This window comes from Halodesulfovibrio marinisediminis DSM 17456, assembly GCF_900129975.1.
Lineage (GTDB): Bacteria > Desulfobacterota > Desulfovibrionia > Desulfovibrionales > Desulfovibrionaceae > Halodesulfovibrio > Halodesulfovibrio marinisediminis.
Genome location: NZ_FSRG01000005.1, coordinates 1 through 461,373, shown reverse-complemented (window position 1 = coordinate 461,373; position 461,373 = coordinate 1). Strand labels below are relative to the sequence as shown.

The 461,373-nt window shown below is 45.5% G+C and carries 350 protein-coding genes, 15 tRNA genes, 1 rRNA gene, 5 pseudogenes and 4 riboswitches (1 of these 375 only partly in view); of the genes and pseudogenes, 221 read left to right on the top strand and 150 right to left on the bottom strand.

The window, feature by feature from the left end; all coding sequences use genetic code 11:
* Together BUR09_RS10010 and BUR09_RS10005 are read right to left on the bottom strand one after the other, a co-directional pair.
* Positions 1-1,230 carry the 5' portion of a sigma-54 dependent transcriptional regulator gene (locus BUR09_RS10010; protein WP_175566016.1) on the bottom strand. The gene continues 555 nt to the left of window position 1, outside the view, so only the first 1,230 of its 1,785 coding nucleotides appear in the window; it begins with the start codon at positions 1,228-1,230; the stop codon falls past the left edge of the window.
* An 18-nt stretch (positions 1,231-1,248) separates the two neighbouring features.
* Positions 1,249-4,938: an ATP-binding protein gene (locus BUR09_RS10005; protein WP_074216795.1), complete on the bottom strand. Its 3,690-nt coding sequence runs from the start codon at positions 4,936-4,938 to the stop codon at positions 1,249-1,251.
* Positions 4,939-5,987: 1,049 nt separating this feature from the next.
* Between BUR09_RS10005 and BUR09_RS09995 the strand changes: the two genes are divergently transcribed.
* From BUR09_RS09995 to BUR09_RS09980, 4 genes are all read left to right on the top strand, one after another.
* The gene (locus BUR09_RS09995; RefSeq protein ID WP_074216793.1) at positions 5,988-6,986 is read left to right on the top strand and encodes a TRAP transporter substrate-binding protein; all 999 of its coding nucleotides are present in this window, start codon (positions 5,988-5,990) and stop codon (positions 6,984-6,986) included.
* A gap of 65 nt (positions 6,987-7,051) precedes the next feature.
* Positions 7,052-7,594: a TRAP transporter small permease gene (locus BUR09_RS09990; RefSeq protein ID WP_074216792.1), complete on the top strand. Its 543-nt coding sequence runs from the start codon at positions 7,052-7,054 to the stop codon at positions 7,592-7,594.
* Between the two features lie 2 nt (positions 7,595-7,596).
* Entirely contained in the window at positions 7,597-8,877 is a 1,281-nt protein-coding gene (locus tag BUR09_RS09985; protein WP_074216791.1) for a TRAP transporter large permease, read from the top strand.
* Between the two features lie 244 nt (positions 8,878-9,121).
* On the top strand, positions 9,122-9,880 hold the full coding sequence (locus BUR09_RS09980; protein WP_074216790.1) for a carbon-nitrogen hydrolase family protein: 759 nt from the start codon (positions 9,122-9,124) through the stop codon (positions 9,878-9,880).
* 207 nt (positions 9,881-10,087) lie between these two features.
* On the opposite strand, the gene eutJ is transcribed toward BUR09_RS09980, so the two are convergent.
* The 10 genes from eutJ to BUR09_RS09930 are packed head-to-tail and all read right to left on the bottom strand — an operon-like array spanning position 10,088 to position 17,494.
* Positions 10,088-10,903, bottom strand: a complete 816-nt coding sequence (gene eutJ / locus BUR09_RS09975) for an ethanolamine utilization protein EutJ (protein WP_074216789.1) — start codon at positions 10,901-10,903, stop codon at positions 10,088-10,090.
* A gap of 2 nt (positions 10,904-10,905) precedes the next feature.
* Complete coding sequence (locus tag BUR09_RS09970) at positions 10,906-12,333, bottom strand: aldehyde dehydrogenase family protein (RefSeq protein ID WP_074216788.1); 1,428 nt, start codon at positions 12,331-12,333, stop codon at positions 10,906-10,908.
* 17 nt (positions 12,334-12,350) lie between these two features.
* The gene (locus tag BUR09_RS09965; RefSeq protein WP_074216787.1) at positions 12,351-12,635 is read right to left on the bottom strand and encodes a EutN/CcmL family microcompartment protein; all 285 of its coding nucleotides are present in this window, start codon (positions 12,633-12,635) and stop codon (positions 12,351-12,353) included.
* 48 nt (positions 12,636-12,683) lie between these two features.
* Positions 12,684-12,962 carry an ethanolamine utilization microcompartment protein EutM gene (gene eutM, locus BUR09_RS09960; RefSeq protein WP_074216786.1) on the bottom strand — a complete coding sequence of 93 codons (279 nt, stop codon included), beginning with the start codon at positions 12,960-12,962 and terminating at the stop codon, positions 12,684-12,686.
* Positions 12,963-13,000: 38 nt separating this feature from the next.
* Positions 13,001-13,351 carry a BMC domain-containing protein gene (locus BUR09_RS09955; protein WP_074216785.1) on the bottom strand — a complete coding sequence of 117 codons (351 nt, stop codon included), beginning with the start codon at positions 13,349-13,351 and terminating at the stop codon, positions 13,001-13,003.
* 51 nt (positions 13,352-13,402) lie between these two features.
* The gene (locus BUR09_RS09950) at positions 13,403-13,960 is read right to left on the bottom strand and encodes a BMC domain-containing protein (protein ID WP_175566015.1); all 558 of its coding nucleotides are present in this window, start codon (positions 13,958-13,960) and stop codon (positions 13,403-13,405) included.
* A gap of 2 nt (positions 13,961-13,962) precedes the next feature.
* On the bottom strand, positions 13,963-15,300 hold the full coding sequence (locus BUR09_RS09945; protein WP_074216784.1) for a 4Fe-4S dicluster domain-containing protein: 1,338 nt from the start codon (positions 15,298-15,300) through the stop codon (positions 13,963-13,965).
* 41 nt (positions 15,301-15,341) lie between these two features.
* Complete coding sequence (eutM, locus tag BUR09_RS09940) at positions 15,342-15,614, bottom strand: ethanolamine utilization microcompartment protein EutM (protein ID WP_020000567.1); 273 nt, start codon at positions 15,612-15,614, stop codon at positions 15,342-15,344.
* A gap of 54 nt (positions 15,615-15,668) precedes the next feature.
* Positions 15,669-16,649: a phosphate acetyltransferase gene (pta, locus tag BUR09_RS09935; protein WP_074216783.1), complete on the bottom strand. Its 981-nt coding sequence runs from the start codon at positions 16,647-16,649 to the stop codon at positions 15,669-15,671.
* Between the two features lie 14 nt (positions 16,650-16,663).
* On the bottom strand, positions 16,664-17,494 hold the full coding sequence (locus tag BUR09_RS09930; RefSeq protein WP_074216782.1) for a cupin domain-containing protein: 831 nt from the start codon (positions 17,492-17,494) through the stop codon (positions 16,664-16,666).
* Positions 17,495-18,358: 864 nt separating this feature from the next.
* On the opposite strand from BUR09_RS09930, the gene BUR09_RS09925 reads away from it, so the two are divergent.
* Positions 18,359-19,282, top strand: a complete 924-nt coding sequence (locus BUR09_RS09925) for an amidohydrolase family protein (RefSeq protein WP_074216781.1) — start codon at positions 18,359-18,361, stop codon at positions 19,280-19,282.
* Between the two features lie 491 nt (positions 19,283-19,773).
* Here BUR09_RS09925 and BUR09_RS09920 read toward each other — a convergent pair whose 3' ends face one another.
* Complete coding sequence (locus BUR09_RS09920; RefSeq protein ID WP_074216780.1) at positions 19,774-20,961, bottom strand: iron-containing alcohol dehydrogenase; 1,188 nt, start codon at positions 20,959-20,961, stop codon at positions 19,774-19,776.
* A gap of 861 nt (positions 20,962-21,822) precedes the next feature.
* Between BUR09_RS09920 and BUR09_RS09915 the strand changes: the two genes are divergently transcribed.
* The 4 genes from BUR09_RS09915 (at position 21,823) to BUR09_RS09900 (ending at position 26,539) form a co-directional block, all read left to right on the top strand.
* Positions 21,823-22,551, top strand: a complete 729-nt coding sequence (locus BUR09_RS09915; RefSeq protein WP_074216779.1) for a glycosyltransferase family 25 protein — start codon at positions 21,823-21,825, stop codon at positions 22,549-22,551.
* A 12-nt stretch (positions 22,552-22,563) separates the two neighbouring features.
* Positions 22,564-23,841 carry an O-antigen ligase family protein gene (locus BUR09_RS09910; protein ID WP_084539426.1) on the top strand — a complete coding sequence of 426 codons (1,278 nt, stop codon included), beginning with the start codon at positions 22,564-22,566 and terminating at the stop codon, positions 23,839-23,841.
* Between the two features lie 274 nt (positions 23,842-24,115).
* Positions 24,116-25,210 (top strand): glycerophosphodiester phosphodiesterase, encoded by a 1,095-nt coding sequence (gene glpQ / locus BUR09_RS09905; protein ID WP_074216777.1) that lies wholly within the window; start codon positions 24,116-24,118, stop codon positions 25,208-25,210.
* A gap of 372 nt (positions 25,211-25,582) precedes the next feature.
* The gene (locus BUR09_RS09900; RefSeq protein ID WP_074216776.1) at positions 25,583-26,539 is read left to right on the top strand and encodes an aldo/keto reductase; all 957 of its coding nucleotides are present in this window, start codon (positions 25,583-25,585) and stop codon (positions 26,537-26,539) included.
* A 1-nt stretch (position 26,540) separates the two neighbouring features.
* Here the strand turns inward: BUR09_RS09900 and BUR09_RS09895 are convergent, their stop codons facing one another.
* Both BUR09_RS09895 and BUR09_RS09890 read right to left on the bottom strand, forming a co-directional pair.
* Positions 26,541-27,695 carry a metallophosphoesterase gene (locus BUR09_RS09895; protein WP_074217046.1) on the bottom strand — a complete coding sequence of 385 codons (1,155 nt, stop codon included), beginning with the start codon at positions 27,693-27,695 and terminating at the stop codon, positions 26,541-26,543.
* A gap of 264 nt (positions 27,696-27,959) precedes the next feature.
* Positions 27,960-30,053, bottom strand: a complete 2,094-nt coding sequence (locus tag BUR09_RS09890; protein WP_074216775.1) for a methyl-accepting chemotaxis protein — start codon at positions 30,051-30,053, stop codon at positions 27,960-27,962.
* Positions 30,054-30,491: 438 nt separating this feature from the next.
* On the opposite strand from BUR09_RS09890, the gene BUR09_RS09885 reads away from it, so the two are divergent.
* The 3 genes from BUR09_RS09885 to BUR09_RS09875 are packed head-to-tail and all read left to right on the top strand — an operon-like array spanning position 30,492 to position 33,951.
* Positions 30,492-31,685, top strand: coding sequence for an amidohydrolase family protein (locus tag BUR09_RS09885; protein ID WP_074216774.1), 1,194 nt, complete (start codon positions 30,492-30,494; stop codon positions 31,683-31,685).
* A gap of 44 nt (positions 31,686-31,729) precedes the next feature.
* On the top strand, positions 31,730-32,683 hold the full coding sequence (locus BUR09_RS09880; RefSeq protein WP_074216773.1) for an aspartate carbamoyltransferase catalytic subunit: 954 nt from the start codon (positions 31,730-31,732) through the stop codon (positions 32,681-32,683).
* 2 nt (positions 32,684-32,685) lie between these two features.
* Complete coding sequence (locus BUR09_RS09875; RefSeq protein ID WP_074216772.1) at positions 32,686-33,951, top strand: dihydroorotase; 1,266 nt, start codon at positions 32,686-32,688, stop codon at positions 33,949-33,951.
* Between the two features lie 243 nt (positions 33,952-34,194).
* Here BUR09_RS09875 and BUR09_RS09870 read toward each other — a convergent pair whose 3' ends face one another.
* From BUR09_RS09870 to BUR09_RS09860, 3 genes are all read right to left on the bottom strand, one after another.
* A complete protein-coding gene (locus BUR09_RS09870; protein WP_074216771.1) occupies positions 34,195-34,593 on the bottom strand; it encodes a desulfoferrodoxin family protein in 399 nt (132 codons plus the stop codon).
* Positions 34,594-34,794: 201 nt separating this feature from the next.
* Entirely contained in the window at positions 34,795-36,111 is a 1,317-nt protein-coding gene (locus tag BUR09_RS09865; protein ID WP_074216770.1) for a tRNA nucleotidyltransferase/poly(A) polymerase family protein, read from the bottom strand.
* Between the two features lie 287 nt (positions 36,112-36,398).
* Positions 36,399-37,283 (bottom strand): LysR family transcriptional regulator ArgP, encoded by an 885-nt coding sequence (locus BUR09_RS09860; protein ID WP_074216769.1) that lies wholly within the window; start codon positions 37,281-37,283, stop codon positions 36,399-36,401.
* Between the two features lie 235 nt (positions 37,284-37,518).
* On the opposite strand from BUR09_RS09860, the gene BUR09_RS09850 reads away from it, so the two are divergent.
* From BUR09_RS09850 to BUR09_RS09830, 5 genes are all read left to right on the top strand, one after another.
* A complete protein-coding gene (locus BUR09_RS09850) occupies positions 37,519-38,136 on the top strand; it encodes a LysE/ArgO family amino acid transporter (protein WP_074216767.1) in 618 nt (205 codons plus the stop codon).
* 453 nt (positions 38,137-38,589) lie between these two features.
* Positions 38,590-39,828, top strand: a complete 1,239-nt coding sequence (locus tag BUR09_RS09845) for a molybdopterin molybdotransferase MoeA (RefSeq protein ID WP_074216766.1) — start codon at positions 38,590-38,592, stop codon at positions 39,826-39,828.
* 15 nt (positions 39,829-39,843) lie between these two features.
* Entirely contained in the window at positions 39,844-40,617 is a 774-nt protein-coding gene (locus BUR09_RS09840; protein WP_074216765.1) for a TIGR00282 family metallophosphoesterase, read from the top strand.
* A gap of 298 nt (positions 40,618-40,915) precedes the next feature.
* Entirely contained in the window at positions 40,916-42,109 is a 1,194-nt protein-coding gene (gene tyrS, locus BUR09_RS09835; RefSeq protein ID WP_074216764.1) for a tyrosine--tRNA ligase, read from the top strand.
* Positions 42,110-42,292: 183 nt separating this feature from the next.
* Positions 42,293-43,180 carry a DMT family transporter gene (locus BUR09_RS09830; RefSeq protein WP_074216763.1) on the top strand — a complete coding sequence of 296 codons (888 nt, stop codon included), beginning with the start codon at positions 42,293-42,295 and terminating at the stop codon, positions 43,178-43,180.
* Between the two features lie 63 nt (positions 43,181-43,243).
* On the opposite strand, the gene BUR09_RS09825 is transcribed toward BUR09_RS09830, so the two are convergent.
* Positions 43,244-45,739 (bottom strand): glycogen/starch/alpha-glucan phosphorylase, encoded by a 2,496-nt coding sequence (locus BUR09_RS09825; protein ID WP_074216762.1) that lies wholly within the window; start codon positions 45,737-45,739, stop codon positions 43,244-43,246.
* A 269-nt stretch (positions 45,740-46,008) separates the two neighbouring features.
* On the opposite strand from BUR09_RS09825, the gene BUR09_RS09820 reads away from it, so the two are divergent.
* Positions 46,009-47,406 (top strand): DEAD/DEAH box helicase, encoded by a 1,398-nt coding sequence (locus BUR09_RS09820; protein WP_084539424.1) that lies wholly within the window; start codon positions 46,009-46,011, stop codon positions 47,404-47,406.
* 373 nt (positions 47,407-47,779) lie between these two features.
* Here the strand turns inward: BUR09_RS09820 and BUR09_RS09815 are convergent, their stop codons facing one another.
* The 5 genes from BUR09_RS09815 to BUR09_RS09795 form a co-directional block, all read right to left on the bottom strand.
* Complete coding sequence (locus BUR09_RS09815; protein WP_074216761.1) at positions 47,780-48,802, bottom strand: tRNA dihydrouridine synthase; 1,023 nt, start codon at positions 48,800-48,802, stop codon at positions 47,780-47,782.
* A gap of 8 nt (positions 48,803-48,810) precedes the next feature.
* Positions 48,811-49,356 (bottom strand): phosphodiesterase, encoded by a 546-nt coding sequence (gene yfcE / locus BUR09_RS09810; RefSeq protein ID WP_074216760.1) that lies wholly within the window; start codon positions 49,354-49,356, stop codon positions 48,811-48,813.
* Positions 49,357-49,377: 21 nt separating this feature from the next.
* Entirely contained in the window at positions 49,378-49,740 is a 363-nt protein-coding gene (locus BUR09_RS09805) for an Hsp20/alpha crystallin family protein (protein ID WP_074216759.1), read from the bottom strand.
* A 5-nt stretch (positions 49,741-49,745) separates the two neighbouring features.
* A complete protein-coding gene (locus tag BUR09_RS09800; protein WP_074216758.1) occupies positions 49,746-50,159 on the bottom strand; it encodes an Hsp20/alpha crystallin family protein in 414 nt (137 codons plus the stop codon).
* A gap of 98 nt (positions 50,160-50,257) precedes the next feature.
* The gene (locus tag BUR09_RS09795) at positions 50,258-50,461 is read right to left on the bottom strand and encodes a Trm112 family protein (RefSeq protein WP_074216757.1); all 204 of its coding nucleotides are present in this window, start codon (positions 50,459-50,461) and stop codon (positions 50,258-50,260) included.
* Positions 50,462-50,711: 250 nt separating this feature from the next.
* Here BUR09_RS09795 and BUR09_RS09790 point away from each other — a divergent pair, with 250 nt between their 5' ends.
* Positions 50,712-51,578: a PHP domain-containing protein gene (locus BUR09_RS09790; RefSeq protein WP_074216756.1), complete on the top strand. Its 867-nt coding sequence runs from the start codon at positions 50,712-50,714 to the stop codon at positions 51,576-51,578.
* Between the two features lie 53 nt (positions 51,579-51,631).
* On the top strand, positions 51,632-52,828 hold the full coding sequence (locus BUR09_RS09785) for a peptidase U32 family protein (protein ID WP_245796724.1): 1,197 nt from the start codon (positions 51,632-51,634) through the stop codon (positions 52,826-52,828).
* A 221-nt stretch (positions 52,829-53,049) separates the two neighbouring features.
* Here the strand turns inward: BUR09_RS09785 and BUR09_RS09780 are convergent, their stop codons facing one another.
* Together BUR09_RS09780 and BUR09_RS09775 are read right to left on the bottom strand one after the other, a co-directional pair.
* Positions 53,050-55,485, bottom strand: a complete 2,436-nt coding sequence (locus BUR09_RS09780; RefSeq protein ID WP_074216754.1) for an acetate--CoA ligase family protein — start codon at positions 55,483-55,485, stop codon at positions 53,050-53,052.
* Entirely contained in the window at positions 55,485-56,264 is a 780-nt protein-coding gene (locus BUR09_RS09775; RefSeq protein ID WP_074216753.1) for an IclR family transcriptional regulator, read from the bottom strand. Before BUR09_RS09775 ends, BUR09_RS09780 begins: the two co-directional genes overlap by 1 nt.
* 708 nt (positions 56,265-56,972) lie before the next feature.
* Between BUR09_RS09775 and BUR09_RS09770 the strand changes: the two genes are divergently transcribed.
* The 11 genes from BUR09_RS09770 to cobI all read left to right on the top strand — a co-directional run bounded on the left by BUR09_RS09770 (position 56,973) and on the right by cobI (position 71,549).
* A complete protein-coding gene (locus BUR09_RS09770; protein WP_074216752.1) occupies positions 56,973-57,998 on the top strand; it encodes a sigma-54 interaction domain-containing protein in 1,026 nt (341 codons plus the stop codon).
* Between the two features lie 93 nt (positions 57,999-58,091).
* Positions 58,092-60,977: a tetratricopeptide repeat protein gene (locus BUR09_RS09765; RefSeq protein WP_074216751.1), complete on the top strand. Its 2,886-nt coding sequence runs from the start codon at positions 58,092-58,094 to the stop codon at positions 60,975-60,977.
* Between the two features lie 45 nt (positions 60,978-61,022).
* Positions 61,023-61,856 carry an AmmeMemoRadiSam system protein B gene (amrB, locus tag BUR09_RS09760; RefSeq protein WP_074216750.1) on the top strand — a complete coding sequence of 278 codons (834 nt, stop codon included), beginning with the start codon at positions 61,023-61,025 and terminating at the stop codon, positions 61,854-61,856.
* A 52-nt stretch (positions 61,857-61,908) separates the two neighbouring features.
* Positions 61,909-63,504, top strand: coding sequence for a hybrid sensor histidine kinase/response regulator (locus BUR09_RS09755; RefSeq protein WP_175566014.1), 1,596 nt, complete (start codon positions 61,909-61,911; stop codon positions 63,502-63,504).
* 3 nt (positions 63,505-63,507) lie between these two features.
* A complete protein-coding gene (locus BUR09_RS09750; protein ID WP_074216748.1) occupies positions 63,508-65,208 on the top strand; it encodes a sigma-54-dependent transcriptional regulator in 1,701 nt (566 codons plus the stop codon).
* 508 nt (positions 65,209-65,716) lie between these two features.
* Positions 65,717-66,799, top strand: coding sequence for a nucleoside recognition domain-containing protein (locus BUR09_RS09745; RefSeq protein WP_074216747.1), 1,083 nt, complete (start codon positions 65,717-65,719; stop codon positions 66,797-66,799).
* 35 nt (positions 66,800-66,834) lie between these two features.
* A riboswitch (cobalamin riboswitch) is annotated at positions 66,835-67,011 on the top strand.
* A gap of 172 nt (positions 67,012-67,183) precedes the next feature.
* Positions 67,184-68,077, top strand: coding sequence for a sirohydrochlorin cobaltochelatase (locus BUR09_RS09740; protein ID WP_074216746.1), 894 nt, complete (start codon positions 67,184-67,186; stop codon positions 68,075-68,077).
* A 2-nt stretch (positions 68,078-68,079) separates the two neighbouring features.
* Positions 68,080-69,147, top strand: a complete 1,068-nt coding sequence (locus tag BUR09_RS09735; RefSeq protein ID WP_139296804.1) for a FecCD family ABC transporter permease — start codon at positions 68,080-68,082, stop codon at positions 69,145-69,147.
* On the top strand, positions 69,147-69,944 hold the full coding sequence (locus BUR09_RS09730; RefSeq protein ID WP_074216745.1) for an ABC transporter ATP-binding protein: 798 nt from the start codon (positions 69,147-69,149) through the stop codon (positions 69,942-69,944). Before BUR09_RS09735 ends, BUR09_RS09730 begins: the two co-directional genes overlap by 1 nt.
* Complete coding sequence (locus tag BUR09_RS09725; protein ID WP_245796723.1) at positions 69,856-70,836, top strand: ABC transporter substrate-binding protein; 981 nt, start codon at positions 69,856-69,858, stop codon at positions 70,834-70,836. The genes BUR09_RS09730 and BUR09_RS09725 overlap by 89 nt, the downstream gene beginning before the upstream one ends.
* On the top strand, positions 70,836-71,549 hold the full coding sequence (gene cobI / locus BUR09_RS09720) for a precorrin-2 C(20)-methyltransferase (RefSeq protein WP_074216743.1): 714 nt from the start codon (positions 70,836-70,838) through the stop codon (positions 71,547-71,549). The genes BUR09_RS09725 and cobI overlap by 1 nt, the downstream gene beginning before the upstream one ends.
* Before the next feature lie 282 nt (positions 71,550-71,831).
* On the opposite strand, the gene BUR09_RS09715 is transcribed toward cobI, so the two are convergent.
* Both BUR09_RS09715 and BUR09_RS09710 read right to left on the bottom strand, forming a co-directional pair.
* Entirely contained in the window at positions 71,832-73,130 is a 1,299-nt protein-coding gene (locus BUR09_RS09715) for a Y-family DNA polymerase (protein WP_074216742.1), read from the bottom strand.
* Positions 73,127-73,567: a LexA family protein gene (locus BUR09_RS09710; RefSeq protein WP_084539423.1), complete on the bottom strand. Its 441-nt coding sequence runs from the start codon at positions 73,565-73,567 to the stop codon at positions 73,127-73,129. Before BUR09_RS09710 ends, BUR09_RS09715 begins: the two co-directional genes overlap by 4 nt.
* 127 nt (positions 73,568-73,694) lie before the next feature.
* Here BUR09_RS09710 and BUR09_RS09705 point away from each other — a divergent pair, with 127 nt between their 5' ends.
* The 3 genes from BUR09_RS09705 (at position 73,695) to BUR09_RS09695 (ending at position 75,977) form a co-directional block, all read left to right on the top strand.
* Entirely contained in the window at positions 73,695-74,420 is a 726-nt protein-coding gene (locus BUR09_RS09705) for an energy-coupling factor transporter transmembrane component T (RefSeq protein WP_074216740.1), read from the top strand.
* 156 nt (positions 74,421-74,576) lie between these two features.
* Positions 74,577-75,551 carry an urease accessory protein UreH domain-containing protein gene (locus BUR09_RS09700; protein WP_074216739.1) on the top strand — a complete coding sequence of 325 codons (975 nt, stop codon included), beginning with the start codon at positions 74,577-74,579 and terminating at the stop codon, positions 75,549-75,551.
* 12 nt (positions 75,552-75,563) lie between these two features.
* A complete protein-coding gene (locus tag BUR09_RS09695) occupies positions 75,564-75,977 on the top strand; it encodes a MarR family winged helix-turn-helix transcriptional regulator (RefSeq protein WP_139296803.1) in 414 nt (137 codons plus the stop codon).
* A gap of 278 nt (positions 75,978-76,255) precedes the next feature.
* On the opposite strand, the gene BUR09_RS09690 is transcribed toward BUR09_RS09695, so the two are convergent.
* Entirely contained in the window at positions 76,256-78,568 is a 2,313-nt protein-coding gene (locus tag BUR09_RS09690) for a methyl-accepting chemotaxis protein (RefSeq protein WP_074216737.1), read from the bottom strand.
* A gap of 236 nt (positions 78,569-78,804) precedes the next feature.
* The gene (locus BUR09_RS09685) at positions 78,805-79,548 is read right to left on the bottom strand and encodes a TlyA family RNA methyltransferase (RefSeq protein ID WP_074216736.1); all 744 of its coding nucleotides are present in this window, start codon (positions 79,546-79,548) and stop codon (positions 78,805-78,807) included.
* A gap of 341 nt (positions 79,549-79,889) precedes the next feature.
* Between BUR09_RS09685 and rpmE the strand changes: the two genes are divergently transcribed.
* The 23 genes from rpmE to BUR09_RS09570 all read left to right on the top strand — a co-directional run bounded on the left by rpmE (position 79,890) and on the right by BUR09_RS09570 (position 101,910).
* A complete protein-coding gene (rpmE, locus tag BUR09_RS09680; protein ID WP_074216735.1) occupies positions 79,890-80,099 on the top strand; it encodes a 50S ribosomal protein L31 in 210 nt (69 codons plus the stop codon).
* Between the two features lie 110 nt (positions 80,100-80,209).
* On the top strand, positions 80,210-81,220 hold the full coding sequence (locus tag BUR09_RS09675) for a DUF1385 domain-containing protein (RefSeq protein ID WP_074216734.1): 1,011 nt from the start codon (positions 80,210-80,212) through the stop codon (positions 81,218-81,220).
* Entirely contained in the window at positions 81,220-82,290 is a 1,071-nt protein-coding gene (prfA, locus tag BUR09_RS09670; protein ID WP_074216733.1) for a peptide chain release factor 1, read from the top strand. The genes BUR09_RS09675 and prfA overlap by 1 nt, the downstream gene beginning before the upstream one ends.
* Before the next feature lie 14 nt (positions 82,291-82,304).
* Positions 82,305-83,183 (top strand): peptide chain release factor N(5)-glutamine methyltransferase, encoded by an 879-nt coding sequence (gene prmC / locus BUR09_RS09665; protein ID WP_084539422.1) that lies wholly within the window; start codon positions 82,305-82,307, stop codon positions 83,181-83,183.
* 144 nt (positions 83,184-83,327) lie between these two features.
* A complete protein-coding gene (gene lpxC, locus BUR09_RS09660) occupies positions 83,328-84,242 on the top strand; it encodes a UDP-3-O-acyl-N-acetylglucosamine deacetylase (protein ID WP_074216732.1) in 915 nt (304 codons plus the stop codon).
* A 495-nt stretch (positions 84,243-84,737) separates the two neighbouring features.
* Positions 84,738-84,813, top strand: a tRNA-Thr gene (locus BUR09_RS09655).
* A 5-nt stretch (positions 84,814-84,818) separates the two neighbouring features.
* A tRNA-Tyr gene (locus tag BUR09_RS09650) sits at positions 84,819-84,904 on the top strand.
* A 55-nt stretch (positions 84,905-84,959) separates the two neighbouring features.
* Positions 84,960-85,035 (top strand) — tRNA-Gly (locus BUR09_RS09645).
* A gap of 40 nt (positions 85,036-85,075) precedes the next feature.
* Positions 85,076-85,151, top strand: a tRNA-Thr gene (locus BUR09_RS09640).
* 51 nt (positions 85,152-85,202) lie between these two features.
* The gene (gene tuf / locus BUR09_RS09635; protein WP_074216731.1) at positions 85,203-86,396 is read left to right on the top strand and encodes an elongation factor Tu; all 1,194 of its coding nucleotides are present in this window, start codon (positions 85,203-85,205) and stop codon (positions 86,394-86,396) included.
* Positions 86,397-86,399: 3 nt separating this feature from the next.
* Positions 86,400-86,549 carry a 50S ribosomal protein L33 gene (rpmG, locus tag BUR09_RS09630; RefSeq protein WP_074216730.1) on the top strand — a complete coding sequence of 50 codons (150 nt, stop codon included), beginning with the start codon at positions 86,400-86,402 and terminating at the stop codon, positions 86,547-86,549.
* Between the two features lie 19 nt (positions 86,550-86,568).
* A tRNA-Trp gene (locus tag BUR09_RS09625) sits at positions 86,569-86,645 on the top strand.
* A gap of 31 nt (positions 86,646-86,676) precedes the next feature.
* Positions 86,677-86,913 (top strand): preprotein translocase subunit SecE, encoded by a 237-nt coding sequence (secE, locus tag BUR09_RS09620; protein ID WP_074216729.1) that lies wholly within the window; start codon positions 86,677-86,679, stop codon positions 86,911-86,913.
* 12 nt (positions 86,914-86,925) lie between these two features.
* A complete protein-coding gene (nusG, locus tag BUR09_RS09615; RefSeq protein ID WP_074216728.1) occupies positions 86,926-87,480 on the top strand; it encodes a transcription termination/antitermination protein NusG in 555 nt (184 codons plus the stop codon).
* A gap of 60 nt (positions 87,481-87,540) precedes the next feature.
* A complete protein-coding gene (rplK, locus tag BUR09_RS09610) occupies positions 87,541-87,963 on the top strand; it encodes a 50S ribosomal protein L11 (protein WP_074216727.1) in 423 nt (140 codons plus the stop codon).
* 107 nt (positions 87,964-88,070) lie between these two features.
* Positions 88,071-88,778: a 50S ribosomal protein L1 gene (rplA, locus tag BUR09_RS09605; RefSeq protein ID WP_074216726.1), complete on the top strand. Its 708-nt coding sequence runs from the start codon at positions 88,071-88,073 to the stop codon at positions 88,776-88,778.
* A gap of 166 nt (positions 88,779-88,944) precedes the next feature.
* Positions 88,945-89,466: a 50S ribosomal protein L10 gene (rplJ, locus tag BUR09_RS09600; protein ID WP_074216725.1), complete on the top strand. Its 522-nt coding sequence runs from the start codon at positions 88,945-88,947 to the stop codon at positions 89,464-89,466.
* A 56-nt stretch (positions 89,467-89,522) separates the two neighbouring features.
* Complete coding sequence (gene rplL, locus BUR09_RS09595; protein ID WP_074216724.1) at positions 89,523-89,903, top strand: 50S ribosomal protein L7/L12; 381 nt, start codon at positions 89,523-89,525, stop codon at positions 89,901-89,903.
* Between the two features lie 475 nt (positions 89,904-90,378).
* Positions 90,379-94,482, top strand: a complete 4,104-nt coding sequence (rpoB, locus tag BUR09_RS09590) for a DNA-directed RNA polymerase subunit beta (protein WP_074216723.1) — start codon at positions 90,379-90,381, stop codon at positions 94,480-94,482.
* A 100-nt stretch (positions 94,483-94,582) separates the two neighbouring features.
* The gene (gene rpoC, locus BUR09_RS09585) at positions 94,583-98,740 is read left to right on the top strand and encodes a DNA-directed RNA polymerase subunit beta' (protein WP_074216722.1); all 4,158 of its coding nucleotides are present in this window, start codon (positions 94,583-94,585) and stop codon (positions 98,738-98,740) included.
* Between the two features lie 141 nt (positions 98,741-98,881).
* Entirely contained in the window at positions 98,882-99,412 is a 531-nt protein-coding gene (locus BUR09_RS09580; protein ID WP_074216721.1) for a GAK system XXXCH domain-containing protein, read from the top strand.
* Positions 99,413-99,627: 215 nt separating this feature from the next.
* Positions 99,628-100,821, top strand: a complete 1,194-nt coding sequence (locus BUR09_RS09575; protein WP_074216720.1) for a GAK system CofD-like protein — start codon at positions 99,628-99,630, stop codon at positions 100,819-100,821.
* A 24-nt stretch (positions 100,822-100,845) separates the two neighbouring features.
* Positions 100,846-101,910: an amphi-Trp domain-containing protein gene (locus BUR09_RS09570; protein WP_074216719.1), complete on the top strand. Its 1,065-nt coding sequence runs from the start codon at positions 100,846-100,848 to the stop codon at positions 101,908-101,910.
* Between the two features lie 110 nt (positions 101,911-102,020).
* Here the strand turns inward: BUR09_RS09570 and BUR09_RS09565 are convergent, their stop codons facing one another.
* Entirely contained in the window at positions 102,021-103,166 is a 1,146-nt protein-coding gene (locus BUR09_RS09565) for an amino acid permease (protein ID WP_074216718.1), read from the bottom strand.
* A gap of 1,088 nt (positions 103,167-104,254) precedes the next feature.
* Here BUR09_RS09565 and BUR09_RS09560 point away from each other — a divergent pair.
* The 7 genes from BUR09_RS09560 (at position 104,255) to BUR09_RS09530 (ending at position 112,196) form a co-directional block, all read left to right on the top strand.
* Entirely contained in the window at positions 104,255-105,826 is a 1,572-nt protein-coding gene (locus BUR09_RS09560) for a type IV pilus biogenesis protein PilM (protein ID WP_074216717.1), read from the top strand.
* Positions 105,816-106,319, top strand: a complete 504-nt coding sequence (locus BUR09_RS09555) for a type II secretion system protein M (RefSeq protein ID WP_074216716.1) — start codon at positions 105,816-105,818, stop codon at positions 106,317-106,319. The genes BUR09_RS09560 and BUR09_RS09555 overlap by 11 nt, the downstream gene beginning before the upstream one ends.
* 111 nt (positions 106,320-106,430) lie before the next feature.
* Positions 106,431-106,883, top strand: a complete 453-nt coding sequence (gene gspG, locus BUR09_RS09550; RefSeq protein ID WP_074216715.1) for a type II secretion system major pseudopilin GspG — start codon at positions 106,431-106,433, stop codon at positions 106,881-106,883.
* Positions 106,846-107,337, top strand: coding sequence for a pilus assembly FimT family protein (locus BUR09_RS09545; RefSeq protein WP_074216714.1), 492 nt, complete (start codon positions 106,846-106,848; stop codon positions 107,335-107,337). The genes gspG and BUR09_RS09545 overlap by 38 nt, the downstream gene beginning before the upstream one ends.
* Before the next feature lie 28 nt (positions 107,338-107,365).
* The gene (locus BUR09_RS09540) at positions 107,366-108,313 is read left to right on the top strand and encodes a tetratricopeptide repeat protein (RefSeq protein ID WP_074216713.1); all 948 of its coding nucleotides are present in this window, start codon (positions 107,366-107,368) and stop codon (positions 108,311-108,313) included.
* A gap of 325 nt (positions 108,314-108,638) precedes the next feature.
* Positions 108,639-110,828 (top strand): hypothetical protein, encoded by a 2,190-nt coding sequence (locus BUR09_RS09535; protein WP_074216712.1) that lies wholly within the window; start codon positions 108,639-108,641, stop codon positions 110,826-110,828.
* Positions 110,829-110,894: 66 nt separating this feature from the next.
* Positions 110,895-112,196, top strand: a complete 1,302-nt coding sequence (locus tag BUR09_RS09530; RefSeq protein WP_245796722.1) for a type II secretion system F family protein — start codon at positions 110,895-110,897, stop codon at positions 112,194-112,196.
* Between the two features lie 76 nt (positions 112,197-112,272).
* On the opposite strand, the gene gspE is transcribed toward BUR09_RS09530, so the two are convergent.
* Genes gspE through BUR09_RS09515 form a run of 3 tightly spaced genes read right to left on the bottom strand, consistent with a single transcriptional unit; the run spans position 112,273 to position 116,547 of the window.
* On the bottom strand, positions 112,273-113,919 hold the full coding sequence (gene gspE, locus BUR09_RS09525) for a type II secretion system ATPase GspE (protein WP_084539421.1): 1,647 nt from the start codon (positions 113,917-113,919) through the stop codon (positions 112,273-112,275).
* A 5-nt stretch (positions 113,920-113,924) separates the two neighbouring features.
* Positions 113,925-115,883 (bottom strand): type II secretion system secretin GspD, encoded by a 1,959-nt coding sequence (gene gspD / locus BUR09_RS09520; RefSeq protein ID WP_084539420.1) that lies wholly within the window; start codon positions 115,881-115,883, stop codon positions 113,925-113,927.
* A gap of 4 nt (positions 115,884-115,887) precedes the next feature.
* Entirely contained in the window at positions 115,888-116,547 is a 660-nt protein-coding gene (locus BUR09_RS09515; RefSeq protein ID WP_139296801.1) for a hypothetical protein, read from the bottom strand.
* Positions 116,548-117,207: 660 nt separating this feature from the next.
* Here BUR09_RS09515 and BUR09_RS09510 point away from each other — a divergent pair.
* The 12 genes from BUR09_RS09510 (at position 117,208) to BUR09_RS09455 (ending at position 130,796) form a co-directional block, all read left to right on the top strand.
* Positions 117,208-117,576 carry a prepilin-type N-terminal cleavage/methylation domain-containing protein gene (locus BUR09_RS09510; RefSeq protein WP_074216708.1) on the top strand — a complete coding sequence of 123 codons (369 nt, stop codon included), beginning with the start codon at positions 117,208-117,210 and terminating at the stop codon, positions 117,574-117,576.
* Between the two features lie 5 nt (positions 117,577-117,581).
* Positions 117,582-118,229 carry a PulJ/GspJ family protein gene (locus BUR09_RS09505; RefSeq protein WP_074216707.1) on the top strand — a complete coding sequence of 216 codons (648 nt, stop codon included), beginning with the start codon at positions 117,582-117,584 and terminating at the stop codon, positions 118,227-118,229.
* The gene (locus BUR09_RS09500; protein WP_074216706.1) at positions 118,229-119,257 is read left to right on the top strand and encodes a type II secretion system minor pseudopilin; all 1,029 of its coding nucleotides are present in this window, start codon (positions 118,229-118,231) and stop codon (positions 119,255-119,257) included. Before BUR09_RS09505 ends, BUR09_RS09500 begins: the two co-directional genes overlap by 1 nt.
* 170 nt (positions 119,258-119,427) lie before the next feature.
* Complete coding sequence (locus BUR09_RS09495; RefSeq protein WP_074216705.1) at positions 119,428-121,347, top strand: cache domain-containing protein; 1,920 nt, start codon at positions 119,428-119,430, stop codon at positions 121,345-121,347.
* Entirely contained in the window at positions 121,319-122,743 is a 1,425-nt protein-coding gene (locus BUR09_RS09490; protein WP_074216704.1) for a sigma-54-dependent transcriptional regulator, read from the top strand. The genes BUR09_RS09495 and BUR09_RS09490 overlap by 29 nt, the downstream gene beginning before the upstream one ends.
* Before the next feature lie 504 nt (positions 122,744-123,247).
* Positions 123,248-123,901, top strand: coding sequence for a succinate dehydrogenase/fumarate reductase cytochrome b subunit (locus BUR09_RS09485; protein WP_074216703.1), 654 nt, complete (start codon positions 123,248-123,250; stop codon positions 123,899-123,901).
* A gap of 28 nt (positions 123,902-123,929) precedes the next feature.
* A complete protein-coding gene (locus BUR09_RS09480; RefSeq protein ID WP_074216702.1) occupies positions 123,930-125,825 on the top strand; it encodes a fumarate reductase flavoprotein subunit in 1,896 nt (631 codons plus the stop codon).
* Positions 125,826-125,836: 11 nt separating this feature from the next.
* Positions 125,837-126,625, top strand: coding sequence for a fumarate reductase iron-sulfur subunit (locus tag BUR09_RS09475; RefSeq protein ID WP_074216701.1), 789 nt, complete (start codon positions 125,837-125,839; stop codon positions 126,623-126,625).
* Complete coding sequence (locus BUR09_RS09470) at positions 126,612-127,448, top strand: fumarate hydratase (protein ID WP_074216700.1); 837 nt, start codon at positions 126,612-126,614, stop codon at positions 127,446-127,448. Before BUR09_RS09475 ends, BUR09_RS09470 begins: the two co-directional genes overlap by 14 nt.
* Entirely contained in the window at positions 127,448-127,993 is a 546-nt protein-coding gene (locus BUR09_RS09465) for a Fe-S-containing hydro-lyase (protein WP_074216699.1), read from the top strand. The genes BUR09_RS09470 and BUR09_RS09465 overlap by 1 nt, the downstream gene beginning before the upstream one ends.
* A gap of 23 nt (positions 127,994-128,016) precedes the next feature.
* Positions 128,017-129,333 carry a malic enzyme-like NAD(P)-binding protein gene (locus tag BUR09_RS09460; RefSeq protein WP_074216698.1) on the top strand — a complete coding sequence of 439 codons (1,317 nt, stop codon included), beginning with the start codon at positions 128,017-128,019 and terminating at the stop codon, positions 129,331-129,333.
* 110 nt (positions 129,334-129,443) lie between these two features.
* Entirely contained in the window at positions 129,444-130,796 is a 1,353-nt protein-coding gene (locus BUR09_RS09455; RefSeq protein ID WP_074216697.1) for an SLC13 family permease, read from the top strand.
* A gap of 146 nt (positions 130,797-130,942) precedes the next feature.
* Here BUR09_RS09455 and BUR09_RS09450 read toward each other — a convergent pair whose 3' ends face one another.
* Together BUR09_RS09450 and BUR09_RS09445 are read right to left on the bottom strand one after the other, a co-directional pair.
* Positions 130,943-131,314, bottom strand: a complete 372-nt coding sequence (locus BUR09_RS09450) for a hypothetical protein (protein WP_074216696.1) — start codon at positions 131,312-131,314, stop codon at positions 130,943-130,945.
* 158 nt (positions 131,315-131,472) lie between these two features.
* Positions 131,473-132,105 (bottom strand): GntR family transcriptional regulator, encoded by a 633-nt coding sequence (locus BUR09_RS09445; protein ID WP_074216695.1) that lies wholly within the window; start codon positions 132,103-132,105, stop codon positions 131,473-131,475.
* A gap of 282 nt (positions 132,106-132,387) precedes the next feature.
* On the opposite strand from BUR09_RS09445, the gene BUR09_RS09440 reads away from it, so the two are divergent.
* From BUR09_RS09440 to BUR09_RS09430, 3 genes are all read left to right on the top strand, one after another.
* A complete protein-coding gene (locus BUR09_RS09440) occupies positions 132,388-133,269 on the top strand; it encodes a DMT family transporter (RefSeq protein WP_074216694.1) in 882 nt (293 codons plus the stop codon).
* Between the two features lie 165 nt (positions 133,270-133,434).
* Positions 133,435-135,489, top strand: a complete 2,055-nt coding sequence (locus tag BUR09_RS09435) for a sensor histidine kinase (protein WP_074216693.1) — start codon at positions 133,435-133,437, stop codon at positions 135,487-135,489.
* 11 nt (positions 135,490-135,500) lie between these two features.
* The gene (locus tag BUR09_RS09430) at positions 135,501-136,154 is read left to right on the top strand and encodes a response regulator (protein ID WP_074216692.1); all 654 of its coding nucleotides are present in this window, start codon (positions 135,501-135,503) and stop codon (positions 136,152-136,154) included.
* Here the strand turns inward: BUR09_RS09430 and BUR09_RS16855 are convergent.
* Entirely contained in the window at positions 136,151-136,306 is a 156-nt protein-coding gene (locus BUR09_RS16855) for a hypothetical protein (RefSeq protein WP_175566013.1), read from the bottom strand. The two genes, BUR09_RS09430 and BUR09_RS16855, sit on opposite strands and share 4 nt — an antisense overlap.
* 40 nt (positions 136,307-136,346) lie before the next feature.
* Between BUR09_RS16855 and BUR09_RS09425 the strand changes: the two genes are divergently transcribed.
* Positions 136,347-136,910 (top strand): flavin reductase family protein, encoded by a 564-nt coding sequence (locus BUR09_RS09425; protein WP_074216691.1) that lies wholly within the window; start codon positions 136,347-136,349, stop codon positions 136,908-136,910.
* Between the two features lie 96 nt (positions 136,911-137,006).
* On the opposite strand, the gene BUR09_RS09420 is transcribed toward BUR09_RS09425, so the two are convergent.
* From BUR09_RS09420 to BUR09_RS09335, 17 genes are all read right to left on the bottom strand, one after another.
* The gene (locus BUR09_RS09420; protein WP_074216690.1) at positions 137,007-137,330 is read right to left on the bottom strand and encodes a putative quinol monooxygenase; all 324 of its coding nucleotides are present in this window, start codon (positions 137,328-137,330) and stop codon (positions 137,007-137,009) included.
* Positions 137,331-137,693: 363 nt separating this feature from the next.
* A complete protein-coding gene (gene sstT, locus BUR09_RS09415; protein WP_074216689.1) occupies positions 137,694-138,932 on the bottom strand; it encodes a serine/threonine transporter SstT in 1,239 nt (412 codons plus the stop codon).
* 368 nt (positions 138,933-139,300) lie between these two features.
* The gene (locus tag BUR09_RS09410) at positions 139,301-140,131 is read right to left on the bottom strand and encodes a MerR family transcriptional regulator (RefSeq protein WP_074216688.1); all 831 of its coding nucleotides are present in this window, start codon (positions 140,129-140,131) and stop codon (positions 139,301-139,303) included.
* Between the two features lie 474 nt (positions 140,132-140,605).
* The gene (locus BUR09_RS09405) at positions 140,606-140,872 is read right to left on the bottom strand and encodes a hypothetical protein (RefSeq protein ID WP_074216687.1); all 267 of its coding nucleotides are present in this window, start codon (positions 140,870-140,872) and stop codon (positions 140,606-140,608) included.
* Between the two features lies 1 nt (position 140,873).
* Positions 140,874-141,962, bottom strand: a complete 1,089-nt coding sequence (locus tag BUR09_RS09400; protein ID WP_074216686.1) for a hypothetical protein — start codon at positions 141,960-141,962, stop codon at positions 140,874-140,876.
* 462 nt (positions 141,963-142,424) lie between these two features.
* Positions 142,425-143,432 (bottom strand): BMC domain-containing protein, encoded by a 1,008-nt coding sequence (locus BUR09_RS17155; protein WP_074216684.1) that lies wholly within the window; start codon positions 143,430-143,432, stop codon positions 142,425-142,427.
* A 3-nt stretch (positions 143,433-143,435) separates the two neighbouring features.
* The gene (locus tag BUR09_RS09385; RefSeq protein WP_074216683.1) at positions 143,436-144,080 is read right to left on the bottom strand and encodes a cupin domain-containing protein; all 645 of its coding nucleotides are present in this window, start codon (positions 144,078-144,080) and stop codon (positions 143,436-143,438) included.
* Positions 144,081-144,227: 147 nt separating this feature from the next.
* Positions 144,228-144,533 carry a BMC domain-containing protein gene (locus BUR09_RS09380; RefSeq protein WP_074216682.1) on the bottom strand — a complete coding sequence of 102 codons (306 nt, stop codon included), beginning with the start codon at positions 144,531-144,533 and terminating at the stop codon, positions 144,228-144,230.
* Between the two features lie 157 nt (positions 144,534-144,690).
* Positions 144,691-145,389 (bottom strand): hypothetical protein, encoded by a 699-nt coding sequence (locus tag BUR09_RS09375; protein WP_074216681.1) that lies wholly within the window; start codon positions 145,387-145,389, stop codon positions 144,691-144,693.
* A gap of 25 nt (positions 145,390-145,414) precedes the next feature.
* Positions 145,415-145,885 (bottom strand): EutP/PduV family microcompartment system protein, encoded by a 471-nt coding sequence (locus BUR09_RS09370; protein WP_074216680.1) that lies wholly within the window; start codon positions 145,883-145,885, stop codon positions 145,415-145,417.
* An 8-nt stretch (positions 145,886-145,893) separates the two neighbouring features.
* A complete protein-coding gene (gene eutS, locus BUR09_RS09365) occupies positions 145,894-146,247 on the bottom strand; it encodes an ethanolamine utilization microcompartment protein EutS (protein ID WP_074216679.1) in 354 nt (117 codons plus the stop codon).
* Between the two features lie 142 nt (positions 146,248-146,389).
* Positions 146,390-147,340: a choline TMA-lyase-activating enzyme gene (gene cutD / locus BUR09_RS09360; protein WP_074216678.1), complete on the bottom strand. Its 951-nt coding sequence runs from the start codon at positions 147,338-147,340 to the stop codon at positions 146,390-146,392.
* A 21-nt stretch (positions 147,341-147,361) separates the two neighbouring features.
* Positions 147,362-149,914: a choline trimethylamine-lyase gene (gene cutC, locus BUR09_RS09355; RefSeq protein WP_074216677.1), complete on the bottom strand. Its 2,553-nt coding sequence runs from the start codon at positions 149,912-149,914 to the stop codon at positions 147,362-147,364.
* Between the two features lie 46 nt (positions 149,915-149,960).
* Positions 149,961-151,454, bottom strand: coding sequence for an aldehyde dehydrogenase family protein (locus tag BUR09_RS09350; protein WP_074216676.1), 1,494 nt, complete (start codon positions 151,452-151,454; stop codon positions 149,961-149,963).
* Positions 151,455-151,501: 47 nt separating this feature from the next.
* Positions 151,502-151,810, bottom strand: a complete 309-nt coding sequence (locus BUR09_RS09345) for a BMC domain-containing protein (protein WP_074216675.1) — start codon at positions 151,808-151,810, stop codon at positions 151,502-151,504.
* 5 nt (positions 151,811-151,815) lie between these two features.
* The gene (locus BUR09_RS09340; protein WP_074216674.1) at positions 151,816-152,115 is read right to left on the bottom strand and encodes a BMC domain-containing protein; all 300 of its coding nucleotides are present in this window, start codon (positions 152,113-152,115) and stop codon (positions 151,816-151,818) included.
* A 192-nt stretch (positions 152,116-152,307) separates the two neighbouring features.
* Complete coding sequence (locus BUR09_RS09335) at positions 152,308-152,595, bottom strand: BMC domain-containing protein (protein ID WP_074216673.1); 288 nt, start codon at positions 152,593-152,595, stop codon at positions 152,308-152,310.
* A 1,002-nt stretch (positions 152,596-153,597) separates the two neighbouring features.
* Here BUR09_RS09335 and BUR09_RS09330 point away from each other — a divergent pair.
* Positions 153,598-154,776 carry an FkbM family methyltransferase gene (locus tag BUR09_RS09330; RefSeq protein WP_074216672.1) on the top strand — a complete coding sequence of 393 codons (1,179 nt, stop codon included), beginning with the start codon at positions 153,598-153,600 and terminating at the stop codon, positions 154,774-154,776.
* A 186-nt stretch (positions 154,777-154,962) separates the two neighbouring features.
* Here the strand turns inward: BUR09_RS09330 and BUR09_RS09325 are convergent.
* The 3 genes from BUR09_RS09325 to BUR09_RS09315 all read right to left on the bottom strand — a co-directional run bounded on the left by BUR09_RS09325 (position 154,963) and on the right by BUR09_RS09315 (position 157,053).
* Positions 154,963-155,040: transfer RNA gene (locus BUR09_RS09325), tRNA-Glu, on the bottom strand.
* Between the two features lie 54 nt (positions 155,041-155,094).
* A tRNA-Gln gene (locus BUR09_RS09320) sits at positions 155,095-155,169 on the bottom strand.
* A 177-nt stretch (positions 155,170-155,346) separates the two neighbouring features.
* Positions 155,347-157,053: a glutamine--tRNA ligase/YqeY domain fusion protein gene (locus tag BUR09_RS09315; RefSeq protein ID WP_074216671.1), complete on the bottom strand. Its 1,707-nt coding sequence runs from the start codon at positions 157,051-157,053 to the stop codon at positions 155,347-155,349.
* A 660-nt stretch (positions 157,054-157,713) separates the two neighbouring features.
* Here BUR09_RS09315 and BUR09_RS09310 point away from each other — a divergent pair.
* The 5 genes from BUR09_RS09310 to BUR09_RS09290 all read left to right on the top strand — a co-directional run bounded on the left by BUR09_RS09310 (position 157,714) and on the right by BUR09_RS09290 (position 162,642).
* Complete coding sequence (locus BUR09_RS09310; protein WP_074216670.1) at positions 157,714-158,835, top strand: branched-chain amino acid ABC transporter substrate-binding protein; 1,122 nt, start codon at positions 157,714-157,716, stop codon at positions 158,833-158,835.
* 129 nt (positions 158,836-158,964) lie between these two features.
* Positions 158,965-159,873, top strand: coding sequence for a branched-chain amino acid ABC transporter permease (locus tag BUR09_RS09305; RefSeq protein WP_074216669.1), 909 nt, complete (start codon positions 158,965-158,967; stop codon positions 159,871-159,873).
* A gap of 60 nt (positions 159,874-159,933) precedes the next feature.
* A complete protein-coding gene (locus tag BUR09_RS09300; protein ID WP_074216668.1) occupies positions 159,934-161,157 on the top strand; it encodes an ABC transporter permease subunit in 1,224 nt (407 codons plus the stop codon).
* Complete coding sequence (locus BUR09_RS09295) at positions 161,157-161,945, top strand: ABC transporter ATP-binding protein (protein ID WP_074216667.1); 789 nt, start codon at positions 161,157-161,159, stop codon at positions 161,943-161,945. Before BUR09_RS09300 ends, BUR09_RS09295 begins: the two co-directional genes overlap by 1 nt.
* Entirely contained in the window at positions 161,938-162,642 is a 705-nt protein-coding gene (locus BUR09_RS09290; protein ID WP_074216666.1) for an ABC transporter ATP-binding protein, read from the top strand. The genes BUR09_RS09295 and BUR09_RS09290 overlap by 8 nt, the downstream gene beginning before the upstream one ends.
* 355 nt (positions 162,643-162,997) lie before the next feature.
* Here the strand turns inward: BUR09_RS09290 and BUR09_RS09285 are convergent, their stop codons facing one another.
* From BUR09_RS09285 to BUR09_RS09260, 6 genes are all read right to left on the bottom strand, one after another.
* Entirely contained in the window at positions 162,998-163,702 is a 705-nt protein-coding gene (locus tag BUR09_RS09285) for an Mpv17/PMP22 family protein (protein WP_139296799.1), read from the bottom strand.
* 25 nt (positions 163,703-163,727) lie between these two features.
* Positions 163,728-164,741, bottom strand: coding sequence for a GGDEF domain-containing response regulator (locus tag BUR09_RS09280; protein ID WP_074216665.1), 1,014 nt, complete (start codon positions 164,739-164,741; stop codon positions 163,728-163,730).
* A 2-nt stretch (positions 164,742-164,743) separates the two neighbouring features.
* A complete protein-coding gene (locus BUR09_RS17220; RefSeq protein ID WP_139296797.1) occupies positions 164,744-164,917 on the bottom strand; it encodes a chemotaxis protein CheB in 174 nt (57 codons plus the stop codon).
* A 104-nt stretch (positions 164,918-165,021) separates the two neighbouring features.
* Positions 165,022-165,858 carry a CheR family methyltransferase gene (locus BUR09_RS09270; protein WP_074216664.1) on the bottom strand — a complete coding sequence of 279 codons (837 nt, stop codon included), beginning with the start codon at positions 165,856-165,858 and terminating at the stop codon, positions 165,022-165,024.
* 1 nt (position 165,859) lies between these two features.
* Positions 165,860-170,047, bottom strand: coding sequence for a response regulator (locus BUR09_RS09265; RefSeq protein WP_074216663.1), 4,188 nt, complete (start codon positions 170,045-170,047; stop codon positions 165,860-165,862).
* A 485-nt stretch (positions 170,048-170,532) separates the two neighbouring features.
* Positions 170,533-171,585, bottom strand: coding sequence for a TOBE domain-containing protein (locus tag BUR09_RS09260; RefSeq protein WP_074216662.1), 1,053 nt, complete (start codon positions 171,583-171,585; stop codon positions 170,533-170,535).
* A gap of 147 nt (positions 171,586-171,732) precedes the next feature.
* Here BUR09_RS09260 and modA point away from each other — a divergent pair, with 147 nt between their 5' ends.
* The 4 genes from modA to BUR09_RS09240 are packed head-to-tail and all read left to right on the top strand — an operon-like array spanning position 171,733 to position 174,597.
* Positions 171,733-172,467, top strand: coding sequence for a molybdate ABC transporter substrate-binding protein (gene modA / locus BUR09_RS09255; RefSeq protein WP_074216661.1), 735 nt, complete (start codon positions 171,733-171,735; stop codon positions 172,465-172,467).
* 3 nt (positions 172,468-172,470) lie between these two features.
* Complete coding sequence (gene modB / locus BUR09_RS09250; protein WP_074216660.1) at positions 172,471-173,130, top strand: molybdate ABC transporter permease subunit; 660 nt, start codon at positions 172,471-172,473, stop codon at positions 173,128-173,130.
* On the top strand, positions 173,127-173,891 hold the full coding sequence (locus BUR09_RS09245; RefSeq protein ID WP_074216659.1) for an ATP-binding cassette domain-containing protein: 765 nt from the start codon (positions 173,127-173,129) through the stop codon (positions 173,889-173,891). Before modB ends, BUR09_RS09245 begins: the two co-directional genes overlap by 4 nt.
* Positions 173,875-174,597, top strand: coding sequence for a Rossmann-like domain-containing protein (locus BUR09_RS09240; RefSeq protein WP_074216658.1), 723 nt, complete (start codon positions 173,875-173,877; stop codon positions 174,595-174,597). Before BUR09_RS09245 ends, BUR09_RS09240 begins: the two co-directional genes overlap by 17 nt.
* A gap of 3 nt (positions 174,598-174,600) precedes the next feature.
* Here BUR09_RS09240 and BUR09_RS09235 read toward each other — a convergent pair whose 3' ends face one another.
* Positions 174,601-174,927 (bottom strand): winged helix-turn-helix domain-containing protein, encoded by a 327-nt coding sequence (locus BUR09_RS09235; RefSeq protein ID WP_175566012.1) that lies wholly within the window; start codon positions 174,925-174,927, stop codon positions 174,601-174,603.
* Between the two features lie 201 nt (positions 174,928-175,128).
* Between BUR09_RS09235 and BUR09_RS09230 the strand changes: the two genes are divergently transcribed.
* The 11 genes from BUR09_RS09230 to BUR09_RS09180 all read left to right on the top strand — a co-directional run bounded on the left by BUR09_RS09230 (position 175,129) and on the right by BUR09_RS09180 (position 188,351).
* Positions 175,129-176,151 (top strand): molybdopterin-binding protein, encoded by a 1,023-nt coding sequence (locus BUR09_RS09230; protein ID WP_074216656.1) that lies wholly within the window; start codon positions 175,129-175,131, stop codon positions 176,149-176,151.
* 129 nt (positions 176,152-176,280) lie between these two features.
* Complete coding sequence (locus BUR09_RS09225) at positions 176,281-178,998, top strand: molybdopterin-dependent aldehyde oxidoreductase (RefSeq protein ID WP_074216655.1); 2,718 nt, start codon at positions 176,281-176,283, stop codon at positions 178,996-178,998.
* A 58-nt stretch (positions 178,999-179,056) separates the two neighbouring features.
* A complete protein-coding gene (locus BUR09_RS09220) occupies positions 179,057-181,339 on the top strand; it encodes a pyridine nucleotide-disulfide oxidoreductase/dicluster-binding protein (protein ID WP_074216654.1) in 2,283 nt (760 codons plus the stop codon).
* 9 nt (positions 181,340-181,348) lie between these two features.
* Entirely contained in the window at positions 181,349-181,564 is a 216-nt protein-coding gene (locus BUR09_RS09215; protein ID WP_074216653.1) for a DVU_1557 family redox protein, read from the top strand.
* On the top strand, positions 181,561-182,295 hold the full coding sequence (gene trsM / locus BUR09_RS09210) for a DVU_1556 family methyltransferase (protein ID WP_074216652.1): 735 nt from the start codon (positions 181,561-181,563) through the stop codon (positions 182,293-182,295). Before BUR09_RS09215 ends, trsM begins: the two co-directional genes overlap by 4 nt.
* Before the next feature lie 3 nt (positions 182,296-182,298).
* Entirely contained in the window at positions 182,299-182,757 is a 459-nt protein-coding gene (locus BUR09_RS09205; RefSeq protein WP_074216651.1) for a DVU_1555 family C-GCAxxG-C-C protein, read from the top strand.
* A 2-nt stretch (positions 182,758-182,759) separates the two neighbouring features.
* Positions 182,760-184,142 carry a radical SAM (seleno)protein TrsS gene (gene trsS, locus BUR09_RS09200; protein WP_074216650.1) on the top strand — a complete coding sequence of 461 codons (1,383 nt, stop codon included), beginning with the start codon at positions 182,760-182,762 and terminating at the stop codon, positions 184,140-184,142.
* A gap of 84 nt (positions 184,143-184,226) precedes the next feature.
* Positions 184,227-185,573 (top strand): DVU_1553 family AMP-dependent CoA ligase, encoded by a 1,347-nt coding sequence (locus BUR09_RS09195; protein ID WP_074216649.1) that lies wholly within the window; start codon positions 184,227-184,229, stop codon positions 185,571-185,573.
* Positions 185,574-185,583: 10 nt separating this feature from the next.
* Complete coding sequence (locus BUR09_RS09190) at positions 185,584-186,603, top strand: XdhC family aldehyde oxidoreductase maturation factor (protein ID WP_074216648.1); 1,020 nt, start codon at positions 185,584-185,586, stop codon at positions 186,601-186,603.
* Between the two features lie 4 nt (positions 186,604-186,607).
* Positions 186,608-187,768 carry a DVU_1551 family NTP transferase gene (locus tag BUR09_RS09185; RefSeq protein WP_074216647.1) on the top strand — a complete coding sequence of 387 codons (1,161 nt, stop codon included), beginning with the start codon at positions 186,608-186,610 and terminating at the stop codon, positions 187,766-187,768.
* Position 187,769: 1 nt separating this feature from the next.
* On the top strand, positions 187,770-188,351 hold the full coding sequence (locus tag BUR09_RS09180) for a histidine phosphatase family protein (RefSeq protein ID WP_074216646.1): 582 nt from the start codon (positions 187,770-187,772) through the stop codon (positions 188,349-188,351).
* 48 nt (positions 188,352-188,399) lie between these two features.
* On the opposite strand, the gene BUR09_RS09175 is transcribed toward BUR09_RS09180, so the two are convergent.
* From BUR09_RS09175 to gltS, 5 genes are all read right to left on the bottom strand, one after another.
* Positions 188,400-189,263 carry a patatin-like phospholipase family protein gene (locus BUR09_RS09175; protein ID WP_074216645.1) on the bottom strand — a complete coding sequence of 288 codons (864 nt, stop codon included), beginning with the start codon at positions 189,261-189,263 and terminating at the stop codon, positions 188,400-188,402.
* A 280-nt stretch (positions 189,264-189,543) separates the two neighbouring features.
* Positions 189,544-191,028, bottom strand: a complete 1,485-nt coding sequence (panF, locus tag BUR09_RS09170; protein WP_074216644.1) for a sodium/pantothenate symporter — start codon at positions 191,026-191,028, stop codon at positions 189,544-189,546.
* Positions 191,025-191,348: a YhdT family protein gene (locus tag BUR09_RS09165; protein WP_074216643.1), complete on the bottom strand. Its 324-nt coding sequence runs from the start codon at positions 191,346-191,348 to the stop codon at positions 191,025-191,027. Before BUR09_RS09165 ends, panF begins: the two co-directional genes overlap by 4 nt.
* A 300-nt stretch (positions 191,349-191,648) precedes the next feature.
* Positions 191,649-192,326, bottom strand: coding sequence for a DUF3313 domain-containing protein (locus BUR09_RS16975; RefSeq protein ID WP_074216642.1), 678 nt, complete (start codon positions 192,324-192,326; stop codon positions 191,649-191,651).
* A gap of 364 nt (positions 192,327-192,690) precedes the next feature.
* Positions 192,691-193,917, bottom strand: a complete 1,227-nt coding sequence (gltS, locus tag BUR09_RS09155) for a sodium/glutamate symporter (protein WP_074216641.1) — start codon at positions 193,915-193,917, stop codon at positions 192,691-192,693.
* Between the two features lie 335 nt (positions 193,918-194,252).
* Between gltS and BUR09_RS09150 the strand changes: the two genes are divergently transcribed.
* A complete protein-coding gene (locus BUR09_RS09150; RefSeq protein WP_074216640.1) occupies positions 194,253-196,757 on the top strand; it encodes a plasma-membrane proton-efflux P-type ATPase in 2,505 nt (834 codons plus the stop codon).
* A gap of 66 nt (positions 196,758-196,823) precedes the next feature.
* Here BUR09_RS09150 and BUR09_RS09145 read toward each other — a convergent pair whose 3' ends face one another.
* The 9 genes and pseudogenes from BUR09_RS09145 to BUR09_RS09100 form a co-directional block, all read right to left on the bottom strand.
* On the bottom strand, positions 196,824-197,666 hold the full coding sequence (locus BUR09_RS09145) for a F0F1 ATP synthase subunit gamma (protein WP_074216639.1): 843 nt from the start codon (positions 197,664-197,666) through the stop codon (positions 196,824-196,826).
* Complete coding sequence (locus BUR09_RS09140; protein WP_074216638.1) at positions 197,663-199,162, bottom strand: F0F1 ATP synthase subunit alpha; 1,500 nt, start codon at positions 199,160-199,162, stop codon at positions 197,663-197,665. Before BUR09_RS09140 ends, BUR09_RS09145 begins: the two co-directional genes overlap by 4 nt.
* Complete coding sequence (locus tag BUR09_RS09135) at positions 199,149-199,898, bottom strand: F0F1 ATP synthase subunit delta (protein ID WP_074216637.1); 750 nt, start codon at positions 199,896-199,898, stop codon at positions 199,149-199,151. Before BUR09_RS09135 ends, BUR09_RS09140 begins: the two co-directional genes overlap by 14 nt.
* A 50-nt stretch (positions 199,899-199,948) precedes the next feature.
* Positions 199,949-200,215, bottom strand: coding sequence for an ATP synthase subunit c family protein (locus BUR09_RS09130; protein ID WP_074216636.1), 267 nt, complete (start codon positions 200,213-200,215; stop codon positions 199,949-199,951).
* A pseudogene (locus BUR09_RS09125) lies at positions 200,208-200,864 on the bottom strand (F0F1 ATP synthase subunit A); the annotation flags it as partial. The gene BUR09_RS09130 and the pseudogene BUR09_RS09125, both read right to left, overlap by 8 nt.
* A 42-nt stretch (positions 200,865-200,906) precedes the next feature.
* Positions 200,907-201,176 carry an AtpZ/AtpI family protein gene (locus BUR09_RS09120; RefSeq protein ID WP_074216634.1) on the bottom strand — a complete coding sequence of 90 codons (270 nt, stop codon included), beginning with the start codon at positions 201,174-201,176 and terminating at the stop codon, positions 200,907-200,909.
* A gap of 4 nt (positions 201,177-201,180) precedes the next feature.
* Positions 201,181-201,585, bottom strand: coding sequence for a F0F1 ATP synthase subunit epsilon (locus BUR09_RS09115; RefSeq protein WP_074216633.1), 405 nt, complete (start codon positions 201,583-201,585; stop codon positions 201,181-201,183).
* The gene (gene atpD / locus BUR09_RS09110) at positions 201,585-202,970 is read right to left on the bottom strand and encodes a F0F1 ATP synthase subunit beta (RefSeq protein WP_074216632.1); all 1,386 of its coding nucleotides are present in this window, start codon (positions 202,968-202,970) and stop codon (positions 201,585-201,587) included. The genes BUR09_RS09115 and atpD overlap by 1 nt, the downstream gene beginning before the upstream one ends.
* A 768-nt stretch (positions 202,971-203,738) precedes the next feature.
* On the bottom strand, positions 203,739-206,660 hold the full coding sequence (locus BUR09_RS09100; protein WP_074216631.1) for an autotransporter domain-containing protein: 2,922 nt from the start codon (positions 206,658-206,660) through the stop codon (positions 203,739-203,741).
* 1,256 nt (positions 206,661-207,916) lie between these two features.
* Between BUR09_RS09100 and BUR09_RS09095 the strand changes: the two genes are divergently transcribed.
* The 3 genes from BUR09_RS09095 (at position 207,917) to BUR09_RS09085 (ending at position 210,689) form a co-directional block, all read left to right on the top strand.
* The gene (locus tag BUR09_RS09095) at positions 207,917-208,912 is read left to right on the top strand and encodes a phage integrase N-terminal domain-containing protein (RefSeq protein WP_322788054.1); all 996 of its coding nucleotides are present in this window, start codon (positions 207,917-207,919) and stop codon (positions 208,910-208,912) included.
* A 131-nt stretch (positions 208,913-209,043) separates the two neighbouring features.
* Positions 209,044-209,475, top strand: a complete 432-nt coding sequence (locus BUR09_RS09090) for a helix-turn-helix transcriptional regulator (protein ID WP_139296795.1) — start codon at positions 209,044-209,046, stop codon at positions 209,473-209,475.
* Positions 209,476-209,519: 44 nt separating this feature from the next.
* The gene (locus BUR09_RS09085) at positions 209,520-210,689 is read left to right on the top strand and encodes a tyrosine-type recombinase/integrase (protein ID WP_074216628.1); all 1,170 of its coding nucleotides are present in this window, start codon (positions 209,520-209,522) and stop codon (positions 210,687-210,689) included.
* 48 nt (positions 210,690-210,737) lie between these two features.
* Here the strand turns inward: BUR09_RS09085 and BUR09_RS09080 are convergent.
* Both BUR09_RS09080 and BUR09_RS09075 read right to left on the bottom strand, forming a co-directional pair.
* Positions 210,738-210,815 (bottom strand) — tRNA-Glu (locus BUR09_RS09080).
* Positions 210,816-211,329: 514 nt separating this feature from the next.
* Positions 211,330-212,721 (bottom strand): NAD(P)/FAD-dependent oxidoreductase, encoded by a 1,392-nt coding sequence (locus BUR09_RS09075; RefSeq protein WP_074216627.1) that lies wholly within the window; start codon positions 212,719-212,721, stop codon positions 211,330-211,332.
* Between the two features lie 292 nt (positions 212,722-213,013).
* Here BUR09_RS09075 and BUR09_RS09070 point away from each other — a divergent pair, with 292 nt between their 5' ends.
* A complete protein-coding gene (locus BUR09_RS09070) occupies positions 213,014-214,390 on the top strand; it encodes an ATP-grasp domain-containing protein (RefSeq protein ID WP_074216626.1) in 1,377 nt (458 codons plus the stop codon).
* A 248-nt stretch (positions 214,391-214,638) separates the two neighbouring features.
* Here BUR09_RS09070 and BUR09_RS09065 read toward each other — a convergent pair whose 3' ends face one another.
* Genes BUR09_RS09065 through BUR09_RS09055 form a run of 3 tightly spaced genes read right to left on the bottom strand, consistent with a single transcriptional unit; the run spans position 214,639 to position 219,223 of the window.
* Entirely contained in the window at positions 214,639-217,065 is a 2,427-nt protein-coding gene (locus BUR09_RS09065) for a penicillin-binding protein 1A (protein WP_074216625.1), read from the bottom strand.
* A 26-nt stretch (positions 217,066-217,091) separates the two neighbouring features.
* Positions 217,092-217,634 carry a hypothetical protein gene (locus BUR09_RS09060; RefSeq protein WP_074216624.1) on the bottom strand — a complete coding sequence of 181 codons (543 nt, stop codon included), beginning with the start codon at positions 217,632-217,634 and terminating at the stop codon, positions 217,092-217,094.
* Positions 217,634-219,223, bottom strand: coding sequence for an ArnT family glycosyltransferase (locus BUR09_RS09055; protein ID WP_074216623.1), 1,590 nt, complete (start codon positions 219,221-219,223; stop codon positions 217,634-217,636). Before BUR09_RS09055 ends, BUR09_RS09060 begins: the two co-directional genes overlap by 1 nt.
* 341 nt (positions 219,224-219,564) lie before the next feature.
* On the opposite strand from BUR09_RS09055, the gene BUR09_RS09050 reads away from it, so the two are divergent.
* The 3 genes from BUR09_RS09050 (at position 219,565) to BUR09_RS09040 (ending at position 224,337) form a co-directional block, all read left to right on the top strand.
* Positions 219,565-220,959: an efflux RND transporter periplasmic adaptor subunit gene (locus tag BUR09_RS09050; protein WP_074216622.1), complete on the top strand. Its 1,395-nt coding sequence runs from the start codon at positions 219,565-219,567 to the stop codon at positions 220,957-220,959.
* 2 nt (positions 220,960-220,961) lie between these two features.
* Positions 220,962-224,120: an efflux RND transporter permease subunit gene (locus tag BUR09_RS09045; protein ID WP_074216621.1), complete on the top strand. Its 3,159-nt coding sequence runs from the start codon at positions 220,962-220,964 to the stop codon at positions 224,118-224,120.
* 141 nt (positions 224,121-224,261) lie between these two features.
* A tRNA-Thr gene (locus tag BUR09_RS09040) sits at positions 224,262-224,337 on the top strand.
* Between the two features lie 58 nt (positions 224,338-224,395).
* Here the strand turns inward: BUR09_RS09040 and BUR09_RS09035 are convergent.
* Entirely contained in the window at positions 224,396-225,280 is an 885-nt protein-coding gene (locus BUR09_RS09035; protein ID WP_074216620.1) for a LysR family transcriptional regulator, read from the bottom strand.
* 170 nt (positions 225,281-225,450) lie between these two features.
* On the opposite strand from BUR09_RS09035, the gene BUR09_RS09030 reads away from it, so the two are divergent.
* Together BUR09_RS09030 and BUR09_RS16705 are read left to right on the top strand one after the other, a co-directional pair.
* The gene (locus tag BUR09_RS09030) at positions 225,451-225,879 is read left to right on the top strand and encodes a PACE efflux transporter (protein WP_074217041.1); all 429 of its coding nucleotides are present in this window, start codon (positions 225,451-225,453) and stop codon (positions 225,877-225,879) included.
* Between the two features lie 629 nt (positions 225,880-226,508).
* Complete coding sequence (locus BUR09_RS16705) at positions 226,509-227,234, top strand: helix-turn-helix transcriptional regulator (RefSeq protein ID WP_139296791.1); 726 nt, start codon at positions 226,509-226,511, stop codon at positions 227,232-227,234.
* 76 nt (positions 227,235-227,310) lie between these two features.
* Here BUR09_RS16705 and BUR09_RS09015 read toward each other — a convergent pair whose 3' ends face one another.
* Entirely contained in the window at positions 227,311-227,925 is a 615-nt protein-coding gene (locus BUR09_RS09015) for a LysE family translocator (RefSeq protein WP_074216619.1), read from the bottom strand.
* Between the two features lie 225 nt (positions 227,926-228,150).
* Here BUR09_RS09015 and BUR09_RS09010 point away from each other — a divergent pair, with 225 nt between their 5' ends.
* The gene (locus tag BUR09_RS09010; protein ID WP_074216618.1) at positions 228,151-228,717 is read left to right on the top strand and encodes a flavodoxin family protein; all 567 of its coding nucleotides are present in this window, start codon (positions 228,151-228,153) and stop codon (positions 228,715-228,717) included.
* A gap of 449 nt (positions 228,718-229,166) precedes the next feature.
* Positions 229,167-231,584, top strand: coding sequence for a methyl-accepting chemotaxis protein (locus BUR09_RS09005; RefSeq protein ID WP_074216617.1), 2,418 nt, complete (start codon positions 229,167-229,169; stop codon positions 231,582-231,584).
* Positions 231,585-232,737: 1,153 nt separating this feature from the next.
* Here the strand turns inward: BUR09_RS09005 and BUR09_RS08995 are convergent.
* Entirely contained in the window at positions 232,738-233,748 is a 1,011-nt protein-coding gene (locus BUR09_RS08995; protein ID WP_074216615.1) for a M23 family metallopeptidase, read from the bottom strand.
* 402 nt (positions 233,749-234,150) lie between these two features.
* Here BUR09_RS08995 and BUR09_RS08990 point away from each other — a divergent pair, with 402 nt between their 5' ends.
* Entirely contained in the window at positions 234,151-234,624 is a 474-nt protein-coding gene (locus BUR09_RS08990; RefSeq protein WP_074216614.1) for a hypothetical protein, read from the top strand.
* A gap of 84 nt (positions 234,625-234,708) precedes the next feature.
* Here the strand turns inward: BUR09_RS08990 and BUR09_RS08985 are convergent, their stop codons facing one another.
* The gene (locus tag BUR09_RS08985; RefSeq protein ID WP_074216613.1) at positions 234,709-236,052 is read right to left on the bottom strand and encodes a Na+/H+ antiporter NhaC family protein; all 1,344 of its coding nucleotides are present in this window, start codon (positions 236,050-236,052) and stop codon (positions 234,709-234,711) included.
* A 352-nt stretch (positions 236,053-236,404) separates the two neighbouring features.
* Positions 236,405-236,482: riboswitch (glycine riboswitch) on the top strand.
* Between the two features lie 3 nt (positions 236,483-236,485).
* Positions 236,486-236,570, top strand: a riboswitch (glycine riboswitch).
* 114 nt (positions 236,571-236,684) lie between these two features.
* On the opposite strand from BUR09_RS08985, the gene BUR09_RS08980 reads away from it, so the two are divergent.
* On the top strand, positions 236,685-238,076 hold the full coding sequence (locus tag BUR09_RS08980; RefSeq protein ID WP_074216612.1) for an alanine/glycine:cation symporter family protein: 1,392 nt from the start codon (positions 236,685-236,687) through the stop codon (positions 238,074-238,076).
* Between the two features lie 210 nt (positions 238,077-238,286).
* Here BUR09_RS08980 and BUR09_RS08975 read toward each other — a convergent pair whose 3' ends face one another.
* Positions 238,287-238,523 (bottom strand): hypothetical protein, encoded by a 237-nt coding sequence (locus BUR09_RS08975; protein ID WP_074216611.1) that lies wholly within the window; start codon positions 238,521-238,523, stop codon positions 238,287-238,289.
* Positions 238,524-238,551: 28 nt separating this feature from the next.
* Positions 238,552-239,145, bottom strand: a complete 594-nt coding sequence (locus BUR09_RS08970; protein ID WP_074216610.1) for a class I SAM-dependent methyltransferase — start codon at positions 239,143-239,145, stop codon at positions 238,552-238,554.
* A 760-nt stretch (positions 239,146-239,905) separates the two neighbouring features.
* Here BUR09_RS08970 and BUR09_RS08965 point away from each other — a divergent pair.
* Together BUR09_RS08965 and BUR09_RS08960 are read left to right on the top strand one after the other, a co-directional pair.
* Positions 239,906-240,817, top strand: coding sequence for an SAM-dependent methyltransferase (locus tag BUR09_RS08965; protein ID WP_074216609.1), 912 nt, complete (start codon positions 239,906-239,908; stop codon positions 240,815-240,817).
* Positions 240,818-241,107: 290 nt separating this feature from the next.
* Positions 241,108-241,551 carry a hypothetical protein gene (locus tag BUR09_RS08960; RefSeq protein WP_074216608.1) on the top strand — a complete coding sequence of 148 codons (444 nt, stop codon included), beginning with the start codon at positions 241,108-241,110 and terminating at the stop codon, positions 241,549-241,551.
* 318 nt (positions 241,552-241,869) lie between these two features.
* On the opposite strand, the gene BUR09_RS08955 is transcribed toward BUR09_RS08960, so the two are convergent.
* From BUR09_RS08955 to BUR09_RS17055, 13 genes and pseudogenes are all read right to left on the bottom strand, one after another.
* Complete coding sequence (locus tag BUR09_RS08955) at positions 241,870-242,313, bottom strand: cytochrome c3 family protein (RefSeq protein ID WP_074216607.1); 444 nt, start codon at positions 242,311-242,313, stop codon at positions 241,870-241,872.
* 15 nt (positions 242,314-242,328) lie between these two features.
* Positions 242,329-243,081, bottom strand: a complete 753-nt coding sequence (locus tag BUR09_RS08950) for a 4Fe-4S dicluster domain-containing protein (RefSeq protein ID WP_074216606.1) — start codon at positions 243,079-243,081, stop codon at positions 242,329-242,331.
* Positions 243,081-246,131: a formate dehydrogenase-N subunit alpha gene (gene fdnG, locus BUR09_RS08945; RefSeq protein WP_084539448.1), complete on the bottom strand. Its 3,051-nt coding sequence runs from the start codon at positions 246,129-246,131 to the stop codon at positions 243,081-243,083. The genes BUR09_RS08950 and fdnG overlap by 1 nt, the downstream gene beginning before the upstream one ends.
* A gap of 1,063 nt (positions 246,132-247,194) precedes the next feature.
* Positions 247,195-248,916 (bottom strand): flagellar filament capping protein FliD, encoded by a 1,722-nt coding sequence (gene fliD / locus BUR09_RS08935; RefSeq protein WP_074216604.1) that lies wholly within the window; start codon positions 248,914-248,916, stop codon positions 247,195-247,197.
* Positions 248,917-248,925: 9 nt separating this feature from the next.
* Positions 248,926-250,122 carry a flagellin N-terminal helical domain-containing protein gene (locus BUR09_RS08930; protein ID WP_074216603.1) on the bottom strand — a complete coding sequence of 399 codons (1,197 nt, stop codon included), beginning with the start codon at positions 250,120-250,122 and terminating at the stop codon, positions 248,926-248,928.
* Between the two features lie 9 nt (positions 250,123-250,131).
* On the bottom strand, positions 250,132-252,144 hold the full coding sequence (flgK, locus tag BUR09_RS08925; protein ID WP_074216602.1) for a flagellar hook-associated protein FlgK: 2,013 nt from the start codon (positions 252,142-252,144) through the stop codon (positions 250,132-250,134).
* Positions 252,145-252,166: 22 nt separating this feature from the next.
* Positions 252,167-253,768, bottom strand: a complete 1,602-nt coding sequence (locus BUR09_RS08920) for a flagellar hook protein FlgE (protein ID WP_074216601.1) — start codon at positions 253,766-253,768, stop codon at positions 252,167-252,169.
* Positions 253,768-254,442, bottom strand: a complete 675-nt coding sequence (locus tag BUR09_RS08915) for a flagellar hook assembly protein FlgD (protein ID WP_074216600.1) — start codon at positions 254,440-254,442, stop codon at positions 253,768-253,770. Before BUR09_RS08915 ends, BUR09_RS08920 begins: the two co-directional genes overlap by 1 nt.
* Entirely contained in the window at positions 254,432-254,980 is a 549-nt protein-coding gene (locus BUR09_RS08910; protein ID WP_074216599.1) for a sigma-70 family RNA polymerase sigma factor, read from the bottom strand. Before BUR09_RS08910 ends, BUR09_RS08915 begins: the two co-directional genes overlap by 11 nt.
* 719 nt (positions 254,981-255,699) lie before the next feature.
* Positions 255,700-256,005, bottom strand: a pseudogene (locus BUR09_RS17070) (flagellin); the annotation flags it as partial.
* An 834-nt stretch (positions 256,006-256,839) separates the two neighbouring features.
* Positions 256,840-257,418: pseudogene (locus tag BUR09_RS17065) on the bottom strand (flagellin N-terminal helical domain-containing protein); the annotation flags it as partial.
* Between the two features lie 335 nt (positions 257,419-257,753).
* A pseudogene (locus tag BUR09_RS17060) lies at positions 257,754-258,059 on the bottom strand (flagellin); the annotation flags it as partial.
* A 1,008-nt stretch (positions 258,060-259,067) separates the two neighbouring features.
* Positions 259,068-259,478 (bottom strand): annotated as a pseudogene (locus tag BUR09_RS17055) (flagellin N-terminal helical domain-containing protein); the annotation flags it as partial.
* Positions 259,479-259,715: 237 nt separating this feature from the next.
* Between BUR09_RS17055 and BUR09_RS08895 the strand changes: the two are divergent.
* Together BUR09_RS08895 and BUR09_RS08890 are read left to right on the top strand one after the other, a co-directional pair.
* Positions 259,716-260,447 carry a response regulator transcription factor gene (locus BUR09_RS08895; protein ID WP_074216596.1) on the top strand — a complete coding sequence of 244 codons (732 nt, stop codon included), beginning with the start codon at positions 259,716-259,718 and terminating at the stop codon, positions 260,445-260,447.
* A gap of 130 nt (positions 260,448-260,577) precedes the next feature.
* Positions 260,578-262,110, top strand: coding sequence for a sensor histidine kinase (locus BUR09_RS08890; protein WP_074216595.1), 1,533 nt, complete (start codon positions 260,578-260,580; stop codon positions 262,108-262,110).
* Between the two features lie 245 nt (positions 262,111-262,355).
* On the opposite strand, the gene BUR09_RS08885 is transcribed toward BUR09_RS08890, so the two are convergent.
* Positions 262,356-264,257: a sigma-54-dependent Fis family transcriptional regulator gene (locus BUR09_RS08885; RefSeq protein WP_245796721.1), complete on the bottom strand. Its 1,902-nt coding sequence runs from the start codon at positions 264,255-264,257 to the stop codon at positions 262,356-262,358.
* Between the two features lie 445 nt (positions 264,258-264,702).
* On the opposite strand from BUR09_RS08885, the gene BUR09_RS08880 reads away from it, so the two are divergent.
* The 15 genes from BUR09_RS08880 (at position 264,703) to BUR09_RS08810 (ending at position 284,027) form a co-directional block, all read left to right on the top strand.
* Positions 264,703-265,215: a TRAP transporter small permease gene (locus BUR09_RS08880; protein ID WP_074216594.1), complete on the top strand. Its 513-nt coding sequence runs from the start codon at positions 264,703-264,705 to the stop codon at positions 265,213-265,215.
* A gap of 2 nt (positions 265,216-265,217) precedes the next feature.
* Positions 265,218-266,516, top strand: coding sequence for a TRAP transporter large permease (locus tag BUR09_RS08875; RefSeq protein ID WP_074216593.1), 1,299 nt, complete (start codon positions 265,218-265,220; stop codon positions 266,514-266,516).
* Between the two features lie 22 nt (positions 266,517-266,538).
* Positions 266,539-267,534 (top strand): TRAP transporter substrate-binding protein DctP, encoded by a 996-nt coding sequence (dctP, locus tag BUR09_RS08870; protein ID WP_074216592.1) that lies wholly within the window; start codon positions 266,539-266,541, stop codon positions 267,532-267,534.
* Positions 267,535-267,709: 175 nt separating this feature from the next.
* Complete coding sequence (locus tag BUR09_RS08865) at positions 267,710-268,828, top strand: NAD(P)/FAD-dependent oxidoreductase (RefSeq protein WP_175566011.1); 1,119 nt, start codon at positions 267,710-267,712, stop codon at positions 268,826-268,828.
* Complete coding sequence (locus tag BUR09_RS08860) at positions 268,821-269,111, top strand: (2Fe-2S)-binding protein (RefSeq protein WP_084539405.1); 291 nt, start codon at positions 268,821-268,823, stop codon at positions 269,109-269,111. The genes BUR09_RS08865 and BUR09_RS08860 overlap by 8 nt, the downstream gene beginning before the upstream one ends.
* Positions 269,111-270,529: an NAD(P)/FAD-dependent oxidoreductase gene (locus BUR09_RS08855; RefSeq protein ID WP_074216590.1), complete on the top strand. Its 1,419-nt coding sequence runs from the start codon at positions 269,111-269,113 to the stop codon at positions 270,527-270,529. The genes BUR09_RS08860 and BUR09_RS08855 overlap by 1 nt, the downstream gene beginning before the upstream one ends.
* A 9-nt stretch (positions 270,530-270,538) precedes the next feature.
* Positions 270,539-270,898, top strand: coding sequence for a RidA family protein (locus BUR09_RS08850; protein ID WP_074216589.1), 360 nt, complete (start codon positions 270,539-270,541; stop codon positions 270,896-270,898).
* 305 nt (positions 270,899-271,203) lie between these two features.
* A complete protein-coding gene (locus BUR09_RS08845) occupies positions 271,204-272,760 on the top strand; it encodes an HD-GYP domain-containing protein (protein ID WP_074216588.1) in 1,557 nt (518 codons plus the stop codon).
* A 321-nt stretch (positions 272,761-273,081) separates the two neighbouring features.
* The gene (locus BUR09_RS08840; RefSeq protein ID WP_084539404.1) at positions 273,082-275,901 is read left to right on the top strand and encodes an ABC transporter substrate binding protein; all 2,820 of its coding nucleotides are present in this window, start codon (positions 273,082-273,084) and stop codon (positions 275,899-275,901) included.
* Entirely contained in the window at positions 275,892-277,313 is a 1,422-nt protein-coding gene (locus tag BUR09_RS08835; RefSeq protein WP_074216586.1) for a sigma-54-dependent transcriptional regulator, read from the top strand. The genes BUR09_RS08840 and BUR09_RS08835 overlap by 10 nt, the downstream gene beginning before the upstream one ends.
* A gap of 413 nt (positions 277,314-277,726) precedes the next feature.
* Positions 277,727-279,040 carry a 2-hydroxycarboxylate transporter family protein gene (locus tag BUR09_RS08830; RefSeq protein ID WP_074216585.1) on the top strand — a complete coding sequence of 438 codons (1,314 nt, stop codon included), beginning with the start codon at positions 277,727-277,729 and terminating at the stop codon, positions 279,038-279,040.
* Between the two features lie 82 nt (positions 279,041-279,122).
* Positions 279,123-280,454, top strand: coding sequence for a malic enzyme-like NAD(P)-binding protein (locus BUR09_RS08825; protein ID WP_074216584.1), 1,332 nt, complete (start codon positions 279,123-279,125; stop codon positions 280,452-280,454).
* Between the two features lie 704 nt (positions 280,455-281,158).
* Positions 281,159-282,160 carry an N-acetyltransferase DgcN gene (dgcN, locus tag BUR09_RS08820; protein WP_074216583.1) on the top strand — a complete coding sequence of 334 codons (1,002 nt, stop codon included), beginning with the start codon at positions 281,159-281,161 and terminating at the stop codon, positions 282,158-282,160.
* Positions 282,151-283,128, top strand: coding sequence for an N-acetyl-D-Glu racemase DgcA (dgcA, locus tag BUR09_RS08815; protein WP_074216582.1), 978 nt, complete (start codon positions 282,151-282,153; stop codon positions 283,126-283,128). The genes dgcN and dgcA overlap by 10 nt, the downstream gene beginning before the upstream one ends.
* Positions 283,129-283,181: 53 nt before the next feature.
* Entirely contained in the window at positions 283,182-284,027 is an 846-nt protein-coding gene (locus BUR09_RS08810) for a D-amino-acid transaminase (RefSeq protein WP_074216581.1), read from the top strand.
* A 621-nt stretch (positions 284,028-284,648) separates the two neighbouring features.
* On the opposite strand, the gene BUR09_RS08805 is transcribed toward BUR09_RS08810, so the two are convergent.
* The 3 genes from BUR09_RS08805 to BUR09_RS08800 form a co-directional block, all read right to left on the bottom strand.
* Positions 284,649-284,726 (bottom strand) — tRNA-Glu (locus tag BUR09_RS08805).
* 57 nt (positions 284,727-284,783) lie between these two features.
* Positions 284,784-284,844: transfer RNA gene (locus BUR09_RS16845), tRNA-Glu, on the bottom strand.
* A gap of 62 nt (positions 284,845-284,906) precedes the next feature.
* Positions 284,907-284,981 (bottom strand) — tRNA-Gln (locus tag BUR09_RS08800).
* Positions 284,982-285,135: 154 nt separating this feature from the next.
* Between BUR09_RS08800 and larB the strand changes: the two genes are divergently transcribed.
* The 3 genes from larB to BUR09_RS08785 all read left to right on the top strand — a co-directional run bounded on the left by larB (position 285,136) and on the right by BUR09_RS08785 (position 288,211).
* On the top strand, positions 285,136-285,876 hold the full coding sequence (gene larB / locus BUR09_RS08795) for a nickel pincer cofactor biosynthesis protein LarB (protein ID WP_084539403.1): 741 nt from the start codon (positions 285,136-285,138) through the stop codon (positions 285,874-285,876).
* Positions 285,877-286,280: 404 nt separating this feature from the next.
* Positions 286,281-287,261 (top strand): arginine N-succinyltransferase, encoded by a 981-nt coding sequence (locus BUR09_RS08790; RefSeq protein ID WP_074216580.1) that lies wholly within the window; start codon positions 286,281-286,283, stop codon positions 287,259-287,261.
* A 338-nt stretch (positions 287,262-287,599) separates the two neighbouring features.
* Positions 287,600-288,211, top strand: a complete 612-nt coding sequence (locus BUR09_RS08785) for a TetR/AcrR family transcriptional regulator (protein WP_074216579.1) — start codon at positions 287,600-287,602, stop codon at positions 288,209-288,211.
* Positions 288,212-288,294: 83 nt separating this feature from the next.
* Here BUR09_RS08785 and BUR09_RS08780 read toward each other — a convergent pair whose 3' ends face one another.
* From BUR09_RS08780 to hpsH, 5 genes are all read right to left on the bottom strand, one after another.
* Complete coding sequence (locus BUR09_RS08780; RefSeq protein ID WP_074216578.1) at positions 288,295-289,248, bottom strand: DUF4037 domain-containing protein; 954 nt, start codon at positions 289,246-289,248, stop codon at positions 288,295-288,297.
* Positions 289,249-289,273: 25 nt separating this feature from the next.
* The gene (locus tag BUR09_RS08775) at positions 289,274-289,843 is read right to left on the bottom strand and encodes a DUF4125 family protein (protein WP_074216577.1); all 570 of its coding nucleotides are present in this window, start codon (positions 289,841-289,843) and stop codon (positions 289,274-289,276) included.
* A gap of 370 nt (positions 289,844-290,213) precedes the next feature.
* A complete protein-coding gene (locus BUR09_RS08770; RefSeq protein WP_074216576.1) occupies positions 290,214-290,951 on the bottom strand; it encodes a sulfite exporter TauE/SafE family protein in 738 nt (245 codons plus the stop codon).
* A 26-nt stretch (positions 290,952-290,977) separates the two neighbouring features.
* The gene (locus BUR09_RS08765; protein ID WP_074216575.1) at positions 290,978-292,372 is read right to left on the bottom strand and encodes a sigma-54 interaction domain-containing protein; all 1,395 of its coding nucleotides are present in this window, start codon (positions 292,370-292,372) and stop codon (positions 290,978-290,980) included.
* Between the two features lie 101 nt (positions 292,373-292,473).
* Positions 292,474-293,400 carry a (2S)-3-sulfopropanediol dehydratase activating enzyme gene (gene hpsH, locus BUR09_RS08760; RefSeq protein ID WP_074216574.1) on the bottom strand — a complete coding sequence of 309 codons (927 nt, stop codon included), beginning with the start codon at positions 293,398-293,400 and terminating at the stop codon, positions 292,474-292,476.
* 1,886 nt (positions 293,401-295,286) lie between these two features.
* Here hpsH and hpsG point away from each other — a divergent pair.
* The 8 genes from hpsG to BUR09_RS08715 all read left to right on the top strand — a co-directional run bounded on the left by hpsG (position 295,287) and on the right by BUR09_RS08715 (position 306,800).
* A complete protein-coding gene (gene hpsG, locus BUR09_RS08755) occupies positions 295,287-297,767 on the top strand; it encodes a (2S)-3-sulfopropanediol dehydratase (protein WP_074216573.1) in 2,481 nt (826 codons plus the stop codon).
* A 175-nt stretch (positions 297,768-297,942) separates the two neighbouring features.
* Complete coding sequence (locus BUR09_RS08750; RefSeq protein WP_074216572.1) at positions 297,943-300,000, top strand: sigma-54-dependent Fis family transcriptional regulator; 2,058 nt, start codon at positions 297,943-297,945, stop codon at positions 299,998-300,000.
* Between the two features lie 325 nt (positions 300,001-300,325).
* On the top strand, positions 300,326-301,774 hold the full coding sequence (locus BUR09_RS08745) for a sodium:solute symporter family protein (protein WP_074216571.1): 1,449 nt from the start codon (positions 300,326-300,328) through the stop codon (positions 301,772-301,774).
* 422 nt (positions 301,775-302,196) lie between these two features.
* Complete coding sequence (locus tag BUR09_RS08735) at positions 302,197-302,571, top strand: RidA family protein (protein WP_074216569.1); 375 nt, start codon at positions 302,197-302,199, stop codon at positions 302,569-302,571.
* A 159-nt stretch (positions 302,572-302,730) separates the two neighbouring features.
* Positions 302,731-303,846 (top strand): NAD(P)/FAD-dependent oxidoreductase, encoded by a 1,116-nt coding sequence (locus BUR09_RS08730; protein ID WP_074216568.1) that lies wholly within the window; start codon positions 302,731-302,733, stop codon positions 303,844-303,846.
* 31 nt (positions 303,847-303,877) lie between these two features.
* Positions 303,878-304,171: a (2Fe-2S)-binding protein gene (locus BUR09_RS08725; RefSeq protein WP_074216567.1), complete on the top strand. Its 294-nt coding sequence runs from the start codon at positions 303,878-303,880 to the stop codon at positions 304,169-304,171.
* Positions 304,171-305,553, top strand: a complete 1,383-nt coding sequence (locus tag BUR09_RS08720) for an NAD(P)/FAD-dependent oxidoreductase (RefSeq protein ID WP_074216566.1) — start codon at positions 304,171-304,173, stop codon at positions 305,551-305,553. The genes BUR09_RS08725 and BUR09_RS08720 overlap by 1 nt, the downstream gene beginning before the upstream one ends.
* A gap of 869 nt (positions 305,554-306,422) precedes the next feature.
* Positions 306,423-306,800: a nuclear transport factor 2 family protein gene (locus tag BUR09_RS08715; protein ID WP_074216565.1), complete on the top strand. Its 378-nt coding sequence runs from the start codon at positions 306,423-306,425 to the stop codon at positions 306,798-306,800.
* A 147-nt stretch (positions 306,801-306,947) separates the two neighbouring features.
* On the opposite strand, the gene BUR09_RS08710 is transcribed toward BUR09_RS08715, so the two are convergent.
* On the bottom strand, positions 306,948-308,111 hold the full coding sequence (locus BUR09_RS08710; RefSeq protein WP_084539402.1) for a M20 family metallopeptidase: 1,164 nt from the start codon (positions 308,109-308,111) through the stop codon (positions 306,948-306,950).
* Positions 308,112-308,310: 199 nt separating this feature from the next.
* Between BUR09_RS08710 and BUR09_RS08705 the strand changes: the two genes are divergently transcribed.
* The 6 genes from BUR09_RS08705 (at position 308,311) to BUR09_RS08680 (ending at position 316,573) form a co-directional block, all read left to right on the top strand.
* Positions 308,311-309,882 carry an ABC transporter substrate-binding protein gene (locus BUR09_RS08705; protein ID WP_074216564.1) on the top strand — a complete coding sequence of 524 codons (1,572 nt, stop codon included), beginning with the start codon at positions 308,311-308,313 and terminating at the stop codon, positions 309,880-309,882.
* A 141-nt stretch (positions 309,883-310,023) separates the two neighbouring features.
* Positions 310,024-310,998, top strand: a complete 975-nt coding sequence (locus tag BUR09_RS08700) for an ABC transporter permease (RefSeq protein WP_074216563.1) — start codon at positions 310,024-310,026, stop codon at positions 310,996-310,998.
* A 16-nt stretch (positions 310,999-311,014) separates the two neighbouring features.
* The gene (locus BUR09_RS08695; RefSeq protein WP_084539401.1) at positions 311,015-311,938 is read left to right on the top strand and encodes an ABC transporter permease; all 924 of its coding nucleotides are present in this window, start codon (positions 311,015-311,017) and stop codon (positions 311,936-311,938) included.
* Positions 311,935-312,900 (top strand): ABC transporter ATP-binding protein, encoded by a 966-nt coding sequence (locus BUR09_RS08690; RefSeq protein ID WP_074216562.1) that lies wholly within the window; start codon positions 311,935-311,937, stop codon positions 312,898-312,900. Before BUR09_RS08695 ends, BUR09_RS08690 begins: the two co-directional genes overlap by 4 nt.
* Before the next feature lie 19 nt (positions 312,901-312,919).
* A complete protein-coding gene (locus BUR09_RS08685; RefSeq protein WP_074216561.1) occupies positions 312,920-313,927 on the top strand; it encodes an ABC transporter ATP-binding protein in 1,008 nt (335 codons plus the stop codon).
* A gap of 516 nt (positions 313,928-314,443) precedes the next feature.
* Positions 314,444-316,573, top strand: coding sequence for a methyl-accepting chemotaxis protein (locus BUR09_RS08680; protein WP_074216560.1), 2,130 nt, complete (start codon positions 314,444-314,446; stop codon positions 316,571-316,573).
* 80 nt (positions 316,574-316,653) lie between these two features.
* Here BUR09_RS08680 and BUR09_RS08675 read toward each other — a convergent pair whose 3' ends face one another.
* Positions 316,654-318,096, bottom strand: coding sequence for an aminotransferase-like domain-containing protein (locus BUR09_RS08675; protein ID WP_074216559.1), 1,443 nt, complete (start codon positions 318,094-318,096; stop codon positions 316,654-316,656).
* Between the two features lie 122 nt (positions 318,097-318,218).
* Here BUR09_RS08675 and BUR09_RS08670 point away from each other — a divergent pair, with 122 nt between their 5' ends.
* The 4 genes from BUR09_RS08670 (at position 318,219) to BUR09_RS08655 (ending at position 321,120) form a co-directional block, all read left to right on the top strand.
* Positions 318,219-318,956: an AzlC family ABC transporter permease gene (locus tag BUR09_RS08670; protein WP_074216558.1), complete on the top strand. Its 738-nt coding sequence runs from the start codon at positions 318,219-318,221 to the stop codon at positions 318,954-318,956.
* Entirely contained in the window at positions 318,935-319,270 is a 336-nt protein-coding gene (locus BUR09_RS08665) for an AzlD domain-containing protein (protein WP_074216557.1), read from the top strand. Before BUR09_RS08670 ends, BUR09_RS08665 begins: the two co-directional genes overlap by 22 nt.
* Positions 319,271-319,675: 405 nt before the next feature.
* Positions 319,676-320,278, top strand: a complete 603-nt coding sequence (locus BUR09_RS08660) for a TetR/AcrR family transcriptional regulator (protein ID WP_074216556.1) — start codon at positions 319,676-319,678, stop codon at positions 320,276-320,278.
* Positions 320,279-320,454: 176 nt separating this feature from the next.
* Positions 320,455-321,120 (top strand): response regulator, encoded by a 666-nt coding sequence (locus BUR09_RS08655; protein WP_074216555.1) that lies wholly within the window; start codon positions 320,455-320,457, stop codon positions 321,118-321,120.
* A 138-nt stretch (positions 321,121-321,258) separates the two neighbouring features.
* On the opposite strand, the gene BUR09_RS08650 is transcribed toward BUR09_RS08655, so the two are convergent.
* The gene (locus BUR09_RS08650; RefSeq protein WP_074216554.1) at positions 321,259-322,551 is read right to left on the bottom strand and encodes an outer membrane homotrimeric porin; all 1,293 of its coding nucleotides are present in this window, start codon (positions 322,549-322,551) and stop codon (positions 321,259-321,261) included.
* Positions 322,552-323,367: 816 nt separating this feature from the next.
* Here BUR09_RS08650 and BUR09_RS08645 point away from each other — a divergent pair.
* The gene (locus BUR09_RS08645; RefSeq protein ID WP_074216553.1) at positions 323,368-324,456 is read left to right on the top strand and encodes an SEL1-like repeat protein; all 1,089 of its coding nucleotides are present in this window, start codon (positions 323,368-323,370) and stop codon (positions 324,454-324,456) included.
* A gap of 86 nt (positions 324,457-324,542) precedes the next feature.
* Here the strand turns inward: BUR09_RS08645 and BUR09_RS08640 are convergent, their stop codons facing one another.
* Positions 324,543-324,998 carry a YhcH/YjgK/YiaL family protein gene (locus tag BUR09_RS08640; protein ID WP_074216552.1) on the bottom strand — a complete coding sequence of 152 codons (456 nt, stop codon included), beginning with the start codon at positions 324,996-324,998 and terminating at the stop codon, positions 324,543-324,545.
* A gap of 209 nt (positions 324,999-325,207) precedes the next feature.
* Positions 325,208-325,681: a pyridoxamine 5'-phosphate oxidase family protein gene (locus tag BUR09_RS08635; protein ID WP_074216551.1), complete on the bottom strand. Its 474-nt coding sequence runs from the start codon at positions 325,679-325,681 to the stop codon at positions 325,208-325,210.
* A gap of 504 nt (positions 325,682-326,185) precedes the next feature.
* Between BUR09_RS08635 and BUR09_RS08630 the strand changes: the two genes are divergently transcribed.
* From BUR09_RS08630 to BUR09_RS08605, 6 genes are all read left to right on the top strand, one after another.
* Positions 326,186-326,872 carry a response regulator transcription factor gene (locus tag BUR09_RS08630; RefSeq protein ID WP_217694179.1) on the top strand — a complete coding sequence of 229 codons (687 nt, stop codon included), beginning with the start codon at positions 326,186-326,188 and terminating at the stop codon, positions 326,870-326,872.
* Complete coding sequence (locus BUR09_RS08625) at positions 326,856-328,145, top strand: sensor histidine kinase (protein ID WP_074216549.1); 1,290 nt, start codon at positions 326,856-326,858, stop codon at positions 328,143-328,145. The genes BUR09_RS08630 and BUR09_RS08625 overlap by 17 nt, the downstream gene beginning before the upstream one ends.
* A gap of 1,037 nt (positions 328,146-329,182) precedes the next feature.
* Positions 329,183-330,328 (top strand): amino acid permease, encoded by a 1,146-nt coding sequence (locus BUR09_RS08620; protein ID WP_074216548.1) that lies wholly within the window; start codon positions 329,183-329,185, stop codon positions 330,326-330,328.
* Positions 330,329-330,697: 369 nt separating this feature from the next.
* On the top strand, positions 330,698-331,405 hold the full coding sequence (locus tag BUR09_RS17255; protein ID WP_245796720.1) for a DsrE family protein: 708 nt from the start codon (positions 330,698-330,700) through the stop codon (positions 331,403-331,405).
* 294 nt (positions 331,406-331,699) lie between these two features.
* Complete coding sequence (locus BUR09_RS08610; protein ID WP_175566010.1) at positions 331,700-333,040, top strand: GGDEF domain-containing protein; 1,341 nt, start codon at positions 331,700-331,702, stop codon at positions 333,038-333,040.
* Positions 333,041-333,366: 326 nt separating this feature from the next.
* Positions 333,367-334,752: an outer membrane homotrimeric porin gene (locus BUR09_RS08605; protein WP_074216546.1), complete on the top strand. Its 1,386-nt coding sequence runs from the start codon at positions 333,367-333,369 to the stop codon at positions 334,750-334,752.
* 128 nt (positions 334,753-334,880) lie between these two features.
* Here the strand turns inward: BUR09_RS08605 and proX are convergent, their stop codons facing one another.
* From proX to BUR09_RS08580, 5 genes are all read right to left on the bottom strand, one after another.
* Positions 334,881-335,906 carry a glycine betaine/L-proline ABC transporter substrate-binding protein ProX gene (gene proX / locus BUR09_RS08600; protein ID WP_074216545.1) on the bottom strand — a complete coding sequence of 342 codons (1,026 nt, stop codon included), beginning with the start codon at positions 335,904-335,906 and terminating at the stop codon, positions 334,881-334,883.
* 26 nt (positions 335,907-335,932) lie between these two features.
* Positions 335,933-336,778, bottom strand: coding sequence for an ABC transporter permease (locus BUR09_RS08595; protein WP_074216544.1), 846 nt, complete (start codon positions 336,776-336,778; stop codon positions 335,933-335,935).
* Positions 336,771-338,012 carry a glycine betaine/L-proline ABC transporter ATP-binding protein ProV gene (gene proV / locus BUR09_RS08590; RefSeq protein WP_074216543.1) on the bottom strand — a complete coding sequence of 414 codons (1,242 nt, stop codon included), beginning with the start codon at positions 338,010-338,012 and terminating at the stop codon, positions 336,771-336,773. The genes BUR09_RS08595 and proV overlap by 8 nt, the downstream gene beginning before the upstream one ends.
* Positions 338,013-338,123: 111 nt before the next feature.
* Positions 338,124-339,338 (bottom strand): PAS domain S-box protein, encoded by a 1,215-nt coding sequence (locus BUR09_RS08585; RefSeq protein ID WP_074216542.1) that lies wholly within the window; start codon positions 339,336-339,338, stop codon positions 338,124-338,126.
* Positions 339,339-339,678: 340 nt separating this feature from the next.
* On the bottom strand, positions 339,679-341,982 hold the full coding sequence (locus BUR09_RS08580; protein WP_074216541.1) for a mechanosensitive ion channel domain-containing protein: 2,304 nt from the start codon (positions 341,980-341,982) through the stop codon (positions 339,679-339,681).
* A gap of 1,092 nt (positions 341,983-343,074) precedes the next feature.
* Between BUR09_RS08580 and BUR09_RS08575 the strand changes: the two genes are divergently transcribed.
* From BUR09_RS08575 to BUR09_RS08555, 5 genes are all read left to right on the top strand, one after another.
* Positions 343,075-346,020: an EAL domain-containing protein gene (locus BUR09_RS08575; RefSeq protein WP_074216540.1), complete on the top strand. Its 2,946-nt coding sequence runs from the start codon at positions 343,075-343,077 to the stop codon at positions 346,018-346,020.
* 439 nt (positions 346,021-346,459) lie between these two features.
* The gene (locus BUR09_RS08570; protein WP_074216539.1) at positions 346,460-347,104 is read left to right on the top strand and encodes a trimeric intracellular cation channel family protein; all 645 of its coding nucleotides are present in this window, start codon (positions 346,460-346,462) and stop codon (positions 347,102-347,104) included.
* A gap of 273 nt (positions 347,105-347,377) precedes the next feature.
* Entirely contained in the window at positions 347,378-348,391 is a 1,014-nt protein-coding gene (locus BUR09_RS08565; protein WP_074216538.1) for an HAD family hydrolase, read from the top strand.
* A complete protein-coding gene (locus BUR09_RS08560; protein WP_074216537.1) occupies positions 348,363-348,614 on the top strand; it encodes a hypothetical protein in 252 nt (83 codons plus the stop codon). Before BUR09_RS08565 ends, BUR09_RS08560 begins: the two co-directional genes overlap by 29 nt.
* A 44-nt stretch (positions 348,615-348,658) precedes the next feature.
* Positions 348,659-349,960 (top strand): OmpP1/FadL family transporter, encoded by a 1,302-nt coding sequence (locus BUR09_RS08555; RefSeq protein ID WP_074216536.1) that lies wholly within the window; start codon positions 348,659-348,661, stop codon positions 349,958-349,960.
* A gap of 139 nt (positions 349,961-350,099) precedes the next feature.
* On the opposite strand, the gene BUR09_RS08550 is transcribed toward BUR09_RS08555, so the two are convergent.
* Positions 350,100-350,177 (bottom strand) — tRNA-Glu (locus BUR09_RS08550).
* 352 nt (positions 350,178-350,529) lie between these two features.
* On the opposite strand from BUR09_RS08550, the gene polA reads away from it, so the two are divergent.
* The 5 genes from polA (at position 350,530) to argC (ending at position 357,531) form a co-directional block, all read left to right on the top strand.
* Positions 350,530-353,169: a DNA polymerase I gene (gene polA / locus BUR09_RS08545; RefSeq protein ID WP_074216535.1), complete on the top strand. Its 2,640-nt coding sequence runs from the start codon at positions 350,530-350,532 to the stop codon at positions 353,167-353,169.
* A gap of 296 nt (positions 353,170-353,465) precedes the next feature.
* Complete coding sequence (locus BUR09_RS08540) at positions 353,466-354,653, top strand: class I SAM-dependent rRNA methyltransferase (protein WP_074217032.1); 1,188 nt, start codon at positions 353,466-353,468, stop codon at positions 354,651-354,653.
* 353 nt (positions 354,654-355,006) lie between these two features.
* A complete protein-coding gene (locus BUR09_RS08535) occupies positions 355,007-356,167 on the top strand; it encodes a pyridoxal-phosphate-dependent aminotransferase family protein (RefSeq protein WP_074216534.1) in 1,161 nt (386 codons plus the stop codon).
* Between the two features lie 11 nt (positions 356,168-356,178).
* Positions 356,179-356,454 (top strand): DUF1844 domain-containing protein, encoded by a 276-nt coding sequence (locus BUR09_RS08530; RefSeq protein ID WP_074216533.1) that lies wholly within the window; start codon positions 356,179-356,181, stop codon positions 356,452-356,454.
* 24 nt (positions 356,455-356,478) lie between these two features.
* On the top strand, positions 356,479-357,531 hold the full coding sequence (gene argC / locus BUR09_RS08525; protein WP_074216532.1) for an N-acetyl-gamma-glutamyl-phosphate reductase: 1,053 nt from the start codon (positions 356,479-356,481) through the stop codon (positions 357,529-357,531).
* Between the two features lie 74 nt (positions 357,532-357,605).
* On the opposite strand, the gene BUR09_RS08520 is transcribed toward argC, so the two are convergent.
* Positions 357,606-358,394, bottom strand: coding sequence for a DUF4344 domain-containing metallopeptidase (locus BUR09_RS08520; RefSeq protein ID WP_074216531.1), 789 nt, complete (start codon positions 358,392-358,394; stop codon positions 357,606-357,608).
* A 743-nt stretch (positions 358,395-359,137) separates the two neighbouring features.
* On the opposite strand from BUR09_RS08520, the gene BUR09_RS08515 reads away from it, so the two are divergent.
* The gene (locus BUR09_RS08515; protein ID WP_074216530.1) at positions 359,138-360,313 is read left to right on the top strand and encodes an amino acid permease; all 1,176 of its coding nucleotides are present in this window, start codon (positions 359,138-359,140) and stop codon (positions 360,311-360,313) included.
* A 79-nt stretch (positions 360,314-360,392) separates the two neighbouring features.
* Here BUR09_RS08515 and rdgB read toward each other — a convergent pair whose 3' ends face one another.
* Together rdgB and BUR09_RS08505 are read right to left on the bottom strand one after the other, a co-directional pair.
* Complete coding sequence (rdgB, locus tag BUR09_RS08510; protein ID WP_139296786.1) at positions 360,393-361,019, bottom strand: RdgB/HAM1 family non-canonical purine NTP pyrophosphatase; 627 nt, start codon at positions 361,017-361,019, stop codon at positions 360,393-360,395.
* A 214-nt stretch (positions 361,020-361,233) separates the two neighbouring features.
* Entirely contained in the window at positions 361,234-362,790 is a 1,557-nt protein-coding gene (locus BUR09_RS08505; protein ID WP_074216528.1) for a two-component system sensor histidine kinase NtrB, read from the bottom strand.
* 76 nt (positions 362,791-362,866) lie between these two features.
* Here BUR09_RS08505 and rimO point away from each other — a divergent pair, with 76 nt between their 5' ends.
* The 7 genes from rimO (at position 362,867) to BUR09_RS08470 (ending at position 373,079) form a co-directional block, all read left to right on the top strand.
* Positions 362,867-364,165 carry a 30S ribosomal protein S12 methylthiotransferase RimO gene (gene rimO / locus BUR09_RS08500; RefSeq protein ID WP_074216527.1) on the top strand — a complete coding sequence of 433 codons (1,299 nt, stop codon included), beginning with the start codon at positions 362,867-362,869 and terminating at the stop codon, positions 364,163-364,165.
* 212 nt (positions 364,166-364,377) lie between these two features.
* The gene (locus BUR09_RS08495; protein WP_074216526.1) at positions 364,378-366,090 is read left to right on the top strand and encodes a 30S ribosomal protein S1; all 1,713 of its coding nucleotides are present in this window, start codon (positions 364,378-364,380) and stop codon (positions 366,088-366,090) included.
* Positions 366,077-366,979 carry a signal peptide peptidase SppA gene (sppA, locus tag BUR09_RS08490; protein WP_074216525.1) on the top strand — a complete coding sequence of 301 codons (903 nt, stop codon included), beginning with the start codon at positions 366,077-366,079 and terminating at the stop codon, positions 366,977-366,979. The genes BUR09_RS08495 and sppA overlap by 14 nt, the downstream gene beginning before the upstream one ends.
* 71 nt (positions 366,980-367,050) lie before the next feature.
* On the top strand, positions 367,051-368,553 hold the full coding sequence (gene malQ, locus BUR09_RS08485) for a 4-alpha-glucanotransferase (RefSeq protein WP_074216524.1): 1,503 nt from the start codon (positions 367,051-367,053) through the stop codon (positions 368,551-368,553).
* Positions 368,554-368,748: 195 nt separating this feature from the next.
* Positions 368,749-369,972: a bifunctional nucleoside/nucleotide kinase/histidine phosphatase family protein gene (locus BUR09_RS08480; protein WP_074216523.1), complete on the top strand. Its 1,224-nt coding sequence runs from the start codon at positions 368,749-368,751 to the stop codon at positions 369,970-369,972.
* 348 nt (positions 369,973-370,320) lie between these two features.
* A complete protein-coding gene (gene mutL / locus BUR09_RS08475) occupies positions 370,321-372,381 on the top strand; it encodes a DNA mismatch repair endonuclease MutL (RefSeq protein ID WP_074216522.1) in 2,061 nt (686 codons plus the stop codon).
* Positions 372,382-372,734: 353 nt separating this feature from the next.
* Positions 372,735-373,079, top strand: coding sequence for a DUF190 domain-containing protein (locus BUR09_RS08470; RefSeq protein WP_074216521.1), 345 nt, complete (start codon positions 372,735-372,737; stop codon positions 373,077-373,079).
* 109 nt (positions 373,080-373,188) lie between these two features.
* Here the strand turns inward: BUR09_RS08470 and rfaD are convergent, their stop codons facing one another.
* Genes rfaD through BUR09_RS08450 form a run of 4 tightly spaced genes read right to left on the bottom strand, consistent with a single transcriptional unit; the run spans position 373,189 to position 377,015 of the window.
* Positions 373,189-374,160 carry an ADP-glyceromanno-heptose 6-epimerase gene (gene rfaD / locus BUR09_RS08465; RefSeq protein WP_074216520.1) on the bottom strand — a complete coding sequence of 324 codons (972 nt, stop codon included), beginning with the start codon at positions 374,158-374,160 and terminating at the stop codon, positions 373,189-373,191.
* Between the two features lie 19 nt (positions 374,161-374,179).
* Positions 374,180-374,857, bottom strand: coding sequence for a YkgJ family cysteine cluster protein (locus BUR09_RS08460; protein ID WP_074216519.1), 678 nt, complete (start codon positions 374,855-374,857; stop codon positions 374,180-374,182).
* 37 nt (positions 374,858-374,894) lie between these two features.
* Positions 374,895-376,262: a protein kinase domain-containing protein gene (locus tag BUR09_RS08455; RefSeq protein WP_074216518.1), complete on the bottom strand. Its 1,368-nt coding sequence runs from the start codon at positions 376,260-376,262 to the stop codon at positions 374,895-374,897.
* Positions 376,263-376,280: 18 nt separating this feature from the next.
* Positions 376,281-377,015 carry a metallophosphoesterase family protein gene (locus BUR09_RS08450; RefSeq protein ID WP_074216517.1) on the bottom strand — a complete coding sequence of 245 codons (735 nt, stop codon included), beginning with the start codon at positions 377,013-377,015 and terminating at the stop codon, positions 376,281-376,283.
* A gap of 396 nt (positions 377,016-377,411) precedes the next feature.
* On the opposite strand from BUR09_RS08450, the gene gnd reads away from it, so the two are divergent.
* The 3 genes from gnd to BUR09_RS08435 all read left to right on the top strand — a co-directional run bounded on the left by gnd (position 377,412) and on the right by BUR09_RS08435 (position 382,898).
* On the top strand, positions 377,412-378,311 hold the full coding sequence (gene gnd / locus BUR09_RS08445; protein WP_074216516.1) for a phosphogluconate dehydrogenase (NAD(+)-dependent, decarboxylating): 900 nt from the start codon (positions 377,412-377,414) through the stop codon (positions 378,309-378,311).
* A gap of 8 nt (positions 378,312-378,319) precedes the next feature.
* Positions 378,320-379,921: a glucose-6-phosphate dehydrogenase gene (gene zwf / locus BUR09_RS08440; protein WP_074217031.1), complete on the top strand. Its 1,602-nt coding sequence runs from the start codon at positions 378,320-378,322 to the stop codon at positions 379,919-379,921.
* A gap of 187 nt (positions 379,922-380,108) precedes the next feature.
* A complete protein-coding gene (locus BUR09_RS08435; protein WP_074216515.1) occupies positions 380,109-382,898 on the top strand; it encodes a helicase C-terminal domain-containing protein in 2,790 nt (929 codons plus the stop codon).
* 72 nt (positions 382,899-382,970) lie between these two features.
* Here BUR09_RS08435 and BUR09_RS08430 read toward each other — a convergent pair whose 3' ends face one another.
* Positions 382,971-383,357, bottom strand: coding sequence for a hypothetical protein (locus BUR09_RS08430; protein WP_074216514.1), 387 nt, complete (start codon positions 383,355-383,357; stop codon positions 382,971-382,973).
* 453 nt (positions 383,358-383,810) lie between these two features.
* Positions 383,811-383,967, top strand: a riboswitch (cobalamin riboswitch).
* 176 nt (positions 383,968-384,143) lie between these two features.
* On the opposite strand from BUR09_RS08430, the gene BUR09_RS08425 reads away from it, so the two are divergent.
* Positions 384,144-386,210: a ribonucleoside triphosphate reductase gene (locus BUR09_RS08425; protein WP_074216513.1), complete on the top strand. Its 2,067-nt coding sequence runs from the start codon at positions 384,144-384,146 to the stop codon at positions 386,208-386,210.
* Between the two features lie 78 nt (positions 386,211-386,288).
* Here the strand turns inward: BUR09_RS08425 and BUR09_RS08420 are convergent, their stop codons facing one another.
* On the bottom strand, positions 386,289-387,659 hold the full coding sequence (locus BUR09_RS08420; RefSeq protein WP_074216512.1) for a PFL family protein: 1,371 nt from the start codon (positions 387,657-387,659) through the stop codon (positions 386,289-386,291).
* An 83-nt stretch (positions 387,660-387,742) separates the two neighbouring features.
* Positions 387,743-388,306 carry a glycine cleavage system protein R gene (locus tag BUR09_RS08415; protein WP_074216511.1) on the bottom strand — a complete coding sequence of 188 codons (564 nt, stop codon included), beginning with the start codon at positions 388,304-388,306 and terminating at the stop codon, positions 387,743-387,745.
* 297 nt (positions 388,307-388,603) lie between these two features.
* Between BUR09_RS08415 and BUR09_RS08410 the strand changes: the two genes are divergently transcribed.
* On the top strand, positions 388,604-389,299 hold the full coding sequence (locus BUR09_RS08410; protein WP_074216510.1) for an aspartate/glutamate racemase family protein: 696 nt from the start codon (positions 388,604-388,606) through the stop codon (positions 389,297-389,299).
* 340 nt (positions 389,300-389,639) lie between these two features.
* On the opposite strand, the gene BUR09_RS08405 is transcribed toward BUR09_RS08410, so the two are convergent.
* The gene (locus BUR09_RS08405; RefSeq protein WP_074216509.1) at positions 389,640-390,737 is read right to left on the bottom strand and encodes an SO_0444 family Cu/Zn efflux transporter; all 1,098 of its coding nucleotides are present in this window, start codon (positions 390,735-390,737) and stop codon (positions 389,640-389,642) included.
* A 268-nt stretch (positions 390,738-391,005) separates the two neighbouring features.
* A complete protein-coding gene (locus BUR09_RS08400; protein ID WP_074216508.1) occupies positions 391,006-392,139 on the bottom strand; it encodes a VgrG-related protein in 1,134 nt (377 codons plus the stop codon).
* 447 nt (positions 392,140-392,586) lie between these two features.
* Here BUR09_RS08400 and topA point away from each other — a divergent pair, with 447 nt between their 5' ends.
* Positions 392,587-394,872 (top strand): type I DNA topoisomerase, encoded by a 2,286-nt coding sequence (gene topA, locus BUR09_RS08395; RefSeq protein ID WP_074216507.1) that lies wholly within the window; start codon positions 392,587-392,589, stop codon positions 394,870-394,872.
* A 219-nt stretch (positions 394,873-395,091) separates the two neighbouring features.
* On the opposite strand, the gene BUR09_RS08390 is transcribed toward topA, so the two are convergent.
* A complete protein-coding gene (locus BUR09_RS08390; protein ID WP_074216506.1) occupies positions 395,092-395,433 on the bottom strand; it encodes a hypothetical protein in 342 nt (113 codons plus the stop codon).
* Positions 395,434-395,717: 284 nt separating this feature from the next.
* Between BUR09_RS08390 and BUR09_RS08385 the strand changes: the two genes are divergently transcribed.
* From BUR09_RS08385 to BUR09_RS08330, 12 genes are all read left to right on the top strand, one after another.
* Entirely contained in the window at positions 395,718-399,116 is a 3,399-nt protein-coding gene (locus BUR09_RS08385; protein WP_074216505.1) for a hybrid sensor histidine kinase/response regulator, read from the top strand.
* Positions 399,117-399,179: 63 nt separating this feature from the next.
* Complete coding sequence (locus BUR09_RS08380) at positions 399,180-400,619, top strand: sigma-54-dependent transcriptional regulator (protein ID WP_139296784.1); 1,440 nt, start codon at positions 399,180-399,182, stop codon at positions 400,617-400,619.
* Between the two features lie 467 nt (positions 400,620-401,086).
* Positions 401,087-404,737 (top strand): pyruvate:ferredoxin (flavodoxin) oxidoreductase, encoded by a 3,651-nt coding sequence (gene nifJ, locus BUR09_RS08375; protein WP_074216503.1) that lies wholly within the window; start codon positions 401,087-401,089, stop codon positions 404,735-404,737.
* 141 nt (positions 404,738-404,878) lie between these two features.
* Positions 404,879-406,561, top strand: coding sequence for an L-lactate permease (locus BUR09_RS08370; RefSeq protein WP_074216502.1), 1,683 nt, complete (start codon positions 404,879-404,881; stop codon positions 406,559-406,561).
* Positions 406,562-406,744: 183 nt separating this feature from the next.
* Entirely contained in the window at positions 406,745-408,130 is a 1,386-nt protein-coding gene (locus BUR09_RS08365) for an FAD-binding oxidoreductase (RefSeq protein ID WP_074216501.1), read from the top strand.
* Positions 408,131-408,134: 4 nt separating this feature from the next.
* Positions 408,135-409,430: a (Fe-S)-binding protein gene (locus BUR09_RS08360; RefSeq protein ID WP_074216500.1), complete on the top strand. Its 1,296-nt coding sequence runs from the start codon at positions 408,135-408,137 to the stop codon at positions 409,428-409,430.
* Between the two features lie 251 nt (positions 409,431-409,681).
* On the top strand, positions 409,682-411,796 hold the full coding sequence (pta, locus tag BUR09_RS08355) for a phosphate acetyltransferase (RefSeq protein ID WP_074216499.1): 2,115 nt from the start codon (positions 409,682-409,684) through the stop codon (positions 411,794-411,796).
* A 27-nt stretch (positions 411,797-411,823) separates the two neighbouring features.
* Positions 411,824-413,026: an acetate kinase gene (locus BUR09_RS08350; protein ID WP_074216498.1), complete on the top strand. Its 1,203-nt coding sequence runs from the start codon at positions 411,824-411,826 to the stop codon at positions 413,024-413,026.
* Between the two features lie 116 nt (positions 413,027-413,142).
* Positions 413,143-414,216, top strand: coding sequence for a DRTGG domain-containing protein (locus BUR09_RS08345; RefSeq protein WP_074216497.1), 1,074 nt, complete (start codon positions 413,143-413,145; stop codon positions 414,214-414,216).
* Positions 414,217-414,537: 321 nt separating this feature from the next.
* Positions 414,538-415,134, top strand: a complete 597-nt coding sequence (locus BUR09_RS08340; RefSeq protein WP_074216496.1) for a lactate utilization protein — start codon at positions 414,538-414,540, stop codon at positions 415,132-415,134.
* A 2-nt stretch (positions 415,135-415,136) separates the two neighbouring features.
* Positions 415,137-417,281: an L-lactate dehydrogenase (quinone) large subunit LdhH gene (ldhH, locus tag BUR09_RS08335; protein ID WP_074216495.1), complete on the top strand. Its 2,145-nt coding sequence runs from the start codon at positions 415,137-415,139 to the stop codon at positions 417,279-417,281.
* 369 nt (positions 417,282-417,650) lie between these two features.
* Entirely contained in the window at positions 417,651-419,468 is a 1,818-nt protein-coding gene (locus tag BUR09_RS08330; protein ID WP_074216494.1) for a methyl-accepting chemotaxis protein, read from the top strand.
* 286 nt (positions 419,469-419,754) lie between these two features.
* Here BUR09_RS08330 and BUR09_RS08325 read toward each other — a convergent pair whose 3' ends face one another.
* A complete protein-coding gene (locus tag BUR09_RS08325) occupies positions 419,755-420,642 on the bottom strand; it encodes an NAD(P)-dependent oxidoreductase (protein WP_074216493.1) in 888 nt (295 codons plus the stop codon).
* A 468-nt stretch (positions 420,643-421,110) separates the two neighbouring features.
* Here BUR09_RS08325 and BUR09_RS08320 point away from each other — a divergent pair, with 468 nt between their 5' ends.
* Positions 421,111-421,800: a response regulator gene (locus tag BUR09_RS08320; protein ID WP_074216492.1), complete on the top strand. Its 690-nt coding sequence runs from the start codon at positions 421,111-421,113 to the stop codon at positions 421,798-421,800.
* On the top strand, positions 421,800-423,212 hold the full coding sequence (locus BUR09_RS08315; protein WP_074216491.1) for a sensor histidine kinase: 1,413 nt from the start codon (positions 421,800-421,802) through the stop codon (positions 423,210-423,212). Before BUR09_RS08320 ends, BUR09_RS08315 begins: the two co-directional genes overlap by 1 nt.
* Here the strand turns inward: BUR09_RS08315 and BUR09_RS08310 are convergent.
* The gene (locus BUR09_RS08310; RefSeq protein WP_074216490.1) at positions 423,202-423,852 is read right to left on the bottom strand and encodes a hypothetical protein; all 651 of its coding nucleotides are present in this window, start codon (positions 423,850-423,852) and stop codon (positions 423,202-423,204) included. The two genes, BUR09_RS08315 and BUR09_RS08310, sit on opposite strands and share 11 nt — an antisense overlap.
* An 82-nt stretch (positions 423,853-423,934) precedes the next feature.
* Positions 423,935-425,254, bottom strand: a complete 1,320-nt coding sequence (locus BUR09_RS08305) for a TolC family outer membrane protein (protein ID WP_074216489.1) — start codon at positions 425,252-425,254, stop codon at positions 423,935-423,937.
* 739 nt (positions 425,255-425,993) lie between these two features.
* On the opposite strand from BUR09_RS08305, the gene BUR09_RS08300 reads away from it, so the two are divergent.
* From BUR09_RS08300 to BUR09_RS08275, 6 genes are all read left to right on the top strand, one after another.
* Positions 425,994-428,186 carry a type I secretion system permease/ATPase gene (locus BUR09_RS08300; protein WP_084539447.1) on the top strand — a complete coding sequence of 731 codons (2,193 nt, stop codon included), beginning with the start codon at positions 425,994-425,996 and terminating at the stop codon, positions 428,184-428,186.
* A gap of 13 nt (positions 428,187-428,199) precedes the next feature.
* Complete coding sequence (locus BUR09_RS08295; protein ID WP_074216487.1) at positions 428,200-429,528, top strand: HlyD family type I secretion periplasmic adaptor subunit; 1,329 nt, start codon at positions 428,200-428,202, stop codon at positions 429,526-429,528.
* A gap of 180 nt (positions 429,529-429,708) precedes the next feature.
* Positions 429,709-430,395: a transglutaminase-like cysteine peptidase gene (locus BUR09_RS08290; protein WP_074216486.1), complete on the top strand. Its 687-nt coding sequence runs from the start codon at positions 429,709-429,711 to the stop codon at positions 430,393-430,395.
* Positions 430,396-430,409: 14 nt separating this feature from the next.
* Complete coding sequence (locus tag BUR09_RS08285; RefSeq protein ID WP_074216485.1) at positions 430,410-432,494, top strand: HD-GYP domain-containing protein; 2,085 nt, start codon at positions 430,410-430,412, stop codon at positions 432,492-432,494.
* 128 nt (positions 432,495-432,622) lie between these two features.
* Positions 432,623-432,698, top strand: a tRNA-Phe gene (locus BUR09_RS08280).
* 71 nt (positions 432,699-432,769) lie between these two features.
* A tRNA-Phe gene (locus tag BUR09_RS08275) sits at positions 432,770-432,845 on the top strand.
* 267 nt (positions 432,846-433,112) lie between these two features.
* On the opposite strand, the gene fumC is transcribed toward BUR09_RS08275, so the two are convergent.
* A complete protein-coding gene (fumC, locus tag BUR09_RS08270) occupies positions 433,113-434,513 on the bottom strand; it encodes a class II fumarate hydratase (RefSeq protein ID WP_074216484.1) in 1,401 nt (466 codons plus the stop codon).
* Positions 434,514-434,871: 358 nt separating this feature from the next.
* On the opposite strand from fumC, the gene BUR09_RS08265 reads away from it, so the two are divergent.
* From BUR09_RS08265 to trpA, 13 genes are all read left to right on the top strand, one after another.
* A complete protein-coding gene (locus tag BUR09_RS08265; RefSeq protein ID WP_074216483.1) occupies positions 434,872-435,381 on the top strand; it encodes a nitroreductase family protein in 510 nt (169 codons plus the stop codon).
* A gap of 625 nt (positions 435,382-436,006) precedes the next feature.
* Complete coding sequence (locus BUR09_RS08260) at positions 436,007-436,807, top strand: 2-amino-3,7-dideoxy-D-threo-hept-6-ulosonate synthase (protein ID WP_074216482.1); 801 nt, start codon at positions 436,007-436,009, stop codon at positions 436,805-436,807.
* Between the two features lie 24 nt (positions 436,808-436,831).
* Positions 436,832-437,803, top strand: a complete 972-nt coding sequence (locus BUR09_RS08255) for a 3-dehydroquinate synthase II family protein (RefSeq protein ID WP_074216481.1) — start codon at positions 436,832-436,834, stop codon at positions 437,801-437,803.
* Position 437,804: 1 nt separating this feature from the next.
* Positions 437,805-438,995 (top strand): prephenate dehydratase, encoded by a 1,191-nt coding sequence (pheA, locus tag BUR09_RS08250; RefSeq protein ID WP_139296783.1) that lies wholly within the window; start codon positions 437,805-437,807, stop codon positions 438,993-438,995.
* A 32-nt stretch (positions 438,996-439,027) separates the two neighbouring features.
* Positions 439,028-440,350, top strand: coding sequence for a 3-phosphoshikimate 1-carboxyvinyltransferase (aroA, locus tag BUR09_RS08245; RefSeq protein WP_074216480.1), 1,323 nt, complete (start codon positions 439,028-439,030; stop codon positions 440,348-440,350).
* Positions 440,338-441,129: a prephenate dehydrogenase gene (locus BUR09_RS08240; RefSeq protein WP_074216479.1), complete on the top strand. Its 792-nt coding sequence runs from the start codon at positions 440,338-440,340 to the stop codon at positions 441,127-441,129. The genes aroA and BUR09_RS08240 overlap by 13 nt, the downstream gene beginning before the upstream one ends.
* 107 nt (positions 441,130-441,236) lie before the next feature.
* Complete coding sequence (locus tag BUR09_RS08235) at positions 441,237-442,652, top strand: anthranilate synthase component I family protein (RefSeq protein ID WP_074216478.1); 1,416 nt, start codon at positions 441,237-441,239, stop codon at positions 442,650-442,652.
* 127 nt (positions 442,653-442,779) lie between these two features.
* A complete protein-coding gene (locus BUR09_RS08230) occupies positions 442,780-443,373 on the top strand; it encodes an anthranilate synthase component II (protein ID WP_074216477.1) in 594 nt (197 codons plus the stop codon).
* Positions 443,374-443,698: 325 nt separating this feature from the next.
* Positions 443,699-444,712, top strand: a complete 1,014-nt coding sequence (gene trpD / locus BUR09_RS08225; protein WP_245796719.1) for an anthranilate phosphoribosyltransferase — start codon at positions 443,699-443,701, stop codon at positions 444,710-444,712.
* Entirely contained in the window at positions 444,705-445,466 is a 762-nt protein-coding gene (locus BUR09_RS08220; RefSeq protein ID WP_074216475.1) for an indole-3-glycerol-phosphate synthase, read from the top strand. The genes trpD and BUR09_RS08220 overlap by 8 nt, the downstream gene beginning before the upstream one ends.
* Before the next feature lie 17 nt (positions 445,467-445,483).
* Positions 445,484-446,122, top strand: coding sequence for a phosphoribosylanthranilate isomerase (locus tag BUR09_RS08215; protein ID WP_074216474.1), 639 nt, complete (start codon positions 445,484-445,486; stop codon positions 446,120-446,122).
* 44 nt (positions 446,123-446,166) lie between these two features.
* On the top strand, positions 446,167-447,342 hold the full coding sequence (gene trpB / locus BUR09_RS08210; protein WP_074216473.1) for a tryptophan synthase subunit beta: 1,176 nt from the start codon (positions 446,167-446,169) through the stop codon (positions 447,340-447,342).
* 10 nt (positions 447,343-447,352) lie between these two features.
* Entirely contained in the window at positions 447,353-448,114 is a 762-nt protein-coding gene (gene trpA / locus BUR09_RS08205) for a tryptophan synthase subunit alpha (protein WP_074216472.1), read from the top strand.
* 241 nt (positions 448,115-448,355) lie between these two features.
* Here trpA and BUR09_RS08195 read toward each other — a convergent pair whose 3' ends face one another.
* From BUR09_RS08195 to BUR09_RS08170, 7 genes are all read right to left on the bottom strand, one after another.
* Positions 448,356-449,159, bottom strand: a complete 804-nt coding sequence (locus tag BUR09_RS08195) for an AraC family transcriptional regulator (RefSeq protein ID WP_074216470.1) — start codon at positions 449,157-449,159, stop codon at positions 448,356-448,358.
* A gap of 72 nt (positions 449,160-449,231) precedes the next feature.
* Positions 449,232-450,290, bottom strand: coding sequence for a threonine aldolase family protein (locus BUR09_RS08190; protein ID WP_074216469.1), 1,059 nt, complete (start codon positions 450,288-450,290; stop codon positions 449,232-449,234).
* A gap of 297 nt (positions 450,291-450,587) precedes the next feature.
* Positions 450,588-453,569 (bottom strand): AIR synthase-related protein, encoded by a 2,982-nt coding sequence (locus tag BUR09_RS08185; RefSeq protein ID WP_074216468.1) that lies wholly within the window; start codon positions 453,567-453,569, stop codon positions 450,588-450,590.
* A gap of 326 nt (positions 453,570-453,895) precedes the next feature.
* Positions 453,896-454,864: a polyprenyl synthetase family protein gene (locus tag BUR09_RS08180; protein ID WP_074216467.1), complete on the bottom strand. Its 969-nt coding sequence runs from the start codon at positions 454,862-454,864 to the stop codon at positions 453,896-453,898.
* Between the two features lie 95 nt (positions 454,865-454,959).
* Positions 454,960-455,685: a futalosine hydrolase gene (gene mqnB, locus BUR09_RS08175; RefSeq protein ID WP_074216466.1), complete on the bottom strand. Its 726-nt coding sequence runs from the start codon at positions 455,683-455,685 to the stop codon at positions 454,960-454,962.
* Positions 455,682-455,831 carry a hypothetical protein gene (locus tag BUR09_RS16840; protein WP_175566009.1) on the bottom strand — a complete coding sequence of 50 codons (150 nt, stop codon included), beginning with the start codon at positions 455,829-455,831 and terminating at the stop codon, positions 455,682-455,684. The genes mqnB and BUR09_RS16840 overlap by 4 nt, the downstream gene beginning before the upstream one ends.
* Before the next feature lie 80 nt (positions 455,832-455,911).
* The gene (locus BUR09_RS08170) at positions 455,912-457,225 is read right to left on the bottom strand and encodes a nucleotide sugar dehydrogenase (RefSeq protein ID WP_074216465.1); all 1,314 of its coding nucleotides are present in this window, start codon (positions 457,223-457,225) and stop codon (positions 455,912-455,914) included.
* A gap of 56 nt (positions 457,226-457,281) precedes the next feature.
* On the opposite strand from BUR09_RS08170, the gene BUR09_RS08165 reads away from it, so the two are divergent.
* A complete protein-coding gene (locus BUR09_RS08165) occupies positions 457,282-457,479 on the top strand; it encodes a DUF2065 domain-containing protein (protein ID WP_074217029.1) in 198 nt (65 codons plus the stop codon).
* A gap of 97 nt (positions 457,480-457,576) precedes the next feature.
* Here BUR09_RS08165 and BUR09_RS08160 read toward each other — a convergent pair whose 3' ends face one another.
* Positions 457,577-458,293, bottom strand: a complete 717-nt coding sequence (locus BUR09_RS08160; RefSeq protein ID WP_074216464.1) for a ubiquinone/menaquinone biosynthesis methyltransferase — start codon at positions 458,291-458,293, stop codon at positions 457,577-457,579.
* A 12-nt stretch (positions 458,294-458,305) separates the two neighbouring features.
* The gene (locus BUR09_RS16835) at positions 458,306-458,470 is read right to left on the bottom strand and encodes a hypothetical protein (protein WP_175566008.1); all 165 of its coding nucleotides are present in this window, start codon (positions 458,468-458,470) and stop codon (positions 458,306-458,308) included.
* A gap of 332 nt (positions 458,471-458,802) precedes the next feature.
* Here BUR09_RS16835 and BUR09_RS08155 point away from each other — a divergent pair, with 332 nt between their 5' ends.
* A complete protein-coding gene (locus BUR09_RS08155) occupies positions 458,803-459,504 on the top strand; it encodes a DVU0298 family protein (protein ID WP_074216463.1) in 702 nt (233 codons plus the stop codon).
* 48 nt (positions 459,505-459,552) lie between these two features.
* On the opposite strand, the gene BUR09_RS08150 is transcribed toward BUR09_RS08155, so the two are convergent.
* Together BUR09_RS08150 and rrf are read right to left on the bottom strand one after the other, a co-directional pair.
* Complete coding sequence (locus BUR09_RS08150) at positions 459,553-460,734, bottom strand: dicarboxylate/amino acid:cation symporter (protein WP_074216462.1); 1,182 nt, start codon at positions 460,732-460,734, stop codon at positions 459,553-459,555.
* Positions 460,735-461,146: 412 nt separating this feature from the next.
* A 5S ribosomal RNA gene (rrf, locus tag BUR09_RS08145) occupies positions 461,147-461,261 on the bottom strand.
* Between the last annotated feature and the right edge of the window lie 112 nt (positions 461,262-461,373).

Genomic DNA, 461,373 nt, shown 5'->3' with positions numbered 1-461,373 from the left:
ACCGCCTTCAATTGCACGGAGCAATTTTATCTGCCCGATAAGACTAATTTCGCCTAATTCATCAAGAAAAAGTGTGCCATCATCAGCCTGTTCAAGGTAGCCCTTACGGTTTGCAACCGCACCGGTAAATGCACCCTTTTTGTGTCCGAAAAACTCACTTTCAAAGAGCTGTTCTGGAATTGCACCGCAGTTAACTGGAACATAGTTACGGTTAAATCGCGAACTGTTGTCATGCACAGCACGGGAAACAAGTTCTTTACCAGTACCAGACTCACCGTACACGATCACGTTATCATCGGTTGCACCGGCCTTCAGAATCATTTCATAAATGTTCTGCATTGGGTCTGAATCGCCAACAATGTTACCGAAGTAGTGCGCCTTCATTTTACTTTTAAGAAGACGGTTCTCTTCACAAATGCCCAGTTCCTGCAATTTACTTTCGGTAACGTCAGAAATAAAACCTTCAATTGCAAATGGTACACCGTCATCATCATACAAACCTACAGCCTGCTCACGGACCCAGCGTGAATCACCTGCCTCAGTCTGAATACGGTAAACATGCTCAAAACGCAGCTGTGCCGCCAATGCAGCCTGCAACCGCTCGGTAAGCTCTGCCCTGTCTTCTTCAACAACAACAGAAATGAACGGTTCCATACCACCTTCAGTAAAGTGCGTATGAGGAAAGCCAGTGAGCTCGTAGGTGCCAACACTCATAAACTGCATAGTGCGTTGCGCATCAACTTCACTGCGGTAGGCAATACCCGGTAAGTTATCCATCAGTGTATTTAACTGACGTTTGTTTTCACTCAATTCCTGCTTTACAAGTACGTTTTTTTCCTCAAGCCGTTCACGCATACCTTTGAGAAGCAAATGGGTATGCACCCTTGCTACCACCTCTGCCTGATGAAACGGCTTGGTAACATAGTCAACGCCCCCGACACTAAAAGCACGAGTTTTGTATTCCGGATCTTGCATGCTGGAAATGAATATTACCGGAATACTGCAGGTCGCATCCTTTTGCTGTAGCTGTTCACAAACAGCAAAGCCATCCATATCCGGTAATACAATATCCAGCAGGATAAGGTCAGGACGTTGAACGATGGCATGCTCAAGCGCCTTTTCACCAGTTTTTGCAACAACCAGCGCATACTTTTCCTGAAGGTTATCTACAAGAATACGGAGGTTGACGGGGTTATCGTCAACCAAAAGAATCAAAGGTTTTTTTCTCACAGCGTCTCTCATCCTTGTCTATGCAGCACTAAACGCGGATACCTGCTCGCACCCAAGCAGATGTTCCCGTGCTTTTTCATAGTCATACTGGAATACCAGTGACTCAAGTGCCACCGAATCTGCCTGCGGCAAAAATGCGGCAGCCTGTGGCAATAATTCTTCAATTTTTACTGGATCGGCGGTCTCAAGAGCAACAGCCAGATCATTTGCTATGGCAAATTGTGATGCAGAAAGAGGCGTTCCTTCTGTCCCCACAACATCATTTGTCTCAGGCTCACTCTTCACAGCCACTTCTTCAAGCAGCGGAGTTAATTCGCGCTCCAAAGAAAGAATAAGATCATCAACACCAAGCGGAGTACTTTCCCCGTTCACAACTCGCTCTGCCCGCATTTCAATCTGCTTGGCTATAGCTCCGCTTTGTGCTGCACCGATATTGGAAGCAGCGCCGGATAGCGTATGAGCAACTTTCATCAATCGCTCATATTCATGATTCTCTCGTGCAGTACGCAACATTTCAACAGCATCTGCATGCTCCTGAGCAAACAGCTTCAACAGTCTGTTGAAAGATTCCTGCGTTACTCCAAGACGTTTTGCGACCTCGGTACAGATACCATACGGAACAGATAACGGCTTAGAATCTTCTGAGTAATCCCGCACTGTTGCTTCAACGTTTTCTTCAGCATTCAAAGCACTTGCAATGGTTGAATACAAGGACTCTTTGCCAAATGGTTTTGATAGATAATAGTTCATACCTGCACTCTTTGCCTGCTGTCTGCTGCCTTTGATGGCATGTGCCGTCAACGCAATCATTGGAGGAGCTGCGTCACCCTGTTCTTTGGTAATCAGAGTAGCAGCTTCATAGCCATCCATTTCCGGCATCTGTATATCCATAAGGATTACGTCGTAAGTAATTTTGCGGACTGCTTCCACAGCTTCTCGGCCATTGGTAACAAATGTCAGCAAACCACCTGTCGGTTCAAGCAACATAGTGACAATTTCACGGTTAGTCTGCGTATCTTCCGCTATGAGAATTCGCTTTCCTTTGAACCTGTCTTCGTCTGCTATGCCCATCATATTCATTTCTGCATCCGCAAGTACTGCCCCCTCTGCTCCAAGCATGGTGCAAAGCGAACTCAGCAGCATACGCATAGTCAAAATATCTGTAGCAAGATATACATGCTCTGGAAGCTTGGAACTTGAAAGCACCAGCTTTCCATGTTTTGCCGCCATCATCAGAACAGGAATAGGTTCACCATCGGATGTAAACTCAAAAAGACGTTCAGGGCGCTCAGCCAGTGGAATATTATGACCTATGCAGATAACATCCGGCTTCACCACACCTGATTCAAGCTTCAACACCGCATCATCAACACCGTATGCAATTGATGACGTCATATTGATTGCATTAAAATGAGAGCGGATAACACTACCGGACTGCTCCGACTTGGTAACAATCAACGCGGTGATATTAGAGAGTTCTTGAGGCAGTTCCCAAATATCACAGCCTGAATCCTCAAGTTCAAACGGCACGGAGAAAGCAAAAAGACTACCGACTCCCTGTTCGGATTCTGCCCATATTTCACCACCCATATGCTCCACAAGCTGTTTACAGATACTCAAACCGAGTCCGGTACCACCATAGCTTTGCAGCTCTGGAGCACTTAACTGCTGGAATGGAATAAATAGCTGCTCCATGGAGCTTGATGGAACACCAATACCGGAATCCTGAACATAACATTGCAATAGAATGTTCTTATCGCTGATCTGATGGTATCGGAACGACAACGAGATGGTACCGCCTGGAGGAGTAAATTTCAGAGCGTTACTGGTAAGATTCAACATAACCTGCTGCAATTTACCGGAATCACCACACAGTTTTGTTGGTACTGTGGAAGGAAGATCTACTATAAATTCTAGATCCTTAGCAGCTGCTCTACCCAAAACAAGATTACATACACGCTGAACTGTGCTGTCCAAATGGAACGGCATGTTTTCAACCGCAACGTGTCCAGCTTCAATTTTAGAAAAGTCCAGCAGCTCATTAATAATATCAAGCAAAGTAAATGAAGAATCCAAAATATTTCTCAGATACTTACGTACAGGAGGCGATGCTTCGAGCATGCGCACCTGTTCTGCAAATGAAATAATGCCATGCAACGGCGTTCTGATTTCGTGACTGATACTTGCAAGGAACTGGCTTTTCGCCTGAGTTGCAGCATCCGCAGCTTCTTTTGACCGCTGCAACTCTTTGTTCATTTCCTTTAAGTCACGGGTACGTTCTTCAACTCGGGACTCAAGCTCCAAGTTAGCTTTACTCAGCATTTTTTCATATTCGACACGAGTAGTTACGTTACGAACGGAGCCAACAAATTCTGCCGGTTTTCCTTCTGTATCGTACAGCATTTTACCCGTTACAGAACAATGCATTGCGCTTTCACCAGTACCGAATACAAATGCAAAGTCTTCCAGCTTGCCGCGCCTACGAAGTTCATTTTTAAGCGCCTCAATAACGTGCGGCTCCATGAAATCGTAGATAGACGCATTCAGGGCTTCTTCCTGCGTCCAACCAAAAACCTGTTGAATGGAAGGGCTTACCTCGCGAATACGACCATCCGGAAGTGCCTGAAAATACACGTCCTGAATGTTTTCAAAAATTCTTCGATAACGAACTTCACTGTTTCGTAACGCAGCCTCTACAGAATCACGTTTGATAAGCTCATCGTTCAGCTCGCTGGTCTTTTTATCCACAAGTTTTTTAAGGGAAAGGTTCCACAGAACAATGATGCATGTGGCACCAATAAGAAATGTAAAACACATTAAGATGAGAACAACTGCGCGTGTGGAAACAGGATCCATCTCTTCCATCCGAACCCATTTGCCCACAATGGCGCTATGTTCTTCTGAAGTGATGTTATGCAGTGCTTTGTTAAGAATACTCTGCAGCAGTGGTAAATCTTTGCTAATCCCGATGGATAAGCTTGCAGTCAAGCCCACAACGCCACCGACCTGCAAATCAAGAACACCACTCTTTTTAATCTGATGTGTAATACTGAATTGATAGTCTACAAGTGCATCCGACTGTCCGAACGCTACACGCTGTAGTCCTTCCTCACTATTCTCGACGACATCAATGATGATATCCTTATAATAGTCTTCCAGATAGTCATGCCATGCATATCTGCGAACAACGGCAACACGCTTGCCACTTAAGTCATCGAGGGTAAGGTCCTTCCAGTCCCCTTTGCGAACAACAATGATGCCGGGCATCTTAATGAACGGGGCACTGAAATTAAGAAAATCGTCACGGCTTGGAGTCCGCATTAACGCAGCGATCATGTCGAGCTCACCCTTGCGCATATTCTGCATTACTTGTGTCCACTCACCCACAGCTGAAATTTCAAACTTCAATCCTGTGAGTTTCTCCAGAATACGCAGGTAGTCGCTTGTCATACCGACATGCTGCCCGTCTTCTGTTCTGGCTTCAATTGGGAAAAAGTCATTATCGATTCCCACACGGACGGTGCCGTGTTTAGAAAGCCATTCTCGTTCTTCAGGTGAAAAATTCGCCCACACAAACTCTTTGTTTTCAATCAACCGCTCAACAGTATTATCACGAGAATCCAAAGAAGAGAGTACGGTTTTATATATTGCCCCCATTCCCAGAAGCAACATACCGCACACAAGAAGAGTTAACATTTTCAGGCGCATTCAACCTACTCCTGCAACCACCACGGAATCAATCCGCATAGTTTACCAAAAAATTACCAACCGCATGCTCTCTGCTGCCAACAAAGACCATACGCTTCCTAATACACCACCCTATCATTATATATAATAAGGCAGTCGATGCCTGACTGCTTTGCGCTACAGCGACATCCTTATCTATCCATCCACGCGAAAACTGAGCGTAATATGCACCAATATCCATGCAACAACTGTTCTCAAGGGATTGTTCTCGAAGGCACAAGCCACGCCTGACGTGCAGATTATAATGCCTCACCACATCCATCACACTAATATTGCGACATTTTTGTCACACTCTTCCCCAAAAACGAATTCAATTCAGGCATAATGTGATTACAGAGTGGGACATCATCGTCCGATTATTCTTTCAGAGTTGACCAATGAAAACTCATAAAAATCCAATTGGGTCACTCCTGTCTCAAACAAACGGGAAATCGACCATAACACAGACAATCCGTGAGTCAAAACCGGAAAATCATGTTGCACTTTTGCACTTTTTTCTTTCCCCTAATCCACCCCGTTGTTTTTTGGGACTTTTTTGTCACGCATATCCACCCTCATTTCGCACTTTTTTTCACAATCAACCCTAATGAGACATAGGTGTCCCACAAAATAATTCTTTATTTTTAAACAGTTAGTAAAAATAGCAAAAAAAAGGGACAACCGTGTCCCTTTTTTTTACCCCAAACTTGCCCCTTCAAAACAGTCAAAAACAGTATTTTGTTAACTATTACTGAACGATACTCACAAATATTCTTACAATTACAACTTTTGGTCCCTTCTTTGCTCTATACTCAGCATATGGTTTATGCCCTCGGGAAACGACATGACCTGTCCCACCAGTTAAAGACATGTCGTTTCCCTCCGGACAATAAATTTCTTCAGCATAAGAAATACTACCCCTAACAACTTTCGGCCAGTTGAAGGGGGGCGAATAACAACCTTATTCCATGACGGCAGTTACACGCTCTAACTAGAGGCGTATCTATTATGGAATACATTCAGGAGGAAGTATGTTTAGGAAAGCATTAGTGCTGGTTGCGCTGGTAGCTATGATGGCAGTTTCCACTGCTTCATTTGCTCAGGACCCAACTGTTCTCCGTATCGGTATGGGTGACCCTATTGATTCCGAAATGGGTGCTATCGCAACCCGCTTTAAGGAAATCGTAGAAGGTCGTACCGACGGTAAAGTAGAAGTACAGATTTTCCCAAGTGGTCAGCTCGGTGATGAAACCGAAATGATTCAGAACGTTCGTCGCGGTAACCTCGACATGGCAGTAGTAGGTATCGCGAACACCGTTCCTTTCGTTAAAAAGCTTGGTATTCTTACCCTGCCTTACCTCTTCGACAACATGTACGACGTAGTACGTGGTGCAACTGGCCCTGCTCACGAAATGCTTAACGAGTTTGCAGTAAAAGAAGGTGGCTTCCGTGTTCTTGGTTGGACCTACACTGACTACCGTTACCTTTCTAACTCCAAGCGCCCAATCAAGTCTCTTGCTGACGTTAAAGACATGAAATTCCGTGTTCCTCAGTCTGCAGTTATCCTTGAAACTTACCGTTCTTGGGGTGCAAACCCAGTGCCTATCTCTTGGGCAGAAACCTTCACCGCTCTCCAGCAGGGCGTAGTAGATGGTCAGTGCTACGGTTACATCACTTTCCAGGCTGCTAAATTCAACGAAGTACAGAAGTACATCACCGAAGTACACTACACTTACCAGCTCCAGCCTATGATGATTTCTGAGCGTCTTTACAAAAAGCTCTCTCCAGAAATGCAGCAGCTCGTAGTAGAAGCTGGTCGTGACGCACAGGAATACTGCCTCGCATTCCAGCTCGTAGACGCTGGCCGTGCTAAAGCGGAGCTCATCGCTTCCGGTATCCAGATCGATACCCTCGAAGACGAAGCTGAGTGGAAAAAACTTGCAGTAGAAAACGTATGGCCAAAAATGACCGACTTTGTTGGCGGCCAGGAAGTGCTTGATCGTTACCTCGGTTACATCGGCAAAAAATAATCTAGCAGATACTAGAGAGCCGGTGGTCTCCACCGGCTCATTCCATTTTAACTAGGGGAAACCTGATGTTCAAAAAAATCCTTTTTAATATTCTCGACCATGTTGAGAGTTACATCTGCCAAGCACTCCTTGCATTCTTTGTTGTTATCCTTTTCTTACAGATTATTCTGCGCGAACTGGGAACACCATTGTACTGGAGTGAGGAAGTCGCCCGCTTCTCATTTGTTTGGTTTGTATTTTTCGGCGCTTCCTACGCGGCACGACTCGCTGCTCACAACCGTGTAACGCTCCAGTTTAAGCTCTTTCCACCAATCGTAGCTGATATTTCCATGCTGCTCATGGATGGTGTCTGGATCGTATTTAACAGCGTGATGACTTGGAAAGGCATTCAGACCATTCAGGACCTGATCGAATTTCCGTACTCAACCCCTGCGCTCGACTGGCAGCTCAGCTGGGTGTACATGATCTTCCCACTTAGCTTCTCACTCATGACTCTGCGAATTCTGCAGGTCAACTACATCAAGTGGATTCTGAAGCAAGAAATTGAAGACCCTGACAAAGCTGATATTGAAAAGAGTAAAAATGCTCTGAAGGGTGAGGAGGACTAGTCATGGGTGTTGCAGAAGTTTTATTTCTAACATTTTTGGTGCTCATGCTCTTGGGAGCGCCAATTACAGTAGCACTTGGTGTGTCTGCCATGTTCTCATTCATGGTAGTAGGTCAGGATCTGAGTACGCTCATCCAGATCGCATTCACCTCTGTTAACAGCTTCCCAATCATGGCGCTTCCTGCGTTCGTACTTGCTGGTGCCTTGATGGAATGTGCTGGTGTATCAAAACGATTAGTTCTCATTGCTGAGAACCTCGTAGGACCTGTTCGTGGCGGTCTTGCAATCTCTACCGCACTTGCTTGTGTATTCTTCGGCGCTATTTCTGGCTCCGGCCCGGCTACTACTGCTGCGGTTGGTATGCTGATGATCCCTGCAATGATCAAACGTGACTACGAGCCTGGCTACGCTGCAGCAGCAACTGCTACTGCAGGTGGTGTAGGTATCATTATTCCACCTTCAATCCCTATGGTTATCTACGGCGTAGCAGCTCAGGAATCTATCACCAAAATGTTCCTCGGTGGTGTTATTCCAGGTCTCCTGATTGCTGTTGGCCTTATTGCGATGCACTTATTCAAGTGTCGTAAAATGGAAGTTTCACCGGATATGGCAGAATGGTCTGCATCCACTCTGTTGAAGTCCATGAAAGACGGCTTCTGGGCAATGATGGCACCTATCGTTATTCTGGGTGGTATCTACTCCGGCTTCTTTACACCAACTGAAGCAGCTATCGTAGCTATTTTCTACACATTATTTGTTGGCTTCTTCATCTATAAAGAACTTACAATCAAAGCACTGATGAAGTCTCTTGAGACTACTTCATGGCTTACTGGTCGCGTACTTATCATTATGTTTACTGCATACGCATTCGGTCGTCTGCTCGTGCAGTACCGTATCCCTGACCAGATCGTTGAAATGCTCCTCGCATTTACTTCCAACCCAATGGTTGTTTGGATCTTTGTAGTAGTTATCCTGTTGTTCCTTGGCATGTTCATGGAAACCCTGGCAATCATCCTTCTCGTTACCCCGGTACTGCTTCCAGTTATGAAAGCATTCGGCGTGGACCCAATCCACTTTGGTATCGTTCTCGTATGTTGCTGTGGCGTAGGCTTCTCTACTCCACCACTTGGGGAAAACATGTTTATCGCCTCGGGTATTGCAGACGTATCTCTTGAAGAAATCTCTGCGAAAGCAATTCCGTTCTGCTGCGTCACAGTCGGTGTTATCTTCCTTCTCGTGATGTTCCCGCAGCTCGTACTCTTCTTGCCACAAATGCTCATGTAATACTCTCAAGCACAAGCTTGTACCTTACTCGAAAAATTGCGGAGAGCCCGAAAGGGTTCTCCGCTTTTTTTATCTCCCTGTGAGTGATTGTTGTCTCCGACGTGCAGGAAGGGCGCTGCACGTCCTGGACCCCATTTAGAGTTTTTTATTCTAAATATTATTACAAGAAAAATACTGTGGCTCTTAGGAAGTAACCAATTAATTCAATCAACGATCAAGTTTGTATTTTTAAGACAACTCAAGTATCTGTACTACGCTCACAACCAACCATAAGGTAGCACAGACGACTTCGGCACTTACTGTAGGGCTTGCACAGCTTGCACCAATCAAATGCAACATTTCTGAAAATCTCACAAAGCACATTGAGCTTGTTAAGCAAGCCGCAAAAAAGCAAGTCGAATTGCTTATCTTTCCTGAACTATCATTAACTGGATATGAGCCTGAGATTTCAGCAGACTTTGCGATAACATATGGAAGCCACCCTATTCGCGTACTGCATAACCTCGCCAATAAGCACTCGATGACAATCCTTGTAGGTACACCACTACGAATAAAAAACACAGCGCCAGAACTTGGACTTGTTGTACTCTCTCCCGATGCGCCAATCCGCCACTACAGCAAAATCCACCTCCACGGAATCGAAAATGAATTCTTCTCCGCTGGTAAAGAGCAAATGCTTCTTTCAATGAAAGGCTTCTCCATTGGACTTGCCATCTGCGCTGACACTACGCATCCGGAACATATTCAACATGCAGTGAATGCCGGAGCTGATTGTTATCTTGCTTCACTATTAATATCTGAACAAGGGTACTCAGCAGATGCGACTATGTTTATGAAGTATGCTCAGCAACATAACATTGTGGTGGGGATATCAAATTTCGTTGGTCAATCTGGTCCATACACATGTGCCGGAAAGTCTACTTTTTGGAATACAAACGGCGAAGTAGTCGCTCAAGCCAATGATGTCCACGAAACTGTCATTACTACCACCCTCTCAAAATAGAATTTCCCTCCTCTCCTTCTTTACCATCGGTTACGGACAACACTTCCTCAGTACGTTGATCTGTCAAAGGAGAACTCATTATGGGAATGTTCCCCCTCGGAGAATCATCAAAACTCCGCTAGACGATACGAACTAACATAACTTTAGGCATAAAAAAAACCGGCTGTCCTTACGGACAGCCGGTTTATTATTTCGTATCGCTTCAGCCTAGCGCAGTGCTAACGACGCAATAGATAGCGGTGTTAACATAAGCGGCTGGCTTGGAAGATGTACAGGCAGCTTAAGCTCTTTTTCGAAGATAGTTTCAATTCCTGGCAGACAACATGTACCACCTGAAAGAAGAATTGAATCAACCTCATGCCCTTTCATGTGAGCTGCAACAATATCGCTTACACGCTCAAGAGTAGGTTTTGCGATAGGAAGGATTTTGTATTCCTCAGCCTTACGCTTGTACTCTTCAGCTTTTTCAAGATCGACATCATAATGACCAGCAATAGTAAGTGTAATATGCTTACCACCGGTCGGCTCATCATCACTGAAAACAATATCGCCGTCTTTAACGATTGCGGTACCAGTAGTACCACCACCAATATCAACAACTGCTGCTTTATCCAACTCAAGAAGAGAGGCTACACAGCTTGGCTCGTCTTCAACGTGGGTAACTTCCAGACCTGCGGTTTCCAAAATATTAGTGGAAAGACGCGCATCGGTACCTGGAGGGAACGAAGTGGAAGCTTCGGTGATTTCGATGCCAAGACGTTCTTCCGCCATGGCTACGAATTTACGAACAACGTCGCAAGCACCAACAAAGTCAACCACTACACCGTCACGTACAACTTCTGTCCATTCCAGGAAGACAGCAACCGGCTCGCCTTCGCCATCGACAGCCATAAGCACAACGTCTGCTGTACCTAAGTCAATGCCAATGTGAATTGGACCTTCAACCGAAACTGGTTCGGTATCATTGATCATGGCTGCGGCGCGATCAAGTCGCTCGCATGCTAACTCCCAAGAAATGGCCATAACTAAACGATCCTAAAGCAATCTACAAGGCAACAACGACGGATACGGGTAAATGTAGCCGCGTTGGTTACACCTTCACCGGTAGGGGTGGAGATGGTCATGGAAGTCCAACCTTCACCGCCAGCACCAAGACCAGCTACGTGAGGGCCGTTTTTAACAAAGAGGCTGGTGTTAGTAGCACGAGCCATTTTTTCCATGTTATTAACGTTGGTGGAGTGCAGACCAGCAGTATGGCTGAGACCACGCTCGAGTTTGAGAGCCCATTCGAGTGCTTCTTCGAAGTTATGTGCACGAAGAACTGGTACGAGAGGCATCATCTGCTCAACTTTAGCGAACACGTAATCAGAGTCACGGCCAGCATCTACGATGAGAAGCTTACAAGTATCTGGTACAGTTACGCCTGCAATTGCAGCGAGTTTTTTAGCGTCACGACCAACCCATTTTGGATTAGCACGAGCTTTGTCAGTACCGTAATCGAGGATAACAGTCTGAGCGATGGTGTTAGCCTGCTCGAGAGTCAGCTCGTAAGCACCAACTTTTTTCATCTCTGCTTTGAGTTCGTCAGCGATAGAATCAACAGCGATGATTTCTTTTTCGTCAGCGCAGATGAGGTTGTTATCGAAAGATGCGCCAATGTAGATGGACTCAGCTGCACGAGCAATGTCAGCAGTTTCATCAACAACTACAGGAGGGTTACCAGCACCAGCTGCCATGAGACGTTTGTTGGTGGTTTTACGTGCAGCTTCAACTACAGCTTCACCACCGGTTACTACGAGGAGGTTAATACCTTCGTAAGTAAAGAGACGTTTTGCAGCGTCAATGGAAGGCTCTTTAACAGCAACGAGGAGGTTCGCAATGCCGGTTTCAGCAACAACAGCCTTGTTGATGATTTTGATAGCTTCCTGAGTAATACGCTTAGCAGCTGGGTGCGGAGCGAATACAACAGAGTTACCAGCTGCGATCATGCTGATGCCGTTGTTGATAACAGTGGAGCCAGGGTTGGTGGAAGGAGTTACAGATGCGATAACGCCCCAAGGAGCTTTTTCGATCATGGTAAAACCATTATCACCAGTAATTGCTTCAGCAGATACTACTTCAGTACCTGGAGTGCGGTCTGCAACAAGAAGGGTTTTTGCGATCTTGTCTTCAACGTTACCCATGCCGGTTTCTTCAACAGCCATTTCAGAAAGACGACGAGCATTGTTACGTGCAGCGCGACGAATAATATCGATAATTTTGTTGCGGATCGCAATAGTACCGATTTTTGTCTGTGCTACTTTTGCTGCAGCTACAGCATCATCCAATTCGTCAAAAATACCCCAGTCGCCTGCGGTAGGTGCTGGTGCAGCAGCAGGAGCCTGAGCTGCGCCATTAAGCTGAGTAAGAACTTCAGAAACAATAGACTCTATCTGTTCACGTGCGATAGCCATGTTATCTCCAAACTATATTATTTATTGTAAACCGTTTCGCCCTGTGCAGAGATCTGATCAACGATCGCGATCACACTCAGGTCAAGCGGAGGTCTGTCGTTCATGGTAAAACGCGCGGAGCTACCACGGACTAAAAGAACCAATTCACCTTCACCGGCACCAAGGGTGTCAGCAGCAACCTGTCCAGAACGAACAACTTGACCGTCAGCGGTAACAAGATCTACCAGCAACAATGTTACGGGAGGCACGCCGGGATCACGAACAGTAGAAACTACCTGTCCTCGTACTCTTCCTAATTCCATGTTGTATCTCCTTATTCAAATGCCGTCTGGCAATCTTCCGTTGGCAGTTTACTTAGTTTTAATAGGGAAAACTTCCTCAAGATCAGCATGAGGACGTGGGATAACGTGAGTTGCTACAACTTCACCAACGCGCTGTGCTGCTGCAGCACCTGCATCAATAGCAGCTTTACAAGCAGCAACGTCGCCACGGATAAGAGCAACTACGAGAGCCGCACCGATGCGCTCGTAACCAACGAGTTCAACACGTGCAGACTTAGTCATGGCGTCAGACGCTTCAACGAGAGCAGTCATGCCTTTTACTTCAATAATACCAAGAGCATCGCCCATGTGTATCTCCTATTTATATAAAAGCGGAATATTCCGATTTATTTTTTCTTTGGAGCTGCTTTAGCTGGCTTTTCTTCAGCTTTTTCAGCTTTTTTTGGTTCATCAAAAATGGAACCAATTTTATTAGCAATCATGTCAGCAAGGCCATCGCCCGGACGAGCGATAACATTGGTGCCAACGCACTCGCCAAGGCGAGAAGCAGCAGCTTTACCAGCGTCAACAGCAGCGCCAACTGCAGCAAGGTCACCCTCACAGATAACAGTCAGCAGACCGGAGTCAGCGTTAGCAACACTGCGTACGTGCACGCGAGCAGCTTTGGACATAGCGTCTGCAGCTTCAACAGCAGCCACGAGACCTACAACTTCAACTAAACCTAAAGAGTCGTTCATAACGATACGTTCCTTTCGTTCTTCAAGCGACGCAACCTAAAAAAGGTGCATCTACAAAATATTACGCAAAACTTCCGGAGCTGCGCTAGGGATTACGACTTTGCGAACAAGCATAGCACTCTGAGAAACAACATTTGCTGCCGCTTCTACTGCCATGTTCACTGCAGCAACGTCGCCGGTAAGAAGACAGAACGCCTTACCACCGAGCCCCATTGCAATGCGCACTTCTGCAATATCAACATCAGCAGTTTTAGCTGCTGTGTCAGCTGCGAGAATAGCGGACGCTGCGGAGTAAGTTTCGATAACACCAAGTGCGGAGCCGGTAGGTTCCGGGGTAGCACAAGCCATTGCAGCAACAACAGCTTCATTGATGTTCGGGATTACAAAGTGATCAGCAACAGTACCGTCAGCGCTGCTCATGCCTGCGTCAACTGCAGACTGAACTGCTGCAACATCACCATGAACTGCAACGACAAATTTGCCAGGGCAGATGGTTTTAAGCATGAGAGGTTCTACAAGAGAAGCTTTCATCATGCGGTCTGCTGCTTCAATGCCTGCTGCGATAGAAGTAAATTCAATCATGCCAACAGACTGGAGTTGAGTTACCACAATTATGCTCCTTTAATGACGATATTGTTGCCAACTTCTACTACTGTACCTGCAATAGAAGCATGAACGGTTGCACCGAGAGCACCTTCTGGCACTGCACCGATAAGCTGACCAACCGTTACGGTATCCCCTACTTTCACCTGAGGAACACAAGGTGCTCCGATGTGCATGCGAAGCGGGAGGCTTACCTGAGCTGGTTTGTAATCGCCTTCAAATTCAGGATGAATATTCATGTAATCGGCAATACCGATTTTTGATGCAAGACGAGGTACCGGAATCTTACGGTACGGGCGCATTGCAGACTGCTCGGAACGAACTTCACGCGGGCCGGTGTACTGAACACCTTTTTCGCGGAACTGTCCTTTCAACGCGCTGTTGATACGGCGCGGGGAAAGTCCCATTGGACAGCTGAAGAGTTCACAAACACCACATTCACAGCACATAGCTGCCTGTGTGGCACCCATTGCTACATCCTGTCCTCCACCAAATGCGCGCATAACTTTGTGTGTCTCAAAGCTGTGACCGATGAGGTAACGAGGACACAGTTCTGTACACATGCGACACTGGATACAGGCAGTTGCAGCACGGCGCTGCATGGTGTGAAGATCAAGGGTTGCCTGCTTGTGCAGGTAATGTCCACGAGGGAGGACAATAAGACCACCGCTTGTCTTTGTGATTACTTCATTCTCAAAAGCAGCCTGTGAATCACACATACGTCCCATCATCGGGCCGCCAAGAATGTACACAGGATCTGAGTTGGTAGCACCACCACAGAACTCAAGACATTCTTTAAGGCTAGTACCAAGAGGTACTCGGATAACAGAAGGCTTAGCTACATCACCGGTAACGGTAAGCACCTTGTGAGTAAGCGGCTTGCCGTCCATAGCATCTGCAACAGTCTGCAGAGTACCAACGTTGGCAACAACAGCGCCTACATCTTTAGGCAATCCCAAAGGAGGAATTGATTTTCCAGTTACTTCATGAACCAGAATCTGCTCATCACCGGCAGGGTAGAAGTTATCGAGCTGTGCAAGCTCAAGGCCTGTACCTTCGATACCCTTAGCAAAAATTCCTGCAATTTCGGTGTATTTGCGTTTAATGCCAATAACACCACGTGTAGCCCCTGTCGCAGCGACAACAGCCTGCATAGCACGGATGATGTCAGAAGCATGGGACTTCATGATGTACTGATCAGTATGGAGCAATGGTTCGCATTCGCAACCATTGGCAATGACCGTATCTACCTGTGTGTCGTATTTGACGTGGGCCGGAAACCCGGCCCCGCCTTCTCCGACAACACCAGCATTCTGGATCGAACGGATAAGTGTTACTTTGTCCATGACATTCTTCTTTGTGCGTTAAGGGCTACAAAGAGCGCCAACTAGCGTTTAAAAGGAAAAACGTCTTCCAGGTCGCCGTGAGGACGAGGAATTACGTGTACTGCTACAACTTCACCGATACGCTGTGCAGCTGCTGCACCAGCATCGGTAGCAGCTTTACAAGCAGCTACGTCGCCACGAACGATAGCGGTAACAAGACCAGCACCAATCTGCTTGTAACCAACGAGCTGTACACGAGCAGCTTTTACCATTGCGTCAGAAGCTTCGATAAGAGCGGTAAGACCTTTAGTTTCGATCATTCCTAATGCGTCCATTGTATCCTCCAATTAATTAGTCAGTAACTGACATATGTTTTACTTTGATTGCCGTTACAGGCACTGACCCACTACGGCAACTTTATAAATATCATCTGCACTACAGCCACGGGAAAGGTCGTGCCAACCTGCAGCAAAGCCCTGCAAAAGCGGACCTAATGCGGTGTAACCGCCAAGGCGCTGTGCCAGCTTGTACGCAATGTTTCCTGCTTCAAGTGATGGGAATACCAAAACGTTTGCTTCACCTTTAATTGGGCTATCAGGAGCCTTAGAGGCAGCAACACTTGGTACAATCGCAGCATCAAGCTGCAATTCACCATCAATAAGAAGATCAGATTCACGTTCACGGACGTTTTCCAAAGCTTCCTGAACAAGAGTTACGCGGTCATGCTTTGCACTACCTTTGGTAGAGAAAGACAACAAAGCAACTCTAGGGTCTTCACCAAGGAGCTTTCGAGCTTTATCCGCAGATGCAATGGCAATATCAGCAAGTGTCTCTGCATTAGGTGCAGGAACAACGCCACAGTCTGCGAAAATGTAGTCCTTGCCGCCTTCAGGGGCGATCATGAAAAAGAAACTAGAAACGGTTTTAAGACCTTTCTGTTTAGGCAACATATGCAACCCGGCGCGGATAACATCACCTGTAGAGGAGAGGTTACCAGCAACGCCCAACTGTGCTTCATTACGGCGAACCATCATTGCAGCACCGGCAAGCGGACAACGCATGGCTTTTACAGCAGCATCCATTGTAATAGGCTTACCTTTCTTTTCGCGCATTGCGAAAAACTCAGTTGCATTTTTTTCAAGCAGTGTAGGACTGGTGTGGTCTACTACGGTAAAACCGGTAGTACGGATTTTTGCTTCACGCATTTTGCTGCGCACAGCAAAAGGAGACTGAACAAGTACTGGTTCGCAAAGTCCGTCAGCCTTCAGGCGGGTAACGGCCTCGAACACACGATCGTCCAGACAATCCGGAAACACAACAGTTTTTGGATTCTGTCTACATGCTTCTTTACAACGTTCCAGAATGCTCACATCAATCTCCGTGATTACTGGATGTTGTTTACGCAAGCGATGCGTACAGAAGTAGGAGTACTGTAAGTAACATCAACGCCTTCAGGGAAATACATCATATCGCCAGCTTTACCAATTTTGGTTTCGCCGCCGATGGTAAGATGTAATTCACCCTCAAGAACGATGCCGATCTCAGGAGATTCAACAGTACGAGTAAAGGAAGCGCGTTCCCATTCCATGTAGCCGCCAGCAAGTTTAGCGTTATCGCATGCGCCGATAGCGTCAGCGATGAAAACCTGCTCATCAACCGCTACAGGGCTGGAACCCTGTTTCTGCAAACGCTGTCCATCGATAAAGCAAATACCGTTGCCACCGGTTGCTTGTTCAGCAACTGGAGCAGCTGCAGGAGCAGTGGTCGCACATGCTGCATCGCCAAGCTTAGCGGTAACAACACGGCGAACAATAGCCTCAAGAACATCAAGGCTAGTTCCTGCCGGAAGCTTATCCTGGAGGAGCGCACATACCTGCAGAACAACAATATCAGCTTCAGAACATTCAGTTTCCGGTGCTGGAGCAGCTGGTGCTGCTGGAGCAACCGGTGCAGCCGGAGCGGCAACTGGTGCTGGAACTTCTACTGGTGCTGGAGCTGGCGCAGGAGCAACACATGCTTCAGAAGCAGGTGCACTGCATGCCTGTGCAGGTGCAGCTTCTTCAAGAGAAGAATCAATGAAAGTTACTCCAAGCAACTCAGCTTGATCCTGAGCCTGCGGAGTAATAATGCATTCACAAATATTAAGCCTAAGAGTCTTAGTACCGTTATCAACGGCTTTGTGAACGTCAGCCTCGGTGACTATCCGTTTTCCCATGCAGTACCTCCAGTGTTGGCTGTTCTAGTATGGGGCTTTCAGTCATTTGCTCAAGTTTTCCAGGCTAAGAAAACCTGTGCGTAACATTTATATAGACCTGCAAAGTAATAGCAGGCACTGCTCTTCTTGCAACAACCGTGCACAAAAAGCCGCGCTTCTATACATAATGTTAAAGACCTTGTCACTTACAAGACTGACTAAAAATAAAGCGTTGTTTTCTGCATGTTGAGGAAGAATCAGCAGAAAAAAAATAGTGGAAAAAGACTTTGTGATTTTCTACACAATTTAAGCATAAAACCGTCCAAGCCTGCACCGTCAAGAGGAGGATGCAAAAATGCACCATCGATATGCAATTAGTATTAGTTATTAACAATCTTCAATAATTATACTATTTCAACAAGTTATATTCTTCAGTTTTTCTAACAATAAGTAACAATTTTACTTAAGATGCCACACTGCAACATCACCCAGCTTCGCGCAAAGCATTGCATTCCGTGCAATTAGATGTTTTTTTGCAACAATGCTGCATCTACGCATCAAATATACTGCCCCAAAAAGCACATCTCCACATAGCTAGCTAGGTGTTTTTTCACGAAAAACTTTGATTAACTAATCAATCTTTTTTGGAACATTTTTATCGTTATCACAAAGATTCGCTTAGTTAACCCCTCGCATTCAAGCATTTTCATCCAGCAAACCTCTTCTAAGTACACTTTTCACAAGGACTTCAGTGTCCATTCTGGCACTCTACTTGCTTTTGCACTGGTGGCAGTATTTTATATTCTACCAAATGATTTTAATAACGCTGCGAAGCATACATTTTTATGTCTCCGGCGATAGATGAAAACCCATAGGGGATTTGCAATGAACGTGATTGACTTCCGTTTCCGTCCAAACACTGCGGAAACTCTGAGCGGAATCCAGAACAGTACTATGTTCAAAGGTCTCTGCCAGCACATCGATTTTTCTAAAATGAAAGCTCAGACCGTAGCTGAGTGTGTTCAGGACCTCACCGCTCACAACGTTGTACGCGCTGTTATCACCGGTCGTGACTGTGAAACCACCTACGGTTCCAAAGCCAACAACCAGAGCGTTATTGACTTTGTTCAGGCTCACCCAGAGAAGTTCATCGGCTTCTTCGGCATGGACCCACACAAAGGCATGCAGGGCATCCGCGATCTTAACAACGCTGTTGAGACTTACGGCCTCCGTGGTGCAGCTGTTGACCCATACCTCGCTCAGCTCTACCCTAACGACGCTAAGTACTACCCAATTTACGCAAAATGTTGTGAACTCAACATTCCTCTCGTATTCACAACCGGTCCTGCTACTCTCGTTCCTGCTGCAGTAGTTGACCACGTTGCACCTCGCTACATCGACTTTGTTGCTCGCGACTTCCCTGAGCTCAAAATCGTTATCAGCCACGGTGGTTACCCATGGGTTAACGAAGCTATCATCGTTGCTGAACGTAACAAAAACGTATTCATCGAAATTTCTGAATACGAACGTTCCCCAATGTCTGAAGCATACATTCAGGCTGCTAACACAATGATTTCTGACAAGCTGCTTTACGCATCTGCTCACCCATTCATTGATTTCCGTCAGGCACTTCAGACTTACGGTGAACTTCCATTCACTCCTGAAGTTCGTCAGAAAGTTATGCACGACAACGCTGCTAAACTCCTCGGCCTCGAAACTGCACCAGCTGGTTCCGTTGCTCCAGGCGCAGCATCTGCTGACCTCGTGAAAGACATCGTTACCGAAGTTCTCGCACGCCTCGGCAAATAGTCGCACAACATACTTTGTTTTTATATTTCCAGTCTGCGTGTACACAGTGCGCGCAGACTGGAAATTACAGCACACGCACAGCACAAATTTTTTTTAAACCGGAGGTTGTACAGCTCCTCCTTTGATCATGCCTCTAACGGCTGTTCATCTTCTCCGGTTACCCTAACGGAACACTCCATTCCGAACCCTGCTTGAGGTGACATGAGCGCAGGTACCACGCGCGGCTTAAAGATTCTCCCCGCTTCTTGAGCCAACATTGTCCCTCATCTTTCAAGCCTTGTCTGGGCACGGGAGCACACTCCCCACAAATGCCCTGATTTCTCTTGCCAAGAAATCAGGGCATTTTGTTTACCTTTAACACAAATTCCTATCCTTCATCTTCGCACCAGACATATTGCTGTTCACAATCTACCCCCAAACACTTCACACATAAAAAAAAGCGCCTGACAAAAACTGTCAGACGCTTTCTATTCAATCGATATCTGGTAAGACTATAAAATCTTACGGTAGATTGCGATGATGTCTTCTTTGCGCATACCACGTGGGTTTGTAGCCGCACATGCATCTTTCATCGCGCTTTCCGCCATCACTTCGAAATCTTCAGGATTAACGGTCTTGCCATATTTCTTAGCAAGAAGAGTAAGGCTGGAAGGAATTCCAACATCCTGCATAAGATCACGGATTGCCTGAATTACATTGCTAGCAGCTTCACGCTGTGTACGAGCTGTACCCTGTACACCGAAGAATTCTGCCATTTCTGCAAAACGATCCATTGAAGCAAGCATGTTGAATTCACATACATGCGGAAGCAAGATTGCGTTACACTCGCCATGAGGCAAGTTAAGAAAACCACCAAGCTGGTGTGCCATAGCATGAACGTAACCAAGGCCTGCGTTGTTGAACGCCATCCCTGCCTGGTACTGTGCGTAACACATTGCTTCACGAGCTTCGAGGTTACGGCCGTTACCTACTGCACGACGCAGGTATTTAGAAATAAGCTTAATAGCTTTTTCTGCGTTTGCATCAGTCATATGAGTAGCGCCAGTAGAAACGTATGCTTCAACAGCGTGAGTAAGCGCATCGAGACCAGTAGCAGCAGTAAGGCTAGGAGGCATACCAACCATCAACTCAGGGTCATCGAGAGCGATGCCAGGAGTTACACGCCAGTCTACAATCGCCATTTTTACTTTACGAGCAGTATCAGTGATAATGCAGAAGCGAGTCATTTCAGACGCGGTACCAGCAGTAGTGTTAACAGCAAGGAATGGAGGCATAGCCACGCGAGCCTTGTTTACACCTTCGTACTGATGGATAGCGCCACCGTTAGTTGCAACAATGCCCACACCCTTGCCGCAGTCATGTGCGCTACCGCCACCAAGTGTGATAATACAATCACAACCATTAGCAGTGTACTGAGCAAGGCCATCGCTAACGTTCTTATCGGTAGGGTTTGGTACAGTTTCGTCATACACAGCGCACTGCATACCTGCAGCCTGCAAAAGCTGTGTGATGGAAGCAGTAACCCCAAGCTGGGTCATACCTTTATCGGTTACGAGTAAAGGCTTGGTACCTCCCAGAGACTTAAGTCTTGCTGGAATCTCTTTAATTGCGCCAGCACCGATAACTGTAACTGGCGGCATGTAAAACTCGACAGGTGCTACTGTCTGCTGAAAGCTCATCTCAATTCCTTCCGGTGATGAAAGTTGCTGTTTGCACCAAATAAAATTCAGTAACCCAAAAAACCTTTTATTCTTTGCCAGAACGAGCCACTACCCCAGTGACCCAAACGCTCTTCATTTCGTTTATTCCAGCAAACGAAACACAGCATCATGCTGCATGCTGTAATTTTGCACCAAAGATACCTTGTACGAAAATTAACAAGCATTTCTCTTTAGCAATAAGTGTGCAAACAACCAAACATAAAAAAAAGAGAATAGAAACAATTACTGTTAAGTGATTTTTATTCAATATTTTTAATATATTAAATTTTTTTATAAAATTTCATTTTTTTTCTTCCTTTCATCTTAGCACTGTCTCTTCACACAATATTGTCATTTCCAAATATGGCATTCACCCCTTGAACGTAATGAAACCGGTACCCTTGAAGCGCTTATGCAACATTGCACCATATAGTTGCACTTTCGCATCACGACAAGCAGCAACCTCCATCAACAGCAGACTTTACGTTACATCCTCTATTTATTCTTTTTTTCACAAACACCTGTTCCTACACACAAAAAAAATCGCATAGAATGTAAAAAACAACCACCTATGATGCAGAAATGCACCACGTTTTTTTCTAGCACTATGGTTCAAAAACTCTAGTACAGAAAAATTTGGAGGTTCAACATACTAGAATTAAAAATTTTCTAAAAAATGAGCTACCCACTCATATAGCATTTAATATCAATTTATTATAAGGAAACTAATCTTGCCTAGCTCGTTAGCCAGCCTGCTCATTTTATATATTGCCGCAGCAAGGTTCATTTAATCCCCTAGGTATCAACTCTAACTTTCTCCTAGTCGCCTAATAAAATACTATGAAAATTTATGTAATCAACCTTGAACGCTCTCATGAAAGGCGTGAACGCATGATCAAAGCCCTCACTGACGCTGGGCTTGAATATGAAATTTTTCCTGCAGTCGATGGCTCAAAGAACTTTGAAGAACTTGAGCATTACAACGACAAAAAACGACGCTTTTTACGCAGCCGGCCACTGACTCGAGGAGAACTTGCAGCCTTCGCAAGCCATCATAGACTCTGGAAGAAATGCGTTGAATTAAATGAGCCAATCATTATTTTTGAAGATGATGCGGTCTTACTTCCTGAATTTCCAGAAGCCATTAAAATCGCAGAACAGCACATAGAAAAATATGGTTGCCTACGTTTCTATGGACATCGCGGCGGAGAGCATAAGACTCTTGAAATACTAGATGGTGGTTTTCGAATCGATTTTTCCCGCAAGGGAGTACTTGGCTCCGTAGCCTATATGCTCAGCCCTGATGCTGCATCTAAATTCCTTTCCCACAGCACCGAATGGATATTCGGACAAGATATTTATATGAATCTAAGCTACCTTCACAAAGTCGGTTGTTTCATGTTGAAACCTTATAGTATCGATCATAGCTGGGAAGACACCACAATTCATGGTAGAAGCGGTCATAAAAAGAAATTGGTCTCAAAGATAATAAAAGAGCTGCATGTAGCATCCATAAGAATTCGTTCCAGCATTTTTGAATACAAAATGCTTAAAAATTTTCGCTCTTGATCAGAGGTTATAATGCTGTACCGTTCTTTACAAAATCCCGCGACAAGGCTTTGTACATCTTTCCTATTTTTTTCAACAAGTGCCCTCATGCTAGCCCTTGGTCTTCATTTTGGAGTCAAACCTGCACTATATTCATCTGGGATAGCCTCTTTCCTTCTTACATGTCTTTTAATCTCGTCAGAGCCCAAAAAGGCTCTTTTATTGCTGACACCAATCCCTTTCATTCTTTTCGTGCTAATAACTCCCGGAGCGCCCTTTGCTGATGCGCGTATAGCAGGCAGATTGGCTTGCGCCTTATTTGCTGGGGTTGGTTTACAATTATTCCTTACAAGATATTCTCATAACACCCTATTCTTACTTGCAGCCGCCTTATCAATTTCAGTTATTACCGGATGTACATATAGCCTCATATCCCACCCTGAAATTTTTAACGACAGATTATCATTACACTTTAATAATCCGCAATACCTTGCATTTACTGCGGCAATTACAATTTTTATATGTATATGCTACGCTCAGACGCTACCAAAAATTCTTAAGCACATCAGCTACGTTATTGCACCCATTGCCGCATTCACCATCATGTTAACCGTCAGCAGATCAACATATGTCGGATTGCTTTTTTCCTGTGGAATCTACACCTTGATTTTCCATGCCAATAAAATCTGGAAATATGCACTAATTGCAATCTTACTATTGGCTATCGCTTTTCCACTGCTTCCAGCTCAACAGCAAAATCGCCTTACAAATACAATTTCGGCCCCACTTCAAGATCGGAACATCCGAACCAGATTGGGCATGTGGTATTCTGCTCTTCAAGGATTTTCTGAATCTCCGATACTTGGAAATGGACTCCGCAGCTTCACAGATTTTGACATACAATATAGAAGCTCTCACCTTCAAGAATTAAAGAAAGTGAGCTATCTAACAGTATCTGATGACCTAACACATAGATGGCCACACCCACACAGCCTCTACGTTTCATCACTCTTCGGATGGGGGATTTCTGGCAGCATGCTCCTGATACTCGCCTTTATACCTGCTATCCGCTTTTCAAAAGGCCGAACCAAGCATTTCTTAATTCTTGTAACACTGTTTAACCTTGGCTACGGCCTTACAGATGTTTACATAAAGAGCGATGAAGGTGCATTTTTCCTATTCTTCCCACTTGGGATGGCTTATGGATCTATACTTTACGAACGGTATTCTGACGCACTAAAAGATTCCCTTCCTGAACCTAAGCTACTGAATGCTTTTACTGATAAAACAGCTTGTTCAAATCTTAAATAATATACTTCCAGCGTCTTCTTTATGACCTGTCAAACTGCTGCACTTACCGTGCAGCAGTTTTTTTATATCTAAGCAAGCAAACAACACATTATTGTAACGCTACTTCAACATTTTTCTTCTACACAATATTTCAATGTACAAACCTAAATTGAGACTCGAAAAGAGTGTAATCACATCTGCAAAGAATTGATCACACCTTTGCTGTAACCGATATCATGCTTGCTTTTTCGTCCTACCATGATATGTAACATCATAATTTTATAAGGAGTTTATTATGAAAAAGTTGCTGTCACTTTCACTTCTTACACTAATGGTGTTAGGTGCAAGTGTTGCCATTGCAGGTGGGAATAAAATAGTTATCGCGCACCGTGGCGCATCCGGTTACTTACCGGAACACACTCTTGAAGCTAAAGCTGCTGCCTACTTCATGGGTGTAGACTACATTGAGCAAGATCTTGTTATGACCAAGGATGACCAGTTGGTAGTCCTTCACGATCATTACCTTGATCGCATTACTGATGTAATGGAAAAATTCCCGAAGCGCTTCCGTATGGTTGATGACGAAAAACGCTGGTTCGCTATCGACTTCACATTAGCCGAAATTAAATCCCTTAAAGTTACTGAAGGGTTTAATATTAAAGACGGAAAAAAAGTGCAGGGATTTGATACCCGATTCCCAATGTTCACCTCATCATTTGAAGTACCTACTTTCGAAGAAGAACTTCAACTCATTCAGGGGTTAAACAAATCTACCGGCAAAAACGTTGGTATCTACCCTGAAATCAAAGCCCCTTGGTTCCATCGTGCAGAAGGTAAGGATATCAGCATGGCTGCTTTGAACATGCTTAAAAAGTACGGATACACTACCAAGGAAGACAAAGTGTACGTTCAGTGCTTTGATCCAAATGAAACCCGCCGCATCAGCAAAGAACTACTTCCAAAACTTGGTATGGATCTTAAGATTGTCCAGCTCATAGCTGAAACAAGCTGGAACGAAACTATGGAAAAGAAAAACGACAAATTTATTCCATACAATTACGATTGGATGTTTGAAAAAGGTGGCATTGAGCGAATTGCTGAATATGCCGACGGCATTGGCCCTTGGAAACCAATGCTTGTGAAAAATGAATCTACCCGCAACAACCTTGTTATTACAGACATGGTAAAAGAAGCTCATGCAAACGGCATGGAAGTCCATCCTTACACCTTCCGTCTTGATAACGGTCGTATCCCTACATACGCAGCGAGCTTTGAAGATATGCTCGACATCTTCTACTACACAGTAGACGTTGATGGTGTATTCACCGACTTCCCGGATCGTGCGGTTAATTTCCTCCGCCGTGCTAAATATCAACGTCAGGGACTATAACAACCTTCGCTTATTGATCGCTTAAAACAAACAAAGCCCGCCTCAACTGAGGCGGGCTTTTCTATTCCTATCAAAAGAACTACTCCAACAAGAAACAGTCCCTGCATTATAAATGCGTCCCTGCGAAACCAAATGTGTGTTCACCATTTTACAATGTCAATTAAACAGGCAGGTAAAATTAATACAAACTTCCAACGCTTTCAGCACATTGAATAAAGACAACACTAAAGCGCCTCCCCTTCGCTAAAGACTGGCTATAGCTTTGATTTGATTGAACGCTCCCAAAACATCACATTTACATCCACCCCATCTCTGCTATTCTAGGAGGACTCTTTTTCTATTTGACCAACAGACACCGAGCGGAGACATTCCATGAGATACCTTCAATTACTCAATGGGGACAAAATTCCAGCATTAGGACTCGGAACATACCTAAGTCCTCCCGACCAAGTGGAGCGCGCGATACTGTCAGCTCTTGATGCTGGGTACAGACACATCGACTGTGCGTCTATTTACGGTAATGAAAGAGAGATTGGGGTAGCTCTGAGGAAAGCATTTAAACAATATCCCCGTGAAGAGTTGTGGATTACATCAAAGCTTTGGTGCGACGCCCATAAACCGGATGATGTCTTGCCTGCACTTACACGAACTCTCGAAAACCTTGGCCTCGACTATCTGGATTTATATCTCATACACTGGCCAGTAGCATTGAAATCTGGAGTAGATTTCCCACAAAAGCCTGATGACTACTTAACCTTAGAAGAGGTACCGTTACGTGATACATGGCGTGCAATGGAGCATTGTGCAGACAAAGAAATTGTTCGAAATATCGGCGTAAGCAACTTCAGCATAAAAAAACTTACCGCTCTATTACGCATTGCTGCAATTCCACCTGCAGTTAATCAAATTGAGATGCACCCATATCAGCAGCAACAGGCTCAAGTGGCTTTTGCCCGCAAGCATAACATTATCCTCACCGCCTATCGTCCGCTCGCCTCTATCGGCACTCCCATCAAAACAACTGATGGCTGCAATCCCCCTCCGCTCCTCAACCATCCCCTAATTATGACCATCGCAAGCAAACACAACTGTACAACAGCTCAAGTACTTCTCGCATGGCTTCTACAACAAGGGGTTGTTGCAATCCCTAAATCAGTACATCCAGAAAGAATTCAAGAAAACTTCAAAGCGTTAGATGTTTGTCTGGATCGTAATGATATGATCGCTATCAAAGAGCTAGACATAGGAGCACGTATCATCGACGGAACAACATTCACCGGCCACAACTCTCCATATACGCTAGAAAACATTTGGGACGGTGAATGCTAACTTATGCAGCCATAAGAGTATGCAATGTAATTTCAGGTGGAACAGTCAGGCGCATAGGAGGACCCCAAAAGCCAGTTCCTGTGCTCACATACAACGTTGTTCCATCAACCTGATGCACCCCTTTCACATATGGTTGGAACAAGTGAACTGCGTATGTCCAAGGGAAGTACTGCCCACCGTGGGTATGCCCCGATAGCTGTATATCAAACCCTGCCTTGCTTGCTTCAAAAATATTTTTAGGCTGGTGAGCCAGCAAAATAGATACATCATGCTCCGGAGCATCAGCTTTTGCTGCAAAAGGACTTGAGGCATACCGCTTCCCAAACCTCTCACCATGGTAATCCCACACGCCAGCGACTAATATTTTTCCAGAATCGTTTTGCACGAGAGCATGTTCATTATTCAGCACGGTAAAATTCATCGACCGCATCTGCTCAACCCAACCCTCTACACCGGAATAAAATTCATGGTTACCGGTGACAAAAAATTTTCCAAGCGGTGCTTCGAAACCCGACAAGGCATCAAGCTCTTTGCCTACACGAGAGACTCTGCCATCAATGGCATCCCCAGTCAGAACCAACATATCCGGCCGCAGATCTTCCACCTGCCTCATTAACTGGCTCAGCCATGTACCATCCAAAATTGAACCTACGTGCAAATCAGAAATCTGAGCAATGGTCACCCCTTCGAGATCTGAAGGGAGCCCTGCAACCTGCAGTGTATTTTTCTTAACAACAGGCTCTTGAAAAGCTTCCTGAACAGAAAACGCCATAGTGGGAAAAACGGCAGCCAAGACTGCAGCATTACCTGCATTATGCAAAAAAGTACGACGGGCACCATCAAAAGATTTTTTCTTAAACATCACTACCCGCCCACCAAGCTGCAACAGTTCTTTTGCAAAAAGGAATGGAATCGTAAGTGAAATCCCTCCTAAAGAAAGATACCCTATCCAACGCAGTGTGGCATGCAACTCCACCGGTAGCCCTTCGCGAACAAAGAGGCGCGTAACGTAATACAATGTCAGCGAGACAAGCCCCCCGACTACAAGCAGGAACTTTGTAAGGCGACTAACTCTCAGAGGAAGAATCATACGCCAACAAACAACGGCCCAAAGGACAAACAGCACGGACGTCATTACTATAGAAAAATAGGTCATCTGATCTCTCATCCTCACTCCAGCAAGAGTTACCCCCTTGCGCAAAAACATTCATAACAACTACGCTTACAACCTGTGCTATTGAGCAAAAAAACTTCTACAAAAGTGACTGATCCCCCTCACGTTACGATCTTTCCCTACAGCGTACTTTTCCTTTCAAAAGTACTATAGTCAAATATTTTCCTTTAACTCTTCATAACGCACCAATAAAAAAGGCTCCTTGCAATAAGAGGGAGCCTTTTTTACTAACTAATTTCTTTAAAGTTAATCCTGCTTCAATGTCTGAATAACTCCGTTAAGTTCATCAGACAGTGTTGCTAAAGTCACCATTGTTTTTGCCGCATCTCCGGCAGACAATGCCATATCATCCGCAAGACGAGTTACTTCCTCTACACTTGCGTTAATCTCTTCACTTGTAGCAGACTGTTCTTCAGATGCTGTTGCTATCACACGAACCATATCTGTCGACCCTTCAATCATCGTGGTCATATTTGACAAAGCATCACCCGCAGCCTTTGCAAGGCTAGTACAGTTAACAACCACGTCAGTCGTCTGCTTCATTGCATCAATATTCTGACTTGTTCCTTGCTGAATGGCAGAAACAGCCTTTTCGACTTCAGAAGTAGCCTGCATTGTTTTCTCTGCAAGTTTGCGCACTTCATCCGCAACCACTGCAAAGCCACGCCCTGCATCGCCTGCGCGTGCTGCTTCAATAGCTGCATTCAAGGCTAACAGGTTAGTTTGATCAGCAATATCCGAAATCACATCCATGATCTGCCCAATGCCCTGCGCCCTTTCTCCTAATTCACCAAGGCTCTCCATCATTTTTTCTGATCGAACTGCTATATCATCAATTGCAGACACAACTTCCGTTACAGCTTCCGCCTCATTCACAACATTTTCGTGCATGACTTCTGAATGCTGAGCAGCATCAGATGCGTTGCGGGCTACTTCCATCACGGCAGTATTCATTTGCTCCATAGCCGCTGCAGTTTCTCCACTGCGTGCAGCCTGACGTTCTGTGCCGCGTCGAGTTTGCTCAACCAGTAGTGAAAGCTCTTCAGAAACCGAACCAATATTTACAACTATAGATTCAAGCTGTCCTGCCGCCTGATTCAAGCCTTCTTTTCGAGCAACTTCCGCCTGAGCCTGAGCTTCAGCAGCAGCCTGCAATGCATCATTTGCCCGTGCAGTCTGAGCTTCGGCTTCTTCTGTCTTTTGATCTGCCATCTGAATAGAGCTTACAAGACTCCCAACCATTTCCTTCAATGCAAGATGCAAGTCCAATAATTCACCTGAAAATTCTGTATCTGGTGGGACGTTTGAATACTCACCCTGGCTTACCTCTTTTGCAGATTGAACAATCACATATAGAGGTTTCATAGTACGCAGCACAAAGAAATAAGCTAATAAGCCAATCAGCAATGCTACGCCTAAACCAACTACCACGGTTGCAATCAGGCTTTCATTCGCAGCATCAACGACTTCACTCTCATTTTTTATAACAAGTAGCTTATGGCCAGTTGAAGGCACAGTATGCATGCGCACAAACTGAAGACCGCTCTTTGCCTCAATTTCGTACATGCCGTCCTGTTTTTCTGAAAGTGAATCCAATGCATTATTACCTGTAGCGCCAATATGCTTCATAATAATATTTTCATACCCAGGGGCTGCGAGAACAGTTCCGTCATTTTCAAGCAACACTACATGGCCTGTTTCACCAATCTTAATATCCTGCATCATCGTGACAAGCATAGAAAGCTGAACATCAATAGCCACAACACCAAGCACATTGCCTTGCTGATCACGAACAGCAGTCATAGTACTAGCCACCGGCATGCCGGCAGTACTCTGGTAAGCCTTGGAGACAGCCGAGCCGGAAGAAGAGGCTACTGCAGTTTTGTACCAAGGGCGCAGACGAGGATCAAACCGCGGCGGTAATTCTGTTGGATCAGACATAATAAAGCCGCCAGTACTACTACCATAGTAAACTATCTCATAACTCTCATGTGAAGCTCGTGCATTGTGGAGAACGCCCGCAATACGTCGTTCCAGCTGTGGCAACCCCTTGGCAACAAAAGTAACTTCAGTCTGAATGCTACTGTTAAAAGTAAGTGCCCCAGTTGCCTCCTGCAACTCTTCAAGTAACGCCAATTCTTTTGTCGTATTGATAGCGTCAGTAAAAAAGTTTGTTACAATATGCTCAACAAGGATGGCATCTGTTTCTGACGACATCTCAAACGATTTAATTGCATCGTCACGCACAATAGCATTTGAAATAATAAGAACTAATAAAACAGATACTAACGACGCAGTCATTACCAAGGCTGTCACTTTCGCCTTAATACTTTTAAACATTACACCCCCAACACTTACAATATATTAATAAAAACAAAAGACCACCTATTTATCGCACCATAAAAAACATCATTCTTTTCACCTTATCGGGTTAAAGCGCTTTCACATCCTCCCAAGTCAAATATTCTATGTGTGTCTATCGTTATATTCTTTCGGCACTACAAGTTTATAACTTAATTTTTTTTAAAAAATGCAGTTAATACACGCTGAACAACAGTGTTCACACACCCAAAAAAGAAAAAATATTAGTCGGTCACGTCTAGCATTGCTAACGATGCATCTAAAAAAAAGCATTAAGCAACCACCTGTATCCAAAGTACAAAACATCTTTGATCACACTGGAGCCCATTCTTTTCTTTACAAGACCCCGAACATGTGTGATTTAAATGTGTGGCGGTACGCCAAAAACATAACCACATATAACCAAATTTTATCTTCATGCTCAATGCCATCCGCGCTCGTCGCATCCTTACTATGGAAGGCCATAACACTTCCCCCCGAACCGATTCGGGGTATTACTCTTTTCCAGATGTCATTGAAGACGGCGTTATCGTCCACAATAGTTCAACTATTGTGGACGTTCTTTCGTTCAGCGCCTTTTCCAAGAACTACAAAATTGAAGCAGAAGATTTAGGTGACGTTACCCTGGCGCCTGCTCTCATTAACTGCCACAACCATCTGGAGCTTTCCCACATGAAAGGTAAAGCTACTTTTGGTGAAGGATTTGAGACATGGATTGAATCCGCCCTGCCGTACATGGCAACACCGGTAGATGTTCAGAGTCTTGAATCAGCAGTTTCCGAAATGGCTCTAAACGGCACTGCACACATCGCAGATGTCAATGGGCGTGCTCCTGAGGCTGTGTATAGCGCAGTTACTGCACACAACCTCAGCTGCCATATTCAATTTGAAGTATTTGGATATAATTTTCCGAATCTCGCTACCGGCACGTTGGGCGCAGAAGACTTATTCCCTTCAACTGTTGACGCATTGCCTAACGAAGCTAAGAAGCGATGGATGACCCTTTCCGGTCACGCTCTTTATTCTACCAGCCCTGATGCGTTGGTTATTGCAAAACAATGGTGCCGCTCTAATGAGCGGTATTTTTCTGTCCATTTGGCAGAACACCCCGGCGAGGAAGAGTTGCTGACTAAAGGAACAGGCCGATTCAGGGAACAACTTTCTCGCAGGGTACTTCCTAAAGATTTTACTCCACCCAAAATGCGTGCAGTACCATATGCGATGCACCTCGGCTTGCTGGATGAGTCCACACTCGCAGTCCACTGTGTGCATTGTACGCCGGAAGACATCAACATTCTTCAGGAAAGTGGTACAACTGTATGCCTGTGCCCGCGCTCTAACGAACTCATCGGAGTAGGTACCGCCCCTGTACGAAATTTTCTTGAAGCTGGGCTGCAACTGACCATTGGTACAGACAGTCTTGCTTCAAACCATGACCTTAACCTTTGGAATGAAGCGCGCTACCTGCGCGATAATTTCGATATACCTACCGGTGCATTGCTACGCATGCTTACCATTGCTGGAGCAAAAGCACTGGGCATTACAAGTGAACTAGGAACGTTGTCGAAAGGCAAACGATTCCACTATGCTATTTTGCCGGAAGACTTTTAGTCTTCATTCATCATGGGCGTTGCCCGCAAACCAGAGAAAATGAAATGCCACAAGAAAAACACTTCATCTGGCCGCACAAAGACCTTTTGGACGTAAGTCAGCTGTCACTCGAAGAAGTTACTCATCTTCTCGATACAGCCGAGCAATTTCACGAAATCAACCAGCGCCCTGTTAAGAAGGTTCCAACCCTTAAAGGGAAAAGCGTGGTGCTCTTTTTTGCTGAGCCAAGCACGCGCACAAAGACCTCCTTTGACGTTGCAGGCAAGCGTTTGTCTGCCGATACTTTTTCACTGTCCAGCAGCAGCTCAAGCCTGACAAAAGGTGAGAGCCTGAAGGACACTGCCCTTACTCTGGAAGCAATGAACCCTGATGTTATCGTTCTACGCCACAAAGCAAACGGAGCATCACAGTTCATCGCTGAACGTCTGGACTGCGCAGTAGTCAACGCAGGTGACGGTTGTCACGCTCACCCAACTCAGGCACTTCTGGATAACTTTACCCTGCGTAGAGCATGGAATAACGAGTACAAAGGAAAAACCATCCTTATTCTCGGCGACGTCAAGCACAGCCGTGTTGCTCGTTCCAACATTAACCTGCTCACCCGTCAGGGCGTTAAAGTTAGACTGTGTGCACCACGCACGCTGCTGCCGCACACTGTGCATACATGGCCGGTTGAAGTATTCCATGACTTGAACAAAGCAGTTGAAGGTGTGGATGCTGTTATGTGTCTGCGTTTACAGCTTGAACGTCAGCAGGCCGGTTTGTTGCCTGACCTGAATGAATACGCACGCATGTACTGCCTTACTTCAAAACACATGGATATGGCAGTAGAGGGTGCTAAAATACTTCACCCGGGACCTATGAACCGAGGACTTGAGATTGCGTCTGATCTTGCTGACTGCAATGAAAGCCGAGTTCTTAATCAGGTTTCTGCAGGCGTAGCCACACGCATGGCGATCCTGTACCTCCACGCAACCCGTAAAGACAAAGGAGCATAGCCATGACTAATCTGTTTATCTCCAATGGCCTGCTTCGTGGAACCTCCGTAGATATTCTTGTTTCCGGCTCCACTATTGTATCAGTTACACCACATGGTGAAGTAACTGCACCAGAAGATGCAGAAGTTGTAGACGCTACAGGTCTCATCGTATTCCCAAGCTTCTACGATTGCCACGTACACCTGCGTGAACCGGGCTTTGAATATAAAGAAGATATTGAATCCGGCCTTTCAGCTGCAGCACACGGCGGTTTCGGCGGCGTTATGGCAATGGCTAACACAAACCCGACCAACGACTCCGCATCCGTTACAGAAGCAATGCTTCAGCGTGCGCAGCAGACTTGGCCAAATGGCCCGTACCTCTACCCTATCGGTGCAGCAACCATCGGCCTTAAAGGTAAAGAGCTTGCTCCTATGGGCGAACTTGCTGAAGCCGGTTGTGTGGCAATTTCCAACGACGGTGTGCCAGTAGGCGGTGCAGAAATGTTCCGTCACTGCATGGAATATGCAGCAAACTTCGGACTGACCATCATCGATCACTGCGAAGACCCTACTTTGGCAAAAGACTGCCATATGAACGAAGGTGTAGTAAGTGAAGCCATCGGTGTAAAAGGTCAGCCAGTAGTTGCTGAGTCCATGCAGGTTGCACGCGATATTCTGCTGGCAGAATTCCTGAACCTGCCTGTTCATCTTGCACATATCAGCTGTAAACAGTCTGTTGATCTCATCCGCTGGGCAAAGGCAAGAGGCGTAAAAGTAACAGCTGAAACCTGCCCGCACTACCTGATCCTCACCGATGAGATTCTCAGCAATTACTCTACCGCAGCAAAAGTTAATCCTCCATTGCGTAGCGAAGAAGATCGCCTTGCCATGAAGGAAGCTGTGAAAGACGGTACCATCGATATTTTTGTGACTGACCATGCACCGCATGCAGACCACGAAAAAGAGCATCCAATTGAAGGTGCACCTAACGGTATCTCCGGTCTGGACAGCGCGGTAGCACTCACATGGACTCAGGTAGAAGACGGCACCATCACAGAAGACGACTTCATCAAGCTGTGGGCTGAAAAGCCAGCTGAGCTCTTCAAGCTTCCACTTAACACCTTTGCAGAAGGCGACATTGCAGACTTCTTCCTCTTCGATCCTAACGAAAAATGGGAAATGACTGCTGACGCCATGCACTCAAAAGGCAAAAACACACCGTTCCTTAACAAGACCCTCAAGGGTCGCGTTAAAGCACACTGGCTTGGCGGAACACGTGTAGTTTAAATAAAAATCTTGCCTCCGGCGGGTCTCCGCGAGCAAAGCTCTGCCTCTTGCATCCACGCAAGGGAGCACCGGCCTCTTGACCCCCGCTTAAAAATATTGATGGGGAACGTAGCTCCTACCCCTTATGAAGAATAAAATGAGTTGAAAGACTTGGTAACCAAGACTTTCAACTCATTTTCTTTTTTAACCGTATGATAAGGCGAATGAATTGGAAAAACACCTGACCATTACAGGCAACAACGCTTACACCGTAAACTCTTTGACCCACATGTCGTGGAGATTGCAGAAGCTCGTAGCTACATACTTTCCTTTTTTCTTCAATGCTGCCTTAGATACTGGATCATCTTTCCATGAAAATGTCTTTGCATGCACCACTTCCCCGTCTTCAGAAACGATAGTGTGACGTACAATATAATGCTCTTGGCTCATTGGATGAGGTGTTGTCATCATAACAAGCAAATTTTTAGTATCTACAATCGGCACATGAGATTTCTCTTTTCCTTTCCACATGCCAGTCTGACTATTGGTATAGATGATTCCCTTTTCCATTGAAAACTGCCATGCAAATGCAGGAACAGCCTTAACTACAGAAACACCGGCAAGCATTGCTGTACCAGCGAGAAATTGTCTACGAGTACTCATTTTTATACCTTCCTGTCGTAAATTGCTGCCTATCTCAAAATGACAGCGAGTTAAAAAGTGGACAGTCCTGATATAAAATCTGATACACTGGCAGTAAGTTAAATGATATGTTGCGCACAAAAAAAGCCGGACAACATATGTTGCCCGGCCTGAATAACATTTGAGTAACTCAGCAGTGTGCTGGTTTATCTCAACATCAACTTACATTTTGTAATCACGAACAAAAGCAATAGCTTCTTCAACAGAATTAACTTTGCCTTCAATCTGTGCTTTCAGAAGCTCGTCACGCAGAATACCTACATGAGGACCAGGTTTGAGGCTGGTTGCTTCCATAATTTCGTTACCGTTCAGGAATGGTTCTACCATCTGTTCCGGAGTATCAGCACGCTCAAGCCACTTCATGTTATGGTTGAATGCGTTAAAGGCATTGTCACGGGCTTTAAGGTCCGCACGAGCCATCTCAATGAGACGTGGATATTCGTCAAGAGCACGGAAACGACGGATACCTTTATCAGTCAGCATGCTGTGGAAGAACTGATGATGCTTAACAAGGTGACACACAAGATCGATATCCTGCGGCAGGAATGACAGGCGTCCCATGATCTTTCTGGTTACTTTAGCACCAACACGACAGAACTGGTTAAAGGTCCATGTGTCATTACTAAATTCTGCAGTGTAAAGTTTACCTACATTGCTGCAAAGAACCGCAAAGGTACCGAACCAGTCGAACGGTAATTCTTCAGGGTAATGACGCATTGTTTCGATGGTGTGCTCGAATACAGTCTGCTCTTCGCCGGTTTCTTCATTTTTAATCTGAGTACAACGGGAAAGTGCTGCGATTTCCGGAATCAGACCATGCAGGATCATGGAATCAAACAGAAGTTCAACAAAACGCCACATGTTCTCAGCTTCAACCTTACGCCACTCTTCCATAATGCTATGGGAAGGCACGTAATCAAGAATACGGGAAGAGCCTTTTACGATGGCAATCCAAGTATTCTGCTCGATTGGCAGGTCGTAGTTAGCAGCAAAACGCAGAGCACGAATGCCGAGCAGGTAGTTACGGCGTAATGTTTCGTGCGCAATACCTGTAAACTTAACAACACCGGTAGCGATGTCTTCAAAGCCTTCGTACATTTCTGAACCAGGAACATACGGACATGCGTACTGGGCCGGAATGCTGCCATACTTCTCTTCCATGCGTTTCAACAAGTGAGGAGTAATACGTGCAATGCTTTCTTCTGGATGAGACGCATCTTCTACATCAGTAGGATAAAAACGGTAAGTGACATCTGCTTCTTTCAGCAGAGCAACTACTCCGCGTTCAGATCCTTCGATAACATTAGGGAACATACGCTGGATTTCATCGAACGGAGCTTCACATGCGATATCCAGTTCAGTTTCTTTTGCATCTTCAAGCAGTTCGCGCTGAAGCTGAGCGTTAACAACGTACGCATCAAATCCGTTACGCATAATAGTCTTACAAATGCCAACGGCATCTTTAAAAGGCTGAGTCATTCATCCTCCTATTGTAGAACCGATAAAAACCGGACCACATAGTCTCATATAGTATGCTATAGTAAGAACATAGCGTTTTTATAATCTAAATAAGTCACCTTGCATTGTGAAATATAACACATGCTCAATAGACACGCAAATAACCATTGGCACTCTTATGTGACAATGTGTATGCGATACTGGTAATTACGAATGCCCTATTTGTACAGTGAAGTATTACGACTTTTATTCTTTTTTCAGTCCAATACTAAATATGCAAACTGATCTGATTACATGTACTGTCAAAGTTAGCGGGAAAGATGCAGCTTAGCGACTTTTTCAAACGCATCCGTAAGCATCGTAATATGGCGTGTTTGTAAGTTCCAGCAATGCCAATACAGCTGTACGGTCACAGAATACTCTACTATCGGAATAAGCTGTTTTGTCTTTAGCTCTTCTTCAATCTGTAAGCTTGGAATCATCCCGTACCCAAGCCCTTTTTTACACATATCCACAAACATATGAGAATCCGGTACGTAGTGTGTCGGAAACTCACCGGCACGGATGGCATAACGTCCCAACATCTCGTTGTTCATTTCGTCAGTGCGATCATACGTAAGGATAGGCGCAGCACGCACTGCGTCAGGTGTAAACCCGTCAGGAAACCATTGAGCAGCAAAACTAGGTGTCGCACAGCATACATAGATCATCTTACCAAGATATACAGTCTTACATCCCTGCATAGGCCCCGGCTGAGAGCTGACACACCCTACCACTTCCCCGTTTTTAAGCATATCATGCGTTTTGTCCTGATCCCCCAACCGGATGTCTACAAGAATATTTGTAGTGGTCAGGAGTTCCTGCAATGTATCGGGAATCCATGTAGCAAGGCTGTCGGCGTTAATACCTACAGGTACTGTTATATAATCTTCAGCTGTTTTACCCAGAGTATCCTCAAACAGATCCTGTTCCATAAGGCTTACCTGTTTATAATGCCCGAGCAGTTTCTGCCCCATCGCTGTAGGCTGCACCGGAGTAGAGCGGACAATAAGCATAGCGCCGATCCTATCTTCAAGTAACCGGATACGCTGAGAAACCGCAGACTGCGTAATATGCAGCACGGTTGCCGCTTTTTCAAAACCGCCATTTTCTACAACGGCAGCAAAGGCTTCAAGCTGTTTGTAATCGATCATACGTCTACATTAGCAAAACTTATGCAACATCAAAACAATGAATTTCACTTCTAACAATTTTTCTTCTACATAAGTGTTCGCAAACAAGTTCCAGATGTGATGGCGGGGTGTTGAGCGTACCCCGCTGTTACAGCGCTCACTGAACTTCCCATGTGTCTGCTGAAGGGACGCCTTCTGCATTGACCTGAATAACAAGCAATTATTACTCACAATGCAGCCAAGGGTTGGGAAAAACATGCTCGCTCCATTCTTTCAAGGATTTGGTACTTGCGGTGGATTAATTATGGCGATCGGGGCACAGAATGCCTTTCTGCTCTCACAGAGTGTTCGCAAAAACCACCATCTTATTATCGCGCTCATGTGCATCATGTCCGACATGTTACTTATCGGACTCGGTGTTTTCAGTGTTGGGCGAATTGTCGCCTCCTCACCTGAAGTAAAAATATTTGCCACCTTTTTTGGTGCAGCGTTTCTACTCTGGTACGGATTCTGTGCTTTCAGATCTGCCTGCAAGCCGGGAGTGCTGACGACATCATCAGATGCAACACGTTCTTTACGAAGCGTTGTCTTAACAACGCTGGCTGTTACCTTCTTAAATCCGCACACCTATCTGGACACAGTTGTCCTTATGGGCTCACTGGGCGGGCAATTTATCGGTAACGGAAAGATTTACTTCTGGATCGGCGGAGTTTGCGCCTCCGCAATCTGGTTCGGCGCTCTCGCTTTTGGGGGACAGGCTCTTGCACCACTATTCCGCAAGCCTTCTTCATGGCGAATCCTTGATGGCACGGTGTGCGCAATCATGTGGCTTATCGCTGCAGGACTCATCAAACAAGGTATCGCGCTCTTATAATATGTACCCTATTGGACGCTGGTAGCTTCCCATACCGGTATTAAGCAATACACCGCGTATTCCCTGCGCTTCCAGAATAAGAATTTGTTTAATACACGTCCTATCCCATATTAAATGCCCCTTTTCCCGAAGGGGCATTTAGAAAGCACCGCACATCCGTTTGTACTCGGAGAAAAAGAACTTCGTACCTTCCTTTTTCTCCAGGTCCAGACGGATGTTTTTTTATGTCTGAAACACAGTATTTCTTCTGCTGCCACACCGGCATAACCTTGCACCACATACAGTAACAGGCTACTCTGCGTGGTCTAAACTGCTGACAACATCAACAACTCACAGTTAAAGCCCCACACTATCCATCTGTAACAATATACAAAAATTTTTATTCTACAGAGAGCAATGCGGTAGGGATATCATCAATCTGTTCGCCATATACTATTGATTCGAGGATCCAATATGAAAAAAGATTTCTTCAACGTACTCAGCGTGCAAGAATTTATTCAAAAACTTCACTCATTCACTCCGCTTCAAGCCAATACTGTTTCTATCGAAAAGGTAGACGGCTGCGTACTTGCCACCGACATTATTGCAGAGGAAGACCTGCCACTTGCCAGCCGCTCCTGTATGGACGGATACGCAATCAATGCTTCCAACATATTCGGTGCATCTGAAGCAAACCCTGCATATCTTGAATCAGTTGGTGACATCGACATTGAGAAGCCAGCATCTTTCACTCTACAAGACGGCGAATGCGCCGGAATCGTAACAGGCGGAATTTTGCCTGACGGTGCAGACGCAGTTGTTATGGTTGAACACACCGAATCACTCGGTGCCGGCACCATAGAGATCCGTAAGTCTCTCGCACCATACGAAAACGTCATGCTCAAAGGCGAAGACGCGACAACAGGTAAGCCTGCTCTCACTGCAGGAACCCGCATCCGCCCTCAGGAAGTAGGAATGTTGGCTGCACTCGGCATTCAGGAAATTCCTGTGTACAGCTCACCTCGTGTAGGCATTATCTCAACCGGTGATGAACTTATTCCTATTGATGAAAAGCCGGTTGTTGGACAAGTTCGCGATGTAAACAGCTACACTCTTGCAGCATGCGCACGACGCGCAGGTGCAACCGCAACCACGTATGGCCTTGTTGAAGACAAGCTTGATTCTCTGAAAGAAGCGCTTGAAAACGCCCTCGCGGAAAACGATGTTGTTTTCCTCTCCGGCGGAAGCTCAGTTGGAGTCCGCGACCTCACCGTTGGCGCCATTGAACAAATCGAAGGCGCAGAACTCATCAACCACGGTGTAGCTATCAGTCCGGGTAAGCCGCTTATTCTTGCTAAATGCGGCAACAAAGCTATTTGGGGACTCCCCGGCCAAATTGCCTCAGCACAGGTTGTCATGTTTGTTCTCGGCATGCCGTTTTTGCGATACCTTAGTGGGGACACCAACGCATTTGATCAATCCCGCTGGCCATCCAAGCAGGCAGAACTCAGCCGCAACGTGGCATCTAAACCGGGACGTGAGGACTATGTGCGGGTAACTGTCACAGAAAAAGATGGAAAAAACATCGCAATACCTGTGCTCGGTAAGTCCGGCTTGCTGAAAACCATGCTTCAAGCTGACGGTGTTGCGCGTATTAACGCAGACAGCGAAGGAATCTACGAAGGTACAGTTGTTGACGTACTGTTTTTTTAAATTATAGGAAGCGTCATGCGAATTTTATTCTTCGGTGACATTGTAGGCAAACCGGGCAGACTTATTCTGCGTAAGCGCCTTGCTTCTCTCAGAGAAGAAAAAGGGGCAGACCTTATTATTGCTAACGGTGAAAATGCCTCCGGCGGCATTGGTCTTTCAGGAGACACAATGCGCGAACTTTTTGGTGCAGGCATAGACATTCTTACTTCCGGTAACCACATCTGGAAGCATAAGGAAATGTACAACCTGCTTAATAACGAACCGCGGATTATCCGCCCTGCAAACTATCCACAGGGTGCACCTGGCTCCGGGCTTGTTATTCATAAACTTGCAGACGGTCGCAAGATTGCGATCATGAACCTGCTTGGACGCACGTTCATGGATGACATTGACTGCCCGTTTAAAAAAGTAGACGAACTGCTTGCGTCTATTCCGGAAGACGTTTGCGTCCGTATTATCGATTTCCATGCTGAAGCAACGAGCGAAAAAAAAGCACTCTCCTTCTATGTAGACGGCAAAGTTTCAGCTGTTATTGGTACGCACACACACGTGCAGACTGCAGACGCAATGATTCTGGAAAAAGGCACCGGCTATATTACTGATGCCGGCATGTGTGGTGTTGAAGAATCCTGTCTCGGCATGGATCCGAAAGTCATTATTGACCGGTTCATGACCGGACTTCCACAACGATTCAAAATTGCCAAAGGCTCCCCACACATCAACGGTCTGTTCTTGAATGTTGATGGTGAAACAGGATTGTGTACAAAAATTGAGCTTATTCGCGAATAGCTTTTTATCTGCCTCCGTAAATCGACTGCACGAACGTTCTCTTGACTACGTCAATGCGTTGCGTAACGGTGGGTAACAGCATTACGTTTTATTCTTTTTATATATTTTCTGGTCAACTCTTCCCCCTTTTTCCTAATAAAGGCTGAAGGGGATTCTTTTCGTAAAGAAAACAAAGAGGAAGCCACCTATCGGCATCTAACCAGAACCAATCAATATTGACATTTTTGTAAAGTTTGACAATTCGCTAATTCTTTGTAACAGACACCAAGCTACAACATATTTTTTTGTAAAAGAGAGAATTATGGATATTCAAAAACAGCTCGAAATCATTCAGCGTGGCTGTGCTGAGCTTATTGATGCTGAAGAGCTCAAGAAAAAGCTCGAAAAAGGCAAACCGCTGCGCATTAAAATGGGTTTTGACCCTACAGCTCCTGACTTACACCTTGGTCACAGTGTTGCAATCCACAAACTGCGTCATTTTCAGGAACTCGGTCACACCGTAATCTTCCTTATCGGTGATTTCACCGGTATGATCGGTGACCCTTCAGGTCGTTCTGACACACGTCCTCCACTCACCCGTGAAGAAGTTCTCGCTAACGCGGAAACATATAAAAAACAGGTTTTCAAGATCCTCGATCCTGAAAAAACCGAAGTTCGCTTCAACTCTGAGTGGTTCGACAAATTCGGCGCAGCCGACTTTATCCGTCTTGCTTCCCGCTATACTGTAGCACGTATGCTTGAACGTAACGATTTTGAGCAGCGTTATAAGAACAACACCCCTATTGCTATCCATGAATTCTTGTATCCGCTTGTTCAAGGCTATGACTCTGTAGCACTTGAAGCAGACCTTGAACTTGGCGGTACCGACCAGAAGTTCAACCTGCTTATGGGACGTACTCTTCAAGGACAGGAAGGTCAGGCCCCTCAGTGCGTTATGACCATGCCTATTCTTGAAGGCCTCGACGGTGTTCGTAAGATGTCTAAATCCTACGGCAACTACGTAGGCATCGATGAAGCACCTGCTGATATGTTCGGCAAACTCATGTCCATCTCTGACGAACTGATGTGGCGTTACTACGAACTTATTTCTCTCAAGTCTCTTGAAGAAATTGCAGAGCTCAAAGCAAAAGTCGAAGCCGGTGAACTCCATCCGAAGACTGTAAAAGAAGAACTCGCAGAAGACATCGTAACTCAGTACCACGGTGCTGAAGAAGCAGCCAAAGCACGTGAAGGATTTAACTCCGTATTCGCTAAAGGTCAGCTTCCAGACGATATGCCGGAACACACCTGCGAATCCGGTGACGCTTCCATGCCTCCTGTATTCCTTACAGATGCAAAGCTCACCAAATCACGTGGTGAAGCACGCCGCCTCATGAAACAGGGAGCACTCTCCATTGATGGAGAAAAGTGCAACTCTGAGGATGCTCTTCCAGCAGGTGAGTATGTCATCAAACTTGGTAAAAAGCGCTTCCTCAAATTAATTGTTAAGTAGCTTTTTTTTAGAAACCAAAAAAGAAAAAAGCCCTGTAGAAACTTCTACAGGGCTTTTTTTATTTCCAGCTATTTTCTTATTGTAAAAACCTGAAAATGAGCCTAGGGATGACGTGCATTTTTCTTATATTACAATATATTATGTTGCAAACTTTCAACACAGCATTCCAGTAAGGAGACACCAATGTTTGTAGGTGAAATCGCAGCACTCGGCACAGCCTGCCTATGGGGACTTTCTACTTACATGCATACAAATGCTGCAAAACTTATCGGAGCATGGCCACTCACGTTATGCCGCACTCCGCTTGTACTGTTCTACAACATTTGCATTGCGCTTGTAATAGGTGCGGAATGGGTATTCCCAAGCCAATCCATCGGTTGGATTTTGCTCTCCGGCGTTTTGGGATTAGGAATAGCAGACACTTTATTCTATGAAGGATGTACCCGTATCGGAGCCCGAACAGGCTCAATCTTGTGGCAAATGACACCATGCGTCACGGCAGTCATCGCATTTTTCACCCTGGGCGAATCACTAACGCTTCTGAATATTGCCGGCATGCTTATCATCATATTTTCAGTAATTTCAATCACTACCAAAAATGATGAACAAACAGACAGCCCCGTAGATCCCAAAGAGTGGCACTACGGCTTTAAACTCGTCCTGCTCTCTGTTCTGGCACTTGGCCTCTCTCATGTATGTATCCGTAAAGGACTTTCTTACGGACTTGACCCACTAATGGGCAGCATCCTCCGTATTGCCGCAGCAGCAAGCTGCGCATGGATCGCCGCAGCTGTTATGGGCTATCATCACAAAATTACTGAGCGTAAGGACAACATGGCTAAGGCCATGAAAATTATATTCGTTGCAAGCTTTGTTGGTACCACATTAGGAAACTGGGTTGCCTTGTTCTCAATGAAATACGCTAAAGCGGGAATCGCAGCCTCACTCATCAGCCTAACGCCGCTTGCGATTATTATGATTACCGCAGTCCACGAAAAGAAAACACCATCATCCCGAGTCGTACTGGGGATACTCACAGCTTGTGGCGGCTCTGCCCTGCTCTTCATGTAGTTCGATCTTACAATCATCGTACATAAAAAAAGGTACCCGCAATGCGGGTACCTTACATTTCATTTAGACGTCCGGTTCTAAACTCCAAATACCGTCAATATACTCTTTCACAGCTCGGTCGCTGGAGAAGTAGCCCATCCCCGCAGTATTCATGATGGACTTTTTTATCCATAAATCACGGTCTACATATTCATGAGAAATACGTTTGTGTGTTTCTACATAGGCACGATAATCCGCCAAAACCATGAAAGGATCACCACCAGTCAACAAGGAGTTAAAAATTGAACTAAAGGCCGTCGAATCACCCGGAGTAAACTGATCAGAATTGATCATATCCAAAACCTCGCGTAATTCACTGTCGTTCTTATAAAACTCCCAAGGGTCATACCCACGTCTTCGTAAAGCAAGCACTTCTTTTTCGCACAGACCGAAAAGATATATATTACCATCTCCAACACGCTCACCGATCTCAATATTCGCACCATCTCTGGTACCAATAGTCAACGCTCCATTAAGAGCAAACTTCATGTTACCAGTGCCGGATGCCTCATACCCTGCCGTCGAAATCTGCTCTGAGACATCCGTTGCTGGCACAAGAAGCTGCGCCAAAGAAACATTGTAGTTTGCCAGGAAGATAACTTTTAAGAAATTACGAGTGTGCGGGTCAGAATTCACTCGTCGCGCTACGCAGTTAATAAGATAGATAATATCTTTTGCCATCTGGTAACTTGGAGCCGCCTTGCCACCAAAGATAAACGTGCAAGGCTGCATCTTTACATCCGGATTCCTCCGAATATTGTTATAAAGCGAAATAATGTGCAGAATATTCAACAACTGGCGTTTGTACTCGTGGAAACGCTTCACTTGCACATCAAAGATACTATGCGGGTTAACCGTAATGCCGTTCACTTTTTCTATGTAATCTGCAAGACGCTTTTTATTGGTTAAACGACACTGTTCCCAGTCATGACGAAACTCTACATCATCCACCAGCTCGCGAAGCTTTTTCAACTGAGTAAGGTCAGTTATCCAGTTGCACCCTAAGTGTTCACTCAATAACCACGACAAGGGCACGTTACACTGGCGCAACCACCTGCGCGGAGTTATCCCGTTTGTTTTGTTGTTAAACCTGTCTGGAAAAATTCTGATAAAATCGTGGAATACACGATCCTTCAAGATTTGTGTATGCAACGAAGATACGCCGTTCACACTGAAGCTTCCCACAATCGCTAGATGACTCATCCGTACTCTTTGTTCAGGACCAGCTGAAATGAGAGAGACACGTGAAGGCAATTCCGGTTCGTCACGGAAATGCAATCGAACCTCTTCAAGGAAGCGTCGATTGATCTCATAGATAATCTGCATATGACGCGGAAGCAGCCGTTCAATCAACTTCACAGGCCAAGTTTCCAACGCTTCCGGCAGAATGGTATGGTTAGTATACGCAAAAAGTTTCTGGCAAATACACCAAGCTTCTTCCCAGCCTAAAAGCTCCTCATCCAGCAACATGCGCATCAATTCCGGAATGGCAATGGCTGGATGCGTTTCGTTAAGCTGCACAACGTTTTTTTCCGGTAACTGATCCCAAGGCTTATTCAGCTTTTTAAATCGACGCACCATATCACGCATCGTTGCAGCCACAAAAAAATACTGCTGCTTTAACCGCAGAGTTTTTCCCTCTGGAGCATCATCGCTGGGGTACAGCACCATTGAGATATTCTCATCCGATATTTTTTCCTGAACAGAGCCTATGTAATCGCCAGCATTAAACGAACTCAGCACGAACTCTTTATGAGGACGAGCTTCCCATAAACGGATGCTGTTCACATGCCCATTACGATAGCCCGGTACATACATATCGTTTGCCATAGCCATGACAAGGTCACCACCACGCCAATCGTGACGTAGCATACCATCATCATCCAGCCACTCATTCACCGTACCGTAAAAACGAATAGGAAAGAGATTATGCGGACGAGGGATCAACCAATGGCTGCCTTCATGCAACCAGTTATCCGGCTGTTCAACTTGATGACCATTTCTAATTTCTTGTCTGAACAAACCATATGAGTAGCGGATACCATACCCGTAAGCCGGTAGCCCCAATGTAGCCATAGAATCCATATAACACGAGGCAAGACGCCCTAAACCGCCGTTTCCCAACCCCGGCTCGCATTCTTCGTCAACAATTTCATCTAACGAAAGGTCATGTTCGTGTAAAAATTCATGAGCTTCATTTTCCAGCCCCAGTGCCAACAAGTTTCCACGTAAAAACTTACCGGGTAAAAACTCAAGCGAAAGATAGTACAACCGTTTATCATCGTTTGCGTAATATTTTCTCTGCACTGCCGTCCATTTTTCTAACATACGATCGCGTACAGCCAGCACAAGTCCCCAATAAGCTTTTCGCTTATTAAGATACGTATTATCCTGCCCTAATGAATACAGAACATGCCACAATGCATCTTCTCCAAGTGTAGAGTTGCGCGCTCCAGGCGCTTCAAACTCATCCAGTGGTTTATCCAGCAGGTGCAGATAATCTTTAACATCTTTCGACATGGATCCCCCGTCATTATCTATATGCAGACCATATAATTTCGATATGATGCAACACACTAGTATTAACGTACCATGATACGAGGATGCCCACAGCGCAGACATGATAAGTCACTAAACCTGAGCACTTTCTATTTTCAAAACTTTTCATTTGCAGCTGGCCTACCTTTCTTATACTACGATGACCATCACAGTAAGGAAACAAGGCTCGTACAAACTGAGCATGAAGTTCATTCCTGCCTGAATGTAATGTTGAACAACAAAGGATCCCCATGACTACGCCTGAAGCAAACGCCAACGAACAAAAAAAAGAACCTGAAACTACCTCTGAGGTAGAAAAGGTACCTTTTGATCAATTTTCTTTTGATCAGCGAATTCGTTCCGGTTTATCCGCCTGCAAGTTTACCGCCCCTACTCCGGTACAACAGGCTGTAATTCCTATTCTGCTTGAACGAAGAGACACCATTGCCCTTGCAAACACAGGCACTGGTAAGACTGCGGCATTCCTGCTTCCATTGCTTCAATACTTAGCAGATGAAGACGCTCTCAAGCGTGGTCCCGTTCGCGCGCTTATCCTTGCTCCAACCCGTGAACTTGTGCTCCAGATTCAAAAAACTTGCATCGCACTTGGACTACAGACTGGCTACCGATGCGGAGCTGTATATGGCGGTGCCGGCGCTGCACCACAAAAAAAAGCTGCCAAACAATCTACAATCATTGTGGCAACCCCCGGGCGTCTACTGGACTTCATGAATCAAAAAGAAATCCGTCTCGGCGGCATCGATACACTCATAATTGATGAAGCAGACCGTATGTTCGATCTCGGATTCCTACCGGATATCCAGAAAATTTTAGATCGTGTTCCGTCCAAGCGCACTACCGCATTCTTCTCTGCAACCATGCCAAAGCCTATTGAACAGCTTGCATGCACCTACACAAAAGACCCAAAAGTTATTGATGTACGCACAGAAGAAGCAAAGCCGGACATCACGCACGAACTTTTCACAGTTCCACCGCATCTCAAGAAAAAGCTACTGCTCACACTTATGCCGCTGCTGCTCAATGACTCTGACAATCTTGTCCACAAGCAAAAACGTGCTGAGCACAGTCCGCACTCCAAGGCTGACGGTGGCATCATTATCTTCACCAACACCAAAGAAACTTGTCGTGCCCTTGAACGTACACTTGCCAACAAGTTCGGTGAAGTAGCTGCGCTGCACAGTGACCTTTCGCAGTCAAAGCGCAACAAAATGCTTGAAAAAATGCAAACAGGTGAAGCACGAATCCTTGTTGCCACTGACCTTGTTGCACGCGGTATTGATCTCGATCACATCACACACATCATTCAGTTCGACACGCCTGATAGTGCAGACAAGTACATCCACCGTGTAGGACGCACAGCACGGGCATACCGCAAAGGAACGGCCATAACCCTTCTTGGTGAAAAAGAGCTCATGCGCATGCTCCAGATGGAGCAAGACATTGGTAAGTCTTTTGCGCTGCGCAAGCTCGCTAACTTCAACTACAACGAGCCGTCAGGTAACAACAAATCTGACACACACACAGACTCACACCGCAAGCCAAGCTTCAAACGCAAACCGCAAGGTAAGAAGCCTCAAGGTAAAAAGCCAAGTAGCTCACGTAGTGCTAAACCACGCCGCAAGCGGTAGGCTTAATTGCTAGCTGCGATTTGCCTCCGGCGGATCTACGACGTTTTTATTTTGTCTCCGACGGCTGGTTGAAACCTTGTTTCACTGTCCTTATCCGTACTCTCTCATTCTTCGAGAACGGCTAAGGCTCTGTAGAAAGGTTCTCCCCCAGCCCCCCTTCCAAAGACTTTTACTCCCGAGGTAAATCCGTTGACTATGCCTCCACACGACTTTACGCTACTGACTTAAATAAAAAGGGCTGACCTATGTAACTAGGACAGCCCTTTTCTTTTTACGAGAAGAGTAGTGTAGCATGAACCACAAGATATCGAAAAAACAGTCTACAGACTCTCAAGTCCCCGCTACAAGTACTAACGACAGAAAAGTCTCAATACTATCGGTTCATCATCAGGGCATTGAGGCTCTTAGAAATTTGCGGAATCCTATCGCCAAAACAACGCCCTGCGTTTTCACGCATAATCTCCATGGTATCACCAGCAATCAACTGCCCGAACAAGCGGTTACCATATAAAAAGTTTGCCGCAAAATACATGCAGTACTTTTTGTAAAGCTTAATCGCACGGGTCGGGTCGTACCATTTTTCAATTTGATCCAAAAACAAAAAGAGCGATTCTCTATACGTTTCCGGTGTCGCTTCGAAGCCTTCAGACAGTTCTGCAAACATCCACGGCTTGGAAATTGCCGCACGACCAATGGCGAGACCGTCACAACCTGTGCGCTCCACCATAGCTTTAGCAGATGCAACATCCCACACGTCACCGTTTCCAAAAACTGGGATTGATACAGCCTCTTTTACGAGCGTGATATCATCAAAGCGTGGGCGCTTTGTGCGTCTGTCTGGTGCAACACGCGGATGGAATGTCAATGCATCCGCACCAGCCTGTTCCAGCATTTTTGCAAAGGCTATTGCTGGTTCCGGCTCGTTCTGCCAGCCTGTTCTGAATTTAACAAACAACGGGATATCAACAGCTTTGCGAACCTTTTCAACCATCTCACAGGCACGATCAACATCACGCATGAGATCAGCACCACATTGCCTGTCTACAATGGGAGCAACTGAACATCCCATGTTGATATCAACACCAAAGAAGTTTTCTTGTTGAACACGTTCTGCGGCGAGTGCCATGTCATCCGGTGCAGCACCAAACAATTGGCATACCAGCTTGGGCAGTTCTTCATCTTGCCAGCTGAACACCGGAGACTTGTAACGATTTTCTGTTGGTACAGCGCGGGCGCTGCACATACCTGTAAACAGAAGACCGTAACCACCGTAATGTGCGGCAACAGAGCGGTATGCAATGTGTCCGAGTCCTGCCATAGGGGCAAGACACAGGCGATTCTGGATGGTTCTACCGCGCAATGTAATAGGCGCAGAGAAAGATTCAGCAGCTTGCATGGATACCCCTACAAAATTTGTTCAAGAATGCGTGTGTCGTCTAATTCAAAAACACAGAAGGTGTTATCTTCATACACCGCATACGTAGGGCGATCACTCTGTTTAGGAAGTGAACATGAACCCGGGTTCCAGATGATAATGCCATTTTCATCAGTATATGCTTTAGGACGATGAACATGTCCGTATACGAAGATATCTCCTGCACAAAGCGGAGGCATGTTTTCTGGATTCCACAGATGACCGTGGGTAAGGAAGATGCGGCGACCGTCCGCGAGCAACCAAGAGAAATCTGACATAATCGGGAACTCGAGTACCATCTGGTCTACTTCTGCATCGCAATTACCGCGCACCGCAATAATTTTGTCTTTGTAGCTGTTCAGAAGGCCGACAGTCGCTTTAGGATCGTGTCCCACTGGAAGCGGGTTACGAGGACCGTGGTACAGCAGGTCACCAAGCAGTACAATGCAGTCCGGATTAATTTTTTCAGCCTTGTCCAAAACAGTTTTTGCACGGTCATAAGAACCGTGCAAATCTGAGATAAATAAAATTTTCATTAAGTGTGTCTGTAAAAATAGTTAGAGGACGTCAATTTTAATGCGCTTAGGCGGTACTTCATTCCGTTTTGGAAGATATATTGTCAGTACGCCGTTTTCAAATTTGGCGCTTACCCTTTCTTTATCCACAAGCTCGCTTACTTCAAAACGCGCACAATACTCCACTTCCCCAAATTCCATAGAGTGTACACGTTCTCCAGAAACAAGTCCGAAGTTAGATTTTGCCTGAACCGAAAGCTTGTCGTTTTCAATGTCCAAAAGGAGTTTTTCTTTCTCTACTCCCGGCATATCAAGGTAGAGATAAAATCCGTCTTCCCGTTCAACAAAATCAGATGGGGGCTGTACCAGTGGACGCTTTCCTATTCTGTTAGCTATCTGGTGCATAGCTGCTACCTTGGTTGGATATGGATTGTGTGCGGCTGCATTGCCGTAGACTTAGGCAACTGAACAAACAGCATGCCGGACTTCATGGTTGCGGTAATACCGTCTTTATGGATCGGAACATTGACTTTTACCAGCCGTTGAAATGAGCCTGTCGGGCGTTCCTGTTGGTGATATTTTCCTTGAACAGGCTTGAGTTCCCCTCGAAGCACAAGGGTATTATCTTCAATAGCTAGCTCTACGTCTTCCATTGCAGCCCCCGGCAGCAGTGCCCTTACATAGACGTTTACATCATCCTCACTGATGTACAGCGGAGGAAATGTTGCGCCTCTCAAGGAAGTTGGCTGCGGGTCGTGCAGGTCATTCATCAGTTTATCAAACAGATGAGGGAAGTCGTAAAAGGATCCATAATTGATAACCATAATCCGGCTCTCCTTTCAGCAGATATCATAAGCAGAGACAACAATCCGTCAAGATAAGCAACTGCGTGCAAGACTACAACTGAGCGAGCGGGGAAAACTTACTTACGTGCTTCGCGCACTCCGTTGTCCCAGTCTTCCTGAGGGATGGATTCTTCTACCAACATTACAGGAATTTCTTCGCGAATAGGGTACACAACGTTGCATTTGGAGCAAGAAAGTCCGTCTTTATCTTCAGTAAGTTCAAGAGAGTTCTTACACTTCGGGCAGGCAAGAATCTTCAGTAAATCAGCTTGTACAGTCACAGTACGACTCCTTAAAAAATATATACACACGTTGTGTGCAGAAGGGGTAGTATACGCAGTTACTGTACGCACAGCAACAAGAAGCGGCGTAGTATAATTTTGAAAAAATTTAAAATAAGAGCTTATAAAATAAGTAAGATAGAGAACACCACAAATTCGCCATTTGACAAGGCGCAAACCGCAGGCGTAATTAAAATGGTGAAAGAACAACCAGAGACATTAGTAGATAGTCCTACAAACGGAAGGAAATATGACGCGGACATATATCGACTTGCACACGCATTCGACAGCTTCTGATGGAAGTGACTCTCCTGAAGAACTGATACAACTAGCTAAAAAAAACAACATTACAACACTTGCACTAACAGACCACGATACCGTTGCCGGTGTTGAAGAAGCTATGGATATAGGTAAGGAGCTCGGTGTTGACGTTATCCCGGGCTGCGAACTGGGAGTAAAAACCGACTTCGGTGAAATTCATCTTCTCGGCCTTTGGCTTGATCCAAAAGCTTCTAAGCTGCAAAACGTAATGGGTGAGTTGCGTAAATACCGCGCTGAACGCAACAAGATCATCGTTGAAAAACTGCAGGCACTTGGTATGGATATTACCTATGAAGAAGTGCTTGAAGCCGCTGGTGACGGTTCTGTTGGTCGCCCTCATATTGCGCAGGTTCTTGTTAATAAAAAATACTTTAAGACTGTAAAAAGCGTTTTTGACGAAATGCTGTGCGACGGTGGCAAGGCATACGCTCCCAAAAAAGTTCTTACACCAATTGAAGGTGTCAAGCTGCTGAAAGAGGAAGGAGCTACCGTATCATGGGCTCATATGTGTATTCATGGGCGCTCCACAGAGTATCTTAATGATATGATCGCGACGCTGAAACCTCACGGGCTGGATGCGTTGGAAGCCTACCACAGTGAACACGGTGATGCTTCAACACGACTTGTTGTCGAGCTTGCAGCCGTACATGGACTTGCACTCACTGGCGGATCGGACTATCACGGCGCGGTGAAGCCTAATATTGCGCTTGGCCGTGGTAAGGGTGGGTTGTTTGTACCGCACAATGTGCTTGATAACTTAAAAGAACTACGCTCTAAGCAGGGACTTCCTGTTTAGTTACAAATATTATGACAAAAAAATTGCCTGAACTGCTTTGTCCAGCAGGAGATATGGACAGACTTGATACTGCACTGCTTTACGGTGCAGATGCTTGTTATCTTGGTGGAAAAAAACACAGCCTTCGCGCAAGCTCCGGCGGTTTTGACTGGGAAGAACTTGAAGTAGCCTGCTCCAAAGCGCATGCGAAAAATGCTTCCATCTACTACACACTTAATATCCTGCCTCACGAAAAGCATCTTGCCGGTGTACAGGAATCCCTCGAGCATCTTGCTGAGTCCAGTGTAGATGGCATCATCATCGCTGATCCGGGTGTGCTTCGCATGGCACGCCGTATTGCACCGAACAAGTCTATCCATCTCAGTACGCAAGCAAACACATCAAACAGTGAAGCTGTAGGGTTCTGGCATGATCTCGGAATCGAACGTGTCAACCTTGCACGCGAGCTTGGCGCACATGCTATCAGTCAGCTCACTAAGGCATACCCGACCATGGAATTTGAAGTATTCGTGCAGGGCGCGATGTGTCTTGCCCTCTCCGGTCGTTGTCTTTTGTCATCATGGATGAGCCAGCGTCCTGCAAATCTTGGTGAATGCACTCATCCATGTCGGTTCGAATATAAAGGACTTACCGTTCAGGATATGCGTCTGACCGTAGAAGAAGGTATGCGCGAAGGTCCAACATGGGACGTTACCCATGAAGGTCCGCATAGTGCATTCTGGGCTCCGGAAGATCTTTGCCTTGTCAAATACATGCGATGGTTCTGTCAGAACAATGTTGCATCACTTAAGATCGAAGGACGTATGAAAACTCCAAGCTACGTGGCACACGTAGTGGATGTATACAGAACAGCCATCGACGACGTAGCAGCTAAGCAGTTCCGATATGATGAGTATATCCGTGAACTGCAAAATACTGCATCAAGGAATTTAAGCACAGGCTTCTTCCTGCCAAAAGGTCACAGAAAATCTGTGCCCCCACTACCAAAGAAAGACTGTACCCCAATTGTTGCCAAGCTCGTCCAAAAAGAAAGCGACAGCAAATGGCAAATCGCCGTGCGTTCTCCGTTCCGAGCAGACAAGCCAGTACAGATTATGGTTCCAGGCCTCAAACGTCCGGTACTTCCAGTAGGAAGCTTCCAGCTTGAAAACCATCGTGGTGAAGCTGTGGATACAGTACACCCGGGCATGTTTGGATTCATCCGTTGTGAAAGCGAGCACTTCGCTGAAGGTCTTTTCCTTCGCAGCTAGCGAATAGTTTCACAGCATACGCTTACTACATTTCACATAATAAAAAAGAGCTGCCCTATCTAAGTAGGGCAGCTCTTTTTTATTCAGAGTAAGGATAACATAAACGTCTCAGATAGCCATGCCTCCCCCAAATGGGTCCCCTAATCGGGGTCAAGGGGACGCGTTCCCTTGCGGGGGTGCAGGGGGCAACGCCCGCCTGCCCGCCGGAGGCAACAGCAAAACTATCGAATCCCGCAACCGCCACAACGAATAGACTTCGCATGCAGACGAGACTGAACATAGCGCGCCAACGCTGCTACTGCTCTATCTGCTGTCTGGAATACAGGCACCCCTGCTTCGTTCAATGCTTCACGCATTGGCTCAAACAGCACACCGCCATCAGACGCACACACAAGCGGTTTGTCTGACTGCTTTGCCAGTTCAAGCGCTCGGGAAAGGATACTCTTTTCATTATGCATACTAAAAGGATCACCTTTTTCAATATCCAAAGACTGCATCATCGGGCTAAGCGGAGTCAGAGCAAGCACAACCGCATCCACGGTCGGCTCATCCAACATAATCTTCGCAACTTCTACGTGAAGCTCATCATCACCTGCCGGAGTAACATCCATTGGATTTGAAATAGAAACAAGTGATTCAAGGCGCTTTTCTTTAAGTAGTGCACGGAACTTGTTCGCTGCCTTATCAGAAAACGGGGCGAGCTTCATGGTAAAGGTACCTACGTCGATGCTGTCCGCCATACTTACAGCTTCAAATCCAGCACCACTGATAGCACCAATACGATTGCCTTCAACTTTTTTCGAATGCAGTGTTTCAGCCAGCATGAAGAGGTCCTGAAACTGCTCTACAGTCTGTGCTACAACAGCACCAGCCTGACGCACACAGCTTTCGGCAACCATGTAGTCACCAGCAAGTGATGCGGTGTGACCACTGGTTGCTGATTTACCTTCCGGCGTACGTCCTGCTTTGTAGAACACAACCTCTTTGCCTGCCAGAACGGCTTCTCGAACAGAGCGGCAGAATGCCAGTCCGTCGAGGTCATTAAAGCCTTCTGCGTAGACAGCAATCACATCGACATTCTCATCATCTTTAAGATAGGTAACCATATCGCCCAAAGTAAGGTCGGTCTGATTGCCCATAGAGATCATATAGTTCGGTGAAAGGTGCGGATAACGGCTGAGTCCGAACAGCATGAACGCTCCACTCTGGCTAACGAGTGCAGCACGACGTGGAGTTCCAAGGCCGTTCCGTGGAAACTTGTTTTCCGGAATAAACCATGTATTGTAGCCACCGGGACGGGATACAATCCCCATACAGTTTGCACCAATAAATACGGGGCCGCCATCTTTGGACTCATGCGCTTTATTAATCTCAGCAATAACCTGCTTCGCACGTTCCTGACTGTCTTCAGTTTCACCAAGACCACCAGCAATCAGCATTACACTGTTTGCTGCGTCCTTCTGGATAACCTCATCTACAATAGCTGGAATATGCTGAGCAGGAACTGCCATAACAAGCATATCGAGCTTGCCGTCTGTATCTACTGAAGGAATACAGCGCACGCCTTCAATTTCATCACAACCTTCACGAATAATACGTACCTGTTCTTTCGGGAACCCTTCAGCAAGAACGTTGCGCAGGATGATACGACCAAAGTTTTCACGGGATGCAGACACACCGATGATACCAATAGTCTCAGGATGCAGCAGATTTTTTATCTTTGCTACAGGACGAGGCGTTACACCTTTCTCCGGCAAAGAGAAGCGGCACAACCCGTCCAAGGGAACCATAAGAAAATCTGTAAACGCAAAGGGGTTGATCTCAAACTCATCAATAATAAATGGAGCATCCGGGTTTATCGGAGAATAGTAGTTCGCCAGAAGAATACAGGCATCAAAACACTCTAACAACTGATCATCAGAAACGATTCGTTCCTGACCACGTGTCCGGCCTGCCAATTTCTCAAACGAAATTGTCTGCCTGAAATAGCTAAAAAAGGTTTCACCGTCTGTCAGCTTTGTAGATGCAGCAACAATAGCCTGATTCTTCTTAAATCGTTCAGCGTACAGTTCAGCATCAGTTCCGCCTAGACCAGCACTCAACACCATACCAAATTCACGGGTACGTCTGATGCCGACAATAAGTTCATTGCCGAATGCGTCAGAATCAGGCGGCATAAACTGCACAAGCAGCACGCCTTTCAAATCTAGAGAAATTGCTTCTTCCAGTGCGGTTCCGGACAGTCCGGCATACTCTTCGGGGGCAGCATCCGGATGCCGCTCTATCCAACGGGCATACTTTTCCGGAACTTCATACATCATACGACGCCATGCGGAACGAATTTTACTTGGCTCGCGTTCAACTATACGAACCCCGCCCACTTCTGTTTTATGGACAATAGTAGGCGAAACTATCTTAAGCACTACTTTTTTTCCAGGAATACTCATCAACTCGTCGTCTGAAGGACGAGTTCCCCGTGGAATCAATTTAACCTGCGGCGGTGTTTCGGAACCAATGCTCTCCATGACACGATATACTTCATGTTCATACAATGATGAGCGGCCCTCACTATGCGCCTGTGTGAAAATCTCGGTAATAGCGTCAAAATCAATATTAGCTGTAGTCTTCGCGTGCGAAAAGGCGTCGTAATTCTGCATTATGTTTCATCCACAAATTTTGGCTGCGCTCTATAGCCCATCTGCACAGAAATCTCTGATGCAACGTCCATGAGCCGGTTTGCAAAACCTACAATATCTGTTTCAGGGCCAATAACATCATTTGTGCCGCTTACGCTGATTGCACCAATGACCTTACCTTCTGCCCCCCAAACGGGTGCGCCGATTGTATTTAAATGAATAAGAGTTTCACCGAAAACCAATGAATAACCGCGCTCACGGGTTGCGCTGATTTCTTCATGCAACTCAACAGGGTCAGTCAACGTTTTCGGGGTGTATGGCAATAACTGAACGGTTGCCAGATGTTCCACAAGCTCCCGCATTGGCAGCTGTGACAAAATTGCCCTGCCCATGCCAGTACAATATGCAGGAACTGTAGGACCGATATATGATGAAGGATGCCATTCCTGATGATCAGTACTTAATGTTGTTAAAATTGCATTATGGTACAACACGCCAACCCTGCCAATCGTATCAGTATGTTGAGCAAGGTAGGTAATCGGAGTGGCAGATTTACGATTGAGCTCGTACGTGGCAGACTGCAACGAACCAAGCTCCATAAGTTTCAAACCTAATTTATATTCTTTAGTCGCAGGATCCTGCGCAAGATAATCACTGTTAGCCAAGGCTTTTACAATGCCGTGTGTGGTGCCGATTGCAAGATCAAGTGTCTTCGCAATGTCACTCACACGCCAGCTTGGCCGTTCAAATGTAAACAACCCAAGTACTCGGGTTGCACGTTCTATAGATTGTTGGGACATAACCTATTCCTCGACATTATCGAATTGTTTTCAGAAAAGTATACATTCCTTCGAACTGCTGTCAACGTAACCACAATACAACATACATATCCCAACCATGAAGACAAACAAACAACACACCAATATCATTTCACTTTATCCAACCACAACTCCATAAAACCATCATAAGTTAAATAGATAAATACAAGTAAGCAACAGACACATTGAAAAATGTTGTATTAAAAAAAATATATTTTTGTATAAATACAACTTTTCAATCAACAAAACTAAACGTTTTTTGTTCTATTTTAGAGTCCATCTAAAATACTACTAAAAAAATAAGTTATACAGCAAATTATACACATAAAACTCTTATACACTACAATTCAGTGAAAATATGTAGTTTAAATAAGCATTTCTTTTTGTTCTTCTATATTTCTTTTTCTTTTTTTCAGTTTTTCACATTGATAAAAAGCTCAAAAATAATTTTTTTTCATTCTCAATATATTCTTTTGTATACTTTCTTGTTTATGAAAACAAAATACAACACTAAACTTCAAATTAATTTACCGCTAGTACAACAAAAAACTTGCCTTAATGTCATTTTCAAATAAGGTAAGGCTCTATATACGTTAGGAAGTTTTCTATTGACTAAACGTCATAAACTTGACAGTCATTAGGCTTAAGGGGATGCGTTAGCAGGGGGGACGTAATCAATTCGGAGAGGAAATGAGCCTGAACAAACTTGGAACGATTGGACAATCATCTGTTATGCAGGATGTCTTCAGCGTTCTCGCCAAAGTTGCCCCAACGGATAGTACAGTACTTGTCACAGGTGAATCTGGCACTGGTAAAGAATTACTAGTACGTTCCCTACATGCAAACAGCACTCGAAAAGACGCACCATTTGTTCCCATCAACTGCGGTGCAATCCCACGTGACCTTCTTGAATCCGAACTCTTCGGCCATGAAAAAGGCGCGTTCACTCACGCTATACGTTCACGTCCCGGCCGTTTTGAACTAGCAGACGGCGGCACTATCTTTCTTGATGAAATAGGCGAAATGGACCTGACTCTTCAGGTTAAAATTTTGCGCGTTCTTCAGGAAAAAGAAATTGAACGTGTTGGCGGATCATCAATAAAAAATGTTGACGTACGCATTGTTGCAGCAACAAACCGCGATCTGGAAGCTGAGGTTGCAGCAGGACGGTTTAGAGAAGATCTTTACTACCGCCTGAACGTTATTCCTCTTCAGTTGCCTGCTCTTCGGGAGCGCGGTGGTGATATTCTGCTTCTGTGCGAGCATTTTTTACAAAAATTCAGCGAAAAACAGCAACGACCACGGCTTACGCTATCTCCTGACACTCGTAAAATTCTCGCTGCCTACAGCTGGCCTGGTAACGTCCGCGAACTGGAAAACTTTATGGAACGCATGACAATTCTTTGCGATTCCAATTGCATTTCTCCAGCTGATCTCCCTCGCAAAATTCTCGATCAGGTAGGGGTTATCGAAGAACTTCCAGAACCTGTTGCTCTGGAACCTATTCGATCACAACAGGAAGGATTCCGCTGGCCTTGTATTCAGGATCTAAACGAGCAAAAACTTCCACTTAAAGACTTTCTTGACACTGTCGAAGAAAAACTATTGTTGGAAGCCCTGCAGCAAGCAAACGGTGTTAAAAACCAGGCTGCCGAAATATTGGGTGTCAAACGCACCACGCTTATCGAAAAGCTCAAAAAGAAAAAAATTGACTAATTATCTTAGGCACTACAATACATTTTGTATTGCATTGGACTTTCAGGGGTGCATTGCGTCCGTTTCTTGCACATTAATTGCAATGAGATAGCTGTGATAAAACATATTAGTTCCAGACTTATCTGGCTCATAGTGGTGGTAGGATCTCTGTCGGTTGCATTACCCGCAGAAACACAGGCTGCATCTTGGTATTGGGGCAAACATCCAAAGTTTGAACGCCTTGTTATTGCGTTTGATTCCCCAGTCAAAAACTTTACGCTCACCCGTACAGGTAAAAATGAGCTTACCTTTGTCACGCCTCAAAAAAAGCAGGCTGTCAAATCGCTTAAGCCCATTAAAAACGGGCGACGTATCAACTCAGCCCAATTTCTAGCTGCTCCTAAAGATGCAGGTAAAACATTGCGCATCCGTACTAAGCTCAATGGATTCCGTGTCAAAACTTCTAGGGCCGATACCAACAAAATTGCGTTTGATATTTATCCGGATCGTAAGGGTACTTTTACTCCTGCTACATCCAAGAAAAAAGCATCAACGAAAAAGCAACCTGCTAAAAAAACTGTTGCCAAAAAACCGGCACCTGTCGTGCAGCCTGCGCAAGCAACATCTCCTGCTATCAATGAGCAGCCAACTCAATCCCGCATCAAGGCAGCACCTCACCGTAAAAATGGAAAACAACCATTTTTCACTGCTGATAATGCATTCAGAAGTCGCGTAAACAAAGGCGGGCCTGAATCATGGGTCACTCAGCCTACAGCGGCTTCACCAGCACAATCTGTTCCAGCAAACACACCTGTTGCAACACAGAAAAATTCTCCTCAGGCAAACATTGCACAGCCAAAACCTGTTCAAAAGAATAGTCAGGCTGCAATGAAAGAACCTATGCCACATGTTGGCAATGTTTCTGTCCCTGAGCAAAAGCTGGAAAAAATTGTCAGCTCTGATGAACAAACCAAAATTGTGTGGGTAGACAAAAACGGGAACGAAGTGGCACCGCCACCAAGTCCTGACCACCTTCTCAAATTAGCTAAAATGGCCCTGAATAACGGCGTGTACGATGAAGCTTTGGATTCTTACAAAGAACTCAAGCGTATTCCGACGTTGACTAAAAAGCAGCGTAACGAAGTGCTTAACGGCATTGCGGATACTCAGTATGCAATGGGCAAAAATAACCTTACAAACAACTACGAAAGTATTATTGCCGCAACAACAGAAGCAATGAACTTCGACCTCAAAAGTCCAAAAGTCCCGAGCCACCTGCTGCGACTCGGCTACACAAACTTAAAGATTGGTAACGTGCGTGAAGCAGGAGCATACTTCAATATTCTGCGCCGCAACCACCCTAAAGATGACCTCATTCCTGCAACGTACTACTACTGGGGTGAGCACTACTTTAAAGAAAAAGAATGGCAGAAAGCAGCGGATAACTTCCAGTACATCGTTCAGAAATATCCGGACACTAAGTTCGTACGCGAAGCCGGTGTCGGACTTGCAAGGTCCTTATACCAGCTTGCCTACTACGATCAGGCATACCAGATTGTTGACTATGTTGGAAAACGCTGGCCTCGCTTCTACCTCGACTACCCACCGTTCCTGAGCCAGATGGGTGACGTTGCGTATCGTCTTGGTAAATCAGACGAAGCCCGTATGCACTACTGGACATACTACAACATTGATCCTGATGGTGATGATGCTGACATGGTTCTTGCCCGTCTTGGTGACATCTACCTTGAAACAGAAGAGTTTGATGCTGCCCGTGAAATTTACGAAGAAGCAGTACGCAAATTCCCTAGCCGTGATGGCGGCCTGGTATCGCTCATGCGTCTTGCAGAAGAAGGCAAATACGATACTCCGACCATTTCAGACATGTTCTCAGTGTTCGACAAGCCGTACAGCTTAAAGCCACTTGAAATCTACTCCAAGATTATCGAGGAATACCCGCAAAGCCGTCTGGCTCCACTGGCACGATTGAAAAAAGCAATCTGGTACCTGTGGAACAACCAGCATCCGGAAGCTCTGGCCACGGCTTCTTCCTTCATGGAAAAACACCCGAACCACGAGCTTATTCCAAGAGTAAAAGAAGTGGCCATGCGCTCATTCAGCGTATTGACTGCCAACAATATTAAAGAAGAAAACTACGAGAAGATTCTCCAGATTTGGGACGACTTCCCGATCGTGCACAATCAGGAACCGAAACTTACTCCTGAAAGCCGCGTAGCGCTTGCCCTTTCCATGTGGAAAAAGAACAAGCCTTCCAATGCGTTGGAAGTTCTCGACCCATTCTTCCAGCAGCTCAAAATTCCTGAATATTCAGAGATGGGCTTAAGCCTTGCCCTCTCAGTATATGTGGACAACGAACGCTGGAACGATATTATCGAACTTGCACGCCGTGTAGAGCTGTGGGAGTTGAATGACGAAAGTAAAAACCAACTTGATTACGCAGTAGCTCTAGCGCACGAAAATCTCGATCAGTCAGATAAGGCTGTTGACTTATGGACACGATTGAAGAGCGTTGAAGATATGCCGCGCGCGAAGGAAGCCTATATCAACTACTTCCTTTCACGTGATGCTGAACGACGTGAAGAGTTTGAGCCAGCTTACAAGCTCGGCATTACTTCTCTCCGAACATTTAAAGAACTTGCTGCAAAAGATCCTGAAAAAGCGGATAATGAAAAAATAAGAGACCTGCTGAACTCACTAATGGATATTACAGAACGTACCGGTCGATCTGAAGAAGCTCTGGAATGGGCTCGAGAACTGGCACAGGCTGTACCGGAAAATGATCCGGGGTATCCTGCAATGCGTTACAGAATTGCTTCACTCTATAAGAAGACCGGTGATATCAAAAAATGGAAAGACATTCTCAGCCAGTTGGTAGCAGCCGATCCGAAATCGTTGTACGGAAGAATGGCAACATCTGACCTGACAACACAAAATCTGTCAAAAGATGCATCCTCATTCTCCCCAACAGGAAGCCTGTAAAAGCTAAAGTTAAAAAATAAAAACATGTTCTAAGGGGAAGCATCTATGAAGACTGCAGATACCACCGCTGAAAGACGGTTACCTGTTGTTGCAGGCCAATTCTATACTGCAAACCCGCAACAGCTAAGAGCAGAGGTAGAGGCATTACTTCAACGCGGAACTAAGCGGACTGCGCCAACTCTTCTCGCGATGTCACCCCACGCTGGATACATGTACTCCGGAAATACTGCCGGATACACTTTCGGCTCATGCAATCTTAGTAATACAATCTATCTCCTCGGCCCGAACCACACGGGCCGGGGAGCTCCTGTTTCAGTTTGGAGTGGCGGCGATTGGGAAACACCTCTTGGAGTTGTGCCTGTAAATATTGAAGCCAGAAACAAACTCCTCGCTGCCGGCTCGTTATTCGAGGCTGATACTCTCGCCCACGCCAACGAACATTCTCTGGAAGTACTTCTCCCCTTCATCCAAGTTGCCAACCCAGAAGCAACTATTGTTCCTATCTCCATTGCTACACACAACCAGGAAACACTTGCGCTTATAGGGGCCATTCTCGGCGGAGCATTAAAACACGATTCAGACAGCTCCATCGTAGTCAGCTCTGATATGAGTCACTATATTTCTGCTGAGGCTGCTAAAAAGCTGGATACACTTGCGCTATCGTATGTGCAGACAGTGGACCCTCAAGGACTACTCAATGCTGTTGCGCACAACAACATAAGCATGTGCGGCGTGCTCCCAATGACTGTAGGACTAATTGCCTGCGAAGCCGTTGGTGCCACACGCGCTGATATTCTTGAATATACTTCTTCCGGTGCTGTTACCGGAGATCTTTCACAAGTTGTAGGTTACGCAGGAGTGATCATAGACCGGCCATAAACCGCGCAAGAACGCCATTGCCATGTGCTTGCAGGGTGCGTATTGTGCGCCTATGTCTACATCTGCTTCCAACAAATCTCCCCGTCAAATCCACGTCCGTCCTTCCCAGAAGGACGAAATTGACGTGCGCAGTTTTTTTGATAATGCAGTCGAGGGAATGTTCCGCAAAGCGCGTAATGGTCGTTTTCTATTAGTCAATCCTGCATTAGCTAAGATTTTCGGCTACGCTTCTCCCGGAGAAATGCTCCGCAACTTCCCCCTTGATCAAGAGAAAGTCACCCTTGATGCAGGCAGATTTTTAGACCTGCTGACAGACCTGAAGACAAAGGGCGAAGTAAAAAATTTCGAAATGCAATTTCGCAGACGGGACGGCCTGCTCATGTGGGTACTCATCAACGCCCGCACTGTGTACACTGTCAAAGGGTCTATCAAATACTATGAAGGAACCCTTGTAGACATTACCGAACGTAAGGATGCTGAAACTGAACAAGCGATTATTGACGAACAGATTCGTCAATCCCAGCGCATGGAGGCTATTGGCATTCTAGCTGGCGGCATTGCGTCCGACTTCAGCACACTTATCCGGCCTATAGTCAGCAGTACTGAATCCGCGCTCAAAAAAAGTTCCGGTAATGATCAGGTTCAAAGTAACCTGAACACAATTCTTGGTGCTGCAAATAGCGCTATGGCACTCATCAAACAATTTCAAACTATCAGCAGACAAGGTCAGGGAGAAATGCGCCTGACCACCTTACAGCCAGTGCTGGATGAAGCTGTCAGCGATTTTCGCTCTACTCTGCCTGAACACGTTGAGCTCTTGGAAGAACTCAGCGCCAACAACCGTACAGTTTTGGCAGACGCTGGACAAATTCGACAGATTATCGACAATCTCCTTGAAAATGCGCTTCTCTCAATTAACGAGAACGGTAAAATTACCGTACGTATGGCAGAAGTTGAGTTTGATGAACGCACTGGCGCATTCCGTGCCGACCTTATTCCAGGCAAATACTTACGCATCACCGTACAAGACACTGGCGTAGGCATACCAGAGCAGTTACTCCCACGAATTTTTGATCCATTCTTCACTACCCGTAGTTGCGACGGGGCGCAGGGACTTGGCCTTGCTGTTGCCCATGGCATCGCACGAGCACACGACGGAGGTATTACTGTTTTATCTGAAGAAGGACTCGGCTCCACATTCTGCCTGTATATCCCATTCCATGATCAGGAAGTTGATCAGTCACGCCCTCTTGCACCATCACCAAGACTAGGAAGCGAACGCATCCTGCTTGTGTCACCGGAAGAACAGGAAATCCGAAAGTGGCGAAGCCTACTTGTTCCTCTGGGTTACCGTATTGAAGCTGTTTCCGGCAGTGTAGAAGCCCTGCGACTCTTCCTAGAATCACCGGATACGTTTGACCTGATTGTTTCAACGTTTGCCATGCCGCAAATGAACGGGCTGGAATTTGCCCGCATCTTACTCGGAGTGCATCCGGCAGCACGTCTTGTCTTATGTGCAGACCCGACAGACCCGATTACAAACGAACTAGCTCTCGGTGCTGGCGTGCTGACACTGACACATAAGCCACTCGACACGAATCATATTTTCCAGCTTGTGCAGTCCGCACTTGAAGACCATCAGGAGTAGGCAATGGCTCGCGTCCTCATCGTTGATAACGATCCAGTTTTTTCCGAAACACTATCATCTATTGTGACGGGCCTTGGTCATCGTAGCAAGCAAGTAAAATCCTTAAATGAAGCTTTTGCCTCCGGCCGCAAGCATGACACAGATATTGTGTATCTCAATACCCAGCTCCCAGATGGCAACGGTCTCCTTGCCATTGCACAATTCAACGCAATGCGTGGACACCCTGAGATTATCGTAATGACAGGAACCCCAACACCGGACGGAGCAGAAAAAGCTATCCGCAACGGTGCTTGGGATTATGTGGAAAAACAAAGCACTGTTGACCGCATGGTTCTTCCGCTCATCCGCGCCATTGATTACAGGGGAAAACGCCCAACGAAAAACGGTGCCGTAAAACTGAAGCGCGGTGGAATTATCGGTAATAGTGCGGGCATTAAAAAATGTCTGTCTCTCGTAGCTGAAGCAGCATCATCTGATGCGTCAGCCTTGCTGCTTGGAGAAACCGGCGTAGGCAAAGAAGTATTCGCACGCGCTATCCACGAAAACAGCCTGCGAGCTACAGGTCCGTTTGTGGCTGTGGACTGCGCGTCAATGTCTCGTACGCTTGCCAGTTCCATTCTTTTCGGTCATCGCAAAGGTGCATTCACCGGAGCTGATAAGGACAGGGAAGGTCTTGTCGCACAGGCAAACAACGGCACCCTATTTCTTGATGAAGTGGGTGAACTGCCGCTTGCCATGCAGAAAATTTTTCTTCGTGTTCTTCAGGAACACAGGTTCCGCCCTGTTGGCGCACGTACAGAAAAGACATCTGACTTCCGTCTTATCTGCGCCACCAATAGAGACCTTGATGAAATGGTTGCCCGCGGTACATTCCGAAGTGATTTGCTATTCCGAATCCGTACGGTTGTTATGGCACTCCCGCCGTTACGGGACAGAGCAGACGACTTACCCAAGCTCATAGAACACTATGTAAAGCAGCTCTGTGGTAAATACGGCATGCCGGCAAAAGGAATTTCTCCAGACCTCCTCGACATCGCCAAAAAATATCCATGGCCAGGTAACGTGCGTGAACTGATCCACACTCTTGAACGTGCTGTGTTGGCATCAAAAGACACACCTAAAATTTTCAGCCGTCACTTGCCGGATCACATTCGTATTAATATTGCCCGCGCTGCCGCTGATAGAACACAACGTGAAGAACCACCTATCCCACTGCACAAAGGAGCTTCCTGCGCTATCTCCGACGCTGAGCAGGGCTTGGACAACTACACAGTACGACTTGCTTCTTCTCCTAAGGAGCAAACACGTCCACGTCTTGTTCATCCGCAATCACCACCATCGTTACGCCCAAATGCAGAACCAAACTCCGTTGGAATATCTAACAACAAAGTTCACTCTTCAGAACTCCCTCGACAAGGGGAGCATTCTCTTGCTGCACCCATATCCTCACAGTCTGGCACTGAACACTACAGACAAGATTCCGCTTATCCGGACAAAAAAATAGGAAATTCCGCGATTGCGGACACTCTTTCTTCACCTGACTCCATCAAGCCTTTTTTCGAGTTCAGAGATGAGATCTTCACTCAATATCTTCAAAATCTCATGACGTTAGCTGATGGAAAGGTAGCAACGGCGTGTAAATTATCCGGCTTATCACGCTCATATTTATACGACCTACTAAAAAAATACACTGTCAAAAAATAAATTTTTATAGCCAAACTTGTCCGCAAATCTGCACAAAACCAAAAAACATGTCCGTAATCGCGGACGCCTTTGTCCGCAACCACGGACATTCAGCCAACTTTCTCTACATCTCGCATCGACAACCATTATCACTTACTATTAATTTATTTTTTTTTCTTGCGTATTAATAGGTTATGACAAATGGCACGCTTCTTGGTATAGAGAGGGGAGTGCAGGAGAAATGGTCTGCTCCTGAAAAGGAAACTTCCCCATGTGTTGGACAAAGTTAGGGGAAGCTACTTTTTTCGTACCGGCGAAAGCTATCCGGTTCCTTGATCGCTTTGTCGATTGAAAATACGCGCTACAGCTTGCTGTAGCGCGATTTTTTTTGTGACAAAAGCCACTTACTCTTTTTCTGTAACAACCTACTGTTTCATTATCTTTAACTAAGACGGTTCCTATTACACATAACAACTCACCTACTTGAAATTACTTTTGGTGTGGCGTACCACCACCCCAAGGAGATTTCATGTCACACGCATCCACCAGCACATCAACGTCCACGCCACGCAAACGCAAAGCTAAAAGCCCGGTTAAAGCGCTCATCATTGCAGCAATCTGCTGCCTAACGGCTTTAGCTGTCATTTTGACCAATGACCCAAGCCTGCTCTCATGGGGCAAAGCGTGGCCGGGGCTTGTACGTCCGCTATTGCGTATGCTTGGATTTCTGGGGATCGGCCTTATTGTCGGCATCGCTGTTGAAGGTATGGGCTGGGCGCCGCTTCTTGCCACTCTGGTGCGCCCTCTTATGCGGTTCGGCAACCTTAAAGATGAATCTGGTGCGGCATTCACTACGGCATTTTTCTCCGGAACCGCTGCCAACACGATGCTAATGACATTTTGGAAGGAAAAAAAAATCTCCCTGCAAGAAATGAAGCTGAGCTATCTAATTAACACAGGGCTGCCTGTTTTTCTCCTGCACCTTCCCACTACATTCTTTATTATTGTGCCGATGACTCGAACAGCTGGTATTATCTACCTTTCCTTAAATGGTATCGCCGCACTACTGCGTACTTTAGTTTTACTTATCTGGACCAGAATCAAACTGACACCTCATTCCACCGCACCTTCGCTAGAAAGGCAGCCTGAACTCCGGACTACTACCGCGGCAAAAGTATTAGGTGCATTTCGAAAGCGGTTCATTCGTATCTGTACCATTACAGCACCTGTTTATTTTCTTATCTATGCATTAAATCAGGCCGGAATGTTTGAATACATGCGTACAACTGCTGCCGGATGGGTTACATCTGCCTACCTTCCTGTTGAGGCCGTCAGTGTTGTTGTTTTTGCCGTTGCTGCTGAATTCACAACAGGTATTGCTGCAGCTGGCGCATTATTGGACGGCGGAGCGCTCACAACGTCACAACTTGTTCTTGCACTTGTGCTTGGAACAATTGTGGCCACACCAATCCGCGCATTACGTCATCAGCTTCCTTCGCAGACAGGTGTATTCTCCTTTAAGATTGGGTTTCCAATGCTGCTCATGAGCCAAGTATTGCGCATAAGCAGCCTTATATTTGTAACAGCCTTATATCTTTGGATAGTAGGATAATAATTTCAATTCTTGACCACTCAATTTTATTACGTATAAAGTACCTCACTTCAGGTGCTCATAGAGCCTAATAGGGAATCCCGTTAAAGTCGGGAGCGGACCCGCCGCCGTAAGTTCTGTTTAATCTTTCTCCACATTGTGCCACTGGTTTTTCTGGGAAGGTCGGAGAAAGAGGAACAAGCCGGAAGACCTGCCTGAGACTTTGTGGATATTCACACAGTTCTGTCTTCGGATTCCTAACCATCTTCTTTTCCGAAGCTGTGAATATCAGGCACAGTTTTGCAGACACGGGGCCTTGTCCAGCAAAACACACCTCGCTATCAGTGCGTACTTTCGCACTATCCATGCGTCATGTCCCCGCCCCAAACTTGGAGGCTTTTTGCCATGAACCGCAGTCGTTTTTTGCGACTCTTACTCGCTGTTACCCTTGTTCTCGTTTTGTCTTTCCCAGCTTTTGCAGGTCACGGACACGTTGAAACTCCTAAAAAGGGCATCCTGCTCGTAGCATTTGGTACATCCGTACCTGAAGCCCGTGTTGCTTTAGACAACATCGGTGAAGAAGTTGCCAAAGCATTTCCGAATACCGAAATCCGCTGGGCGTACTCTGCTGCGATGATCCGTAATAAGATTAAAAAGACAGAAAATATGATTGTACCTTCTCCTGCTACTGCCCTCGCGCAGATGGGTGATGAAGGCTTTACACATGTTGCTGTTCAGTCCCTGCATACAATTCCGGGACAGGAATTTTCTGACATCACAAAAACCGCTCTTGCATTCGACGGCATGCCTAAAAGCATCAGTCACGTTACTGTAGGCACACCGCTGTTAAACTCCCCTGCTGACGTAGAAGCAGTGGCTAAAGTATTGCCTACAACCATTCCTGCTGAACGTAAAAAAGACGAAGCAGTTATCTTTATGGGCCATGGCACCCACGATCCAGGCAACATCTACTACCCGGGTCTTGCTACCTACCTTCAGGAACAGGACTCCAACATCTTTGTTGGCACTGTTGAAGGCTACCCGACTCTCGACAACATCATTCCTAGCCTGAAAGCAAAAGGTATCAAAAAAGTATGGCTCATGCCGTTTATGTCTGTAGCAGGCGACCACGCACGCAACGATATGGCTGGCGACGAGGACGACAGCTGGAAATCCATTCTTAAAAAAGAAGGTTTCAAGGTACAGACTGTAATCAAAGGTACTGGCGAATTCGATGCTGTTGTTGCCCTGTGGGTGGCGCACTTGAAAGAAGCATTTACCGCTCTGGACTCTAAGTAATTATGACTGGAACAGTAGACATCGCACAGCGCCGCGCTCGCCGTTGCGCTCTTTTCGCCAGCTTCACAGCGTTAGCCTGTGCTGTGTCTGCTGTTCTGGCATCTGCGTACGGACCGCTTGATATCCCGCTCCAAAAAGCATTCAGCACTCTTGTACAACATATCTTCTCAGGCGCGCAGTCTGTTGAGACTACCAACTCAATTGTAGTGTGGGAAATCAGATTCAGCCGAATTATACTGTCGCTGCTCATTGGAAGCGGCCTTGCCATTTCCGGCACTGTATTTCAAGGAATTTTGCGCAACCCGCTTGCTGACCCGTTCACAATCGGTGTCTCTAGTGGTGCAGCCTTCGGCGCCTCTGTTGCCATTTTCTTTGGTCTTTCAGGTGCTATCCCGCACCTTGCCGGAGTTGGAGTTGTTCCTCTTGCCGCACTTATTGGTGCTCTTCTTGCCCTCGGGGCAGTTATCACTCTTGGCAGCATAGGCGGACAACTCAAACGCGATGCCCTTGTGCTTGCCGGTGTTGTAGTCGCTACATTTCTTGCCGCACTAATATCACTCATCAAGTCACTTGATGAAGATTCTGTGGCATCAATTGTGTTCTGGATTATGGGAAGCCTTCAAGGAAGAACATGGCAACACGTACAGCTCATTCTTCCTTGGTACGCCTTAGGCATTGCTATTATCTGGCGATTCTCCCGTGAGCTGGACATCCTCTCACTTGGAGAAACACAGGCACAGCAACTAGGAATGAACGCAAGCCGTGTTCGCCTATGGCTTCTGATTGGAGCCAGCATGATCACGGGCGCGTCCGTTGCTGTTTCCGGTGTTATCGGATTTGTCGGTCTTGTAGTGCCGCATCTGGTACGACTTATACAAGGTGGTGAGCACAGACCATTACTTGTAAGCTCTGCCTTTATCGGCGGATTGCTTCTTCTATGGTCAGATGTTTTAGCACGCACAATCCTGCCTGAAGGTGCTGAATTACCTGTAGGCGTTGTGACAGCACTTCTGGGTGGACCATTCTTCTGCCTGCTCCTGCATCGCACTATGAAACGGAGCAGCCAGTAATGTCAGGACATATTACCATTAACAATCTTTCTGCGGGATATGCCAACACACCAGTGCTGCATGATGTTTCTCTTTCTATTCAGCAAGGAGAAATGGTAGGGCTGCTAGGGCCAAACGGATGCGGCAAAACGACACTACTGCTGTCATTGTCCGGAGTCAAAAAACCGCTGAAAGGGGCTATTACTCTGAACGAAACGAGTCTATTACAGATTCCACCCAAACAGCGCGCCGCACAAATTGCATCCGTGCCGCAATACACTGGAGAAACCCCAGACATCGAAGCACTCTCCTTAGTGCTTATGGGGCGATACCCCTACATATCCGCCCTTGGTGGATATAGTGCTGAAGACAAAAAAATTGCTTTATCCTGCATGAAAGAGACTGCTACAAACGACTTTGCATACAGGTCAGCACGTGGTCTTTCCGGCGGTGAGTTTCAACGAGTGTTAATTGCGCGTGCTCTTGCTCAACAAGCAGACACCATGCTTTTAGACGAAGCGACTTCCGGTCTCGACATTGCCCGTACCATCGAAATATTTGACTTGCTGAAGCAACGACACAGCACTGGAACCACCGTTGTTGCTGCAATTCATGACATCAACCTTGCCGCCCTTTACTGTACGCGCCTTATCTTTTTGAAACACGGACGCGTTATTCTGGACGGCAGTGTTGAAGACGTTTTTACCGACGAAAACTTAACGACAATTTATGACACACCAATCCATACATTCAGGCATCCGGTTACCAATGCGCCTCAAGCATTTTTTACTCCCGGTTCTGCTGCTACTTTTCGCTAGCACAGCTCTCGCAAGTAATTCCACATCGGAAACTCTACCCACGCCTGTCAGCATCACAGATGATCTTGGCAGAACTATCGAGTTGCAACGCCCTGCAACTCGAATCATTGCGCTGTATGGAGCATTTAATGAAATGCTGGCAGAGCTTGGAAAAGAAGATACCATTATTGCCCGTACAAAGGCAGATGCGTTACCAGTTTCTATTCTTTCAAAGCCTTCTATTGGAACCCATATGCGCCCCAATCCAGAGCTTGTGGCTGGCCTGCGACCAGACATTGTGCTCCAGATGGGTGGACGGAAAAAAGCACTGGAGTCTGTCCGGATGCTCGAAGAGCTTGGCATCCCAGTTGCCTTTTTCTCTATAACCACATTTGACGAACTTTTTTCTGTCATAAAACGCCTCGGTACGCTGACTGGTGCCGAAGAGCAGGCAGAGCTTGTATGCAACAATCTGCAAGCACGGCTTGATCATGTTCAGCAACTACTCAAAAACACTGAACACAAGCCATCTGTTTTTTTTGAAGTACGCTATCCAAACCTTCTCGGTGCGGGAAATGCGTCCATTGTTAATGATATTATCAACCATGCAGGCGGCATCAACATTATGGATGCCGCTATAAAATTGGTTCGCATAAACGAAGAGGAAGTCATCAAGCGTGATCCGGAAGTATACCTTATTCAACAAGGTGCCATGAATCCGAATCCACAGCCAATACGAAAACGTGCTCATTTCCGCACAATCTCTGCTGTGAAAAACAACCGCGTCCATGTTATTGATGAATCCAGCTATTCACGTCCCGGCCCCCGTGCCGTATCCGCCGTAGAAGAGCTGGCAGCACTACTGCATCCGAACCGCATGCAACCGACTTCCCATATTTCAGGAGACATGTAATGCCCGCTTCCTTAGGCACACTTTACGGCATCGGCGTTGGCCCTGGTGATCCAGACTTACTTACAATCAAAGCTACCAAGGTATTAGCAGACGTCGATATCGTTCTTGCTGCTTCATCTACAAAAAACGACTACTCAACGGCACTCTCCATTGCACAGCCGCACATGAAAGGGAATGTTGAAGTTGTCCAGCTCGGGTTCCCGATGACCCGTGATGAAAAAGTCTTAATGGAAGCATGGAAACACAACGCAAAAATCGTTGCTGACCTGCTCAAGCAAGGTAAAAGCTGTGCGTTCCTGACCCTTGGCGATCCGCTCATCTACTCCACATTCGGTTACTTGAAGCGCACACTCGAAGCTCTTGATACAAACTTTGATATCTGCGTGGTACCGGGCATCACTTCCTATCAAGCTTCCGCAGCGCGCACCGGAACAATTCTCTGTGAATCCGGCGAAAACCTGCTACTTGCATCAGGCGTGCGCGCAACCGAAGACACAAAAAACCTCCTGAGTCACGTAGATAACGCCGTTATCCTCAAGACCTATAAGAACTTTGCAGAACTCAAAAATCTACTTCAAGAAACAGACAGAAAAGAGTCCGCAATCTTTATCTCTCGACTCGGAATGGATGGAGAAATCATCGCCCGCAATATTGATGATGCTCCAGAAAAGCCACACTACTTCTCTCACATGATTATTCCTGTGAAAAAGTAGATGTTTTCGTTGTCTCCGACGGCGCTTGCCAGCGGGGCTTTAAGAACCTTTCTACTAGAAAGGTTCTTAAAAATCTCCAACGACTTTTATCTGCGAGCCTAGCCCGTTGTTTATTCAACCTTGCGGCTTATGCTCCACGCCCTTTCATAGAATAAAAAAAGCTGTCCTCCGTGTTGATGGACGGCCTTTTCATTAGCAAGCCGCTAACCTATTAATCCACATGACCAATTCTGTAACCAATCTCCTTCACATATGAAGAGAATGTTATAGGATACAAAAAACCTAATAAATCTCCGGTAGCTTGCTCCAATCGGTTGTGTACTTAGGCGACAAGTTTTCTTGCTTCATTTTCCACGGCTGCCCTAGTCCTTCACCTGCATACTGGACAGTACCACGTCCGAACTTTTTATTAATGGCGTCTGTTACGTGCATAAGCCGTGCTTCACTTTCAGTCTGTCGTTGTGATTCTGTAGAAACAACTTCTAGCAATGATCCCTGCTGATTGCGCTTCAATTCCAAACCAGAAAGAAGCACACCTACTTTTTGGTACTGATGCCCAGCTCGGAAAATTTTTTGAAGCATTTCTGATGCATGATGCACAAATAACGGAGTAAAGTCTGTAGGCTTATCAAAAGTATGGGTGCAATACTCAGCGTGCTGATCTCCGGGCCGGTGGACACTTGTTTTAATAAAAACAGAAATTGTTGTGGCAAGCAGCCCTTCACGACGCAACTTTTCTGCGGCGCGAACCGTATAAGCAACAGCAGCTTCCTGAGCATGAGTCTTCTCTGTTACCGGTTTGCCAAAGGAACGGGAAGACCGAATACTTCTACGGGCTGCTGGTGCTTCATCAAGAGCAATTGAAGAAACCCCACGTAATTCTAAAGCAGTATACAACCCCGTAACTGTAAGCATTTTTTGCAACCACGCGTTATCTCTATCTCGTAACTGCCTTGCTGTCGTTACACCATATCGATAAAGCTTAGCCGCAGACTTGCGACCAATGCCCCAAATTTCGCTTACAGGAACATTTTCTAACAGAGCATCTATCTGTGCGGGCTGCGCCCATTTATCATTCATATTATAGACACCTGATGACTTGGGTGTTTTTTTGCAAATATGACTAGCGATCTTTGCAAGAGTTTTTGTTGGAGCAATGCCGATAGATACAGGGATACCGGTCCACTGATAGACTGTATTACGGATATGCTGTGCATACTCTGTGAGGTTGTAGGTAGAAAATCCATCAAGTCGCAGAAACGCTTCATCAATGGAGTACACTTCCATATCAGGACAAAACGTTCTAAGTATTTTCATAACCCGATCAGAAAGATCGCCATACAATGGATAGTTGGAGGAAAATACCGTTACGTTGTTGCGCTTGAGAAATGGCTTCTGCTTGAAATACGGCGCCCCCATTTGTACACCAAGCGCTTTTGCTTCATTGGAACGTGAAATGATACAACCATCGTTGTTCGAAAGAACCACAATAGGCTTATCGCGAAGGTCAGGTCGAAACACCCGTTCGCACGAGCAGTAGAAATTATTGCAATCTACCAATGCGTAGGCAGCTAGGCTCACTGTTTCTTCCTAAGTGAATGAATGACAGACGTGGCAACGCCCCACACTTCAAAACTTTCGTTGTGTGTTACCTCAATAGGTTTATAACGCGGGTTATCCGGCATAAGCGCAACACGCCCATTCTTCTGCCACAGACGTTTTACGGTGAGAGCACCATTCAGCACAGCAACAACAATTGAATTATGTGTCGGGGATACAGACCGATCCACCACAAGAATATCATCTGTATGAATTCCTGCACCAGTCATGGAGTCTCCTTTCACGCGCAGAAAAAATGTTGCTGGTGCGTTATGCACAAGCAACTTATTTAAATCGAGCGCCCCCTCCAGATAATCATCAGCCGGAGACGGAAAACCGGCATGGGCGCAAGACGTGTGCATTTGACCATATCCATCTGCTCTTGTGCTATTTTCTGGATAATCTGTCCTTCTTCTCATATAGGTACCTCACTTCGTACACTGCAATTGCAGCCTGACTCTATGTACAATAGAATACGTGAGAGATACCGGCCACGCGAGTGCAACGACGGCATATGTACACATTCAACTATACGCGACCGTAGTTATGAAAACTTTTTCTCTTTCTTCTTTTGATCCCCGTTTAAAGATCATCCTTGCTGCCACGATAGGTATTCTTACATGGCATGTTCCCGTGTATGCACTTTCTGCCTATGCAGGCTTCATCCTTATCCTCGGTATAACCAACCGTGTTCACATTGCTCTTGGTCGTCGAGCCATCGCAACATACATTTATTTTATTATCGTATGGGCAGGAATTAAATTTGCGCTGGACTGCACTTCACTCATCCAAGGTATTGCGCCAGATTACCAAGGAGCATTACAGGCAGCTGGTGTTCTGGCACTGCGGCTGACTATCCTTATTGGAATAGGCATACTGCTTGCCACAACAAGCTCTGCCAGACAGCTGGGGCTTGCACTTTCATGGTTTCTACGCCCGATACTTGGCAAACGAAGTTGGGAGCCTGCATTAAGTCTGGCGCTTATGATCCATTTTATCCCACTTATTCAACGTACATTCTCACAGGTCTTACAGGCCATAACACTTCGAAATCCTCCACGGTCAAAGTGGCAGCAATTCCTTCTTGTCCCGCAGGCAGTACTGCGTATCTGTGCACAAAAAACATGGACGCAAACCGTTGCAGTTGCAGCACGCAAACTGGATTCACCAGCGGCATGGAGTACATCACTTCCGTTTCGTTTCTCCGAAGTTATTATTTCCCTCTGCATTCTTCTGGCAGTATTTTCCCCAATTATTTTAAACCACATTTAATTCGATCTCTTCTTTATTCGTTAAGCATTTTATCTAGAATCTAATTTATTTGATACACACCTTGCTCACAATCGATTTTACTTGATCAGTATTTTATTTGACACTCAAGCTGTCAAAGCGTAGTTCTTTTGTTCATAAAAAATAAAAGGACTCCCTATGCTATTTGATTCTGTATTCATTATGGCACTGCAGAGTGCTCTCGTACTCGGTTTCATCCACGGGGTTAACCCATGCGGTCATTCGTGGCTGGTGCTGGCCCCATTTACTTACGGTGCCAAAAGTGGAAAACACGTATTCTCCCTTACTTCTGGCTTCATTCTAGGCACTACCATTGCCTGCATTACCATTGGCATTTCTCTAGGCTCTATTTCCTTAGCTATCCCTGCTTCATTTAAAACATTTGTCAACATCGGTACTGCTGGTATCCTAATCCTGCTGGGACTTATTCTTATCATTAAGCCCCACCTGCTTCACAGTCACGATCATGAGCATGAACACGGACACAGTCATAGCCATTCTCACGAACATCATGCACATAACCACCACGACCACCATCATCACCATGCGGAAAACTGCTGCGGTCATCACGCACCGGGAGACCCTGCGTGCTGCAACTCCCAACACGACACAAAACTCAAGCCACTAATTATCGGAAACACCGCTGTAGCTGAAGAACCTGCCTATACATTAGGTCAGCCTATCGGCGCGGTTTCAACAAACCAAAGTAACTTCACATTGGGACAAACGATTTCCCAGACAAAAAATGAGCACGGACACAGCCATCATCGTGGCTGCGGATGCTCAAGTAGTACTAAAATTACAAAAGTTACATTTTGGGGGCTGACAGTTTTTGGCTTCATCAATATGATCGTCCCCTGCCCAACCGTTGCGATTATGTATACATACGGTTTGGACTCAGGCAGCATCCTGAAAAGCACATTGGTATTCTTGAGTTATGCCATTGGCACAGGGCTAACACTTTCTGCTGTCATTTTCGCAATTTACAAGGCAACAAATGCATTGAATGCGCTTAACAAACCGTGGATTGAGCCACTCGTTATGCGAACCGCAGGAGTGCTGACAATCGTATTTGCTGTATACTCATATTTAGCTGACACGAATATGATCTAAAGGAGATCGGTGATGGAACTTGAAGAGTTAAACCACGCCATAGTTGAATTTTACGAAAAATTATCCTCTTGGGAGCATGACGTAGTTCGTGAAAAAGGGCTTACTCTGCCGCAAATTCATGCACTTGAAATTCTTGGCATACATGAGTCCATGCGAATGAAAGAGCTCGCAAGCTGGATGGGCACAACTACTGGCACCCTCACGGTGCTGATTGATCGACTGGAAAAGAAAGACTACGTACGCCGTTGTCCGCACAAAACTGACCGTCGTTCCATCATCATTGAACTCACAGATACAGGCAGACAAATGTTTCTTGAGCACGACAAACTGCATATGCAATTAACTGAAACAATGGTTTCTGACCTGTCTCAGGAAGAACGGGCCTGCCTCCAGCGTTGCCTCGAAAAAATGAACAAAGCGTTTTAACACGTTAGGCTGAGCTTCTTACAACTACTGTTGATGATTTAGCAGTAGGATTGTCACTGCCACCCTTAACTATGCAATATGATTTCTGGCAGTTGTACTCAGTAGAGTTGCTTGCTATTCACACCCGCAGGATTGCACATCAGAAAAATGATCGGCAGCGTATCATCACCAGGTACGTACGCTAAGGTCAATAGCGGAGTTGGTCTCATCATCTTGGACTCAACGTCATCATTTAAATAAAAAAAGGTGGAGCCTGTAAGCTCCACCTTTTTTTATTTCTATGCTTTCATTTCTTCAGTCAGTGCCCGCAATTCAAGCACCATTTCCTGCAAATCTTGTACAGCAATCGTGGCTGCCCCGAGCGTTTGAACGCCCTCATCAGTAATCGTACTGATCTCCGAAGACGCTTTGCTGATCTGCTCTGACGTTGCAGATTGTTCTTCTGTCGCAGTAGCAATGGCGGTTATCTCTCCAAGAGCTTCGTCCATCAAATCCTTGATAGCAACAAGCAGCTCTCCAGACGCTTCAGCCTTTGCAGTACCTTCGTTCACTGCTGCTGCAGCCTTCTCAACGCCTTCCGCCACACTAAAGGTAGAATTTTGGATACTGGCAACAGCTTCACTAACTTCACGCGTTGCCACGGTTGTCTTCTCTGCAAGTTTCCGAACTTCATCAGCAACAACAGCAAAGCCTCTACCAGCTTCACCGGCACGTGCCGCTTCAATCGCAGCATTAAGCGCCAGCAAGTTTGTCTGATCCGCAATATCAGAAATCACACTGATAACTTTACCAATATCTTCAGCATGTTTTCCAAGATCAGCCATCTGTTCATTCAGCACGTTGGCTTCATCATTAACCTTGCTAATCGCGTGAATAGTTTCGATTACAACCGCTGAACCTTCATCCACTCGTTCACTACAGACGCCTGTGCCTGAAGCTGCACTACTTGCATTTTTTGCAACTTCCAGAACAGTCGCATTCATTTCCTCAACCGCCACAGCGGTTTCAGACGCACGTTCCTGCTGAATATGTGCACCGCTGGTTGTCTCATTGATTTGAGAAAGCAAATTAGTTGAAGCAGTTTCTAATGAAGCAGCTACAGCATTGACTCTGTCAGCCACGGCAAGTGTCGCATTATGCTGCTCAGAAATACGGGCTTCCGTCGCTCTAATTTCTGTTAAATCATAATACAAGCCAAAGGCACCAAGAACATTTCCAGAAACATCATAAATAGGCGTCACTGTGTAATACAAAGTCAACTCAGTGCCGTCTAACCGATTCATCACGCCTTCTTCACGGATTTCCCTGGTGTCACGCACAGCCTGAAGCAATCTAGTTTCACGGCTGGCATCACCAAAGAACACTTCACCAGAAATTTTGCCAAGAAATTCATCCGGCACTCCAGGTCTCCCGAATAACTCCAGAACTTCCTTGTTCATGTAAGTCAGGCATCCGTCTGTATCCACAACACAGCACGGGAAGTTAATTCCCTTCAGCACACCCTGTGACATGCCAAGCTGCTCTTTTAACTCAACAGACATTTTCTGGAGATGTTCAGCTAACACATTTAGTTCATGACGGAAGTTACCATCAAGCTTCGCTTCAAAATCACCAGATGCAATTTTCTGAGAATATTCACCAAGAGCTGTCAGCGGGTTTGCGAACACTCTGCGAATGCCGAACAACAATATTATAGAAGCAGACAGTAATGTCACCACACCAATACATATAATGATAAGGCGCTGTTTATCTGCTGTGGCAACTAGTTCGGCACGAGGAACGGTTGTACTGATGTACCAACCGGTCTCACTGTTTTTAACAAAACGCTGAGACTTTTCGATTCCTTCATAAGTATAGTTGAAAATATTCTTCCCTGCGGCTTCTGCCTTCACAAGCATTTCATGTACGGAAGACCGTTTAAAAAGAATATCCTTATTAGGGTGCGCAACGATCGTACCCGAAGCATCCATTAAATAGGCGTAGCCAGACTCGCCAAACGCAACAGGATCAATATACCGTTTGCTAAATTTCCCCACGTTAGCAAACACAACAACCCCGCCAATAAGCGTGTTATCTACAAAATCATACAGTCGAGCACCCATGCCTAACAGACGATCTCCGATCACATCATCAGAAACAACATGCTGCGTTACGAATTGCTCATTGTTTGCATCAATAAGCTTTGATTTCCACAATACAGAACGCTCAGTATCGCCGTTCAACGAAGGACCGCTACGGGTAACGCCAGAGGTAATCTCCCCTTTGGCATTAAAAACAAAGACAGCCTCGACATCACTATTCAACTTGAGAATATTTTTCAGGAGCTTACGTCCATCTTCCCCTTCTACCCAAGCACTATTGATAACGTCTTCATGGCCGGCAAGATAGGCGACAAGCGAATGTATGTTAGCAGTAAACTGCTCCAAAGAAGTGTCTGCCAGCACCGTTTCCCTGCCCATTGCCTCCAGTTGAATGTCTTCAACAAGTTCACTTGTCGAAGATGAGACATACAGCACAATACACATCACCGAAACCGAAACGATGAGCAATACTGTTGCAACAAGCTCAGTAGCAATACTTTTTATGCGCACATTAAACCCCTGCTTTTCCCAATAAGACTTAAAACCCCAACATAGACGGACTCTATTTGATTAAACTGTCCCCTACAGAGTTTGGCAGCATATCAAATAGACATAAATCTCTTTTTTTCAATCAGCTACAAACATCGTTATCGTGCAGCTAGAGAACCGTATTGATTCTTATCGGTTAGTAGAAGTAAAACTTAACACAACAAAAGCAATAGGCTACGCAATAAAATTCACACAATCTATTTTTTAAAATACGCAATAAATTCCTGATTTCCCTTTGGCCCTTTAATACTGGAAGGCACAACTCCCACAAGCGTCAACTTCAGTTCATTTATAGCAAAGCCAGTCACATCATCTATTGCCTGCTTATGCAAAGCAGGATCGCGCACAACACCTTTTTCCGTCATTCCAGGCCCAAGCTCAAACTGCGGTTTAATCAACATCGCCAATTCGCCGCCATCACGGAGAAGTGCCACACACGGCGGAAGAATCAATTTTAATGAAATAAACGAAACATCGCCGACAATTAGATCGAGCGGTTCAGGAATGATAGTTTCATCAATGTTACGAAGGTTAGTACGCTCAAGATTGATAACACGGTCATCCTGGCGCAGTTTCTCATGCAGCTGTCCATATCCAACGTCTACGGCGTAAACTTTTTTTGCTCCGTGCTGGAGCAAGCAGTCAGAAAAACCACCGGTGGAAGCACCAGCATCAAGAGCAACTTTTCCAGATGGATCAATCCCAAAATGTTCAATAGCTGTAAGCAGCTTATACGCACCACGACTAACAAAACGCTCCACTCCCTTAACTTCAAAAAGAGAGTCTAAATCCATTTTCTGTCCCGGCTTTGCAACCGGCTCCGGATTTCCATTACGAATTACGTACACTTGACCCGCCATAATCAAGCGTTTTGCCTTCTCTCGACTATCTGCAAGACCCGCATCAAAAACAAGTTGATCGGCACGTTCTTTTTTTGCCATGTTATTTACCTTGACATTGGAGCAAGGGAAGCATACGCACTCCTTGCCGGTTATAATTACAAGATGGCGCAGGACATCTTAGACTGCGACGAGTCGACTATGTATTTAAACCATAGAGCACCGACTCGGTAAAAATTTCTTTGCACCTCGGCAAGGTTCGAAAACAATTCATTCCCCTGAGGTATGCAGACTAGTTAACTGCATTTTATGATGCCAGCGCTTATAAACCTAAGCGAACTGTCAACTACATCATCGTTTGTGGAGACTCAATAGATTTTTTCTTGCCTTCCAAACGCAACTGACGTAAGAAAATCCGTTCTGCATCTTCGTAGGAGTTAAATATGAAAAACGATATCCATCCTAAAGTGTTTAAGGCAAAAATTTCTTGTGCATGCGGTTACGAATCCGAAGCACTTTCTACCAAAGGTGAAGCAGTAGCAGTTGAGATTTGCTCTCAGTGCCACCCATTCTACACTGGTAAGCAGCGTTTCGTTGATACCGCTGGTCGTATCGATCGTTTCCGCAAGAAATACGCCAAATTCCAGAAATAGCACTTTTCTCGCATTTTTTGAGGCCGTCGCCAGACCGGCGGCGAATCTTCCTCCCCTTAAAGATTTTCTTTTTGGGGAGGAGTATTCTTTAGCTCTACTGCGAGGAAAAGATGACTACTCTCCGCAAAAATTTCCGCAAAATTTTATCAACCATACTTTCTGCAGCCCGATGCAATGTCGGTGGTCAGGCAGTTATGGAAGGCGTAATGATGCGCAATCAGGACCGACTTGCTATTGCAGTCCGCAAGGCAGATGGTTCAATTGTTGTGGATCAACGTCCATGGTTCACTTTTTCCAAAGCTGAATTCTTTAAGCGTCCTTTCGTACGCGGCTTTCCTATCCTTATTGAAACGCTAGTCAACGGCATTAAAGCTCTTAACTTTTCCGCAACACAGGCTGTGGACGCTGAAGAGGAAGAAGAACTTAAGCCTTGGCACCTTACCCTTACTCTCATCTGCTCCGTAGGCATTGCACTATTCCTTTTTGTTGTATTGCCTCACCTATTCTCTATCGGAATGAACTACATAGGGCTTGGTGGCGATGTAAACGGATTTTCGTTTCAGGTATGGGACGGCTTCTTTAAATTTGCTATATTCTTGGGATACATCATTAGTATCTCATTTATCCCTGATATTAAGCGTGTTTTCCAATATCATGGCGCTGAGCACAAGACCATCTGGGCATATGAAGACGGCAAAGCTGTAAGCCCTGGCTCTGCGGTTCTGCACAGCAGACTGCACCCACGTTGCGGTACCACTTTTATGCTCTTTGTTCTGTCTGTAGCGATCATTCTGCATACTATTTTAGTTCCAGCAATGCTTATGGCATGGACACCAGAATCGGCAGTAGTAAAACACGGTTTCATTATATTCTTTAAGCTGTTGCTTATGGCGCCAATCAGCGCATTTGCATATGAACTTATCAAATACAGCGCAAAGATTAATGACACATTTTTAGGCAAGATCCTCAGCGCACCAGGTATGATGCTGCAAATGCTCACTACCCATGAACCAGATTCACAGCAGCTTGAGGTTGCCATTGTTGCACTTAAGGAAGCCCTCGGTGACGAGGCTCCTGACGATATTTATACCCCTGAGTATACAGTAGCGGAGAAAGAATAATGTTAGCCAAGCTAGAACATCTTGAGCGCAAATTCGAAGACCTTGAACAACAGCTTAGCTCTCCTGAAGTATTTGGTGACCAGGAGCGTTACCGTAAGCTGACCAAGGCTCATTCTGATCTTAAAGAAGTTGTTGATGCATTCCGTAAATACCGCAGCATGCAGGAAGCTCTTGAAGAAAACAAAGAGCTTATGAATGATGGCGATCCGGAGCTTGCTGAAATGGCAAAAGAAGAAGTAAAAGAACTCGAGCGTCAACTTCCTGAAATGGAAGACCAGCTCACCATCCTTCTTCTTCCTAAAGATCCAATGGATGAAAAGAACACCATTCTGGAAATCCGTGCTGGTACAGGCGGTGACGAAGCAGCTCTCTTTGCTGGTGACCTCTTCCGCATGTACTCCCGCTACGCTGAACGTATCGGCTGGAAAATTGAACTGCTCAGCTCCAGTGAAACCGGAACTGGCGGTCTGAAAGAAGTTGTTGCACTCGTAAAGGGCGACAAAGTTTACAGCCGTCTCAAATTTGAATCCGGGATCCACCGTGTACAGCGTGTTCCTGCTACAGAAACTCAGGGCCGCGTTCACACCTCCGCTGCTACCGTCGCAATTATGCCTGAAGCAGAAGAAGTTGACGTTGATATCAAAAACGAAGAACTTCGCTTCGATGTTTTCCGTGCTTCAGGCCCTGGCGGTCAGTCTGTTAACACTACTGACTCCGCTATTCGTGTGACACACATCCCGACCGGCCTTGTTGTTTCCTGTCAGGACGAAAAGTCCCAGCACAAAAACAAAGCCAAAGCACTGAAGATCCTTTCTTCCCGCTTATTGCAGCAGGTACAGCAGCAACAGCATGACGAACTTGCTGAGCAGCGTAAATCTCTGGTTGGCTCCGGTGACCGTTCCGGCCGTATCCGTACTTACAACTTCGGACAGGGTCGTTGTACAGACCACCGCATCAACCTGACTTTATACAAACTTGACGCCATCATGGACGGCGACATCAACGAGCTGATCGACGCTCTTATCACTGCAGACCAGACTGAAAAGCTTAAAGCTCAGGCTGACGCATAAGACACGAGGGCATTATGGCGGTACAAAAACCCGCAAAGCTCACTATTCAAACGACACTCACAGCCTTCTCGGAATACCTTTCCGGGAAGGCTGTTGATTCTCCAAGACTCTCTGCTGAACTGGTATTACGCAAAGTTCTCGGAATCTCCCGTCTTGATATTCTTATCAACTCTGACCGTGAGGTATCCAATGAAGCCTACTATAAAATGGAGGCACTCATTCTCCGACGTGGCACTGGCGAACCAGCCGCATACATCATGGGGGAGCGAGAATTTTACGGGCGTCCATTCTATGTCAATTCGCACACGCTTATTCCGCGACCGGAAACTGAACATCTTATAGAAGCTGTTGTAGAACGTTTTGCTGATAAAGGTGAATTCCTGTTTGCAGATCTTGGCACAGGCAGCGGTTGTATTGCTACAACTATTGCTGCAGAACTTCCAAATGCATCCGGTGTAGCTGTTGACCTTTCAGAAGGGGCACTTAACACAGCGAAACGAAACCTTAAGGCACATAATGTAGGCAACCGTGTCACATGTATCCGTGCCGATTTCACCACACCGTTGTTCAAAAACAACACTTTTGACCTGATTGCCACAAATCCGCCATATGTCAGTCAATCAGAATATATAAAGCTAGACCCAGAAGTTCAGCAATTTGAACCCGCTTCCGCGCTAGTCCCTGGTACCAGCGGACTTGAACACGGGGTAAGACTTATAGAGCTTGCTTCAAATTGGCTTAAGCCATCAGGATTCTTCATCATGGAGATGGGATTCTGGCAAGGTGCTGATTTAATGAAAGAATTTCAAAAAAACGCTTCAGCATGGCGCGATTCAGCTATCATTAAAGATCTTTCAGGGCATGACCGATTTGTATGTGGTTATAAAGCATAAAACGGTGCTAAAAAGTCACATTGTGCTAAAAACACACAGTTAGCCCCTGTATTCTCTGTATAGAAAATTCATTAAATTCAATTTATTAAAACAAAGAAACCCTCTGGCACACTCTTTGCTTATGAGTGGCTGGAGGGATTATTTATGCTACAAAAGACAATTAACAAATCTATCGGATGCTCTGGTGTAGGCGTTCACAGTGGTAAAGTTGCAAAACTTACTCTTCACCCTGCAGCTGAAGACACAGGCATCATTTTTCATATACATGGCGAAGACGGTGTAAAAGTTGTTACACCTACTCCACAGATTGTAACTGCTACCCAGCTCGCAACTGTTCTTGGCGTTGGCAACACATCTGCCGCAACAGTAGAACATCTGCTTGCAGCTATTAATGGTATGCAGATTGATAACATCCGCATCGAAATTCAAGGCGGCGAAGTGCCAATCATGGACGGCTCCGCTGCATCTTTCATTTTCCTGCTTAAAGATGCCGGCCTGCGTGAACAGACTCGTCCACGCACTGTTAAGCGCATCAAAAAAGAAATTAATTTCGAACGCGATGGAAAACGCATCACCGCCAAGCCACATAAGGGTCTCTCCATCGACTACACCATTGACTTTGCACATCCACTCATCGGCGTGCAGACAATGTCCGTAGAAATTACCCCTGAAACATTCGCTACTGACATTGCAAAAGCCCGTACATTTGGTTTCTTCCGTGAAGTCGAATACCTTCGTTCTAAAAAGCTTGCCCTTGGCGGCTCCCTTGAGAATGCTATCGTTCTTGATGATTACGGCGTACTAAATGAAGACGGCTTACGCTTCCCTGATGAATTTGTTCGTCACAAAATCCTCGATTTCATCGGCGACATTTCCATGCTGGGCGCTCCTCTCGAAGGCCACTTTGAAGTATACTGCTCCGGTCACGCACTGAACAACCAGTTCCTGCGCACCATCGACGAGAATGCAGACATCTACCTTGAAAGTGTTACCGCTGAAACTCCAGCAGCAGTAGCCGCACCAGAAGTTGCTGCTTCCGCAGCTCCAGCTGTAGCATAACAAACCTCTACCCTCCGTTTTTAAACATTCGGCCGCCCTTTGGGCGGCCTTTTTTTACACCTCTATATAATGATGCACATAGCAAAACGGTCGCTACAACTTTAGGAACCGATCACGAAATAAAGTGAAAAACAGCATTACAATCGACTTATCTGTCCAATTATATTCAACCGTAAAAGCGGTAATATATAAAACACCAGCAGAAGATATTCTACTATAGTGTGACCGCACCCACATATGACGGTAAGCACCGCAGCATTCAGCAAGAGGTTTTCATTTTTTTAGTGGACAAATACCGTAAAATAAAAGAGTGTATACACTTGTTACATAGACATCCACTGTCTAACAGGCTGAAATCAAGAGATTATCCTCAGTCTATGCATATTTTCAACTGCTTGTTTTTTTTGACTTTTATAAAAAAGAACAAAAAAACATAAAAAAAAGTGTTTTTTTGCTTGCCAAAACTTTGGGCGGTATATAAACACTCTTCTCGTTGCTGGCGTAGCTCAATTGGTAGAGCAGCTGATTTGTAATCAGCAGGTTGCGGGTTCAAGTCCCATCGCCAGCTCCAGAACAGGTGGGGTTCCCGAGTGGCCAAAGGGAACAGACTGTAAATCTGTCGGCGTATGCCTTCGGAGGTTCAAATCCTCCCCCCACCACCAGTTGCTAAGTAGCAGGCTGTAGGAGACTCAAGTCGGAGAACTACGGCGCTTATAAGCGGGAATAGCTCAATTGGTAGAGCATCAGCCTTCCAAGCTGAGGGTTGCGAGTTCGAGTCTCGTTTCCCGCTCCAACTAGCCTGAGTTCTCCCTATAGCTTTTTGAATACGAGAAGCTCTCATAGCTCAGTAGGTAGAGCGCATCCTTGGTAAGGATGAGGTCAGCAGTTCAATTCTGCTTGAGAGCTCCATTAATTATTTTCGGATAACCGAGAAAAATTCATTGCCAGGGAGATTTACTCATGGGTAAAGAAAAATTTGAACGCAGTAAGCCGCATGTTAACATCGGCACCGTTGGTCACATTGACCACGGTAAAACCACTCTTACCGCAGCTATCACTAAAGTTGCAGCACTCAAAATGGGCGGTACCGCAGTAGCTTTCGACGAAATCGATAAAGCTCCTGAAGAAAAAGAACGCGGTATTACTATCGCAACTGCACACGTTGAGTACGAAACTGACGCACGTCACTACGCTCACGTTGACTGCCCAGGTCACGCAGACTACATTAAAAACATGATCACCGGTGCAGCTCAGATGGACGGTGGTATCCTCGTTGTTGCAGCGACTGACGGTCCTATGCCTCAGACTCGTGAGCACATCCTGCTCGCTCGTCAGGTTGGTGTACCAGCTCTCGTTGTATTCATGAACAAATGCGACATGGTAGACGACGAAGAACTCCTCGAGCTCGTAGAAATGGAAGTTCGTGAACTTCTTTCTTCTTACGATTTCCCAGGTGATGACATTCCTGTTATCCGTGGTTCTGCACTTAAAGCTCTCGAAGCTGATTCTGCTGACGATCCTGCTGCAGCTCCAATCCTCGAACTCCTCGACGCTTGTGACAACTACATTGCTGAGCCAGAGCGTGACATCGACAAACCTTTCCTTCTCCCAGTGGAAGACGTATTCTCCATCTCCGGTCGTGGTACAGTAGTAACTGGCCGTGTTGAGCGTGGTGTAATCACCGTTGGTGAAGAAGTAGAAATCGTTGGTATCAAAGAGACTCAGAAAACTACTTGTACCGGCGTTGAAATGTTCCGTAAACTTCTCGATCGCGGTGAAGCTGGCGATAACGTTGGTCTTCTCCTTCGCGGTGTTAAACGTGACGAAGTTGAACGTGGTCAGGTTCTTTGTAAGCCAGGCTCCATCACTCCTCACACCAAGTTTAAAGCAGAAGTATACGTTCTTTCTAAAGACGAAGGTGGACGTCACACTCCATTCTTCACCGGTTACCGTCCTCAGTTCTACTTCCGTACAACTGACATCACCGGTGTAATCGCTCTTGACGAAGGCGTTGAAATGGTAATGCCAGGCGATAACGCTGTATTCAACGTAGAACTGATCAACCCAATCGCTATGGAAAATGGTCTCCGCTTCGCTATTCGTGAAGGTGGCCGTACCGTAGGCGCAGGTGTTGTTTCTGAAATCGTGGAGTAATTCATGCGCGTTAATATCCAGCTCGCTTGCACTGAGTGCAAACGACGCAATTACGCGACCGTAAAGAACAAGAAAAACACTACTGCTCGCGTAGAGTTGAAGAAGTACTGTCCTTGGGACAAGAAACACACTCTGCATCGCGAAACTAAGTAAGTAGTTGTTATAAAAACGCAGGGGTGTAGCTCCAACGGCTAGAGCGCCGGTCTCCAAAACCGGATGTTGCGGGTTCGAATCCCTCCACCCCTGCCATTTTTCTTCCTTCTTACACGGCGAGGCGACAATGGCAAAAAAGCACTCAAAAAAAGCTGAAGTGAAAGCTGCTGAAGCTAACAAAGCAACTCAGCTTAAAGAGTTCTTCGAAGAGTCCCAGGTCGAAATTAAAAAAGTAGTCTGGCCCTCCCGAAAAGAGACAGTGACAACCAGCATTGCAGTGCTGGCTCTTGTTGTTGTTATGTCTCTATTTCTTGGCTTTGTAGACTTAGGTCTTACAAAGCTCGTAGAATACATTCTTTCCTAAACGGATATTCCTATGACCGAGGAACAAGCACCCGTAAGAAAAGCTCGTTGGTACATTATCCACACCTACTCTGGTTTCGAGCAGCGTGTTGAGCAGACCATCCAACAGATGATCCGCACTGGCGAAGCTCAAGGTGAAATTGAGGAAGTGGTTGTACCTACTGAGAAGGTGGTAGAACTAGTAAAAGGTGAAAAACGCACCTCTACTCGTAAGTTTTACCCTGGTTACGTTATGGTCAAAATGATCATGACTGACCTCTCTTGGCATCTTATTTCCAACATTCAGCGGGTAACTGGCTTTATTGGCGGCAAAAACCGCCCTACCCCGATGCGGGATTCAGAAGCAGCACGTATCCTCTCTATGATGGAAGCTCGTCAAGAACAGCCTCGTCCTAAGTTCAATTTTGAACGTGGTGATTCAGTACGCGTTATTGACGGACCGTTCGGCGGTTTCAACGGCGTCGTGGAAGATGTAAACTACGACAAGGGTAAGCTCAGAGTATCCGTATCTATCTTCGGCAGACAAACACCTGTCGAGTTGGACTTTGTTCAGGTAGATAAGGGATAAACAAGCACAATAAAGCACCTATCGCCACGTAAGTGGCGTTTGCTATAGAGGTATAGTGGTATGGCTAAAAAAGAAATTGCAAAAATTAAGCTTCAGATTCCTGCTGGTTCTGCGAACCCATCCCCACCAGTAGGTCCTGCACTTGGTCAGCACGGCTTGAACATTATGGAGTTCTGTAAGTCGTTCAACGCTAAGACCATGGATCAGAAAGGCATGATCATTCCTGTAATCATCACTGTTTACCAGGATCGTTCATTCACTTTCATCACTAAAACTCCACCTGCATCTGTGCTCCTCATCAAAGCTGCTAAAGTAGCTAAAGGTTCCGGCGAACCTAACCGTAACAAAGTTGGTTCCGTAACCGATGCACAGATCGAAGAAATTGCTACTCTCAAGATGCCTGACCTCAATGCTGCAGACATGGACGCAGCTAAGAAGATCATCGCAGGTACTGCTCGTTCCATGGGCATTGATGTTAAATAGCAATCTGTAAATCAGTTGGACTGCCGTTCGCCGTGTTTATAGTCACGGCTATTTTTATCTTAGATCGAACGGCAGGAGATTAACACAGAAGAAATAAGGATATTACTATGCCTAAGCATGGAAAAAAATACCGCAAGGCTGCAGAAGGTCTTGAGATCAACGCACGCTTTGCAGTTGAAGAAGCGATGGCTAAAGTAGTTGATTCTGCTTTTGCAAAATTTGATGAAACTGTTGACGTTGCTATCAACCTCGGCGTTGACCCAAAATACTCTGACCAGATGGTTCGTGGCGCTTGCTCCCTTCCACACGGTCTTGGTAAAGATGTGCGCGTAGCAGTATTCTGTAAAGGCGAAAAACAGGCTGAAGCTCGTGAAGCTGGTGCTGAAATCGTTGGTGCAGAAGATCTCGTAGCAGACGTTAAAGAAGGCAAGCTCGACTTTGACAAAGCTGTTGCAACTCCAGACGTTATGGCTCTCGTAGGTCAGATCGGTCGCGTACTCGGCCCTCGTGGTCTCATGCCTAACGCAAAAACTGGTACTGTTACTTTTGACGTAGCAAACGCAGTTAAAGAAATGAAAGCTGGCCGTGTTGAATTTAAAGTAGACAAAGCTGGTGTTCTTCACGCTCCAATCGGTAAGGTTTCCTTCGGCGCTGAAAAGCTCATGGACAACCTCAAAACCGTCCTTGAGAACGTGAACCGTCTTAAGCCATCATCCGCTAAAGGTACTTACATGAAGGCTATGTCCCTCTCCAGTACCATGGGTCCTGGCTACAAAGTAGACCCTACTCTCATTCGCAAGTTCATCGAAGGCTAGTTCTTCGGTAAATGATATTTAGTAGGAGCGAAGCTTCTCGTTTCGCTCCTGCTTTTTGGCAGAGGACTGGAATTCTGAGTCGAAGACAGTAGGCATTTAAGCCCTACCGAGACAATTTGGCTTAGTTTTCCATTGGCAAATCCCCCTTAGTCTAAGGAGACTGAACGTGAACAGGTCTGAAAAAGCCGTCATTATTGAACGCCTGAAAGAAAAAGCTGAAGGTGCATCTATTGCGGTTGTGACTGACTTCAAGGGCTTGCCGGTGGAAGAGATGACCGTGCTTAGAAATGATCTTCGCAACGCTTCTGGTGAATACCACGTTGTAAAGAACACTCTCGCACGCATCGCAGTCACCGGTGGCACTCATGAGGTTCTCGCTGATACTTTCAAAGAGAACACCGCGATTGCCCTTGGTTTCGAAGATCCCGTTGCAGTTGCTAAGGCTGTAGTTGAATTCGCTAAGAAGAGCAAAAACTTCGCTGTTAAGCATGCTTCTCTCGAAGGCAAGCTTCTCACCGAAGCTCAGCTTGGCGACCTTGCAAAGCTCCCTGGCAAGCAGCAGCTGCTTGGCATGGCACTTGGCACAATGAACGCCGTTCCAACAAACTTCGTTGGCCTTTTCGCCAACATCCTGCGCAACTTCCTCTACGCTTTGAACGCTATCAAAGATCAGAAAGAAGCTGCATAAGCAGAACGTGTATTAACTAAAAAACAATTAAGCCAATAATATTTAAGGAGACTACCATGTCCGTGACCAAAGAACAGGTTGTAGAATTTATCTCTAACATGACCGTACTCGAACTTTCTGAATTCATCAAAGAACTCGAAGAAACCTTCGGCGTTTCCGCAGCAGCTCCAGTAGCAGCAGTAGCAGCAGCTCCAGCAGCAGATGGTGGCGCAGCAGCTGAAGAAAAAACTGAGTTTGATGTTATCCTCAAAGCTGCTGGCGGCAACAAAATTGCTGTTATTAAAGCAGTTCGCGCTCTCACCGGTCTTGGCCTCAAAGAAGCTAAAGAAGCTGTAGACGGCGCTCCTAAAGCTCTCAAAGAAGCTGTATCTAAAGAAGATGCTGAAGCTGCTAAGAAAGCTCTCGAAGAAGCAGGCGCAGAAGTAGAAGTTAAGTAATTCTACTTTTACTGCTGAAGCGAATTCAGGCGCGGGCGAGGATTTTTTCTCGTCCGCGTTTTATTAGCTCTGATGTACAGGGGTAGATCAAAAAAAAGCTTGCATTAAATCTGGCAGTAGACTAGATTACGCATTTGGTCGACTTGTCTTTGTTACGTAACGCTAATTAACAATTGGGCGACACGTTGCTGACCATTTCCGAACGTTTACCATTCCGAATTTTTTCACTTAATACAGAGCATGACCGTGCGGACATGTTCTGCTTTCTGCTGCTGAATTTGCATGCTTCAAGCAGCACCTACCGTTTGCCCAATCTTTTCGGACACCTCAGTCCATCGGGCACCGTTTTTCGCATGCTTATGTATCCGTTTCGGAGATAATCCGCCGACTTAGGTTAAGCAAACGCGCCATTTTCCGATGCTTCTTAGCCGCAGTGGCATCATCTTTGGCAAACCGTCTCTTTTGAGGTGTAAATATGGGCCAACTTTATAAAAAATTTGGTAAAATCGAAGTAACGCTTCCTATCCCGCATCTTCTCAACTTGCAGGTTGATTCCTACAAGAAGTTTTTGCAGGAAGGACGTACTGACCGACTGCCTGACGAAGGTCTTGAAGGTGTATTCCGTTCTGTCTTCCCTATTGAAGATTTTAACCGCACTGCAAGCCTTGAGTACGTTCGCTACGACGTTAGCGAACCTAAATACGATCAGGCTGAATGCATTGCAAAAGGTCTTACCTACGAAGCACCAATTCGCATCACCGTGCGTCTTGTTGTGTATGATGTAGATGAAGAGACCGAAAACCGCACCATCCGCGACATTAAAGAGCAGGACATCTATTTTGGTACCCTGCCTTTGATGACCGAGAAAGGTACTTTTATTGTTAACGGTACAGAACGTGTAATCGTTAACCAGCTGCAACGTTCCCCTGGTATCATCTTTGAACATGATTCAGGTAAAACTCACTCCAGCCGCAAAGTACTTTACAGCTGCCGTATCATCCCGATGCGCGGCTCTTGGCTCGATTTCGACTTTGACCATAAAGATATTTTGTACGTGCGTATTGACCGTCGTCGCAAAATGCCTGCCACTATTCTCTTTAAAGCAATGGGCATGTCTCGTTCCGAGATCCTCGATTGCTTCTACGAGAAAGAGTACTTCCGTTTTGAAGATGGAAAAGTCATGTGGGAAGTGCAGAAGGACATGTACCGCAAAGAAGTTGCGTACGTGGATCTTGGCGATGGTGAAAAAGTATTCGCGAAGCAGGGCAAACCAATTACTAAACGTACTTGGCGTCAGCTTCTCGAAGCCGGTGTCGAAGCAATCGAAGTTGCTCCAGACACCCTTCACGGCCTGTTCCTTGCTGAAGACCTTGTTGATGAAAACACAGGTGAAGTTCTCGCTGATGCAGCAGACGAGCTTACTGAAGATCTCGTAGAACGCATTCGTGAAGCAGGTGTTAAACGTCTACCTGTGCTTCACACCCGTGGTTCTGATGTATCTTCTTCCATGCGCGATACCCTTCTGCTCGATAAAACAGAAGATTCCGAATCCGCACGTGTTGAGATCTACCGTCGTCTGCGTCCAAGTTCACCTCCTACTCCGGAAATTGCGAATACATTCTTCGAAAACCTTTTCCGCAGCGGAGACTACTACGACTTATCTCCAGTAGGTCGTTACAAAATGAACCAGCGCCTTGATCTCGATCGTACGAACGACATGCGCACGCTGTCAGACAACGATATTTTCACAGCAATCAAGATCCTGTGTAAACTGAAAGACTCTCACGGCCCAGCTGACGATATCGACCACCTCGGTAACCGTCGCGTACGTCCGGTAGGTGAACTGGTAGAAAACCAGTACCGCATCGGTCTTGTACGTATGGAACGTGCTATCAAAGAACGCATGAGCCTGCAGGAAGTGGCAACCCTTATGCCACACGACCTCATCAACCCTAAACCGGTTGCTGCAGTACTCAAAGAGTTCTTCGGTACTTCTCAGCTTTCCCAGTTCATGGACCAGACAAACGCTTTGTCTGAGGTAACTCACAAGCGTCGTCTGTCTGCTCTTGGTCCTGGTGGTCTTACCCGTGAACGCGCAGGCTTTGAAGTTCGAGACGTACACACTTCTCACTACGGCCGTATCTGCCCAATTGAGACTCCAGAGGGTCCAAACATTGGTCTGATTGTGTCCCTGACCACATACTCCAAAGTGAACGATTTCGGTTTCATTGAAACACCGTACCGCGTTGTTGAGAATAGCCGCGTTACTGATGAAGTCATCTACATGGATGCTACCACTGAACAGGGACAGGTTGTTGCACAGGCAAACGCAGAGCTCGATGCTGACGGTAACTTCGTAAGAGAATTTATTACTACCCGTTACCTCGGCGACGTTCTCATGTCTCCACGTGAAGATGTAACTCTTATGGACATCTCTCCAAGCCAGATGGTTTCCATCTCTGCTGCGCTGATTCCGTTCCTCGAGCACGATGACGCGAACCGCGCGCTTATGGGTTCCAACATGCAGCGTCAGGCAGTTCCACTGCTCCGCTGTAACAAACCAATCGTTGGTACCGGCATGGAAGGCCCTGTTGCACAGGACTCCGGAGCATGTATCATCGCTGAAGGCGAAGGTTTTGTTCGCTTTGCTGATGCTGACCGCATCGTTGTATCTTACACTAACGGTCTCTACCCAGAGTCCGGTGGCGTTCGCAGCTACGACTTGCAGAAGCACCACAAGTCCAACCAGAGCTCATGCTTTGGTCAGAAGCCTACTTGCTACCCTAACCAGCAGGTTGTTCGCGGTACTATTCTCGCTGACGGCCCTGGTATTGAAGACGGCGAACTTGCTCTGGGTAAAAACCTCGTTGTAGCGTTTATGCCTTGGTGTGGTTACAACTTCGAGGACTCCATCCTCATCTCCGAACGTACGGTAAAAGAAGACGTATTCACTTCTGTACACATTGAAGAGTTTGAAGTTGTTGCTCGTGACACCAAGCTTGGACCTGAAGAGATTACCCGCGATATTCCGAACGTAAGCGAAGAAATGCTCCGCAACCTTGACGGAAGCGGCATTATTCGCATCGGTGCAAACGTATCTCCTGACGACATCCTCGTAGGTAAAATTACTCCTAAGGGCGAAACACAGCTCTCCCCTGAAGAGAAACTCCTGCGTGCGATCTTCGGTGATAAAGCACGTGACGTTAAGAACACCTCCCTCAAAGTTCCTCCTGGAATCGAAGGCACTGTAATTGACGTTAAAGTGTTCAACCGTCGCTCCGGTGAGAAAGACGAACGCACTAAAAATATTGAAGATTACGAACTTGCTAAGCTTGATCGTAAAGAACAGAGCCACATTGCTGCACTCAACATGTCTACCATGGCAAAAGTTATGGAAGAAGCTGAAGGCAAGCAGCTTGCGTACAACATTCAGGGTAAACGCAAAGGCGAAGTTCTTGCTGAAGCAGGTCACGTAGCAACAGCTGAAGTTCTTAACGAAGTACCAGTTAAGAAGCTTTCCGGCCTGTTTAAGTCTAATGACGTGAACGATGCCATCGAGCATATCATTGAAGAATATGATAAGCAGGTAGCGTTCATTAAGGATATCTACGACACCAAGCGTGAAAAAGTGTCTGAAGGCGATGACTTGCCTCCAGGCGTGCTCAAGATGGTTAAATGCTACATCGCCGTTAAGCGTAAGCTCAGCGTAGGTGACAAAATGGCTGGCCGTCACGGTAACAAAGGTGTTGTTTCCCAGATTCTGCCAATCGAAGACATGCCGTTCTTCGCAGACGGTTCTACCGTAGACATCGTACTTAACCCATTGGGCGTACCGTCTCGTATGAACATCGGTCAGATCATGGAAACTCACTTAGGTTGGGGCGCACTCAAACTTGGTGAACAGCTTGCAGCACTTCTTGAAACCGGCGAACATCTTAAAGACGTTCGTACCCGCGTTAAGGAAGTATACAAGTGTGATACAATCAACCGCATGGTTGACGAAATGGATGATGAAGAATTCACCAAAGCCGTTCGTCGACTCAGCACCGGTATCGTAACTAAGACTCCGGTATTTGATGGTGCACGCGAAGAAGAAATCTGGTCATGGATCGCCGATGCCGGCATGCCTGATGACGGTAAGAACGTACTGTTCGACGGCCGTACCGGTGACCAGTTCCAGAACCGTGTAACTACAGGTGTTATGTACATCCTGAAACTGCACCACTTGGTTGATGAAAAAATCCACGCCCGTTCAACTGGTCCTTACTCACTCGTTACGCAGCAGCCACTGGGCGGTAAAGCTCAGTTCGGTGGTCAGCGTCTCGGTGAAATGGAAGTTTGGGCACTGGAAGCACATGGTGCAGCTTACATGTTGCAGGAATTCCTGACCGTTAAGTCTGACGACGTTACCGGTCGTGTAAAAATGTACGAGAAGATCGTAAAAGGCGACAACTTCCTTGAAGCGGGTATGCCTGAATCCTTCAACGTACTTATTAAGGAATTGATGTCCCTTGGTTTGGATGTCACCCTGCATCAGGAAGAGGAACAAAAAGGTCCACGCACCTTCCTGAATGATTAAATAGAACGGGTTTGTCTTGCAGACCAAGGCAAACCCGATTTTAGGATACTGTTACAGTTCCCAAAACCCGCATACAACCTTTATGGGTGGGGTAACAACTATGACTTTAGATGATCTTTTCTCTGCACGAAGCAATACAGCTCAGGCTGCAGATATTCACAACCTGAAGGCTATTCAGATCTCCATTGCAGCTCCGGAAGCAATTCGTGAGTGGTCTTTTGGTGAAGTTAAAAAGCCAGAAACAATCAACTACCGTACGTTCAAACCAGAACGCGACGGTCTTTTCTGTGCTAAAATCTTCGGCCCAGTAAAAGATTACGAGTGTAACTGCGGAAAATACAAGCGCATGAAACACCGCGGCATCGTCTGCGAAAAGTGTGGCGTTGAAGTTATTGCTTCCAAAGTTCGTCGTGAACGTATGGGTCACATTGAGCTTGCAGCACCAGTTGCACATATCTGGTTCCTGAAAACTCTGCCTTCCAAGATCGGTACACTGCTCGACATGACCATGTCTGATCTTGAGAAAGTATTGTACTTTGATTCTTTTGTTGTTCTTGATCCGGGTCAGACTTCCCTTGCCAAGAATCAGGTTATCTCCGAAGACCACTACTTCCAGGTAATCGACCACTACGGCGAAGATGCTATCGTAGTTGGCATGGGTGCAGAAGCTATTCGCGGTCTCATCGAAGAGCTCAATCTTGAGACTCTGCGTCATGAGTTACGTGAAGAGTCTCAGACTACCCGTTCTCAGACCAAAAAGAAAAAGCTTACAAAACGACTGAAGATTGTTGAGGCATTCCTTGAGTCTAATAACCGTCCAGAATGGATGATCATGGAAGTTGTTCCGGTAATTCCACCAGAACTTCGTCCTCTCGTTCCTCTGGATGGCGGACGTTTCGCTACTTCCGACCTCAACGACCTCTACCGTCGTGTTATTAACCGTAACAACCGCCTGAAGCGTTTGATGGAACTCGGTGCTCCTGAGATCATCATCCGTAACGAAAAACGTATGCTTCAGGAATCTGTTGACGCACTCTTCGACAACGGTCGTCGTGGTCGCGCAATTACCGGTACTAACGGTCGCCCTCTCAAATCCTTGTCCGACATGATTAAGGGTAAACAGGGTCGTTTCCGTCAGAACCTTCTCGGTAAGCGTGTTGACTACTCCGGTCGTTCCGTAATTGTTGTAGGTCCAAACCTTAAACTGCATCAGTGTGGTCTTCCTAAGAAGATGGCTCTTGAGCTCTTTAAGCCGTTCATCTACTCCAAGCTCGAAGAAAGAAACCTCGCCTCTACCATTAAGAGCGCGAAGAAGATGGTTGAACGTGAAGAACTGGTCGTTTGGGATATCCTCGAAGAGGTTGTTCGCGAATACCCAATTCTGCTTAACCGTGCGCCGACTCTTCACCGTCTCGGTATTCAGGCATTTGAGCCGACCCTCGTTGAAGGTAAAGCTATCCGCCTGCACCCTCTCGTATGTTCTGCGTACAACGCGGACTTTGACGGTGACCAGATGGCTGTACACGTACCTCTTTCTGTTGAAGCACAGATTGAAGCACGCGTACTCATGATGTCTACAAACAACATTCTTTCTCCGGCTAACGGTTCACCTGTTATCGTTCCTTCTCAGGATATCGTTCTTGGTCTTTACTACATGACCGTTGAACGTTCTTTCGAGAAAGGCGAAGGCATGGAATTCTGCGGCCGCTGGGAAGTTATTTCTGCATACGATCACGGTCAGGTATCCTTGCACGCACGCATCAAGGTTCGTCTTGATGACGGGCGCGTAGTTGATACAACCCCTGGTCGCGTAATCGTTTCTCAAATTCTGCCAGAAGGCATGAGCTTTGACCGTGCTAACGAAGTTATGACCAAGAAAAACATTGGTAAACTCGTAAGCTCCGCGTACCGCGAATGCGGCATTAAAGCTTCTGTACTTCTTTGTGACCGACTCAAAAACCTTGGTTACGAATTCGGTACCCGTGCTGGTGTTACCATTGCGGTTAAAGACCTTGAGATTCCAGACAGCAAAAAAGGCATTCTGGAAAACTCTCAGGCAGAAGTTGACGAAATTGAACGCCAGTACCGAGAAGGTATTATTACCCGCACCGAGAAATACAACAAAATCGTTGACGTTTGGACTAAGACCACTCAGGACGTGTCCAACGAAATGATGAAACACATCTCCCGTGATATCATCAAAGACGAGAAGACCGGTAAAGAAGAGGCTAACCTCTCCTTTAACTCCATCTTCATGATGTCTAACTCCGGTGCTCGAGGTAACCAGGACCAGATGCGTCAGCTCGCAGGTATGCGTGGTCTGATGGCGAAACCGTCCGGTGAAATTATTGAAACACCAATTACTTCATCTTTCCGTGAAGGTCTTTCCGTGCTTCAGTACTTCACCTCCACTCACGGTGCTCGTAAAGGTCTTGCGGATACCGCGCTTAAAACCGCGAACTCCGGTTACCTTACCCGTCGTCTTGTTGACGTTGTTCAGGACGTTATCATTGGCGAACACGATTGTGGCACTGTTGACGGTCTTGAACTTTCCCACCTCATCACCGGTGGTGAGATCAAAATGCGTCTCTCAGAACGTGCAATCGGCCGTGTGGTTCTTTACCCGGTACTTGATCCGGTTACTAAAGAAGAAATCATTCCGGCAAATGGCCTCATCGACGAAACACGCGCACAGCTTCTCGACGATCATGGCATTAACTCCATCACCATCCGCTCTGCACTGACCTGTTCTTCCGAACACGGTATCTGTGCACTGTGTTACGGTCGTGACCTTGCTCGCGGTCGTCTCGTAAACTGCGGTGAGACTGTTGGTATTATTGCTGCACAGTCCATTGGTGAGCCTGGTACTCAGCTTACAATGCGTACCTTCCACATCGGTGGTACAGCATCTACCCAGATTGAGAAATCCAGCATCGAAGCTCAGCACTCCGGTCGTGTTGTGACCTCCCGTGTTAAAGCTGTTACCAACAAAGAAGGTTACCACCTCGTTATTGGTAAATCCGGTCAGGTTTCCATCGTTGATGAACAGGGTCGTGAGCGCGAAAAATACATCCTGCCTAACGGTTCCCGTTTGAACGTTACCGATGGTCAGGAAGTAACTAAAGGTCAGGTAATCGCTGAATGGGATCCATTCAACGAACCATTCGTTTCCGAAGTTCCTGGTGCTGTTAAGTTCACCGATATTATCGATGGCAAAACCTTCCAGGAAACAACTGACCTTGCTACTCAAATGGCAACACGTACCATTATCGAGTACCGTACAACCAACTTGAAACCTTCCATCTCCATTTGTGACGAAGAAGGCGAGCCTAAGTTCCGCGGTGATTCTTCCATCCCTGCAGTATACCAGCTCCCTGTTGGCGCGATTATCATGGTTCAAGATGGTCAGCAGCTTGAAGCGGGTGATGTTATCGCTCGTAAGCCGCGTGAAACATCCAAAACCAAGGATATCGTAGGTGGTCTTCCACGAGTTGCGGAACTCTTCGAAGTACGTAAGCCTAAAGACCTTGCTGTTGTTACTGAAATCGACGGTATCGTATCCTACGCAGGTGAAACCAAAGGTAAGCGTAAGCTTATGGTTACTCCAGAGGTTGGCGAGCCTAAAGAATACCTCGTACCAAAAGGTAAGCACATCACCGTTACCGAAGGTGACTTCGTTGAAGCAGGTGAACAGCTTACTGAAGGTCAGCCAGAACTTCACGACATCCTTCGCATTAAAGGCGAGAAATTCCTCGCTAACTACTTGTGTGAAGAGATTCAGGAAGTTTACCGCTTCCAGGGCGTAGGTATTGACGATAAGCACATTGAGATTATCGTCCGCCAGATGCTTAAGAAGGTATCCGTGCTTGATCCGGGCGAAACCAGCTTCCTCGTTGGTGAACAGGTCGACAAGCAGGAATTCCGCGATGAAAACAGAAAAGCGGTTGCTGAAGGACGTAAACCTGCGAATGCTGAACCACTGGTTCTTGGTATTACTCAGGCTTCCCTCACAACCTCTTCCTTTATCTCTGCGGCGTCCTTCCAGGAAACCACTAAAGTTCTTACCGAAGCTTCCCTGCGCGGCAAACGCGACAGACTGCGTGGTCTCAAGGAGAACGTTATTGTGGGTCGCCTCATTCCGGCTGGTTCCGGTTACCGCGACTTCGTTTCCGCAAACATCGAAGTACCAGAACAAGAAGAACGCGCCGACAAGTTCCTCGACGAACTCGACGAGCCTGTATACCCAGCAAGCATGTAATTTGCTTATCCGCATTCAAAGCCCCCGCATCTTCCGATACGGGGGCTTTTTTCACTTATAATTTCTTTTGTAATTTGACTCTAACCACAGGTCATGGTTTTCTATAAATAACCACGTGTACTTCAATCTAGAGGAAAACTCATGGCAAAAAAATATACACAAACTCTCTCTCGTGACGACTTACCTACTTTTTTACGTAAGCTTGCAGATGCATGTGAATCTGCACCTGTAGAAGGCATTCCTGACTGTACAAAAGCAAAAAAAATCCGCCTTTCAATAAAAGATGAGTATGGCCAGCTGGCAGTAAAACTTAAGGTAAGTACCATTATTGACGAATGTGAATTGTGCGAAGAGTGTGATTGTGTAGAGAAAAGACCGGAGGGACTGCCGCCATTCAAACGTTTAAAAAAACGTATGGCAACCAGCTTTAAAGTTATCTTTAAGGCCCTGCATCAAAACACAGCCCCGCCTGAAGAGGCTGTGAAAGATTTTATTGCAGACTCACGTTTGATGATCCAATACCCTGACAAAGGGGAGTTGCTCTATACCGACTATGCTGCCCTCACTGACAAACTTGAAGAGGCATGGCTCAATAATGACCTACAAAAGTTTCATGAAACAGTTGATGCTTTGAACCATATGAAAACAGAATGCCATCATAACTATAAATAATACCAAGAAGTAAGCTCACTCTTCAGTCTTCACGCGCATACATAAAAATAAGCAACTATATCTCAGTAACAACAAAAGCTATACAGATGCAGTTGTTCAAACTATAAACGTCACTCAGCAAGACTAACAATACGTCTGTCGGACAATAACGTCTTTGCACACCTCAAGAACCTTTAACCACACTGCGTACAGAACCAGCGTCCGTATAACCAGTAATGCAATATATTGAACTTTCCCGTACAGTATCTATCCCAGACTATCTTAAACTCGAGCGCTACCGCACTGCACCGCATAGTGGGCCGCGTATTCTTTTTTTTAGTGGCGGAACAGCATTACAGGGAGTAGCACGTGACATTATCAAATATACGCACAACTCTGTACACCTGATCACCCCGTTTGATTCCGGAGGCAGCTCTGCAACCTTACGCGATGAATTCTCTATGCCTGCTGTGGGAGATATCCGTAATCGACTTATGTCTCTTACAGACGACTCTATCCACGGTAACCCTGAAATTTTTGCATTTTTTGCCTATAGGTTAAACAGGGACGCTTCGCAAAAAGAACTCCGCGAAGAACTTTCCCATATCTGCGAAGGAACTCATCCGCTGATTAAAGCCATCCCTCAACCAATGCGTACTTTCATTCAGGCAAGCATGCTTTCGATACAGGGGCATATTTCAGGCTCGTTCGACCTTCGTGGTGCAAGCCTTGGAAATCTAGTTCTTGCAGCAGAATACCTTAACCATGACAGACGTCTCTCCCCTGTTATTTACCTGTATTCAAAACTCGCAGAAGTGCGCGGGCTAGTCCGGCCTATTGCAAATGCGACGGCACAAATTGCGGTTTCGTTGATAGACGGCAGAACCATTGTTGGTCAGCATCGTATAACCGGAAAGGAATGTGAACCAGTTACAACCAAGATTGACCAAATCTGGCTTGCAAAATCACTGCACGACGCTTCTCCGGTTTCTATTTCTATTTCCAATCAGGCTCGTACACTTATTAATGAAGCTGAACTCATCTGCTACCCGATGGGGAGTTTCTACTCCAGCGTGATAGCCAATCTACTGCCGAAAGGCGTAGGGGCAACTATTGCCCAGACTAAATGCCCGAAAGTTTTTATCCCAAATACAGGAACAGATGCTGAACTTGTTGGGCATACCCTTTCCGAACAGGTCGATACCCTTCTTTTCCATTTAAAAAAAGACTCACCGAATACAATCACCACCAACGACGTCCTCAATTTGATAGTCGTTGATTCTGATTCAACACAGTATAATGGCTCGCTTAACAATGATATGCTGTCGCGCGAGGGCATTCGTGTGGTATCCTGCGATCTGATAACAAAACAAAGCTCACCATATATTGATGCCGCAGTGCTGAACCGGATTCTCTTATCTCTTTGCTAGCCCTGACGGCATGAGGAGAGACACATGGAAAAGAATAAGATCTACATCTCAGGGAAAATGCCCTGCCCTCTCGCTGTATCACATGTTGAATGCTTTTTAGACGGGCTTCGCAGCGGTACGGTGATTATTGAAGAAGGAAACAAAAAACTTCTCCTGCATCCGAATACCGAAATTGATATAAACATCGAAGCCCGAACAAAGCATGACAAACAACACCTAGTGATCTCACTAAGTTGGGATACTCCAGACGTAACCAAAGAGGAATTTCATCCCCATGCTGCTTACCATGCCCCCAGAGAGCGCAGAACAGGCCCTGTAGGCGACGTCATCAGGCATGCCCACATGCATGGTCCCGAGCACCATGATGATGACTTCTTCTGGCACGATGCTGACCCATACGCTGAACATCCCCACGAACATGACGAGCATGGATTCCATTCCCATTACCATTGCCATGGAAAAGACGAACATAAGCTCTGCCACACGCATGAACATGCCGAAGGACATCATGAATTACTGCAACCTCGCGGCTGCTGTGAAGACCGGGCACACGTGCCTCACAGAGGCTGCTGCGCCGAGCATAATTATGGAATAGATCTTCCTGAGCATCATTGGCATAAGCACGAAACTCATGGGCATCAATACGATACAGGTGAATACTACAGACAACCAACGCACACGCCTTTAGGCTATGGTCGCTACGTACATGGCTATAAGGGATGTTGCGAAGGAATAGAACATACCCCACATCCTGGATGCTGCGCTGAGCACAACTATGGAATGGAAATGAAGAAGCCTGAAGAGAAACGATACGAAGAAGCCGGACCGCCTGAAAGAGAAGAACCAGCGCCAACCGGAATGCCAGCAAGACGTTTTCCTAGTTCCATACAGGGTGCTGGTTACAAAATAAGACATGGCAGACGAAGCGCATTCTTTGATCACAAGCACCCACAGCACTTTGCATCACACAGGATGTTCCATGGAGTCCAGACACATCATAAACCTCATGGCAAAGGCGAAAACTATCACCGCAAAAGCCATTCAGCTTTCTTAAAAGAGCTGCAGCGTGAGGCAAGGAAAGAAAAATAAAAAAACTGCTTAGAGTAATAAGTAACATAAAAAAAGCTCCCTTTATATAATAAAGGGAGCTTTTCGATTACGTAACTATACCAGCATACCAGCCAACATCTAGCTGAATTCTAAAGGTAACTAGCAGTTACAATCACAATTCCGCAAAGGAAACTGAGCACAATCGCAGGCTTGCCACCAAATGCACGGAAAGCCAAATTCTGTCCTGCATCGCGCATTTTCCAAGCCATAACGCATGGAATAAAGATGGCGATAATCGTAAATGCTGCACCCGCGTGTGCAAGAGCTGCAATGAAGCCATTCGGTGCAAGCAATGAAGCAATAAGCGGGGGAAGGAATACCATTGCGGTTGTTCCAGCACGGCTTACTTTATCATCCTTACGACGGAATGTTTCTGCCACAAGGTCAAACAGGGCAAATGCTACGCCGATAAAAGAAGTCACAAGAGCAAGGGAAGCAAACAGGGACAGAATAGTGGAAACCCATGTGGAGCCGCCACTCATCTGATTAATCAAAACATCCACATTTGCCATGCTAGCAAGCTGATCTGGGGATGCGCTACCTAATGCAAGGGTCAACCACGCAAAGTAACAAATGAAAGGAATGGTACTACCTACGGTCAAAATACGGACAAGTGTCTTTTTATCATCACCAATGTAGTTCACAATACTTGGAATACATGGATGGTAACCGAAAGAAGTAAAGAGCACTGGCAAAGACATGATAAGCACTTTAGCCTTTGGCTGCCCCTGTACAAGGTTCTCAATATTCAGCTGACCGCCAAGGGTAGCAAAGCTGACAACCATTGCTACAAGCATTCCCATAAACAAATATTTGTTCGCAGTAACAACTGAATCCGTACCGGAAAAAAGCAATACTGCACTAATACCTGCAAAGATTAATGTCCCCATACGTGCATCTAAGCCACTGGCGTTAGCAATAATACCACCCATGCCAGTGAGGTAAGCTACAAGCAAGCAGTAGAACAAGAAGAACACACTGCCTGTCCCTAATACCTGACCTGGACGACCAAGAATTTTCTTGGTCATGTGGTTTAAGTTAACGCCCTTACCAAACTCAAGGTTTATTTCGAGCAAAAGCAGCGCAACATAAATCGCAATAAGCCACATGAACAGCAGAACCAACGTGCCTGTTACAAATCCCAGACTCCCGATTGCCATTGGAAGTCCGAGCATCCCCGCTCCGATAGATGTGCCGGCAACAATGCTGACGGCACCTAAATTCTTAGAACGCATACCTCTCCTTTTGCACAGTGCAACATCACACCCCAACCACCTATAAACAAAAGGCGATATACTTTAATTTTGCACTGTAGTTCTTTTACTTTATCACGTTACATACCCATTCCATATGCAACGTGCATTTTTTGACATTTTTGTACAAGAAAAAGCACTATTACAGCAGTACGTTTCCCTCACGAAGAAAACTCCTACACAGCCTAATTGTGTAAATCAAGTGCATTTCGCCATAATTGAAGTTGACATTATTGTCACAAAGCCTCATGTTATAGGAAGTATAACATCAATTTTAAATTAAAAAACAAATTGTTACAGTTTAAAGCCCATTTTTACAGTACATACAATAAAGAATGAGACCATTATTCAACATTTTGAATTTACATTTCTTTTTTTATTCATTTTTGGGCATGAAAAAATCTACTCATCAGCCAAGCTGAAAAGTAGATTCTGTCATACCCCCAATTAGCAACCATTCCCAACGGGCTATAAATACCAAAAGAAAGACCAGCAGCACCCACACTGTACTGCTGGCCTTTTTTACCTAATCAACTTTTGCTAGTTACATAACACTAGCCTTCTATTCACATATTTCTCTTTTACAAGCTCACAAACCTTGCCTACTCAAGACAATTCATCATTACGTAACAATACGAACCTGCTTTGCAAAAAATATAAGAAAGTCCTGTACGTCCAATGGAGCACCTAGTTACCAACCACTGCCTAACATCATAAACACGTTGAGGTGCATAGCTCCGGAGAATTATTGTTTTTTTAACAGTTCCACCTTAACGCATTACTAACATTCCTCTCGCCCTCAGATCACTCTTATACATTATTAGTCGTATGAATAAATTTTCATTGCAGTAGCGATTAGAAGAAACATTTTGGGACGCGGCATTACACCTAGATGATCCTCAAACAACCTATCTCCCTGTTGCACTCAGCACAACATCACTTTTTAAAAGCAGTGTTTGTAAAATTGTATTCTTGATTTTAAAATAATATATTTAATTTCTACCTATTGGCTTTCTTATATTTTTAACATAAGGTCACGATCTTTTACATACTCTTTATTAGAATACGACATGCGCAATAAATTTCTTTGTATCACCTGCTCAGAAAGCCAAGTAGGACTTTACCAATTCACCGTAAAGTTAAACACTGCCATTCTCTCCAACTACATCTTTTTCAAGCCAGCAGCACCTTTTTCTACACAATCGTTAGCGGCTGAGATTACAGATGCTGTTGAACATAACAATCTTTTCTCCCAAACATACTATGTTGCGCTCAACTCACGCTTCACCATGCTCCGTAACTGGAAATTCCCGTTTACTGCAAAATCTAAAATCAAACAGGCACTTACCTTCGAAATAGAACAGGAAATTCCACTTTCTCAAAAAGACATTATTACCGACATACATCTGGCACCCAAAACAGCCAACAGCCGTAACGTCGTTTCTGCAAGTGTCCCTAAGCAATTCTTGAATACATTTCTGACAGAACTTCAAGCCCGGGGGATTGATCCTGAACGCATTGACATTGATGCCTTTGCTCTAGTGAACGCCCTTTCTAATATAAACAACGCAACTCGCACCCTGCTACTCGACATCGATGCGACACGCTGCCTTTTTATCTTCATCCATGAAGGACAAGTTGTTACGCTCTCACAAACTCCGCACGAACTTCAAGATGTTAAGCGCCATGTTATGCAATCTATTTCCCTGACAAAAAATTATGTCACGCGACGAATACTCTTCAATAAAATAGTTTCCCATCCCGTTACATTTTCTAAAAAAAGTTTAAATAAAAACACATTATGCGAAAGCCTGAACCAACTTGCAAAGACTATCCTGCTAGGCATCAACAGCAGCAACACCTCCTGTGAAACGATCCTGTTGTCCGGTGAAACCACAGCAATTCCCGGCATTGATGAATTTTTATCCGACATACTACCATATCCTGTAACCTCCCTGCGCAAGAGCTGCATCAATCCGATCATGCAGCAATTTAATGATGCGACTGGCTGGGGCGATTGTTTGCAGGCGAGCGGACTCATGCAATCAGCAAAAAACACGCTGAGTCTGAAGAAGCAGGGCATGAACTTTCGCAAGGATGAATTCTCCTTCCGTCGACAGTCTGATCCTGTTCTTACCGTCGCGAAGTACGTCACCTCTATTGCTATCATCCTGCTTCTTACATGGTCATGCTCCCTTTGGGCTGAGGGATGGCAAAAAGAAAAAGAAGCAAAAGCAGTTACACGCAGCCTGGAAAAGACATTTCATTCCGCCCTTCCTAACGTGCATGGTAACTTCAGCACCATTCAGTACATAAGCATCCTGCAAGGTCGCTTACTACAACTAAAAGGTGAAACATCACTAAATAAGACAACGCAGGCTGACACAATCGATATCCTCAACGAGTTGCACAAGAACATCTCCAACCAATTTGATGTAACCCTTGATGCCATCGCCATTAACACCAAAGGAATCAACCTGCGTGGAACCACAGACAGCCTGAATACGCTGGAGCAAGTTCGTGCCGATCTTTCCCGCAGCCCTATGCTGAAAAATATCGAAATACGTGGTGCAACTCTCCAGAATAAAGAAAGGGTACGCTTTGCACTCAATACCATGAGGCAACAGCCACATGGGAAATAGACGAGCAATCACCCTTCTCATCTATGGCACAGTGCTTCTCAGCGTACTGAGATTTATTGCGCTACCAACACTTGATTACAGAGATGACATGCAAAAACGTACCACCCGCACATACAAGATGTTAGGAAAGGTTACGGAACTTGCTCAGGAATACACGCAACTTCAAACAAGCCGCAAAGCGCTTTCTTCAGGGGGAGCCGCTCATCAAGGCACCTTGTTTGCCATTGTTGAAGAAATTTCACGAAAACAAAAGATCAACAGTCTAATTGTGTCGGTGCGCCCACAACAGAAGAAGTTGGAAAACGAACTCGTCGAAGAAAAAATTCAGATTCGTTTTGAAAATCTGTACCAACTGGATCTTCTACATTTTCTGTATTCTGTAGAAAAAAAAATGCAAGGCATCACGGTTCTAAATCTTGAAATCCAACGAACTCAGGGTGCACTTCTCAATGTGGACGTTTCACTCTGCATGGCAACGCCAGACAGGTTGTAATGCATTCGACCGAAAAGGCTTCTATCTGCATTACCTCATCAAACTGCATTGGCGAGCTATTTTACTACTTCTACTTTTACCCTTCATCCTGCTGCCAATAAGGAGAAAAAGATGAATACGCATTGCGGCAAAAACAAACGATCTACAGAGTCCGGATTTACGTTGATGGAACTGATGGTGGTCATTGTAATATTGGGTATTTTGGCATCAATCGTAGTCCCACGCTTCCTTGATGAGCCACAAAAAGCACGAGTAATCAAAGTAAAAATGCAAATTCAGGGACTGTCTACAGCCGCAAAAAAATTCTATCTCGACAATGGATTTTACCCCAGCACAGAACAAGGCTTACAGGCTCTTGTTGAAAAACCTACAATTGGCAGAATTCCGAAGCACTACCCATCCAACGGTTATATTGCAAAGATCCCTTCTGACCCATGGGAAAACGAATACGTATACATTGCCCCAGGCGAACATGAAGCATTTGAAATAATCTCATTTGGAGCTGACGGCGAAGAGGGCGGGGAAAATGACGGCACCGACATCCAAAGTTGGAACATTGAATAGCAACTGCCACCGCATATCCGGATTCACGCTGTTTGAACTACTTATCGTCCTTGTCATTATCGGTACTATGACGAGCATGCTTGCGTTCAACATAGACTTCAGCTCTTCAAGCGACATGAACACAGCTGTACGCAGAATCTCAGGAGCAGTAGCTGAAGCACGCTCTCGAGCCTTATTAAAACGTGCTCAACTCGAACTAAGAGTTAGCAGGAATAAAATGGAACTGTATCAACGTACTAAAGATGGACGACATCGTCTCAACGTCACTCAATTACCCCAAAATGTATCCATAGAGGATGTAGAAATCGACGGAAAACACGGTAGGCATCTTCTATTATTTCAACTCAAAGGAATTACTCAACCTACAATTATCCGCCTTAAGACTAAGAACACGCAGCAAGACATCTTAATCCACCCGATCTTAGGCATTGAACTTGTCAATTCCCACTCATAGAAACAGATTGAACCGATCGAGATCACATATGAATCGCATTATTGTTTTCAGCTTACTGAGCACCTGCCTTCTGTTCAGCGGGTGTGCAGTAACAGCCATCAGAAATGATACCACCTGTGCATCAGAAAACAGCGCTCAACGAGCTGCCCAACTCCATAAGGAAGGGAATATTGCTGAAGCATTGAAGTACTATGCTAAAGCGATTGAAGAACATGAAACGCCACAATTGCATAATGAAGCAGGAGTTGCCTTACTGGATGGTGGAAATCCAAAGGAAGCACTTGCTGAGTTCAATCGTGCCCTAGCTTTTATGCCCTCATCTACCGAGTTATATATTAACAAAGGCACTGCTGAAATTCTCCTTGCAAACGATGACGCCGCCGAGGAGTCTTTTAATAAAGCCTTGAGCTATACTCCTGACAACCCAGCAGCGCTTAATGGCAAAGCACTCATCATGCTGCAACGGAAGGAGTATGAATCAGCACTTATTCTACTAGTAAAAGCTGAACGCTCTGCACCGCAAAATCAAAACATTATGTTTAACAAAGCCCTCTCGTTAGAAGGCACTGGCCTACTCGAAGATGCTGACAATACACTTACGTTACTTCTCAAAGAGAATCCAAATGATGCGGAAACACTTAACGCACGCGGTATTGTTCGTATGAAACGCAAACAATACGACCTCGCCCGTAAAGATTTTACAACAGCAATTTCTCAATCCCCTACCACGGGAGTTTTCTACTACAACAAAGCCATCCTGCAGCAAAACTTGATGAAGTACGAGAAGGCAGTGGCAAACTACACCCGTGCAGTTGCTTATGCCCCTACAAATCCTGAAACTTACATCAATCGAGGAGAAAGTTACTTTCTTCTCGGTCAAAAAATAAAAGGGTGTCATGACTTAAAAAAAGCTTGCGATATGGGACTATGCACAAAATTTGATGGCTACAAGCGAGCAGGACTGTGCAACGATTAGCAACTGTAAATATGACATTATAGAGACTTGAGAAACAATAAGCACACAATACTAAACTGATACATTTCCCTGAAAGATATTTAATATTTTAAAATAAACAGTTATATATTTTTGTTATGCAGTAGTGTAATTTTTTTTCTCTATCGCTTCTTTAGCAGATAAAATTATCTACAAAAAAGACTTTACTCTTACCCTTTCACACTACTTTTGAGCTATTTTTCTATATACAAATAGGAAAAACTATTTGCATAGCAATTGCAAAGTAAAAAAACATGTTAAAATAAATTTATTTGTGTATCTAATCCCCATAGAACATGGGGGTCTTATGAAAAATATAGCATGGAAAATATCACTTTTACTTATCACTTTGTTTCTGCTTATTGGTTGTAAGCCAAAAATTGAAGAAACAAAAAATAACACTGCCTCAGACAATCATGAAGTAACCGCTGGTGCTGTTGTCGCTGCCCCAATTGATGGGGCAGGCGTTGAAGCCTACATTAATAATACATGGGTTGCAGTAGGCCGTACAAAAAACGGCGACATCCATTTTTCCGATCTAGAAAAAATTACTACATACCCTGTTCAACTACGGGCAAACGCCCGAAGACAGGGAGCCATAGCTAAAGACACCTACCTTCAGGCAGAGTTACGCGGTATCATGATGTCTCGTGACGACTCGCCATACATCACTCCAGTCACAACACTTGCAGCTATATTGTTTCAACTGAACGGCAGCACCGCAACTGCAGCAAATCAGGCAAAAACAAGAGTCACAAAAATTGTGCACAACGTGCTCGGTTTCAATGGATTTAATCCATTTGCAAACCCGCTGGGAGATGCCTTGCCCAAACATGAAGTACTGCAACAGGCTTTTATGACAGTTCTCAACCTTGGTGAAGAAACTGACTACAATGCTATGCAAAGCTTCATCCCAACGCTGACTGCGATTGCTCAACAAATGCCAACAGACACCTTTTGTGGTGCAGCAAAAAAAGTAAATCCAAAACTCACTTCAAGCATCGCGGAATACCTGACAGCTCAGCAGGCAACAATTGTACATCGTGCTTCCCGATTACTGTATGACCAAAACAAGAGTCCTATTGAACAAGAAAAAAAACGGATTGAACTCACATCCCAAATGAACGAGATAATGAACTCAGACCGTGCTGTTGATGAACACGCTGAGTTTTTCGTGTTCACCAAAATCGAAGACGGTAGTGACGCCTTCGCGCCACTTCCTTCTCCAATTGCTACTCCGCAAAAAAACAATCCTATCCCACTTCACTTCCGGGTATCCCTACTGAGTAATACAAACTCCATTGTAGAACTCACGGAAAATAAGACGAAGCCCCCTACTCCAACTTATTCAGGGAAATTCAAAATTTCAGAAATTTCCTCAGCAGGTATCTTAAACGAAGACTTGTTGCTTTCCCCAAACGTTAGCCAAAAAATAACCGCTGGAAGCAAAACATATTCTAACGGAACGAAGTTCTCCTTTTTCTTCGATGCCAGTAACGCACTGGTCGGTTCAACACACCGAATAACCTTTACGGCTACTGAAGACTCAAGTGTAACGGGGACCATGACATTCATTGTGAAAGGACGTGATGAGATTATTATTGAATCTGTTGAAAGCAGAGGTTCATCAAAACTGTTTACATTTGATGAAGGAAATAACCATAAAATTACGGAAGGTTCTATTACTACACTATCTGAAGGTCAGCTTGCTGCAACGGTTAAAACTGCGTTCGACACAGCTACGTCAGAAGACGTGTTCAATGCCGTAATGATGCAATTTACCGCACCATCCGGTTTTGCATTTCGTAGTGATGGCCTTACTCGAACTTCTGTGATTGTTGCAGTCCTGCCAACGGCAGAAGATAAAGGCTTTACTTTTTCTCTACCAAGCACTCTTGATATTGTTGCCACTGCACCTTCTCCAGTTGGCAAAAAACAAATTCAAATTAAAGTGCTTGATCAAAAAACTAAAAAAATCGTCACGCAAACTCAAAGTGACGTATACTTTGTCCCACAAAGCTCTCTTGGAACAATTGCAGACGCAACAATGACCGCTGAACCAGCAGTAGATATTACATACTCTAAAGACAAAACAGGCACAGACATTCTTCTGGAATCATTTATTATCACTTGCGAATTGAAAACATGGTACGACTTAGCCGGAGTTCCAAAAGATCAACAGCCGGATTCTCCGATTAACCAGTACCCTGCAACATGGAAACTCCGCTTTAACCACGCCCCTACAGGAAGCAACGGATTCAAAAACTCCCACGGGTCTTACAGCACCGAACTTGACTTACAACCTTATGCGACCTCTCAGGCAACAACTCCAATGCAGTTCGAACTACGTGATTTCCGATCCCTAGGCGGCAGCGACTGCCGACAGACAATTAAACCATTCAGCCCGCTTGATACTCTTCACTTATATTTCAGCTATCGTGAAAGCCCAGACAATGAGTACATGGCCAAAGGAAGTATCAATATCAAAGAAGAGTAAGCGCCTTCTTCTCCAATAATTTACCTACTTTGATTTTTAGTTTCTAAAGGCCATGCATGAAATTTCATGCACGATCCCAACAACTGCCCAACAGACTTCTTTTCTATCCATGTTCCGGAAATTTTTATGCCTACCTATAAGTATAACGCTGCTGATTGCATCGGTAAAACCACAAAAGGAATTATTGATGCAAACACCCCCGCACATGCAGCAAAACAGCTGCGAGATTCCGGACTCTATCCGCTCAAGATAATATCGCTGAACTCCACTCCTGTTCCTAACCAGCACGCAGTACCCATCAAACGCCTTTTCACGCGTCCAGGCTGCTTCAACCGTATCCCCAAAAGCACTGTTGCCAGTATCCTTCGCCAACTTGCAACCCTACTCAACGCAGGATTGGAACTAGAAGAATCGTTGCAAACTATACTTGAGCAAGAGGGAAAAGCTCCTATGCGTACCATTATCTCTCAACTCCGTGACAGAATACGAGAAGGGGCAGACCTCGCAACAGCGCTAGTTGAACACCCTAAGGTCTTCGACTCCACCATCATTACCATGGTCAAAGCAGCAGAATCTTCCGGCACACTTGGTCTTGTTATGGAGCGGCTCGCAGAGCATACGGAACAACAGCTTACTCTCACACGTAAAATTCAAAGCACATTAGCATACCCAATTCTCATGCTTTTTGTAGGTATTGCTGTGGTTATCTTTTTACTTACTTTTGTGATTCCAAAAGTAACTCAAATCTTTATTGATCTTGACCACACTTTGCCTACACCGACACTCATTCTTCTGGCCACCAGCGCAGGCTTGCAACAATACTGGCTGTACATTCTCTGCGGGATTGCCGTTGTTTCTTTCGGGCTCAAGCGGTTTCTGACCACACATTATGGCAGAATGCTCCATCACACATACATCTTACGTGTTCCGATATTAGGTTCTTTACTCCGACAACTTGCTGTTGCCAAAGTCTGCCGCACTCTCGGTATGCTTGTAAAAAACGGAGTATCGCTTGTTACAGCTCTGAATATCGTACAAAATGTGACGGAAAACGTAGTGCTAGAACAATGTATTCGAGAAATGAATAAGGGAGTACAGGAAGGAAAAAACCTTGCGGATTTTATGCGCCACTCAATCTTCTTCCCGGCTTCAGCAACACAAATGGTCGCTGCAGGAGAGAAAAGCGGACAACTATCGCATATGCTGCTTGTTGTCGCGGATGACTGCGACAATCAAATCAAAGCCAAACTGCAACTTATCACATCTCTTATAGAGCCTATTATGATCCTGCTGCTTGGCGGCATAGTTGGCTTTGTGGTTATGGCAATCATTCTACCGATTTTCGAAATGAGCAGCCTCGTTGGGTAACGACAAACACCATACGTTACGTATCAACATCCTCCAACAATAGACAGCCTAACTCATTAAGAGAAAAAAGTTTTTGCTACAAATTAGATACACGCATAATTTCAGATATCGTAGTAATACCTTGCAGCACCTTGCAGCAACCATCAGATTTAAGTGTCCGCATTCCTTCGGATACAGCCAGCTTACGCAGTTCTCCGGAGTCAGAATTTGTCAGCATCTGACGCTTAATCACTTCTGAGACCTGCATTATCTCGTACACAGCTTGACGTCCCCTATATCCTGTCTCCATACATTCGGGACATCCTGCGGCATCATATATCTGATTACCAACTATTGCTTTGGCCATACTGTCGCACTCAATAGCCGACTCAGCAGTAGCAACCACCTCTCGTTTACAATGTGGACACAGAACACGTACCAGACGTTGTGCCACAACCACCCGCAGGACTGAAGAAAGCAAATAGGGCTCTACTCCCATATCTGTAAGCCGTGTGATTGCACTTGGTGCATCATTAGTATGCAATGTTGAAAATACTAAGTGACCGGTAAGCGCCGACTGAATAGCGATGTCTGCTGTTTCCTTATCACGAATTTCTCCAACAAGAATAATATCTGGATCCTGCCGGACAATAGAGCGTAAACCTTTTGCAAAGGTTAGCCCAGTTTTTGTGTTAACCTGAATCTGACCGATACCCTCCAGTTGATATTCAACCGGATCTTCAATGGTCATAATATTCTTATCAGAAGAGTTAATATCGCTAAGTGCAGCATAAAGAGACGTTGTTTTACCACTACCTGTAGGCCCTGTAACAAGAACAATACCGTGGGAAAGGCGGGTAATATTCCGAAAAAGCTCCCGATCATCATCCTGTAAGCCTAATTCGGATAAATCCAGAATGCGTGTACTTTTCTCAAGAAGACGCATCACAATGCGCTCTCCATGCGAAGTCGGTAGCGTAGAAACACGTAAATCGACCTGCCGTCCGCCAAGAGTCAAAGCAATTCGCCCATCCTGCGGCAAACGTTTCTCTGCTATATTCAGTTTCGCCATAACCTTGATACGAGAAACAATGGCAGCATGAAATTTTTTGATAAATGAATGTTTATCGTACAACACTCCATCAAGGCGAAAACGCACCCGCAGAATATCTTTAAACGGCTCAATATGAACATCACTTGCTCCAGCACGCACAGCCTGCGTCAGCACCATGTTCACCAGTTTAATAAACGGAGCGTCACTGGAATCATCAAGAAGATCGTTGATAGTTTCTTCATCTATGTATTCAATTGAAAAGCTTTCTGCCCCTTCAAGCACATCTGCCACATCCGCCTCTTCCTGGGAATCACCGAAGGCCCTATCGATAAGCGACATCACGGCCTGCTCTGTCAAAAGAACACCTTTCATTACAGGGGTGCCTAAAAACAACGTAAAATCATTCAAATACATTAGTGATGCTGATGACGCCATGCCAACCACAAGCGCACCATCATCATCTTTCAACGGAACCATCAGATGCTTTTTCAAATAGGAAATTGAAAAACGGCAAATTAACTCCACATCCACAAAACGATGAGGAACAGTTAGCAACAACTCTATACCATAAGCTTCTGCCTGCTCTCGAAGAGACATCTCTTCTGTCGAATATCTGACTGCCCCCAACTGTTCATTCTGCCCAGCAGAACCAACTTCACTACGTACAGATATCTTCTTGATAATTTCCATTATCCCTACCTAAGTATCATAGCAGGCCGCATCAAACGCGGCTGACTCATTATAGGAAGTCCCTCGCCATTTTCGCCAGTACGTTGTGAAAGAAATTTTCGTTTCTTTTCACTAGTCAGCCGATTGTTTTCCTCCACCGTATTAATGATACGTGCAGAAATAAAAATATACAGGTTGGTCTTAGCACTGGATTTTTTCTTCTGCTTAAAGAGCCAACCCAGTATAGGAACATCACCAAGCCACGGTGTTGATGAGTTGTTGCTTGAATCATCCCTACTCAACAAACCCGCGATAACGGCGGTCTCACCATCAACCATTCGAATAGTAGTTTCCACTTCACGCTTACGGGTTGTCGGTGCAACAAGTTGCTGCCCTTGTTCCAAAGTGATCAATGAATTCACGACACGGCTTACTTCCTGATTCACATCAAGCAACAGCGTTCGGTTAGGTCCAATCCTGGGTGTAATTTTCAACTTCACACCGACATCCTTGTAATCAACACTTTGCGTACTAATATCGTAATCATTAGTTACTACAGCCTGCTTTACAAACGGAATGTTATCTACAATATCAACTCGAGCTTCTTCATTATTCAAAGTAAGTAATTGTGGCGTAGAAAGGATTGTAAATTCATTGTTGCCCTTTACCGCACTCAAAATAGACTGGATGCTATAAGACGTTCCGCCAATACTAAAAGCGTCAGTCATTACAGCTCCGATGGATGAGCCAGATGGTAAGCCCACAAATCCGGAGGAACCATTATTCGGCAACGAAACTGCCCCACCGCCATGGTTGGTACCACCGATCATACGAGTGTCTCCACCACCGATAGCTCCCCCCCAGTTCACACCGAAATTGAAACTGGAATCACTGGAAGCTTCCATTATGGCAGCCTCGATGAACACCTGACTTCGGGGCATATCCAGCTTTTTAATAACACCTACGAGAGTATCAAAATCATCCGGTCTAGCTGTAATCACAAGACTATTTGTCGCTTTATCCGCAACAATCTTTACTTCACGAGAAAGCACCTTCTCTTCTTTGGTCTTCCCCTGACGTTCTATTAACGTATTTACAACGGTAGCAACGTCGTCTGCTTTTGCATTCTCTAACGTTAGCGTATGGATATCACCTTTACCTTTCGGTGTTTTTATATCCAAAGCTTGTATAAGCGCTTCAATTGTCAGCATTAAGTCAGAATCAGCGAGCGCAACAATTGCGTTGGTTCGTTCATCCGCCTGCACAATTGCTATAGATTTTTTGCCAATTTTAGCCTGCTCTTTCACCTGAACGGCAACTATTTTATTAAGGCTGGCAGCAACGCTTTTTGCGTCACCATATTGAAGGGAAAAATTCTTAGACTGCGGAGCAAACTGAGCCCTATCGACTGCCTTCACAAGCTTCAATGTTTGCTGGATAACGCGGTACGGAGCAGTAACAATTAATGAATTACTGGGGACATATACAAGAACAACCCCGTTAGCCCCCATCATTTTGGGCAAAACCTTAGATAGCTCAATCGCGCTTGAATGCTTCAACCGGATAATGCGGGTAACAAGCTCATCTCCTTCGGGGACATGATCATCAAAAGAACCATATGAAGTTAACGTAGGCAGCGCTTCTGTTTTACCAACAGCTAGAGGCAAAATTTTATATGCACTCCCGCTTGGAACGATTGTAAATTTATTAACCTTAAGAACCGACTCAAAAACTCGATATGCCTCATTCACACTTACTTTTGAAGGCGAATAAATTGTAACACTACCGCCAACACGATTATCTACAATAAAATTTTTGCCTGTAAGTTCGCTGATGAACTTGATGAGCACATGGATATCAACTTTTTTGAAATCCATGCTGATACAGCGCCCCTCGTCTGCGGCAGTTATCCCCACCTGAGCCAATACCAAGAAACAAACAAACAACACTGCCCGTAAGCAATGAACTCTTTTTTTAGCGATCATATCGTTACTTCACGAGCCTATACATCAAGGTCTCACGTTCTCCTTTGCGAACTATATCCAAGACAATCATATTCTCATCCAACATAGACATAAGCGTCATAGGATTACGAAGTGAAAACGTACTCTGCCCGTTCACTTCAACAAGCATGTCATTCTTACGTAACCCAATGGTATATAAAAAACTGTTCGGGCGTAGATAGTCCACATACAAACCACTGACCTCTCCCATACGGCGCGGTGCAAGTTGGATACTGGGGGTAATCTCACTCAGGTTACTAAATTTTTTTTTCAACATAATTCTAGAAAGAACATGCTCTACACTTCCTCCGCGTGTATTGGCACCAGCCATAGCATCTATCAGCAAGCGCTCTTTGACACCTTCCTGTTCCAGAAGCACTTCCCTGCGCTTGATTGCAAGAATCTTCCAGCCATCCACAGATTGACCTACTTTAAACAACAACTGCTTACTGTTTAATAAAACGATGGCGTAATGCTGCGCAGAACAATTTCCGAGAATTGTTCCAAGTAACGTAAAACCGCGTTGGCTGATGGCTGACGCGCCTGCGAACAACTCCTGTTCTGATGCAGCGGAGAATACAGCAGGCTGATTATGAACCTTCAACAAGTTACGTTTTCCTATGGCAGCATAAGAGGCAAACGACATAATGCACTGCGCAGAAGAAACACTTTTCGACGGTATGGAATAGTCAGGCGTTGCCATTTGCACTGTTTCAAACAAGGCAACATAGGCAATTGTAAAAAAATAGATAACAACAGCAAAAACGCTTACCACTATGAATAATTTTGTTTTTCGAAAGCTAACACCCATCATTGGCTTCTCGTTATCAATAAAAACTTACTACTTCAGAAAACAACTGTTCAAAATTAAATTTAACAGCATAAACACCCCAACAACAGGCTTCAAAAAACATATGAATTCACATAAGATACACAAAAAGCACTGCTACAGCCTTTTTTAACATAATTCAACAAAGTCATGCCGCTTTACAAAAAAAGCAATATACGAGTCTAAGCAAAAAATACGATATTTAAGCGTAATATTTAGCTTTTACCAAATCACACTGCAGAATAGAGACATCGTGCATCTTAATACCATACAAACAATTTACAATCATAGTTATCAGCAGTTCTACTTAACGATTTCAAACTATACAAAAACTCATCATTATATATAAAAACACATCCCCATTCTACAAAGAAAAATAAGTAATTACACAGAACAATCGACAATTGTATTTCAGTTTTTAAATACAGCATGCTCACTACAGAAACAAAGAGCATTTCTAATTATCCAGTAACTATAATGATGCATTCAACAACAAAAGAGAACGGCTTTACTATCGTAGAAGTTCTCGTTGCTCTGGTTCTACTGAGCATTTCGGTGCTTATGACGCTTATGCTTACCACGCAAAATCAAGACGCTCTTTCGAAAATATATTTTCAGGAAACTGCAACAATACTGGCGCAAAAAAAGCTCTTTGAGCTGGAACAGCAAGGAGTGACTGCCACAACAACAGCAGCTGGAGATTTTGGAGAGCACCACCCGGATTTTTCATGGAAGGCTAACGTCTACTCCACAGTAAGACCTTCAACCAATCGATTGCAGCTCAAGGTCATGTGGGGAGAAAAAAGGAATCACTCCGTCACAATTGAAAAAGTGTTCACTGAGTAACTCCTATGCAGCAGAAAAAGAATCATCCACAGGCTGGGTTCACACTGCTTGAAGTGCTCATAGCAATTATGCTCATGGCAACCATCATGACGACACTGTTCGGCGTCTTCACGCATGTTCTAAACGCAGCTCAACATGCAAGAAAGCACATGGAATCCGACAGAGTTGGACGAGCAATCCTCGGCATTATTGCTGAAGACATCCGGTACATGCATCCCGATACGACATCTGAGCACTTAAAGTTCAGCACAATGATTCCCCCTAACGATAACAGCCTGCCTGAAGAGAGAACGATTCTAGGTCTTGCAACCACTTCATCCCTTAAATTTTCGGAACATCCCACATCATATTCACTACAATATGTGACCTATTCGATCATAAAAAACGGCACTGGCGACTTCAGCCTCTTTCGTAATGAACAACCCTTTCCGACAATTGAGGGAAAACTTCCTTTACTACGATACAAACTGGTTAATTCCATGCGCTCCTGCACCTTTTCTTACTATGACAAAGCCCGTGATGAGTTCAGACAAGACTGGGACAACGATAGGATGGAGCTGCCCGAAGCTATCCGCATAGAGTTTTTCCTTGGTGAAGCTGAACCTCCCTATAAATATTCACTTGTAATTCCTTTGCCTAAGAGAACGTCATAATGCCTTCCTCCACACAACAAGAGAGTTACATAGCATCACCGGAACGAGGTTCAATAGTCGTAATTGTCCTGATTGTATTGAGCGCTCTAGCAGTACTCGCTGTAGAGCTTTCCAAAGAAATTCTCACAGACTACGCAAGCTCAACTTATCTTCAATCAACTGTAGCTGGGTACGCACTTTTTGACTCAGGAAAAGCCATTGCATGTGATGTTCTGAAGAAGGATTACAAGAACAGCAAAGCAGACCATCAATTTGAGGAATGGGGAAAAGTTAATGAAGTACTGGTTCGCATTTCTAATGAATTCGAAAGCGGGGATATTTCCGGTATAATACGAGATGAAAACAGCCTGTTCCCCATTAACAGAATCACATCGCCAGATACTACCGACGCGGTTGCCTACAGAGAAATTTTACTCAGACTACTAACACAACTGTGCCATGACCTCGACATACATCATGGCAAGCCACAAGATTTCCTTGATGCTATCCGCATCTGGCAGGGGGAAGAACTTCCTGACGCCATAAGTCATGACATCTGGTATCAAACACGCTCTAAGCCATACGAACGTCCAAAAAAGAAATTGATTTCACCAGAAGAACTATTGCTCATTTACTGGCCAAACGCCCAACTAAGTGATGTTGAACGCCTTTACTACGGTTCAAAAGATGTCAAAGGACTACACGATCTCATTACCGTATGGGGAAACGGTCCCATTAATATGAATACAGCATGTCCTGAAATCATCTCGGCAATCCCAACAGAACAACGGTATCGTGCTGCGTTTCTAAAAGCTGCAACAGCATTTCGTAACAACAGCAAAAACAGCTTTGCGAATAATTGGTACCTCCCACTTGCTGAAGATATCGGCCTGTCACAAAAACAAATTCCAACTAGGGCGCTAGGTGTGGCCAGCGACGTATTCAGAATCTCTATTACTGTTACCATAGGAGGCAGTGAGCTCCGCGAATGCAGCATTATCAAGCGCACTGCTGATGAAATCTCCACTATTGACAGCTTCGCAAATTAATCACCAATACCCTCAATTCAAAAATTTTATTCACAGAAAACATCTGCAAATTGGCCAGATAGCGGAGAGCACCTTGTGCTAAACTGCAAAGTTGCGCATTCCTCTTTTACTTTTTGTAAGCTTGTCCTACAGTCGGTCTGTGTTCTTTCATTAAAGATGGAGTGAGTGCAGTGTCTGACCAACCGACAATCACTAATAGAATCACGTTATTGCTGGTATTTATGTTCGCTTTTTCTGCGACCATCGGCATAACGTACATCTACTACATGAATAAAGTGAAACAGGATGCAATTGAAGAGTCGCAAAAAGCCATGCTTACCGGCTATAAGCGCAGCATAGCTTACTCCATCCGCACTATTTCAGACTTGTTGGGCAATCAACTAAAGAATATTCCTCAAGAAGAACATCAGGCTTACCTTCAAAAAGCCGTTAAAGACCTCCGCTATGACATGGACGGATACTATTTTGTGTACAACACAAAAGGCGTGAACATTGCGCACCCTGTTCATCAGGAATTTGTCAACACAAACCGGCTTGCCCACGCAGACACAAAAGGACATACGTATATCGCAGAGCTAGCCAAAGCTGCACAAAATGGCGGAGGCTACACTACGTACTGGTTCTCAAAACCTGAACAGGAAACCCCTCTCCCCAAGCTCGCGTACGCGCAAATGATTCCAGGAACCGACTTTTGGGTCGCCACAGGAATCTATATCGATACCATTGATGCAGAACAGAGCGCCCTCACCAGAAAATTAGAAAGTCATGTTCAGAAGGCGATTATAATCGTTTCCGTGGGCACAACCTTTGTACTGTTCTTTCTCGTTGTTCCCGCAAGTTTTTATATGATCAACACCATCGTGCAGCCGTGGAAACAGATGGAACGAGAATTACGACATGCGCAAAAAATGGAAGCTATAGGTATCTTTGCGGGAGGTATTGCGCACGATTTCAATAACATTCTGGGGGCGATAATTTCGTGCAGCGAACTCGCCTTACTCGACATAAAGAAAAGTATGTCAGCGCATGAAGATCTGCAGCGGATTCTTCAAGCTGCAAACCGCGGCAAGGCACTGGTGCGTAAAATTAAAGCGTTCAGCACCCGTAACAGTACCCATGTGCAGTTTATGCGCCCTGCTACTGTTCTACAGGAATGTTTACGCCTGCTTGAATCATTCATTCCTGCAACTATTGATGTTTCTGTCCGCAATACTTGTGATTCCGCCCTTATTTATGCTGACCCTGACCAGTATCACCAAATTCTCATGAACTTATGCACCAACGCTGTTCAGGCCATGGACGGGAAAAAAGGCAGCCTGCTGATTGAATTATCAATACGTGAAGTCAGCTTGGATGAAGCACAGGAAATGAAAATTGCTGCTAACCATTATGTAGCATTAACAGTAAGGGACACCGGAACCGGAATACCACAACATTTATTAGAACGTATTTTTGATCCGTTCTATACAACCCGTAAAAAGATTGGAGGAACCGGTCTAGGTCTCTCCGTAATATCCTCTATTATTAAACAAAACAAAGGACACATCAGCGTTGAAAGCACACCGGGTGTGGGAACATCCTTCACAGTACTTCTGCCGTATGCAGGAAAATCTCAAGAGGTAGCACCACAACCGCTCAACGCAATTCAAGTTCAAGGTGGGACTGAATCCATCCTCTTCGTGGATGATGACAAAGATCTGGCCTACCCTGTTGAAAAACTATTTTCACATTACGGCTATAACGTATCGCTGTTCACCAACAGTCAGGAGGCACTAAATGCTTTCAAAGTCGCCCCTGAGAGCTTCGACCTGCTGTTAACAGATCAGATGATGCCAAATTTAACTGGAACAGAGCTCATAAAAGAAATCCATTCAGTTAAACCGGATATGCCGACAATTTTATATAGCGGATTTGAAGGCAGCGACTTATGCGCTGACACTCCCTCAGAATGGGAAGAACTTGGCGTAACAAAGTTTTTCTCAAAGCCATTTGAGCCTGCGCTTCTATGTGAAGCAGTACGACAACTGCTTAATAAATCCTGCTCAACAGATAAGGAACCTCATGAATACACCAGCAATACTCATAATTGATGACGATCCTGACGTAACGTACGCACTCAGCCGTGCCGCACGCCATCTCGGGTACGAGGCTGACGCTGCCGCGACGATTCATGATGCCCTGTTAAAAGCAGCACAGAAAGAATTTGATGCTGTGTTTCTTGATGTCCAGCTTCCAGATGGGAACGGCATGGACATAATCACCGACATTATGAATCAACCGGCACATCCGGAACTCATCATCATAACTGGCAATGGTGACCCGGAAGCTGCAGAACTAGCTATTTCCAGCGGCGCTTGGGATTATGTTGAAAAAGGTGATTCTATCCATGCAATTATGGACACCCTTTCCAATGCACTGGAATACCGATCCGACAAACTTTCTTCCCGAAAAATACGTCAAATTCAGGCTCTGCGCAGGGAAAGCATTATTGGTGAAAGCACCGCCATTACCCGCTGTCTTGAACAGGTTGGAAAACTTGCAGACAGCGACATGAACGTACTGCTTTCCGGTGAAACAGGAACCGGTAAAGAACTTTTCGCACGCGCACTGCACAACAACAGCGCACGAAGCAAAGGTCCATTCATTGTAGTAGACTGTGCCGCTCTACCGGAGAATTTAGTAGAATCAATCCTCTTCGGACACGAGAAGGGCTCATTTACAGGAGCGTTACAAGACAAAGAAGGTCTCGTTCTGCAAGCCAACAACGGCACTCTCTTTCTCGACGAGATTGGCGAACTGCCACCTTCCACGCAAAAAACGTTCTTACGCGTTCTGCAAGAACGGACAGTGCGCCCGCTTGGTAGCAAAAAGGAAATCCCGTGCAACTTCCGCCTAATTTCCGCTACTAACCGCGACCTTGATGCCATGCAGGACGAAGACACCTTCCGAACCGATTTAGCATACCGTATCTGCGCTGCTAAAATTACGCTTCCTCCGTTGCGTGAACGTCACGAAGATATTCCATTACTTATCGACCACTACATGACGCTCTTCTTTAAAAAGAACGGGCTGTCCTCTAAAGCGTTCAACCCAAGCGTTCTAACCACACTGGAAGAATACGACTGGCCGGGAAACATCCGGGAACTCGTAAATGCCGTAGAATTTATGGTTTCAACATCCCGAAACGAATCACGTATTTTCATTAAGCATCTGCCGCCATCCCTACGTGCACGTCTTGCTAAAAGCAGGATAACTCCGAATGAATCTCCAAAAAAAGGGCTGCCTTCTAACTTTACGTACGAAGTAAGTGACGAAGGACTTCCTACCATGCAGGAACACAGAAATGCCGTCATGGAGAAAGCGGAGCACAGCTACCTTACTCAGCTGCTTAATTCCACCAAAGGCTCTATCAAACAGGCTGTGGAACTTTCCGGCTTATCTCAATCCCGCCTGTATGCGTTGCTGAAAAAACATCGTCTTAAGTAGATGGGGATTCCTCAACACAGAGCCTCCGGCGGCCGCTTGTCAGCGAGACTTTAAGAACCTTTTTGAAATAAGGTTCTCAAAAATATCCAAAAAGTTTTATTCAAGAGTCCAGCAGGTTGCATCGAAAAACTCACGGCTTATGCGCCACTAACATTCACAACGAAAAGGCTGCCCTAAACACATAGGACAGCCCTTTTTATTTGCACTATTGCGCAACGATAAAACTCATTATTCAACCAATCTTTTTTCTTACCAGACAAGAATTTTTTCTTGCCTGACAAGAATATCTCTTTTGCCCTTCATCAACTGAACAATTCTAACCATCTGGTTTTACAAGATTTAAGTTTTTATATCTTTTGGCATATTCCATGCTCATAGCAAAGTACTCAACCCGATTGGGGTTACCGCTAACACTAACGGTGCAGAACTAAGCAGAGTTGTTTGAACTTAATCATCAACAATTCTTTTATCCACTGCACCACAAGTAACTGCTAAGGAGAGACCATGGATGCTAGTACGCTCACGCTACATGTAAGAAAAAACGGAGCCGGAGTTGGACGTCTTGACGTTATGCAAATGCTATCAGGCGTTCTGCTCATACTTTTTCTCTGGGCACATTTAATGCTCGTATCAAGTGTACTCATAAGCCCTAAGCTTATGGATGCCATTGCCTGGTTCTTTGAAACCACCTACATGGCTCAGGTTGGGGGGCCGCTGATCGGCCTGCTTATTTTTACACATTTCCTTCTCGCTGCACGCAAAATGCCTTGGCGCGCTCAAGAAGCAAATGCTTTCGTAAAACATAGCGTGATGATGCACCACAAAGACACCTGGCTCTGGCTTGCTCAGGTTGTCACCGCGCTTCTCATTCTCGTTATGGCCTCCATCCACATGTGGGTTGTCCTTACAGACCTCCCTATTACCGCAGTAAAAAGTGCTGCTCGCATTCAGAGTGGATACTGGCTTCCATTCTATCTTGTTCTTCTTCCTCTTGCCGAAGTTCATGTTGGCATTGGCTTCTATCGTATTGGCGTTAAGTACGGATACATCACCAAAGCAAACCGTAAATGGTATCAGCGTCTTGAAAATTACATGATGGGCGGCTTTATCACCATCGGTCTTATTACGCTTATCCGCTTTTCCTTCCTTACGGTTTAACTGCCAACACGATTAAGAGGATGATCTCATGCAAATAATTTATAGTGATTTACTCTGTATAGGCGCAGGACTTGCCGGAGAACGTGTTGCTGTTGAAGCTGCAAAAGCCGGTTTTGATGTAATTTGTCTTTCTATCGTTCCCCCGCGTCGCTCTCACTCTTCTGCTGCACAAGGCGGCATGCAGGCAGCACTCGGTAACGCAATTATGGGTGACGGTGACAGTCCAGACATCCACTTTGCCGACACCGTAAAAGGCTCTGACTGGGGTTGTGACCAGGAAGTAGCACGTATCTTCGCAGATACAGCTCCAATCGTAATGCGCGAAGTGGCTCACTGGGGTGTGCCTTGGAACCGCGTTGAAGCTGGCGTTCACACCTATTACAAAGGTGGTAAACCATTCGACGCTGAAGAAAAACGCGATAAGCACGGCCTTATCCACGCCCGCGCATTCGGTGGCACTGCTAAATGGCGTACCTGCTACACTGCTGACGGTACCGGCCGTTCTGTTTTGAACACCCTTGATTCCATGTGCTTACGCTACGAAGTAGGTATTCATGACCGTACTCAGGCTGAAGCACTCATTCATGATGGCGAAAACTGCCTTGGCGCAATCGTCCGCTGTCTGAAAACTGGTGAATTGAAAGCATACCTTGCCACAGCCACCCTTATTGCTACCGGTGGTTATGGCCGCATCTACAGAGCTACCACAAACGCCGTTATCTGTGACGGTGGCGGTCAGATTGCAGCCCTCGATACCGGACTCGTACCTATGGGCAACATGGAAGCTATCCAGTTCCACCCAACTGGTACCGTACCTACTGATATTCTCGTTACAGAAGGCTGCCGCGGTGACGGTGGTACCCTGCTGGACGTAAACGAATACCGCTTTATGCCGGACTACGAGCCGGAAAAAGCCGAACTTGCCTCCCGTGACGTTGTATCCCGCCGTATGCAGGAACACATCCGCAAAGGACTCGGGGTTAAATCTCCTTATGGCGACCACCTCTGGCTCGACATCCGTCATCTGGGTGAAAAACACATCACTACCAAGCTTCGTGAAGTATACGATATCTGTACGAACTTCCTTGGTGTGAACCCGATCCACGACCTCATCCCTGTCCGCCCGACTCAGCACTATTCCATGGGCGGTATCCGCACCGACAAAGACGGTGCAGCTTATGGCCTGAAAGGTCTCTTCTCCGCTGGCGAATCAGCTTGCTGGGATATGCACGGTTTCAACCGCCTTGGTGGCAACTCCCTTGCCGAAACCGTTGTTGCAGGCCGCTATGTTGGTAAGAAAATTGTTGAGTTCCTGCAGGGTCATACTGTTGATTTCAAACAGTCTGCCATTAACGACGCCCACACTAAAGTGGCAGCACGCATTATGGAAATGACCAAAAGCAGCAGTAAACAGGAAAGCGCTATCCAGTTACGAGATGAAATGCACAGCATCATGATGGATAACGTAGGTATTTTCCGAAACGGTAAAGATCTGCAAACCGCCGTTGATCAACTGGAGGAGCTGATTGACCGTTCTAAAAATATCAAGCTGCAAGGCTCTGCAATCGGTTTTAATCCTGAAATCTCTCTGGCTCTCAGAATACCGGGCATGCTCAAACTGGCTCAGTGTACTGCATACGGCGCTCTCATGCGTACAGAATCACGCGGCGCGCATACTCGTGAGGACTTCCCAGAACGTAACGATAAGGAATGGCTCAACCGCACCTTGGCTTACTGGAAAGAAGGTAAGACCCGTCCTGAACTGAAATATGAAGAGGCTTCTCCATACTTTGAAATTCCTCCAGGCGAGCGTGGATATGGCGGTGGTAAAATTATTACTGCAGACATTCCTGAAGAAAAGCTTCGTGTGCCCGGTAAAGGCGCAGGCGAAAAGAAAGAAAAACCGTCCCAAAAAGCTAGCTAAGGAGATATAGTATGAGCCGTCGTCTACATATTGAAGTATTCAGATACAATCCGCTTGATCCTAATTCTGAACCGCACATGCAGTCATTCTATGTAAACGAATATGACTCCATGACATTGTTCATCGCATTGAACATCATCCGTGATGAACAAGACCCGACACTCCAGTTCGACTTCTGTTGTCGTGCCGGCATCTGCGGTTCCTGTGGCATGGTTATCAACGGCAGACCAGGGCTTGCTTGCCATACGCAAACAAAAGACCTGCCAGATCATATTGTTCTACATCCGCTGCCTGTCTTCAAACTTATCGGTGACCTTTCCGTTGATACAGGCACGTGGTTCCGTGATGCAGGTGCCCGAATCGAAGCATGGGTTCATAACGATCATGAACAGTTCGACCCGAATGCAGAAGAAGTTCGTATGGAAAACGATCTTGCCAACGAAATTTTCGAGCTTGATCGCTGTATCGAATGCGGCTGCTGTGTCTCTGCCTGCGGTACAGCCCGCATGCGTGAAGACTTCCTTGGCGCCACCTCTATTGCCCGCGTTGCCCGTTTCTACCTTGACCCTCGCGATGAGCGTAACGAAGAAAACTACTACCAAGTTATCGGTAACGATCAAGGCGTATTTGGTTGCATGGGCTTACTTGGTTGCGAAGATGTTTGTCCTAAACATATCCCGCTTCAGGATCAACTCGGCATTATGCGCCGCATGCTTGCTATCCATTCCGTAAAAGGAATTCTTCCAAAACGCGTTCTTGAAAAACTTCAACACAAAGGATGCTGCCATGAAAGTCATTAAGGCTAAACAGATTCATGACGCTGTTGTCGATCTGGTGTTAAAGGCTGCACGCTATCTTCCGGAAGACGTAAAAACCGCCATCCGTGTTGCACGTAACAACGAGACTTCTGATTCTGCAAAAGAAATCCTCGGTCAGCTGTTGGAAAACGCAGACCTTGCCAAGGAATCCGGTCTTCCTCTCTGTCAGGACACAGGATTAGGTGTTTTCTATGTTGAAATCGGTGACGAAGTCCAAGTTGAAGGCAATATTACCGAGATCATCAATAATGCAATGATCGACGGGTACGACAAAGGCTTGCTCCGAAAATCTTCCTGCCATCCGCTGACCCGTAAAAACACCATGGACAACAGCCCTGCTATTATCCACTTCACCCATGTTGCCGGAGACAAACTTACTATTAAACACATGGCAAAAGGCGGTGGTTCTGAAAACATGTCCCGCTGCACAATGCTCACTCCGGCTCAAGGTTGGGAAGGTATTAAAGAATTTATTGTCCGCCGCATGGCTGAAGCAGGCCCTAACCCTTGTCCTCCAACAATCGTAGGGGTCGGCATCGGCGGCACATTCGATCTGGCTCCGGCTCTTGCAAAAGAAGCACTGTTCCGTCCTCTTTCTGCGGAAAACCCTGATCCTGAATTAGCTGCTATGGAAAAAGAGCTGCTCGACGAAATCAACCAGCTTGGCATTGGCCCTATGGGGCTTGGCGGTAAGACCACATGCCTTGGCGTAAAAATCGCCATGCGTCCATGTCACATTGCCAGCCTACCACTAGCTGTAAATGTTCAGTGTCATTCTTCCAGAATTAAGGAGGTTACACTCTAATGCCTACCTACGAACTGACATCGCCATTAAAAGATGAAGATGTAGCAAAACTACGTGCAGGCGACGTGGTTAAGCTTTCCGGCACGATCTATACAGCGCGCGACGCTGCCCATAAACGCCTCTGTGATATGCTGGATAACAACGAAAAACTCCCTTTCGACCTGAAAGGTGCCGTTATCTACTATGTCGGTCCTAGTCCAGCTCCAGAAGGCAGGCCAATCGGTTCAGCTGGCCCTACCACCAGCTACCGCATGGATACATATGCTCCGCGTTTGCACGGCCTTGGGGTTAAAGCAAGCGTTGGTAAAGGAAAACGCAGCCCAGAAGTACGCAAGGCACTTCAAGAACACATCGGTGTTTACTTTGGCGCAACCGGCGGCGCTGGCGCTCTTCTTTCCCAGTGCATTACAGCAGCCAAAGTAATTGCGTTTGATGACTTAGGCCCTGAGGCAATTCGAGAACTGACTGTTGAAAACTTCCCACTGCTTGTTGTGAACGACAGCCATGGTAACGAACAGTACGCTAAACCAAACTTCGAATTTTAACTCAACACATAAGGAAAAAGATAATGGCATTGTTCACTAAAGAAGAAGCGCTCGAATATCATAAGCTTCCACGTAGAGGTAAAGTTGAAGTTATCCCTGTAAAACCTTGTAACTCTCAGAAAGACCTCTCAATGGCATATTCTCCTGGGGTTGCAGAAGCTTGTAAGGCAATCCATGCAGACCCTACTTGCGCTGCTCTGTACACAGGTAAATCCAACCTCGTTGCTGTTGTTTCCGACGGTACAGCAGTGCTTGGTCTCGGTAATATCGGTCCTCTTGCCGGTAAACCTGTAATGGAAGGTAAAGGCGTTCTCTTTAAAACTTTCGCGGACATCGATGTATTCGACATCAACCTTGATGTTGACGACCCTGACGAACTCATCAAGATAGTTAAAGCGATGGAACCAACCTTTGGTGGTATCAACCTTGAAGACATCAAGGCTCCTGAATGCTTCTATATTGAAGAAAAATTGAAAGAACTAATGAACATTCCTGTTTTCCATGATGACCAGCACGGGACAGCGGTTATCTCCGGTGCAGGTCTCTTCAATGCCTGTGAAATCACCAACCGTAAGATTGAAGACTTAAAAGTTGTAGTTGTAGGCGCAGGCGCCGCAGGCATCGCTTGTACCAAGTTCTATGTACAGATGGGCATCGACCCTAAAAATATTTTCATGTTCGATTCCCGAGGGCTTATCCATAAAGGCCGTACTGATCTTAACCGGTATAAATCTGAATTTGCACAGGATAAAGATTACGGTTCCCTTGCAGAAGTTATTCAGGGGGCAGACTGCTTCCTTGGTCTTTCCAAGAAGGGTCTTCTTACTAAAAATATGGTTCGCTCCATGGCAAAAGATCCTGTTATCTTTGCAATGGCTAACCCTGATCCTGAAATCACCTACGATGATGCTAAAGAAGCCAGCCCAACCTGCATTATGGGTACCGGTCGTTCTGACTACCCTAACCAGGTAAATAACGTATCCGGCTTCCCGTACATCTTCCGCGGTGCCTTAGACGTAGGAGCAACAATCATCAACGAAGAAATGAAAGTTGCAGCAGCACAGGCTCTTGCCGATCTGGCCAAGGAGCCGGTTCCAAGCGAAATCTGTGATGCTTACGGCGTCAAATCTCTTTCCTTCGGTATTGATTACATCATTCCTAAGCCACTCGACCCACGAGTCCTCGAATGGGAAGTCCCTGCCGTAGCTCAGGCAGCTATGGATACTGGTGTCGCAACGATGCCTATTCAGGACATGGAAGCATACAAAAAAGATCTCAAGCAACGCATCAACGCTTCCCATGCTCGCATCGCCCCATTCGTAGAAAGCTACTACAAATAATCAATGCCACAGAAAACCGCCTGCAGCGGCAACTGCAGGCGGTTACTGAAAGCGCGACGTCTAGTTATACGGTTCGCGCCACATCGTTCCCCCTTAACAGAGGATACGACATGAAAAAATTTGCATTTCTTCTATCTATAGTCGGAACTGTCCTGCTTGTCGGAAGTTCCCTTGCATTTGCAGCAGCCACTCCCGCATCGGGATCAATGGATGCCTATCTAACCCTTATTATCCTGCTCGTTGCCGCAGTTCTCTTCTTCTCAGACATTATCCCGCTCCCTGTAACAGCAATGCTTGTTCCTGTTTCATTGAGCATGCTTGGTATCATCCCGGCAACCGCTGCTTTTGCGAACTTTGGTAACAAATGGGTAGTTATCTTCATGGCAATGTTTATTGTCGGTGAATCTACTTTTATTACCGGCTTTGCAGATAAAATCGGTAAAGCAACAGTAACACTCTCAAAGGGCAGCGAAATTCGCCTGCTCGTATTGGCAATGTGTTCTGTCGGCGTACTCTCTGCGTTCCTTTCCAACACAGGTACAACTGTTGTTGCCATCCCGATGATCATGGGCATGTGTGCTTCTGCAAACATCCGCCCAAGTAAAATTCTTATGCCGGTTGCGTTCGCTGCGTCTCTCGGCGGTACTATGACACTTGTTGGTACACCACCTAACGGCCTGATCAACTCTGTACTCGAAAAAATGGGACCTGCTGGAATCGAGCCATTCGGTTTCTTCGAGTTCGCAAAAATCGGCGCAGTTCTCTTTGTTGTCGGCATCTTATACTATGCTTTCATTGGACACAAATTCCTTCCTGACAACACAAATGAATGCGAACAGGCTGAAACTATTAAGCCATCACGTCCAGAAAAAATGTGGTGGTCACTTGTCATCTTCTTCTTTGTAGTTGTTGCTATGGCAACAAAAATTATGCCTCTGGTTACCGCTGCAATGCTTGGCGCATGTCTCGTCATCATCACAGGCTGCATCACTATGGAAGAAGCATACAGATCAGTTGACTGGACAACAATCTTCCTGTTTGCCGGTATGCTCTCCATGTCCACCGCAATGAAAACATCAGGCGCAGCTCAACTTATTGCTGATACAGTTGTCCACTACGTAACCAGTCCATATGCACTCTTAGCGGTTGTTTGTGCTGTAACAGCACTGGTAACCAACTTTATGTCCAACACTGCTACCGCAGCTCTTATGGCTCCGCTTGCTATCCCTATCGCTGTAAACAGTGGTCTTTCTCCACTGCCACTGGTTATGGGCATTGCAATGTCCGCATCCGCCTGCTTCCTTACGCCTGTAGCTACCCCACCTAACACCATCGTGCTTGGTCCGGGTAGGTACACATTCAGTCAGTACATGAAGGCGGGCTGGCCGCTTCAGGTCATCTGTTTTGTAATTATTGTTGCGGTCGTACCTCTTATCTGGCCGTTCTACCCTGCAGCACAATAATGTGTCGAACTGCTGGCGGAACACCGCGTGCATCCAAAACCGTTAACAGCCTGAAACCTCCTTAGCGTTTAAAACAAAAAAAGCTCATCTGGCAGCAAGGATGAGCTTTTTTATTTGATAACTAAAATGAACCGAGAAACTAGTAGTTAAATGACGGCCCGAAAGGCAGGATGCAGTGCTGCCATATAAGGAGGTATTGTAGAGGTAGTGGATTTTATGGCTGCATTTCCAGCAGCTTTTGGCAAATCATTCTGCTCATCAGAAGAAGTAATCAACAGTCTTTCACCACTTGTTGATGCAGCAACGTGAATACCGTAAGACTCACGTCCCGCAGAGTACTGGAAAACCTTCTCCGCAGTTCTCATGCCTTCTTGTTCCGGAACAATAGGAGAAACAACGGCACGCGCCGGAAGAACAGTCACAGTTTGCTGCTGATCAAGCAACTTACTTTGCTGATCTTTAATCTGTTCCTGTAAAACATCCACAAAGGATTTAGAGGAAGTAAGGGAAGCGTGCATGTGTAGACCTCACAATAACAGTGTTTCTACTTCCCTTATCGTCTCGATTTACTGGTGCTTAATTAAATTTTTATTCTTTTTCCTTCACTACTCCACAAAAAAAAGCCCCTATGGGAACTCATAGAGGCTTTGTGCATTCTTGTTGAAACTAGCTTAAATTATTGATCCCATGAATAGGCCCAATGAACATCACGGATGTATTCAGCAAGTTTTTTCGCATCACCTGCGCGCACCATATCAATGATCACTTTATGCTCATTGTAGTTCGCTTCACGGAACTTTTTGCCCCAATCCCTTTCCGTAAATACAAACAGTCGTGTCCTGTTCATATTCAGCAGGTAGACAAGGTAATCATTTGGACATGCTTTCAAATACGCATTATGAAAGTTGGTATTGATAGCATTACAGTCTTCATATCGGGCACCTTGAGAAGATACCATTATCTGCTCATTATACATTTCCATCTCAACTACATGTGCTTCTGTCAGATGCGGAAACGCAGAGATCACAGCCTGATACTCCAACCCGCCACACACTTCAAAAATATCTCTCTTCTCTTCATGTGTGAGGGCATTAATGACAACCCCACGCTGAGGAAGAATTGTTACAAAGCCTTCAACCTGCATCTGTAACAAAGCCTCACGAAGTGGCGTCTTACTTGTTCCAAGCTCATCCGCAAGCTTTTTAATACTGATAAGACGACCGGGTTCCAACTTGCCATTTTTCAGATCTTCCAGAAGCTTCTCATACAAAGCAGATCGTAACAGACCGCTTGAATCAGCATAGATCATTCCCAATCATCTCCATACCAGCCCAGCCTTATAGTCACATATTTTTTAGGACGTTAAAGACAACACAGGTTGCATTTTAAAATTACGCTTGATAAGCGGATTAAAAGATATTCTAGTATTCCAGTTCTGGCAACTCATAGCCAAATTCCAACTTTATTCGTAAAATCAAATGGTAAGACAATCACCATTGTACAGAACAACTGATATACTAGTATGCCAATTTAGCAGTTATGGCATCTCACATTCTCAACTATCCCTGAATCAGATCAAATAGGAGAACCCATGCAGCGCGCACTTCCATCTTCCCGCCAGCTCACAGCTGGAGTTTTCTACACACTACTTGGTGCAGTTTGCTTTGGAACCACAGGAACCATACAGGCCTTTGCTCCTGAAGGTTGCCAGCCTATGGCAGTCGGAACAATGCGATTAGTCGTTGGTGGCCTTGTGATGCTTCTATGGGTTCACTTTCGTTCCGGATTTACTCACCATGTTCCATGGCCTAAAAAAGCGACTTTTACTGCGGCAGCAGGGATAGTGATTTTTCAGATATTGTTTTTCCAGAGCCTCGTCCGGACAGGTGTTGCTGTCGGCACCGTCATTGCCATCGGGTTCGGACCAATGGCAGGAGGAATTATTGAATATCTTCTGCGCGGTACTATTCCTTCCCGTTCGTGGTTCACTGCTACTGTTTTAGCATTATGTGGTTTAGTGCTTCTTTCAATTGATGACACTGCAACTGTTGATATGACAGGAATTATTATGGCGCTTGGTGCGGGTGCGGGATATGCCTTGTATGCCGCCAACAGTCAGACAATCCTTGCAGACCGCTCTCCACAAGAAATGATTGCAATACTCTTCACTTTTGGCGGAATAGCTATGAGTCCTATTCTCTTTGTTTATGACATCTCATGGATGTTTACCATGCGTGGTTTCATTTCTATAGTCTTGATCGGCGTTATCGGGACTGCAATGGCATATAGTTTTTTCGCAACTGGATTAGCGATACTCCCTCTCTCATCCGGCTTAACACTTGGATTGGCAGAGCCGCTAGTTGCAACCCTCTTTGGAATACTGCTACTCGGAGAGGTATGTTCATTCCAGACAGCAATGGGAATTTGTATCATCTTTAGTGGAATGATTGTTATTGCCCGAAATCCCTCGTAAAGGCTTCTTACACAACATGTGAACTTCACTTCCACATGCTTTTTTCCTTTTGCCAAACTAAGCATTTTGTCTGATGCTGTCCTACTGAAAAAGCAATATACGTTTTGCATTAGAAAGATAGAAAGAATCTGCCAACAAAAAGACAGACAAGATATGGACAGCAGAATGGACAACAGCACACTTTTAAAAAAAGCCGCAGCAGCTATTCAGGCACAAAAGCACTCGATAGTTCCTCAGCTTGCTAATCTTCTTATAGAGCGGCAGCCACAATGGTATACAGATGCAAATTTCAACGAACTCTCTGATCACCTTTCAACGTTTGTTGAACGCATTTGCAGCTGCATGAATGAAAATACCCTGACTCCACTCGAAACTTTCTTCAAGTCATCTGCCTTAGAAAAAGTTGAACGTGGTTTCCAGCTTTCAGATATTCTGGAAGGAGTCATGTTGGGGAAATTCTGTCTCTCGTTAGCCATCTTGAAAGAAATCCCTCTCGGTAAAGAACGTAAGGATATTTTGACTGCTGTTGATCTGCTGTATGTCGATCTCAACAAAATTACTGGTGAAAAGTACTCTGCACTACTGACACAGCAACTCGTTATTGAACACGAACGCACCAAACTTCTACTGGAAGCGACACGCTCTATTACCAATTTTGCTGACTCTCAGGCTGCACTGGAACATCTTGCTCGTGTTATCAGCGAAACGCTTTCTCAGGGAATTTGCATCATTTTTCTACGAGATTCAGTTACACAGGGGCTAGCCCCGCATGCAACGTATGGACATGTTTCCGAAGAATGTAAACGTTGCTTTGACGGAGTAAGGCTTTGTCCCGAAGGCAACACAATTACTACAACTGATGGCAAAAGCTTCGGCCTTTGTGCCCTTAACTCTGAAAGCTTTGCGATGGCGCAAGACATTCTAGAACTGATTAACTCTAATAGCATTGCTTTATTTCCTATCTACAGCAGTTCCAACTGCCTGCATGGCATCGCTATGGTTGGTTCAGTCATTCCCGACTATGTGATTGGCCCTAACCAAAAAGAACTTATTGAAGGCATATTGCACACCGTTTCTGCAACTGTTGAGCTTGCAGCCAGCGTCAAAGAAAAAGAACGCCAGCTCAAAGAAAGTGAGAGCCTCAGAAGAGTCGCAAATCTCCTATTGCAACATCCAGAAACCCAAATTCAAGATGTGCATACCGTCATCTGCGACGAAGCTCGAAGTATTGTACAAGGTACCGGCAGTTCTATCCTGCTTAAAGAAGGGGATAACCTACACCATTCCTGTGGCACAGGATCGCCTCAACCACCGATTTCAACCTTCCCGCTAGCTACAACTAAGTACGGACAAATCCTTCAAGAAGGAAAAGCTGTCATCATCAGAGATGCACAACAAGAAATCCCCGAAGGCCAACGTAGCGATCTAGCTAAAACTTTACTGGTTGTTCCGCTTATTGAATGCGGTAATGCCATCGGGCTTCTCCTCATTTCCAACAAGGAAAGCGGATTTGACCTCATTGACAAAAACATTATGGAGCTATTCGCGGCTCAAGCATCCATGGCACTACGTAATGCCACGTTGGCAAAGCAGAGTGATAAACTGGCAGTCGCAGAAGAACGCCAGCGGTTAGGACGCGAGCTGCATGACTCTGTAACGCAGGCTCTGTATGCTGTAACACTTTGTGCAGATGCAGCCAGTCGTTCCCTGTCTCTTGGTAAAAAAGAAACAGCCACAGAACAGCTACAAGCTCTACGAGGAATGGCACAGCAAGCAATGCGCGACATGCGCTCGCTCATATTTGACCTGCATCCACCGGAACTCGAAAACGAAGGACTAGTAGGTGCCATTCAGGCACGGATGAACTCTGTGGAAATTCGCTCCGGACTCAATGCAAAAATGTTTGTAAAGGGCGAAGAAAGACGCCTTGCCCATTCCACAGAAGAGGAAATGTTCCGCATTGCCATTGAAGCTCTGAGTAATGCTACCAAGCATTCTCATGCACAGAATGTTTCAGTTACCTTCGACTACAAGCCGGAATCTGTTTCAATGACCATTACTGATGACGGCAAAGGCTTCGTCATCAACCGGCTTCCGGCAGGGGGCATGGGACTGCGCAATATTCGGGAACGAGCAAAAAGACTGCAAGCAACACTAGAAATTAACAGTAACAACGATGACGGAACCACTATCGACGTATCCGTTCCATTAACCCGTTAGGAGCATTGAACATGGCTGCACCAATTCGAGTTCTTATTGTCGACGACCACGATATAGTACGCATAGGACTGAAAGGGTTTCTTTCTGGCTATGATGATATTGAAATTGCAGGAGAAGCTGCTAACGGACAAGAAGCTGTTGAGCGCACAGCAGAACTTACCCCGGATGTCATCCTTATGGATATGGTCATGCCGGTAATGGATGGTATTCAGGCCATTCAAGAAATCCGTGACCGCAAGCTAACCGGCAAAATCATTGTGCTCACAAGTTTTGCAACAGACGACAAAGTCTTTCCTGCTATCAAATCCGGCGCAATGGGGTATCTGCTAAAAGACTCCGCGCCTGAGGAGTTGCTTCATGCCATCCGTAAAGTGCACAACGGCGAGCCTTCTCTTGCACCGGACATTGCACGCAAGTTGCTTGCTGAACTTGCTTTACCGGATGAAGCAAAAGAACCGACTCCTGAACCACTGACTCCGCGGGAAGTGGATATTTTACGACTTGTTGCTCAGGGACTGAGTAATAAAACCATTGCTGAAAAAGTGTTTGTCAGCGAGGCAACCGTACGCACGCATATGACCAACATTCTTTCAAAACTGCATTTGGCTAACCGCGTGCAAGCAACACTTTATGCCTTACGGGAAGGACTAGCCTCACTTTCCTAGACAAAAACGTCTAGTGAATTCACCTTAGGTTCTACAACTTTTCCAGTACAGTGTGTTCCAATTTTTGTTTCGAACTCAATAACCACCATTTCAACCTTCCCTCTGATGGTGAAATGGTGGTTATCACATACTGTGACGAAAAATCGAAGCATATTTGTCCTGCTTCAGTGAATTATGCGCAGGAGAACAAAGTTGGATAAAATTAATATCGGGACACAGGGATTCACCATTCCAATGCCTTTGGCCATGCTAGGAACACATTACAATGGCAAACCCAACTATATGACTCTTGGGTGGGTTACCCGAGTAAACTACAAACCAGCATTACTGGGTATCGGGGTCAACAAAGGGCACGCATCACACACTGCCATTCTAGAAAACGGAGAATTTAGCGTAAACTTCCCTACCACCGAAATGGTTAAAGTGGCAGACTATGTCGGCCTTGTTTCAGCCAAACGGACTGATAAATCTGAACTGTTTGATCGTTTTTACGGTACACTTAAGACTGCACCGCTTATCAAAGAATGCCCACTTTCTCTTGAATGCAGGCTTTACGATACAGTGGAGATGCCAACCAACACGTTCTTCATTGGCGAAATTGTCGGCACATGGTGCGAGGAGCGTTTTATGACAGACGGCGTTCCTGATATTTCAAAGATGAACCCATTCGTTCTAACCATGCCAGACAAACGCTACTGGAAAATCGGGCGCTGCGTTGGACACGCCTGGAATGACGGTAAGGCGCTTAAACAATAATCCGCTACACACATATATATTCCTCATGAAAAAGCTCCTGCAACGCATTGCAGGAGCTTTTTTTTGATGATGTACAACTTTGCCAGTTTTTATGTCTTACTGACAGATTTCACCTATTCTGGCAGCCATTCGCCAAGTCTCAATTTTTGACTCACCTTCCACAAGCTCACTAAGGATTGCCTGTGCATTTACCAACTCTTCACTGGCAAGATGATCTCTAAATGCTTTCTCAGAAAGAAAGTGTTCATAAAAAAGGAATGAGGCAGGATCAGAGGCGTCCTGATGAACGCTATACAGCAGAAGCCCTTCGTGATGATCGCAATCCTGAACCAGCTGCTCAAGAGCGCTTCGTAACTCAGCTTCCTTCCCCTGTTTAGCTCTCAAATGAGATGTCACAACAAGAATATCTTTAAATTCCATGACATTACCCTTGAATGGAGCCTGAATAACTTCAAGTAATCATGTGCCCTGTCACTACGCTCTCGTCTGCATTGCTGTGTGACTAAAAGTTCAGGCTTTTCAGGCTCCGGTTGAATTACATCGTATGACTGTAACCAAACCGACAGACTGCTTCCATCGTAGAAATGTGGAAATAACAACGTACAGCATGGAACTTTTTACTAAGAGGAGCATACGATTTTTATCGTATGCCCAATCCCGCCCAAGTAAACAAAAAAAGGCCACGTAATTAATACGTGGCCTTTGAATAAGCTATTGTACGATTCTCAATTGTTCAAAACACCGCGACCAAAACCGGTTACGGCTTTCTTTGAAGGCAGAGAACTATGCAGAAGCTGTAGTACAAGATTTAACGGTCTTCTCAGGAGAAGCAGCAATATCTGCAGCAGCAGTAAACAGAACGTCTGTGGAGCTGTTCAGTGCAGTTTCTGCGGAGTCCTGAATTACACCGATGATGAAGCCCGCTGCAACAACCTGCATGGACACATCGTTAGATACACCAAAGAGGCTGCAAGCAAGTGGAATGAGAAGCAGGGAACCGCCAGCTACGCCGGAAGCACCACAAGCAGAAACAGAAGCAATAAGGCTGAGCAGAAGTGCTGTAGCGATATCAACCTGAATACCAAGAGTATGTACTGCTGCCAAAGTCATTACAGTAATGGTGATAGCAGCACCACCCATGTTTACGGTAGCACCGAGAGGAATGGATACAGAGTAAGTGTCTTCATGAAGATCAAGACGCTTACAGAGTTCCATGTTCACAGGAATGTTTGCAGCGGAGCTACGGGTGAAGAACGCGGTAATACCACTGCTCTTCAGACAGGTGAACACAAGCGGGTATGGGTTCTGTTTAGTGGTAAACCATACGATCATAGGGTTCACAACCAGAGCAATAATACCCATGGCAACGAGCAATACCATGATGAGGTGACTGTAACCAGCAAGCGCAGTAAAACCGGTATTGGCAACGGTGTTAGCAACAAGACCAAAAATACCGAGAGGTGCAAAGCGGATCACGAGCTTAACAATACCGGAAACACCCTCAGACACGTCGCTAAGTACTTTTTTAGTGGTTTCGCCAGCATGCTGGAAGAAGAAACCGAGAGCGATTGCCCAAGCAAGGATGCCGATAAAGTTACCGGAAGCAAGAGCATTGATTGGGTTATCAACAATTTTAAAGAGCAGAGTGTTGAGAACTTCACCAATACCGCTTGGAGGAGTTGCACTTGTGTCAGTAGCAACAAGGGTAAGGGTAGTAGGCGCTACAAAGCTCATTACAACAGCTACTAAAGCAGCCATGAATGTGCCTACGAGGTAGAGTGTAATAATAGAACGCATGTTTGTGTTTGCGCCTTTCTTCTGGTTAGCAATAGAAGAAGCAACAATAACAAAAACGAGAATTGGAGCTACTGCCTTAAGTGCTTTAACGAAGAGCTGACCCAGAACATTTACTGACTTTGCAGCGTCCGGAGCAACCATTGCTACGATAACGCCGGCACAAATGCCCAACACGATCTGCAGTACTAAGCTGCCTGACCCAATTTTTTTTATGATATCCATCATTTGACTCAATCCTTCCAAAAAAATTTAAAACGCTATACACCTAAAGGTAGGCTCTTAGAAGACGCATCACAAATCTGTCAATACCTTATTTTGTGTCCATCTTATCCAGATTTATAGATATACTAATAAAAAAAAGCTGTTGCTATTTCCAACAACAGCTTTTTTTTATTCAACATACACTGCAAACCATTCATATGGTAATAAAAAAAGCAAATTTTTCTTTTTGCCATTCAATAGTCGTAACTTTTTTGCCGAAAAAGACAAAAATCGCAAATCCTGTTTTTGTAATTTTTTTGACCCAAAAATTTCAAACAACATGCGTATGACAATTTCCGTTAAAAGACACGATCTTGACCTGTTACAACTTCCTATTTGGGTGCAGTAAAGTTCATTAAAATTTCAGTAACAAACTTATCGGTGTTCTGACTGCTCCAGTAATCCACCACATACCGCTCATAAACTTCGGGTCCTAACGTATAGTTATTCTCGCTAGCCCAGCGGGCAATTCGCTCGTAGGTATCATTAATATTATCGTGCGAACCTATGTGATAGGCCGAAACCATCAACTTACCGCCAAATCGAGTTTCCACATCTTTGCTAAACGGCTTCAGCGCCTTTTGCAGCACTGTTGCATGCGTACAGTTACCGTTCATTTTTTCTTTATAATCAGGGAAACGTATAATGACTGGCCCTGTAATCTCGTTCTCAATGGATTCAATAAAGTTGGTGAACTCTAGATTAATGATAGAGTCCCTGTAATCATATGCGAAATCCTGATCAAGAAAACAGTAAACTCCGTCTTCTACAAACTTCACAGATATATCCTGCACCTTGTAATGCAGCACAGATTCCGCTTCCACCACAAGCTCGTACCAGTCTTTTACTGAAGTGTAGTTTCGATGCACTTCTTCCTCAACCTGCCGCAATTCATCAAGTTTAGACTGAAAAGAGGCTCGCATAATGCGGTAATCACCGCTTTCTATTACCTCTTTCATTTCAGAGAGCTTAAAGCCCATCTGCTTGTAATATTTAATAACCGGCACGGCTAACAGTGACGATCGAGAATAATATCTATAATTATTTCCACAGGATCTATCAGGTTTAATTATGCCTACCTTATCGTAATGACGAAGCGCCTTTTTCGATAATCCGCAAATCTTACTGACTTCTCCTATTGAAAAACTGCTCTTGGATTTCACAATCACCCTCCCGCTAGACACAGCGCAACTAAAACAGCAATTCATGGCTAAACAGTGCCCACAATTTGTGCCACTTCACAAAAACTTGAGCCATGAATATAGCAGACTAAGCGCATGTAAAAATAGAATATAACACGTGCCAACGTAACGAGGGAGCACAAATCACATGCGGTCTACATAAACAGTATTACTTCAAACAACGCGACTGAATACTCTTATGATAGGTCTGCAACAAACTGTCAAATCAGTGTTTTTTCTTACATAATAATTTATTATAGAAGCTACACCAGTAACAAAAGCTCTTCAAAAATTCATGCAAAGTAATCTTATATACACTTTTGCATCACATAATAAATCATCCTTTACCCTAAGTACTTTTAAAAAAAAATCCCCCTGAGAAGGTTTTTACACCTGCATCAGGGGGGAGTGAATACACTAATTACTTCGGGATGTTATTGGTAATTAATCAATAAACTAGTCCTTAATGTAGTAATTAATTGTTGCTGCGCCTTCTTCTGGAGCACAATAGTATACCTTAAGCTCGTTGCTTGAACTCATTTCAAAACGAGTTTCAGCTAACAGGCCATTTGCTTCTGCTGTCATAATAGCAGAAGTCATAGAATCACGAGTGAATGCTTTAAAATTGCTGTACTCGCCTTTAAGTGCTTCCATAACATCATCAACACAAGCATCTTCAACGGTGGTAAAGTACTTTAACATAGCATAGTTAAGCGGCTTCATATTACACCTCTTCTTTTTTCTGTCTGAACAGATCAAGCGGGTTCATTGCTACAGTAAAGATACCTACGATCATCAGAACAGCTGCAGCCCATGCGATAGGCTGCATTGACCAGCCGTCAATACCGAAAATTACACCGAGGATGATCCAGCAACCAAATGGTCCCCAGAAGGAGAAGGTGCCGTTACAAGACATACCGAGTGCAGCACCACACATGCCGTTACCACGGTACCAGAACATAAAGGTCATGTACGCGCACAGGCCACCGAGGACAAACCAAGGTAACGCTTCAGAGCTAGTGAATGCTTCAACAACAAGACCAAGGGAATCCATGCTGCCGGACATAACAGCCATTACTGGAATAAAGATAAACAGGGTGGATAATGCAGAAGTAGTCTGACGGATGGTAATTGCGATCTCGGAGTCAATCATGGATGTACCGTAACCACACACACAACCTTCAAAGCCCCAGCCCAGCGCAGCAATAAATGCAATACAAATGCCGAGGAACTGACCTTCAGGTGCTTCACCACCAAGGCTTGTGCTCGCAATCATAAAGCTTGCAAGGAAACAGATTGCGATGCCGAGCATCATGCGGGCATTGAGTTCCTGCTTAAACAAAATTCGACCAAGAATTGCACCGATAGCAGGGCAAAGCGCACTGATCGGAACAACTATAGAACCAGCAAGCTGGAGACCAACAACGTAAGCAGTCGTTGCAATAGGGCCACCGATCAATGCTGCGAGAACCATCACAAGACCCGGCTTGGTTGTAAGACATCTGAAAAAGTCACCAATACGGCCACGAACTGTTGCAAGAGAAAGCGCCCAGATAGCACTAAAGCTGTCGTTAACAGCGGAGCCTACAGCGCCAAGGAAATATGTAATAACAAATGCGGACAAACCAGCGGTGTTTGCACCGTACCAGTCAGCCCAGACACCTTTAGCCATGCCCAGAGTAAGGAAGGCTGTGTACAGGCCGTAGAATACAGCTGATAACAACGCAATTATGATGCCCCTGGTACGAAAGCTAGCATCAAGCTTTCGTTTTGCGAGAATAGCTTCTCTGCTCGGTAAAACTACTTCACTCATAGATAAGAACCTTTTCTATTGAAGTTTCTTAATATCGGTTGTCCAACGTAGACAACACGCCCCTCTTTTCCTCTCCACACAACTGAGTACATAATCACATTGCATCAGCCAGTCGGAACCATATTTGAAAGGTGAAGCTTGTAAACCTTACAGACGCCTTATTCTCAGGTATACACTCGTTCAACTGCAAGTCAGCAGTAAAGTCCTCTACTGAGGTATGCACACTATTACAACTGATATTCAACGCAGGATGAACTATGGCGCCACCCGCCGGAATGGTCACGAAATGTGGAACTAGCAAAACATGCAAAGAAAACAGCATCATCTGCACGTTTTGCAAAATTTATTCATTAGGCTTTCTTTCCTTCAGGAAGAATGAATTCAACATCACAATGCGGACGCAGAATTACGTGTACAGAAACAACTTCCCCACACACAATGTGCTGATCCTCTAACATCTCATCATTTTTCTAATAAGGCGTAGTAACGCTTGAAAACTTCCACCAATGTGCGCTTTTTCACTTTTGAAAGTTTTTTCGATTCAATAGGGAGATCAGGATATTCACGAGCAAGGACACGCAATTTTGCTAATGTCAGCTTGATCAATCCATCTGATATCCCTTCTGCACCCTGCTCAGCCCACAGTGCGTCCATGTTCTTTTTATGCATGATTACAACTTTTGACTTAGCTGATGCTTTCTTTGACTTAGAAGCCGGAAAAGTCTGCCCTGCGGAAGAAAGGGCAGTTTTTACTGGTTCTGAGCCACCATAAGGATGCTTGCCAGCATCCTCTGCTTTTTTCTCAGCTACAGCAGGAGTTGTCACAACCTTTGAAGTTGATGGGAGTTCTGGTGTTGCTTTATCAGAATCCTTCTCCAGTTCCGTAGAGTCTGCGTTCAATGACTCTACCTGTGACAACTTTTCTTCTGATTGCTTAGCGCGTTGTGTTTCACCCTTGGTTGAAGTCAGGCTACCAACTTCTGAACCGATTGAATCACCATCTACTGAAGCAATCGTTTTCTGTTCACCGTCTATAGAACCCTCCACAACAGATTCAGCTTCAACTGCCTCAACCACTGGCGTAGCAGGCTTCAGCTTCACGGCTTCAGGTTCTGCAATGGTCTTTTCTGTTGTCTTTTGCTCTACAGAGTCCGGTTCAATGTCATGTTTCTGTTCTTTGCTGGTGCCAATTAGCGCCGAGCTGAACATTCCGTCGAAAACATCTTCGTCCGGGCGCGGAATCACGTGACTGGAATACAATGCATTTGGGTCCAGCTGTTGCACCGCCGCTTTTGCTGCATCTACAGCAGCTTTAACCGCAGCCACATCACCGGTGATGCTTACTGAAACAAGACCGGCACCGATGCACGTTCTGCCAAGAAGACGGACATCCGCGGCTTTTAACATTACATCTGCACACTCAATGGCAGGAAGAAGTCCTTTTGTTTCAATCAAACCAAGTGACTTCATCTGTTATCCCTTTGACTGTGGAAATCTGGAATAGAACAGACGTGCTTTACCTGCTGCATCCCAAACCACTTTTGAACCCGCCGGAATATAGAACACGTCACCGGTTTCCACAGCCACTGTCTGGCCGTTAATGGTGAGGTTCAGAGTTCCTTCGAGTAAGTGACAGTTTGCTTCACAGGCAAAATCCTGTTCGAAACGGGAATGGTCGATTTCAAAGAATCCGGAATGGATTCGACCATCGCCTTCGCCGATTACCTCCCGGGAACACGCCTTTGCACCGGAAGCACCGGTATCGAACGGTTCCATTTCAACAGATTTTCCGCGAACAATTTTTCCTCCGCCAACAGCTTCGGAACACAATCCTTTGCGGGTTAATTCCTTCAGGAAAGTATCCAGCATGCCTCGTTCATACATTGCTTTTAATGCTGAATAGATCAGATCACTGCTGATCGCTCCTTCGCATGACACAGGAGCAGAAACGGATTCACATGCACTTTGCCGAGGTGCACCTTCAAAAATTTCTATTTCAGCCAGTTTTGCAGCATCTTTCGCAGAGGGGGTTAAAATAGTATTCGAATCGACATACAGTGTCTTTTTGCCTTGTTCGATGAGGGTCTCAACATCCTTTGCACAGACAACTTTCTTCATTTCTTTACACCTCCTTCTCAGTTTCTGCGTCCATAAACGGTATCCTGCCTGTCACAGTTGCAACCTACAGCAGTGCAAAAATAAACTTGAGTCCTTTCACGGAGTCAGCCTTTCGAGTTGCCCAGACGCAGGCTATCAGTTTGGCGACTAGCAAGCGTGATATCCCTCTTTGAGCTTAAACTTGATCTCTGCCATTGCAGACTCAACAGAAGCAGTGTCACCCATAATAGCGAGCAGGATCATGTTCTGCGGACAGTTGCCCTTAATATCTTCCACCACAACGCCAACACTTTTTTCCGCGATATCCGCAGCAACAACCATATCGATCATTTTGCCCTGAATAAGCCCCACGGCATCAACAGGTTCAGCAATGTCTGATTTGCCGGAACCTCTGCGGCGTAACAGGATGTTCAATGCTCCAGGAGACGGTGATTTAATTATGCGAAATTCCATAATGATACCCTTCTGAGCTATGCTTGTGTCTTACAGCTAAGACCAAAGCCTAGCTGTAAGACAACCATTGAATTTTTGGGGTCATGCGTGTGGGATGCCAGCCGTGTTTCGATAACAGGGCGTAACACGGGAAGAAGTTTGTCACAGTAAACAAAATTTACTCTACTCTCTGACATTCTCTCCCTCCTAGTGCAGTGCAAATCATTTGGGACAGAACATTACGAATCTGGCTCACACGAACACAGAAACTGTTCTCATCTGAACAGGTTCCGTACAGTTCCAAAACTGTCGCTTCAAGCATGTGCATGGCAGAACGAAGCTTGTTCAGAAGCAGAACCTCTTTACCGTTAGGCGGCAGCATATGTTCCGAGGTAATCTCAAAACAGTCCGCCAACGGAGTGGAAAAGTTTTCTTTTGTGATGCCGCGGCATTCCTCGAAGTCTAGATCCTGCAATGGGGCATCTTCATCAAGAATAGCGTGCATTGCTGACACTTCTCGTTCAAGGACAGCAACGCTTTGAGAAAGAGTGATATCTCGTGCCTGCAATTCACACGCGATAAGAAGAAACGTATTGGCAATTGATTTAAGCTCGGCGCTAAGTCGTTTCTTTTTCCAGTCGAACTCTGCCTCAGCAGCAGGTTCAACTTTCTTTTCCAAGACTGGAGCCTGAAAGTGCGTTGAAGGAGAAGGCTCAGCACGCTCGGAAGGAACACCGTCCAAAAGAATGGTAATTCTTCTGTCGGTCAGGAACTGACGCGCACCAGGAGTAAGCTTCACGTCCTTCGTTACATTGAAGTCAGTAAAAGCTTCTTTTCTGTACAAGGTGCGGAGATCGTCTTCGGTAATAAATTTCATCTACTGTTCCTTTCACATCCGAGCATCAAAACAGATGCTGTAATAACTCCGGAATGCCGCTTCCATCTGCCACACTGACATTGAAGTACGGTTCCGGTACGCCATACTGCTGCAATTGCTTCAGGCAAAAATTCTTGTTCTGCGACTTCACATCACAGTGCGTCACCACTCCGGTAACGGAGCAACCAAACACTTTTGCCAGCCCCGGCGCACCTGCCACTGAACGTTGTGACTGGCTCACCACAAACACCACATGGGAAGCATGGTTCTGTGCCAGTGCAATAAGGTGGTTGTACATCCACGGATTTTCAAAATATCCGCCGGGCACATCTATCGTATGCTTGCCGTAGCGGACATCTTGTCTACCGCGGGCAGAGACGATGCCTGTAGACGTCCCGTCTTGGCTAACAGGTTCACCGTACTGATCCAGCACGTTAGCAAGCGAAGTCTTTCCACAACCTGTTGCCCCGATGAGCATGATTCTTCGTTGTACCATCCGAGACTCTAGGAGCGGGTTACGGCTCCGGCTGTAAAGCCCATGTTGCGGGACAACACATCCACAACCGCCTGTAATGCTGTTTCCACGCTCTCAACGCTACCGGTAAGAACTACAGAACCGGTGAAGCGGTCTAAAAATCCGATTTCCACATCTGCTGTTTTGGTGGCAATATCGGCGGCAATGATAGCAGTCTCAAAAGGAGACAAGGTCAAAATACCAAGTGCGCCTTTTTCTTCCACACCCAGACGCTCATAAATGTCCTTCATAGGAGCTGCGATAACGTGGGCGATTGTGACCTGTTTACCCGGAACGGTTTCCTGAATGATTCGTTCCAACTCACGGGACTGATTACTTTGCATTACAAGCTACCTTTAATGTTGCCGACAAAACTACTCTCTAACGGATCCCCTCTCCAAACAAATCCACGGTCAAGGGGGCATCCCCCTTGCGGGTGCAGGGTAGAGCCCTTGCCCCTTGGAGAGCCGCCGGAGGCAATAATGCCTAGTGTCGAATTACTGAAACTACGAAGTCGTGTGCTTTGAACTGATTTTCAATTCGTTCCAGGTCAGCATCACTAAGAGCAAAATCACCCTTCATCGGGTACTCCCAGCCCAGCTGCTTGTATTTGTTCACACCCATCTTGTGGTACGGAAGTAAGTCGACACCTTTGAAATTTTTACGGTCGCGGAATGGTTTCAAAAAGGCGATAAGCCCTTCAATATCCTCAGGTGCATCGTTCACATCTTTCATCAACGGCAGACGGATTTTTACATTGTGACGCTTTTCAATAAGCGCGGTCACGTTCTGCAAAATGGTTTCGTTACGCACGCCGGTCAACTCATAGTGCTTTTCTGAGTTGATGTGCTTAATGTCGTAAAGGAATAAATCCACGAACTCAGCAGCCTTAAGCACAGCTTCCTGCTTTGCGTATCCGCAGGTTTCAATTGCTGTGTTGATACCCCGCTGCTTACAGGTCATCAGTACGTTTGTGGCGAATTCTGGTTGCATCAGCACTTCTCCACCGCCCAAAGTCACACCACCTCCGGACATCTCGTAGAAGGCTCTATCCTCTTCGACAATGTCCATCACCTCAGAAGTGGTTTTCTTCTCACCGACGACGGAAAGTGCTGATGCAGCACAGACTTCTTCGCATTTACCACAACCTATGCAGTCAATGCTGTCTGACATCTGATGTAAAGTGCCGCCTGCTCCCATGGAATGAAGTCCCACAGGACACACAGAGGCGCACTTACCGCAATTGACGCAGACATCCTGTTTATACAGGATCTGAAACTTGCGTTTTTGGCCTTCGGGGTTTGAGCACCACTTGCAACGCAACGGACATCCCTTGAAAAACACGAGGGTTCTTACTCCAGGACCATCGTACATATTGTACTTCTGTACGTTGAAGATAAGTCCCTTTCTTTCAATCATGTCTGAATTAGTAGTCATGTGTACTCAAACCCCGTCTGGCTAGATTTCTTTCAGCATTGTTCTGCTGATAATTTCGTCCTGAACGTCTTTGCAGAGCTCAACGAAGAACGCTGAGTAGCCTGCAACACGAACAACAAGATCACGGTAGTTTTCAGGATGCTTCTGAGCATCGAGAAGAACTTCGTTATCAAGGTAGTTAAACTGCATTTCACCGTTACCGAGCATGCTTGCGGTACGGATAAGAGTAATGATGCCCTGCTCACCCTCTGGGGTATCCAAGAGACCGGACATGAGCTTGAAGTTGTGCACCATACCGATGTTCATGCTGTCGTTAGCCATTTTGGAAACAGATTTAATAATGGCTGTAGGGCCCTTGAAGTCTGCACCGTGACTTGGGCTGATACCGTCAGAAAGCGGCAGCCATGCACGACGACCGCCTGCGGATGCACCGGTAAGCTGACCAAACGGGGTGTTGTTGGAAATGGAGAGAGTACCGTGGCTCAATACGGAGTAGAGAGTTTTAAACTTACGGTGCTCTGCTTCGGTGAAGCTAACGAGGTCTGCAGCAATAAGGTCTGCGTAGTCATCGTCGTTACCGAATTTTGGAGCAGCAAGACAATCAGCTTTAATCTGGTCGTAACCAACGAAATCAGCTTTGAGTGCTTCATTAAGCTGTTCGAGAGTGTATTTTTTCTCGTCGAATACAAGCTTCTTAATCGCAGCCATAGAGTCTGCGTAAGTAGCAAGACCACTCCAGATTACACCTGGACCGAAGTTGTACATTGCGCCGCCAGCAGATACGTCACGGCCATTTTCCATACAACCTTCGTACATGATGGACATGAGAGGCTTAGGAGCGAGCTCTTTGTGAACACGCTGAGAAATAACAGTAGCTACGCTACTTTTCTCAGTGATGAATTTAATCTGTGCTTTAACAGCTTCTTCGAACTGTTCGTAGGTCTGGAAGCTGCTAAGATCGCCCATATCCGGACAAACCTGTTTGCCATACCAAAGTGGCACACCATGGTTGAGAACAAGCTCAATACAAATAGGCCACTGAGTGTATGCAGTGGAAGTCCACTGGTAGAGACGACCGGATTTCTGTGGTTCTACACAACCCATCAGGCAGTAGTCGCGTGCGTCTTCAATAGATACACCTTTTGCAAGCATCATTTTGATGTGGGTGTCATCAAAGTGAATTGCAGGGAAGCCCATACCAGCACGAATTACTTCAATAATCTTCTTGAGGTATTTCTGCGGAGACTTGTTATGCACGCGGGTAGATAGGGATGGCTGGTACACTTTAACGTGACGCACAGCATCCATCAGCAGGTATGTAAGGTCGTTGGTTGCATCAAGACCGTCACGAGTCACACCACCAACACACATGTTTACGAATGGCTGGTAACCTGCGAAGAACTTGGAACCACCTTCACTGGTAATCCACATCATTTCAGACATCTTAATCAGCATACAACCAGCAAGATCGAATGCTTCGTAATCAGTCATGCGGCCAGCTTCAAGATCGGCCTTGTAGTACGGGTACATGTACTGGTCCACACGGCCAATAGACATACCTGTCTGGTTTTCTTCAACTACGAGGAGGGATTCAATTGTCCATACAGACTGGATTGCTTCCCAGAAAGTGGTTGGCTTGTGAGCTGGAACACGAGCGTTCACTTCGGAAATCTTCATGAGTTCAGCTTTACGCTGAGGGTTGGTTTCCTGCTGTGCAAGCTGTGCTGCGTACTCAGAAATTCTACGTGCATAGATCATGATACCTTCAGCAGTATCGATCAGTGCTTTGTAGAAATAAATTTTCTCGATGTCTTCAGGGTTCTTGTAGCTCAGCTTTTCGAGGTGTTCTCTAGCTTCACGCTGAACGTCGAGCATACCCTTGTTCATCAGGATTACGTCGTAACCAGGGTTGGAGTCACCACCACCGTTTACTGCGTGGTAAGAACAATCGGATACATAAGATTCACCGGAAAGTTCCCACAAGCCAGCTTCGCGGTACTGGTCTTCACAATGTTCATCAACGGATTTGCCGGCCCAGAACGGGAACAGCTCTTCACGCATGATCTTCTTGTCTTCTTCAGAAATGTAGAACGGGTCCTGACTACGGGTACCGATGGTATCGAGTTCGTCAGCAAGCCAACGCCACGCGATATCTGGAGAGAACGCACCGGCACGTGGCGCGCCACAAGGTGCACCAACGATAAGCTCGTCGTTCTGAATAACCAGAGGAGCAGTCTCACAACAATGCTTAAAGCATTTTGCACGAAGCAAAACTTTAGGCATGCCCGGATTTTCTTTAGCAATTTTAGTAATTGCACGAGCACGGTGAGTGGTGATGGTAGGTACCTGCTTGAGGAAGTTTTCTCTCAAGCGAACATGACGATCAGTAGGACCACCAGGAATTTCTGTACCATGTGTAGTTGGAGTGTACTGAACAGGGTTGCCCTGAGCAGCCTGACGGTTCAGTACATCTTCTGTTACTTCTTCGAACATCTTCTGCAAAGAAGCACGCTCTTCCGGAGTCATATTTTTTGTAGCTTCTGCAAGCTTATCTGATAATTCCCGAATATCCACTACTACCTCACTTCTATTTGAAATCTTTCAGAGTTAATTGTCGGCATTAAAGCTCTCCAATAGCCTCTTTCAAAATACGATGTACTGCCTGCAATGAACTGGAGCTCAAACCACTGTTAGTAACAGGCGCTGCAATCGGTGCAGTCGCTGCCTGTTTATGGAAGATTTCAGCCCCTATTGATTCAACATTACGCACGCCGTATCCGACTTTGCGAACGTAGATCAGGTTCATTGGAGATACGTTATCTGATGTAAACCCCTTCCCTGCCGAGCCACTGCCCAGCGTCATGGAAGGAAACAGATTGGTTGTTGCGCCCATGCTGCCGAACGCCGCAGGCGTGTTAACCAACACCCTGCCTACCGGCTTTTTCAGCGCAAACTGATTGATCACATCTTCATCTTTTGAATGGATAACCAGAGTGTGCCCGCAGCGGTCGCTAAGCAGCAACTCTATGCATTTCTCGCATGCATGCATCCAGTCCGGCTCAATATAAAAGCCAAGAACAGGGCACAGTTTTTCCCGTGAGTATGGATCAAATTCAGACACATACTTCCGTTCTGCGATCAATACGGTAGTGTTATCCGGTACTGAAAAACCGGCTTTATGTGCAATTTTGACGGCCGGTATTCCAATCAAATCATGATTCGGTTTTCCGTCGGAATGGAAAAGTAAAGAACCAAGCTTGCTCGCTTCATCTTCAGACATGAAATACGCGCCATAGCGTTGCAGAGCACTTTTCACTTCACCGGCAACGCAGCCATCGACAACGACTGACTGCCCTGCTGCTGAAACAACGCCATGGTCAAATGTCTTACTGGCGATAATATCTTTAACAGCCTGCTGAATATCTGCAGTGCGTTCAACAAATGCAGGTCCATTACCTGCACCGCCGTAAATAAACGGCTTGCCGGATTTGCTTGCAGCGTCAAGCATACCGGGAACGCCAGTATTCAGAATGAGAGAGACCGCTTTGTGCCCCATCAGTTCTTCGGTTCCACTAGGCGCTACTGTACGCATATAGGACAGTGCACCTTCCGGAAGACCGCACTTCTGGGCAGCCTCAATCATGATATCAAGAGTTTTACTGATTGTTTTCTGTGCTCTCGGGTGCGGAGAAAAGACAATGGCATTGCCTGACTTGATTGCAATCAGCGCCTTGTAGATAGTTGTTGAAACCGGACTGGTAGCCGGACACAGCGCAACAAGTACACCTACAGGAACCCCGACATCCTTTGTCTGCTTTTCACGGTCTTCACCGATAATGCCTACACAGCGCATCCCCCTCAAAGATCTGCGCGCGAAACCACAAACAAATTCGTTTTTAATAAGCTTATGCTGCCAGTCGCCATAATCCGTTTCTTCATGGGACATAACGGCGAGAGCCTGCGTATGTTGCTCAAGCACATCTGCCATACTCTCAACAATGGCATCCAGTTTTTCCTGAGAAAACGCACCAAGCTGTTTCTGAGCCTCGTACGCATTTTCTGCTAAGATTCTGGCTTCCTGTATTGAGAGCAAATCATTGTCTATAATTGTCATCAAGGCACTCCCACCAAGCTACAATCGTTCCTGAAAAACCGAGTCAGTTATTTGTGTGGAAGAAGTTTTTCCAAAGAGTAACGATCTGTAATTTTGTAAATATCCTGATGTGGGGAAGGAATAACGATGGAGCTGTGAACCTCAGCACCCATTCTTTCAATAGCGCCCACGCCAGCTTCTACAGCGGAGTTACATGCAGACACATCACCCTGTACCAGTACGGAAATGTAGCCGGATGCGGTGTTCTCGTAACCAACGAGATCAACGTTTGCTGCTTTAAGCATCGCATCTGCTGCTTCCAGCACATACACAAGACCAAAAACTTCAACTAAACCAAGTGCGCTTGCTCTACTCATGTCGCTTACTCCACATCAATATCGTGTACAGAAACAATATCGCCGACTCTTGGCTCAGGACGTGCCATTACGTTCTTGGCTGTAACTTTACCGATTTTTGCTGCTGCAGCTGCACCAGCTTCTACAGCTGCCTGAACAGCTGCCACATCGCCCTTAACCATTACGGTAACAAGGGTAGAGCCAATGTTTTCGTATGAAACAAGCTCAACATCTGCTGCTTTAAGCATGCAATCTGCACCGTACAACGCTGGAACCATGCCCAGTGTTTCAATGAGACCCAATGCATTTTCACCGCGGTAACGCATGAAAAGTTCTCCTTTGTTATGGTTTCATCTGCTGTAATCTTAGTGAGTTATTAAAAACTTACCCTTAGGGCAGACTTTTTGGATAAAAAAACAATGTAAGCTTTCAGGCTGACAAAACAGAAGGAACACAACCGGATCTTTTCAGCACTGTACGGACGCAACGTCTTGGCGAATGAGGCTTATCTTTGTTTTTTACTTTGAAGCGTTAGCTGGAAGAAGGGTCTCAACATCAGCATGCGGACGAGGGATGACATGAACAGACATCACTTCTCCAACACGCTGAGCTGCGGCAGCACCTGCATCAGTTGCCGCCTTAACGGCACCAACATCGCCACGCACCATGACTGTTACTAAACCCGCACCAATGGATTCTCTTCCCACTAAGATAACGTTCGCAGCCTTCACCATGGCATCAGCAGCTTCTATTGAGCCAACCAATCCTTTTGTTTCAACCATGCCTAACGCATCATTTTTACTCATTTCGACACTCTCCTTTCCTATTTGGGTTACATTGTTCGCGGTTTGCATCAGCATTGATGCCTCCCTCCTTCAGCCTATGATTGCGCATAGATTGAAAGATTAACTTCACTTGCTAGCCTCATACTTCTCCGGACAGGTCAGTTTTTAAATTCGTAACAAAAGCAAACTGTTACAAATCAAACGACAACAAAAACAAACAACGGTAAGTAGATAAATAGAAAGAGAAAACGCACTGTTATTTGCACTGAGACAGAATCCGGTTTTATGTTTGATCAAAAAACAATCTGATTCATGCATAACCCGTTAGTATACAGAGCAATTCATGCAGCAAAAACAAGTAACACTTCAAAATAGCAAAGGAATGTTCGAGAAATAATCACGAACCTTTTATGAGTGTGAGTAACCCTAGCCCTGCCCCCTAGGGGGAAGGTCAAGATTTTTCTCTAAAATTCTCACCTTGAGGATAATCTCATTCATTTTCAAACGGTTAAGCTTGGAAAACACTTTAGGCCTATACTTTCCACACCTGAAAAACAAAAAAGCTCTTACACTTTCGTGTAAGAGCTTAATTTACAAAATATATCCAAAAGGACTTATTCTTCGTCCCCTGTGTAAAAGACAGGTAAAATCAAACCAAATAGAATGATTATCCTGACACATCCAACAATAGCCACGTTATTAGAGTGTCAACGTCTAGCAACTTGCTGAGACTCTTATCACTATCCCCCCAGCACCTTCCTTAGCACCATCTGCAATTCCCTTAACGCACATTACCACTATGGCAATAGTACGTTCGTCAATCACGATAACAAAGAAAAAATATGAGCTAACAGCCTGCGTAAGCGCAATGCCATATATCAGCAACGTCTCTTCATATTTTTACAGGATGATGCGTTTTATTTTTTCCTGCGACAGTGCAGAACGGAATACTTCACTTGAAAGGTGCACTAAAATATGATGAGTAGCCAACGTATTTCACGCAAATCGCAAAGGACACACTCAATGACTATTTCTTCAACTGAAAGACTGGCAGCAGAGCTTGCCGAATATCATGAGCTCTCATCGCCTGTGTATGCCGGATTTATTGAAACGCTCCTTACTCTGCCAGCGCAACGGCCTATAGTTGATACTATCACCCCAGAAGATACTGTAGTTGTCTGCCGCCGCGAAATACTGAATGAAGCAATCGCCTATTATCAGAAACGATACACCACCCTCCCTGTTTTCTATACATTTTCACCGAATGCATCAGTATACAAAGCTGAATCTGATGTAATTGTGCGTGATGTCGAAACACTTTCCAGCGAACAGAAAGTCCACATATTCACCTCGCTAACAGCTAGACGACCAGGACATTCCGGTATTTCATTTTTGGTTCGCCACCTTGCCAACAAAAATATTCTCAATCCTTCAGTAGAAAAGAATTCTGTCAGCAGATTCTTTGATGAATTTACGCCTGAACCACTGCGTCCTGAAGATATTATGAACATGGCTGCCTGCTACAATCAATTGAGTGATGCGGAAAGCAAGCAAGCCTACTTAGGAATATGTAAAGCAAGGCTGCTTGGAGATTTCAGCTACACACATCTTGCCCTGTACCCACAGTACTTTCACCCTGTGGTGCATGCTGAAGAAGGCGACATCCTCTGTGAAGGCGGCATCTGTGACGGAAAAACATCCGTAAAACTTACGAAAGCGATTGGAGAGAGCGGCGCTCTCTATGGCTTTGAACCGGTACCTGAATGCTACAAGCTTTCACTCAAGCGTACCGCACAATCCCCGGCCATTCACTTAGAGAACAAGGCACTCTGGAAGAATACAACCACACTGAAGCTTTCCATTACCAACCCAACCCAAGGGTATTCCAGTGTCATCTCTTCAGGTACCGCCGAAGCGTCATGTTCAACAACGAGTATTGATGAATATTTTTCAGACAAGCCTGCTCCCACACTCATCAAATTAGATGTTGAAGGCGCAGAAATTCCAGTGCTTGAAGGCGCAATGCAGACGATTCGTGCCCATCGTCCTAAGCTTATGGTTTCTATATACCATACGAACAACGGTAACGATCTTGTAAACATACCAAAGTTCTTACTGGACGCGAATCTCGGGTATTCATTCTATGTCGGGCATCATAGCGTGTGGTTTAACGAAACAATTCTCTATTGTATTGCGAAGTAATTACAAAAAAACGGACCGTCTCTTTCAAAACTGCCCGTTATTGCATCACACTTACTTACATTAACGCCTATAATTCAGTCGATTCACCAACACACACCAACATTCCCCCTGCAAAAAGCTTAGACCACTCAAGATGGACCAACGAAAAAAGGACTTACACTTTCGTGTAAGTCCTTAACTTTCATTTGGCGTCCCCAGGGGGATTTGAACCCCCGTCGCCTGCGTGAAAGGCAGGTGTCCTGGGCCAGGCTAGACGATGGGGACGCGTCATATATGCAGATTAAAACTTCTGACCTTGTTTTAATCTAACTAACTTAATGGCTGGGCTACAAGGACTCGAACCTTGATTAACGGAGCCAGAACCCGTCGTCCTGCCAATTGAACGATAGCCCAACAAGTTGCGAGAAGTGTTTCTATGGAAAAGCCAGCCCTCTGTCAACGAAAATTCTAAAAAAAGTATATTTCATTTCGCAGTTACCCACTTCCCTTCGCTATCTCAATTCAACCCCATAAAAAAAGCCCCTGTTGCTATGAGCAGGGGCTTTTCTAATCTCAATAGTGGCAACACAACTATTGGTTGCGCTCTACTCGCTTCCAAGTATCACGAAGTGTTGCTGTGCGGTTGAACACTGGCTTCTCTTCAGTAGAATCAGGGTCAACACAGTAGTAGCCCATACGCTCGAACTGAACACGCTCGCCAGCTTTGCATTCTGCAAGGCGAGGCTCAAGGTACGCTGTGATAATTTTTTCAGAATCAGGGTTGATGTAATCGATAAAGGTCTTACCTTCTTCAACCTTGTTCGGATTCTCTTTTTCGAAAAGCGGCTCGTAAAGACGAACTTCAGCAGGCACTGCGTGTTTTACAGAAACCCAATGCAGAGTACCTTTAACCTTACGACCATCTTCAGACCAACCGCCTTTAGTCGCAGGATCGTAGGTACAATGGATCTCAACAATCTCACCGTTCTCGTCTTTCACAACGCCAGTACAGGTTACGTAGTACGCATAACGAAGACGTACTTCTTTACCAATAGAAAGACGGAAGAATTTCCGTGGTGCTTCTTCACGGAAGTCTGCACGCTCAATATAGAATTCACGGGAGAATGGTACGGTACGCTTGCCGTATTCTTCCAGTTCCGGATGAAGCGGCATTTCAAATTCTTCAACCTGATCTTCAGGATAGTTAGTGATCACAACTTTTACCGGATCGATAACACCCATAAGACGCGGAGCAACTGCATTAAGCTTTTCACGCATGCAGAATTCAAGCATAGCTGCATCAACCATAGAATCAGCTTTTGCTACACCGATACGGGAACAAAACTCACGGATTGCTTCAGGAGGACAGCCACGACGACGCAGGCCAGAAATGGTCGGCATGCGCGGGTCATCCCAACCACGTACGTGGTCTTCTTCCACAAGCTGAATTAGCTTACGCTTGGAAAGAACTGTATGGGTCAGATTCAGGCGTGCAAATTCAATCTGCTGAGGGTGGTACACATTGAGGGTGTCCAGCAACCAGTCGTAGAGCTCACGGTTGTTCTCAAACTCAAGAGTACAAATAGAGTGTGTAATGTGCTCCTGAGAATCAGAAAGACAATGTGCAAAATCATACATCGGATAAATGCACCAGTCATCACCAGTACGATGATGGTGCGCTCTACGGATACGGTAAAGAGCAGGGTCACGCATGATGATGTTCGGTGAAGCCATGTCGATTTTAGCACGCAGAACACATTCACCGTCAGCAAATTCACCGTTACGCATACGTGCAAAGAGATCAAGGTTCTCTTCTACACTGCGGTTACGATATGGGCTGTCAGTACCCGGCTCTGTGAGAGTGCCGCGCATTTCACGAATTTCTTCCGGAGTGGAGTGATCCACATAAGCTTTACCCATTTCAATAAGTTTTACAGCATGACCGTAAAGCACTTCAAAATAGTCAGAAGTGTAAAACGGCTTTTCACCCCAGTCGAATCCGAGCCATTTTACGTCTTCCTGAATGGATCTTACGTATTCGTCTTCTTCTTTCAACGGGTTTGTGTCGTCAAAACGAAGGTTGCAGATGCCGCCTTCGTGCTCTTGCGCAATACCAAAGTTCAAGCAGATGGATTTAGCATGCCCAAGATGCAAGTAGCCGTTCGGCTCCGGCGGGAAGCGAGTATGTACGCGACCATCGTATTTACCGCTCTCACAATCTTCAGCAATGATAGTACGGATAAAATCCAGACTAGTTCCTTCGTTGTTCTCTTCAGGTGCTACAGGAGCCTTACTCATGAATACGTCCTCTAAATCTATTTCTTCGCATCAACGCGATTATGAACATTTTATAAGCGGATGACATACGGGAAACAATCGCAGCGGTCAATTGGAGCAACACGCTAGTTTTGCACTGCTCATCTTCACAGCATAAAAACACCGATCATTATATACAAGCAGGATCTGCTCTCCAAGCATAAATCACATTTTTTGTAAAAAGACCACCTCATAACAAAGCCCGTGCAAAGGCGCATACAACGAGGAGGCATTCTTTTTTTGCTAAAAAAGACCGTCCCATCCCTGCCCCCTTCTCCTTTCATCATACTTGCCCACTTAATTGATGAAACACGCAACAAAACAAAATTTTCTACACTAGATTATCAACTTTTTTAAAAATACTGAGCGCAACTGCATTTTTTATGAGCACAAAACATTATCTGTTATATCAAGATATAATGGGAGCTTTATATACATCAAATCTGATATATTGAGAATATGTCATATAAATTTTACTTTTTTGATAAAAAGTACCGTTTTGCTTTTGACAATTTTAGTATTTTCGTGAACAAAGAAAATTAAGGGGACGTTATTTTTTCTGTTTCACCCTAGACGACACGCGCACTAACAACCATATTGCTAAGATATCAGGCAATACGATTTTCAACGCTGGAGGAACATATGACATTTTCTGGTTTGGTTAAGTCCATCATAACCGGTCTCGCCGTTACAGCATTTTGTGTACCTGCTTTCGCAGCAGACACTATCAAGCTCGGTGTAGCCGGCGCACACAGTGGTGACCTTGCTTCATATGGTCTGCCTACTGTTAACGCTGCAAAAGTTGTTGTTGCTAAAATCAACGCTGCAGGCGGTGTAAACGGCAAACAGGTTGAACTGCTCATTCAGGATGACCAGTGCAAACCTGAACAGGCTACCAACGTAGCAACCAAACTCGTTTCTGACGGTGCTAATATAGTACTCGGTCACATCTGCTCAGGCGCTACTAAAGCTGCACTTCCTATCTACACAGAAGGCAAGCTCATCGCCATGTCACCTAGTGCTACCAACCCTATGCTCACCCAGTCCGGTGACTACCCAACCTTCTTCCGCACCATCGCATCTGATGACATGCAGGCTCGTCTCGGTGTCGACTTCTCTATCGAAAAGCTTGGTGCAAAAAAGATTGCTGTACTGCATGACAAAGGCGACTACGGTAAAGGCTACGCAGAATTCGCACGCAAATTTATTGAAGAAGGCGGCAAAGCAGAAGTTGTTATGTTTGAAGGCGTAACTCCTGGTGCTCCTGACTACTCTGCCGTTGTTCAGAAAATTCGTCGCAGCAAAGCTGATACCGTCATCTACGGTGGCTACCATCCAGAAGCTTCCAAGCTCATCACCCAGATGCGCAAAAAACGCATCAAAGCAAACTTCGTTTCTGATGACGGTGTAAAAGACGACACTTTCATTAAAGTTGCTGGCAAAAACGCTGAAGGCGTATACGCTTCCGGCCCTATCGATGTATCCAACCTTCCACTGTACAAAGAAGCTATTGCTGCACACGTTGAAATGTTCGGCTCTGAACCGGGTGCATTCTACCCTGCAGCATACGCAGCAACAGTGGCTATGCTTACAGCAATCGAACGTGCTGATTCCACAGACTACGACGCTGTAACTGCAAAACTCCGCAGCGAATTTGTTGAAACTCCTGTGGGCAAAATTAAATTTAACGAAAAAGGCGACGCAGAAGGCGTTGGCTTCTCCATGTACCAGGTTCAAAACGGTAAGTACGTAGAACTAAAATAATACAACCGCATTTGACCGCAACCACAACGGGGAGCAGTCTCGGATTGTTCCCCGTTTTTACTCAGATAATTGGCCTTGTACCTGCAACGATTTTTTGCAGACAGGCACCGCTCCTACAGGGACATACACATGGATTGGGAATTTTTCATCGAATTGGGTCTTGGCGGATTAACGCGCGGGAGTATCTATGCTCTCATCGCGATTGGCTACACGATGGTATACGGTATTATCGAGCTTATTAACTTTGCCCACGGCGAAATTTACATGCTCGGTGCATTTACCGGCCTCATTGTTGCCGGCGTGATGGGTGTCTACGGATTCCCTGCTGTTGCAATCCTACTTATGGCAATTGTTATTGCCATCTTGTACTGTTCTGCCTACGGGTACACCATGGAGAAAGTGGCCTACAAACCACTTCGCGGCGCTGCACGCCTTTCTCCACTTATTTCTGCTATCGGTATGTCACTTTTTCTCCAGAACTACATCATTCTGGCGCAGACTTCTGACTTTTTACCGTTTCCAGCATTGATTCCAGACTTCGAATTTATGGAGCCAATTGCATACATTTTTGGCTCTACAGACTTGGTTATTGTTGTAGCCAGTGCCATCTCAATGGTTGCACTTACCCTGTTCATCAAATTTACCAAGCTCGGTAAAGCAATGCGCGCAACAGCGCAGAACCGAAAAATGGCTATGCTGCTTGGCATTAACGCCGACAAGATTATTTCTACCACCTTCATCATTGGCTCTTCACTGGCTGCGCTTGGTGGCGTGCTCATTTCCACCCACTCAGGTCAGCTTAACTTCATGATCGGCTTTATTGCCGGTGTAAAAGCATTTACGGCTGCGGTTCTCGGCGGCATCGGCTCCATTCCTGGCGCCATGCTTGGCGGGTTGTTCCTCGGACTGACGGAAAGCTATGCTGCAGGATACATTTCCAGTGACTACGAAGACGTTTTCGCCTTCTCCTTGCTGGTAATCTTCCTTATCTTCCGTCCATCCGGTATTCTGGGCAAAGCGCCTGTGGAAAAGGTATAACCGTATTCACTCGTAACGAAAGAAGGAGTTGCAGAACGCAGTTTCTGCAGAAGAGATACAATGCAAGGACTGAAACAATCCATAATTAGCAGTTTGTGGTTCATGTTCCTTACATTTCCTATCATGGTTGTTCGAGTAAATACCATCGAGAACACCGTTGAATGGAGATGGATGAACCTTGCCTACGTCGGCGCAGGAGTATTTGTCTTATCCTACGTATGGCGTTGGGCTCTGGCTCGCAAAGAAGCCAAACAGTATGAAACACCATCTACTGAAAAATCTAAAAAACAACTCTGGTTCTCCCGTGCGATGGAAGAACCGGCAGTGGCGCGGCCTGCTCTTGCTGCAATCTTTGCACTTAGCTTAGTCATGCCATGGCTTGTAACAACGTATCAAACAAACATTTTTATCTCGTTTTTGCTATACGTCATTCTTGGCCTCGGCTTGAACATTATTGTTGGCGTAGCGGGTCTGCTCTTCCTTGGTCATGCAGCATTCTACGCCATCGGTGCGTACAGCTATGCATTGCTCAACCACTATTTCGGAATCGGCTTTTGGGTAGCATTACCTCTTGGTGGTCTATTCGCCTGTCTCGGTGGCATCATGCTTGCGTTCCCTGTATTACGTTTGCGTGGTGACTACCTTGCGATCGTAACTCTCGGATTCGGAGAAATTATCCGTCTTGTTCTGGAAAACTGGAGTAATCTGACTGGCGGTCCTTCCGGTATTTCAAACATTGACCGACCGGGGCTATTCGGCATGGAACTATCCGTAGCCGACGCCAACATTTACATTTACTACATTGTTCTCGTACTCGCCATAATCACAATGGTTGCCGTGCAACGCCTCAAAAACTCCCGTATCGGTCGTGCATTGCAGGCACTGCGTGAAGATGAAATTGCCTGTCAGGCAATGGGTATCGACCGAGTTAATGTTAAACTTATGGCATTCGGTCTGGGTACCGCATGGGCTGGTTTTGCAGGGGTAATCTTTGCCGCAAAAACCACCTTTATTAACCCTGCCAGCTTCACTTTCATGGAATCAGCAATCATCTTATCTATTGTTGTTCTCGGCGGCATGGGTTCCAACCTTGGTGTTATCCTCGGTTCTGCGTTCCTTGTGCTTATGCCGGAATACCTGCGTGCATTCTCCGAATACCGCATGCTTCTTTTTGCAGCAGCGATGGTACTTATGATGGTATTCCGTCCACAGGGACTTATTGCCCCTAAAGGCCGTAAGTACCATGTGGATGACCCTGACCTTATCAAAGAAGGAGAAGCGTAATGTCTACAGTACTGAACGTTAATGCGCTCTCCAAAAGTTTCGGCGGCCTGCGTGCACTCAACGATGTTGACCTGCAAGTGGACAGTGGTGAAATTGTAGCACTCATCGGTCCGAACGGTGCGGGCAAAACTACATTCTTTAACTGCATTACCGGTATTTACGAACCGACAGACGGAGATGTGTTCTTTGCTCCTCTTGGAGATACAGAACGTCGCGTAAACGGCATGAAGCCGAACAAGGTTACTGAATTAGGAATGGCACGTACTTTCCAGAACATTCGCCTCTTTAAGAATATGACTGTGCTGGAAAACGTTATGGTTGCCCGTCATTGCCGTACAAAGGCAGGCATTCTGGATGCGCTGATTCGTCCACCGCATGTAAAGCGCGAAGAACAAGAAAACATAGAGAAAAGCTACGAGTTGCTCAAATACGTTGGTCTTAACCAATACTACAATGACCTTGCCTGCAACCTACCATATGGCGACCAGCGCAGGCTTGAAATTGCACGTGCAATGGCAACAGAACCTTCCCTGCTTCTGCTCGATGAACCAGCAGCAGGTATGAACCCGCAGGAGACAGCAGCGCTTAAAGAGCTGGTGCTGGACATCCGTGACAGGTTCAACCTTGCAATTCTGCTTATTGAGCATGATATGAGTATGGTTATGAGCCTGTCCGAGCGTATCTACGTTATGGAATACGGATGTCTTATTTCTCAGGGTACCCCTGAAGAGGTAAGTAAAGATCCACAGGTTATTAAAGCCTACCTCGGGGAGGAAAGCCATGCTTAAGGTTAAAGGCATCAACACATTCTATGGCAACATTCATGCGCTGCATGATGTAAACCTGCATATTGATGAAGGTGAGATCGTGACACTCATCGGCGCTAACGGTGCCGGTAAGTCAACAACCCTCATGTCCATCTGCGGTGGCACTCCGCCACGTAGCGGTGAAATCACCTTTGAGGGTAAACCGATCCACAAAATGAAAATGGATCAAATCGTACGCCTTGGCATCTCTCAAGTACCGGAAGGTCGTCTCATTTTTCCAGACTTGACCGTAATGGAAAATCTGGAGCTCGGAGCGTTTCTGCGTAATGACAAAGCTGCCATTAAGCGTGATATGGAATATGCCTTCAGCCTGTTCCCGATTCTTGAAGAACGCCAGAAACAGACTGGCGGCACACTCTCCGGTGGTGAACAGCAAATGCTCGCTATCTCCCGTGCCCTGATGGCAAGACCTCGATTACTGCTCCTTGATGAGCCATCCCTTGGTCTTGCACCGATTATTATCCAACAGATTTTTGAGATCATTCAAAAGGTTAACGCATCCGGCACCACAGTATTCCTTGTGGAACAGAATGCGAACCAAGCTCTCAAAGTTGCGCACCGCGCATATGTAATGGAAACAGGTCACATCACCATGGAAGATGATGCAGCGACGTTGCTCGCCAACGAAGACGTAAAAAAAGCATACCTTGGCTTATAGCCAAACCCATTCGAGAGAGGGCGACAGCTTTTGCTGCGCCCTTTTTTCATGCCTTATAAACAAAGCCAGACATATTGAATGCCTTTGGCAGCCCAAGAACCTTGTTTCACTGTCCTCATCCGTAATCTCTCATACCTGAAAGAACACCTGAGACTCACGTAGAAAAGTATCTTAGGAATCTCCAAAGACTTTTACTTGCGATATTAGTACGTTAGCTACATAGCTTTGCGACTTATGCTTCCACTATCTTTCTAAATATAAAAGGCTGCCTCATTATGATTGAGACAGCCCTTTTTTATCAACCTGTGATCAAATCGAATTATTCATTCTCACAGTAAAAGTCAGCATGCTCATGTCATGCTTTCACTTTCTGCGCTGCTGAAAGGTTCGCAAACGCGAGAATAACGCCAAGCGCTACGCCAAGAAATGCAGCAAACAAAATACGGAAATCAGGCGGCAGCAGGAACGTAATTGTATGCGCTGGAATCCAGAAAAACGGGATTGTCTTTTTAAGCACCAGTCCCCACATAATATTCCAGTCGATGTCCTTAAAACGGTCTGCCATTTTGATAGGAGTAATGACGGCAGACAGTTTCCCGCCATGTAAATGAATATGTGCATCTGTAATCTTGTGCAGCACCATGAGCACCGGCGCAAAAATACAGTTTAATGACGCACTGATAATAAACGCAGCTGCCACTCGATCAAAAAATCCGCCTGTGGCAAGCGTTGCAGGAGTAATGTCAAATCCGAACGAGGCAAGAATATTCGGAGCCCCAGTTGCAAAGACAGTAAACGCCAGCTTGATGATAATGCCGAGAAAACCCCATACAATCATTTTTGCACACAGACCAAAACCGCGAACCCAGTATTTGCCGGTAACAATTCGTAATGCAAGACATTCACCGAACGTCGCAAGAATAGCAAATTTCACAAAGCTCAGAAGGTACCCATGAGCGGTACTATAATATCGGAATCCTGCAACAAAGTCGCTGCTAAGGCAGGCAATAAGCAACAATATCGCAACGGCTGCTGCCAAGCCCTTATCTTTCATTTTCATATAATTTTTCCCCTCAATGGCGCCACTAAGCGCTGCCTATTTCACACTCAAAACCAGCTGTGCAACAGCTATTTCTGCCATCAGCTTTTGCCTTATACAACGCGGCATCAGCAGCCTTAATAAGAGAAAGAGTATCTTCTTTTTGTGTCGGAATAATAGAAGCCGCTCCAACACTTACTGTCACATGGTCAGACACAGGAGACCCTTCATGCGGAATAGCCAATGATTCTATGTTAGCGAGAAAACGTTCCGCAACATACTTAGCTCCGGCAAGCTCTGTATCCGGCAAAATTATTGCAAACTCTTCACCACCAATACGCGCCGTCTTATCCACATCACGCTTAACAGTTTCAGACAACATTTGAGCAACTTGAACAAGACACTCATCGCCTTTAGCATGGCCGTATGTGTCATTGTATGCTTTGAAAAAGTCGAGATCGATAAGAACAAGAGATAATGGAGACTGGTTACGGTAGGCACGATTCCACTCGTTAGTGAAGTTCTTATTGAACTGACGCTTATTCTGCAGTCCGGTAAGCCCGTCTGTAATGGACAACAGCAAAAGCTGTTCATTTGTCAGTTCAAGCTGCTGTTGAAGCTCTTCAAGCTCAGCCAGCTTCTGATCAAGCTCAAAACTTTTTTGTTTCAGTGCCTCTTTATGATGAAACAGTTCAATAAAAACGCCAACTTTACTTTTAAAGATATGCACATCAAGCGGCTTAAACAGATAATCAACTGCACCGGATTCATACCCTTTAAAGACTTGCGCTTTTGCCTTCCCTTCTGCAGTTACGAAGATAATAGGAATATGCTTTGTCTTCTTGTTACCACGCATTAATTCTGCCACTTCATAACCGTCCATACCCGGCATTTGAACATCCAGCAGTATCAATGCAAAATCATGATCGAGCATCTGTTCGAGTGCTTCCTCACCGGAATTTGCCCGAATAATTTCTATTCCCGGTTGTTCTAACAGGCTTTCCAGCGTAAGCAGGTTTTCCGGCCTGTCGTCCACTATAAGCACCTTGGCTATTCCCATGGTCATCCTCTATTACAAAGTGAAATATATACGCTACCTGTGGAAATACCATCATTGTCTTCAGCTTCTTTCACGACTTCAGTGCAATACAAACGAAGTAATACCGAAAACAGACTTTCAACATTCGGACTAGTATGTTGGCCAATCAACACAGGCAGGCTAAGGCTTTCTTTCAATTATGAGAAAATTCTGTGCAACGCAGTTAATACCCTTACGGAAACTCCGATAATAATCGCTTTATACTGTCGAGCGCTCTCGCGTTCCCCCCTCTGCAACTGCGCTACATTCGTTTCTTACGATAAATTTTCTCCCGTTCTGCAACGGCTTCAAACTTATGCGCAACATCTGAAAATTTAATATTTTCCTTTGAGCCAAGGCACAGAAATCCCCCTGGACATAAGCTTTCGTAGAACAAGTTCAACACTCTATTTTGCAACTCTCTGTTAAAATAAATGAGTACGTTACGGCAGAAGATCGCATTCATTTCTCCAAACACGCCATCAGTAACCAGATTGTGTGAAGAAAAAAGAACCTGCTCTTTTAAAAATCTTCTCATCACAACACTGTCATAGTCCGCAGTGTAGTAATCTGAAAAAGACCGTGTTCCACCTGCTTGCTGGTAGTTTGCTGTATATTTCCGCACCACATCCATCGGGTAAATGCCGTCCTTAGCTTTTGCTAAGATCATCTCATTAAAGTCGGTTGCGTAAAGTTGTACGCGTTCTTTCATTCCTTCTTCCCACAGAACAATTCCCATGGAATACACTTCCTGCCCTGCAGAACATCCCGCATGCCATACTTTGGCAAACGGGTACGTTTTCAAGTATGGGACTACGAGGTCACGCACGCTCTTGTAGAACAGAGGATCTCTAAACATTTCAGTAACATTAATCGACAGATCCAAAAGAAGTCTGTTAAAAAATGATTCATCATGAATAAGCAAGTGCTGCATTGCAGCCATGTTCGGCAATCCTTCAACGGAACGCCTGTGTTCAAGTCTGCGCCTTGTATGTGCGCTGGCATATTTCCTAAAGTCGTACCCGTACTTTAAATAAATTGCTTCCAGCAGCAGCTGTACCTCTAATCGTTCGTTCTCAATGTGCTCAACTTCGGACATGCTAATACAACCAAACCCGCATCATAGAAATAAGCTTATCAGTGTTCACCGGCTTGGATAAATAATCACTTGCACCGGCATCAATGCATTTACTTCTGTCGCCCTTCATAGCTTTTGCAGTTAAAGCAATAATAGGCAGTTTGGCATATTGAGGGTTCTTCCGAATTTCCGTCATCGCCTCGTAGCCGTCCATTTTCGGCATCATGATATCCATCAGCACGCAATCTATAGAATCAAGCTCTTCAAGCTTCTCAAGACATTCAAGACCGTTTTTCGCTACAATAACGTCCATATTCCTGTCTTCCAGAACACTGGAGAGCGCAAACACGTTACGCATGTCGTCATCAACGACCATGACTTTCTTACCACTGAGAACGGACTCCTTATCATGCACCATCTTTAACATCTGACGCTTTTCCTGCGGCAAGTTTGACTCAACTCGATGCAGGAACAGTGCAGTCTCATCTAAGAGACGCTCTGGAGACTTCACCCCTTTAATAATAATGCTTTCAGTATACTTGCTCAGTTGCTTCTCTTCATCACGCGTCAAGTCACGACCTGTATAAATAATAACAGGCACTCGCATTGAGGTATCGCTCACGCGAATTTTTTCCAGCAATTCAAAGCCGGACATATCCTCAAGCCCCAAATCCAAAATCATACAGTCATAGCTGCCTTTGGATAATTCCTCATACGCTTCACGGCCTGTAGCCACATCAGTTATTTTCACATCATCGTTACCAATCAGCTCTTGGATACTCTGACACTGAATTTTATCGTCCTCAACGAGCAACAGATTACGCACCGGTTGAGAAATAACATCCTCAAGCGCACTGAAAGCATCTTCAACATGTTCCATGGTCACCGGCTTGGACAGGTAACCGATGGCTCCCATGCGAAGTGCATCCAGAGAATTATCGTTAGCGGACATAAAATGCACTGGAATATGGCGTAACTCAGGGTTGTCCTTAAGTCGTTCCATAACAGTCCAACCATCAATTCCTGGAAGACCTACATCCAGAATGATTGCACTCGGCTTATAGTAATCTGCAAAGTACAATCCGGACTCACCATCTTCGGCTACAAGACACTGGAAACCACGCTCTCGACCGAAGTCACGCATTATCTTTGCAAAGTTCCAGTCATCTTCGATAATAAGCAGACTACGTGAGTCCGGAGTAATGACCGCCCGGTCGTCTTCCACATACTCGCTGTCGCTTGTTGGAACAACTTTCTCGACGATAGTTTTTTTAGATGGTGCCTCACTCTGTTGTGACGATGCCACAGTTTGAGTGATTACAGGCTGCGACACAGCGGAATTCTCCTGCACAGAAAAAGTAGCAGCCTCTTTGCCATAGCTTTCGCCACCAGAGGCGAGCGGTAATTCTGCTCGACTGAGAATCTGATTCTGCTCGGAAGTGTCTTGATAGAATTCAGGAAGAACTACCGTAAAGGTACTGCCCTTACCTTCTTCACTCTCAAGATAGATAGCGCCCTGCAACAGACGAACAAGCTCACGGGAAATGGAAAGCCCAAGCCCTGTTCCACCGTAATTGCGACTTGTGCTGCCATCAGCCTGTTGGAATGCCTGGAAAATAGCAATTTGCTTATCTTTCGGAATACCAATGCCATCATCAGAAACCGCAAACGACACGGCCTTGCTGGCATCAATACCAAGCTCATTCGTCAACTCCTGCGACGGTCTGGCTATTGTAAGGGAAACAGAGCCCTTGTGTGTAAATTTAAAGGCATTGGTCAATAAGTTACGCAGAACCTGTTGCAGACGTTGTGAATCTGTTTCCAATGCTTCCGGAGCATCTGATGCTACAGAAACATCAAACGCAACATCTTTATCTGCAGCTATGTCTTTATAAAGACGATTTATATTCTGAATAAGATTTGAAACACCGACAGGTTCAATAATCAATTCAACCTTGCCTGCTTCAATCTTGGAAAGATCCAAAATTTCATTAATCAATGTGAGCAAGTCTGAACCAGAAGAATGGATAGCATTGGCAGACTCAATTTGTTTGTCGGTAAGGTTTCCATCTTTGTTGTGACCAAACAACTGAGACAAAATTAAAATAGAGTTCAGTGGCGTACGTAATTCATGTGACATATTCGCCAAGAATTCAGATTTGTATTTACTTGCCACTTCTAAATCTTTTGCTTTCTGCTTCACTGCATTCTGGGCTTTAACCAACTCTGAGTTCTTTACAGCAATAGCAGACTTCTGCTCTTCAAGGGCTTGAGTCCGTTCTTCAAGCTCTTCGTTAATTACCCGTAACTCTTCCTGCTGCACCTGCAATTCAGACTGAGACTCTTTAAGAACCGTTGTTTGTTCTTCCAACTCTTCGTTGGTTACGCGAAGTTCTTCCTGTTGTTGTTGCAAGCGTGCTTCCGATTCAATCAAAGCTTCAGTCTGCTCTTCTAACTCTTCATTCGTTGCACGCAGTTCTTCCTGTTGCTGTTGAGCCTGTTCAAGCAACTCATGCACAAGTTGACGGGACTGAGCAGCATTCATTAAAATCGCAATGTTTTCGACATTCTGCTCAATAAATTTTCTATGCAATGGTGAAAAGTTTTCCATTGCTCCCAACAGGATAACGCCAACAATCTCCCCTTCAAAAGCAACAGGCACAGCCATGTATGCCTTTGCACAAGCTTCACCGGCACCGTAATTCACAGCAGGAGCATCTTCTGTAATATTTGAGAAAATAAGCAATTCATTCTCAAGAGCAGCCTGCCCAACCATTCCTTCCCCAAGGACAAAACGATTAAAATTACCTTTCCGGTCACTAAAAGCATAACTTGCTATCAACTCCAGTGCGCCATCCTCCAATGCATACACAGCACCCAACTGGGCACCCATGTGTTTGCAAAGATAGGCAATCGATATACGAGCAAGTTTTTGCGGCGAATGTTCTCCACGCATGGTGTCATCCAGCCCTTCCTTACCGGATTTAAGCCAATCCAGTTCACGAAGGTTGCGCGCCATACCCTCAAGTGACCGTGCTAAATCACCCAATTCATCTTTCTGATCGACATCAATAGTCGCATCAAGATTACCCTCGGCAATAGCATGCGCAAATTGCATATCAGCAATGATTGGTCGGGTAATTGTACGAGAGAAAAATACAGCAAGACCGCCCACTAAAAAGAGTAACAAACCAGACAATGCACCAATATATTTGTATGTATGACGAATAGGTGCAGTAACTTCATATTTATTAATTTTAGAAATCAGGAACCAACGCAGACCGGCAATATTCAGTTCGTTATACGCAACAAGTACCTCTTCGCCTGCACTATCGATATAGATACTGTGCCCACCGGATTCACCTGATGAAGCGGCATCTTTCCAGTAATCCAAAGGGTTTGTTAAAGAGTAGCCTACAACAAAATCACCATTCCCCATTGTGCGCAAGTTACTACGGAATTCATACTTGTTCTGCGCCAAATTGACGCCCACAATATACGACTCCCCAGTTTCTCCCATACCCTGTCGGGAATCGACGACATGGGTAATAAGCTGGGGGGTTAACTGTAGAATAACAACTCCGACAGCTTTCCCATATCCATCACGAACTGGTTCAGCGATAAAGGCAGCCTCGGCACCTCCACTTGGTGCATATGAAGAAAAGTCTACAATTGTAGTTTTTCCGCTGGTAACAGCACGTTTCCATGCAACACCAAGCCCACTGTTCCGATACTGGCCAAACTTCAAGTTTGTGCCGAGATCTTCCTCTCGGGCAAGCGAGTAAAGTACATCTCCACCATCTGCATCAACAAGAAATAAGTCATGATATCCGTATGAATTAATGTACTTTTTTAACGGAGCCATGAAGCTGCGAAATTTCACTTGGTATTGCAGTGAATGCGCATCATCAATGAGAGAACGACCATGTTTCATCTCAGATTTATGCCTGAGCAGCAAAGACATCATATTCTGAATACGTTCAGACTCAGCGAGAATACGTATTCTGGAAAAACTTGTCGTAAAGAAATCTTCTATTTCGCCTTTACGAATAGACTGTACTGTTATGAGCTGGTTAAATGATTTCTCCATTAAAGCATCTGTTGTAAGTCTACTCCCAACAAGGCTGACAACCAGCAAGGGAATAGCACCAACAAAAACAAGCAGTAGCACCAGCCTGAATCTGATACGGATATCTGAAAAACGAATCATTAAAGCCCCCCCGAGCACACAAAAAAACTACACACATTTCATCGAAACGGCGAAGTACTCTTCATCATCGCAACTGCGAATACATTATCATTTAGGGATATAGGATTAGAACTTCGACTATGTTCTAACTTGAGTAGAAAATCAATATTATTAACCAGAACCACTTTTTTTCTTACGTAAAAAAAACGATAATAAAGACACACTCACTCATCCTCGCTGCCCAAATGCAATACACCCCCCCTGACAACTACATCTCTTCTTCACAGCAACTCTCCGGAATATAGCTTTTCAATGAGTAGTCACTCCAATTACATTCCATATTCAAGTAATCATATAATCTGAATGTAAGATAAAATACGAAAAAGCCTTTGTAGATTACACAAAGGCTTTTTCATAATTAGTATATAAAATTTATTCCTTTTTAAGACTGAAACCACTTCATTCTTACTAAAAGCTCTGGCAGTTCACACTTTTCGTAGTAATTCCTAATGAACAGAATGAAGCACAACAGATAACTCTTTAAAACAAACGTCAACCATACTTCCTGAAACCAGATTTAACGATTTAACCATGCTAGTTGAAACAAGCGAACAGACTCCACTGCCGTCTTCAAGATGCCCTATTACTTCAGAGAGCACCTCAGTTGAAGCAATGCGTTCAACACTACACGTAAAAGTATTTCTTCGTTCCAAAGTTGGATTGAGGCACTGCTGAGCAATATCAACATACGGTGCTTTGATAGTTGCAACAACAGGAGTTCCTATGCAGAGTTTCAATGTGCGCAAACTCTCCTCTGTAATCAAAGAAAATATGGCCATGCCGGATTCCGTCACCACTTCTACTTCAGCCATCAGACCGTCTGACACGACACGAGCCACGTGCCCTACAAATGAATTACGGGCACTTGTCTTCTTTTGCATCTCGCTATGCGCCTTACGCACAATCGAAACAACATCGTCGCTCGAATAATTTCGAAAACTATTTAATATATCAGTAGATAAGTGCCCCAACAAATTACTAACAACAAGCAACGGAACACCCCCACGCACCATTTCCAGCGCACGGCTATAGCGCAGCACTCGCGGTGTACCCAGTTCCTTTGGCAAACCGCAGTCCATTGCCCGTGCGTAAAAAATCCTTCGCACGTATCCGGGATCCATATGGAAAAAGTGCCCCCGCAAACTGCATCCCATGGCACTTTCAAGCACTTCCTGTATCGCATCACTGACAAACGATTCCAACGGGACATCCCGCTCTGTTTCTCCATGCCCCAAGCAAACAGTTTTTCGAGAAAAATCAAAGGCAGTCCTATCATCAAGAGCCAGAACTTCACCAAGACGGGCACCCGTAAACCGTAAAAGCAAAAACAAAGCACGCATCCTCTGGCGGGAACGGACATACTCCTGCCTGTCTGTTGCCGCACACCATGCGTCAAAGGACTGGAGAAACATCTTTATTTGCTGTGGCTCAAGGTATCGCAGTGAATCAGAAACAGTAAAAATCGCATGTGGGGAGAGCGATCCGGCACGTTCAGGCATAACAACTCCACTGAAGGTCACGGTTTCATATTTTTCCGTGACGAACTTGTTCAAAAAAAACAATCTTCATAAAAGCAATAGCAAAAGTAAAGTTATGAAACCTTCTCTAGCTATCACCTCTACGCTTTTTTAATATGGAGCTCCCACATGAAAAGACTTCTTACTTTTATGATGATTCTCTGTGTAGCGCTGCCTGCACATGCTCACGCGGCCGATCTTGTCATTGCTCAGGCTGCCAACTTTATGCCTGCCATGAAAGAGATCATCCCTGCTTTTGAAAAAGAAACAGGACTGACTGTACAAGCTACCTACACATCCACCGGAAAACTATACGGACAGATCATCAGTGGTGCTCCATTCGATATATTTCTTGCCGCTGACACACGTCGTCCTGAAAAACTATTTGCTGAAAACCTTGCTCTGGAGCCTTTTGTTTATGCAAAGGGTCAAATCGTCCTTTGGACTCGCAATAAAAAATTCTGCGAAAAACCATGGAAAGAGACTCTCCAGTCTTCTGCCGTTACTCATATTGCCATTGCCAACACAGAAACTGCCCCCTACGGCACCGTAGCAAAAACGGCATTAGTAAACGAAAAGCTTTGGAAAGAGCTCCAGCCCAAGCTAGCCATCGGGCAATCAATATCTCAGGTATTCCAATACGTAGCTACAGGAGCAGCCGACGCAGGCTTCTGTGCGTACTCATACATGTTCACACCTGAAGGAAAAAAAGGGTGCTTTGTTCAAATACCTGAAGCCCCAAAGGTCATTCAGAAGGCATGTATTCTTAAAAACAGCCAGCACAAACAGGCAGCACAAAAATTTGCAACATTCCTTGGCTCACCAAAAGTTGCAGCCATAAAACATAAGTACGGGTATGAATAGAATATGACGCTAGAGCCACTCCTCCTCTCAGCTAAACTGGCGTTCTATACTATGGTACTCATCCCGTTATTAGCATTTCCTCCTGCGTACTTCCTTGCTTTTGGAAAATGCAGAGGGAAAAGCATTCTTGATGCTCTCATAACGCTGCCCATGGTTATCCCACCTACGGTTCTCGGTTTCGGGCTGCTCATTCTCATGACCCCCACGGGAATCGTAGGATCAACATGGCAAAGCCTGACAGGCGACAGGCTCATATTCAGTTTTGCGGGCATATTGTTTGCGTCCCTTGTTTTCAACCTGCCTTTTGCAGTGCAGCCATTGCGGGCATCATTTGAAAAACTGGACAAGCGCTTGCTTGAAAGCGCAGCGGTCTTAGGATTATCTCCGTTTCAAACCTTCTACCGTGTCGTACTCCCAAACTGTGTGAGCGGCATTGTCGCCAGTTCTATTCTGGTGTTCGCACACAGTCTTGGGGAGTTCGGGGTTATACTTATGGTCGGGGGAAGCATCCCCGGGCGCACGCAGGTTGCATCCATCGCTATCTTTGAAGCAGTTGAGGCACTGCGGTACGAAGATGCTCTGTACATGTCTGCTGCGCTGGTACCTGTTTGTTTTATCTTTCTTCTGGTCATTAACGCCGTAAACGGGAGACAACAGTCATGACACTTACACTTTCCGTTTCCAAGCAACTTGAAAATATTACGGTAGAACTTGAAACCACCTGTCCCTCCAATACGCTGACCGCCATTGTTGGACCTTCCGGCTCTGGAAAAACGACTCTCATCCGTATGCTTGCCGGTCTTGAAACACCGGATAGCGGAACAATCAGCTATAATGAAACCATATGGTTTTCCAGCGCATCAGGTCTTATTGTCCCCCCTCAGCGTCGCCATGTAGGGCTGGTTTTTCAAGACTACACACTCTTCCCACATCTTACTGTAGAAAAAAACATTCTCTTTGCAGCAGTAAAACCGGAAACAGTGCCAGACCTCTTACAGACATTCGGCATTGAACACATACGAAATAAAAAGCCGCACTCCATTTCAGGCGGAGAACGGCAACGGGCAGCCTTTTGTCAGGCACTGGCACGAGAACCGGTAGCATTATTTCTAGATGAACCGTTCTCTGCTCTTGATGTCACAACAAGACGAAAGCTTCAGCACCTGCTGTTAGAAATCAAAACACAACTCCCGATTCCAATTATTCATGTGACACATGATCTGGAAGAAGCTACCCTGCTTGGCGATTCCATCATTGCAATGGAACAAGGCAAACTCTCCCCTGACTGGCTCAATAAACAGCTGCGTGCAGCGCACCATGCTGCACATAACAACTTCCCGTACGAACAATGCCATCACTGTGACATCAACAATCTCAAGCCAAACACGACTTCAAGCGAGAAACAAAATGCAGGCATTAGATAATATCCACAAACAAGTCATTTCCCACTGGAAAGAACTGAATATTCTACAAGAAAAAATTGTTATTTCCGCAAAACCTCTCACTGCTGAAGAGGCCATCGGCACCCCCGATGACACAGACTACCCTATCCAACAGGGTAAAGAACATCTCATGGAAGCAACATTTAATGGACACAAAGGGCAGGCTTTCACAGACAGCCGCGGAACATTTTCGGGAACACTTGAGGATATAGCCGAGCTTCCTCTTACCAACAACTTTAACAGGGCAGTATTTGTTGCCACCTTAAATGCCATTAGTGCTGCGTATGACAACGTAACCCACACCATCCACTGTAAGGATAATGAGCCCAAAGAATGTGCAAAGCAGCTTCGCGAATATATCAAAAATAAATACGCCGAATGCCGAATCACCATTATTGGCTTTCAGCCAGCAATGACTGAAGCACTTCAATCTGAGTTTCAAGTTCGCCTTGTCGACCTCGACCCTAATAACATCGGACAAACCAAACGTGGTGTGCTGGTAGAAGGCAAAGAAAACACAGAAGATGCGGTTCAATGGGCAGATCTGCTGCTGGTAACAGGCACTACCTTTGCGAATAATTCCATCGACATGTTCCTAACGGACAAGCCGGTTATCTTTTATGGAACCACTATCGCTGGTGCTGCTCCTTATATGAATTGGGAACGCTTCTGCCCTATGAGTAAATAACAATTATCGAACCCAGTCGAAGCAGTGCTTCATAATATTCTGCGCTGCTTCGTCCATTTTCTTTTCCGCCTCTCTGTACGATGTAAGAAACTGTCTACCAGTTTCGCTAAGACGATATCCTTTTTTATTTCCTCCCACTTTGACCACCAAGTCATCCCCGATAGTCTCTTCGAGCTTTTTCAAGCGCCCCCACGCTCTTCGATATGACATACCAAGCTCTTTGGACGCCCCAGAAAGCGACCCAAGCGCATCAATTTTTTCAAGCAGCACCGCACCACCGGAGCCGAACAATATATCCCCATTCTTCTCAAGCCAAAATTTATATTTCATGTCTACTCCCTGCATGTATCACTCTCCTAAACACTATCATTGCTCGCTTGTGAAATTTTTCCTAAACAAATCAATATTTACGGCATTTTTTTTAATTAAAAAAAGGTTTGACTTCTTATGTCCGCATAGACATAAGAAAAACACCAGTAATCGCCTACTAACTACTTTTTTAACTCAACCTGAACCGAAAAAGAGATTACTATGCAGGCAGTTCCAGTTCAAAATTCAATTGGTATGGTTCTTTGTCACGACATCACCCGAATTGTCCCAGGCGAAAGTAAAGGCCCTGCGTTCAAGAAAGGACACATCGTAACAGCAGAAGATATTCCCACCCTTCTTGATATCGGTAAAGAGCATCTTTACGTGCTCGATCTCACCGAAGATCAAATCCACGAAAACGAAGCAGCGTTACGTATAGCAAAAGCTGTTTCGGGTGAAGGCATCACCTTCAGTGACGTATCCGAAGGACGGGTTAACCTTATTGCAAGTCAAGGCCTGCTGTCCATTGATGTTGAAAAAGTACATCAAATTAATGCAATTGAAGAAGTTGTACTCGCAACCATGCACAACGGTCTTAATGTTCTTTCTGAACGACCAGTTGCGGGAACCCGCATTGTTCCTCTTGTTACCGACAGAGCGAAAGTTGAAGAAGTAGAAGCTGTCTGCGCTGAGGGTGGACCTGTTATTCAGGTTAAGCCGTTCAAGCGTCATAAAGTAGGTGTTGTTACTACCGGTAGCGAAGTCTACCACGGAAGGATTACGGATAAGTTCGGACCTGTAATCCGTAAAAAATTTCACGAACTCGGGTCAAACGTCGTGGAGCAAGTCTTTGTTCCAGACGATCAGCAGATGACAACAAACGCCATCAACAAGTTCCTCAACGATGGTGTAGACTTTGTTGTTGTCACTGGCGGTATGTCTGTAGACCCAGACGACAGAACTCCCGCCAGTATCCGCGACACCGGAGCAGACGTAGTCACCTACGGCTCCCCTACCTTCCCCGGTGCCATGTTTATGCTTGCCTACAAGAACGGTCGACCTATTGTCGGACTTCCGGGCTGCGTCATGTACTACCGCGCCAGTATCTTTGATCTTATTGTACCACGCATTCTAGCAGGCGAAACCATTACCCGTAGAGATATTACTAATTTAGGGCATGGCGGCTTCTGTGCCGGCTGCGACACATGTCACTTCCCGCTATGTTCCTTTGGTAAATCGTCATAATTGGCTGGTTCTGCTTTAGAACCCTCCTGCCTAATAACCTATATGTGGTGGTACCTTTTACAGCGACAACTTTATCGCCTCACGTTGTTGTATGCTGTGTGATCGCCTAGGTACCCGAGAGGAGTTTCCATGCTAAAAAAAATGCTCCACGTAAACGGCGTAGACCGGATGGTCATATGTGAACAGGACGACACCCTCGCAAACGTGCTTCGCGAAAATCTTGGCATTACAAGCGTTAAGGTTGGTTGTGGTCAGGGACAGTGCGGTAGCTGTAGCGTTGTTGTAGACGGCAAGCTCAAGCGCACTTGTACCATGAAAATGAAGCGTGTTCCTGAACACACCAAAATCATTACCGCTGAAGGTGTCGGTACTCCTGAGAATCTGCATCCTATTCAGCTTGCATGGATTGCCCACGGTGGCGCACAGTGTGGTTTCTGTACCCCTGGCTTCATCGTTTCCTCTTACGCCCTTCTGCTTGAAAACCAGTCTCCAAGTCGTGAAGACGTACGTGACTGGTTCCAGAAGCATCGTAACGCATGTCGCTGCACAGGTTACAAACCTCTTGTTAACGCAGTTATGGACGCTGCTGCTGTCCTGCGTGGTGAAAAAACACGTGATGACCTAATGAAAGACGTACCTCAGGAAGGTCGCATCATGGGTACAAAATACCCACGTCCGACCGCTGTTGCTAAGGTTACCGGTACTCTTGATTACGGTGCAGACTTAGGCCTTAAACTTCCAGGAGACACCCTGCGTTGTGCTCTGGTACAGGCAGAAGTATCCCACGCGAAAATTATCTCTATCGACACTTCCGAAGCTGAAAAAATGGAAGGCGTTGCAAAAGTTGTTACTCACAAAGACATTAAAGGTAAAAACCGCATCACCGGTCTTATTACCTTCCCAACTAACAAAGGTGATGGCTGGGAACGTCCAATCCTGTGTGACGACAAAGTGTTCCAGTACGGCGATGCTATTGCTATTGTTTGTGCTGACACTGAAAAACATGCAAAAGCTGCTGCTGAAAAAGTAAAAGTAGAACTCGAAGAGCTACCAGCATACATGAGCGCTCCTGAAGCAATGCAGGATGACGCAATTGAAATTCACCCTGGCACCCCTAACATATACTTCGTACAGAAAGTTGCTAAGGGTAACGAAACTGAACCTATCTTTAACGAAGCAGACGTTACCATCGAAGGTGATTACTACGTTGGCCGTCAGCCACACATGCCTATCGAGCCGGACGTAGGCTTTGCATACCGTAACGACGAAGGCAAACTCGTTATCCATTCCAAATCTATCGGCCTGCACCTGCACGCTGCTATGATTGCCCCTGGTCTTGGTGAAGAACTTGATAACATCGTTATGGTTATGAACCCTGCAGGTGGTACCTTCGGTTACAAATTCAGCCCTACCATGGAAGCATTGGTCGGTGCTGCATGTATGGTAACCGGCAAACCTGTATACCTCAACTACACCTGGTACCAGCAGCAGACTTACACCGGTAAACGTTCTCCATTCTTCATGAACGTTCGCATGGCTGCCAACAACGAAGGTAAACTCCTCGGTATGGAAACCGACTGGTCTGTTGACCACGGTCCATACTCCGAATTCGGTGACCTTCTTACCCTCCGCGGTGCTCAGTTCATCGGTGCCGGTTACGACATCGAAAACATCCGTGGTGAAGGTCGTACTGTTTGTACCAACCACGCATGGGGCTCTGCGTTCCGTGGCTACGGTTCTCCGCAGTCTGAATTTGCTTCCGAAGTTCTCATGGATGAACTTGCTGAAAAACTCGGCATGGACCCATTGGAACTGCGCTACAAGAACGTATACCGCAAAGGTTCCACGACCCCTACAGGTCAGGATCCGGAAGTATACAGCCTACCTGAGATTCTCGATACTATTCGCCCTAAATACGAAGAAGCGAAGAAACGTGCAGCCGAACTTTCCACTGATGAAGTTAAGCGCGGCGTAGGTCTTGCCCTTGGCGTATACGGCTCCGGTCTTGACGGCCCTGATACCGCTGAAGCTGACATTGAACTCGGCGAAGACGGCATCTTCACTGTATACACCACATGGCACGACCACGGTCAGGGTGCAGACATCGGTGCATTAACCACTGCACATCAGGCTCTCACCCCAATGGGCATTGCTCCTGAACAAATCAGAGTTTGTCTGAATGACACCAGTCTTTGCCCTAACGGCGGCCCTGCAGGCGGTTCCCGTTCACAGGTTGTAATCGGTCGCGCTATCAAAGCTGCCGGTGAAGAACTTGTTACAGCAATGAAAAAAGAAGACGGTTCATTCCACTCCTACGCGGAAATGGTAGAGAAAAAGCTCCCTACCCGTGCGAACGGTAAGTGGACTGCTCCTTGTACTGATTGTGATGAAAACGGTCAGGGTAACCCGTTTGCATGTTACATGTATGGCGTATTCCTTGCTGAAGTAGCTGTTGAGCTTGCTACCGGTAAAACTACTGTAGAAAAAATGACCGCAGTAGCAGACATCGGTACCATCATGAACAAACTTGCTGTTGACGGTCAGATGTACGGCGGTCTTGCACAGGCCATCGGTCTTGCACTCTCTGAAGACTTTGAAGACATCAAAAAGCACTCAACCATGGTTGGTGCTGGCTTCCCATACATCAAGCAGATTCCAGACGATATGGAACTCATCTACATCGAATCCGAACGTCCAGAAGGTCCATTCGGCGCATCCGGTGTTGGCGAACTTCCACTCACCTGCCCACACGCAGCTGTAATCAACGGTATCTACAACGCTTGTGGCGTTCGTATCCGTCATCTGCCTGCACGTCCTGAAAAAGTGCTCGCAGAACTCAACAAGTAATATCAGATAAAACCGTCCGTGCTGCTTCGGCAGCACGGACGTATATCAGTAGCACGCTATGGAACAACACGAACTACACCAATGGGAAGCACAGTGTACGCAAGAAGAAGCGCCGCACTGCCAGTCTCAATGCCCCCTGCATATTGATATCCGCACATTCTGTAAAAAAATGGCTGCGGGTAAAATGAATGAGGCATGGGCTGTTTTGTACAAAAGCATGCCAATGCCACACATTACTGCCAACTTGTGTAACGGTGCATGCATGGAAACATGCCTACGAAAAAACCTTGGCGGCAGCATTAATATGCCGGAGCTGGAGCGCTGTTGTGCAGCAAATGCGACTAAAAACCCGCCAGTGCGCCCGCTTCCATCCAAGAATAAGCGTGTACTCATTATTGGTGGTGGACTCACTGCACTAGCTGCTGCATGGGATCTTGCAAAAAAAGGCATTACACCGACAATACTGTCCAAAAATGCTTACGAAGATATTACAGCCCGTGTTCCTGAAGAAGCCTTTGCACAGCATGAAGCTGCCATAAATAAGCTCGGAGTGCAGTTCTCCAGCGAAGAAATGCCGGATGACCTTGAAACAGCCTGCGACAATTTCGACGTAGTCTTACTGGCAACACCTGAAGCTGCAGACCTATATGCGTGCAATCCAACTGATTCAAAAATCTTACAAACAAATATTTCTTCTGTATTCTCTGTTCCGTCCCCTTGTCTTGCTTCCACGATAGAACGTATCGCCCTTGGCAGAACGTTAGCATTATCTGCGGAACGGAGCATACAGAACGTATCCCTAACAGCAGGAAGAGAAACTGAAGGGTCGTATGCCTCAAGACTGCAAAGCGATATATCTTCATTTTCTTCACTCCCACTTCTTCCTGCAAGTGATGAAGGATATGATGAAGCGACGGCTATGCTGGAAGCTGGAAGGTGCATGCAATGCGAATGCATGCAGTGCGTAAATAATTGTGTATATCTAGCAGAATTCAAAAGTTACCCCAAAATCTACGCGCGGCAAATATACAACAATGCCGCCATCGTCATGGGTACACGACATGCCAACAAAATGATCAACTCCTGCATGTTGTGTGGTCTATGCGAAGAAATATGTCCCGAAAGCTTTGCAGTACAGAATCTCTGCCTGACAGCACGACAAGATATGGTGGCAGATTCCACAATGCCGCCATCAGCACACGAATTTGCGCTCCGCGATATGGCTTTTGCCAATACCGCAGGTATGTTCGCAAAGAATGCCCCTTCTGCTTCCGCTAGCTCGTTCGCCTTTTTCCCGGGATGTCAGCTTCCCGCTATTTCACCACATCTCGTAGAAAGCACTTATGCCTACCTACGAGATGCTATGGAAGAACCCGTCGGTCTGTTTATTCACTGCTGTGGTGCTCCTGCCCACTGGGCAGGACAAAAAGACCTGACAGAGACTACAACAAACCAAATTCTCCAACAGTGGGAAGAGATGGGCAAGCCAGAGTTAATAACGGGCTGTCCAACATGCGCAACCATGCTTGCAACGTTGTTACCACAAATTCCAACCCGCTCCCTATGGGAAGTTCTGGAAGAAGTTGGCTTGCCTCCAACAGCGCGAATGCCGAAGCAGCCGTATGTTCTGCATGACCCGTGCTCCACACGATATAATGAACCTATGCGCAGCCATGTCCGTTCCATCACAGAACAGCTCAAGATTTCAATAACAGAACCTCATCTTTCAGGTTCACTTACTGAATGCTGTGGCTACGGCGGCCTGCTCGACAATGCCAACCCTCAGCTTTCCCGCAAAGCTTCCCAGCACAGGGCTGATATACTCTCGGAATGTACTGAAGACGAACAGGACGTTCTTACATACTGCGCTATGTGCCGTGACATGCTTGCCCGAACAGGCAAACGTACAATTCACCTGCTGGATATTCTATTCCCAAGCTGTGATACAGCGCTGGCATGCTGCAATGCTGACCCTGCCACTGTTCCTGTTACCGGATTTTCTGACCGCCGCGAAAACCGCATGCGCCTTAAGGAACATCTCCTCAAAACTGTTTGGGGTGAAGCAGAAGCAGCGGCAGATGAACATGTCCCATCCATATCATACACCGAGCAAGCTGCAGCAAATATGGAAGAACGCCGTATTCTACGAAGCGACATCCGCAAAGTTGTGGACTATGTTGAAGCTACCAATAACAGCTTATTCAACACACAAACTCGGCGCTACGTTGCCAGCTTCCGTCCTGTTGGTGTGACCTATTGGATGGAATACATAAAAGATAAGGAAGGATACCGCATCCACAACGCATGGTCACATCGTATGCAGATTATCCCTCCTAAATAAGAGTATACCATGAATACGTTACAAGTTTTACACGACGATTTTTCGCATTGGAAATGTACCCAGTGTAACGAACAGTTGATCTTTACGGCTGTAGAACTGGTGTACCTTGAAAGCAAATTTTCTGTTGAATTACCGGCATGCCCAGCATGCGGGTTTGTGCTCATACCGGAATCCCTTGCCGTTGAAAAAATGGCACAGGTGGAACAGTTACTGGAAGATAAATGAGTACTCCGCTTTGGCAGCATCCTCGTATGGCCACACTGGATGGTGGCGTTCTACGACCTGGCGGGCTGGCATTAACCCGAAGGACATATGATTCTCTGAGAATTGCCACATCCACCCGCATTCTTGATGCAGGATGCGGTACCGGAATCACGGGAGAATTTCTTCAGCAGGAATATGGTGCGCATGTCACAGGGCTTGATCTTTCCTCACAGAACACGCTGCTGACTAACGAGAAAAACATCCCTACGGTGCAGGGAACTGTTGAGCAGCTTCCTTTCTCCGATGCTTCATTCCACATAGTGAATTGTGACTGTGTGCTTTCCCTCTGTAATTCTTTGGAGACAGCTATTGCTGAATTTTCACGGGTACTATGCGCCGATGGAACTCTAGTTCTTTCTGACCTGTATAAACGGCAAGAACACAACATGCAGTCAGCGCAACTGTGCTGTGGATCTTCAGGACAGAAAATACCTACACAAACGCATAAGAAAAGCTCAACTAACGGATGCAGCAGCTCACCGATTAAATTAAAAGAACTTTTCGAAACGCTAACCAAGGCAGGTTTTACACACACATGCAGCACCGACTGCACTAAAGAGCTCAAGGAGCTGACAGCGAAGCTTATCTTCTCCGACATTGCCACCTGCTGCCAAAGCAACACACAAGACCGTCCTTCAGCATACGATAGAAGTATCGGATACATCCAAGTTAAAGCCTTAAAAAAGGAATAAGACATGCTTTCCGACATCCAACTGCAATTACTTCAATGGGCTGGCAAAGGATACTGTTGCAGCCAAATCCTCGTCGGCTTGGCGCTGGAATATTCCGGTCTTGAAAACCCCCAACTCATCAGAGCCGCTGAAGGGTTATGCAGTGGTATGTTCAGTTGTAACGGTGCATGCGGTCTACTTTCAGGTGGCGCACTGCTTATAGGCTTATACACAGGACACGATGCTGAAACCGAAGAAAAAAACGAAGATCTACCAATTCTTCTAGAATCCTTCACAGAATGGTTTACACAAAAAACGACCGAAAAACATGGTGACATAACATGTGGCCAAATCCTCGGAGAAAGCAGTGGCACTCCAGTACCTGACACTGCAGTATGCGGTTCCCTGCTTGCTGAAACGTTTGCCTACATTGAATCTCTACTTGCCGAATACGGCTACGATATTGCTGCAGTAAAAGAATAACTATGTCTGGCCACATTTCTCATACTGAAAGTATCTGCCCGCAGTGTCTTCAACGGATTCCTGCTATGCGAGTCACCAAAGGGGAAGAAACACGCCTTGTAAAGCACTGTCCGCAGCATGGTGCATTCTCCACACCAGTCTGGCGATCGACACATAAGGCAACAGCCTTTGCGGACTGGTTACGCCCTAAAATTCCATCCACACCGCCAACCATTTCAACTGCTGTCGACAAGGGCTGCCCTTTCGACTGTGGCCTATGCGAAGAACACCGCCAGCACAGCTGCATGGCACTTATTGAGGTAACGTGGAATTGCAACCTTTCCTGTCCTGTCTGCTTTGCATCAGCAGAAAATAAGGCAAAGGCATCCATTCCCAAAGAGCCTTCCAAAGAAGAGCTTGTACAGTTGCTGAAAACCACCATGCGCACCACAGGCGGATGCAATTTACAATTTTCCGGTGGAGAACCGACAACCCGTGATGATCTTCCAGAGCTTGTAGCCGAAGCAAAACGCATCGGATTTCCATTCGTACAAATCAACACCAACGGTGTTCGAGCCGCACAAGATCCTGAATATGTCGCCAAGCTGGCAGCCACCGGTGTAGACTCTGTCTTCCTTCAATTCGACGGCTTACGTGAATCAACATGGAAGGCGTTCCGCAATGCAGATCTTCGCGAAATCAAAGCAAAAGCCATTCAAGCGTTTGCCAAAGCGCACATAGGGATTGTGCTGGTGCCCGTTATTTCGCCAACCATCAATAAGAATGAACTAGGCGATATTATACGGTTTGCCATAGATCACGCGCCAGCCGTGCGCGGCGTGCATTTTCAGCCGATCAGTTACTTCGGGCGCTACCCTGTTGCACCAGCAGACACAGAGCGCATAACGCTGCCTGAGCTTGCAGAAGAATTGGAACGACAGACCAACAATCTTGTCGCTACAGGTGACTTTGTGCCGCCGACCTGCGAACATGCCCTCTGCTCATTCCATGCAAACTACATCATTAATGATGACAACACGCTTCAACTGCTGTCTGTTCCGAAGAACTCCTGCAATTGCAAACCAAAACCAGCAGCAGAAGGTGCAGAAAAAGCACGTTCCTTTGTCCGAAGTCAGTGGGCAGCAGCAGAGCAAAATGAACAGCCAAAATCGCTCTCAAACGAGCTCGATTCGTTTATTCAGCAAGCATCAACGCGACGTTTTGCCATTTCAGCCATGGCGTTTCAGGATGCATGGTCATTGGATATTGAACGGCTAAAAGGGTGCTGCATTCATGTGGTTGCACCGGACGGAAGGCTCGTGCCGTTCTGTGCGTACAACCTCACAGCAGCAGACGGAACAACGTTATATCGCGGTAAAACCTTTTTGCCTCCGGCGGCTGGGTGAAACCCTTCCTAAAACTTTTATTACTGCAATCCTCCATGTCAGGGAAGTCCAACTAATTTAAAAACAAGTAGTTATAGGAACGCAATGCAAACAACGTTTGTACGAAATGCAAAGCAACAACACGTTGCTTGGGTAAACCCACTCGACACACAAGCTCAACTAGACATGGGAGCTGGAGCATCCGTACGTCCGTTTTCCTCTAGCCAGATCAAAGCATGGCAGCTCAACAGACTTAATGAAGTTTGCAACTACGCACAGGAAAACGGTGGATTCTACGCTAAGCATTTTCAGGCCATTGATGTTGCATTCACTTCCCGTGAAGAATTTGCCAATCTACCACGGACGACTGCAGATGATATCAGAGAAGCGCCGCTCGAATTCCTTTGTACATCACAGGACGATATTGCCCGTGTTGTTACGCTCACGACGTCCGGATCCACAGGAAAACCTAAACGACTTTTTTTCACACAAGACGAGCTGGACGAAACCACTGAATTCTACAATCACGGTATGCAATGTCTTGTCGATGCCGGAGATACCGTTCTTGCACTATTGCCCGCTCCCAAACCGGACAGTGTAGGAGCCTTGCTTGCTGATGGACTGCATTTGTTGGGAGCAACACCAATACTCCACCAAGACCCTGACGATGTTGTAACGTCGCTGACCATGTTTAAAGAGCATGCTCCAGACTGTGTTGTGGGAACTGCTGCACACGTTCTTGCATTAATCAAACTATGGGAACATGACGGCAAAACAGAATCCCCCGTAAAGAGTGTTTTGCTCTGCTGGGATGCCAGCTCCAGCGCAATTCGGAACTTCATTGAAAAAACCTGGGATTGCCGAGTACATACACACTGGGGGATGACAGAAACCGGCCTTGGCGGCGCAGTAAATTGCCCATACAGCAACGGTATGCACCTACGTGAAACAAATATTTATGTAGAAATCACGGACCCTGAAACCGGATCACTTTTGCCGGACGGTGAACGTGGCGAAATAGTCGTAACTACTCTTTCAAGAAAAGGTATGCCGCTTATCCGTTACCGTACAGGTGATGAATCACATATTATGACAAATGCCTGCCCGTGTGACTCTCCGCTTCGCAGACTCAGCCCAAATATTCGGAGAATTGCCAAGTCGAAAGACACCCCTTACTGGTTCCAGTACATTACGCCGACAGCAATCGACGGACAATTACTCTCAATTCCAAATTTTCTAGCCCAGCAAGCACAATACAGGGTGGCACCAAATACGCTGGAAGTAACAGTTGACATGAGTGGGGACTCTTCTCAACATTTATCCAGCATTAAAGAGCTCTTATGCAATTTTGTTTCTCCGTTGCATATAGCTCCGGATGTATTGTGCTTGCCGGGCAGAAATGATGGCAAAATTTCTATTGGATTCGCAAAACGCAAAATATGCGTCGAGTAACGAGGTTACAATGGATTCTATTCTCTCAGACATCACAAAAAAACTTGCAGCGCAGAACTGTGTATTAGCCACAGTTATATCCAGCACCGGATCAACTCCTCGTTCCTCCGGCGCACACATGCTCATTTGCCCGCAAGGTGAATTCTATGGAACTGTCGGTGGCGGCCTTATTGAAGCACAAGTTCAAATAACAGCAGCAGAATTTCTTGTTGGTGAAAAAGGTGCAGCCGCCCTACATTCATACGATCTGGATAACACCAAAGCCGGTGCACTCGGTATGTCCTGCGGTGGTTCACTCACCGTATTGCTCGAACGCCTGACACCTGACTACCATGCTGAATTTGTAGAGCTGGAAAACAATGTTCGTAAAGGGAACGCTTCTTCACGTGAAGCATACTACGTACAGGACGGAACCGCATGGTGCAGAGTAACAGCTGACGAACTTGCAGACGATAAATATGCTGAAGCAGTAAAGGCTATCAATGCATCCAAATCAACAGCCAGCGATGCTGCTCCTTTACTTCTGAATCAACAGCCGCTTCAATATTTCTCAGAAACATATCATCCTTCCGCAACTGTTATTATTGCAGGTGCAGGACACGTAGCTAAACCTACGGCTGAAATCGCCCATCTTGTAGGGTTCTCAGTTGTTGTACTTGATGACCGTGAAGAATTTGCCAACCAAGAACGGTTTCCAAACGCCCATGTCCAGGTTGTTGAATCATTGGATGACATCCTCTCCGAGATTACCATTCACAAAGACTGTTACGTTGTCATTGTTACCCGTGGACACGAGCACGACAAAACAGTGCTTCAACAAGCACTGACAACTCCGGCCAAATACATCGGCATGATCGGCAGCAAAAGTAAACGTGACGGCCTGTACGAACGTCTCCGTGAGGAAGGCGTTACAGACGAAGCCATTGCCCGCTGCCATTGCCCTATCGGCCTACCGTTAGGAGGCAGGACTCCAGAAGAAATTGCGGTTAGTATTATGGCTGAGATCATCCAGAAAAAAGCGCAGGGGTAGTCGAATGCTCAGGGCATACGCAATACTGTTAGCAGCGGGATACGGTTCCCGCATGGGACAATGCAAGCCCCTCTTATCCCTTGGGGAAAATACTGCGTTGCAGGTTCTTGCAGAAAGCTTCATCCACGCAGGAGTCACCCCCATTGTTGTTACCGGCTACGCCAGAGAACAGGTTGAACATGAATGCAACCGCCTTAAGATTCAGGCTGTGTATAATGCTAACTTTAATGACGGCATGTTTTCGTCAGTGCAAGCCGGTTGTAATGCCCTGCCTGAAGATGCAGAACTTTTTTTCGTTACTCCGGTGGACGTACCACTCATTCGTCCCCGAACAATTTCTGAGTTGCTTGCCTATGCCGCTGTAACGGAGGTAGATGTTATCCACCCGATTCTGGATGACAGTCAGCTCACACCGCTTCCAAAATTCTTAAGAGAAACGGAAGGCAAACGTGGACACCCACCATGCATGCGGGCATCACTTAAAAAAGAAATTCTGCAGTATAATGGTGAGGGTGGTCTCACAAAATTATTAGACAAATTTTCAAAAAGCACCCAATACCTTCCCGTTCTGGATAGCGGAATGCTACTGGATATGGATACACCAGAAGATTACAAGACATTATGCCAAATTCAAAAACTGCAAGGTGTGCCATCTCTTCAGGAATGCTATGCCATTTGGAATACAGTAAAACTGCCGACACACATCCGAAAACACTCCACTGCAGTAACAGATATTGTACGTATCATGCTGGAAAAGCTCCCTGAACAAACCCCAATGTTTAAACAAACGGTTCTTGCAGGAGCCATGCTCCATGACATTGCGAAGGGCTCACGAAAGCACGCCTTAGCAGGTGCTAATTTAATTACAGAGTTCGGATTTCCGGCACTTGCACCTTGCATTGCCGCCCACTCACACCTTCAAGCTTCAGAAGGTGCTATTACAGAAGCAGAACTCATTTTTCTTGCGGATAAATTCGTAGAAGGCACAAGCAAATGCACACTCAAAAAACGGTATGACGAAAAGATGGCATGTTTTGCTGATTCTCCTGAAGTCGTTGAGGTTATCCGACAAAGATTACAGCAAGCTCAAGCTGTGTTGGCTAAACTTGAATCCGCAACTGGCTTAGACTTCAACATGTTGCTCACAACTAACGGAAGTGCGTAACATGTTCTATCTTATCCGTCATGGTGAAACCATTCTCCCCAAAGGGATATGTATTGGACAGAAAGATGTCCCGCTTGCAGAAAAAGGCATTACAAGCATTATGCAAAACACATTGCCAAAGCTGCGCGCATTCCAGCTGGAACAACCACGAATTATCGCAAGCCCGCTACAACGTACAATGAAGACAGCCCAAATTCTGGCAACAGAATACGGTGTAGACGTAACCCCAGAGCCTAACATTCTGGAAATAAACATGGGCGAATGGGACGGGTTGTCCTTCAACTTTATCAAAACGAACTGGCCGGAAGCATATAAACTACGTGGCGTTGACTTCACACATTTTCGACCACCTGAGGGAGAATCTTTTTTTGATGTGCAGCAACGCGCATTGAAAGCTGTTCTGCCCTTATGTCAGCTGACAGAGCCAGTTCTTTTGGTAACGCATGCTGGTGTAATACGCACCTTACTTTGTCTAGCAAACCAGACCCCATTACAAGAGCTTTTCACCTACGACCCTGCCCCGGGTTCCATCACAAGACTTCGTAAACGTGTATTTCTCGAAACCGCCCTACAACTAAATTAATTTTCAAAAAACTCCCCTGTCGCAGGTAAGATACGACAGGGGAGTTTTTTATGCTGAAAGAAATTCCTGTAATGCTTCAGTACACTTTCGTGCCAGTGTATATCCATTGTCATACAATTCATATAGCTTACGCTGATCACGACAAACACGACCGACGCCAAGGGTACTTTCCGGACGAATGACAAATATCTCGCCACTCTTTTCTTTCGCTTCAATGGTCGCCAGCATGTCATTATACTGCTCGTGACGATGTTCAAGCACGCGTATTAATCCGGAGAATTGCGGGTAGCGCCATTTACACACTGCCACAGACTTACTGGCACCTTTCCGGTATCCCGCCTGTTGTGTCAAAATAACTACCGGCTTTTCTCCATGTTCTAGAGACTGCTGCAATGGAATTGGATTAGCAATTCCGCCATCCATGTACACAGCCCCGTTAAACTCAACTGGCTTTGCCACAAGCGGCAAACTAGCTGACGCCCGCATAACTGTAAGCACATCATCTCGACTTTCGAGCATGCCTTTCTCAAACATCACGGCTTCACCAGTGTGACAGTCCGTTACCCCTATCCAAAAGTTTACAGGATTTGTTTTGAAAGTCTCATAATCGATCGGAACAATATGCAGAGGGACATCGCGGAAAATAAAATCCATCCCGAATAAATCACCACCCTTTAGTAAACGAAGATAGCTAAGGTATCTACTATCATTAACAAAACGCGTGTTCGTTATCCGATTACGTTCCGGTTGCTTGGAGACGACATTAGCACCATTGCATGCCCCCATGGAAACACCATAAACAGATGAGAAATCAAACCGCATGTCTGTAAAGTGCCGCAAAACACCAGCGGTAAAGTTCCCCCGAAGACCACCGCCCTCAAGAACAAGTCCGGCGGCTGTAGAAGATTGCACAGGTAAGCTCCTCCAGAAAATGTCATTACAAAACTACAGCTCTGTACTGCATAGCAACACCATACCCTAAACACTCTTGCGTTAACAGTGAACAAGATATTTTTTCTATCATAAAAACGGACTACACTCAGTTACGACATTTGCATTGCAACAACGAAATGCTACAATTCATACAAAAAGGCTCTTACATATTCATGTAAGAGCCTTTCATCTACGAAACAGCTTTTCATTCTGACGGCATCTACCAGCCAGTCATAGAAAAGTGTTGTAAAAGGGATAACTAACGTTGTTCTCCCCAGAACAAAGCAACTACCTTGTCACTAGGGGCACGCCCTGCATAGGAACCTGCCACAAAAGCGCACAACGCCACTACTGTCGTCGGCACAATAGCGTGTATACCACCCATATCAGGTTTCATAATACTGATTGAAATAAAGGTAGCAACACCAACAAGAATAGAAAACACGGCACCTGTTGCGTTTGCACGTTTCCAGTAGAGTCCTAAAATGATCGGCCACAGGAATACAGCTTCCAACCCACCAAATGCAAAAAGGTTAATCCATACGAGCAAATCTGGTGGCTGAATCGCAGCAAAGAAGACCAGCATACCGATAACTGCCGTACACATAAGACTCATACGCTGAATATTAATGGACGGCATCTGAGATGCATCACCATGCAACCTGTAATGCACGTACAAATCTTTAATGATCGCAGCAGAAACGAGCAGAAGCATAGAGTCCACAGTAGACATAATTGCCGCAAGCGGTCCTGCAATAAACACCCCTGCCCAGAACGGTGAAAGCAATTCCATAATCAGGGATGGCATAGCAAGGTCACCTGCTGGAAGTTCTGGCAGAATAGCGCGTCCCAACGCACCAGAAAGGTGCGCGCAAAGAATAATAAATCCAATGAGAAGGGTTCCGATCACCATTGCGTCATGCATTGCACGGGAGTCTTTGTAGCCCATGCAGCGCTGTGTGGTCTGCGGCAAGCCGAGAATACCCAACCCGACAAGAATCCAGAAAGAAAGGACAAACGGCTGAGAGACAACATTATTTGGCCCTGTAGGTGTAATAAGGCCGGAATCAATGCCTTTAAGCGTAGTCATGCACTGTTCCATCCCACCACCTGCATTGATAATTGCCAGCAGGATAACAACAACAGCCACAACCATAATGATCCCCTGAATGGCGTCCGTAATAACTACCGCACGGAAGCCACCCACCGCAGTGTACAGCACAACAGTAATACCAAATAAAACCAGCCCAACAATATATGGATAACCGGTCACAGCCTGAAAAAGTCGAGCTCCGCCGATAAACTGAGCAAGCATGGCAGCCATAAAGAAAATGAGCAGCGCGACAGAACAAAGGATAACTACAGCATCACTTTTATAGCGAGCACGTAAGAAGTCCGTAATTGTCATGGAATTTGTTTTACGGGCAATGATAGCAAAACGCTTTCCAAGTACACCAAGGGTGAGGAATGTTGTCGGAACCTGAATCATTGCAAGGAATACCCAACTCAACCCATATCGGTACGCAACGCCAGGACCACCAACAAAGCTGCTGGCACTGGTATAGCTCGCGATAATAGTCATAGCGAGAACAAAACCGCCCATAGAACGACCACCGATAAAGTAGTCTTCCATAAAACCATGAGAAGATTTGGATGCCGCTTTGTTACGCGCCCAAAGCGCAACCGCAAAAGAAAGTGCCAGATAGAGCACTACAGGAATGATTGTAATCAGCTCGTTACTCATGCAATGTTTCCTTTATTGGAATCTGCGGAAGTCAATTCGTTCTCGTCAGTATCAGGAACTTCATCATCAAGAGGCACTTCTTTAAAAAAGAACCTTAAAACTCCCCAAAGAAAGACAGTAATCAAAGGATATCCAACGATACAGCTATAAAAGAACCACTCTGGCATGCCCCAAACATAAGAATACTGCTCCGGATCTCCGTCACCCATTCCGTATCCGAAAACGAACCACCAAATGAAGTACAGAGCGTAGGCCCCCAAAGATAGCAAAGCTTCCTTGTTGGCCTGAGCAAAACGCCAGTCCTGTGTCGGCTTTTTCATACAATACACCTGTAAAATATTTGAAATACGTAACCCGATAATTTTGCCACCCTCCAGCCCTCACCATCACACGCATAACAACATGTAATAAATAGACAGTGATGTCTGAAAGTAAAAAATCATACCGTCACTCGCTTGCAGCCTTCTGCCCTAAAGCAATCCAGAAAACAAGCGATGGGGCATTGTTTCCCAATTTTCTTCTCATATTTTTATCAACAGACAATTTCCGGCTTTTCCATCTAGTTCTGAAACAAAAAAAAGCTCTCACACTTTCGTGTAAGAGCTTTTGATTACAACCAGTTATTTTGCGTTTTGTCTTGCTCTTTCTTCGAAGCGCTTACGCATAGTCTCTGCCCACTCATCAATAGCACTCTTTGCCTGTCCCAATCTCTCGTAATTAGCAGAAGAATACTTACCACCACTCTTTACGTCAGAGTACATTCCTACTACTTCACCGCTCATTGAATCACGACCAATTGCTTCAATTGCAATTTCGCCTACATTCGTATGTTTTCCTGTCACAGCACGTGAAGTATACGAAACAACTACACCAACAGGCACTACAGACGTAATCGCGTTCATCACTTTATCTGTTTCTTTTACGTATGTTATTGCAAGCTCGATGCGGAGTACTCTTGGCCCCGGTTTATCGACGACCTTTGTAACCTTGCTCAATTCTCTCACCAGTGCATCATGGAAGAACTGTGCAAGCATCTGCAGCTCTTCAAGAGAAATATTGCTATTTTCAATTGTCTCCTGAGGCAACCAGAGTTCAACAGGCGCCACAATAACTGCGTCGTAGTTATCGACGATCCTGCCCACTCCAGGCTTACGCCACACTTTCGCATTCTCAAGAGTAGGGTCTTCCTGAAGCTCTGCATACTTGGTTTGTTCACCTAAAAAACCAGAAGATGGCTGACGCGATGAACAACCAGCAAGCATGAAGACAGCTATAAGAATTACAAACATTTTTTTCATATGGTACAACTCCCCATTTACAACGTTATCCAGTGTTACCGTACCGGACTTCATGATTAATGGAATTTCAAACAAAAAAGCATCATAAATTACGTTGGAATTACTCCCATATGTGTAGCATAAATATGTACTCGACTCATTTTATTATCGAGTTGATAACTCCCACAATTCTTTTAGAAACAGCAGCGAAAGCAAAGGATACTATGAAATAAAGAACGATTGGACACATCATTGCCTCATAGAGCAAAAAAAGCTCTTACACTTTCGTGTAAGAGCTTTTTTGTTCTATATTAATTCACTAATGAATATTCCGGTTATCTTTGCTTAAGAACATTACTGGAATTTAAGCAAGCTGTTGGAGCCACTAAAATTTTGTAAGAAAGAATGGGATGATGAAGGCATTCGCAATATCAATGAAAAACGAACCGACCAGAGGCACAACGACAAAGGCTATATGCGAAGGACCGTAACGTTGTGTAACTGCAGCCATATTGGCCATAGCTGTCGGGGTGGCACCAAGCGAAAACCCTCCAAATCCTGCTGAAATAACCGCTGCATTATAGTCCTTACCCATCGACGGGAAAACTATCAGAATATTAATTGCGACAGTGACTACAAATTGGGCCATCAGAATTGTAATTATTGGCCCGGCAAGATCAATCAGAGTCCAAAGCTGCATACTCATCAACGACATTGCCAAAAATGTACCCAAAGTAACATCAGCGATTAAAGCCATTGCAGGAGTACGACTGGGCCACCTAGTCCCCGTTATTAATCGCGGCATATTTTCTGGAATTATGTTCGAAAGAATAATACCGCCAAACATACAGGTAACAAAAAGGGGCAACTGAAGCCCTGTCTCTTCGACAGCTTCATTTAGCACATATCCTAGTATTCCTGCCAATTGTAAGGCTAATAAGGCATCAAGAAAATCAAGATGGCCAATGTCTTTTCGTCCATCATCTTCTGAAAAACCGATATCAGGAGCACCTGCTTCTTCAGGTTCAAGATTATGCCGACTAATCAGAAACTTTGCGACAGGCCCGCCCATTAAACTTGCCAAAACAAGACCAAACGTTGCACAGGCAATCCCTATTTCCATTGCATTACGAACACCATAGTTATCCGCAATCCTAGGTGCCCAGGCGATGGCTGTACCGTGCCCACCGATTAATGAAACAGTGCCGCCGAGCAACCCTACCGGAGTGGGTAAGCCAAAGATTGAGGACACCGAAATTCCTGTGAAGTTTTGGATGATCATGTAGGACAATGTGATCCCCAAAAGAATGATGAGCTTCTTTCCCCCATCAAGCAAATCCTTCAACTTGGCGTTCAACCCAATGGTTGTAAAAAAATAAATTAACAAGATGTCTCTTGCAGAAAGATCAAACTCAACAGAAATTCCAAGAAAAAAATGGATCAAGGCAACCAAGAATGAAAAAAGTAAACCTCCGGTAACAGCCTCAGGAATGCTGAAGTCCCGTAAAAATGGGATGGCGTCATTAAGTCGTTTCCCTACAAAAAGAACGATGATGCCCAAAGTTACAGAGATAAAAGCGTTAATATTAAGTACACCGTCAACAATAGGCATTAAGCACATCCTGTCGCGTTTATTAATTAATTAATTGAGCTAACATTAACATATTTCAACAACTGCAAATTACCTTCAGAATACTATCAAGAATAAAATTAACCAGTTCACAACGTTACCATATCAAAAAAAAACGTCCCAAGTATTTTCCCCTTAATACTTCATCTTCGTGAATAGCAATCTGAACCACTACAGCCCCTTACCATTGACCTCGAATTATCTTTTCACACTAATCTGCCTCAACTCAATGCTTTCACCATGCATTTTTGATATGAATAGTGTTGGTCAAAATTCATTGTAGATCCATTTTATCGTCTGCAACTTGCGAGGGCGTCATGACGGAAGAACATAAAAGCGTAGAGCAGGTCTTTTCTGAACTATCCTCATCCATGGACGGGCTAACATCGAACGAAGTCCAAAAAAGGCTAGAGCAATACGGACCAAACTCCTTAGTTGAAAAAAAGGTCAATCCTTTACTCAAGCTTTTAAGCTTCTTCTGGGGACCAATCCCATGGATGATCGAAGTAGCCGCAGTGCTGTCTGCGATTGTAGGACACTGGGCAGACTTCATAATTATCGTCGTACTGCTACTATTCAACGCCGCTATCGGATTCTTTGAAGAACACAAGGCCTCAAATGCTCTGGAGGCCCTAAAAAGCCAACTAGCCCTCAAGGCACGAGCATTACGGGACAAAAAGTGGGGAGAGATAGAGGCTGAAAATCTGGTACCCGGCGATATCGTTCGATTACGTTTAGGAGACGTCATTCCGGCAGACGTGGTTCTTGTAGAAGGAGACTTTTTCAGCGTAGACCAAGCCGCCCTCACTGGCGAATCTCTACCGGTCACCAAAGTTATAGGCGACACGGCTTACTCCGGTTCAGTGGCAAAACAAGGCGAGATGGTTGCCGTAGTTTCCGGCACTGGTTCCAACACCTTTTTTGGACGCACAGCAAAGCTAGTGGAGTCTGCAGGTACAGTATCCCACTTTCAGAAAGCCGTACTCTCCATCGGTAACTACCTAATATATCTTACTCTTGGAATGGTAGCTGTGCTCATTCTTGTAGGTCTTGATCGTGGAGAAAAACCTCTTGAACTCGTTCAGTTTGCATTGATCTTGACTGTCGCCGCCATTCCGGTGGCAATGCCCGCCGTTCTTTCAGTAACCATGGCCGTGGGCGGTTTGGCTTTATCCAAGATGAACGCCATCGTTTCCCGTCTGGAAGCTATCGAAGAAATGGCTGGAATGAATATTTTGTGCTCAGACAAAACAGGTACTTTAACCCAAAACAAACTCACGTTGGGTGATCCAGTTCTCTTCGGGGCTAAGGACAACGAGGAGTTACTCCTAGCCAGCTCATTAGCCAGCAAAATAGAGAACGGAGATGCCATTGATTTGGCTATCATAGCGGGACTAACTAATACGGACGCTCTTCAGGAATTCAAACAAACTAAATTTATCCCCTTTGACCCTGTAAGCAAACGTACCGAGGCTGAAATTAAAAAGCCTGACGAAACAACATTTCTGGTCACCAAAGGTGCACCACAGACAATCATCGGGTTGAGTGACTTGGCCGAGGCTGACAGAGCCAAGGCATTAAAAGACGTAGATGATTTTGCTACCAAGGGCTTCCGAACGTTGGGGGTTGCCCGATCCAGAGAAAATCATTCATGGGAATATCTAGGCACATTGTCTTTGTTTGATCCACCACGTGAAGACTCTGCTGAAACCATATCCCAAGCTTATCAACACGGTATTGCAGTAAAAATGATCACCGGTGACAACGTGGCAATCGCACGAGAGACATCCAAGCAATTGGGACTTGGTACCAACATCATTGAAGCCGAAACATTTTTTGACAAAGACGCAGACGTACAACACCTCAGCCAAGATATAGGCCAGCGCATTGAGGTTGCTGATGGATTCGCTCAGGTTTTTCCCGAACACAAATTCGGCATTGTTAAAGCTCTTCAAGATCGGGGGCACCTTACAGCCATGACTGGTGACGGTGTCAACGACGCCCCCGCCCTGAAGCAGGCTGACGTGGGAGTAGCCGTATCTGGAGCCACCGACGCAGCTCGGGCGGCAGCTGATCTAGTTCTTACTGCTCCCGGTCTGTCCGTCATTATTCAAGCTGTTGAACATGCTCGAATGATCTTCGAACGCATGAATTCCTACGCTATCTACCGTATCACTGAAACCATCCGCATTATGATCTTCGTGGTATTGGCTATTCTGGTTTATAATTTCTACCCGATCACGGCCATCATGATCATCCTGCTTGCGCTGCTCAATGATGTCCCCATCATGACTATTGCCTACGACAACACCTGGCTGGACCCTAAGCCTGTGCAATGGGATATGAAGCGCGTTCTGACCGTATCCACGGCACTGGGACTAATCGGCGTAATTGAAACATTTGGTTTGCTAATTCTTGCCAAGGTCTGGTTAGGGCTGGACATAGCTCAAATCCAGTCTTTCATCTTCCTTAAGCTGGCAGTAGCCGGACACCTTACCCTATTCGTAGCTCGTTCTCGTAAGCCATTCTGGAGCAGACCATTCCCTGCAGCTTCCATGATATGGTCCGCTCTGGCCACAAAGCTTCTAGCTACCCTCATAGTTGGGATGGGCTGGTTCATGGCCGCCGTACCCTGGAAGTACATCGGACTAATCTGGGCTTACTGCATCATTTGGATTTTTATTGAAGACTGGGCAAAACTGATCATTTACGACCACTTAAAACTGGAAAGTCCACGCCAAAAACGCTTCCTCAACCGTCTCAACGTATCCGCACATCATCATGCGCCCCAAGAAGCGCGAGGTACGGTCCGATCTGACTGATCGATAGAGAATACTTTTATTACACTGGAGGGCTAGGGCTTAAGAAAACCTTAATCAATCACTTGCTCAAAAATCATCAAGACTACCAGTATTAAGCAAAATGACTTCAATTTCTTCGATAATTTCTTCCCGTCGCAGCACATTGAATTGCTGTGTCAGTTCATTCGATAAGTCATCAAGATGCTTAATGGCTCCTTCAAGATGAACCATGCGACGACGATTTTCCTCTAATAACGAGGTGTAGAGCAATTCATGCAATGCAGCAAAAAGATACTGCTCGCTTACATCCAGTATAAATTCTTTGGGAGGTATATTGATCATTGGTGGATCAAGAAAGTCTGATATCTCAGGCTGCTCATTCTGAAAAGGCGGTAATAGCTTTTCCGTAACAATCCCCTCCTCTTCACTATGATACACGCTATACAAACTCAGCATCGGGTGTGTTGCCTGTAACTCCACTAGAGCTTGAACTATTTGATCGAGAATACCCGACACCTCTTCCACCACGCTGGCACCATCGATTCGAGCATAAAATGAAGTCTCTTCAGGCAATAGGTTATATAGCTTATGCCCGATGACAATTAAGTGGGGGGAATTGTTTGAAGGGATAGTTAAAATTGAGTCAACATGACGCACCACAGCCTGATTGAAGTCACCACAGAATCCCCTTTGGGTGCCAATCAAAAGATATACCGGAGTGCTATCCGTTTCTATCGGTAGTGTATCAGGATAAAAATTAAGAAAATCAGCAGCAACTTCCGTTATGCCTTCTACAACTCTGTGTTGAGAATCAAGAAATGTGCTTAGCTTACGGGTTTCCATGTAGGCTAATGTTTTCATGGCATTTAGAATATTTCTTATCTCGCTCAAGCTATGGCGATAATGCTGCAAATCCTTACGTCGAGTCATGAGGAATCCTCCTCAGTAGCTCTGGATGACAGCCAATCTGCTATCGCGCTGCTCCACTGTTCCCGAGGACTATCAAGTGTTAAACTGGTATGCTCAACCTGTTCTTCTAATGTATCAAGAAGTAAGTGTATGTCTTTTTTCTCAACATTATCAAAATGTCCGTCATTAAAAGCTACGAGCCATGCCATTTGAAAAAATTCATGGAAAGGAGAATATTGTTCCTGCTTGAGGATCTCCCTCAATGTCAGTCCGCGTTTAATAGCAGCTTCGATAGACGCTTCAAGACGAGCCCCAAAGCGGGTGAAGCTCTCTAACTCCAAGAACTGCAAATAATTTAACTTCATACTCCCCGCTTCTTCCTTAATGCGAGGATGCTGTGCTTGGCCGCCAACACGAGAAACTGATCGAGCAATGTCGATTGCCGGACGAAATCCACCACTGAACAGGTCTCGGTCCAGATATATCTGTCCATCAGTAATCGATATCAGGTTGGTAGGAATATAACTGGCAATTTCCCCTTGCTGAGTTTCAACAATAGGCAGTGCGGTCATACTACCGCCACCATGAGCCGGACTCAGGCAAGTAGTTCGCTCCAACAAGCGGGCATGTACTGAAAAAATATCGCCGGGATACGCTTCTCGTCCCGGAGGTCGCCGCAAAAGCAACGATAGTTCGCGGTATATTTTAGCGTGGGTGCTAAGATCATCATATACAACCAGCGTATCATGCCCCTGCTGCATCCAGTATTCGGCAATTGCACAACCGGAAAAAGGAGCAAGATGTTGTAAGCCGGGAAGATTGCTCGCTTCTGCAACAACCACAGTAGTATATTCCAGCGCATCATACTCACGTAAAATTTCAATGGTATTAACGACTGTAGAACGCCTTTGACCAATAAGCACATAAACACAACGTACATTTTTACTTCGCTGGTTAATCAACGTATCGAGTGCGATAGTACTTCTGCCGAGTCCCTCGTCACCTATGAGTAGCTGTCGCTGCCCCTTCCCTATTGGCACCATTGTATCAATAATCTTATTCCCTGAGTACAAAGGAGAATGAACAAAGTCACGACTGACAATGGGGGGTGATGGGCTGTTTAACGGTTGCCAGGCGGAGACTATTGGAGGTGCTTCGCCATCTAACGGTATTCCCAGTGGGTTAAGAATTCGACCGAGTAACCCATCGCCAACAGGAATGTTTAGCGGACGAACATTGAGGTGGGCAGGAGTTCCTGCTGTCAGGATATCTGTTTCATGCAATAACACGGCACCTACCTGATCTTTGGTCAAATCAAAAACCATTGCACTACTGCCGTCTTCAAATTCTAAAATATCCTCCATAGCAGCAGAAGAAAGCCCTGTGACTCGTGCGATTCCATCTCCCACTGAAAGGACATTTCCCCGCTCTGCAATACGCAAGCCCGGCCTGTATTCCCTAAGCCATAAAGCTTGCAGTGCTAAAGGACTGCGTTGCTCGAACTCATTGGTCGACATGGGCAAATCCCGTAAAGCCTCTTAAGTCATCCCGTACATTGGCATGCATAATCCAAGCTCCAATAGTAATACATACCCCCGCTATCAACTCAGGAGTCTGATCATAATGCACAGGTAGAGTTAATTCAGTAACCGTTGTCAGAACGCTCTCCAGCCGTTGCCGTTTATCTTCAGATATTGGATAAGCACTTGTGACCATAATGGATTCTGGCGACTCTCCCCACTGCAATCGAAGAACAGCAATACGCTTACTAGATAAATTGGATAAATCGTCCAATAAGATATCCAGCAAGCGCGCTTCCAGCTCTGGTCCTGCAGCTTTGCGAAGTAAGGTGGTGGCAAACTGCGCGCTTTGTTGCAACGCCTGATACTCTATCGCTCGAGTAGCTTGTATCCGTTGTCGGGATACAGCAACCTTCGCTTTTTCTGCTTCCTGCACTAGTATCTCTTTCAACTGATTAGTCTTTAAAATTCGCTCCGCATTAAGCTCCTTCATCAACTCAGCTCTTGCCAACAAACATTCATGATCCCAATCAGTTAAGCAACCTTGATACTCTTCTTTTAATGCAACAGATTCATCTTTAAGCCGCTGCGACTCCGCAAGTTGCTCTTCAATACTGGCATGGCGCCGATCAATGACATCCATTACCGGTTTAAAAAGAAAATGCTTAAGAATCCAAATCAAAACCAAAAAATTTATGATTTCGAACAGGAAAGTTGTCCAGCTAAACTCCAAAACGTCACTCCTTAACGATTATGGGTCACCGCTTAATTTTCCATCCAATGCTATTTAATAAGATATTCCAACAAGGGATTTCGGAACAGCACAATCAGCACGATAACCAGTACATATATCGCGAGAGATTCAATCATAGCCAAGCCAATAAAGAGCGTACGCATGATAGCCCGTTCTGCCTCAGGCTGACGAGCTAATGCATCCATAGCCCGCGTAAGGGCCCAGCCCATTGCAAGTGCCGGCAGCATAACGCCAATTGAAATACCTACTATTGCGAGAGCAGTAGATATAAGGACAAAAGTTGACATTTCATGCATTTGAGTCTCCTTTTCTCTGCCGCTCTTGTTGATATTGCAGGCCACCAGCGACATAAATAAGGGCTAGCATTCCAAAAAGGTAAGCCTGAACCAATGCTTCAACTATATGCAGCATCAAAATAGGTACCGGTGCCAGAAATCCCGCTACCATCAAAAACATCAAGGCTGCCATTTCCAAGCTCATCATATTTCCGAACAATCTTATGGCTAATGCCACTGTGCGGGTAACCTCAGCGATAAGGTGAAACGGCAATAAAATTGGACTGGGCTTGATATAGTGTATCAGGTACTTTTTAAGACTTTGAAAACGGATTCCGTACCAATGTGTAGACAAAAATACGACAATAGCGAGCGCTGATGTGGCTGATAGATCACGTGTTGGAGAGTGTACGCCCGGGACAAGCCCACTGAGGTTGGCAATAACAAGAAATATCCAAAGGCTACCGATAAATGGAACAAGCCTACGGGCATGTTGAGGCGCTATATCAGCAATAGCTTCCTCAATGCTGACGACGATGCCTTCAACTGCCGTCTGCACCTTTCCTGGCTTAATACGTAATCGACGCGACAACAGCCAAGTGAACAACAATAAAACGCCCATAATTACCCATGTGGTAACTACTGTATTATCAAGCATACAGCCCCCAGCCTGAAATTGGCTTGTGTCCGTGAGCTATCTTTATCCATAACGCTAGTCCTTGATAAAATAGTATACATTCACAGCCCCAATTATTACCCCCACTAAAATTAAGCTTGTCGTCCAGCGAATGGAGTACCCTTCCATCATACTATCCAGCCAATTACCTAGATAGGCTCCACCTACAACGGGGATCACGAGCAATAGCCCCAAGGTTCCAATGTAAATTGTCTGACCAATGAGCGTAGGGCGCTCTCGCTCTGCTTTCTTCATACGGCTAGCCTGCCGCTCTATTTTTTCTTTCAAGCTATTAAGGTTAGGCATGGCATCAAACCATTTCCTTTTTACCAATTTCCCATAAACGCTTAAACACTTCCTCTTCCATATTATGAAGGCTTTCCTTAACCGTTTCTAATTTTACTTCTTCTGCAAGCAATTGCTGCTGTAACGCCTGACTTATGCGCATGTAGTCATCATCCAGCAGGTAGCGGTAAGTACACAATGAAAGAATATTGTTGTGAAAGTAGAGGATACCACTAGGCACAGCTACAAATTTCCAGCTAGCTTTACCAATACGGAACCTCCCTATCCCTATCGAAAGAACCGTCATAAAACGGGCATGACCAGCAAGTAAGCCAAAACTCCCTGAAGCATCTTCACCGATAAATGAGGTCACACTTTCTATTTCTTCAGAATGAGTTGCATCCTGCAGCCTTAAAATAAATGCTTTCACTATACTGAATCTCCCATAACGCCGCGCATATAACAGCGCTTTTCAGAGACTTCATCATAATGACCACGTAGAAACTTCTCACAATCCGCAAGAGTGGCTTCAAGCGGTACCGAAACACCGGGGATACCGGTATGTGCTGCCGTCGTCCAAAAAGGCTGTGTAAGATAGCGTTGAAGCTTACGTGCCCGCATAATAATTTTGCGGTCTGCTGCAGATAATTCCTCAACGCCCAGCATAGTAATAATGTCTTCCAACTCATGATAACGAGCCAGATGTTCTCGTACACCTTCGGCAACATCATAATGACGATCACCCAACGTATGGCGATCCATCAATTTGTTGCTTGACTGGAGAACATCAACCGCAGGGTAAATACCTTTGCCAGCTTGCGCGCGAGACAGAATCACAGTGCTATCTAAATGACTGAGGATAGTGCTAACTGCCGGATCAGCCATATCGTCTGCTGGTACATAAACCGCCTGAACAGACGTGATTGTTCCGTTATGATTAGAAAGTATGCGATCCTGCATCTCAGCAACATCCGTCGACAACGTTGGTTGGTACCCAACCGTTGCTGGCATTCGTCCAAGAAGACTGGAAATCTCACTGCCTGCCTGTACGAAACGGAAAATATTATCCATCACAAACAATACATCTTTTTTCATAGCATCACGCAGATATTCGGCATACGTTAGTGCCGAGAGTCCAACACGAAAACGAACTCCTGGTGATTCATCCATCTGCCCAAACACCATCAAAGTCTGCGCCAAGACTCCGGCGTCACGTATTGCATGCCAAAGCTCGTGTCCCTCACGGATACGTTCACCTACTCCAGAAAAAACAGAGACACCTTTATGCAGTGTAGCAACCGAATGCATGAACTCCATAATCAAAACCGTCTTGCCGACTCCAGCCCCACCGAAAAGCCCTGTCTTACCTCCTTTGATAAAAGGACAAAGAAGATCAATGACTTTAATACCGGTTTCCAGCACGTCGCCTACCCCCACGGATTCATGAATCGGTGCTGGCTTACTATGAACATCACGGAATTCTGTCGTTTGAAGCACACTGCCACCGTCCAACGGCTCTCCGAAAATGTTCAATAAACGTCCAAGGCAGTCGGGGGTAACCGGAATACGGAGTGAAGCACCAGTACTATAAACTGGTACTCCCCTATGTAGCGAAGCGCTTCTATTTAAAATGATCGTACGAATGCGACGCTTATCTATATGCTGGTGGACTTCGAACAAATAAGTTTCATTTTCAAAGTTAGCGCATAGGGCCTGATGCAAGGGCGGCAACGTATCACAATCGATAACCGCCACAGGACCGTGAATCTCTGTGATGACTCCAATAGGTACTTGCTTCCTTTCTGCTTCAACCATTTGAACCTCAGCAAAGACTACGGTGCTTTTAACAAAAATTAGTGCTCATACTATGAGCGTAACTACTCCAAACAGCTCTGGTCTGAAGTCGTATTATTCAATCTAGTTGTCTTAACTTGTTGCCGCTAAGCAGTGAAATTTAGGCGAACACTATAAGCAGAGCTATCATGGCACGATACTTTGATTCTTATACCATGCTTACATTGACTGCTTCATTAGTACTGTTAGGTATTGCTGTTTTAATAACATCAATCAAAAAGGAAGGGATATCGAGAGACTGGCATAACAATATAGCTTAAACACAATCGAAAACTGGAAGCTTTGTGCTACAAAACAAAGTCATTCAGAACGGATATAATTTGTCATTTACCCGCAACAGCAGAAAACATCAGAGTAGCAGTCCAGTGCATAAAGAAAATAAAAAGGAAGGAAACGTTGCGAAAATATTCTGATGCTGAAGCATCCAGCTTATAAAACGCATCGTATTTGCAGAGCAAAACAAAAAAAGCTCTTACACTTTCGTGTAAGAGCTTAAATTGCTTTGGCGTCCCCAGGGGGATTTGAACCCCCGTCGCCTGCGTGAAAGGCAGGTGTATAATCTAATAAGAACTGCTTATTCCTTTATTTACAAGACTTATCCAGAAGCATCAAAAGCATTAGCGAAATAAAAATCATATAAATTTACACCTGATTTACACCTTTCAAAATCCATCAAAGCTTATATTGACAGTCAGATGTTTCAAATCGTCGCTCACCTAACTCAATAATTTAAAATGATACACCAAGCTGAAGCCAGAACAGGTTGTTTTTTGTTGTTCCACCAAAGCCGCCAGTGTAGCCTGCTGTGGCGTAGTAGTTATCTTTGGCTACTGTGATGTTTGCTTCCGGTGTGAAGGTTGTATTTTCATCCTGATCGACTACAAGCTGGGTTTCATTGCCAAGACGCATCGTATTGGAAATCTCCCCATCTGTGAGGACTTGTGTAATGCCTACGCCAACGAGCGGGGTAATGCGCCAATCTCCAGCCGCAACAAACTGTTTTGTCCACTTCAGGCGAGCATTACCATAAAGTTCATGGTTATCCATGGTGCCGTAGGTAATGTCTGCTGAATCGATATTATCTGTGGTGAACGGATCGCGGTGCTGCCATACGTATTGCAGTCCCACTTCAGGAATAATATTATATCCGTTTATCGTCCAAAGGTATCCAAGGTCAGCTTCGGCGCGGATGCTCACGGAGTCATAGCGTGCGGTTTCACGGTTAGTTGGATTATCATCCGTCATATCGCTATCAACGTAGAAGAAGGAAGCCTCGCCTGAAAGTAGTACATTGCTATTGAAACGTTTAATGCCGTGAACACCGCCATAAAAGGTATCCACAAACTCTTTTCGTTTTCCGTAATCCTCTCCGGTGTATCGGATATCGCCCCGTGTGTATCCTGCATGGAAACCTACGTAGCAGTTATTAAGCTCCTCGTTCACATTATAGTTATACCCCAATACAAAGCCATAGGTATTACTGTCGTAACCGGAGCTAGCCGAGTCATTGGAGTTAACATACACAGGGCGCATAAATAGCGAGTGACGATTAGTCTGCTTGGCAGTCATTACAGGAAGAATGTTTGGATTTGAAAGAGAAGCAACCATGGTGGAGGAGGCGCTTGAAACACCGTACCCATCAGGGCTATCACTTTGTTGCGGCGTCGCGTCTGGGAGAACACTGAACATCATGCGCCCGGCAAGATCATCATGTATAATAGACTGAATCTGGTTTTCCAGCTCCATGCTTATCAAAGCCTGTTTAAGTGGCGTTGATACCTTAGGCTCATAGCTCAGCCCAATACGCTGTGGCACTGCCGCACTGCCGGAGAATAACTTAGCCTTAACCCCCGGAGGAACATTTACTGATTTAAGTGATGCAAACTGGTTAGGGTTTGCCGCTTTCTGGTCTTCTGTTTCCTGCTTCCACAGTCTCGGGATGTCGTATACACCGTTTTTGTAATCATCTGTCAGGTACAGATACAGCTTTGCATTATCGAAGGTTACAGAGCCACTAGTTCCAGAGCTGATTGTTCCTTGATACATATGGTTGAATTCATCTTGGTCATGTCCAAGTTCCATGGCATACCCAGTAATCTTTAAATGTCCTTCAGTCTTAACCTGGCATGCAGAAAGTTGCTGCTCTTCGGGGGCGATAGACGCTGTGATTGATGGATTCATTTCAGCGGCGACACGGATTAAACCTGAAGAGTGTAATGTTGCATCATTACGGGCCACAATGCCAATGGCATCAGCAGGAGTAGGAGCGCCGCCATTATCTACATTATATGCCCCACCAACTACATGGACATCTATTGTTCCGCTATTCACAATACTCGAGGCAGAAGTTGCAACGCCATATCCAATAGTACCAATTTGGTAGGCGATAACTGTAGTAGCGTCACAGCTGTCTCCAATAGCAGTCAGAGTAATATCGCCTGTGTTTTCAAAGCGACCTTCACCAGACTGAAGCCCTAGGACAAACAGATTTATAGGTTTTGTTAAGCCGAATGCCAACGTTCTTCCACCTTTTGAAAAAACAATAACCCTTCCTTTGTTAATAATACTTCCAGTACTAGACAATCCAGAAACCGAATCACTTGCAGAAAAATTATTGCTTGTCCCACTTACGCTCTTAACAATAACATTCCCGTGGTTTTCAATAGTTGCACCCTGTATACCAACTATATCAGTGATGGATGTCTGTCCGGAACCACTTTTTGCATATACAGAAATGTCCCCGTAATTGACAACGTCACTTTTTCCGCTAATCCCATACGCCTCAACTCCAGCGTGAGCATCTGTTTTTGAAGATGTAGTGTTACCCCCTCTGCCATCTACATGGATATTTCCTCTATTGGTAATACGCATGCTAGAACCAGTAGACTCTATGCCGCATGCTCTTGCATTCGCTTTTCGTTTTGTTGATGTTCCACCATAAGCTTTAACGTTAAGAGTGCCAGAGTTTATGATTTCGCCAGAACTACCGGCATGCAGAATCCCAGTGGCCTGTGCATTGGTTTCCGCATAGCCTTCGGTTTCGCTGCATCCACCATGTGCTTCTACGGTTATATTACCATTTAGTGTAAGTCTTGCCCCATCTCCAGTTGTTTGTATGCCTTTCACAATTGCATGAACAGCTGGCACAGTAATCCCCCCAGCACCCTGTGCATCTGCCCCCTTACCGATGATTACCATTGATGCATCTGAAGAAGTTGTAATATCAGCTACCGAGTCGATTCCAATTAGGCTTACGGTTCCGCTTGTGGTGGTTCCAGCTCCAGTTGCTGTTATCTGTATACACTTACTGACATCAAGGGCCATATTTAAGAACTGGTTCTGGATACCATAAAGGGTGGTATTATTTTCATCGAGTGACAGTTCATCATACGCAATGGATGACGCAATTTTATACGATTTTGGAGCATCAGCCCCTTGGTTATCAAAGAATAGTCCCCAGTAATTTGTACTGGTTGTATATGGTTCCGTAATTTCTTTTGCATACGCCGGAGGGTCGAATGGATCTGTGACATGTTGGTCAGCAACCGCAGCTGTTGCACTAATCGGGTAACTGCTTATGAGTGCTATAACTAGTAAGATGCTTTTTATTGTCCATGCGGTTGTTTTTAGCATGGTCATAGCGTGTTGCATACGACTCCCTCCGGTAAGTTATTTTCAGCATTGTTGTTTATAACTAGCTAGCATTGTAGATACCTTTAAAAAAATGAGTACTTACCGTTATACAGAGCGTGATAAAAAAAGTGATATTATTTTTATATCAATCTGATTACAAAATGTAATCATACGCAAGTTCGTTCCGTTTACCTTCAATGCGTCTTGCAAAATAATTTTGACTCCCCACAATTCATTGGCATACGCCAGAAAAATTTGCTGCCATGGACTTTTGAAAGCCATCTCACCCCTGACATTACAGCTACCCAAGCATCCAGCGTCGTTTTATCATTTCCAAATGATCTTTTTCTCCTGCAGATGACTAGTTACAAATGAAGTCGCCGGACACAAACTGTCTGGTGAAACCACCCCATAACTCAGTAATTGGTAAACAATTTCAATTCGATTTCCCTGAACCAACTTCATATAATCAGGAACACACTGCAAAACTTCTACAACGCATAATTCATATTTTTCTCACAATGGAAAAACAAATAACAGATGAGGTTCTGTCAATTTCTTTTCCTTAAGGTGGTTATGTCATTATCACTACAAACATTTCTGTTGGGATTAAATTTCTAACGCATGCACTGAAGTGAAATATTTTCTTCAGATCTTACAATTGCGTTAGCGATGTTGTATAGGACCAGTAATAACGGTGCCTGTTTCCACGTGCTTTTTAGCGGCTGATGTCAGGTTCCATGCAGCGTAACAGTTGTTATCTGCAAAAATCTTTTTTTAACTTAGGGGGCGTCCTTTTCACAGGACACATATTCGCTCTGTCTGTTTCAAAGCGAAACAGACAGAGGGCGATCTACCAGCTGACCGCTTATGAATGCTACATTTTATTGTGTGGTGGTGAATATACCACTCGACTTACGGCTTTTCGCCGTTATTCATTTCTTCCCACTTGCCCGTTCGTAAATAGAGTACGGACGTCCATATAAAATTGCGTTTTTTGGCCACGAATATACACGGTGCATACACCGCTGTGGCTATCGGATTGAACATTAATGGCTGTGTTGTTGCTGCCACACAGCACGCAATAGTAGTAAATATGGTGTGGTGATATATATAGGGAAATTTTATTATCTACTTACGTTATTAAAGTAAGTATTTTGATCCAACAGGATAACTACGGGCAGCTTATTATCAATTTTTAAATTCAATGTCAGAACAATAAAAAAGGCCATGCAATCTATTTGCATGGCCTTTTTGCTTTTATATCAAAAAAAATGATTCACGGCCTAACATTCGCTCCTGCAATGCAGTATAGGGAAAATAAAAAGGACTTTTTAATGAGTAAAAACAAACTACTATACGGAGCAAAGATAGCACGCCTAACTGGATCAGGGAAAACACGATACAACAATCGAGGACAATCCATAAGATTCGCGAAGCGACTTCATCAGTTGGGTTACCGAGTACAACATTGGAAAAACATCTCGAATCGGCACGTGGGAGTTGTCGTAGACGATTGGCAGCAACAGGGTCTAGCAGTATCCACCATCAAATCGTACCTATCAAGCGTACGCCAAATGTGTCGTGCATACGGTAATGAAAGGATACACGAAAACAATAGTGAATTTGGAATAGGAAAACGCTGCTATATTACAACACAATCAAAAGCAGTACCCGAGATTGTCTACCGTGCGGTCCTTGACCAACTCCTGTCAGGATCAGAACGATTTCAAAGAATTGGACGTCAACTAACCGTAATGCGCGAACTGGGATTACGCCATGAAGAAGCGCGAAAAATTAATCCAGCAACCGCACTACTTCCTGATGGTCGCATCTATATATCTGCAGGCACCAAAGGGGGGCGAGACCGCATCCTGCACAACCCTTCCCAAAAACAAATCGATGCCGTTAAGGGACTGGCACCCCTTATCGGGAAAAATGGCAACAGCTGGCCTGATGATGTGTCAGAGGGATCATGGGAAAAATACGTCTATAAGATTGTTGGCCGAATGGGGCTATGCATTAGAACATGTGGCGCTTCCTTACATGGTCTTCGGCATGCATACGCCCAAGCCCGCTACAAGGAACTAACGAACTTAGCCGCTCCCTGCCTTTACATGTCACCTTCGGATTACCGTGAAGCAGCATATCAGCAGCACGGTGACACTTGGCGCAACACACATGACCAAGCAATCAATATTCTTGCCCATGAATTAGGGCACAACCGTGGCGAAATCACAGCAACATATCTTGGCACCATTCATGGATAAATTTGTAAATATTTTAAGCTGACATACTGCAATTTATTATTTCTAACATGCCGTGTCAGGGTAAATTGAAATTTTATTTACATATATTTCAAGACACTAAAGACAAAAGCATCTTTTTTTAAGTTTTACCCTTGAAAGTAACAAGAAAAAGTAATCTATGCTCATTGGTTGGGGTTCATTTAAACAATTTTGTTTTGGAGGCGAGAACCCCGTCACCGTTGTCAAAGGAGTTTATTAAAAAGCAGGGCAAAGTTGTCCACCTGCATAAAAAAAGGGCAACAAAGGTACGAAAACTGTTTATGGCCGAACCTAAGAACTTAACAACAAAAGAAGTCGCAGCATTATTAAATTGTTCAGAAAGCCTTGTTAGGCGACAGGATATGAAAGAAAAACTTGGTGCATTTTACATTGCGAAAAGGGCACTACGATTTCCAGAAGATAAGGTTGATGCATATATCAACTTACAAAAAAAGCAGTCTTCAGAAAGTCCTTCTGAAGAAGCAGCTGCAGTTAAAAAGACTCATCGTAGAAAGAAGTTGCATTCAAAGTTCGATTTGTTCTAATATCTTAGGTAGGAATAAGCAGTTTTTCATAGAAAGGTAACTATATGGCGTTTCAAATGAAAAACGGTAAATGGAAAGGACAACTTTATTACACAGATCGTAACGGTAAAGTACATAGAAAAACCAAAAACTTTGACCGCAAGCGTGATGCCCTGCAGTGGCAGACCGAAGAACGCAAAAAGTTGGAACTTGCCGATCAGGAGGCAGAAACAAAGCAGAACAGCTTTAAAGAATTGAGGGTTGGTGAATGGGCTGAACTATATATGGAATATGCGTTCAACACATTCACAGAAGAAAACTGCAAGCTGGCAAAAGAAAAACAACGTGCCTTCAAACGGTTTTTTGAAACCAAAGTTGTTGCGCCCGAAATGCTAATTTCTAACGTGCGCAAAAAAGACATTCTAGATGTCTTCAATATCCTCAAGCAGCATTATTCTGGGAAGAATGTTGATAGGCAGATCAAGAATCTGAAAGCAAGCTGGAACTGGGGCATTGATTACCTAGAGATGCCAGAGGTAAACCCGTTCTGCAGGCTACCAAAGGCAGCTACCACAGAAGAAGAATCTCATTACATGCCGCCGCTTGAAGATATGCTTAAGGTATTGAAACTGGCGGCAAAAAGCGATGAGCCACAACACTATCTGGTATTGTTTACTTTGCTCATGACCGCCGCTAGGCGCGTTGAAATGCGCCGCCTTACATGGGCTGATGTGAAGTTTATGGGTGAGCAAATCGGGTTGCGAACCCGAAAAAGGAAAGACCGCATCGAAAGCTGCGATCTTATCCCGCTAGCGGCTGAACTTGCTGTGCGCCTTAAGGAATATAAACTTCAGGTAGGTGGAAAGCGTACCCATGTTTTTTCAGGAATACAGCTTGAAGCAGGCCTTCACATGCGGTGGCTTAAACGACTTTGTGCAGAAGCAGAAATAAAGCCTTTTGGTGTCCACGGTATTCGAGCACTAGCAGGAACACTTGCTCATACAAACGGCGCTTGTCTTATGGATGTAAAAGAACTGCTTAGACATAGGTCTACCCACCAGACAGATAGATACTTGCGAAAGCAGTACAGAAAGAATGAAGCTGTAGGTATTCTCAGTTCATCACATCAAAAGCCGAGAACAATGGCCAGCATAGCGAAGAGAAGAATGATGCAAGCGCAGCCTAAAAATATAAATTCAAAAACTTACACCTTGGGCTTACACCTTGCAGGGTAATATAACAAAAAAAGCACTTACATGTGCATGTAAGTGCTTGATTTACTTTGGCGTCCCCAGGGGGATTTGAACCCCCGTCGCCTGCGTGAAAGGCAGGTGTCCTGGGCCAGGCTAGACGATGGGGACGCTTCTTTGTGCTTCGTGAGTTCCCTCACGTGCGAAAAGGTATTTATGGAAAACACGCTCGACTGTCAACTCAATTTTTAATTATTTTCTAAAAAATTTTTTCTTCACTACTTGCCATGGTGCTCTGGTAGTCTTATCTTAAAAGTGACAAGGAAGGGGGATATCGATACAACTTCCATTCGATATATTCTATGAACCCTAACGGAGGGTAAGACAGGCTAATGGTTACTCAGAACGAACAGACAGTGAGAGAATCTACCGGATAAATTTCTCAGGATTCGGAGCCGGTGCACAAGGTGCATGGCAAGGCCGAAACAAGCATAAAAATGCTGACAGAGTTTGTAGGTAGATTCTCTCTTTTTGTATCTACCTTTTTTCAGTCCACCAATTGGTGGTCTTTTTTTTTGCCTTTTCCACCACCTACAAAAAAAGCTGCGCACCTTTCGGCACGCAGCTTTAATATCATATATATGGAACAGTCTCACGAACTGATCGTACATCATTGTTTCAAGGCTTATTTACCTTTTGCAATAATAGCTTTCGCCGGAATAATACCGGTTGCTGCAGCAGAAACAATGTTACCTGCCACACCAGGGCCGTCACCAGCCACGTAGAGACCTTTGATTGACGTCTCAAGATCGTTGGAAGTTTCAACCTGTGTTGCAAAGAATTTAATCTCTGGAGCGTACAACAAGGTGCCGTCATCCGCGATACCTGGAATTACAGCGTTAAGCTGTTCAAGACCGTCAACAAGGTTAGTCACAATACGCTCTGGAAGCGCCATTGCAATGTCACCCGGCACAACGTTGGTCATGGTCGGTGCAATGTGCCCATTGTTAATACGAGTCCAAGTGGAGCGTCTGCCACGACGTAAATCACCAAGACGCTGCAGGATTGGCTTACCGTCACCGATAATTGTTGCAAGTTTGCCGATGGCAGTACCATAGCCGGTGTTATCAGAAACCGGATCTGTCAGCACAACTTTGGACAAGAACGCAAAGTTGGTGTTCTCAGACTTCTTATCGCGGAAAGCATGGCCGTTCACGCATACAAAGTCCTGATAGTTTTCAAGTGCGATAAAGCCACCAGGGTTCGTACAGAATGTACGAGTCTGGTCGTCATATTTTGAAGTACGTACGAAGAAGGTCGGATCGTACACAACATCAGTAATGTCGGACATTACATCATTGTGTGTTTCTACACGAACACCAACTTCAATACCACGTTGGGAAACCTTCAGGCCGTATTCTTCACACACAGTACTGATCCAGTCTGCGCCAACACGCCCTGGAGCAAGAATAACCTTCTTAGCAGTGTAGGTGCCCTTATTGGTTTCAACACCCTTCACTTTTCCTTCTTCAGCTACAACACGCTTTACTTCTTCCTTAGTCTTAAGTTCAACACCACGCTCTACAATGTAGGTAGACATGTTGTCGATGTGATCTGGAAGACAGTCAGAACCAAGGTGTTTCTGCTTAATCAGAAGAAGGTCGATACCATTCTTATTCGCTTCCTTACGGATAGCCTTAGCTTTGTCCATGTTAGAAGGATAAACAGGGCCATCCATGCCAAACTTGTTGAAAATTACTTCAGTCTCATCGATCAGATCTTTTGCATCCTGCAGTCCCATAAACTGGGTTAAATCTGTCTTTCCAAGCTTGTGGATATAGTTAAGCTTACCATCGGAAAAAAGCCCGCCACCGCCAATACCGGAAAGGATATGACAAGGTTTACACTTCACGCACTTCTGGGTTTTTCCAATTGGGCATGTTCGATTTTTTACCGCCGGGCCGCGGTCAATCATACATACAGAAAGATTAGAATTTTCTGCAAGGTAGTAGGAAGCAAACAGCCCAGCAGGGCCGCCGCCAACAACAATAACATCAAAATCTGTCTTGTTAGACATAATAACAATCTCCAAATATTCTATTTGGCTTAGGCTGCATTCCTCCTTCGCGAACGGTACAGAATACAACCTCAAGCGACGTGCGTTCCAAAGCGCGCGCACAATGGCTTAGTATATCCTGTACTCGAAATCTAAACTATGTCAACATAGAAAATTTCAATTTTCAAAAAAAGCACTTCTCCATTCTATAATACTAACCATCGCGTCACCTGCCCTACACTCGTAAGGATGACGCGCCTAGTCGCATCATATCTGTTTTGTATTAACCCCAAACTCCAGAGCCGAGGTAGTTATGCCTACTGAACGTTCAACATACCGGAAACATCTCCATGGAAAGATTAAAGATCGTAAGATCGTTTGGGTTGGGAGTAGAGGGTGCGATGCTATCCCGCTTACCGACTTCAAGAACCCAATTGTTTCCATTTGCTACGGAAGCCCCGCGCAGCACGAAGCAATTACTGAACACACTTATGAAGAAATGATGCACCAAAGGGTGAATCCTTACACTTATGAAGCATCCTCCGACACTTCGGATGGAATAAAAGAACTACGACGTATTTTAATTAAAGAGCTGGAAGAACCATGTTGCCTGATCCCTTACAAGCCAATGTCATTTATCGACACGGCTTACTTCCTTCACCATAAACACACTAAGATGTTAGGGTTATTCTCTGAGCTCCAACAAACATTCAACCACAAAACATGGATAGAAACTGCACTGCATGATGCTGGGATACGGACTATCCCATGGACATACCTTGAAATAAATGAATCATCTAAACAGGAAATTTTTCGTGCGACCATGGAAGCTCCTATCATGCTTCGCGTGCATGCTGCGTCAGCAGGATCAGGACTCATCCGTATCGACTCTAAAGAAACCTTTGAAGCAGCTTGGGAATGGCTTACCCAGAATAAAGCTCCACTAATTGCCTACTCCCCCTATTTTTCCGGTGCCTCATCTCTTGCTGCTTCAGCAACCGTATTCTCTGACGGTCGAGTAGCCCTCCACCCGCTCAGCTTGCAATGTATTGGAGTACCGGAGTTAACCCCACACAACGCAGGCTATTCCGGAAACGACTTTGGTATGATTCGCGACCTTCCCGCCAGTACCATAAACCATCTTGAGGCGATGGTTCGTGATGTTGGGCAATGGCTTGCTTCAAGAGGATTTATTGGAGCCTTTGGCATAGACGCCCTACTCCACGAAGAGCAGCTGTATTTTATCGAAGCTAACCCTCGGTTCCTTGGTTCATCTAAGATGTGCTCCAGCATTGACAGAGCACTGGACAGACCGGACGTGTACATGACGCATATGGCATCATTTCTGGAACTTCCACCACCACCACAAGTTCCATTACGGGAGCTTATAGTTATGCAACCGCAGCTGGGGCAAATGATTTTCCACAACACTCAGCCTCACTTTGTGACAGTAAAAAAGAAGCCTGTAGAATATGAAAAACTTCCATTTGGCGTGACACAGACTCCGGAAGCCTCCGTATCTGTGGCACCAGGCGGACCTATCAGCACATTAAATTGGAACGAACCATTACTACGCACCAACGGCACCTTAAACGAGACAGGCCAATTCATTGCTGATACCTTTCTGGAAAGCATCACTATCTATCCACAAGGATTATCTCCAGAACGACCAAAACGGATAATCAAATAACTATTAATACATAAACCACATAAAACAAAATGCCCCGATGGAGATAATCATCGGGGCATTTTGGTGTTGTTTGGCAAGAATTTTCAAGAGTAACAATCAATTCATGGGGCAATCGAACACCTCTTCCACAAAAGTAATTCAATGCAAAAAATTGAGTCAGTTTATTCTACAAAACCCGCTTCTCTTCTACTTCAGTCATAAAAAAAGCTGGTGCAACTTTAGTTACACCAGCTTGTTATTACGATTTGTTAGAACATCTGCTTCAGCAGATCCTCACCACTTTCAACAGGGTCCTGTTGCTCGCGAGTCAATCTCGCGCCTTGCATAATGGTAGGCTGTGTTCCTTCCTTGAATGGAAGGAAATAGCTCTTACCACTGTAGGCACTGGCGATCCTGCCGGAACCGGCATCAATTCGTACCTGAATTACCCCAGAAGGCATTTCGAAGTCTTCCTCTGGGAAGTCTTTAATAACCTCCTGAAGATAATCACGCACCACAGGTGAAGCTGCGCGGGAACCAGTTTCCCATTTACCCATAGGGGTTAACTGGTCAAAGCCTACGTATGCTGCAGAAACAAGGTACGGTGTAACACCAACAAACCATGCATCAATTTCATCATTTGTTGTACCTGTTTTACCGCCGATAGGACGCTTAAGCACTTTGAGGCGCCAACCTGTACCATCCTGAACAACTTCTTTGAGCAAAGTAGACATGATATAGGCTGTCTCTGGATCCATCCCCTGGGTACGCTGAGTTTCAATGGAGATAATATCATCACCCCATGCATCTTTTACAGAGCTGATAAGTCGCCCTTTAACCCACTGACCGCCATTAGCAAAGGTTGTATACGCTTCTGTCAGGTTGATTGGTGAAACCGCCACAGAGCCAAGGGAAACAGAAAGATCAAACGGGAACGGACCTTCAAGCCCCATTGCTTTTGCACGTTCTACAACCTTTGGTATTCCCAATTCCTTGGCAACACGGATGGTACACAAGTTACGGGACTTAACAAGCGCTGTACGTAACAGAGTTGGACCGTAGAATTTGCCTCCAAAGTTTTCTGGACGCCAAACTTTAGATGTAGACTGATCTGTATATACAATAGGTGCATCCAGCACGATAGAAGCTGGCGTGTAGCCGTTGTCTATAGCAGTGGAATATACAATTGGTTTAAACGCAGACCCAGGCTGACGTTTTGCCTGAGTTGCACGGTTGAACTGACTTTCTGCAAAAGAGTAGCCACCGACAAGAGCAAGGACATCGCCGGTTCGCGGATCTATTGAAACAAACGCGCCCTGAACATTCGGATGTTGCTGCAATGCCAGCGGAATGACATCTTTTTCATTCAGCAGGTCAGGCTCCCAGCTTTCTTTGAGAGGTTCGGGAACATCCACTGAGGCCCATACAACATCACCGACTTTAACTACCCGACGTGCATCTTTTATCGCCGGCACATGGTCTGTCGCCACCTTAGGGTTCGGCTTACGACACCAGTTCATTGTCTTAACAGAGATGTGTCCTTGCATCTCTCCAAAGCGTACATCCGCACCGGATTTTTCTACCTTGGTTACTAAAACCTGAACCCATTTTTTATCAGTCAAAAGTGCAGGAATAACTTCTTGCTGCTGCAAGAAATCATTCATCATATCTGGTTCAATGGACTGAATAGGTCCCTGCCATCCGCGACGTTTGGAAGAAGCTTCCAAACCTGCACGCAGTGCTTTTTCTGCAGCATCCTGATAATCCAGATTAACAGAAGTGTAGACTTTGAGACCGGCTTCGTAGACTGCGTCCTCGCCGTATCGCGGAAGCTCAATGCCAAGCTTACGCATGTTGTCTTCACTTAAGTATGAAATAAGCTTTCTACGCACTTCTTCCAGATACCACGCACCGCGTTTCCAACTTGGGTCTTCCATGCTTTTGTATACGAGTGGCGCTGTAACAGCAGTGTCATACTGCTCCTTGGAAATCCAACCTAACTCAAGCATACGACCTAATACATAACGCTGACGAGCCTTTGCAGAGCCCGGGGCACGCAACGGGTTGTATTTGGAAGGAGCCTGCGGAAGCCCCGCAAGGATGGCTGCTTCCGCAACGGTAAGTTCATCTACATGCTTACCGAAATACGTACGTGCAGCTGCTTCTACACCGTAGGCACCGGCACCAAGGTAAATTTCATTAAGGTAAATGGTAAGAATTTCGTCTTTTGTCAGATAACGCTCAAGACGGAAAGCGAGAATAGCTTCTTTAAGCTTACGTTCGTAGCTTTTTTCAGAAGAAAGAAGCAAACGCTTAATAATCTGCTGAGTGATGGTTGAACCACCCTGTCGGATCGAACCGGCACGCATGTTTTTAACAAATGCGCGGAAGATCGCCTTAGGATCAACACCATCATGTTCATAAAAACTATCGTCCTCAGCAGCGAGGAAGGCGCGCTTCACAAGCTCCGGCATATCTTCATGGGAGACTAAGAAACGCTTTTCCCTGTAAAAATGCCCGAGTACTTGTCCATCGCGAGCATATACAGTTGTTACCAACGGCGGCTGATAGTCGTTGATGCGCGTAAAACTTGGCAAATCTTTGGATGCCCACCAATACAAACCGGTAGCACCCAGCGTGCCAATGGCCGCTACGAGCAGAAAGCCGATAGAGGTATACAGGAATATTTTTTTCATAAAATTTAATCTCGTTTGCAGGGGAACTACTCGTCTTTATCGAAGCCCCATGCGGAACGCAGTAACGCAAACAACTCTCTCACTTGAGATTTGTCCATTCCCAGCAGTTCCAGTGAATCTTCTACGGTGTCAGTCTCACGACATACAAGACAGCCTTGTGCCGTGAACATGGTCAGCTCCTTACCGCGTACCCAGAAGGGAAACAGCAGGCAGAACCACGGGCGTGCTTCTCTCGGGAGCATACACCCCTGCTCTGTCAGATACACACAATATCCTTTTTCGTTGGAACGCAGAACCCTATGAGTCTCGTTTGCAGGAAACTGTGCATCTATTTTTTTTCCATCATGCGGAAAAAGACGTTTTAATGTCTTGATAAATTCAGGCGTATTGGCAACGAAATTTTCCCCATCCATATCGGGTACTGCTGCCTTAACTTTTTCCCACTCAGAATCTGATAAAGGAAAACAAAGTTCAACATCCTGAGGCTCTGCGTGACAACAGGTATGGTATTTTTGTGCGCAACGCTCACAAACAGTCGGGTCTGTTTTAGTAGAGATAGGTGTAGTCATTAATAACTTCCACTGTCACGTTTTGGCCATTTGCCGTTATAATTTTTTAAGATCGCAATATAATATTTAGGACCGTAACCGTTCGTATGCGTTGTTTGATACTCCATAACGTCCACGGATTCAAACAACTCCTTAAGTGGTTGAACATCAATAGGTTTATGACGCACAAAGATAGCGTCCCAGCCCTTTTTGGCTTCCGGTGTTTCCCACAGGTCATATTGTGCCTTCCTGCGGCCAAAGTCCGCGCAGAATGCCTGCGGCTGACCAGGAGCATAGAATGAAAGGCTGGCTGTTACACCGTAGCGGTCAGAAAAATAAAACACTTTATCAGGGTTCGGCATGTTATCAGTAAGCTCTTGAAGCTTATCAGACATATCTGTCCAACCCATCAAACGCATTGCAGGGTTAAATGAGCGGCTTCTAAATGGCAGCTCTCCAAGAGAATGCATAAGAAGGAAAAGAACTACGCCGATAATGACGCCGGTTTTACGGAGCGGAATTCGCTTGCCGCGGATAACTAATGCATTTTTACCCCACACATGTCCCTGCTCTACAGCAATTGCCGCAAGCATAATACCTGCCGCATAACTCATTGCAGACCAGTTTGGGTAAATACGTTTATGGAAGCTCCAGAAAATAAAGAAGCCCCACAGCATCCAGAAACCGACACTTAACAGAAGCGCTTCACGCACTCTGCTGTCATCGCCAAGCGCTTCAGCACCTTTTTTTGTCCATCCCTGCTTCAAAGCAGTCCAACCGCCGAAGATGAGGAAAGCAAACCACCAAGGGGTAAGTAGGCCAATCTGAGAACCAAAGTATTCAGGAAAACGATCAAAGCGGAAGAACGGTTCTGCGATGGCAGACTTGTTCACCCCTGCGAGTTTAGCAACATGGCGGAAGCCCACCCAGTCATTCTGCATATTCCAGATCAAAATCGGTAAGAAACCGACAACTGTACCAATAGTCATTGCTATGGCAATACGCTTTACAAACACCTTGCTGAGCATTCTTCTGCGCCACAGCCCGATACAATAGAAAAACACCACGCCAATCATGGCCAGCATCATATACTTAGCAAGAATACCCAAAGCCATCGTAACACCAAGTACGATGTAAGAGGCTTTTCCTTCTGGATTCTCACTTGCTGCATACACAGCAAACAAGGCTGTTAGCCAACACACGAGCAACGGGCTGTCCGTTGTCATCAAAATGCCGGAAGCAAGGAATAGCGGGATAGTGTTAGCAAGAATAACTGCCCAGAGAGCAGCAACAGGACGTTTCATCAAGTGTCCCATGCCGTACAACAAAATACTCTGAGTCAAAAAAGAGTTAAAAACAGCGCCGATACGGACGCCAAACTGGGTATCACCAAAAATACTGGTCCAACTTTTGATGATCCAAGCAATCAGAGGTCCTTTGGAGTAGTAAGAAAACTGCATGTGACGAGTCCAATCCCAGTACTGGGCTTCGTCATACACAAGATCAAGCTGGTTACTCCATAGAAATGCGATACGGATGCAGGTGGTACAAGCAATAATCGCGGCAGCCACTAAGTATGGATGTCGCTGCCAAATAGCTGTATTATTCAAAATAGACCTCACAAAACAATATACAATGATCACGCATTATCAGCGTTCAGAACGATGTATTAAACACAAAAAAATGCGCATTATATCCTTAATCATAAAAGGCTCCCTAATTCATACCAGTTATCACCAATTGTCAACTCTGCCCCCTTTCTGATAACAACCCCGTATTTCGGAATTTTATTTCACAAATTCTTCATAGATATAATCATCTCCCCTCTTAGCGTCGCGCAAAAAATATGGTAACATACCCCCCTGTTTACCATTTTCACTTTTCATCGGATTCAGAAACATTCCGTATAGCAGTGACTCAAAATAATATTGCGACATAATCCGGAGGCGGCATGGGAGCCTGTTACCATCAGAGAATTTTTTCCATAGCAGTATCTTGCATTTGTGTATTCATACTCACAGCCTGTTCCGGCAATGGTGATCAACCACAACCGATTGCGCCTAATGTAGATGTTATTTCGGTTTATGAAGTGCCAGTTGCAAACAGATGGGAAGCTGTAGGTCGCGTGGATTCCAAAGACATCGTGCAGATTAAATCCCGCGTGGAAGGTTTTTTAATCGAGCGGGACTTTGTCGAAGGTGATATTGTTGCAAAAGATAAAGTACTTTTCAAAATAGACCCAAGACCATTTGAAGCCGACCTCCAGCTTGCAAAAGCCAATGTGGAAAAAACACAGGCAGCCCTTATAGAAGCAAAACAAAACCTGCAACGCGGCGCTAAGTTATATGCAGGAAAAAATATTAGTAAATCAGAGTTGGACGCCTACACCAGTACGGAACGGCAAGCAGCTGCCGAAGTAGATGCTGCTAAAGCTCAGGTATATGCAGCCACCATCAATCTTGGCTACACGACTATTTCCGCTCCACTCAGAGGACGCATTGGTCGAACCATTTATTCCGTGGGCAACCTTATCTCCCCTTCCAGCGGCACATTAGCCACGATCTACTCAATTGACCCTATCTATGTGTACTTCACCATAGATGAAAAAGACATGGTCACCTACCGTGCCAAATGGGGATACCGTTCATCTCGAAAAGTACGTTTTACGCTAAAACTTCCAAACGGAGCCATGTACCCTCTGGAAGGTCAACCCGATTTCGCACAGCCATTTGTTGATAAGGATACAGGAACAATAGAAGTACGATGCATTTTCCCTAATCCAGACAACCTGCTTCTTTCGGGAATGTATGTCGCTGTCATAATGGAAGATGCCGAAAAAAAACCTATGCCGGTTATCCCACAATCATGCGTACAACAAGGCCAGTCAGGCTACAGCGTTATGGTTGTGGATAAAAACAATATTGCTTCTTCCCGTAAGGTTGAACTGGGCATGCGCCTTAATGCAATGTGGGTTGTAATGAATGGATTACAGGCAGGAGAACGTATTGTCGTTGAAGGGCTACAAAAAATACAGCAGGGCAAACCTGTCACCCCACACATCGTAACCTTTGATCCCAAAACAGGCGTCATAACCAAGGATTCCAAACAAGATTCAAAAAAGACTCAGGAAAAGCCTGCAAAAGCCTCGCCATCATCAAGTGTTGCTCCTCAAAAAACCGGCTCAGAAAAGAACATCCCTGAAAATCCCCGCTGGACAAAAAAATCATCAACACAAGACACCAACTCATCTGGCAGTAATGAACAATGGCCAGCAGAACCAGTTCCGCCAAAATCAAGCTCATCTGACTCCCCAAACACACCTTCCACTTCCAATAGCGGGAGCTAACTATGACGATCAGTCATTTCTTTATTGATCGGCCTAAATTCGCCATCGTGATTTCTCTCGTCATCACCCTTGTGGGAGGATTAGCAATACTTACACTGCCTATTGCACAATATCCTGACATAACTCCGCCTGTTGTCACAGTGACAGCAACATTCCCCGGTGCCAGTCCAGAAATTTTAGAACGTACGGTCATTAAGCCCCTTGAAGACAATATCAACGGCGTTGAAAACATGATCTACATCTCGTCTTCAGCAGACACGACGGGCACCGCAACAACAACCATCACTTTTGCTCCGGGCTCAGATCCCGACATGGCTCAAGTTAACGTCCAAAACCGTGTATCTCAGGCCGACCCAAACCTGCCGGAACAGGTTCGGCGACTTGGGGTAACTGTTAACAAACAGTCTCCCACCATGTTGCTCGGTGTCAGTATCATTTCACCGGACAACAGCTACTCCAGCTTGTTCCTAAACAACTATGCAAAACAGTTTATTGTTGACCCACTGAAACGAATACACGGCGTTTCAGACGTACAAATTTTCGGTTCACCATATTCAATGCGCATCTGGCTCGACCCGAAGCTGATGGAATCATACCGCATGACCACGTCAGATGTACAAGATGCACTGCAACAGCAAAACATTATTGTTGCTGCAGGCAGCATCGGCGGCGGTCCGAACGTTGAACAACAACAATTCCGTTATACTGTTCAGGCTCAAGGACGCCTGATTACCGCAGAAGAATTTAACAACATCATCCTCCGCGCCACCTCTGACGGCGCAATCGTTAGAGTAAAAGACATCGGGCATGCAGAACTCGGAGACGAGTCATATGACTTCAATGCAAAGCTAAATAACAAGCCACAGGCATTTGTTGTTGTGTATCAAACGAGTGACGGCAATGCGTTAGAAATTGCACAAAACATTTACAAACGCATGGAAGTCTTATCTCAACAGTTTCCCAAAGGAATCGACTACCTAATACCTTATGATACGACAATTTTTATCAAACGTTCCATTGATGAAGTAGTAGAAACCCTCTTTCAGGCTGTCTGCCTTGTTGTACTTGTTGTATTCCTGTTCCTACAAAACGTACGGGCAACATTCATTCCTACGGTAGCTATTCCTGTATCCCTTGTCGGCACATTTGCTGTCATGCAAGCTCTAGGATATTCCATCAACACCATTTCTCTATTCGGCCTTGTTCTTGCCATCGGTGTTGTGGTTGATGACGCCATTGTAGTTATCGAAAACGTTGAACGGCATATCACAGAGTCTAAACTACCGCCGAAGGAAGCGGCGCGTATCGCTATGTCCGAAGTTACAAGCCCGATCATAGCCACAACGCTGGTACTGCTGGCTGTGTTTGTTCCTGTCATGTTCATGCCCGGTATTACAGGCGGCCTCTACAAACAATTTGCTGTAACTATCACGGTATCCGTGCTCATATCCTCAGTAAACGCACTGACGCTCAGCCCTGCTCTGTGTTCACTTCTCCTTAAAGAAGGACAGCTGGAACCAATCTCATTTCTTCGACCTATCGACCGTGCAATAAAATGGTCAACGGAACGGTATGGAACCATAATCACGACAATCCTGCGCAAAGGCCTTCTTACTCTGGTCGCCATTATCGTTATTTTTTCCGCCACGGGCTATCTGTACAAAACAACACCGACAGCATTTATCCCGAATGAAGATCAAGGGTTCTTCTTTGTTGATGCTCAACTGCCAGAAGCATCATCAATGAACAGGACACAACGTGTTCTGGAAGAAGTTACCGATATGACCCAAAAAGTGAGTGGGGTAGAACGCGTTATTACAGTTGCAGGACGCAGTTTCCTTTCCGGCAACTTATCCAATACCGGCCTTATTATTGTCATGCTTGAAGATTGGGACAGCCGTCCCGATGGTAAAACCCTGCGTGACATCATGGCGGAAGCCAACAAACTTTATAGGAACTATCCAAATGCCTCACTCAGATCTTTCGAGCTGCCGGCGATTCCGGGTATCGGTACTACAGGCGGATTCGCTTACCAGCTGCAGGATACGTTAAGCCGCCCGCCGGAAAATATCGCCAAGGTTGCACAACAGCTTTCAATGAAAGCTACGCAAGACCCAGCTGTACTGTTCGCTTACACAACTTTCCGAACAGATGTTCCGCAATATTTTCTTGAGGTTGACCGCAACAAGGCCATGGTTATGGGAATTTCTCTCGGAGATATTTATGCCACTTTACAGGCACAGTTCGGCTCCCTTTATGTGAATGACTTTGTGCGCCAAGGACAAATTTATCAGGTAAACATTCAAGCTGATGCAAAATACCGTGCGAAACCTGAAGACTTTTGGCTGTTCTATGTACGCAACGGTAAAGGAGAAATGGTTCCGATCAGTTCTGTTGCCTCAATCACTCCGATCTTAGGTCCTGCACAGGTATTTCATTACAATCTCTATAGCACGGTAGCTATCAATGGTAACGCTGCCCCGGGTTATAGTTCCGGTGATGCTATTGCCACAATGGAGAGACTCTCCAACGAGCTTCCTCCAGGCTATACGTTTGAATGGACAGCCCTTTCCTTGCAGGAAATTGAAGCAGGCAACCTTGCACCGCTCATCTTCTTGCTGTCCTTTACCTTTGTATACCTGTTCCTTGTAGCACAGTATGAAAGCTGGGTTATGCCGGTCGCTATTGTCGGCGCAGTTCCACTAGCAATCTTCGGTGCCATTGCCGGCACCCACTACTGGGCACCGCTCTTTGAACTGAACAACAATATATATGCGCAGATAGGGGTCGTTCTTCTTATCGGTATGGCGGCAAAGACATCTATTCTTATTGTTGAGTTCTCGATGGATCTCTACAAGGAAGGCAAGTCAGCGGAAGAAGCTGCCTTTATGGCGGCAAAAATACGTTTCCGCGCAGTGCTTATGACTGCATTCTCTTTTGTACTTGGTGTTTCACCGCTTGTCGTAGCTTCCGGACCAGGCTCTGCGAGCAGGCACTCCCTCGGTATAGCAGTTATGTGCGGTATGATTACCGCTACCGTCTTTGCCCCGTTACTTGTTCCGGGATTCTATTACCACCTGCAACGATTACTTGAATTTTTTGAAAGGAAAATGAAAACCAGAGCTGACGCTGCTGCAAAAAAAGTAAAAGAGAAGTCCTGATATCAACTTTTTTTGAAAAAAATATATTTTCTTATTGACGACTACACGGCTTCCATATAAACACCCTCTTCGCAGCGCATCACCAGCGCTCGCAATACAGCACTCTATGACCTTAGACACAGTTAAGGTCTTTATATAGAAGCTCTTGTAGCTCAGTCGGCAGAGCGCATCCTTGGTAAGGATGAGGTCAGCAGTTCAATCCTGCTCAAGAGCTCCATATTTTAGCGGACAGCTTACCCAGTAAGCTGTCCGCTTTTTTTATATAATCTCCCAATCTAACTGAAAACCTGCTGCAATCGGTCAGCAAGCCACTTTTCAGCAGGTCGAAGCGGGTAATCCTTCTTCCACAACAAGTTAAACGATCCGCTGTATCCTTTTTGCAAAAAGGTCAACGGTAACGACACTAATTCTTCACGTTCCCTAAGCTTCTGCGTCTGCGATTCAGCAAGCCATGCCCACCCCACACCGCGGCGCACCAAATCTATCATCAGCTTACTGTCCTCACACATCCACATTTTTTCACTCAGTATACCTGAATCAGGCTCCCGTACGCCTTCCTTACTGGAAGCAACAAGCTGCATATGTCCCCATAAGTCATCTGCTGTTACTGACGAAAGCTTAGCAAGAGGATGATTAGAACCAACCATAGGCCAAAATGTCTCACTCCCAAGCTGCTTCCATGAACATTCATCATCTGGAATACCGGTTGCTGGCATTGCTACACCAATATCCACTCGTTCTTTCAAAATAAGATCTTTAACATCTCCAATCGCTGCCCAAAGAACTTCAACCTGAATATAACCAAATTCCTTTGCAAAATCAGCCAGTACACTGCCGATAGCCTCGCAGGAAATAAGCTCTTCCACAGCCATCCTGAGCAACACTTGCGGCTTTTCAATAATCTGCTCAGCGGTATCCACAACCACCCTACACTGATACAAAACCCCTCGCGCCGTGTTTAAAATTCGCTCACCATCACTTGTGAGCACTGGAAACTTTCCAGATCTATCAAATAACGTCACACCCAAGTCTATCTCTAAGTTCGCAACAGCTGTACTAATCCTGCTCTGCGCTTTCCCTAAATGCCTTGCAGCAGCAGAAAACGATCCAAACTCAACTGCCGCCACAAAAGCTTCTAACTGCTCTAGCGAAAACAACATCTCCATCTCCTGCCAATTATGTTCTCTGCCACTCAATCTATCTCATTTTCGGATACTATCTAATTAGAACTATACATTTTGGAGGAGTATAGATGCATAAAAGCTAAATAAACAACACACGAAAAATAAATAATAACTTATAAATAGAGGTCATTCCTATGAAACCAATCATGAGAACATCCACAGACCGTTTACGTCACACTGTTTTCTTTGAGCTTATTCTGTTAGTAATTTGCGTCCCTCTGCTTGCTCTTCTATTGAATAAACCTATGGGACATGTCGGTGCCGTGAGCCTTATGCTTAGCCTTGCCGGAGCCACTTGGAACTACATATACAACTACCTGTTTGACCACGCATTAGTGCGACTCAATAAACCACTTTATCCACGAAGTGGCTTGCTCCGAACATTCCATGCCGTTTTATTTGAACTGAGCCTACTTGTTATTACGATTCCTGCGGTAATGATTATGATGAACCTTTCGTTCATGCAGGCTTTGATGATCGATATAGGATTCGTAGCATTCGTTCCTGTATACGCTTTTGTGTACAACATAGCGTACGACAGACTCTTCCCACTTCCAACTGCTGAGACCGTCTAAATATTGTAAGTTCAAACAACTTTCTTTTATTTTCCACTTCTGCCATAATCACTGCCTTCAAAAACCGGCAGGAAATAGCCGTTTTTATAATAATGAGGAAGAAATAGCGGCTCTTCATATCAAATAGAAAAAAAGACCGAACAACGCCTTGTCCGGTCTTTTTCTTTTCTTTGATTAGGTGAACAGTGAAAAACTACATTAAAAGTAAAGATAAAAAGAAAGGAGCCGTTGAGAGACGCAACGGCTCCTAAGTTGATCCACTTTCCCTACATATACGCACTGTGTCTAATTAACTACATGGTAGATAAAAAACGCCACAATCTACCAACAGTCTTAAAGGGGCAATACTTAAAAAAGCATCTTAATAAGAGCACAGTATATTTAATGGGCTTATGCTGGAAACACATGCCATCACACCGTGCAGACACCCGTATATAAATGGATCTAACAATCTGTACATATGTCGAGGTAAACAGCCCTACGAAAAGCAATATATCGCTACATGCGCTGAATACACTGTAACTTCAAGGCGTAATGATGTGCCCATCTATACATCATAATATTGCTTAAAACACCTCCCCGATCAGGGAGGTCGCACAGCCTTTCATATCCAGCAATGGGAGACTGACATGACAAAAAAACTGCACGAGCTTCTGGAAACAATCGTCACTACTGATTCTCATGAATATTTATGGGAGCAACTTGTAGCATACGCTAAAGATATGGGAGCAGCACAACTTCACACATGGTTTGGACAGACTAACGAAGACCTTACGTGCTTTACGACTATCCCAGAACGGGGGAAGCACGCCTTCATAGAACTCAATACGATTGGATATGACTATCTCACAAGCCATGCCCTTACAGGTAATGGACCGTTACTTTATGGACGCGACAAGGATTTGGATAATCCTCTGCTTTGCGACAAAGCAAAAAAGCTTCTTCAGAGTTCTACGTCTGAATGCAACTATGGAAGCAGCATAACTATGCCCTCATTCCACAACAATAAACGTATAGGTGGTATTACCGTTTGCTTTCCCGAAACAGTCTCACAACTTAATGATGTACCGACTGACAAAATTTTAGAGCTACTTCTTGCATCCTGCACAGCGCACGAACGTCTATATACCCTGACATCCCAAGATCCGGCTTCATCAGCACTTACTCCCCGACAAAAAGAATGCCTGACAGGCCTTGCAGACGGGCTTTCCTCACAGGACATTGCAGATAAAATCGGTATCAGCCTACATACAGTAAAAATGCACATTGATTCTGCAAAAGAACGGCTTGGCGCAACAACTAGAATTCAGGCTGTCGCAAAAGCTCTAACAGCAGGACTCATAAGCATCTCTTAACGATTCTGCCCCAGAGTCAAAATTTCAAAAAAAAAGCCTGAATATTTCATTCAGGCTTTTTTACATCTAACATTTTTTAGATGGTATAGATAACGCGTGCGGCCAGCACGATTAGAACCACCCCAGTCATCCTATCCACCAAAACAGCACGCGCCTTAATTCTCTCAAGCACGCTTGGTCTGGTCAGCAAGAAACTGACGATTGTATACCAAAGCCCATCAATAACCAGTGGAGTTGCAACAACAATCGCTCTACTTTCTGAAGCATGGCTTGCTGCAACAAACTGACTGAATAACGCCAAAAAGAACAACGCAAGCTTAGGGTTCAACATAGAAATCATGGCACCGTCTCGTGCAGATTCAAACAAAGAAGCCTCTCTGCCCGCAGTCAGCTTAGCTGCAACACCACCTTTAGACTGTACCGCGTTGACCCCGAGCCATAACAAATATCCTGCTCCCAGATACGCAATCCCTTTAAACAGCGAAGGATTATGCTGCAAAACAATAGCCAGACCTAAAACAGATGCCAACGCATACATTCCAACACCCAAAGCATGCGCCCAGGCGGTGACAACACCGTTCTTCCAACTGCCGCCAAGACAGTTTTTTGCAACAACCGCAAGACTAGGCCCCGGAGACATCGCCCCGAGAATACAAATCAATACCAAAGAAAGCCATACACTTAACGTCATTCTAAATCTCCCAAACAAACTCGTGCGAGTTCAATTTACTATGTTCCAGAACACGCACACAGATAGGGCTATTTTCTATGTATTGCGAAAAAACTTTGCAAATGACAATTTGGAATTGTCAGTATTCTTGAACCGCAATACACTGCTGCTCGTTGAATTTACAGCGTATTTTACGCTGTCATTTTTTAAAAAGAGAATCACCCATTCAAACTACAAGGAATTACAATGAAAATCGTAACACTGCTCGGCAGCGCCAGAGCAACAGGTAACACCGCAACTGTTCTTGGCTGGGTGGAAGATGAACTGCGCACAATGGGTCATGAAGTAGAACGCATCAACCTGACCAAAAAAGATATTAAACCATGTCTTGGCTGCGCTAAGTGCAAAGAGTCTGAAACTGAAATCAACTGTGTTCAGAAAGATGATGCAGAAGAAATCCTGAAGAAAATGATTGATGCAGATGCAACTCTTTTCGCATCACCTAACTACTTCTGGGGCTACGCTGCACCAGTAAAAGCACTGATGGACAGAAGCTGGAGCCTTGTCACCAACTACCATAAACCAAACCATGCATCCCTACTTGAAGGCAAACGTCAGGCCCTATTACTTACAGGTGGTGGAGTGTACGAAAACAATGCGGAAGGCTTAACCTTTGCATTCAACAAGCTTCAGGCGTTCTACAAAACACAGAACGCAGGCGAACTGTTTATTGAGAAATGTACCATTGATGGTAACCGTCCGGCAGATGCACAGGAACGTGCTATCGCTTTTGCTCGTGACATGGTTGCCTAACAATCCCTTCTCTTGCTTGCAAAGAAATATTTCTATTAGGACCTATACTCTATAGCAATCCCCTGAGCCTACAACTAGCTACTCCGGTAATTCGGAGTAGCTTTTATATCGGTATGACAAGAAAAGCCCCTGATTTTTTCAGGGGCTTTTTTCCGTTTCACGTCTTAACGAACAAAATGTAAAAAACTTTAACTTGTGATTTTAATCACAATTTTTTTTATTATTCCCTTAACTATTTTCTATAATTGGCGAATATGATAGTAAGCGTCGTTCAATCATTCTCAATGTAAATTTCTATATTACATTACCCATAGATGTTCTATTGAGTTTACCGCTCTTAGTTAATAATTCTCACTCTGCAAATCTGTTGAAACACACTTTGTGACATACGGAACATACCACAAACAAACCACATGACATAACAGAGCAACAACGATGGAGACTGCGCTATGAAACTGTTTTGGAAACTCTCTCTTCCTCAAATGATACTAGTACCGCTACTTGGCGTCATAAGCTACTTACTCATTAGTAATTGTTTCACGGCAATGCAGAAACAGAATCTTGAATATATTATTGATGACACCTTCATCGCTATTGAAAAAAATATTGATCAAGTTAGCATCTCTGCTCAGGAAACTGCATCTCTTTTTGCTCATACCCCTGAAGTACTAAAGGCCTACAAGCTTGCCCATACTGGTGATATCGACAATCCAAACTCACCGGAATCTCAAGAAGCACGATTAATGCTTCGAAAAGAATTAGCACCGCAGTTAAAAAGCTATCAAGCGACAACCGGCAACAAGCTCAAACTTCATTTCCATCTGCCCAACGGCAGAAGCCTTGTCCGTCTCTGGAGAAAAAAGCAGACCAAGAAGAATGGAACATGGGTTGATATTTCTGACGACATTTCGTCATTCCGCCAAACAGTTCTAGACGTAAACAGATCTGGCGCCCCTGTATGCGGCATTGAGCTTGGTCGTGGCGGTTTTGTTATGCGTGGGCTTGTTCCGGTAAAAGATGAAAACGGCGTCACTATCGGCTCTGCGGAAGTTCTTAAAAGCTTTACATCTGTCTTCAACATCGCAAAGCAAAAGAACATTCCTATGATGCTTCTTATGGATAAAAAATTCCTTAACATTACAACTCGTCTAAACAATTCCTCCAAGTACCCTACAGTACACAATACTGTTCTTGTAAATCCGACAACGGACAACGAACAGTTTGTCAGCATGCTCTCTGAAGAGTTTCTAGCAAAGGCCAATCACGAAAGAACCTCCCTGCGTATGGGGAACTACACTCTTATAGGCTCTCCAGTTCATGACTACAGAGGGCAGCACATTGGTACACTTATCGGAGCAATTGACTATTCAAAGGCACTAAGCCTTGCCAGCAAAGCAAACACCTCATTAATAGCAACTCTTGCCGCTATCTTACTCCTACCACTTCTGGGCATTATTCTTGTGCTCAAAAAATACATCACAGGCCCACTTGGTAACATCACCACTAAGATACAGCTTCTCGCTGAAAACAAAGCCGATCTCAAAGAACGTATCACCATCAACCAGAAGGATGAGGTAGGCGACCTGACACACTGGTTCAACACCTTGATGGAACGCCTCACAACCATGCTTAACGAAATGGAAGGATTTAAACACGTTCTCAACACCGTTCCTGATCCAATCTTTGCAGTAGATGAGAACTACAATCTGTTGCTTGCGAACAAAGCAGTGGAAGAAGCTGCTAAGACCGACAATCATGGACTTATGTGCCTGCAATGCCACGAGGTGTTCAACACCGAGGTGTGTACTACACCAAACTGTCCTATTGAGCAGGTGAAACGCACACAACAGCGTGTAATTGGAGATATTATCACTGTTCCAGGTGCAGGTGGCCCTGTCTACATCCAGCCGCTTGCAGATATTTTACGCGACGCTGAAGGAAACCATGTAGGATACATTGAAGTTGCTAAGAATGTTACAGACCTTGTTACTTCTGAACAGGAAGTAAACCAGCAGCTTTCCACAATCGAAGAAGTATACGAAGGAACCAAAGAAGCTGCGCACGACCTGCTGGATTCCGCAACCTCTCTTGAGTCAAAAATCACCGATGTTTCCGGTTCAGTCGACGCCCAGCAAATGCGTATTCACGAGACATCCAGTGCAATGGAGCAGATGAACGTCTCTGTATTTGAAGTTGCGCGAAGTGCTTCACAGGCTGCAAAGCAATCTGAAGCCACACGCGAGCGCGCCGAACAAGGTGAAGAGATTGTTTCCAATGCCATCAGCGCTATCACCAGCCTGCATCAACATGCTGACACCATGAGTGAAGCTATGACACAACTGGGCGCTCAGGCAGATGAAATAGGCACTGTCCTCGGTGTCATTTCAGACATTGCAGATCAGACAAACCTTCTCGCACTGAATGCCGCCATCGAAGCAGCACGTGCCGGAGAAGCCGGACGAGGCTTTGCCGTTGTAGCGGATGAAGTACGTAAACTAGCAGAAAAAACAATGAATGCTACACAGGAAGTGAACAAAGCCATTGCAGCCATTCAGCAGCATGCAAACACTTCCATACAAACAACACAAGAGACTATAAAATTGGTAGATACAGCTACATCATTTGCACACGAATCTGGAAACGCCCTCTCCGAAATCGTGACACTTGCAAACGAAGCAGCCAACCAGATTGGAAACATTGCCACTGCAGCGGAAGAACAGTCCTCGACTTCCGAGCAAATGACTAAGGCAATGGAAGACATTAATATCCTGGTAGGAAGCGTTACAGCAGAAATGCAAGATGCTGCCCATAACGTTAAGGATCTCTCCCAACTGGCACAGCGTCTGGATTCAATGTCCAGCCAGTAGCTGTTTCTACAGAATCCTTTCATTGCGAACGCAGTCACATTGAGAAGCCCCGCATGGTACACCATGCGGGGCTTCATGTATGTTAACACCCTGCGCGACCTAAATTTAGCCACTAGCCGCTTACATAATGCAGGGTACGGACACAGCCGTAATTATCAAGGGGCATAATAGTATTTGAGACCATATGAGGTATTTTGCACACCAGAAGCCTTTTTAGGATGTTGACCGCAGACCTTCATAACCCGGGTTTTATATGGGCACCTTTTAACCTGTCCACATTTCACCATATACGGGCATCTCGCCATACAAGCACATCTCGCCATTGACGGACATTTCGTCATATACGCACATCTCTTAACACATGGATATCGCTTATGATATGGACAAACCATATAATGACGACCCATTGGAACCATGTACATAGAACAACATCCCGGTGTCACAACTCGCCGGACAGCCATGGTACCACACGGGGCAACTCGACACATTCCATAGTCAACAGCCTCAACCCGTACGGGAGTAAATTTTTTGACTACAACTACCTCTTGGCCAAATGAGTATGTAACTGTTGAAAAAATCATCGATGCAACTACAAACACAATAGCGATAAGTTTTTCTTGTCGCATAACTTTCTCCTTTTATGCTAACATCCCGAACTGTTGCAGCGACATGATGAAGATGTGAAGAAAGCTGTTTTCTTACAACACCTTTATTATCCAATAATTATTAATACGACACCATGCGCTCCAACAATCAGAACATAGACCTAGCGCTCCTCATAACAGTTTTCACCGCTATTGTAGCAAAGAGTACATCATGCTCAACAGAATTCCGGCTCTTTTCTTTCCCACAATCAAAAGATCATGAAATACTGAATCCTTTTCACGTTATAAATTTTTTATCGAGTCAACATGTTATAGCCTATAAGCCACAGTTGAACTTTTTTCCTTATCCATTCGAAATAGTGCACAAAAAAAGCCCTGACAAACATCAGAGCATCTTAAACCGACATCGCATTTTTCTTGCTATTCTGGATTAATAGACAAGTTATATCCACAGGCACTCTTCAAGTGTTTTTACCCTACCTCTTCCTCGCATTCTGACAGCTCAAACTTGAAAAATGTCCCTACCTGAGCGCCTCAGAGAACGATCATTATTGCACAGCGACTCGTGATTTGTGCACAAACACTTGTGCGTTGCCCCTTCGTAATTCCACACTTCCCTCCAGTGCGGTATGTGCAAACATGGCAGAGTCTTTACGCCCTATATAATCAAATCGCTGTGCCGTATATGACGTAATATGTATTGTTTTCTCTGCAACTAACCTTCCTGATCGTGTCTTTAAACTGAGTATCAAAACATCCCCCTTCTGAAGCATGGCTGTCACTGCGGAAAAGACCAGCGGCACACCGCCTGCCTGCACAGTATCCGCAGCCTCCGATCGCTGAAGAATTTCACGCGCCGACTGCGGAAGCTCGGTCGAATAGTCCACCTTCAACAACTGCGAAGGGACATATTGCAAAATTTCACAGGAATCATTTTGCCACAACGAGCTTTTTACTTCAGCCCCCTGCAATTCACCTATCACCCCTTTTGTAATTCTTCCCAGTCGCTTTCCAGAAAAAGGACACACTATTTTACCATCATATGTTACCTGAAAATGCACATGTACAAACCCTGTCTTTCCAGAAAGACCTATCTCGCCAAGCACACTTCCTGCCTTCACCTCATCGCCCGAAGCAACACGAACCGTCCCTTTTTTCAAATGGCAATACTGCGTCTGCCACCCGCCACCATGATCTATAACCACCCCATTACCGCATTCACGACCATGCACATTATACCTTCCATCCTGAACATACGCATCGCCCATTCCATCACGAGTCCGGAGCACTTTACCGTCCGCCGCTGCAAGCACATCTACTCCCTCCTTCATTGCAGCATAGGACACGCGAAAATCCGTCCCCTTATGCCGTTCGTAGCTCCGGCAATGATCATAGTAATCCTGTCCACCATGAACGGAACTTACATCAACGTAGTTCTGTATAAAACAGTATCCATAATCAGGCTCCTCAATCGGTGGGACAAAGGTAATTGCGTAAGCTGCGACGCTATAACCAATACAACATGCAACAACTATAATTCGAATACATTGAATATTCATTATCACCTCTAAATGAGAACATCATAATAATATTACTTATTCTAACTAGATACCGAGATGATATTAATACTCCTTTGCCGACCTTTTAGCATTTTATACAACAACTACGGACAAATAAGTATAAAATAAAACTTCAATGCAATGTCAAATTATAAAGCAAAATATATTGTAAATATTTCCTAAAAGTTACTTTCCCCATTGATAAAAACACCTATCTAGGTTGATTGAACGCCTTGCTATGGTACATTGACATAGTACTAAACAACAAACAAACAGTGCACAGAACGCTATTACATTACATACTAAACAATTACTGCAATGGTAATGCAGTAACAAAATTTGTTTATCATGTTTTGTATATTAATTACGGAGAGTTGTGTACTGAACCTAAGGAGATGAGACATGACAAGTAGAATTACCTTACTCGCCTTTGCGCTCGTTTTGGTGACAGCTACTTTCGCAAGCGCTATGACCGAGGTTATCGTGGTTGAAGAAACAGCCGTAGTGACAACTCAACCAATGACAATGGACTCCAAGGCATCTTTCCTAAACGCAATGCGTGGTACGGGTTACCTTCCACCTACCATGATGTTCACACCTGTCTACTCACCTCAAGGACTGCGTGTAGTACGGACGGAACGTATGGGAATGCACCCAAGGATGTCAGGCTGTGCCCAACTCAACATGCGAGCCCGTTATCAAAACGCACCATACGAAGCAGTATACACAAATCAAAATGGCTGCTTGGTTATGTGCAAGGTACCGGCAAAAATTCGTAATGCACCGGTAATGATGCACTTAGGTCCTAACATGCATCCTAGGATGATGAGCCCACAACAAACCAACCCAATGATTCGAGGCGTTATGCGTCCATAACGACTCCTAAACATACCAACAAAAAAAGAGGGTTCCTTGCATGAAGCAAGGAACCCTTCTTATTGGTGTATGATAAGATATAAACTATTTTTCAGATGGCTTACCGAAGTAGATAGCTGCTGCGCCTGTAAATGCAAGAATCAGGCAGTACCAGTTGCTTACTGCGATATCTACAGGAGACACTTTCGCAAGGGAACCGGCAAGCAGAACCTGTGCTGCGTATGGAACTAAGCCCTGAACTACGCAAGAGAAGATATCAAGCAGACTTGCACTACGTTTTGCAGAAATACCGCTACGTTTTGCGATCTCTTTCGCCATGCCACCAGAAAGGATGATGGCAACGGTGTTGTTTGCAATACATCCGTCAGCAAGAGCTGCCAAAGCGGCGATGCTAAATTCACCAGCTTTTTTACTCTCTTCAGTCTTGCTGAAGCGCTTAGCGATGTCGCCAATTTTATTTACCAGCCATGTAAGGCCACCGTTATGACGAATAAGTTCGCCGAGACCACCCACAAGAATGGAAAGAACGAGAATCTCGTGCATACCCACAAAACCGCTGTAGATATCCTGGCTGAAAGTAAGCAGCGCGTAGTCAGACATTGTTGCAAGACCAACAGCACCAGCGAGCACAATACCAGAAGTAAGAACGATGAATACGTTCACGCCAGCTACAGCTAAGCCAAGGATAGCAAGGTATGGTACTACCTTAACAAACTGCCAGTCACCAGGATTTGCAACAGAACCGGTGGAACCAGAGATAGAGTAAAGCGCAATAGTTGCAATAGCAGCTGGGAGCGCAATAAGCAGGTTCATGCGGAACTTGTCACGCATGTTACAGCCCTGGGTACGGGTAGCAGCAATAGTAGTGTCTGAGATCATGGAGAGGTTATCACCGAACATTGCACCACCGACTACGGCGCCCATGAGCAGAGCAATCGACATATCAGAATGAGCAGCAACACCAGCAGCAATAGGGCCGATCGCTGCGATAGTTCCCATAGAGGTACCCATTGCAGTAGCAACAAATGCTGCAATAACAAACAAACCAGGCAAAACAAGTGATGCAGGAACTAAAGAAAGCCCCATGTTTACAGTAGCATCTACACCGCCAACGGCTTTTGCTACAGCAGCAAAACCACCAGCAAGCAAGTAAATGATACACATGGTCATAATGTTGATGTCGCCAGCGCCTTTCAGGAAGATGGTAATTTTTTCTTCAAGACATTCTTTACCCATCCACAGTGCAACAATGATTCCCGGAATGATGGCAACTGTTGCTGAAAGCTGATAAAACGCCATGGACACACCAGACATCATCAAGACAGAGCCTGTGCCGATAAAAAGCACCAGAAAAATTAGAAGGGGGAGCAAAGCAATACCGTTGCTCTGCGGAGCCTCTGTTGTGTGCGTCTTCTCTAACAAACTCATTTCTTCAATTTCCTTATTACTACAACAATTTATGCATTCAATATCGCCTGTTTTTACAAAAATGGACAATATTGATTGTGCCCTCATTCATAATGAACAAAGACCTCTCGACAACTGATGAGCCTGTCTTAGACGCACTTTAAAAATCTGTCTACTCACATTTTTGTCAAAAAAGCCATTTTTTATACAATAACCAGTTGTTTTTACGATTAATTCACTTAATTTACATATAGTGAAATTATTTTTTCTGCTTATTTAGATTTCTTGAAATAGAGTACATACTTTACTTTTTCAGGCGTTTCCTCTTGCCAAATGCTACTTGGTTATATAAACAGCCATTTCACAATTTCGGATGACGGTTGCAGGAGAGAGTGCCGCAAGGCACCGCCGAAGAAGTAAATCTTTCAGGCAAAAGGACTGCTTCCCGACGAGCCTCTGGAGAGACTTCGCATGTTGCGGAGCACCGAAGGAGCAAGCCTTGCTGTGCAAGGTGAAACTCTCAGGTACCAAGGACAGAGTGGTGTTACAGCACAGGCAGTACTATTTTTATTGCCTGTGGCTGCGCAAGCTATTCCCGCCCGCTCAGAGACTCATCTCATCCATCCTGATTAATTCATTTTTTAGGAGACGAGATGCAAAATATCACTAATCTGCTCAACACTATTGATTCCCTCGTATGGGGACCACCTCTTCTTATTCTGCTTGTAGGAACAGGGCTTTTCCTTACTTTACGCCTCAATGCTTTACAGGTTGTGCACCTTCCAAAGGCTTTGAAGCTCGTATTCGCACCTTCTTCACGCAAAATATCCAGCAAAACTGGTGACGTTACTCCGTTTGCAGCTTTGTGTACGGCTCTTTCCGCTACCATCGGTACAGGTAACATTGTTGGTGTTGCTACTGCTATCGCAGCTGGCGGCCCGGGTGCACTTTTCTGGATGTGGATTGCAGCATTCTTCGGCATGGCAACCAAGTATGCAGAAGCACTGCTTGCCATCAAATACCGTGTAGTTGACGAAAACGGTCAGATGGCTGGTGGCCCGATGTATTACCTTGAGCGCGGCCTTAACAACAAGCTGCTCGCACGTATGTTTGCGCTCTTCGGTATCGGTGTTGCTTTCTTCGGTATCGGTACATTTGCACAGGTTAACGCTATTGCTGACGCAGCAAGGCTCACCTTTGATGCTCCGATCTGGCTTACTGCTGTAATTCTTACCACCCTTGTTGCTGCTGTTACTCTTGGTGGTATCCGCTCTATCGCAGCTGTAGCTAGCCGCATTGTTCCTTTAATGGCAGCTATCTACATCATCACTTCCCTTGCAGTTATTTTACTGAACCTTTCAGAGATCCCTGCTGTAATCAGCCTTATTATCGATAGCGCGTTCAATCCGACCGCAGCCTTCGGTGGTGCAACTGGTGTTACCATGCTTATGGTAATGCGTAACGGTGTTGCACGCGGTGTATTCTCCAACGAATCCGGTCTCGGTTCCGCACCTATCGCAGCTGCGGCAGCACAGACTGACTCCTGTGTACGTCAGGGTCTTATCGCAATGACTGGTACATTCTTCGATACCATTATCGTATGTACCATGACAGGTATCGTGCTCGTTCTCACCGGCGCTTGGAACACTCCAGGTCTTGCAGGTGCAGCTATGACTAACTCTGCATTCGCAATGGGCCTCGGCAGTGACATCGGCAAATACGCTGTTACCATCGGCCTCATGTTCTTTGCCTTCACCACCATCATCGGTTGGAACTACTACGGCGAACGCTGCACCGCATACCTCTTCGGTGTTAACGCAATCAAGCCATACCGTTTAATCTACATTGGTCTTATTGCTTGCGGTGCCTTCCTCAAGCTTGACCTTATCTGGATTCTTGCAGACATCGTGAACGGCCTCATGGCTATCCCGAACCTTATCGGCCTGCTCGGTCTTTCCAGCGTAGTAGTAAACGAAACTCGTGAATTCTTCGCAAAAGAAAGCACTGAGAATGCATCAGCTGATGCTGTTCTTACCGAAATCTAATTAATAACATTTTTGAGGCAGCACCTCGGACACATTGCTCAAGTCTATTGCCCTCTACTCTTTTGCTTTCTTATAGGCTATTCTTGTCAACTTGATGCTGTTCTCAAAAATACGACAGGGATGCACTCGCAATTGCGAATGCATCCCTGTTTTTTTACGTAACGATTTATGACTGCCGCCAACTAAAAGCGTTATACCAACAGACAACAACTAATAAACTTGTTGCTCCTTGGAGATAATAGGTCGCTCCCAAACACAGTTCATAATTGCTCTTTTAAAGAAACGGCTACGGGGGACATAGTCCTCGAAATACTCACACGTCGAATCAAATGCTTTACGCATAAGCTCATCATCAAAGCGGTCACCATATTTTTCAATCATAGCAGCCCGCACTTCTTCCCACAGGTCAGAATCTGTTTTATCCGGCCATACTTTTTCTTCAGACATACCCTGCCCCTTCAAATCTAAAAATTTGCTAAAGCTTCTCGATAATGAGCAAGTGTTCTTTGTTTAACTCTTTATTCGGGAAATCATATCGTCCCACGCGAAACTCTTTCCAAGGAAGCGTAGCAGCCCACGCCTGAATCGCGTCGCCTTCTGCCGTACCGCCTTCGTGCCCTGTGTATATATGTACCGTAACGACACCATTTGATGTTAACACAGGCAACAACGCTTCCAAAGAAGCAATCGTTGTTTTTGCACGCGTGATAACAGCATGATCACTCCCCGGAAGGTACCCGAGGTTATACATAGCGCCTGTAACTGCGGTTCCATCAGGCAGGTTTTCCGCTACAGTCTCATGCCCTGCATGGAACAATGTAACACGCTCTGCAATGTCTGCCTTTTCAAGACGCTCCTGCGCATTTGTAAGACCTGACTCCTGAACATCAAAGCCATACACCTGTCCTTTTTCACCGACAAGTTTTGCTAAAAACAGCGTATCGTGCCCATTGCCGACAGTACCGTCGACAACAATGGCTTTGGTTCCAGCCTCTTCCCAGCTTGCGGCAAACTGCTGCCAAATTAATTTTGTAAACTGTAATATAGAAGGAATGTGCCTAGGGCGCATATTTTCTCCTGCGTACTACGATCACGTATGATCAATTTTTTCTGTCCCGGGAAAACTACGTGAACTCAAAAAGAATCACAACATGGCAATAAGCCCACACAAGTCCTCATCACAAAACATGCAAGATGTGCAAAAATGGTCAACTTGTGCACACAACTTATTGCACAAGTTGCACAATCAATGAACCGTTTTCACCTAGCAACACACTGTTTTTATTAACTTCAAACTTTTGGCACGCTCTCTGCTATAAAGAATACAACAGACGAAACCAATCACATCACACTCCGTGATTGTTAACATAGAGAGCAATAAAAAGTATCCATCTAACGATCATGTATCGTTAACAGCTAAAGATGCGTTAAACGCACACCTCTTTAAAAGTAGACGACTGAAACACCTACTCCCGTTGGGGCGGCAGGCATGCCGCCCCCCTAAAAAAAGAACACGCGCAACGCGTGATACATAAATTTCATCCTCATCCCTTGAGCTCCAGCAACTGTTTAGAGCAGAAACAGTTGACCGGACGGGAATAAAAAGAACGAGAAGTGCAGAGCAGGCGCTTCTCGTTTTTTTTGTGCCTATTGATTAAAATCATGCAAACAAGAAAGTAGGCAATAAATACAAAACATTACAGAACACATTGTTTATCCGATGTGTTTTTGGTTCATTCTCGTTCTTGCCCTATCCGGCACCATTAAGGTACACCGCATATCGTTCTGGCTGAACGCCATAAAATTGCAGAAAACGGTACTTGGATACAATGAATAATACTACAATTTACCTTGCCCCTCGCGGCTTTGAAAAAGAGCTTGAAAAAGAGCTCACCAATATTGTTGCCCATAAAGGTCGTCTTTTTATCGCTAAGGGAGGCGTACAAAAGACCATCTGGGCACAAAACATCTGGTTAAACCCTGTTGAAATCCCGATATCTTCAATCGGTGACGGCGCAAAACAGCTTAAAGCCATTCAACGAAACTGGTGGCTGCACAGCGTAGACAACCATCGCAGGGCAAAACTCATTCAAGCCAAATTGCCCCATGTTTCTGCAAAACGAATTGAATATGGTACACCTAAGCCAACTGCCCCGTTAGGTTCATGGACACTCTGGGAACCTGATACCATTATTGCTGCAAGCCGTTGTACAAGCCCGTACCCTGATGGTGAGTTAAACTTTGTAGAAGACAAAGAGACCTCTCCAACACGCGCGTACCTTAAACTTTGGGAGATCTTCACCCTTCTGGAACGCAGTCCGAAAAAAGGTGAGCTTTGCCTTGATCTTGGCAGCTGCCCGGGCGGCTGGACATGGGTTATTGCGAACACCGGTGCGCATGTATTCAGTGTAGACAAAGCAGAAATTCATCCACGAATCGGCTCTATGCCGAACGTCAACTTCTGCACTGGCAGCGCGTTCGGTCTTGATCCACGCCATGCAGGCAAGATCGACTGGCTCTTCAGTGATGTTATCTGCTATCCGGAACGCCTCTACAACCTTGTTCAACGATGGCTTGAGCACGGCGAGTGCCGCAACTTTGCCTGCACCATCAAGTTCCAAGGTGAAACTGATTACGAGACACTTGAAAAATTCAAGAAAATCCCAAACTCTAAGATCATTCACCTCTCATGCAACAAGCACGAGGTCACATGGGTAAAACTGGAAGAGTGGAGCAAATAGCAAGCACTTCTTGTACGTACTTTCTCATTATAATCCGATAAATACAAAAATCCGCTGCAGCACTCTCCATTGCTGTAGCGGGTTTTTTATTTTCATGTCGTATCGATTGTCATAGAATAAAGCAAAACTGTTGCATGATGGCCTAGAAAATTTTACTCAAAAGATACAGGCTGGCTAAACCAGACACAATGGGACAGGTGTCACGGGTTAGCTTTTACACAACCATATCAATATCTAGGAAGGAAAAACGGGCATATATAGACAACACTCTGTGATAACAGGAGACGTGCATGCATGTTTTCACCCTGCCACAAATCTTACTAATTCTCATTCTCGCTGGGCTCATTACCACTGTTGCCCTCTCTAAACTTACGCCTGATGACAAGAGCCTTTCAGGCGCGGCAGACATTCTGCGCATGCATATCCGACAAGCCCAAACCTTCTCCCAGTCCTACGGCAAAACTTACGGCTTACAAAGCCGTCAGAACATAGGATACTTCCTGTTCGAACACTCGCCGGAAAACATTCTCCAAATTCCAGGCACTGACGATATCTACCGACTACAAGGAAGCATCACAATCTCGAGTTTCACCCTCTACTTCAACAAAGAGGGGACCCCCTGCTCCGACAGCACAGGAAAAGCTCCACTGCCGCACGACCTCACTATCACTCTGCAAGACGGTATCGAATCTGAAACTATTACCGTCATGCCAGATAACGGCTATCTTGCTTAGCGAGAGATCTCGGCAGGTATGAAGTGCTTTTTCACTGCCTCAGGCGGGGCTTTAAGAACCTGTTACACTGTCGCTATCTGTAATCTCGTTCCTCGAGAACAGCTACTGCTTTTCAAAAAGGTTCCTAAAAATCTCCAATAACTTTTACTCACGAGATTAGCACGTTGCTTACATAGCCTCGCGGCTTACGCTCCACTACCTTTCTAAAATCAAAGGGCTGTCCCAACATATTTGGAACAGCCCTTCCTATTAAAAAGCCCCTCACAGAGAACTCTGAAAGGGGCTTTAGTTCTTTTTAACAGATTACTAACTGAAGACTTAGTAAAGTCCGTCAGGGTGACATGCGGATTCGTAGCAACCGGTCATTTCTTTGTCGTTCTCAAACTCTTCGAGATGACAGGAAAGACAGGATGGACGCACGCCTTTTTTGTGCATTGCACGGAAGTAAGAACGCCATTTGTTGCTTTTTTCCAGTGTAGTGTTGTTATGACAAGACACGCAGCCCTTTGGCGGCTTGGTGTCTTTTACTGGAGCACTGAACTTAGGTTTTGCTTCCGGATCCTTCCACTTATGATGACATGTATTACATGAATACCCTTCGTGGCTGGAGTGATTAAACGTAACGGACAGATCACGATCACTATTACCCTGAACGCGGTTAATAACAATGTCATCCGGCCCTGATGTTACTGCTTCTTCTGCAAAAGCAACGGTTGCGATTGCACAAATACAAAGCAGACAAATGATACATATTTTTTTCATGCTATCTCCCTTGTATTATGCTTTTTCGTTTCCGCCCAACACGCTTTTAAACATGCCACGACGAGTTACGGGGTTCGCTTTTGGCGCTGCCGCTACCAGAGTTTCATGCTGTGCTGCGGAAGCAACAAGGTTGCTATGGTAGTTTTCAGGTGCGGATTCACAAAGATAGATCACGCGAACGTGTTCCGGATCTGCAAGATACGCATTTGGGTTGGTCTTCTGCACTTCCGCAAGACGTGCTTTCGCTAATGCAAGCATTTCGTCACGGTCACCAAAGTTCATGGTACCGGTAGGACAGCTCTTCACACAAGCAGGAAGCATACCTTTGGTCACGCGGTTGATACACATGTCGCACTTGTTCCAGATGCCGGTTTCTTTATCACGACGCGGAACATTGTACGGGCAGAGCTCCCAGCTTTCGAGACGGTTCATACCAACAGTTTTTTCTGTCATGACAACAGCGCCAGTTGTAGGATCCTGTTTAACAGCGCCTTTTGCATACATGTTGCCAATGTACTTGCATGGCGGCTCAATGCAGTGACGACACTGCTCAGGGAAGAACAACCACTTAAGCTTTCCGTCTTCTTTTACTTCGTTAAAGCGTACAAGACGGATTGTTTTTGAAGAAAGGTCCTGCGGATTCTGGTGAGAGCCCACGTTTCGGGTTTCTTCTGCCGGAAGGTCTTTCCACTGCTTGCAGGCCACCTGACACCCGCGACATGCAGTACACAGGGTAAGGTCTACAAAAAAAGCTTTACCTTTAATCATTATGCATCACCCTCCTTCCATTTGCGTACGTTAACCATAAAGGCTTTGTACTCTGGAATACCGGTGTTCGGGTCACCTACGTTCGGGGTAACCAAGTTTGCAGAATCGCCACCGCCTTTCGGTGTTACCCAACCGTAATGCCAAGGCATGCCGACCATATGCACGTCTTTTCCGGCAATTTTGTACGGTTTAATACGATCAGTAACCATTGCAATCGCCCACAGGGAACCACGTACGCTTTCAACAACGACTTTTTCGCCGTTCTCAAAGCCACGAAGTTTTGCAAGCTCTGGGCTGATCTCTACAAACATCTGCGGCTCAGCTTCCACAAGCCAGCTCATCCAGCGAGTCATGGAACCTGTCTGCCAGTGTTCTGTTACACGGTAGGTAGATGCAACAAACGGGAAGCGTTCATCGGCTACAGCTTTTTCTTCATCTTCAAAATGAACAGCAGTCGGGTTGTGCAACTGCTTGGAGAATGCGTGGTTATCTACAGGACACTCAAGCGGCTCGTAGTATTCCGGAAGAGGCCCGTCTGTACGACCAGGGCCAAAGAGCTGACCCATACCATGCTTAAGCATGATGAACGGATGTTTGGTACCAGGTGCCCAGCCGCCGTCCGGCACGTCACCGACCCACTTTTCGCCGTTCCACTTGATTACAGCCTTCTCTGGGTTCCACGGATTACCCTTTGGATCACAGGAAGCTCTGTTGTAGATGATGCGACGGTTAACAGGCCAACACCAAGTCCAGTTAGGGTACAGACCGATTTTTGCCTGCTCTGCTGTCTGGGTGCTGTCGTGGCGCTCTGCTTTGTTTCCTTCATCTGTGTAGGAGTTACAGTAGAGCCAGTTACCGGAAGTGGTAGAACCGTCGTCCTGAAGATATGCGAAGCTAGGAACCTGCTGTCCTTTCTTAAACTTCTTACCTTTTACTTCCACATCACGGGTGAACCAGCCGTTACACAAGCGTGCAGTCTGCTGAGCGCTGAAGTGGTAATGACCATTTTCATCCGCTTCACACATGCTGTTAAAAGTAAGGTGAGTGATTGGTTCCGGATATGCGCCACCCTCTTCATTGTAAAGGTGCACAAGCTCTTCCCACAGTTCATGGAAGTAGTGACCGTCGGTCAATACGCCATCCTGCGGTTCCTGAGCTTTGTAACGCCACTGCATCCAACGGCCGGAGTTGGAAACGGAGCCCTCTTTTTCGATAGCAGATGCACACGGCAGGTAGAAAGTCTCTGTTTTGATGGACTTAGGATCCATCCCCGGACCTTTCCAGAAGTCACTGGTTTCACAGGTAAACAGGTTTACGTTTACCATCCAGTCCAACTCACCGAGCGCCTTACGGGTTTTCTCAGAGTCTGAGCCGGAGCAGGCAGGGTTCATCCCCCAGATAAGAGCACCGGAGAACTTGCCGTCTGCCATGCGGTCGATAAGCGGAAGCCATGAGTACTGACTGGCTTTATGAGAATCGAGACGCGGCAGGTAGTTGTAAGCATCTTTCGGATCATCGTTTTCATACATCGCCTTGATAAGGCTTGCAGAATACTTAGGATAGTTGCTCCACCAGTTTGCACTCTTCGGATCTTTGGAAACCGGAGTAAATGCCTTGTTGTACTGTTCAAAAGTATCCTGACCAGCAAGTGGAGTTTTGAGGTAACCCGGAAGGATGTGGTACAGCAGCGCGTAGTCTGTTGAACCCTGTACGTTACATTCGCCACGCAACGCGTTAACACCGCCGCCTGCAACACCCATGTTACCAAGCATAAGCTGGATAATAGCCATTGCACGAATGTTCTGTACGCCAACGGAATGCTGGGTCCAGCCCATTGCGTACATAATGGTACCGGCTTTCTTAGCTGTACCGGTTTCAGTGTACAGTGTGTAAAGCTGCTTCAAATCTTCAACAGACACACCGGACATGGAAGACACTTTATCGAGAGTGTAACGCTCGTAGTGCTTCTTCATAATCTGTAAAACGCAGCGTGGATGCTGAAGAGACTTGTCCTGCTTCGGCACACCGTTACCATCCATTTCAAACGCCCACTTGGACTTATCATAGGAACGGGTAACAGGGTCAAAACCGGTAAACAAGCCGTCTTTAAAGCCGAAATCTTCACCTACAATGAAAGAAGCGTTGGTGTACTCCACCATGTACTCTTTAAAGTAGCGCTTCTCCTGTAAAATATAGTTAATCATACCGCCAAGAACCGCAATGTCAGTACCGGAACGAAGCGCGGCATGCATATCGGAACGTGTAGAGGTACGGGTAAAGCGAGGGTCTACGTGGATTACTTTAGCGCCAGCACGTTGTGCCTTTGTTACCCACTTAAAAGAAATTGGATGGTTTTCAGCAGGGTTACTGCCCATAATCAAAATACAATCACTGTTCTGTAAATCATTCCAGTGGTTGGTCATCGCACCGCGTCCGAACGACTCTCCCAGAGCCGCTACAGTTGCGCTGTGTCAGATACGCGCCTGGTGTTCCACATACACCAGACCAAGGGAACGCATGAAGGAATGCATTGCGTAGCATTCTTCGTTATCAAGTGCAGCGGAACCCAAGGAAGCAATACCCATGGTACGGTTAACAACCTTGTCGTCTGCATTCTTCTCTTCAAAAGACTCGTCACGAGACTTTTTGATAAGCTTGGCAATACGCTTTTTACACCATTCCCAATCTTTCACTTCAAACTTGTCACTGTATGGTGCGCGGTACATACATTTGGTAGGTCTGTCCGCGTTTACAGTCATCTGGATGGAGCTAGCACCTTTAGCACAAAGAGAACCACGGTTAATCGGATGGTCACTGTTACCTTCAACGTTTACAACGCGTCCGGTTGATTTATTAGTATGAACAAGTAGACCACAACCTACAGAACAGAACGCACAGATAGATGTGGTCTGTTTGCTCCACTGGATTTTACTCCCCCCAGCTTCTTTCACAACACTGTCCATCGCAAATGCAGGCCCCAATCCTGTAAATGCGGTAGCAGTTACTGCAGCTGCAGTCGTCTTCAAAAACGTTCTTCTTTGCATTCGCAACTCCATAACAACTCAAATATAAAGAAAAGCCAGTACATTCACGCTATACAAGGCACTTCCACATATGCTTGCATGCTGTCTGCACATTAACAACAGACTGATGTTATTCTTTATTTCGCATCTATTTTTCCTGTTTTACGACTTACGATAACACTGTTCATATGTAATTACGTACCAACACTCTATAAAGCGCAGTTAACATCCTGTTACAGCTCCGTATATGACAGAAAAAATGACACCTCATACATCGCTCATTTGATGATCAAACAATTGAGCATTACTTCCACACAGAACAACAACTGTCTATCTTCCGCTATCTATGCATTATAAAAGGAATGTACGTGGCATATTTGTTGAACAAAAAAACAGTAATAGTGTCAACAAGCTCTCTTTTGACAAAAAAGTCATATTTTGCATCACCTTTTTCTATTTTTTTCGAGACTTACGTTATGGCACATATTTTTTTTGTTCCATATATCATCGTATTACATAAATTCCCCTCACTTTGTGCTGCATTGAACGTAAGAAGAGATAACACTGTTTAAAAAAAGAATTTTTGTCGTTATTTTTGTTTATTTTCTTCTAAAATGGTCATTCTTGTGTAGTCCGAAAAGGAAAAATGCTGCATTGCCTCTTACAATTTTGCAGCTCAGATTTAGCTTATCTGGTGCTCCCCAAGCACTTTTGAGTACGTTGATCCAGTCTCCATGAGGGTCAAAAGCCATCTTCCACCTCAAAGAACACGTCCGACATCTACCACCATACTTTCAACCTCTCCGTCAGTCTCAACATCTATCCTACCTATGTTTTGAAAAACAACATCCGACAGCACACAAGCCATGACAAAAACTCCCTTAATGTTACTGCCCATAGAAAAAGGCACGCTAAAGAATTCTCTTTAACGTGCCCTGCTACATGCCTGCTTCTGCAAACTGAAGAAGAACCGGAGTGAATCACAATTAGCAACTCCCCATTATGCGCAATGTAGTAGAGTACCCTGCTACCGCTCCGGAAAAAACACAGGCAAACCAATCGCCGAGTGCTGTACCTGTATAAAATTATCCTATCCTGTCTGTGAAATCATGGCTGTTAAGCTACTCTGCAAATTGGTATAATAAGCCAGCCGACCATCCAATGCGGAATATTTCCGCCGCAAATCGGACTCCATTTTTGCAAGCCGCTCTTCTTGGTAATAAATGTCGTTTTCCAATTTGGTTGCGTCAGCATCGTAAGTAGTTACAACAGTCGTCAAGGTGCCATTTTCAGCGTTTGTCCATGTACTAATAGCTCCCTGAAGCTGCGGCACCACACCTTCTTTTACACGGATATCTGCAGAATGACTTCCTTCTGAAAGATCTGAAATTTCAACCACCATACCAGCAGCGGCAGTCCCCGCTGCAGCTGTAACTGTATTACCATCGATGGTAGCAGGTTCACCGTTGAACTTTGCGGAAACAATCTCTCCCCCCACAACAATGTATTCAAATCCATAAGCTCCAGGTGTCGTAATACCATCAATGGTGGAGGTTACCTGCACTCCTCTTGTGTCACTAATCCCAGTATTTTCACAACTCAACAACTCAGCAACAGCGTATGGATTTTCTTCAAGAGCATCATCCAGTTCTTCTTCATTAATCAGCAATTGGCCAAATGTGTCAGAGCCTTCATTCGTATCTGTGTACAAACCGATTTGCGACAAAGCATTATATGTATCGTATTCACCGCTGAAACCAACAACTGACATAGATAGCTGACTCTTAAGATCATTGTAGACTACATCCAATGCATAGCTATCAATAGTGTATGCTTCCATTGATTCGCCGGACTCTTCATCTTCAACATACGTAACTACTCGACCGCTCAGAACCTGAATGTCGTAAATAAGCGAGTTAACTTCCTCAACAAATGACTCAATATTCTCTTTAGTTACTTCCGTATCACAGGTAACAGTGAGGTTAACCGGCCCTTCGGTAACGTCTGATAACGTCAACTCTAGCCCCGGAATGACATCATCCACCGTGTTTGAATCACGCTCCATCCACTGGTCAGCACCCGAAGGAAAGCCATCCACCTTTATCTGCGCATTCTGGGCTGTACGTACGTTCTCAAACTCAGTTGTACTGTAGTCACCCAACGTTGTGGTATCAGAAAGAACTATGGCATGATCAGCACCGGTTTCTTTACTGGAAAGCCTGAAATACAAGGTATCACCGTCTGACAACAAATCTGCGCTGACTAAATCACGCGCCACGGGGTCACTGTTAATCATATCAACCAACTGCTGAGCAGTAGTATTTGCAGGCACTTCAATGGAAATTTCTTCACCATCACACTCAAACGCAAACACCGCATCAACAGTTGTCACAACGTCTGTCGGCTCAGAATAAGAAACACCTGTATTCACCCAGACATCATTTTGTGCCAGTTGATTAACCTCTACAGTATGGCTTCCCTCCTGAATATCTCCTGTAACCTTCCCTGACACCCCATCTTTAGACGACGTAACTGCCATTTCCAGAAACTCGCTCATGGAGTTCATATCGTCCAAGGTGTTACTCAGTTCCCCCATTGAGGTGATAAGCTCATCCAGCAGCGAAGCACATGCCTCTGTCTCTGCAAGCTTGGCTTCATAGTTTTTCTTTGTGTAACTTTCCGCCTCAAGCTGAGCATCAATAATCTCGTTAAAGTCTGTTCCGTTACCAAGACCGGTAAAGTTAACAGCTCCAGAAGACGTTGCTGGCTGATAGGCCATAACATCGGAAGATACAGAAGAAATATACGACATGATGTAACCCTATAAGTAACTTAACAGGTTAAGCTTAAACACATTAGAGGTTGTGGAAAGCACAGCCTGATACACATATTCCGCCTGAGCCATTTCAACAGACAACTGGGTAGCGTCTGCATCTTCCACGGAGCTAATCTGAGAAATACTGCGATCTTTAGTAATAGAAATAGCAATCGCTGTGTTCTGGGCAGTATTCTGCCTCGCACCGATACTGGCCGCGCGTTGCAACAACTGCTCGTAAGCATCGTTAATCGTTTCGATACAAGAAGCGACCCCTTCTGAATTTCCTGTCTCCATGTAGACAAGCAGATCACCCATTGCTTCAAACAAATTCGGTTCCGGATACGGTTCCCCCGTTGCCGGATCTATGCCGCCGAAAATTGATGAACCATTGGACGTAACATCAAGGGTTGTATCTTCCCCGATAGCAAGAGTTAACTCTTCATCACTGCCAGCATATTCATAGGCAGTTCTGATGTAGAAATTGGTTCCTTCTCCACTGCCGTCCTCTCCAGTTACGGTTGTTCCGGCCGCCAGTGTTATTGAAGCCTCTCCAGTTACAATCGCTGTTTCTCCAGCAAGCAACGTTGCTGTTACCCATGTATCACCACCATCTGTAGAGTACCGATACTCAAGGTCTTCCGTTCCACCGATGGTTCCGGATTCCGTCATCTGAATATAGACAGTCTGAGATGGATCCCCCTGTACGGAAACAATATCCGTATGAGTCATTGAAGGATCATCGATAGTTACACCCACAGTTTTTTCATACGCACTATTTTCAATATCATTTCCAGAGAACAGATACACTTCACCAAGCTTTGTGTTGCTGACCTGATAGATGGAATCCATGTTCTGGCGCAATTCCAACGCCATGCTTTCCATCTGCTCTTTTGTATATGTTTCCGTAGCGGCCTGCTCAGCAAGCTCGCTAACATTCATCAAAAGCTCACTACTCTGCTGCAATGCCCCGTCTGCTGTTGAAAGATAGTTCCCGCCGAGCGTGCAGTTCTCCTCATACGTAAGCAACGTTGCAGAATAGGCACGCAACTGCATACTTAGAGCAGCACCGGAGGGATCATCCGAAGGCGCATTCAGTTTTTTCTGCGTACTGGTCATCATCTGCAATTCCATCACATTATTCAGTGACTTGTTAATTTGCTGCAATGAGGCGGTATAAATTTGGGATGTTGCGATTCTCATGACGACCTCCTAGAGCATGTCCAACACTTCATCGAGCATGTCACGTGCTGTAGTAATAACCTTCACACATGCTTCATACTGCTGCTGGTATTTAATAAGGTTGACCTGTTCCTCATCAACGTTCACGCCGCTGGAAGAAAGCTGGTAGTCGTAGTAATACTCATTGGAACCCTGTGCATATACCTGATTCTGTTCTGCAAGCATCACATCTGCACCTACGTCCGACACAATCATACTGGAAAAACTTGAAAGCGAATCCGTGTAGGTCACGGTGCCAACGGTAATAGACACATCCTGCTCCGCAAGCGCCGCAAGCTGAAAAGCAATGCTGTTATCACCGCTGACTACAGAGCCATCTTCATTTACGCTGCCAGCATTAATATGCTGTGGGTTGTTGGCAACGTACCCGTTTACAGCAATGGCATCGGCAGAGGTACCTGTAAAAAAGGTATTCAGCCCCACCCCTGCCATCAGGTTGGCATCATCTTGCGCTACTTCAAACGACAAGCCCGAGCCGGACGCCAGTTCAAGCGTGCCTTCCGCAGTTACTGTTGCTGTAAGGTCTCCGCCAGATGCGGTATTAATCTTTGTTGCAATGTCATCAAGGGAATCTGTGACCGGATCAACATCAATGGACACAGTAGAAGCAACTGAACCGTCATCATTATATAAGACATACTCAACGGTTCCTGCCTCAAGCCTATCTGCAAAGTACAACCCGCTTTCCGAAAGCGGCACAGTGGCGTCTTTCACATCATAGGAACCAGAAAGGCTTGTATGATGTTCCAGCCCTGCTCCTTTGGAATGCAACACATTTGTTTCCCAGATCAGTGCCTCGGCCAACCCATCCATGGCATCCATAGTAGGCTTTATGGAATCATCACGGGTAATGAATAAACCTGCGATGGAACCGGAAGTTGCCTTATCCTGAGCCAGCACACCCTGATCATCTGTCATCGGGGTCAGATTCAAATATGAGCCGTCCCCTTTTTCCAGATACAGACCGGACTTAGGAGTTATGATGTATCTATCGCCAGTGGCATGAGTTCCTGAGTTTGTTGAAAACCAGATATCTACTCCGGCAACATTCTCAGGATCGTCCGCGTCGCCTGCTTCATAGACCACAGGGTTACCGCTTTCGTCAGTAATCCATGTTTTCCCACCATCAAGCGATGCATAGTAATGGGTGTCATCAATGAATTCGATCATAATCTCTTCACTGGAATCACCCTTAAATTCTACGCCACCGTCATACGTAGAGGACGGCATCAAGGATTCACGAGACTGCGCAGGCTGGTGGGAAAGATGATGTGTTTCCTGCCCTTCAACCAGAGCATACCGGCCTTCAGCCAGTACGGTAACTGTTCCGTCCGTCTGATACTCAACAGTAATATTCGTATAGGTAGAAAGTTCACGAATGGCCTGATCTCGTGCATCAACTGCCTGATTATCTGAAGGGTTGGCTGCTACCTGCGCATTCAGTGCTGCAATCTCATCAATAAGAACATTTGCTTCTGAAACCTGAGCAGAAATTTCCTGATCAATGGACTGGTAGATCTTTTCCATCTGCGCGTAGGTATCATTATAAGTAGTCGCGATACCTTGAGCAGTACTGAACACTTCTTCCCATGCCCCCGGTTGGGTCGGGTCAGCAGCAAGAGTATTCCACGCGCTAAAAAATCCACTCAGTGCAGCGTTCAAACCAGTTGTGTCAGACTGTCCGAGAGTACTTTCCAATTGCATCTGGTAACTAAGCTGCTGGTTGTACTTTGCAGCTTCAGAAGATGTTGCCAAATACTGCTGCTCCACAAAGTAGTTCATGGATGCCTCTATACCGGCAATCTGTGCGCCAGTGCCAACTGTCAGCCCATGAGTCTGAATGGAACTTGAAGTCTGATAAATTGGAGTCTGCTTCTTATACCCCGCCACATCTGCATTAGCGATGTTGTTCGTGGTTACATTAACGCTGGCCTGCGAGTTGACCATGCCGTTCAGACCGGTGTTGTAGATAGCATTAATCATGCGTCCTCCTCATGAACAGGAACTAGTTCCGCTTCAGATTAATAGCTGTCTGCAACAGAGTATCCGCGGTTGTAATAACCTTACTGTTTGCCTGATACGCAGATTGCAGGATAATCAGGTTAGTCATTTCCTGCGCCATATCCACGTTGGAAATTTCCAACGTATTAGAAAGGATACCTCCCATACCGCCAACACCCGGAATACCAACAATAGCCTCTCCGGATTCCGCAGTGGCAAGAAACTTGTTACCACCCTGCGCACTTAGTCCATCCTCGTTGGCGAAATCGGCTATCCCGAGATTGTACAACTGGATAGTCTGACCATTAGAGTACTCACCACTGATAGCACCTGCCTGATCAACAGTGACATTCTGTAACGTACCAGTTGAAAACCCGTCCTGATACAAACCTAATGTTGCAGAACTGGACTCATAACAGGTTGTCGCAGAGTAGTTGATATATGGATCATTGAAGCCCGGCAGATCAGTATAATCAACGTCTGCGCCACTGTTCTGCAAATCCGCAAGCGTTACTGCCCCGTCACTATCGTTATCCACCGCACCAGCCCAGCCGTTTCCTGTATCATGGTCTTTGTTCACCATTCCGAAATTCATAGAAATCTTCTGATTCTCGTCACTGCCTGAGAAGTTAGCCTCTAAAAGCGGAACACCGGCATCATCAAATTCTGCAAGCGTCCAGTTAGACGGGTCCTTACCATCGAAAGCCCCACCAGTAGATGCCACCGGAGTGTACGCAGTCATGGAAGACATGGCTCCTGAAGGAGAAAACGTGATTGTACCTGCCATAAGAAGACCGGCAGCTTCAGTTCCTTCAAAACCTTCTCGCATATCCTCACCGGGATTACTGGCTACGGTGTATTCCCATACAGTATTCCCATCCGCATCCACAGAAACAGGGTCCATATATACGGTCAGCTCATGTGTTCCACCTGCTTCGTCATACACGGTAATTGTGGACTGATATTCATACCGGCTCTGATCAAGTGGCGGAGACGCAGTTCCGTCATACATGTCAAAAAGTGCAGTGTAAGCGCAGCTGGTAGTATCATCTGTCGGGTCACCCGGAGTTCCATTATCATCAACTGTCGCTGTGCTGTTATCCTCTGCGGAAGCATTGAGGTTGAGAGACATCTGGATACTATTTGTAGCCTTCGGCGGAGACTGCGAGTCATCAATCTTGATATCACCAATCGCACCGGTAGGGCTGCCGTTCTCCATCTCCCAGCCCTGCACACGGTTACCTTCAGGATCTACAAGGTAGCCTTCTTCATCAAAATCAAAGTTACCGGCACGGGTGTAGTACACAGCCCCGTTATTCGGATCCTTCACCATAAAGTACCCGTCTCCGGTTATGGCAAGGTCTGTATTGGAACCTGTTGACTGGTATGACCCCTGTGAAAAATCAGTGTCGATATTTGCTACAGAAACACCATTACCAGTCTGTCCTGCGTTTACTGTTTCGTAGAAAACATCTTGAAAGATAACACTGGAACTTTTGAAACCTACAGTGCTGGAGTTAGCAAGGTTGTTACTGACAACCAGTGTTGCCTGACTCTGCGCCTGCAACCCGGAAATACCGTTGTACATTGAACCTGTAATACTCATTACGCTTTCTCCTCACCAAGGCTGACTGAAATAATATCCATGTAGTTTACAACTGCACCACTCTTCAGGGTAAACACTGCTCCATCAGTTCCGTTAGAAACAGATACAACTGTATCCTTAATAGTTGTTGCTGCGCCTATATCCTGTCCATTCTCATCCTGTGCACGCACCTTAACTGTATAGGTGCCGTCAGTAGCTGTATCACCGGTCAGTAACGTTCCATCCCAATCCAACTCATGTGAACCAGCAGGCATGGAGCCCCAGTTCTGCATAGAAACGATATTGCCGGATGCATCGTAGATATCGATGATGACAGAATCAGCGTCTCCCTCCAGATACACAGTGACATCAGAAGATTCGCCTTCCGTAAGAACAAGCGTATCTCCTTCAACAGTTACGTCCTGTCCAAGATAGGAAACAGGATCGCCACTGTTGCCCAATGTCTCCTCCAAATCCGCAAGCTGATCGCCTAAGTTCTGCAGTTCATCCAACTGCGCAAACATGCAGGTTTGCTCTGTCAGCTTGTCGGTATCCATAGGCTCAGTCGGGTCCTGATATTGAAGCTCGGTTGCGAGCAGCAACATAAAGTCGGTTTCGGTAAGCGAGCTGCTGCTGTTACTTTGAACTGCCATAGTCGTAATATCTTGGCTGGAGTTGACACTGCTAATGGTCATGTTTTCCCCCGTAGGAGTCATATTTAGTGTAGTAATTACGTAAACGTCGTAGCGCCTGATGCTTCATGCATCGGACAGCACTCTCCGATAGTGACAGCACAGTTGAAGCTTCTTTTGTTGAATAGTCTTTTTCAATAGTGAGAATCAAAATCTCCATTTGTCTTTCAGTAAGTAAACTTTTTGGGATGTAGTTTCTTACAGAAAAGAAATGCGTTGTAACGCCTATTGCAAAAGTTTCATCTAATGTTTCCGTTTTGTGTTTTTGTTGTTTTCTTATGTCATCAATAATAGAAGATTCAACTATGACGTAAATCCAAGATGATAACTTTGCTTTTTTACTATCATATCTTTCAAGATAGTTATTTTTGATAATTTTAAGCGCAACGTTTTGATAAATGTCATCTACAACGTTTGCATCTATGCGTGAGTTAAACTTTTTCAACACAGATACAATAGTTCTTTTTATTAATGATGTATGATCAACAAAGAAATCATTATAGACATCTACACTTATTTTATCATGTAAGCATTGTTTCATCTTGAACTCCATAGTCCTAATGGAGCAACACACATGCCCAATAACATTACGATTGTATAAAACTATACTAAAGTTACAGTTAGACTTTATTAGTGAAATGTTGAGAAATAGATAAAGGCGATTAAGGTAGGATAAGATTGCTTAAGCTTTCTTTAGATTCAGGCTTTTTTTTGTGTAATTTTGCCCAAAAAAAAGCGGAAAATTTTGCCCAGTGGAGAGTTTTACAGTGCAGATTTATCAGGCGGTAAATCTTGCCTAACATTCAGAAAAGAAAAACAGCACGATAGAAACAGGACAGTACAGGAAAATTCGCCTTACAGAGTTAGCACTTCACTTTACTTATCGTCACAGACAGCACTGCTTTGGCAATCGCAAGCAATCAAAACCAGAACAGCACACTGTAATGTATTGCTTTTTATCCTTTTCTTGATTTCCCAGATGCTGAACACAGCTCCTCACAGTTTATTGAGGGAGAGTACACGCGATAATACTCCCTAAACACAACACCCTATCGACCATCTTCTCTGATAAAGCAGCATTACGAACAAGAGCAAGACGACATCGCCCCCTATCAATCTGTATGATAAAAACAACAAACAGCATCCTCAAAAGGAACGCGAGAAAGCGTAAACAACACAAAAAAAGCCCCCGATTCCTGCAGATGAATCGGGGGCCTGCGGCAAGCAGAAACTGCCTGCTGCTTCCGAAAACTTTCGGTATTAACCAATCAATTTTAAAGCAGTTTCAGGCAAGGAGTTTGCCTGAGCCAGCATGGAGGTAGCTGCCTGAGAAATTGTCTGGCGTAAGGTGTATTCAGTCATTTCTGTTGCCACATCAACATCTGAAATTCGGGATTCAGCAGCTCCGAGGTTTTCAGCCTGAATCTCAAGGTTGGAAATGGTTGCTTCAAGACGGTTTTCGTACGCACCAAGGTTTGCACGGTTTTTGTCTTTCATTTCAATTGCTTTTCCAATTGCATCGAGAGCGGCCTGTGCACCTTCCTGAGTCGCAATACTTGAACCAGCATACTGCTCTGTTTTTCCAAGCTCTTTTTCGAACGCAGCGACTTCATCATCAGGAATCATGGAAACACTCATAGCAAAGTTTGCAGCAGTACCACCTGCAAGCTCATAACTACCACCGTTGATGTTCACTGCAGCAGCGCCAAGATTTGCGCTTCCATCTGAATTAATAGCAAAACCCTGATCCACTGCATCCTGAGCAATATTCATTACCGAAGAGCCTGCAGGAATTTCAGCAGATTCATCTTCAATGAAGTACTGAGCAGAGCCATCAGACGCAGTTGAGGTCAACAGGTGCTTGTCTTCACCACCGATATTGACGGTAAGATCGCCATTAGCTCCTACAATAACTGGGTACCCTGCTTCAGGCACAGTTGCAGACGTAGATTGGTTGAGGGTAACAGTTCCGTCTGCATCAATGGTTGCGTACATTGCATTGCCATCAACAAGCAGCATACCTGTATCAGCCTGAATTTCAGTGTTAGCAGCACCGCCCACGTTATAAACCAAGTTACCATCTGCATCGAAACTCGTGTTCAGGCTGGCTCCATCAAAGGTAATTGCGGTATCAGCGCCACCCATTGCAGCAGTATGAGCTGTACCGATAGTTACCTCACCACTGGCTACAAGATCATCTATTGCCTGTTGTTCTTCCGCAGAATCAGCAACAACTCTCTCTTTCAACTGAACCTGTGAATACCCCTGAGCAGCAAGTTTTGCAGCATCCATTGTCGGGTCAGTGCCATCAATGTAGATCTCGCCATCGCTGTTCTGGTAGATATCTTTTCCGTCCTGCGTTGTTGCAAAACCGTCTGCATCAATCTTGTAGTCTAAGGAACCACTACCAAGACCCAACGCATCTGCACTTACGTCTTCAATATTAATTGAATATTTGTCTTCGTCTGCGTCGTTTCCGGTTCCGAAATGGATCGTCATGGAACTACCGGTCTGAGGCTGCCCGTCACCATCGATGTATTCCACACCTTCATCGAGGGATCCATCCAATAAATTCGTACCGTTAAAATCTGTTGAATCAGAAATACGGGTAATTTCGTCCGCCATAGACTGGTATTCCTGATCAATAATAGCGCGCTGCTCATCGGTGTAGGTACCGGTAGCAGCCTGCTCTGCTAACTCATTCATTCGAATAAGCTTTTCATCAATAACAGACAGGGCACCATCAGCAGTCTGAATCATAGAAATAGCATCGTTTGCGTTACGAATACCCTGATTCAATGTTGTAACCTGTGCACGCATCATTTCGCGTACAGCAAGACCTGCAGCGTCATCAGCAGCGCTGTTAATACGCATGCCGGAAGAAAGACGCTCTGTAGACTTGGTCAAGTCTGCATAAGCAGTATTAAGGTTGCGAGCTGCGGTATTTGCCATAGAGTTGTTGTTGATGATGAGAGACATAGTAAACCTCCAGGTTTGTAATTCTGCATCCTTGCAATGACTTTTTTGTTTTTTGCTTTACGCTATGCATATAAATACGCGGAGGCTTACGATTTCGTTTATAAAGCAATATATGCTTTTACTGGTTTTTCATGTAAAAAAGCACCGCCTTAACACATTCTTTATACTTACTAAAAAAGCGCAAACAAAAACTCACAAGCCCTTTACAGTTCTTGCGAGATTGTTTGCGCTGCAAATATTTATTTGTATGAAAAACCGCCCCTGATCCCTGGAAAAACCAGGGGCGGTAAGTCATTATAGCGTAAAGCCGAAAAAGTCGGACGGCTTTAAATTACTTATCCAATAAGTTTCAATGCGTTCTGCGGCAGGGAGTTAGCCTGTGCGAGCATTGATGTTGCAGCCTGAGAAATGGTCTGACGTAAGGTGTATTCAGTCATTTCAGTTGCTACGTCCACATCGGAAATACGGGACTCAGCTGCAGAGAGGTTTTCACTCTGAATTTCAAGGTTAGAGATAGTAGCTTCAAGACGATTTTCGTACGCACCAAGGTTTGCACGGTTTTTATCTTTCATCTCAATTGCTTTCTGGATTGCACCAAGAGCAGCCTGAGCACCTTCCTGAGTTGCAATACTGGAGCCTGCATACTCGTCTGTTTTACCAAGTTCTTGTTCAAAACTTGCAATTTCTTCATCTGATGCAGTTGTCACTGTCATTTCGAAACTAGCATCAGCTGCACCGGCACCAGCAGTTGCTGCGGTCAAGCCGTAGCCTGTTGCACCCTTCTGAACTGTTACGGCCCCTAAAGTTGCAACACCATCTGAACCAACTTCAAAGTTCTGCTCTACAGAATCTGCTGCAACATTCATTGCTGAAGCATCAGCAGGAACATCTGAAGATACGCCTGCAATGAAGTACTTAGCAGAACCATCTGCTGCTGTAGAAGTAAGCAGTTTCTGATCTACGCCATCAACATTAACAGTAAGAGAACCGTCTGCGCCCACATCAACGGCAGTACCAGCTTCCGGAATAGTTCCGTCTGCAGAAACTTTAAGGGATACGTTTCCGTCAGCATCTGTGGTTGTGTACACGGCCTTTGCAGTACCACCTGTACCGAAAGTAAGCTCTCCTGCGGCGTTTACAGCAAGATCTGTGGTTGCATCAGCAGTACCGTCAACAGAGTAGGAAAGGTTGCCATCTGCATCGATAGTTCCGTGAATAGAGGAACCGTCAACAGTAATAGCACCAGCGGTACCTGCCGCAGGAATAGTAACCTGACTTTCTAATTCTGCTATCGCCGTATCATCTGCTGTCGGGTCTGCTAAGTCCTTTTTCTGAAGCTGAACCTGAGTATACCCGGCAGGAGCACCTGTTACTGCAGGATCATCACCTTCGATGTACACGTCACCATTTTCATTCTGGTAAATTGCATTACCGTCTTTAGTAGTTACAAGCCCTTCGTCGTTGATCTCATAATCCAGAGAGTCACTACCAACCCCCAATGCACCAGAACTAACATCTTCGATTTCAATGCTGTACTTATCTTCATCAGCATCGTTACCGGTACCGAAGTGAACAGTCAGTGCTGAACCAGTCTGCGTATTTCCGTCTGCGTCCTCGTAGCTGGAACCTTCTTCAAGTGCCCCATTAAGCAGGTTCTGACCGTTAAAGTCAGTTGAGTCGGAAATACGGGTAATCTCATCTGCCATGGTCTGATATTCCTGATCGATAATCGCACGCTGTTCATCAGTATATGTACCGGTTGCAGCCTGCTCCGCAAGCTCATTCATACGAATAAGCTTTTCGTCGATTACAGAAAGAGCACCATCAGCAGTCTGAATCATGGAAATCGCATCGTTTGCGTTACGAACCCCCTGATTCAATGTTGTTACTTGTGCACGCATCATTTCACGTACAGCAAGACCTGCGGCGTCATCAGCTGCGCTGTTAATACGCATACCAGAAGAAAGTCGTTCCGTAGACTCAGTCAACTGTTTGTATGCAGTGTTAAGGTTACGAGCTGCAGTATTCGCCATAGAGTTATTGTTGATGATGAGAGACATAGTAAACCTCCAGGTTTGTAATTTTGCATCCTTGCAATTGTCTTTCGTCAAGAGCGACATGCCCTATGCAAACGAATACGGAGACAGCCCCCTGTTTTGTTTATAAAGCGGAAAATTTTTCCTAGTTAGCGCCTTGATGCAGTCGCAATATTTCTCATAGCCACACTTAACATTTATTAAGTTGATGGAAAAAACATAAACATCGTATGGTTTGTTTATGTTTCCGTTGGAGGTGGTATGAAACGCATTTTGTTTATCGACGACGACTTTGAATTAGGTGAACTGCTTGGTAGCTACCTGAGTGGAGAAGGTTTTTCACTTCAGACAGCACACGATGCACAGACTGGTATTGAAAAGCTAAAAGAAGATAATTTTGACATTGTGTTGCTCGATATCATGCTTCCGGACATGAATGGTTTTGATCTGCTGCAAAAGATCAGAAACGAATACACCATGCCCGTTATCATGCTCACTGGTCGCAGTGACGAGATCGATAAGGTAGTCGGACTGGAGATGGGGGCAGACGATTATGTCGCTAAACCTTGTCCATTGCGAGAACTGGCAGCACGCATCCGTGCAATTTTGCGTCGCACAATGCCAGTTAAAGCAGCGCGACCATCGATTACTGCTACTAAGATTGATCCTGCGCATAAAATCATTATCGGCAACATGTCGCTCACACCGTCCGCCCGCAGTGTGCAAATTGATGATTCTCCTGTGCAGCTTACCAGTGCAGAATACAATGTTCTGGAAATGCTCACTAGCAACGCCGGCATACTCATCACTCGTGAACAGCTCCTTGAAGACGCCCTTGGACGCGATCCCTCACTTGATGACTATGTACTGAACGTTCATATGAGTAATCTGCGCAGAAAACTTAGGCACAGCGCCACCATTAAGACTATCCGTGGCAATGGCTACTTGTTGGCCATACCAGATCATTCTCCACAACAAGCAGTACATATGTAGCATCAGTCCTGCCTGTCCCTCCCCCCTGAACGGGCAGAACACAGCTGTTACTGTTATAAGGCATCCGGTCTTTCCCCCTCCCACACCGGATGCCTCTTATACGTATCTTTCAACTATCGTGAGCACGACCATGTTCCGCTCTTTTTTTGCGCCATTAAACCGCCGTATCATTTTTTTCATTACCTCAATGTGCGCCATTGCCATTTGCACAGTTGTTCTTGTTTCCGCTACCAGCATCATGCTTACCAAAAATTCACGGTCAGCAAGACGCCTTGAAGACTGCGCTCGCAGCCTCGCCTTCAGCCTGCATACTCCGTTTAGTGTGGAGCCATCACGTTCTATGCTTCGTAAGGTTGGTGCGGCAAAACCTTGGCCCTTTGTCGAATATCTTGCCATCACCAAGCCAGACGGAACAATAATCGAATCGTCTGGCTCTCTGCAATTTGATATGAACACACTTCTCATCAAACGGAAAATACAAAACTCATCTATACTCGTCGTCTGCGAGCCGATTATTGAAGAAGGTGAGATCAAAGCCTACGTCCTCGTCGGTTCTCCAGAATATTTTCTCGGCAACGGCATGACTATGTTCCTGCTCCTCTCTGCCATTGCAGGAGCAAGTGGAATTCTAGTCAGCTTTTTCATTGCTCAAAAGCTCTACAAACGCATGTTGCAACCCCTATATGACCTCACGGCAGCAGCCAAAGAAATCGGAGAAAGCAAAGACTACACCCTAAGGGTTCCTTACACTCCCAAAGATGAACTCGGTGACCTAGTGACTCAGTTCAATTCAATGCTGGATCAAATCGAAAAACGCGACAGGCTTCTGACCTCACATAAAAAAATGCTGGAACATGCCGTAAAACTTCGCACTGCCGAGCTGGCAAAGAAAAACGCCCAGCTTTTACTCGAAGTAGCTGAGCGTGAAGAAGCAGAAATGATCCGATGCGAAGTGGAACGAATTAACCAGCACGATTTAAAATCGTTGTTGAACCTCGTCATTGGCTATCCAGAACTACTGCTTTCAAAAGGCGACCTCACCTCGCATCAAGAAAAATACATCAAGAAAATTGAAATGGCAGGGTATCGTATCCTTGATATGATCAACAACAACCTCGATATCTTCAAGATGGAACAAGGCATCTACAAGCTGCGTAGAACCTCAGTTGATCTGGTGCAGCTAATCTTTGAAATTCAGGATGACATCACATCCATGCTGACACGACAAAATGTCACTCTTCGCATCACATTCAACAATCACCCTGTCACCTCAAGCAACACGTTTTTTGTTGCTGGAGAATACCGTCTCTTGCAGACGCTTTTCTCCAACCTCATTATCAACGCTGTGGAAGCATCAAACAGTGATGACATTGTTACGGTGGCAATCCAGACAGATGATCAGACCATAAGCATCCATAACAGCACGCTCGTACCGGAAGAAATTCAAGACAAGTTCTTCAACAAATACGTTACGCACGGAAAAGAAGAAGGCACAGGACTTGGCACCTATTCCGCTAAGCTCATTGCCAACGCCCACAAAGCCGACATCACTATGACCAGTACCAAAACCCGTGGTACACTGTTAACCGTTGAGTTTTCGGAGCAGCTGACAGCTGCAGCCAGTGCCAATCTTGAACCGGCAGTGGAACAGATGGTTATGTAGTTTTTTTGGCTCCGACGGGTAGGCTTTGCCTTGCATCCGCAAGGGGACACCGTCCCATTATCCCTGATTAGGACTGACTATTCCTACCGGAAAACAACACCTGTTGGACAAATGAAGATCAATTACAAGATAGTGTCATTGGGATTAAAAAAAGCTCCTGCACAGTTAGTGTAGGAGCTTTTATTTTGTACGTAGATTATGAGCAACAGAAGAGGCACTACAAAAGTTTCGCAGAAAATTACTCCCTATGCCGCATAGACCGTACCCTTCATTTTTTCGACTTTGCGGTACAGTGTCGCTCGCGATATACCAAGACGTCGTGCGGATTCAACCATATTATTATTGGTTTCATCCAACGTAGCCTCAATAAGACGATGTTCCATCTCTTTAAGTGTACCGGTAGGAACATGCCGAACATGTTCTTTTACAGGAAGCGCAAAATGCTCTGCATCAAGCACTTCCCCCTCGCATCTATGCAAGGCACGCTGCACTATGTTTTCCAGTTCACGCACGTTACCCGGCCAATGATAAGACATAAGAGCCTGTTGTGCGCTGTGAGAAAATGTTCGTGGAACTCGAGTACCGCGGTTCAAAAAGAGCATAGCCAATTCAAGAATATCCTCACTACCACGCTCGCGTAACGGCGGAATATTAATCGGCAGCACGTTCAGACGATAATATAAGTCTTCACGGAAACGCCCCTGCTCCACAGCCTTGCTCAGATTCACATGAGTACTGGCAATAATTCTGGTGTTGATTTTTACCGGCTTTCGAGCACCGATTCGGTAAACTTCTGCTGTTTGCAGCACACGCAATAATTTAACCTGCATGTGGTGCGGCATATCCCCGATTTCATCAAGAAGAATAGTACCACCGTCTGCCAGCTCAAATTTACCCGGACGTCCGCCCTTTACCGCACCGGTAAATGTACCTTCCACATAGCCAAACAACTCACTCTCAAGCAGTTCTGCCGGAATCGCCCCACAGTTGATAGGAACGAACGGATAATGACTTCGAGCTCCATGGTTATGTATAGCCTGTGCAAAAAGCTCCTTACCAGTCCCGGTTTCCCCTTGAAGTAAAACTGTAACCGTAGAATCCGCTGCCTTTTGGGCAATATCCATAGCTTCAAGAAATCTTTCAGAGCGCCCAACAAGCATTGGGAATGTATAGTGTGCTTTTGCCCCTGCGATATTCTCTGCAAGTTTTTGAATCTCACTCATCTCGTTAAAAACAATCACTGCCCCGAGCAAATCATTCGTTTCAGACAATACAGCCTGCGCAGTATAAAGAATAGGTACGGTGCCGCGTTCGCCCCTGACCCAACATTCCTTGTTCTCCCATCGACGTGATGAATTCTGAAGCTGATCAATATCCAGTAAAAGCCCTTGCAACTCGGAAATATGTTTCCCTTCCAAATTATCCGATTTCAGAGTTCGTGCGCCCTTCCCATTGATTTTCCATATGTTGCCTTCAGAATTCAGAATAAGCAGTCCCGTACTTGCAGACTCAATCACTTTATCAAAGAAGCCAATATGTAGCGCTAGCGCCTTGTTCCTGCGGGTAACACGTAGCTGTCTTTCTGCAGCACGGGCAGCAGTAGTAACCATATATAGCGTATGCGGATGGGTGTATTCCCTTGCACCGGAGACCACAAGAATACCGAGTAATTCTCCACCTTCCCCAAAAATAGGGGCTGAAGAACTCGTAAGATGATGTGCTAAATTGCAATAATGGTCACCCCCCGTCAGTTGAATGGGGATATGGTGCTTATGGCACATGCTGATTGCGGTTGTGCCCACATCTTTTTCTGTCCACCGGAATCCCGGCGCACAGTTTCTCTGTCGGTATTGTTTTTTCAAAAGCTCTGAGCCGGTAATGTGCAGAATGTAACCATCAGCATCAATTGCAGCGATCAAAAATTCATCCGGTGAAAGTAAATCAAAAAATTCAGCAAAATGTGGCAGCACTACCTGCAACAGTTCGTCATTATCCGCGCGACGAGCTTCCAGCGCAGCAGCAGAAAGACACTCTTGCTGTCTATTACGGCTCCGAAAATCTATACCGAACTGCCTGGAGCGTGCATGCGACTCATCTATCAATTTCTTCATTGTTGAAGAATCAACAACGTGTCCTTTTTTCATCATCCCACGCCCTCTTTTAATCATAAAATGTAACCAGTTTCTCTTTACTACCCACTAAAAAAACTAACAAAAATAATCAAAATGTCTCAAAATGCGACATGTCTCAAAATAGTACACGCTCACCAAAGCACTAACTATAAAGACTTTTTTTATTCCGTTCATTCTTGCACCGTCATAGTGCCTCATTTTGAGACACCAATCACGCTTCTTCTGCTACCACTTATTCTTACACAAAGCTAACCTATCGAAAAAACTTCCCTTGTTGATTGTTTACACAATCTTGTCGAAATCAAGCTTAAACATTGAACTTTCCCAAACAGAACAAAAAAGAACAAATCTGTAATTTCTATATACCATCAGTTCGGCATCAAAAACGGAACATGCGTTGCATATAGCCACATCATCACAATACACCTACTAACTCACATAACCATAGAAGGAGAAGAGTATGGAGAAGCAATTTCGGTATGGCCTTACAATACTGTTAAGCTCTGTAGCTATCTTACAGTTTGTACAGGTCATATGGCGCTACATTCTGCAAGCCCCGCTTATGGGACTGGATGATATACTAATCTATCCTACTCTATGGCTGTACTTGCTCGGTAGCGTTAACGCATCCCGTGAAGACACACAGATTAAAGCGAATGTTTTGGATGTATTTTTAAAAACCGATCGCTCTCGACTCATTGTTCGCATCATAGCAGACGTTATGACCGTAATCGTATCTGCATGGCTCACCAGCTGGGCATGGGGCTACTTCCGCTACGCGTTCCGTGTATGGAAAGAAACTCCAACCATTTATCTCCCTACTTTCTATGCAGAATGTTCCCTCTTCATCGGCCTGCTCTTCATGACACTTTTCGGCCTGTACCACCTTGCTAAGAACATACGACGTTTTACGCTGCTAAGCACCAAACCAGTTACTACAGGCTTGCAGAGCGCAAGCGAAGGGAGCGCATAGCAATGGTTGAAATTTCATTAATGGCAATTGGCTTACTCATTGTAATGTTGAGCTTTGGTGTTCCATTACCATTCTGCTTCGGCGGCGCACTTATGTTTATGCACCTTGTAGGCGGCGCTACCATGAAAGGAACCATGCTCTGGGGTTTCAGCCAGCTGTCCAACCCTGTACTGCTCTGTATTCCGCTCTTCGTATTTGCCGGTGCAATTATGAGTGAAAGCGGCATCGCCAAGAGCCTACTAGACTTTGTAAACATCTTTGTAGGCAGAATCCGCGGCGGCCTTGGTATTGTTGCTTCTTTAAGCTGTGCTATTATCGGCGCTATCTCCGGTAGTGGTCTGACAGGCGTTGCTGCTACAGGTCCGCTTCTCATCCCTGAGATGGCTGCTAAAGGCTACCCTCGAGGCTACGCAACAGCATTGGTTGCAAACTCCTCTATTCTTGGCCTGCTCATTCCACCAAGCGTTACTATGATCATTTACGGCTGGGTAACAGACACATCTATTCTTGCCTGTTTCCTCGCAACAGTAGGTCCTGGTCTGCTTATCACCTTCCTGTTCGGTATTGTTAACCTCGTTATGTGCCGCAAATTCCCTCTTGTAATTGATGAACCAAAACCAATTGCAGAAACAGTCCGCGCAGCATCAGCTGCAACGTTGCTTGCAATCCCTGCGTTGATCATGCCTATTATCATCCTTGGTGGTATTTACGGCGGCATCATGACTCCGACAGAAGCTGCTGCTGTAGCCGTAGTTTACGCATTCCCTGTTGGCTTCCTTGTATACAAGGGCCTCACTTGGAAAAAATTTCTCATCGCTTCAAAAGAAGCTGCCACCGCAATCGGTGCAATCATGGTTATGATTGTATTCAGCCTCATGCTCAGCCAGATGTTTGTTATGGAAGAAATTCCACAGGCTCTCGTTGAAGGCATCTTCACCATCACCACCGATAAGACACTGCTTCTTATTCTCGTTAACCTTCTGCTCTTCTTCATCGGTATGATCGTTAACGATATTACTGCCATTATTCTTACTGCGCCTCTGTTGCTCCCACTAATGCAAGCTATTGGCGTAAGTCCTATTCACTTTGCTGCAATCATCGGCGTAAACACTGCTATGGGTGGCGTTACTCCACCGTATGCAAGTATCCTCTACCTTGGCATTCGTATCGGGGAAGTTGAGTTTGTCGATGTAATTAAACCCGCAATGACTCTTATTTTATTCGGGTATGTTCCGGTTGTTTTTCTCACGTCCTTCTGGCCACAACTGGCTCTCTTTTTACCTAGCCTGATTGGCTACTAACACTTTGTAAGGAGTAAGGGATATGCAAAAAAAATTCTCAGTCGTTATCGTAATGATGCTTGTCTGTATTCTCGCTGCGGGCACTGCTCAAGCTCGTAAGTGGAAAATTTCCCACGTGCGTCCACAGAACACAGCTATCGATACAGACCTCAATCAGTTTGCCGCTGAACTGAAAGAAATCAGTAAAGGTGACATGCAGGCTAAAATTTACGCTGCTAACTCACTTGGTGACTACACCGTTGTTCAGGAACGCGTAGGTCTCGGCGCTATTGATATGGCATGTCAGCCAGTTGCTGTTGCAGCTGATAAACGCATGCAGATCGCAAACTTCCCATACATGATGACCACATGGGCACAGGCAGAGAAAAACTTCGCTGCTGGCGCACCACTGCGTAAGACCATTGAAGGTCTCTACACAAATCAAGGCATCAAACTTCTTGCAACATGGCCTGCATACTTCGGCGGAGTTGCACTTAATAAAGAGCCTAAAAACCCGACCGACCCTAATGCTGCAAAAGGATTAAAAATCCGCGTTGTTCCAAGTAAGTCATTCAAACTTATGGCAGACAACATTGGTTTTATCGGCACACCAATTCCTTTCTCTGAAGCATTCACCGCTGTACAGACAGGCGTTGTTGACGGTGTTGTTGGCTCCGGCGCAGAGGGCTATTACGCTTCTTTCCGCGACGTAACCAAGTTCTACCTCCCGCTCAATACTCACTTTGAGATGTGGTACCTCATCATGAACGACGAACTCTACAACGACCTCGATGATTCTCAGAAAGCACTCGTGGATAAAGCAGCTGCAGACTTTGAACAGCGTCGCTGGGCACGTGCTGAATCCGATCAGGCAGCAAACGAAAAACGTCTTGCTGACTACGGTGCAAAGATCATCCCTGTTTCCAATGAAGCTATTGAAGCTCACGCTGCAAAAGTACGTGAAAACGTATGGCCAGTTATTCTTTCTGACGTTGGCGAAGACTGGGGACGCAAGGTTCTTTCAAACATTATTCAGTAACGGCAACTGCTGAATAAGTAATACACTCGGAAACCAGCCTACCAGTCCCGGGGGCATAACGCCCCCGGGCCAAAAAACACACCTTTACAGTGCCAGCAGCACCATCTGCTCCACTGGCACCTTATTCATCTTTGTCACACTGCTGTATGTAGTTGCATTACGTTGGAGGATTTCAGTGAAAACAGCTGATATCATAGTTATTGGCGGAGGTATTACAGGCTCTGCCACTGCGCTTGGCTTAGTAAAAGAAAACGCAGGCAAAGTTTTGATGTTCGACAGTCAGCTGCCCACGCAGCGACTTTCCCGTGCAAACTTCGGGCTCACATGGTTTATGTGTAAGGGCGGTGGCAGCTCGACATATGCAAAATGGTGCCGCACTGCTTGTAAACAATGGCCTGAGTATGCAGCAGAGCTGGAAGATGAAACTAAGATTAATCTTGAATTAGAATGGACTGGCGGCGCGTTGCACGCATTTGGTGAAGAACAGCTGAAGGCACATGCGGCAAGCGTTGAAAAGCTTACCGGCGTCTGCGGCGAAGCAGGTCTCGACTACCCAGTATCTGTTCTCGACCGCCAACAATTTTCTGAACTCGTGCCGAAGCTGCAGCTCGGTGAAGATGTTTCCGGTGCCATGTACACCTCTCAGCAGGGTCATGTTAACCCACTGAAACTTCTCGGCGCAATGCGTAAAGCTTTCCAACAGCGCGGTGGTGAGTTTATCGGTAACCAGAACATTCTAGAAATTATCCCTAACGGCAACAGCGTTACCGTGAAAACCAAAGACGAAGAATACAGCTGTAACAAGCTTGTTGTTGCTGCCGGACACGGTTGCGAGCGTCTTCTCTTCCCTCTTGGCTACAAACTTAATGTCTACCCGCAGCGTGGTCAGCTGATGGTAACAGAACGTTGCGAGCGCAAGCTCCCGTTCCCGTTGCTTGCAGTGCGTCAGACTCAGGACGGCACCTACATGATCGGCCTTTCCACCGAAGATGTTGCACACGATATCCGCACTACCCCACAGGCAATGCAGCAACAGGCTCAGAACGCAATCCGTATTTTCCCTGAACTCGCTTCAGTTAACTGGGTTCGAGCTTGGGGGGCAACCCGCGTGATGACTCCGGACGGTGCGCCGATTTATGACTCGCTTCCAACTCATCCGAATATTTATGTCATGGCACTTCATAGCTCTGTGTCGCTTAATCCAATGCATACTTCCGTCGTAGCACCTTGGATTCTTGATGGCCGTAACTCAGAACTTATTTCTCCTTTCAGCAATGGACGTTTCAATGTTTAAAATCGATCCTTCACAAGCTCAGCAGACAGTAACTGTTCTGCTCGATGGTAAACATAAAGCTCTTCCTGCAGGAATGAGTGTAGCAGCAGCTCTTTTAAGTTGTGGAGAAATCATCTCCCGTGTTTCCCCTTCATCAAAAAAGCCGTGCAGCCCGCACTGCCTGATGGGTGTCTGCTATGAATGCCTCATGGAAATCGATGGCAGCAAAAAGCAGGCGTGCATGACAGAAGTTGCAGAAGGAATGGTAATTAACCGTAACTTCACGCAAGAGGAGGACAACTAATGAGTCATTATGATGTTGTTGTGATCGGCGCAGGTCCTGCCGGTCTCTCCTGCGGAGCAACACTTGCCGAAATGGGCCTTGATACCCTTGTTCTTGATGAGCAGATTCATCTCGGCGGACAGATTTACCGCAACGTGGAATCCACCTCAGCGGCCCAGCTGGAGTTCTTCGGGGAAGATTACGCCCAAGGTCGTGCCATCGTGCAGCGTTTCAGAAAAAGTAACGCAAAGTACCAAGGCGGCGCCATGGTATGGCAAGTCGAAGGCGACGGCACTGTTTGCTACAGTTGTGACGGAGTCTCAAAACAGATCTCCTCTAACTATGTAGTTATTGCAACAGGTGCTATGGAGCGCCCTGTTCCTCTCAAGGGTTGGACACTTCCGGGTGTTCTTGGTGCCGGTGCAGCAAACAACCTTGCCAAAGAAGCAGGACTTTCCCCTAACGGAAAAGTAGTCCTCTGCGGCAGCGGTCCTCTGTTACTGCTTGAAGCCTCCTTGCTGATCAAAAAGGGCGTTCAGATTGAAGCTATTCTGGATACTACTCCTCTTATTCCTTCTTTCTCAACAATCAAGCATCTTCCGCGTGCACTGCTTAGAACAGATTTCTTGCTCAAGGGCCTTAAGATCCTCTGGGATATTAACAAGTCCAAAGTTCGCTACTTGCGTGGAGTATCCGACCTTAAAATGCTTGGCCAGGACAAAGTTGAGCAGGTTGAATGCACTCACAAAGGGGAAAAAGTCACCATCCCTACTGATGTAGCTCTGCTGCATTTCGGTGTTATTCCAAACACCCACGTGATGCGTCAGGTTGGCTGCGAAATGCGCTGGGACACAGAGCTTCGTTACTGGCACCCTGTTTGTGACCAGTGGGGACGTACAAACCACGACAGAGTATTCGTAGCCGGTGACGGCGGCTATGTTTCCGGCGCTGTTGCTGCTGGTTTGAAAGGTGACCTCGCAGGATTAGAGATTGCCCATAGCCTTGGCATTCTTTCCGCTAGCACCCGTGATGAAATGGCAAAGCCAATTTCTGCAAAAATCACAAAAGACAAGCATCCTAGACCATTCATCGATGCAATGTATGCACCACGTGCAGGTCAGTATGGATTCGAAAACGAAACAGTTGTCTGCCGTTGTGAAAACGTAACTGTTGGTGAAATCCGTGAAGTCATCAGTCAGGGTGCTCATGATCCTAACGAGATCAAAATAATCACCCGCGCCGGCATGGGACCATGTCAGGGAAGAATGTGCGGAGCAGCAATCAACGAACTTCTTGCGGAAGAGCTGGAATCCACACCGGACGAAGTTGGCTATTTAACCATTCGTCCTCCTTTAAAAGGTGTACCGCTTAGCGAAATTGCCGCAATGAGCTTTTCTGAAGCTTCAGGCCCTGCAGATTTATTTAAGAACCAAAAGTAGAGAGAAATTATGTCTGAAATTACTCGCGTTACCCCAGGCGTCCGTATGAGCAAAGCAACCATTTTTAACGGCGTAGCTTACCTGTGCGGACAGGTTCCAGACAATTCTGATTGTGGCATCAAAGATCAGGCACGCAACATGCTTGAAAAAGTTGATGCTCTCTTGAAAGAAGTAGGCAGCGACAGAAATCACGTTCTTTCAGTGATTGTATACCTTAGAGACATGAAAGACTTTGCCGGTTTCAACTCCGTATGGGACACATGGTTTGAAGAAGGCCATGCACCAGCACGTGCATGTGTTGAAACCCGACTCGCAAGACCGGAACTTCTTTGCGAAGTTTCTGTAACCGCAGCAGTGATCGCTAAGTAACCACCACCTACTTAGACTCCTCATACAAGAGCAATCCACTTCTGCCCAACTAAAAAGCAGTGTATTCCCGCCGTTAATGCCACAACGGGAATACACTGCTTTTTTCTATTAGGTTGCTGCCATGAAAAGACTCTCTAAAAAGGTCAGAATTTCTATGGCATACAACAAAACACACATTGACTGTTCACCCAAGCAATAGTACCCCCTTGCCCCGCCAGCGTGTCACTACACAAAAAGAAACAACCACCTGTGACTTTTCGGTAAAAGCATCAACCGATACTAAAAAAGAGGGGAAAGGGGGAACAATGGTTAGTAAACTTTCACATACAGCTTTAATCTGCCTAATAACCTACACAATACTTTCCATTAGTGCACATTCAGCGCCTGATAGTGCTTTGGAGCCAGCTTATTGGCCTATTTCAGGTTGGTTTCTTGCCTGCTTTATCAGGTTTGGAATAGGCATCTTCCCATTTTTATTAGGCACTGTGCTTGTTGCCCTAAGCTTATCTACACCCTATTTAACATTTTCTGGAGCTCTTGTTGAACTTTTCTATTACTATATCGCTTCTGTTGTCATTAAGACAAAATCTGATTCTTCTATCTCCAGTAAGCATATTATTTTTTATACATTAATTGCAATAAGTACTGGAATTGGAGCATCTGCTATTCCAGTTTTTTTTCAAAACATAATTTTTGATTTTTCAAATACATCAGTATTCTCTGTTCAAAACTCAATTTTAAAGCTTGCAAGCATTACTTCTGTTACACCAGTCGCTCTGCTGTTATTATATCGTAATAAAATTGTATTCGATAAAATTCGAATTCAGCACATCCTAATACTAGCACTAGAGATACTAATTCTTGTTTTACAAGCTACATTAATTAATACTGATGTTACCAATATTAATTATACTACTCCGCTTTTAATCCCCATTACTCTATGGGCATGCCTAACTCTAAGCTTCAGTCTTGCATGTTGGCTGGTCTTTTTTTCAACACTTATTACATCGATAGGGCTTTTCTTCTTCCAAGCATCGTATGCGTTATCTCTGGACTATATTCTTTTTATCCAGCTACAAACATGCATACGATCATTTTCTATTATTGCTTTTGCTGCATTACGATATGAACGCGATTTAGAAAGCACAAAACTACGTCTTGTTCAAAACGCAACACTAATAAGTCTCGCTAACCTAGCTGAGACAAGAGACAATGAAACTGGGTCACATATCAAACGCACTCAAAAATATGTAAGCTTACTGACATCATATTTAAGTGTTCACACAGAATTGAAAGACCAACTGCCTCCCAAAGCTGTTGAGAGAATATGCCGTTCAGCCCCACTGCACGACATAGGTAAGGTGGGAATTCCCGATTCTATCCTGTTAAAACCTGGCCCCCTTACCTCAGGAGAATTTAACAAAATGAAAGAACACACTATTATTGGGCAAAAAGCTCTTGAAGAAGCGCAGGAAATGTTAGGGCAGGAATCATTTTTAGAAACAGCACAAACTATGGCCCTTACACACCATGAAAAATGGGACGGTACAGGATACCCTCAAGGGCTTCGGGGACAGGACATCCCTATCGAAGGACGAATTATGGCACTTGCTGATGTTTATGATGCCTTGACCTCTCCTAGAGTTTACAAGGCAGCGCTATCTCACTCTGAAGCATCTGAGATCATTATTTCTGAGCGTAATAAACAGTTCGATCCATTAGTTGTTGATGCATTTGAAGCACTAGCACCTGAATTCAGTCGTATCCAAACCATGGATACCAAGTCGCTTAACATGCCAAAACCAACAAAGATTTCTTTTTCAAGACCTCAAAAAGACAGCTTATTACTCATGATGGAGTAGCACCTTGAACGCTAAAAAAAGCATGTATAACCCTATGCATGCTTTTTTATAGTTATTAATAGTAACAGCAGGTTAAGCATCTTAGAATATGCTTAATGCTAACAGTCGATTACAGAGAACATTACTTGCAACCAAAGCAATGCACATCTACTCAAAATGAGATGCTATCTATACAACATGAAATAAAGGTTAAGAAAAAATTTCCCTTACTCACCGTCCAAAATTGTACTTCAAAGTTTGATTATTATTATCTACCATTACATATCAGCACCACTGAATATGAAGTAACGAAATTAAATTCTATTTCAAGAGAGGAGCAGAATGCGTAGCTTACTATCCTTTTTAATGATGCTTTTATTATGCATTAGTATCCTCTCTCCCCAGCCTTCCGTTGCCGCTAATAAGGCAGCCACAGTACTCGTTCTTAACTCATATCACATGGGATACCTGTGGGGAGAATCTGTACTGGAAGGTATTCGGGATAAGCTTAATCAAGCTAAAATTCCATTAAAAGTCCACTACGAGTTCATGGACACTAAGCAATATAGTCCTGCTGAAATTTTCCCCATTCTCGACAAGCTCTACTCTACAAAATACAAAAACACCCGTTTTGATGCCATCATCGCTTCCGATAACAATGCGCTAGACTTTCTTGTACGCTATAGAGATAAGCTCTTTCCAAATGTGCCTGTCGCCTTCTGCGGAGTGACCCGATTCTCTCCACAAATGCTTAAAGGTAAATCCGGATTTACAGGCGTCGCAGAAGAAGCTGACATTAAAGAAACAATAGAGCTCGCACTGACTCTATTTCCTCAAACACGGCACCTCGCACTCGTAAGTGGCGGCGTCACAACATCCAGCAAGAACAACTTGGAGCAAGCAAAAGAGCTTGCTCCTCTATTTGCAGACAGACTATCTTTTATCGAACTGACCAAGCTGAATCCACCAGAACTTCAGGAAAAACTCACGAACCTCCCTGAGCGAACTGCTATATTGTATCTTTCCTATTACCGTACTCCAGATGGATCGGTACTTAGTGTTCCGGAAAGTACATCACTTGTAGCAACTTCAAGTGGCCTTCCTGTATTCTCGCCATGGCAATACACCATGGGGCATGGGGTGTTAGGTGGGAAAATGGTCAGTGGAATACAACAAGGACAAGATGCTGCCCAGTTGGCTCTTGATATCCTCAAAGGAGTTCCAATTGCAGACCTTCCAGTCATACGCAGACAGCAAAATGAATACATCTTTGACTATCGTCAGTTAAAGAAATTTAAAATCCCACAGAACATTCTTCCTCACAGTGCAAAAATTCTTTTTGAGCCACAGACACTGTTTTACAAATACAAAACACTTATTCTCATCGCCATCGGCTGTTTCCTGTGGCTGTCCATTACCATTCTTGTCCTGCTGCGTATGCTGCGGGAAAAAAACGAGACAACCGAACTTCTTAAACGAGAAGAAGAACGCCTTGAATCACTTCTTAAATTGAATGAACAAGAGAAAAATTCTGCTGACGAGCTTGTTCTGTTTAGTCTTGAAAAAGTTCGTAACCTGCTCAATGCAACAACAGCAGTATATCTCACCATAACTCCAGAACAAAAAGTGGATCGATACTGTATAAGCAAAGATCAGAACACTTCATGGCACTCCCTGCCTGAGCCGTTGCGTATCAATGATCTGGTTTCTCCGTGGGAGAAACTTGTTCAGCGGGAACAGACAGCTCGTCTTCAAGCTGAAAACTCCCGCACACCTGTTGTGTGGCCGTTGGGAATGAATAAATTTAAAAACAGCATTGCGTTACCTATCTGGGAACGAGAACAATTACGGGCACTCATAATATTAGGTGATGATACAGTCACGTTCTCAAAATCAGATGAACGCCAGCTCACACTAATGATGCAAGGTGTTACAAACCTTATCCAAAAACGCCGTGCACGGGAAAGGGAAGCTCAGCTTGCCGCAGAGCTTCGTCATTCACAAAAAATGGAGGCTCTCGGAACCGTTGCTGGTGGCATAGCGCATGACTTCAACAATATTATTGGAGCAATCAGTTCATGCTGTGAGCTTGCTCTAGATGATGTGCCAAGAGACAACCCTGCACATGAGGACATTAAGCAGGCTCTCAAAGCCGCGTACAGAGGTAAGCAGATTATTGGGCAAATCCGGAGATTCAGCAGCCGCACTGAAGTTGCTACTGAAATCATTTCTCTGCCTGCTCTTACGGAAGAATGTATCCAGCTTCTGCAAACGTTATTGCCTTCGACGATTGAAATTAAATTTTCATCAAAAGCTGAACATGGTGGAATGCTTCTCGCTGATGCTGGTGAACTGCATCAGGTAATCATGAACCTGTGCCTGAATGCAGACCACGCTATGTTCGGTATGCAGGGAATCCTCACCATTAATATTGAAGAAGTTGATGTCACTGAGGAGAATGACAATGTCCCGCATGAGCTACCCAATGGACAATACCTATGCTTGTCCGTATCTGACACCGGCATCGGAATACCAGAGGAACTGCTCCCGCGCATTTTCGACCCGTTCTTTACGACCAAAAAGGACAAGGGCGGTACAGGACTTGGATTATCTACCGTTCATGGAATCATTAAAAAATACGGCGGCACTGTTACTGTAGAAAGTAAAAGCAATGTAGAAACCACATTCCGTGTATATTTACCGGAAGTCGCAGCTGATTCGTGTGCTTGGTCTCCAGAGGCTGAACAACCCTCGACTCAAGGAACTGAACATATCCTCGTTGTAGATGACGATGAAGAAATGCTTTACTCTGTACATAAGTTCCTTATGCGACAAGGTTATACAGTAACAGCACAGCAAAGCAGCGCAGAAGCATTAAAACGCATACAGTCGAATCCAACTGAATTTGACCTGCTTCTGGCAGATCAAATTATGCCGGAACTGACAGGACTTGAACTCGCAAGTGCTATTTCCACCGTTGCACCTGACTTACGGGTCATAATTTACAGCGGCTTTGAGGGAAGCAACGTTGAGTTATTCATGCAGGAATCCGATAAAATCGGCATCTCTGCATTTCTTGCAAAACCATTCAGAAATTCAGATCTCGGAAACCTTATCCGTAACGTATTAGACTCTCAACAGGACGGCGCGCCATGGCCTTAGTTCTTATTATCGATGACGATCCTTCTATCAGCTACACCCTTTCCAGAGCGGCGCAACGTCAAGGGCATACTGTTACTTTTGCCCGCACACTCCATGAAGGGAAACAAAAATCCGCTGAGCAGGAATTTGCAGTAGTCTTTCTTGATGTTCGTCTTCCAGACGGCAATGGCCTTACGTTACTCCCCAGATTGAAGGCACAGACGCCTTCACCGGAAGTCATCATCATTACCGGCGCCGGTGAACCGGAAGATGCAGCAAAAGCTATTGCTGATGGTGCATGGGAATACATCCAGAAAAGCGATTCTATCCACCAGATCACTGTCACCCTTGAACGGGCATTACGCTATCGGGAAAAACGCCTTTCTTCGCCTCAAGAAACCGCACTTCCCTTACAGCGGGAAAATATTGTCGGAGACAGCCCTGCGTTACGCCGCGCACTTGCCACTGTAGAACAATATGCCGCCAGTGATGTTAATGTCCTCATTACTGGAGAAACTGGGGTCGGCAAAGAAATGTTTGCCCGAGCCATCCACGAAAACAGCAACCGACGCCACCACCCCTTTATTGTTGTTGATTGCGCAGCTCTTCCAGACACTCTGGCAGAAGGTATTCTGTACGGCTATACAAAAGGGGCATTCACAGGGGCTGCACGGGAAAGCACCGGCCTAGTTATGCAAGCAGACGGCGGAACGCTCTTCCTTGATGAGGTTGGTGAGCTTTCGCTGGAAGTACAAAAAAAGTTTTTACGCATCCTTCAGGAACACACAGTCAGGCCGATAGGCAGCACCAAAGAGCTTCATAGCAACTTCAGAATGATTGCCGCTACAAACCGTAATCTGGAGACAATGGCAGAAGAGGGTACATTTAGAAGCGACCTCCTTTTCCGTATTAAAGCACTCCATCTTCCACTTCCTTCTCTTATGGAACGTAAGGAAGATATCCGCCTGCTGGTAAACAAGTTCATCGACACCCTTTGTCGGCAATATCGCATTCCACCTAAGAAAGTTGATCCGGAACTGCTTGAAGTTCTCGAATCATATAACTGGCCAGGAAATGTCCGCGAGTTACGCCACGCCATTGATCATGCGGTTTCTGCCGCGCGCAACGAGCCGCTCCTTTTTTCACAACACATTCCTCAAACGATACGTATTTCTGTAGCTAAACAGAGGGTTAGCCAAACTCCTGTACGCCTTGCCCCGCTACCGGAAAGAAAAGAAGACCTTCCTCCTCTGAGCGAATACCGTGCAGAAGGCTACCGAAGGCTGGAAGAACAATACCTGAAAGACCTCATGCTTCTCACAGAAGGCAACATCAAAGATGCCTGCGCCATCTCCGAATTATCCCGCTCAAGACTCTATGCTTTACTCAAAGAACACGGAGTCCTGCAAAGCAAGACACCAGAGAGCACATAATACTGCTCTCTGCACAACAAGCCACAAGTACTCGTTTTTTATATTTAAAAATAAAAACAAAAGTGTCCTGTTTTTCAGGACACTTTTTTCTTATGCACGGTTTGACCTTCAAAAACGAGCTTTTCAGACTACAAAAGCACACTTTGTCCTATTGGTTGTTCAGTCATTTCATCTCATTGTGGTGCTCTTTTCATCCTGAATAACAAGACTAATCAAGCGCTCCCCCTTACTCGCCACACACACTCAACTAGCTTAACATATTGATTCTAAAAACTAAAAATACAAAATAACGAGTGGCATGCATTCTGCTTTTTAGGAAGTGCAGCAAGATGAAAAAGGGCAGGACACACCGCAGGTGGTTACTGCTTCTGTGTTCTCCCTTTTTTATGCAACACTTTTTAAAGGAGTAAGCAATGAGCACTGCCACAACTCTAACAACCACTGCACCAAGCTCCATTCTTGATTACAAAATCATGGGGCTTCCTCTAGGGCTGTTTACCATCTTAACTGTAGTCGTCATGAGCGCTACCTACTTAGGAGCACTCCCGGGCGGCATGGTCGGAGCGTTTCCGATTATGATGATTTTAGGCGCCATCCTTAACGAGATTGGAGACAATACTCCGATTATTAAAGACTATCTCGGCGGTGGCCCTATCCTGATTATTTTTGGCTCTGCAGCACTTGTAGGCTACGGAATTCTTCCGGAAAAAACCGCAGCCATCATCACAAGCTTCATGAAGAAAGAAAGCTTCTTAAGCTTCTACATTGCCGCGTTAATCTGTGGCTCAATCCTTGGTATGGATAGAAAACTGCTCATCAAAGCAGCTGTCCGCTACCTGCCTGTTATTCTAGGTGGTGTTATTACCGCGCTTCTTCTTTGCGGTGTTGCAGGTATGCTTATGGGATTTGGTTTTGAAGAGGCTGTCTTATACATCGCACTTCCAATTATGGGTGGCGGCATGGGTGCCGGCGCTGTTCCACTTTCCCAAATTTTCGGTTCAACATTGAATATGGATGTTGGAACCATGCTCTCCAAAATGGTTCCTGCTCTTGCACTGGGTAACGCTATTGCTATCGTCTGTGCAGGCTTGTTGCATCGCCTTGGTGCTGTTATTCCAGGCATTTCTGGCCACGGCAAGCTGCTTAAGAAACAAGAGGCCGAGTCAGAAGACTCAGCAGAAGGCGTTGATGCCATCGACTACAAGGCAATGGGAATCGGGCTTCTTTTAGCAACCACATTCTTCGTATGGGGCAAGCTGCTTGGCAAATACATCCCAATCCACTCTTACGCACTTATGATCCTCTCTGTAGGTCTGGTAAAAACACTGGGCATCCTGCCTCGCAAATTTGAAGTCTGCGCATTCCAGTGGTTCCGCTTTGTAATGGTAAGCCTCACCCCTGCACTGCTTCTGGGAATCGGCGTTGCATACACCAACATCCAGCAAGTAATCGACGCCCTCACCATTCAGTATGTAATCCTCGTTGCCATGACTGTAATCGGCTCAATTATCGGCTCCGGCTTCATAGGCATGCTACTTGGCTTCTACCCTGTTGAGGCAGCAATCACAGGGGGTCTCTGCATGGCGAACATGGGTGGTACCGGTGACGTAGCAGTACTTTCCGCATCAAAACGTATGCAGCTTATGCCGTTCGCACAGATCTCTTCCCGTATTGGCGGAGCGTTCATGCTGATTCTGGCAACAGCACTGCTAAAAATGTTTATGTAAAATATTCCATTCCGGTTCACAGGGAAGCCTGTGAACCGGAGTAGACTCTCTTTTGATAGAACACACTGTAAGGAGACCATTCATGGCTTTGTTTACTAAAGAAGAAGCACTTGCATATCACGAAGCACCTCGGAGAGGTAAAACCGAAGTTATTCCGGCAAAACCGTGTAACTCTCAAAAAGATCTTTCCATGGCCTACTCCCCTGGTGTTGCAGAAGCCTGTCTGGCAATTAAAGACAATCCAGAAACAGCAGCCCTCTACACAGGACGCTCCAACCTTGTTGCGGTTGTTTCTGACGGCTCTGCTGTTCTTGGTCTCGGAAACATCGGGCCACTGGCAGGCAAACCGGTAATGGAAGGTAAAGGTGTTCTCTTTAAGACATTCGCTGACATTGATGTTTTTGACATCAACCTTTCTGTTAAGAGTGCAGAGCAGCTTATTGAAATCACAAAAGCAATGGAGCCAACCTTCGGCGGTATCAACCTTGAAGACATCAAGGCTCCAGAGTGTTTCCACATTGAAGAAACTTTAAAAAAAGAAATGAATATCCCTGTATTCCATGATGACCAGCATGGTACAGCGGTTATTTCCGGTGCAGGTATCATTAACGCTTGTGAAATCACAGGCCGCAACATCGAAGACCTTAAGGTGGTGGTTGTAGGAGCAGGTGCTGCCGGTATCGCATGTTCCAAATTTTACGTTGAACTTGGAGTAAAACGCGAAAATATTTTTATGTTCGACTCCCGCGGTCTTATCCATCAAGGCCGAGAAGGATTAAACAAATACAAAGCGGAATTCGCTCAAGACAAAGACTATGGCGATCTTGCAGAATGTCTTAAAGGGGCAGATTGTTTCCTAGGCCTGTCAGTAAAAGACCTGCTCACCAAAGAAATGATAAAGTCCATGGCTCCAAGCCCTATTATCTTTGCAATGGCTAACCCTGACCCGGAAATTCCATACGATGATGCTAAAGAGGCAGTTCCAACCTGCATCATGGGAACAGGACGCTCCGACTTCCCGAATCAGGTAAACAACGTATCCGGCTTCCCGTACATCTTCCGCGGAGCACTTGACGTTGGCGCAACAGAGATCAACGAAGCAATGAAAGTTGCAGCAGCAAAAGCACTGGCAGCCCTTGCTAAAGAACCTGTTCCAGCTGAAGTGTGTAAAATGTACAATGTTGAAAGCTTAGAATACGGTCTCAATTACGTCATCCCTAAACCTCTTGATCCCCGTATCCTTGAATGGGAAGTCCCTGCTGTAGCACAGGCAGCAATGGACACAGGCGTTGCAACCGCCCCTATCGAGGATATGGAAGCATATCGCAAGTCCCTGCGTGAAAGAATAACCGCTTCACGCAACCGTGTGGCCACGTTTATCTCCAGCTACGAAGACAACTCCATCAAAGAATAGTAGCATTGGCCGCTTAAGTCCCCGAAAGCGATTGGGATGACCGGACAAAGTTATTTCAATCAAAAAGGCTCTTGCACATCAGTGTAGGAGCCTTTGTTTCTAACTTATGGATCAAAAAAATTTCTCACACTTTCGTGTAAGAGCTTAATGTTTTTGGCACTTCAAAAAGAGTTGCTAACTAACCAATTAGTGCACTTTGATGTGCCGCGCCCCCCACCCTACATCACTCGCCTTCAAAAAATTTCCTTCTCGCTTCTACAAAAAAATGCTTTTTTGCTTACTTTCATCATAAAAAAGTCTTTGCATATCGAAAAATCAGCTTCATTTTGATGCGTCCCGCACTGCCCTTCAACATCCACCCAATCCAACTATCTTTAATCTAATAACTTTTCTAACCAAACAATGTTGAAGATTTTCCCGCTCAAAAGCGTGACGTCTGTCTTTTATGCACACTAAAGACAGATAGTATTCACTCTTTTTTTCTTCAAAAACACACCTCTTGCTTTTTTCAACAATCGCCCCCTCTCTTTTTGATTATTTGAATATTGCTAATTTTCGCAAAAATACGCAAAAATACAAATTCAGGGCACTTTTTTACAATTTTGTTTAGACAGACTTCCAGCAACTGAAAATTGTTATCCAAGCACCGCCCTGCAGTCCCCTGTATTAATTTGGCAAACTCAGCTAGCGACGGAGTATATATTATGTTTGAAGCACCTTATTTACTGTTCCTTGGCGATGCACCTGATGCTCTTGCGGCGAAGATGGCACAAGGCATTTATGACTGGCGCCCAGAAGCTGCTATCGGTCAGTTACGCATGGAAAACTGTAATGTCGACCTTGGTATTACAGATTTGTCAATTCAGGACGCTGTAGCAGCTGGAGCCAAAACGTTGGTTATCGGCATTGTCAACAGAGGTGGTGTAATTTCAGATAGTTGGAAATCCATCCTCATTGAAGCTCTTGAAGCTGGTATGGACATCGCTTCCGGTCTGCACAACCTGCTCCGTGATGAGCCTGATCTGGTTGAAGCTGCTGAGAAAAATGGTTGCACTCTACACGACGTGCGTTTGCCATCTGTCAAATACCCAATTGCAAACGGGAAGAAACGCTCCGGAAAACGCTGCCTCGCGGTAGGAACCGACTGCTCCGTAGGCAAAATGTATACGGCACTTGCAATGCACCGCGAGATGAAAGAACGCGGTATGAAAGCTACCTTCCGCCCAACGGGACAAACAGGCATCTTGATTGAAGGCAACGGCGTTCCACTTGATGCAGTTATCGCCGACTTCATGGCTGGTGCTGTTGAATGGCTCACACCGGATAATGACGCAGACCACTGGGATCTCATTGAAGGTCAGGGAAGCCTGTTCCACGCATCCTACTCCGGTGTAACCATGGCTCTTATTCATGGCGGTCAGCCTGATGCGCTGATCCTCTGCCACGAGCCAACTAGAGAACATATGCGCGGCCTGCCTGAATACCAGCAGCCTTCCCTTGAAGCCTTGAAGGACGTTGCCCTGCGTATGGCTCAAATTGTTAACCCTGACTGCAAAGTTGTCGGCGTTTCCGTTAACACCCAGCACATGGAAGAAACCGACGCACTCAATTACCTCAAGGCACTTGAAAAACAATTCGGTATCCCTTCAGTCGATCCATTCAGACAAGGAGCAGGTCGTCTTGTAGAGGCTCTCGAATGCGCATAACCGTTAGCAAGGACATCTTTCCCCTCGCAAAAGTATTCACCATCTCACGTGGATCAAGAACCGAAGCTGTTGTTGTCCGTGTAGATATTGAACGCGATGGAGTTGTCGGGCGTGGAGAATGTGTACCGTACGCACGGTACAATGAAACCGTTGAAAGTGTTATCGCGCAAATTGAAGCACTCCCTTTGCCAATAACTCGCAAGACACTCCAGTCCGCCTTGCCTGCAGGTGCAGCACGCAATGCTGTTGACTGTGCCCTGTGGGATCTGGATGCCAAGCTTTCCGGAAATCCTGTATGGCAGCTAGCTGGGTTGGACGAACCAAAGCCGGAAGTTACCGCGTACACTCTTTCGCTGGACACCCCAGAAAACATGCTCTCTGAGGCCACAAAAAATTCTTCCCGCCCTCTTTTAAAAATTAAACTTGGCGGCAAAGGCGATATCGCTCGCATTGAAGCTGTGCGCAAAGGAGCACCTGACGCACGTATTATCGTAGATGCCAACGAGGGCTGGACACCGGAACTGTATCAGGAAATTGCTCCTGTATTGCTCAATCTCGGGGTTGAGATGGTCGAACAACCTTTGCCAGCCGGTGCCGATGACGCCCTGCTCCATTTAGAGCGTATCCTACCTGTCTGTGCCGATGAATCCTGCCACGATCGCAGCTCTTTACCTGATTTGCAGGGTAAATACGATATGATCAACATAAAACTCGATAAGACTGGTGGACTCACCGAAGCTCTGGCGTTAAGAGAGCTGGCGAAAGAAAATGGTTACGAGATCATGGTCGGCTGCATGGTCGGCTCTTCTCTTGCCATGGCCCCTGCAGTGTTTGTTGCTCAAGATGCTGCTGTGACCGATTTAGATGGCCCGCTTCTGCTGGCCGAGGACAGACCTTGCGGACTGACCTATGACAACAAGCACGTGCACCCTCCACAACCTGAGTTATGGGGCGCTCCTACTAACTAATAATTAATCCACACTGCTCAAAAAGACCTATTGTAGAGAGTTAAAGGATAATCATGAGTCGTACAGTTTATGTAAACGGGAACTACCTGCCCGAAGAAAATGCCACTGTATCCATTTTTGACCGCGGTTTCTTATTTGCCGACGGCGTATACGAAGTAACCGCTGTTCTGGACGGAAAGCTAGTGGATTACGCAGGCCACACAACCCGCCTTGAACGTTCCCTTGGCGAACTCAAGATGGAAATGCCTATCAGCCAAGAAGAACTACTTGAAGTTCACCGCGAACTCATTAAGCGAAACAATCTTAATGAAGGCGCTATTTACTTACAGATTACCCGTGGCGCTGCGGATCGAGACTTCGTATTCCCGAAAGATGCCGAGCAGACCATCGTCCTGTTTACACAAGCCAAACCTCTTTCTGCCCCAAAAACTGGTATCCGCATAATCTCCGCACCAGACATCAGATGGGGTCGTCGTGACATCAAGACCGTTCAGCTTCTTGCTCCTTCCATGACAAAAATGATTGCAAAAGCTGAAGGCAAAGATGACGCATGGATGGTTCAAGACGGTTTTGTTACAGAAGGAACTTCCAGCAACGCATACATTGTAACCAAAGACGGTAAGATCGTTACCCGCAATCTTTCCAACTCCATTTTGCACGGCATCACTCGCGCAGCTGTATTGAAGCTTGCAACAGAACTGGACATGGAAATCGAAGAACGTCCCTTCACCATTGAAGAAGCACAGCAAGCCGCTGAAGCCTTTGCTACTGCTGCCACAGCCTTCGTAAACCCTATTATCGAAATCGATAACGTTGAACTTTCCGGTGGCACCCCAGGTCCTGTTGTAACTCGTCTCAGCAAAATCTACCTCGAGGAAAGCCGCAAAGCTGCAATGTAGTGGCAAGCCGTTCTGTTTTCAGCAGGCAACGCGAACTTTCTCCATCGCCACTACACGGTGGATCAATCTGAAGCAAAAAAGCTCTTACACTTTCATGTAAGAGCTTTTTTTACTTTAAAACCTCATTCGCTGGTGTAGCAACCGACCGTAAGCAACTTGTAATTTGTTTTCAATCCAGTCAGCAATCAAATGCGATCTACCATTAATCAACTATCTGATTCAAAAGCCATTCTTTAAATACTGTGATACATAAGGAATGCTTACTACCTTACTTGTAGCCAGATAGTAACGTTTCTTAGAACAGCAGGTGATGTCTCTCGGCATAATAAGGTCACCCGAATCCAATTTTCGCTGAACTAACTGCAGTTCGCTAACTTCAAGCATTCAACAATTCACATCCGTTCTTTTCAACTCAAAAAATTCACAAAACAAAACGTTACTACTTTAACCAAGCATGACATGCGAACTTTTATTATCCATCCAGTTAAAAATATGAATTAGACTAATAAGGGGGAAAAACGGCCCCGAATAATCATGAATAAGGTTGCCCTTGAACTTACTCCAACCAGCTAGAAAAACAAAAAAAGCTCTTACACTTTCGCGTAAGAGCTTGATTTACTTTGGCGTCCCCAGGGGGATTTGAACCCCCGTCGCCTGCGTGAAAGGCAGGTGTCCTGGGCCAGGCTAGACGATGGGGACGCTTCTTATATGCAGATTAAAACTTCTGACCTTGTTTTAATCTAACTAACTTATCGTTGCGGGGATTTGAACCCCCGTCGCCTGCGTGAAAGGCAGGTGTCCTGGGCCAGGCTAGACGATGGGGACGCGTCTTATATACAGATTAAAACTTCTGACCTTGTTTTAATCTAGATCACTTGATGGCTGGGCTACAAGGACTCGAACCTTGATTAACGGAGCCAGAACCCGTCGTCCTGCCAATTGAACGATAGCCCAACAAGTGAGAGGTGTATTTATGGAATTTATTACACCTTGTCAATATGGAAAATTCATTTTTTCATTTTTTACTATTGTCCCTGCATTGCACTTCGACTGAATCCACCGTAGGAAACGAATCTATTGCCTATTCTTTTATTAATAAGGATTGATCATGCCTACACAGAACCCAATACCTTCTGATCTATTCGAACAAGAACAGTCAGCAAATTCTAATCTCCCCAAAAAACATTCATGTTTTGTAAGCAACCACACGCAGCTGGATATTAACAGGCCACAACGGACAGGTTGCCCTGAAGTCATTTTTTGCGAAGGCAAAACTCCTGAGCAGGTTGCAATCATCTTTCAAGCAATGATTGATTCACATGGTGAATGTCTTGGCACGCGCGCAACCGAAGAACATTACAAAGCAGTCCAAACAGTTCTTCCAGCCATCCGTTTTGATGCTAACGCCCGCACATTGACTCTTGATGCCCCTAATAAAAAACTAACTGGCTGTGTTCTAGTAATCAACGCCGGAACATCCGATCACGGAATCGCTGAAGAGGCAGCCCAGACAGCTGAGTTTCTCGGCAGTAATGTTATTAGACACTTTGACTGTGGAATTGCCGGAGTACATCGGGCACTGAATGCAGCAAAAGATTTTGAGAAGGCCTCAGCAATCATTGCAGTTGCCGGAATGGATGGAGCTTTGCCAACGCTTGTTGCCGGGCTCAGCCCCGTACCTGTTATCGCTGTTCCAACAAGTATAGGCTACGGCACAGGACTTGGTGGGGTTGCTGCCCTCATGACCATGCTGAACGGCTGCGCTCCCGGAGTTTCAGTTGTGAATATCGATAATGGGTTTGGAGCAGGCTATCAGGCTCATATGATCAACGTAATGGCTCACAGGTGAAAACACCCATAACAAGCTGACAATATTAATCATCAAAAACTATTTCCTTTCTAAAACAAAATGCCCCTCACCACCTTGCTCCGTATCAATTACTGTCATACCAACAAGTTCTTTTCAACAGCTAAAAAAGTAAGACCAAATCCCGTAGAAAACATCGTCCAGCCCTTGCTAAGGGCAGGACATTTTCTGTACATAAATACAAATTAAAAGTTACTCATATAGCTAACTATGCACGAATGTAGTCAATCACACTGCATCTTGAACTATGTGATTAAATTTACAATTACTAAATAGATATCTTCCTCTTCAACGTGGCTCTATGTTTCTAGTCTCTTCAAGAATAAAGAAACGAATGGTCAAAAAAACGAAATAGCTAATCGACACACTAAGCAAAGAGAAATATTATGCGATTTATTGTGCGCGGAGCACGGCATGAAGATCACGATGAACTGTGTCGGCTCGCTTATCAGGCTCCTCTTTTAAGCCTCCAGCCTTCGCCAGATCTTTTGTCTAAACGAATTGAGACCAGCTTGCAGTCATTTGCGGGCATTCTCCCACCTGGAAAATGTGAATATCAATTCGTTTGTGAAGATCTGGCCACAAAACGAATTGCTGGAGCTTCCAGCTTATTTGGTTCGTACATATCCGAAGCCCAGCCACAACATTACATAGATGTGATCAACGAAGAAGATCATCAGAAATATATCCGTGGCATTGAAACTCAACGTACAAGCGGCCTTGGCGGGTTGATTGTGGACGACATGTTCCGCAAAACACATTACAAACTTGCAGCCCAGTTAAGCCACATACGAGTCCTTTACGCAGGAATTAAGCCAGAACGCTTTACAGACTCTTTTGTAGTTGAGGTACTAGGCAAGATTACCGCCAAAGGTGAATCCCGTTTCTGGGATTGTTTTGGAAAAAAATTTACAGGAATGAGCTTTATTGAAGCGTACAAACGTATGGCTAATAAGGATCGTTCATTTATGAACATGTTCCCTAACGAATATGAATTACCAGACGGTTGTTCCAAACAACGAATCAGTGAAAATTCCGTAGGTATGTCGTCACGCGGTTCACAGCATCTTGCAAAACGTCTTGGATTCACATTCCAAAACAGAGTCGACCCAGTTGATGGAACACTCTGCTACAAAGCAACTCGTAACGAACTGTCTCCATTAAGAAACGGGAAGTGGTACACCCTCAAAAAAGGAAGCATTAAAGGCGACATTCACCTGATGGGATCTCTTAAAGAAAATGGTGAATTTTCAGGTGCAATAGCCCATTGCGGATTCCAAAACGGGATAGCAGTTATTCGCGAAAACATCTGTGCAGCACTCGGACTTATTGAGGGAGACCGTGTTTTTGTATCCCCTCATTGTTAGCTGCTGCTAAAAAAACTGCAACGGCTTGACTCGGATATACCTTCATAGCGCAATAACATAGTGCGGCATGGTCGAACCACTCCCTCCTGCAATGCGTTACTATCATTATAATATGGCACGTACTTCTTTCAGATCAGCCGTATCCAACGGAAAGTAAGTTTACGTAACTCTCTACTTACTATATGTAGTACTTAGATACGGTATGGAATTGTGCTTCACAACATGTCATAAGATATTCTTTATTTTATGACATACGCAGCTTCAGTAAGACGAGGGGAAGTCGAAGCCGCGTTGCACGCTTCAAAGATAAGCACCGTATTCCTGCAAAGGGAGCTCTAATGAAGAAAGATTGGACACCGGAACAAACAGAAAAACGCCGTCTCATACTTGATGCAGCACGCGAACTGTTCTCTAAAGAAGGTGTAGGCAATGTCTCCATGCGACGCATTGCTGCCAAGGTAAATTACAGCCCCGCGCTTATTTACCGGTACGTAAAAAACAAAGAAGAACTGCTAGATCAGCTCCGCACTGAAGGCTACCAGATTCTCCTCAACCGATTAGCAAGACTTGAAATAGATCCTGACCCAATCAAGCACCTTGCGAATCTTGCCGTTGAATACGGCGGATTCGGCGTTGATTACTGGGAATACTATGATCTTATGTTCCATATGCCTATTCAGATTTCTGAAGACGGCACAGTACCAGTAAAGGGCTACGAGGCTGTACTTGGTATGGTTCGAAACGCCGTGGAACGCGCTATTGACGCCGGTCATTTTGAAGGATGCTCTGTAGACGACGCCCTGATCATGTCTTGGTCACAAATTCACGGTTTAATCAGTCTCTATATTTCTGGTCGTACACCGTTCCACATCGGTGAAGAGCGCGCAAAAGCATTGCTAGAGGAAATTCCACGTCATTTCTTACGCATGGTTGCAACTGGAAAGAAATAATCTTTTCGCACTGCGAATTATTTTTGAAAAAGGCTATCCTAAATGTTAGGACAGCCTTTTTTCATAACTTTTATAAGATATCATTAGCTACACTGGATTCCATGCAGAGTCGGCAGGTTCCTGATTTGAGGATTTTCAATCTGACTTTGAACCATCTCCGCCTGAGCCATAAGCCAAGCTTCATTACTTCGACTCAGTCCTTTCTTCTGCAACAACCTCATCATCTCAACACAAACAGTTTCAACCGCTGCTTCCGCATTGCTCAAAATGTCAGGTCCCTGAGTAAGATTCAACGACAAAACGTCATTCAGTTTTGCCGCAATAAACGCACCGTCAGGCAGCTCTTTCATACCGCGGAACGCCCATTTATAAAACGGCATGTACTTACCGTGCATCAAATACATGGCTCCAACTGTGGACTCAACAAAACGTGAAACGGCAAGCAGCGCCGCTGCAGTATCATTTCGCTTGAGCATACGCAGCAGGTTATACTGACCGCTTTGTGCCATAACAGCAAAACGAGCCGCCAACTTTTTCTTCATTACATCATCAGGATAAAAATTAAGTAATGACTTCCGGAAAGAAGAGAACTGCCCTACAGGGTCAGTAAAAACTTCTCCGTTAGTTGCAACAGCTAAAAAATGTTCAGGAACAGTATACCACTGCTGCCATGTAGAAAGTGGTTGTCCACTGTTAATAAAGCGTCGATAGAAACCTTCAATAGTGAACAAGCCAACCCGTCCATTCCGAAGATCTGGCGCCATTCTCACAGGATATCCCTTAAAGGTAGATGGAAGACGCGCAAATACTGGCTCAAGCAACGGCTCAACTTGCCCAGCAAGTGATTCTGGAACCCAAATACAAACACCCGCGCCCCAATCGTGATCCTGTGAAAAATCGTCATCAAATCCGAAACATTCAGATCCCTCACCCACAAGGCCGATAGCAAGCTGACTCACATATCCTGGCAGCTCGCTTCGCAGCATCGGCGCGGCTACTTCATCATAGAATTCTCTGGATAAAGGTAATCCCTGCATGATTCTCCCCTCCCTTCTTCAACTTTTAGCTCTGATGGAGTTTCTCTCGTCTGCGTGCTTCTAATTCTTCCAGTGTGCCTAGCCCCATCCGAGCATAAAAATTGACGTAACGCTTACGTGCCAAGTTTTCACCGGAGCGAAGAGCCTTATCTACACACGCTTGATACAAATCAAGACTACGTTCCGAGAGAGTTTCCATTTCCGCTGGGAAGTACATATCAAAACGGGCAAGAGATTGAGGAAACAATAGTGGAAATTCCTGAAACAACTCCTGCATCCAGACTCGTTCTGTAGCAGTAATTTTTCGTACTTTCTCCATGTTCGGGGACACACACGGAATCAGGTTGTCCATTCGGGCATACTTTTCGGTCATCAAATTGCGGCCAACGCGCTCCGCCTCAATCAAATCGTCTTTGTAAGATGCAATATACTCATCTGACAGTACGGAAAAGACCATCCAGCGCCAGTGGCGAAACATGTCCGGATTTTCCTGACAGGATGCGGGACCACCCAAATTTTTCGTGTTCAAAAACATAACCAGTTCGCGCTCAATCACATCTTGAATCAATTCTTCACGAGTTTGATTAGTTTCCATACCTCATATACCTTCCTGAAATTTAATATGTTCAAGCAATAAGCAGAACAACTAAAAACAACCTATTAAAAAAATAGCCAAAAAAACTTATTAAGAATCTTTACCAATAGATCTACTCTTTCATTTCACCCTTGTGAAGAGGAGAAGGTATAATTCCCATATTTTCCCTGCTGCTTTTTCAGTTTTAAAAAAAGTATGAGCCGGCTCTATTGCTTCGCACACTTTGAAACAACTGAACCGGCTCAACCAAACGGGAATTATGTGTAGCATGTGAAACATGCCCCATAAAATATTATAAATTGGTCACACAACGTGTAAAACAAAAAACTATAGTATAAAAAACAACAGTGTATCCTTGCAGCGAACCTATTTATAATAAAATTTGCAAAGCAGCTCCGGCTATTTTCAAGCCGAGAATTGCCAATAAAACAAAGAAAAATTTTCGATACGATGATTCAGAAATAAAAGCTGAAAGATAAATTCCAAGCTTACTGCCGACAACTACGGCAGGAACTGAAGCTGCGTATATAGTCAATGCGTAGGTATCAATATTACCAATTGCAACCTGTGTAGAAACAATAAGCACACCGGTAAGAATAAACCCTGCGCTGATGATAGCTTTAACAGCGTTTTTTGGACAACCACAGTATGCGGTATATACTGCAAGAGGTGGACCATTAAAGCTGAAGGCCATTCCCAGAGAACTGGACATCACGCCTGCGACATAGCCCCATGCCGGATTGACAACTCGCACTTCCTTCTTTTCAAAAAAAAGATTCCAGATTGCATAGGCTGCAACAAAAGCACCCATACCGAATCTAAGCTGTTGTTCTGGAACGAATTGTAATGCATACGCACTAAGCACAACCCCGGGGACAGCGCCCATCAACAGCGTTTTGGTATAGCGCCATTCAATATGCTTTCGATAAACCCATCCAGCATGACAATTCAACGTCAGGACTATCATCGTAGCACTCGGCACGAGAACCGAAACATCCATCATGTAGCTGATGATAGGCATGGCAACCATAGCGGCACCAAATCCGGCAAGCCCGTTCACAAAGCCGCCGACAAACCACCCCATCGCGATAAAGAGTATATGTTCCATTTTGTGATTGTTCGATAAGCCAGTGCTTACTGCTTCATCTTGCGGAAAATTGTAGTACGGTTCACCTTAAGAACTTCAGAGGCTTTGTTCACTGAGCCATAAGTATCGAGTGCCTGCTGAATAACGCGACGCTCGAGCTCTGCCATAATTTCTTTCAAAGACTTACCTTCATCTTTCGCGTCAAGCTCTACGTTAGGCAAGCAATCCATTGGATGACGGGAGTTAATAGAAGGCGGCAGATCGTTTGCTGTAATATCAGAATGATCCAGTGTTACAACAAGGCTCTGAATAAGGTTTTCAAGCTCACGGATGTTACCCGGCCAGCGGTATTTAAGCAGCAACTGCATAGCATCACGGGCACATGTGATGTCTTTCTTGTATTTTTCACCGTAGATAGAGAGGAAATGCTCTACAAGACCCGGAATCATTTCTGTACGCTCACGCAGTGGCGGAATCTCAACAACGGCTACACGTAAACGGTAGAACAAATCGCTTCGGAAATTACCCTTACGGACTTCTTCTTCCAGATTACGGTTAGTTGCAGCAATAATACGTACATCAACTTTTTTAGCTACAGAGGCACCAACGCGAACAACTTCCTGATCTTGAAGAACACGCAGAAGCTTAGCCTGCATGGAAAGAGGAAGTTCACCGATTTCATCAAGAAATACGGTACCGCGATTAGCCATTTCAAAGTGACCAGGCTTGCCCTTTGAGGTTGCACCGGTAAAAGCACCTGGAGCGTAACCGAAAAGTTCTGATTCAATAAGGTTTTCAGAAATACTACCACAGTCAACCTTAAGGAACATTTCGTCCCTGCGCGGGCTACTGTCGTGTGCAAGACGCGCAAACCAGTCTTTACCAACACCGGTCTCACCAAGCAGAAGCATGGTAGCGTCAGTTTCTGCAATACGCTTAATAAGTGATACTAGCTGCTGCACCTGAGAATCATAGAACATGTTATCAGGATTATTGTCTGTAGAATCCTGAGATGCTAGATGTGCAAGCTGTTTTGAGAAAAGGGAAATTTGTTCTTTCTGCTGTGCGATCTGCTTACGCATTTGCCCGATCAGGGTAATGTCACGCGCAAGCGTAACAACGAGCACGAGCTCATTGTTATCGTCAAAAACAGGAAAACCGCGTAAAACAAGGCGCTTGCCTGTTTTCAGCTGCTGAACAACGGTTGCAGGCTTACCGGTCTTCACAATCTCAGGGTTAAGAACAGCATCAAAGATACCACTGTCTTTTAGATACCGGACATCCTTACCACGCAATTCGCCTTCCGTAAGTCCGGTAAGACGTTCATACATGGAGTTAACAAATAGCGTTTTGCCTTCTTTGTCCGTAATATAGATGCCGTCATCCAGCACTTCAAAAATATGCCGAACTGAGGCTCCAATTTTATCTAAATAGGTATCCATATAACCCTTCTCCCTGAATACTATACTATGCAGACCGCATGTGCGGCCTGCATAGACAGGTACTGTAAGACAGGATTCCCTCGAAGTCGAAGGGACTTTCTTTAGCTAGCGTAGTTAGGAACTTGCTTAGCAATCTCTACGAGTGGAAGAAATACTTCGTTATCAAGAGATACTTCGCCCATTGGGTACTCACGACCAAGGTTGGTGTACTTCTGAGTACCAAGGCGGTGATATGCGAGCAATTCGTACTCAACGTCAAGGTCTTTAATGAAATCAACAATTGCCTGAATGTCTTCAGGTGTGTCGTTAAAGCCCGGAATTACCGGAGTACGTACGCGAATTTTGAGTTTTGGATGAGCTTCGCGCAGTGCTTTAATATTCTTCAAGATGAGTTCGTTGCCTACACCACAAAATTCTTTATGCTTATCAGAGTCCATGCTCTTGATGTCCATCATCGCGAAGTTCAGGTATTTGCCTGCTTCAACGAGAGTTTCAGTCTGAACATGACTACATGTTTCTACTGCAGTTTTAATGTAACGGCGTTTTGCTTCTTTAAGCAAGGCAAGAGCAAATTTTGGCTGAGCAAATGGTTCGCCGCCACCAAGAGTAAGGCCGCCACCAGATCGTGCGTAGAACATAGCATCTTTTTCAACGGAATCGATGGCATCTTTAACAGTCATCTCATCACCGTAGTTAATGAGTGCGCCAGCAGGACAAGCCTCTGAACATGCCATACAGTTTGTACAGGTATCCCAGTTCACAGCGATTTTATCATCTTCACCCTGAGTAAGGGAACCAGCAGTACAAACCTCTGCACAACGCAGACATTTTGAAAGAGTCAGACACTGGCCAGAGTTGTAGGCCAGTTGCGGCTTAAATGATTGTGATTCCGGGTTACTACACCACTTACAAGAAAGAGGACAGCCCTTCAGAAAAACAACTGTGCGGATTCCCGGTCCGTCATGCACGGAGTATTTCTGAATGTTAAAGACCTGACCAGTTGTGTTTAAAATTTCTTTTTGAGTCATTGCAGTAATCCTGTAATTTAAGCAGTTTTGCCTGATTCTGAAAAACAGACGCCTGCATAGGCAAACGGACGTCTGTTCATTTTTTTGCAACGAAGAGAGGAGACACATTCGGAGACGTTACGAAGCAAGCGCTAGACTTACTTTAAGACCGAAGTAACAATATTCAACCCCCACAACATGCAGATAGAGAAAAAGATAAAATCAACAAAATCTCTATGGGTGGGGCCCCTCTTACAATTGTAACTAAGCTGTGATTGTCGCGCTCATCGCATACAATAGGCTTAAAGTTGATATTCTCAGGTTCCAACAACTGGTATTTTTGAGCTCTCCGTTATCTAGAGCTGCATGACAGTTAAACATCACTTAACGTTTGTCAGACCTGAGAACTATCAAGAAAACAATAAGATCAGAATCTCGCACCATTCATAACAGCTATGCTACTAAGAAAAGCCAAACACCAATCTTATCTATTAGCATACTGGGATGAGCTTCCCGAAAAGTAATGCTCACAAAAAGCAACACCTACGAAAGACATCATACCCCTCCCAGCAAAGCAGCGCATATATCCTCAAATTAATTGAAAAAGAGCACCTTGAACGTATTCAACTACTCCTAAACATCAAAGCAATACCGATGCCAACAAACACAATTTACATTATTATATGTGATTTTTCGTTCAAGCACTTTCAAGCACTCTCTCTTTCACAAATTGAAAACATGTCATAACTACTTAATCATTTCATGCTTAATTTTTTTAAATACAAGCTGTTAAAGAACAGAAAAAGAATCACAATTGACAATGTAAGCCGAGCTTACATGCATCATAAATTTTTCTTACACTCTATAGCCATCATGCGTTCCACAACGGCAACACAAACTATTTCCACCTCAAACATATGCCTGTTTTATGTTTCAAAAAAGCAACATCTTTAAACTTTTTACTTTAATTTCCACAGGCTAAGAAAATACAACCTCATGGTTGCATTCCAGCAACTATAGTTGCATTTCTGCATCACAACACATCGCCCTCCCTACATTCTCAAACGATACCCCACACCATCACAAGCAAAACGCCAACTTGTAATGTTATTTCACAAGCATGTTCCCAACTCACCAACACACTCAAGCCCCTAAGCATACAACCATCGAAAAAACTTAATATTGACTGATTAAACAGACAAAACAAACGTCACAAACTAGCATCATTATATAAGGACGAAACATAACACAGATAACTTTCTACAATTACAAGCTATTAAGCATCGCGCAGCAAAACAATGTTGCAACGATGCAAATCATGACACCTTGTCGCAAAAACGCAACACTCCGTAACATACTGATTTTAAGCGAATAAAAAAAACAAACCTTCTACATGTTGCAATGAAGCAACTAAAACACAGCCACACCCCCACCTTCTTCACTTCTTACCCTAGCGGGCATTCCTCATTACGAGCTATTTTTCACAAAGCAAAAAAACATCTGATGTTTTTTCACTACAACCAGAACGGGGAGAATCCCACAACTCGCAGAAGCCAAAACCCGCTTTATTCAATAGGATTGAGGCAGTGTTTCAATTTTTTTGAACGAACTTTACACTTCATCAAGCAGGTTACAGCACCCTCCAAACAAACTTTTTTGCCAAAAAAACGATTAAAAATACACTTTCGGCACATGTTGGCATCACCTTTGCTCTAAGAGAATCACAAGGCACGAAGCTCACGGCAGCTTACTTTAACGATCACTGAAAAGCTGCTGAAGAACGTGTCCTTACTAAAAAGCGAATCAAAATTTACTGCTGCTGAGCACACAGCGGCCGCAGCATTTTTAACCACAGGTACTGCACTTTTACGTGCCACCTATTTTGAACCTAATCACAGGAGTCAGTTATGTCTTGTTGTGTATCACCTCACGAACAACGTCTGCTCGATAAAATCGAAGGTAAAGAAGATATCTACCGCGCATCCCACCCGCGTGTATTCAAAATTCTCGAAACTTTCGACAACGTTCGTCCAATGATCGACATCGAACGTGCTAAATACTTCACCGAGTCCATGAAAGAGACCGAAGGTGAAATGCTCTGCCTGCGTTGGGCAAAAGCAATGAAGCACGTTGCTGAAAACATCACTGTTTACATCGACGACGACAACCTCATTTGTGGTCGTGGTGGCGTAAAAGGCCGTTACGGTCTGCTCTACCCTGAACTTGATGGTGACTTCCTCGACATCGCTGTTGAAGATCTCCCTAACCGTACTGAATCTCCTTTCTCTATTACTGCTGAAGACGCAAAAGTAGTTGTTGAAGAGATCGCTCCTTACTGGAAAGGTAAAACTTACCACGAAGCTCTCAGCAAATCTTTCCCTGAAGAAGTACACAGACTTACTTACGACGATCCAGAAGGTCTCGCTTCCCGCTTCATCGTAAACGAAACTTCTTCTTTCCGTTCTTCCATTCAGTGGGTTCACGACTACGAAAAAATCCTCAAGCGTGGTTTCGGTGGCATTAAAGCAGAAGCTCTCGAAAAAATCGAAGCTCTCGATCCATTGTCCCCATTCGACAACGTTGAGAAAAAACCTTTCCTCGAGTCCATCGTAATCGTATGTGACGCTGTTATCACTTGGGCACGTCGTCACTCCGAGCTCGCAGCTGAACTCGCTAAGAAAGAAGCTGATCCAGTTCGTAAAGCTGAACTCGAAAAAATGGCTGAAATTTGTGCTCACGTTCCTGAGCACCCAGCTCGTACTTTCCACGAAGCTGTTCAGTCCCAGTGGTTCACCCAGATGTTCTCTCGTATCGAGCAGAAAACTGGTACCATCGTATCTAACGGCCGTATGGACCAGTACTTCTACCCTTACTACCAGGCTGACGTAGAAGCTGGCATCCTCGACGACGAGCAGGCTCTTGAGCTTCTCGAGTGTCTCTGGGTTGGTATGGCACAGTTCATCGACCTCTACGTTTCCCCTACCGGCGGCGCATTCAACGAAGGCTACGCTCACTGGGAAGCAGTAACCATTGGTGGTCAGACTCCTGAAGGTCGCGACGCAACCAACGAACTGACTTACCTCTTCCTTAAATCAAAACGTGAATTCCCGCTTCACTACCCTGACCTTGCAGCGCGTATTCACTCCCGCTCTCCAGAGCGCTACCTCGCTGACGTTGCTGAAACCATTAAGGACGGCTCCGGCTTCCCTAAACTCATCAACGACGAAGAAGTAGTACCTCTTTACGTTTCCAAAGGTGCAACCTTTGCTGAAGCTTACGACTACGCTGTTTCCGGTTGTACCGAAGCACGTATGCCTAACCGCGACACCTACACCTCCGGTGGTGCATACGTTAACTTCGTAGCAGCTCTCGAAATGGTTCTGCACAACGGTAAAATGGTTAAACACGGCGACGAAGTTCTCGGTCTCGAAACCGGTGATCCTCTCTCCTTCGAAACTTGGGAAGAGTTCTTTGCTGCATACGAAAAACAGCATCATCACTTCCTCAAAACTGCATTCTACCAGCAGTACGTAATCAACAACCTTCGTGCTAAGCACTTTGCACAGCCAATGGGCTCTGCAATGCACGACCTCTGCATGAAGCACTGCCTCGACCTGCACACCCCGCAGATCCCAGAAGGCATTAACATGGGTTACTTCGAACACATGGGTCTTGGTACTCTCGTAGACTCCCTCTGCGCTATCAAGAAACTCGTATTCGAAGACAAAAAACTCACCATGAAAGAAGTTATCGAAGCTTGTGACTGCAACTTCGAAGGCAAAGAAGACGTACGTCAGCTCCTCATGTCCGCTCCTTGCTACGGCAACGACGACGAGTACGCTGATGAAGTAGCTAACAAAATTGACTCCTTCAACGTTCTCTACGGCCAGAAATACGCTAAAGAACTTGGCATGCACAACGACGTTCGTTACGTACCATTCACCTCCCACGTACCATTCGGTAAAGTGGTAAGTGCTACCCCTAACGGTCGTTTCGCATGGACTCCACTTTCTGACGGTTCTTCTGCATCTCACGGTGCTGACAAAAACGGTCCTACTGCGGTTCTTCTTTCTAACTACACTTCTAAAAACTACGGCCACCGCGACCGCGCTGCTCGTATGCTGAACATTAAGTTCACTCCGAAGTGTGTTGAAGGCGAAGAAGGTACTGAAAAGCTCGTATCCTTCATCCGTACTTTCTGTGACCTCAAACTCTGGCACGTTCAGTTCAACGTTATCAACCGTGACACCCTGATCGCTGCTCAGAAAGATCCAGAAAAATACCGTAGCCTTATCGTTCGTATCGCAGGTTACTCTGCATACTTCGTAGATCTCTCTCCAGATCTCCAGAACGACCTCATCGCACGTACTGCACACGAAACTGTTTAGTATCGCGCACTAGATGAAATAATGAGCCCCGACACTTACGTGTCGGGGCTTTTTTATTGTCTTGATATTACAAGAATTATTCCCTCTTGCTTTTACGTTCTTTCTACGCAATATAATAAATACACCGTAACGAAACGTTACACATGCTGATCAGTCTCTAAGGGGGAGGGACATAATGACACACACACAACTAAGTGCATCAAAAGAGAATGCTTTTTTTGTCAGTACAGAACTTAATGCACGGCGCTATGCACAGATTATTCAAGATTCACACGCCCGCTCCAAAGCAATGGGGATTGATCCAAACCAGACAGCTTCCCCCGAGAAATACAAACTTAGCCCAGAGCAGCTGCGCCAGCGAATAAAAGATAGTCAGCCTTTCTACGACCTTGTTACAACTCAAATGTCTACGCTATACCAAATCCTGAAAGGTTCTGGATTCTGTATGGCTGTAGCCGACGCTGATGGATATGTGCTGCACGCCCTTGGAGACGCACAGATTCTCGAGCATTACAAAAAAGGGAACTGCATGCCCGGCTATCTTTGGACTGAAGAAGCTGTAGGTACCTGTGGTATCGGTTTAGCACTTATTGAAAACCTTCCTATCCAAATTTCCGGTAAAGAGATGTTCTGTAAACGAGCACATCATATTACCAACTCTGCTACACCGGTGCATGACAACAACGGAAAACTTCTTGGAGTTATTGCCCTTAGTGGTCAAGCCAGTACCGTGCACATCCATACACTCGGAATGGTTATCCTCACAGCAAAAGCTATCCGGTCTCAAATTGGAGAAATAGAAAAAGCGCGTGAAATTGCCATCCGTAACACCTACATGACGGCACTAATGGAGTCTGACCAACGGGGTATCATTGCCCTCAACGGTAACGGCGAGATTATGCAGATTAACCAAAAAGCTAACGCGCTTCTTGGCATTGATCAAAGAACAATTTCCAACGCCTCTCTTACCAATCCAGATGAAGCAGAACCTTCACTTAACATTTCTACTCTCACCCGTACCCGCATGGACTGGAAGCATGTTCTCCACTCCAAGCAAGGCTTCTCTGAAAGAGAAGTTACATTCATCCGCGGAGACTCAAGGTTCCCACTTGTCTGTACGCTCGACCCGATTACAATGCCTGATGGAGAAAGTGCTGGCGGTATACTGCTGGTTATGGAACATGATAGGATGCTGCAACTGGCAAACGAAATGGCAGGCTCGCAGGCACGCTTCACCTTTGATTCAATTCTCGGCTCTAGCACAGCACTTGAAGAAGCCAAGAAAGTTGCCAACGCAGCTGCACGAGGTAATGCCGCTGTTCTTCTGCACGGAGAAACCGGAACCGGTAAGGAATTATTCGCACAGGCAATCCATAATGCCAGCCCGAGACACAACAAACCATTTGTTGTCATAAACTGTGGAGCTATTCCAAACGAACTTCTCGAAAGTGAATTGTTCGGCTACGTGGAAGGTGCCTTTACCGGTGCACTAAAAGGCGGGCGTCCAGGCAAATTTGAACTTGCGGACGGTGGCACACTATTCCTCGATGAAATCGGGGACATGCCACTTGATATGCAAGTAAAAATTCTCCGTGCGCTGCAGTCTGGAGAAGTCAACCGAGTGGGTGACATGCAACCTATCAAAGTCGATTTGCGCATTATTGCCGCGACTAACGTCGATCTAGATACTGCCATCAAACGTGGAACCTTTCGTGAAGACCTTTTTTACCGTATAAGCACCCTGAACATCACCATCCCACCGCTCCGAGACCGTGGTAATGATGTCCTGACGCTTGCTGAAACTTTCCTGCACCGCATTCGCCCGCGTCTTGGAAAACCGGAACTGGAATACAGTCAGCCGGCGTTACAAGCTCTTTCTCAAGCCTCATGGCCAGGCAATATACGACAACTCGAAAACGCTGTAGAACGTGCCGTAAATATCTGTGAAAAAATTGTTATCATGCCTGATGATCTCGGACTGGATTGCGTCGATTCAAAGGCTTCACTAAATATTGTCTCTGACAACGTGTACGCGCAGAACATGAAGCTTCCAAATGAAGTAGCGGAGCTGAGATCAAACAGCGAAACAATGTTGGGAGAAATGGAACACGCCCTTATTATGCGCTTAATGGAAGAACATATGGGTAATATCAGCAAAATAGCCCGCTCAATGGGAGTAAGCAGACCTACGCTTTACAGAAAACTAAAAAAGTACCGTATCACTCATGACTAGTGTAACGATACGTTACATGTAATATAACATTACACTTTGAGCGAATGCTCAAAAAAATTTCATCACCTGCTAAAAACAGGGCGTTTACGCCCTGTTTTTTTATTGTATAAACACTCAACTGTAATATTTTGTTACACTTTTTAGAAATCACTTTTTATAAAAGTAAAATCAACCATACCAGATAGTTAACCTGTAAAAATCAGGTGGTATACTCCTTGCTCATATCAAGTGCAGTCTTTGAATAGTGTGCTAAAATCATCTCGCTATTCTGTCATTTGTTGACGACTTTTTATGTCGATTAGCAATCAAACAATGAGGAGTATGCATGGGACTTCACTGGTTAGACATGGTCGTTGTATTCTTATACTTCGGGCTTGTCATTTGGATGGGCATCTACACTATGAGTAAAGTCGAAAGTTTCGACGATTACGCTGTTGCCGGTCGTAGTGTGCCAACTGCTATTTTATTTGCTACAATTGCAGCAACACTGTGTGGTGGTGGTGCTACAATTGGTCGTATTGCCTTTATGCACAAGACAGGCATCATTGTATTCGCTGGTCTTGTAGGCGTTGTATTAAACCAATTCTGGTCCGGATTTTTCGTTGCGGGCAAAGTTCGTGAAGCCGGAAAGAACATTTACAGCATTGGTGACTTATTTGGCCTGTACTACGGCCGCGCGGGACGCCTTTTCTCAAGTATCGTAGCGTTCTTATTCTGTCTTGCGCTGTTCGGTGTACAGATCCTTGCAATGGGTCGTATTCTCCAGACAGCAACAGGCATGGATCTCATTCCAGCTGCGATTCTCTCTTCCGTTATTACTGTTGCCTACACTTGGTCTGGCGGTATGCTCGCAGTAGTACTTACTGATGCTGTTCAGTACGTTGTTCTCGCAGTAGGTATCTCCCTGTGTGGTATTCTGGCTATGAGCAATGCTGGCGGCTACGATCACATCATGGAAGTACTTAACAATGCACCGGAAATGGCTACCAAGCTTCAGCTCTTTGCAGACTGGACTCCGATGCAGTTCTTAGGATTATTCCTTGCGTTCCTACTCGGCGAATTCTGTGCGCCATACTTTATTCAGCGTTACGCAACGGCTAAATCTGCTAAAGATTCTAAGAAAGGTGTTCTCATCTTTGCCGGTTACTACGGCTTCTTCCTTGCGACTACCGCAGGTATCGGTCTTGCTTCTCTCGTTCTGCAGCCTAACGTAGAGCCAGGTCTTGCAATGACCAACCTCGTTCGTGACACCCTGCCTATGGGTCTTGCTGGTATCGTGTTCGGTGCACTGCTCGCAGCGGTTATGTCTACTGGCGACTCCTTCATCAACACTGCTGCTGTTATCTACACACGCGATATCTACAACGAATTCATCGAGCCAAAAGCATCTCAGGAAACCCTGTTGAAACAATCCCGCTGGGCAACACTGATCATCGGTGGTGGCTCCATCGCAGTTGCTGTTCTCTTCCAGGATGTTTTCGGCCTCATGATTTACGTGTTCAAACTCTGGCCATCAGCAATCCTTCCTCCGCTGCTTATCGCGCTTTCCGGAAAAATCGGCACTTCCAAAATCTCTCCATACGCTGGTGCACCTGCTATCATTGCCGGCCTCGCAACCTGCTTTATCTGGGGTGACAAAGTACTGCACGATCCGTTCGGTATTCCAGCGAACCTTGCTGGTATCGTAGCCAACTGTGTTGTTCTGTTCATCGTTCACATGGCAACTAAAAACAAAGAGCCTAAAGGTGCATTCGTACCTGAGCAGCTTCTGTAGGAGGATATATGGAAGTTATCGTTAAGTACGTTATCTACGCCTCCTTTGTACTCAACATCATTTGTGGCGCATGGGTAGCCGTAAACGTTATTAGTTGGGTAAAAAGCTTAGGCAAAGACAGTTAGTCACAACGGCCGCCTGCTCTGCGGGCGGCCGTCATTCCCAAAACGAATTCTGTTGAATCACACAGCCTGCCTTTATAGCCAGATTCAACAAATTCAACAGATTCAACCTGCTGATTAAACATAAAGAAAGATTGCAATTTTTGCTTCGCCATAAACGAAAGCGCATGTGGCACCTGCGTTCTGAAAAAATCCTTCATAGCGCCAGAGCGCAGGCTGCCATCCCCTATTGGTTCAAACAGCGTAAGCGTTTGTTCTCAGATTAAAAAACAACGTACTCATACTAAAAAGGATCACACAATGTCTGCAATCACAAGACACGGAACACATCCAAGACTGCCAGTTTCTAACGCAGTAGAAGCAAACGGCTGGCTTTACGTTACCGGTCAAGTTCCTCGTGATGAAAATGGTGAACTTCTTGCTGGCAACATGACTGCTCAAGCTCGTCTTACCTTAAACAACCTTGTCAAAGTAGTCACCGAATCCGGCTACGAAATGAAAGACGTAGTACGTGTAGGTGTATGGATCGATGACCCACGCGACTTTGCTGATTTCAACAAAGTTTTTGCAGAATTTTTTGACATTGAACACGCGCCGGCACGTGTAACCGTTCAAGGTTCCATGGTTTGCGACTGTAAAATTGAAATAGACGCAATTGCGTACAAAGAATCCTAATAAGTAGGTAGTATTCCAGCTGGAAGCTTCCTGCCGGTTACTATTTTTTCATTTACTCACTTTCTCCAGATTACGGAGCTGCACCGAAAATCTGGATGCTGCTCAGATATACATTTTAAGCAGATACGATGTTACTGCAGGAAAAAAGAGGATCGCATAATGCGACAAAATTTTGATGTGCTCATCGTGGGCGGTGGCGTTACAGGCGCTGCTGTGGGCTACGGGCTTGCTAAGAAAGGCGTCAAAGTCGGCGTAGTGGATGCAACACCTCCGGTTGATCGGGCTTCCCGAAGCAACATGGGGCTGATCTGGTGCCAGTCCAAAGCACTGGGTCATAGAAACTACGTTGAATGGTGCTTTAATTCTTCCAAACTCTTTGGTGAGCTAGCCGAAGAGCTAAAGAAAACGTCCGGCATCGACATCGAATACACCGAGTCAGGCGGCATTATCCCCTGCTTAGGTGAAGAAGAATTTACTAAACGCAGTGACTACCTTGACGCCCTTCGTAAAGAAGCTGGCGAAGAAGGGTATCCAGGCACAATGATGACTCGCGATGAGCTTGAAGCTAAGCTCCCGAACATCACCTTCGGCCCGAACGTTACCGGCGCTACCTGGTGTGCAGAAGACGGCCTTGTGGAGCCGTTAAAGCTCATGTTTGCTCTTCGGCACGGTATGGCAAACCTTGGCGGCACGCTTATTCCGGACACCAACGTAATTGACATTGTCAAAACAGATTCCGGCTACCTTGTAACTACAGATAACGGTGAAATTGAATGTACCCGTCTGGTACTTGCCGGTGGTCTTGGCAACCGTCAACTCGCCGGTAAGTTCGGCGTTTCTGTGCCTGTAGTTCCTAACAAAGGTCAGGTATTCCTTACCGAACGTGTTCCAGACGTCCTGCCTTCTCCGCTTCTCGGCATCACCCGTACTCGAGGCGGCACGATTATGATTGGTTTTGAACATGAATACGTTGGAACAGACACATCACTCCATACAGAAAAATTCTGCCACGTAGCAAAATGGGCAACCGATATCTGGCCTGCCCTTGCAGACCTGCGCATTATCCGCACATGGAGCTGCTTGCGTGTATGGCCTAAAGATGGCTTCCCGATTTACGACAAAATTCCGGGACACGAAAACGGCTTTATTCTTAATGCCCATAGTGCTGTCACTCTTGCCGCTATCCATGTTGCTGAATTACCAGACTTTATCATGGGTAACGATATCTGCAAGACCGCAGCTGATTTTACGCTTTCACGTTTCGACGAGAAGTAGCTCGCCGTAGTTTTCATTTGGAGCTTTTTTCATGTCTACAAATACATCCACAGCGCAGGACACCGTAACTATCTTCTTTGAAGATGAGCCCCTGACCGTTCCTGCTGATATTTCCGTAGCTGCTGCCGTTCTGGGACCGGGTCACGCCGGACACACTGGGAAAAATCCAGTTAAGGGTGACAACCGTGCTCCTGTATGCCTTATGGGCGTCTGCTTTGAGTGCATGATGGAAATCGACGGTGTTCCTAACCAGCAGTCCTGCCTCGTCACCGTACGCGAAGGAATGAAGGTGAAACGCCAGAATACCATCAAGGAGAAATACTAATGCAGGAACAGTACGATTTACTCGTTATAGGTGCAGGCCCTGCCGGTCTTTCTGCCGCAAGCGCAGCTGCTGAAAATGGTCTGGACGTTATTCTTCTTGATGAGCAGGAGTTACCTGGCGGTCAAATTTACCGCTCTGTTTCCGGTAAAAAAAGTTTTAAAAACTTCCTTTCTAAGGAAGATCGTAATGATGGGCTGAACCTTGTTGACCGCTTTAACAGAAGTGGCGCAATTTATCTGCCAAAAACAACTGTCTGGGACGCTGAACCGGGACGAGTTTTATGTAGCTCCGACGGCAAGTCACGAGAAATCAAGGCTCAGTGCATTGTTGTTGCTACCGGTGCAATGGAACGTCCTGTTCCATTCCCTGGCTGGACAACACCGGGTGTTATGAGTGCAGGTTCCGCTGACCTTCTCTACAAAAGCGCCGGCATCGTACCACACGGTCCGGTTGTAATTGCAGGCAATGGCCCGCTTATTCCACTGGTTACAAACCACCTTACTGAACTGGGCGTTGAAGTCGCTGGTGTTCTGGATACAAGCCCAATCCAGAACAAAGCTACCTCCATGCTACATATGCCGCTTGCCATGGCGGATATCCCTTTCCTCTTCAAGGGACTCAAAATGGTAGTGAACATGTTCCGTAGCGGTGTAAAGCAATACTGTGGCGTAACTGACATCAAAGCAGAAGGTGCTGGTCAGCTTGATCGAGTAACCTTCACTCATCGTGGTCAAACCAAAACGCTCAAAGCGGCTACTCTGCTTGTTCACGAGGGAATGCTTCCTCGCACACACGTTTCACGCATGCTTAAGCTTGAGCATAAATGGGATAAAACCCAGCGCTACTGGTATGCAAAAACTGACATGTTCGGTCGCTCCAGCAGAGACTCCATCTATGTTGTAGGTGACGGTCAAAAAGTTCATGGTGTGTACGCAGCAGCAGCCAAAGGTGAACTTGCCGGTATTGACGTAGCACGCCGTCTGAATGTGCTTAGTGAAAAAGCAGCCCAACTTCAGATCACACCTGTAAAAAAACGTCTCTACAAAGCTCTCGCACCACGCGGTTTTGTTGATGCGTTCTTTGCACCGAAAAAAGGTCTGTTCGACGTTGCAGACGACGTATTGGTATGCCGATGCGAAGGCGTAACAGCAGGTGACATTCGTCAGGCTGTAAAAGAAGGCTGTCACGACGTAAATGAAATCAAGTTACGTACCCGCTGTGGCATGGGACCATGTCAGGGACGCATGTGCGGTGGTGCGCTTGCTGAAATTGCAGCAGCAGCACTTAATATCGAGGTTCCGAATGTTGGTGCGCTGAATATCCGCCCACCAATTCGTCCAGTAACAGTTCGCGAATTACGTGATTTTCCCGAAGCAATGTAGCTAGAGGTTACACTCTTACAGTTATCAGGAGTTATTCGGTATTCCACCATTATCCCAGTGAATGCATGGCTCCTCAAGACAACACATTGCCACAACCGGCTGCAATGTATTTACTGTCTATCGAAACACCTCTGATGACGGTTACAAGCTAAGGACGCATGGAGTGATTCTTCCGCAAGCTCCGGCACGGATATTTCAACGAAGTCCGTGCCGGTCACTCCTCATAGCCTCAATAATTAATTTAACACTTAAAAAAACAGTAGGCAGAAAAGCAGCTACTTGAACAAAATGTAACTACCCCCCCAGTGCAAGATATCAACGCACAAGTTTAAGTAGTTGCCTTTCTGCCTACTGTACTAATTATTCTAAATAAATTTCAAGTTTGTAATACGTTACCATTGCCCACTTCTAGTCCTCGTAAAGCAAATCTGATTCCCACGAAGATTTACGACTTTTACATAACGTAATACAAACAAACATAGCCTTACATTGCCCGATGTAAGGCTTTTTCATTGCAGTATTCAAATATGAATACTATCTCGACTGTATTAATCGGATTTGTTGCAACGATGAAACATATAAAATGAATTTTTATCTGCGCATTTCTTTAAAGCAACATCACCTTTTAGGTGGACAACATGTTTCAGGTACCATACCATCTAATGCCATAGAAACATTCTATGCAGAGATATGATTTCATGTAAGGGAAGCGGTTTCCCTTGGTCGATTCCGGCTGAAATTTGCGACAGAACAAACAGTATACTTTTTACCGAAAAACACAGCTAGCGCATAGAAGGGTCTGTGTTTTTCGATAGCAGTGGATATCGCCCTTTACGATATCTGCTGTTTCCCTCTGCAAGGAAAAAGACATGCAAGCTGAAATTAAAGAAATTATTGAATTTTTAGAAACTTACTTCATCATGTTGTACGAAGGCGACGCAGAAACCATGGAAAAAGTTTTCCATGAAGGTGCGCACATCTCTTTTGTTGACAACGGCGAAGTAACCATCGCTGGTCGTGACGTGCTCAAACAGCGCATCGCAAGCCGTAAGTCTTCCAAGGAAGCAGGTGTACCACGCGAAGACAACATCCTCGCTATCGACTTTATCAACGAAAACTACGCAATGGTTAAAGTTAACCTCGTAATTGTTGATCGCCTCTTCACCGACTACCTCTCTCTTATTAAAAACAACGGTGAATGGATTATTGTTTCAAAAACTTTCTACTCAGAGCCTCTCGCTAAGTAAGCGAAACGCAAAGAGTATTCCGTTTCTGGCGTAAGAGTATTCAACTCTTATTCAATATGTTCTGTCGCAACGTTCAGCCGGAATTTAGGCCTAAAAAAAAGGTGGGTAGCAATACTCCACCTTTTTGTATTTGTAGCTTTTTCCTGATTACTTACAGCAATAACGCTTCCAAGCTTCGGCAACAACAAGCGTTGCGAGAACAGTACGCTCTGGAACTGTACTGGCAACGAGATATTCATCAACTGAATGCAAATTACCACCTCTTGGACCGAGACCGTCAATAACAGGAATACCAAGCTGAGACATGAAGTTTGCGTCTGACCCGCCACCACACTGGGCACATTGAATCTCAAACCCATGCTCCACGCCTATTTCCTTAATCATGTCGTAGAGCCCAAGTATCGCATCATTTGTAACCATGGAAGGGCGTGCAGTAATTGTTGATACGGTACAAGTTGTTGCGTTGTTAAACGGATTTGCGGCAAGGTTCTGTATGGTCTCCCACACCCTGTCGCCACTATTTTTTTGGGTATAGCGAAACTCGACAATGGCTCGGGCTTTTTCCGCCACGGTATTAGCGCCTACACCACCTTCAATTTTCCCAACGTTAACACTTGTTCCTTCTTCAGGATTATTCAGTTCTTCATAAGCCTGCACCTGCTTAGCAAGTTCGAGAATCGCGCTAGCTTTATCTGCCCCCACATTCCCTGCGTGAGCAGCTTTACCAGTAACTTCCAGCTCAAAGGTCATACGTCCTTTTCTGCCGATAACAAACTCACCACCCTCTTTGGTAGATTCAAGAACAAACCCTACGAAACTGTTTTCTGTTTCTTTTAATATCAGTTCAGAAGAATCACTTGAGCCTGTTTCTTCATCAGAGTTGCAAATCATAGCTATAGACATATCTTGCAACAAACCAAGAGAATCAAGAGCCTTAAGAACATAGATACCCAATACAAGACCACATTTCATGTCTGCTACACCAGGGCCATAATAGGTAGTTTCATCTTGGGTGAAGGTATTGAACCCGAGTTCAGAAGGAAAAACAGTATCCATATGTCCACACATAAGGATGCCTTTTCTCCCTTCCTTGTGAAGCTGCGTCTCAATAACGAGGTTATCACCGACGTTTTCACGAGGCTCACGGCGAACATGCAGCCCCATGGATTCACACTCCCCCTGAATGACCGATGCTACTGCGTCTACCCCTGCCTTGTTTCCGGTATAACTATTTATTTCAACTAATTTTTTAAGTAGCGAAACCATGTCCTGCTCACGCGCTGCAATGAACTCTTGTACTTTCTTAATCACGTCTAATTCCTTACCTTTTTGTAACTTTCAACAAGACAGAACTTACATTTTATTGTATGGAAAATCGGAAAGGCTTTGATATCACAGTACAAAAATAGTTGCGACCTATGCATATTTTCGGAGATTCTCTTGATCCTCAAGGTTATTTTTTGTATAGTCGCGCGATTTTTGAGTGAGACTAACAAGCAAGGAGAGAATTATGCGTAATAAATTTATGGCTCTCGTCACCGTCTGCATGTTGCTGCTCGTATGCGCTTCCGGCGCATTCGCTGAGACGCTGACCATTGGTCTGAAAGGTGAACCAACATCTCTTGACCCACACTTCCATAACGTTAACGCAAACAACGAACAGGCAATTTATGTTTTTGACAAGCTTATCCGTCAGGATTCCCGTCAGAAACTTATGCCGGGTCTCGCTGTTTCCTGGACTCCAGTAAGTGACAACGTGTGGGAATTTAAACTCCGTGAAGGCGTTACTTTCCACGACGGCTCCCCGTTTACTGCAGAAGACGTTAAATTTACTATCGAACGTATCCCTACTGTTCCTAACAGCCCTTCCTCTTACACAGGCATGGTTAGTGCCATTAAGAAGATTGAAATTGTAGATCCGCTTACCATCCGCTTCCATACCGATGGTCCTTCCCCACTTCTTCCACGTAACATGGCAACCTTCAATGTTATTTCCAAGAAGTACGGTGAAGGTGCGACCACTGCCGATTACAACTCCGGTAAAGCTACTATCGGCACCGGCCCGTACAAACTGGTTGAATGGAAACGCGGCGACGCTATTATCTACAAGCGTAACGATAACTACTGGGGTGAAAAACAGCCTTGGGACACCATCATTGCTAAGCCAATTACTAACGATGGTACCCGTGTTGCTGCACTCAAATCCGGTGATGTTGATCTCATCAACTTTGTTCCACCGGCAGACGTAGCACACCTTTCAAAAAACGCTAAAATTGCTCTTTCAAAGTCTCCTTCCACCCGTCTTATCTACCTGCACCTTGATTCTGACCGTGATGACACACCGATGGTGACTGACAACAACGGTAACAAAATCAAAAACCCAATGAAAGACGTACGGGTACGCAAAGCTATTTCTAAAGCTATCAACCGTAAAGCTATCGCTGCACGCATCATGGATGGCCTCGCTGTTCCTGCTGCTCAGATGCTTCCTGAAGGCTACGAAGGCACCAGTAAAACCCTCAAGCCTGAAGCTTACGATCCTAAAGGTGCTAAAGCTCTGCTCGCTGAAGCTGGCTACCCTGAAGGTTTCAAAATTACCATCCACGGCCCTAACGACCGTTACGTAAACGACGGTGACATTGCACAGGCAATTGCTCAGATGCTGACTAAAGTAGGTATCAAAACTGAAGTAAACACTATGCCCAAGAGCGTGTACTTCGGCAAAGCTTCTGCTCTTGAATTCAGCCTCATGCTCGTTGGCTGGGCAACTGATACCGGTGAGCACTCCAACTGCATCGGTGCACTGCTCCACACTTACGACAAAGAAAAAGGCTTCGGTTCTTCTAACCGTGGTCGTTACTCCAACCCTAAGGTTGACCAACTGCTTGAAGAAGCACTCGTTACTGTTGATCCTAAGAAGCATAACGAACTTCTCGTAGAAGCTGTTGAGCTTGGTATGGGCGAAGTTGGTATCGTACCTATCCACTACCAGGTGAACGTTTGGGCTATGAAAAAAGGTCTGAACTACAAAGGTCGTACTGACGGTTACACCCTTCCACGTGCTGTGAGTGTTGCGAAATAGCACTTTGGTTTAACTTGCAACGCGGCACTGCTGCCGTTCTCTACAAGTTATTCTTATTGTTTTAAATCTGAAGGGACGTGACCATCACGTCCCTTCAGCCTGTTTTTACCCCTTTTGGCTTTTTTGGAGCGTCATCCCTTTATGCTCGCTTTCCTCATACGTCGCATTTCGCAGAGCGCTGTCGTTCTGCTTGTTATGTCCCTACTGGTTTTCGTAGGCGTATTTTACATCGGTAACCCTATCGATATCCTGATTGCACCTGATGCAACACCGGCTGAATACGCACGCGCCGTCCACGAACTGGGGCTCGATAAACCACTGTGGGAGCAATACACCATCTTCCTGAAAGGTGCTCTGCACGGTGATTTCGGTAATTCCTTTGTGTACAACGAACCGGCTCTCAAGGTTATTCTTGATCGCCTTCCGGCTACAATGGAACTTGCGTTTACCGCTATGTTTATCGCTGTTATTTTTGGTATTCCGCTCGGCATGGTTGCCGGCATGAAAGCAAACCACTGGATTGGACGAAACATTATGCGTTTCTCCATTCTCGGGTTCAGCCTGCCTACATTCTGGGTAGGACTTATGCTTATCATTATATTTTCTGTACATCTGAACTGGCTGCCTTCAGGTGGACGAGGTGAAACCACTATGCTTCTCGGCATACCGGTAAGCTTCCTGACGCTTAACGGTCTTGCGCACCTTATTCTTCCGGCTACAAACCTTGCCCTGTTCAAAACTTCGCTTGCTATCCGCCTTACACGCGCCGGTGTGCAGGAAAATATGCAGATGGACTACGTTAAGTTTGCCCGCGCAAAAGGGTTGTCAGAAACCCGCGTTATCGGTCTGCATGTTATGAAAAATATTATGATCCCTGTTGTTACAGTTCTCGGTATGGAGTTCGGTAGCCTTATTGCTTTTGCAGTAGTTACCGAAACCATTTTTGCATGGCCGGGAATGGGCAAACTGGTTATCGACTCCATCGGCGTACTTGATCGTCCGATTATTGTAGCCTACCTGCTCATCACCGTAACTATGTTCATCATCATTAACCTGATTGTGGACATCCTATACTCCATCCTTGACCCTCGCGTACGCCTTGGTCAGGAACGATAACCGCAAGGACTCTGATATGGCAGAAAATACTAATGAAGCTATTGCTCAGGCTCCTGCGGTTCATGACGAATCCTTGATCTTGCTGGCAGTAAAAGAATTTTTCGAAAACCGTGTTGCGGCTCTCGGTCTGATCGTTCTTCTTGTAATAATCGGCATCGCCTTGTTCGCACCGTACATTGCACCACAGAACCCATACGACCTTATGTCCATTGATATTATGGACGGCAAGCTCGCACCGGGCTCTTCATCGTTTGACGAAACTATTACCTACTGGATCGGCACTGACACGCAAGGCCGTGATATGTTCAGCGCCATCCTTTACGGGCTGCGTATTTCTCTTGGCGTAGGTGTTGTTTCCACACTGATTGCGCTCGTCATCGGTGCAATCATCGGTCTCTGGGCAGCATATATTGGTGGAAAAACAGATGCTGTCATCATGCGTATTGTTGACTTGCAGCTAAGCTTTCCAGCAATCCTTGTTGCTCTTATCCTACTGGCAATTCTCGGTAAGGGTGTAGACAAAATCATTCTCGCACTGATCCTTGTCCAGTGGGCGTACTACGCACGTGCTATCCGCTCCAACGTATTGGTTGAACGCGGCAAGGAATACGTCGAAGCAGCCAAATGCCTTGCTTTGCCACAGCGTAGGATCATGTTCTCACATGTACTACCGAACTGTACTCCTGAACTTATTGTAATCTCAACCGTTAAAGTAGCTAGCGCTATTGCGCTTGAAGCAACCCTATCCTTCCTCGGCCTTGGCATGCCAATTACCGAACCTTCATTGGGTCTGCTTATTTCTAACGGTTTTAAGTACCTACAAAGCGGCTACTACTGGATCAGCTTCTATCCGGGCGTTGCCCTGCTTATCCTTATCGTGAGCATCAACCTTGTTGGTGACAGATTACGTGACGTTCTGAACCCGAGGTTGAAACGATGAGCACTCCACTTCTTGAAGTTAAAGATCTTAAAACACACTTCTTCACCCGTGCAGGTGTGGCAAAGGCTGTTAACGGCATTTCCCTCACCATTGAAAAAGGTGAAGTTGTGGGCATTGTTGGTGAATCCGGCAGTGGTAAGTCTGTAACAGGCTTCTCCATTATGGGGCTTGTAGACGAACCGGGTCGTGTAGTTGACGGCTCCATTAAATTCAAAGGCCGTGAACTGCTAACGCAGACTACTGAAGAATGGCGTAATTTCCGCGGAAACGAAGTTGCCATGATCTTTCAGGATCCAATGATGACCCTGAACCCTGTTCTGCGCATCGACACTCAGATGATTGAAGCAGTTCGCGCCCATGAAAAAGTCAGTAAAGCAGAAGCGCGCAAGCGTGCTATTGAGGCGCTGGCAATGGTGGGTATTCCATCACCAGAAGAGCGTGTAAAAGCATACCCACACCAGTTCTCTGGCGGCATGCGTCAGCGCGTAGCAATTGCAACCGGTCTGCTCAACCGCCCTGACCTGATCATTGCGGACGAACCGACTACCGCGCTGGACGTGACCATCCAGAGCCAGATTCTTTCTGAAATGCAGCAGCTATGCCGAAAAACTGGCATGTCGCTCATGTGGGTAACACACGACCTTACTGTTATTGCTGGTCTCGCGAACCGCGTAGCCGTAATGTATGCAGGCAAGATTATCGAAGAAGGCACTGTCGAGGCAGTTCTCGATAAGCCACTGCACCCATACACTGAAGGACTTGTGGGCTCCGTACCTAGCCGTAACCATCGTGGTGAGCCGCTCTTCCAGATTCCTGGCATGACTCCGTCATTAATTAACCTGCCTGAAGGCTGCTCCTTCCGTATGCGCTGTCCAAAAGCGACAGATGAATGCCTAAACGAACCGCCTGTAACCGAACTGGACAACGGACGTCGCGTCTGTTGTTTCCACCCAAACCTGTAACCCATGCACGGAAACACTTATGAGCGATAACAATACACCATATCTTCAATGTGAAGGACTGAGCCGCGCTTTTGTTAAAAAGCTCGACTTGGCAGGCCGTATTGCCCGTTCCCTTGGTTCCAACCTGCGTGAGGAACGGGTACAGGCAGTAGATTCCGTAGATCTCTCTGTTATGCCGGGCGAAGTGCTTGGTCTCGTAGGCGAGTCAGGCTGTGGTAAATCCACGCTGGGACGTATGCTCTGCAGCATTCTCCCACGTAGTGAAGGTAAAATTTACTACAAAGGTCAGGATATCGATACACTGAAGGGACAAGACCTGAAAGAATACAACATGAACGTACAGATGATCTTTCAGGACCCGTTTGCATCACTTAACCCGCGTAAACGCGTACGCAACATCATCGGTGAAGCTCCGCTCTTCCATAAGCTGACAAGCTCATCCGAACTGGATGACTATCTTGCTAAAGTTATGCTGCGTTGTGGTCTTGATCCGTCATACACGCACCGCTACCCGCACCAGTTCTCTGGCGGTCAGCGCCAGCGCATCGGCATTGCACGTGCTATGGCTGTTCAACCGGAATGTCTGGTCTGTGATGAATCCGTAGCGGCGCTGGACGTATCCATTCAAGCTCAGATTCTAAACCTGTTTATGGAGCTGCGCAACGAACTGAACCTCACCTGCCTGTTCATCAGCCATGACTTAGGTGTTGTGGAGCACATTTCTGACAGAATTGCTGTTATGTATCTCGGCCGTGTTGTTGAAGTAGCACCAGTGGACGAAATATTCAGTAATCCTTTCCACCCGTACACTAAAGCGTTGCTCGATGAAGTTCCAAGACTTGATCGCCGCGGTGTCGACTTTACCCCGCTTAAGGGTGAAATTCCTTCTCCACTTGATCCACCTTCAGGCTGTCATTTCCATCCACGCTGCCCGCACGCTATGGACATCTGTAAAAAAGAAGCACCGATAGACATTGAAATTGCACCAGGGCGCAGAACTTGTTGTCACCTTGCAACGATGCCATAATGTAACTAATTTACTTACCCCTTTTATTGTAAGCGCCACACACAAAAATGACCCTGTAACAACAGGGTCATTTTTTTATGCAACATGATATTTATTACTAAATAAAAAAATATACAAAAATCTTTACACAATATTCATCATAGAAAAAAATTTAAGTCTATAGTCCACCTCTTCTTCCTTCTTATGGCACCATATTTTTTTCTTTTTACAATTAGCTGTAAGCATAAACGGTCACAATACAGAAAAGATACAGTCTAAAGTATCTATTTTATCTCTACTAAATAACCTTCTTTTTTCACTACATTTTTCTCCTAAAAAATGTAAAATTATCCTCTTTTCACTAAAGCTTAAACTATGTTCTCCGAGAAGAAGTGACAGGCTATACCTATAATATGGAAGAGATAACTCTCTAGAATCTTTATGCACAATTCTATCAAGTTCCTTTCATATTAATTCACTACATTCGCCTTAATCTTGTAATGAATACCCACTAGCCTCATCATACTGGAGGGAACTATGCAGTTCAAATCGCTTAAAACGAAACTTCTCTTTATCATTTCAGGATGCTCAATCGTATTCATTGGAGCGCTGTTAGCTGTAAGTATTAATTTTACAAGGACTGCAGCAATTGAAACAGCTCGGGTTATGACGCAAGAGGCTGCAGAAAAGCAGGCTCTGCTCATTAAACAGGAATTTGATGAAGGTTTTGCTGTTGCCCGCACACTGGCGAATACCATTGAAGGTGTTAAGTCGTTTTCAAAAAAACCAAATCGTGAACACGTTGCGCACATCATGGAACAAATCGCTCTGAAACAGAGCAGACTGTACGGTGTGTGGATGGCGACCGAACCAATGGCTTTTGACGGTGAGGACAGCCGTTATGAAGATGATGGCAAATTCAGTTCCGCTGACGGTCGTTTTATCCCATACTGGAGCAAGTCCGACGGTGCACTTGCCTTAGCACCGTGTACTGACCTTAACGGAGCTTGGTATACCTACAGTCGCGATACCAGAAAAGAAGCAGCTACCATTGTAACAGAATATGTCAGCACTGCTGGTTCTAAATACAGCGTATCCAGCCTTTCTGTTCCCGTTGTTGTAGACAACAACGTCATCGGCGTTGTTGGTGTAGACCTATCCGCTGGCTTCTTAACAGACATTGTAAATAACATTACTGCATTTGACGGTAACTGCACCATGAGCCTCATTGCCTTTGACGGCAACATTCAGGCCGCAACAGGGATGCCGGACCTGTTCGGAAAATCATACTCTTCCGCAGTTGAAGGTGGAGCCCCGCTGCTTCAAAAAGCAATGAATGGTCAAGTTGCCGTCAGCGAAACAGACAAAGAGCTACGTGTGTTAGTACCAGTAACATTGGGTAACGCCCAAAAGAACTGGGTTGTGTCTTTATCCGTCCCAATGGATGTTGTTCTTGCACAGGCTAACGAGATCACAAAAACGCTTATCATAACCGGAATAGCCGGTCTTCTGATTGCTCTTGCAGGTATCGTCTACTTGGTCGGCCTTATCGCCCGCCCAATCATCGACACCTCTTCCGTTATTTCAAAAATCGCAGAAGGTGACCTGACTGTCCGTTGTACACCTAAAGGACAGGATGAAATTGCAGAAATGCAAAATGCTGTTAACAGCATGGCAGGAACTCTTCAAAAAAATATGGAAGAGATAGATCTAAATATGAAGGAAGTTGAGCTGCGATCTGAAGAAGCTGAACGCGCTACAGCCCGTGCAGAACAAGCACAAGAAGAAGCAGCACAAGCACACCGGAATGGTCAGCTTGCCGCAGCAGGACAACTGGAAGTGCTCGTTCACAACCTGACAAACGTTTCTTCTGATCTGGAAACCCAGATTCACACTACTTCTGAAGGCGTAGAACATCAGGATTCACGCAACAGTGAAACTGCAACCGCCATGGAAGAAATGAACAGCACCATTCTGGAAGTTGCCAGAAACGCTTCAGAAGCTGCATCAAGTGTTGAAGCAGTATACCATGAAGCACAATCAGGCCTTGAAGTTGTTGGTGAATCTGTTTCAACAATTCAAAACGTGTATTCTCTTAGCGAGCATCTTAAACAAGAGATGGGCGAACTTGGAGAACAGGTTGAATCCATTAGTGATATTCTGAACGTAATCAGCGACATTGCAGATCAGACAAACCTGCTTGCCCTGAACGCAGCTATCGAAGCTGCACGTGCTGGAGACGCCGGACGCGGCTTCGCCGTTGTTGCAGATGAAGTTCGTAAGCTTGCAGAAAATACTATGGAAGCAACAAGCAGAGTCGGCAATGCAATCCAGACTATTCAGTCCGGAACGCAGCAAAATATTGATGCAATGACCAACACTGCCAATGCTGTAAAAGAAGCTACGAAACTGGTGACAGAATCTGGTGATGCTTTCGAGCGAATTGTCTCCAAAGTAACTCCGGCAACAGATCAAGTTCGAGCCATTGCAACTGCCGCAGAACAACAGTCTGCCGCTAGTGAGGAGATCACACAGGCTATTGACGAAATAAGCCAAATCTCAAGAGTAACCGCGGAAAAAATGCAGGAAGCAGAACAGTCCGTAGAAACTCTTTCAGGAGTTTCTGACTCTCTAAAAGACATGATGCATTCCTTGCAAAAAGGCTAACTGACAAAAAGAAAACCCCTGTTTGCACATTAGCAAGCAGGGGCTTTCTTATTACAACAAGAATAAATCAGTCGATCTTCTTAATATTCTGATCCTAACTGTTCCTTTGCAAGACGTCCGATTGTCTCAAGCCCTGCACGCATTTCATCATTCCAGAACCCTACACACGACAATCGGATAAAGTTGGTAAAGCTCTCGCTTGTAGAAAAAATTGCACCGGGAGCAATACTGATATTATGCTTCTTCACATCAAAGAACAGCTTTGTTCCGTCAATCTGCTTCGGCAGCTCCACCCACAAAACCCCTCCGCCCTTAGGTTGCGTCGCCCGTGTTCCCTGTGGAAAATATTCCGGAAGGTACTGCTGCATATGTGTTCGTTGATCGCTTATGCGTCTACGTAACTTACGTAAGTGCCTATCGTACAACCCTTCCTCGAGGTACTTCCCAATGGCCAGCTGCGTTGGCGTTGAACAAGAAACGTTTGTTGTCGCCTTAATTTCAAGCGCCTTATCCATCTTCTTACCCGGAATCATATAACCGACACGAAAACCGGGAGAAATGGTTTTGGAAAAAGAAGAACAGTGAATAATATTTCCTATCTTATCAAATGATTTCAGCGGGCGTGGACGTCCTTCCAGATCACAATACAAGTCACCGGAAACATCATCCTCAATCAACGGAATATTATTGGATTCACAAAGAGTAACAATCTCTTGCTTTGTGGCATCTGGAATAAGAGCCCCGTCAGGATTATTGAAATTAGGTGCGAGAATGCAGGCAGCAACATCAAAACGAGAAAATGCTCTATCCAGATCACGCGGAGATACTCCGTTCGTAGGGCATGATGCCACCTCAATGGCTCGCAACCCCAAGTTTTCTAATAACTGAAGGAAACAGAAGTACGTTGGAGACTGGATAACTACATTGTCCCCGGGGCGAGTCGTTGAGCGAAGCGCCAAATACAAAGCTTCCATCGCACCGAATGTAATAAGAACATCGTTTCCGGTAACCCTGCAGTCGTCCTCCTGCATGCGCCAGCTAATTTGCTTACGAAGCAGCGGATTACCTTGAATAGACTCATAACTCATTACGTCTTGCCCGTGCGTACGAAGAACAGAATTCATTATTCGCGCCAGAGCCTTGTGCGGGAGTACAGAGCTATCAGCACAGATACAACCGAATGGCAGCATACCTTTTTCTCCGACGATACCAAGAACAGTCTGAATAAGCTGTGTTCTACTTAGCTTTCCGATCTGAACATCGTGTTCCGGTAAATCAGGAATAGGCAGGGGAGCCACTTTCTGACGCACATAGTAGCCTGAACGAGGTCGCGCTTCGATTACACCCTTCTTTTCAAGCTCCATATACGCATGCGTCACTGTAGCGAGGGAAACATGCATCTTCTGACTTACATCTCGAAGCGATGGAAGCTTTTCCCCCACATTAAAACGACCAGAGTTGATCATATCCAATAAATAATGTTCTAAATTCTGGTACTTAAAATCTTTTGAAACCACCTGCATAGGTACACCTGCCTGCCTTCATCAATCTGTACTTATCGTTTTTTGTAAAAACTGCATCTGTTATGTTGGCAGATTTCATGTTTCAATACAAGCAGATTGAAACACATAGGAAGGAATTGAAAATGCAAACTGATATAATTGAAAACAAGACCACATCTACAGATTGCATAAACGGCTCGCTTCGGGCTGGCATAGCAGACGGTTTTAAGCAGGCAATCCCGATCATTGTGGGATTCATTCCCGTAGGATTTACCTTCGGCGTGCTTGCTACAAAAAATGGACTCCCTGGACACCTCACCGTACTCATGTCTTTTCTGGTGTTAGCAGGTTCCTCTCAATTTATTGCAGTCAGCCTCTTTGCGGCGTCTATGTCGCCAATTACAATTATCATTACAACATTTATAGTCAACCTACGGCACTTTCTTATGTCTGCTGCCATAGCACCTCATCTTTCCAAGATGCCACTCATGCGTAAACTGCTGTTCAGCTTTCAACTCATTGATGAAAGTTTTGCCATCCACATGGCCAATATAGATAGGAATAATTTCAAAGAAGTACAAGCTATTACACTTAACTGCATAGCCCATCTCTGTTGGACAGGGGGCACACTACTCGGCGTCTGCGGATCACATCTGGTTGCAGACATTAAACCGCTCGGCTTTGACTATGCACTGCCAGCCATGTTTGTTGTCCTGCTGATTTGGCAGGTTAAATCCAACATGCATGCCATTGTTGCACTCATCTCAGCCAGTACAGCAATTGGTCTATATATAGCTGGCGCAGAACAGTTATGTGTCATCATTGCCGCTATCATTGGCGCAACAGCAGGAGTTGTTTTATGCAATATTCGCCGGAAATAATTTTACTGACAATCATCGGGATGATGCTTGTAACATACATTCCTAGATTGCTCCCTATTGCTCTGCTTTCGAATAAACAATTTCCGGAAGTTATTACACAATGGCTAAGCTATGTTCCGGCAGCTATTTTAAGTGCCCTGCTTGCCCCATCATTATTCATCCATAATGGTGAGTTTTCACTTTCTTTCGACAATATGTACTTATGGTCTGCAGTGCCGGTATTTATTGTCGCAGTCCGTACAAAAAGTTTTTTCGGCACCATTATTACCGGAATGGTCGTTATTGCCGCTTGGCGTTACGTTCTGGCTATATAGCCATCCTCAACAACGTGTTATTTGTCCGCCTTCGGCGACATTGCAATGCCATCGTTATTGATATGTATATATAACCCTTGATTTCCCATTCGTAATATCTCGACAGTTATATCTACTTGTCATAGACAGATGCGCGCAATGAGAAGCCTTGCCAAAAAATTGGCAAGGCTTTTTTTACGTTCTAAAAAAATACATCACTACAAAACAACATTCTGTTTTCTATAGAAAATCACTCTAAGCCACCATCCGTACACTCTTACTTAATAGAAGATTACTTCTATTTCCCTCACAAGTAAGCTTGACTTTAATTTTACCTCTTCTTAGGAGTAATACTCACTTAATGACCGCCGGTCATTTTATGAACCCATATTCACAAAATTCTTACTCATAAAAAATACGCAGACCGTGAACAATAAGACAACAAGAAAACAGAGAGCTGAGCAACATACCCGTCACACAATTTTGATCAGCAGCGTTGCTATCCTTCAAACGTATGGCCTGAAAAAATTCACCATGGATAAAGTTGCTGAACAGGCAGGAATCGCAAAAGGTACTCTGTACCTGTATTTTAAAAATAAAAACGAGCTCCTTCTTTCTGTTGCAAACCATTGTTTTGAGCCACTGAATGAAGACATGCGGAAAATATTTTCCAGCGAAATAAGTATATTGGAAAAACTGAAAAAATATCTTTCTGCGTCATTTCTTCACACTGAACAAAACAGAGCACTTTTTTACGAGCTGAAAGCAGTTTTGCTGACCCATGTTGAGAAAGATTTTAACGATAAAAACTCAACCTACTGGGAAATGATCAATATTGTTGCCCGCACATTTGAAGATGGGGTTAAGAAAAAACTCCTGCGTCCTATGGACTGCGATAAAGTAGCAATCTTTTTTATCGACTCAATTGACCGCGCAATGGCTCGACGAATATTCACTAAAGTAGATGATTCTGCTGAAGACGATGCCCGTGAACTACTCAACATCTATCTACACGGGCTTGCACTATAGCTAACTCAGGATTGACCACATAATGCAGCATAAGCACTGCCAACCTATAACTGGGCTGAAGGTACTAAATTAGCAGTTCCTTCACACTGTATTCGTTAAATGACCTTGAATACATTTCCGCCCTACCGTGGATGATACACACTTTATTCTTTCTTTAAATCAGTTGGAACTTACTTATGAAAAACAGCCCTAACAAACCGATTCGTATTCTCCTCGTTGATAATCACGAAATCTATCGGATTGGGTTACGCGAAGGTCTTTCTTCGAACTCAGATATGACCATTGTTGGCGAAGCTTCAAGTGGAGAAGAAGCACTTTCACAGGCAGTACATTTAACACCTGATGTTATTCTGATGAATATAGGTATGCCTGTAATGGACGGTGTACAAGCAAGCTTGGAAATGAAAAAACGAAACCTCTCCAGTAAAATTGTGATCCTTACTCACAACACTTCTGGCGACACTGTTTTTTCCGCTATCAAGTCAGGCGCCATGGGCTACTTGCTCAAAAACATATCCATAGCTGACCTTTCACAGAGTATTCGCAAAGTTTGCAGCGGTGAACCTGCATTTACACCATCCATCGCCTTAGAAGCGCTTTCTATTATTGCTTCACCGGGAGAACATAAGCATGCAGAACCTCACCCCCTCACACCTCGTGAAGTGGAAATTTTGCAACTTGTTGCAGAAGGAAAAGGCAATAAAACAATTGCTGATGAACTCACAGTAAGCGAAGCCACCGTCAGCACACATATGAATAACATTCTTACCAAACTACATCTCAGCAACCGAGTGCAAGCAACACTCTACGCACTCCGGAAAGGGTTATCCTCCCTTAACTAAAAAGAACTAGAAAAGAAAAATCCCTGCTTTGCAATATGCAAAGCAGGGATTTTTTTATCGAGTAAAAAAAGAGGTACCCGTTAGGGTACCTCTTAAAGTGGCTGTTAGCACACTGACTTTGTCAAAATGACTTCTAAATTAGAAGTTGTATTTTGCACCGATAGCAGCTTTGAAAACGTCGTCGGTTTTTGGAGCTGCGTCGTCGAGGTCGGTGATTGCGTATGCGAGGTCAACGATAAGATCGAGGTTCTCGTACATTGCGTAAGTAGTTACGAAGTCAAATTCGTATGCTTTGTCATCGCCGGTCCACTCATCAAAGCTCTGTGGGTTAGTAGCGTCGAAAGCATCGTCGTCGTTGGTACCCTGAACGTAAGTCACACGAACAGTGTGAGATACTTTCTCAAGGAAGGAAATTTCGGAAGCCTGAAGGGATACACCCCATTTGCCAACAGCGCTACCGAAGAGTGCGTCAGCAGAGTTAGCAGCAGCACCGAAGCCAACGAGAGTGGAAGGAACGAAGTCAAGACCACCAATTACTGGCATGATGTTGTCGCCTTTAGCATTGTCAGCACCGGAGCCGTACCAAGCGAGAATTGCAGGAACTGCGAAATCAGTTGCGTAAGCAGCTTTACCAGCGAAGAAGTAGCCAGCATCACGGGAATCAACTTTACCGTAGATAGCGTCAAAAGCGAGAGTAAGGTTTTCGATTGGAGCAGACTCAACTGCAACACCGAACCACTGTGCTTCTTTGCCATCGAGGAACTTAACTGGAGGAGTAGTAGAGTTCTGATCTTTAAAAGTTTTGTAACCGTTATTAGTTACCATTGCGTATGGAGAAACAGTTACTACACCAAGATCAGCAGTAACGATTGCACCAAAGAGATCAGAGGTGCCTTTAGTTTTGTTGTAAGTAGCATCAGTGGATTTGTAGTTAGCGTAAGGACGTGCGAAGAAAGCAGTTGCGCCAACTTTACCGAAAGAAGTGCTTGCTACGATAGCAGCAACATCATCGTCGATGATTGGGGAACCAGCTACAGCACCTGGAAGAGCGAGGCCCTGGATACCAGCACGAACTTTAACAGCAGTGTTAGGTACCATGAAGGTCATGTAAGCACGTTTGGTCTGAATGTTCACACCGTCAGCACCAAGCTGACCACCGGAGCCACCACCAACTTTAGCGGTTTTACCTGCGTAACCCCAATCCTGGTTAATTTCAAAGTATACGGTACCGGAAAGAGCTTCAGATGCGATGATGTCGATCTGGGAACGGAAACGCTGGGAGAAATTGTTGCGGTTGTCCTGCTGATCTACGTTGTAGTAGTCGTAACCTGCGTAGAGGTAACCGGAAGCCTTAAATTCTGCAGCAGATGCGCCAAAAGCAGCACCAAGCACCATGCAAGCAGCAAGTGCGAGAACGATAATACGTTTCATAATAAATTTCCTTCTTAAATTCACTTAAGGTCCAAAGTCAGTGACTGTTCAATTTTTTGTACCCGAGGGTAAAAAAATAAGCAGCCGATGTTGAAGCTCTTGTTGCTGAGGTGGCTTCATACTAGATATTCGCGGCTAACGAAAACTGTATGCCTCTGCGGCGAACTTCATATCTGAATGAGAGTGGCTAAGCTCTCAGTTCATTCTGTTGAAAATCCGTTCTAGATAGAACCTCGTATGGAAGCTCTAATATCTTTTCAGTACAAATGAAAAACTAATTATCTAGAAACAAAATTTATTTCCTGATTAGATTTATACAGTGTCTTGCATTTTCGCATCAATAAAAACTTAGAACAAAAACCATTGCAATATACATATTTTGTACTAGAGCGCTAAACAATTTTATTGACATAGGACTAATCAAGACCAATACAAGCAATTAATATTAAAGACTTTTATAAAAAACTAATAAAAACTTCTCACACACAACATCCATAAAATTATCTTAAGAGTATTAAAAAAACACGAAGGCCATACTCTTACTACACTAAGCTATATGTATCATAAGGGTCTGTACTGGAAGGCAAAAGACTTTTGAGTGAATAGGCATAAAGATGTAGTTCATAATTTAAACATTAATCGTACAAAACATCCCTTCTTGATTAGCTACTTTTTATTTTTTAAACAGAAAAGAACACGGTAGATGTGCATGCACCGTTGCCTATACCTTTCAACCTCGTGCACATACTCGTTGCAATGTAATGCAACACTCACCACACCGACTCGTTACCCAATTCATGACTGACTGGAGCGCCTGTGTTTTCTTCTGTAAAAAAACTGTTCACCAAAGCATCTATGCCTTCTTCCCTTGAGCAAGCCTTAGAGGCGTATGAAGAAGAAGAATATGAACTTGCCATCTCTCTTTTTGAGTCCTTGTCACGTCATAGTACTCCTCAAGCTCTCTACTGCCTTGGCACATGCTATTTTTGGGGCCTTGGGACAGAAAAGAATCAAGAAAAAGGACTGCGCCTTTTTATAGCGTCAGCGGAACAAGGTGACTGTCAGGCTCAAATAGAGCTTGGCTATATTTATCGTCACGGACATGGTGTTACTGCAGACAGCAAAACGTCTCTTCAGTGGTATGAACGCGCTCAAGCCACAGGAAATGCCGATGCAACAGCGGAAGTAGCTCGCTGCTATGAATACGGAGACGGTACAGAACGATGCCTATCCAAAGCTCTGACATTATATGCTGAAGCAGCTGAAGGCGGAAACGCCATGGCACAGTACTCTTTAGCCTGTTTCTACACACAAGGAACAGAGGTAGAATTCGATCCCATTACAGCTTTCTACTGGTTCAAACGTGCCGCAGATCAAGGGGTTGCCGATGCATACATACACGTGGCAGCAAGCTATGCACGTGGTGAAGGTGTTGATACTGACCTGAATAAAGCCATCTCCTGGTATGCAAAAGCTGCAGAACATGGTGACGCTGTAGCTCAGAACAACATGGGCTATTACTACACAACCGGTACAGGTGTTGTTCAAGACGAAGATAAAGCTACATTCTGGTACTACCATGCCGCAAAGCAAGGGCACGCCATTGCCCAATACAACCTTGCTGAACGCTACCGGACCGGCAACGCAATTAAACAAAATTTAGCGGAAGCGGCATATCTCTATTTAGAATCTGCCAAGCAGGGAGACAAGGACGCACAATACCGTATAGCAATGTGCTACAAACACGGCGAAGGCATAGAACAAAATCACGAACAATATGTCTTCTGGATAGAAGAGGCGGCACGCCAAGGACAACAAACAGCAATTGATGAAATCAACACCTATGTTCCCTCAGAAATTCCAGAACTAGTGACATCAGAAGCTAAGTCTCCTATTCAAGACTAACACCAGCAGAACGGCATCCGCCACCACATAACACTGAATATATAGTGTGCGACGCTACCTCTAAGGTAGCATCGCACACTTTTTTATTATTCTGAATCGACTGCTACTTTCAAAATAACCTTATGCAGTTCCCCATCGGCAACAAGAGGCATGTGAGCGTCTTCAGGGAAAAAAATTGCAAATGAGCCGGACAATACGGTATTCCAACTTGTTGGAGCTTCATCGTAAAAATATACGTCCGGATACTCTTCCGGCTGTTCGGCTGGCACCGTAATATCTTTTCGAGATTTCCATCCCATCAGCTCAGTACCCTGCAAAACAAACTGAATATCAATATATTGATCATGAGCTTCTAATTTTGCTTCATCAATGGATCTTCCTTTTTGATGAACCACCGTTGCGTACAGCTTGCGCCCCTGAATTTCATACTGCCCGTCCGGTAAGTCATACAAATCCTTACGACGTAAAAACGCAAACGCTTCTGCAAAATATGGAGATAAAGCCTCATACCGTTCAGCATGCTCCAGAACATCTAAAATCATTACACAATCCTTATTGCTAAAAGAAAGATTGGCCCACCCTGCACCAAACAATCTACTTTTTCAATCCAATCCCCTTCACGGTACTTCAAATCATCTCTCGATAGAAAAGAAGTCCCTTTCTTCCCAACATATTTTTGCCACAAAAAACAAAAAAACTCTTATCCCACAGCAGATGCTTTATTCGAAATAGGTATGTCAGTATCAATCAACTACGGCCACTCGCCAGATTGCTTCACGCTTATATCTTCCAGACTTATTTTAAACACACATGTTCCACGAATGGCAGTCTCAGGCATCATTCCAGATTTCCCATAATACTTAGTGCAAAGCGCATCCAGCACCTCAGCCTTCTCTTCCGCATTTTCCACAAGCTCAGCCACACCACTTGCCATAAGGCATTGAAACGAAAAATCACTCTTACACATATTTTCACTATCCGATGCCGGAAGAAGATCGCCTTCTCGAGTTGCCTCAAAGAAGACCGCCGGATTTTCACGCAATATGTCGATCTTTTTTCCCTCACAGCATCCGTGAATGAAGACTTTCGTTCCCTTATGCGCAAAGTTCACCGGAACAACATATGGTTTATTGCCTAGACACATACCCAAACGGCAAACTAAAACATCACTCAACAATTCTTCAACAATTTTCGGGCTGGTGACATCCTGCTCTTTTCTTCTCATAACTCCTCCGTAGCGTATTGTTGCAACGTATCATATCTTAAAAAGATCCCTGTTACAGACACGGCTGTCTTCAACTGCAGTTAGAAGTTAACCTGAAAGTAGTTACATAACCTGCGCTACCTAGCTCGCAAAACAACGTGTTCGAACAGGATATCGCCCCCCTACCACGCAATAGGGCTCTGTACCCCGGCCCCCTTTCTTGCTCTATAACATTCTGCCTCAACTCCCCATAAGGCCAGCATATGTTAACCACTTGTTAACAGAAAACTTGTTATTTCATATAGCTTGAATGGATAGCCACACTCATAATGCATTAAGAAATTATATTTTAAATTTATATATCGCACATCATCTTGTCATGTAATTTGACGAAGACACAACTAGCGGGCAAGTACATACATAAATATTACGATCCAACAATACGGTACATCTCTACGACAGCTCTTTGCTGGAGACTAAGTACGTATCCTGTTCCACACGTTACGAACGCTAAAGGAATTTATGATGAATCTAAATGTATTACTTGTTGAAGATGATTACGATCTTGCTGCCTCGCTTGTGGAGTATCTTGAGCTGGAACATATTACCTGCGACCATGCTGCAAATGGCCTGCACGGCATGGAGCTTATCACGCAAAACAAGTACGATGTCCTTCTCCTTGATGTAATGATGCCTAAAATGGATGGACTTTCTTTATGTGACAGCCTACGCAAAGATGGCGTTGACACCCCAGTCCTTATGCTGACAGCCCGTGACACACTTGATGATAAGGTTGCCGGATTTGAAGTCGGCACAGATGACTATCTGGTAAAGCCATTTGCCCTTAAAGAACTTCTTATCCGTGTCCGCGCTCTCGCCAAAAGACGCAGCAGCCAACCTCGCAAGTATACTGTAGCTGATCTGGAACTGGATACCGGAGCTGTAACAGCAACGCGAAACGGAAAAAGTCTGCTTCTCACTCCAACAGAATGGAAACTCCTTTTAGAATTAACCCGCAACAGCCCACACGTTGTCACACGTGACCAGCTAATACGGGCAGTATGGGGAGAGGACACTCCAGAAAGTAACACCCTAAAGGTACACATGCACAAATTACGGCAAAAAGTAGATAAGCCATTCCCGAATGCGCTAATCACAACACTCCCCAGACACGGTTTTGCACTGAGAAACGACCATGAGAAAAGTACGTAGCTTACGACGGATTATAATAAACAGAGTTCTATTCTTTGGACTCGCTTTCATCCTTGGCTACTCTGTACTTTTGATAGACTTTGGTGACCGTGGCCTAGACTTGGCTGTTGAAATGCGCCTAAACATGGAACTTGAAGCATATTCAAAACAATTTGCCCTGACCCCTGAAATACCGTTACCAGAATATACCAACTTTAAAACCTATCTAGGGTATGACACGCTTCCCGTAAAAATTCGTGACGCTATTCCTGAAAAAATTTTCTATTCAAAACAGCTGGAAGTTTGGGACCCCCCCCACGGGGAACTCATGCAATTCATTTATCCATGGCAACGCCCTGATGATAACTGGGTATACTTCGTTTTCACTGTGCATCTGAATGACAGTACAGAAAGAATCATGGCTGATCTTGATCACATGCTTTCATTTATTGGCCAGGTAGGACTCACCGTCCTTGCCATCATCGTTATTCTCATGCTTGGCTCTTTACATCACCTCTCCCACTCCATTAACAAATTACGAGCATGGGCAAACAGCCTCCAAATAAAAAAGCTTGATCAACAAAAAAAAGTCTTTAGATACCAAGAGCTAAACGAAATTGCTGACGTAATTCATGATAATACAAAGCGTATTGCCGCTGGAGTAAAACGTGAACAGCGATTTTTGGAACACGCGAGCCATGAACTACGTACCCCGATAGCCATACTACAAAACAACCTTGAACTGCTTGAATATAAAGGGCTCAGTAAAGATCCGCGTTTTGCAGCGTCATTTTCACGTATGTCTAACGCTGTAAACAACATGCACCATTTGACTACAACACTGTTATGGGCAAGCCGAAACGAAAGCGCACCGCCTGTAGCCACAAAAGTAAATCTTGAAGCATTAATTGAAGACCTGATTGCTGAAAACAACTATCTGCTAAAAAATAAACAGGTTCTGGTATCCACGTCTCTTTCCAACGAAACGATTATTGTTTCGAAACATGTGCTGCGTATCATTCTGGGCAACATTATCCGCAACGCATTCCAACACACCGACGAAGGCGAAATTAGCATTCATAATACAGCAGATACCTTTGTTGTATTTAACAGTAAATCATCTGAAGGAACTGTATCAGATACTGAAAGCTACGGCCTCGGCATCATGCTTATTGAACGTCTCGTAACTAAAATGGGTTGGGACATCACCTTTGATGATTCTGACACGTTCTTCGCTGTAACCCTGCAAATGAGCAATGTAACACCCAAGAGCATAGAAAAGGACTCCCTGTAATTGAAGCTTAAACACTCCACAATTCTGATGTGAACCAACGCTCTTATCTTGATGAAATACTCTGTGCATCGAATGCTGTCTTAAAAAACAAAAGCCCTTGCGAAAAATCGCAGGGCTTTTTTTACTTCAAAACTCATTATGACCAACTAGTACACCAATATTCCACAACACTGTAATCGACGAATAAAAATTATACAAAAGGTCAGTGCACCTTATCTCCAACGTGAAAACCCCTCTCAAAAGACACAAAGACACTTTAACACCGAAAAGCACTGCCCCAGCTTATCCAACAAAAACAATGCAGCACCATTTCTTGCAATAGCTTACAATCTGAATATTGCTGCACCACCTTCAAAACAACATGTAATATACATTACAAATTTTACGAAAACACAGAAAAAACTTTGAAAAGCTATTTCAGACCTCATACAATCTGGAGAGTTACTTATAGTTGAATCTTACTCTTCACAAAAAGTACTGCTATATCTTACTAAGTTAATTCATAAAAATTAATTAACTAATCTCATAAGCATTACTGTACTAGTAGGAGAGTCTTTCATGTTGCCACAGCAGTATATGAAAACATGGTGGTATATTGTAGAGCATCCCACGTTCACAACTGAGTTTAAATGGATACTGCTTTGGAAGGCAAGCTACAGAGCCAACACTGTAGCAACAGCTGCGTCGATGTTATCCGTCGATACATTAAGACGATGCGATCAACACTTCTGAGCCATTTATCTCGAATGGGTTAGCAAAAAGTTACTCTTGTTGCCGTTTGTCCCTCTATCCGGTCGCACAAAGTTCAAGTCATGGCGTCTTGTATGTAGGTGTTAATGTTATTTTATCTACCTATGAAATTACTCTTTTTTCTGCCCATGAAATAATAACCACGTGCTGACCAGCCAGTCAGAACAACCTGCCTTGAGTATTCAAAATGAACAAAAGCTCTTATAGGCCAACAGAATCCCCGCAGTCATGTGGTGGCTTACTATTTAATGCTGATTATTTTTCAGCATTGAAAAATGGAGAACGGTATGAACTCTAAAGATATTGGTGCAATTAGTATTGTTGCCGGTACCGCAATTGGTGCAGGTATGCTTGGTCTTCCTATGGTAATTGGAAGCCTCGGCTTTTTCACAGGCTGTCTGCTCTTACTCATCATGTGGGCTCTGGCAGTCTACTCAGGTCTGATGCTTATTGAAATCAACCTTGAATTCGGGCCCGGTGTTAACTTCAACCACATGACACACGAAGTCCTCGGTCGTCCCGGTCAGCTAGTAGCCACGGGGAGTGTTTTTTTTCTCACTTACTGTCTTCTCGTCGCCTATATAACGGGTATGGGTGGTCTTATTTCCACCATAGTAGACATTGATCCCCGTATTGGTTCCGCTGCATTTGCCATTGTAAGCGGTATCATTTTCTTCATCGGAACAAACGCACTCGTTTCCGCAAACAAAACATTATTCACCATTATGCTCGGTGCAATGATACTCAGTTTTGCCTGCCTCGGTGGTCAGCTTGAGCTACATAATCTTACACAGGGCAACCCAACCCCAAAAGGCTTGCTTATAGCACTCCCTGTTCTTTTCACTTCCTTCGGTTTTCATGCATCTATACCTAGTGTTGTAAGCTTCGTAGGTGAAGACAAGAAATCTCTTGTAAGTATTCTGGTCATCGGCAGTACTATCCCGGGACTCTGTTACGCTGCGTGGCTTATGCTCTCGCTCGGTAGCGCAACACCGGAACAACTCACAAGCATGGCTAACGTTGATGCGCTTGTTACACTCATAAGCGGCAACGCAACATGGCTTTCCAGCATCTTATCCTTCTTTGCCATGCTCGCACTGGTTACATCTTTCTTCGGCGTATCCCTTGGGTTGTTTGACCTCGTCGCAGAAACCTTCAAACGCGGTAACGATAAAACCAGTCGCGCCGGAACCAGCGCATTGGTTTTCCTTCCACCGCTTGCCGCGTCTGTACTCGCACCGGACGGATTCATCGCAGCTTTATCACATGCTGGTGCAGCCCTTGCCATCATTGCCATTTTCCTTCCGTGCATCATGGTATTGAAACTACGTTCTGCCGGTAAGAGTCAGGAGTTCAGAGCAATAGGTGGCAATCCTGCTGTTGTTACCAGCTTCTTATTCGGTATTATTATCATTGCTGCTAACTACTTATAAACGTTTTTTTTCCACACAAAATACAACAAGGACACCAGACTCCTTACAAAAATCAGTCTGCCATCCTAATCAAACAAAAAGCCCCTGCAACTAATGCAGGGGCTTTTTGTTTACACATATCTCACCAAATTTCCGCTCATTACGCTCAGGAACAGCGCATCTATTTTGAATAACAAACCGTACCATGCTGTATTTGCTCAACAACCAGATCTCAACAGATATCATTTTTCGGTCTGAAAAATATTTTTATATTTATGCATCTAATGACCATTATCTTCTTAAGTATAATGGAGAAATTTTCACCCTTCAGCACCATTCAACAAAACTGCCTGATACGCACAAATCAAACACAACGGGGTAGTACATCCAATGAGTGACGAAAAAATATCCCAGACAGATTTTCAAAAATTAATGCTGCTACTTTCAGAAAAACGCACAGCACACACCACACTTCGCTCAGGCATTGCCTTAAGCGCATTTTCCATGACGATCATTTCATTCATTATAGTTATGACATCCAAAATAGACGGAACATTTAATCAGATAATTTTTATTGCGCTCGGATTAGGCAGTGTCGTTATGCTAATATTAGGAATTTACTTTATTCGCAGAGGATTCACCCGAATGCGCTTTCATGACGCTCTTATTAACCAAATTCTTTACGTTAATCATGAAGCCAGCAGCTTATTTTATCATACAAGAAAACGTAACAACCTTGATGCTACAGGAGCTTCAATGCATTACGATACGGTTTTCCACTTTGACAAGGGCACAACGGAATTAGAGATAACCATCAGCAATATTGAAAATTATTATGAAAGTCTTTCTGGAAAAAAATTCAACAGTTACCTTGTCATAAATGGTCCGGGCATAAAATTCCTAGGAAAAGAAGATCCCCATGCGCCTATGTTAACTGAACTTGCAAACCTCGGTCTGCAAATAAAAGTCTGTCAAAATGCTATGCACCATTTCCAAATTCAACCGGACTGGCTACTGCCTGTTGCTCAAATTGTTCCAGCCGGATTACTGGAAATAATTGACCTACAGCGCAAAGGTTTCGCATACATCAAACCATAGCTGATAAAGTATAAACTACGCCATTAACTATACGCACTATCAGTACCTTGCACCACACAAAAGCAATAGACGAATAAACACTAGTTGATTCTTTGTCAGACTCAGCAATGCTCCTGCGCTTTTTCATGAGCACAGCAGAATCTGACGTCCTTTTATTATTCTTCAGTTTTTATTTGAGATTCCAGGAAAAACTGCATTAAGGCACTTTCAGGTTTCTCCATGAATACTAGTGTAAGAAAAGAGTTAAGTAGTAAAATATTTCTAAAAAATACGCTATGTTATACAAGGCTTCTTATGCAACGCACACCCTATGTAAAACCTACTCCATCCTCTTTTGAAGTCGCCCCAAGTACAGTTCAGGAAAATGAAACTGGGATGTGGTATTGGGAGCCATTGGCAGACACTTTCTACTTCAGTGAATCCTACCTTGCACGACTTGGGTATAATGATGATGAAACCCCAACATCATCAGCTGACCTGATCAATATTATTCATCCAGAAGATCTGACGATAGTTCAGCGTATTCAGGAAAACTACATATATTCTGCCAAAGATGGAAACCGGTATGAACACCGACTGCGTGTCCGTGCAAGAAGCGGTAACTATTTTTCTATTGTCGTCCACGGGTACATTCTTCATCGCGATTCCATGCAACGAGCAACTATGGTCAGCGGCTTCCATATTAACAGTGAACGCCTTGCTACGATCGACCATGAAGAACAGCGAATGAAATTCGCGCTACAAGCTGCTGAAGACGGTATATGGGATTGGAACGCCGAAACTAATGAAGTATACTATAGCCCAAAATACATTGCCATGGCTGGCTACACCGAAGATGAATTTCCCCCGACAGCAGATTCATGGGCATCACGGGTACATCCAGATGACTATGAAAGTACCGTCGCCATGCAACTTCAAATCATTAACAGTCCTGATCATGGTGACAGTTTCGAATGCATCTACCGTTTTCTTCATAAGGAAGGACACTGGATATGGATTCTTGGAAAAGGCGTTGTGACCAGTAGAAAAGCAGACGGAAAAGCACGACGAGTCACAGGAGTACATATAGATATTAACGAGCTGCAAAACGCCAAAGAAAATCTTATTAAGACGCTGAAAAAAGATACGCTGACAGCTGTTTACAGCCGATATTCTTTCGAACAACGACTCGAAACCATCACCACTGCCGACTATCCGGTAAGCCTGATATACGTAGATGCTGACGGTCTAAAAATTGTTAATGATCTTCTGGGCCACACATACGGCGATGAATATTTACGCAAAATTTCTTCTATGCTGGCGCGGTACACTCGAAACCACGACAGCATCTACCGCATCGGCGGGGATGAATTTGTCATCCTGCTTCCAAACACAGGACGTAAAAACGCCAACGAAGCTCTACTTAGATTAAAAAACAAAATTGAAGAGCAAAGTGCTATAGGTGACTCACCATTTGTGTCCTTTGGTTTATCAACAGCTATGTTCCCTGACGAACTAGATACACTGACGTCAAATGCCGACACCCACATGTATGAAAATAAACGTATTAATCAGGAAGAACGACACAAATTAATACGTCAGTTCTGTCTGGACATCATAAGCAAAACAAAGGCAACTGCCAGGAATGTTTCGTAAAGCGATACCTCGAACAACCTTAACGACCATACCTGACAGCTAACTCATCATCCCACTTAAATTTCGTAAGACAGTACAACGTTGAACTGCCCCTACGTTCCTGCCTGAGTGAAAGTCACTCCAATACTGGCTTTCAGCCTTTCCTTTTATCCTCAAAAAACTGCATAATGCAGGCTCATCACTTCGTCTGTGCAAACAAATTCTCAGCCTCCGTAATTTGCAATAGATCCAATAAAAGCATCAAACACTATATCATATATAATTCATCCAAAATACTCAGTAGGTTACCGTGCTGACAAAGGTCTATCATCAGCACAGGAGCCGCAATGAAAAATGTAATCTGCATCGTTACTCTCATACTCGTTTGCACCATGGCACTCCCCCCCGCATTTGCCGTGGAAATAAAAGCAACCGGTACATTCTGGAACGTTGCTCAATTTTTGGATCACGATAGCTTTCAAGCTGATAATGGAACAAACAATTTCACGGTACGACAACGATTTCGTTCACAAATTGAAGTCATTGCCAACGAAATGCTATCTGGAATTGCCTACTTTGAAATCAACCATACATGGGGACAAGATTCAAACGGCAATAAATTCGGACGGAGTTCTGGTGGCGACTTAGGAACAGATGGTGTTGGAGTCCAGACTAAGCGTCTCTATTTACACCTCAACATCCCATATACTGAATTAGCTATCTATGCAGGGCTGCAAGGCCTCACATATCCAGGAGCCGTTGCCGGTTCAGTTATCTTTGATGATGACATTGCTGGTGTTGTAGCTACATACGGTCACAGTGAAAAACTTAGTGGTGTTTTAGCCTGGCTCCGCCCATTTGACATTGATACAACAGACAACCAACCGGTAACATCTCACAACCACATGGATATGTTCCTGCTCTCCTTATATTTCCAACCCAAGCATATAAGCTTCAACCCGTATTTTTCGTATGCAACTCTTGGTGAAAACGTAAAGTTCGGTAGCCCTAACTATACATACGACATCGGCCCGTCGTTAGGATTAGACAATAGCTTTATAAATGTTGAGCGAACTGAAAATGCTGATGTTTTCTGGGCTGGTTTAGCTGTTACTGCCGACTTTTCAAACTTCAAACTGTTCTTAGATGGTATTTACGGTAAGCTTACAGCAAATAAAGCCGCAGAGCGCAGTGGTTGGTTCACAGCAGCCAAGCTCACCTATTCTTTTGATAATATTACACCAGGTATTACAGCTTGGTGGGCATCCGGTGATGACAGTAATGCATATGAGGACGGCGCAGGGCGTATGCCATTTGTCAATGCAGGATGGCTCATCAGCTCATATGGATTTGACAACACACACGCTAATGAAACTGGCAACCGCATTGCTGATGCAACAGGTAAGGTCGGTGCTGGAATTGTACTTGAAGACATCACGTTTGTTGACTGGATGACACAACAACTTCAAGTTATTGCAATGTGGGGAACAAACGACTCCAGCATCGTTAAAAACGGTTTTTTAGAAGACCCAACGTCCAACATTGCCAAGTACCTAACCGATAAAGATTTTCTACTGGAAGTAAATTACGAAGCTAACATTGAGCTATACGAACAACTAACCATTATTCCTTCTGTTGCATACATCCACGTAGACCTTGATGAAAGCACTTGGGGCATTTCGAATGTTAGAGATTCTTGGAGAGTAGCTCTCATCACAAAATACACCTACTAGTTAGCCTTCATTCTTACGATGCAAAAAAGCTCTTACATTTTCATGTAAGAGCTTTTCTTTTTTATCTTATGTCTACTTTTGGCTTTCTACCGATCTATTTCAAAAGCAACGTAAGGAGCATATTAAATTTACTCAGCAGCCTTACGCGCTTCCTCAAGCCATCCATTCCATGTAGCTTTATTCTCTGCAATCCATTCATTCACATGACGCTGGATATCTTTATTAGACTTTTCACCACTGTTTAACAGGCTGTTCTGCTTGTTAATATCTTCCAATGGCATCTTAAAGACCTCAAAGAAACGACGTGCAGCTGGGTTCTTCTCTGCAAAAGCCTTGTTAGCAACAATACGGATATCAGATGCAGCAAAGCCCATTTTCAACGGACTGGAAACTGCGCCACAAAGGTTCTCTACTGTCATAATATCCACAAAATCTTTTTCTTCTTCAGACGGGATAATCTCAGGAACGTTAATCCATACTACATCTTCACCCGGCTTGAGCTTAAATACCGTCCAGTTTGGTGTCCATGTGTAAAAGAAAATCGGTTCTCCAGCTTGCTGTGCAGCATAGGCAGCAGCCATGCTTGCTTCATACGCTGCTTTTATTGGCTTCACATATTTTTTGAGACCGTAAATTTTTAAGTGACGGTCAATATCACGTTCGCACCCCCAACCCGGAGGGCATGCTGTCAAATCTGCTTTCCCGTCACCATTTCTATCAAATTCAGCAATAACCTCTGGACGCTTGAAGTCATCCAAGCTCGTAATATTCAACTTCTCTGCAGAAATCTTACTTACAAGGTATCCCTGCAGCCCGCCCGCTTTTACGACATACCCATAAAAAGATGTCTTATCAAAAAAATCACCGCCCATGTAGCTCTTATGGTTTGGGAGCCAAGTGTTTGGCCAGTAATCGACATCACCCATGGCAATAGACTTGTAAGCTAATGCGTTAGGTAAATCCTTTGCTTTTTTGACAGTATAACCGAGTTCCTCGAGACCTCTTTCAACCAACGCCGCATGAAAAAACCCTGTGTTCCAAGTAGCACGAGCAGGTTTAACCACCACTCCTTTTCCAGGAAGCTGGGGAGCAGCAAAAGCCTGAGTCGAACAGAAAAAAATAACTATTACTAACAGCGTAAGACGCTTAACCATTGTATTCTCCTTTAAAAAACTTAGCCCTATTTACTTGCTATGGACTGTGTAATGCGATCCAGCACCACGGCAAGCAGAACAATCGCAAGCCCACCAACGGCAGCTTGGCCGGTATCAAGCGTATTCAATCCAAGCACTACAGGCGAACCAAGACCTCCGGCTCCAATCAACGCAGCAATCACAACCATGGAAAGAGCCATCATTATCGTCTGGTTCAACCCTGCAAGAATGGTTGGCATCGCTAATGGCAACTGAACTTGCAATAACACTTGGAATTCACTCGCACCAAAAGCTTGCGCTGCTTCAACTAACTCAGGATGAACCTGACGTATCCCGAGGCATGTCAGTCTGATAATAGGTGGAATAGCGAAAATGATTGTTGCCAACACACCAGCAGTATTGCCGATGGAAAACAACATTACGATTGGTACAAGGTAAACAAAGGCAGGTGTTGTCTGCATAGCATCAAGAACAGGCCGAATAACTGATTCGAATACCCTGTTTCGTCCTGCTAATACACCAAACGGAATCCCGATAAGGGCACAGAAAAGAACAGAAGACATCACCATAGCAAGGGTAGTCATGGTCGCTTCCCACAATCCCAAGCAAGCGATCAGAACAAAAGAAAGTAGAGAAAAAAGCGCAAGGCGTTTACCAGAGAACTTCCATGCCAACAGCGTAATAACCAGAATTGGAATGTAAAACGGCAGCCAGTTAAGTCCCGCGGACAGCCAGTCCAACGTAACTTCTACTGGAATTTTCACTACCTGAAACACGTCGCGAAAGTTATATACAAGCCAGTCAATCCATTCAGAAATCCACTCAGAAAGCGGGATAATACTTTCGTCTAATGGGATAATATCGCTAAGCATTTGCGACCTCCTCTGCAGCATGAAGAATCTGCTCCGGCTTATGCAGCATTCGCAAGAAACGGCTTTTAGAAACAACCCCCATAAAACGACCTTCATCGTTTAAAACAGGAACTGGACAAGGACTGACAGCAACAACCGGCTGAATATCCGTAAGCAGATCATCCAGACCTATCGTCAGGACATCCTGCAAATACGCATCAGCCAATGTTAAGGAAGAATTTTCCTGCTCGGCTACTTCTCGCAAACTTTCTGTTGAGACCACGCCAATAAGCTTTTTGTCTGGTGTCAAAAGATAGCAGTAATCTCGATCACTATTACTCAGGTATTCTTGTGTGGTAGGAATACTGCCACCTTTTGTAATGATCAGCGTTGGGTGATTATTACGGACAATATCACGTGTGGTAAGAATGCCTGTAGGATCAACACCCTTAAAGAAGGACTTAACGTAGTCATTAGCCGGTGAACGCAAAATTTCTTCTGCAGAACCGACCTGAACAACGACGCCGTCCTGCATGATCGCAATGCGGTCACCTATTCGTATGGCTTCATCAAGGTCATGTGAGATAAAGATAATGGTGCGCTGATGTTGCTGCTGCAGGGTTAACAACTCATCCTGCATTTCAGCTCTTATCAATGGATCAAGAGCTGAAAATGCTTCATCCATAAGCATAATTTCAGGGTCTACGGCAAGAGCTCTGGCTAAGCCAACACGTTGCTGCATACCTCCACTAAGCTGGGATGGAGATGCATCTTCCCATCCGGAAAGTCCCACTTGCTCCAACGCCTCTTTTGCACGAGCATTCCTTTGTTCTTCAGGCACACCGGAAAGCTTGAGGCCAAACGCTGTATTCTCCAACACAGTCAAATGCGGCATAAGAGCAAAAGATTGGAAGACCATACTCATATTGTGAAGGCGAAACTGCACGAGTTCATCAGGAGACATTGTAATAACATCTTTTCCGTCAACGATAACGCTTCCAGCATTTGGTTCAATCAACCTGTTTAGCATTCGAACAAGTGTTGATTTCCCCGAACCGGACAGCCCCATGATTACAAAGATTTCTCCCTCGTACACCGAAAACGAGGCATCCTGCACACCAACTGTCAAACCTGTTTTCTGGTAGATTTCATCTTTAGAAAGTCCTTGTTCCAACAACTGTAATGCACGATTACTTTTGGATCCAAAGATCTTATAAAGATTTTTAACAACAACTTTTTCTTTTTGAGAACTCATTAAAACCCCGTAGTTATAAATTACAGCTACGAGGCTAGCGACCATCGGGTATGGTTACAAGGGGGGTAAGCGGGTATATATCGGGTATGAAATATGGGGCACCATACCCGATTATTCATTTTCGAGATCGGTACGATTTGCCAGATAGGCGGCGAGAGAGATTTTTGTTCCGCAAAGTTTCAACTTTTTGCGAATATTTTTACGATGGCTTTGCAGCGTTTCAAAAGAAATGTTTAATAACTCAGCTATTTCTTTCCCTTTCATCCCCACACATATCAGTTGGCAAATTTCAAGTTGTCTTGCAGACAGCGACAACAGTTCATCAGATACTTCTGAACCGCTTTCCACAATACCTTCAATACGTGATTTAAGGATGCCGCTATAACTTTTCCTAAGATCCTGAGAAGGAACTTCCGCAATTTTATCAATTGTTGGAAGCACGTACTGCTTAACCTGCCCTAGCACTTCGTCACGATACTCCTGTTTTTCCTCCTCAATTGTACGAATAACTGTGCGCAATGTATTATCCATTGATTCCAGTTCTTCTTCACGATCCTTTAGGTTTTCTTCCAGTTCTGTACGAAGGCTTAAGTCTTTCAAAATAATCTGAAAAAGAAGCTGATCAGACAGGCGAACCCGTTTCGCTCTTATAGCTACAGGAACCTCTTCCCCGGAAACTCCTTGTGCAACAAGCTCTGCACACCACGTTTTTCCAGAACGTAACCTGTCGATTCCTAAAGAAGCAATTTGTCGCAATGGCTTACTTATTATGTCGAGAAACGAAATCGAGGATTCCTCTAGTTGATCAAGCGCAAATACTCTTACCGCCTTAGGGTTTGCGCTCAGAATATCAAAAGACTCATCTACGAGAATCGTTGCGTCTGGAGCAGCGTCAAATAATGCCGCAAAAAGCTTAAACGAGTCCTTTCGAGCAGCAATGTTATCCTGCAAATACTCTTCATATGGTTCATATAGTTCTGTCAGAGGCGTTAATGTCGCGACAAAACCACCATTAGGCGCTAACAGTTGCGGAATTGGCATAATCCACAGATTACACGGCCCTTTATCCTTCAAGGTAATACGGCAAGTTCTCCCCGCAGGATACTTACTGAGGAATTTGTTTATATTCCCCACAGAGACTCCCAACAATGACCACAAGGGCTTATTGGTCACTTCAAATCCCCAAAAATTGCGCGCCCCAATACTTTTTTTAATTACAACCCCGTGATCGTCACAAAACAAAACTACATCCTCAATAAAATCAGTCAATTCTTGGAAAACATCTTCAGACTCTGGCTCGATCAAATTAAGCAGCTTTTCTTTCATCTATCTCTCCAAATTGACTGTGTTGATATCCACCTTTTTCATACAGCATAGTGCCAGAAGAGCAATACTTCAAATGAAGGCAGCAAAGCACAAACGCATCACGTCTCACCTATACATTAAATACCTATTTTTAAAAACAATACTTGCTGAATCTTGTTTGTAAAGCATAACAACAAAGCATCCCAAAAAGGAAATTTATAACGTGACACCAATGAAGCATCCGATTGCATTTAGACCCAAAAAAGCTCTTACACTTTCGTGTAAGAGCTTTTTTAAATCTGCTATCCCATTTTTGACTATCTAACTAGCATAACGAAACAATATAAAAATGTTTCTAAACCTAAACTGAACCACTCGTCTCTTTAAGTCCTTCCGCAGAACGAATATGTAAGTCCATCTGCGGAAATGCGATTTCGATGTTCTTCTCTCGAAATGCTTTATCTATTTTAAAGCGCAACTCTGAGATAGTTCTCAACGAATAATCGATGTCATCGATCCATACACGCAGGACAAAATCTAAACTGCTTGCACCAAAATCGTTAAATAAAACCCAAGGCTTTGGATTCTTCAAGACATGCGGCTGCTCGTCAGCTAATTCTAATAACGTGCTTTCTACAAGTTCCGTATCAGAACCATACGCGACCCCGATGAGCAGATCCCGACGTAACGTTGGGTTATTCTTCGTCCAGTTTGTTACCTGATTAGAGATTAAATCGGAATTAGGTATTATAATAGTAGAATTTTCAAAGGTTTCAACGACCGTAGTACGAATGTTGATTTTTTTTACGGTGCACCAAAGCTCCCCAACTTGTATTATATCCTCTTGTTGGATGGAGCGACCAAAAAGCAAAATCAACCCACTGACAAAGTTATTAAAGATCGTCTGCATACCAAAACCAATACCCACGGAGAGACCACCAGCAATAACTGTCAAACTGGTTAAATTCACACCTAGAACACTCATAGCCAAGATACCGAACAAAGCCCACAACGTGTAGGAAGTAATCGTCTGCAATGAATGCATGGTCCCACGCTTAGCTCTCGGCCATCCCTGACCAGTACGTTTTATGTATGTATGAATTACAGCTACAGCCGCACGCGTCAGAAAAAACAGCGCAATAACCATTATAATATTAAAGAGCTGTAAGGAGAATCCTTGCCAGCCAAACTTAAAACCAGCTGTTGCCTTGAATACCCCAGCACCAAAGAAATCATAAAGCCAAAGGCCAGCAAGACCAACTGATGCCGTCCAGATTAGTGGAGACAAAATGCCTATCATTAACGCGCGAACAAATGGGTAAAGTCCTGTTTCCGGTAGACGGGAGATTCCATAAACAGCAAGGCAAGTTCCTGCCATACCGATAGTGTAGGCATAGTAACCGGTAAAAAGTAGCATTCCTCCTAACACGGCCAAACGCCCATAGCCTAATGCAGCAACAAAGATAGAAAAAACAAGCCCCCAAAACCATGGATGCCGAGTTAACCCTCCAGAAAAAGAGAGAAAACGACGTCTCATCACACCAATAACGGCTATCGCAAGAAGAATCCAAAGTGGGATAGCAAGCTGCTCTGGGATAGCAATTACGAGAATGAGGCCGCCTCCGGCAAAAAGCCATGCCAAAGGAGTTCGAGAGGGTTTTGCATATTCACCAAAAGTACGACGAATTATGTTCCCTGCCCACATTGTCCCAAAACTACAAACACTTGCTCCAAGAATAGCGATAACGCCTGTGGTTTGCGGAAAAAAGAAATATTCCGTCAGCAGGATAGATACCCCGGCACTTATCACAGCCCATGCCCCACCAAGCTTACGCATTTCAATTCTATCTTCTCGTTCAAGAAAAAGACGCTTTCCTGCAAAGAAACCTAACCCAGCAAGTAAGCTAAAGATTGTTGCGAAAAAGAATACCTTACTTCCCCAATCAGTTACTGTATTCGTAATACGTCCCTGCCAAATTGGGAGCCTTAAAGAGAACCAATTTGCTGGAGAAAAATGCTGTTGCCAAAAATCTTGAGAAAGAGGTGGGATTTTTCCGGCTAGAAAATAATTTTTCCATCTATCAGGAAGCTCCTTCTCCATCCGCGCCAGAAGAGCAGCAGTCCGTTTCCCCAATTTTTCGGCAGAGGCTAACTCTCTTTTGATTCGTGCCAGTTGTTTGTTCAGTGACTTCTGAAGTTTTCCTAACCTGCCAAGATAACCTTCAAAATTACCAACAACATCTGGAGAAAGTTTCTTTAACGCTTTTGTATTAAGCTCTACTGTCGCATTATTTAGACTTTCAACTCTTGCCTCGACCTGATTTTGAAGGTCCTTCAAGGATTCAGTAATCCCCCCCAACTTATTATTAAGTTCAGCAAGATGAGCATACAACTCCCGAAGTCCCATCGGAGTAGCTCCAGCTATCCCTTGGCTGAGAACTATCTGCTGATACGCGGAGTAGTTTGCGAGTAACTCTGACTTAATCTTTTTAATCTGAGCATCACCGGCCTCCCGTAAAACGTTTTCCTCGTCTTCAAGAACAGCCAAAACCTTAAGCCGCTCTGAATCAACTGTACGCGCCTGCTCTTCCGCACCTTGAGCTAACACCGAAAGGGGAAAAGTAAGGATAGAAAATATGAAAAGAGCAAAAACTAAACGCTTCATCCAGTGAGTCCTTTTTGTAATTGTTAGTACCGCAGAGTATCTCAAGTCACATGCGACACAACATTCATTTATTAAAACAAACAGTTACAGAAACACAACAGGCAAAAAAATCTGTTTTTCTATCAGTTAGCAACACAAAAACAATGAGTTAATGCTTGTCGCAGTGTACCTTCTGCCTCGCATATCATTAGCCACAACGCAATAAAATCCCAAGTTGTCTCTATCCAAAATCCCTCAAACTCTCTGCAGCTTAAATAAATTGATACCACTCAGGCTATATAACCTATCATTTTTCACATTACAAAAGTCATAACTTGAGTAAAAAACTTAATATTTCAATACTGATAAACACTGTACACAATGTTGATTAAAACTTGTCTAGCAATATATGTTAAAAAACACACGTCTCAACACACTCTTTTTTCTATTAAAAAAATACATTGTAACAAAGCTCCTACCTAGCTTTTACATTTTGACATCTCTCACTTAGATTGAAAAATTTTATTTTGCATTATAGTACGAGTGGTGCACTTTTTTACATTTGTCTCATAAAATTTATTTTTAGATTTTTTTGCCGATTAGCTATTAGCTATCTGTATAATAAAATTACAAAACAACACTGCACTGTGAAAGATAGTCAGTTTAAAGTAAATGTTAGCATCATTACTTAACTAACTTTTTATTAAAACGCTGCTAAACACATGTCAGCTTTTTAACAAACACTATAAAATAGTTTTTCATCCTATTTATGCTTAATGCATCTATTATAGCACCGTTAAAATTGAACATGTTATCTTCTTAAACCGAATAGAACTATAACATCGCCGTAGAAAATGTCATTCAAGTAACGCTGGCTTTCTCCTGCCAACCATGAAGACTCAATCAACATTACTCTCTAGTAAGTTACGTTAGAAGCCACGACATTGTGGCAGGATCAATATGCGACATCCTTTTTTTACGACAATACGAACAAAAATATTCACGCTTCTTTTTATAGCTTTCACAATTACACTATATCTGACGGCATACTCCTCACACTATCTAATAATGCAAGGATTTCAGTCTATTGAAGATGGGCTAGCCAGAAACGATATGGAACGCGTTCGTGAATCCATTACTAACGAATTTGAAAAATTAACATCGTTTACAGTAGACTGGGCATGCTGGGATGACAGCCACACTTTTGTTCGTAATGGAAATCAAGAGTTCATTTCATCAAATTTAAGTAAAGAGACTTTTGAAAACCTTGGGGTTAGCTTTATGCTCTACTTTGATAAAAAAGGGAGAGCCGTATACACCCGTAGCTATGACCCTCAACGTAACGCACTAGTAGATGCTTCCCCAGAACTACTTGCGCACTTTTCGCAAAATTCTCCTTTTTTGCTAACTCCAACAATCAGGACTATCACTAAAGGATTTCTCAATCTTTCTGGAAAAATATTTCTAATTGTAACGCACCCTATTATTACCAGTGAATTTGTCGGTCCAATCAATGGAGTATTGGTAATGGGGCAACCTTTTGACGAATCCCTTCTAAAATCTTTGGTGGCGACTACAGGCGTAGATTTTTCTATGAAAATTGCTGACCCAGCCACGCAACCAACTTCCCATAAAAACAATACTCCACTTAACTTTGAATATTCAAAAGATCACATTTTATCGGGACTATTTTATTCAGACTACCAAGGGCATGACGCTTTTGAGCTTTTAATACGGTCTCCAAGAAATGTAAGTAAACTCGGAGACAAGACAACAGCCTTGACTCTTGTGCTCATGCTGTTTGTAGGCGGTCTTCTTGCCTCGTTCATTTTCTATATTCTAGAAAAATATATTCTCTTACGTTTAAAGCGCCTGCGCGAACAGGTTACTCAAATTGATAGCGACTCAAATGAGGCAGAAATCTTTTTGGATGGCGAAGACGAACTCACCGACCTCGCAAACGGTATCAGCGAAATGCGGCAGGCAATTGGACGTCAAGAAAAGTTTCTTACTGAAGCATTAGATAGCTTAGGAGTCGGGATTGTCATGGTTGACCCTGAAACTCGTACTATCGTTGATGCAAACCATTTTGCCCTTAATATGTTGAAGCTGGACAAGAAAGGTCTCATCGGTAGCCACTGTAAGAGATTCATTTGCCCCGATAAGTCTGGAAATTGCCCAGTCATGGATCAACATAAAGATGGTGATTTGAGAACGTGCGGAATTACCGACTCCAACGGCAATCATATTCCTGTCTTTAAGTCAGTACGAAAACTCGAAAAAGACGGAAAAACAATGTTGTTGGAGTCTTTCATGGACTTAAGCGAGCTTGAAAAAACACAAAGGGAATTACGTGTTTCCAAAGACCGTTATCAAGCTCTGTTTATGAATACAGGAACAGCTACAGCCATTCTGGGAGACGATTACTCCTTAGTTTTTGCAAATAACGAGTGTGCTAAACTTTTGGGCTATGAACTTAGCGAGTTAAAATCCGGAATGACATGGACACAATTCGTTGATCCATTATGTCTTCCCTTTGTAGAAAAAACTCATCAGGAACGACGCACTAATCCTTCCCGTGCCCCTAAAAGGTATGAAAGCCGAGCTGTTAGAAAAGACGGGGAAACCAGAGATGTCATGGTCACAGTAGCGCTACTTCCTGAGAGCAGCGAATATGTTGTTTCCATGATTGACATTTCTGAACAAAAAGCCGCTGAAAAAAAACTGGTATTTCAAGCTCTTCATGACCCATTGACCAAATTGCCAAACAGAACCTTTCTTGAAGAAAAGCTATTGCAGTCATTTAAAAAGTCAGACCAATCAGGAAAGCTTACGGGCCTGTTAATGCTCGACATGGATCGATTTAAATATATTAACGATACGTTTGGTCACTCTCTTGGCGATCAGTTGTTAGCTCATGTGGCCGATAGGCTGCAGGACATCGTACGGGAGCAAGACATGGTTGCTCGTTTCGGCGGCGATGAATTTGTTATCGTAGCTGATGAAATTTCAGAGATCGAAGAACTTGTGCTTAAAGCTCAAGAAGCTATTTCATGCTTTAAAAAACCAATTCAACTATTTGAAAACTCACTATATTTGGGGTTAACTGTAGGGGTAGCAACGTACCCAATAGACGGAACAACCCCTGACGAACTGATTAAAAATGCTGACATTGCAATGTATCGTGCAAAAGAGATGGGCAAAAATACGTACGCTGTTTTCTCTGACGAAATGAATAACGGTGTGCATCAGAAACTTCATCTTGAATCTGATCTACGTGAAGCTTTGGCGCTAAATCAGTTTATCGTGCATTATCAGCCTCAAATTGACATCGAAACAGGAACAGCTTTTGGCGTTGAAGCGTTGGTACGATGGCAAAAACCAGATGGCACTCTCGTTTCTCCAGCGCAGTTCATTCCTGTAGCGGAAGAAACAGGACTTATTTCTCAGCTGGATATGTGGGTTCTGGAAACCTCATGTCGTGCAGGCAAAATTTGGCATGACCTGCAGCTTGATCTTCGTGTTTCAGTCAATTTCTCTACTCGACTTTTACACCAAAACGATATTGTTGAACGCGTGGTGGAAATTCTTAAACGTACCGGGTTCTCTGCTGATCGTTTAACTATCGAAATTACAGAAACAACTCTTATGCATGACGTAACTCGTTCGCTCCGCACCATAAAAGCGTTGCGTGAACATGGCATAAGTTTTTCTCTGGATGACTTTGGTACTGGGTATTCTTCACTCAGTTATCTCAGAACATTGCCAATCCAGACTTTGAAAGTTGATCGAAGTTTCATCAAGGACTTGGGAACCAATACCCCTGATGCTGCGTCATTAGTTAAATCCATAATTGGCCTAGCAACTAACCTTGGTCTCGATGTTGTTGCGGAAGGTGTAGAAACCTTAGAACAACAAGAATTTCTTATGAAACATAATTGCTTCAAAATTCAAGGCTACTATTATGCACCGCCACTCCCAGAGAAAGATGCTCTTATCTGGATTCAACACTTTCTAAATAAAGACCTTAAAAATGATTCTCCGCAAGATGCTGTCTAATATACGATAGTCATTCGTAACAACACGCCAGTTACACATTTAAATGCTAATCTTAAAAAAGGACTTATACGAAAATGTAAGTCCTTTTCTTTTTCAGGCTCCCCCTTAAGGAATTTTTTCGGCACCTGAATGAAAGCGTAATTGTGCATTCGCAAAAGTCAAAAAAAGATAAAAAAAGCATATATCAATTCATAACATCCACATCTTATTCAACTTCATTACATCCAAACACATTCCTCACAAATTCAATCAGTTAACTCAGCAGTTAAAAATTCTTTTCAAAGAGACTCAAGACCGATTGACGACACCGCACGAAGCCACTATGAGTGCAGCGGTCATATAGCTATTGAGCATTATTTCATAAAGAAACAGTGAAGGTGAGGCAGCATGAAGAACCACTTTCGCAACTTATATAGGCATCGGCAATAGGACAAACAGAATGGAAGCATTAAGTTACTTTACAGCTATGGCAGGAACTGTTGCCTTTGCCGTTACAGCCGTGCTTGCGGTTTCTAAACGAGGCATCGACCTTTTTGGCGCATGCGTACTTGGTATTACCACCGCAATCGGCGGGGGGACAATCAGAGATCTTGTCCTTGATGTGCCTGTTTTTTGGGCTACTGATCTCAACTACATATGGGTCGGACTTATCTCAAGCCTTGCAACATTTGTTGCACTCCCCTTTTTCAAAAGGAAATTTATTTACCTGCTTTTATTGTATATTGATGGATTTGGAGCATCTCTTTTTGCAATTCAAGCAATGGATAAAGTCTGGGAATTAAATTTCGGACTACCAGTCGCTCCCATCTTACTGGGTGTAACAACTGCTATTGGCGGCGGAGTGACCCGTGATGTACTTGCAGGTCGAAAAACCCTTATAATGTCAAGAGAACTTTATGCAACTCCAGTTCTCTTCGGTTGCATACTCTTTTCCATAGCATCGTATGTACTTCCTGAATACAGAGCGACTTGGGCATCTGTCTGCATTGCAATCATCTTTGGCATTCGTTCTGCAGCTATCCACTGGAAACTCTCTGTTCCCAATTGGCTGATGACACAAACTGCAGAAGACGATCTCGACTAATTTTCAATTGAATTTAAACCACTACATGTCACTTGAAGTAATCTCATTATCAAAGCTGCATTAGTCGCAAAGAGTTCTCGGACCTAAATCCCACTCTTATCTTCCCTCATGTCGAAACTGTTTCAAAAGAAACCAATTGCGCCCCACCCTCTCCCTCAAACATGGTAAAAAAGTATATTTTTCATAATATTACAATGAATATACTTTTTCTCTTGCTGCACTAACTCTTACAGTACTGTAAGCAAATACTGCAGAAACATATCAGGAGATATCATGTTTTCAATTCGCCAGCGTCTTAAGTCCCAAAGCTATCTTTTGGCTGTTGGGCTATTCGTGATTCTCACTCTGTGCCTGTTTTCCATCGCAAAAGCCTCTGACCCACTTCCTTCATGGAACAATGGAGTCGTAAAAACTAAAATTCTACAGTTTGTTTCAGACATCACAAACAAAGCCAGTAAGGACTATGTACTACCTGAGCAACGCATAGCTGTCTTCGACAACGATGGAACCTTGTGGGTTGAACAACCGATATCCACACAACATGTTTTCATCTTCGACCAAATAAAAAAGCTGGTACCGAATCACCCAGAATGGAAGACCACACAGCCTTTCAAGGCACTTCTAGAAGGAGACATGGAAACTGTCGGCAAGTTTGGCACAAAAGGCTTCCTTAAAATGATCATCGGCACACACTCCGGCATGACAGCCACAGAGTTCGCCAACGAGGTCAGCCAATGGATTTCCAAAGCCAAGCATCCACGCTTTAACCGGCTGTACACAAAGCTGGTCTATCAACCCCAACTTGAATTATTGGCTTATTTACGAGCCAACGGTTTCAAAACCTATATAATTTCCGGCAGTGGAATGGAGTTCATGCGACCATGGACCGAAAAAATCTATGGAATTCCCCCTGAACAGGTTGTCGGCTCAAGTGTAGCCGTCGAATTTAAGATGATCGACGGCAAACCAGCTATTATTCGGCTCCCAAAAGTAAATTTCATCAATAACAATGCCGGAAAACCCGTCGGCATATATCAACATATTGGGCGTCGCCCTATCCTTGCTTTTGGTAACTCAGACGCAGACATACAGATGGTTCAATACACCAAGGCAGGAAACGGTAAAAGCTTAGGACTTTTTCTTCATCACAACGACGCCAAGCGTGAATATGCCTATGATCGTAAAGGCCACATAGGAACATTAGATAAAGCACTCGACATTGCATCAGAAAATGACTGGATCATCGTAGATATGAAACATGACTGGAAACACATACTTCCGAATTAAAAATAGACGCACCGATCAAATAACAGCTCAATATGCAAGCCACGTATTCAAAGCATCTGGTCAGAAATTTATTGTGCCAGTAGGTGGCGGCATCGGAAAGGTTGTTAAAGTCTGGGGTGTCCCCATCAACTTACAGGTACAAGTATTTTACAATGCCATTGCTCCGGACGAAATCGGGGACTACTCAGCGCGGTTTCAAATACAACTTCTCTTTCCAGAATAACCAGTCAATAACACACCTAGCCGAGCTTATTTCGGAAAAACCGTATGAAATCTACACGCAGTTGCACGTTACGCTATCTAACCGCTGTATTCACCATAATACTACTTCTTGGAAAATATGCTGCGGTGCCCTGCTATGCCGGAGGGGTATGGCTCTACGAAATTGGCACACCTGACCTTGGTACTGCCACAGCCGGAAGAAGCGCCACAGCATTAGATGCTTCAGTCGCAATAACCAACCCGGCAGCAATGCCCTACCTAGACCGGCCACAACTCATGATGGGATTTCAAGCACTCATTATTAATTCTGAATTCTCTAAAGATCTAAGCAGATATGAGGGTGGGGATGGCGGAAACGCTGGTGGAATTATGCCAGCAGGCAGTTTCAGCTATGCAGCCCCAGTTAATGAGCACACTTGGCTTGGAGTTGGTTTTGGTTCCTACTTCGGATTAGGGCTAGATTATGATGATAACTGGAGCGGAAGATACTATGTACAAGAATCATCTTTGATTACAGCGGGAGCCAGTGTAAGCCTTGGCACCAAGATAACTGAATCATTTTCAATAGGTGCTGGTATTGATGTCCTAGTAGCAAAGCTTTTAATAAAAACAGCTATCAACAATTTTCCTCTTCGCAATTCTGCAAATGACGGAGAACTGAAAGTAGATGCCACCACCACTGGCATAGGCGCTAATTTAGGATTTTTTTATACCATTACCCCTGCACTGCGTGCAGGTCTTACCTACCGGTCCCCCATTAAGCTAGACTTTGATGACGCAGTCTCTATCTCTAACCTTGGTCCAATCCTTGAAAAAACTCTTACCGCTTCACAATTACTAGGCAAAGAACTGGATGTTACTATTACAATCCCCCAAGCAGTAAGCCTAGGAGTAGAATACGATATTACAAAAAAATGGGCTGTACTCGGTAATTTTGGATGGCAAAACTGGAGTCAGTTTGGAGAGCTGGAAGTATCAATATCCAACACTAACATTTCAGATGCTGTGATTGACCTAGATTACAACGACACATGGCATTTTGCGATAGGGATACGGGGAAGAATCGCCCCAAAATGGATATGGTCTACAGGGGCAGCGTACGACACATCACCATGTTCAGAAAGTAACCGGTCTCCTGCCCTGCCACTGGACAGACAACTACGCTACGCAACAGGCGTTCAATACGAAATAGATGACGATGTAACCATCGGACTAGCTTATCAGTTCCTTGATGCCGGGAAGGGCAAAATAAATAAAGAAGGAGGTCCACTTACAGGCCCCTTGAAAGGAGAGTATTCACCCAATCACATACACTATGTTGCTATAAATGTGGGATGGAAATTTTAACCCCCTTCCCATTAATTTATTACGCCATCCAGTCATACAACCCAATTGGGCTAAAAAAATTTACACGGCTTGTTTACACCTCTTGTGCTCCAGATACAAAAAAAGCACCTACATATACATGCAAGTGCTTGATTTACTTTGGCGTCCCCAGGGGGATTTGAACCCCCGTCGCCTGCGTGAAAGGCAGGTGTCCTGGGCCAGGCTAGACGATGGGGACGCTTCTTTTGTGCTTCGTGAGTTCCCTCACGTGCGAAAAGGTATTTATGGAAATCAGTGCCACCTGTCAAACAGTTTTTTATCTTTTTTTTAGTTTTTTTCTCAAACAATATGACCTTCATAGCAAATTACAAATAATACCGAATAATTAACTAAAAAATACACTTTTTCTTTTTTTTCTGTCCCTCATTCCACACCAAAGTTTTAGTGTTTGCAGGCAGCAAAGTTAGTAGGTATCATCCCTTTTTGCACAATGCATTTGCAGATGAAGCGGCAGCGATTTTTCCATTTCTTATTCCTGACAACGCAGCCATGCCGCTATGGTAGCAACCCCAACCACCTATCTATAATATATGTCTTTACAAGAACGCCTTGGTCTTACTTCTAAGCCTGTCTACCTTATTGACGGCTCCGCATTCATTTTTCGGGCATTTTACGCCATGCAGCACCTTAAACGTGCAGATGGTTTCCCTACCAACGCCTTATTTATTGTTTCTCGTATCCTCATGAAAATGCTGCGGGATGAGTCTCCGGAACACATCGCCTTTGTTCTTGATGGACGTGGTAAGAACTTCCGTCACGAACTCTATGGTGAATATAAAGCCAACCGTTCTGCTACTCCTGAAGATCTGGTATTACAGCTCGAACCAATCAGAGAGATGGTAAAGCATCTCGGCATTCATCTCATTGTATCCAACGGTTGTGAAGCAGATGACTGCATTGCTGCACTGGCAAAACGACTCAAAAAAGATAACCCTGTTGTTATTGTTGGCGCTGATAAAGACTTAAAACAGTGCCTTGATGCAAATGTGTTTCTTTGGGATCCAGGTGCAAAACAAGAAAAACTCACCAGCCTTGAAGATTTCATGGAAGAGACCAACCTGAGTCCTGCTCAATGGGCAGACTATCAGGCAATCATCGGTGACTCTTCAGATAACATTCCAGGCGTTCCTGGAATCGGCCCAAAAACTGCCGATAAAATTTTTGCTGAATTTAAAAGTCTGGAAGAAATCCGTGACCGATTTGATGAACTCAAGCCGAACCTGCAAAAGAAATTTGCAGACCACCTCGACAACATGTTCATCTTCCGCCAGCTTACAACACTTAATACAGACACCTGTGACCAAGAAAAGCTGGAAGACTTTAAACTGGAGCCTGTTAATCGCGATACGCTGCTCGACTTTGTTAAAGAATACGAACTTCGTGCGCTTGTCCGTGAAGTAAACACCCTATCTCATGCAGATGCGCCAGCGCCGGAACCTAAGAAGAAAAAAGTCGCAACCGATCAGCTCGGTCTTTTTGGCGGCGGAGAAAAAATCGTTCCCGACGAGCCGGACGCTAGCCCTGCCATGTCAGCTAGTGACGTAACAGGTCTCACTTCCTGCAAAGACAAGCGCGTGGCAGTGCTGCTTAAAGAACAGACTGAAAACAATTCTGTACTTGTTGCAATTGAACAGACAGAATTCCTCTACGCAGGGAAAATGGATGAACTTGCAGAGTTCTGCACCGCTGCAAAGCAAATAATCACACCAGATGCAAAAGCGCTTTTCCGCCAGCATGCAGGCTGGTCTTCCATTGATCCGAACAAGCTGCTTGACCTAGGGCTGATGGCATACCTGCTAAACCCAGAAGATCGCGACTACTCATGGAAAAAACTTTCCCGAAAAGCAGACGAGCTGGATATCTCCCGTAAAAACGGTGGGCTTCTCGCTCTTGCCATTGCTGAAGAACTTGAACGCAGTCTGGATGGCGGCCACTTACGTCCGCTTATGCTCGACATCGAACTGCCGCTCGTCGGCGTACTGGCCGATATGGAAGAAGCGGGTATCCGCATTGACCGTGTGGCATTTGAAGAATTCCTGAAAGAAGTGCAGGCAGACCTCAACAATTTGACCCGTTCCATCTACGACATCGCTGGCAAGCCGTTCAATATCCGTTCTGCGCAGCAACTCGGTAACGTGCTATTCGAAGATTTAGGTCTTGCTTCCAAAACAAAAACAAGCGGTGGACAAGCTTCCACATCGCAGGCTGTTCTTGAAAAATTAGCTGGACAACACAAGATCATCGATCTGATTCTGGAATACAGAAAACTCGAAAAGCTGCGCTCTACCTATCTTGAGCCGTTACCGAAGCTTGCTGATAAAAATGACCGTATCCACACTACGTTCAACCAGCTTGCAACAGCAACAGGTCGCTTATCTTCAAGCAACCCGAACCTGCAAAACATCCCTGCACGCGGTGAGTTTGGTACCCGCATGCGCAGTTGTTTCGTGGCGGCTGAAGGCAAAAAACTTGTCTCCGCTGACTACTCTCAGGTTGAGCTGCGCGTACTTGCCCATTGTTCACAAGACCCGACCCTGCTGGATGCATTCAAACAGGACAAAGATATTCACAGCAGCACTGCTGCATTACTCTTTGACAAAACAGTTGAAGAAGTATCAGCAGACCAGCGACGCGATGCAAAGACCATCAACTTTGGCCTTATCTACGGCATGGGTCCTCAAAAGCTGGCTGGCGAACTCAAAATCTCCCTTAAGGAAGCAAAAAAGTTTATCGCACGCTACTTTGAAAAATTGCAGCATCTGAAAGAATTCTACGACAACGTAGAAGAAGACACCAAGAAGCTCGGTTACGTAGCAACGCTTGCAAGCAGACGCCGCTACCTGCCGGAAATCAACTCCGGCAACAACATGCTGCAGTCACAGGCTCGCAGACAGGCTATTAACACCGTCATTCAGGGCAGTGCAGCTGATATCATTAAGATCGCCATGATTAAGACTGCGGAAGACCAGCAGCTCAAGCAGCTGGGTGCGCAGCTTATTCTTCAGATTCACGATGAATTGGTACTTGAAGTACCTACCGAGAACGCTGAAGCTGCAGCACGTCGTCTTCAGGAAATCATGTCAAACGTCGCACCAGATGGTAAGAATCTGATGGACGTACCGCTCAAGGTTGACGCAGGAATTGGCGATCGTTGGAACGAAGCCCATTAATTTTTTAATGCCTTCGGCGAGTCTCCGACGGCTGGGTGAAACCTTTCTGTAGAAAGGTTCTCCCCCAGACCCCCTTCCAAAGACTTTTATTGGAGTACGAGTTCATCACCACCTGTACTCATTTTAGTGGGAAAGAGCTCCTTGCGGATGCAGAGTCTCCCTCTAAGCACTACCGAAAGCATGACATTTTTAATAAAAGACAGCCAGAGCTGCAGCTTCTGGCTCGGACACACAAACTGGGGCGCGAGAGCGAACCCAAACATAACAGTACGGTTTACAGGAAACCGAAAGAACAGATGAAACAATTAATTCTTAAAAAAGGTGAAGACCGTCGTATCCGCCTCGGTCACCTCTGGATTTTCAGCAACGAAGTAGACACCAAGAAAAGCCCACTCAAGGAATTTGAACCGGGCGAAAGCGCTGTAGTAGTGAACGCTCAAGGGCGTCCAATTGGTACAGCGTATGTGAACCCGAACTCTCTCATCTGCGCACGTATGATCAGCAACCGTCCTCATGAAGGACTGACTGAAGCACTACTCGACAAGCGCATTTCTCAGGCACTTACCCTGCGTGAGTCCATGTTCGACAAGCCATTCTACCGCATGGTTTTCGCAGAAGGCGATTTCCTTCCGGGTCTGGTAATTGATCGCTATGACGATCTCCTCGTAGCGCAGCTCACTACTGCGGGCATGGAAAAGATGAAAGATCAGATCACATCTGTTCTCTGTGATATCCTGCATCCTAAAGCGATTCTTTACCGCAACGACTCTGCAAACCGCCCACTCGAAGGTCTCGACCGTTATGTTGAGCAGGCTGTAGGCACTGTTCCTGCTAACATCGCTATTGAAGAAAACGGTGTAAAATTTGAAGTGCCTATGATTGAAGGTCAGAAAACCGGATGGTTCTACGATCAGCGTACCAACCGTCGTGATTTCGCTTCCTTCTGTAACGGCAAACGCGTTCTTGACGCATTCTGCTACGCTGGCAGCTTCGGCTGTAACGCTGTAAAAGCTGGAGCAAAAGAAGTTACCTTCCTGGACGCATCTAAAATTGCTCTTGATGCAGCAGTGCACAACGCAAGCCTCAACGGTTCTCCTGACAAAGTAGATACTGTATACGGCGATGCGCTCGACACATTGCAGGAACTTAAAGATTCCGGCGCACAGTTCGACGTAATCTGTGTTGACCCGCCTGCATTCATCAAGCGTAAGAAAGCATTCAAAGAAGGTCTTTCCGCATACCAGCGCGTTAACAAACTCGCTATGGATCTTGTTGTAGATGGCGGCATCGTAACCAGCTGCTCCTGTTCCCAGCACTTAAGCGCACATGACTTGAACCGCGTACTTCTGCACGCAGCATCCAAGTCCAAAACCCGCATCCAGACCCTTATTCAGGGTCATCAGGGTCCAGACCATCCTGTACACCCTGCAATGCCGGAAACTCACTACCTCAAGAGCTACACAGTACGAGTGTTCAAAAGCTAAGCTTATCCACTTTACCTTTACTCAATAAAAAAACTGGCGGGACATATGTTCCGCCAGTTTTCTTTTATATGAAAAATAAAAGGAAAGGCTGTTGTACAATCTAGCATAGCAAAGCAACACTACTGGATGTAACAACAACACAACTGCCAACATAAAAAACTGGAAAATTGCAGCACATCCCTGCTTTTATTTTTTGCGTTGCCAATGTAAAGTCTGCAGGATGATAGTAAGGTCGAATACAGGACGTGTACTCCTGTTTGCCAGACACACTACGGTTCACAACCGCAAATAGGATGGCTCTATTCGAACCCCAGTAACAAATTCAGCATTTACTACCAATTGCGGAGAAGATCATGCTTAACAAAAATAGATTGTTAGCACCGGGTCCGACCCCGGTTCCAGAACGTGTCCGTCTCGCATTAGCGCAAGACATGATCCATCACCGCAAGCCTGAGTTCAAAGCCATCATGGCGCAGGTTCAACAGCGGTTACAGAAACTTTTCGGCACCTCCCAGCCAGTTATGCCTCTGGCATGTTCCGGTACTGGTGTTATGACTGCGGCAGTAACTAACTTATTTACAGCCGGTGAAAAGGTTCTGGTTATTGAAGCTGGTAAATTCGGCGAACGCTGGGCAGAAATCTGCGAATCTAGCAACGTAGCTGTAGAAAAAATCGTCCTCGACTGGGGACAGGCTGTTTCCGCAGAAGCCGTTGCAAACATGCTGGATCTCCATCCGGACTGTAAGGGTGTACTCGTTCAGCTTTCTGAAACCTCGACCGGCGTACTACATCCTGTTGATGAAATTGCGGCAGTTACAAAAGACCGCGATGTTCTGCTTGTTGTGGACGGCATCTCTGCTGTTTCCATCTCACCATGTAATATGGATGAATGGGGCATCGACTGCCTGCTTACCGGCTCCCAGAAAGGACTTATGCTTCCTCCGGGACTCGGTCTGATCGCATGCAGCGATAAAGCATGGCAGAAAGCTGAATCCGTTACTCCTTCCTGTTTCTATTTCAACCTGCGCGCAGAAAAACAGAAAATTTTACAAGATCAAACCTTGTTTACAACACCTGTGAGTCTTATTGTTGGTCTTAACGAGAGCCTTGCAATGTTTGAAGAAACTGGATTTGATGTTGTTTTCAAAAAGCAATGGGCTTTGACCATGATGGCACGCACTGCCGTTACGGAAATGGGACTGGAGTTGCTTGCAAAAGATCACTTCACATGGGGTCTTACAAGCGTTCTGGTTCCTGAAAACGTGGATGCCAGTGAAGTGCTTGCGTATGCCAAGAAGAACTTCGGAGTTATCCTCGCCGGTGGTCAGGCTCACATGAAAGGACGTCTTATACGCATCGGGCATATGGGCTGGGTAGACTGGGCAGACCTTGCAGCTGGTCTGCATGCTTTAGCTGAAGGCTGTAAAGCATGCGGCGGCGAAATTGCGTCCGGATATCTCGAAAAAGGTCTAACCGCTTATCACAGCGCCTTGAATGCCTCTGACTTATCTTAAAGGAGCGCACCATGGCTGATCAAAACACCGAGCATAACGGCATGCCGGAAGTAACTTTTTCCACGTTCATTCTTTCTATCGGCTCTTCTGCTCTGGTACAACTCGGCGAAGTGCCAGATCCGGAAAGCGGACAGATGATGGAGAACCTGCTCGCCGCAAAACACTCCATCGACATTTTGTCCATGCTGCAGGAAAAAACAAAGACCTGCCTTGAAAATGATGAAAAGCAGCTGCTTGATACACTGCTCTACGATCTACGTATGAAATACGTAATGAAGACAAAGTAATAACTAAAACAGGATACGATGCAAATGGCACAGACTAAAGTAGGCTTAGTAGGGGTTACCGGATACACCGGAATGGAACTGATGCGCCTTTTGCAGAATCACGATCACTTCGAACTGGTACGTGTTACCTCACGTGCTGAAGCCGGTAAAAAACTACGCGACATTTACCCTTTCATGCAAGGCATGGACAACGGTGAACTGTCGATTACGGAGCCGGATGCGGATGATCTTGCACAGGCGTGTGACCTCGTTTTTCTTGCAGTACCACACCGTACTGCCATGGAAATTGCCGCTGTTCTGCTGGAAAAAGGTCTTAAAGTTGTAGACCTCTCCGCAGACTTCCGCCTGCGAAGCAAAGATGAATATGAGCACTGGTATGCTTGCGAACACACACAAGAAGGCTTGCTGGACAAAGCTGTCTACGGTCTTCCAGAGCTATACTCAGAAGCTGTCTCTCAGGCACAGCTTGTTGCAAACCCGGGCTGCTACCCGACATCTGCAATTCTTGGGCTCTACCCTGCGCTTAAAGAAGGATTCATCCTTAAGAACGGTATCGTTGTTGATTCCAAATCCGGCACCACTGGCGCAGGTCGTAAAGCTAACGTAGGCTCCCTGTTCTGCGAAGTTTCCGACAGCTTCAAAGCATACGGGCTTACCACACACCGCCATACTCCGGAAATCGAACAGGAACTCTCCGTTATTGCAAAGGACGACATCACTGTCTCCTTCAATACCCATCTGTTGCCAATTAACCGCGGTATCCTGTCCACAATCTACACAACCTTGTCTGAAGAAATGACACTGGACGATGTACATGCCATTTATGAGGAAGCCTACCGTACGCATCCGTGGGTTCGCGTTCTGCCAAAGGGCAAGCTTCCTGAAACAAAGCATGTACGTGGTACTATGTTCTGCGACATCGGCCTTGCTTTAGACAAACGCACCAACCGCCTCATCATCGTAAGCACCATCGACAACCTTTGTCGTGGAGCATCCGGTCAGGCGCTGGCAAACGCAAATCTCATGTGCGGCATCGATATTAACGAAGGACTCAAGCTCGCTCCGCTGATGCCGTAACAGCTAGTAACATACAAAAAAAGGGTGGAATCTCATTCTGACTCCACCCTTTTTTATGAGCACTACAAAATAAATTACAGACGTTCAAATGGCTTAAGCAGTGTACCCCACGCCCTAACTCTTCGTTCCGCATCAGCAACACATAGATCAAGACGCTCCTCTGAGATATCCAGCTCAAGCATCTCTTTTTCCAACTCAACATCAGGCGCTACACCGTATGCAGTACAAAAGGTGGAAAAAAATCTCTGATCATCCAAGGGATGCTCGTCAAACAAATCTCCATCTGTCACTTCTTGCAGACTTTTTCCCTCAAGGGCAAAGTAATCACCTGCTATAAGAGCCATTTCCCTGCCATCATGAAAACTGTCCAGCAACATCAATATAGCAAATTCGTCGACAACAGTCTCTTCGTTACCGGTAATCGGAAGCTCACAAATATCTACAACAGCATGTCCTAACTCATGAAAGACAGTGTGCGCCAACACCCCAACACATAGCGTATCCACTATATTTCCAGTGTCCCCAGCGCTATATTCTTTTTTAAAACGCTCACGGCACTCAGTCCAAAACGAATAGGGAATAACAATAGTTTTGGCCTCAGAATCATAGTGGGGATCCTCTTGTGCAGTATCAGTAAAGAGGATTTGAACTGAAGCAGGAAACTGAAATTTTGCGTTCATATAGTTTGTTATCTGCTCTGCAACTCCCGAAGCAACAACCTCTGACCTTGCTTCTGCCTGTTCAATATGCTTAGCCTCACCATACTGAAACGAAACAACATTTTCTGCTGCAAACACCATAGAAGCATCCACAATTACAACGCACCAAATAATAAATGTGTAGAACAGCTTCTTCAAAATCACGTAGCCTCCATTCTTTTCACAAACTCATGTCCCTTCCGGACAAGACAACATCTCATACGGCGAAACGCCACGATAAACAAATGTTGTTTTCATCACCTTTATTGAAGCGTCACTGACAAATTATAAATAAACACAACTGCTCCTTAACTATACGTGACGCTTAATTACACAGAATTGTGAGCCTTTTCGGCTCACTATATCTATAAAACTCTATACACCACACCAATTAAATACGTTCTTGTAAATAGTTGTGTCTCGTTAATAGGAAGAAAAATTTTACTATTAAATCAGACTCTTCGTGCTACACATCAAACAACTCGTAAAACGTACAGTTTTCATTAAAAAAGCTCTAACTTTTGAAATTACGAGCAATTTTTTTTATTTTTTTACATTAGAGCAATAGAAAAACTTGTAATCACTACTGCGTGCTTCACAACATAGAAATACTGATTTTGAGTGTATGTTCTCTCTTCTTATCGAATAAATACTGTCCATTTTCAGCGTGCCTCAAAAGAGCTCTTGGCGCAAAAAATAGCGCTTCTAGCCTCATCCCCTTGCATGACGGCAGCAAAAAATTGATAAAAATTCATAAGCTGAGCTCTGAGCGTACCCATCCATCGTCTGGTTACTGTTCAAAAAAACCAGTGTATTTCCCAGAAGCATCAACTTTGTACTAGTGCCTGTGCTCAAAAAGTAACCGGTTACACACCGGAGCAGGCACATCAAACTGGGAGGTTCTCTTTATGGCTACTAAGGCTTTTAGTGCTGGATGTATTGTAGCAGGCTCAACTATTGGCGCGGGCATGCTCGGCTTGCCGATGGCCGTGGGCTATCTCGGATTTACAATGAGTTGTGTACTGCTCGTCGTCATGTGGGCACTGGCATTGTATTCCGGCTTACTGCTTGTTGAGGTTGATATGCAGGTCGGGCCGGGATTAAACTTCAATAAAATGGTTAAAAAAGTATTAGGTTGGCCGGGGCAAGTTGTTGCAGTTCTGAGCCTTGGCTTCCTTCTTTATGCACTGCTTGTTGCCTACATTACAGGTATGGGCAGTATCCTTGCGAACACGCTCCACATTGCAGACAGCGGCTACGGAGCTCCGGTTTGCTCAGCGATCTTTGCCCTTATCATGGCTTTCATCGTTTTTTGTGGCACCAAGACTATTGTACGATTCAACAACCTGTTTTTTATTGTCATGGTCTGTGCCATGTCCTTCGCTTTCTTTTCACTCAGCTCCACTGTTAATTTCGACAACCTACTTGCTATTGCCCCTGACTACGACCACCTCTTAGCAAGTCTGCCAATCCTGTTCGCTGCATACGGCTATCATTTCTGTATCCCAAGTACCTGCAAGATAGTTGATGGCAACAAAGACATCCTATACTGGTCAATTATCGGTGGAACCATTGCTCCATTGATGTGCTACGTCTTATGGCTCTTCCTCACACTTGGCAGTGTGCCTATGGCTCAAATTACCCAAATGAACGGCAACGTAGACTCACTGATTGCGGCTATTTCTCAAAACTCAGTGTTTATCAAAGCAGTGCTTTCTGTTTTTGCTTCCTTCGCACTTGTTACCTCCTTCTTCGGTGTTTCCTTATCCTTATATGACCTTGCCACGGAAACACTGAACCTTAGTACCTCTCAGGCACACCGCATCATTGCAACTATCGTTGTATTTGCACCACCAATTTTGGCTTCCTACCTTTGCCCGGGCAGTTTTATCGCTGCTCTTGCTCATGCGGGTATCGGCTTTGCAGTGCTCTGTCTTTGTCTGCCATGTATCATGAGCTGGAAACTACGCAATGAACGCAACAGAACTGCAACTGAAGCACCATATGAAGTTGCTGGCGGTAAATTTACCATTGCCTTGGCTTCAGCATGCGGCGTCTTCATCATTATTGCCGCCTGCGTCTAGCATCCGCTTCTACCGACATAAAAAAAGCGCCCGTTGCTTAACGGGCGCTTTTTTATGCAAAATATAGAAAGAGCCTCTATTACTCGCAGCTGCTCCAGAATTCATCCCACTGTTCAAGAAGTGCAGCAAGCGCATTACCACGATGTGAGCGTTTATTTTTCTCTTCTCGACTGAGCAAAGCTGAAACAGCACCATCATTTGCGTCAACGAACAATGGATCATATCCAAAACCGTTATCGCCTACTTCCTCAGCACCGATAAGGCCTTCCCATGAGCCTGAGGCGGTAATACATTTACCGGACGGTGAACATGCAGACATCACACAACGAAAACGAGCTGTCCGTTTTTCATGTGGTACCCCCACCAATTCCATAAGCAATTTTTCATTATTGCGTTTATCGCGGGTTTCACCTTTCAAATTTGGAGTATCGTCGCTGTAACGTGCAGAGTATACCCCCGGAGCTTTATCCAATACGTCCACTTCAAGACCGGAATCATCAGCCACAGCAACCAGCCCTGTCAGCTTTGCAACAGTACGGGCTTTAATGAGGGAATTTTCTTCGAAGGTGTCGCCATCTTCCACAATTTCACCAATTTCAGGATACGCATCAAGACCTCGAACAGACAGGCCATACTCGCTTAAGGTTTTCTCTAGTTCTGCAATCTTGCCTGCATTGCGGGTAGCAAGCACAATAATTTTTTCCATCACTCTATCCTTGTATGAAACACACGCTAACTATGACTGAGCTACAGGCCGTGTCATCGAAGACGCACCATTATTATTCGTTACAGGGGTGTCAGGATATTTTTCATCCTGCCATCAGTATGTTGCGTCACACCCTAGTAACACATGCCGCCAGTCATCAAGCAGAAAATAGTACATACTGTCAGATACAGAACCACGCAGTCCCTACTGGCTATTATGTTTTGCGGATAAAATCATTAGATCCACCTAAGAAACTGACACTACCAGGTTTCTCCATAACAGTTTTCTCATCATGCTTTTCAACAACAGGAGGACCGAGCGAAACAGGCGGTAAATAAAATGCGAGAACAGTCCCTTTTTTCAATTTACTGCGTATTTTTACCTTACCACCCATATCCTCAATAATTTTCTTTGTCATAGCCAGCCCGAGACCTGTACCACCGGCTTTGGTGGTAAAAAATGGATTAAACAGGTGCTCAATTATATCATCCGGAATACCCTCACCAGAATCCATTATACGGATAATAACCCAATTATCAGCACTAAGTTTTGTTTCAACGCGCAGTGTTCCCCCGTCAGGCATGGCTTCAAACCCATTTTTTATGCCGTTAATTATACACTGCTTAAGTTGGTCAGGATTTCCATGCACCTTAGCAAGGTTAGAATCCAAATCAGTTGTAACAATTCCCCCTTGCGACTCAAACCTCATACGCAACAAGCCAAGTGCTTCAGAGATAACCTCATTAACGTCGATTTCATCTCCTTCACCAACTGCAGGACGAGCAAAATTGAGAATAATTTTTAAAATCTTCTCAAGACGTTGTGATTCATTAAATATTATTTTCACTTTTTTGGTATCAGTTTCATTCAAGGTCTCCTGACTTAACAAAGCTCGGGCAAAACCACCAATGGCGAACAAAGGATTGCGAATTTCATGTGCCACAAAGGCAGACATTTCCCCAATGGCTGCGAGCTTCTCTGTCTGCTGAAGCTTTCGCACCATACTATAATTCTCTGTAATATCTCTTCGAGAAAGAATAACAGACTGTATAGTACCGTCAGACGCCACAGCCGGGTATGCTGACAAACCAAAATACTGAAGGTCACCGTCGCTGGTGACTTTTGTGATGACCTGATCTGCTCGCTTTCCTGTATCAACAGCCTTGACCACCACATTATCCGGTTGTAGCGTGTACGGCAGTACATTATGTATGAGCGTCCCCTCTTCCCCTTCAAGATCGACATCACGCTGCCTGTTTAACACAGTCTTGTTAGCATCCAGAACAACGCCTTTACTATCCAGAAGCCAAAATTCCTCTTCTGACTGATCAACAAACGTACCAAAAAATCCTAACGCCCTCTCAAGACTGCAGGCTTTGCCTTCCAACAAATCAAGGGTCAAAGGCGTTTTTTTAAAAACACACAACGAATCTCCGCCGACAACGGAAACACCTGCTGGCGCACAAAGCTTAACATACTCCAAATACTCACTTTTCTCTGAAAGATCTAAGACTATATTGACATCATCAATATTCTCGCATAGCTCCTCAACACTGTCATAGAAATTGACGTCGTCAAGACATATCAAATCCGGTAGTTCCTCCTGAGGCGCGCACGCTATTGCACGCACCTTAATTTTCACCATCCCCTCCGGCAACTCTGAGAAAAGGTGTACTAACAATTCACGGAACATACGACGATAGCCTACAGTTGCTATATTAAGTGTAGTAACTTTCCCCTTGTCATTCTCGAAATGTTGCTTACTTTCCACGTACAATCTCTCCTATGACAGTGCAGCAAACACAAGATTCATTATTCAAAATAATATAGATACTGGAAACCACCCCATGATTAATATTTATTCCATAAGCCTTGGCTGCCCTAAGAACAGGGTTGATACCGAATGGCTTTTAGGTGCCGTGAGTGAAGAGATCACACCGGTTGAAGCTCCGGAAGATGCTGATCTTGTTCTCATTAACACCTGCGGTTTTATTCAGCCTGCCATTGAAGAGTCTGTACAAACAATCCTGCAGGCTGTTGCAGATATTGAGGGTATGACAGCAGGAAAGCGTCCTCTTATTGCCGTTGTCGGTTGTCTTGTTGGCCGTTTCGGTGAAAAAGATCTTTCTTCTGAAATTCCTGAAGTTGACCTGTGGCTGACAAACACCCAGATGGAAGAATGGCCTGAAATGATTGCAAAAGCGATGAAGCTTCCACTCATCAAGGACCCGCTCCGTCTTATTTCCACAGGCCCTTCATACGCGTACTTAAAAATCAGCGATGGCTGTAACCACAAATGTGCGTTCTGCACCATCCCTTCTATCCGCGGTGACTTACGCACCACTCCTGCTGAAACTGTTGTACGTGACGCTAAACATGCCCTTGCGCAGGGCGTGAAAGAACTTATATTTGTCGCTCAGGATGTAACAGCATATGGTCGCGAGTTAGGTTTGAAACACGGCCTGCGTGAGCTCTTAGATAAAATTCTGCCTCTTGAAGGTCTTGAGCGCTTACGTCTCATGTACCTGTACCCTGCCGGCTTAAGTACTGAATTCCTCAAATACTTACGTGAGGCCGGCGAACCGTTCGTGCCGTACTTTGACGTGCCTATCCAGCACGCACATCCGGATGTACTCTCCCGCATGGGGCGTCCGTTTGCACGTAACCCGCGCGAAGTAATTGACCGTATCCGCGATGTGTTCCCTGAAGCTGCCATCCGCACCAGCCTTATTGTCGGCTACCCGGGTGAAACAGAAGAACAGTGGGAATACCTGCGCGACTTCATCATCGAGACACGATTCCATCACCTTGGCATCTTCGCATATGAAGCAGAAGAAGGCACACCAGCCGCAGCCATGGAGAACCAAATCGATGATGTTGAAAAAGAATGGCGCCGTGATGCACTTATGGAAATTCAGGGTGACATCAGTGAAGATATTTTGGAGCAATACGAAGGACAGCGCATGAAGGTGCTCGTCGACAGCGAACACGACGAGTGGCCTGGACTGCATGTTGGTCGTACATGGTTCCAAGCGCCAGAAGTGGACGGCATCACCTATGTGAGTGGTCCCGGCGTACAACCAGGTGAAATGGTTGAAGCAGAAATCGTGGAGACACGTGACTATGATTTAGTCGCGCTCGCATAGTTTGCAGCAGTATTTTTTTTTTGCAGATTTTTTCTTATCACTAAGTCTAGCATATGAGAAAAATACGTAAAACTGAACAAACAGCGAGCTTAACCGACTAAAATCCTGATATTCACAGCATTTTATGTTGAATTTACAACCGTAATTTGCTAACAGTTCGCATCTCACTTTCCAAGTGGGAAAAATTTTTTTTGTTGGTTGGAGGATTCTTTATGGAAACCATGGAAAATAACTCACTCGAAGCTGAAATGAGCTTTGAGGCTGCTCTTGAAGATTACCTTAGCTCTGATTTTGGCGAGCTTGATGAAGGTTCAATCGTAAAGGGCGAAATCGTTCGCGTGGACAATGACTACGTTCTCGTTGACGTAAACTTTAAGTCAGAAGGTCAGATCCCTGCTTCCGAGTTTGCAGATGCAGACGGCGCAGTAAGCGTTGGCGTAGGGGACAAGGTGGATGTTTTCGTTGTTCGTAAGAACGAAATGGAAGGCACCATCACCCTGTCCTTTGAAAAAGCAAAACGCATGCAGATGTTCGACCAGCTCGAAGAAGTTCAGGAAAAGAACTCCGTCGTTACTGGCCGCATCGTTCGTCGTATCAAAGGTGGCTACACAGTAGACCTCGGTGGCATTGAAGCATTCCTTCCTGGCTCCCACGTTGATCTGCGCCCAGTGCCAGACATGGACGCACTCGTGAACGAAGAGTTTGAATTCCGTGTACTGAAGATCAACCGTCGTCGTAGCAACGTTATCGTTTCTCGTCGTGTACTTCTCGAAGAAGAACGCGATTCCAAACGTCAGGACCTTCTCGTTACTCTCGACGAAGGCCAGATCGTTAAAGGTAAAGCGAAAAACATCACCGAATACGGTGTATTCGTTGACCTCGGCGGCCTCGACGGTCTCTTGCATATCACTGATATGTCTTGGAAACGTATCCGCCATCCTAAAGAGCTCGTACAGCTTGGTCAGGAACTCGAGCTTAAAATCCTCAGCTTCGACAAAGAGAACCAGAAAGTATCTCTCGGTCTCAAACAGCTTGTTGAAGATCCATGGCAGGACATCACTGCTAAATTCCCTGAAGGTCAGCGTCTCAGCGGTAAGGTTACCAACCTCGTTGATTACGGTGCATTCGTGGAACTCGAGCCAGGCGTTGAAGGTCTCGTGCACATTTCCGAAATGTCCTGGACCCGTAAACTCCGTCACCCATCCCAGATGGTACGCGTAGGCGACGAAGTTGAAGTTGTTATCCTCGGCGTAGACGAAGATAAAAAACGCATCTCCCTTGGCATGAAACAGGTTAAGCCAAACCCATGGGAAATCGTTGCTGAAAAATACCCTGAAGGTACCATCCTCGAAGGTGTTATCAAAAACATCACCGAATTCGGTATGTTCATCGGTATCGAAGATGGCATTGACGGCCTGATTCACGTTTCTGACATCTCTTGGACCAAAAAGATCCGCCACCCTAACGAACTCTTCCAGGTTGGTGACACTGTACAGGCAAAAGTTCTTACAGTTGATCAGGACAGCGAGAAATTCACCCTTGGTGTTAAACAGCTTTCCGAAGATCCATGGTCTAAAGTTCCTTCCAACTACCCTAACGGTACCATCGTTGAAGGTGTTGTAACCAACATCACTGACTTTGGTCTCTTCGTTGAAGTAGAAGAAGGCATCGAAGGTCTCGTTCACGTTTCTGAAATTTCCCAGAAAAAAGTGAAGTCTCCTTCTGAAATGTTCAAAGAAGGCGTAACCATCAAAGCTAAAGTTATCCACGTTAGCGCTGAAGAACGTCGTCTTGGACTTTCCATCAAACAGCTTAAAGACGAAGAAGATCGCAAAAAGCCTCGTGAATTCCGTTCCGGCGGTTCCGATGCTGGTCAGCAGACCCTCGGCGATATCTTCAAGCAGCTTGAGGATGCAGGCGAATAAGCCCAACTTCTCGCAGAAGCATCCGCTTCTGTTTGGCATAATGCTAATTATTGCCGCAGTAGCCCTGTTCGCAGGCGCTACTGCGGCTTTACGCGTTTCAAAAGGCAACTCAATGCCTTATTTTACGCAAGATAAATTCGGCGTAATCAACGTTGAAGGCTTTATCGGTGACTCTCGTAAGGTCTCCGAATGGGCATACAAACTACGCAATAACGACTCCATCAAGGGCGTCATTGTTCGCATCAATTCTCCGGGCGGCGGTGTAGCAGCATCACAAGAGATGTACTACGCTATCAAGCGCCTTGCCGAAGTTAAGCCTGTTGTTATCTCAATGGGTACAGTAGCCGCTTCCGGCGGATACTACATTGCAGCAGCCGGACACAAAATTGTTGCAAACCCCGCAACGCTCACCGGCTCTATCGGCGTTAAAATGGAACTCCCTAACTTCAAGGGGCTGATGCAAAAAATTGGCGTTTCCTATCTTTCTCTCACAAGCGGCAAGCTCAAGGCTGCAGGTAGTCCTTTCCAGACAATGACACCGGAAGAACGTGAATATTTCCAAGCTATTATCATGGACATGTACAACCAGTTCATTGATGTCATTGTTGAAGGCCGCCACATGAAGCGGGAACAGATTCTCCCATATGCAGACGGTCGTGTCATGACTGGTCAGCAAGCTCTTGCAGCAGGTTTTGTGGACATACTCGGTGACAGAGAAACCGCCTATATGGAACTGACAAAGCTCTGTAAGCTTGACGCTCCGCTACCTCTTGAAGAAGGACCTAAGAAAGAGCAAAACTTCCTTAAGGACCTTCTCACCTCCGTTCTGGATCTTGCACCGGTTAACACCGTACGAGAACAGAACTCTATTCAACTCCTGTATAATTAAGTTTCCACCCTAGTCTCCAATGCTGCCTCCATGATATACAAGTAGAGGCAACGTTATTTTTGGAGGCTCTTATGAATATTCGCTCCAGCGGAGTACTTTTACATATTACTTCTCTTCCATCGCGATTCGGTATCGGCGATTTAGGTCCAGCTGCGTACGACTTTGCCGATTTCCTCCGATCGCACGGACAACTGTATTGGCAATTTTTGCCAACAACTCCCACAACTGAAATTATGGGCAACTCCCCCTATGCTAGCTGGTCTGCCTTTGCAGGCAATCCGCTGCTCATCAGCCCAGAACTAATGGTCGAAGACGGTATCATCACTTTTGAAGAAGTTCGCGACGCTCCTACAGGGCATGCAGCATTTGTACATTATGGAGCCACCGGCATCTACAAGGCTCATCTGCTTCGACTCGCCTATGAACGTAAGAAAGATTCCCTTAGCTCTTCAGACCGCTTTGCGAAATTTAAAGAAAACAATGCGGATTGGCTGCGGGATTATGCACGCTTTGTAACCATCATGGATGAACATCCTGGTAAGATATGGAGTGAATGGCCAGAGCCTTTAAAGTACAGGGAAGAAGAAGCACTGCTACAATGGGATGCCGATCATAAGGATGCCATTGAGTTTGAAGAATTTGTGCAGTTCATTTTCTTTTCCCAGTGGCGCAGGCTACGTGCGTACTGTAACCGGAACGGGCTGAACCTCATTGGTGATGTACCTATTTATGTCACGCATCACAGCGCCGATGTCTGGACGTCTCCACATCTGTTTAAACTTGATCATAACGGCAACCCGACACATGTGGGCGGTGTTCCACCGGACTATTTCAGCGAAACAGGCCAGCGCTGGGGGAACCCTGTATTTAACTGGGACGCTATGCGAAATGAAAATTTTGCATGGTGGGTGCAGCGCATGCAACACAACATCAAACTGGTAGATAAAATCCGGCTCGACCACTTCAGAGGGTTTGCTGGTTATTGGGAAATACCATCAGAAGAGCAGACTGCAATAAACGGGAAATGGGTGGAAGTTCCAGGCATGGAACTGTTCAGAACCTTCAGCCTACGCCTTGGAATACTCCCATTTATCGCAGAAGACCTTGGAGTCATCACAGCGGACGTGCGAGAATTGAAACAGCAGTTCTACCTACCTGGAATGAAAATTCTTCAATTCGGCTTCGGAGGTGACCTAACCCGAAATCCGGATACTCCGTTCCACCATGAACCGCACTGCGTTCTCTACACCGGCACGCATGACAACTCCACGGTGAAAGGCTGGTATGTTACTGAAGCTGGAGATCAAGGACGAAGTAACCTGCATGAATTTGTAGGCCAATGTACCGACCTTGATAATGTGCACATAACGTTTATGCGTCTTGCCATGCAGAGTGTTGCAAACACCGTAATCTTTCCGGTGCAGGACATCATCGGGCTGGACAACTCCGGCAGGATGAACACCCCATCCACTGCAGAAGGCAACTGGGAATGGCGCATGACCAAAGAACAACTGCATCATCCTATGTTCCAACGGCTCGCAGAGCTTACAGGGCTATTTGGACGCTGGACATAACCACAAGGAAGAGAGACACTACCGACCAGATTGATGCCAACTCCGCACATCATTGTGATCTGCTAAAAAATCATACTCCCACATCAGGTTAACTCGGGTTCACGCCGGACTTTTTCTCACGCGTGCACTTCACACTGTGGTCTCAATCTGTGCCCAATGAACGTTGACGACGGTTTTGCACATGCCGGAGGAACAATGCATAAGCTTTATATTGGTATGGTAGGTCTACCAGCTCGCGGTAAAACAACGGTTGCCGCAAAAATTCTTGATGGCCTCTCAAAAGAAGGTATTCGAACACAGATTTTCAATAACGGAGACCTGCGTCGTGAAATTCTAGGTGCCAAATCTTCAGAACCACAATTTTACAGCCCTACAAATCAGACAGGTAAAGCTGCGCGTGAAGAGATTGCCGTTCTCAATATGAACCGTGCTACGGAATTTTTGCAGGGCGACGGCAACGTCGCCATTCTGGATGCAACCAACGTCAGCCGTCATCGCCGTCTCACAATTGAACGCATGGCAGTCTATCCAATCCTCTGGATTGAATGCATCAATAACGATGAAGAGCTGGTCGAAGCATCTATCCTGCGCAAAACAAAGCTACCAGAATTCTCGAAACTTACAGAAGAAGAAGCCTGCATGAGCTTTAAAGAGCGCATCCAGTACTACGAGCATATCTACTCCCCGTTAGTAGATGAAAAAATGTGGGTAGCAATTGATTCCCTTCACAATCGTATTCTGAATGAAAACGTACCAAGCGGGGTGCCGTTCTATCCGAACATTCGAGATATTCTTGTTTCAGACTGGGTACGTAACCTCTATCTCGCACGCCATGGACAGACAGAATACAACGTGATGGACAGAATTGGGGGCGACTCCTCGCTGACAGAGCTTGGACACAAGCAAGCCAAAGCACTTGGTGAATATTTCAAGGGACAAGAAATTAACTACGTATTCACCAGCATGAAGCGACGCTCCAGACAGACCGCACAGTACGTGGTAGACAATATGCCAAACTGCACAGTCATTCCGCTTCTGGAATTCGATGAAATCGACGCAGGGGTATGTGAAAATTTACGATACGCTGAGATAAAAGAACAATACCCGGATATCGCCTTGGAACGTTCAGAAGATAAGTACGGTTATGTTTATCCAAAGGGCGAAGGATACATCACCTTAAAAGAACGTGTAGACAGAGGGTTGAAAAAAGCACTCTTCCTTTCTGGGAACGCGGAGCGTGTCCTTATTGTGGGACATCAGGCAATTAACCGCATGATTCTATCCCACTTCCTGTTTAGAAGACAGGAAGACGTCCCTTATATACTGGTTCCACAAAACTCGCTGTTTCACATCATCTCAACACAGCAGAAAAAACTTTTTGAGCTTGTGAAATTTATGGACGTAGATCTTAGCAACTAGGCAAAAAATAAGGGGACTCACCATTGAGTCCCTTTATTTTCGTACTTTGCTGCAACCACGCCTCTGACTTACAGCAAAATAATGTGAAACCGCCTAAACCTTACAGTTTCACAACCTTCTATTAAATAGGTAACGAGCCAGAGGGTTCTTGTAAACTTCTTTTACATTTACTCATGTTATAACTTATCGCTAAAACTCCCAATCCAGCGCCATCCGTACGCACCCGCCCAAAGCTGTCATCGCAAAAGTCAACTTTAGTGTTGCAAATTGCCAAAGCAGAACTAATTAAGTACACGAATAATAGAACCGTCAGTTCTAACATCAACCGCCCCGTAGAGTGGAATTTGTATGACACAAAAAACTGAAACCAGACGCCATATCCAAGTACTGCCATCCGACCTTCGTAACCAGATCGCTGCTGGTGAAGTGGTAGAACGCCCAGCTTCTGTTGTGAAAGAACTCGTTGAAAACAGCATTGATGCTGGAGCCACACACGTAGACATAACAATAGAGGAAGGTGGACAGACTCTTATTCTGGTGCGCGATAATGGCCACGGCATTCCTCAGAATGAACTGGAAATGGCCGTCACACGCCATGCCACAAGCAAGGTCTCAAGTCTGGAAGAATTGATGAGCATTGGCAGCTACGGTTTCCGTGGTGAGGCACTACCGTCAATCGCCTCTGTCTCTACATTTACCATAACCTCTGCACCAGTACCTGAAGTTCCTAATAGTCCGTCAGACGCCTTTTTCATTAAAGTAGAACACGGCAATATTGTCAGTCAGGGACCTGCGGCGCTGCATCAAGGAACGGTTGTTGAAATTCGTGACCTGTTTGCTAACATTCCGGCACGACTCAAATTTTTAAAAACCAAAAATACAGAAACTAAGCGATGTCAGGATATGCTTTCGCGCCTTGCACTTGCACGCCCTGATGTCGGATTCACATTTACCAATAACGGACGAGAAGTGTGGCGTTTTCCTAAAAACCAAACTCTTCGAGACCGACTCGCTACCCTTTGGCCTCCAGCTATTACGGAATCACTGATTCCTCTGGAATACAACCGCGAAAGCTATACCGTGCGAGGCCTTACAGGTCACCCGCAAAAAGCACAGCCACGTGCAGACCGTATGCTTTTCTGGGTAAACGGCCGCTCAGTGAATGACAGACTCCTCATGCGTGCAGTGCGCGACGGATACAAAGGACGTCTGCTCAGCAAAGAATATCCGCAGATTGCGTTGTTTCTTGAAATGCAACCGGAACTCGTAGATGCCAACGTGCACCCTGCTAAAAACGAAGTCCGCTTTCAGGATGAAAACAGTGTCTATCTTGCTGTACGTAAAGGTGTTGAAAACGCTCTGGATGAACTCACCGTACTTGAACAGGTTGAAGCAGGAACCGATCCTTTTTCGCCTTCCAAACAGGCTCCAGCTGCTACACAGGCATCCTTAGATTTCACTTCACCGCCACCAAAGCCAGCTGGCTTCTGGGGTGCAGCAGATGATCACAGTGTGATAAACAGCAAGCCAAGTACTGAACCTGCTGGACACGAAACAGAAATTGTACGCACAACGCACAACACCACTGCTGAAACCTTAGCCACGGTAGAAAACACCGATGATGTGACCATTGAATTCACTCCATCCACAACGCATCCGGCAGAAGCATTTTCTCCTGTTCTCGAACTTGAAGAGCCACCAGCTGCTATTACTAAACAAGCAGACCTTTCCATTGTACCTCCAACTCAGGCATATGCAGAAGAAGTACAGTCCGCAGGGGTGGCAGCCACTTCGACAGCAGACTACTACGAATCACAGGAATATTCCGAACCAAAAATGGATAATCAGAGTGTCACTATCGGTGACCTAACCTATCTGGGGCAACTGGCAGATACTTATCTGATTATCCGTCAACAAAATCAAAAACTCGTACTACTGGATCAGCATGCGGTGCACGAACGAATTTTATTTGAACGCATCAAACGCGATGCATCGCAAGGATACTCCCAACTATTAGCATTGCCTATCAGCCTTACGCTTCATCCTTCTGAAACACACAGGCTACAGGAAATGTGGGGTGATCTGGAGAAAATCGGCTTCTCTCTGGCAACATCCGGAGAAACTGAAGTCCGTGTGAAGGGTATTCCAAATGCACTTGAAACAGCGGAAGCAAAAGAATTTCTACGGGAAATTCTCTCAGGTCAAATAAGCTCAATGGAAGACATGTGGGCTATGATGTCCTGCAAAAGTGCTATCAAAGCCGGACAAAAGCTCACCTCAGACGAAGCAGCCGGCCTTATTGCCCAATGGCTTACCACACCGGACAGAACCTACTGCCCGCATGGTCGTCCTGCTGTATTGCAGTTCACCATTGATGATCTCGAGAAGATGTTCAAACGTAAAGGGTAAGTTAGCAGGCTTTACTCACTGTAAAAAGCATCCAACGGTCAGCATAATTATTATGCTGACCGTTTTTTATTACCTAATACAACAGGTTGAAAAAAATCATAAGGCAAACATCAATACTTAGAACATCATTAATTTCAACATTACAGACTTTTACAAAAAACCTCTGATGCCAGTTCCAACAATTTTCTGTTTATATACAAAGAACTATCTACCGCTCTCTTTAAAATAGCAGATACAACTGCATGGAAACTGTATTCTGTTACGGTATTCATTGAATTTTTTCTTAAAAAAAGAATACGCACACAATTTTCCAATACACCGCAACGCTGAGAGCAGCTCCGACGGAGGCCGAAATGACAGAATGCACAAATGTTGAACGTATTACATGCATCGTTGATGAAGATAAAACCCACAATGGCGAACCATTATACCGCGCAATTGTTGAAAAAGCCCAGGAAAGCGGTATTGCCGGCGCGACTGTAACTAAAGGAATTATGGGATTCGGCGCAGCAAAGAGACTGCGTCGGGAACGCCCGATGGGCAGAAGTTCTGATGTTCCGGTAACTATCCAGATGATTGACGAAAAAGAAAAGCTCGATACTTTTTCAGAAACACTTTGCGACATGATTCAACAGGGCATCATTGTCCGCGAACCAGTAGCAATGTGCCACATTCGCTGTGGTGACGATATTCTCTAATACTCAGCAATAAAAAAGGGTGGAGCCAATGCTCCACCCTTTTTTTATTGCTTTCTATACAGAACAAGAGTGATCCCTTCCGTAATATCGGGAAACACAGATTGAACGATTAAAGGTATGGATCGTCCTGAGCAAGGTAGTTCTGCACGTAATCTTTCGCACCCTCTTCAAGAGAACGGAATTTCACAGGACAACCGGCATCCTGAAGACGTTTCATTGGTGCTTCTGTAAAGTACTGGTATTTACCACGCAAAATTTCCGGCATTTCAATGTAGCTGATCTCTGGCTCAATATCCATTGCAGCAAATACTGATCGTGCGAGAGCATTCCAAGTACGTGCTGTGCCGGTACCGATGTTGAAGAGGCCGTTTGCCTGCGGGTTCTCAAGGAGCCACCACATAGCTTCTACACAGTCTTTTACGTACACAAAGTCACGCTTTTGACCGCCGTGCGGGTAATCTGGATGATAAGACTTAAAGAGCTTCATCTCCTGTGTCTCACCAATCTGGGAGAATGCCTTACAAACAACACTCATCATGTTGCCTTTATGGTATTCGTTCGGACCGTACACGTTGAAGAATTTAAGGGACGCAATTTTATCGAGGCGTCCGGTACGTTCTGCCCAGAGATCAAAAAGCTGTTTGGAGTATCCGTACATGTTCAGTGGCTTCAGCTTATGCATGGTTTCAAGAGAATCCTCAAAACCAAACTGACCGTCACCGTAAGTTGCAGCAGAACTAGCGTTAATGAAACGTGCGTCATTCATAAGCGCAAGTTCACACATTGCTTTAGTGTACTGCAGGTTGTTTTCCATAAGGAAATCTGCATCTTTTTCTGTGGTAGAAGAACACGCACCCATATGGATGATTGCATCAATTTCCCAAGGAATCTGATCAGTCATCACCATTTCAAGAAAAGTATCACGATGGATATATTCTTCATAAGTACGGTTAACAAGGTTCTTCCACTTCTCGGTACAACCGAGGTTGTCCACTACGATAATATCTGTGATGCCCATTTCGTTGAGCTTCCAGACCATAGCGCTGCCAATCATTCCGGCGCCACCAGTAACAATGTACATACTGTCCTCCTAATAGGAGCTAGCTAGCTTTTTTCTCGGTAATAGTCTCAAGCTCAGGACCGTGCTCGGTTTCCACAATACGCAGACCAAACATATGCACGGTTTCCCCAAGGGTACGGCCAAAAAGAAATTCCATTTCTGCTGCCGGAATCCCCGCTTTTTCCTGAACGACCTTACGGAACGCCATGTCGAAACGTACAGCTTCCAAAAAATCTTCTTTTGCAGAAGGATCTTCTTTCATACGCTCGTAAATTGTTCCAAGGTATTCGTAGCCACATTTTTCTTCATGTGTACGAACAAGTTCAGCATAGCCGTTATTATCGCCGAGAATATCGAAACGAGTAACGCGGTTTTCTTCGTACATTTCCTGAAGTGCATCAGGATTCCAACAGTCCAGAGTTCTACATTCTTCCGGACGGTCGTTATAGATGAAACAAAGACGGTCTACCACGTTAAAAAAGCAGCAAGTCCATGTGCTTTCGTTACGGCGGGTAATTTTAACGAGTTCCTGCTGAAGCGGCACAAGCTGACCAGTAACGTTGTCACGTACCAACTCACCACGACGGAACGTCATGAGGTCCTTACGCTGAAAAACCCCTTTTTCGTAAAGCTCCAGATCAGCTTTGTGCAGAGCAGGGCCGCCCTTGGCACAACATGTACCGCAACGGGTACATTCTTTCTGTATTTCCTGACCCATTTGAGGTCTCCTTTTTTAATCTGTATGGATAGTTCGTCTACCCGCGCACCGCTCTGACAGCAAACTGACACGTCATATCCTGCCAGCCTACAAAGCCCATTGATGCACTCACAAACCATGCCGCCATATACGACTTTGTGTCGCACGTCCAGAGTGTATCCTGGGCACTGTCAAGAAGCTGCGGCACACAAAACGCTCCAAGCTCCGGTGGTTCCTGCACTAGTGACGAAAGCTCATCAACAGTCGGCAACCGCCAATTATTGAAGCCAGCAAATTTTTTCTCATTCAATGATGCAATGTACGCATGGGCTTCATCCCATGTACACGCAAATTCACTACCGGACTGCTGCCACATTTTTCCAGTTGCAGCATCCGTAACGGTTCCATCCTCATTATCAACAAGGTCTGCCATTCCTACGCAATCAGGACGCCATAATGAGTCTAGCCCGAAGGCCTGCTGCGCATTAGCAAGACGTACTTTAACACCCTCTGTACGCATAACAGGGGTATCTGTCGGGCACGGCGGTATTTCCGCAAACTCATCAATAAACCGGCATTCATTATCAACCCGTTCACGCCATTTTTCCACCAACACATCAAGCGCAATACGCATTTCTTTAGCAGTAGAAAAACGCTGTTCCGGGTCAACCGCCATAGCTGTATCAAAAAAAGCATCCCACTCGCTATTCAAATCAAGAGAATACTGGCTGGCACGCGGAGCCATATTGTTTGTATACAGTGCTTCGTCTGTAGGCAACACCCCTGTAAGCATTCGGTACAGCATAACTCCTACAGAAAAAATATCTGATCTTCCATCTACACTGTCCGGCGCTGCCTCCTGCTCCGGAGCGGCATAGTACGGGGAGCCTACACGTTCTCCCTTTGCGGCAGACGTAGGCTTCATCTCGCCGCGAAGCCGCGACAGACCAAAATCAATAAGCTTGATTTCATCAAGTCCTGTAATCATCAGGTTAAACGGCTTCACATCCCTGTGCACAATCCCTGCCTGATGCATCCGGTAGAGCGCATCAAGAGTCTGTGACGCATAGGACACAGCGGTGGTAAGCGGAAGTTTACGCGTTGGCGCCTCCACTCGATAACTTTCACCGATTACCATACCAAGATTACGGCAAAAATATTCCATAACAAAAAACGGCGTGCCGTCGGCTACATCATAATCCCATATAGCAGCGATATTAGGATGATCGAGTTTTCCCATAATGCGGGCTTCTGCTTCAAAACGCTCAACAAGTTCTTCCTGATCAACAAGAAACTCCATCATCTCTGATGGCTTAAGTACTTTCAAAGCAACAATGCGCCCAGTTATCGGCTGACGGGCTTTGAACACAGCCCCCATTCCGCCTCTGCCAAGCAGGCCGCACACAGTATAACGTCCAATTTTCATGTATCTCTTCCTGTAACTCTATGACAGCAAACGCATGGCGTATCGTTCCGGCAGTCCGCGTTCTTTCATTTTGGCAATAGTCTCTGTGGGGTCATACGCAACGCACCGAACAATAAGCTCGTGGGTCTCAGTATCCCACACAAGATACTTTGCACGTGGATCACGATCTCGCGGTTGTCCCACCGCACCTGCGTTCACCATATACCGACTGATAAAATCTAGAGAATATTTTCCCTCTTTAAGATCACTCCACTCAACTTCGCCATCCGAACAACGAATAAGTCCAAGCTCATGCGTGTGTCCCATAAAAGCAATCTGTTCAGAAAAACGCGAAAATTTTAGAAGAACTCTTTCTTTATTCAATTCCCAAACATACTGGAATGCAGAACGCGGTGGCAGGCCATGGACAAACAACGAGCCATGGCGAGAAAGCACAAGAGGAAGCGAACGCAGATACTCAAGTGACGCTTCAGATAACATTTGCGCTGTCTTATCAACTACCTCAGCAGCTTGCTTATTAAAACAGGAACGGTATTTCTTGCGCCCAACACCTAATTCATGGTTTCCAGCAACAGAAAGTATACCGTGCTCCTGAACAGTTTTTACGCACAGTTCAGGGTCAGGCCCATACCCCACAATATCCCCAAGGGAAATTATTTCAGAAACATCCGGAAAAGTCCGTGCAATATCATGCAGCACACTGATAAGGGCTTCATAATTTGCGTGAATATCTGACAGAATTACGATTCGCATTTGAAAAGCATATCAGGAACTGTTTTTGCTGACAAAGTGTAATACCGCCGTTTCCACCTCTATTAATCTCGCCAATCAAATACAAAAAATCACTCTTTGTAATTTGTACAAATCACAAAAAACAAATCTAAAAAGCAACGTTCCCACACATATCAACGTTACTTATAACCGCAGCAAATTGCACTAACAGCCCAGCTCACGTACGGTGAAGAGTGTGTTTCTTCTGTATGCCCGACATTATTACTTCATTACTTCTGTATTTTTTCAAAACATAACAGAACATAGAAAAATTATTAGAACCTAGCCTGTTACCCTCAGAAGCACATCAGAGACATATACTCAAATATGGATTCTTCCTTTTACCAGAAACCACATTACTTTTTCAGAGGTAATCATATGCAAGTAGCAATGATAGGTCTTGGTCGAATGGGAATGAATATGGCCCGCCGTCTTCTTCAAGGTGGCCATAAAGTTGTAGTTTGGAATCGCTCTCCTGATAAAGTTACCGCCATGGTCAACGAAGGTGCCATCGGAGCAGAATCAATTAAAGAAGCAATACAAAAACTTACATGTCCGCGTGTTGTATGGTGCATGCTGCCCGCGGGAAACGTCACCGACATGGCCTTAAAAGAAATTTTAGATACGCTTGTTCCTGATGATATGGTTATCGAAGGCGGCAACTCCTACTGGAAAGACGACTTGGAACATGCAAAAGCATTTTACCAAAAAGGCTGCGGTTACATAGATGCCGGCGTTTCCGGAGGAGTATGGGGATTAAAAGTAGGATATTGCACCATGGTAGGCGGAAAAGATCGTCACGTGCGTCGTGCAAAACCACTTTTTGACACACTGGCTCCACCACGTGGCTGGAAACACGTTGGTCCTGTCGGCTCAGGTCATTTTGTCAAAATGGTGCACAACGGTATTGAGTACGCAATGATGGAAGCTATAGGCGAAGGTTTTGACCTGATGCACAATGGCCCCTTCGACAAGCTTGACCTAGGTGGCATTGCCGACTTGTGGGGACAAGGTAGCGTTATCCGTTCCTGGTTACTTGAGCTACTCACAACAGCCTACAAACGAGATCCTGACCTCTCCTCAATTAAAGGCTACGTTGATGATTCCGGCGAAGGACGCTGGACTGTACTCAACAGTATTGAATACGGGGTTTCCACCCCTGTGCTTGCTCAATCGCTCTTCAAACGTTTTGAATCGCGTCAGGGTGACGTATATTCAAATAAAGTTCTTGCAGCGTTACGCAAAGAGTTTGGCGGACATCCTGTAAAAACAAAATAGATATGCCCATGCCTAACATTCAAGCAACAATGACTCCATCCCACACGCCGTGCGAAGAATTGAAACCGGACGGCTGTGGGATAATCATTTTCGGTGCCTCGGGTGATCTTGTTTACAGAAAACTCATGCCTGCACTTTTTAATCTCTACGTACGTCAACTCATGCCTGAGAAATTCTACATACTGGGTTTTGCACGTACTGAAATGAGTGATGATGACTTCCGCGAGCGAGCACGTAAAGCGCTCACTGATGCGCATAAAAATAGCGAAGCGCACATCATTGATTCATTTCTGTCTCACTGCAGATATACATCTGGAGACTACAACAACATAGAAGCCTACAGACAATTGCAAAAGAAAGCTTCCATTTGTGAATGCGACTACACAAAAAAAGAAAACAAACTATTTTACCTCGCTCTTCCTCCACAACTACATTCTACTGTTGTAAGTCGCTTGTCACAATCGGGACTAACTGTGGAAGGAGACAAAGGTAATCCGTGGGCACGGGTCGTGTTCGAGAAGCCATTCGGTCATGACCTGCAGTCAGCACTTGATCTGGATAACCATCTTTGCTCCATGCTCAACCCGTCACAAATATTCCGCATTGACCACTATCTCGGCAAAGAAACAGTACAATCCATTTTAATGCTCCGCTTTGCAAACATCATGTTCGAACCTCTCTGGAACGAAAAATTCATTGATAACATCCAGATCACCGTAGCAGAATCCGTAGGCGTCGGACACAGAGGGGGCTATTATGAACAGGCAGGATGTTTGCGCGACATGTTCCAAAACCACATGTTACAGATGCTTTCGCTCGTCACTATGGAACCACCAACACGTTTTGAAGCTGAATACGTACAGAATGAGCGCGTAAAACTGTTAAAAGCAATACGTCCATGGTCAGAACGTACGTTGAAGGACAACATTGTCCGCGCTCAGTACACAGCGGGAGAAATTAACCACGAAGCCGTTCAAGATTATCGTCAGGAAGCCAATATTGATCCTGATTCCATCACTGAATCCTTTGTGGCCATGAAACTATACATCGACAACTGGCGCTGGCAGGGAGTGCCCATTTATCTTCGCTCCGGCAAGCGGATGCATATGCGTGAATCAGAAATTGCAGTCACATTCAAACGGGTTCCATATTCCCTGTTCGGATTTGAATCACAACACGAGATGCCGGCAAACATCCTGGTCATGAAGATCCAGCCAAATGAAGGTGTAGATCTCACAATACATACTAAACAGCCGGGACCGAAATCCTGCATGGCGAGCTTGTCGCTCTCATTCAAGTATTCAGAAGTGTTCGACGTCGCTCCACAGGATGCCTACGAACGGCTGCTGCTCGACTGCATGCTTGGCGACAGAACACTCTTCCTTTCCAGTGAAGGCGTTGAAGCTGCGTGGACTATTATCGACCCTATCCTCAACTTCTGGCGCAATTATCCAGAAAAATCTCCGCTGCAAACATACAAGGCAGGCTCATGGGGGCCAAAAGCATCGGACGACCTACTACTTCGAAATGGACATCAATGGCGCAACCCACCTGATGAACATGGAACACACTTTAAGAGTCTAGCCAAACCGCTCTTAGTAAGGCGTTAGGATAATTTTTTAGGCAGCATTAACGCTGCCTTTTTATTGCCTTTGGCGAACATGGGGCTCTCTCCCCACACGAAAAAGACAACATCTCGGCTGTCATTATGCTAGACAACATTAGGGGTTAACGTAATAAAACTGCTCGTAATAAATCACAACTGACAGCCTTGTTTGCTTCTGATATGCCAGAGGAATGTTTCGTCCTTTTACTACTCCTATCGAAGATATTGCCATTGTCTTCGGGCATGAACGCAGCCTTAGCAACGGTGAGAAGCGAATCTACTCCGTTGCTGCGTTACGCATCTCCAAAGATGCTACTGTAAGCGAGTTCACCTCCCATATCCGCTCCGAAAAACTCCGTGCGCGAGAGTTTGCCCATTCGCAACTTGGAGAAGCAAAATTAAAAAAAGCACCGGACGAGATCACTGTTTCCGGCCATCTTCAGGATTTTCTGGAAGGTGTTGATCATATCGTAGGTTACGTTCCAAACGGACACATCATCTCACTGGAACCGCTTTGCAACAACGAGCGCATCATTGATGCCGCCCTGCTGGCAGACTACTTTATGCCATGGACTGGTGCAGCCACAGCAAAGTCCCTATGGGAATATATCCATAAGCAGGAGCGTCAAAAAATCAGCTTTTCTGCGCTGGAAGGAGCAGAACTCTGCGTCGATTTGCTCAAACATCTCTTTAGCACTGTCCTGAATGACACATCGTTCCCTGCAGCCAGTGCCCTGCGTTACTACCTTGGCACAAGCAGCACGCTTTTCGGTACATTCTGCTGTCACATGCTTGAGCACTATGGAGACTATTTTGGTACTTCGCTCATTACTCCGGCATCAAAATCGGAAACAGCAGATTGGGAGCAGTTTCTGGAAAAAGCTCCCAAAAAAGAAAAAATAGATTCTCAAACGGAAGCATATCGGGAACTGCCCGAAGACGAAATTCAACAACTTTACGAGCAGCTTGCCCACAAACGTAAGGGATACTCTGTCCGTAAACCGCAAGTTGACTACGCTTCCCATGTTGCACGCGCTATCAACACAAACGCCGTTGCCTGTATCGAGGCAGGCACTGGAACAGGTAAAACTCTTGGCTATCTGCTTCCTGTCATGGAATTTTTGAAGCGCAATCCTTCGCAGCGTATTGCCATCGCCACCTACACAAAGAGCTTACAGAAACAGCTGTACGGAAACGAGCTGGATTCCTGCCGAGAACTGTTTGGGCAGTACAACGATATACCTGTTGCCCTTATCAAAGGAAAATCAAACTACGTCTGTGCTCACAAGCTCAACGACATTCTTTCTCCACTGCTGAACGGCGTAGAACTGCTCGCGTGGCTTTATTTTGCGAACATCTGCTACCGTTATCGCATTACAGACTTAGACGATATTTCGCCGCGTATGCGTGCCTACTTCGACGAAGGACGTATCTTAAGTAATTTTGCACAGGAAGTTTCAGCAGGAAGCGGCTGCTTCAGTACCCACAAGCAATGTCCGGGTAACATTGTTACTGCTGAGGCAGCGCAATCACGTCTTGTCATCACAAACCACAACAAGCTGGTGTTGATGGAAAGCGACCCGCAGTTGAGTGATTTGTTCAAGCATTGCATTATCGACGAAGCAAACCACTTTGAAGATGCCGTTCGCACAACCTTGAGTCCGGAAGTCTCCACTTCGGATATTTCATTCTACTGCCGCTACCTTCGTGAGCAATGCCGAAAGCTTATTCTGGCTCCATCCACACCTGAACCAGTAGAACTTAAGGCAGAAGCAGTAGTTAGCGAAATTGCCTACACCATCACCAAAATCAACGCCCTGCGTGACCAGTTCAAACAAATGAATCAGGCAGCAGCTTACGGAGCCGTACCTGTTACGCCTGCGCACAAGGCCTTTACACAAGGCGATGTGGTAAACGACCTGAAGATTCTCAACAAACATCTGGAGCGCATCCACGAACTTTCTGCGTTCTTTACCGGAAAAAAAGCGAAAGACCTTCCTTTAGGATACAAAACCATCTCGCGTTGCCGCACAATGCGCACGCTGCTCCAAGAAGTCAGCGTGAACCTTATGATGATTCGTAAAGGACTGCACGAAGACGGCACATGGAATTCTGTACATGTTTTTCCACGCAACTGGATTCTCTGCGGCGGACAAGTATACATGGGAGCCTTTATCCGCGAATCCATAATCAAAGAACGCGACACCATAATTCTTACATCTGCCACCCTCACCCACCAGTCCAGCTTCACCCCGTACAGACGGACCTTAGGACTGGGTAAAAGTGATCTTCTCCAATTTTCAGATAAAGAAGCACCACCAAAACCATGCTTTGTTGCCCGCGTAGCCCCACCTTTTACACCGGATTATTCACTTGTTGTTCCTTCAGATGCTCCAAGTGCTCTCTACGAGCACAAAAAAATCTGGCTAGAATACACTCTCAGCGTGCTGCCAAAGCTTATTGAATACAACGACGGAGCGACTCTTGTACTCTGCGCCAGCTATGAGGACTTGGAAGCCCTTCGAAAAAATCTGGAAGCTACGTATGATGGCAGCTACCCACTTCTTTTCCAAAGAAAAGGTGAGCCAGCAACCGCGCTTATTGAAGAATTCAGAACAACGCGAGAAAGCGTTTTATTCGGTGTAGAAACGTTCTGGCATGGTGTAGATTTCCCGGGCAATACACTCACTCAGGTTGTCATTACACGGCTGCCATTTCCTGCACCTAACTCTCCGCTTATGGATGCCCGAAAGAGATTCCTTCCTGACGGAGTTTTCTGGGAACGCTATCGATACGAAACAGCGATAAAGTTCAGACAAGGGGTAGGCAGGCTCATCAGACGTGAGACTGATTCCGGACTCGTAGTGGTTCTGGACAACAGGTTGCTAAAAAATCAACGTCTGGCCCCTTGCCAGATCATTCAGGGGATGAGGAATATTCCTGAACGCCATCGTGGGCGAAGTTGGAAGAAAGCTGAATAAAAAAGAACGCCCAGTACATACGCTGTACAGGGCGTTTTCATAATCAGCACATGTTAGTTATTAAATATCGCACTACTTCTTCTTACCTTTCGACTTTGATTTGCCAGCAGAGTTTGTACACATCTCTTCATATGCATGAGCAAACATCTTGTTCACTTCCTCCATTGAGGAAATAGATCCCATCTGACCGGCAAGGTAACCATGCATAAAACCACGTTCATAAGCGAAGACCTTCGCCATATCCAGTTCAGTTGCTTCAGGATTCTGCTCTTTGAACATTGCTTCACCTTCAATGAAGTATGTCTTGGCAGCCTCATTTTTGCGCATTTCAAGAGCAAGATATCCGCACTGGATTTTATTCTTGTAATTACCATTAACTGTTATTTCGCTCTTCTTAGAAGCCGCTACAGCAACCTGCGCAACAAGCATGAGGCTTAACGCCATAACCAATGCTCTCATGTTCTCTCCCTGTTTTCTATCGTGATTATGGAATGCCACCCACTCAATCATTCATGGGAAACGGTAACAACATGATTCTTACCAGACCGTCCTCCATGTGTTAAAAAAGTGAATACACCACTTCTTACACACTTTACTCATCTTTTAAAAGCCAAAGCACAACTAATTAGAATAACACAACACCCAACTGTAACCGCTTTTCTTCTCATTTTACGTAACTCAAGTCACAGTTTGCAGGGCTTTTCGAGCAATTTTCATGTCACTGTAAGAAACCTTTTGTGAGTGAACAATCACGTTTATCGCTGTGCCACTTCAAGGAACAAATTTAATTTGTGCGTAAAAAAAAATTTTCATAAAGTTCGACAAATTACCTTGTGGATAACTTGTTAATTTAGCCTTATTTCACAACTCGATACTTGATGCTGAAGTGGGTTTTTGTTAGCTCTTGGGCACCCAAAAAATACTCCTTCAGGAGCCGAAAGGCGCAAAGGAAATCCGGTAAAAATCCGGTGCGGTCCTGCCGCTGTAATCTTACTCCTCTCCTCTGAGGCAGATACACGCAACTATGAGAGTAAGAAAGCCAGCTCCCTTCCTGAAGTTCTACCGGTACAGAGCGTACTACCGGTATTCAATCAAAATAATTCATAACCTGTGCCTGCGTACGTTGGGGTTCTGTCGCTACGTACACATCCCAGGCTGCAAGATGTCGAATTGCTGACGCAATGCATGCGTTTTGTTCGCATGCTTTTCTTTTGCCATGCACTTTTTATGACGTCCGGAGTTGTAATGCCCAAACAGATTCTGAAGCGAGACGGTTGCATCGAAACTTGGTCCCTCGAACGAATTGCCCAAGCTATTCTTAAAGCACTCAAAAGCAGTGGTATTAAAGACCCACTTCTTTCAAAAAGACTTGCACGTAAGGTCGAAGAAAAACTTGCAAATGTCGAAACCCCTGAGCAAGAACAAGTTCAAGATACTGTTCAGCAAGTGCTCATGGAAGCTCGCTTGTACGCTGTAGCAGAACGTTACATCATTTACCGTGAAAAACGCCGTGAAATGCGTACTCAGGATCAGGCTTACTTCGATGTATCCAGCATGATCGAAAGCTACCTTGACCGTAGCGACTGGCGCGTTAACGAAAACTCCAACATGGGGCATTCATTCCAGGGTCTCATCCTGCATATGGCTGGCTCTGTTCAGGCTCGCTACGTGCTCGAAAAATATCCGGAAGAAATCCGTCAGGCACACACTCACGGTTACTTCCACATTCACGATCTTTCCTTTGGTCTTGCAGGCTACTGCTCCGGCTGGAGCCTTCGCGACCTGCTCCTTGAAGGATTTAACCTTGAAGGACGTTGTTGTTCTGCTCCTGCAAAACACTTCGATTCCGCTTGCGGTCAGATTGTAAACTTCCTTGGCACACTGCAGAACGAATGGTCCGGTGCACAGGCATTCAACAACGTTGATACTTACCTTGCGCCATTTATTCGTCTCGATAATCTTGATTACCCGACTGTTCGTCAGCAGATCCAAAAACTGGTTTACAACCTGAACACTACTTCCCGTTGGGGTGGCCAGAGCCCGTTCACCAACTTTACTTTCGATATGGTTGTTCCTGCACACATTGCAAACGAACCAATCATCATCGGTGGTGCGTTCCAGGATACAACCTACGGCGAGTACCAGAAAGAAATGGATATGATTAACCGTGCGTTCCTTGAGGTTATGCTCGAAGGTGACGCAGACGGTCGTATCTTCTCATTCCCTATCCCGACTTACAACGTTACCAAAGACTTTGACTGGGATTCTAAACCAGCTCAGCTTCTTATGGAACTGACTGCCAAGTACGGTGTTCCGTACTTCCAGAACTTCATCAACTCCGACCTTAATCCGGAAGATGTTCGTTCTATGTGCTGCCGTCTGCAGATGGATCTTCGTGAAATCCGCAAAAAAACCGGTGGCCTCTTTGGCGCTGGCGACCTCACCGGTTCTATCGGTGTTGTTACCCTGAACCTGCCTAAACTTGCATACCTTGCACACAACGAAGAAGACTTCCTCGACCTCGTTGAAGAATACGCAGAAATGGCAAAAGAATCTCTCGAGTTCAAACGCAAACTTTGCCAGCAGAACCTCGAAGCAGGCATGTTCCCATTCTCTCGTCGCTACCTCAAAAACGGCTACAAAGGTCACTTCTCCACCATCGGTCTCATCGGTGGTCACGAAGCTTGCCTCAACCTGCTCGGTAAAGGTATCGAATCTGAAAGTGGTCTGCGCCTTATGCGCCGTGTTCTCAACCACCTGCGCGCTCTTACCGTGCGTTTCCAGGAAGAGACCGGCAACCTGTACAACCTTGAAGCAACTCCGGGTGAAGGCACTTGTTACCGTCTGGCTAAAACAGACAAAGAACTCTACGCAGACATTATCTCTGCCGGTAACGAAGTACCATACTACACTAACTCCACCCTGCTTCCAGTAGGTCTTACCAGCGACGTATTCTACGCTCTTGAGCACCAGAACGAACTGCAGACCCTCTACAATGGTGGTACCGTATTCCACTCCTTCCTCGGTGAAGCTGTACCGGAACCGGAAAGCGTAAAGAATTACCTCATCAAAGCTATGAGCAATACCAAAATTCCTTACATCTCCGTAACTCCGACCTTCTCCATTTGTAAGGAACACGGCTACATCAACGGTGAACACTTCAACTGCCCAACTTGCGGCAGCGAAGCAGAAGTATACACCCGCGTTGTTGGCTACTACCGCCCAGTAAAACGCTGGAACAAAGGTAAACAGGAAGAATACCGTCAGCGTCAGGAATACGCTCTCACCGCACTTACCGACTGCGGCTGCTAGCCTGTCCACCATAACCCAAGTATAAAAAAAGCCGTTCTGCATATGCAGAACGGCTTTTTATTTAGTAAAAAAACAGACCTAGTTTTTCAAACTATGGATTGGCGCTGGAATACGGCCACCAAGCTTAATGAACGACTCTGCATTACCGCCCGGTACAGCCATGATCTGGGCTTCACCGAGAAGACCGCCAAAGGATACGCTATCGCCAACACCTTTTCCCGGAACAGGAATAATGCGCACAGCAGTTGTTTTGCTGTTGATCATACCAATTGCCATTTCGTCAGCAATAATACCGGAAAGTGTTGAAGCGGAAGTATCACCCGGCACTGCAACCATATCGAGCCCTACAGAACAAACGCTTGTCATAGCCTCGAGCTTTTCCATAGTCAGCGCACCGGACGCAGCTGCAGCTGCAATACTGGAATCTTCAGACACTGGGATAAACGCACCGGAAAGACCGCCCACATGGGAAGATGCGAATGCGCCGCCTTTTTTAACAGCATCGTTCAACATTGCCAGTACAGCAGTTGATCCCGGAGCACCGATGGAAGAGAGACCAACGGCTTCAAAAATTTCACCTACAGAGTCACCAACTTCCGGAGTCGGAGCCAAGGAAAGGTCAGCCACACCGAACGGAAGTCCGAGACGCTCAGCTACTTCCTTACCAATGATTTCACCTACGCGGGTTACTTTAAACGCAGTACGCTTAATAACTTCTGCGACGTCGCCAAGGCTTTTAGCGCTACCATCCTGCACGGCACGGTCGATTGCTTTTTTAACAACACCCGGACCGGAAACACCTACGTTGATAACAGCTTCAGGCTCGCCCACACCAAGATAAGCACCTGCCATAAAAGGTACATCCTGAGGAATATTAGCAAACACAACAAGCTTAGCACAGCCAAGACCGTCCTTATCCGCAGTGCGCGCTGCAATATCCTTAATACGCTGTCCCATAAGAGCAACAGCGTCCATGTTGATACCGGTTCTGGAAGACGCAACGTTAATTGAGGAACAGACACGCTGCGTCACAGCCAATGCTTCCGGAAGAGAATCGATAAGGGCACGGTCACCTTTAGTCATGCCTTTCTCAACCAGCGCACCGAAGCCGCCAAGAAAATCTACGCCAGCTTCCTGTGCTGCTTCATCAAGAATCTTACACGCTTTCACCATCTGTTCCGGCGTATAAGAAGCACACACAACACCCATAGGGCTTACGCTAATGCGCTTGTTTACAATAGGAATACCGTACTTGTCGCCTACCTCATCACAGGTAGCCACAAGTTTTTTTGAATAATGTCTGATCTTGGTACGAACACGATCGGCAAACACATCAAAATCATGGCTTGCACAATCAAAAAGACTCACACCAAGTGTTACGGTACGAACGTCCAAATGCTCATTTCGGAGCATTGCTAAAGTACTGAGCACTTCGCGATCTGAAAGCATTTTTTATCCTTCTATAATGACAGGCTAAAAATCTCATTTAAGTAGACGGTGACACGTTTCAAAAAAATGTCACCCATCAAAAGCTACACAGGCTGAACCCTGTGCACAGCTTCAAAAATATCCCTATGCTGAACACTTACCCGCACCGAAAGTTCTTCGGCTTTTGTGTTCAACACACCACGCAGAGCAGAAAGCTCTACAGAACCAGGGACAATTACCTCAAAAACAATGAGAGCATACCCGTCTGGCTGGTCTTCAGGAACAATAGCTTTCAGGTTGGCAATATTCACATTGTGCTCGCCAAGAATACCTGAAATTGCAGCAACGAGCCCCTTTTGATCAGGACCATCTACTGTTACTACAAATGGTTGAGGGTTTTCAGCAGTCCAGCTCCTACCGTCATAAAGGCGTGCTGTAACACTAAGATCAACCTGTCGTTCAGCAAGTCCCTTCTCCAGTGCATCCTGCAAAACTTCAACAGTACAACCGTCAGGCATTTCAGCAATTACGATTGCAGCAAATTCACTATGCAGGATAGTTTGACTTACTTCATTAATGTTGCAATCCAGCCCTGTAAGCAGGCTGGCAACCGCATGTACGACTCCCGGACTATCTTTGCCGAGAAATGATACAACTACCTTTTTCATATTTTGCACTCCAAACATATAGATTCAGGGAGATTGATTGCCTCTTCTGATTATGTCAAGCCTAACTGCAGAAAGAGCAGGCGCAACGCCGCATAAAAACAGCAACTACTGGACACAGAAGCTGTTACTCGCCATCATCATTCCCTGATATATTCGTCCCAGGCATACCTCGTTTTCCTACCAAATCACTCCACTAACCCTATATTTTATAAAACATATTTTACATTCCCCACACCATATGCAAAAATTTGATCATTTCACAGAACACGTTTTCAAAGAAGTTCAAAGGATATTTTCATGAAAAAGATCGGATTATTGGGCGGCATGTCTTGGGAAACAACAATAACCTACTACCGTCTGTTAAACGAAGGTGCCCGTAACCGCCTTGGCGGATTTCATTCTTGTAAAATCCTTATGGACAGTGTCGACTTTGCTGAACTGAGAGAGTTAGTCAGCAAAGGCGACTGGGCATCCGTCGGTACCAAACTAGCGCAAGCCGGACTGAATACTGAAGCTGGTGGTGCAGACATGCTCCTCATTGGCGCAAATACCATGCATCATGTTGCTAACACCGTACAAGGCGCGCTCGAAATACCCGTGCTTCACATTGCTGACGCAATCGCCATTAAAGCGACAGAACTCAACGTTCATAAGCTCGGATTGCTCGGAACAGCTTTTACGATGGAACAAGATTTCATTACGCGTCCACTCGCAGACAAGTACGGACTCGAAGTAATCGTGCCAGATAAAGAAGCGCGCGGTGTTATCCACGACAGCATCTTTAACGAATTCAGCAACGGCAAATTCTTGGACAGCACTCGTGAAAAATACATCAGCATTATACATGAACTCAAAAATAACGGTGCTGAAGCGATTATTCTAGGGCGTCCCGAAATCGGACTACTTATGAAAAATACCGATTGCAAAATCCCATTCATCGATACCGTTCAGGCACACGTCGACATGGCACTTGATACAGCTTTTGCTGAATAATTTTTCTTTTTTTGAATTGTTACTGCCTCCGGCGGGTCTCCGACGGACGGGCTCTGCCCTGCACCCGCGAGAGGGACGCCCTCTCGACTGCGAGATTGTAATCCCGATTTAATGATAGCTGTTCAATCTTAACGGTTAGTTGCTTAATATTATTCATTCAAAATGAATAAGTAACAAGCTAGCATTGTTTACTGACCAGAAATCGTTAACGGATAGTCGCCCCCCGCAGTCAAGGAGGAACAAAAACTCAAACACCGCAGGCCCAAAAAGAACGAAAAGAAAACAAAAAAAGCCACGCTCAAGAGCGTGGCTTTTTTAAGGAGTCTTACTCAACAGCGGCTTAATGACAGCCGCAGGATTCACTATGTTGATGCCCAGAACGACCGACAAACTGTCGACCTACGAGGAAAAGTAAAATAATTGTAGCAGCGTATGCCACAAAACCATGCTGATGCGTTTCAACGTCATTAATCCAAGCAAATACGGACAAACCGAGCTTTGCGTACACCCAGTTCACAGCAAGACCGAGAATTACTGATGTTACCGCGATGGATGTCACGTAAATAAACGCAACGCGCTTACCAAGAGTCTGTGCCACTACAGTAATGGTTGCAGCGTTAGTTGCCGGTCCTGCGAGCAAGAACACTAGAGCACCACCCGGAGAAAGTCCTTTAAGTGCGAGCGCTGCCGCAATTGGGGTAGATGCGGTCGCGCACACATACATTGGAACCCCGATGAACACCATCAGGATCATGCTGAGGAGACCGTCACCTACATAATCCTGAAAGAAGGTAACTGGAAGAAATGTGGAAACAACAGCAGCGATAAGTATGCCAATAAGCAACCACTTGCCTATATCAGCCACAAGTTCGCCAAAGGCAAACTGCATACCGACAGTAAATTTATCTTTGAACGTTTTTCCTGCCGGTTTGGAAGAACAACAGCCGGAGGTGCAAGCCTCTTCTTTCTTCAATGTGGTCGGTGCAAAGTTAAGAGGAGTAAATGCAACTTTTCCCTGCTTTGGCTTTTCAGGGAACGCATCAACAAGAGTACCCGCGGTAAGGGCAGATATGAAAGCAGCTACTGGGCGAACAATAGTCATAATGGGATCAAGCAGCGCATAAGTAATGGCGATAGAATCGACTCCAGTCTCTGGAGTCGAAATCATGAAGGATGTAGTTGCGCCCTTGCTTGCCCCCTGCTGACGAAGACCCGCTGCAGCAGGGATAACACCACATGAACAAAGTGGGAGTGGAACGCCAAACATTGAAGCTTTGACAACTGCACCTTTCTTGTTGTTACCAAGATGCCGAGCTACAAAGTCAGCCGGCAAAAATCCTTTAAGAAGTCCGGCAACAAAAAAACCAAAAAGAACGTACGGGGAAGCTTCAAGCAGAATCTCCCATACTTCTTTAAAATATTGTATTGCAATTTCCATTAAATACCTCTGAAAATAATATTACGCATGAATATGTATTCATATGTAACTAAATCAGAAGCGCTGGTCGGTCAAGTGCACGCAGACAATTCTTCAAGCAAACTCTCACTTAAATAATACAAAAAAGGACATCGTAACGATGTCCTTTTTATTCGCTATAATCATAGCAAAACCTCCGTCTGATTCTCGACGTACAGAACAGAGCCAGCTTGATCATCTGCCCACTAAGCATCTTATTATCGACGCATTGTGCGTCAACATTCCAACACTAAGCAAGCATTGATAATGCGACATTAAGCTCGGTATCCAGTCTGTTCTGAACACTTTCCTGAATTTTCGGAGTCGAAGTTGCAAATTCATTTCTGCGCAATGCGTAGACATTTTTAATAAATGCTTCCTGCATTTCTTCAGAGAAACCACCTGTTTCGCCAAATGCTTTTGCAAAAATTTTAACAGCACCACGAGGACCATGCTGCAAGGAAGTAGAAAGCAACACTTCTTCCATAGCGGTACTCAAATGAGAAACATCCATTTTATCCTGAATTACTCGGGCTACTGGAGTAAAATAGCGGGACTGCATAAAAGCATCCTGCATTTTCTCAAAACGTACAGGGTCAATATTTGCCACTTCCTGCCAGGCAGTAGGCATTTCTCCCTCTTTTGATCCCGTGTTCACAGCACCAGCCGCTCTAAGATGTAATGAGATGTCAGATGCATGTGTATCAAGATACGTCAAAAAATCGTCCATTGTTCCACGAGCAGATGAGAACTGGTACTTACCATACGAGGTTCCACCTGTTTCATCATAACCAATGGCACCAATATTTCCGGCAGCACCAGATTCAAACATAGTTGCTAATGCCCCACGAAGCTCATTAGTTACAATATGTTCTACACTTCTTGATTCATTTTCATCAGTGCTATCACCCATAGCACTGTCAGAAACTTGAGCAACGGTATCCATAGAGTCATTTTCAACTTCACGACTCATCATACCCTGCAAATTTACACCAACACCATATGCAGAAACAGTCTCCAGCTGATTCTTCTCAGCCGCTTCTGTCAGTGTTTTGAGCGCACCACTTAAAACAGTTGGTTCAACTGATGCTACATTAATAAGTGTTGCGAGTGCAGAAACATTCCTGAGGTTCATTCCAGAAGGTACTGCACGCTCAGCTTCCGATAATCCGAAATATGAATTTTTAATTTGTAAGGCAGCTGGGTTAAGAGATTGAGAAGATGCCATAGCATCTGCAACCTGCTGCGGTTCTCTAAGCAAGGTTTCAAAACGACTAACGCCGTTTTTATTTGCAGCATCATTAAGTAATTTCGCACCAGTGCGTCTTTTTGACTGCTGCAGGACTCCCTGCACCTGCGTCATAGAGATTTGGGTAACAGACATTTTATTCCTCCTAAAGCTCCCCCGAGCTCGACAACGTACGTCTGACAATGAGCAATTAGAATGCCAACTCGTTAGATTCGTTATAATCCGTGGGTTCCAGCGAGATCGAGTAAATCACCCACTGTAACTTTTAAGGAAAATGTCAGTTCTTTGAACGCACTTTATATATAATACATACGATAACCCAATAACATCTTCACATTCAGCTGTATCATTTCCATACTGCAACCATCTTGTAATATAGAGGCGACGATAAACAACCTTGTAATTTTGTATTATTGTTCAGGAAGATATGCTGTCGTAATCATATTTTAGAAAATCGGCACTTGACGCTAGCAGCATTTGCCGTATCTTCCCTTAACGGAAAAACGCTTAGCATCTGGTACACCTATTGAGAACTTCATGGTACCAGTTACTCCTTAACCAACATCGGAAACAGGACATTCAATGGGAAAAGACCTGATAATCGTGGAATCACCCGCAAAGGTGAAAACTATTAAAAAGTTCCTTGGCCGTAACTATATGGTTCACGCCAGTGTAGGTCACGTGCGAGATTTGCCTAAGAAAGATCTCGGCGTGGATGAAGAAAAAAACTACAAGCCAAAGTACCAGATCATTCAGGGTAAGCAGAAGGTTGTTTCCACACTGAAAGAAGCGGCAGCAAAGGCTGATCACGTATACCTTGCTCCCGACCCCGACCGCGAGGGTGAGGCTATTGCGTGGCACATTGCTGAGATTATCAAAAAAGAAAATTCCAATCCTAAGCGTATCCAATTTAACGAAATTACCGCCCGTGCGGTTCGTGAAGCGCTTGAGCACCCAAAGGATCTGAACGAAGATCTTTTTGACGCACAGCAGGCACGTCGTATTCTTGACCGCCTTGTGGGCTACAAGCTCTCTCCACTGCTCTGGAACAAGGTAAAGCGCGGTATCTCTGCCGGTCGTGTTCAGTCTGTAGCACTCCGCCTTATTGTAGAGCGCGAAGCAGAACGCTACGCATTTACTCCAGAAGAGTACTGGGTATTCAAAGCAGAGATGGAAGGCGAAAACCCGCCACCATTCAAAGCTGCCCTACACCAGATTGCCGGTAAAAAAGCTGTTGTTCCTAACGAAGAGGCCGCAAACGAACTTCAGGAAGCAGTACTTGCCTCCAACATAACTGTGGAAAAAGTTGAAGAAAAGAAACGCAGCCGTCAGCCGCTGCCGCCGTTCATCACTTCCACACTCCAGCAGGCAGCAAGCCAGCGGCACGGCTACTCTGCAAAGCGTACCATGTCCATTGCCCAGCGCCTGTACGAGGGTGTTGAGCTTGGCGACAAAGGCACAACAGCGCTTATCACATACATGCGTACTGACTCCGTCCGCATTGCCGATGATGCACGCGATGCAGCTAAGGAACTGATTCTTTCCATGTACGGTGAAGAATACGTTCCGGCAAAACCTCGTTTCTTTAAAACCAAGTCCAGCGCGCAGGATGCTCACGAAGCAATCCGTCCGGTTGATGCATCCATCACTCCGGATTCTGTTCGCAACCTGCTCCCTCGTGAACAGCACGCACTGTACTCACTCATCTGGTCACGCTTCATGGCTTCCCAGATGGCTGCAGCTCAATTCCATGACACTACTGTCACTATTGCGGCTACACCGAACGCAGCTACAGTTAAAAATACTGAAAAGCTCGCTACTACATGGCGCGTAAAAGGTGAGCGCATGCTCTTCCCAGGTTTCCTTGCTGTTTCTCCGCAAAAAACCAAAGAAGACTCCGTTGAGCTGCCTAAACTTGAAGCAGGTCAGGACATCCGCCTTCTCAAGCTTGATAAAGAACAGAAATTTACCCAGCCGCCAGCCCGATTCTCCGAAGCGTCACTTGTACGCGAAATGGAAGAACTCGGCATCGGCCGTCCATCTACCTACGCAGCCATTATTTCTACCCTGCTGGATCGCGGTTATGCCCAGCTGGAAGAAAAGAACTTTGTTCCAACCGACCTTGGCCGAGTAGTCTGCCAGCAGCTTGTAAAACACTTCTCCACCCTTATGGACGTACGTTTTACCGCGCAGATGGAAACACTGCTCGATAACGTTGCAGAAGGTAAACTGGACTGGACTCAGCTCATGACTGACTTCATGAACGACTTCAACCCGACGCTTGAAAAAGCTGCCAAAGAAATGGAGTCTGTAAAGCAGGGACTTGAAACTGACCTTGAATGTTCAGAATGCGGCAAGCCGATGATGATCAAGTTCGGTAAGGCTGGAACCTTCCTTGCTTGCTCCGGCTATCCGGACTGTAAAAACACATCCAACTTTACCCGTGATGAAAACGGCAAAGTTGTGCTGGTGGAACGTCCAAAAGAAGAATTACAGAAAATGGGTGTCTGTCCGGACTGCGGAAAAGACCTTGTTCTCAAACGCACCCGAACCGGAGGACGCTTTATTGCGTGTACCGGTTATCCAGAATGCAAACACGCAAAGCCGTTCTCAACCGGCGTAAAATGTCCACGTTGTAATGAAGGTGAAATTGTAGAAAAATCCTCACGCTCCGGTAAAATTTTCTACTCCTGCAGCAGATATCCGCAGTGTGACTACGCATTATGGAACTACCCTGTGGAAGAAGAATGTCCGCAGTGTGACTCAAAACTGCTCACCATCAAAACAACCAAAGCACGTGGCAAACACATCGCCTGTCCGGAAAAAACCTGTCGTTATACCCGCAGCCTTGAAGAAGACAGTGAGTAATCTTTTGATTTTAAAAACAAAAAGCCCGAATCGTAATGATTCGGGCTTTTTTTATTCCCTCAGCACGCTTCAATGCACGGTGAGGAACCTGTTTTCCTGCAATTTGCTGCGCCATACCTAGGTAAAGGTCTTTCGGGGGGGAGGGGAATGACGCAGCAAATCACATGGGTAAAAGCAACATAGTCTACGTGAAGCAACCAGTTAGACTATACGTATGCCTTAAACTCGTTTTGTACGATCAAACTGCACTGCAGTACCGTAACAAGAGAAATATTTACTGCCATCCGGATGGAATGCGATGTTTTCCTGATATCCAATAATGGCCTGTGCGCCTTTATTTACAGCACGGGCAGCCATTCCAAAAAATGCATCGTCTGAATCGTATCCACGACATGCTACTAACCCGAGCACTTTTCCGATAGCGCGTCCTTCCAGCACTTCAGTGGTTACTACAGGGAACCGGCCGGCAAGAAATAATTCCTTAACACGTTCCATATTCTCGGTACGAGCCTGTTCAGCCTGTGTAGGCTTTTTATCATTTCCACCAAGCAAAAATAACATTGTAGTCCTCCTGAATGGGCACCCTATCTATTCGGAACGCCACGAAATTGTCTTTGCCAAGACATATAGCAAGGAGCTTGCCATTTTTGTAACACATTGACTTTGAATATGTTTTTTTACTTTTGTCAAAATTTCGCCATATTACGAAAGATGACAATTGAGCGAATAAACGGTAAATGGAAATAGGGGTCAGCTGCAATATTAGATAGCTGCGACCTTATAAATATGAGCTACAAGATTTGCTTCTAAAGCTCTTGTACGCAATTTGAGGGATTGGTTATTTTATGGGTGCACGTTTTTTACACTTAATATTGTTAGCGCTTCTAACTTTCATACTGACGGTTTCGAGCGCTTTTGCCAGTCCTGCCTCTACGGCGAAACAACGCAAAAACATCCTCTATCTTAACTCCTACCACAACGGATATGCATGGTCTGACAATCTGCTCGAAGGCTTTAAAGAGCGGATTCAGGACAGCCCGTACTCCATCATGTTGCAAGTGGAGTATCTCGACTCCAAAAAATTTCCATACGGTGAAGCGGTAAAACACGTCATGGACCTGTTCCGACGTAAATTCGCTCACACCTCTTTTGACCTGATCACAGTTTCCGACAACGACGCATTTAACTTCATTAATACATACGGGGAGGAACTATTCCCCGGTGTTCCTGTTGTTTTTGTCGGGGTTAACGACTTCAAGCCAGAACAGATTGAAGGCAAAGAAATCACAGGCGTCATGGAAACATTCGACGTCGCTTCAAACATTCGTCTTGCTTTAGAAATGCACCCAAACCTGAAGCAGATGATTGTCATTGGCGATGAATCTGTTACCGGCAAAGCAATCCGCAAACAAGTTGTTGAAGGCATTCCTAAAATTGACAAAGGGTTAAAAGTTCAATTTTGGACAGACCTACCTCACAAGGAAATAATTCACCGCGTCAAACAGGTGTCACCTGATACCTTTTTCTACTTTATTCCGATGTATCGGGAAATTGACGGTAAATTCTATTCCGCACAGGAACTGCTGCAAAAAGTACACGACAACACATCCGCGCCGCTTTACTCCAACTGGAGATTCCTGCTCGGGCACGGTATCCTTGGCGGCAGACTCATTTCCGGCCTTACTGACGGTCAGAAAGCTGCTGAACTCGGCTTACAGATTCTCGACGGCACCCCTGCCAGCGACATTCCAGTAATCTCAAAAACAGAATCCCCGTGGGCATTCGATTACAACGAACTGAAACGCCTCCACTTAAGTGAACGTGAACTGCCGGCACCGGCAATCATGATCAACGCCCCTAGCCGTTTCTACGAACTAAACAAACAGGTTTTCTGGACAATTATTGTCAGCCTTATCTTGCTCACCATCACTCTTGTGTTGTTGGTGATGAATATTCTTGAAAAAAAATCCGTAGAGCAGAAAATTAAGGATCAGCTGTCATTCCTGCGTCTGCTTATGGACACCATCCCTATCCCTATCTACTCAAAGGATAAATACGGACGATACCAACAGTGCAACTTGGCCTTTGAGAAATTCTTCGGCATCCAACGTGATGACATTCTGAACTGTAATGAATGGGAATTACAGGAATTCGGCCTCTCCCAATTGCAACATCCTGTTGACCATCAACTTTTACAGCAACAAGGCGAATCCATCTACGAGCAGACTATTTCTTCCCGTGAAGGCAGTGTGCACAACATCCTTCTGCACAAGGCAACCAACGTGAACGCACGTGGTGAAATCGCAGGCATGGTAGGCGTTATCTTCGACTTCACAGACCGTAAAAAAGCAGAAGATAGCTTACGCTTTGCAGAAGAAAAGTACCGCTCCATATTCGAAAATTCTCCGCTCGGCATTTTCCGTGTGCGTCCTTCCGGTGCGTTTGTTGACGTAAACCCTGCGTTTGCAAGAATGATAGGCTACTCCACTCCTGAAGAATTTATAGCGCATGAAAACAATGCACTGGAAGAATTGCTTAAGGATGTGGACTTCCATAAAGCACGCGCCAACGAAATTTTGACATTCGAACGCACACTGCTGCGTCCGGATAATACAACCATCGCTGCAAACATGTCTGTACGAGTTGTGCGAGACCGCCTTAATAACATTGAACTTCTGGAAGGCTTCTCAGAAAACATCACTACCCGTAAACGTGCAGAAAAAGCATTACGTAATTCAGAGCGCATGCTGCAGTCAGTTATGGATAACATCCCGCAGCTTGTTTCTTGGAAAAGCACAGACCTTCGCTACATGGGTAGCAACCGCTCCTTTGATATATTCTTCGGAGTAAAACACGCCCGCGACCTTATAGGCAAAAATGATTCCGAATTCTTATTCGACAAGCAGGATGCCGTAGCCATACAGCAAGCTGAAAACACAGTGCTTGCCCATAATATTCCGCAGTTAAAATCAAAAGAGCGAATTACCGACAAAGATGGTAACCTTGTATGGCTGGAAATCAACCGCCTGCCACTCCATGGCGATAAAGGTGAAATTGTCGGCATGTTGACTACTGCGGAAGACATTACACAGCGTATCGACCTTGAACGCCAATTGCTGCAATCGCAGAAAATGGAAGCTATCGGTACACTTGCAGGTGGCATTGCGCATGACTTCAACAACATTCTTACATCAATTATCAACTCCATTGAGCTGGCTCTAATCGATATTGATGAAGAAACACTCGAATACAACGACCTTAGCCGTGCATTACGCGCTGCACAGCATGGCAGCAGTCTGGTAAAAAAGATTCTGACATTCAGCAAACCATCAGTTGCCGGATTCCGGACTACGGATCTTCTTGAAGTCATGAACGAATCAGTAGGACTTATTTCTGCTTCCCTGCCGCGTAACATTAGTATTGAGACCGCGTACTATGTTGACCATGCACATACATTCGGTGACCCGACGCAGATGAATCAGGTCATTATGAACATGTGCACCAACTCATTCCAGGCATTGCGCGAATATGGCGGCCGCCTGCGACTGGAAGTAAACAAAGAATATCTGACTAAAGAAAAAGCAAATCAGTTTAATATTCCAGAAGGCGAATACTTCAAACTGGTCATTGAAGACAACGGTCCTGGCATCACATCAGACATTCAGGACAAAATTTTCGACCCGTTCTTCACCACAAAAGGAAAAACAGAAGGGACCGGTTTAGGGCTTTCTGTTGTACTGGGTATTATTAAAGGTCACGGCGGGGGAGTTGAGGTAAGCAGCATTCCGTTTGTGCGGACTGCGTTTACTATTTACCTGCCCCACATTGATAAGCCTGCTCTGGAAGCAGAAGACCAACACTCAGAGAATATCTTCCAAGGAGAAGGGCGAATTCTTTTTGTAGAAGATGATTCGGACCAGCTTGAAACTATCCCTAGAGTTCTCAGAAACTTAGGGTATGAGGTTGACCCAGTGGGTGATGCTGCGGTAGCAGCTAATATGATTAGCGAGCGTCCTGATGCGTGGGATCTTGTCATCACTGATTTTGACATGCCAGAACTGAACGGACTTGAACTGGCAAAACACATCAGCCACGTAGCACCGGATCTTCCTGTAATTATGGTTTCCGGTCGAAACATTGCAGCCAAGGGCGCCGAAGACATCCCGTCGGTTAAAACTCTTGTCAGCAAACCATACAACAGTTCAATAATTGCGAAAGCAATTACGTCTGTGCTTCACCCGTAGCAACTGCGTCTCGCTTAAGCGCCCCTGAGGGCGTTGACCACCTCAACGTTCGGAAAATTGAGCATGCCCAACATTCTAATAATTGATGATGATGTTAACATTTGTGAGACATTTGAGAGTCTTCTTTCACGTCTGCAATACGATTGTGCCACTGCGCAAACTATAGCGCAGGGTTTTGATCGACTCCGAGAGCAAGACTTTGACGTGCTCTTTCTTGACGTCCGCCTGCCGGACGGCAACGGACTGGACTACCTGTCCGACATCTCACATTTTGATAATCCGCCGGAAGTCATCATCCTCACCGGTGACGGCGACCCTGCCGGTGCTGAAACCGCTATCCAACGTGGAGTTTGGGATTACCTCGTAAAACCAGCATCCATTAAAGAAATCACCCAGACGCTTAAACGCGTCCTTAAATATCGTCAGGAAAAACTGGATAAACGCAGCGATACCAAAACATTGGAAATTGCCCACATGGTGGGCACAAGCTCTGTTATCCGCAACTGTTTTAACCTGATGGCTCAAGCGGCCTCTACGGATGCCAACGTGCTTATCACCGGTGAAACCGGTACAGGCAAGGAACTTACAGCACGTACCATCCATGCGAACAGTAAGCGCAATCAAGGTGACTTTGTCGTCGTAGACTGTGCTGCTCTTACCGAAACCCTTCTTGAGTCCACCTTGTTCGGACACAAAAAAGGCGCCTTTACCGACGCCCAGACAGACAAAGACGGACTGGTTAAGCTGGCAGATAACGGCACCCTCTTCCTTGACGAAGTAGGTGAAATGCCTCTCACCATCCAAAAATCTTTCCTCCGCTTCCTTCAGGAACGCGTGTTTCGTCCTGTGGGGGGCACCGTAGAAGAAAAAAGTAACTTCCGTCTTGTTTCCGCGACTAACCGTGACCTGGAAGCCATGGTTAAAAAGGGAGAATTCCGTCAAGATCTTTTCTTCCGCCTCAAAACCGTCCATATTGAACTTCCAGCTCTTCGTTTACGTAATGATGACCTTGAGTTACTCTCTAAATTCAGGCTTGAGCAGCTCTGCATACAATATGGAATTCCTGTAAAGAATTTTTCAGCGGACTTTTTCCCAATGCTGGCAAAATACGACTGGCCTGGGAACGTGCGTGAATTATTTAACGCCCTTGAGCAGGCGTTAGTCGCAGCCGGATCAGAGTCTGTCCTATACGCCAGACACCTTCCTGCTGATATACGTATCAAAATTGCAAAAGCGAATTTACTCCGTGAGCCGGAAATTCAGGCAACAGAGGTTGAACCACTTTCCGTGTCTGAAAAATCAGACCAGCAAAGTTCGGCTCCATTCTCGTTCTCTTTTGATGCGCTGCCGACCTTACGGCAATTTAAATCGGATATGGAAAAGAAGTACCTTTTACAGCTCATCGCGCAACATGGATCTAACCTTCATGAAATGCTGGAAACTTCCGGTTTATCCCGTTCCCATTTCTATGCGCTGCTTAAAAAGTATAATATATCCTTATAAAACAAGATTGATAAAACAAACTAAAATAAGCGTGAACTTTCCGTAAACAACCATTGTTTGTGTATTCATTTTGTTGTAGAAGGAGCAACGATAGTAGAGTTGTCCGATATTTAAGACACGATAACCACCTAATTTTACAAACAAACGTATTTTGAACCCACGATTACTCGTGTAATACCGCGTGTGTAAACCTCGGTGAGTCTTATTTTTCAGACACAATTGTGATTAAAGAAAATTCCACCACAGCAAGCTAAAAAATAACAGCCTGTTTTAAATGGACTTATCAAAAATCACACAAGTGGCATATCTTTTGTATTGGTTAACCCGATCACCCTGTTTTTTTCATTCGTGGAATGTGGGGCGGGGATAAACCCGCATTCCAGGTAGTCTTCAGAAACTGCAACGAACTGGAAGAGGCAGGACAGCATGACCCACATGCTTTCAGGCTACATAAAGGAGTTACTCTAATGGCCAAGACTATGAAAACTATGGATGGTAACACAGCTGCCGCGCATATTGCGTACGCATTGAGTGACACAGCTGCGATCTACCCGATCACTCCATCATCCAACATGGCAGAAGCTGCAGACGACTGGGCTGCTGCCGGCAAGAAAAACATCTTCGACCAGACAGTTTCCATCCGTCAGCTTCAGTCTGAAGCTGGTGCGGCTGGCGCGGTACACGGCTGTCTCGCAGCAGGTGCGCTGACCTCTACCTTTACAGCGTCTCAGGGCCTCCTGCTCATGATCCCTAACATGTACAAAATCGCTGGTGAACTTCTCCCTGGCGTTTTCCATGTTTCTGCACGTGCTCTCGCATCACATGCACTTTCCATCTTCGGTGACCATCAGGACGTAATGGCTTGTCGTCAGACCGGCTTTGCATTCCTGTGTTCCAACTCCGTACAGGAAGCTATGGACATGGCTCTCGTTGCTCACCTTGCAGCAATCGAAACCAGCGTTCCTTTCTGTCACTTCTTCGACGGTTTCCGTACTTCTCACGAACTTCAGAAAATCGAAGTTATCGACTACGAAGACATCAAAAAAGTAGTTAACTACGAGAAAATTGAAGCTTTCCGTCAGAACGCAATGAATCCTGAGCACCCACACCTCCGTGGTACCGCTCAGAACCCAGATATTTACTTCCAGGCACGTGAAGCTTGTAACCCATTCTACGATGCTGTTCCTTCAGCAGTTATCGATGCAATGGCTAAAGTTGAAAGCATCACCGGCCGTTCCTACAAGCCTTTCGAATTCGTTGGTCACGAAGAAGCCGAGCGCGTAATCGTATGTATGGGCTCCGGTAACGAAACCATCGAAGAAGTAGTTAACTACCTCACCGAAAAAGGCGAAAAAGTAGGTCTTCTTAAAGTTCGTCTTTACCGTCCGTTCTCCATCAAGCACATGCTCGAAGTTATTCCTGCTACCGCAGAAATCTTCACCGTTCTTGATCGTACTAAAGAACCAGGCGCTATTGGCGACCCTCTCTACCTTGACGTTTGTGCAGCATTCAAAGAACACGGCGAAATGCCAGTGATTCTTTCCGGTCGCTACGGTCTCGGTTCCAAAGAATTCACCCCTGCTGACGTACTCGCAGTATACGAGAACATGAAAGTAACCGGTCCTAAGAACCACTTCACTGTTGGTATCAACGACGACGTTACCCGTTCTTCCCTTACTGTTGGTAGCGTACTCGACACCGTTCCAGCTGGCACTGTTCAGTGTAAGTTCTTCGGTCTCGGTGCTGACGGTACTGTTGGTGCTAACAAGCAGGCTATCAAAATCATCGGTGACAACACCGACATGTACGCACAGGGTTACTTCGCTTACGACTCCAAAAAGTCCGGCGGCTTCACCGTATCCCACCTGCGTTTCGGTAACGAAAAAATTCAGTCTACTTACCTTGTTAACGCAGCTGACTACGTTGCTTGTCACAAGTCTGCATACGTTAACCAGTACGACCTTCTTGATGGCATCAAAGAGGGCGGCACCTTCGTTCTGAACTCCAACTGGTCTCCAGAGGAAATGAACGAACACCTCCCAGCTTCCATGAAGCGCACTCTCGCTGAAAAGAACATCAAGTTCTACAACGTAGATGCTGTTAAGATCGCATCTGAAGTAGGCCTTGGCGGTCGCATCAACATGGTAATGCAGACTGCATTCTTTAAGCTTGCTAACGTAATGCCTTTCGAACAGGCTGTAGCTCTCCTGAAAGACTCCATTCAGAAAGCATACGGTAAGAAAGGTGACCACATTGTTAAGATGAACGTTGACGCTGTTGATAAAGCTGTTGACGCTCTCGTTGAAGTTAAAATTCCTGCTGACTGGGCAACTGCTTCTGAAGAAGGCGCTTGCACCGGCGATGCTCCAGAATTCATCACCAACGTTGTTCGTCCTATCCTTGCACAGAAAGGTGACAAACTTCCAGTTTCCGCTTTCGAACCGGACGGACTCTTCCCTGTTGGTACCGCAGCGTTTGAAAAACGTGGCGTAGCTATCCTCGTACCAGAATGGGTACAGGACAACTGCATCCAGTGTAACCGCTGTTCCTACGTTTGTCCTCACGCTGCAATTCGTCCAGTACTTGCTACTGAAGAAGAGCTTGCTGATGCTCCAGCTACCTTCACTACTATCGATGCTAAAGGCAAAGAAGTAAAAGGTCTGAAGTACCGCATGCAGGTATACGCAGAAGACTGCCTCGGCTGTGGTTCTTGTGCGAACGTTTGCCCTGCGAAAGAAAGTGCACTCGTTATGAAGCCTATCGAAACTCAGATTGAAGAGCAGGCTGCTAACCTTGCATTCGCAGAAGAAGCAATCGAACTCAAAGACAACCTCATGTCCCGCGACTCCCTCAAAGGCTCTCAGTTCCAGCAGCCTCTGATGGAATTCTCCGGTGCATGTGCGGGTTGTGGTGAAACTCCATACGTTAAACTCCTCACCCAGATGTTCGGTGAGCGTATGATCATCTCCAACGCAACTGGTTGTTCTTCCATTTGGGGTGCATCTGCACCTACCACTCCATACACTGTAAACAAAAACGGTCACGGTCCAGCTTGGGGTAACTCCCTCTTCGAGGACGCTGCTGAATTTGGTTACGGTATGGGCATGGCTTACACCCAGCGTCGCAACAAACTCGAAGCAGTTGTAAAAACCGCTATCGACACCGTTGAAAACGCACAGCTCAAAGATGCACTCCAGGCTTGGCTCGAAGTTAAAGACCAGGGTGAAGCATCTGCAGCAGCAGGCGAAGAAGTACTCGCACTCATCGAAGCAGGCGTAGAGCACAGCGAAATGACTCACGAACTCTACTCCATGGCTGACCTCTTCACCAAGAAATCCGTATGGGTATTCGGTGGTGACGGTTGGGCATACGACATCGGCTTCGGTGGTGTTGACCACGTTCTCGCTTCCGGTGAAGACATCAACATTCTCGTAATGGATACCGAAGTGTACTCCAACACCGGTGGTCAGTCTTCTAAAGCTACCCCACTCGGCTCCATCGCGAAAATGGCAGCTTCCGGTAAAAAAGTAGGTAAGAAAGACCTCGGCCTTATCGCAATGTCTTACGGCTACGTTTACGTTGCATCCGTATCCATGGGTGCAAACATGAACCAGGTTCTCAAGGCATTCAAAGAAGCTGAAGAATTCGACGGTCCGTCCATCGTTATCTGTTACGCACCTTGTATCAACCAGGGTATCCGTAAAGGTATGGGCAAATCCATCGAAGAAGAAAAAATCGCAGTTGAAACTGGTTACTGGCCACTCTACCGCTACAACCCAGTTCTCGCTGACGAAGGCAAAAACCCATTCACCTACGAGTCCAAAGCACCTAACGGTCAGATCCAGGAATTCCTCTCTGGCGAAAACCGTTACGCTCTGCTCGAGAAGATTGCACCAGAAGAATCCAAGCGCCTCCGTGCTCAGATCGAGCAGGACTACATGAAGCGCTACGAGTACTTCAAATCCCTGAGCGAACTGCCAGGTATCGAAGTAGCAGCTCCTGGTGCACCTGTTGCAGCTAAAGGTGGCAGCGGCGAACGCTGTGAATCTGCAACAGTAGCAGAACACGCTGGCAAAGCTTCTGGCGAAGCCTGCGAAGACGGCCGCGACGCTAAATAGTATCGCAGCCCACTAAGCTGATTAAGGTTCCCGGTGAGGGAGCGGAAGCCCAATCCGGGAACCTTTTTACTCAATCGTATCCGTTTTAATGGTGGATAAACGGATACGGTTGCTAACAAACTAAATGAGGAGCGTTTTATTATGTTGGCAATGTTTGCTGTTCTGCCTATTTTGGCAGCTCTCATCTTGATGGTAGGCCTTCGCTGGCCTGCAACTAAAGCTATGCCTGTTGCTTGGGCATGTGCTGTTCTTGGTGCAATGGCTGGTTGGGGACTCGATGTTAGCTATGTAGCAGCTATGTCTTTCCACGGCTTTATCACCGCTATTTCCGTACTGATCATCGTATTCGGTGCTCTGCTCATTCTCTACACACTGCAGTACAGCGGTGGTATGGAAACCATTCAGTACGGCATGCAGCAGATTTCCGGTGACCGTCGTATTCAGGCAATCATCATCGGTTTCATGTTTGCAGCATTTATTGAAGGCGCTGCAGGATTTGGTACTCCTGCTGCTCTCGCAGCTCCATTGCTTCTTTCTCTCGGTTTTCCGCCGCTTGCAGCAGCAATTCTCTGTCTCGTATTTAACTCCTTCCCTGTAACCTTCGGTGCTGTTGGTACCCCGGTTATCCTTGGTCTTAAATACGTACGTCCGCTTGTAGATCAAGCTGTTGCAGCTGGCATCCCAGGCCTTAACTTTGCTTCCGTTGACCAGTTCAACGCAGTAATCGGCCAGTGGGCAACTGTTTTCAACGCACCAATGATTTACCTCCTTCCTATCTTCATGCTCGGTTTTATCACCCGTTTCTTCGGTCCTAACCGCAGCTGGAAAGATGGTTTCGGTGCTTGGAAATTCTGTGTATTTGCTTCTACCGCGTTTATCGTACCTTACCTCATCTTTGCTTGGATGATCGGCCCTGAGTTCCCATCCCTTATCGGTGGTCTCGTAGGTCTTGGTATCATTATTCTCGGTGCTAAAAAGGGCTTCTGTCTTCCTGAGGAAGAATTCCACTTCGGCAACCCAGAAGACTGGGATGACGAATGGGTTGGCGAAATCAAAGGCGGTTCTCAGGACTTTACTGCTCACATGTCCCAGTTCCGTGCTTGGCTCCCATACATCCTTATCGGTGCTATCCTCGTTGTTACCCGTATTCCTGAACTCGGTCTCAAAGGTATGCTCGCAGGCGTATCTATCGGCTTCGATGCAGGTTTCCTTGGTCACCCAGAAGTTAAAAACGCAATTAAGTACCTCTACCTCCCAGGTACTATTCCATTCATGCTCGTAGCTATCCTCACCATCGGCCTCCACGGCATGAGCGGTGAAAACGCTAAAAAAGCATGGGGTGAAGCTATCGTAAAGATGAAGAACCCATCCATCGCTCTCTTCTTCGCAGTAGCGCTGGTATCTATCTTCCGTCTTTCCGCTAACAACCCAGCTGGTCTTCCTTCCATGCCTCTGGCACTGGCAGAAGTTGCAGCAAACATCTTTGGCGGTGCATGGCCAATGTTCGCATCCTACGTTGGTGGTCTGGGTGCATTCATCACTGGTTCTAACACCGTATCTGACCTCCTCTTCGCTGAATTCCAGTGGGGTATGGCGGCTCAGCTCGACTTGCCTCGTCAGCTCATCGTAGCTGCTCAGGCAGTTGGTGGTGGTATGGGTAACATGGTTTGTATCCATAACATCGTAGCAGCATGTGCAGTTGTAGGTCTCTCTGGTATGGAAGGCGCCATCCTTCGTCGTACCGTATGGCCATTCATTCTGTACGGCATCGTGGTTGGTATCGTTGCATCTGTATGCATCGTAATGTTCCCAACCCTCTTCTAAAGTATACTTTGCAGGAGTCAGCCCTGCGGGCTGTCTCCTGCTTATCTTACTAAGTGTATTGAAGAACGGGGCTACTGCGGAAGGTGCCCCGTTTTTTAAAAGGTACGGTCGGTCTGTTCGTTGCCGGTTTATGTGAACAGATTAAGACCAAATGTAGACAACATAATTATTGAGGAGAACTCCGTGATTAGTGCGTCCTTAACTAAAGAATTTGAAGCCGTTGTAGGCAAAGAAAACGTATTTACTTCAGAGCCAGAGCGTCAGGCATACTCTTACGACTCAGCTGTGCTCGAACCTGTAACTCCTTCATTGGTTGTTCGCCCGACCAACTCCGAAGAACTGGGCAAAGTTATCGCCCTTTGTAACGAAAACAACTGTCCTATCACTGTCCGTGGTGCTGGCACAAACCTCTCCGGTGGCACCATCCCTGACAAGCGTAACGGCATTGTTATTCTCACCAACGGTCTGAACAAGATCCTCGAAATCAACGAAGAAGATCTCTACGCCGTAGTTCAGCCTGGTGTTGTTACCGCTCAGTTCGCACAGGAAGTTGCAAAACGCGGCCTGTTCTACCCACCAGATCCGGGTTCTCAGGCTGTTTCCACCATCGGTGGTAACGTAGCAGAAAACGCCGGTGGTCTCCGTGGCCTTAAATACGGTGTAACTAAAGACTACGTTATGGGTCTGGACTTCTTCGACGTTAACGGTCAGCTCGTAAAAACCGGCTCCCGTACTGTTAAGTGCGTAACCGGCTACAACCTCGCTGGTCTTATGGCTGCATCCGAAGGTACTCTTGGTATCTTCAACGAAATCATCCTCAAGCTTACTCCGCCACCAGCAGCTTCCAAAGCTATGATGGCAGTATTTGACGATGTTAACAAAGCTTCTGAAGCTGTTGCGGCTATCATCGCTGCTCACGTTGTTCCTTGTACTCTCGAGTTCATGGACCAGGCTGCTCTCAAGCACGTTGAAGCATACACCAAAGCTGGTCTTCCAGTAGAAGCTGCTGCGATCCTTCTTATTGAAGTAGACGGTCACCCAGGACAGGTTGCTGACGAAGCTGCTGTTGTTGAAAAATGTCTCACCAAAGCTGGTGCGACTGCAGTTCACGTTGCAAAAGACGCCGAAGAAAAATTCAAGCTGTGGGAAGCTCGTCGTAACGCGCTGCCAGCTCTTGCTCGTGCTAAGCCGACCACTGTTCTTGAAGATGCTACTGTGCCTCGTTCCCAGATTCCTGCAATGGTTGCAGCAATCAACGACATCGCGAAGAAATACGACCTCGCAATCGGTACCTTCGGCCACGCTGGCGATGGTAACCTGCACCCTACTATTCTTTGCGACCGTCGTGATCAGAAAGAATTCCACCGTGTAGAGGAAGCTGTTGACAACATATTCGACGTAGCTCTCTCTCTCAAAGGTACTCTTTCCGGCGAACACGGCATCGGTATGGCAAAATCCAAGTGGATGGAAAAAGAAACATCCCGCGCTACTATTGATTACTCCCTCAATATGAAGCGTGCGATCGACCCTAATAACATCCTCAACCCTGGTAAAATCATCGCAGGTTAGTACTATGTCAGCAGATCTTACTAAACTTGCGAAGCTCCTTCAGGAGCTGGACGATCAGATGGTTGCCTGCATGAAGTGCGGCATGTGTCAGGCTGTATGTCCAGTTTTCTCCGAAACAATGAAGGAGTCTGACGTAACCCGTGGTAAAATTGCCCTGCTCGAACGTCTTGCAGCAGAACTTATCAACGATGCAGAAGGTGTTCAGGAAGCTCTGAACCGTTGTCTGCTCTGTGGTTCCTGCGGTGCTAACTGCCCATCCGGCGTACAGATCAGTGATATCTTCATTAAGGCTCGTACCATCGTTAACGATTACATGGGCCTTTCCCCAGTGAAGAAAGCTATTCTGCGCGGCATGGTTGGTAACCCTAAACTGTTCAACATGCTTCTTGATTTCGGTTCTAAGTTCCAGAACCTGATGACTTCAAAGGCATCTGAAACACAAGGTACCCGTAAAGCACCTTTGCTCGAGCCATTTATCGGCAACCGTCATTTTAATCCGGTTGCTAAACAGTCATTACACGCAAAATATGGTACTATAGATACTCCAGCCGGAAAATCCGGTATTCGAGTTCTCTTCTTCCCTGGCTGTGTAGCTGATAAGATGTACACAAACATGGGCGAAGCATGCCTCAAGGTATTCAAACACCACGGTGTTGGTGTGTGGATGCCGGCAACTCAGGCATGTTGTGGTATTCCTGCTCTTTCCGCAGGTGATAAAACAGCCTATGATAAGATGGTAAAATACAATGCAGAAATCTTTGCAGAGGGCGAATACGATTATATTGTTGCCCCATGTGGTTCCTGTATTTCTACCATCATGAAATACTGGCCTAAGTACGGTAAAGAGTACCCGGCTGACGTACAGAAGAAAATTGAAAAAATTGCTGCTAAAGCAATGGATATCAACGAATTCCTCGTAGATGTTCTTGGTGTGAAGCCTGAAGGCGAAGCTCCTAAGGGCGGAAAAAAGGTAACCTTCCATGACTCTTGTCACTTGAAGAAGGGCCTTGGCGTAGCTGAACAGCCACGTGACCTTATCCGCATGAACAACAACTACGAACTGGTAGAAATGAATGAAGCAGACCGTTGCTGTGGATGTGGCGGTACCTTCACATTGTACCACTACGATCTTTCTAAGAAGATCGGGGGTCGTAAGCGTAACAACATCATTGATTCCGGTGCGCAAGTTGTATCTACAGGCTGTCCTGCTTGTATGATGCAAATGAATGACATGCTTTCACAGAACTACGACGACGTAGAAGTGAAACACAGCATCGAACTCTACGCTGACACCCTGTAATCGCTTAGCGATTTATGGTTCGGTGACGTAGTCCTGAACTTTACAGACTGAAACAAATCCGTACATTGCCGACCTCGGATAAGTTTCTTGACCCTACGCATAAACAAACTGCGTAATGGCTTGAAATTTATACTGTAAAAGCGCTTTGTACGGGTTTGTCATCAGTCTGCAGAAGTATCCTCCAGGAAGCGGTTCTGGAGATGCAGGTTCAAAAAATTGGCTAGTATCAATGGATATGCAAGGAGTCCATAGTGTCCCAAAACCTTTACATTACTGCTACCGAAGCAAGAACAGGTAAATCTGCTGTTGTTCTTGGTATGATGCAACTGCTCACCAAAGACATCAGAAAAGTTGCTTTCTTCCGTCCGATCATCAACGAAGATGAACACGGTAAAAAAGACCACGATATTAATCTGATTCTTGAATATTTCGGCATCGAAATCCCGTACGAGGATACCTACGCATACACCCTCAACCAGGCACGTGAGTTGATCAATAACGGTCAGCGTTCCATGCTGCTCGAAAACATTCTTAACAAGTACACTCAGCTCGCCAGCAAATACGATTTCGTTCTTTGCGAAGGTACTGACTTCCTTGGTAAAGATCCTGCTTTCGAATTCGATCTCAACGCAGACATCGCCGCTAACTTAGGCTCTCCTGTTCTTGTTGTTATCAACGGACAAAAACAGGACTGTGAAGAAATCATCAGCTCTACTAAGCTCATTCTCGATTCCCTTGAAGACAAAGGTCTCGACATTGTTGCTTCCATCATCAACCGTGCTGAAGTAACTTCCGAGCACTGCGCTGACATCATATCTCAGCTCGGCACCAAAGAAGATGCTGACCATGCACTTGCCGTTTACATTATTCCTGAAGAACCAACCCTGAGCAAACCAACCATGAAAGACGTGGCTGAATGGCTCGACGGTGAAGTTATCTACGGCGAAGACCGCCTCGACACCCGTGTAGACGACCTGTGCGTTGCTGCAATGCAGATTGGCAACTTCCTCGATTACGTAAAAGAAGCTAGCCTTGTTATCACCCCTGGTGACCGTTCTGACATCATCATTTCCACTCTCGCCTCCCGTATGTCTTCCGCATACCCGGATATCTCCGGTATCGTACTTACCGGTGGCCTTGAAATGTCTGCCAATGTTCGTCGCCTGGTAGAAGGTTGGTCTGCAGCACCGATTCCAGTAGTCAGCGTAAAGCAGCACACTTACCTTGCTATTCAGGCACTTAACCAGCTTTACGGTCGAATTGATCCTGAAGATACCCGTCGTGTTGCGACTGCTCTGGGTATTTTCGAAGACAACGTAGATACAAGAGAAATTGCTAGCCGCATTATCTCCCGTAAATCTGAAAAAATTACGCCAAAGATGTTTGAGTTTAACCTTATTGAAAAGGCTAAAGCGAACAAAATGCGCATTGTTCTCCCTGAAGGTCAGGAAGAGCGCATTCTGCGTGCAGCAGAAATGCTCAACCGTCGCGGCGTTGCAGAAATCATTCTCCTTGGCAACATCGACGTTGTTAAACAGAAAATTTCTGACTTAGGTCTCCATCTTCCTAATGTAGCGATTATCCAGCCGGAACTTGCTCCTAACTTTGAAGACTACGTAGAAACCTACTTCGAAGCACGTAAGAAAAAAGGTATCAGCATGGAACACGCACGTGACACCATGTGTGATCCTACCTACTACGGTACCATGATGGTTAAAAAAGGCGATGCAGACGGCATGGTATCCGGTGCGGTTAACACCACTGCCCACACAATTCGCCCTGCGTTTGAGTTTATCAAAACCAAACCGGAAGCATCTATCGTTTCTTCCGTTTTCCTCATGTGCCTCAAAGACCGTGTTCTCGTATTCGGTGACTGCGCAGTTAACCCGAACCCTAATTCTGATCAGCTTGCTGAAATCGCAATCGGCTCTGCAGAGACTGCACGCATTTTCAATGTTGACCCACGCATTGCAATGCTTTCCTACTCTACTGGTTCTTCCGGTAAAGGTGCGGATGTAGAAAAAGTTATTGAAGCAACTAAAATTGCAAAAGAACGCGCGCCTCAGCTCAAACTGGAAGGCCCACTCCAGTATGATGCCGCTATTGATGCAGACGTTGCTGCTACTAAGCTTCCTGATTCTGATGTTGCCGGTCAGGCCACTGTATTCATCTTCCCTGACCTCAACACTGGTAACAACACCTACAAAGCTGTACAGCGTGCTGCAAATGCAGTAGCAATTGGGCCAGTCTTGCAGGGACTCAATAAGCCTGTTAACGACTTGTCTCGCGGTTGTACCGTACCAGATATTGTAAACACTGTTGCCATTACAGCAATTCAGGCACAGGCAGAAAAAGGGCTTATCTAGCCAAGCTCATTTAAAGGATAAAAATAGATGAACGTACTCGTAATTAACTCCGGCTCTTCTTCCCTTAAATTTCAGCTGATCAATATGGAAAGCGAAACCGCTCTTTGTTCCGGTCTCGTAGAACGTATCGGTCAGGAAATGGGTAAACTCGTTAACAAACTCGCTCCAGACACAGACGACGAGCGCAAAGTTGTTATCGACGAACCTTTTGCAGACCATGAAACCGCTATGAAGCGTGTTGTTGAACTGCTTACCGACGAAAAAGACGGCGTGATCAAAGACAAGTCTGAGATCAACGCAATCGGTCACCGCGTACTCCTCGGTGGCGAAGAGATCAAAGAATCCGTAAAAGTAACTGACGAAGTAAAAGACATCATTCGCAAATACATTCCGCTTGGTCCTCTGCACAACCCTGCAAACCTTGCTGGTATTGAAGTTTGTGAACACCTTTTCCCAGGCGTTCCTAACGTTGGTGTATTCGATACCGAATTCCACCAGACCATGCCTGAGAAAGCATTCCTCTACCCGCTCCCTTACGAACTTTACGAAGAACTCCGCATCCGTCGTTACGGCTTCCACGGTACTTCCCACCGTTTCGTTGCTAAAAGAGCAGCTAAATTCCTCGGTAAGGCACCTGAAGATCTCAACCTCGTTATCTGTCACCTCGGTAACGGCTGCTCCATGTCTGCTGTAAAAGCAGGCAAGTGTGTAGACACAACCATGGGCATCACCCCTCTCGAAGGCCTCATGATGGGTACCCGTTGTGGTGATATCGACCCTGCACTCGTTCCTTTCATCATGGATCGTAAAGGTCTCACCGGTGCAGAAGTTGACACCCTCATGAACAAGCAGTCCGGCCTCTACGGTATCTGCGGCATGAGCGACATGCGTGACATCCACGCTGCAGTAGAAAAAGGCGACACAAAAGCAAAAACCGCTCTGGACATGTTCGTTTACCGCATCAAAAAATACGTTGGTTCTTACATTGCTGCACTCGGCAATGTTGACGCTATCGTATTTACCGCTGGTATCGGTGAAAACGACGACATCGTTCGTGAAATGGTTTGTGCTGACATGGAACTCTTCGGCATCAAAATTGATACCGAAGAAAACGCAACTCGTCGCGGCATTGAGCGTTCCCTGAACGACGGTGGCAAGACTGAAGTTCTTATTATCCCAACCAACGAAGAACTTGAAATCGCTCAGGCTACTGTAAAAGTACTCGCTTAGTATTTCAGTTAATTTGCGAAGATAATCCGGAGCAGAAACGTGCCGGTTTCTGCTCCGGCATTTGCCATTTTACCGAAAGAGGTATATTCCAAAGCATCTTCTTTGAGAGGGAATACATGATCGGAATTTACATAGGCTCTACAGACGCATTTGCGGGTAAAAATATTGTATTGATGGCCTTAGGGCTTGAAATGCAACGACGCGGTATGCGTGTTGGTTATATGAAGCCTGTGGGTTCTATTCCCAAACGAGTTGATGATGTTTTTGGGGATGAAGACGCCATAGTCATCCAGGAACTTCTCGGCCTAGAGACTTCTCCGGATATACTTACACCGGTAATTATTCCAGATAACCTGAGAGCCACTACCCTCTCAGATGAAACAGACGCTCTGGCCGCCATCCAGAGTGCCTACGACACAATATCCAAAGACAAAGACGTAATGCTCGTCGGCGGCTGTGGTTCCATCCAGTATACCGGCACCCATAGGGGTGTGGATGGCATTACACTGTCAAAGCAGCTTGGATTAAAGACTTTACTCGTTGACCGCTACCGTCGGAACAGGCTCAATTACGATGCTATTCTCAATATCAAGAACACACTCGGCGATGACATGCTTGGTGTCCTGTTCAACGACGTACCGGAAGATTTTTCACGCGATGCAGAAGATATCCTCATTCCTTTCTTAGAAAAGAATGATGTTGATGTATTCGGTATGGTTCCTCGCGACCCGATGCTTAACGCCATTAAAGCATCTGAGCTCGCTTGGCGCCTTAAAGGAAAAATCATCTCAGGTAATTCTCAGTCCCAGCGTATTATTCAGAACTTCCTGATTGGTACAATGCAGGTGGAAAACTTCATGACGTACTTCCGCCAGTCAGCCAATCTTGCCACCATTGTAGGTGGCGACAGAACAGACTTACAGCTCGTTGCTATGGAAGGTGGCTGCCCTTGTCTTATCGTGACAGGCAACATCACTCCTAACGAAATTGTACGTGCCCGTTCCGAACAACTGGGTGTGCCTGTCATTCAGGTTTCAGAAGATACCTATACGGTTGCCAAGCGTATGGAACTCATTCTGAACAGCCAGAAACTTCGTGAACTGGTCAAAATTAAACGCGGCGCTGAACTTGTTGATAACGCGTTTGATTACAATAAACTGTGTCAAAAACTGTCTTGGAAATCTGAATAGCATTACGCCTGACCCGCCTAATTCAGTTGCCACATGACAAGTACGGATTGCATTACTGCATATGCATTTCTTTTCTGCTGCCATTCTAGATCCTAGCAGAAAAGTTGAGTGTACCGTACAGGCAAAGCTTTTTAGTTGCCGCTTTGCTAAACTTGTCCGGAAGACCAAGTTCTGTACGACATTCATCCGATGAGGAGATTCTACAACCATTACGGTTGCTGTTCTGCATGCACCCGACCCGCCTGAGGACCTCAGGATGCAGCGGTAAAGGGGTATGCCCAGCGGTATTCCATTTGAATGCCATAGTCTCAGGAGTGTCACATGAGCGACCTGAAAGAGCTTTTTCGCGAAAAAGCAGAACTGGTAGCAGCTAAAGTTACCAGCATTAAATCCATGGATGAAGCGTATGCATACGCTGCAAACTACGTTGCCGAAAAAAATCCATGCGAACTTCTTATTCCTTCCAGCCCTGACGCACCACAGCCAGAATTTGCAAAAGAAAAAATTATGGCTGCACCAGAACTTTCTGATGAGCAGTACGCAGCTCTCGCAAAAGAATGTGAAGCTAAAGGCGTAAAACTTATCAAAGACGGTATGCGTAACTACATGGCCGGCATCGATGCTGGTTTCACCTTTGCTGACGCTGGTCTTATTGAAACCGGCTCTATTGTTCAGCAGTCCAACGGAGAAGAACTGCGCCTCGCTACCATGGTTTCTGAAGCACACATTGCAGTGCTCCCAGCTTCCAAAATCTACGAGGACTCCATCGCAGCAGAACAGCTTCTGCTCGAACTGATGAGCGGCGTTGCTTACACCGCATTCATCACTGGCCCAAGCCGTACCGCTGATATCGAGCGCACACTTGCTATCGGTGCACATGGCCCACTCGAACTGCACATTCTTCTCCTGGAGGACTAATCATGCATAACGCTGAAAATCTCAAAGAATACCGCGAAGACATGCAGGAAGCTCTTGATAACGAGTTTCTGCGTAAATCCATGGACGCATTTGCTGTTGGTTACCGTGAAAACCGTGCAAAAGCATTTGCTAATATTGATGAAAAAGCTCTCATCAAGAAAATTGCTGACTGCAAAGACTACGCTGTAAAAAACAACGCAGCACTGTTGAAGCAGTTCACAGAGCAAGCTGAAAAACGTGGTGTACACGTTCACGTTGCAAAAGACGCTGAAGAAGCTAACCGCATCATCGCTGACATTGCCAAGAAGAACAACGTTAAGAAGATCATCAAATCTAAGTCTATGACTTCTGAAGAAACTCTTCTTAACCACTACCTCGAAGACGAGAACCTCAACGTAGTTGAAACAGATCTCGGTGAATGGATCATCCAGATGCGCCATGAGGGTCCTTCCCACATGGTTATGCCTGCGATTCACCTTTCCCGTTACCAGGTTCAGGATCTCTTCTCCAAGCGTACCGGTGAAAAACTCGATTCCGACCCTGTAAAACTCACTAAAGTTGCTCGTCGTGAGCTTCGTCGTGACTTTGCAGATGCAGATATGGGCGTTTCCGGTGCTAACTTCTGTGTTGCTGAAAACGGCCACATTGGTATCGCAACTAACGAAGGTAACGCACGTCTTACCACCACTTCACCACGCATCCACGTTGCGATTGCAGGTATCGACAAACTCGTTCCTAAACTTACTGACGCTCTTACTGCTCTTAAAGCTCTTCCTCGTAACGCTACCGGTCAGGCTCTGACCTCTTACGTAACCTGGATTGGCGGTGCAAACGAATGTGCTATCGGCGAAGACAACAAAAAAGAAATGCACATTGTTTTCCTCGATAACGGTCGTTCTAAGATCGCTGAAGATGAAATGTTCTCTCAGATTTTCCGCTGCGTACGCTGTGGTGCTTGTGCGAACGTTTGTCCTGTTTACCGTCTCGTTGGCGGCCACAAAATGGGTCACATCTACATTGGTGCAATCGGCCTCATTCTTACTTACTTCTTCCACGGTGAAGAAAAAGCTAAGAACCTCGTTCACAACTGTATCAACTGTGGTGCATGTAAGAGCATTTGCGCAGGCGGTATCGACCTCCCAGGTCTCATTAAAGAACTCCGCGCTCGAATCAACCAGGACAACGGTATGCCTATTGAGACCAACCTCCTCGGTAAAGTTCTCAAGAACCGCAAACTGTTCCACTCCCTGCTTCGCTTCGGTAAATGGGCACAGGCTCCAATGAAAAAAGGGCCATACCTGCGTCACCTGCCGCTCATGTTCATGAAAGATCAGGGTTTCCGTTCTTTCCCAGCTATCGCAGATAAGCCGTTCCGCGATCGCTTCAGCGAAATCAAGCCAATGGTACACAACCCAAAACACCGCGTTGCACTCTTCTCCGGCTGTGTTCAGGACTTCGTGTACCCAGAGCAGATGGAAGCAGCAGTAAAAGTTATGGCTCGCCATAACGTTGCTATCGACTTCCCAATGGATCAGAGCTGTTGTGGTCTCCCAGTACAGATGATGGGTGAAAAACAGGCTACCATCGACGTTGCTAAACAGAACGTTGACGCATTTGAAGGTGCTAACTGCGATTACATCGTAACCCTTTGTGCATCCTGTGCTTCACACCTTAAAGAAGGCTACGCAGAACTTCTCGAAAAAGAACCTGGCTACAAAGAAAAAGTAGAACGTTTCTCTGCTAAGGTTATCGACTTCTCCTCTTATGTTCATGACGTACTTGGCGTGTCCGCTGATGACTTCAACAAATCCAGTGAAAAAGTTGCATACCACGCATCTTGTCACCTCTGCCGTGAGCTCAAAGTTGTTGAACAGCCTCGTAACCTCATCGAAATGGCTGGCGATTACGCACCATCTGCAGAAGAAGATGTATGTTGTGGCTTTGGCGGTACCTTCACCGTTAAATTCCCAGAACTTTCTTCTACCCTTCTGGACAAAAAACTTACCAACATTGAAGCAACCGGCGCAAAACGCCTCGTTGCAGACTGCCCAGGCTGTCTCCTGCACCTCGGCGGCGGTTCCAATGTTCGTAACAACGGTATGAAAGTTACCCACATTGCGGAACTCCTTGCAGAAAATCTCAAATAGTCTGCAACACTTCCTAAAGTGATATAGTAAGAAGGGCGCATATGCGCCCTTCTTTTTTTATCTAATTAGCTATACAACCTCCACAACAATAAAGACTCCTCTCTATAAAAAATGTAAATATAAATTTACATCCAGTTATAAATACTCCTCTGCCTGATTTTCTTAGGTAAAATGCACATAATGAAATCAGGCAAAAACACACAAAATCTCTTTTCTACTTATAATTACAAATAGTTATACATTCAAAACAACACAGTCAACACGTTGTTTTATTTACATTTTTTTGCAAAGAAGAAATTAACTCAGTCCTCTCCCCGCCGATAAGAAAAGTATCGCCACAGTACATCAACTCACATCCAAGGGGCACACATGTTTAGAAAAACAACTATACGCGTAAGAGTATTTCTTTTACTTGCAGTCTTTTTACTGTTCATCTTAGGAATTCTTCTGTTCAATGCACGCTCAACAATGCAGTCAAACGACGAAGCAGTTCTTCACTTGCAAAACATGATGCTTGATGGAGAAAAAGAAGCGCTCCATATTGCCACCCACTCATTGGCACTCTCTATCAGCTCCAAACTGAATGGAATCAGTGATCACGAGGAGCAACTACACATTATTCAAAATGCAATTGAGAACATTCGTTTTAAAGAAGACAAATCTGGCTATTTCTTTGTCTACGAAAACACCACAAGCGTTGCCCACCCAATTTTTAAAAACATAATTGGTCAAGACAGAGGACATCAGACAGACCAAAACGGCACAATGTATGTTCGCGAATTGAAAAAAGCAGCAGCTTCCGGCGGGGCATTCGTGCAATACGTTTACAAAAAGCCAGGGCAGGGTAATCAACCAAAACTAGCCTATGCTGAAATGATTCCAGGAACGCAATACTGGATAGGTACAGGTGTTTATATCGATAACGTTGAGAAGCATAAAAACATGCTTCAAGACGAATTCGATAGCCGAATGAAAGAAAGCATGACCACTCAGCTTGCAATCATCGGTGTAATCCTCCTACTCGGCTTCGCACCATTCTGTCTTTTCCTTGTTCGCTCTATTACCACTCCTGTTATGGAAGCAAACGAAGTTGCACAGCAAATCGCAGGTGGAAATCTCAACGTAACCATTAAAGTTGAAGGAAACGACGAAATAGCCGACCTTCAATCCTCACTTAGCGTCATGGCAGAAACATTACGTAACAACGTTCAAGACATGGCCGCAAAAGAGAAAGAAGCACAAAAACAGGCTACTATTGCACGTGAAGCAGCAGCTAAAGCAGAAGAAGCTATGCAGCAGGCAGCTGTAGCCACTAGCAAAGGTATCAACACGGCAGCCGAACGCCTTACTGGACTTGTAACCAGCATCAATTCCAGCTCATCCGATTTAGCAGCAACAAGCCGTCAGCTGGAAAAAGGCTCTGAAATCCAGCTCACCCGCATTAGTGAAACTGCAACAGCAATGGAAGAAATGAACGCCACAGTGCTGGAAGTTGCACGTAATGCTAGTGACGCTGCAGAACGAACAGAACGGTCTCGACGTCAGGCTGCAGAAGGCCAGTCCGTTGTAAACGACACCATCAACTCCATTAATGAGTTGCGCAAAATTACAACAACCTTGCAAGAAAACATGGACCAGCTTGGTAGAGAGTCTGATGCGATTGGCCAAGTAATGACTATAATTAACGATATCGCAGATCAAACCAACCTGCTCGCACTCAACGCGGCAATCGAAGCAGCACGCGCTGGTGATGCAGGACGCGGCTTCGCTGTAGTTGCAGATGAAGTTCGAAAGCTTGCAGAAAAAACCATGGGTGCCACAAGCGAAGTCGGCAACAGCATCAACACAATCCAGCAGCTTGCCCAAAAGAACATTAAGGGCATGGAAGAATCTGCTGAAGCAATGCTGTCCACTGAGCAGCGTTCTAAAGTATCAGGCGAAATGCTTGAATCAATTGTTGAAATGACTGATGCTGCCGCAGCGCAAGTTCAGTCTATCGCAACAGCTGCAGAAGAACAGTCCGCAGCATCTGAAGAAATTACAAGATCTATTGAAGAAGTTAATGCTATCGCGAACGAATCTCGCTCAATGGCTGGTAATGCCGAACAGAGCGTCTCTGCGCTTCACAACGAAGCACGCAATCTTCAGGAGATCATTTACGAACTCAAAGAAGAAGCTGCCAGATAACCTACAATTAGAATTGGATGTTAATGTCTTTTGCCTCCAGCTTTCATCCCTGACTTGAATACAAAAAGAAAGGGCTGTCCTCGTGATACAGGACAGCCCTTTTGTTTTTTTGCTTGGTAGCTCAGCTACATCAAAATCCTGCAAGCCTCACTACTGATAGTCTTCGTATAGTCTTTCCCTTCTAACAACACCTTATCCACTCTTGAAAAAAGAAATTGCAAAAAAAGAGCTACAAAATAAAACTGTTAAACACATTCTGACAATCTCTACCTGAAACGAAAAAGACTTACGCCTGATTCATAGCTTCAAAGACTTTATAGAGCCCCTGCGTACCAAGATTTTCCAGCCCCTGTGCTTTTGCAGCCACATAAAATTGATTAGCCATTGCGAGTCCCGGAAGGGACAAATTCATTCTTGCGGACTCTTCAAGAGCGATGCCCATGTCTTTTACGAAGTGCTTAATAAAGAAACCGGGATCAAAATCACTTTTTGCAATCCGTCTGCCGAGGTTGTTAATAGACCATGAACCTGCGGCGCCACTGCCGATAACGTCGATTACCTGCTCTAGATCCATGCCTGTTTTTGCTGCATAAAGCAAAGATTCAACGGTTCCGATCATTGTTCCGGCAATAAGAATTTGATTTGCCATTTTGCAGTGTTGACCTGCGCCCGATTCACCCATACGCTGAATGTTCTTGCCCATTACCTCAAAAAATGGAAGCATAGCCTCATACGTTGCTGAATCACCACCAACCATAATGGCTAGCGTTCCTTCACGGGCACCTAAATCGCCACCAGACACTGGAGCATCCAGAGCCGCCATATTTTTTGATGCAGCAACTTCAGCAATGCGTTTTGCCAGAGAAGGTGTTGATGTTGTCATATCTACTACTATTGTACCTTCTTTTGCATTTGCCAGAACGCCGTTTTCTCCAAGAATTACTTCTTCAACATCTTGAGGAAAACCTACAATTGTAAAAACAACATCACTGTTGGCAGCAACCTCAGCAGGTGAACTGCAGAGCGTTGCCCCCATGTCGGTAAGTTCCTTGGTTTTTTCTGCGCTACGATTGTACACAAAGGCAGTGCAACCAGATGTAATCAAATGTTTGCACATGGATTTACCCATTACACCTGTTCCAATCCATCCAATGCGCTTTGATGCAATACTCATGTATCCTCCATAAATGCTATATATCGACCAATCCTTACCTTGAACTTACAACTATAACTGTATCCCATTGAAACAAAAAGAGTTATGACATAAAGGTAAGACAATTACGCAGCACATTTTTTTATTAACTCATAAGATATAATTATATTCTTACGTTACAACGTTTTTAATACAATTGCAGCTTGTGTATTTATTTCTATACTTTTTTCTTATATAACCCAAAAACAATTTACCTGATAACCGACTACTTTCAATCATCACATGAGAGCGCATATCGCACTCTTTTTTTGTTATCAGAAGACGTTTAATAACGTAAATTTACACTTGCTAACTAATGTTGTCCTCCGACATTCGCTAACGCCTGTTTTACAAAAGTAAATTTAGCAGTCGGTTCCCTACCCCAACATTGGTGTTTCCTTAAAGAACGCGTGTTAACTACACGAAACAACATAAACAAGTGCACTATCCATGGAACAAACAATCCTGATCATCGATGACGATGCGAAGTTGCAAGATCTTTTAACTGAATATCTAGAAAATTCAGGCTTTAACGTCGTTTCCCTTCTCAATGGGCACGATGCACTTTCTACTATCCGTAACCTTGCCCCGTCCCTCATTATTCTCGACGTCATGCTGCCTGGTAAAGACGGTCTTGAAGTCCTTCGTGATATCCGCACCGAATCTACGGTTCCGATCATCATGCTCACTGCTCGCGGCGACGACGCTGACAGAATTGTCGGTCTTGAACTGGGTGCAGACGACTATCTTTCAAAGCCATTCAACCCTCGTGAACTGCTAGCTCGTATTAAAGCTATTTTACGCCGTTTCGACAACAGCACAGCTAAAGTTAATTCTCATCAAATTGAATGTGCAGGCCTTGCACTTGAAGCAAGCAGACAAATCCTTATTATCGGAAATGAACAGATAACTTTGTCTCCAACTGAAACAAAGCTCATGGCAGAACTTATGCGCAGCCCAAACCACGAATTTTCCCGTGATGACTTGATGACAAAGGTCTGGGGACGTGAATTCAATGCATACGACCGTAGCATTGATGTGCATATTTCTAAATTACGCAACATCTTAAAACCATACAACGAGCATGCTCATCGCATCCGAACAGTGTGGGGCAAAGGCTACATGTTCCTGAGTGATTAATGGAAGTTAAGTCTATTTCTGCTAAGCTGGCAACCACCTTTATTTTAATTCTTACGCTCAGCTTAACAACTTACGTAATCCTCTTCGTAACAGTGCATCGGGACACAGAGCGGTTTATCCTCCGCTCTATCCCGATGATCTCGACGCTGCTCGAAACCAAATTTGCTCGTCTAAATGTTGTTCCGCACGCTGAACATGCAGAAAACCAAAAAGATATCTCCAGCGTCCTCAAAGACTTACAAAAGATACTGCAAGCTGACTACTTGTGGGTCATTACGCCTAATGATGCTATCATAACCAGTCCGAAAACCGTCATTCCAAAACATACGCTTTTCGCGTTAAAAAGAGTTAAAGAAAATATCCAAGCTGGGCATTTCTACTCTCAGGAAACTGAGGAACTACAAGCTCTTATCTTTCCAATTTCACTATGGAACGGTAAGGGGAAAATTGTCATTGTCCAACAACCAAGCTGGTCTTTGCACAAAATACTTATCGACTGCCTTTTCCCAACAGTAATAACTGGTCTTCTGATTGGAATCATTGTCCTTCCCTTAATCAAACGCACGTTACGTCCACTTAAGGAGCTTGAAACAAAAGTCATCAACTTTGCTACTGGTGATCTTTCCGAACGCATAACCCCTGTACATGACGATGAAGTAGGACGCCTTTCACGCACATTCAATATAATGGCTGACAACCTCGAGCAGATGACACGCTTCCGGCACGAACTTACGGCCAACATCTCACACGAATTGCGCAGCCCGCTCACTCGAATCCAAATGTCTGAAGAGCTGGCACATCTAAGCTGTAAACAACACAACTATGACAATGTCATTACGCACTTAAATTCTATTCGAAATGAAGTGGAAGAGTTGGATAGACTGGTTGAAGAAATTCTAAAACTTTCCAAGATGGACGTGAATAGCCAAATCGGCGAAATAGGAGCATGTGACCTTACAGACACAATGCAACGTCTACTGCGAAGAAATTCTCCGATTATTGAACGAAAAAACATTTCAGTGCAGGCAACCTATTCGCACGACTGCGTCATTACCTGCAACTACCCAATGGTAAAACTCGCATTGAGTAACCTTATGGCAAATGCACTTAAATTCTCACCTGAGAATGGAACTATCAGAATTACCACATTCTCAAACGTAGAGACAGTCAGTGTTGAAATATTTAACTCATTCTATCGAACACTTACCCCCTCTGAACTTATTTCAATATTCGAACCCTTCTCCCGCGCTGAAGGCGAAAATATCCCCGGAACAGGGTTAGGGCTTGCGCTTGTTTCTAAAGTTACCGACCAACATCAAGGAACAGTTACAGCAAAAAACCGCTCAGACGGCATTCTGTTTCGCTTAACACTCCCAAGAGCGCTTGCTGAACAAGAAAAACCTAAAAGGTGATCACATCACCTTTTGCTGCTGTCCATTCCTGAAGAAGCCGGAACGATGCACGCTCCTGTAGGGTCAGTTCACAAAAGCATTTTCTTTCTCGCTCCCCTTCAAATTCAGAATGATAAGCATTGCCTTCTGTGCGAGCTTTTACAAATTCACTTAGCGACAACAGCAACTCTACTGGCGCATGTACCTTTGTCCAAAAGCCTTCCGGTGCAAGTACTTGTGAGTGCGCGTACTGTCCGTATAAAATAACATTATCAACAACTACCAAAGGAAGCGCCGGGAATGTTAGGGCTTCGTACATTGTAAGTTGCTGTGGATACTTTTTCGCAAGGCAACCGAATAATTCTCGTGAAACGTTCGCCTTAATCAACATATCAGAACGCTCTCCCTCAGGGCGCACCAAATGGCAAGCAGCATCCATCCACACAATATCACGCCAGACAGGCAAGATAACCACCTCAACCTGCACACCACGGCTTAACGCCGTCTCCAGCGCACTACTCACCGCAGGATTATCTGCAAAACGGTTGTAAATTGCAGCATGCAGAAGGATACGTCTTTCTGCTCCGGAAAAATATGAATCAAAACTAAGTGCTGAAGCTCCTGCATAGACTTCAACATCTTTTCCGTTACACAACTCCATACACTCTCCTTGCAACGTATACAAAAAAAAGAGGGGAGAGATTTACTCTCCCCCCTCTCTTGGACACTCTGGTTATTTAGTATTATTCTGCCATAGAAATGTAGTCAGTTGCCTCAATATCAAATGAGGAAACAAGACCGCCACCAAGGGCTAGCAAACGGTATGATGCAATAAGCACATTAATCTTTGAGGTCACAAGGCGTCCACGAGTAATAAATAACTCGTTCTCTGCATCAAGAACATCCAGCAAAGTGCGCTGGCCAACGGTAAACTGCTGTGCATAAACATCGCGTGTTTCAACGTTAAACCCAACAGCCTTGTTGTACTGTTCTACCTGATCATATGCAGCCTGTTGTTCACTCCATGTTGAAGCAACCTGACGGTAAAGATCATCAATGGTATCACGATAATCTTCACGTGCACTCTCTTTACGTGCAACTGCAGCACGAGTATCAGCAAGGTCACTGCCACCATTAAACAAATTCCATGACCCGACTACAGCGAAACGAAAATCAGTTGCGTAGTCATCTACACCCTGCATATCTTCAGTATAGTTATAGGAACCTTTACCGCTAATTCGTGGATAGTAGTATGATTCACGCTCATCGATAAGACCCTGCGCCACATCTATCTCGTATTTTCGAGTATCAAGACGCGGGTTTTCAGATCGCATACGCATCAAAGCAGTTTCAATATCTACTGGTGCAGCATCGGAAATTTCAACATCCATAAGACCTTCAGGCTCAACACCTGTCAAACGCTTATACTGAGCAATAGCAATTTCTAACTCACTACGTTGTGTCGCAAGTGTTGCAAGCGCACGAGCAAGACGGCCCTGAGTAAGAGTAAGGTCAGCAACGCTACCACCACCTGCATCTACAAGCTCCTGCATAGAAGCAAGGATATCGCGGTACTGCTGTGCATTATCTTCTGCAAGCTCAACAAGAGCCTTATCACGAATAACTGTAAGGTGAGCAATAACCGCATCAAGGCCGAACCGTTCGGCAGCATCTAAAATCTGGCTTTGAGAAGATTGATATGCAGCTTCGGTGCGTTCAACACGGCTCTGAGTAAAACGACCATCATAAATGAGCTGAGTAATAGAAACAGCACCCTCGAAGGCCCCACGCCACATGTACTCTGTTCCATTATTACGAGTTGAAACGCTGCTATGTTGTGTCGGTCCATAGGAACCTGTTGCATCAACGTCTGGAAGATATCCCCCCCATGCAGATCTACTATCCTGCTTTGCAGCCTTACTTTGACTTTCCAGCGCAGCAATTCGCGGATAAGTTTTTAATGTCGCAAGAACAGAATCCTTCAGTGAAATTTCAGCTGAAGCAACACTTGCACATCCAAACAGTACAGCGGTCATTGCTAACAGCGCGTAAATTTTTTTCATTAAACCACTCCTAATTCATTCACACACTCACTTGCTCGTAATCAAGCAAGCCCCCTAGTAAACAAGCACGAAATTGTATGTTCCCCCCAAAGTCGTGCTTATAACTTCCTGCGTATACGCGGTTAGACATAACTTCTCAAGAAAAAACAGCTTTTGCACTATATTCAATCCTATCAAAAACTCATCATCCCGCAAAAACACAGTTTTTTAGGTAAAGACTTAAAGTCACAACGTCTTACCAGACTTACTCTAGCCCACGAAAGCTCATACAAATTTTTACGAAAAGAAACTGCTGAGGACGCTCCTCCCATACTAAAAAAGCGGTTTATACACATTATAATAATCTGAATAAAAAACAGCTAATTAATAGCGAGATTTCTTTTGTTACCATATGATTATCTTACACGTTTTACCACATCATCCTAACTATTCTTTCCATGTTGAAACTTTCATCATGAGCACGGGGTGCACTATTGTATTGTCTATACTTCTATAAGATTTTATGGGAGAATATAAAGATTCATTACCATACGTTATTAGTATTTCCTTGTAACCAAACTTGGAAGTATGAATATAGGGAGTGCTCATGAGCGATTCTAATCTCAACCAGCCTGTATCAAAGGCTACCGCGAAGTCCAAACCAGACAATAAGGCGCAGCCTCCGCAAAACCCAATTCAAGCTTCTGCTCCAGAAAAAGTTGAACAAACTATTTCAAAAAGAAAGCCCACCCCAGAAAAAATGACTCAGCAGCCTCCAACAGACCGCAAAACACAAGTTGACGCTCCGTTACCATCTGATGTTGATTACGAGTCACCTCTTTTACGATCCCTTGTGCATCTCTTTTCCCTGCTTGGTAAGCCGCTCACAATTGAGCAACTAAAAGCGGGACTTCCTGAGCATGGCACACAGTCATCACACACATCAGCATGCCTACGTGCAGCAATGCAGGCTGGTATGCACGCCAAAGCTGTACGTCGTAATACCCTTGCCGAAATTTCTACCCTGACCCTGCCATGTATTATTCTTCTCAAAAATAAGGGAGCAGGAGTACTCACATCGCTTACAGAAACACATGCGAAAGTTATTTTTCCAGAAATGAACAATGCGCCAATTTCTGTTCTGCGTGACAAGCTTGAGGAAGAATTCGCAGGCTACGTCATTTTCGGTCAAATAAAAGGACGTCTCGATAAACGAGCCAGCGAACTCAAGCTCTTAAAAACAAAACGCTGGTTCTGGGACACCGTACTTTACTTCTTCCCAATCTACAGACACGTAGGGTTCGCAAGCATCATCATCAACCTACTTGCCATTGCTTCCCCGCTGTTCTTTATGAACGTGTATGACAGGGTAGTCCCGAACAACGCAGTAGATACGTTATGGGTACTTGCCAGCGGTATCGGCATTGCTCTTTTTTTCGATTTTATGCTCCGTAACCTGCGTAGCTACTTCTGTGACGTTGCAGGAAAAAACGCAGATGTAATTCTTGCCTCACGACTGATGCAACATATTATGGCACTACGTCTTGATGACAAGCCGGATTCCACAGGCACAATGGCAAACAACCTGCGTGAATTTGAATCGCTACGAGAATTTTTTAGCTCAACAACCTTGCTGGCGATCATAGATTTACCATTTCTATTTCTGTTTATTGGACTCATCCACTTCATCGGTGGGCCAATGGCACTTATTCCAGCCGTTGCTGTCCCGATAGTTATTCTTGTTGGCATACTGTTGCAGTACCCATTTCAACGGGCTGTTGAATCAGGCTATAAAGAGGGCGCACAGAAACATGCTCTACTTATTGAGATAATCAACGGTATCGAAACAGTAAAAACCAGTATGGCAGAAGGCCACATGCAACAGCTATGGGAAAAAGTTGTAGGCATGAGCGCGAAGTCAAGCAACCAGGCAAAACGCCTTGCAAACTTCTCTATGACCTTCACCATGTTTGCAGCACAGGCTGTTTCAGTCTTCATTATCGTATATGGTGTGTACCGCATCAGCGATGGAGAATTGACTATGGGGGGACTAATTGCCTGTAACATTCTTGCAGGCCGCGCCATGGCGCCACTCAGCCAGATTGCGGGAATGCTCTCACGTATGCAGCAGTCACGCATGGCACTAAAGTCCCTTGACCTTATCATGCAGCTCCCTACAGAAGCACAAAACGAGTACACAGGCATCAGCTATGAAAAACTTGATGCATCACTCACATTTGACTCACTTTCCTTCAAATATCCCAACGCGGAACGCTTTGCACTTGAAGATGTTCATTTAAAAATCCGCAAGGGCGAACGGGTAGGTATCATTGGCAGGATGGGCTCCGGCAAAAGCACTCTAGGCAAACTCTGTGTCGGCTTATACCGCCCTACTGAAGGCGCTGTAAAACTTGGTGGGGTTGATATCCGCCAAATGGATATTGCAGACCTACGCTCTCGAACTGGTTATGTATCTCAGGACAACTATCTCTTCTACGGTAGCGTACGTGACAATATTGCTATCGGTAACCCGCAAGCGGATGAAAACGCCATTCTTCGAGCCGCTTCTATTGCCGGTGTAACGGAATTTGTTCAATCCAACCCAGCCGGTTTCGGCTTACAGGTTGGTGAACGCGGTATGGCACTATCCGGTGGGCAACGACAATCCATCGCACTAGCCCGCGCTTTACTGACTGATCCAGATATCATTATTCTGGACGAACCAAGCTCCAACATGGATAACGGTTCCGAACACGCATTCAAACAAAAACTGGCGCATATTGTCCCAGGTAAAACCCTACTTCTTATTACACACCGTCTCAGCATGCTTGACGTTGTAGATAGACTTATTGTTATGGATAACGGAAAAATAGTGGCTGACGGACCTAAAGCTGCAGTCCTTGAGGCGTTGAAAAAAGACCAGATCAAAAGAGCGCCGACGAGGGCAGCGTAGGGAGTCAGGCATCATGAAGAAAGATCATTATAAGAATGAAGATATTGAATTCATGAGCGAAGTTGATGCTGCCCTGCGTCACCGCGGTCATCCGAAAGCATACCTTCTTTCCGTATTTATTGTCCTTGTCTTTGCCGCATTCTTAGTGTGGGCACATTTTGCAATTCTTGACGAAGTAACACGTGGCACAGGTGTCGTTGTGCCTTCAAGAAAAATTCAGGAACTGCAGAACCTTGAAGGCGGAATTCTGAGTGAACTACTTGTTACTGAAGGACAGATTGTAGATAAAAATCAAATTCTCGCACGTATCGACAACAAGCAAGCTGAAAGTGTTGTTCGTGATGCAGAAACAAAATCCCTTGAGCATAAGGTCGCTATTATCCGCCTCATGGCTGAGGCAAATGATACACCGCTTGTTTACCCTGAAGAATTAACACAAGAAGCTCCACAGATGGTTGCTGACCAGATTGCCATTTATAAAGCTCGCAAAATGCAGCTAGAAACAGAGCTTAGTGTGCTTGAATCGCAAAAATTCCAACGAGATCAAGAAATTCAGGAGATGATCAGTAAACGCAAGCAGCTTATGTCCAGCCGTCAAATTGCTAAGCAGCGCCGCGACATCGCCCGTCCGCTCATGGAAAAAAACGTATATCCTAAAATCGACTACCTCCAGCTTGAAGAACAACTAATCCAGCTTCAAGGTGATATTGAAGCACTGTCGCTTGCTATTCCACGAATCCGCAAAGCAGCAGAAGAGGCAGGAGAACGGACAAAGCAACGCGTTGCAGAGTTCAAAAATGAAGCACACCGCGAAATCAACCAGCGTCGCGTTGAAATGCGTTCTCTTAAAGAAGCAATGGCTGCCGGTCATGACCGTGTAACGCGTACTGACTTACGTGCCCCTGTACGTGGTACAGTTAAACAGATTGCAAGAAACACATTGGGCGGTGTTATCAGACCGGGTGACACTATTCTTGAAATTGTTCCGCTTGATGACACCTTGCTTGTTGAAGCACGAGTACGACCTGCTGACATTGCGTTTTTGCATCCCGGACAAAAAGCGATGATTAAAATTACAGCATATGACTTTTCTATTTACGGCGGACTTGAAGGTTCCGTAGAACAAATCAGTGCTGATACAATCGAAGATAAGCGCGGAGAAAGTTTTTATCTTGTAAAACTACGTACAAAAACCAATACTATTGTGTATCGGGGAGAAAACTTGCCTATTATTCCCGGTATGACAACTTCCGTTGATATTTTAACAGGCAAGAAGTCTGTTCTCGACTATCTGCTGAAGCCAATTTTAAAGGCAAAACAAAACGCTTTGAGAGAACGGTAATTGCGTCACTGGAAACATTCGACAATTTGTTGTGTAACGCTTGTCTGCATAGTCTGTTGCTTTTTTCTTGCAACACAGTGTTTACAAGCGTCCGCAGAATCGAAGACGAATAAATCCAGACCCAAAATCAGCACAAAGGGGGCATCACTTTCCAAGGGAAAGAAAAAGTCAGCATTCCGTATGCTGTTTAAGCCCCCTCCTGTAAAAAAAACTAGGCCCAAGCGACAAAAGAAGGCTGCACCTAGTACAGGTCCACTTAAAGATAAAAACGGAAAAATCCGCCTCTTTCGTACGATGGAATTGAGGGGGAAAAATAAAACGCTGGCACGGTGGCAGCGAATCGTAGACAAGATGGCTGCCCATAAGCAGTTATTTCTTTCAAATTCACTACCTACGTCAGGAAAAAACCAGCGGAAACGCTGGAAGGAATTTAAATCTACAATAAATTCCGCGCCACGTATGCAGCAACTACGCAAGGTCAACGCCTATTTTAACAAGTGGCCATATCGCCTTGATAAAGAAAACTGGGGAAAAAGGGAGTACTGGGCATCACCCCCCGAATTCGTAACGCGATCGGGAGACTGTGAGGATTACGCTATCGCCAAGTACTATGCCTTACGAGAACTAGGGATACCGGCAAGCTCAATGCGAATTGTCGCCCTTATGGACAATATCCGACGTCTTGGACATGCAGTGCTCGTTGTATACCACGATGGAGATGCATGGGTGCTCGACAACCAAACCAAACTGGTGCTCTCGCATTCCAAGTTCTCACATTATGTACCGCAGTTTTCTGTAAATGAAACTAATCGCTGGGCACACATCCCGGTGAAGAAAAATCAACCGGCTTCCAAGCCGAAAAAATGATCCCGGAGCTGAAAATGCCTACTAAAAAGAATGACTATGAGCTTCCCGTTACGCAGGATAAACGCTCTCGTCTAAAATGGTTCGGCATCGCTGTGCTTTCCGCTATTGTTGTGATCTCTGCCTTCATATCCTTTATCCATATCAAAAATGAAGAAGTAGGGCTTACAAAGCGCCTTGAAAAACAGCAGACCTTGCTGGCATCAGCACGTCTGGAAAGCATAAACAACTGGCTGCAAGCAATGGTAGAACAAGGCGACAGACTCATTAATGCCGACCTGTTCCGCTTATTTGCTTCAGAAGTTGACTTGCTGGGTGAAAATATCGGAAGCCTTTACGCAGAAGAAGCCACACAGGCAGATGACTCTTCCCTAGCGCAGCAGCTACCTATGATGCGCAACCTGCTTGAAGAATTTTCAAGCTATGCAGGATTTTCCGACGGTCGAATCATCAACCGCTTCGGTCAGACCTACATTGCCACCAATGCCAACGTTACTGCACTGACGCAAGAACAGCTCAACATGGTAAATGATGTACTGAAAAACCCTACAGTACACTTCTCTACCGTTCGTAACAGCAGTAACGGCCTTGTATTTGACATGTTCCTCCCTATTTTCCCGCCGGAATTTGAAGGAGAATACACGAAACCTATCTCTGTTCTCATGCTTTCAAAACTTGCCTCTGGTAAGATTACAGAGATAATTTCCAGCTCCCCTCTTGCAACACAAGGGAACACAACACACCTTATTCAAAAACAGAACGGAACCCTGCAGGATATTCTCCCGTGGAAACCTGAAGGAATTGCAGCCGTTCCACCTTCATTCGGTAAAATTGATGCAGACATCCTGCCATTCTCTTTGCGTGCAACCCTGAATACTACTGCAAAAGGATATTCATACGGGATCAAAGTTCCAAACATCGACTGGTGGGTTATTGAAGAAATTGATTACAACGTAGCGCGTGCTGAACTAACTGACACAATTCAGACCACTATTGTTATTGCGCTGCTTACCATCGGTGCGTTTACCCTGTTCCTGTTCCTGTTTTGGTGGCTGCTGGTATCTCAGGATAACAAAAAAATTGCCAATAACTTCAGAGAACTGGCAATGACAATCAAAGAACAGAAAATGTTTCTTGATTCCATTAACGATACCATTCCGGACTACATTGCCCTTAAAGACAATAATGGCATCTATCAGTATGTGAACCCTGCATTTGCTAAAGCGGTAGGACGTAATGTTGAAGATATGAACGGGTTAGATGACACCGCTATCTTCGGCTACGCAACTGCAAACCGCCTCGCCTCTTCCGACCAGCTTGTAAACATGTCCGAACAGCCTATTACCATTACAGAAAAAATATTCCTTCAATCACAGCGTTACATCATGCAGATATCCAAGGCACCGTTCTTTGACGGTGAAGGGAAACTGAACGGTATCGTATCCGTATTCCGCGACATCACCTCCGCAGTTGAAGCTGAAGAACAACGCAAACTGGCAGAACAGCAAACCATTACAGCGCTGGCAAGCACCATTGAGCATATTGACCCATACCTTGGCGGTCATACCCGCATGCTCGAATCCCTTTCTATTGAACTTGCCCGCAGCTTAAACATGAGCGATGCAGAAGTTTCCACTATTGAGGCAGCAGCAAACCTTTCTCAGATTGGTAAGCTCTTTGTGCCACGTGAAATTCTGCTTAAGCCGGGTGCACTCACTCCTGAAGAAAAAATAGAAATGGAAAAACATGCTTTGCATGCAAAAGAAGTTCTCGGCAATATCGACTTCGGTCTACCTGTTGTAGAAACAGTAACGCAGATGAACGAAAAAATGGACGGTTCCGGATACCCAGAACATCTGAAAGGGAACGATATTATCCCTCCAGCTAAGTTACTCGGGCTTACAAACACATTTTGTGCACTTATTAGACCTCGGGCGTACCGTCCTGCATTATCCGTTGCCAAGTCTCTCGACATCTTGAAAGAGATGGAGAACTTCTACGATCCAGAAATGATCGCAGCACTCGAACGGCTGCTTACAACTCGATTCGGTGAAGACTTTATTGAAGGAGTGAGCGCACCACAGCAGACAGTCGCACTGTAACCTGCAACCGTCTACACTACTGCGACCGAGCGTTCCGCCTGTGTTTTTTGGCTTTTTATAAAAAAAATGCACTTTTTTTAAAAAAGTGCTTGCCAACGAGCCGGACTTTCTCTAAACCTTCCACCTGTGCCGCGATAGCTCAGTTGGTAGAGCAGGGGATTGAAAATCCCCGTGTCCGCAGTTCAATTCTGTGTCGCGGCACCATCTTCATGAAGATGGTCGCAAATTTTTACTTGCAACAATGTCCGCCTTCCTGTAGATACATTCCTCGTCGTGCCGCGATAGCTCAGTTGGTAGAGCAGGGGATTGAAAATCCCCGTGTCCGCAGTTCAATTCTGTGTCGCGGCACCACTTGAAATTAATGACCCGCTTTTTAGCGGGTCTTTTTTTTTGCTCTTTTTTTTATAACGCTCGCCAGTTACAGTTTCAGCCACATCTCTAGCGCAAGAGCCCCACCTCCCATACGCCGTAACTATCCGCTGCCCAACACGACACATTTCGACAAGCGCTCTCTGCACAGCTTTAATTCACATTCTATCAACCACCTGCATAAAAAAAGGGAAACTGCACTCACCTACAGAAAGTGCGCTCCCCTTTGAATATCTAAGCTACTTCCTATTACTCGCTATGCGGCTTCGCCATCCGCATATAGTTCATAGCATCATCAAATTCTTTTTCATCAAGCAGCCCATCTTCAAGAACAACCTCTTTGAGCGTCCTATCCTGCTCGTAGGCTTTCTTAGCCATCTGAGCAGCTTTGTCATACCCAATTACCGGTGTCAGCGCTGTCACAAGCATAAGAGATGAAGACAGATAGTCTTCAATATTTCGATAATTCAATTCAAGTCCTTCCACAGCGTATCGTGTAAACATACGAGTAGAGTCAGTAATCAAACGGATTGATGTAAGAAGATTGTGGATCATTAACGGACGGTACACATTAAGCTGCATAACACCTTGTGATCCAGCAAAGGACAATGCAGAATCCAACCCCATAACCTGTACACAAACCATGGACAGAGCCTCACACTGGGTAGGATTCACTTTACCCGGCATAATGGACGAACCAGGTTCATTTGCAGGGAGGACATATTCACCTATGCCTGCACGAGGACCCGAAGAAAGCATGGCAATGTCATTTGCAATTTTGAGCAAACTGCATGCAAGAGTGCGAACTGCACCAGATGCAGCAACAATGTCATCACTTGATGACAGCCCTGCAAATGCATTTTCCATCGGAATAAATGGAATCCCGATGTATTCAGCAAGATGCCCAATGGCACGTTCTGCAAATCCTTTGGGCGCATTCAACCCAGTTCCAACAGCCGTGCCGCCAAGCGGTAAAGAATGTAACTGCGGCAGCGCCTGTCCCAGCCGATCAAGCCCAGCCTCAAGCTGATGTGCATACGCTGAAAACTCTTGCCCCACAGTCATTGGAACTGCATCCTGTCTATGAGTACGTCCTAACTTAGGAACATTCGCCCACTGCTCTGCTTTTTCCTCAAGCGTCCGAACAAGTTCTTCAATGGCAGGCACCAAATAATATTCAATAGCAATGGCTGCCGCCACATTCATTGCAGTTGGAAAAACATCGTTGGAAGACTGTGAACGATTCACATGATCATTGGGATGCACAGGAGCCTTACTCCCCAATGGACTGCCCGCTATTTCATTGGCGCGGTTAGCAATAACCTCGTTCACGTTCATATTTGTCTGGGTGCCGCTGCCTGTCTGCCATACATGAAGCGGAAACTGCCCGTCATGCCCGCCGTTGCAGATTTCATCAGCCACTTCGATAATGAGGTGCCCAATATCTTCCGAAAGGACTCCAAGCTCTACATTGGCATGTGCAGCAGCTTTTTTAATATGCGCCAGAGCAATAATAACCTCCAGCGGAATCCGTTCTGCTCCAATAGCAAAGTGCTGCAACGAACGCTGCGTCTGCGCACCCCAGTAACAATCCTCAGGCACCTCAATATTACCCATTGAATCAGATTCTATCCGGACTCCCTGCGTCATAGTTTCTCCCTGCCCTAACGTTAGAAGCTGCGAACGATAAAAATAAATACTCCCGCTTCGGAAAACAGACTTGAATCACTTATGGCCATTTCACCAATAAGTTACTATCTGCACTATTCCTGCAATAATAATTCGTTACATAACATCCAACACCCTAAAGCGTCCCTTAAAAATACCAGTTTCTTTTTGAATACTCTCCGCATCTTAGATTGCCCCCCTCATCAAGGCATAGTCGGCTCAGCATAAAGTACGACGCAGTGGAAGCTAAATTTTATACAAAAGTACTGGGAAGTCTCTTGCCTTCCTATGGTATACTCCAAGAAGCAACGTTAACTACAATCACTCTTCAGGAGAAAACATGAACGTATTAGAAGCCATTGCAACCCGTCGCTCTATCCGCAAATTCACCGATGAAGCTGTCAGCGAAGAAAAAATCAACACTATGCTCAAAGCTGCTATGGCTGCTCCAAGTGCTGGCAACGAACAACCTTGGCAGTTCGTTGTCATTGACGACAAAGCTCAACTTGAAAAAACAGCTAAGCTCAGCCCATACATCGGAATGGCTGCCAAGGCTCCGTTGTCCATCATGGTACTCGGCGATCGTAGTGTTGAAAAATATCCGGGCAACTGGATGCTCGACTGCTCTGCAGCTATCCAAAACCTACTTCTTGCCGCACACAGTGAAGGCCTGGGTGCTGTCTGGTGTGGTCTCTGGCCTGAAGAAAATCGTGTTGAAGCAGCACGTATCCTTGTTAAAGCCCCTGAATCAACTGTGCCTTTGGCAGTTATCGTACTTGGATATCCAGACCAGGATCTCAAAGCTCAGAACAGATTCGATACGTCCCGTATCCACAAAAATATCTGGTAAGAGCGCACGCTCTTACCAGATAATGTAAGAAGCACTTTGGAAGCAAAAAAGACATTTCTTATCCGAATTCCGTTCCCAAAGAGCCTCCCTTAATACTTAAGCGATTTTATATCTTTTTAATTCAAAATATTAGGTGCAAAACTTAACACAATCATCACAAAATTAAAATTTCGTATTGACAGAAATCGCCTCTCGTACCTATTCTTCCGTATCGAATTTAACAAACTTGTAAAGGAAATCAGAAACACCATGAACGCAATCTTTGCCAAACCAGCTTCTTTCGAAACCAACTTTTATTTTTGGTTTTTCTTTAGCTATGGCAAAGCCCGTGGCCGGTTTTCTGGTGCCTTCTTGTAAGCGAATTCATCACCAACTAGAAAACTCAAGAGCCGCGGGCACACAGCCTGCGGCTCTTTTTTTTATGCGCAAGCTGTGGCGGCCAAACCCAAAACAACACCTGATGCCTGTTAAGAAAATGCTCAATTAGCAACTATGCCAAACGCCCAAAGATTGATAAAAGATCGGGCAAGCAAAACAAGAACAGTTTTTTGCTGCATAATGCTAACAACAATGCATTCGAACTTACGGGTGATTGCTTTACTGAGAACACGCTAAGGAGAATACGATGGAAATTGGCAAGAAGATCCGCATGGAGCGCATCATCAACAGAGTCACCGGACGAACAATCATTGTTCCTATGGATCACGGTGTTTCTGTAGGGCCGATTGATGGACTTGTAGACATGCGTAAAGCTGTCAGTAACGTTGCAGAAGGCGGCGCGGATGCAGTACTGATGCACAAAGGTCTCGTTCGCTGTGGCCACCGCGCTGGCGGACGCGACGTAGGACTTGTAGTTCACCTTTCAAGCTCTACTTCTCTTTCTCCCTCCCCTAACGCAAAAACTCTTACTGCTACGGTAGAAGATGCAATTAAACACGGCGCCGACGGCGTATCTGTTCACGTTAACCTTGGTGACGAAACAGAAAGCCAAATGCTTGCTGACCTTGGCAAAGTTTCCGCTATAGCAAGCGACTGGGGTATCCCGCTTCTCGCTATGATGTACGCACGCGGCCAGCACATCCACAATCCATTCGACGCTAAAAACGTAGCCCACTGTGCCCGTGTTGCTGTAGAATTAGGGGCAGACATCGTAAAAGTTTCCTACCCTGGTGACATTGATTCATTCTCACGCGTAGTTGAAGCGTGCTGTGTACCTGTTGTTATTGCCGGTGGCGAAAAAATGAACTCCACCCGCGAATTCATCACCATGGTTCACGACTCTGTCCGCGCTGGTGGTGCCGGTCTTTCCGTTGGCCGTAACGTCTTCCAGCACAAAAACAGTGCCATGCTCGTTAAAGCGCTTCGCGGCGTAGTGCATGAAGACTGGGATGTCGAACAGGCCATGGAACTCGTAGGAAACGATTAACCCGTAGTTATCCGGACTAGAAAAATGAAAAAAGTTCTCTTCGCAAGCGTACCGTTCAATAAAGATCACGTCACCCTCGCTCTGGAATCAGGCGTTGACGGCGTTATCGTACCTGAAAAAGAAATGGCCGGAGTAGCCAGTCTGTCCCGCTGCACCGTGCTCGCAGCAGAGTCTATGCATGTCATTACGCTTACTGAAAAAAGTGATGAAGAAGAGGCAGCAGAACGTCTGAAAAAAGGCGAGCAGGTCATTATCGGTCACGGATGGGAAATTATCCCGATTGAAAATTTATTGGCGCAGTCTGACAATGTGCTGGTTGAAGCCAACACCACAGAAGAAGCGCACCTTGCTTTCGGCATTCTTGAAAGAGGCGTAGAAGGCGTGGTTGTAACCGCAAATGGAATTACTGAATTGAAGCAGATTGTAGCACAGTGCAAACTCTCCATGGGCACAATTGACCTTGTTCCGGCAACCGTTACCGAGGTTCGCTCATCGGGCTTAGGCCATCGAGTTTGTGTTGATACCCTTTCCGTTCTCAAGCGAGGTCAGGGTATGCTCGTGGGTAATTCTTCTGCATTTACCTTCCTCGTCCATGCTGAAACTGAAAATAACGAGTATGTGGCAGCCCGCCCGTTCCGCGTTAACGCAGGTGCAGTGCACGCATACACTCAGTTACCACACGATAAAACAACATACCTTGAAGAACTTGCTTCCGGTGACGAAGTACTCATCGTTAACCACGATGGCTCTACTTCTATCGCTGTTGTAGGACGCTGCAAAACTGAAATCCGTCCTATGCTGCTGATTAAAGCTGAAGTTAATGGTGTTGAAGGCGCAGTGTTCCTGCAAAATGCAGAAACCATCCGCGTAGTCGACACAAAAGGTAACCCAATCAGTGTTGTTAACTTAAAGAAAGGCGACGAAATCCTCGTTCGCACCGATGTAGCAGGTCGCCACTTCGGCATGCGCATCAAAGAAGAGATCAAGGAAGGCTAATATGTCTGAAGAGAAGAAAACAGACACACCTGTAACAGCAGGTGCCGATGACAACAGCGTAGATAATCTGCCGCGCCTCAAAGAGGTCCGTAAAGAAATCGACGCAACTGACTTAGAACTCCTTGAGCTCCTTAACCGCCGTGCTTCTCTTTCCCTTGAAGTAGGAAAACTTAAACGTGGCAAGCAGGATGTGGTATTTAAGCCGTTCCGCGAAAAGGAAGTGCTCGACAACCTTCGCACCAACAACGAAGGCCCTATTCCTATCGAGCACCTGCGCTTTATCTACCGTGAAATTTTCTCTTCCTCCCGCGCCCTGCAACGTCCTCAACGAGTTGCTTACCTCGGGCCGGAAGGAACTTTCTCCTACTTTGCAGGAGTCGAATTTTTAGGTAGCGCCGTTGATTACATACCGCAAAAAGACCTCAACGCTGTGTTCCGCGCTGTAGCTAACAAAGAGTGTGAACTGGGTGTGATCCCGCTTGAAAACTCCCTGCACGGCTCAGTCGGTCAAAGCCTTGATCTCTTTATGGAGCATGACCTCTATATAGAGGCAGAACTTTACTGCCGTATCAGCCACAGTCTGCTCACCCGTGAAAAACTGCTTGCAGATATTCACACCGTGTACTCGCACCCACAACCGCTGGGACAATGCTCACACTGGCTGCGTGCAACATTACCAAACGCACGCATCATCCCGACTGAGAGCACAGCAGCAGCAGCACGCAGAGTTCAGGAAGAAGAAGGCGCAGCAGCTATCGGACACGGCAGCCTTGCAGATTTGCTCAAACTGAACATTCTGGCTGAACACATTGAAGACATGCAGGACAACTGGACCCGCTTCGTCATCGTCGGCTCCAAACCGAGTGACGGGGAAGGACAAGACAAAACCTCCCTGCTCTTCACTGTACCGGATAAACCGGGTGCCCTCGCAAAAGTGCTCAACATCATGGCACGCGAAGGATTGAACATGAAAAAGCTCGAATCGCGTCCGATGCGCGGAGAAAAATGGCGTTACGTCTTCTTTGTCGACATCGAAAGCGACCTTTCTACCGAAGAATACGAGCAGCTTATAACCGAGTTACATGCAGAATGTCAGTCACTGCGCATCCTCGGCAGCTATCCAGCCGGACAGTATATGGACTTCACTAAAGGCAGCGATATCGCCACAACACCGGATGAGCAAAATAAATAATTCATAGTTAATAGTTAATTGGAGACAGACCCATGATCGCCATCACCGCACCAGCTTCTAAATCAGTATCCCATCGTATGATCATCGGCGCCGCTATGTCAGCAGGTGAATCTACAGTATCCGGCGTACTTGAAAGCGAAGATTTAGCCCGCACCATCGGTATCTTTAACGACTGCGGCGCAAAAATCTATCGGCAGGCTGCGGGCGAATATACCGTCTCCGGGTGCTGTGGCACACCGGCGGGCGGCATGGACGAACCTGTTTCCTGTGACGTGCATGAATCCGGAACAACATGCCGTCTCCTAACTGCCGTACTTGCAGCAGGTTTAGGTAAATTCCGCATCCACGGCGCGCCGCGCATGCATGAAAGACCAATAAAAGAGCTTGCCGATGCGCTTTCAAGCCTTACAGTAGATGTTACATACGAAGGCGCCGAAGGTTGTCCACCGCTGGTATTAGACACAGACGGACTGAAAGGAAGCGAGGTTTCCATTTCTTTGGAAGAATCCAGCCAGTACCTTTCCGGCCTGCTTTTGGCAGCACCGTCCACCCGCGGGCTGACCATTAATCTTGTAGGCAACAAAGCTGTAAGCTGGCCGTACGTAGGTCTTACTCTGGATGCAATGGAACAATTCGGCATCACCTTCCACGTAGAGACACTGGAAGGCTCGGAATGGGTCGAAAAAGACTGGCGCACATTCAAAACCGCTGTCCCGAACAAGACCCGTTTCATTGTAAAGCCAAGCATGTACCGCAACGGCTCTTACACTGTTGAGGGAGACTGGTCGAACGCATCTTACTTCCTCGCTGCAGGTACCCTTGGTACAGAGCCACTGCACATTGCCAACCTTCGCGCAAATTCTTTGCAGGGAGACAAAGCGATGTTCACAATTCTGCAACAAATGGGTGCTACGTTAGAGCTCAAAGACGACGGTGTTACCGTACATCCATCCAAACTGAAGGGTGTTGATGTAGATATGGGCAATTGTCCTGACCTCGTCCCGACAGTAGCCGCACTGGCAGCATACGCAGAAGGTAAAACCATCATCCGCAATGTTGCACACCTGAGAATTAAAGAATGTGACCGACTCGCAGCACCGGCTGCAGAACTACGCAAAGCTGGTGTCGACACCGAAGTCACCGAAGACGGAATTATTATCCGTCCAGACAGAGAAGCTATTGCAGCGCCTGAGGGCACTGTGTTTAACACCTACAACGACCACCGTATGGCAATGAGCCTTTCCCTGCTCCAATTTGCTCTCGGTGATATTGAATTCGACAACAAAGCATGTGTTGCTAAGTCCTTCCCGACCTTCTGGGAAGAGTGGGAGAAAGTTTCACCATGCAGGAGATAGACTTTACACTCAACAAAGTTGCCGTTGTAGGAGCTACAGGAAAAATGGGCGCCATGCTCTGCTCCCGCTTTTCCAAGGCTGGTCTGGAAGTAGCCGAAATTGACCAGCCGCTAACAGATGAAGTGCTTAAAGCAGGAATTACAGATGCACAGATTGTGCTGGTATGTGTTCCCGCAGCCGTATTTAACGATGTAATAAAGCGCGTTACCGCGCATATGAAGCCGCCACAGATTCTGGCGGACATTACCTCCGTAAAGGTTCAACCCATGATGCAAATGCAGAAAGCATACACAGGTCCCGTTGTGGGGACACATCCTCTCTTTGGCCCAGAGCCGAAGGCTGATGACGTGCGCGTTGCAATTACGCCTTCCGAAGGCTGCGATGCGGACTCTGCACGCATGGTTGAAGAGCTTTTCACACGCCTCGGCTGCGAGCCGTTCTGTTCTTCTGCAGAAGAGCACGACAAAGCTACCGCACTCATTCAAGGTCTTAATTTTGTTACCTCTGTTTCTTATCTTGCCCTTCTCGCAGATAAGGAAAATGTGATGCCGTATCTGACGCCATCTTTTGAACGCCGCCTGAAGGCAGCTGAAAAAATGATCACCAAAGATGCTGAACTATTTGAGGGCTTATTCGAAGCCAACCCAAGCTCTCAGGATGCTGTGCGCTCCTATCGTTCTATCCTGAACATTGCAGCTGGTGGCGACATCAACGTTATCGTTGAGCGCGCTCTTTGGTGGTGGCGATTTAATGATACCTCAGGAGAAGTGCATCAATAGACCAGTATTATACTGAGATACTTACACAAGTACCTAAGCCGCACTTCTCACAGAAGTGCGGCTTTTTTTATGACCCTATAAACACACTAAACGAGAGAACGAATGCCATGAAAATCACGTTACAGCAGACAGGCCAATGGTTGGCAGCAGACATTCAGACCCCCATAAGCCTCTTCTTAGGACTCGTCGGAACCGGTCAGGGATTTCTTCTTGAAAGTGCCGAAGTAGACGGCAGACGCGGCAGATACAGCGTTATCGGCTTCAACCTGCTTCTGCGTCTCGGCTGCAAAAACGGCAAGCTGGAAGTAGCCTCCCGTGACAACAGGCTCAACCAGCTCAAAGAATATGAAGGTATGGACTTTATCGAAGGTGCACGAAAGGTCATGGACGCCATCCACATTGAGCCGCAAGGCGACATGAAGGAGCTTCCTGCCATTGCCCGCGGCATGTTCGGGTACTTCGGCTACACCACTATCGGTATGTTCGAGAAAAAACTGGAAGAAGTGCTTCCACCGGAAAACAGCGACGCATGTCTTATGTTGCCGGGTACAATTGTTCTCTTCGACCACCTCTACAACAAGCTCTGTATGCTCAACCTTGCGGACAATCTGCCCGTAAAAATGGATAGAGCCGCAGTAGAACGCACACCGGAAGCACCAAGCATCGGCGAAGTAACAACCATACCGGACAAAACATCTTACATACGCAACGTGCAGAAGGTACAGGAACAGCTCAGACAAGGCGAAGCTATTCAGGTAGTGCTTTCTACCCGTTTTCAGGCTTCATTCGAAGGTGACCCGTTCATTCTCTATCGCAGGTTGCGACAGATTAACCCGTCACCGTACATGTTCTTCATGCGTCTATCCCACATCACACTCATCGGCTCCTCACCGGAAACAATGGTGCGCTGCCAAAACAACGTGGTGGAAGTCTGCCCAATCGCCGGAACGCGTCCACGCGGTGCATCCGATGCTGAAGACGCAGAGCTTGCAGAAGATCTACTCGCTGATCCGAAAGAGCGTGCAGAGCACGTAATGCTCGTAGACCTTGGAAGAAACGACGTAGGACGCATCGCCGAAGCAGGCACAGTGTCCGTAGAAAAATTTATGCAGGTGGAAAAGTTCAGCCACGTTATGCACCTGACCTCATACGTAAAAGCACAGCTTATGAAGGGACATGATGCACTCGACGTACTCGGCGCAACCTTCCCCGCAGGAACCGTAAGCGGCGCACCGAAAATTCGCGCTATCGAAATTATTGGAGAAACTGAAGCCGTATCCCGAGGCGCGTACGCGGGAACCATCGGATGGCTGGGTCTGGATAAGGATTCCGTGAACCTCGATACCGGTATTCTTATCCGAACCATGTGGGTCAAAGACAATACTGTCCAATGGCAGTGCGGCGCAGGTATCGTGCACGACTCCGTTCCGGAAAAAGAATGGGAAGAGTGCCAGAACAAAGGCCGCGTACTTAAAGTGACCCTGAACGCCACAGGCGAAGCGGACGTATTTACTGGCCGCTAGGTCTCCGGCGGCTCTCCGAGGAGCAAGGGCTCTGCCCTGCACCCGCAAGGAGGACACCCCCTTAACCGCGAATTCAACTGCCCTGTGGGCATAGTTTGATTAAAAATATTTCTTCTACGGAGATACCATGTTTCTTCTTATCGATAACTACGATTCCTTTACCTTTAACTTGGTGCAGGCTTTCCAGAAAACAGGGCGATATCCACATGTTGTCCGGAATGACGATCCGGAATTGCTGGAACTGGCAACAAGCGAAAAACTTGAAATGGTATGCATCTCACCCGGACCGGGAAAACCTGAAAATGCAGGGCTGTGCTTAGAATTTTTGGCTCGGCTCCCTAAAGAAGTTCCTGTTCTGGGTGTGTGCTTAGGACATCAGGTTCTAGCCCACTTTGCGGGTGCCACTGTAGATGTTGCACCACGAATTATGCACGGCAAACACTCAAACATTGAGCATACAGGCGAAGGGCTTTTTGACGGGATTAAGTCCCCTATGCAGGTAGCTCGCTACCACTCACTGATTATTACAGAAAACAAAAAAAATTTAATTGTTCCAACGTCCTCCACAAAGACGCCGGACGGAGAAGAGGAGATTATGAGCATTAAGTATGCCGACCGTCCTTGGGTTGGTGTTCAATTTCATCCCGAATCAATTTTGACACCACAGGGCGAGGCGATGCTGAAGAATTTCCCAGAGAAAATCTTAGTAACAAACTCATAATCTTCTCTCCCTAAAAAGCGGTTTGTAACGCAAACGGCGAGGGATTCTTTCCAACACAAGAGTCCCTCGCAAAAACTCCAAAGAGAGCGCCCAATGATCTCACGCAAATCAGCTTCGTCAAGCCGCGTGAGAACAGAAAAAACCGGCTGTTCTCGCCTAATAAAGGTTTTTGGAGATTTTTAAGAACCTTTTGCAAAGCGGTAGCTGTTCTCAAGGTACGAGAGATTACAGATAGCGACAGTGTAACAGGTTCTTAAAGCCCCGCTGGCAAGCGCCTTCAGAGGCAACAATAAACGCCCAAGCCGCACAAAGGAGGCACAACACAATGACCAAAAGGAACAATGAGATGAATACGGCACAAATTTTAGAGCAGTTGGCGGACGGCCGCCACTTAACCGCAGAGGTTGCTCACTGCGTTTTTACCAAGCTGATGGACGGTCAAATGACTTCCGGTCAAGCAGGCTCTTTGCTGATGGGACTTCGCCAGAAAGGCGAAACAGCTGAAGAGATACACGCTGCCGTGCGTGTTTGTTTGGAGCGTGCAAAGCCGGTTAATGCAATCGAAGGGGCAACTATTGATCTAGTAGGCACTGGCGGTGACGGTAAAAACTCATTCAACTGCTCTACTGCTACTGCCCTTACGCTTGCAGGCATGGGCTACACGGTAACAAAACACGGCAACCGCGCAGTATCTTCTTCCTGCGGCAGCGCTGATGCTGTTGAAGGACTCGGCTTACCGCTGCGTTTGCTTCCGGAGGAAGTCCCTGCCGAGCTCGCAAAACGCAACTTCGCTTTTTTGTTCGCACCAGATTATCACCCTGCTTTCAAGTACGTAATGCCTGTACGTAAGGAGCTTGGATACAGAACTTTGTTCAATTTACTGGGACCACTGCTCAACCCTGCGCGCCCAACTCATATGCTGCTCGGTGTTGCTAAGCCGGAATTTATGGAAATTATGGCAGAAGTACTGGCACAATCAGGCATTGAACGTGCTGCAGTTGTACATGGTGCAGGTGGTTACGATGAGCTGACCACCAACGGTATTGCTAAAGTTATTTATGTTGAAAACGAAACTATTCGCCATGCAGAGCTGAATCCGGCAGAATTTGGATTCAAACCGTGTGCTGAAGAAGACCTGACTGTTCACGGTAAAGAGGAAGGCTTACGCGTCCTACGTGAACTGCTTGAAGGAAAAGGCTCAAAAGCAATGCAGGATATGTTGGCATTAAACACTGGTATGGCATTACACCTTATTACTAATGAACCACTGAAGACCTGTATGGAACGTGCACGTGAAGCCGTTGCAGCAGGGATTGGAAGGAAAGTCCTCCATGCTTAATAAATTCCTTGCAGCAAAACATGCTGAAATTGCTCGACTTGTTCAATTAAAAAAGAAAGATGCGTTACCTACTGTGTACAACGGCGAACGCATTCCGTTTGCAGCAACACTTCGTGCAAACAAACTGGCCTGCATTGCAGAATACAAACGCGCTTCTCCTTCGCGTGGCGATATTGCACCACACCTTTCTCCTGAAGATGTAGCAGAACAATATGCAAAAGCGGGAGCAACAGCGCTTTCCGTGCTTACTGAGGAAAAATACTTTAAGGGTAAACTTGAATATTTAGAGCGAATGCAGTTTGTAGGATTACCAATGCTGCGCAAAGATTTTATTGTTCACCCTTTGCAAGTTATTGAGACTGCCTCCACCCCTGCATCCGCTCAGCTGCTTATTGCACGCATGTTCAATTCACCAGAAGAACTCAGGGAGTTAATTGAACTTGGTACATCATTTGGACTTGAAAGCGTTGTAGAAGTGTTTAACCACGCCGACCTTGTTCTGGCGAGGCTTGCTAATGCTACAATAATTCAGGTAAACAACAGAAATCTAGCTACATTGGAAACTGACCTTGCAATATGCGAGCGGATGATTCCTCACCGCAGAACTGCCGAAGTATGGATAGCGGCCAGCGGTATCTCGACGCCTACCCAACGACGCCAAGTTGAAGCGGCGGGATACGATGCAATGCTGGTCGGCACAGCCCTTATGCAAGGTGGAGACCCGCAAAAGGCGCTAACCCGGCTACTCGAATAACCTCAAGGAGAGCATTAATGGCGCACAAAGAATCCTTTGTGAAAGTATGTGGCATTACCACACAGCAAGATGCTGATTTATGCATGGAACTAGGCGCGGATTTAATCGGATTTATCTTCGATGAAAAAAGCCCTAGAGCCATGACCGTGGAAAAAGTCAAAGCCATTGAGACAGAAAACGTTATGCGTGTTGGCGTATTTACGCACCATACCGCAGACGAAGTGCGTCTAATAATGCAGCGTGCGAAACTGCATCTTGCTCAGCTTCATGGAGATCAGGACACAGAGTTCGCAGCCAGAGTTGGCAAACAAAAAGTGATGAAAGTGTTCTGGCCTGCCCGTTACGAAACACGGGAAGAACTTGAGGCAGAAATGAAAAAGTTTGTAGATTGCTCCCGCTTTTTCCTTATGGATGCCGGAACATCCGGCGGCGGCCATGGCAAGACACAAAACTGGAGCTTCCTTAACGGATTACGTGGATACAAAACCTGGTTTGTCGCAGGCGGAATCAGCCCCGACAACGTAAGTGAAGTGCTTCAAGGGTGCGCCCCCTGTGGCATCGACATCAATTCAGGTGTAGAATCTGAACCGGGTAAAAAAGATCCTGAGAAATTAAAAGCCGTTATGGAGGCACTCACCGCCCCCATATTACCATAAATTTCAGCAGCCTTTGGCGTAAGGCTGCAAGAAGAGAGAATATCATGACTAAAGGATACTTCGGCAAGTTCGGTGGTCAATTTGTAGCGGAACTTCTTATTCCGCCCCTTAAAGAACTGGAACACGCTTTGGAGCACATTGTGCCTTCCGAAGCGTTCCAGACAGAATTATCTGATTATCTCAAAAACTATGTAGGACGCGAAAGCCCCCTCACGCTTTGTCCTACCATTTCAAAAAATCTAGGCTTCAACCTGTACCTTAAGCGTGAAGACTTAAACCACACAGGTTCCCACAAGATCAACAACGTGCTTGGTCAGGCATTGCTTGCTAAGTATATGGGCAAAAAAGCCCTACTTACAGAGACCGGCGCAGGTATGAACGGCGTTGCAACTGCAACCGCCGCTCGTGCTCTTGATATGGACTGCGTTGTCTTTATGGGTGCTGTTGATGTGGAACGACAATCACACAACGTACGCCGCATGAAGTTGCTCGGGGCAACCGTTATCCCTGTTGAAGCTGGCTCCAAGACTCTGAAAGACGCCATTAACGAAGCGCTGCGCTTCTGGATTAAAGAACAAGCCGACTACCACTACTGTTTCGGCACAGCTGCAGGCCCCCACCCGTTCCCGACTCTCGTTCGTGAATTCCAGTCCGTTGTCGGCAAGGAAGCCCGCAAACAGATTCTTGAACGTACTGGAGCACTGCCTCATTCAGTTATTGCCTGCGTAGGCGGTGGTTCCAATGCTATAGGCATCTTCTCTGGCTTCATCGATGACCCAGAAGTTCAACTCATCGGTGTTGAAGCTGCAGGTACCGGCGAAGAAGGCTGCACAAACTCTGCCCCGCTTTGCCTTGGAACTGACGGTATATTACATGGCCAAAGAACCATGCTCCTGCAGGACGATGATGGCCAAATTCTGCCATCACACTCCATTGCCGGTGGATTGGACTACCCGGGGGTAGGACCTGAACACGCCCACCTTCAGGACTGCGGCCGCGCCAAGTACGTAAAAGTAAACGACTGCGAAGCGCTTAATGCGTTCAAGACTCTCACCCGTGCTGAAGGCATTATGCCTGCACTGGAAAGTTCCCACGCGGTTGCATACGTGCTTGAGAACAAGGAAAAATTCCCGAAAGATTGCAATGTAATTGTGAACCTTTCCGGACGCGGCGACAAAGACATGGATATCGTAGAACAATGCACCGAGCTGTTTGATTAAGGGGGCAGTCATGACATCACTTACACAACGTATTAACGCCGCTACTAAGGCAGGCCGCAAGGCAATCATACCGTTTCTCACAGCCGGATTTCCAACTAAGAAAGATTTCTTTACCCATCTGGAAGAACTGGATTCCAATGGCGCGGACATCATCGAAATCGGCGTTCCGTTCTCCGACCCTGCAGCTGACGGTCCCGTAGTCGAAGCTGCATCCATCAAAGCACTGGAGCAGGGCGTTACCCTGCGCTGGATTATGGATGAACTTATCAAACGTAAGGGACAATATCAGGCAGAACTAGTGCTCATGGGCTATATCAACCCATTCTTCCAGTACGGATTCAAAAAGTTCGCTGAAGATGCCACCAAAGCTGGAGTCTCCGGCCTAATCATACCGGATCTTCCTTTTGATGAGCACTCAGAGTTCAAGGCAATTCTTAAGGAACAGGGCATTGCGCTTATCTCTCTCATCGGATTGAACACCCCGAAAGAGCGTATGCAAACGTATGCACGGGAGGCTGAAGGCTACGTTTACGTGGTTTCTTACATGGGCACCACAGGCGCAGCAGTTGCGTTCCCGCCTGAACTGAAGAAAACTCTGGCTGACGCGCGCGAGGTGTTCGACATTCCTTTGGCTCTCGGCTTCGGCATTAAAGAGCCGCAACAGCTTGAGCCGTTTGGTGACGCCATCGACGCAGTCGTTTTCGGTAGTGCTTTAATTAAAGATATCGAAGAAAAAGGTTCAGCAGTTCCGTTTATGGAGCGCTGGAAATAAGTCCACGATTGTGCCTCCGGCGGCCAAAGGACCTTTTGCAAAAACTTTTAAGGGCGAAGACATCCTATTACTTAAAACGTTGGCAGCCGCGCGAAGGTTACCTTTCCACTTACTTGGACAAAAAAACAACAGAAATAGAAAAAGGGCTATCCTAGTTAATCAGGACAGCCCTTTTTATTACTCTATCAATGATGGTATAGTGCACTGTTCTCACAAACAATAGTCTTAGCACACCGCTCGCTTAATACTTCGAAGGCGGAACCCCGTAGGCTTTACGAAACGCATGAACAAAGTGACTCTGATCAAAAAAGCCGACACTTGCCGCTACGCTTGAGACGCGCTCACCTTTACTTAACAGAGCACAAGCTGATTCAAGTCGTAACTGCTTAAGCCAGTTATATGGAGTCACCCCCACAGTAGACTTGAACCGGCGCAAGAACTGATAACGGCTTAAATTACACAAGGCAGCGAGCTGCTCTAAGGTAATTTTTTCTGAAAGATTCTCGTGGCAATAATCGCGAACTTCTTTCCAGTGAGGCTTCGCAAGCTGGCCTACGGTCTCGTCTGCTGAATGCAGCTTTGAATGACGCAACAGACGGTTTACTAACCCCATCCACTGTTCTTCTACAAACAATGAAGTTGCATCACCGCGTTGTAGAACAGAATGCAACAGACATGCGTGCTGCCATAACGGTTTATCATCCAATACGTTACTGCCAAACTCGATACGATGTGCAGAATCCATTGCATCCGCCATTTCTTCCGTAAACACATCAGGCGGAACTCTGAATGTCTTCAGCGTATACTCACACTTCTCGTATCCGGATCCGTCATGCATTTCATCCGGAGGAATAACAGACAGTCGACCAGGTCCTACAAGGAAGGTCTTTCCAGAAGCGCTCTGTCGCTGCACACCATCAACCACCAGACTGATATGATAGCTCAAGTGAAAATGGCGATCAAAACAGAACGTAGAAAAGTGCCCGTCGCTTAATACAAGCCCCGGCACATCGGGTGCGCGAAAATATTGAACGGTATCCTGCATAACGTCTGCCTACCTACTCATAACTTCGAGCCACTGTCAAAACAGAAATCAAGCGCTATAACAAGAGTTACACTACACGGCCTTCTGGTAGCTAACTGCCTCATATATTGCTGATAAGAAGTGCTGAACATCCTGTTCAGTCGTGGAAAATGACGTCACAAATCGTACAACATCTTTTTCCCACTTGCTGTGGTAAAAGTGAAAACCCTGAGCCAACAGCCTGTCAGCACAGTACTTCGGAATCTTACAGAATATAATGTTTGCCTGCGGAGAACCGACCACAGAAATTTCCGGTAATTTCTCTAATCCGCTTTTCAGCAGTGCAGCCATTGCGTTTGCCTGACGTGCATTCTGTATCCAGAGGTCGTTTTCAAGATATCCCAACATCTGAGCAGCCATGAAGCGCATCTTTGAACCAAGCTGACCGGAACGCTTAACGCGGAAAGACATTTCCTGCGCAATAGTCTTATCAAACACAACTATTGCTTCAGCAGACATGGTACCGTTTTTTGTTGCCCCAAAAGAAAGGACATCAACACCGCATTTCCAAGTCATATCCGCTGGAGAACAATTAAGGGCAACCAACGCATTAGCAAAACGAGCACCGTCCATATGCATGCGTAGTCCAGAATTTTTGGTAATTGCCCCAAGTCTGCATATTTCATCAAGAGTATAAATTGATCCGGATTCTGTGGCCTGTGTAAGGCTCACGGTGGCAGGCTGGGAAGAGTGCATATCACCGACTCTGTGCTTCACCCCCCACTTCAACGCTTCAGGATCAATCTTTGAATCGACACCATCGAGCGTAAGGACACGTGCTCCCGGGTTAAAAAACTCCGGTGCTCCGCACTCATCATGATTAATGTGTCCATCATGATGGCATAATACTGCTCCCCATGGTGGGGTTATCGAACTCAAGGATAAACAGTTTGCAGCTGTACCTGTAGATACAAAAAAAACACGCACGTCTTTTTCAAATACATCGGACAACATCTTTTCAGCTTGTCTTGAGCATTTATCCCGTCCGTACGGGTCTGCCTGTCCCTCGTTGCAACGAGCCATTGCTTCTAAAACTTGTGGGGAAACACCGGCCAAATTATCGCTGGTGAACGCAGTATTATATGTAGACATGTAGGGGGCTCCTCATGATTCTCTAATAGATAAATTAGGAACTGGAGTATGCAAGATAGTGTCACTCCTGCATTGTAAAATATTGCAGCGCACCACCACCCTAAAACCATATAAACTTGAATTATATAGAATTATTGAAAAAGCATTCTTTATTCTATCCAACAAAAAGAGAAGAGCGGGAGAACACATGTTCGCCCGCTCTTCTCACCAAAACCATCTGTTAGCTGCAAGTCCCGAATAATCTTGCAGCGACAGAACTTAAGCCGCAGCTATGAAGCTCACATGAGCCTCTTCACATTAAAACTTAAGTGTGCCCTTGAAGGACTGAGCAAGTGATTCGCAGTTATCTGCAACCAAAACGTTTGCGCCGGAAGCGATAATAAACTGCTCATCACCTGTAACTTCACCCAGACAACCATAAGTCTGTCCAGCAAAGATCTTTTCAAAAGCTTCTACTTTGTCTTCCGGTACAGATACAACCAGACGGGAAGCTGACTCAGAGTAGAGAACTTCTGTTGAATTCATTTCTTCAATTACCGGCACAGCATCAAGATTGATCAGTGCACCGGTACGGCCTGCAAGTGCCATCTCTGCAAGAGCAACACCAAGGCCACCATCAGAACAGTCGTGACAAGCGTTGATAACGCCTTCACCGATTGCTTTATAAACAGCACGGTAACGTGCCAGTGCGGATTCAGCATCTACTTTAGGGAACGCAGCAGCGCTGATGCCCAGTTCCTCAGCAACTTCAGAACCAGCTAATTCGCGTGCTGTTGCACCGAGAACGTAGATTTTGTCACCGTCATTTTTAAAGTCAGACGTGGTTGTTTTGTTCACGTCTTTAATAACACCCATGACAGAGAAGAGTACTGTCGGCGGGATAGAAATCTTTACACCACCGCCGGTGTAGTCGTTCTTCATGGAGTCTTTACCGGAGATACATGGTACACCATATGCGGTACAGAAATCTGCAAGAGCTTTGTTAGCACGAACAAGCTGTGCAAGCTTGTAGTGACCATCCGGAGTCTTTTCAGACTGTACTGGGTCACACCAGCAGAAGTTATCTACACCAGACATAAAGTCTACGTCACCGCCGACTGCAACTGCGTTACGCACAGCTTCGTCGATAACGTTTGCCATCATCCAGTATGCATCATAATCGCTCAAGGTAGGGTTAATACCGTGTGAGAGCACAATACCGCTTTCGGAGTCGAGAATAGGACGCACAACACCGGCATCGGAAGGACCGTCACACTTAACGCCAACCATCGGCTTAATTACGCTGCCACCTTTAACCTCGTGGTCATACTGGCGAACAACATACTCTTTAGAACAAATATTCAAACGTGCGAGCATGGACTTAAGCAGGTTACCCTGCTCTGCGTCTGCAACACTCACGTCTTCATCTTTGTATGCAGGACGTTCCCAAACGGCTTTAAGTTCCATCTGTGGAACACCATCATGCAGGAATTCCATGCTGAGATATGCAACCGGCTTATCACCGTAAGTTACATGGAAGTAACCACTGTCGGTAAATTCACCCATAGCGCTAGCTTCCACATCCATGCGCTCAGCAAGCGCCATGAATTCGTCAAGCTTCTCAACAGGAACAGCAAGAGTCATGCGCTCCTGTGCTTCAGAAAGAAGAATTTCCCACGGACGCAGACCGTCATACTTCAGTGGTGCTTTGGAAAGATCCAGACGACAACCGTTGGTATCCTCAGCCATTTCACCTACAGAAGAAGAAAGACCACCAGCACCGTTATCAGTGATAGCGTTGTATAAGCCCATGTTACGGGCACGCATGATAAAATCGTATGCTTTACGCTGGGTGATTGGGTCACCGATCTGTACAGCGGTCGCTGGAGATTCTTCGTGCAGTTCTTCAGAAGAGAAGGTTGCGCCGTGAATGCCGTCTTTACCGATTCGGCCGCCAACCATAACGATAACATCGCCAACCTGAGCAGCTTTTTCGTAACCAGGACGACCAGCAACAACTTTAGGGATCATACCCACGGTACCACAGTATACAAGAGGCTTACCAAGGTAGCGCTCTTCAAAAACGATTGAGCCGTTTACAGTAGGAACACCGGATTTGTTACCACCGTGTTCAACACCTTCACGTACACCTTCAAGAACACGACGAGGATGGAGAAGACGAGGAGGCAATTCACCTTCATGGAACGGAGAAGCAAAACAGAACACGTTGGTGTTACAAACGAGGTCTGCACCAATACCTGTTCCCATAGGGTCACGGTTTACACCCACAATACCGGTAAGTGCTCCACCGTATGGGTCAAGCGCGGAAGGAGAGTTATGAGTTTCTACCTTGATGCACACGTCATGGGTTTCGTTGAAGTCGATAACACCAGCATTATCCTTAAATACAGAACGACAGAAGTCTTCTTCACCCTTGTTCTGACGGATAGTTTTGGTGGAGCCCATTACGTATGTTTTGTAGAGACTGTCGATAGTCTCCTGCTCACCGGTTTCTGTATCGGTGTAGTCAATCTTGGAAGCAAAAATTTTATGTTTGCAGTGCTCAGACCAAGTCTGTGCAAGTACTTCTACTTCAGCATCACTTGGTTCTGCACTTAATCCAGCCTTTTCACGTTCAGCCACAACTTCAGGGCTGGTGTAGTAATCGCGGATGGTATGTAATTCTTCCAAGGAGAGAGCAAGAGTATTTTCACGGGAAAATGCCATCAGCTCTTCGTCCGACATGGTAGAAAATGGCAGGGTTACAACTTCATCGTTTGCCTGACCGGAAACACGGGCAGCTACAGCAGCAAAGCCCGGCTCTTTCTGCCAGTCTGCTTTACTTTTGTATTCAAAACGCTGAATCAGTTCGTTTGCCAGCACATCACGGCCGATAGATGCAATCTGCTCTTCTGTGAAATCGCCGTAAATGTGGTACTGATCTGCAACATATACAGATACAGTTTCGCGATCTGCAAGTTCCAGAACAATAGCAATTGTTTCCCGCGCTGTGCGGCCTTCGTTGTCTGTTACACCCGGACGGAACCCTACTTCGAGTACCCAGTCTGCCTGACTGGATACCGGAGAAAGTGCCGCGTCCTGAAGTACGGGATCATGCAGAGCAGCCTCACGCACAACAGTTTCAAGCTGTTCTTCTGTAAGACCATCCACAGTAAACACCTTGACCTGACGAACCTCTTTTGCGTCAAATCCGAGAGCTTCCCTGATCTTGTTAGCAGTTTTGATACCCTGAGTATCAACAACACCTTCTCTAAGACCAGCTTCAATGCGCCGCAGCATGTATTTTCTCCTGATGCTTGCTGAAATTAACGGGCAGACTCCATGCCTTCCCGCTGTGTTTTGAAAGAGTAAACACACCAACACAGAATCCTTCCGGCTGTGATGGCGGGGGGTATACCCCATTTATACACAAAACCCAAAACTGTCCGCTTGAGACAGGTCGGTACAACCCAAGACAGTTCTAACACAAAAAACGTCTGCCGCTGGCGGCTAAGGACAGTATCCCTTGTGGGGATACCGTGGGCAAAACCCACCTGCCCACCAGAGACAAAAACATTCTACCACAAAAGTAAAAGGCCGCAGAGTCTCCTCTACGGCCTTATTGTTTATGCGCTACGTGATTTCACGTATTCTAAAGTCTGCAACAGTATCTTTCGTTCAGGACACGCTGGCAAAATTTCAAGCGCCTGCTGTGCCTTTTCCAAATAAGAATCAGCAAGTTCGCGAGTTGCATTATCAAGACCAAGCTCACGAATCTGCGCTGCAACAGAACAAATTTCTTCTTCAGAGAAGGTGCCTGCTTCAAACTTGGTTACAAAGTCTGTTCGTTCTGCACCTTCAAGAGTTGCAAGGTACATATGCAAAGGTGGAGTCAGCTTACCTTCACGCAGGTCGCCTGCCACCGGTTTGCCAATTGATTTAGTTGAAATAGCAAAATCGAGAGCATCATCAACAATCTGAAAAGCAATACCAAGGTTCATACCGAAGTCAGATGCTGCTGCAATCTGCTCCTCTGTACCACCTGCTTTAACTGCACCTAAGATACATGATGCCTGTAACAGAAATGCTGTTTTTCCTTTGATAATATCGATGTAAGTTTGCTGAGGATGATCGGTTGATCGCAGGAATTCGATCTCTTCGATCTCTCCAGTCGCAGTTTTTACGATTGCCTCTGCAATGCACTGTGTAAGACGCGCATCATTATAACGAGCAACCACAAGGTTTGCCTGCGCAAGAAGCACATCACCAGCAAGCACAGTTTTGGTGTTACCAAATTGTGTGTGTGCAGCCGGTTTACCTCGGCGCAGTTCTGCATCATCAATAATATCATCATGCAGTAACGTTGCAGAATGGAGCAGCTCTACAGAACAGGCAAGCGGGTAAATATCATCATCAGTGTACCCGAGAGTTGCAGCAGTAAGCAGAGTAAGCAAAGGACGCAGCCTTTTGCCTCCGGCAGTAAGCACATGGGAAACAACTGGCTGAACTAATGCGTTAAGATGAGCAGTTTCAGCTGCCAACGTCGCATTAATTTGCGGTTGTTTTGACGTAAGGTACTCTAAGAGTTCTTGCATAGAAAAGCTTCCATCGAAAAAACGTGAATCTAACATCTTAGAAACCATTGTAAAAAAAGTGCCGATTCAAGCGGCACCCTGTTTTACAATACCTTCTAAACAAAAAGCTCTCTGGCAAATCTACCAAGAGCTTGTAGTGCATCGTCCAACTTCCAGTGTTCTGCCTTACGGGAACCTACTAGATTTGACACGGTGCGAAGCTCAAGAAAAGGAATCCCGGCTTGAAGACAAGCAAGCGCAATAGAGAACCCTTCCATATTTTCTGTAAGCGGATTGTACCGCTCTGTCAGCATACGGGCACGCTCTTCTGTTCCGGTAACACCGGACACGGTCATGCTCGCGCCTTTGAGTAACTCCCTAGGGGGGGATAAATCAAGTAGTCTGAACGCTTTTTCCGGCTCAAGCTCCATTCTATCCCACACGGTATACGGACCATCAACTCCATTATACTCCCATAAGGGAAATTTAATACCTTCAGGGTCAATACCGTCTGCCGTATGCAGCCCGTACTCCGGCCAAATTTCGGAATCAGCAACTACTAAACTGCCTAACGGAGCTTGCTCTAAATCAAAACTTCCTGCAACCCCAAGGTTTAAAACACCAGTAATGTCCTTACGCTCACCGAGAATTCTGCCAATGCTCAATGCAGCATTAACAGGCCCGACCCCGGTGACAACAAGCAGACATTGGTGATTATTAACAGGCGTTTCGCAACATTCCCCCATGCTAGGGAATTTGCAACCAATCCGCCCACGCCTGTTAAACCCCAGCAAGACAGCTTTCATTTCAGTTTGAGTAGCTGTTGCGATAACCAGTGTCATTTAATTTTTTCCAAAGTAAAGTTAACAAGAGTGCCACCCAGCGAAAGCTCACCGACTATGTGGGCATCACGCAGTCTTGCAATACGCTCAATGCGTCTACGATCATCTTCTGTGGCAGCAACAATGAGCTGTGTGCCTTTTTCCATCTTTTTCAGAAGCGAACTCGCTTCGAAATACCCAGTTCAGCAATCTTTTCTACAATCTACGCGCAAAGGTCCAGCCATCGTCACATTCTCCAAAGTTCTAACCCTGCTGCCTCCATTACAGCAGGCTCGAAAAATCCTTTCACATCTAACACTAAAGTATTTCCGGTATCCCGGAACCACTTGAGCAGCTGTTTTGGCTGGATAAAAGAATACTCCTCGTGCGGTACTGCGACAATAACAGCATCCAACTGCTGAAAGTCTTTAAGGTGATTCAACGAAATTTCATATTCGCGAATAGCCTGCTCGTTATCAGCAATAGGATCATGCACGAGTGCTTCAATGCCGTATTCTTTCAATTCTCTGATGATATCTATCACGCGGGTATTGCGTATGTCTGGTACATTTTCCTTATAGGTAAACCCTAAGATGCCAACTTTTGCATCACGTACTGAAACACCTCTCCGGATAAGTTCCTTCACGCAAGATTCAGCGACAAACTTGCCCATGGAGTCGTTAATACGTCGACCGGCAAGAATAACCTGCGGATGGTACCCAAGTGATTCAGCTTTAAAAGTCAGGTAATACGGGTCTACCCCTATGCAATGCCCACCTACAAGCCCCGGTTCAAACGGCAGAAAATTCCATTTTGTTCCAGCTGCTTCAAGCACTTCGCCTGTATCAATCCCTAATCTGTCAAAGATGATTGCCAGTTCGTTCATTAAAGCAATATTCAAGTCACGCTGTGTATTTTCAATGACTTTCGCTGCTTCGGCAACCATTATGGAGCTGGTAGCATGCACACCGACAGGAATTATCCTGCCATACAGCCCTGCCAACAACGCTGTAGTCATGTCGTCTGAACCGGCAACTATTTTAACGACATTCTCAAGGGTATGCACCTTGTCTCCGGGATTGATACGCTCCGGCGAGTAGCCGACAGTAAAATCCCTGCCAAACCGCATTCCGGATACATTCTCCAGCACAGGAACACACTTTTCTTCCGTGGCTCCCGGCCATACCGTTGACTCAAACACTATAACCGAATCAGGCTGCATAAAAGAAGCAACAGTTCGTGTCGCCATGAGTAACGGAATTAAATCCGGTGTATGGTGTGCATCAATAGGCGTCGGCACCGCTATTATGTGCACACCCGCTTTTCCCAAAAGCTGCGGGTCAGCAGTAAAATACGCAGTACTGTTACTGAGAGCTTCAGAAGAGACCCCACCGGTTCGATCTTCTCCACGGCGCAATTCCTCTATGCGCTGTGCATGTTGATCGTACCCGATCACAGAAAAATGTTTCGCCAAAGAAATAGCAAGAGGTAAACCGACATATCCAAGGCCAATAACGGCAACAGGAACATCTCCAGACACAATCCGTTCAAAAGATACCATGTCTACTCCTCGTTACCTGCTGGACTTAACTGCCTGTGTATGAAAAAACAGGCTCCATGCAGATCGATTGGAATTTACTACTTACAGCGCTGGGGCTTGCATTTGTTCTCGAAGGTCTTCCTTACGTCCTTTTTGCGGACAAACTCCCTAAATACTTACGTGAGATTGCAGAACGCGGCCCTAACGCATTGCGCTACATGGGGTTAACCGCCATGTCTGTCGGTGTTCTGCTTGTTTGGCTTATGCGCCATTAAGCGCACCGCATTTCTACAATACGCCTACCCCGTTAGAAATAACGGGGCGTTTCCTGTTGCACAAAATGCGACAGGCTTCCTTATGCCTTCCAGTCGACTACTCAGCCTTCTTCTGTGCCACGTGCAAGTATACAATGCCTGATGTCATCGGCTTGTAATACACACGGTCAAAACCGGATTTCATCATTTCCGTACTCAACTCAGAGGCTGTCGGAAACGCCATGATGGTATCGGCAAGATACTGGTATGCACCGGAATCTCCAGAAAAGACTTTACCAATCATAGGAAGAATTTTGTTAAGGTACAGATTGTAAAAGCCCTTCCATACAGGGTGCTTACCAGTACCAAATTCAAGAATACACAATCTTCCGCCCGGCACAAGTACTCGATGAAGTTCTTTAAATGCGTCTTCACGCGGAATAATATTGCGGATTCCGAAAGATATTGTTGCGCAATCTACACTATTGTCCGGTAACGGAAGCGTTCTGCCATCCGCATGTACTGGAAAGATGCGTCGATCGCGTCCCTTTGTCAGCTTCTTGCGGCCAGTGGTCAGCATAGGACGACAATAATCCAGTGCTGCTACTTTAGTCTGCGGATGCTGGCGGACAATTTCTAAAGAAACATCCATAGTCCCAGCAGCAAGATCAAGCATCAGACCGGTTTCTCCCGGAACAGTTGCCTTAACAAGCTGCTGGCGCCAGTAAAAATCCATTCCGCCGCTAAGCAGATGATTCAAAAAGTCATACCAGCGGGCAATACGGCTAAACATGCCGGAAACTTCACGGGCATGTTCGTTTGGTGAACATTGCATGTGCTACAAAGCCTACTCTTCGTTTTCTGTTTCGTCTTCACATACAGTAGAAGAAACAACTTCAAATACCGCAGGAAACACTTCGCTGATATTAGAAGGTGAAACGCGGCCTGTTTCAATGAACTTTACCACTATTTCCTTAGTTACCTGTATTGCTTCTTTTTTTGCCTTATCCATATTTCACCTCTAGTTACTGCAGGGCACTCCTGCAGCATATGCATGATGAAAAACCCCCGCCCGTGGGGGAATGGTTTCAACCTACATAGATAAAAACCGGGCGGGGTAAAAAGGAAGAAACCTGCTAAGCCACTCCCTTTTTCTCAATAAGCCGTATACCACTAACAAGTTAGAGAGTCGAGCATGCACTAGTACACTTATCCTGTTTTTCCGCTGCAAATTCTATATCTTAATAAAAGATAGACAAAGAAATAGACTCTAACATGCATAAAAAGCTTGATTTCTTATCAGTAAGAATTATTGTTAAGAAAAGAAGTCAATTGGAGGCGCATATGGCAAGATTTCGTGCACTAAAAACTGAACTACGTTCCATGCTAGAACAACCAGACTGGGAAGCTTCCTTACCACAAATAGTTTCTATGCCAGCCACGCAAACCATCGGTCCGCTCATGTCGTTTTTTTTATTCGGCGGAGAAATGAAATGGCGAGCAGTTACAGCGTTTGGATTAGTTATGGGCCAACTTGCTAAAGAAGATATTGAACAGGCACGAATCGTTATGCGCCGATTGCTCTGGCACATGAATGAAGAGTCCGGAAACATCGGGTGGGGCATTGCAGAAGCAATGGCAGAAGCAATGTTCAACAATGCGACTTTAGCAAATGAATACCACAGGATGTTGCATTCATATATCTTGGAAACCACAGATGATGACAACTATCTTGATCATCCTCCGCTTCGCAGAGGCGTTTATTGGGGACTTGGCAGGATGGCGATGAAATTTCCAGAACTTATGCTTCCATCCGTGAGAGCTTTATCGTGGGGGCTACAAGACGAAGATGGGGTAGGTCGAGGACTTGCGGCATGGGCACTTGGATTTTTGGGCTCAGAAGCCAACATCCCAGCACTAAAGTGCCTGCTTGAAGACACCTGTCCCGTAGAACTTTTTGATGATCGAAAAACTCATTGTACTTGCGTCGCCCAACTTGCCCAAGACGCGATCAAGCAAATAGAATATCGATGCAATAATACGTAATACTGACCTCTAAAAAAAAGGGTGGAGTTTATAGCTCCACCCTTTTTGTTAATGCATTTTTTTATCTTTGTTAAAAATACCTTCCAACATCAGTGCCAATGCGCCGTCACCAGTTACGTTACAAGCAGTACCAAAACTGTCCTGCAACGCAAAAATTGCCAACAACAAAGCAACACCAGCTGGATCAAATTGCAGCACACCCACAACAATACCCAGAGAAGCCATTACAGTACCTCCAGGAACACCTGGAGCACCAATAGCGAAGATGCCGAATAAAGCGATGAAAAGGCACATTGTGCCCACAGAAGGCAGTGTTCCATACAGCATCATGGAAATAGTCATCGCAAAAAATGTTTCTGTCAAAACAGAGCCACACAGGTGCACTGTAGCGCCGAGTGGAACCATAAACTCTACGACACTCTTTGAAAGAACTTTGGATCGTGCAGCACATTCAAGAGACACAGGAAGAGTTGCAGCACTAGACATGGTACCCACAGCAGTTAGGTACGCTGGCGAGTAATGACGAAGAACTTCGAGCGGGTTACGCTTAGAAATAAGACCGGCGATAGTGTACAGCACTGTAAGCCAAATAAGGTGGCCAAGAATTACAATAAGTACAACTTTCAAGAACACTGGGAGCTGCTTGGTAAGTGTTCCTTCGTAAGCAAGGCCAGCAAAGGTAGTAGCAATAAAGAATGGAAGAATTGGAATAATAATACGGCTTACAACCTGCATCATAATTCTTTCGAAGTCGTTAAAGATATGCTCAAAAGTTTCAGCTTTAGTCCAAACAGTCGCCAGACCGAAAACAAGTGCGGTAATAAGTGCAGTCATTACCGACATTACCGGTGGAATATTTAATTTAAAAAGCACTTCCGGTAACTCATGCAGCGCATCTACTTTAGTCGCAATAGAAAGATGCGGAATAAAGACGTAACCTGCAATAGCAGCCATAGAGGCAGCACCAACTGCAGAAAGGTACGCAAAGCCTACGCCAGTAAACAGCATTGAACTAGCATTCCGTCCAAGACGAACAATTGCTGGTGCAATAAAAGCAATAATAACGAGTGGTACAGTGTAAAAAATGAACTGACCGAGAACATACTTTAAACTTACAACTACTTCCATCACACCAGTGTTTGCAGTAAGACCGACCGCAACACCCGCAGCAATACCAAGCAGCAATTGCAAAATTAAACCGAACTCTCCAAATCGTTTAAAAAACGACATGATCACTCCTCCAGTAAACTAATGGGGATTAAGTCAATGACACAAGAGTGGCTGAGATATTCTCTTTCTTAATTATCTAATTAAGCTAATACATTTTATCTCTAGAACATTCGCAACCTATGTTCATACAACAACGCCACAGTCAGCAGACAATGCAATAGTGAATACTAAATGCGGACATTTGCTTACGAGCGCGGTTAAATTGAGTCAATCTCTTTCTATAACCATCAATATTTTCAATTGGTTTCCGCAACTCAATAGATACAAGATTGTCATTTTCACGATGTGAAAAAATGAAAACAAAAAACGCCCACTAGCTTCAAAGCCAACGGGCGCTCACAACGTCACTGCGTACTATCGACCAACCAAAAAAAAGACCGCGTTTCGCTTGAAACGCGGTCTTAGAAATAAATCTTGGCAGCGACCTACTTTCCCACAGGCTCCCCTGCAGTATCATCGGCGATGGTCGGCTTAACTTCCGAGTTCGGAATGGGATCGGGTGTACCCCAACCTCCATGGCCACCAAGAAAAATATGTCGGGTCAGTCAGTTCTTTGGAAAGGCGAGCAATATTTACCTTGCTGCCACATCAAAGGGCTAACCCTGAAATATAATCTTAAGGGAGGAAAAGAATGATTTT

Coding starts and splice junctions, on each gene's coding strand:
- BUR09_RS09545 (WP_074216714.1), top strand. CDS start 106,846: ATGACGGCACCGACATCCAAAGTTGGAACATTGAATAGCAACTGCCAC.
- BUR09_RS08605 (WP_074216546.1), top strand. CDS start 333,367: ATGAAAAATGTAATCTGCATCGTTACTCTCATACTCGTTTGCACCATG.
- BUR09_RS08190 (WP_074216469.1), bottom strand. CDS start 450,290: ATGTCTACATATAATACTGCGTTCACCAGCGATAATTTGGCCGGTGTT.
- BUR09_RS09095 (WP_322788054.1), top strand. CDS start 207,917: ATGATTCACGGCCTAACATTCGCTCCTGCAATGCAGTATAGGGAAAAT.
- BUR09_RS08320 (WP_074216492.1), top strand. CDS start 421,111: ATGGAACAAACAATCCTGATCATCGATGACGATGCGAAGTTGCAAGAT.
- BUR09_RS08575 (WP_074216540.1), top strand. CDS start 343,075: ATGGAACGCGTTCGTGAATCCATTACTAACGAATTTGAAAAATTAACA.
- nifJ (WP_074216503.1), top strand. CDS start 401,087: ATGGCCAAGACTATGAAAACTATGGATGGTAACACAGCTGCCGCGCAT.
- BUR09_RS08470 (WP_074216521.1), top strand. CDS start 372,735: ATGACAGAATGCACAAATGTTGAACGTATTACATGCATCGTTGATGAA.
- BUR09_RS09915 (WP_074216779.1), top strand. CDS start 21,823: ATGAAAATTTATGTAATCAACCTTGAACGCTCTCATGAAAGGCGTGAA.
- BUR09_RS08735 (WP_074216569.1), top strand. CDS start 302,197: ATGTCTGCAATCACAAGACACGGAACACATCCAAGACTGCCAGTTTCT.
- BUR09_RS08705 (WP_074216564.1), top strand. CDS start 308,311: ATGCGTAATAAATTTATGGCTCTCGTCACCGTCTGCATGTTGCTGCTC.
- BUR09_RS08955 (WP_074216607.1), bottom strand. CDS start 242,313: ATGAAAAAAATATGTATCATTTGTCTGCTTTGTATTTGTGCAATCGCA.
- BUR09_RS09785 (WP_245796724.1), top strand. CDS start 51,632: ATGGACAGACTTGATACTGCACTGCTTTACGGTGCAGATGCTTGTTAT.
- BUR09_RS08170 (WP_074216465.1), bottom strand. CDS start 457,225: ATGGTATCTTTTGAACGGATTGTGTCTGGAGATGTTCCTGTTGCCGTT.
- trpD (WP_245796719.1), top strand. CDS start 443,699: ATGACCAAAAGGAACAATGAGATGAATACGGCACAAATTTTAGAGCAG.
- fliD (WP_074216604.1), bottom strand. CDS start 248,916: ATGTCGTATATTTCTTCTGTATCTTCCGATGTTATGGCCTATCAGCCA.
- BUR09_RS09825 (WP_074216762.1), bottom strand. CDS start 45,739: ATGTCGAAAGATGTTAAAGATTATCTGCACCTGCTGGATAAACCACTG.
- BUR09_RS08285 (WP_074216485.1), top strand. CDS start 430,410: ATGCCTACTAAAAAGAATGACTATGAGCTTCCCGTTACGCAGGATAAA.
- BUR09_RS08650 (WP_074216554.1), bottom strand. CDS start 322,551: ATGAAACGTATTATCGTTCTCGCACTTGCTGCTTGCATGGTGCTTGGT.
- amrB (WP_074216750.1), top strand. CDS start 61,023: ATGAAGACTGCAGATACCACCGCTGAAAGACGGTTACCTGTTGTTGCA.
- BUR09_RS08540 (WP_074217032.1), top strand. CDS start 353,466: ATGAAACAATTAATTCTTAAAAAAGGTGAAGACCGTCGTATCCGCCTC.
- eutM (WP_074216786.1), bottom strand. CDS start 12,962: ATGGGCGATGCTCTTGGTATTATTGAAGTAAAAGGCATGACTGCTCTC.
- BUR09_RS08995 (WP_074216615.1), bottom strand. CDS start 233,748: ATGAATATTCAATGTATTCGAATTATAGTTGTTGCATGTTGTATTGGT.
- BUR09_RS08180 (WP_074216467.1), bottom strand. CDS start 454,864: ATGCAAGAACTCTTAGAGTACCTTACGTCAAAACAACCGCAAATTAAT.
- BUR09_RS09050 (WP_074216622.1), top strand. CDS start 219,565: ATGGGAGCCTGTTACCATCAGAGAATTTTTTCCATAGCAGTATCTTGC.
- dgcA (WP_074216582.1), top strand. CDS start 282,151: ATGCGCATAACCGTTAGCAAGGACATCTTTCCCCTCGCAAAAGTATTC.
- BUR09_RS09580 (WP_074216721.1), top strand. CDS start 98,882: ATGGCAAAAAAATATACACAAACTCTCTCTCGTGACGACTTACCTACT.
- BUR09_RS08750 (WP_074216572.1), top strand. CDS start 297,943: ATGACACACACACAACTAAGTGCATCAAAAGAGAATGCTTTTTTTGTC.
- BUR09_RS08980 (WP_074216612.1), top strand. CDS start 236,685: ATGCAAAATATCACTAATCTGCTCAACACTATTGATTCCCTCGTATGG.
- BUR09_RS17255 (WP_245796720.1), top strand. CDS start 330,698: ATGAGTGACGAAAAAATATCCCAGACAGATTTTCAAAAATTAATGCTG.
- BUR09_RS09120 (WP_074216634.1), bottom strand. CDS start 201,176: ATGCCTAACCTTAATAGCTTGAAAGAAAAAATAGAGCGGCAGGCTAGC.
- BUR09_RS09755 (WP_175566014.1), top strand. CDS start 61,909: ATGTCTACATCTGCTTCCAACAAATCTCCCCGTCAAATCCACGTCCGT.
- BUR09_RS09400 (WP_074216686.1), bottom strand. CDS start 141,962: ATGAGTGAAGTAGTTTTACCGAGCAGAGAAGCTATTCTCGCAAAACGA.
- BUR09_RS08610 (WP_175566010.1), top strand. CDS start 331,700: ATGCAACGCACACCCTATGTAAAACCTACTCCATCCTCTTTTGAAGTC.
- BUR09_RS09735 (WP_139296804.1), top strand. CDS start 68,080: ATGACTGGAACAGTAGACATCGCACAGCGCCGCGCTCGCCGTTGCGCT.
- BUR09_RS08840 (WP_084539404.1), top strand. CDS start 273,082: ATGCGTAGCTTACTATCCTTTTTAATGATGCTTTTATTATGCATTAGT.
- BUR09_RS08535 (WP_074216534.1), top strand. CDS start 355,007: ATGCTTAACAAAAATAGATTGTTAGCACCGGGTCCGACCCCGGTTCCA.
- BUR09_RS08620 (WP_074216548.1), top strand. CDS start 329,183: ATGAACTCTAAAGATATTGGTGCAATTAGTATTGTTGCCGGTACCGCA.
- BUR09_RS09180 (WP_074216646.1), top strand. CDS start 187,770: ATGTTCTATCTTATCCGTCATGGTGAAACCATTCTCCCCAAAGGGATA.
- BUR09_RS09060 (WP_074216624.1), bottom strand. CDS start 217,634: ATGACTACACCTATCTCTACTAAAACAGACCCGACTGTTTGTGAGCGT.
- sppA (WP_074216525.1), top strand. CDS start 366,077: ATGCAGGCGAATAAGCCCAACTTCTCGCAGAAGCATCCGCTTCTGTTT.
- BUR09_RS09185 (WP_074216647.1), top strand. CDS start 186,608: ATGCTCAGGGCATACGCAATACTGTTAGCAGCGGGATACGGTTCCCGC.
- BUR09_RS08570 (WP_074216539.1), top strand. CDS start 346,460: ATGGAAGCATTAAGTTACTTTACAGCTATGGCAGGAACTGTTGCCTTT.
- larB (WP_084539403.1), top strand. CDS start 285,136: ATGCCTACACAGAACCCAATACCTTCTGATCTATTCGAACAAGAACAG.
- cobI (WP_074216743.1), top strand. CDS start 70,836: ATGCCCGCTTCCTTAGGCACACTTTACGGCATCGGCGTTGGCCCTGGT.
- BUR09_RS09900 (WP_074216776.1), top strand. CDS start 25,583: ATGAGATACCTTCAATTACTCAATGGGGACAAAATTCCAGCATTAGGA.
- BUR09_RS09500 (WP_074216706.1), top strand. CDS start 118,229: ATGCCTTCCTCCACACAACAAGAGAGTTACATAGCATCACCGGAACGA.
- BUR09_RS08695 (WP_084539401.1), top strand. CDS start 311,015: ATGGCAGAAAATACTAATGAAGCTATTGCTCAGGCTCCTGCGGTTCAT.
- BUR09_RS09075 (WP_074216627.1), bottom strand. CDS start 212,721: ATGTCTAACAAGACAGATTTTGATGTTATTGTTGTTGGCGGCGGCCCT.
- BUR09_RS09350 (WP_074216676.1), bottom strand. CDS start 151,454: ATGACAATTATAGACAATGATTTGCTCTCAATACAGGAAGCCAGAATC.
- BUR09_RS09800 (WP_074216758.1), bottom strand. CDS start 50,159: ATGGTTATCAATTATGGATCCTTTTACGACTTCCCTCATCTGTTTGAT.
- BUR09_RS09065 (WP_074216625.1), bottom strand. CDS start 217,065: ATGAAAAAAATATTCCTGTATACCTCTATCGGCTTTCTGCTCGTAGCG.
- BUR09_RS09165 (WP_074216643.1), bottom strand. CDS start 191,348: ATGAAAAAGCCGACACAGGACTGGCGTTTTGCTCAGGCCAACAAGGAA.
- BUR09_RS08455 (WP_074216518.1), bottom strand. CDS start 376,262: ATGAAAATTGGACGTTATACTGTGTGCGGCCTGCTTGGCAGAGGCGGA.
- BUR09_RS09085 (WP_074216628.1), top strand. CDS start 209,520: ATGGCGTTTCAAATGAAAAACGGTAAATGGAAAGGACAACTTTATTAC.
- BUR09_RS08310 (WP_074216490.1), bottom strand. CDS start 423,852: ATGGAGTTGTGTAACGGAAAAGATGTTGAAGTCTATGCAGGAGCTTCA.
- BUR09_RS09740 (WP_074216746.1), top strand. CDS start 67,184: ATGAACCGCAGTCGTTTTTTGCGACTCTTACTCGCTGTTACCCTTGTT.
- BUR09_RS08430 (WP_074216514.1), bottom strand. CDS start 383,357: ATGAGAGCATTGGTTATGGCGTTAAGCCTCATGCTTGTTGCGCAGGTT.
- BUR09_RS08345 (WP_074216497.1), top strand. CDS start 413,143: ATGATCGGAATTTACATAGGCTCTACAGACGCATTTGCGGGTAAAAAT.
- BUR09_RS10005 (WP_074216795.1), bottom strand. CDS start 4,938: ATGCGCCTGAAAATGTTAACTCTTCTTGTGTGCGGTATGTTGCTTCTG.
- hpsH (WP_074216574.1), bottom strand. CDS start 293,400: ATGACTCAAAAAGAAATTTTAAACACAACTGGTCAGGTCTTTAACATT.
- BUR09_RS09575 (WP_074216720.1), top strand. CDS start 99,628: ATGCAATATATTGAACTTTCCCGTACAGTATCTATCCCAGACTATCTT.
- BUR09_RS09235 (WP_175566012.1), bottom strand. CDS start 174,927: ATGAAATATAAATTTTGGCTTGAGAAGAATGGGGATATATTGTTCGGC.
- BUR09_RS09450 (WP_074216696.1), bottom strand. CDS start 131,314: ATGCACGCTTCCCTTACTTCCTCTAAATCCTTTGTGGATGTTTTACAG.
- BUR09_RS08915 (WP_074216600.1), bottom strand. CDS start 254,442: ATGACCATTAGCAGTGTCAACTCCAGCCAAGATATTACGACTATGGCA.
- BUR09_RS08390 (WP_074216506.1), bottom strand. CDS start 395,433: ATGTTATTTTTGCTTGGTGGAAATGATAAAAAGCCTACACAGGCTGAA.
- BUR09_RS08565 (WP_074216538.1), top strand. CDS start 347,378: ATGTTTTCAATTCGCCAGCGTCTTAAGTCCCAAAGCTATCTTTTGGCT.
- BUR09_RS09240 (WP_074216658.1), top strand. CDS start 173,875: ATGCAGGCATTAGATAATATCCACAAACAAGTCATTTCCCACTGGAAA.
- panF (WP_074216644.1), bottom strand. CDS start 191,028: ATGAGTAACGAGCTGATTACAATCATTCCTGTAGTGCTCTATCTGGCA.
- BUR09_RS08220 (WP_074216475.1), top strand. CDS start 444,705: ATGCTTAATAAATTCCTTGCAGCAAAACATGCTGAAATTGCTCGACTT.
- BUR09_RS08720 (WP_074216566.1), top strand. CDS start 304,171: ATGCAGGAACAGTACGATTTACTCGTTATAGGTGCAGGCCCTGCCGGT.
- BUR09_RS09440 (WP_074216694.1), top strand. CDS start 132,388: ATGCAGCGCGCACTTCCATCTTCCCGCCAGCTCACAGCTGGAGTTTTC.
- BUR09_RS09510 (WP_074216708.1), top strand. CDS start 117,208: ATGATGCATTCAACAACAAAAGAGAACGGCTTTACTATCGTAGAAGTT.
- BUR09_RS08330 (WP_074216494.1), top strand. CDS start 417,651: ATGTTTAGAAAAACAACTATACGCGTAAGAGTATTTCTTTTACTTGCA.
- BUR09_RS08410 (WP_074216510.1), top strand. CDS start 388,604: ATGAAAAAGATCGGATTATTGGGCGGCATGTCTTGGGAAACAACAATA.
- BUR09_RS09260 (WP_074216662.1), bottom strand. CDS start 171,585: ATGCCTGAACGTGCCGGATCGCTCTCCCCACATGCGATTTTTACTGTT.
- BUR09_RS09745 (WP_074216747.1), top strand. CDS start 65,717: ATGTCACACGCATCCACCAGCACATCAACGTCCACGCCACGCAAACGC.
- BUR09_RS09220 (WP_074216654.1), top strand. CDS start 179,057: ATGGAACAACACGAACTACACCAATGGGAAGCACAGTGTACGCAAGAA.
- rplA (WP_074216726.1), top strand. CDS start 88,071: ATGCCTAAGCATGGAAAAAAATACCGCAAGGCTGCAGAAGGTCTTGAG.
- BUR09_RS09045 (WP_074216621.1), top strand. CDS start 220,962: ATGACGATCAGTCATTTCTTTATTGATCGGCCTAAATTCGCCATCGTG.
- BUR09_RS09805 (WP_074216759.1), bottom strand. CDS start 49,740: ATGCACCAGATAGCTAACAGAATAGGAAAGCGTCCACTGGTACAGCCC.
- BUR09_RS09130 (WP_074216636.1), bottom strand. CDS start 200,215: ATGCATGAAATGTCAACTTTTGTCCTTATATCTACTGCTCTCGCAATA.
- BUR09_RS08235 (WP_074216478.1), top strand. CDS start 441,237: ATGAAAATCACGTTACAGCAGACAGGCCAATGGTTGGCAGCAGACATT.
- BUR09_RS08165 (WP_074217029.1), top strand. CDS start 457,282: ATGCAGATCGATTGGAATTTACTACTTACAGCGCTGGGGCTTGCATTT.
- BUR09_RS09985 (WP_074216791.1), top strand. CDS start 7,597: ATGGGTGTTGCAGAAGTTTTATTTCTAACATTTTTGGTGCTCATGCTC.
- BUR09_RS09965 (WP_074216787.1), bottom strand. CDS start 12,635: ATGGAATTAGGAAGAGTACGAGGACAGGTAGTTTCTACTGTTCGTGAT.
- BUR09_RS08420 (WP_074216512.1), bottom strand. CDS start 387,659: ATGCTTTCAGATCGCGAAGTGCTCAGTACTTTAGCAATGCTCCGAAAT.
- modA (WP_074216661.1), top strand. CDS start 171,733: ATGAAAAGACTTCTTACTTTTATGATGATTCTCTGTGTAGCGCTGCCT.
- BUR09_RS09430 (WP_074216692.1), top strand. CDS start 135,501: ATGGCTGCACCAATTCGAGTTCTTATTGTCGACGACCACGATATAGTA.
- BUR09_RS08295 (WP_074216487.1), top strand. CDS start 428,200: ATGAAGAAAGATCATTATAAGAATGAAGATATTGAATTCATGAGCGAA.
- rpoB (WP_074216723.1), top strand. CDS start 90,379: ATGGGCCAACTTTATAAAAAATTTGGTAAAATCGAAGTAACGCTTCCT.
- BUR09_RS09010 (WP_074216618.1), top strand. CDS start 228,151: ATGAAAATCGTAACACTGCTCGGCAGCGCCAGAGCAACAGGTAACACC.
- BUR09_RS08265 (WP_074216483.1), top strand. CDS start 434,872: ATGAACGTATTAGAAGCCATTGCAACCCGTCGCTCTATCCGCAAATTC.
- BUR09_RS08990 (WP_074216614.1), top strand. CDS start 234,151: ATGACAAGTAGAATTACCTTACTCGCCTTTGCGCTCGTTTTGGTGACA.
- BUR09_RS08875 (WP_074216593.1), top strand. CDS start 265,218: ATGGTTGAAATTTCATTAATGGCAATTGGCTTACTCATTGTAATGTTG.
- BUR09_RS08255 (WP_074216481.1), top strand. CDS start 436,832: ATGAAAAAAGTTCTCTTCGCAAGCGTACCGTTCAATAAAGATCACGTC.
- BUR09_RS09150 (WP_074216640.1), top strand. CDS start 194,253: ATGACGGAAGAACATAAAAGCGTAGAGCAGGTCTTTTCTGAACTATCC.
- BUR09_RS09535 (WP_074216712.1), top strand. CDS start 108,639: ATGAAAAATATAGCATGGAAAATATCACTTTTACTTATCACTTTGTTT.
- BUR09_RS09405 (WP_074216687.1), bottom strand. CDS start 140,872: ATGAAGCCGCTTAACTATGCTATGTTAAAGTACTTTACCACCGTTGAA.
- BUR09_RS08385 (WP_074216505.1), top strand. CDS start 395,718: ATGGGTGCACGTTTTTTACACTTAATATTGTTAGCGCTTCTAACTTTC.
- rimO (WP_074216527.1), top strand. CDS start 362,867: ATGATTAATATTTATTCCATAAGCCTTGGCTGCCCTAAGAACAGGGTT.
- pheA (WP_139296783.1), top strand. CDS start 437,805: ATGTCTGAAGAGAAGAAAACAGACACACCTGTAACAGCAGGTGCCGAT.
- hpsG (WP_074216573.1), top strand. CDS start 295,287: ATGTCTTGTTGTGTATCACCTCACGAACAACGTCTGCTCGATAAAATC.
- yfcE (WP_074216760.1), bottom strand. CDS start 49,356: ATGAAAATTTTATTTATCTCAGATTTGCACGGTTCTTATGACCGTGCA.
- BUR09_RS16835 (WP_175566008.1), bottom strand. CDS start 458,470: ATGGATAAGGCAAAAAAAGAAGCAATACAGGTAACTAAGGAAATAGTG.
- BUR09_RS08855 (WP_074216590.1), top strand. CDS start 269,111: ATGAGTCATTATGATGTTGTTGTGATCGGCGCAGGTCCTGCCGGTCTC.
- eutS (WP_074216679.1), bottom strand. CDS start 146,247: ATGCAAAGTAATCAGTCCCGTGAGTTGGAACGAATCATTCAGGAAACC.
- BUR09_RS08515 (WP_074216530.1), top strand. CDS start 359,138: ATGGCTACTAAGGCTTTTAGTGCTGGATGTATTGTAGCAGGCTCAACT.
- ldhH (WP_074216495.1), top strand. CDS start 415,137: ATGCATAACGCTGAAAATCTCAAAGAATACCGCGAAGACATGCAGGAA.
- BUR09_RS09290 (WP_074216666.1), top strand. CDS start 161,938: ATGCTTAAGGTTAAAGGCATCAACACATTCTATGGCAACATTCATGCG.
- BUR09_RS09445 (WP_074216695.1), bottom strand. CDS start 132,105: ATGATCTATGCTGATTCAAGCGGTCTGTTACGATCTGCTTTGTATGAG.
- rpmG (WP_074216730.1), top strand. CDS start 86,400: ATGCGCGTTAATATCCAGCTCGCTTGCACTGAGTGCAAACGACGCAAT.
- BUR09_RS09750 (WP_074216748.1), top strand. CDS start 63,508: ATGGCTCGCGTCCTCATCGTTGATAACGATCCAGTTTTTTCCGAAACA.
- BUR09_RS09480 (WP_074216702.1), top strand. CDS start 123,930: ATGCAAATAATTTATAGTGATTTACTCTGTATAGGCGCAGGACTTGCC.
- BUR09_RS09485 (WP_074216703.1), top strand. CDS start 123,248: ATGGATGCTAGTACGCTCACGCTACATGTAAGAAAAAACGGAGCCGGA.
- BUR09_RS08305 (WP_074216489.1), bottom strand. CDS start 425,254: ATGAAAAAAATTTACGCGCTGTTAGCAATGACCGCTGTACTGTTTGGA.
- gspD (WP_084539420.1), bottom strand. CDS start 115,883: ATGATCGCTAAAAAAAGAGTTCATTGCTTACGGGCAGTGTTGTTTGTT.
- BUR09_RS08185 (WP_074216468.1), bottom strand. CDS start 453,569: ATGCTGCGGCGCATTGAAGCTGGTCTTAGAGAAGGTGTTGTTGATACT.
- BUR09_RS09730 (WP_074216745.1), top strand. CDS start 69,147: ATGTCAGGACATATTACCATTAACAATCTTTCTGCGGGATATGCCAAC.
- BUR09_RS09850 (WP_074216767.1), top strand. CDS start 37,519: ATGCTCGCTCCATTCTTTCAAGGATTTGGTACTTGCGGTGGATTAATT.
- BUR09_RS08780 (WP_074216578.1), bottom strand. CDS start 289,248: ATGCAGGGATTACCTTTATCCAGAGAATTCTATGATGAAGTAGCCGCG.
- BUR09_RS09295 (WP_074216667.1), top strand. CDS start 161,157: ATGTCTACAGTACTGAACGTTAATGCGCTCTCCAAAAGTTTCGGCGGC.
- BUR09_RS09005 (WP_074216617.1), top strand. CDS start 229,167: ATGAAACTGTTTTGGAAACTCTCTCTTCCTCAAATGATACTAGTACCG.
- BUR09_RS08480 (WP_074216523.1), top strand. CDS start 368,749: ATGCATAAGCTTTATATTGGTATGGTAGGTCTACCAGCTCGCGGTAAA.
- BUR09_RS09435 (WP_074216693.1), top strand. CDS start 133,435: ATGGACAACAGCACACTTTTAAAAAAAGCCGCAGCAGCTATTCAGGCA.
- BUR09_RS09190 (WP_074216648.1), top strand. CDS start 185,584: ATGGATTCTATTCTCTCAGACATCACAAAAAAACTTGCAGCGCAGAAC.
- trsM (WP_074216652.1), top strand. CDS start 181,561: ATGAGTACTCCGCTTTGGCAGCATCCTCGTATGGCCACACTGGATGGT.
- BUR09_RS09280 (WP_074216665.1), bottom strand. CDS start 164,741: ATGGGAATAGCCAAGGTGCTTATAGTGGACGACAGGCCGGAAAACCTG.
- BUR09_RS08835 (WP_074216586.1), top strand. CDS start 275,892: ATGGCCTTAGTTCTTATTATCGATGACGATCCTTCTATCAGCTACACC.
- BUR09_RS08655 (WP_074216555.1), top strand. CDS start 320,455: ATGAAAAACAGCCCTAACAAACCGATTCGTATTCTCCTCGTTGATAAT.
- BUR09_RS09555 (WP_074216716.1), top strand. CDS start 105,816: ATGGGAAATAGACGAGCAATCACCCTTCTCATCTATGGCACAGTGCTT.
- BUR09_RS08960 (WP_074216608.1), top strand. CDS start 241,108: ATGCATGTTTTCACCCTGCCACAAATCTTACTAATTCTCATTCTCGCT.
- BUR09_RS09490 (WP_074216704.1), top strand. CDS start 121,319: ATGAATACACCAGCAATACTCATAATTGATGACGATCCTGACGTAACG.
- BUR09_RS09035 (WP_074216620.1), bottom strand. CDS start 225,280: ATGTTGTTTTCGCTAGAGCAGTTAGAAGCTTTTGTGGCGGCAGTTGAG.
- dgcN (WP_074216583.1), top strand. CDS start 281,159: ATGTTTGAAGCACCTTATTTACTGTTCCTTGGCGATGCACCTGATGCT.
- BUR09_RS08700 (WP_074216563.1), top strand. CDS start 310,024: ATGCTCGCTTTCCTCATACGTCGCATTTCGCAGAGCGCTGTCGTTCTG.
- BUR09_RS09270 (WP_074216664.1), bottom strand. CDS start 165,858: ATGTCCGAAGTTGAGCACATTGAGAACGAACGATTAGAGGTACAGCTG.
- BUR09_RS08415 (WP_074216511.1), bottom strand. CDS start 388,306: ATGAAAAAGGTAGTTGTATCATTTCTCGGCAAAGATAGTCCGGGAGTC.
- BUR09_RS08625 (WP_074216549.1), top strand. CDS start 326,856: ATGAGAAAAGTACGTAGCTTACGACGGATTATAATAAACAGAGTTCTA.
- BUR09_RS08725 (WP_074216567.1), top strand. CDS start 303,878: ATGTCTACAAATACATCCACAGCGCAGGACACCGTAACTATCTTCTTT.
- BUR09_RS09780 (WP_074216754.1), bottom strand. CDS start 55,485: ATGCAGAATTACGACGCCTTTTCGCACGCGAAGACTACAGCTAATATT.
- BUR09_RS08585 (WP_074216542.1), bottom strand. CDS start 339,338: ATGAAAGAAAAGCTGCTTAATTTGATCGAGCCAGAGTCTGAAGATGTT.
- BUR09_RS08530 (WP_074216533.1), top strand. CDS start 356,179: ATGGCTGATCAAAACACCGAGCATAACGGCATGCCGGAAGTAACTTTT.
- BUR09_RS09470 (WP_074216700.1), top strand. CDS start 126,612: ATGAAAGTCATTAAGGCTAAACAGATTCATGACGCTGTTGTCGATCTG.
- BUR09_RS08315 (WP_074216491.1), top strand. CDS start 421,800: ATGGAAGTTAAGTCTATTTCTGCTAAGCTGGCAACCACCTTTATTTTA.
- BUR09_RS09100 (WP_074216631.1), bottom strand. CDS start 206,660: ATGCAACACGCTATGACCATGCTAAAAACAACCGCATGGACAATAAAA.
- BUR09_RS08680 (WP_074216560.1), top strand. CDS start 314,444: ATGCAGTTCAAATCGCTTAAAACGAAACTTCTCTTTATCATTTCAGGA.
- BUR09_RS09560 (WP_074216717.1), top strand. CDS start 104,255: ATGCGCAATAAATTTCTTTGTATCACCTGCTCAGAAAGCCAAGTAGGA.
- BUR09_RS16855 (WP_175566013.1), bottom strand. CDS start 136,306: ATGCTTCGATTTTTCGTCACAGTATGTGATAACCACCATTTCACCATC.
- BUR09_RS08770 (WP_074216576.1), bottom strand. CDS start 290,951: ATGGAACATATACTCTTTATCGCGATGGGGTGGTTTGTCGGCGGCTTT.
- BUR09_RS08890 (WP_074216595.1), top strand. CDS start 260,578: ATGTTCCGCTCTTTTTTTGCGCCATTAAACCGCCGTATCATTTTTTTC.
- BUR09_RS08230 (WP_074216477.1), top strand. CDS start 442,780: ATGTTTCTTCTTATCGATAACTACGATTCCTTTACCTTTAACTTGGTG.
- BUR09_RS09420 (WP_074216690.1), bottom strand. CDS start 137,330: ATGGAATTTAAAGATATTCTTGTTGTGACATCTCATTTGAGAGCTAAA.
- aroA (WP_074216480.1), top strand. CDS start 439,028: ATGATCGCCATCACCGCACCAGCTTCTAAATCAGTATCCCATCGTATG.
- prfA (WP_074216733.1), top strand. CDS start 81,220: ATGTTAGCCAAGCTAGAACATCTTGAGCGCAAATTCGAAGACCTTGAA.
- BUR09_RS09830 (WP_074216763.1), top strand. CDS start 42,293: ATGTTTGTAGGTGAAATCGCAGCACTCGGCACAGCCTGCCTATGGGGA.
- tuf (WP_074216731.1), top strand. CDS start 85,203: ATGGGTAAAGAAAAATTTGAACGCAGTAAGCCGCATGTTAACATCGGC.
- BUR09_RS09070 (WP_074216626.1), top strand. CDS start 213,014: ATGCCTACTGAACGTTCAACATACCGGAAACATCTCCATGGAAAGATT.
- BUR09_RS09385 (WP_074216683.1), bottom strand. CDS start 144,080: ATGAAGAAAGTTGTCTGTGCAAAGGATGTTGAGACCCTCATCGAACAA.
- BUR09_RS09695 (WP_139296803.1), top strand. CDS start 75,564: ATGGAACTTGAAGAGTTAAACCACGCCATAGTTGAATTTTACGAAAAA.
- BUR09_RS09265 (WP_074216663.1), bottom strand. CDS start 170,047: ATGATTCGTTTTTCAGATATCCGTATCAGATTCAGGCTGGTGCTACTG.
- BUR09_RS08715 (WP_074216565.1), top strand. CDS start 306,423: ATGCAAGCTGAAATTAAAGAAATTATTGAATTTTTAGAAACTTACTTC.
- gspE (WP_084539421.1), bottom strand. CDS start 113,919: ATGGAAATTATCAAGAAGATATCTGTACGTAGTGAAGTTGGTTCTGCT.
- zwf (WP_074217031.1), top strand. CDS start 378,320: ATGCCTAACATTCAAGCAACAATGACTCCATCCCACACGCCGTGCGAA.
- BUR09_RS08400 (WP_074216508.1), bottom strand. CDS start 392,139: ATGTCTGTTACCCAAATCTCTATGACGCAGGTGCAGGGAGTCCTGCAG.
- BUR09_RS08370 (WP_074216502.1), top strand. CDS start 404,879: ATGTTGGCAATGTTTGCTGTTCTGCCTATTTTGGCAGCTCTCATCTTG.
- mutL (WP_074216522.1), top strand. CDS start 370,321: ATGACACAAAAAACTGAAACCAGACGCCATATCCAAGTACTGCCATCC.
- BUR09_RS09330 (WP_074216672.1), top strand. CDS start 153,598: ATGACTATTTCTTCAACTGAAAGACTGGCAGCAGAGCTTGCCGAATAT.
- BUR09_RS09725 (WP_245796723.1), top strand. CDS start 69,856: ATGACACACCAATCCATACATTCAGGCATCCGGTTACCAATGCGCCTC.
- BUR09_RS09930 (WP_074216782.1), bottom strand. CDS start 17,494: ATGGGAAAACGGATAGTCACCGAGGCTGACGTTCACAAAGCCGTTGAT.
- BUR09_RS09370 (WP_074216680.1), bottom strand. CDS start 145,885: ATGGTACAACGAAGAATCATGCTCATCGGGGCAACAGGTTGTGGAAAG.
- BUR09_RS08460 (WP_074216519.1), bottom strand. CDS start 374,857: ATGGGTCAGGAAATACAGAAAGAATGTACCCGTTGCGGTACATGTTGT.
- BUR09_RS09305 (WP_074216669.1), top strand. CDS start 158,965: ATGGATTGGGAATTTTTCATCGAATTGGGTCTTGGCGGATTAACGCGC.
- rfaD (WP_074216520.1), bottom strand. CDS start 374,160: ATGTACATTGTTACTGGTGGCGCCGGAATGATTGGCAGCGCTATGGTC.
- glpQ (WP_074216777.1), top strand. CDS start 24,116: ATGAAAAAGTTGCTGTCACTTTCACTTCTTACACTAATGGTGTTAGGT.
- BUR09_RS08790 (WP_074216580.1), top strand. CDS start 286,281: ATGCGATTTATTGTGCGCGGAGCACGGCATGAAGATCACGATGAACTG.
- BUR09_RS08555 (WP_074216536.1), top strand. CDS start 348,659: ATGAAATCTACACGCAGTTGCACGTTACGCTATCTAACCGCTGTATTC.
- BUR09_RS09195 (WP_074216649.1), top strand. CDS start 184,227: ATGCAAACAACGTTTGTACGAAATGCAAAGCAACAACACGTTGCTTGG.
- BUR09_RS09775 (WP_074216753.1), bottom strand. CDS start 56,264: ATGTCCCAACAATCTATAGAACGTGCAACCCGAGTACTTGGGTTGTTT.
- BUR09_RS09225 (WP_074216655.1), top strand. CDS start 176,281: ATGCTAAAAAAAATGCTCCACGTAAACGGCGTAGACCGGATGGTCATA.
- BUR09_RS09700 (WP_074216739.1), top strand. CDS start 74,577: ATGCTATTTGATTCTGTATTCATTATGGCACTGCAGAGTGCTCTCGTA.
- BUR09_RS09475 (WP_074216701.1), top strand. CDS start 125,837: ATGAGCCGTCGTCTACATATTGAAGTATTCAGATACAATCCGCTTGAT.
- BUR09_RS08860 (WP_084539405.1), top strand. CDS start 268,821: ATGTTTAAAATCGATCCTTCACAAGCTCAGCAGACAGTAACTGTTCTG.
- BUR09_RS08880 (WP_074216594.1), top strand. CDS start 264,703: ATGGAGAAGCAATTTCGGTATGGCCTTACAATACTGTTAAGCTCTGTA.
- BUR09_RS08675 (WP_074216559.1), bottom strand. CDS start 318,096: ATGCAGGTGGTTTCAAAAGATTTTAAGTACCAGAATTTAGAACATTAT.
- rdgB (WP_139296786.1), bottom strand. CDS start 361,019: ATGGAAAAAATTATTGTGCTTGCTACCCGCAATGCAGGCAAGATTGCA.
- trpB (WP_074216473.1), top strand. CDS start 446,167: ATGACTAAAGGATACTTCGGCAAGTTCGGTGGTCAATTTGTAGCGGAA.
- topA (WP_074216507.1), top strand. CDS start 392,587: ATGGGAAAAGACCTGATAATCGTGGAATCACCCGCAAAGGTGAAAACT.
- BUR09_RS08850 (WP_074216589.1), top strand. CDS start 270,539: ATGTCTGAAATTACTCGCGTTACCCCAGGCGTCCGTATGAGCAAAGCA.
- cutD (WP_074216678.1), bottom strand. CDS start 147,340: ATGACTACTAATTCAGACATGATTGAAAGAAAGGGACTTATCTTCAAC.
- BUR09_RS08665 (WP_074216557.1), top strand. CDS start 318,935: ATGCAATATTCGCCGGAAATAATTTTACTGACAATCATCGGGATGATG.
- rpoC (WP_074216722.1), top strand. CDS start 94,583: ATGACTTTAGATGATCTTTTCTCTGCACGAAGCAATACAGCTCAGGCT.
- BUR09_RS08730 (WP_074216568.1), top strand. CDS start 302,731: ATGCGACAAAATTTTGATGTGCTCATCGTGGGCGGTGGCGTTACAGGC.
- BUR09_RS16975 (WP_074216642.1), bottom strand. CDS start 192,326: ATGAAAAAAATGTTTGTAATTCTTATAGCTGTCTTCATGCTTGCTGGT.
- BUR09_RS08635 (WP_074216551.1), bottom strand. CDS start 325,681: ATGAGAAGAAAAGAGCAGGATGTCACCAGCCCGAAAATTGTTGAAGAA.
- lpxC (WP_074216732.1), top strand. CDS start 83,328: ATGCTACAAAAGACAATTAACAAATCTATCGGATGCTCTGGTGTAGGC.
- BUR09_RS08775 (WP_074216577.1), bottom strand. CDS start 289,843: ATGGAAACTAATCAAACTCGTGAAGAATTGATTCAAGATGTGATTGAG.
- BUR09_RS08290 (WP_074216486.1), top strand. CDS start 429,709: ATGCTGTTTAAGCCCCCTCCTGTAAAAAAAACTAGGCCCAAGCGACAA.
- trpA (WP_074216472.1), top strand. CDS start 447,353: ATGACATCACTTACACAACGTATTAACGCCGCTACTAAGGCAGGCCGC.
- BUR09_RS09140 (WP_074216638.1), bottom strand. CDS start 199,162: ATGTCGACCAATGAGTTCGAGCAACGCAGTCCTTTAGCACTGCAAGCT.
- BUR09_RS09955 (WP_074216785.1), bottom strand. CDS start 13,351: ATGAACGACTCTTTAGGTTTAGTTGAAGTTGTAGGTCTCGTGGCTGCT.
- BUR09_RS09920 (WP_074216780.1), bottom strand. CDS start 20,961: ATGAGCTTTCAGCAGACAGTAGCACCTGTCGAGTTTTACATGCCGCCA.
- BUR09_RS09970 (WP_074216788.1), bottom strand. CDS start 12,333: ATGGCTATCGCACGTGAACAGATAGAGTCTATTGTTTCTGAAGTTCTT.
- BUR09_RS09375 (WP_074216681.1), bottom strand. CDS start 145,389: ATGAAATTTATTACCGAAGACGATCTCCGCACCTTGTACAGAAAAGAA.
- atpD (WP_074216632.1), bottom strand. CDS start 202,970: ATGGTTGAAGCAGAAAGGAAGCAAGTACCTATTGGAGTCATCACAGAG.
- rpmE (WP_074216735.1), top strand. CDS start 79,890: ATGAAAAACGATATCCATCCTAAAGTGTTTAAGGCAAAAATTTCTTGT.
- BUR09_RS08670 (WP_074216558.1), top strand. CDS start 318,219: ATGCAAACTGATATAATTGAAAACAAGACCACATCTACAGATTGCATA.
- BUR09_RS09455 (WP_074216697.1), top strand. CDS start 129,444: ATGAAAAAATTTGCATTTCTTCTATCTATAGTCGGAACTGTCCTGCTT.
- proX (WP_074216545.1), bottom strand. CDS start 335,906: ATGGTTAAGCGTCTTACGCTGTTAGTAATAGTTATTTTTTTCTGTTCG.
- BUR09_RS09880 (WP_074216773.1), top strand. CDS start 31,730: ATGCCACAAGAAAAACACTTCATCTGGCCGCACAAAGACCTTTTGGAC.
- BUR09_RS08845 (WP_074216588.1), top strand. CDS start 271,204: ATGGTTAGTAAACTTTCACATACAGCTTTAATCTGCCTAATAACCTAC.
- malQ (WP_074216524.1), top strand. CDS start 367,051: ATGAATATTCGCTCCAGCGGAGTACTTTTACATATTACTTCTCTTCCA.
- BUR09_RS08495 (WP_074216526.1), top strand. CDS start 364,378: ATGGAAACCATGGAAAATAACTCACTCGAAGCTGAAATGAGCTTTGAG.
- BUR09_RS09540 (WP_074216713.1), top strand. CDS start 107,366: ATGAATCGCATTATTGTTTTCAGCTTACTGAGCACCTGCCTTCTGTTC.
- BUR09_RS09315 (WP_074216671.1), bottom strand. CDS start 157,053: ATGAGTAAGGCTCCTGTAGCACCTGAAGAGAACAACGAAGGAACTAGT.
- BUR09_RS09925 (WP_074216781.1), top strand. CDS start 18,359: ATGAACGTGATTGACTTCCGTTTCCGTCCAAACACTGCGGAAACTCTG.
- BUR09_RS08965 (WP_074216609.1), top strand. CDS start 239,906: ATGAATAATACTACAATTTACCTTGCCCCTCGCGGCTTTGAAAAAGAG.
- BUR09_RS08325 (WP_074216493.1), bottom strand. CDS start 420,642: ATGAGTATTGCATCAAAGCGCATTGGATGGATTGGAACAGGTGTAATG.
- BUR09_RS09790 (WP_074216756.1), top strand. CDS start 50,712: ATGACGCGGACATATATCGACTTGCACACGCATTCGACAGCTTCTGAT.
- BUR09_RS08950 (WP_074216606.1), bottom strand. CDS start 243,081: ATGATTAAAGGTAAAGCTTTTTTTGTAGACCTTACCCTGTGTACTGCA.
- BUR09_RS08785 (WP_074216579.1), top strand. CDS start 287,600: ATGAAGAAAGATTGGACACCGGAACAAACAGAAAAACGCCGTCTCATA.
- BUR09_RS09565 (WP_074216718.1), bottom strand. CDS start 103,166: ATGCGTTCTAAGAATTTAGGTGCCGTCAGCATTGTTGCCGGCACATCT.
- BUR09_RS08640 (WP_074216552.1), bottom strand. CDS start 324,998: ATGATTTTAGATGTTCTGGAGCATGCTGAACGGTATGAGGCTTTATCT.
- BUR09_RS09335 (WP_074216673.1), bottom strand. CDS start 152,595: ATGAGTAAAAATGATGCGTTAGGCATGGTTGAAACAAAAGGATTGGTT.
- BUR09_RS09705 (WP_074216740.1), top strand. CDS start 73,695: ATGAAAACTTTTTCTCTTTCTTCTTTTGATCCCCGTTTAAAGATCATC.
- BUR09_RS08885 (WP_245796721.1), bottom strand. CDS start 264,257: ATGATGAAAAAAGGACACGTTGTTGATTCTTCAACAATGAAGAAATTG.
- BUR09_RS08895 (WP_074216596.1), top strand. CDS start 259,716: ATGAAACGCATTTTGTTTATCGACGACGACTTTGAATTAGGTGAACTG.
- BUR09_RS09015 (WP_074216619.1), bottom strand. CDS start 227,925: ATGACGTTAAGTGTATGGCTTTCTTTGGTATTGATTTGTATTCTCGGG.
- BUR09_RS09215 (WP_074216653.1), top strand. CDS start 181,349: ATGAATACGTTACAAGTTTTACACGACGATTTTTCGCATTGGAAATGT.
- BUR09_RS08595 (WP_074216544.1), bottom strand. CDS start 336,778: ATGCTTAGCGATATTATCCCATTAGACGAAAGTATTATCCCGCTTTCT.
- BUR09_RS09465 (WP_074216699.1), top strand. CDS start 127,448: ATGCCTACCTACGAACTGACATCGCCATTAAAAGATGAAGATGTAGCA.
- BUR09_RS08150 (WP_074216462.1), bottom strand. CDS start 460,734: ATGTCGTTTTTTAAACGATTTGGAGAGTTCGGTTTAATTTTGCAATTG.
- BUR09_RS09380 (WP_074216682.1), bottom strand. CDS start 144,533: ATGGAATTTCGCATAATTAAATCACCGTCTCCTGGAGCATTGAACATC.
- BUR09_RS08765 (WP_074216575.1), bottom strand. CDS start 292,372: ATGGATACCTATTTAGATAAAATTGGAGCCTCAGTTCGGCATATTTTT.
- BUR09_RS09460 (WP_074216698.1), top strand. CDS start 128,017: ATGGCATTGTTCACTAAAGAAGAAGCGCTCGAATATCATAAGCTTCCA.
- proV (WP_074216543.1), bottom strand. CDS start 338,012: ATGAGTTCTCAAAAAGAAAAAGTTGTTGTTAAAAATCTTTATAAGATC.
- BUR09_RS08425 (WP_074216513.1), top strand. CDS start 384,144: ATGCCCAAACAGATTCTGAAGCGAGACGGTTGCATCGAAACTTGGTCC.
- modB (WP_074216660.1), top strand. CDS start 172,471: ATGACGCTAGAGCCACTCCTCCTCTCAGCTAAACTGGCGTTCTATACT.
- BUR09_RS09865 (WP_074216770.1), bottom strand. CDS start 36,111: ATGACTCAGCCTTTTAAAGATGCCGTTGGCATTTGTAAGACTATTATG.
- BUR09_RS09230 (WP_074216656.1), top strand. CDS start 175,129: ATGCAGGCAGTTCCAGTTCAAAATTCAATTGGTATGGTTCTTTGTCAC.
- sstT (WP_074216689.1), bottom strand. CDS start 138,932: ATGATGGATATCATAAAAAAAATTGGGTCAGGCAGCTTAGTACTGCAG.
- mqnB (WP_074216466.1), bottom strand. CDS start 455,685: ATGACACTGGTTATCGCAACAGCTACTCAAACTGAAATGAAAGCTGTC.
- BUR09_RS08690 (WP_074216562.1), top strand. CDS start 311,935: ATGAGCACTCCACTTCTTGAAGTTAAAGATCTTAAAACACACTTCTTC.
- BUR09_RS09030 (WP_074217041.1), top strand. CDS start 225,451: ATGAGAACATCCACAGACCGTTTACGTCACACTGTTTTCTTTGAGCTT.
- BUR09_RS09820 (WP_084539424.1), top strand. CDS start 46,009: ATGACTACGCCTGAAGCAAACGCCAACGAACAAAAAAAAGAACCTGAA.
- BUR09_RS09890 (WP_074216775.1), bottom strand. CDS start 30,053: ATGTTTAAAAGTATTAAGGCGAAAGTGACAGCCTTGGTAATGACTGCG.
- BUR09_RS08435 (WP_074216515.1), top strand. CDS start 380,109: ATGTTTCGTCCTTTTACTACTCCTATCGAAGATATTGCCATTGTCTTC.
- BUR09_RS09310 (WP_074216670.1), top strand. CDS start 157,714: ATGACATTTTCTGGTTTGGTTAAGTCCATCATAACCGGTCTCGCCGTT.
- prmC (WP_084539422.1), top strand. CDS start 82,305: ATGGCGGTACAAAAACCCGCAAAGCTCACTATTCAAACGACACTCACA.
- BUR09_RS08560 (WP_074216537.1), top strand. CDS start 348,363: ATGACTGGAAACACATACTTCCGAATTAAAAATAGACGCACCGATCAA.
- BUR09_RS08920 (WP_074216601.1), bottom strand. CDS start 253,768: ATGAGTATTACAGGTTCAATGTACAACGGTATTTCCGGGTTGCAGGCG.
- BUR09_RS09910 (WP_084539426.1), top strand. CDS start 22,564: ATGCTGTACCGTTCTTTACAAAATCCCGCGACAAGGCTTTGTACATCT.
- BUR09_RS08350 (WP_074216498.1), top strand. CDS start 411,824: ATGAACGTACTCGTAATTAACTCCGGCTCTTCTTCCCTTAAATTTCAG.
- fumC (WP_074216484.1), bottom strand. CDS start 434,513: ATGACGCAGGGAGTCCGGATAGAATCTGATTCAATGGGTAATATTGAG.
- eutM (WP_020000567.1), bottom strand. CDS start 15,614: ATGGACGCATTAGGAATGATCGAAACTAAAGGTCTTACCGCTCTTATC.
- BUR09_RS09505 (WP_074216707.1), top strand. CDS start 117,582: ATGCAGCAGAAAAAGAATCATCCACAGGCTGGGTTCACACTGCTTGAA.
- BUR09_RS09245 (WP_074216659.1), top strand. CDS start 173,127: ATGACACTTACACTTTCCGTTTCCAAGCAACTTGAAAATATTACGGTA.
- BUR09_RS09770 (WP_074216752.1), top strand. CDS start 56,973: ATGAGCCTGAACAAACTTGGAACGATTGGACAATCATCTGTTATGCAG.
- BUR09_RS09340 (WP_074216674.1), bottom strand. CDS start 152,115: ATGCGTTACCGCGGTGAAAATGCATTGGGTCTCATTGAAACACTGGGC.
- BUR09_RS08580 (WP_074216541.1), bottom strand. CDS start 341,982: ATGAAGCGTTTAGTTTTTGCTCTTTTCATATTTTCTATCCTTACTTTT.
- BUR09_RS08830 (WP_074216585.1), top strand. CDS start 277,727: ATGAGCACTGCCACAACTCTAACAACCACTGCACCAAGCTCCATTCTT.
- BUR09_RS08195 (WP_074216470.1), bottom strand. CDS start 449,159: ATGCAGGATACCGTTCAATATTTTCGCGCACCCGATGTGCCGGGGCTT.
- BUR09_RS08970 (WP_074216610.1), bottom strand. CDS start 239,145: ATGCGCCCTAGGCACATTCCTTCTATATTACAGTTTACAAAATTAATT.
- BUR09_RS08930 (WP_074216603.1), bottom strand. CDS start 250,122: ATGAGAATCGCAACATCCCAAATTTATACCGCCTCATTGCAGCAAATT.
- BUR09_RS08825 (WP_074216584.1), top strand. CDS start 279,123: ATGGCTTTGTTTACTAAAGAAGAAGCACTTGCATATCACGAAGCACCT.
- BUR09_RS09895 (WP_074217046.1), bottom strand. CDS start 27,695: ATGACCTATTTTTCTATAGTAATGACGTCCGTGCTGTTTGTCCTTTGG.
- BUR09_RS08155 (WP_074216463.1), top strand. CDS start 458,803: ATGGCAAGATTTCGTGCACTAAAAACTGAACTACGTTCCATGCTAGAA.
- BUR09_RS08160 (WP_074216464.1), bottom strand. CDS start 458,293: ATGCAATGTTCACCAAACGAACATGCCCGTGAAGTTTCCGGCATGTTT.
- gltS (WP_074216641.1), bottom strand. CDS start 193,917: ATGCCTATTGTTGACGGTGTACTTAATATTAACGCTTTTATCTCTGTA.
- nusG (WP_074216728.1), top strand. CDS start 86,926: ATGACCGAGGAACAAGCACCCGTAAGAAAAGCTCGTTGGTACATTATC.
- BUR09_RS09515 (WP_139296801.1), bottom strand. CDS start 116,547: ATGTCGTTTGCCTCTTATGCTGCCATAGGAAAACGTAACTTGTTGAAG.
- BUR09_RS09860 (WP_074216769.1), bottom strand. CDS start 37,283: ATGATCGATTACAAACAGCTTGAAGCCTTTGCTGCCGTTGTAGAAAAT.
- secE (WP_074216729.1), top strand. CDS start 86,677: ATGGCAAAAAAGCACTCAAAAAAAGCTGAAGTGAAAGCTGCTGAAGCT.
- gnd (WP_074216516.1), top strand. CDS start 377,412: ATGCAAGTAGCAATGATAGGTCTTGGTCGAATGGGAATGAATATGGCC.
- BUR09_RS09285 (WP_139296799.1), bottom strand. CDS start 163,702: ATGAAAATGAAAGATAAGGGCTTGGCAGCAGCCGTTGCGATATTGTTG.
- BUR09_RS08685 (WP_074216561.1), top strand. CDS start 312,920: ATGAGCGATAACAATACACCATATCTTCAATGTGAAGGACTGAGCCGC.
- BUR09_RS08360 (WP_074216500.1), top strand. CDS start 408,135: ATGTCAGCAGATCTTACTAAACTTGCGAAGCTCCTTCAGGAGCTGGAC.
- BUR09_RS09990 (WP_074216792.1), top strand. CDS start 7,052: ATGTTCAAAAAAATCCTTTTTAATATTCTCGACCATGTTGAGAGTTAC.
- rplL (WP_074216724.1), top strand. CDS start 89,523: ATGTCCGTGACCAAAGAACAGGTTGTAGAATTTATCTCTAACATGACC.
- BUR09_RS08910 (WP_074216599.1), bottom strand. CDS start 254,980: ATGAAACAATGCTTACATGATAAAATAAGTGTAGATGTCTATAATGAT.
- BUR09_RS16840 (WP_175566009.1), bottom strand. CDS start 455,831: ATGGAAAAAGGCACACAGCTCATTGTTGCTGCCACAGAAGATGATCGT.
- BUR09_RS09570 (WP_074216719.1), top strand. CDS start 100,846: ATGGAAAAGAATAAGATCTACATCTCAGGGAAAATGCCCTGCCCTCTC.
- BUR09_RS08300 (WP_084539447.1), top strand. CDS start 425,994: ATGACTCAGCAGCCTCCAACAGACCGCAAAACACAAGTTGACGCTCCG.
- BUR09_RS08380 (WP_139296784.1), top strand. CDS start 399,180: ATGCCCAACATTCTAATAATTGATGATGATGTTAACATTTGTGAGACA.
- argC (WP_074216532.1), top strand. CDS start 356,479: ATGGCACAGACTAAAGTAGGCTTAGTAGGGGTTACCGGATACACCGGA.
- BUR09_RS09205 (WP_074216651.1), top strand. CDS start 182,299: ATGCTTTCCGACATCCAACTGCAATTACTTCAATGGGCTGGCAAAGGA.
- dctP (WP_074216592.1), top strand. CDS start 266,539: ATGCAAAAAAAATTCTCAGTCGTTATCGTAATGATGCTTGTCTGTATT.
- BUR09_RS09845 (WP_074216766.1), top strand. CDS start 38,590: ATGAAAAAAGATTTCTTCAACGTACTCAGCGTGCAAGAATTTATTCAA.
- BUR09_RS08810 (WP_074216581.1), top strand. CDS start 283,182: ATGAGTCGTACAGTTTATGTAAACGGGAACTACCTGCCCGAAGAAAAT.
- BUR09_RS09885 (WP_074216774.1), top strand. CDS start 30,492: ATGCTCAATGCCATCCGCGCTCGTCGCATCCTTACTATGGAAGGCCAT.
- BUR09_RS08215 (WP_074216474.1), top strand. CDS start 445,484: ATGGCGCACAAAGAATCCTTTGTGAAAGTATGTGGCATTACCACACAG.
- BUR09_RS09875 (WP_074216772.1), top strand. CDS start 32,686: ATGACTAATCTGTTTATCTCCAATGGCCTGCTTCGTGGAACCTCCGTA.
- BUR09_RS09995 (WP_074216793.1), top strand. CDS start 5,988: ATGTTTAGGAAAGCATTAGTGCTGGTTGCGCTGGTAGCTATGATGGCA.
- BUR09_RS09840 (WP_074216765.1), top strand. CDS start 39,844: ATGCGAATTTTATTCTTCGGTGACATTGTAGGCAAACCGGGCAGACTT.
- BUR09_RS08450 (WP_074216517.1), bottom strand. CDS start 377,015: ATGCGAATCGTAATTCTGTCAGATATTCACGCAAATTATGAAGCCCTT.
- BUR09_RS08985 (WP_074216613.1), bottom strand. CDS start 236,052: ATGAGTTTGTTAGAGAAGACGCACACAACAGAGGCTCCGCAGAGCAAC.
- flgK (WP_074216602.1), bottom strand. CDS start 252,144: ATGATTAATGCTATCTACAACACCGGTCTGAACGGCATGGTCAACTCG.
- eutJ (WP_074216789.1), bottom strand. CDS start 10,903: ATGGCCATTTCTTGGGAGTTAGCATGCGAGCGACTTGATCGCGCCGCA.
- BUR09_RS08340 (WP_074216496.1), top strand. CDS start 414,538: ATGAGCGACCTGAAAGAGCTTTTTCGCGAAAAAGCAGAACTGGTAGCA.
- BUR09_RS09345 (WP_074216675.1), bottom strand. CDS start 151,810: ATGAGTAGAGCAAGCGCACTTGGTTTAGTTGAAGTTTTTGGTCTTGTG.
- trsS (WP_074216650.1), top strand. CDS start 182,760: ATGTCTGGCCACATTTCTCATACTGAAAGTATCTGCCCGCAGTGTCTT.
- BUR09_RS16705 (WP_139296791.1), top strand. CDS start 226,509: ATGACAAAAAAACTGCACGAGCTTCTGGAAACAATCGTCACTACTGAT.
- BUR09_RS08745 (WP_074216571.1), top strand. CDS start 300,326: ATGGGACTTCACTGGTTAGACATGGTCGTTGTATTCTTATACTTCGGG.
- BUR09_RS09710 (WP_084539423.1), bottom strand. CDS start 73,567: ATGAGAAGAAGGACAGATTATCCAGAAAATAGCACAAGAGCAGATGGA.
- BUR09_RS08240 (WP_074216479.1), top strand. CDS start 440,338: ATGCAGGAGATAGACTTTACACTCAACAAAGTTGCCGTTGTAGGAGCT.
- BUR09_RS09870 (WP_074216771.1), bottom strand. CDS start 34,593: ATGAGTACTCGTAGACAATTTCTCGCTGGTACAGCAATGCTTGCCGGT.
- BUR09_RS09145 (WP_074216639.1), bottom strand. CDS start 197,666: ATGACTCGACGTAAGGATTTGCAGCATTATCGCCATAGCTTGAGCGAG.
- BUR09_RS09945 (WP_074216784.1), bottom strand. CDS start 15,300: ATGGACAAAGTAACACTTATCCGTTCGATCCAGAATGCTGGTGTTGTC.
- BUR09_RS08260 (WP_074216482.1), top strand. CDS start 436,007: ATGGAAATTGGCAAGAAGATCCGCATGGAGCGCATCATCAACAGAGTC.
- BUR09_RS09685 (WP_074216736.1), bottom strand. CDS start 79,548: ATGGCAAAAAAAGAACGTGCCGATCAACTTGTTTTTGATGCGGGTCTT.
- BUR09_RS09530 (WP_245796722.1), top strand. CDS start 110,895: ATGCACGATCCCAACAACTGCCCAACAGACTTCTTTTCTATCCATGTT.
- BUR09_RS08975 (WP_074216611.1), bottom strand. CDS start 238,523: ATGTCTGAAGAAAAAGTATGGCCGGATAAAACAGATTCTGACCTGTGG.
- BUR09_RS09815 (WP_074216761.1), bottom strand. CDS start 48,802: ATGCAAGCTGCTGAATCTTTCTCTGCGCCTATTACATTGCGCGGTAGA.
- BUR09_RS09675 (WP_074216734.1), top strand. CDS start 80,210: ATGACTACTCTCCGCAAAAATTTCCGCAAAATTTTATCAACCATACTT.
- BUR09_RS08405 (WP_074216509.1), bottom strand. CDS start 390,737: ATGGAAATTGCAATACAATATTTTAAAGAAGTATGGGAGATTCTGCTT.
- BUR09_RS09300 (WP_074216668.1), top strand. CDS start 159,934: ATGCAAGGACTGAAACAATCCATAATTAGCAGTTTGTGGTTCATGTTC.
- polA (WP_074216535.1), top strand. CDS start 350,530: ATGTCTTTACAAGAACGCCTTGGTCTTACTTCTAAGCCTGTCTACCTT.
- BUR09_RS08630 (WP_217694179.1), top strand. CDS start 326,186: ATGAATCTAAATGTATTACTTGTTGAAGATGATTACGATCTTGCTGCC.
- rplK (WP_074216727.1), top strand. CDS start 87,541: ATGGCTAAAAAAGAAATTGCAAAAATTAAGCTTCAGATTCCTGCTGGT.
- BUR09_RS17155 (WP_074216684.1), bottom strand. CDS start 143,432: ATGAAGTCACTTGGTTTGATTGAAACAAAAGGACTTCTTCCTGCCATT.
- gspG (WP_074216715.1), top strand. CDS start 106,431: ATGAATACGCATTGCGGCAAAAACAAACGATCTACAGAGTCCGGATTT.